This window comes from Collimonas fungivorans, assembly GCF_001584145.1.
GTDB classification, from domain to species: Bacteria; Pseudomonadota; Gammaproteobacteria; order Burkholderiales; family Burkholderiaceae_D; genus Collimonas; species Collimonas fungivorans.
Window position 1 is genome coordinate 340,971 of sequence record NZ_CP013232.1, and the last position, 461,373, is coordinate 802,343.

At 55.7% G+C, this 461,373-nt stretch carries 382 protein-coding genes, 4 tRNA genes and 26 pseudogenes (1 of these 412 cut by a window edge); 274 read left to right on the plus strand and 138 right to left on the minus strand.

What is annotated here, in order from left to right; genetic code table 11:
* Positions 1-299, minus strand: the 5' end (the start) of a protein-coding gene (locus tag CFter6_RS01415; protein ID WP_061538434.1) for a GlxA family transcriptional regulator. Its footprint begins 646 nt before the window's first position; 299 of the gene's 945 nt are visible here — the first part of the coding sequence; its start codon is at positions 297-299; its stop codon lies off the left edge, out of view.
* Positions 300-430: 131 nt separating this feature from the next.
* On the opposite strand from CFter6_RS01415, the gene CFter6_RS01420 reads away from it, so the two are divergent.
* Positions 431-1,237 carry an SDR family NAD(P)-dependent oxidoreductase gene (locus CFter6_RS01420; protein ID WP_061538435.1) on the plus strand — a complete coding sequence of 269 codons (807 nt, stop codon included), beginning with the start codon at positions 431-433 and terminating at the stop codon, positions 1,235-1,237.
* Positions 1,238-1,298: 61 nt separating this feature from the next.
* Here the strand turns inward: CFter6_RS01420 and CFter6_RS01425 are convergent, their stop codons facing one another.
* A complete protein-coding gene (locus tag CFter6_RS01425; RefSeq protein WP_061538436.1) occupies positions 1,299-1,772 on the minus strand; it encodes a GNAT family N-acetyltransferase in 474 nt (157 codons plus the stop codon).
* Positions 1,773-2,146: 374 nt separating this feature from the next.
* Here CFter6_RS01425 and CFter6_RS01430 point away from each other — a divergent pair, with 374 nt between their 5' ends.
* The 6 genes from CFter6_RS01430 to CFter6_RS01455 all read left to right on the plus strand — a co-directional run bounded on the left by CFter6_RS01430 (position 2,147) and on the right by CFter6_RS01455 (position 8,154).
* The gene (locus CFter6_RS01430; RefSeq protein ID WP_236904487.1) at positions 2,147-3,046 is read left to right on the plus strand and encodes an SMP-30/gluconolactonase/LRE family protein; all 900 of its coding nucleotides are present in this window, start codon (positions 2,147-2,149) and stop codon (positions 3,044-3,046) included.
* An 82-nt stretch (positions 3,047-3,128) separates the two neighbouring features.
* Entirely contained in the window at positions 3,129-4,109 is a 981-nt protein-coding gene (locus CFter6_RS01435; RefSeq protein WP_061538437.1) for a TRAP transporter substrate-binding protein, read from the plus strand.
* 34 nt (positions 4,110-4,143) lie between these two features.
* Positions 4,144-4,704, plus strand: a complete 561-nt coding sequence (locus CFter6_RS01440; RefSeq protein ID WP_205631428.1) for a TRAP transporter small permease — start codon at positions 4,144-4,146, stop codon at positions 4,702-4,704.
* The gene (locus tag CFter6_RS01445; protein ID WP_014004251.1) at positions 4,695-5,975 is read left to right on the plus strand and encodes a TRAP transporter large permease; all 1,281 of its coding nucleotides are present in this window, start codon (positions 4,695-4,697) and stop codon (positions 5,973-5,975) included. Before CFter6_RS01440 ends, CFter6_RS01445 begins: the two co-directional genes overlap by 10 nt.
* Positions 5,976-6,078: 103 nt before the next feature.
* Positions 6,079-7,215, plus strand: a complete 1,137-nt coding sequence (locus tag CFter6_RS01450) for a porin (RefSeq protein WP_236904488.1) — start codon at positions 6,079-6,081, stop codon at positions 7,213-7,215.
* 240 nt (positions 7,216-7,455) lie between these two features.
* Positions 7,456-8,154, plus strand: a complete 699-nt coding sequence (locus tag CFter6_RS01455) for a dienelactone hydrolase family protein (RefSeq protein WP_061538438.1) — start codon at positions 7,456-7,458, stop codon at positions 8,152-8,154.
* Between the two features lie 87 nt (positions 8,155-8,241).
* Here CFter6_RS01455 and CFter6_RS01460 read toward each other — a convergent pair whose 3' ends face one another.
* Positions 8,242-10,806 (minus strand): S9 family peptidase, encoded by a 2,565-nt coding sequence (locus tag CFter6_RS01460; RefSeq protein ID WP_061538439.1) that lies wholly within the window; start codon positions 10,804-10,806, stop codon positions 8,242-8,244.
* Between the two features lie 190 nt (positions 10,807-10,996).
* Between CFter6_RS01460 and CFter6_RS01465 the strand changes: the two genes are divergently transcribed.
* The 6 genes from CFter6_RS01465 to CFter6_RS01490 are packed head-to-tail and all read left to right on the plus strand — an operon-like array spanning position 10,997 to position 14,593.
* Positions 10,997-11,260, plus strand: a complete 264-nt coding sequence (locus tag CFter6_RS01465) for a ParD-like family protein (RefSeq protein WP_061538440.1) — start codon at positions 10,997-10,999, stop codon at positions 11,258-11,260.
* Positions 11,257-12,048, plus strand: a complete 792-nt coding sequence (gene map, locus CFter6_RS01470; protein WP_061538441.1) for a type I methionyl aminopeptidase — start codon at positions 11,257-11,259, stop codon at positions 12,046-12,048. Before CFter6_RS01465 ends, map begins: the two co-directional genes overlap by 4 nt.
* Positions 12,049-12,101: 53 nt before the next feature.
* Positions 12,102-12,680, plus strand: a complete 579-nt coding sequence (locus CFter6_RS01475; protein ID WP_061538442.1) for an RNA polymerase sigma factor — start codon at positions 12,102-12,104, stop codon at positions 12,678-12,680.
* A 52-nt stretch (positions 12,681-12,732) separates the two neighbouring features.
* Complete coding sequence (locus CFter6_RS01480; protein WP_061538443.1) at positions 12,733-13,032, plus strand: hypothetical protein; 300 nt, start codon at positions 12,733-12,735, stop codon at positions 13,030-13,032.
* Entirely contained in the window at positions 13,029-13,340 is a 312-nt protein-coding gene (locus CFter6_RS01485; protein WP_061538444.1) for a 4Fe-4S dicluster domain-containing protein, read from the plus strand. Before CFter6_RS01480 ends, CFter6_RS01485 begins: the two co-directional genes overlap by 4 nt.
* Complete coding sequence (locus tag CFter6_RS01490; RefSeq protein WP_061538445.1) at positions 13,337-14,593, plus strand: MFS transporter; 1,257 nt, start codon at positions 13,337-13,339, stop codon at positions 14,591-14,593. The genes CFter6_RS01485 and CFter6_RS01490 overlap by 4 nt, the downstream gene beginning before the upstream one ends.
* Positions 14,594-14,786: 193 nt before the next feature.
* Here the strand turns inward: CFter6_RS01490 and CFter6_RS01495 are convergent, their stop codons facing one another.
* Positions 14,787-15,590 (minus strand): ParB N-terminal domain-containing protein, encoded by an 804-nt coding sequence (locus tag CFter6_RS01495; protein ID WP_061538446.1) that lies wholly within the window; start codon positions 15,588-15,590, stop codon positions 14,787-14,789.
* A gap of 200 nt (positions 15,591-15,790) precedes the next feature.
* Between CFter6_RS01495 and CFter6_RS01500 the strand changes: the two genes are divergently transcribed.
* Positions 15,791-16,585, plus strand: coding sequence for a transporter substrate-binding domain-containing protein (locus tag CFter6_RS01500; RefSeq protein ID WP_061538447.1), 795 nt, complete (start codon positions 15,791-15,793; stop codon positions 16,583-16,585).
* A gap of 145 nt (positions 16,586-16,730) precedes the next feature.
* Entirely contained in the window at positions 16,731-17,012 is a 282-nt protein-coding gene (locus CFter6_RS01505) for a KTSC domain-containing protein (RefSeq protein WP_061538448.1), read from the plus strand.
* 93 nt (positions 17,013-17,105) lie between these two features.
* Here the strand turns inward: CFter6_RS01505 and CFter6_RS01510 are convergent, their stop codons facing one another.
* The gene (locus CFter6_RS01510) at positions 17,106-17,690 is read right to left on the minus strand and encodes a uracil-DNA glycosylase family protein (RefSeq protein ID WP_061538449.1); all 585 of its coding nucleotides are present in this window, start codon (positions 17,688-17,690) and stop codon (positions 17,106-17,108) included.
* 204 nt (positions 17,691-17,894) lie between these two features.
* Between CFter6_RS01510 and CFter6_RS01515 the strand changes: the two genes are divergently transcribed.
* From CFter6_RS01515 to CFter6_RS01550, 8 genes are all read left to right on the plus strand, one after another.
* Positions 17,895-18,542 carry a GNAT family N-acetyltransferase gene (locus CFter6_RS01515; RefSeq protein WP_082814513.1) on the plus strand — a complete coding sequence of 216 codons (648 nt, stop codon included), beginning with the start codon at positions 17,895-17,897 and terminating at the stop codon, positions 18,540-18,542.
* Between the two features lie 287 nt (positions 18,543-18,829).
* Positions 18,830-19,048, plus strand: coding sequence for a DUF7661 family protein (locus tag CFter6_RS01520; protein ID WP_061538451.1), 219 nt, complete (start codon positions 18,830-18,832; stop codon positions 19,046-19,048).
* Positions 19,049-19,282: 234 nt separating this feature from the next.
* Positions 19,283-19,777, plus strand: coding sequence for a GNAT family N-acetyltransferase (locus CFter6_RS01525; protein ID WP_061538452.1), 495 nt, complete (start codon positions 19,283-19,285; stop codon positions 19,775-19,777).
* Between the two features lie 139 nt (positions 19,778-19,916).
* Complete coding sequence (locus tag CFter6_RS01530) at positions 19,917-20,354, plus strand: hypothetical protein (protein ID WP_061538453.1); 438 nt, start codon at positions 19,917-19,919, stop codon at positions 20,352-20,354.
* Positions 20,355-20,884: 530 nt separating this feature from the next.
* Positions 20,885-21,442 (plus strand): RNA 2'-phosphotransferase, encoded by a 558-nt coding sequence (locus CFter6_RS24695; protein WP_082814514.1) that lies wholly within the window; start codon positions 20,885-20,887, stop codon positions 21,440-21,442.
* Complete coding sequence (locus tag CFter6_RS01540; RefSeq protein ID WP_150118576.1) at positions 21,439-21,846, plus strand: hypothetical protein; 408 nt, start codon at positions 21,439-21,441, stop codon at positions 21,844-21,846. The genes CFter6_RS24695 and CFter6_RS01540 overlap by 4 nt, the downstream gene beginning before the upstream one ends.
* A gap of 127 nt (positions 21,847-21,973) precedes the next feature.
* Positions 21,974-22,510 carry a hypothetical protein gene (locus tag CFter6_RS01545; RefSeq protein ID WP_150118577.1) on the plus strand — a complete coding sequence of 179 codons (537 nt, stop codon included), beginning with the start codon at positions 21,974-21,976 and terminating at the stop codon, positions 22,508-22,510.
* Positions 22,511-22,725: 215 nt separating this feature from the next.
* Positions 22,726-23,496: a nucleotidyltransferase domain-containing protein gene (locus CFter6_RS01550; RefSeq protein ID WP_061538457.1), complete on the plus strand. Its 771-nt coding sequence runs from the start codon at positions 22,726-22,728 to the stop codon at positions 23,494-23,496.
* 93 nt (positions 23,497-23,589) lie between these two features.
* Here the strand turns inward: CFter6_RS01550 and CFter6_RS01555 are convergent, their stop codons facing one another.
* Together CFter6_RS01555 and CFter6_RS01560 are read right to left on the minus strand one after the other, a co-directional pair.
* A complete protein-coding gene (locus CFter6_RS01555) occupies positions 23,590-24,444 on the minus strand; it encodes an NAD(P)-dependent oxidoreductase (protein ID WP_061538458.1) in 855 nt (284 codons plus the stop codon).
* Between the two features lie 98 nt (positions 24,445-24,542).
* On the minus strand, positions 24,543-25,475 hold the full coding sequence (locus CFter6_RS01560) for a LysR substrate-binding domain-containing protein (RefSeq protein WP_061538459.1): 933 nt from the start codon (positions 25,473-25,475) through the stop codon (positions 24,543-24,545).
* A 173-nt stretch (positions 25,476-25,648) separates the two neighbouring features.
* On the opposite strand from CFter6_RS01560, the gene CFter6_RS01565 reads away from it, so the two are divergent.
* Together CFter6_RS01565 and CFter6_RS01570 are read left to right on the plus strand one after the other, a co-directional pair.
* Positions 25,649-25,948, plus strand: a complete 300-nt coding sequence (locus tag CFter6_RS01565) for a DUF4148 domain-containing protein (protein ID WP_061538460.1) — start codon at positions 25,649-25,651, stop codon at positions 25,946-25,948.
* A gap of 44 nt (positions 25,949-25,992) precedes the next feature.
* Entirely contained in the window at positions 25,993-26,463 is a 471-nt protein-coding gene (locus CFter6_RS01570) for a DoxX family protein (RefSeq protein ID WP_335340336.1), read from the plus strand.
* Positions 26,464-26,484: 21 nt separating this feature from the next.
* Here the strand turns inward: CFter6_RS01570 and CFter6_RS01575 are convergent, their stop codons facing one another.
* A complete protein-coding gene (locus CFter6_RS01575) occupies positions 26,485-27,459 on the minus strand; it encodes an AraC family transcriptional regulator (RefSeq protein ID WP_082814983.1) in 975 nt (324 codons plus the stop codon).
* A 192-nt stretch (positions 27,460-27,651) separates the two neighbouring features.
* Between CFter6_RS01575 and CFter6_RS01580 the strand changes: the two genes are divergently transcribed.
* The 5 genes from CFter6_RS01580 to CFter6_RS01600 all read left to right on the plus strand — a co-directional run bounded on the left by CFter6_RS01580 (position 27,652) and on the right by CFter6_RS01600 (position 31,328).
* Complete coding sequence (locus CFter6_RS01580) at positions 27,652-28,401, plus strand: SDR family oxidoreductase (protein WP_061538461.1); 750 nt, start codon at positions 27,652-27,654, stop codon at positions 28,399-28,401.
* A 55-nt stretch (positions 28,402-28,456) separates the two neighbouring features.
* On the plus strand, positions 28,457-28,762 hold the full coding sequence (locus CFter6_RS01585) for a hypothetical protein (RefSeq protein WP_061538462.1): 306 nt from the start codon (positions 28,457-28,459) through the stop codon (positions 28,760-28,762).
* Positions 28,763-29,187: 425 nt separating this feature from the next.
* Positions 29,188-30,111, plus strand: a complete 924-nt coding sequence (locus tag CFter6_RS01590) for an MBL fold metallo-hydrolase (protein ID WP_061538463.1) — start codon at positions 29,188-29,190, stop codon at positions 30,109-30,111.
* A 115-nt stretch (positions 30,112-30,226) separates the two neighbouring features.
* Positions 30,227-30,670 (plus strand): cyanase, encoded by a 444-nt coding sequence (gene cynS / locus CFter6_RS01595; RefSeq protein WP_061538464.1) that lies wholly within the window; start codon positions 30,227-30,229, stop codon positions 30,668-30,670.
* Between the two features lie 34 nt (positions 30,671-30,704).
* On the plus strand, positions 30,705-31,328 hold the full coding sequence (locus CFter6_RS01600; RefSeq protein WP_061538465.1) for a DJ-1/PfpI family protein: 624 nt from the start codon (positions 30,705-30,707) through the stop codon (positions 31,326-31,328).
* 69 nt (positions 31,329-31,397) lie between these two features.
* On the opposite strand, the gene CFter6_RS01605 is transcribed toward CFter6_RS01600, so the two are convergent.
* The gene (locus CFter6_RS01605; protein WP_061538466.1) at positions 31,398-32,384 is read right to left on the minus strand and encodes an MBL fold metallo-hydrolase; all 987 of its coding nucleotides are present in this window, start codon (positions 32,382-32,384) and stop codon (positions 31,398-31,400) included.
* A 221-nt stretch (positions 32,385-32,605) separates the two neighbouring features.
* Here CFter6_RS01605 and CFter6_RS01610 point away from each other — a divergent pair, with 221 nt between their 5' ends.
* Complete coding sequence (locus CFter6_RS01610) at positions 32,606-33,142, plus strand: DUF2058 domain-containing protein (RefSeq protein WP_061538467.1); 537 nt, start codon at positions 32,606-32,608, stop codon at positions 33,140-33,142.
* Positions 33,143-33,157: 15 nt separating this feature from the next.
* Here CFter6_RS01610 and CFter6_RS01615 read toward each other — a convergent pair whose 3' ends face one another.
* The 5 genes and pseudogenes from CFter6_RS01615 to CFter6_RS01635 all read right to left on the minus strand — a co-directional run bounded on the left by CFter6_RS01615 (position 33,158) and on the right by CFter6_RS01635 (position 36,320).
* Positions 33,158-33,577: a DUF1801 domain-containing protein gene (locus tag CFter6_RS01615; protein ID WP_061538468.1), complete on the minus strand. Its 420-nt coding sequence runs from the start codon at positions 33,575-33,577 to the stop codon at positions 33,158-33,160.
* A gap of 21 nt (positions 33,578-33,598) precedes the next feature.
* The gene (locus tag CFter6_RS01620; protein ID WP_014004270.1) at positions 33,599-34,006 is read right to left on the minus strand and encodes an SRPBCC family protein; all 408 of its coding nucleotides are present in this window, start codon (positions 34,004-34,006) and stop codon (positions 33,599-33,601) included.
* Positions 34,003-34,326, minus strand: a complete 324-nt coding sequence (locus CFter6_RS01625; RefSeq protein WP_061538469.1) for an ArsR/SmtB family transcription factor — start codon at positions 34,324-34,326, stop codon at positions 34,003-34,005. The genes CFter6_RS01620 and CFter6_RS01625 overlap by 4 nt, the downstream gene beginning before the upstream one ends.
* A gap of 136 nt (positions 34,327-34,462) precedes the next feature.
* Positions 34,463-35,331: pseudogene (locus CFter6_RS01630) on the minus strand (SDR family oxidoreductase).
* A 56-nt stretch (positions 35,332-35,387) separates the two neighbouring features.
* Positions 35,388-36,320, minus strand: a complete 933-nt coding sequence (locus CFter6_RS01635; protein WP_061538470.1) for an NADP-dependent oxidoreductase — start codon at positions 36,318-36,320, stop codon at positions 35,388-35,390.
* Between the two features lie 107 nt (positions 36,321-36,427).
* On the opposite strand from CFter6_RS01635, the gene CFter6_RS01640 reads away from it, so the two are divergent.
* The 4 genes from CFter6_RS01640 (at position 36,428) to CFter6_RS01655 (ending at position 46,571) form a co-directional block, all read left to right on the plus strand.
* Positions 36,428-37,312, plus strand: coding sequence for a LysR family transcriptional regulator (locus CFter6_RS01640; RefSeq protein WP_061538471.1), 885 nt, complete (start codon positions 36,428-36,430; stop codon positions 37,310-37,312).
* Positions 37,313-37,705: 393 nt separating this feature from the next.
* Entirely contained in the window at positions 37,706-40,198 is a 2,493-nt protein-coding gene (locus CFter6_RS01645) for an ATP-binding protein (RefSeq protein ID WP_150118579.1), read from the plus strand.
* Positions 40,199-40,932: 734 nt separating this feature from the next.
* Positions 40,933-45,663 carry an ESPR-type extended signal peptide-containing protein gene (locus CFter6_RS01650; RefSeq protein WP_082814516.1) on the plus strand — a complete coding sequence of 1,577 codons (4,731 nt, stop codon included), beginning with the start codon at positions 40,933-40,935 and terminating at the stop codon, positions 45,661-45,663.
* A 152-nt stretch (positions 45,664-45,815) separates the two neighbouring features.
* A complete protein-coding gene (locus tag CFter6_RS01655; protein ID WP_061538474.1) occupies positions 45,816-46,571 on the plus strand; it encodes an OmpA family protein in 756 nt (251 codons plus the stop codon).
* An 11-nt stretch (positions 46,572-46,582) separates the two neighbouring features.
* Here CFter6_RS01655 and CFter6_RS01660 read toward each other — a convergent pair whose 3' ends face one another.
* Entirely contained in the window at positions 46,583-47,491 is a 909-nt protein-coding gene (locus CFter6_RS01660; RefSeq protein WP_150118580.1) for a hypothetical protein, read from the minus strand.
* A gap of 141 nt (positions 47,492-47,632) precedes the next feature.
* Positions 47,633-48,112 carry a hypothetical protein gene (locus CFter6_RS01665; protein WP_236904489.1) on the minus strand — a complete coding sequence of 160 codons (480 nt, stop codon included), beginning with the start codon at positions 48,110-48,112 and terminating at the stop codon, positions 47,633-47,635.
* Positions 48,113-48,460: 348 nt separating this feature from the next.
* Between CFter6_RS01665 and plcR (CFter6_RS01670) the strand changes: the two genes are divergently transcribed.
* The 4 genes from plcR (CFter6_RS01670) to CFter6_RS01685 all read left to right on the plus strand — a co-directional run bounded on the left by plcR (CFter6_RS01670) (position 48,461) and on the right by CFter6_RS01685 (position 52,331).
* Positions 48,461-49,177: a phospholipase C accessory protein PlcR gene (gene plcR / locus CFter6_RS01670; RefSeq protein WP_082814518.1), complete on the plus strand. Its 717-nt coding sequence runs from the start codon at positions 48,461-48,463 to the stop codon at positions 49,175-49,177.
* Between the two features lie 72 nt (positions 49,178-49,249).
* Positions 49,250-50,605, plus strand: a complete 1,356-nt coding sequence (locus tag CFter6_RS01675) for a pectin acetylesterase-family hydrolase (protein ID WP_061538477.1) — start codon at positions 49,250-49,252, stop codon at positions 50,603-50,605.
* An 84-nt stretch (positions 50,606-50,689) separates the two neighbouring features.
* A complete protein-coding gene (plcR, locus tag CFter6_RS01680; RefSeq protein ID WP_082814984.1) occupies positions 50,690-51,262 on the plus strand; it encodes a phospholipase C accessory protein PlcR in 573 nt (190 codons plus the stop codon).
* A 250-nt stretch (positions 51,263-51,512) separates the two neighbouring features.
* Complete coding sequence (locus tag CFter6_RS01685) at positions 51,513-52,331, plus strand: helix-turn-helix transcriptional regulator (RefSeq protein ID WP_082814519.1); 819 nt, start codon at positions 51,513-51,515, stop codon at positions 52,329-52,331.
* A 44-nt stretch (positions 52,332-52,375) separates the two neighbouring features.
* Here CFter6_RS01685 and CFter6_RS01690 read toward each other — a convergent pair whose 3' ends face one another.
* On the minus strand, positions 52,376-53,344 hold the full coding sequence (locus CFter6_RS01690; protein WP_061538480.1) for a GlxA family transcriptional regulator: 969 nt from the start codon (positions 53,342-53,344) through the stop codon (positions 52,376-52,378).
* 195 nt (positions 53,345-53,539) lie between these two features.
* Between CFter6_RS01690 and CFter6_RS01695 the strand changes: the two genes are divergently transcribed.
* Positions 53,540-53,842 (plus strand): DUF3817 domain-containing protein, encoded by a 303-nt coding sequence (locus CFter6_RS01695; protein WP_082814985.1) that lies wholly within the window; start codon positions 53,540-53,542, stop codon positions 53,840-53,842.
* Positions 53,839-54,267 carry a CopD family protein gene (locus CFter6_RS01700; protein ID WP_061538481.1) on the plus strand — a complete coding sequence of 143 codons (429 nt, stop codon included), beginning with the start codon at positions 53,839-53,841 and terminating at the stop codon, positions 54,265-54,267. Before CFter6_RS01695 ends, CFter6_RS01700 begins: the two co-directional genes overlap by 4 nt.
* 11 nt (positions 54,268-54,278) lie before the next feature.
* Here the strand turns inward: CFter6_RS01700 and CFter6_RS26655 are convergent.
* A pseudogene (locus CFter6_RS26655) lies at positions 54,279-54,686 on the minus strand (winged helix-turn-helix transcriptional regulator).
* Positions 54,687-54,725: 39 nt separating this feature from the next.
* Here CFter6_RS26655 and CFter6_RS01710 point away from each other — a divergent pair.
* Positions 54,726-55,799 carry an NAD-dependent epimerase/dehydratase family protein gene (locus CFter6_RS01710; RefSeq protein ID WP_061542161.1) on the plus strand — a complete coding sequence of 358 codons (1,074 nt, stop codon included), beginning with the start codon at positions 54,726-54,728 and terminating at the stop codon, positions 55,797-55,799.
* A gap of 2 nt (positions 55,800-55,801) precedes the next feature.
* Here CFter6_RS01710 and CFter6_RS01715 read toward each other — a convergent pair whose 3' ends face one another.
* Positions 55,802-56,698 (minus strand): LysR family transcriptional regulator, encoded by an 897-nt coding sequence (locus CFter6_RS01715; RefSeq protein ID WP_061542162.1) that lies wholly within the window; start codon positions 56,696-56,698, stop codon positions 55,802-55,804.
* 140 nt (positions 56,699-56,838) lie between these two features.
* On the opposite strand from CFter6_RS01715, the gene CFter6_RS01720 reads away from it, so the two are divergent.
* The 3 genes from CFter6_RS01720 (at position 56,839) to CFter6_RS01730 (ending at position 60,201) form a co-directional block, all read left to right on the plus strand.
* Positions 56,839-58,200: a serine hydrolase domain-containing protein gene (locus tag CFter6_RS01720; RefSeq protein ID WP_236904490.1), complete on the plus strand. Its 1,362-nt coding sequence runs from the start codon at positions 56,839-56,841 to the stop codon at positions 58,198-58,200.
* 89 nt (positions 58,201-58,289) lie between these two features.
* A complete protein-coding gene (locus tag CFter6_RS01725) occupies positions 58,290-59,150 on the plus strand; it encodes an NmrA family NAD(P)-binding protein (RefSeq protein ID WP_061538483.1) in 861 nt (286 codons plus the stop codon).
* A gap of 25 nt (positions 59,151-59,175) precedes the next feature.
* Positions 59,176-60,201 (plus strand): aldo/keto reductase, encoded by a 1,026-nt coding sequence (locus tag CFter6_RS01730; protein ID WP_061542163.1) that lies wholly within the window; start codon positions 59,176-59,178, stop codon positions 60,199-60,201.
* A 65-nt stretch (positions 60,202-60,266) separates the two neighbouring features.
* Here CFter6_RS01730 and CFter6_RS01735 read toward each other — a convergent pair whose 3' ends face one another.
* The 3 genes and pseudogenes from CFter6_RS01735 to CFter6_RS26235 all read right to left on the minus strand — a co-directional run.
* The gene (locus CFter6_RS01735) at positions 60,267-60,647 is read right to left on the minus strand and encodes a nuclear transport factor 2 family protein (protein WP_061538484.1); all 381 of its coding nucleotides are present in this window, start codon (positions 60,645-60,647) and stop codon (positions 60,267-60,269) included.
* An 86-nt stretch (positions 60,648-60,733) separates the two neighbouring features.
* Positions 60,734-61,141, minus strand: coding sequence for a nuclear transport factor 2 family protein (locus CFter6_RS01740; protein WP_061538485.1), 408 nt, complete (start codon positions 61,139-61,141; stop codon positions 60,734-60,736).
* Positions 61,142-61,194: 53 nt separating this feature from the next.
* Positions 61,195-61,332 (minus strand): annotated as a pseudogene (locus CFter6_RS26235) (SDR family oxidoreductase); the annotation flags it as partial.
* 168 nt (positions 61,333-61,500) lie between these two features.
* Between CFter6_RS26235 and CFter6_RS01745 the strand changes: the two are divergent.
* On the plus strand, positions 61,501-62,400 hold the full coding sequence (locus CFter6_RS01745) for a LysR family transcriptional regulator (protein ID WP_061538486.1): 900 nt from the start codon (positions 61,501-61,503) through the stop codon (positions 62,398-62,400).
* A 163-nt stretch (positions 62,401-62,563) separates the two neighbouring features.
* Here the strand turns inward: CFter6_RS01745 and CFter6_RS01750 are convergent, their stop codons facing one another.
* Positions 62,564-62,983 (minus strand): DoxX family protein, encoded by a 420-nt coding sequence (locus CFter6_RS01750; protein ID WP_061538487.1) that lies wholly within the window; start codon positions 62,981-62,983, stop codon positions 62,564-62,566.
* A 94-nt stretch (positions 62,984-63,077) separates the two neighbouring features.
* Positions 63,078-63,932, minus strand: a complete 855-nt coding sequence (locus tag CFter6_RS01755) for a pirin family protein (protein WP_061538488.1) — start codon at positions 63,930-63,932, stop codon at positions 63,078-63,080.
* A 110-nt stretch (positions 63,933-64,042) separates the two neighbouring features.
* Between CFter6_RS01755 and CFter6_RS01760 the strand changes: the two genes are divergently transcribed.
* Positions 64,043-64,933, plus strand: coding sequence for a LysR family transcriptional regulator (locus CFter6_RS01760; protein ID WP_061538489.1), 891 nt, complete (start codon positions 64,043-64,045; stop codon positions 64,931-64,933).
* A gap of 162 nt (positions 64,934-65,095) precedes the next feature.
* Here CFter6_RS01760 and katG read toward each other — a convergent pair whose 3' ends face one another.
* From katG to CFter6_RS01780, 4 genes are all read right to left on the minus strand, one after another.
* Complete coding sequence (gene katG, locus CFter6_RS01765) at positions 65,096-67,243, minus strand: catalase/peroxidase HPI (RefSeq protein WP_061538490.1); 2,148 nt, start codon at positions 67,241-67,243, stop codon at positions 65,096-65,098.
* Between the two features lie 598 nt (positions 67,244-67,841).
* On the minus strand, positions 67,842-68,612 hold the full coding sequence (locus CFter6_RS01770) for an SDR family NAD(P)-dependent oxidoreductase (RefSeq protein WP_061538491.1): 771 nt from the start codon (positions 68,610-68,612) through the stop codon (positions 67,842-67,844).
* 41 nt (positions 68,613-68,653) lie between these two features.
* Positions 68,654-69,853: an arabinose transporter gene (locus tag CFter6_RS01775; protein ID WP_082814521.1), complete on the minus strand. Its 1,200-nt coding sequence runs from the start codon at positions 69,851-69,853 to the stop codon at positions 68,654-68,656.
* 59 nt (positions 69,854-69,912) lie between these two features.
* A complete protein-coding gene (locus CFter6_RS01780) occupies positions 69,913-71,262 on the minus strand; it encodes an amidohydrolase family protein (protein WP_061542164.1) in 1,350 nt (449 codons plus the stop codon).
* A 139-nt stretch (positions 71,263-71,401) separates the two neighbouring features.
* Here CFter6_RS01780 and CFter6_RS01785 point away from each other — a divergent pair, with 139 nt between their 5' ends.
* On the plus strand, positions 71,402-72,310 hold the full coding sequence (locus tag CFter6_RS01785) for a LysR family transcriptional regulator (protein WP_061538493.1): 909 nt from the start codon (positions 71,402-71,404) through the stop codon (positions 72,308-72,310).
* Between the two features lie 142 nt (positions 72,311-72,452).
* On the opposite strand, the gene CFter6_RS24705 is transcribed toward CFter6_RS01785, so the two are convergent.
* A complete protein-coding gene (locus CFter6_RS24705) occupies positions 72,453-72,653 on the minus strand; it encodes a zinc-binding dehydrogenase (protein WP_082814522.1) in 201 nt (66 codons plus the stop codon).
* 467 nt (positions 72,654-73,120) lie between these two features.
* Complete coding sequence (locus tag CFter6_RS01790; RefSeq protein ID WP_061538494.1) at positions 73,121-74,044, minus strand: LysR family transcriptional regulator; 924 nt, start codon at positions 74,042-74,044, stop codon at positions 73,121-73,123.
* A gap of 191 nt (positions 74,045-74,235) precedes the next feature.
* Between CFter6_RS01790 and CFter6_RS26875 the strand changes: the two are divergent.
* The 5 genes and pseudogenes from CFter6_RS26875 to cnbZ all read left to right on the plus strand — a co-directional run.
* Positions 74,236-74,372: pseudogene (locus tag CFter6_RS26875) on the plus strand (VOC family protein); the annotation flags it as partial.
* Between the two features lie 96 nt (positions 74,373-74,468).
* Positions 74,469-76,190, plus strand: a complete 1,722-nt coding sequence (gene ggt, locus CFter6_RS01795) for a gamma-glutamyltransferase (protein WP_061538495.1) — start codon at positions 74,469-74,471, stop codon at positions 76,188-76,190.
* A 269-nt stretch (positions 76,191-76,459) separates the two neighbouring features.
* Positions 76,460-76,882, plus strand: coding sequence for a VOC family protein (locus CFter6_RS01800; protein ID WP_061538496.1), 423 nt, complete (start codon positions 76,460-76,462; stop codon positions 76,880-76,882).
* Between the two features lie 26 nt (positions 76,883-76,908).
* Positions 76,909-77,862: an amino acid ABC transporter substrate-binding protein gene (locus CFter6_RS01805; protein WP_061538497.1), complete on the plus strand. Its 954-nt coding sequence runs from the start codon at positions 76,909-76,911 to the stop codon at positions 77,860-77,862.
* A gap of 371 nt (positions 77,863-78,233) precedes the next feature.
* On the plus strand, positions 78,234-79,007 hold the full coding sequence (gene cnbZ / locus CFter6_RS01810) for a 2-amino-5-chloromuconate deaminase CnbZ (RefSeq protein ID WP_061538498.1): 774 nt from the start codon (positions 78,234-78,236) through the stop codon (positions 79,005-79,007).
* 160 nt (positions 79,008-79,167) lie between these two features.
* On the opposite strand, the gene CFter6_RS01815 is transcribed toward cnbZ, so the two are convergent.
* Entirely contained in the window at positions 79,168-80,139 is a 972-nt protein-coding gene (locus tag CFter6_RS01815) for a LysR family transcriptional regulator (protein WP_061538499.1), read from the minus strand.
* A 103-nt stretch (positions 80,140-80,242) separates the two neighbouring features.
* Here CFter6_RS01815 and CFter6_RS01820 point away from each other — a divergent pair, with 103 nt between their 5' ends.
* From CFter6_RS01820 to CFter6_RS01845, 6 genes are all read left to right on the plus strand, one after another.
* Positions 80,243-81,346: an alkene reductase gene (locus tag CFter6_RS01820; protein ID WP_061538500.1), complete on the plus strand. Its 1,104-nt coding sequence runs from the start codon at positions 80,243-80,245 to the stop codon at positions 81,344-81,346.
* Positions 81,347-81,550: 204 nt separating this feature from the next.
* On the plus strand, positions 81,551-81,934 hold the full coding sequence (locus tag CFter6_RS01825) for a nuclear transport factor 2 family protein (RefSeq protein ID WP_061538501.1): 384 nt from the start codon (positions 81,551-81,553) through the stop codon (positions 81,932-81,934).
* A 208-nt stretch (positions 81,935-82,142) separates the two neighbouring features.
* Positions 82,143-83,162, plus strand: coding sequence for an alpha/beta hydrolase (locus CFter6_RS01830; RefSeq protein WP_061538502.1), 1,020 nt, complete (start codon positions 82,143-82,145; stop codon positions 83,160-83,162).
* Positions 83,163-83,331: 169 nt separating this feature from the next.
* Positions 83,332-83,829, plus strand: coding sequence for a nuclear transport factor 2 family protein (locus CFter6_RS01835; protein ID WP_236904491.1), 498 nt, complete (start codon positions 83,332-83,334; stop codon positions 83,827-83,829).
* Positions 83,830-84,310: 481 nt separating this feature from the next.
* A complete protein-coding gene (locus CFter6_RS01840; protein ID WP_061538503.1) occupies positions 84,311-86,560 on the plus strand; it encodes a LamG-like jellyroll fold domain-containing protein in 2,250 nt (749 codons plus the stop codon).
* 158 nt (positions 86,561-86,718) lie between these two features.
* Complete coding sequence (locus CFter6_RS01845; protein WP_150118581.1) at positions 86,719-87,024, plus strand: hypothetical protein; 306 nt, start codon at positions 86,719-86,721, stop codon at positions 87,022-87,024.
* A 422-nt stretch (positions 87,025-87,446) separates the two neighbouring features.
* Here CFter6_RS01845 and CFter6_RS01850 read toward each other — a convergent pair whose 3' ends face one another.
* The 4 genes from CFter6_RS01850 to CFter6_RS01865 all read right to left on the minus strand — a co-directional run bounded on the left by CFter6_RS01850 (position 87,447) and on the right by CFter6_RS01865 (position 91,884).
* The gene (locus tag CFter6_RS01850; RefSeq protein WP_061538505.1) at positions 87,447-88,364 is read right to left on the minus strand and encodes an ABC transporter permease subunit; all 918 of its coding nucleotides are present in this window, start codon (positions 88,362-88,364) and stop codon (positions 87,447-87,449) included.
* 3 nt (positions 88,365-88,367) lie between these two features.
* A complete protein-coding gene (locus CFter6_RS01855) occupies positions 88,368-89,255 on the minus strand; it encodes a carbohydrate ABC transporter permease (RefSeq protein ID WP_061538506.1) in 888 nt (295 codons plus the stop codon).
* Positions 89,256-89,284: 29 nt separating this feature from the next.
* A complete protein-coding gene (locus CFter6_RS01860; protein ID WP_061538507.1) occupies positions 89,285-90,604 on the minus strand; it encodes an extracellular solute-binding protein in 1,320 nt (439 codons plus the stop codon).
* A 155-nt stretch (positions 90,605-90,759) separates the two neighbouring features.
* Positions 90,760-91,884, minus strand: coding sequence for a LacI family DNA-binding transcriptional regulator (locus CFter6_RS01865; RefSeq protein WP_061538508.1), 1,125 nt, complete (start codon positions 91,882-91,884; stop codon positions 90,760-90,762).
* Positions 91,885-92,321: 437 nt separating this feature from the next.
* On the opposite strand from CFter6_RS01865, the gene CFter6_RS01870 reads away from it, so the two are divergent.
* The 5 genes from CFter6_RS01870 (at position 92,322) to CFter6_RS01890 (ending at position 99,257) form a co-directional block, all read left to right on the plus strand.
* Positions 92,322-95,129, plus strand: coding sequence for a TonB-dependent receptor (locus CFter6_RS01870; protein WP_061542166.1), 2,808 nt, complete (start codon positions 92,322-92,324; stop codon positions 95,127-95,129).
* A 62-nt stretch (positions 95,130-95,191) separates the two neighbouring features.
* Positions 95,192-95,908: a MotA/TolQ/ExbB proton channel family protein gene (locus CFter6_RS01875; RefSeq protein WP_061538509.1), complete on the plus strand. Its 717-nt coding sequence runs from the start codon at positions 95,192-95,194 to the stop codon at positions 95,906-95,908.
* A gap of 1 nt (position 95,909) precedes the next feature.
* Positions 95,910-96,308, plus strand: a complete 399-nt coding sequence (locus CFter6_RS01880; RefSeq protein ID WP_061538510.1) for an ExbD/TolR family protein — start codon at positions 95,910-95,912, stop codon at positions 96,306-96,308.
* 9 nt (positions 96,309-96,317) lie between these two features.
* The gene (locus CFter6_RS01885) at positions 96,318-97,004 is read left to right on the plus strand and encodes a TonB family protein (RefSeq protein ID WP_061538511.1); all 687 of its coding nucleotides are present in this window, start codon (positions 96,318-96,320) and stop codon (positions 97,002-97,004) included.
* 141 nt (positions 97,005-97,145) lie between these two features.
* On the plus strand, positions 97,146-99,257 hold the full coding sequence (locus CFter6_RS01890; protein WP_061538512.1) for a phosphocholine-specific phospholipase C: 2,112 nt from the start codon (positions 97,146-97,148) through the stop codon (positions 99,255-99,257).
* A gap of 61 nt (positions 99,258-99,318) precedes the next feature.
* Here CFter6_RS01890 and CFter6_RS01895 read toward each other — a convergent pair whose 3' ends face one another.
* Positions 99,319-100,332, minus strand: a complete 1,014-nt coding sequence (locus CFter6_RS01895; RefSeq protein WP_061538513.1) for a LacI family DNA-binding transcriptional regulator — start codon at positions 100,330-100,332, stop codon at positions 99,319-99,321.
* Between the two features lie 453 nt (positions 100,333-100,785).
* On the opposite strand from CFter6_RS01895, the gene CFter6_RS01900 reads away from it, so the two are divergent.
* From CFter6_RS01900 to CFter6_RS01920, 5 genes are all read left to right on the plus strand, one after another.
* Positions 100,786-101,925, plus strand: coding sequence for an ABC transporter ATP-binding protein (locus CFter6_RS01900; protein WP_061538514.1), 1,140 nt, complete (start codon positions 100,786-100,788; stop codon positions 101,923-101,925).
* A gap of 52 nt (positions 101,926-101,977) precedes the next feature.
* Entirely contained in the window at positions 101,978-103,945 is a 1,968-nt protein-coding gene (locus CFter6_RS01905; protein ID WP_061538515.1) for a beta-galactosidase, read from the plus strand.
* Between the two features lie 52 nt (positions 103,946-103,997).
* Complete coding sequence (locus tag CFter6_RS01910; protein ID WP_061538516.1) at positions 103,998-105,236, plus strand: ABC transporter substrate-binding protein; 1,239 nt, start codon at positions 103,998-104,000, stop codon at positions 105,234-105,236.
* 118 nt (positions 105,237-105,354) lie between these two features.
* Positions 105,355-106,287, plus strand: coding sequence for a carbohydrate ABC transporter permease (locus CFter6_RS01915; RefSeq protein WP_150118582.1), 933 nt, complete (start codon positions 105,355-105,357; stop codon positions 106,285-106,287).
* 10 nt (positions 106,288-106,297) lie between these two features.
* Positions 106,298-107,149 (plus strand): carbohydrate ABC transporter permease, encoded by an 852-nt coding sequence (locus tag CFter6_RS01920; RefSeq protein ID WP_061538517.1) that lies wholly within the window; start codon positions 106,298-106,300, stop codon positions 107,147-107,149.
* A gap of 459 nt (positions 107,150-107,608) precedes the next feature.
* Here the strand turns inward: CFter6_RS01920 and CFter6_RS01925 are convergent.
* The 4 genes and pseudogenes from CFter6_RS01925 to CFter6_RS01940 form a co-directional block, all read right to left on the minus strand.
* Positions 107,609-107,938: pseudogene (locus CFter6_RS01925) on the minus strand (helix-turn-helix domain-containing protein); the annotation flags it as partial.
* 331 nt (positions 107,939-108,269) lie between these two features.
* Positions 108,270-109,613, minus strand: a complete 1,344-nt coding sequence (locus CFter6_RS01930) for a metal-dependent hydrolase family protein (protein ID WP_061538518.1) — start codon at positions 109,611-109,613, stop codon at positions 108,270-108,272.
* A gap of 24 nt (positions 109,614-109,637) precedes the next feature.
* Complete coding sequence (locus tag CFter6_RS01935; RefSeq protein WP_061538519.1) at positions 109,638-110,423, minus strand: alpha/beta fold hydrolase; 786 nt, start codon at positions 110,421-110,423, stop codon at positions 109,638-109,640.
* An 11-nt stretch (positions 110,424-110,434) separates the two neighbouring features.
* On the minus strand, positions 110,435-111,307 hold the full coding sequence (locus tag CFter6_RS01940) for a fumarylacetoacetate hydrolase family protein (RefSeq protein ID WP_061542168.1): 873 nt from the start codon (positions 111,305-111,307) through the stop codon (positions 110,435-110,437).
* 205 nt (positions 111,308-111,512) lie between these two features.
* On the opposite strand from CFter6_RS01940, the gene CFter6_RS01945 reads away from it, so the two are divergent.
* The gene (locus CFter6_RS01945) at positions 111,513-112,367 is read left to right on the plus strand and encodes a helix-turn-helix domain-containing protein (RefSeq protein ID WP_061538520.1); all 855 of its coding nucleotides are present in this window, start codon (positions 111,513-111,515) and stop codon (positions 112,365-112,367) included.
* Positions 112,368-112,555: 188 nt separating this feature from the next.
* On the opposite strand, the gene CFter6_RS01950 is transcribed toward CFter6_RS01945, so the two are convergent.
* Positions 112,556-113,455 (minus strand): LysR family transcriptional regulator, encoded by a 900-nt coding sequence (locus CFter6_RS01950; RefSeq protein WP_061538521.1) that lies wholly within the window; start codon positions 113,453-113,455, stop codon positions 112,556-112,558.
* A gap of 461 nt (positions 113,456-113,916) precedes the next feature.
* Between CFter6_RS01950 and CFter6_RS01955 the strand changes: the two genes are divergently transcribed.
* From CFter6_RS01955 to CFter6_RS01985, 7 genes are all read left to right on the plus strand, one after another.
* Positions 113,917-114,612: an RraA family protein gene (locus CFter6_RS01955; RefSeq protein ID WP_061538522.1), complete on the plus strand. Its 696-nt coding sequence runs from the start codon at positions 113,917-113,919 to the stop codon at positions 114,610-114,612.
* On the plus strand, positions 114,609-115,559 hold the full coding sequence (locus CFter6_RS01960) for a hydroxyacid dehydrogenase (protein WP_061538523.1): 951 nt from the start codon (positions 114,609-114,611) through the stop codon (positions 115,557-115,559). Before CFter6_RS01955 ends, CFter6_RS01960 begins: the two co-directional genes overlap by 4 nt.
* Before the next feature lie 79 nt (positions 115,560-115,638).
* The gene (locus CFter6_RS01965) at positions 115,639-116,964 is read left to right on the plus strand and encodes an MFS transporter (RefSeq protein WP_061542169.1); all 1,326 of its coding nucleotides are present in this window, start codon (positions 115,639-115,641) and stop codon (positions 116,962-116,964) included.
* Positions 116,965-117,188: 224 nt separating this feature from the next.
* Entirely contained in the window at positions 117,189-118,223 is a 1,035-nt protein-coding gene (locus CFter6_RS01970; RefSeq protein WP_061538524.1) for an amidohydrolase family protein, read from the plus strand.
* A 95-nt stretch (positions 118,224-118,318) separates the two neighbouring features.
* A complete protein-coding gene (locus CFter6_RS01975) occupies positions 118,319-119,593 on the plus strand; it encodes an MFS transporter (RefSeq protein ID WP_061542170.1) in 1,275 nt (424 codons plus the stop codon).
* A gap of 14 nt (positions 119,594-119,607) precedes the next feature.
* Positions 119,608-120,975, plus strand: coding sequence for an MFS transporter (locus tag CFter6_RS01980; protein ID WP_061538525.1), 1,368 nt, complete (start codon positions 119,608-119,610; stop codon positions 120,973-120,975).
* Positions 120,976-121,144: 169 nt separating this feature from the next.
* Positions 121,145-121,372 (plus strand): hypothetical protein, encoded by a 228-nt coding sequence (locus tag CFter6_RS01985; protein WP_061538526.1) that lies wholly within the window; start codon positions 121,145-121,147, stop codon positions 121,370-121,372.
* A 101-nt stretch (positions 121,373-121,473) separates the two neighbouring features.
* On the opposite strand, the gene CFter6_RS01990 is transcribed toward CFter6_RS01985, so the two are convergent.
* Positions 121,474-122,106 (minus strand): IclR family transcriptional regulator, encoded by a 633-nt coding sequence (locus tag CFter6_RS01990; protein ID WP_236904492.1) that lies wholly within the window; start codon positions 122,104-122,106, stop codon positions 121,474-121,476.
* A gap of 436 nt (positions 122,107-122,542) precedes the next feature.
* Here CFter6_RS01990 and CFter6_RS01995 point away from each other — a divergent pair, with 436 nt between their 5' ends.
* The 8 genes and pseudogenes from CFter6_RS01995 (at position 122,543) to CFter6_RS02030 (ending at position 130,126) form a co-directional block, all read left to right on the plus strand.
* Positions 122,543-123,376, plus strand: coding sequence for an ABC transporter substrate-binding protein (locus CFter6_RS01995; protein ID WP_061542171.1), 834 nt, complete (start codon positions 122,543-122,545; stop codon positions 123,374-123,376).
* A 160-nt stretch (positions 123,377-123,536) separates the two neighbouring features.
* Complete coding sequence (locus CFter6_RS02000) at positions 123,537-124,232, plus strand: amino acid ABC transporter permease (protein WP_061538527.1); 696 nt, start codon at positions 123,537-123,539, stop codon at positions 124,230-124,232.
* A gap of 1 nt (position 124,233) precedes the next feature.
* Positions 124,234-124,938 (plus strand): amino acid ABC transporter permease, encoded by a 705-nt coding sequence (locus tag CFter6_RS02005; protein ID WP_061538528.1) that lies wholly within the window; start codon positions 124,234-124,236, stop codon positions 124,936-124,938.
* On the plus strand, positions 124,938-125,666 hold the full coding sequence (locus tag CFter6_RS02010; protein WP_061538529.1) for an amino acid ABC transporter ATP-binding protein: 729 nt from the start codon (positions 124,938-124,940) through the stop codon (positions 125,664-125,666). The genes CFter6_RS02005 and CFter6_RS02010 overlap by 1 nt, the downstream gene beginning before the upstream one ends.
* 40 nt (positions 125,667-125,706) lie before the next feature.
* Positions 125,707-126,909, plus strand: coding sequence for a pyridoxal phosphate-dependent aminotransferase (locus CFter6_RS02015; protein ID WP_061538530.1), 1,203 nt, complete (start codon positions 125,707-125,709; stop codon positions 126,907-126,909).
* A 37-nt stretch (positions 126,910-126,946) separates the two neighbouring features.
* Positions 126,947-127,630, plus strand: a complete 684-nt coding sequence (locus CFter6_RS02020; RefSeq protein ID WP_061538531.1) for an RraA family protein — start codon at positions 126,947-126,949, stop codon at positions 127,628-127,630.
* On the plus strand, positions 127,630-128,670 hold the full coding sequence (locus CFter6_RS02025) for an amidohydrolase family protein (RefSeq protein ID WP_061538532.1): 1,041 nt from the start codon (positions 127,630-127,632) through the stop codon (positions 128,668-128,670). The genes CFter6_RS02020 and CFter6_RS02025 overlap by 1 nt, the downstream gene beginning before the upstream one ends.
* Before the next feature lie 105 nt (positions 128,671-128,775).
* Positions 128,776-130,126 (plus strand): annotated as a pseudogene (locus tag CFter6_RS02030) (MFS transporter).
* A 206-nt stretch (positions 130,127-130,332) separates the two neighbouring features.
* Here the strand turns inward: CFter6_RS02030 and CFter6_RS25380 are convergent.
* Positions 130,333-130,523: pseudogene (locus CFter6_RS25380) on the minus strand (LysR family transcriptional regulator); the annotation flags it as partial.
* A 177-nt stretch (positions 130,524-130,700) separates the two neighbouring features.
* On the opposite strand from CFter6_RS25380, the gene CFter6_RS26240 reads away from it, so the two are divergent.
* From CFter6_RS26240 to CFter6_RS24725, 6 genes and pseudogenes are all read left to right on the plus strand, one after another.
* Positions 130,701-130,901 carry a hypothetical protein gene (locus CFter6_RS26240; protein WP_236904711.1) on the plus strand — a complete coding sequence of 67 codons (201 nt, stop codon included), beginning with the start codon at positions 130,701-130,703 and terminating at the stop codon, positions 130,899-130,901.
* Positions 130,853-130,999 carry a hypothetical protein gene (locus CFter6_RS26245; RefSeq protein ID WP_236904719.1) on the plus strand — a complete coding sequence of 49 codons (147 nt, stop codon included), beginning with the start codon at positions 130,853-130,855 and terminating at the stop codon, positions 130,997-130,999. Before CFter6_RS26240 ends, CFter6_RS26245 begins: the two co-directional genes overlap by 49 nt.
* 10 nt (positions 131,000-131,009) lie before the next feature.
* Positions 131,010-132,338 carry an MFS transporter gene (locus tag CFter6_RS02035; RefSeq protein WP_061538533.1) on the plus strand — a complete coding sequence of 443 codons (1,329 nt, stop codon included), beginning with the start codon at positions 131,010-131,012 and terminating at the stop codon, positions 132,336-132,338.
* Between the two features lie 19 nt (positions 132,339-132,357).
* A complete protein-coding gene (locus CFter6_RS02040) occupies positions 132,358-133,278 on the plus strand; it encodes an SMP-30/gluconolactonase/LRE family protein (RefSeq protein WP_061538534.1) in 921 nt (306 codons plus the stop codon).
* Positions 133,279-133,319: 41 nt separating this feature from the next.
* Positions 133,320-133,703 (plus strand): annotated as a pseudogene (locus tag CFter6_RS02045) (methyl-accepting chemotaxis protein); the annotation flags it as partial.
* A 260-nt stretch (positions 133,704-133,963) separates the two neighbouring features.
* On the plus strand, positions 133,964-134,455 hold the full coding sequence (locus CFter6_RS24725; RefSeq protein WP_082792548.1) for a cupin domain-containing protein: 492 nt from the start codon (positions 133,964-133,966) through the stop codon (positions 134,453-134,455).
* A gap of 1,290 nt (positions 134,456-135,745) precedes the next feature.
* Here CFter6_RS24725 and CFter6_RS02060 read toward each other — a convergent pair.
* Together CFter6_RS02060 and CFter6_RS02065 are read right to left on the minus strand one after the other, a co-directional pair.
* Complete coding sequence (locus CFter6_RS02060; RefSeq protein ID WP_061538538.1) at positions 135,746-136,609, minus strand: ImmA/IrrE family metallo-endopeptidase; 864 nt, start codon at positions 136,607-136,609, stop codon at positions 135,746-135,748.
* A gap of 5 nt (positions 136,610-136,614) precedes the next feature.
* Positions 136,615-136,926, minus strand: coding sequence for a helix-turn-helix domain-containing protein (locus tag CFter6_RS02065; protein WP_061542172.1), 312 nt, complete (start codon positions 136,924-136,926; stop codon positions 136,615-136,617).
* A 144-nt stretch (positions 136,927-137,070) separates the two neighbouring features.
* Between CFter6_RS02065 and CFter6_RS02070 the strand changes: the two genes are divergently transcribed.
* From CFter6_RS02070 to CFter6_RS02080, 4 genes are all read left to right on the plus strand, one after another.
* Positions 137,071-138,597, plus strand: coding sequence for an adenylate/guanylate cyclase domain-containing protein (locus CFter6_RS02070; protein ID WP_061538539.1), 1,527 nt, complete (start codon positions 137,071-137,073; stop codon positions 138,595-138,597).
* Positions 138,597-139,391 (plus strand): E2 domain-containing protein, encoded by a 795-nt coding sequence (locus CFter6_RS25390; RefSeq protein WP_150118584.1) that lies wholly within the window; start codon positions 138,597-138,599, stop codon positions 139,389-139,391. Before CFter6_RS02070 ends, CFter6_RS25390 begins: the two co-directional genes overlap by 1 nt.
* 37 nt (positions 139,392-139,428) lie before the next feature.
* Positions 139,429-139,977, plus strand: a complete 549-nt coding sequence (locus tag CFter6_RS26145; protein WP_205631429.1) for a Pycsar system effector family protein — start codon at positions 139,429-139,431, stop codon at positions 139,975-139,977.
* Between the two features lie 183 nt (positions 139,978-140,160).
* On the plus strand, positions 140,161-141,066 hold the full coding sequence (locus tag CFter6_RS02080) for a hypothetical protein (RefSeq protein ID WP_150118585.1): 906 nt from the start codon (positions 140,161-140,163) through the stop codon (positions 141,064-141,066).
* Positions 141,067-141,643: 577 nt separating this feature from the next.
* On the opposite strand, the gene CFter6_RS02085 is transcribed toward CFter6_RS02080, so the two are convergent.
* The 3 genes from CFter6_RS02085 to CFter6_RS02095 form a co-directional block, all read right to left on the minus strand.
* Entirely contained in the window at positions 141,644-142,561 is a 918-nt protein-coding gene (locus CFter6_RS02085; RefSeq protein WP_061538541.1) for a hypothetical protein, read from the minus strand.
* Complete coding sequence (locus CFter6_RS02090; protein WP_082814527.1) at positions 142,558-143,673, minus strand: type IV toxin-antitoxin system AbiEi family antitoxin; 1,116 nt, start codon at positions 143,671-143,673, stop codon at positions 142,558-142,560. Before CFter6_RS02090 ends, CFter6_RS02085 begins: the two co-directional genes overlap by 4 nt.
* Positions 143,674-144,044: 371 nt before the next feature.
* Positions 144,045-144,998: a hypothetical protein gene (locus CFter6_RS02095; protein WP_150118586.1), complete on the minus strand. Its 954-nt coding sequence runs from the start codon at positions 144,996-144,998 to the stop codon at positions 144,045-144,047.
* A 32-nt stretch (positions 144,999-145,030) separates the two neighbouring features.
* Here CFter6_RS02095 and CFter6_RS02100 point away from each other — a divergent pair, with 32 nt between their 5' ends.
* From CFter6_RS02100 to CFter6_RS02115, 4 genes are all read left to right on the plus strand, one after another.
* Positions 145,031-145,507 (plus strand): hypothetical protein, encoded by a 477-nt coding sequence (locus CFter6_RS02100; protein ID WP_205631430.1) that lies wholly within the window; start codon positions 145,031-145,033, stop codon positions 145,505-145,507.
* Positions 145,508-146,062: 555 nt separating this feature from the next.
* Positions 146,063-146,752: a TnsA endonuclease N-terminal domain-containing protein gene (locus CFter6_RS02105; protein WP_236904712.1), complete on the plus strand. Its 690-nt coding sequence runs from the start codon at positions 146,063-146,065 to the stop codon at positions 146,750-146,752.
* Positions 146,740-148,974: a hypothetical protein gene (locus CFter6_RS02110; protein ID WP_061538546.1), complete on the plus strand. Its 2,235-nt coding sequence runs from the start codon at positions 146,740-146,742 to the stop codon at positions 148,972-148,974. The genes CFter6_RS02105 and CFter6_RS02110 overlap by 13 nt, the downstream gene beginning before the upstream one ends.
* Positions 148,975-148,976: 2 nt before the next feature.
* Complete coding sequence (locus tag CFter6_RS02115) at positions 148,977-150,236, plus strand: AAA family ATPase (protein WP_236904493.1); 1,260 nt, start codon at positions 148,977-148,979, stop codon at positions 150,234-150,236.
* Positions 150,237-150,576: 340 nt separating this feature from the next.
* Here the strand turns inward: CFter6_RS02115 and CFter6_RS24730 are convergent, their stop codons facing one another.
* From CFter6_RS24730 to CFter6_RS24740, 3 genes are all read right to left on the minus strand, one after another.
* Entirely contained in the window at positions 150,577-151,587 is a 1,011-nt protein-coding gene (locus tag CFter6_RS24730) for a TniQ family protein (RefSeq protein WP_082814528.1), read from the minus strand.
* A 26-nt stretch (positions 151,588-151,613) separates the two neighbouring features.
* Positions 151,614-151,955, minus strand: coding sequence for a helix-turn-helix domain-containing protein (locus tag CFter6_RS24735; RefSeq protein ID WP_082814529.1), 342 nt, complete (start codon positions 151,953-151,955; stop codon positions 151,614-151,616).
* Positions 151,956-152,024: 69 nt separating this feature from the next.
* Complete coding sequence (locus tag CFter6_RS24740; RefSeq protein WP_150118587.1) at positions 152,025-153,860, minus strand: TnsD family Tn7-like transposition protein; 1,836 nt, start codon at positions 153,858-153,860, stop codon at positions 152,025-152,027.
* A 100-nt stretch (positions 153,861-153,960) separates the two neighbouring features.
* On the opposite strand from CFter6_RS24740, the gene CFter6_RS02130 reads away from it, so the two are divergent.
* Both CFter6_RS02130 and CFter6_RS02135 read left to right on the plus strand, forming a co-directional pair.
* A complete protein-coding gene (locus tag CFter6_RS02130; protein ID WP_061538549.1) occupies positions 153,961-154,440 on the plus strand; it encodes a 3'-5' exoribonuclease in 480 nt (159 codons plus the stop codon).
* 144 nt (positions 154,441-154,584) lie between these two features.
* Positions 154,585-154,941, plus strand: a complete 357-nt coding sequence (locus tag CFter6_RS02135) for a hypothetical protein (protein ID WP_150118588.1) — start codon at positions 154,585-154,587, stop codon at positions 154,939-154,941.
* Positions 154,942-155,256: 315 nt separating this feature from the next.
* Here the strand turns inward: CFter6_RS02135 and CFter6_RS02140 are convergent, their stop codons facing one another.
* Positions 155,257-156,855 carry a DUF2235 domain-containing protein gene (locus tag CFter6_RS02140; protein WP_061538551.1) on the minus strand — a complete coding sequence of 533 codons (1,599 nt, stop codon included), beginning with the start codon at positions 156,853-156,855 and terminating at the stop codon, positions 155,257-155,259.
* A 427-nt stretch (positions 156,856-157,282) separates the two neighbouring features.
* Entirely contained in the window at positions 157,283-157,474 is a 192-nt protein-coding gene (locus CFter6_RS26255) for a hypothetical protein (RefSeq protein ID WP_150118589.1), read from the minus strand.
* 275 nt (positions 157,475-157,749) lie between these two features.
* Between CFter6_RS26255 and CFter6_RS02150 the strand changes: the two genes are divergently transcribed.
* Both CFter6_RS02150 and CFter6_RS02155 read left to right on the plus strand, forming a co-directional pair.
* The gene (locus CFter6_RS02150; protein ID WP_236904494.1) at positions 157,750-159,798 is read left to right on the plus strand and encodes a dockerin; all 2,049 of its coding nucleotides are present in this window, start codon (positions 157,750-157,752) and stop codon (positions 159,796-159,798) included.
* 293 nt (positions 159,799-160,091) lie between these two features.
* Positions 160,092-162,347, plus strand: a complete 2,256-nt coding sequence (locus CFter6_RS02155; RefSeq protein ID WP_236904713.1) for a LamG-like jellyroll fold domain-containing protein — start codon at positions 160,092-160,094, stop codon at positions 162,345-162,347.
* A gap of 274 nt (positions 162,348-162,621) precedes the next feature.
* Here CFter6_RS02155 and CFter6_RS02160 read toward each other — a convergent pair whose 3' ends face one another.
* Complete coding sequence (locus tag CFter6_RS02160; RefSeq protein ID WP_061538555.1) at positions 162,622-163,422, minus strand: PhzF family phenazine biosynthesis protein; 801 nt, start codon at positions 163,420-163,422, stop codon at positions 162,622-162,624.
* 116 nt (positions 163,423-163,538) lie between these two features.
* Positions 163,539-164,459: a LysR family transcriptional regulator gene (locus tag CFter6_RS02165; protein WP_061542174.1), complete on the minus strand. Its 921-nt coding sequence runs from the start codon at positions 164,457-164,459 to the stop codon at positions 163,539-163,541.
* A gap of 150 nt (positions 164,460-164,609) precedes the next feature.
* On the opposite strand from CFter6_RS02165, the gene CFter6_RS02170 reads away from it, so the two are divergent.
* From CFter6_RS02170 to CFter6_RS02220, 11 genes and pseudogenes are all read left to right on the plus strand, one after another.
* Positions 164,610-165,275, plus strand: coding sequence for an RraA family protein (locus CFter6_RS02170; protein ID WP_061538556.1), 666 nt, complete (start codon positions 164,610-164,612; stop codon positions 165,273-165,275).
* An 84-nt stretch (positions 165,276-165,359) separates the two neighbouring features.
* Positions 165,360-166,520, plus strand: a complete 1,161-nt coding sequence (locus tag CFter6_RS02175; protein ID WP_082814531.1) for a pyridoxal phosphate-dependent aminotransferase — start codon at positions 165,360-165,362, stop codon at positions 166,518-166,520.
* A gap of 26 nt (positions 166,521-166,546) precedes the next feature.
* Positions 166,547-167,365 (plus strand): ABC transporter substrate-binding protein, encoded by an 819-nt coding sequence (locus tag CFter6_RS02180; RefSeq protein ID WP_061538558.1) that lies wholly within the window; start codon positions 166,547-166,549, stop codon positions 167,363-167,365.
* 66 nt (positions 167,366-167,431) lie between these two features.
* Positions 167,432-168,130, plus strand: a complete 699-nt coding sequence (locus CFter6_RS02185; RefSeq protein ID WP_061538559.1) for an amino acid ABC transporter permease — start codon at positions 167,432-167,434, stop codon at positions 168,128-168,130.
* A gap of 3 nt (positions 168,131-168,133) precedes the next feature.
* The gene (locus CFter6_RS02190) at positions 168,134-168,877 is read left to right on the plus strand and encodes an amino acid ABC transporter permease (RefSeq protein WP_061538560.1); all 744 of its coding nucleotides are present in this window, start codon (positions 168,134-168,136) and stop codon (positions 168,875-168,877) included.
* 70 nt (positions 168,878-168,947) lie between these two features.
* Positions 168,948-169,676: an amino acid ABC transporter ATP-binding protein gene (locus CFter6_RS02195; RefSeq protein WP_061542175.1), complete on the plus strand. Its 729-nt coding sequence runs from the start codon at positions 168,948-168,950 to the stop codon at positions 169,674-169,676.
* 90 nt (positions 169,677-169,766) lie between these two features.
* Positions 169,767-170,669, plus strand: a complete 903-nt coding sequence (locus CFter6_RS02200) for an amino acid ABC transporter substrate-binding protein (RefSeq protein WP_061538561.1) — start codon at positions 169,767-169,769, stop codon at positions 170,667-170,669.
* Between the two features lie 303 nt (positions 170,670-170,972).
* Positions 170,973-172,325: a cache domain-containing protein gene (locus tag CFter6_RS02210; RefSeq protein ID WP_082814532.1), complete on the plus strand. Its 1,353-nt coding sequence runs from the start codon at positions 170,973-170,975 to the stop codon at positions 172,323-172,325.
* A 174-nt stretch (positions 172,326-172,499) separates the two neighbouring features.
* Positions 172,500-172,722 (plus strand): annotated as a pseudogene (locus tag CFter6_RS26260) (methyl-accepting chemotaxis protein); the annotation flags it as partial.
* Between the two features lie 321 nt (positions 172,723-173,043).
* Positions 173,044-173,691: a response regulator gene (locus CFter6_RS02215; protein WP_167351335.1), complete on the plus strand. Its 648-nt coding sequence runs from the start codon at positions 173,044-173,046 to the stop codon at positions 173,689-173,691.
* 238 nt (positions 173,692-173,929) lie between these two features.
* Positions 173,930-174,968: pseudogene (locus CFter6_RS02220) on the plus strand (aminotransferase class V-fold PLP-dependent enzyme); the annotation flags it as partial.
* 87 nt (positions 174,969-175,055) lie between these two features.
* Here CFter6_RS02220 and CFter6_RS24745 read toward each other — a convergent pair.
* The 3 genes from CFter6_RS24745 to CFter6_RS02230 form a co-directional block, all read right to left on the minus strand.
* Complete coding sequence (locus tag CFter6_RS24745; protein ID WP_082814534.1) at positions 175,056-175,451, minus strand: hypothetical protein; 396 nt, start codon at positions 175,449-175,451, stop codon at positions 175,056-175,058.
* Positions 175,452-175,604: 153 nt separating this feature from the next.
* Positions 175,605-176,786: an alpha-hydroxy acid oxidase gene (locus CFter6_RS02225; protein WP_061538565.1), complete on the minus strand. Its 1,182-nt coding sequence runs from the start codon at positions 176,784-176,786 to the stop codon at positions 175,605-175,607.
* A 69-nt stretch (positions 176,787-176,855) separates the two neighbouring features.
* Positions 176,856-178,286, minus strand: coding sequence for an MFS transporter (locus CFter6_RS02230; RefSeq protein WP_236904495.1), 1,431 nt, complete (start codon positions 178,284-178,286; stop codon positions 176,856-176,858).
* 106 nt (positions 178,287-178,392) lie between these two features.
* Here CFter6_RS02230 and CFter6_RS02235 point away from each other — a divergent pair, with 106 nt between their 5' ends.
* From CFter6_RS02235 to CFter6_RS02260, 8 genes and pseudogenes are all read left to right on the plus strand, one after another.
* On the plus strand, positions 178,393-179,316 hold the full coding sequence (locus tag CFter6_RS02235) for a LysR family transcriptional regulator (protein WP_150118591.1): 924 nt from the start codon (positions 178,393-178,395) through the stop codon (positions 179,314-179,316).
* Between the two features lie 474 nt (positions 179,317-179,790).
* Positions 179,791-180,027 carry an ATP-binding protein gene (locus CFter6_RS24750; RefSeq protein ID WP_269465641.1) on the plus strand — a complete coding sequence of 79 codons (237 nt, stop codon included), beginning with the start codon at positions 179,791-179,793 and terminating at the stop codon, positions 180,025-180,027.
* Between the two features lie 10 nt (positions 180,028-180,037).
* Complete coding sequence (locus CFter6_RS26740) at positions 180,038-180,412, plus strand: LacI family DNA-binding transcriptional regulator (RefSeq protein WP_061538568.1); 375 nt, start codon at positions 180,038-180,040, stop codon at positions 180,410-180,412.
* 178 nt (positions 180,413-180,590) lie between these two features.
* A pseudogene (locus CFter6_RS24755) lies at positions 180,591-180,812 on the plus strand (RraA family protein); the annotation flags it as partial.
* 379 nt (positions 180,813-181,191) lie between these two features.
* Positions 181,192-182,745, plus strand: coding sequence for a hypothetical protein (locus tag CFter6_RS02250; protein WP_061538569.1), 1,554 nt, complete (start codon positions 181,192-181,194; stop codon positions 182,743-182,745).
* Positions 182,746-182,754: 9 nt separating this feature from the next.
* Entirely contained in the window at positions 182,755-182,895 is a 141-nt protein-coding gene (locus CFter6_RS26660; protein WP_150118592.1) for an alpha-hydroxy-acid oxidizing protein, read from the plus strand.
* Between the two features lie 8 nt (positions 182,896-182,903).
* Positions 182,904-183,731 (plus strand): amidohydrolase family protein, encoded by an 828-nt coding sequence (locus tag CFter6_RS02255; RefSeq protein ID WP_082814537.1) that lies wholly within the window; start codon positions 182,904-182,906, stop codon positions 183,729-183,731.
* A gap of 58 nt (positions 183,732-183,789) precedes the next feature.
* The gene (locus CFter6_RS02260) at positions 183,790-185,460 is read left to right on the plus strand and encodes an MFS transporter (RefSeq protein ID WP_061538571.1); all 1,671 of its coding nucleotides are present in this window, start codon (positions 183,790-183,792) and stop codon (positions 185,458-185,460) included.
* A 250-nt stretch (positions 185,461-185,710) separates the two neighbouring features.
* On the opposite strand, the gene CFter6_RS02265 is transcribed toward CFter6_RS02260, so the two are convergent.
* The 8 genes from CFter6_RS02265 to CFter6_RS25405 form a co-directional block, all read right to left on the minus strand.
* A complete protein-coding gene (locus CFter6_RS02265; protein WP_061538572.1) occupies positions 185,711-186,124 on the minus strand; it encodes a hypothetical protein in 414 nt (137 codons plus the stop codon).
* Between the two features lie 182 nt (positions 186,125-186,306).
* On the minus strand, positions 186,307-187,134 hold the full coding sequence (dpgD, locus tag CFter6_RS02270) for an enoyl-CoA-hydratase DpgD (RefSeq protein ID WP_061538573.1): 828 nt from the start codon (positions 187,132-187,134) through the stop codon (positions 186,307-186,309).
* Positions 187,106-188,503, minus strand: a complete 1,398-nt coding sequence (locus tag CFter6_RS02275; RefSeq protein ID WP_082814988.1) for an aminotransferase-like domain-containing protein — start codon at positions 188,501-188,503, stop codon at positions 187,106-187,108. Before CFter6_RS02275 ends, dpgD begins: the two co-directional genes overlap by 29 nt.
* A 40-nt stretch (positions 188,504-188,543) precedes the next feature.
* Complete coding sequence (gene dpgC / locus CFter6_RS02280) at positions 188,544-189,887, minus strand: (3,5-dihydroxyphenyl)acetyl-CoA 1,2-dioxygenase DpgC (RefSeq protein WP_150118593.1); 1,344 nt, start codon at positions 189,885-189,887, stop codon at positions 188,544-188,546.
* Between the two features lie 67 nt (positions 189,888-189,954).
* Entirely contained in the window at positions 189,955-190,650 is a 696-nt protein-coding gene (gene dpgB, locus CFter6_RS02285) for an enoyl-CoA-hydratase DpgB (protein ID WP_167351336.1), read from the minus strand.
* A 53-nt stretch (positions 190,651-190,703) separates the two neighbouring features.
* Positions 190,704-191,942: a 3,5-dihydroxyphenylacetyl-CoA synthase DpgA gene (gene dpgA, locus CFter6_RS02290; RefSeq protein ID WP_335340298.1), complete on the minus strand. Its 1,239-nt coding sequence runs from the start codon at positions 191,940-191,942 to the stop codon at positions 190,704-190,706.
* A gap of 125 nt (positions 191,943-192,067) precedes the next feature.
* Positions 192,068-193,627, minus strand: coding sequence for a fatty acid desaturase (locus tag CFter6_RS02295; protein ID WP_150118594.1), 1,560 nt, complete (start codon positions 193,625-193,627; stop codon positions 192,068-192,070).
* A gap of 15 nt (positions 193,628-193,642) precedes the next feature.
* Positions 193,643-194,194, minus strand: coding sequence for a hypothetical protein (locus CFter6_RS25405; protein WP_150118595.1), 552 nt, complete (start codon positions 194,192-194,194; stop codon positions 193,643-193,645).
* Between the two features lie 387 nt (positions 194,195-194,581).
* Between CFter6_RS25405 and CFter6_RS26610 the strand changes: the two genes are divergently transcribed.
* The 25 genes and pseudogenes from CFter6_RS26610 to CFter6_RS24820 all read left to right on the plus strand — a co-directional run.
* Positions 194,582-194,734 (plus strand): transposase, encoded by a 153-nt coding sequence (locus CFter6_RS26610; protein WP_150118596.1) that lies wholly within the window; start codon positions 194,582-194,584, stop codon positions 194,732-194,734.
* 13 nt (positions 194,735-194,747) lie between these two features.
* The gene (locus CFter6_RS02305) at positions 194,748-195,236 is read left to right on the plus strand and encodes a transposase (RefSeq protein WP_417924817.1); all 489 of its coding nucleotides are present in this window, start codon (positions 194,748-194,750) and stop codon (positions 195,234-195,236) included.
* 1,203 nt (positions 195,237-196,439) lie between these two features.
* Positions 196,440-204,845: pseudogene (locus tag CFter6_RS26275) on the plus strand (amino acid adenylation domain-containing protein); the annotation flags it as partial.
* A gap of 182 nt (positions 204,846-205,027) precedes the next feature.
* The gene (locus tag CFter6_RS24800) at positions 205,028-211,504 is read left to right on the plus strand and encodes a non-ribosomal peptide synthetase (RefSeq protein ID WP_167351338.1); all 6,477 of its coding nucleotides are present in this window, start codon (positions 205,028-205,030) and stop codon (positions 211,502-211,504) included.
* A 35-nt stretch (positions 211,505-211,539) separates the two neighbouring features.
* Positions 211,540-212,088: an AMP-binding protein gene (locus tag CFter6_RS26615; RefSeq protein ID WP_061538581.1), complete on the plus strand. Its 549-nt coding sequence runs from the start codon at positions 211,540-211,542 to the stop codon at positions 212,086-212,088.
* Positions 212,089-212,135: 47 nt separating this feature from the next.
* Positions 212,136-212,864, plus strand: coding sequence for an AMP-binding enzyme (locus tag CFter6_RS26665; RefSeq protein ID WP_061538582.1), 729 nt, complete (start codon positions 212,136-212,138; stop codon positions 212,862-212,864).
* Positions 212,865-212,881: 17 nt separating this feature from the next.
* A complete protein-coding gene (locus CFter6_RS02330; RefSeq protein WP_257722411.1) occupies positions 212,882-213,817 on the plus strand; it encodes a condensation domain-containing protein in 936 nt (311 codons plus the stop codon).
* 26 nt (positions 213,818-213,843) lie between these two features.
* Positions 213,844-220,167 (plus strand): annotated as a pseudogene (locus tag CFter6_RS26285) (amino acid adenylation domain-containing protein); the annotation flags it as partial.
* 44 nt (positions 220,168-220,211) lie between these two features.
* Entirely contained in the window at positions 220,212-223,946 is a 3,735-nt protein-coding gene (locus tag CFter6_RS02340) for a non-ribosomal peptide synthetase (protein WP_150118597.1), read from the plus strand.
* A gap of 47 nt (positions 223,947-223,993) precedes the next feature.
* Complete coding sequence (locus CFter6_RS02345; protein WP_061538586.1) at positions 223,994-224,467, plus strand: hypothetical protein; 474 nt, start codon at positions 223,994-223,996, stop codon at positions 224,465-224,467.
* Positions 224,464-225,795, plus strand: a complete 1,332-nt coding sequence (locus CFter6_RS02350; protein ID WP_082814546.1) for a TauD/TfdA family dioxygenase — start codon at positions 224,464-224,466, stop codon at positions 225,793-225,795. The genes CFter6_RS02345 and CFter6_RS02350 overlap by 4 nt, the downstream gene beginning before the upstream one ends.
* 87 nt (positions 225,796-225,882) lie before the next feature.
* Positions 225,883-226,074 (plus strand): MbtH family protein, encoded by a 192-nt coding sequence (locus tag CFter6_RS02355; RefSeq protein ID WP_061538588.1) that lies wholly within the window; start codon positions 225,883-225,885, stop codon positions 226,072-226,074.
* Complete coding sequence (locus CFter6_RS02360; protein WP_061538589.1) at positions 226,071-227,237, plus strand: glycosyltransferase; 1,167 nt, start codon at positions 226,071-226,073, stop codon at positions 227,235-227,237. The genes CFter6_RS02355 and CFter6_RS02360 overlap by 4 nt, the downstream gene beginning before the upstream one ends.
* Before the next feature lie 20 nt (positions 227,238-227,257).
* A pseudogene (locus CFter6_RS26745) lies at positions 227,258-229,877 on the plus strand (non-ribosomal peptide synthetase); the annotation flags it as partial.
* Between the two features lie 284 nt (positions 229,878-230,161).
* Positions 230,162-230,281: pseudogene (locus CFter6_RS26880) on the plus strand (hypothetical protein); the annotation flags it as partial.
* A gap of 39 nt (positions 230,282-230,320) precedes the next feature.
* Positions 230,321-233,140: a condensation domain-containing protein gene (locus CFter6_RS02380; protein WP_250637048.1), complete on the plus strand. Its 2,820-nt coding sequence runs from the start codon at positions 230,321-230,323 to the stop codon at positions 233,138-233,140.
* Positions 233,141-233,201: 61 nt separating this feature from the next.
* Entirely contained in the window at positions 233,202-233,477 is a 276-nt protein-coding gene (locus CFter6_RS02385; RefSeq protein WP_061538594.1) for an AMP-binding enzyme, read from the plus strand.
* On the plus strand, positions 233,438-234,091 hold the full coding sequence (locus tag CFter6_RS26620) for a phosphopantetheine-binding protein (RefSeq protein WP_061538595.1): 654 nt from the start codon (positions 233,438-233,440) through the stop codon (positions 234,089-234,091). The genes CFter6_RS02385 and CFter6_RS26620 overlap by 40 nt, the downstream gene beginning before the upstream one ends.
* Before the next feature lie 133 nt (positions 234,092-234,224).
* Positions 234,225-235,105 (plus strand): annotated as a pseudogene (locus CFter6_RS26625) (condensation domain-containing protein); the annotation flags it as partial.
* A 59-nt stretch (positions 235,106-235,164) separates the two neighbouring features.
* A complete protein-coding gene (locus CFter6_RS02400; RefSeq protein WP_061538597.1) occupies positions 235,165-243,471 on the plus strand; it encodes a non-ribosomal peptide synthetase in 8,307 nt (2,768 codons plus the stop codon).
* Positions 243,468-250,958, plus strand: coding sequence for a non-ribosomal peptide synthetase (locus tag CFter6_RS02405; protein ID WP_061538598.1), 7,491 nt, complete (start codon positions 243,468-243,470; stop codon positions 250,956-250,958). Before CFter6_RS02400 ends, CFter6_RS02405 begins: the two co-directional genes overlap by 4 nt.
* Before the next feature lie 556 nt (positions 250,959-251,514).
* Entirely contained in the window at positions 251,515-253,236 is a 1,722-nt protein-coding gene (locus tag CFter6_RS02410) for a carbamoyltransferase family protein (RefSeq protein ID WP_061538599.1), read from the plus strand.
* Positions 253,237-253,378: 142 nt separating this feature from the next.
* Complete coding sequence (locus tag CFter6_RS24815) at positions 253,379-253,726, plus strand: AMP-binding enzyme (RefSeq protein ID WP_082814553.1); 348 nt, start codon at positions 253,379-253,381, stop codon at positions 253,724-253,726.
* Positions 253,727-253,827: 101 nt separating this feature from the next.
* Positions 253,828-254,229 (plus strand): ParB N-terminal domain-containing protein, encoded by a 402-nt coding sequence (locus CFter6_RS02415; protein ID WP_061538600.1) that lies wholly within the window; start codon positions 253,828-253,830, stop codon positions 254,227-254,229.
* A 669-nt stretch (positions 254,230-254,898) separates the two neighbouring features.
* Positions 254,899-255,336 (plus strand): annotated as a pseudogene (locus CFter6_RS24820) (integrase core domain-containing protein); the annotation flags it as partial.
* Here CFter6_RS24820 and CFter6_RS02420 read toward each other — a convergent pair.
* From CFter6_RS02420 to CFter6_RS02430, 3 genes are all read right to left on the minus strand, one after another.
* Positions 255,319-255,669, minus strand: a complete 351-nt coding sequence (locus CFter6_RS02420) for a hypothetical protein (RefSeq protein ID WP_150118603.1) — start codon at positions 255,667-255,669, stop codon at positions 255,319-255,321. The pseudogene CFter6_RS24820 and the gene CFter6_RS02420 sit on opposite strands and share 18 nt — an antisense overlap.
* A 237-nt stretch (positions 255,670-255,906) precedes the next feature.
* Complete coding sequence (locus CFter6_RS02425; RefSeq protein WP_061538601.1) at positions 255,907-256,749, minus strand: cupin-like domain-containing protein; 843 nt, start codon at positions 256,747-256,749, stop codon at positions 255,907-255,909.
* An 85-nt stretch (positions 256,750-256,834) separates the two neighbouring features.
* Complete coding sequence (locus CFter6_RS02430) at positions 256,835-257,671, minus strand: cupin-like domain-containing protein (protein WP_061538602.1); 837 nt, start codon at positions 257,669-257,671, stop codon at positions 256,835-256,837.
* A 442-nt stretch (positions 257,672-258,113) separates the two neighbouring features.
* Here CFter6_RS02430 and CFter6_RS26670 point away from each other — a divergent pair, with 442 nt between their 5' ends.
* From CFter6_RS26670 to CFter6_RS02445, 3 genes are all read left to right on the plus strand, one after another.
* Positions 258,114-258,245 carry a hypothetical protein gene (locus CFter6_RS26670; RefSeq protein ID WP_257722412.1) on the plus strand — a complete coding sequence of 44 codons (132 nt, stop codon included), beginning with the start codon at positions 258,114-258,116 and terminating at the stop codon, positions 258,243-258,245.
* A 1,206-nt stretch (positions 258,246-259,451) separates the two neighbouring features.
* On the plus strand, positions 259,452-260,012 hold the full coding sequence (locus CFter6_RS02440; protein ID WP_061538604.1) for an ester cyclase: 561 nt from the start codon (positions 259,452-259,454) through the stop codon (positions 260,010-260,012).
* Between the two features lie 39 nt (positions 260,013-260,051).
* Complete coding sequence (locus tag CFter6_RS02445; RefSeq protein WP_061538605.1) at positions 260,052-261,137, plus strand: alkene reductase; 1,086 nt, start codon at positions 260,052-260,054, stop codon at positions 261,135-261,137.
* Here CFter6_RS02445 and CFter6_RS02450 read toward each other — a convergent pair.
* Positions 261,116-262,039 (minus strand): LysR family transcriptional regulator, encoded by a 924-nt coding sequence (locus CFter6_RS02450; protein WP_061538606.1) that lies wholly within the window; start codon positions 262,037-262,039, stop codon positions 261,116-261,118. The genes CFter6_RS02445 and CFter6_RS02450 overlap by 22 nt on opposite strands.
* A 780-nt stretch (positions 262,040-262,819) precedes the next feature.
* Between CFter6_RS02450 and CFter6_RS02455 the strand changes: the two genes are divergently transcribed.
* Complete coding sequence (locus CFter6_RS02455) at positions 262,820-263,635, plus strand: helix-turn-helix transcriptional regulator (protein WP_167351343.1); 816 nt, start codon at positions 262,820-262,822, stop codon at positions 263,633-263,635.
* Positions 263,636-264,250: 615 nt separating this feature from the next.
* Here CFter6_RS02455 and CFter6_RS27025 read toward each other — a convergent pair.
* Together CFter6_RS27025 and CFter6_RS02465 are read right to left on the minus strand one after the other, a co-directional pair.
* Positions 264,251-264,555: pseudogene (locus CFter6_RS27025) on the minus strand (NAD(P)(+) transhydrogenase (Re/Si-specific) subunit beta); the annotation flags it as partial.
* A 206-nt stretch (positions 264,556-264,761) separates the two neighbouring features.
* Complete coding sequence (locus CFter6_RS02465; protein ID WP_150118604.1) at positions 264,762-265,625, minus strand: DUF6537 domain-containing protein; 864 nt, start codon at positions 265,623-265,625, stop codon at positions 264,762-264,764.
* A gap of 664 nt (positions 265,626-266,289) precedes the next feature.
* Here CFter6_RS02465 and CFter6_RS02470 point away from each other — a divergent pair.
* The 19 genes and pseudogenes from CFter6_RS02470 (at position 266,290) to CFter6_RS02560 (ending at position 289,957) form a co-directional block, all read left to right on the plus strand.
* Positions 266,290-267,410 (plus strand): annotated as a pseudogene (locus CFter6_RS02470) (branched-chain amino acid ABC transporter substrate-binding protein).
* A 494-nt stretch (positions 267,411-267,904) separates the two neighbouring features.
* Complete coding sequence (locus tag CFter6_RS26305) at positions 267,905-268,084, plus strand: RidA family protein (RefSeq protein WP_061538611.1); 180 nt, start codon at positions 267,905-267,907, stop codon at positions 268,082-268,084.
* Positions 268,081-268,386, plus strand: a complete 306-nt coding sequence (locus CFter6_RS24830) for a RidA family protein (RefSeq protein WP_236904496.1) — start codon at positions 268,081-268,083, stop codon at positions 268,384-268,386. The genes CFter6_RS26305 and CFter6_RS24830 overlap by 4 nt, the downstream gene beginning before the upstream one ends.
* A gap of 60 nt (positions 268,387-268,446) precedes the next feature.
* Positions 268,447-268,812 (plus strand): RidA family protein, encoded by a 366-nt coding sequence (locus CFter6_RS02490; RefSeq protein WP_061538613.1) that lies wholly within the window; start codon positions 268,447-268,449, stop codon positions 268,810-268,812.
* 21 nt (positions 268,813-268,833) lie between these two features.
* The gene (locus tag CFter6_RS02495; RefSeq protein ID WP_061538614.1) at positions 268,834-269,568 is read left to right on the plus strand and encodes an SDR family oxidoreductase; all 735 of its coding nucleotides are present in this window, start codon (positions 268,834-268,836) and stop codon (positions 269,566-269,568) included.
* 41 nt (positions 269,569-269,609) lie between these two features.
* Positions 269,610-270,389: a PhzF family phenazine biosynthesis protein gene (locus tag CFter6_RS02500; RefSeq protein ID WP_061538615.1), complete on the plus strand. Its 780-nt coding sequence runs from the start codon at positions 269,610-269,612 to the stop codon at positions 270,387-270,389.
* 40 nt (positions 270,390-270,429) lie between these two features.
* Positions 270,430-271,224, plus strand: a complete 795-nt coding sequence (locus CFter6_RS02505) for a 2-keto-4-pentenoate hydratase (protein ID WP_061538616.1) — start codon at positions 270,430-270,432, stop codon at positions 271,222-271,224.
* A 361-nt stretch (positions 271,225-271,585) separates the two neighbouring features.
* Positions 271,586-272,278, plus strand: a complete 693-nt coding sequence (locus CFter6_RS02510; protein ID WP_335340300.1) for a branched-chain amino acid aminotransferase — start codon at positions 271,586-271,588, stop codon at positions 272,276-272,278.
* A 942-nt stretch (positions 272,279-273,220) separates the two neighbouring features.
* Positions 273,221-274,012: a phytanoyl-CoA dioxygenase family protein gene (locus tag CFter6_RS24835; RefSeq protein WP_082814557.1), complete on the plus strand. Its 792-nt coding sequence runs from the start codon at positions 273,221-273,223 to the stop codon at positions 274,010-274,012.
* Between the two features lie 73 nt (positions 274,013-274,085).
* Positions 274,086-274,673, plus strand: a pseudogene (locus CFter6_RS02520) (IS6 family transposase).
* 954 nt (positions 274,674-275,627) lie between these two features.
* The gene (locus CFter6_RS02525) at positions 275,628-276,941 is read left to right on the plus strand and encodes a lysine N(6)-hydroxylase/L-ornithine N(5)-oxygenase family protein (protein WP_061538619.1); all 1,314 of its coding nucleotides are present in this window, start codon (positions 275,628-275,630) and stop codon (positions 276,939-276,941) included.
* A gap of 12 nt (positions 276,942-276,953) precedes the next feature.
* Positions 276,954-277,610: an FMN-binding negative transcriptional regulator gene (locus CFter6_RS02530; RefSeq protein WP_061538620.1), complete on the plus strand. Its 657-nt coding sequence runs from the start codon at positions 276,954-276,956 to the stop codon at positions 277,608-277,610.
* Between the two features lie 149 nt (positions 277,611-277,759).
* Positions 277,760-278,233: pseudogene (locus tag CFter6_RS26885) on the plus strand (transposase).
* A gap of 567 nt (positions 278,234-278,800) precedes the next feature.
* The gene (locus CFter6_RS24845; RefSeq protein ID WP_082814559.1) at positions 278,801-278,992 is read left to right on the plus strand and encodes an MbtH family protein; all 192 of its coding nucleotides are present in this window, start codon (positions 278,801-278,803) and stop codon (positions 278,990-278,992) included.
* Positions 278,993-279,130: 138 nt separating this feature from the next.
* Positions 279,131-279,388: a hypothetical protein gene (locus tag CFter6_RS02540; RefSeq protein WP_061538622.1), complete on the plus strand. Its 258-nt coding sequence runs from the start codon at positions 279,131-279,133 to the stop codon at positions 279,386-279,388.
* A 132-nt stretch (positions 279,389-279,520) separates the two neighbouring features.
* Entirely contained in the window at positions 279,521-280,123 is a 603-nt protein-coding gene (locus tag CFter6_RS02545) for a glycosyltransferase (protein WP_061538623.1), read from the plus strand.
* A gap of 69 nt (positions 280,124-280,192) precedes the next feature.
* Entirely contained in the window at positions 280,193-281,551 is a 1,359-nt protein-coding gene (locus tag CFter6_RS02550; RefSeq protein WP_236904497.1) for a diaminobutyrate--2-oxoglutarate transaminase family protein, read from the plus strand.
* 110 nt (positions 281,552-281,661) lie between these two features.
* Positions 281,662-288,969, plus strand: a complete 7,308-nt coding sequence (locus CFter6_RS02555; protein WP_082814560.1) for a non-ribosomal peptide synthetase — start codon at positions 281,662-281,664, stop codon at positions 288,967-288,969.
* 22 nt (positions 288,970-288,991) lie between these two features.
* Positions 288,992-289,957 carry an alpha/beta fold hydrolase gene (locus tag CFter6_RS02560; protein WP_061538625.1) on the plus strand — a complete coding sequence of 322 codons (966 nt, stop codon included), beginning with the start codon at positions 288,992-288,994 and terminating at the stop codon, positions 289,955-289,957.
* Positions 289,958-290,777: 820 nt separating this feature from the next.
* On the opposite strand, the gene CFter6_RS02565 is transcribed toward CFter6_RS02560, so the two are convergent.
* The 6 genes from CFter6_RS02565 to panD all read right to left on the minus strand — a co-directional run bounded on the left by CFter6_RS02565 (position 290,778) and on the right by panD (position 297,812).
* A protein-coding gene (locus CFter6_RS02565) for an IS6 family transposase (RefSeq protein ID WP_236904717.1) occupies positions 290,778-291,456 on the minus strand; the annotation gives its coding sequence in 2 pieces (ribosomal slippage) (positions 290,778-291,119 and positions 291,121-291,456; 678 coding nt in all).
* 99 nt (positions 291,457-291,555) lie between these two features.
* Positions 291,556-293,232 (minus strand): cyclic peptide export ABC transporter, encoded by a 1,677-nt coding sequence (locus CFter6_RS02570; RefSeq protein ID WP_061542179.1) that lies wholly within the window; start codon positions 293,230-293,232, stop codon positions 291,556-291,558.
* A gap of 35 nt (positions 293,233-293,267) precedes the next feature.
* Entirely contained in the window at positions 293,268-294,335 is a 1,068-nt protein-coding gene (locus CFter6_RS02575; protein ID WP_167351346.1) for a glycosyltransferase family A protein, read from the minus strand.
* Positions 294,336-294,517: 182 nt separating this feature from the next.
* On the minus strand, positions 294,518-295,246 hold the full coding sequence (locus CFter6_RS02580; RefSeq protein WP_150118605.1) for an aspartyl/asparaginyl beta-hydroxylase domain-containing protein: 729 nt from the start codon (positions 295,244-295,246) through the stop codon (positions 294,518-294,520).
* Positions 295,247-295,264: 18 nt separating this feature from the next.
* On the minus strand, positions 295,265-297,304 hold the full coding sequence (locus tag CFter6_RS02585) for a hypothetical protein (protein WP_061538628.1): 2,040 nt from the start codon (positions 297,302-297,304) through the stop codon (positions 295,265-295,267).
* 142 nt (positions 297,305-297,446) lie between these two features.
* Positions 297,447-297,812, minus strand: a complete 366-nt coding sequence (gene panD, locus CFter6_RS02590) for an aspartate 1-decarboxylase (RefSeq protein ID WP_061538629.1) — start codon at positions 297,810-297,812, stop codon at positions 297,447-297,449.
* Positions 297,813-298,376: 564 nt separating this feature from the next.
* On the opposite strand from panD, the pseudogene CFter6_RS24855 reads away from it, so the two are divergent.
* A pseudogene (locus tag CFter6_RS24855) lies at positions 298,377-298,484 on the plus strand (IS3 family transposase); the annotation flags it as partial.
* A gap of 874 nt (positions 298,485-299,358) precedes the next feature.
* On the opposite strand, the gene CFter6_RS02600 reads toward CFter6_RS24855, so the two are convergent.
* Positions 299,359-299,616, minus strand: coding sequence for a hypothetical protein (locus tag CFter6_RS02600; RefSeq protein WP_061538631.1), 258 nt, complete (start codon positions 299,614-299,616; stop codon positions 299,359-299,361).
* Positions 299,617-299,873: 257 nt separating this feature from the next.
* Here CFter6_RS02600 and CFter6_RS02605 point away from each other — a divergent pair, with 257 nt between their 5' ends.
* The gene (locus tag CFter6_RS02605; RefSeq protein WP_061538632.1) at positions 299,874-300,122 is read left to right on the plus strand and encodes a hypothetical protein; all 249 of its coding nucleotides are present in this window, start codon (positions 299,874-299,876) and stop codon (positions 300,120-300,122) included.
* Positions 300,123-300,168: 46 nt separating this feature from the next.
* On the opposite strand, the gene CFter6_RS02610 is transcribed toward CFter6_RS02605, so the two are convergent.
* Both CFter6_RS02610 and baeS read right to left on the minus strand, forming a co-directional pair.
* Positions 300,169-300,852 carry a response regulator gene (locus CFter6_RS02610; protein ID WP_061538633.1) on the minus strand — a complete coding sequence of 228 codons (684 nt, stop codon included), beginning with the start codon at positions 300,850-300,852 and terminating at the stop codon, positions 300,169-300,171.
* Positions 300,849-302,234 (minus strand): sensor histidine kinase efflux regulator BaeS, encoded by a 1,386-nt coding sequence (baeS, locus tag CFter6_RS02615; protein WP_205631434.1) that lies wholly within the window; start codon positions 302,232-302,234, stop codon positions 300,849-300,851. Before baeS ends, CFter6_RS02610 begins: the two co-directional genes overlap by 4 nt.
* Before the next feature lie 158 nt (positions 302,235-302,392).
* Here baeS and CFter6_RS02620 point away from each other — a divergent pair, with 158 nt between their 5' ends.
* The 3 genes from CFter6_RS02620 to CFter6_RS02630 are packed head-to-tail and all read left to right on the plus strand — an operon-like array spanning position 302,393 to position 308,213.
* Complete coding sequence (locus CFter6_RS02620) at positions 302,393-304,015, plus strand: efflux transporter outer membrane subunit (protein ID WP_082814561.1); 1,623 nt, start codon at positions 302,393-302,395, stop codon at positions 304,013-304,015.
* Between the two features lie 11 nt (positions 304,016-304,026).
* Entirely contained in the window at positions 304,027-305,154 is a 1,128-nt protein-coding gene (locus CFter6_RS02625) for an efflux RND transporter periplasmic adaptor subunit (protein ID WP_236904498.1), read from the plus strand.
* Complete coding sequence (locus tag CFter6_RS02630; RefSeq protein WP_061538634.1) at positions 305,154-308,213, plus strand: efflux RND transporter permease subunit; 3,060 nt, start codon at positions 305,154-305,156, stop codon at positions 308,211-308,213. The genes CFter6_RS02625 and CFter6_RS02630 overlap by 1 nt, the downstream gene beginning before the upstream one ends.
* Positions 308,214-308,606: 393 nt before the next feature.
* Here CFter6_RS02630 and CFter6_RS02635 read toward each other — a convergent pair.
* Positions 308,607-308,945 (minus strand): annotated as a pseudogene (locus CFter6_RS02635) (phosphodiesterase); the annotation flags it as partial.
* 127 nt (positions 308,946-309,072) lie between these two features.
* Here CFter6_RS02635 and CFter6_RS02640 point away from each other — a divergent pair.
* On the plus strand, positions 309,073-309,588 hold the full coding sequence (locus CFter6_RS02640) for an autotransporter-associated beta strand repeat-containing protein (RefSeq protein ID WP_061538635.1): 516 nt from the start codon (positions 309,073-309,075) through the stop codon (positions 309,586-309,588).
* A 152-nt stretch (positions 309,589-309,740) separates the two neighbouring features.
* Here the strand turns inward: CFter6_RS02640 and CFter6_RS25445 are convergent, their stop codons facing one another.
* Positions 309,741-309,986, minus strand: coding sequence for a hypothetical protein (locus tag CFter6_RS25445; RefSeq protein WP_150118607.1), 246 nt, complete (start codon positions 309,984-309,986; stop codon positions 309,741-309,743).
* A 416-nt stretch (positions 309,987-310,402) separates the two neighbouring features.
* Here CFter6_RS25445 and CFter6_RS02645 point away from each other — a divergent pair, with 416 nt between their 5' ends.
* Positions 310,403-312,106 carry a methyl-accepting chemotaxis protein gene (locus CFter6_RS02645; protein WP_082814562.1) on the plus strand — a complete coding sequence of 568 codons (1,704 nt, stop codon included), beginning with the start codon at positions 310,403-310,405 and terminating at the stop codon, positions 312,104-312,106.
* A 585-nt stretch (positions 312,107-312,691) separates the two neighbouring features.
* Here CFter6_RS02645 and CFter6_RS02650 read toward each other — a convergent pair.
* Both CFter6_RS02650 and CFter6_RS02655 read right to left on the minus strand, forming a co-directional pair.
* Complete coding sequence (locus tag CFter6_RS02650) at positions 312,692-313,009, minus strand: nuclear transport factor 2 family protein (protein ID WP_236904499.1); 318 nt, start codon at positions 313,007-313,009, stop codon at positions 312,692-312,694.
* A 49-nt stretch (positions 313,010-313,058) separates the two neighbouring features.
* Positions 313,059-313,556 (minus strand): SgcJ/EcaC family oxidoreductase, encoded by a 498-nt coding sequence (locus tag CFter6_RS02655; RefSeq protein WP_061538636.1) that lies wholly within the window; start codon positions 313,554-313,556, stop codon positions 313,059-313,061.
* A gap of 157 nt (positions 313,557-313,713) precedes the next feature.
* Between CFter6_RS02655 and CFter6_RS02660 the strand changes: the two genes are divergently transcribed.
* The 5 genes from CFter6_RS02660 (at position 313,714) to CFter6_RS02680 (ending at position 318,692) form a co-directional block, all read left to right on the plus strand.
* Entirely contained in the window at positions 313,714-314,487 is a 774-nt protein-coding gene (locus tag CFter6_RS02660; protein ID WP_061538637.1) for a helix-turn-helix transcriptional regulator, read from the plus strand.
* Positions 314,484-316,388: an ATP-binding protein gene (locus tag CFter6_RS02665; RefSeq protein ID WP_061538638.1), complete on the plus strand. Its 1,905-nt coding sequence runs from the start codon at positions 314,484-314,486 to the stop codon at positions 316,386-316,388. The genes CFter6_RS02660 and CFter6_RS02665 overlap by 4 nt, the downstream gene beginning before the upstream one ends.
* Positions 316,385-316,912: a response regulator gene (locus tag CFter6_RS02670; RefSeq protein ID WP_061538639.1), complete on the plus strand. Its 528-nt coding sequence runs from the start codon at positions 316,385-316,387 to the stop codon at positions 316,910-316,912. The genes CFter6_RS02665 and CFter6_RS02670 overlap by 4 nt, the downstream gene beginning before the upstream one ends.
* 746 nt (positions 316,913-317,658) lie before the next feature.
* Positions 317,659-317,895, plus strand: a complete 237-nt coding sequence (locus CFter6_RS02675) for a hypothetical protein (RefSeq protein ID WP_236904500.1) — start codon at positions 317,659-317,661, stop codon at positions 317,893-317,895.
* Positions 317,874-318,692, plus strand: a complete 819-nt coding sequence (locus CFter6_RS02680) for an IS3 family transposase (RefSeq protein ID WP_236904718.1) — start codon at positions 317,874-317,876, stop codon at positions 318,690-318,692. Before CFter6_RS02675 ends, CFter6_RS02680 begins: the two co-directional genes overlap by 22 nt.
* A gap of 463 nt (positions 318,693-319,155) precedes the next feature.
* On the opposite strand, the gene CFter6_RS02685 is transcribed toward CFter6_RS02680, so the two are convergent.
* From CFter6_RS02685 to CFter6_RS02700, 4 genes are all read right to left on the minus strand, one after another.
* On the minus strand, positions 319,156-319,653 hold the full coding sequence (locus tag CFter6_RS02685) for a DUF4019 domain-containing protein (protein ID WP_082814564.1): 498 nt from the start codon (positions 319,651-319,653) through the stop codon (positions 319,156-319,158).
* Positions 319,654-320,013: 360 nt separating this feature from the next.
* Positions 320,014-320,832 (minus strand): OmpA family protein, encoded by an 819-nt coding sequence (locus CFter6_RS02690; RefSeq protein ID WP_205631435.1) that lies wholly within the window; start codon positions 320,830-320,832, stop codon positions 320,014-320,016.
* 82 nt (positions 320,833-320,914) lie between these two features.
* Positions 320,915-325,315 carry a YadA-like family protein gene (locus tag CFter6_RS02695; RefSeq protein ID WP_082814565.1) on the minus strand — a complete coding sequence of 1,467 codons (4,401 nt, stop codon included), beginning with the start codon at positions 325,313-325,315 and terminating at the stop codon, positions 320,915-320,917.
* A gap of 110 nt (positions 325,316-325,425) precedes the next feature.
* Positions 325,426-325,989: a DUF4019 domain-containing protein gene (locus tag CFter6_RS02700; protein WP_061538643.1), complete on the minus strand. Its 564-nt coding sequence runs from the start codon at positions 325,987-325,989 to the stop codon at positions 325,426-325,428.
* Positions 325,990-326,196: 207 nt separating this feature from the next.
* Here CFter6_RS02700 and CFter6_RS02705 point away from each other — a divergent pair.
* Positions 326,197-326,466, plus strand: a pseudogene (locus tag CFter6_RS02705) (IS21 family transposase); the annotation flags it as partial.
* Positions 326,467-326,714: 248 nt separating this feature from the next.
* On the opposite strand, the gene CFter6_RS02710 reads toward CFter6_RS02705, so the two are convergent.
* A complete protein-coding gene (locus CFter6_RS02710; RefSeq protein WP_061542184.1) occupies positions 326,715-327,596 on the minus strand; it encodes a LysR family transcriptional regulator in 882 nt (293 codons plus the stop codon).
* A 183-nt stretch (positions 327,597-327,779) separates the two neighbouring features.
* On the opposite strand from CFter6_RS02710, the gene CFter6_RS02715 reads away from it, so the two are divergent.
* Positions 327,780-328,529 carry an SDR family NAD(P)-dependent oxidoreductase gene (locus CFter6_RS02715; RefSeq protein ID WP_061538645.1) on the plus strand — a complete coding sequence of 250 codons (750 nt, stop codon included), beginning with the start codon at positions 327,780-327,782 and terminating at the stop codon, positions 328,527-328,529.
* A 205-nt stretch (positions 328,530-328,734) separates the two neighbouring features.
* On the opposite strand, the gene CFter6_RS02720 is transcribed toward CFter6_RS02715, so the two are convergent.
* Positions 328,735-329,958, minus strand: coding sequence for an ABC transporter substrate-binding protein (locus CFter6_RS02720; RefSeq protein WP_167351348.1), 1,224 nt, complete (start codon positions 329,956-329,958; stop codon positions 328,735-328,737).
* 128 nt (positions 329,959-330,086) lie between these two features.
* On the opposite strand from CFter6_RS02720, the gene CFter6_RS02725 reads away from it, so the two are divergent.
* A complete protein-coding gene (locus CFter6_RS02725; RefSeq protein ID WP_061538647.1) occupies positions 330,087-330,980 on the plus strand; it encodes a LysR family transcriptional regulator in 894 nt (297 codons plus the stop codon).
* Positions 330,981-331,342: 362 nt separating this feature from the next.
* Here the strand turns inward: CFter6_RS02725 and CFter6_RS02730 are convergent, their stop codons facing one another.
* Positions 331,343-331,585, minus strand: a complete 243-nt coding sequence (locus CFter6_RS02730; RefSeq protein WP_061538648.1) for an Atu4866 domain-containing protein — start codon at positions 331,583-331,585, stop codon at positions 331,343-331,345.
* Positions 331,586-331,715: 130 nt separating this feature from the next.
* The gene (locus CFter6_RS02735) at positions 331,716-332,786 is read right to left on the minus strand and encodes an aldo/keto reductase (protein WP_061542185.1); all 1,071 of its coding nucleotides are present in this window, start codon (positions 332,784-332,786) and stop codon (positions 331,716-331,718) included.
* A 238-nt stretch (positions 332,787-333,024) separates the two neighbouring features.
* Here CFter6_RS02735 and CFter6_RS02740 point away from each other — a divergent pair, with 238 nt between their 5' ends.
* Both CFter6_RS02740 and CFter6_RS02745 read left to right on the plus strand, forming a co-directional pair.
* Entirely contained in the window at positions 333,025-334,026 is a 1,002-nt protein-coding gene (locus CFter6_RS02740; RefSeq protein WP_236904501.1) for an AraC family transcriptional regulator, read from the plus strand.
* A 139-nt stretch (positions 334,027-334,165) separates the two neighbouring features.
* Positions 334,166-334,486 (plus strand): hypothetical protein, encoded by a 321-nt coding sequence (locus CFter6_RS02745; RefSeq protein WP_061538649.1) that lies wholly within the window; start codon positions 334,166-334,168, stop codon positions 334,484-334,486.
* 502 nt (positions 334,487-334,988) lie between these two features.
* On the opposite strand, the gene glmS is transcribed toward CFter6_RS02745, so the two are convergent.
* Positions 334,989-336,806, minus strand: a complete 1,818-nt coding sequence (gene glmS / locus CFter6_RS02750) for a glutamine--fructose-6-phosphate transaminase (isomerizing) (protein ID WP_061538650.1) — start codon at positions 336,804-336,806, stop codon at positions 334,989-334,991.
* A 162-nt stretch (positions 336,807-336,968) separates the two neighbouring features.
* Here glmS and CFter6_RS02755 point away from each other — a divergent pair, with 162 nt between their 5' ends.
* On the plus strand, positions 336,969-337,433 hold the full coding sequence (locus CFter6_RS02755; protein ID WP_061538651.1) for an Lrp/AsnC family transcriptional regulator: 465 nt from the start codon (positions 336,969-336,971) through the stop codon (positions 337,431-337,433).
* A gap of 96 nt (positions 337,434-337,529) precedes the next feature.
* Here the strand turns inward: CFter6_RS02755 and glmU are convergent, their stop codons facing one another.
* From glmU to CFter6_RS02785, 6 genes are all read right to left on the minus strand, one after another.
* Positions 337,530-338,888 (minus strand): bifunctional UDP-N-acetylglucosamine diphosphorylase/glucosamine-1-phosphate N-acetyltransferase GlmU, encoded by a 1,359-nt coding sequence (glmU, locus tag CFter6_RS02760; RefSeq protein ID WP_061538652.1) that lies wholly within the window; start codon positions 338,886-338,888, stop codon positions 337,530-337,532.
* A 179-nt stretch (positions 338,889-339,067) separates the two neighbouring features.
* Positions 339,068-339,658, minus strand: coding sequence for a YXWGXW repeat-containing protein (locus CFter6_RS02765; protein WP_061538653.1), 591 nt, complete (start codon positions 339,656-339,658; stop codon positions 339,068-339,070).
* 120 nt (positions 339,659-339,778) lie between these two features.
* The gene (locus CFter6_RS02770) at positions 339,779-340,111 is read right to left on the minus strand and encodes a YegP family protein (RefSeq protein ID WP_014004369.1); all 333 of its coding nucleotides are present in this window, start codon (positions 340,109-340,111) and stop codon (positions 339,779-339,781) included.
* A gap of 119 nt (positions 340,112-340,230) precedes the next feature.
* Entirely contained in the window at positions 340,231-341,178 is a 948-nt protein-coding gene (ttcA, locus tag CFter6_RS02775; RefSeq protein ID WP_061538654.1) for a tRNA 2-thiocytidine(32) synthetase TtcA, read from the minus strand.
* Between the two features lie 43 nt (positions 341,179-341,221).
* Complete coding sequence (locus CFter6_RS02780) at positions 341,222-341,620, minus strand: dihydroneopterin aldolase (RefSeq protein ID WP_061538655.1); 399 nt, start codon at positions 341,618-341,620, stop codon at positions 341,222-341,224.
* Between the two features lie 7 nt (positions 341,621-341,627).
* Entirely contained in the window at positions 341,628-342,398 is a 771-nt protein-coding gene (locus CFter6_RS02785) for an SDR family oxidoreductase (protein ID WP_061538656.1), read from the minus strand.
* Between the two features lie 151 nt (positions 342,399-342,549).
* Between CFter6_RS02785 and CFter6_RS02790 the strand changes: the two genes are divergently transcribed.
* Positions 342,550-343,746 (plus strand): class I SAM-dependent methyltransferase, encoded by a 1,197-nt coding sequence (locus CFter6_RS02790; protein WP_061542186.1) that lies wholly within the window; start codon positions 342,550-342,552, stop codon positions 343,744-343,746.
* Positions 343,747-343,768: 22 nt separating this feature from the next.
* Positions 343,769-343,963, plus strand: coding sequence for a DUF2905 domain-containing protein (locus tag CFter6_RS02795; protein WP_061538657.1), 195 nt, complete (start codon positions 343,769-343,771; stop codon positions 343,961-343,963).
* On the opposite strand, the gene arsC is transcribed toward CFter6_RS02795, so the two are convergent.
* The 3 genes from arsC to kefF are packed head-to-tail and all read right to left on the minus strand — an operon-like array spanning position 343,960 to position 346,750.
* Positions 343,960-344,316 (minus strand): arsenate reductase (glutaredoxin), encoded by a 357-nt coding sequence (gene arsC / locus CFter6_RS02800; RefSeq protein WP_061538658.1) that lies wholly within the window; start codon positions 344,314-344,316, stop codon positions 343,960-343,962. The genes CFter6_RS02795 and arsC overlap by 4 nt on opposite strands.
* Positions 344,313-346,157 (minus strand): glutathione-regulated potassium-efflux system protein KefC, encoded by a 1,845-nt coding sequence (kefC, locus tag CFter6_RS02805; RefSeq protein WP_061538659.1) that lies wholly within the window; start codon positions 346,155-346,157, stop codon positions 344,313-344,315. Before kefC ends, arsC begins: the two co-directional genes overlap by 4 nt.
* 5 nt (positions 346,158-346,162) lie before the next feature.
* The gene (gene kefF, locus CFter6_RS02810) at positions 346,163-346,750 is read right to left on the minus strand and encodes a glutathione-regulated potassium-efflux system oxidoreductase KefF (protein ID WP_150118610.1); all 588 of its coding nucleotides are present in this window, start codon (positions 346,748-346,750) and stop codon (positions 346,163-346,165) included.
* 207 nt (positions 346,751-346,957) lie between these two features.
* Between kefF and CFter6_RS02815 the strand changes: the two genes are divergently transcribed.
* The 14 genes from CFter6_RS02815 (at position 346,958) to rpoC (ending at position 362,593) form a co-directional block, all read left to right on the plus strand.
* Positions 346,958-348,001 (plus strand): gamma-glutamyl-gamma-aminobutyrate hydrolase family protein, encoded by a 1,044-nt coding sequence (locus tag CFter6_RS02815; protein ID WP_061538661.1) that lies wholly within the window; start codon positions 346,958-346,960, stop codon positions 347,999-348,001.
* A gap of 170 nt (positions 348,002-348,171) precedes the next feature.
* Positions 348,172-348,257: transfer RNA gene (locus CFter6_RS02820), tRNA-Tyr, on the plus strand.
* 59 nt (positions 348,258-348,316) lie between these two features.
* Positions 348,317-348,390 (plus strand) — tRNA-Gly (locus tag CFter6_RS02825).
* 67 nt (positions 348,391-348,457) lie between these two features.
* Positions 348,458-348,532: transfer RNA gene (locus tag CFter6_RS02830), tRNA-Thr, on the plus strand.
* Between the two features lie 163 nt (positions 348,533-348,695).
* Positions 348,696-349,892 carry an elongation factor Tu gene (gene tuf / locus CFter6_RS02835; RefSeq protein WP_014004379.1) on the plus strand — a complete coding sequence of 399 codons (1,197 nt, stop codon included), beginning with the start codon at positions 348,696-348,698 and terminating at the stop codon, positions 349,890-349,892.
* 126 nt (positions 349,893-350,018) lie between these two features.
* Positions 350,019-350,094 (plus strand) — tRNA-Trp (locus CFter6_RS02840).
* A 36-nt stretch (positions 350,095-350,130) separates the two neighbouring features.
* On the plus strand, positions 350,131-350,514 hold the full coding sequence (secE, locus tag CFter6_RS02845) for a preprotein translocase subunit SecE (protein ID WP_014004380.1): 384 nt from the start codon (positions 350,131-350,133) through the stop codon (positions 350,512-350,514).
* Positions 350,514-351,113, plus strand: coding sequence for a transcription termination/antitermination protein NusG (nusG, locus tag CFter6_RS02850; RefSeq protein ID WP_014004381.1), 600 nt, complete (start codon positions 350,514-350,516; stop codon positions 351,111-351,113). Before secE ends, nusG begins: the two co-directional genes overlap by 1 nt.
* 155 nt (positions 351,114-351,268) lie before the next feature.
* A complete protein-coding gene (gene rplK, locus CFter6_RS02855; RefSeq protein WP_014004382.1) occupies positions 351,269-351,700 on the plus strand; it encodes a 50S ribosomal protein L11 in 432 nt (143 codons plus the stop codon).
* Complete coding sequence (gene rplA / locus CFter6_RS02860) at positions 351,700-352,395, plus strand: 50S ribosomal protein L1 (protein WP_061538662.1); 696 nt, start codon at positions 351,700-351,702, stop codon at positions 352,393-352,395. Before rplK ends, rplA begins: the two co-directional genes overlap by 1 nt.
* 386 nt (positions 352,396-352,781) lie before the next feature.
* On the plus strand, positions 352,782-353,279 hold the full coding sequence (rplJ, locus tag CFter6_RS02865; RefSeq protein ID WP_061538663.1) for a 50S ribosomal protein L10: 498 nt from the start codon (positions 352,782-352,784) through the stop codon (positions 353,277-353,279).
* Between the two features lie 127 nt (positions 353,280-353,406).
* On the plus strand, positions 353,407-353,781 hold the full coding sequence (gene rplL / locus CFter6_RS02870) for a 50S ribosomal protein L7/L12 (protein WP_014004385.1): 375 nt from the start codon (positions 353,407-353,409) through the stop codon (positions 353,779-353,781).
* A gap of 269 nt (positions 353,782-354,050) precedes the next feature.
* On the plus strand, positions 354,051-358,157 hold the full coding sequence (gene rpoB / locus CFter6_RS02875; RefSeq protein ID WP_014004386.1) for a DNA-directed RNA polymerase subunit beta: 4,107 nt from the start codon (positions 354,051-354,053) through the stop codon (positions 358,155-358,157).
* 200 nt (positions 358,158-358,357) lie between these two features.
* Positions 358,358-362,593: a DNA-directed RNA polymerase subunit beta' gene (gene rpoC, locus CFter6_RS02880; protein ID WP_014004387.1), complete on the plus strand. Its 4,236-nt coding sequence runs from the start codon at positions 358,358-358,360 to the stop codon at positions 362,591-362,593.
* 124 nt (positions 362,594-362,717) lie between these two features.
* Here the strand turns inward: rpoC and CFter6_RS02885 are convergent, their stop codons facing one another.
* From CFter6_RS02885 to CFter6_RS02895, 3 genes are all read right to left on the minus strand, one after another.
* Entirely contained in the window at positions 362,718-362,990 is a 273-nt protein-coding gene (locus CFter6_RS02885; protein WP_061538664.1) for a type II toxin-antitoxin system YafQ family toxin, read from the minus strand.
* On the minus strand, positions 362,990-363,232 hold the full coding sequence (locus tag CFter6_RS02890; protein ID WP_205631436.1) for an antitoxin of toxin-antitoxin stability system: 243 nt from the start codon (positions 363,230-363,232) through the stop codon (positions 362,990-362,992). The genes CFter6_RS02885 and CFter6_RS02890 overlap by 1 nt, the downstream gene beginning before the upstream one ends.
* Positions 363,233-363,445: 213 nt before the next feature.
* Positions 363,446-365,248 carry a phosphoethanolamine transferase gene (locus CFter6_RS02895; protein WP_061542187.1) on the minus strand — a complete coding sequence of 601 codons (1,803 nt, stop codon included), beginning with the start codon at positions 365,246-365,248 and terminating at the stop codon, positions 363,446-363,448.
* Positions 365,249-365,666: 418 nt separating this feature from the next.
* On the opposite strand from CFter6_RS02895, the gene rpsL reads away from it, so the two are divergent.
* From rpsL to CFter6_RS03070, 36 genes are all read left to right on the plus strand, one after another.
* Positions 365,667-366,050 carry a 30S ribosomal protein S12 gene (gene rpsL / locus CFter6_RS02900; protein WP_014004389.1) on the plus strand — a complete coding sequence of 128 codons (384 nt, stop codon included), beginning with the start codon at positions 365,667-365,669 and terminating at the stop codon, positions 366,048-366,050.
* Between the two features lie 138 nt (positions 366,051-366,188).
* Positions 366,189-366,659: a 30S ribosomal protein S7 gene (rpsG, locus tag CFter6_RS02905; RefSeq protein ID WP_061538666.1), complete on the plus strand. Its 471-nt coding sequence runs from the start codon at positions 366,189-366,191 to the stop codon at positions 366,657-366,659.
* Between the two features lie 125 nt (positions 366,660-366,784).
* The gene (gene fusA / locus CFter6_RS02910; protein WP_061538667.1) at positions 366,785-368,890 is read left to right on the plus strand and encodes an elongation factor G; all 2,106 of its coding nucleotides are present in this window, start codon (positions 366,785-366,787) and stop codon (positions 368,888-368,890) included.
* Positions 368,891-368,983: 93 nt separating this feature from the next.
* Entirely contained in the window at positions 368,984-370,180 is a 1,197-nt protein-coding gene (tuf, locus tag CFter6_RS02915) for an elongation factor Tu (protein ID WP_014004379.1), read from the plus strand.
* A gap of 103 nt (positions 370,181-370,283) precedes the next feature.
* Positions 370,284-370,601: a 30S ribosomal protein S10 gene (gene rpsJ, locus CFter6_RS02920; protein ID WP_014004392.1), complete on the plus strand. Its 318-nt coding sequence runs from the start codon at positions 370,284-370,286 to the stop codon at positions 370,599-370,601.
* A 340-nt stretch (positions 370,602-370,941) separates the two neighbouring features.
* Positions 370,942-371,598 (plus strand): 50S ribosomal protein L3, encoded by a 657-nt coding sequence (gene rplC / locus CFter6_RS02925; protein WP_061538668.1) that lies wholly within the window; start codon positions 370,942-370,944, stop codon positions 371,596-371,598.
* Positions 371,599-371,601: 3 nt separating this feature from the next.
* Positions 371,602-372,222 (plus strand): 50S ribosomal protein L4, encoded by a 621-nt coding sequence (rplD, locus tag CFter6_RS02930; protein ID WP_014004394.1) that lies wholly within the window; start codon positions 371,602-371,604, stop codon positions 372,220-372,222.
* Positions 372,219-372,533 carry a 50S ribosomal protein L23 gene (gene rplW / locus CFter6_RS02935; protein ID WP_014004395.1) on the plus strand — a complete coding sequence of 105 codons (315 nt, stop codon included), beginning with the start codon at positions 372,219-372,221 and terminating at the stop codon, positions 372,531-372,533. Before rplD ends, rplW begins: the two co-directional genes overlap by 4 nt.
* Positions 372,533-373,360, plus strand: coding sequence for a 50S ribosomal protein L2 (gene rplB, locus CFter6_RS02940; protein ID WP_014004396.1), 828 nt, complete (start codon positions 372,533-372,535; stop codon positions 373,358-373,360). Before rplW ends, rplB begins: the two co-directional genes overlap by 1 nt.
* A 10-nt stretch (positions 373,361-373,370) precedes the next feature.
* Positions 373,371-373,646, plus strand: a complete 276-nt coding sequence (gene rpsS, locus CFter6_RS02945; RefSeq protein WP_014004397.1) for a 30S ribosomal protein S19 — start codon at positions 373,371-373,373, stop codon at positions 373,644-373,646.
* 6 nt (positions 373,647-373,652) lie between these two features.
* Positions 373,653-373,985 carry a 50S ribosomal protein L22 gene (rplV, locus tag CFter6_RS02950; RefSeq protein WP_205631437.1) on the plus strand — a complete coding sequence of 111 codons (333 nt, stop codon included), beginning with the start codon at positions 373,653-373,655 and terminating at the stop codon, positions 373,983-373,985.
* A 9-nt stretch (positions 373,986-373,994) separates the two neighbouring features.
* Positions 373,995-374,837 carry a 30S ribosomal protein S3 gene (gene rpsC, locus CFter6_RS02955; RefSeq protein ID WP_014004399.1) on the plus strand — a complete coding sequence of 281 codons (843 nt, stop codon included), beginning with the start codon at positions 373,995-373,997 and terminating at the stop codon, positions 374,835-374,837.
* 2 nt (positions 374,838-374,839) lie between these two features.
* A complete protein-coding gene (rplP, locus tag CFter6_RS02960) occupies positions 374,840-375,259 on the plus strand; it encodes a 50S ribosomal protein L16 (RefSeq protein WP_014004400.1) in 420 nt (139 codons plus the stop codon).
* A 12-nt stretch (positions 375,260-375,271) separates the two neighbouring features.
* Positions 375,272-375,463 carry a 50S ribosomal protein L29 gene (gene rpmC, locus CFter6_RS02965; RefSeq protein ID WP_014004401.1) on the plus strand — a complete coding sequence of 64 codons (192 nt, stop codon included), beginning with the start codon at positions 375,272-375,274 and terminating at the stop codon, positions 375,461-375,463.
* Positions 375,463-375,735 (plus strand): 30S ribosomal protein S17, encoded by a 273-nt coding sequence (gene rpsQ / locus CFter6_RS02970; RefSeq protein ID WP_014004402.1) that lies wholly within the window; start codon positions 375,463-375,465, stop codon positions 375,733-375,735. Before rpmC ends, rpsQ begins: the two co-directional genes overlap by 1 nt.
* Before the next feature lie 216 nt (positions 375,736-375,951).
* On the plus strand, positions 375,952-376,320 hold the full coding sequence (gene rplN / locus CFter6_RS02975; RefSeq protein WP_014004403.1) for a 50S ribosomal protein L14: 369 nt from the start codon (positions 375,952-375,954) through the stop codon (positions 376,318-376,320).
* Between the two features lie 9 nt (positions 376,321-376,329).
* Positions 376,330-376,644 (plus strand): 50S ribosomal protein L24, encoded by a 315-nt coding sequence (gene rplX, locus CFter6_RS02980; RefSeq protein ID WP_061538669.1) that lies wholly within the window; start codon positions 376,330-376,332, stop codon positions 376,642-376,644.
* Positions 376,645-376,650: 6 nt separating this feature from the next.
* Complete coding sequence (gene rplE, locus CFter6_RS02985; RefSeq protein WP_061538670.1) at positions 376,651-377,190, plus strand: 50S ribosomal protein L5; 540 nt, start codon at positions 376,651-376,653, stop codon at positions 377,188-377,190.
* A gap of 7 nt (positions 377,191-377,197) precedes the next feature.
* Positions 377,198-377,503, plus strand: a complete 306-nt coding sequence (rpsN, locus tag CFter6_RS02990) for a 30S ribosomal protein S14 (RefSeq protein ID WP_014004406.1) — start codon at positions 377,198-377,200, stop codon at positions 377,501-377,503.
* 14 nt (positions 377,504-377,517) lie between these two features.
* Positions 377,518-377,913 (plus strand): 30S ribosomal protein S8, encoded by a 396-nt coding sequence (gene rpsH / locus CFter6_RS02995; RefSeq protein ID WP_014004407.1) that lies wholly within the window; start codon positions 377,518-377,520, stop codon positions 377,911-377,913.
* A gap of 10 nt (positions 377,914-377,923) precedes the next feature.
* A complete protein-coding gene (gene rplF / locus CFter6_RS03000; protein ID WP_041741097.1) occupies positions 377,924-378,457 on the plus strand; it encodes a 50S ribosomal protein L6 in 534 nt (177 codons plus the stop codon).
* 12 nt (positions 378,458-378,469) lie between these two features.
* Entirely contained in the window at positions 378,470-378,832 is a 363-nt protein-coding gene (rplR, locus tag CFter6_RS03005; RefSeq protein WP_041741098.1) for a 50S ribosomal protein L18, read from the plus strand.
* Positions 378,833-378,844: 12 nt separating this feature from the next.
* Positions 378,845-379,363 (plus strand): 30S ribosomal protein S5, encoded by a 519-nt coding sequence (gene rpsE / locus CFter6_RS03010; RefSeq protein WP_014004410.1) that lies wholly within the window; start codon positions 378,845-378,847, stop codon positions 379,361-379,363.
* 10 nt (positions 379,364-379,373) lie between these two features.
* Positions 379,374-379,553 carry a 50S ribosomal protein L30 gene (rpmD, locus tag CFter6_RS03015; RefSeq protein WP_041742931.1) on the plus strand — a complete coding sequence of 60 codons (180 nt, stop codon included), beginning with the start codon at positions 379,374-379,376 and terminating at the stop codon, positions 379,551-379,553.
* A gap of 26 nt (positions 379,554-379,579) precedes the next feature.
* Positions 379,580-380,011: a 50S ribosomal protein L15 gene (gene rplO, locus CFter6_RS03020; protein ID WP_041741099.1), complete on the plus strand. Its 432-nt coding sequence runs from the start codon at positions 379,580-379,582 to the stop codon at positions 380,009-380,011.
* Positions 380,012-380,045: 34 nt separating this feature from the next.
* Entirely contained in the window at positions 380,046-381,377 is a 1,332-nt protein-coding gene (gene secY, locus CFter6_RS03025; protein WP_014004413.1) for a preprotein translocase subunit SecY, read from the plus strand.
* 35 nt (positions 381,378-381,412) lie between these two features.
* The gene (gene infA, locus CFter6_RS03030; RefSeq protein ID WP_014004414.1) at positions 381,413-381,631 is read left to right on the plus strand and encodes a translation initiation factor IF-1; all 219 of its coding nucleotides are present in this window, start codon (positions 381,413-381,415) and stop codon (positions 381,629-381,631) included.
* A gap of 80 nt (positions 381,632-381,711) precedes the next feature.
* Positions 381,712-381,825 carry a 50S ribosomal protein L36 gene (rpmJ, locus tag CFter6_RS24865; RefSeq protein WP_014004415.1) on the plus strand — a complete coding sequence of 38 codons (114 nt, stop codon included), beginning with the start codon at positions 381,712-381,714 and terminating at the stop codon, positions 381,823-381,825.
* Positions 381,826-381,852: 27 nt separating this feature from the next.
* Positions 381,853-382,218, plus strand: coding sequence for a 30S ribosomal protein S13 (rpsM, locus tag CFter6_RS03035; protein WP_014004416.1), 366 nt, complete (start codon positions 381,853-381,855; stop codon positions 382,216-382,218).
* A 63-nt stretch (positions 382,219-382,281) separates the two neighbouring features.
* On the plus strand, positions 382,282-382,686 hold the full coding sequence (gene rpsK / locus CFter6_RS03040) for a 30S ribosomal protein S11 (protein WP_014004417.1): 405 nt from the start codon (positions 382,282-382,284) through the stop codon (positions 382,684-382,686).
* A gap of 207 nt (positions 382,687-382,893) precedes the next feature.
* Positions 382,894-383,517: a 30S ribosomal protein S4 gene (gene rpsD, locus CFter6_RS03045; RefSeq protein WP_061538671.1), complete on the plus strand. Its 624-nt coding sequence runs from the start codon at positions 382,894-382,896 to the stop codon at positions 383,515-383,517.
* A gap of 142 nt (positions 383,518-383,659) precedes the next feature.
* Entirely contained in the window at positions 383,660-384,637 is a 978-nt protein-coding gene (locus tag CFter6_RS03050; RefSeq protein ID WP_014004419.1) for a DNA-directed RNA polymerase subunit alpha, read from the plus strand.
* A 163-nt stretch (positions 384,638-384,800) separates the two neighbouring features.
* Positions 384,801-385,196: a 50S ribosomal protein L17 gene (gene rplQ / locus CFter6_RS03055; protein WP_038484690.1), complete on the plus strand. Its 396-nt coding sequence runs from the start codon at positions 384,801-384,803 to the stop codon at positions 385,194-385,196.
* Positions 385,197-385,300: 104 nt separating this feature from the next.
* Complete coding sequence (cutA, locus tag CFter6_RS03060) at positions 385,301-385,633, plus strand: divalent-cation tolerance protein CutA (RefSeq protein WP_061538672.1); 333 nt, start codon at positions 385,301-385,303, stop codon at positions 385,631-385,633.
* The gene (dsbD, locus tag CFter6_RS03065; protein ID WP_061538673.1) at positions 385,626-387,473 is read left to right on the plus strand and encodes a protein-disulfide reductase DsbD; all 1,848 of its coding nucleotides are present in this window, start codon (positions 385,626-385,628) and stop codon (positions 387,471-387,473) included. The genes cutA and dsbD overlap by 8 nt, the downstream gene beginning before the upstream one ends.
* Before the next feature lie 184 nt (positions 387,474-387,657).
* On the plus strand, positions 387,658-388,299 hold the full coding sequence (locus CFter6_RS03070) for a peroxiredoxin (RefSeq protein WP_061538674.1): 642 nt from the start codon (positions 387,658-387,660) through the stop codon (positions 388,297-388,299).
* 78 nt (positions 388,300-388,377) lie between these two features.
* Here CFter6_RS03070 and CFter6_RS03075 read toward each other — a convergent pair whose 3' ends face one another.
* From CFter6_RS03075 to yihA, 5 genes are all read right to left on the minus strand, one after another.
* A complete protein-coding gene (locus CFter6_RS03075) occupies positions 388,378-389,538 on the minus strand; it encodes a magnesium transporter CorA family protein (protein ID WP_061538675.1) in 1,161 nt (386 codons plus the stop codon).
* Complete coding sequence (locus tag CFter6_RS03080) at positions 389,516-390,772, minus strand: sterol desaturase family protein (protein WP_061542189.1); 1,257 nt, start codon at positions 390,770-390,772, stop codon at positions 389,516-389,518. Before CFter6_RS03080 ends, CFter6_RS03075 begins: the two co-directional genes overlap by 23 nt.
* Positions 390,773-390,945: 173 nt before the next feature.
* The gene (locus tag CFter6_RS03085; protein ID WP_061538676.1) at positions 390,946-393,051 is read right to left on the minus strand and encodes a TonB-dependent receptor family protein; all 2,106 of its coding nucleotides are present in this window, start codon (positions 393,049-393,051) and stop codon (positions 390,946-390,948) included.
* A gap of 322 nt (positions 393,052-393,373) precedes the next feature.
* Positions 393,374-394,387, minus strand: coding sequence for a porphobilinogen synthase (gene hemB, locus CFter6_RS03090; protein WP_061538677.1), 1,014 nt, complete (start codon positions 394,385-394,387; stop codon positions 393,374-393,376).
* 238 nt (positions 394,388-394,625) lie between these two features.
* Positions 394,626-395,345: a ribosome biogenesis GTP-binding protein YihA/YsxC gene (gene yihA, locus CFter6_RS03095; RefSeq protein WP_061538678.1), complete on the minus strand. Its 720-nt coding sequence runs from the start codon at positions 395,343-395,345 to the stop codon at positions 394,626-394,628.
* Positions 395,346-395,544: 199 nt separating this feature from the next.
* Here yihA and CFter6_RS03100 point away from each other — a divergent pair, with 199 nt between their 5' ends.
* The 6 genes from CFter6_RS03100 to CFter6_RS03125 all read left to right on the plus strand — a co-directional run bounded on the left by CFter6_RS03100 (position 395,545) and on the right by CFter6_RS03125 (position 402,107).
* On the plus strand, positions 395,545-396,219 hold the full coding sequence (locus tag CFter6_RS03100) for a c-type cytochrome (protein ID WP_061538679.1): 675 nt from the start codon (positions 395,545-395,547) through the stop codon (positions 396,217-396,219).
* Between the two features lie 74 nt (positions 396,220-396,293).
* On the plus strand, positions 396,294-398,465 hold the full coding sequence (locus tag CFter6_RS03105; protein WP_061538680.1) for a cytochrome c biogenesis protein ResB: 2,172 nt from the start codon (positions 396,294-396,296) through the stop codon (positions 398,463-398,465).
* A 93-nt stretch (positions 398,466-398,558) separates the two neighbouring features.
* Entirely contained in the window at positions 398,559-399,704 is a 1,146-nt protein-coding gene (gene ccsB / locus CFter6_RS03110; protein WP_061538681.1) for a c-type cytochrome biogenesis protein CcsB, read from the plus strand.
* A gap of 4 nt (positions 399,705-399,708) precedes the next feature.
* Complete coding sequence (locus CFter6_RS03115) at positions 399,709-400,368, plus strand: HAD family hydrolase (RefSeq protein WP_061538682.1); 660 nt, start codon at positions 399,709-399,711, stop codon at positions 400,366-400,368.
* A 94-nt stretch (positions 400,369-400,462) separates the two neighbouring features.
* On the plus strand, positions 400,463-401,443 hold the full coding sequence (msrP, locus tag CFter6_RS03120; RefSeq protein WP_061542190.1) for a protein-methionine-sulfoxide reductase catalytic subunit MsrP: 981 nt from the start codon (positions 400,463-400,465) through the stop codon (positions 401,441-401,443).
* A gap of 28 nt (positions 401,444-401,471) precedes the next feature.
* Positions 401,472-402,107, plus strand: a complete 636-nt coding sequence (locus CFter6_RS03125) for a protein-methionine-sulfoxide reductase heme-binding subunit MsrQ (protein WP_061538683.1) — start codon at positions 401,472-401,474, stop codon at positions 402,105-402,107.
* A 20-nt stretch (positions 402,108-402,127) separates the two neighbouring features.
* Here the strand turns inward: CFter6_RS03125 and CFter6_RS03130 are convergent, their stop codons facing one another.
* The 3 genes from CFter6_RS03130 to lptM are packed head-to-tail and all read right to left on the minus strand — an operon-like array spanning position 402,128 to position 404,459.
* Positions 402,128-402,895 (minus strand): transporter, encoded by a 768-nt coding sequence (locus CFter6_RS03130; RefSeq protein ID WP_061538684.1) that lies wholly within the window; start codon positions 402,893-402,895, stop codon positions 402,128-402,130.
* Positions 402,896-402,917: 22 nt separating this feature from the next.
* Entirely contained in the window at positions 402,918-404,204 is a 1,287-nt protein-coding gene (gene lysA, locus CFter6_RS03135) for a diaminopimelate decarboxylase (protein WP_061538685.1), read from the minus strand.
* Between the two features lie 9 nt (positions 404,205-404,213).
* Positions 404,214-404,459: an LPS translocon maturation chaperone LptM gene (lptM, locus tag CFter6_RS24870; protein WP_082814570.1), complete on the minus strand. Its 246-nt coding sequence runs from the start codon at positions 404,457-404,459 to the stop codon at positions 404,214-404,216.
* Between the two features lie 41 nt (positions 404,460-404,500).
* Here lptM and cyaY point away from each other — a divergent pair, with 41 nt between their 5' ends.
* The 6 genes from cyaY to CFter6_RS03165 all read left to right on the plus strand — a co-directional run bounded on the left by cyaY (position 404,501) and on the right by CFter6_RS03165 (position 410,264).
* Positions 404,501-404,827, plus strand: coding sequence for an iron donor protein CyaY (gene cyaY, locus CFter6_RS03140; RefSeq protein ID WP_061538686.1), 327 nt, complete (start codon positions 404,501-404,503; stop codon positions 404,825-404,827).
* Between the two features lie 280 nt (positions 404,828-405,107).
* Positions 405,108-406,124, plus strand: a complete 1,017-nt coding sequence (locus tag CFter6_RS03145) for an MORN repeat-containing protein (RefSeq protein WP_061538687.1) — start codon at positions 405,108-405,110, stop codon at positions 406,122-406,124.
* A 128-nt stretch (positions 406,125-406,252) separates the two neighbouring features.
* Positions 406,253-406,768, plus strand: coding sequence for a hypothetical protein (locus tag CFter6_RS03150; protein WP_236904502.1), 516 nt, complete (start codon positions 406,253-406,255; stop codon positions 406,766-406,768).
* Between the two features lie 34 nt (positions 406,769-406,802).
* A complete protein-coding gene (locus CFter6_RS03155; protein WP_061538689.1) occupies positions 406,803-407,936 on the plus strand; it encodes a DUF2827 domain-containing protein in 1,134 nt (377 codons plus the stop codon).
* Between the two features lie 28 nt (positions 407,937-407,964).
* Entirely contained in the window at positions 407,965-409,119 is a 1,155-nt protein-coding gene (locus tag CFter6_RS03160) for a DUF2827 domain-containing protein (protein ID WP_061538690.1), read from the plus strand.
* Complete coding sequence (locus CFter6_RS03165) at positions 409,116-410,264, plus strand: DUF2827 domain-containing protein (protein ID WP_061538691.1); 1,149 nt, start codon at positions 409,116-409,118, stop codon at positions 410,262-410,264. The genes CFter6_RS03160 and CFter6_RS03165 overlap by 4 nt, the downstream gene beginning before the upstream one ends.
* Positions 410,265-410,326: 62 nt before the next feature.
* Here the strand turns inward: CFter6_RS03165 and CFter6_RS03170 are convergent, their stop codons facing one another.
* Positions 410,327-412,699, minus strand: a complete 2,373-nt coding sequence (locus CFter6_RS03170) for a penicillin-binding protein 1A (protein WP_236904503.1) — start codon at positions 412,697-412,699, stop codon at positions 410,327-410,329.
* Between the two features lie 374 nt (positions 412,700-413,073).
* Between CFter6_RS03170 and CFter6_RS03180 the strand changes: the two genes are divergently transcribed.
* The 8 genes from CFter6_RS03180 to CFter6_RS03215 all read left to right on the plus strand — a co-directional run bounded on the left by CFter6_RS03180 (position 413,074) and on the right by CFter6_RS03215 (position 421,985).
* On the plus strand, positions 413,074-414,153 hold the full coding sequence (locus tag CFter6_RS03180) for a pilus assembly protein PilM (protein WP_236904504.1): 1,080 nt from the start codon (positions 413,074-413,076) through the stop codon (positions 414,151-414,153).
* Positions 414,153-414,869 (plus strand): PilN domain-containing protein, encoded by a 717-nt coding sequence (locus CFter6_RS03185; RefSeq protein ID WP_061538693.1) that lies wholly within the window; start codon positions 414,153-414,155, stop codon positions 414,867-414,869. The genes CFter6_RS03180 and CFter6_RS03185 overlap by 1 nt, the downstream gene beginning before the upstream one ends.
* Positions 414,869-415,525 (plus strand): type IV pilus inner membrane component PilO, encoded by a 657-nt coding sequence (locus CFter6_RS03190; RefSeq protein WP_061538694.1) that lies wholly within the window; start codon positions 414,869-414,871, stop codon positions 415,523-415,525. The genes CFter6_RS03185 and CFter6_RS03190 overlap by 1 nt, the downstream gene beginning before the upstream one ends.
* On the plus strand, positions 415,522-416,070 hold the full coding sequence (locus CFter6_RS03195) for a pilus assembly protein PilP (RefSeq protein WP_061538695.1): 549 nt from the start codon (positions 415,522-415,524) through the stop codon (positions 416,068-416,070). Before CFter6_RS03190 ends, CFter6_RS03195 begins: the two co-directional genes overlap by 4 nt.
* Positions 416,067-418,244, plus strand: coding sequence for a type IV pilus secretin PilQ (gene pilQ / locus CFter6_RS03200; protein WP_417924784.1), 2,178 nt, complete (start codon positions 416,067-416,069; stop codon positions 418,242-418,244). The genes CFter6_RS03195 and pilQ overlap by 4 nt, the downstream gene beginning before the upstream one ends.
* A gap of 64 nt (positions 418,245-418,308) precedes the next feature.
* Complete coding sequence (gene aroKB, locus CFter6_RS03205; protein WP_061538696.1) at positions 418,309-420,048, plus strand: bifunctional shikimate kinase/3-dehydroquinate synthase AroKB; 1,740 nt, start codon at positions 418,309-418,311, stop codon at positions 420,046-420,048.
* The gene (locus CFter6_RS03210) at positions 420,045-421,196 is read left to right on the plus strand and encodes a deoxyguanosinetriphosphate triphosphohydrolase (RefSeq protein WP_061538697.1); all 1,152 of its coding nucleotides are present in this window, start codon (positions 420,045-420,047) and stop codon (positions 421,194-421,196) included. Before aroKB ends, CFter6_RS03210 begins: the two co-directional genes overlap by 4 nt.
* Positions 421,197-421,295: 99 nt before the next feature.
* Positions 421,296-421,985, plus strand: a complete 690-nt coding sequence (locus CFter6_RS03215; RefSeq protein WP_061538698.1) for a DUF4197 domain-containing protein — start codon at positions 421,296-421,298, stop codon at positions 421,983-421,985.
* A 121-nt stretch (positions 421,986-422,106) separates the two neighbouring features.
* Here the strand turns inward: CFter6_RS03215 and hpf are convergent, their stop codons facing one another.
* The 7 genes from hpf to CFter6_RS03250 all read right to left on the minus strand — a co-directional run bounded on the left by hpf (position 422,107) and on the right by CFter6_RS03250 (position 427,784).
* Entirely contained in the window at positions 422,107-422,457 is a 351-nt protein-coding gene (gene hpf, locus CFter6_RS03220) for a ribosome hibernation-promoting factor, HPF/YfiA family (RefSeq protein ID WP_061532045.1), read from the minus strand.
* Positions 422,458-422,612: 155 nt separating this feature from the next.
* A complete protein-coding gene (locus tag CFter6_RS03225; protein ID WP_061538699.1) occupies positions 422,613-424,094 on the minus strand; it encodes an RNA polymerase factor sigma-54 in 1,482 nt (493 codons plus the stop codon).
* A gap of 117 nt (positions 424,095-424,211) precedes the next feature.
* Positions 424,212-424,985, minus strand: a complete 774-nt coding sequence (gene lptB, locus CFter6_RS03230; RefSeq protein WP_061538700.1) for an LPS export ABC transporter ATP-binding protein — start codon at positions 424,983-424,985, stop codon at positions 424,212-424,214.
* Entirely contained in the window at positions 424,982-425,524 is a 543-nt protein-coding gene (gene lptA, locus CFter6_RS03235; protein ID WP_061538701.1) for a lipopolysaccharide transport periplasmic protein LptA, read from the minus strand. The genes lptB and lptA overlap by 4 nt, the downstream gene beginning before the upstream one ends.
* A 51-nt stretch (positions 425,525-425,575) precedes the next feature.
* Positions 425,576-426,169, minus strand: coding sequence for an LPS export ABC transporter periplasmic protein LptC (lptC, locus tag CFter6_RS03240; RefSeq protein ID WP_061538702.1), 594 nt, complete (start codon positions 426,167-426,169; stop codon positions 425,576-425,578).
* Positions 426,166-426,753 (minus strand): KdsC family phosphatase, encoded by a 588-nt coding sequence (locus CFter6_RS03245; protein WP_061538703.1) that lies wholly within the window; start codon positions 426,751-426,753, stop codon positions 426,166-426,168. Before CFter6_RS03245 ends, lptC begins: the two co-directional genes overlap by 4 nt.
* Positions 426,753-427,784: a KpsF/GutQ family sugar-phosphate isomerase gene (locus tag CFter6_RS03250; RefSeq protein WP_061542193.1), complete on the minus strand. Its 1,032-nt coding sequence runs from the start codon at positions 427,782-427,784 to the stop codon at positions 426,753-426,755. The genes CFter6_RS03245 and CFter6_RS03250 overlap by 1 nt, the downstream gene beginning before the upstream one ends.
* A gap of 164 nt (positions 427,785-427,948) precedes the next feature.
* Here CFter6_RS03250 and CFter6_RS03255 point away from each other — a divergent pair, with 164 nt between their 5' ends.
* Entirely contained in the window at positions 427,949-429,973 is a 2,025-nt protein-coding gene (locus tag CFter6_RS03255; protein WP_061538704.1) for a monovalent cation:proton antiporter family protein, read from the plus strand.
* A gap of 75 nt (positions 429,974-430,048) precedes the next feature.
* The gene (locus tag CFter6_RS03260; protein ID WP_150118613.1) at positions 430,049-431,209 is read left to right on the plus strand and encodes a PepSY-associated TM helix domain-containing protein; all 1,161 of its coding nucleotides are present in this window, start codon (positions 430,049-430,051) and stop codon (positions 431,207-431,209) included.
* 11 nt (positions 431,210-431,220) lie between these two features.
* Here the strand turns inward: CFter6_RS03260 and CFter6_RS03265 are convergent, their stop codons facing one another.
* The 3 genes from CFter6_RS03265 to uvrA are packed head-to-tail and all read right to left on the minus strand — an operon-like array spanning position 431,221 to position 436,167.
* Positions 431,221-432,441 (minus strand): FAD-dependent oxidoreductase, encoded by a 1,221-nt coding sequence (locus CFter6_RS03265; RefSeq protein WP_082814572.1) that lies wholly within the window; start codon positions 432,439-432,441, stop codon positions 431,221-431,223.
* A 23-nt stretch (positions 432,442-432,464) separates the two neighbouring features.
* Entirely contained in the window at positions 432,465-433,244 is a 780-nt protein-coding gene (locus CFter6_RS03270) for a phytanoyl-CoA dioxygenase family protein (RefSeq protein WP_061538706.1), read from the minus strand.
* Between the two features lie 49 nt (positions 433,245-433,293).
* Positions 433,294-436,167, minus strand: coding sequence for an excinuclease ABC subunit UvrA (gene uvrA, locus CFter6_RS03275; RefSeq protein ID WP_061538707.1), 2,874 nt, complete (start codon positions 436,165-436,167; stop codon positions 433,294-433,296).
* A 200-nt stretch (positions 436,168-436,367) separates the two neighbouring features.
* Here uvrA and CFter6_RS03280 point away from each other — a divergent pair, with 200 nt between their 5' ends.
* Positions 436,368-437,609 carry an MFS transporter gene (locus CFter6_RS03280; protein ID WP_061538708.1) on the plus strand — a complete coding sequence of 414 codons (1,242 nt, stop codon included), beginning with the start codon at positions 436,368-436,370 and terminating at the stop codon, positions 437,607-437,609.
* A gap of 46 nt (positions 437,610-437,655) precedes the next feature.
* A complete protein-coding gene (gene ssb / locus CFter6_RS03285) occupies positions 437,656-438,153 on the plus strand; it encodes a single-stranded DNA-binding protein (RefSeq protein WP_061538709.1) in 498 nt (165 codons plus the stop codon).
* A gap of 258 nt (positions 438,154-438,411) precedes the next feature.
* On the opposite strand, the pseudogene CFter6_RS03290 reads toward ssb, so the two are convergent.
* Positions 438,412-438,735: pseudogene (locus tag CFter6_RS03290) on the minus strand (helix-turn-helix domain-containing protein); the annotation flags it as partial.
* 235 nt (positions 438,736-438,970) lie between these two features.
* Between CFter6_RS03290 and CFter6_RS26675 the strand changes: the two are divergent.
* The 5 genes and pseudogenes from CFter6_RS26675 to CFter6_RS03305 all read left to right on the plus strand — a co-directional run bounded on the left by CFter6_RS26675 (position 438,971) and on the right by CFter6_RS03305 (position 445,770).
* On the plus strand, positions 438,971-439,825 hold the full coding sequence (locus CFter6_RS26675; RefSeq protein WP_082814573.1) for a YopT-type cysteine protease domain-containing protein: 855 nt from the start codon (positions 438,971-438,973) through the stop codon (positions 439,823-439,825).
* Between the two features lie 400 nt (positions 439,826-440,225).
* The gene (locus CFter6_RS03295; RefSeq protein ID WP_236904505.1) at positions 440,226-443,240 is read left to right on the plus strand and encodes a sensor histidine kinase; all 3,015 of its coding nucleotides are present in this window, start codon (positions 440,226-440,228) and stop codon (positions 443,238-443,240) included.
* A 15-nt stretch (positions 443,241-443,255) separates the two neighbouring features.
* A pseudogene (locus CFter6_RS24880) lies at positions 443,256-443,452 on the plus strand (IS66 family transposase zinc-finger binding domain-containing protein); the annotation flags it as partial.
* Between the two features lie 568 nt (positions 443,453-444,020).
* On the plus strand, positions 444,021-444,461 hold the full coding sequence (locus CFter6_RS03300; RefSeq protein ID WP_150118614.1) for a hypothetical protein: 441 nt from the start codon (positions 444,021-444,023) through the stop codon (positions 444,459-444,461).
* Positions 444,462-444,780: 319 nt separating this feature from the next.
* The gene (locus CFter6_RS03305; protein WP_082814575.1) at positions 444,781-445,770 is read left to right on the plus strand and encodes a glycosyl hydrolase; all 990 of its coding nucleotides are present in this window, start codon (positions 444,781-444,783) and stop codon (positions 445,768-445,770) included.
* 35 nt (positions 445,771-445,805) lie between these two features.
* Here CFter6_RS03305 and CFter6_RS03310 read toward each other — a convergent pair whose 3' ends face one another.
* The 7 genes from CFter6_RS03310 to CFter6_RS03340 form a co-directional block, all read right to left on the minus strand.
* Positions 445,806-446,345: a VTT domain-containing protein gene (locus tag CFter6_RS03310; RefSeq protein WP_236904506.1), complete on the minus strand. Its 540-nt coding sequence runs from the start codon at positions 446,343-446,345 to the stop codon at positions 445,806-445,808.
* A gap of 51 nt (positions 446,346-446,396) precedes the next feature.
* Positions 446,397-446,852, minus strand: a complete 456-nt coding sequence (locus CFter6_RS03315; RefSeq protein WP_061538713.1) for a lysozyme inhibitor LprI family protein — start codon at positions 446,850-446,852, stop codon at positions 446,397-446,399.
* A 44-nt stretch (positions 446,853-446,896) separates the two neighbouring features.
* On the minus strand, positions 446,897-447,241 hold the full coding sequence (locus CFter6_RS03320) for a hypothetical protein (RefSeq protein WP_061538714.1): 345 nt from the start codon (positions 447,239-447,241) through the stop codon (positions 446,897-446,899).
* 95 nt (positions 447,242-447,336) lie between these two features.
* Positions 447,337-448,239, minus strand: a complete 903-nt coding sequence (locus tag CFter6_RS03325; RefSeq protein ID WP_150118615.1) for a hypothetical protein — start codon at positions 448,237-448,239, stop codon at positions 447,337-447,339.
* Between the two features lie 227 nt (positions 448,240-448,466).
* The gene (locus tag CFter6_RS03330; protein ID WP_061538716.1) at positions 448,467-449,501 is read right to left on the minus strand and encodes an alpha/beta fold hydrolase; all 1,035 of its coding nucleotides are present in this window, start codon (positions 449,499-449,501) and stop codon (positions 448,467-448,469) included.
* 56 nt (positions 449,502-449,557) lie between these two features.
* Positions 449,558-450,079: a thioredoxin family protein gene (locus CFter6_RS03335; RefSeq protein ID WP_061538717.1), complete on the minus strand. Its 522-nt coding sequence runs from the start codon at positions 450,077-450,079 to the stop codon at positions 449,558-449,560.
* 1 nt (position 450,080) lies between these two features.
* A complete protein-coding gene (locus CFter6_RS03340; protein ID WP_061542196.1) occupies positions 450,081-450,788 on the minus strand; it encodes a cytochrome c biogenesis CcdA family protein in 708 nt (235 codons plus the stop codon).
* 362 nt (positions 450,789-451,150) lie between these two features.
* On the opposite strand from CFter6_RS03340, the gene CFter6_RS03345 reads away from it, so the two are divergent.
* From CFter6_RS03345 to CFter6_RS03355, 3 genes are all read left to right on the plus strand, one after another.
* Complete coding sequence (locus tag CFter6_RS03345) at positions 451,151-451,891, plus strand: response regulator (RefSeq protein ID WP_061538718.1); 741 nt, start codon at positions 451,151-451,153, stop codon at positions 451,889-451,891.
* Entirely contained in the window at positions 451,888-453,204 is a 1,317-nt protein-coding gene (locus CFter6_RS03350) for a sensor histidine kinase (RefSeq protein WP_061538719.1), read from the plus strand. Before CFter6_RS03345 ends, CFter6_RS03350 begins: the two co-directional genes overlap by 4 nt.
* A gap of 210 nt (positions 453,205-453,414) precedes the next feature.
* Positions 453,415-453,834, plus strand: a complete 420-nt coding sequence (locus CFter6_RS03355) for an organic hydroperoxide resistance protein (RefSeq protein WP_061538720.1) — start codon at positions 453,415-453,417, stop codon at positions 453,832-453,834.
* Between the two features lie 56 nt (positions 453,835-453,890).
* Here the strand turns inward: CFter6_RS03355 and CFter6_RS25925 are convergent, their stop codons facing one another.
* The 4 genes from CFter6_RS25925 to CFter6_RS03370 form a co-directional block, all read right to left on the minus strand.
* Positions 453,891-454,031: a hypothetical protein gene (locus CFter6_RS25925; protein ID WP_167351351.1), complete on the minus strand. Its 141-nt coding sequence runs from the start codon at positions 454,029-454,031 to the stop codon at positions 453,891-453,893.
* 240 nt (positions 454,032-454,271) lie between these two features.
* On the minus strand, positions 454,272-455,321 hold the full coding sequence (locus CFter6_RS03360; RefSeq protein WP_061538721.1) for a porin: 1,050 nt from the start codon (positions 455,319-455,321) through the stop codon (positions 454,272-454,274).
* A 155-nt stretch (positions 455,322-455,476) separates the two neighbouring features.
* Complete coding sequence (locus CFter6_RS03365) at positions 455,477-456,820, minus strand: MFS transporter (RefSeq protein ID WP_061538722.1); 1,344 nt, start codon at positions 456,818-456,820, stop codon at positions 455,477-455,479.
* A gap of 334 nt (positions 456,821-457,154) precedes the next feature.
* Positions 457,155-458,324, minus strand: a complete 1,170-nt coding sequence (locus CFter6_RS03370) for a 4-hydroxybenzoate 3-monooxygenase (RefSeq protein ID WP_061538723.1) — start codon at positions 458,322-458,324, stop codon at positions 457,155-457,157.
* Positions 458,325-458,465: 141 nt separating this feature from the next.
* Between CFter6_RS03370 and CFter6_RS03375 the strand changes: the two genes are divergently transcribed.
* Both CFter6_RS03375 and CFter6_RS03380 read left to right on the plus strand, forming a co-directional pair.
* Positions 458,466-459,395, plus strand: a complete 930-nt coding sequence (locus CFter6_RS03375) for a helix-turn-helix domain-containing protein (RefSeq protein ID WP_061538724.1) — start codon at positions 458,466-458,468, stop codon at positions 459,393-459,395.
* An 82-nt stretch (positions 459,396-459,477) separates the two neighbouring features.
* On the plus strand, positions 459,478-460,668 hold the full coding sequence (locus CFter6_RS03380; RefSeq protein WP_061538725.1) for an acetyl-CoA C-acyltransferase family protein: 1,191 nt from the start codon (positions 459,478-459,480) through the stop codon (positions 460,666-460,668).
* Between the two features lie 46 nt (positions 460,669-460,714).
* On the opposite strand, the gene CFter6_RS03385 is transcribed toward CFter6_RS03380, so the two are convergent.
* The gene (locus tag CFter6_RS03385; RefSeq protein ID WP_061538726.1) at positions 460,715-461,368 is read right to left on the minus strand and encodes a YcbK family protein; all 654 of its coding nucleotides are present in this window, start codon (positions 461,366-461,368) and stop codon (positions 460,715-460,717) included.
* Between the last annotated feature and the right edge of the window lie 5 nt (positions 461,369-461,373).

A 461,373-nucleotide genomic window follows, 5' to 3' on the forward strand; every position in this document is an offset into this window, starting at 1 on the left:
CTGGCGGTGCGGCGTGAAGCGGCGCTGGACTGGCGCAGGAAATCGAGGAAGCGGGGCGACGACACTATCGGCGACATGGAGCCGGTGACCATCACCGTGTCGTAAGTGTGTCCATCGAAGGGGATGCTGTCGACCTTGACGCCGGACGAACTGCGCACCGGCCCGCCATGCTCGGACAGCATCATCACATCGTAAAACGGGCCGCCCGGGCAGTCGTTGGCCAGCTCGAACACGGAGACGGCTGCCATGTCGACTAGCTGGAAGCCGTCGAAAACGACAAAAGCGATGGATTTTTTCATGATGTCCCAATTCGAGGTAAATACGTCACTTGGGACATAGCTTGAGCTTCTACACTGGACTTGTCAACCTCTCTTATCAACTTTTAAACCAGCTGGCCCGACAGTCCGGCATCACTTTCCAAGGATACAAAATGTCTACCCAAACCACTACCCAGGGCACGGCCCTCATCACCGGCGCCTCGACCGGCATCGGCGCCATCTATGCGGACCGCCTGGCGCGCCGCGGCTACGACCTGATACTGGTCGCCCGCAACCAGGAAAAGCTGGATCAATTGGCAACTCAATTATCTGCCGGCACCGGCCGCAAGGTCGACGTCATCAAGGCCGACCTCAGCGTCAAGAGCGACTTGCGGGCCATCGAACAGCGGCTTGCCGACGACGCCAGCATCACCATGCTGGTCAATAATGCCGGCCTCGGCGCGACCAAGAGCCTGATCGAATCGACGCCGGAAGAACTCGACGACCTGATCACATTGAATGTGCAGGCGCTGACCCGCCTGACGCGTGCTGTCGCGCCGGCCATGGTAGCGCGCAAGAATGGCGTCATCATCAATATTTCGTCGATGGTGGCGGTGTCGCCGGAAACGCTGAACGGCACCTACGGCGGCACCAAGGCTTATGTGCTGGCGCTGACGCAATCGCTGCATCATGAGCTCGGTGCAAAAGGCATACGGGTGCAAGCCGTGCTGCCGGGCGCCATCCGCACGCCGTTCTGGGACCGCGCCGGCGTGCCGGTGCAGCACCTGCCGCAAGAGATCGTGATGGATGCGGAAGACCTGGTCGATGCTGCACTCGCCGGGCTTGACCAGGGCGAGCTGGCGACAGTGCCGTCGCTGCCGGACCTGGCCGACTGGGACCGCTTCGAAGCTGCGCGCCAGGCGCTCAAGCCCAACCTGTCGCATGTCAAGCCGGCGGCGCGCTACAAGGTCGGCGCTTGATTCAAGCCAAGCGTCTCGTGACTCGGGTGCAGGAGATGCCTGCACCCGCAACGGCCTGTCTTCAGTTCGCAACCAGCTTCAGTTTCATGCCCTCGTGCGAGGCGACGAAACCCAGCGACTCATAAAATTGCCTGGCCTTCGGCCGCAACTTGTCGGTTGTCAGCTGCACCATGTGGCAGCCTCGTTCCGCCGAGCGCGCGATAGCCCACTCAAACAGCGATTTGCCAAAACCCCTGGAGCGGAAGCGGGCGTCGATCCTGACGCCCTCTATGAGCGCACGCCAGCTGCCGCGATACGTGAGGTAGGGGATGAACGTGATCTGCAAGACGCCAACCACTTCATCGCCGAGGCAGGCGACTATCAGCTCGTTATTGGAATCCGCCCGGATCGCGCCGAACGCCGCCAGATAACTCTCGGGAAGAGGATCTTCATACTGCTCGCGCGCCGCGCCCAGCGGATCATCGGCGAGCATCCGGACTATGTGCGGCAGATCGTCTTCGTTGGCAAGGCGGAAAGTTAGCGGCATTTCAGACATGGAAATGTGATTCTTTCGCTGGATTTGAAAACTGCATTATGAACGATCGGGCGCTATGGGTATTGACGCCATCTGCCGGTCGGACGCCTGGATTGCGCATCGATATCCTGTTGTCTCAAATCATTTATTGTCAGTCGTCATACAACTATATGCGAATGAAAAATCATCACCTGAGCACTGCCTCCGAAGATGTATATCTATGGGGAAATAAATCCGGTTGCTAAAATATTTTTTGCTGCTTATACTGCGAATCAAGTTGTAGGATGACTGATAACAGGAAATCATTTGCGCAAACCGGCCAAGACCTGCAGCGCATGCGGTGACGCCAGGCAGTCCAGCCGCAAGAGCTGATTCTGCCAACAACAGGAGACAAGGTGAGTATCGATAAAACGACGATCAATCTCGAGCGTCTCGGCGACTTGCGCTGCGGCGTGGGTGAAAGCCCGCTGTGGAGCGAGGAAGAGGGCGCCTGGTACTGGGTCGACATTCCTGCCAGGACGGTCTGGCGCTGGCATGCCGGATCAGCTTCGGCGCGCAGCTGGACGCTGCCTGAAATGGTCGGCTGCATTGCACTGAAAGACAGCGGCGGCCTGATTGCCGGCATGGAAACCGGGATTTTCAGCCTGCACCTGGGCAACGCCCAATCTGCCGTGGCGGAAAAGCTGGCAAGCCCTGCCGGCCTGCGCGAAGGCATGCGTTTCAATGACGGCCGCTGCGACCGCCAGGGGCGTTTCTGGAGCGGCACCATGTTCCTCGACATGGCGGCGGCGCGCGCCGACGGCCATTTATACCGTTATACGCCGCAGGGCCTGTCGCTGCCGATGGTGTCCAGGCTGATCGTCTCGAACGGCCTGGCCTGGTCGCCTGACGGCCGCACCATGTATCTCTCCGATTCGCACGCATCGCGCCAGCTGGTCTGGGCCTACGATTACGACATCGACGACGGCATACCCAGCGCCCAGCGGATTTTCGTCGACATGAACCAGCATCCCGGCAGGCCGGACGGCGCGGCCGTAGATATCGACGGCTGTTACTGGATATGCGGCAACGACGGCAGCTGTGTCCTGCGTTTTACACCTGAGGGAAAACTGGACCGGAAAATCGACCTGCCGATGAGCAAACCCGCGATGTGCGCGTTTGGCGGCGCCGGCCTGGATACCTTGCTGGTGACATCCATCAGCGCCGGCCTGGCGGCAGACGATCAATGGGCCGGTGCGGTAGTGACATTGCGCCCTGGCGTCGCCGGCATGCCAGAGACGGCATTCCGGACCTGAACGACGGTGCAGCGGGGCGCCGCGATTTTTGTAGGTCACGCAACGATTTTTTGTAAATAAATAAAAACCAGGAGACAGAAAAATGAAGAAATACCTATCCATGCTCTGCATGGCCGGTGCGTTGCCGCTGATGCTGACGCTGGGCGCTCCGTCCGCTTTCGCCAGGGAATTCCGCGACGCCGACGTGCAGCCGGCCGACTACCCGACCGTCGCAGCCGTCAACTACATGTCTGACCTGCTCAAGCAGGGCAGCAAGGGCAAATACAGCATCAAGGTCTATCCCAACAGCCAGCTGGGCAGCGAGCCGGATACCGTGGAGCAGGTAAAACTGGGAGCGATTGAATTTACCCGCACCCACGCCAGCGTGCTCAACGCCATCTGCCCGGAGACGATGCTGCCTTCCTTGCCGTTCGTGTTCCGCGACAAGGAACATATGCGGCACGTGCTGGACGGGCCGATAGGCGATGAAATCCTGCGTGCCTGCGAATCGCACGGCCTGGTCGGCCTGGCGTTCTACGATTCGGGCGCGCGTTTTTTCTACACAAAAAAGCAGATCAAGAACCTGGCGGACCTGAAGGGCATGAAGATCCGCGTCCCGCAGTCCGAGTTGTCGGTGGCGATGCTGCAGGCGCTGCACGCCAATGCGACGCCGATGGCGACGTCCGAGGTCTACACCGGGATCAAGAGCGGCATCGTCGATGGCGCCGAAAACAACTGGCCTACCTACCAGACCGCGCACCATTTCGAGATCGCGCCCTACGTGCTGCTGGACGAACATGACATGACGCCGGAAATCCTGCTGATGTCGAAAGTGATCTTCGACAAGCTGTCGGCCGACGACCAGAAAATGATCCGCCAGGCAGCCAAGGCGTCGGTACCGTACATGCGCAAGCTGTGGGACGAGAAAGAAATCTCCTCGCGCGCCATCGTCGAAAAAGCCGGGGTGCATATCACGGCGGCGAACAAGGCGGAATTCCAGGCCAGCATGGCGCCGGTCTACGCGAAATTCGTGACCACGCCTGCCATGAAAGACATGCTCAAGCGCATGCAGGAAACCAAATAAGGTCGCGCCTTCTTTCTCCATCAAGGAACCGGTCATGACACATGTCAATAAAACCGGCGACGCGATTGACGACAAGCTGCCTGTCGCCTTGCTGCCGCCGTTTACATTTCTCACCCGATGCAACGCCTGGCTGTCGCTGATGTGCATGCGGCTGGCGGTGCTCGGCCTGGTCCTGATTGCGGTTGCCGTATTCGGCCAGATTTTTGGCCGCTACGTGCTCAACAACAGTCCGTCCTGGACCGAAGCGCTGGCTTTGCTCATGGTGCTGTACGTCACCAATATCGGTGTCGCCGTCTGTGTGCGCGACGACCGCCACATGGGCGTCGAACTGCTGACCGGCGCGTTGCCGCCGAGAGTAAGGGTGCCGCTGAAGATTTTCATCCACTTGCTGGTGATCCTGTTTGCGGTGCTGATGATCTGGAACGGCTGGATCCTCGGCCAGCAGATCATCGACTACATGATCCCCAACCTCGGCGTTTCGCAGGGATTGACCTACTGGCCGCTGATGCTGTCCGGCACCCTGATCGTCCTGTTCTCGATTGAGCACATCATCGCATTGCTGCAACGTACAAGGGTCGTTCCATCATGGCATTAACTCTACTGTCGCTCAGTTTCCTGGTGCTGTTGCTGATCGGCGTACCGATTTCGTTTTCCATCGGCCTGTCGGCGATCGCCACCATATTCTACGAAGGCTTGCCGATCGCCGTGATTTTCCAGCGGATGACGGCCGGCATGAGCGTATTTTCCTTCCTCACGATTCCTTTCTTCATCTTCGCCGGCGAACTGATGCTGTACGGCGGCATCGCTGACCGCATCATCCAGTGCGCGCGCGGCGTAGTCGGCCACATCCGCGGCGGGCTGGGCATGACCAATGTGCTGGCATGCACCTTGTTCGGCGGCGTATCGGGATCGCCGGTGGCGGACATCTCCGCCATGGGCGCGGTCATGATCCCGATGATGAAGCGCGAGAATTACGATACCGACTATGCGGTCAACGTCACCACCCACTCGTCGCTGGTGGGGGTGCTGATGCCGACCTCGCATAACATCATCATCTACGCCCTGGTCGCCGGCGGCGGCGTGTCGATCACCACCCTGATCCTGGCAGGGCTGCTGCCGGCCCTGATCCTGACCCTGGCCAACCTTACCGTCGCTTACCTGGTGGCGGTGCACCGCGGTTATCCCGCCGGCACCTTCCTCGGCTGGTCGGTGGCGCTGCGCAGCATCCTGCGCGCGGTGCCGGGGCTGATGGTCGTGATCATCATCATTGCCGGCATCACTTCGGGTGTCTTTACCGCGACCGAGTCCGCCGCCATCGCCGTGTTTTATGCGCTTATCCTGACCACCCTGGTGTACCGCAGCCTGAGCTGGGCCGATTTCCTGAAGGCGGCGGTCAAGTCGGTCAAGACTACCGGCGTGATACTGATGCTGATCAGCATTTCGTCGGCTTTCGGTTACCTGATCAGCCTGTACAGCGTGGCCGATACGGTGGGCGATGCGTTGATGGCGGTCAGCACCAACCCGATAGTGATTTTCCTGCTGATCAACCTGGCCTTGCTGCTGTTCGGCACGTTTCTCGACATGGCCGCGCACATCCTGATCTGCACGCCGATTTTCCTGCCGATCTGCGAACACTTCGGCATGGGGCCGGTGCAATTCGGCATGATGTTGCTGATCAACTGCTCGCTGGGACTGAATGCACCACCGATAGGCGCGGCGCAGATCATCGGTTGCACCATCGGCGGCATCCGCATGGGGGAAATCATGCGCACCATCTGGCCGTTTTACCTTGCGCTTCTGGTTACCTTGTTGCTGGTCACTTTTGTGCCGGGGTTTTCGCTGTGGATACCTGCCTGGTTTGCATGACGTTTTTGTGGCGATGAATTCAGCCGGCATCCGGAGCGGATGCCGGCTGAATGAGGGAAGTTGTGCCGTACGACCTAATCAATAAAAAATATCAGGAGACAACGTGCAAAAAAAACTATTCCTGGCCGGGGCCTTGATCGGCTCCGCCATGCCGTGCGCGCAAGTCCAGGCGCAATCCCAGAACAACGTGACGATCTACGGCGACGTCGACCAGTACATCGGTTATATCCATAGCGACAGCGGCAAGAGCGTGACTGGCGTCAACGACGGCGCGTTCCTGCGCAGCCGGATAGGAGTACGCGGACAGGAGGACCTGGGCGACGGCTACCAGGCCGTGTTTACACTGGAAAACGGCTTTGGCGCAAACAACGGCGCCATGGCCGACACCACGCGTCTGTTCGACCGCCAGGCCTGGGTCGGCATCGCCAGCCCGGCGGGAACCTTCCGCCTGGGGCGGCAGAACACGGCGATTTTTTTCATCGGCGACGCCATCGACTACACCACGCGCACTACCTTCGGCTCCGTCATCAACACCTTCGGCGTGCCGTCGCGCTACGACAACGATATCTCCTACAAGTCTCCGCGCCTGGCCGGCCTGCAGCTGGAACTGCATTACGCGATGACGGAAACCGCCGGCGAACACCTTGGCCAGCGCGGCGTCTACCAGCTGGGACTGGATTACCGCTACGGCCCCTTCCGCGCCGGCTACGCCGGGCTGGTCGCCAAACCGGTAGCCGCAGCGGTGTATGGCGACGCGGTCCAGTACCATAATGTTTATCTGAACTACAACTACGGTCCCGGCACCATCTATGCCGCGGCGGTACGCACCAACAATGTCACGTCTAACGCCAACGGCAACAATGCCACGGCTATCCTGAGCAACGTCAGCGCGACTGGCAATACGTTTGCCGGAACCGATCCGAACGTGAAACGTTTCTATAATATCTACCAGCTGTCGGCCGACTACAAAATCACGCCGCAGCTGCGGATCGGTGCGTTGTATGGTGTCATGGTCGATACTTCGGGCAACAATAGCGGGGCCAAGGGCGGCAACCTGGGGACGTTTTACGACTTGTCCAAGAGAACCATGCTGTATGGATTTGCCAACTACATGAAGAACGACAGCAACGCCGGTTTTCGTTTCGGCGGATCCGGCGCGCCTACCGCCAACCTGGCCGGAGCGGATATCAACGGCAGGACGCTGGTGGGTTTACAAGCGGGCATCCTGCACCGTTTTTAGCATTTCCCGCAGCTGACCGGGCATTTCTTCCATCGCGGCGGACTGGCCATGTCCGCCGCATCTCCATCGCCGCGACGCATATTTCGAGCGTGCAAACCCGTTGCACCAGCATCTGGTAGCATCTTGTCTGGCATTGACTTGTCCTGATGCAGACCTCCGCCCTAATACACAGATTATTCCAGCTGCAGCAGGCTTGACCTCTCCACAACACCCCGACACCTATTTCTCACAGGAACTATCATGAGCGTTACTACCCAATGGATCGACGTCAAGGCCGATGACGGCACCTTCGGCGCCTACCTGGCCATCCCGCATACCGGCAAAGGTCCCGGCATCGTGCTGCTGCAGGAAATTTTCGGCGTCAACGAACACATCCGCTCGGTCGCCGAGCAATATGCCGCCGACGGCTACGTGGTGCTGGTGCCGGACCTGTTCTGGCGCAGCGGCAGCCATATCGAACTGGCTTACGACGACGCCGGCTGGAAACGCGCGGTCGAGCTGATGCAAGCCACCGACTTCGCCAAGGCGCAATCGGACATCGCGCTGACCGTTGCGGCGCTGAAGGCCCGGCCGGAACTGGACGGCAAGCTGGCCGTCATCGGTTACTGCTTCGGCGGCATGCTGGCGTATAACACTGCGGCCAATGGCCTGGTCGATGCAGCGATCGCGTATTACGGCGGCGGCATCCAGAACCAGCTGCAACGCGCCGGCGACATCAATGTGCCGCTGCTGATGCATTTCGGCGGCGCCGACAGCCACATTCCGATGGATGCCGTGCAGAGCATCGCCGAGCGTTTTGAAGACAATGATGAGGTCGAGGTCCACATCTATCCGGGCGCCGAACACGGCTTCAACTGTTCGCACCGCGCCAGCTACAACCAGCGCGCCGCGGCGGAAGCGCATGGCAATTCGCTGACTTTTCTGAGCGACAACCTGTAAGGCATTTTTAGCCTCGAAAAAAAACGCCAACCGACGGTTGGCGTTTTTTCATTTTGCGTCCTGTCGCTCTATCCGAGCGCTATCGCGTTAACGTGGCGCAGGCTCCGCAGCCGGCGTCCGCGGCGGCGCGTTCTTCACATAGCTGTCGAACCAGCGCAGCATTTCATAGACCAGCTGCTCGTTCGATTCCATGGCCGCGTACCAGTGCGGTTCATGCGGCAGCAACACCAGGCGTGTGGTGCCGCCGTTGCCGCGGATCGCTTCGTACAGCTTGCTGGCCTGCAGCGGCGTGGTGCCCGGATTGGCGTCGTCCGCGCCATGCACGATGAGGATAGGCGTCTTCATCTTGTCGGCGAAGAAGAATGGCGACACCTTCAGGTAGACGTCCTGCGCTTCCCACACCGAGCGCTGCTCGTTCTGGAAACCGAACGGCGTCAGCGTCTTGTTGTAGGAGCCGCTGGTGGCGACGCCGGCCCGGAACAGGTCGGAGTGGGCCAGCAGGTTGGCTGTCATCAGCGCGCCATGGCTGTGTCCGGTAACGCCGATACGGTCGGGATCGGCGACGCCCAGCCGCACCGACTCGTCGACCGCGGCCTTGGCGTCGGCCACCAGTTGTTCCATGTAAGTGTCATAGGCCTTTTTCGGATCGCCGACGATGGGGAAAGCCGCGTTATCGATGATGGCGTAGCCGGCAAGCAGCAGCAGCCGGTATTGCCGCAGCCGCGTGAAGGTCTCTTGCGAGCCAGTGGTCTGGCCAGCCTTCGAGGCGTCGGCGTAATCGAGCGGGTAGGCATACAGGATAGTCGGCACGCGCGTGCCTTCCTTATAGCCAGGCGGAGTGTACAAAGTAAACGACAAATCAAGGCCGTCGGCGCGTTTGTACTTCACCAGGCGCTTCTTGATCTCCCGCACCACTGGCGTCGGATCGGGGATGCGGGTAACGGCGGCGCTGTCCGAAGCAAAGGCCGCTTCACCGGCTGCAGCATCGACTGGGGCGCCAAGGGTGCGCAGAAATGCGTTAGGCGGATCGATCACCGACTGGCGCCAGGTCAGGAAGGTATGCGCGTCCGCTCCGGCGAAGCCCAGAAACTGCTCGTAGGAAGTCTTGTCGCTGCGGAACAGGCGTTCCGATTTCAGCGTCTTCAGGTCGAGCTTGTCAAGGAAGGGACGGTCGCCGTCCGGCGATGAGCCAACGCCGCTCAGGAAAATCGCATCCCCTTCCTGGCGCAGCACCCAGGCGCCGTTCGGCAGCTGGCGCTTCACGGGAACGCCTGGATTTGCATATTTCTCGTCGGTCGAGAGGTCCCACAGCAAGCGCTGCGGCTGTTGCGGATCGTCGACATTGACCAGGAAGCTGCGCCGCCAGTGGCGGTTGCGATCGTATTCGTGCAATAGCGCCAGGCCAGGCTGCTCGGTCCAGGAAATACCCATATAACGCTGTTCGGTGCGGGTAATCTCCAGCGCCGCCGAGGTGAACGGCGCTTTCTGCAGCATGAGCTTGTCGCGCGCAGGCACTTTGGTTTTCCAGTCGCCGCCGTCCAGCGCTTCGGCCCAGACCAGCGTCGCCGGCTCGGTAGCGCGCCAGGTAAAATCGCGCGGGCCGAGCGGAACGCCGCCGATCGGGACCCGGTCCGCCAACGGCAGCGAGGCGATATGCTGCATCGCTATGTTCTGCCGCTTGGCGAGATCCCATACTTCCACTTCCTGCGGAAAACGGTCAAAGGTCGTGACGTAGGAATAGGGTTTGCGGATCGAGGTAACCAGCAGGTGCCGTCCATCCGGCGCCGGTCCCAGCGACTCATAGCGGCCCGGCGTGCCGACCGGCGTGACGGTCGCGCCGGCGGCGTCAACCAGCGCCAGTTGCGAAGCCGCGTAGTAGTCGAACAGGTCTTCGTCGTGCTTGTTGTTGAGCGTGTCGCGGTTTTCGTAAGTGCTGCTCTGTCCTTTGCCGCCGTTCGATTCCTGGATGCTCGGGCCGTCAGGTATGGTCGGCTCAGCCGGCGGCGGGCCCATGCGCGGAGGGACCAGCTTGACCAACAGTGTTTTCTGGTCGGGCATCCATTGCATCTGGTCTTCCAGCATCGGGTTCAGGCGTGCGCCTGGAACCCGGCGTACCACACCGCTGCTGGCGTCGCCAATCCAGAGCTCGACCGCGTCCTTGGTGACATTTTCAAAAGCAAAACGTTTGCCGTCTGCGCTCCACAGCGGCCGGCCCGGGCAGGCATCCGCGGGCAGCACAATATGGGTTTGTTGGGTTTGCGCCCCATCAGCGATATGCACCAGGTCAAAACTCCGGGCGCAGGGTGTGATGCCGTAGCCGCCCGGGGTATCGTGCTTGCTGTGGTTGCCGGTTTCGACCCGTACGCCGGCCAGGCGCAGGAAAGGCGCCGCCACCCGCGCAATCGACGGATAGTCCTGCCAGGACACCAGCAGCATCCGGTCCCGCGTCGGGCTCACCACCGGCACCGGCGGCGATGGCGCGCGCATGACGTCGAGGATTGCCTTGGGCGGCTGGTTGTAGCCGGAGGTGGAATTGGGTGCTTGAGCCGTGGCCGGCGATGGTGCTGCTGCGGGCGCGGCAAGCGGCGCCGACGTCGCGCCGGCCGCAAGCAGTGAGACCCAGAGACAGGTCAAGGTGGATTTTATTGCCATTAATGTCCTCAGTTCGATTCGTCTGCAACAAGGGGTTTGTCAGCTTGTGGCTGTCCCTATCGATATTGCCATTTGACACTGGAAAAAGGGCCATTTTTTCCGGATTTTTTAAACAATTGGTTTGGCTCGGGACGGGAATCATCTATGGTAGTATACGAAACGTATATGAATCGTATAAAGGAAAACAACCATGGGCATCGTCAAGATATCCAATCTGATGCATGACAACCTGCGCACCGCAAGCGATGCGTTGAGCCGATCCATCAATGCCCAGGCTGAACACTGGATGCGTATCGGCATGTTGTCCGAGCTGCATCCGGACCTGTGTCACGGCGAGATCTGCCAGCTGCTGATGCGCGCCAGGCAGGCGGGCGACGAAAGCCTGGCGTTCTTTACGCAGGAGTGCGCGGCTGCGCCTGCTGGCGCGAAGGCGACTCGGAAGGCCGCGCGATGAGCCGGCCGATCCTGAAGTCGGCGGCCGACATCGCCAAGGCGCGCATCGCCGGCGGCCTGGCTGCCGATGTGCTGCGGATGATTGCGGAGCATGTGAAACCCGGCGTCAGTACCGAGGAGCTGGACCGTCTCTGTCATGACCACATCGTAAACGTGCAGAAAGTGATACCGGCGAACGTCGGTTACCACGGTTTCCCGAAGACAGTGTGCGTCTCGGTCAACCACGTGGTCTGCCACGGCATCCCGTCGCCGCAGAAAATCTTGAAGAAGGGCGATATCATCAACATCGATGTCGCTGTCATCGCCGACGGCTGGTTCGGCGATACCAGCCGCATGTACTTCGTCGGCGAGCCCAGCCCGCTGGCGCGCCGGCTGGTGGAGACGACCTACGAAGCGATGCGCGCCGGCATCTTGCAAGTACGACCCGGCGCCACGCTGGGCGACGTCGGCCATGCGATCCAGACCGTGGCTCACCGCGAGAACTTCAGCGTCGTGCGCGAATACTGCGGACACGGCATCGGCCAGATCTACCACGAAGACCTGCAGGTACTGCACTACGGTAACCGGGGCGAAGGCCTGCGGCTGGAGCCCGGCATGGTGTTTACCATCGAACCGATGCTCAATGCCGGCAAGCGCGAAACCAAGGAACTGGCCGACGGCTGGACCGTGGTCACCCGGGATCATTCGCTGTCGGCACAATGGGAGCACATGGTAGCGGTGACGGCCGACGGTTTTGAAGTGCTGACGGCCTGGCCGGACGGCACCGGCTCCTATGCCGCGATCGCCTGAGAATTTTTTTCACCCCGCCACAATATTCCTTATTGTGAAACGTCTTCATTGGTATGAGCCCGCCGAACAGCCCGCAGCCGATGAACGACCAGGACCGAGACATCACTGCGACGGTCTTGCGTGAGCGCGCCAGGCTGGGGAATTTTATCCTGCGCCGGGTGCGCGATCCGGACGAAGCGGACGACATCCTGCAGGATGTGTTCCAGGAATTCGTCCAGGCCTGTCGTCTTCCCGCTCCGATTGAACAAGCGAGTGCGTGGCTGTTTCGTGTCGCGCGCAATCGCATCATCGACCGTTTCCGCAAGAAGAAAGAACTGTCGGTCAACGAGGCGAGCGACGATCCGGACGACCCGGACAGCGAGTATCGGCTGGATCTTGCCTTGCCGGCGCCGGACGGACCGGAGGCTGTGCACGCCAGGTCGGCATTGCTGGCGGAATTGCAGCAGGCCCTCGATGAACTGCCGGCAAACCAGCGCGATGTGTTCATCGGACACGAACTCGAAGGGCTCAGTTTCAAGGAAATGGCCTCGCAAAGCGGTGTCGCCGTGAATACCCTGCTGGCGCGCAAGCGCTATGCGGTGCTGTATCTGCGCAGCCGCCTGCAAACGGTATATGAGGAATTTGACATCTAATTTGGTACATGAGCTGGCAAATAAATGAGCTGGCAAATAAAGGAGCAGAAAGATGAAAACGAGATTTCTCGGAAAATTGCTGATGATGCTGGCGTTCGCTGCCGTGCTCGGCGCCGCTGTCATGGTGTTATGGAACCTGGTAATGCCCGGGCTGTTCGCCGGTAGCCGCCCGATTGACTACTGGCATGCGCTCGGTTTGCTGGTTCTGAGCCGGATCCTGTTTGGCGGATTCCGCGGACACGGCGGCTGGCACGGCCGCAGGCGCTGGCAAAAATGGCAAGCAATGACGGCGGAAGAGCGCGAGCAGTTTCGCAAAGACCGCTCGGACTTTTGCCGGAAGGCCGAAGAGTGAGCGCAGCTAAAACCGTGGCAGCCGCTTGCAAGCAGGAACCGGGGGTAATCATCCCGGTTGTCAGCCTGAAGCGCTGCGAAGGCAAGGGCGATTGCGTGGCAGTCTGTCCGGAAAACGTGTTCCAGATCCGGCGTATCGACGACAGCGATTATCAAAACCTTGGTACATTACACAAATTCAAATTACGCGTGCACGGCATGAAGGTCGCCTACACGCCAAACGCCGACGCGTGCCGTGCATGTGGTTTATGCGTCAGCGCCTGTCCCGAACATGCCATCACCCTTCAACGTTCCCTAGCCAGCATATGACGCCAGCAAACACCTCGCAGCCTTTGCAGTTTTCCCGTTACCAGAAATTTGTCGTCGGCATGCTGGCATTCCTGCAGTTCGCCGTCATCCTCGATTTCATGCTGATGTCGCCTCTGGGCGCCGTGATCATGCCGGCGCTGGCCATCGGTCCGAAGCAGTTCGGGCTGGTGGTCTCCGCCTATGCGTTCAGCGCCGGCCTGTCTGGGTTGCTGACGGCCGGCTTCGCCGATCGCTTCGACCGCAAGAAGCTCCTGCTGTTCTTTTATACCGGCTTCATCGTCGGAACGTTGTGGTGCGGGCTGGCGCAAAGCTTCGAAAGCCTGCTGCTGGCGCGCATCGTCACGGGTTTGTTCGGCGGCGTCATCGGTTCGGTGGTGCTGGCCATCTCGACTGACCTGTTCCCGGTGCAGATGCGCGGCCGGGTGATGGGCCTGATCCAGACCGCGTTCGCCGCAAGCCAGGTGCTGGGCATCCCGATCGGACTGTACCTGTCCAACCGATGGGACTGGCATGTGCCGTTCATGGCAATGGCCGCCCTTGGCGTGGTCGGCGGACTGTTCGTGACCTGGCGCATGCAGCCGGTCACCGCTCACCTTGCAGTACCTCAGGAGCATAGCCCGTGGATGCACCTGTTTCACACGGTAACCGAACCGCGCTACCTGATGGCTTTCGCAACCACGGCATTACTGACAACCGGCGGCTTCATGCTGATGCCGTTCAGCAGCGCGTATGCGGTGAGCAACCTGGGCATCGACCTGCACAGTCTGCCGACGGTCTACCTGGTCACGGGGCTGTGCACCATCTTCTTCGGCCCCATGATCGGCAAGGCCGCCGATACATTCGGCAAATTCCGCGTGTTCATACTCGGCACGGCGCTGTCTATCCTCATGGTGCTGATCTATACGCACCTCGGACCGACCTCCCTGCCGTTGCTGATCGTCGTCAATGCCTTCATGTTCGTCGGGATCTTCTCGCGCATGATTCCGTTCCAGGCGCTGGTGTCGTCGGTGCCGGCAACTACCCAGCGCGGCTCCTTCAACGCCATCAGCGCGTCGATCCAGCAACTGTCGGGCGGCATCGCCTCCGTCGTCGCCGGCCACATCGTCACGCTCGGGGCGGATGGCAAGCTGCAGCACTTCGACACGGTCGGCTACGTGGTGGTCGGTACATCGCTGGTGGCGCTGATGCTGCTGTGGCGTCTGCAGCGCAGCCCGGGGAGCGGGCCGACGCCGCAGCCGGCAGCCGCCCTTTAACACGTCAAATTTTTAAGGTTCTTTCACGGATTAACGGAAAGACGTAGGGTGGGCAGATCTTCTGCCCACGCTGTAGGGATGGTCCGCGTGGGCACAGGTGCTCACCCTACGAGTTTGTGCAAATCTTGATGAGCCTGATTTTTTCTAAGGACTCTCTAGGCGGCGATCTAAACCCGGCGGTATGCGCAGCGAACTATTGTCCGCTGCGCGCCTCCGCCAGCGCAATGGTCAAGTGCTGCACTTTCTTTTTCAGCTGATCACGTTCCTGGGTGAGTTCAACCACTTGCTGCAGCAGGCGGTGGATCTCGATTTGTTCGGGCGTGGCGTCTTCCGGCGGCGGGTCCTGTTCGGGCTTGGGCGGCAGCCGGGCTTCACGCACTTGCCTTGCTGCCTGGCGCAGCTCTTTCTTGCCGCCGGCAACCGCCGCTACCTGCTTCTCGCTGGGCAGGGAGGCTACGGCGGCCGCGGCATTGATGGAAATCAGGCCCGACTTTACTGCTCCCACCAGTTCAGGCGCGGCCGTTTTCTGGATTTTCTCGATTTGTCCCAGGGTCGCGCTGCTCACCCGCGCTGTACGCGCAACGGCTTCCCGGGTCCATGGTGGCTCGCCGTTGGACTGGGCGGAAGCATCGGTCCCGGCCGGCGTCGCTGTCGATTGCTGGGCCTGCTCCTGGCGCGCCGCCACGATCTCTTTCTTGCGCAATGCCAGCACGCCGCGCTGGAAATCCGATACGCTTCGCCGTCCGAGGTGATTGTCGATCATCCACAGGTGCACGTCTTCGATCGACTGGAAGGTATGGTTCTGCATGGTGTTGAACGGAATCTGGTGTTTCTGGCAGATACCGTAGCGGTTGTGCCCGTCCACCAGCAGATCGCCCCACAGCACCAGCGCATCGCGGCAGCCTTCAGCCAGCAAGCTGCGTTCCAGCGCAGCGAATTCGTCTTCGGTCAGCGGATCTATATAGGCGCGCAGGTCTTCGTTGATAATGATGGTCATGGCTCGGCAGAAATAAAATGATAGCGTGGTAGTGTACGTCAACGGCAGTCCGTTCCATTCCAGGCTATTGGATAGACTGGATCGGATTTTACCTCGCGCCATGGCATGTTTATTGCCTAAATAATGAGCGCATGTCCGCCGATTCCGGTGCACGAAGCATCGGGATGGCCATAGATAAACATCTTCGTACGGGTGACCTGATGAGATTTGCAAAACTCCTTCTGCTGTGCCTCGGTCTATGCCTCATGGCAGTGCAAAATGCGCAGGCCGATGCACTGGCCGATATCCAGAAGCGCGGCATCCTGCGCATTGCGGTGCCGCAGGATTTTGCGCCGTTCGGGTCCGTCACCCAAGACATGAAGCTGCAGGGACTGGACATCGATGTGGCAACGCTGATCGCCAAGAACATGGGATTGAAGCTGGAGCTGGTGCCGGTCACGAGCGCCAACCGCATCGCCTATCTGCAAACGCGCAAGGCCGATCTGGCGATTTCCACATTGGGCAAGAATGCCGAACGGGAAAAAGTCATCGCCTTTTCACAGCCGTATTCACCCTATAACAACAGCGTGTTCGGTCCCGCCAGTGTGAAAGTCTCCGGCCCTGCCGACCTGGCCGGAAAAACCATCGGTGTCGCCCGCGGCACATTCCAGGACAGCCAGCTGACCGAAACCGCGCCGCCCAGCGCCGTGATCAAGCGCTATGAAGACAACAATGGCATGATCGCAGCCTACCTGGCGGGCCAGGTGCAGCTGGTCGGCACCGGCGATTTTGTCGCCGTTGCGCTGGCCGGAAAAGCCGCCAGCAACAAACCGCAGATGAAATACATCATCCAGGAGTCCGCCTGTTATGTCGGCCTGCTCAAGGAAGAGCCAGCGCTGATGGCAAAGGTGAACGCCGCGCTAAGCCAGGCGAAGAAGAGCAATGAATTGAACGCGATCGTGCAAAAATGGCTGAACGTGCCGCTGCCTGGGAAATTGGCAGTGCAGTTTGAATAGATACCTGGGCCCGGCCAGGAAGATATATTGGACGATGCAGCCGTCAGCCTTGGCTCGGTATCGCCGGTTTTTCCGCCTGGACGACAACAGCCGCCATTTCTAATACCATGGGAGCCATTGGAACACGTATATACAGGAGGCTTTCATGGAGATGAAGCGCATCAATGCCGGGAAATTGCGTGCCATCGGATATGAACCGCGCGAGCGTACGCTGCGGGTCGAGCTCGACGACGGCAGCGTCATAGATTATTCAGGTGTCGGAAACGAGGTCTGGCGCCGGCTGTCGACCTCGGGCGCGGCGTGGAGCTATTACCGCGACAACATAGAAGAGGAATTCACAAGCCGCCGAGGCGTCGCACAATCCAAAAAGAAATCCAATCCTCTTGAAGATCTGTTTAAAGCCCCTGGTGATGATGCAGAACCTTGAGCGGTGGGGCGATATCATTTGCTCGCATGTGCACAAGCGGCCAATTGCGGATGGCCGAAAGCGTCAGACAAACTGAGGGTGATTCACATACTCTTAATCCAGGATAAGCAAACTGCGGACCCGCATCCGCAACTCTGGCAGTAATTCCTGTTCAAACCAAGGATTGCGTTTGAGCCATAAATTGTTGCGTGGACTGGGATGCGGGAGCGGCACGACATCTGGCCAGTAGCTACGCCAGGCCCGTACCAGTTCGGTCACATTTGCCTGAGCGCCGGGCAAATGATATTGCTGCGCGTACTGGCCGATAACCAGGGTCAGCTGAACGCGCTTGAGTCTCGATAGGATTTTTTCGCGCCATGCCGGCGCGCATTCCGGGCGTGGCGCAAGATCACCTGACTTGCCCGTGCCAGGGTAGCAAAACCCCATCGGAACAATGGCGACAATACGGGGATCGTAAAATAGTTCCTTGGATATACCCAACCAGTCACGCAAACGATCTCCGCTTGCATCGTCGAACGGGATGCCGCTGGCATGTACCTTACTGCCCGGCGCTTGCCCGACGATCAAGATGCGCGAACCGAGTTCTGCCTGGAGGACTGGCCTGGGGCCAAGCGGCAGCTGCGCTGCACACAAAGTACATTGGCGGATGTCTTTTAATAATGACGCGAACGTTGACATGGTCTACCTGCGATCAAGAGTAAAGGCAATCAAGGCGAAGGTGGTAGCGCTCCAAAGTACAGACTTCATTTACGCCTCATCTCGTCCGGCTGATGGTTTATATTATGCCTGCTTGGTTAAGCTAGCGCAGCTGCCATTTTCCAATGCCGGCTATCGGCGAATCCACGGCCAAGAGCGGCCATCCGATCAATCCGCGGATCTGGCATGTCTTTGTTCGACGATCAGATTGCATGCAACGACAGGCGTCAACATATGACCACACAAGTACCGAAAATCCTATTTAATGCCACAGACTTTGAAGCCAGGAAGTTAACCGAGGACGATCTGCCCGCGTTGCAGGATTTCTTCATTGCCAATCCCGAGTACTTCCTGGCAGTCAACGGCATGTTGCCTCGGCCTGATGAGGCCAGGCAGGAGTTTGAAGATCGACCGCCCGCTGATATGCCTTTCGATGAAGTGTATATGATCGGCTTTGTGGACAGAGCAGACCACTTCGTGGGAATGGCAACGGTTCTTTCCAATCTCTTTGCTCCGCACGTCTGGCACATCGGCACGTTCATTGTCGCCACTTCGCTTCACGGGACTGGCACTGCCGGGTTCCTGTACCAGCGGCTTGAGGATTGGGCCAAAGAAGAAGGCGCATACTGGTTGCGCTTGGGCGTCGTAGCCGGCAACCTGAAGGCAGAGCGCTTCTGGGAGAAGGTCGGGTACCAGGAGACCCGTCGTCGTACCGGTGCGCAATTAGGTAACATGACCCATACGATTCGAGTGTTCGTGAAACCGCTTCGTATGTCCGGCCTGGAAGAGTACTTGAGTTTGGTTGCTCGCGATCAGCCGGAGCCGGAGTCATAGTCGTCGAGGAGTTGCATTCTACATTTTGCTATTGATGACGATAATCCACCGGTTGAATCCGCAGCCAATTGTGGACGGTCAAATTAACTTCTGAATATGGCTGAAAAATTTCAGGAAACAGGATCAGATCTTTTAATGACACATCCGATTAATATCGATGAGTTCGAGTGCTTACAGGTAGGATAGTAGGCTCTGTTATCGATCGATATTTCATTACAAGACCTGACCATACGCACTTTAAAAACATCTTGTGGCAAACTAAAAAATCATCAAATTTGGAGTGCCCGATGCCTGAATACCGGTTCAATGTCTTTGGCAGGCTCATAGCGATCGTTGCCTCTGGCGATGGTTGGGAAACATTTGTGCTTGGCCCAGAAGGCAAGCGCCGATCTGCCGAGTTCGTCGTACCGAATTTCATTCCCGCCGAAGAGCTGGCGCAATATCTCGGGGACTTGTTTCATGAGAATGCAACGCCCAAGCGTAATGACGTAACCCAAATTGAATGATGTTTGCGTGTACAAGCTCGGTCGTCTCGAATCAGGTCAATGGGTTAAACATTCGCGCTCGCCAGTCTTCCGGTTAAGGGGTATTCACGATTACCCGCAATCGCCAATTTCAGCCCCTCCGACCAGACTCTTTAGTTCTATTGCTTAGCTAATTTCGGTGTGGCAGGATATGCTAAAAGCCAAGCGGCCAAGAGCGAGCATCGGCAGCGACTTGATGGAGTGGTAATAATATCTATGAAAATTCGACGTGGCCTTGAATGCGAGGCGCCCATGCTCACTGCCGTAGCAAACCAAGCTAAGGCTCATTGGCCGTACACAGTGGCCCAGCTCGAAGCGTGGCGCGAGGACTTGACGATCACAGGCTCCTATGTTGCGCGATCGTTCACCTACGTTGCCGAAGTCAATGGAGAGATTGCTGGTTTCTATTCACTCTGTGCGACAGAGTCTATGTCCGGATGGCCGCTTGAGCATCTATGGGTCGTACCGGATTGCATGGGGCGTGGAGTCGGAAGGGCACTACTGCGGCATGCGGCAGGTCTAGCCGCCGGAAACGGCGTGGAGAACCTCACGATCGATGCGGAACCGTACGCCGAACCGTTCTATATTGCGTGTGGAGCACAGCGCATCGGTGTCGTCGCTGCCGCCCTAGAAGGTGAACCTCTACGCCAGCGCCCCCAGATGCTTCTAGCAACGTATTCAGTCGACAACAGCGATCCGGTAACTCAATGATTACTCCGAACCGACTCGAAGGCCCGGATAGACCATTAGGAATTGACCATGTCTACTAAGGGCTTGTGGCGACCGGCAACACCCGGCCAGGAGCGGACAGACAATGAAGCGCAATGACGTAATTTACTAGAGAAATAAAATGACAAAAACACTAGCAGAAAAAAGAAAAGAAACGTTTAGCCGATTCTATGAAGAACTCATGCCAGTGTTAGTTGAATTTGTCGGTCAAATGGGGATTATCCCTGGGCACGCGGTACTTAAACAAGCGGCCGAGTGCGCTCCTTATTTGAGCCAAGCTTTAGAAAATATGGTCATTGCCGAGGATGATAAGGCATGGCTTTTCACTAGAGTCGGCTACTTTGTCGGCGAGTACTTCGCCCAAAAATACAGTGGGGCTTGGTATGTAAATGAGATCGAAGGATCTCGTTATTTTGCGAGGTATGTCGTCGGAAAATTTTCCAGAATCACAAATCCCGCTTCGATGATCGACCCATTCCAGATTGCAGAGTTCTATGTCCAACAGCCAGCACCGCGGCATCTTGTGAAACTGCTTACTGAGGTGGAAACAGAACTATGACTTCTATCGGCAAGAGCGGACGTTCGGCAAAGCGCTAAGGCTCCCAAAAAAGGACGATAGATACATAACGCGAAAAATATATTGAGCTACCTGCTGTCTGTGACTGCGTGGGCGATCAGGCTCATTGCGATTGTTGGTTCAATTTTTTATACTGCTTCAGTTGTCATGTGGCTTCATGCACCGATATTAATGGTGCTAGTGATAACTCTGCCTACCTTGCTTATCCTACTCGGAGTAGCTTGGGGGGTGAACAAGGCGGGCGTAAAACTGCGACGATGAGCTTCTGCAATGTGTTCCCCACTAACAGGTCAGTTCATGCGCGACAGGCTCAATTCGGCCAGGAGCAGTCTGATGAGCGCTTTTCCCATAGCGGCCGTTGATTCATGAAGGAGACCATTTTTCTTCGGCATTGGTAACCTATATATACGGACAGGGGCGTCAACAATTGCGCTGGCCAGCTACTACAATTTATGACAGTCTGGAATCGTGGCAGGAGCGATGCATGAATCCGGAGAACAGAGAACGAAGCGATGAATAACGGTCAAAAGAAATTTGAATCGGGCAGTAAGTTTCTCAGTCTAGTGCTTCGCCACAAACCTGAACAAATCGGCCTTATCCTGGATAGTGAAGGCTGGGCGTCGGTAGATGAATTGGTCAAATTGTCCAATGCTAACGGCCAAAGCTTTGACCGACAGACAATTGAAGCCATCGTCGCCGAAAGCGACAAGCAACGTTTTGCGTTGAGCCGTGACGGTTTGCGGATTCGAGCCAACCAAGGCCATTCAGTAAACGTTTCTCTGGGTTTAGAACCGATAGTGCCACCAGATACGCTATACCATGGCACAGCAAGTCGTTTTCTACCTTCCATTGAATTGAGCGGCCTGCATTCAGCGCAGCGGCTGAAAGTACATCTATCAAGCGACGCAAGTGTCGCGGAACATGTTGGTGCGCGCCATGGCAAACCTATTGTGCTGATTATAGATGCACAGGCAATGAGCGCGGATGGTCACCTATTTTATCTATCTCAGAATGGCGTTTGGCTCACAGATGCGGTCCCAGTCAACTATATTCGCGGTCCGTTGGAATGAACAATAATTATTTTCCTCTTTCGTATCGTTGGTTCCTAGCCAAAGGTTTGACGAAATGGCAGCCTTGGTATTTTATTGACACCGATTCTTCGGTGAAAGAAGCGCCGACCTGTGCTGAAAATGAGTTCGCGACGCGAGCTTTTAAGATCGAGACTGGCGCCGATTTCGACGTGTATTTATTTGCCCGGCGTCAGGACATGGACGATTATGCATTCTTTGTCGTGCGAGATGGAAAAATTGAGGACAAGGTTGTTAGCGTGCACCTGTCTTTTGCAAAAAAGCTAGAACTCAATGAGCCGCTCCGATATTCCGAAATCAAGCAAAGTTTTGTTCAATGGCTCCGAGAAACCGTTATCGCAGATGTTGAATACTGGATAAGCGAAGAAGATATGTATGATGAATAGCGCGCCGCTATTTCTCTTTGATGGCAGTGTACACAGGTAGGAGGACGACAGTCGCAAAGCGGCCAAAACAAGACGCTCGAAAGCCCAGCGAAATTAATTTTATTCATAACCAAACTCGGAGAATTTAATGGCAGGTATTCCCTCATATCTGGTCCTATTGGGAAGTGACAATTGCCTTGTTGAGCCTCAGTCCTGTTGGGATGTAACTGAATTAATTCAAGAAGCTCATGAAAGTGACGTGATTTGGGAGTTTATCTATGAGAATGAATGGCAAAACGCACTTTTGGAGAAAATTATATCTAGCCAAGAGAAGCGTGGCTTAGCCTATCTGTTTTCCGAAGTACACGTCTTAGGTCACGATGAAATAGATGTGGCAATTGACGTTCTAGGCACGATACTTGAAGGTGTAGCCAGTAATTCGCGATTGACACGTCTTGAAAGCTTTAATCAACTACTACACGCGTCAGAGCAAAATAGTGCGGTGAATCCGACAATTGAAATTACTAAGGCGATGGGAATATCAAGCGCGCAACGCAACGTCGACGAAGATAATTATCGCTCGATGCTAGTTGCGTTTTTTTGCTTTTTGCTTTCGCATAGACAAGCTCTGAACAAAGCGCGAGAACTGAGAAATCGCGTGCTATTTGTCCAATTTCAAGGCTGAGAGCTTGGAGAACGTTATCTATCGTGGCATGGAGTAAGTAATGCCGCTGTCGGCCAATCGCTTAAGCGTTGACCGTCTGCTTTTGAGTAAACTGACAGACCGCTTTGGGTCGAAACCCGTCCTTCACGAATGTTCCAATTTTGCGAATAGAAAACCTTCAAGGCGCCTTAAGATATCTTTTGACGCCAGATATTGTATAGATCGAGAGGATAGATTTGGCCGAATCAAAAGGCTTGGATGCTGAAGGATTCATCCGGACCATATCACGCAGACCAATCCAGCCTGCCTTCCAGGCGGCAGTCGACAATCTGTGCGACATGCTGCTTGATCGCCTGGGCCCGCTGATTGACAGCGTCTACCTATATGGCAGCGTCGCGAGAGGCGATGCCACGGTTGGCAGATCAGACCTGGACGTCACCTTGATCTTGATTCGCGAGCCTGCATTGCAAGACACTCAGGCCATTGAGTCTATGCGCCTCTCGCTAGAAATCCGACACCCGGAAGTTACCAAGATCGACTTCGATGTCGGTTACCTGGCAGATGCCAATGCTCCCGAGAATCTCTATAAATGGGGTTTCTGGCTAAAGCATCATTGCCGCTGCGTCCATGGCAATGATCTTGCGGACCAATTCGATTTATTTAGACCGTCCAGACTGATTGCGAGGGCGGTGAATGGAGACTTTCCTGAAGTGCTGGCTGCTTACGCGCAGCGCATCGAGGCTGAGAAGAATGTTCTTTTGATCGAACGTCTCAAGAGAGGGGCGTCAAGAAAGCTTATCCGTTCCACCAACGTACTTCGCCCGGTCGAGGCATCATCGTGGCCGGAGTCACTCGAAGAGCATGTCGATCATTTTCTGGAGACATATCCGGAAATGAGGCCACAGATTGCTTTTTTCCTTTCTCAGCAACAGATGTCGGACAGCGACAAGGGTGACTTCGTCGGACGGTTGCGAGTTTTTTCAGCATGGATGCAACTGCAGATATGAAAGGCGCCGCCGAGCGGCGCTTGAACTTGAGTTGCATGCTGCACATGTAAAGCACAGCATGCATTGGCCGGATTTGGTTTTGTAACTAGGCGATCAAGGCCGCTGCACAGCATCGATGCCAAGAGCGCTGGCATCCGCAGCGCCGTGTCCTGCTGCAATGAGCTGGTCCATCCTGGCCGCGACCGCAGGCAGCGCCGCCATCGGCCGGTTGCCCGAAGTCTCCAGCATCAGCCGCACGTCCTTGCGCGCCATCGCCAGTTCAAAACTCGCGGTGAAATTACCCTTTGCCATGTTCAGCCCGCGGCCCGTCACCATGCCGTTCAGATCAAGCAGCCCCAGCAGCTTGATGGCGTCCTCGCCGTCGACGCCGCTTGCCTGCGCCAGGGTAAGGATGTCGGCGATCACAGCGGAGAGGCCGATGATCATGGCGTTGCCAAACAATTTGTTGACCGCGGCAAGGTCGCTGCGCTCACCCAGGTATTCGAGACGTCCTGTCATCTTGGCGAGATCGGCCTGCACTGATTCGAACAGCGCCTTCGGGCCTGTCACCATCATAATGCCTTGGGCATTGCGCGCGGCCGGCGGTCCCATGAAGACGGGGCAGTGCAGATACTTCAATCCAGCCGCGTGCAGCCGTTCGGCGCGTTTGGCTGTGAGTGTCGGCAGGGTGGTGGTGTGGTCAATCAGGATTGCTTCGGGCGATAGTCCGGTGCGCGCCGCCGCAATAACTTCATCGACCACGGCGTCGTCTTTCACCACGATATGCACCCTTGCAGCGCCTTGGACTGCTTCGGCGGGCGTTGCAGCAGCCTTCACGCCGAACTGGGCAAGGGCGTGAACCTTGTCGATGGAACGATTCCACGCGGTTACCGAATCGCCGCGTTTTGCGGCGGCTTCAGCGAATGCGGCGCCGAGCAGTCCGGTACCGAGAAAAGTGATGTTTGCCATGACTGTATCCTTTTGAAATTAAACCTGAACAGCAGAATGGCAAAATATAACACCGGAACAATTTCGACGAGCGCCGCCGCCGCGTTGTTCGAAGATCGTCAATTGTTTCCGGACAATAGTGCGACCCTGGCCGGCAGCTCTGCTTTCAGAAATTCTATATAGGCCCGCACAGCCGGGACCAGGCCGCGCCGGGTCGGGAATACCAGGCGCACCTGTCCCGATGGCGGGCGCCAGTCGGGCAGCACGCGTTGCAGGGATTTCTGCGCCAGGTCTTCCGCACATACGTGGCGCGGCAAAGCGATCACGCCCATATGCGCCAGCGCGGCCTTTTTAAGAAGCCGGATGTTGTCGCTTCTCATGCGCGGTTTTAATGTCACTACCTGCTCTTCGCCTGCCTGGTTCAGCAATCGCCATGCCGGTGTTTCCTCGTCCATGCCAAACACAAGCGCGTCCAGCGCCGCCAGGTCGGCCGGGTTTTGCGGCTCCCCGGTCCGTTCTATGAAAGACGGGCTCGCATACAGTCCCCAGGGAGTCGAACACAAGTTGGTCTGAACCAGGCTGGAGTTTTCCAGCGCCTGTGAATTGATCCGCAAGGCGACATCTATCCTCTCTTCAACCAGGTCCACGTTGCGATTGGTGATCTGCGTCATGACCTGGACTTTTGGATACATGGCCATGAAGCGCGGCAAAAGATCGCTCAGGATCATGTCGATCATTCCTTCCGGAGCGCTGAAGCGCATCACCCCGACCGGCTCGACCAAGGTGCGCTGCACGACATCCTCGGCGGCATGGGCTTCGACGATCATCGCCACACAATGCTGGTAGAACTGGGAGCCGACCTCGGTAAGCGCGATCCGGCGCGAGGTCCGGTGCAGCAAGCGGACTCCCAGCAATTTCTCCAGCTCCGCGGTACGCCGGCTCAGCCTGGATTTCGGTATGTCGAGGGCATCCGCCGCTGCGGTGAAGCCGCCGCGGTCAACCACCTGGACAAAAAAATACAGGTCGTTGAGGTCGATAGTCAGTTTTTTCATCAAAGTTCCGCCTTTATCGTTCTATACATAGAACGGAAGATCGCATTTTAGCTAATTTATCTGGATTGTCTTTGCGCATAGTATCAATCACACGGCAAGACAGGCTGGAAACAAGTTTCACAGGCTGTCGACGCCGCCGCCATCCCGGCTCATATTTTTACTGAAAGCGCAAAATGAATATCTCGAAAATTGTTGTTGCCGCAGCTCTCGTTGCTGCCGCCGGCTCCGCCCTTGCCGATGCCGCCTATCCACCTGAAGTTCCTTTTGTCTCGAGCAAGACCCGTGCTGAGGTCGTGGCTGAATTGCAGCAGGCAAGCGACCAGGGCAGCCTGAACTATGCCGCCTCCGCTTACCCGGTCCTGCAGCCTGTCGCCTCGACCAAGACCCGCGCCGAAGTCAAGGCGGAGCTGAAAACCGATCCGGTTGTTGCGAACCGGGATCTGGACGAGCTTCGCGACAATGTCGGGCATTGAGCAAACAGTCCATGGTCAAGCCATGCTGAGAGAAGAACGTGGCGATGCGCCGTGCGTATCGCCACGGTATTGAACTATTGAATCATCGAATATTGAAAATCATGCAAACTTCACCAGCCTTGTATCGCATCGGCCGTACCCTTCTTGCTTCGCTGTTTGTCGTTTCCGGCGTGCTCAAGATCACGGCATTTTCCAGCGTGGTCGCCTATATGGATCGCATTGGCGTGCCGTTTGCTACCATCGCCGTGCTGGCATCGATCCTGGTTGAGGCTGGTGGAGGCCTGGCGATTCTGAGCGGCTGGCAGGTCCGTCCTGTTGCCGTGGTAGTGGCCATTTTTACTGTGATAGCAACTTTGACCGCGCATCGGTTCTGGCAAGCAGAACCTGCCGGCATGCAGAATCAGCTCAACCACTTCTTGAAAAATATTGCAATTATTGGGGCTCTGCTGATGTTGGCTGCGATGGATGACAGCTACATAAAAAACAAGATAACCGCATCAACAAATTTAAAGTGAGATGTGAATCCTACTTTTACCTCAAGGGCGCTCTGCTCCGACGCCAGGATAGGGATGAGGTGCAATTGAATCCGTATCTCTGTGAGGTAAATTGACGACCAAGGAGTCGCGCAGGTTTTCGACGTCGCGCAGCGGCGAACGTCCAAACAGCCGGCTATACTCGCGGCTGAATTGCGATGGACTCTGATAGCCCACGCGATAACCGGCCGTGCCGACATCGAGCCGTTCGACCAGCATCAGGCGGCGCGCTTCGTAAAGCCGCAGTTTCTTCTGGTACTGCATCGGCGTCATCGCCGTTACGGCGCTGAAATGATGATGGAGCGAGGACACGCTCATGCCGACATGACGGGCCAGGTCTTCCACACGCAGCGCACTTGTGAAGTTCTGGCGCAGCCAGGCGATGGCCTTGGAAATCCTGTTGCCGGGACTCTCGGCCTGGGCGATCCGCAGCAGTCGCGGACCGTAAGGCGAGGTCAGCAACCGGTACAGGATTTCCTCCTCGATCAACGGCGCCATTGCCGGTATGTCATGCGGACGGTCGAGCAATCTCAACATTCTCAAGGTTGCGTCCAGCAGTTCCGGCGTAGCGCCGTTGACGGCCACGCCGCGCATGGCATCGGCAGCGCCTGCGCTGGCCGGCATGCCTATCCTGCCGATCAGGTGCTTGAGCCGCTCACCGTCGATCGCCATCGCCACCCCCAGATGTGGAACCTCAATGCTGGCTTGCGTAATGAACGAAACGACGGGGAGATCGAGCGACACCACCAGGCAATCCCCGACGCCGTATTCGAACACCTCGGTTCCCAGCGTCAGGCTCTTCGCCCCCTGGACCACCAGCGCGAAGCATGGCCACTGCGTGGTATTGAGCGCCGGAGACGGGGCAGAGCGGCGGCCAATGAAAAAACCGTCGATGGCCGTTTCGAGTTCGCCATCGGCGCTGGCGAAACGGGCAATGATGGATGCCATTTCCGGGTAGGGATCTAAACTTGTCTTCATGGCAAACATCTTGTATTTAAGGATGGGCGTAATGGCATCCAGCTTACCTGATATCCCAACGGGTGCATTGGGTGGATACAGCGATTTGCAGGATCGTGGATGATTTCCGGAGAATCCGGATAACGCAAGGGGCATGGTCGATGACACCATGCAGTCATCAACTTGACCCAATCCCTTACAGAGGAACTTGCCATGACAACCGATCTCACCCGCAGCGCCGCCCAGGGCAAAGTTGTACTCGTTACCGGCGCAAGCAGCGGTATCGGCGAAGCTACGGCCCGCCATCTGGCCGCCGGCGGCCACAAGGTGCTGCTGGGCGCCCGTCGCGTCGACCGCATCGCCGTCATTGCCAAGGAGATTTTGCAAGCCGGCGGCGAGGCCGGCTTTCACGAGCTGGACGTGACCAGCCTCGACAGCGTCCAGGCCTTCACGGCCGCTGCTATCAATCGATACGGCAGGATCGATGTGCTGGTCAACAACGCCGGCGTCATGCCGCTGTCCATGCTGGAAGAACTGCGGATCAGCGAGTGGAACCAGATGATCGACGTCAATCTGCGCGGCGTCCTGCACGGCATCGCAGCAGTGCTGCCGCTCATGAAAGAGCAGAAGGTCGGGCACATCGTCAATATCGCCTCTACCTCCGCCTACCGGGTCGATCCCACTGCTGCAGTCTATTGCGCAACCAAGTTTGCAGTGAGAGCGCTGTCCGAAGGACTCAGGCAGGAAAACACCGACATCCGTGTGACCGTGGTCAGCCCCGGCCTTACACGCAGCGAACTGGTCGACGGCATAACCAGCCCGCAGGTGCAGGCGGCGGTCCGGCAGATGATGGATCAGGCCATCGCGCCGGAAGCCATCGCGCAGGCGATCGGCTTCGCCATCGGCCAGCCGGCGGACGTCGACGTGAGCGAGCTCATCGTTCGCCCCACTGCGCAGCGCTGAGCATCTCTAACGAAGAGCCGCGCCCTTCAAATCAACCACACACAGGAGTTACAAGATGCCTAGCGCCCTGGAGATCACGACTTTCAAGCTTGTCAAAGGACTCGGCATCAAGGATTTCATCGCCGCCAATACCGACATCGATGCATGGCTGAAGCGCCAGGAAGGTTTTCAATCGCGTCACATCGCCGAACTGGAAGACGGCTCGATCGTCGACATGCTGATCTGGAGGTCCGCCGCCAACGGCGGGGATGCGGCATCTCGCATCATGGGGGAGACGGCGGATTTCCCCGTGCATGCCGCTATCAATCAACGCTCGGTGGTCTGGCGCATCGCCGAGGTACGGCACCGCGTGCTCGCGTAGTGGTAGCCATGATGCTGGTCATGAGGTGACGCGATACAAGAGCCGGTCACTGTCCTTCGCGACGGCGGCGGGCCTCGGTAATAAATGCCAGATTAACGCTTCTCCAATCGCACATCGCGATAATAATTCCGTCGAGAGATAAGCCGAATTCGGTCAGTTAATATTCCACTCGAACGGGAGTTCCCGGATAAGCGATGCGTTGAATGACGCCGTCGCTTTCTCATTGAAGGAAATCAGATATCCATTTTTCTAGTTATCATGGGCCTGGCTCAAGTACGTCCCCGCGCTTGCAGGCGGGGGTAATGAGCACAAATTTACCCCTGGATAGAAAAACAGGATTTCCGGCCCTGATATTTGAGGAGTCCCTCGTGGCAAACAAGAATGTAATCAAGAAGATATTGTTTTCTGTCTTTTGTATTGTTGGTATGTCGACAGCAGCGTCTGCCGGCGCCGCCAATGTCAAAATCACTCCCTTGGGCAGCCACGACGGCGAATTCTGCGCGCAGGACCGTGCGCTGATCTTCGAGGACCCGGATGGCACGCGGATTCTGTACGACGCCGGCCGTACGGTGCGCGGCGGCAGCGATCCGCGCCTGGGTAAAATCGATGGCGTATTGTTAAGCCATGTGCACAGCGATCACTTGGGCGACATGCACCAGGCCGAAGCCAATGCAGGAACTTGCGCGGCTCCGGATTTTTCGGTAAAGAGCGCGCCATCTTCGGTGACCGAAGAGGTGGTCCTGGCCAAGAAAGCCAAATTGTTCGTCGGTGGCGAAATGGGCGATTTTTTCTCGCGCAGGATCACGGCCGCGGGCGGTAGCGCCGACCAGGTGCAACTGGTCAGGTTCGGCGGGCAGCGGAAAATCGGCGGTATCACTATCGCGAGCGTCCCGGCGGCACATTCAAACGGACTGGACGAAAAATTCCTGAGCGGTGCCCTGGCAGAGGGTCTTGCGGCAAACGGCGTGAAGGCTTATGTCGGTCCTGCAGGCGGGTTTGTGGTGACTTTTTCGAATGGCCTGGCCGTATATCTGTCTGGCGATACCGGCATCATTGCCGAGCAGGACCTGGTGGTGCGGCGCTTCTACAAGCCAAAACTGGCTGTGCTGAATATAGGCGGCATCTTTTCCACCGGCCCGCGCGAAGCCGCGTACGTGATCAACGACCTGGTGCGTCCCCACGGCGTGATTGCTTCGCATGTGAACGAGGCGGCTACCAAGGATGGAAAGTTCATCGCGGGCAGCAAGTTCCTGGAATTCAAGGCTGCGGTAAAAGTCCCTGTATATGCGCCTCTTAGCGGCAAGACCATGGAATTTGACGTGGAAGGGAAATGTGTTGTGGGTTGTTAACCACGCTACAGATTGACGGCCATAGAATGGCTCAACGCAATCCGATTCACGCAAGCAGACGGCAGCATGTTTAACCGTATCCCAACCTGACCCAGCATTCCTTGAAGGAGCTTTTATGGACCGCCTCGAAGTTACCGAAAAAATCATTGCCGCCAAGGTGTCCTCTGGCATCAAGTGGTCGGAAGTCGCCGCCAAGGTCGGGCTGAGCAAGGAATGGGTCACCGCTGCGTGCCTCGGGCAAATGACGCTGAGCGCGGAACAGGCGAGCGTTCTTGCGGAAATTTTCAGCCTGACCGCGGAAGAGGCCAAATGGCTGACCGTTACACCGTACAAAGGCTCATTGCCGACGTCAGTCCCGACCGACCCGCTGATCTATCGCTTCTACGAGCTGGTCAATGTGTACGGGAGTACTTTCAAGGCGCTCATCCACGAAGAGTTTGGCGACGGCATCATGAGCGCCATCGATTTCAAGATGGACCTGCAGCGCGAGAACGATCCAAACGGCGACCGCGTGCGCATCCTCATGAGCGGCAAATTCCTGCCTTACAAGCAATACTGATTCCTCAATCCCATCTGCAGCGGAAGACGACGCCATGCACATCGCTATCCTTACCTTCGAAGGTTTCAACGAACTCGATTCCCTGATCGCGCTCGGGGTCCTGAACCGCATCAAGAAACCGGACTGGCGCGTGTCGATCGCAAGTCCTGCTGCGCGAGTCCGTTCGATGAACGGCTTGGTGATTGAGGCGCAGGCTTCCTTGCGCGAGGCAAGCGCTGCCGATGCGGTCATCGTCGGCAGCGGCATACGGACACGCGAAATCGTCGCTGATGTGGCGCTGATGGCGCAGCTGCAACTCGATCCGTCGCGGCAATTGCTGGCGGCACAATGCTCCGGCACGCTGCTGCTGGCCAAGCTCGGGCTGCTGGAGGGCGTTCCGGCCTGCACCGACCTGACGACGAAACCCTGGGTCCAGGAAGCCGGCGTCGAGGTGCTGAACCAGCCTTTCTTTGCTCGGAATAACGTCGCGACCGCAGGCGGGTGCCTGGCGTCACCTTACCTCGCCGCCTGGATAATTGCCCGGCTAGAAAGCGTCGAGGCGGCGGAAAGTGCACTGCACTATGTCGCCCCGGTAGGAGAGAAGGAAGATTATGTATCGCGTGCGATGCAAAATATCACGCCGTACCTGAAAGAGAAACTGGCTGTTTCGTGCCATTGAAGCCGGGATGCATGTCAGGCGCAGCCGTCACTCTGGCGGCTGCGCCTGACATGCTCATTGCCGGCGGCGTTATTTCAGCTCGGTCGTGTAGTTGACCGGGATCCATTGCCACGACTTGCCGGCTGCGTGCAGATGGCCTAGGCCCGGGAACGAAATGTGGGCCGCACCTATCAAGGCGCCTTCCTTTGCCGCTGCGGCGAAGACCTTGGCGCGCGCCAATGCTGCAGTTTTCTTGTCCGTGTCGAATTCGATCGTGACCGCGGGGGCCGCGAACTGCACGGCGCCAACGTGGATCAGGTCGCCGGTCACGATCAGCTTCTGGCCTTTGCTTTCAATGACATAACTCGTATGGCCCGCTGTGTGGCCATAGCTCGACCAGGCCTTGACGCCCGGCACGATCTCGCCGCTGCCATCGAACGGCTGGAACTTTCCTGCCGCGATGTACGGGTTGAGCGATGCTACAGCGCCCTGGAAGGAACCCTTCGAATCGGCGCTCGCTTGCTCCAGCTTCGCCTTGGACAGCCAGAAGTCGGCATCGCGCTGGTCGGCGTGGACGATTGCGTTGGGGAACGCAAGCGCACCGTTTGCGACCAGGCCGCCGAGGTGGTCAGGATGCATGTGCGTGAGGAAGATGTCGTCGACCTGCTCGGGCTTGTAGCCCGCAGCTTGCAGGCTCGCCACCAGCTTGCCTAGCGTCGGTCCGAACAGCGTGCCGGCGCCGGTATCGATCAGCACCAGTTTGGTGCCGGTGTTGATCAGGAAACCATTGACCGAGGTCTCGACCGGCGCACTCAGGAAGGACTTGCGTAGCGCCGTGGTTGTCTTGGCGGCGGGCTCGTCCAGCAGCTTGTCGACCGGCAGGTCGACGGTGCCGTCGCTCAGTGCGGTGACCTCGAAGTCGCCGAGCATCACGCGGTAGAAACCCGGTGCCTGGGTCTTGACCTGAGGCGCGGCGGCGAATGCCGCGGTAGGGATGGCGGCTGTACCCAGCGCCAGCGAGACGGCGAGCGCAGTGCCATGCAGCAGGCGGCGGAACGGGAAGGAAGTGTGGTCCATTGATTGGCTTTCGTAGGCCTCTTGAGAGGCGGGTTGTCAAGGTTGTATTGTGCCGGTACGGAACGCCCTGTCGCGTGCAAGTCAGGTTTCCTGAATGGGCCGGTCAGGATAGCATTTCACAAGTTTTTGAGTTTTATGGAGAGGAAAATTGCTATGCTAGCGTCTTTGCGCTGGCCGGCGCCGTTGCCCAGGTCGGCCGACCTATTTACGGAGCAGCACACATGGCCTCTTTGCAAGAGCAATTCCTGAAAGCCGGCCTGGTTGACAAAAATAAAGTCAAACTGGCCAACCAGGACAAGAACAAGCAGAAAAAAGCTGAGCGCCGCAGCGGCACGGCCAGCGTCGATGAAACGCGCCTGGCGGCGCTCGAGACGCTGCGCAAGAATGCCGAGCGGGCTCGCGAACTGAACGCCCAGCGCGACGCCGCCGCTACCCAAAAGGCGATCGTGGCGCAAATTGCCCAGATGGTGCAGAAAAATCGCCAAAGCTTGGGTAAAGGCGACATCGCCTACAATTTCACCCACGACAAGAAGGTCGAGCGGCTGTACGTGTCGGCCGCGGTCCAGGCGCATTTGATCGCCGGGCGCCTGGTGATCATCTGCCTGGGTGAGGCCCGGGAATTGGTGCCCAGGATAATCGCCGACAAGATCGCGGAGCGCGATGCCTCGATCGTGGTGCGGGTGAACAAGACCAGCACCGAGGTCGATGAGGACGATCCGTATGCGGCTTTCCAGATCCCGGACGACCTGATGTGGTAGCTCCTGCGCTATTCGTCAGGACTTTGCTTTCTTCGCCGGCTTCGACTTGCCGGCAATGTTCAGGGTAACCGCCTCCAGAACCAGCGCCTTGAAGCCGGGGCCGTCGACTTCTTCTCCTTCGTGGATGTCGATCGCGCGGCGCACGTTGCCGTCGAGACTGGAGTTGAAGAGACCGGCCGGATCCTTCAGGGACGCGCCCTTGGCGAAGGTAAGCTTCACCTTGTCCTTGTAGGATTCGCCGGTGCAGATGATGCCGTCGCGCGACCAGACCGGGGTGCCCATCCACTTCCATTCTTCGACCACGTCCGGGGCGGCTTCCTTGACCAGCTTGCGCATCCTGCCGAGGGTGTCTCCGCGCCAGTCCCCGAGCTCGGCGATTCTTTGCGAGATGAGCTCCGATGCCGGCAGGCCTTGGCTCGTGTCCGATTTTTTCATGTCCTCACCCTCGAAGAAGCATTACGCCAGCTCGGCGACAACCTGGTCCAGGGCAGCAAGGAATTTCTGCCATCCGTACTTGGCGCCCTGATAGGCCTGCTGCTGGTCCGGCCGGAAGCCCGACTGTTCCATGTGCAGGTGGGTGCCCGTACTTGTCGGAGTAAGGGTCCAGGTGACGACACTCTTGAGACCCATGGCTTCCCAGGTGTAAGACAGCGTTTTGTTCGGCTCGACTGCCAGGACCTCGCAGTCGACAACGCCCCAGTCCGCGCGCAGATCGAAACGGTGGCCCACCACAGGCTGGAAGTCGTTTTTCATCAGCCACTCCTCGATCAAGGGGGCTTGCGTCAAGGCGCGCCAGATCTTCTCGGCGGGGTGCGGCAACTCTCTTTCTACAATCAGCGTTTTGGTGTCGTCGGTCTGCATCATTGATCCATCCTTTTCAACAGGGTTTCCAATTGGTCAAATCGACCATGCCAGAAGGTCGAATAAAAACTGAGCCAGTCAATCAGCGGCGCCAGCGCTTTCGGTTCGGCGCTGTAATACGTCTCGCGTCCCTCGCGCCGGCCGCGCACCAGGCCAGCCAGCTTGAGCGCGCCGAGATGCTTCGAAATGGCGGGTTGCGATACTCCCGACGGACCGGTCAAGGCATGCACCGTCATTTCACCGTCCCTGCTCAGGCGCTCGAAAATTGCGCGCCTGGTTGGATCTGACAAGTTTTTCAGGACGGTTGTCGGTTCTGTGTGCATTACGAATTCTCGCCTATGTACATTACGTTTCGATTTCTGAGGAAGCTGGCATGAAGCAATCATAACCAATTGGTTATGATTGTCAAGGGTCCATGCATCGCTCGCCATTCCCTATTTTTATTGACTTTCAAATAAGTCAGGCTGACGTCGCAACCTCGGAGGCGAAGTCGCGATAGGAGCGGAGGGGGCGCCCCAGGAGCGCAGTCAGACGTTCCACATCGCCGGCTGCCGGGATCATTCCCTCGGTAAGAAAACGCTCGCTCATCAGGCGCATATCGAAGGCCATCCAGCTCGGCATGAATTGCCGGAGGTTTTTCTCGAACCCGGCGGTGTCATCCCCCGGATAGGCGATCGGACGCCCCAGAACCTCTGTCCAGATCGCGGCGACATCCGCGCCAGTCAGCGTGTCTGGCCCGACCAGGTTAATCCGTTCCAGAGGAAGCGGACGCTGGACTGTTCTCGGCGGATAAGCTCGATCGCCGCTACCTCGGCAATGTCGCGCGTATCGACCATTGCCAGGCCCTTGCTGCCGATCGGCATCGGATAGATGCCGTATCCGGTCACCACATCCTTGATCGTGATGTCGTTGCCCATAAAGTAGGCGGGGCGCAGGATGGTGGCGTTGAGCCCCATTTGCTCGATCATGCGCTCAACGCCGAACTTGCCCGCGAAGTGCGGCACGTTCACGTAGAGGTCGCTGTGAATCACCGATAGGTAGACGATTCGCTTGATGCCGGCCTCACGGGCGACATTCAGCGCGATCAGCGCCTGGGTGTATTCGTCCGGTACAACCGCGTTGAGCAGGAATAGCGTCGAGACGCCTGAGAAGGCGCTGCGCAGCGAGTCGACGTCGAGCAGGTCGCCTTGGACGACGTCGACGCCTGCCGGGAAATTGGCCTTCGAGGGATCGCGGACGAGAGCGCGAACATCGGCGCCGCGCTTCACGAGCTGTTCGACAACTTGGCGGCCGACAGTGCCGGTAGCGCCGGTAACGATAATAGTCATGATGATTACTCCTTGGTTTAGTTGGTAAATATAAAGGGGGTGATAGAAGGCATGGATCAGAGGGCGAAATCCACCACGGTCTTGCCGACTTGCGGCTCAGTCCGATTGCGCTCGATCATCGCGGGCAGTTCGTCGAAGCGCACGACGGCGCCGACCTTTGACTGCAAGCGTCCGTGCGCCACGTCCTCTGCGATCGCTTGCAGCCGTGCGGCATCCGGTGAGCTCATGAACCACAAGCCACGACGCCCTGCGGGGATGCTTGCCAGGATGGCCGGCGATGCGGTGCTAACGATGACGCCATCTTCGGCGAGGACGGACCACGAGCGGTTCAGCACTTCGCCGCCAATGTAGTCAAGCACGAGATCGATGTCGTTTACCGAGGTTTCGAACTGCTCTTTGTCGTAGGCGATGACGTGGTCAGCGCCCAGGCTGCGGACGTAGTCGGCATGCGCCTCCAAGGCGGTGGCAAATACCACAGCCCCGGCCTGATGCGCGTACTGCACCGCGAATCCTCCGAGACCGCCAGCCGCGCCTTGGATAAGGATGCGCTGGCCGGCGCGTATCGGGCCAGCAAAATTGAGGCTTTGCCAAGCAGCCACTGAGGCCACGGGCAATGCTGCCGCGTCGACGAAGCTCAGCGAGTCGGGCACCAGGCTGAGGTTGGCCTGGTCTACCGCTACCAGGTCGGCATAGGCGCCCAATCCGCCACGTGGTCCCATTACGCGATCGCCTTTGCGTAGCTGTGTGACGCCCGGGCCTACTGCTTCGACCACTCCGGCCAGTTCGATGCCCAAGACGGTCGGCAGCTGCAGTGGAAAGGCGTCTCGGACATAGCCTTCCCGGACCTTCCAGTCCAGTCCGTTGATGCCGGCGGCGTGGACGCGGACCAGCACTTGGCCTGCTCCTGCCGTGGGCGCTTCGACTGACGAAATCTTGAGGGCGGCTGGGCCGCCGTATTCGGTAAGAACCAATGCACGGATATTGTTCATGATTAACTCCTTTGAGGTTTGGGTTGACTACGAACAAATAATAGATGGTTCCATATTCAAAACAAAGACTGTAAAATATAGACGGTTCGTTTCAAAAGTGAGACATCATGGATTTCAACGCCCTTGAAGACTTCCAGCTAGTGGCCTCTCACGGAGGTTTTGGAAAAGCCAGCCGCGCCAGCGGCCGGTCTAAGGCAACTCTGTCGCGTCGGGTCGCCGATCTCGAAGAAGCACTTGGCATTCGACTCATCGAGCGAGGTGCTCGTAGCCTGGAGTTGACCGAAGCAGGCCAGCTGCTGCGAGCCAGAACGGAGGGACCGATGCACGAGGTTGTCGAAGCTGTAGCGGCAGCACGGGATGGCCTTGCGACGCCGCGAGGCCGTTTGCGTATCGCGGCGCCGCTCGTGTTTTCGCAGTTGGCGCTGGGGCGTATTGCCGCTCGGTTCCTGGTGAGCTATCCCGAAGTGCAGATCGAAGCTGTGGCTGAGGATCGTCTCGTCAATCTGGTAGACGAGCATTTCGATGTCGCCATACGGATCAATCCGAGCAAGGACAGCACATTGGTCGGCAGGTGCTTTGCCAAAGACCGGCTGGTCCTTGCTGCTGCGCCATCGGTTCAGATGCCGAAGGGAGATCGCGACAAGCCGTTCCCCGTTCCGGCAGTCGTCACGCCGAGCTATCGCGACGGCGATGTCTGGTCGGTTCGCAATGGTCAGTTCACCGTCGAGCCGCGACCTGTTCTGCATCTGTCTTCGCTCCTGATGGTTCGCGATGCGATTGCCGCCGGCGCAGGGGCAGCGATGCTGCCGCAGTCCATCATTGGGAGCATGCTGGAAAAAGGCGAACTGGTATCGTGGGGAATCGCCGGCGACGAAGTCGAGCTGTGGGTTCTGCACACCTCTCGCCGCTTGCAAAGTCCCAAAGTTCGGGCTTTCGTGGAGTTCATGTGCAAGCAGTACCCTGGTGGATCGTTCACCATTCCAATCCGATAAATTGAATTGGACCGTCCCGCAAATAGCAAACGGATAAAGCCGAGCTTCGCCGCGGTGTGACAATTACTCGGTGCGATGCTGGTCCATGTCGCCATCGAATGGTGCGACTAAATCGAGAATGGCTGCTGTACTCCTGGTCATTACTCAAAAGTCTCCAGGCAATGTCAAGGTTAACTGTTCCATGCAATGAAAGTCCGGGACAAATTTGGTCTGAAACTTCCAAAAATCGGCATCTTTTTTTGGCAATGCAATGCCTGAGAAAATGTCTGTCCCTCTTCCTAATATGCCTCGGAAAGTGCCTCATCTCGGCTCTTCAGCCGAATTTTAAGAAAGGCGGATCCGCGTGGCATAAAAATTGCTGCCAAGCAGCAATGCTGTCACCAGGCGCATAGATTGAATAACAGCTATCGCCCGACAGGCACAGCGACGCTTGTTTGGAGAATCTATATGTTTAGCGCGCGTTTGAATTTATTAGGTACGCCGGAATTCCACAATGCTGAAACCGGCCAGAAAATAAAACTCGGATATGCAAAGCTAGTCCTTCTATTGGCATATCTTGCACTGGAACCCCGAGCCCATACCCGCGAATCACTTGCCGATCTGTTGTGGCCGGAATTGAATGAACATGATGCCAAGGCCAATCTGCGCCGGGCGCTGTTCAATCTGCAGCAGGCACTTGTCCTGGCCAAGCTGGATAAGTCGCTGGTTTATGCGGATCGCAGCATTGTCCGACTTGCCAAAGAGCGCTTCTGGATCGATGCAGACGAATTCGATAACTGGGAAAAGATCGACTGCATAAAATTAACCGAGCAACAACTTGGCCTTTACAGGGGCCCGTTGCTGGACGGGATTTTTCCTGCCGGCGAAAGGCTTGCCAACTGGTTGCAGCTTAGGAGAGAACAATGCGAACGGAAAAATATTTCACTGCTTGAGCATGCCGTCGTCTTGCACGCAAATGCGGGTGAGTTCGATGTTATGGAACGGCGGTGCCAACAGCTCATTTCGGCGGATTTCCTCAGTGAATTGGCGCATTCTCGTCTCATGCGCATGCATCTTGAGATGGGCAATCAGGCCGCGGCCCGAAAAATATACGATGCGTATTGCAGCATGACCCTGCAACACCTCGGAACTTCGCCTTCAAACGAGATCACCTCGCTGTTCGATAAATCCGTATTTCAACCGCCGGCAACAACGCAGGCAGCAAGGTCCGATCTTGTTCCGGGAAAATTTCCCGCGCCCGAAACAAGGCGAGAATATCGATTGGTTTCCACCCTCTACATCGAGCTGTTCCCACTTGTCCATTGTGACCGGGAGGCATGGCTTCGCTTGAGCGCGGCGGCCATCGTGCGCTTGCGCGGATTGCTCTCGAAATACTGCGGCACCTTCCGGCAGCAGTCGAATTCTGTCGTTATCGCCTATTTCGGTTATCCGATTTCAAACGAATTCATAACGGAATGGTCCTTGGCCGCGGGGCTGTCCATCCGCCAATGCATCGCGCAAGAGTTCCGTCATGTCGGAATCCGCAGCGCGGTGCATGCCGACATGATGATGACAGGCCCGGGATATACCTTGCCAGACATACTTGGGGAATGTACTACGATTGCCCGCCGCCTGGCGGAGTCAGCCTCGACAGGAACACTCCTTGCATCGGCAGAGACCCGGCATGGAATTGCATCGGTGTTTGACATGAAATCCCTTGACGGCGCTCCGCATAATGCTTTTGAGGTGCGAGCGTTGCGAGAGCCTTACAATGAAATACGCAAAGGCGAGCCATCGCATCGGCCCACGTTCGTGGGACGCAGGGATGAGCTCAAAGCGCTGGACCTGGCGTGGGAAAAAGCCTCTGTCGAGGGCGGAGCGTATGTGCAGCTGACCGGCGAAGCGGGGGTCGGCAAGTCTCGTCTGGTACGGGAATTCCTCGGCACAAAAAGAATACAGTTCGGCAATGAGTATCGTGTCTGTTTTCACATCGAAAATTTGCTGTCGCCGTTGCATCCCATCCTTGCGCTGGCCCGTTCGCTTGGCGCCCCCCCGCGTCGCACTACCTCAGACGAAAGTACCGGATTGACATCAGCCAGTGTACTTCCTGATATGGTCTCGGTGGATGACAGTGAGTCAACCCTGTTATCGAATATCCTGAGCGCACATGAAAAATATGCTCGCGGATATTCCATCCTTGAGCGAGAAAAATTGTTCTCTTCGATTGTCGGCAGTCTGAAAAGAAGTCACAAAAAGTCTCTTGCCGTACTGGTGTTTGAAGATATTCAATGGGCAGATAAAGTTTCGCTCGACTTCATCGCCTGGCTCAGAGAGAACAGAAGTTCACTGGGTATATTTTTATTGCTTACCTCCAGAAAGCATCCGAAAATATCAGGCTCGGCTCTGAGTCCCGGCATCTCGATGGACATAAAACCGCTTAACATGGCTGAGGCGAGCAGGATGGCGCTACAGTTTCCTCAATTTTTCGAGGCGTCGTCGACATGGCGGCCTCTGCTGCTCAAAATGGCAGATGGCATTCCGTTATTTCTTGAAAAGCTGCTTCAAAACCCCAGTCCTGAAGGCCACTTCACCTGCCCAAAGCCGCTGCGCAACCTGTTGACGGAGAGGATAGACAGGCTCGGAGAGATACGCCAGGTGTTGTGTCATGCCTCGTGTATAGGTTTCCGATTCGGGTTGCATGTCTTGGCCGAAATCGAATCGGTGAGTATCCGCAAATGCCAGCAACTGATCAAGGCGTTGCTCGATTCGGGTTTGATTGAACAGAGGCCGGAACCGGGCTATTTCCAATTTCGTTACAGGCTGGTGCGAGAAGTAGCCTATAGCATGTTAACGTTTGAAGAGCGGCAACGGATCCTTGCAAGGATAGCCGAGCCCAATCCATTGTAAGCCGCCTTGACTATCGATGACGGCTTGCGTCATGTACCTCTCAATTAGTCCTTCCTGGTGAAAAACCGATAACGGCTGCAAGAAACGGCCGCGCTGTTATCGATGAAAAATAGAGTCTCCATCAAGCTCGTCCTGCACGTCCCTCATTCACACGTTGTTTCCTGTCTGCATTACGAGACAGATTGTTAAGCATTGTTAAAAATATTAAAACGCCATCTGAATTTCCGGATTTTTCTCTGGTTATGGACGATTTATGGATGATGGGTGGAGACACTGAAGGTAACAACTGGTAACAACTAAAACATCGCGGTTTAGTCAGGCGACAGCGTTAAAACATCATCGTCAGTGAAATTCTTGCAACCCGATTGCCGTGTCGAAATCGGGATAACCGGGAGGAAACGATCAATGCATTTCTTTAATCACTGTTTCAAAAAAACGTATTCTTTTGCGTTCAATCACGGCTCTGGCGACAGGGTGTTCTCCTCACCAGGCGATGGTTGAACCTCCCTCGCATGCTTCCAGGCCGCTTATCTCGTCGACGCAGCGATAGCTAGCCGGCGCCATTTTCAGACAGATTGTTCAGGTCCAGTGAGTCCCTGCCGATTTTCAGCGGGGACCGGGGACGGCTGTCGAAAAAAACGTGCTCGATATACGGACCTTGTGCCCAGAGCTTTTGTGCGCCGGCATGTCGAGCCAGTTGCTGTTCCCCATATTCAGTAAACCAAGGAGATGTTATGAACAAGATTCACAGTAAGGTCTGGAGTCCCGCACGGAACCAGTTCGTGGTCGCGTCGGAGATCGCCGCCTGCCCTCGCGGCGGCGCACCAGGACAAGGCGGGCGGCGTGCATTGTTGCGCAGCCGGAGTCCGGCGATGTTCGCCGCGCTGGTGGCGTCGGGCTGGCTCGGATGGGCTTCGCTGGCGCAGGCACAGGCGGTGGATTGCTCCGTGGCGCCTTACAACACCTATAACGGTACCGCTTCATGCATGGGCTTTCAGTCCGCGGCCAGCGGCATTGGAGCCACCGCGCTAGGATCGCTTGCCCACGCCAACGTGCTGGGCGCTTTGGCGGTGGGCTACAACGCTCTTTCCACCGGCCAGAACGGTATAGCCCTGGGCTTCCAGGCCTATACCAACGCCATCAATACCGTCTACATCGGCGCGCGTACCAGTCCTACCGCCGGCGCTACCTCGGGTGGCGCGATCGGCATCGGCACCGATGTCACGGCTTCCGGTCCGAATGCCCTTGCCATCGGGACTCTCGCGATCGGTGCCAGCACCAACAGCGTTGCTTTTGCCAACAGCAGTTCGGTGGACGCGAACTCGGTTAACAGCATCGCCATTGGTTATGTGACCAAGGTCGTTAACTCCAACAATGCCATTGCTCTCGGCTCGGGCTCGCTCGTGAGCGGAGGGACCCACGGGACAGCCGTCGGCTGGCAAGCCTATGCGTCGGCTCTCAACGCTGTCTACCTGGGCGCCCGCACTGCCGGGACTGGTGCGTCGGCCGAGTCGGCCATCGGCATCGGTACGGATGTAAGCGCGTCGGGCATCTATTCCATCGGCATGGGTTTGGGAGCCAATGCGTCGGCTGCCAACGCCATAGCGATCGGTCGGGCATCGAAGGCGCAAGCGGCTTCTACCATCGCCTTTGGCGACAGCAGTACCGTCGCCGCCGCAGCCGGAGCCGGTTCCATCGCTGCCGGCCACAACTCGCAGGTAACCGGCGGCACCGGCGCGGTGGCGCTGGGCGAGGGCCAGGTTGCCAACGGCAACGGCGCGGTGGCTATCGGCGATCCCAACAGTGCGAACGGGACCGGTGCGGTGACAGTCGGCGCCAACAATACCTCGAACGGGCAGGGAGCAATTTCCCTCGGCAATTCCAACAGCGCGACGGGGCAGGGTTCTATCGCCTTGGGCAATGCATCGACCGCTGCGGCTGCCGGCGGCATCGCACTTGGAGATACGGCGAATGCGGCGCTGGGCAACGGCGTGGCGATCGGCGCCAATTCAAACGCTAACAACGCCAACGATGTGGCGCTAGGAGCTGGTTCGACTACTGCGGCGCCGCACACGGGCGTCACCGCCCAGTTTGGCGGCACGGCGGCAGGCATTGCCAATGCAGCCAGCGGCGTGGTGTCGGTTGGTGCAGCGGGTGCCGAGCGTCAAATCCAGAACGTCGCTGCAGGCGTGATTTCATCCTCCAGCACCGATGCCATCAACGGCTCGCAGCTGAATACAGTCGTCACCGGCGTCAATAACCTCGGCGCGACCACGGCGGGCACCCTGGGCGGCGGCGCTGCCTATGACCCGGCGACCGGCAATGTTACCGGCTTCAATCAGCCGATCAACAGTGTTAGCGCTACCGGCGCAGTGACCGGGCCGACGGCGCAGACCACGGTTGCGGGCGCACTGACGGCACTGAATACCAACGTCGACAACACAGCCAATATCGCGGTCAAGTACGATGCCGTGGGCGGCAGCAAGATCACCCTGGGTGCGACCGGCGGCGCCGGCGCTGGTGCGCCGGTAACCATTACCAACCTGGCGCCGGCGGCATTGAATTCAACCAGCACCGACGCGGTCAATGGTTCACAGTTGTATGGCACCAACCAGAATGTGACGAATCTCACCGACGGCAAGATCGGTCCGTTTGTATCCGACAATAGCGTGACGGCGGTGCAACCGGTATCGAGCGGCGCCAACGCCAGCGCCGGCGGTTTCGGCGCGACGGCGACGGGCGCCGCCTCGACGGTGGTGGGCAACCAGGCCAGCGATAACGGCAACGCCAATGCAACGGTGTTGGGCCAGGGCGCCAGCATCGCTGCCGGCACCGCTGGCAGCAATGTGGCGCTGGGCCAGGGCAGCACGGTGGCGACGGCAGCGGTGCCGACCACCGGTGCGACAATCGGCGGCACGGCTTATACCTTCGCCGGCGGAGCGCCGGCGGGTGTGGTATCGGTCGGCAGCGCTGGCAACGAGCGTCAGATCACCAATGTGGCGGCCGGTCAGCTGAGCGGTACAAGCACAGATGCGGTGAATGGCAGCCAGCTGTTTGCGACCAACCAGCAGGTGACGGCCAACACCACGGCGATCACCAATATCAACAACGGCGGCGGCATCAAGTATTTCCATGCTAGTTCGACGCTGGCCGATAGCACGGCTACCGGTACCGACAGCGTTGCCGTCGGACCTACTGCAAATGCCACTGCCACCGATGCGATGGCGCTGGGTCATGGTGCGACAGCTGCCAATGCAGGCGCGGTAGCCTTGGGCGCAGGCAGCACGACGGCCGCGGCGGTAGCCACCACCGGCGCCACCATCAACGGCACCACCTATGCTTTTGCCGGCGCTGCGCCGACCAGTACGGTGAGCGTCGGCAGCGTGGGTAACGAGCGCACCATCACCAATGTGGCGGCCGGACAGTTGAGCACTGGCAGCACCGATGCAGTCAACGGCAGCCAGCTGAACGCAACCAACCTGGCGATTGCCGCGAGCAAGACCCATTACTACAGCGTCAACGACGGCGGCACCCAAGGCGGAAACTACGATAACAACGGCGCCACCGGGCAGGATGCGCTGGCAGCGGGGGTCGGATCCTCAGCCTCGGCGGCGAACGATGTCGCCATCGGGAACGCTGCTGCAGCCTCGGGCGGATCATCGATTGCCATTGGCGACGGCGCGCAGGCATCCGGCGCCAACAGCATCAGCATAGGCAGCGGCAATGTAGTCAGCGGCGCCAGCAGCGTGGCGATCGGCGATCCGACTACCATTACCGGTGCCGGCAGTTTTTCGGTCGGCAACAATAACAGCATTGCCTCCAACAACACCTTCGTGTTTGGCAGCAACGTGACAGTACCTGCCGGGCTGGATGGCTCCGTGGTGTTGGGCAGCGGTAGTGCGGCAGCGACTGCGAATCCGACTTCCAGCGCCACGGTCAACGGCACGACCTACGGCGGCTTTGCCGGCGCCACGCCGACTTCCACCGTATCGGTAGGGGCAGTTGGAGCGGAACGTCAAATCACCAACGTGGCGGCGGGCCAGCTCACGGCGACTTCAACCGATGCCATCAACGGCTCCCAGCTCTATTCGGTAGCGAGCGGCCTCGGCACCGCAATCAGCAACCTGAGCACTGTCGTCAACGCCAACCAGTTTCCGATTGCTTCCAGCGAGGGCAAGGCGTTCAGCGGTTCTGTCGGCGCGGCAGGCAGCAATTCGCTGGGCATGGGCACCAATGTCGTGGCAACCGGCCAAAATTCGACCGCTGCCGGCCAAGGATCGGTGGCCAACCAGGCTAATACCACCGCACTCGGCCAAGGCGCCCAGGCCACCGCTGCCAACAGCACGGCGTTGGGTCAAGGGGCGGTAGCCGGCACCGGCAATAGCGTGGCAATCGGCAGCGCTTCTGCCACCACCGCAGCGGTGGCGACCGCCGGCACCACCATCCGTGGGACCAGCTATTCCTTCGCCGGCGCTGCGCCGGTAGGTTCGATGAGTGTCGGTTCGGCGGGAAATGAGCGGCAGATCCAGAATGTTGCGGCGGGACAGCTGAGCGCGACCAGCACCGATGCCATCAACGGCAGCCAGCTGTATGCGACCAACAGCGCCATCAACAACCTGACTAATGTGGTGGCGTCTACCCAGGTCAAATATTACAGCGACAATTCCAGCGGCGGCGGCAATGTCAATAATGACGGAGCGACGGGAGCCGACGCCATGGCTATGGGTAAAAACACCACGGCAACTGCCACGAATGCAGTCGCCATGGGTCCGGGTGCGAGCGCAACGGCCAGCAACGGCGTGGCAATCGGCGCCGCTTCGACGGCTGATCGCGCAGGTTTGAGCGGCGCCAAGGAGTCGTTCTCCAACACGGCGGTGGCGTCGACGCAAGGCGCGGTCTCGGTCGGCAGCGCCGGCAACGAACGCCAGATCACCAATGTCGCAGGCGGAACGCAGGCGACGGATGCGGTCAATGTGCGGCAATTGCAGGCCGTGCAGGCAGGAGGAGTGCATTACGACACCAACACCGACGGTTCGACCAACTACAGCAGCGTCACGATGGGCAACGGCGGCAGCAGTCCTGTGGCGATTCATAACGTCGAAGCCGGCACTGCCGCCACTGACGCGGTCAACGTCTCGCAACTCAATACCGGCCTGAGCAGCGCGGTGCAGCAGGCCAACCAGCACGCTGACGGACTGGCCATGCAGTTGCAGAACAATATCAACGACGTTGCCAAGAAAGCGTATGCAGGTGTCGCGGCAGCCATGTCGATGGAGAGTGCGCCGTATGTGGCCGGCAAGATCACCTACTCTGCAGGATATGGCTACTACCAGAACCAGAATGCGATTGGCATATCGTTGCGCCGTACCGCTGATAACGGTCGCTGGGCCCTCAGCGGCGGCGTCTCCGGCACGACTTCAGGTGGTGTAGCCGCCAGGCTGGCAGTGTCTGGGGTTCTCAATTGAACGCAAGGCAGGGTGGACGGTTATGCAAGTGGATCTCTGTGGCCGCCGCGCCACAGAGACAATCTTTCGATTCCTATTTTTTTCAGGACTAATGTATGCGACATTCTTCCAGCAATTTCCGCCGGGCTTTATGCATGGGCCTACTTTATTGCATGAGCTTTTCCGCCACGGCGGCCGATGCCGGCGAAACCAATTTTCCGGCGCTTGACAGTTCCTACCTGAAGACCGGAGATTTTGTCGGCCCGGACCACGTAAAACGCGTAACGCCGGGCCAGCACAAAGATCAGGTGCGCCGCGAGCTCGGCAACCCGCATTTCAGCGAAGGCATCTTCAACGTGCGCGAGTGGGATTACGCGTTCAATTTTTATACGGGCAAGGGCAATGAGTACGTTACCTGCCAGTTCAAGGTGAAGTTCGACTCCGACAATCGGGCTACATCTACCCATTGGAAGGATCCGGACTGCGAAAAGTACATCAATCCGCCTCAAGCCAAAGATGCGCCGGTAGCAGAGAAAATCTTGCCGCGCCGCGTGGAGTTGGGTGCAGACGGCCTGTTTGCATTTGGCAAATCGGAGCTCGGCAACCTGGATCCGGCAGGACGCGGCAAACTCGACGATCTGGCAAACCGTCTCAAGCAGGACGAAGTCAAATTGTCGTCGGTAGTCGTGACCGGGCACACGGACCGGATTGGTTCTGAAGAGGCAAACCTTGCATTGTCGCAGGCAAGAGCCGATACGATCCGCAATTATTTAATACAGAAAGGTGTGGACGGCCGCCTGGTGCGGGCATATGGCGCCGGCAAAGGCAAGCCGGTGGTTCAATGCCCGGGCCAGAAACTGACGCCGCAACTGGTGCAGTGCCTGCAACCCAACCGGCGCATCGAGATCAAAATCGTCGGCGAGCAATAAGCCTGACCGGCCTACTCTTGCGGCGAGAGACGGTTTTTCTTGCAGCAGGCAGACGCGATTTGCCTGCCTGTCTGCAGGGCGCTGGAGAAATCCGCATCGGACATTTGCGCGCCGGCGTTGCGCCTTAGCTGTTCTTCCGACAAAACGCTGTTTCTCGCATCTGCCTCGGCTACCTTGTAGGCGAGGGATAGTCTGGCGTCGCGCGGCAGCAGTTCGCCGGCGTCATACACTTGCGACAGCAATGCCAAGGCAAATGGTTCTCCTTGTCCCGCAGCGGATTTCAGTTCGGTGACGGCTTCGGTTTTCCATTGTTGCACTACAGGATCCTCCGCGTTTTTTGCCAGGTCGGTGTCGCGGCCGTATGGCCCTTCCATGAAATAGTCAATCTGCGCCTCGACTTTTCCCGCGCGCGCGGCCACGGCCAGGAAGGAGAGGCGCTCCTGGAGTTGCGCCGGATTGACGCCTTCGCACAATGCCAGAATTTTTTTCCGTTCTGTCTGAAATTGTTCAAGCTCGGCGGTGCTACGGTAGGCGGGAGCGGGTTCGTCATTACTGGCGCAAACCGCTGTCGCCTGGTAGACATTGTAGGCCGCGTCTTTATCGCCGGCCCTGGCCAGGCTGTTCCATTTGGAGATGTACTGCTGCGCCGTGAGCCCGCCCAGGTCGACCTGGCGGCCGTTGCGCGCATACACCGGGGCCGATGGAAGAGGAAGGGGGGCGAGGCCATTTCCCTGGTCCGCCGTTCCTGCAGCAAACGGCGATATCAATTCGCCGCCGAGAGGAGATTGAGTGGAAACAGGATCCCGGCTGGCGGTTTTCAGGCCCGGCTTTTCCCCGGAACTCCCTGTCGCCGACAGATACATTCCAAGGCACGCACCGGCCACTGCGAGCAGCAGCGAATAACGGATGATCGGGTTCACGACATCGGGAAGGCGCAGAAAAAATTAGCCAGGGACTGGCGGCGATTACTGTTTTCCATAAAACATCATCGCGCCAGACAGTTCGCTACGGGCCTGATGCCGGCACAGCGTAACCGGCATCAGGAGTCAGGCAGGCTACGCTTAATTCCACAAATAGCAATATGCCTCGCTGGCTTCCAGGTTAGCGCCTTCGCCGCCGTTGGCCAACAGCTTCTTGATGAATCCATTCGGATGCGCCGAGTCAGGCGTGACGTTGCAGTTGTCGTGGACCCAGTGAATGCCATAGCCGCTGGTATACAGCTGGCCGCACATTTCCACTTTGTCGCCCAGTGCGAAGGCCGCCAGCGACTTCGGTATCGAAGTTGAATTCTTTTGATAATCCTTGGCGTAGACGTTGTCCATGGCAACGTCGTAAGTCCGGCCATCCTTGTCCGCTTTTACGCTGATATGCGTATGCGAGAGCTTGACGCCCTTGAGCGCCTTGCCGTCCGCAAATGTCGGCTTGGCGTTGACGGTGCCCGTGAGATAGCTGCCGGCGGCAGCGTCGCAATCCGTTTGGCCATCGGCCATGGCGTACATTGCCTGAGTCAGCAGGCATAGGGCAAGCAGGAATCTTTTCATTTACCTTTTCTCCTTCATGTTTCTATAAGGTCCATCGGTTAATAAGCAGGGGATGGCTTTTCGCTGCGACGCAGCACGGAGTTCCTCCGGCAGTGTTGTGCAAACCAGAATATCGCCCTGACGGCTTATAAAAAATACCAGTTATTTATTACGCAATGATGACTTATGGAAACACTTTATCGCAATGGAGGGTAGTTGTTCATGCCGCCCGTTGCAAGGATGGCACTAAGAAAACGCAGCCGCTCCATTCTATCCAAGCGTGCGCTTCTTAATTATTGTCAGCGTGTTTCAGACCTGAATCAATCCTCGTACACATAACGAGGGCTAAAAAATAATGATGGAGACACCATGGCTCAACCAAAATTGATTTGGGGCGCCGTCGTATTGCTGGTTGTCGTCGGCACTCTTGCGATGGCATGGAGCAGCGGCGACGATTCAACGCCCTCACCGGCAGCAAAAGCTCCCGAACAGATTTCGGCTGCGAACAAAGGAGCCGTCCCAACGGCAGAAGCGCCATCTTCTCGAAATACCGTGGCAGGCCCGGCTGAGCGGAGCCTGAACGTGGCTGCCTTGCGTAGGGAACTGGCGGGCCGCGCCGACGGCGAAGCTGAAGTGAACCGCATACTTTCTTTCGCGCGCTTTCAGGACCAGGTCAGCGCATATGGCGAAAATCGGAAAAGCCTGTCCGATAAAGACAGGCGGGCAGAAGCGCAGAACATCCTCAACGCCTTGCCTGACCACGTGGCCCGTAAGGAAATCATGCCGATCCAGGCGAAGGCCATGAGCATCGCCTTGCTGCAAGATTCTGAACCCGATCTGGCAACACGCAATACAGCCATCCAGAATGTCCAGCAACAGTGGAACGACTACGCCAGGCAAACCGTTGGACAATCGCCGGCGCAGGATCCGCGCCATCAGATTTACGATCAGCAAAGTTTGCAAATCGTTCAGCGCGTGCAAGCTGCCGTCCCCGATGCGGTGCAGCAACAGGCAGTCATTGCACAGCAGTTGCAGGCCCTCCGCAGCCGCCTGTACGACAACGCTCCCGCAGCTGCCGCTCACTGACCAGTGCCCGTCGTCCCATTCCAGAAGTCCCATGCATATAAGCAGCGAATAAACAAACCAGGAGAACAAATCATGCCGATCTCAAAAATCGTAAAAGAACTGATATTGACCGTCTTATGCGTCTTCGCCATGGCGCATGGCCATGCAGCGACAGCGCCCGTTCCCGATCCCGCCATTCCCTATTACTCCTGGTACGAAGTGACCTTGCCGGCGGACAGCGGCGCCAGTTGCGCCAACGGTACGCCGTATCGCTTCTATATCAATCGCGCACAATCCGATAACCTGCTGTTGGGCATGGAGGGCGGCGGCGCATGCTGGAGCTACGGCACTTGTACCGGCAAAGGTACTGGAACGGAAGCCGGTTATTCGGCCTCCAATCCGGACGGCATACCGAATAACTACATGAATGGGACGATAGCCGAATCCCTGGTTTCGTCGCTTCTGTCGCCGATCATGACGCGCATGGATTTCTGGAGCTGGCTGAAAGGGACGCCTGCGGTTGAAACCCAGAGCTGGACCCAAGTCTTCATGCCTTATTGTTCCGCCGACATCCACATGGGCAGTGCGATTCGCCAATATACCGATCCGACCAGCGGCGACTGGCGCCTGCAGCACTTCAACGGCATCAAGAACGCCCAGGCCGTGGCGCAATGGCTGGTGGCGCATGGTTTGTCCAAACCGCAACGGATGCTGGTGTGGGGCATGAGCGCCGGCGGTTATGGCGCATTGGCGGATTATGCTTACTTCCGCGATACGCTCAAACCGCAAGCCTATAGTTCCTTGCTGAATGACTCCGGTACGGTGTTTGTCACGGCGTTCAATGCCGATCCGGCCCAGCATCCATCGGTATACCTGTATGACACGGCGAAAAGCCAATGGGGTCTTGACGCAGCAGGCGGCATGCTGGCAACCAACAAGAAACTGTTGCCGAAGTACGACGAGAATGTCATGGGCAGCGTGTACCGGGCATTGAGTGCGCAGTATCCGCATGATCGCCTCGGGTATGCCTCGTTCCAGCAGGACAAAACGATATCAGGCTATCACTACACGCCATTCGTACCGGCAATCCAAGGCTTGGCCGGCAATACATCGGCGCTGACGGCGGTCGACCTGGCGTTGTTCAAGCAAGAACTGCCAGGCATCCAGGCGGCAATGGCGCCCTTGCCCAACTTCGGCTATTACCTGCCCTGGGCGCGCGGTGGCCTGATCAATGATCATACGGTGACGACGCTCACTTTTTCCGGAACAGATATTCATGAAAACGGCATCAATACAAACATCGGGGATTTTATTAACGATCTTTTGTCTCAAAAGGACCCGGCGGATGCGCCGGTGATGAAAGTCTTCCGCACGGAGCAATGGTCGGACGCCAGTTTTGCTTCCGTCCTCGGATTCCTGGAAACGATTTTCAGCTCCATCTTCGGCTAAGCAGCATACACAGGCCTGCTCGCCATGCGCGTTCAATCAAGCTGTCCAAGGGCTATGCGGCTAATCGTCATCATGGCGATGACGATGGCCGCACTGCCGGCGACGGCTGCTGCGAGCGCGGCTGAGCAGGGAGCGGAAGGTAGAAATCCCGGCCCTGCCGAGCGCGGGCTGGATTTACCTGCATTGCGCCAGTCCTTGAGCAGCCGGCCCGACGGCGAAGAAAAACTCGCCCATATCCTGGCATTTGCGCGCTTCCGCGATCGAATCGAAATGTTGGCCGTCCTGCCTTCCGGCGATCGTGTCAGACAGGCCTTGCAATTGCTCGAGGAACTCCCGGAGCACGTCTATCGCGGAGAGCTGCCGCCTGTCCAGGCAATTCCGCTTAGTTCCGCACTGCTGGAGTACGCAGAGTCTAATCCGGTTGCGCGTAGCCTGAAAGAAAAGCAGAGTGAGCAACGCTGGAAACAATATGCGCAAGAAACAGTTGGACCATCGCCTGCGCTGGATCCTCGCCACAAGATGTATGAGCGGGAAAGTTTGCGCATCTATCAAGAAGTGATGTCCACGGTAAACGACCCGCAGCAACAGCAAGCAATGCTGATGAGCCGCTTGCAGGCTTTGCGGGTTCAGCTTTACGACAAGTCAAAGGAGGACTGAAATATAAACTGGCGGTCCTCCGGATAGACTTATACCAACCTGTTTTTTGCCACAAATTAGTTGTTGATTCGCAATAATTTGCATTGGACGAACAAAACCGGTGTTAATATTTTTGCCGTGGCTTGTCGGTTTCATTGAGAAACCACTCTGCATTTATGCCGCTTCAGAGTAATTTTCGATCTTCATGGTCAGATTACTTCTTTGCCTGACGCTTCCAAATGATCGCGATTGTTTAAAGCCGCAATGAGCCATGCCTGCACAAAATTACCTACATATCTGGGACGACAGGCTTTTGTATATCGCTCCTTCGATTGCGTCCGGAATGACGGTCCGTTCGACGGCCACCCTGTTGATTTCACTAACGGGGAAGCCATTCATATTGAGGCCGCTGAACGGAATATCGTTGCGATATCGTGCGGCGCTGGTGGCGCCGCATGTCGCGCGTGGTCTTGAAGCTGACAGTTGCGGCCTGCTGTCGTTAAACCTGGATCCGGTTTCCGTCAATTATCACGCATTGAGGAAAGTGGTAGGTACCGGGCCGATCCATGAAATCGACTGGCGCTGCTTTGGCAATTTACGCGACTTGTTCGAAGGAGTGATGCATGGCCAGATACAGGGACCGGCCTTGCACCGCTTTACGACCGTCTTGATCAACGCTATCTGTCAAGGCCGGCCGGCTGACGCCATTGTCGACGCCAGGGTGAAAATGGTAATGCAGCGCTTGCAGTGCGATTCTGAAAAGATTGTCCTCGCCGACCTTGCAGACATCGCCGGTCTTTCACCATGCCGTCTCACCCATTTGTTCAGCCAGGAAATCGGTCTTTCGATCAAACGCTATCTGTTATGGGCCAAGGTCAGGCGTGCAGGGCAATTGCTGGTCAGCGGCAAGCCTTTGGTCGATATTGCGCACGCCAGCGGCTTTTCCGATTCGTCTCATATGAACAGGACTTATCAGCAATACTTCGGACTGTCTCCTTCGTTCCTTGCTGATAACGCCAAGGTTGCGCTGACCGTCGACAATAGTGCAACAGCCATGTGGCGAGATGGTGGCAGCGGCGTCAGCTTTTGATCTTGTTTATCCTGGCGACGGCGAAAGCGGCACCGCAGTTCGAACTACACGGCCTGGCTGCCGCCAAAGTTATTCCTGTACGCGTTTGGGCTGGTCCCGACAACGCGTGCGAAATGCTCCCTGAGGGAAGTCGCCGAGCCGAAACCTGCCATGGCGGCGACCTGCTCGATGGATAGCGCGCTTGTTTCCAGGATATTTTGCGCGCGCCTTACCCTTGCCTGCAGCAACCATTGCAAAGGAGTGATGCCCAGCTGCTCGCGGAAGTGGCGGCTTAATGTGCGGGTGCTGGTTGCCGCCTGTCCTGCCAGATCGAGAAGGGTCAAGGGTTTGTCCAGATGCAGTTCAAGCCAATGGAGCAGCGGCTGCAACGAACCAGGCGATCCCGGCGGCGCATGGACGATGAATTGTGACTGTCCCCCGGCGCGTTCAAGCGGCATGACGGCAAGCCGCGCAGCATCCGCCGCCGCGGCCGCCCCATAGTCGTTTCTTACCATGTGCAGGCACAGGTCGAATCCGGCGGCAGCTCCGGCCGAGGTCAGGATGCGGCCGTTGTCTACATACAGGACATCGGCATCAACCGAGACCAAAGGATAACGCCGCGCCAGTTCGGGAGCGGTTGCCCAATGGGTGGTTGCCCGCAAACCGTCCAGCAAGCCGCTTGCGGCAAGTATAAAAGCCCCCGAGCAGATCGAGGCGATCCGGGCTCGATTGCTTGCCGCGGTTTGCAGCGCATCAATGAGTTTGCCGGAAACAGCTGCGTTGAGATCTGACACGCCCGGCACGATGACCGTATCGGCTTCAGCCACAAATCCCAGGTCGTTCCGGATACGCATATCGAATTTCCCAGCCTTGACGGTCTTGCTTTCACTACACACACAGACTTGGTAAGCCTCATGTCGTCCTGCCAGCGAGACCCTGTCAAATATCTCGCAAGGTATGGACAGATCGAAAGGCACCACGCCATGAAACGCGACGACGGCAATTCGATGGGGGCGCTTCTGTTTAACGGACATGCGTAATCCTTTCCAGGCAAATGAGATAGCAGAAGCGGATTTCTCGAAAATGGCCGGAATCCGTTGGATATTGGCATTATAGCCAATGGGCGAAATGCACCGCATCAGTCAGACTATGGCTACTGAAGAAACCTGGATTGGTCAAATATGGAAAAACATGATCTGGATTCATTAAAAGCGCTGCGTCAGCTTCGCATGGCTTCAATTATCGAGGGCGCCAGCCTGCTGATACTGCTTGGCATCGCCGTGCCGCTTAAACATGTCGCTGGCATTCCCGCCGCCGTAGCCGTCATGGGGCCGTTGCATGGGCTGACTTTCATTGCTTATGTGTGGCTGGCGGTGAACGTTATTTCCGGCGCCAAATGGAGTAAAAGCGATGCTGTCCGCATTCTGCTGGGAGCAGTCCTGCCGTTTGGCGGATTTTTCAACGCCAGGTTCATCCGCCAGCATGAGCTGGCGCTGGCAAGCAGCACAGGCGGCAAGGCAGGCCATCCGTGATCTACCTGCTGGTGAAGTCGCTGCATATCTGTTCCGTCATCTTCTGGATAGGCGGAATGCTGCTTCAATGCATCTTGCTGATGTCCGGCTGTTCCCTGCCGGGGCCGTCGATGCCGGTTGAAATTTCCAGCCTGAAGATGCTGCACCGATGGCAGCGCGCGATCACCGGGCCCGCAATGATATTGACCTGGCTGTCGGGTCTTTTCATCGCGACCCAAGGCGGCTGGTTCGGCAGCCACTGGTTGTCGCTCAAGCTGGCGCTGGTCCTCGTGCTGTCGGCGATGCACGGCTCGCTGACGGGACTGCTGCGGCGCAGGATCAACTCCACATCCAGACAAACTTCGACGTTGTTCAGCTTTGCTCTGCCCGGCCTGTTTATCGTGACTGCAGCAATAGTCTTGTTAGTGATCACGAAGCCTTTCTGACCTGCCAATGATTAGGCAGAAACACGATCGAAAGCAACGCGAGCAGTTTCAACTTCGTCCCTGTGCAAGAAAGCCCACGTAGCCAGTGCCGTTACCGGAACCAGCACATCGCTTCCCAGTTTGGTAAGTTCGTAGTCGACCCGTGGCGGAATGCTCGGCGTCACTGTGCGGGTGACATAGCCGTCGCGTTCCAGTCCGCGTAGCGTCGTTGTAAGTACTTTCTATGAAATGGCGCTCAGCGCCCGTTTCAATTCGCTGAAGCGCATGCTGCCGCCGGAAAGCATGTGTATTACCAGCAACGACCATTTGTCGCCGACACGCGCCAGGACATCCGTGACCGATTGACAGACATCTGGCGGCAAGTTGTCTATGCGGGCGGCGCAGGCGGGCTTGGTAACGTCAAGGTAACTTGGGTTCATAAAAGTGCCTTCTTGTAGTGCGACATGGTTACTAATAGTATGCCTGTATTCATTGGAAACCAAAGAGGGGGCCTGAACCTCGAGTCAACAAACAAGACAGTAATCGTGACAGGCGGCTGCGGCTACGTCGCCGGCTGGATGATAGCTGGCCTGCTGCAACGTGGTTATCGGGTACGGACCACCGTACGCAATCTTGCATCCGAGGGGGCTGTGCGCAAGAGTATCCTCAGTCAATGCGATCCAGGCGACCGGCTGAGTTTTTTTTCCGCCGATCTATTCCAGGATGCAGGCTGGGGCACAGCGATGGATGGTTGCGATTTCGTGATTCATGTCGCTTCACCGATGGGCCAGGGGGCTCCCAAGGGAACCGACCTGATCACCCCGGCGCGCGACGGCACCTTACGTATATTGAAGGCAGCAGCAGCGGCCGGCGTCCGGCGCGTGGTCATCACTTCGTCTGTGGCCGCCGCACAAAATACCCTTCCAGCCGGAGACCGGAATCACGTTGAAACTGACGAGGGGATGTGGACCGATGTCAATAAAAAGGATACGGGCGATTACGCAAGGTCAAAGACGCTGGCGGAGAAAGCGGCCTGGGAATTTATCGAGCAGGATAAAAGCGGCCTGACGCTCACCTCGATTCTGCCGGGCATGATTCTCGGTCCGGTGATGACATCCAAGGTGTCCGGCTCCGTCGAAATCATCTCGCGCATGCTGACAGGCAGGATGGCCGCCGTTCCCCGGCTAGGTTTTAGCATTGTTGACGTGCGTGACCTGGTCGACTTGCATATCAGCGCCATGCTCTCGCCGGCGGCGGCAGGCCAGCGCTTTATCGCCAGCAGGGGCTTTCTCTGGCTCTCCGAAATGGTCGACATCTTGCGCCGGCAGTCTGGCATGCCAACCGAGAAATTGCCGAAGCGCCGGCTGCCGGATGTCGTCTTGCGGCTGGCTGCGTTGTTTAGCGCGGAAGCCAAATTCATGGCGCCGTTACTTGGCAAGGAAAGCCGATACAGTCATGCGAAAGCGACAGCCTTGCTCGACTGGCATCCGCGTGCCGCGGCGGACACGGTCACCGCCTGTGCGGAAAGCCTGGTTGCACGCGGCATTGTTTAGCTCTACAGAATCTCGCTCACAAAATCGATGAACGCCTGCACCTTCGCCGCAGGCAGGTGGCGCGACGGGTAGAGTGCGTACAGCGAGTATTTCTCTCCCGCATAGTCCGGGAGAAGTTCGACCAGGAGGCCTTTGGCGAGGAGGTCCTGCACGCCGCTTGCCTTGATGCGCGCAATGCCGGCGCCGGCCAGGCATGCGCTCAGCAATGTGCCAGCCTCGGTAACGAGCAGGCGGCCGGAGGTCTTGGCCGGGATGATCTTGCGGCCAGACCGGTATTCCCAATCCAGCGGCAGGCCCGTCATCGCACTGCGCATCTGGATGCACTCGTGGCTGGCAAGATCCGCAGGTGTTTCAGGTCGCCCGTGTTTCTTGATATAGGCTGGCGCGGCGACGGTCACTACAGGAGTCTCCAGCAACTTGCGCCCGACCAAAGACGAAGAGGGTGGTTGCCCGAAGCGTACTGCGACGTCAAAGCCTTCGGCAACCAGGTCGCCCAATTGCTCGCGCGCCACCAGATCCAGCGAGAGATCGGGGTAACGGTCCAGAAATTGCGTGATGTGGGGTGCAAGCATCCTGCGCGCAAAAAAAGAATCGACATTCACGCGCAAACGCCCTCTCACGGCAACCGACGCCCCGGCTGTCAGGGCCACGGCATCGCCGATGCTGGCCAGCAACGGGCCGATTTCCTCATAGAGGCGCCTGCCTTCATCCGTCAGTTTGACCGAGTGCGTGGTCCGGTCAAACAAGCGCACCCCGATGCTCGACTCGAGCCGTCCCACCGCCCGGCTCACACCGGACGGAGACAAGCCCAGAACGTCCGCCGCGCGCGCAAAACTGCCGCTGTTAACGATCGCGGCAAGTACATTGATATTGGCAAGCATGCGTCCATCGAAGCTCATTGCCGACCTTTCTTGTTCGTGCGTAAACGTCATCAATGATATGACATGGATTCGATTCCATCAACAAGTGCGGACGACTATGATGCAAACCATCGCAATCGATAACCACGGTTCGCACTTTTTCAGTACCAGATCCGAGCATGATGCAGATCGTTCGGAGAGGTCCCCCAATCTTGATGGAGCTACTCATGACACAAAGTTTTAGCCGCCGCGACATGCTGAAAAGCGCCTCAGGCCTGCTCGCCGCCACAACAATGGGCGGGCTACTGGGCAACCGCGCTGTTGCCGCGGATGTCACTCCACGTGCACAAGGTAAGTACCTCCATAATCGCGCGTTTTCCCCAATCGATCGCGCTCTTCAGCAGGCGGTTGATAACAAAACGGTTGCCGGCGTCGTCGCCATGGGCGCGACCGACAAGGGTATGGTCTACCAAGGGGCGTTCGGCAAGGCAGACCTGGATGCCGGCACGCCGATATCAATGGACAATGTCTTCTGGCTGCTTTCCATGAGCAAAGCCATCACGGCTACCGCCTGCATGCAGCTCATCGAACAAGGCAAGTTAAAGCTCGACCAGCCCGCGAGCCAGATCCTGCCGGAGCTCAAGGCGCCGATGGTGCTGGACGGCTTCGATGCCGCAGGCAAACCAAAACTGCGGCCAAGCAAACGTCCGATCACCGTGCGCCATTTGCTGACCCATACTTCAGGTTATACCTATCCTGTCTGGAGCGAAAACATCCTGCAGTACGAAAAAGCTGCCGGCATGCCCGATATTGCCTATTCGATGAACGGCGCCTTCACCGCGCCGCTGGAATTCGATCCGGGCGATCGCTGGCAATATGGCATCAGCCTGGATTGGGTCGGCAAGCTGGTCGAGGCCGTGAGCGACCAGTCGCTGGAAATCTATTTTCGGGAAAAAATCTTCAATCCGCTTGGCATGGACAACTCGGGTTTCCTCATCGGCAGCGCCCAAAAGAAGCGCGTAGCGACCATGTACAACCGGCAGCCGGACGGCTCGCTCAAGTCCGCGCCGTTCGAGATGAATCAGCGTCCGGAATTTTTCAGCGGAGGAGGCGGGCTGTTCAGCACCCCGCGCGACTATATGGCCTTCCTGCAAATGCTGGTGCGCGGCGGCACATTCAACGGCGCCCGTATCCTGAAACCGGAGACCGTTGCGATGATGTTCAAGAATCAGATCGGCGATCTCAATGTAGTCGAAATGAAATCCGCCCAGCCGGTTTACTCAAACAGTTTCGACGAATTCCCCGGCATGCAGCATAAATGGGGCCTGTCGTTCGACCTGAATACGCAGCCGGGACCGCATGGGCGCAGCGCCGGCAGCGGCAGCTGGGCCGGCCTCCTCAACTGTTACTACTGGATCGATCCGGTCAAGCATGTTACCGGCGCGTTGTTCACGCAGCTCCTGCCTTTTTATGACGAACGCGTCGTGAATCTCTGGGGCCAGGTTGAAGAAGGCATATACGGCGGCCTCCGCCGCACTTGATATCCACGCTGCATCCATGAGATCTGACGATCATTGATGCGGCAGTTTAGTTACTTAGTTAATCACCATTACGAGAAAGAAACATCATCATGTACGCCATTACTGGAATTACCGGAAAAGTCGGCGGCGCACTCGCGCAAGCGCTACTCGCCGCGAATCTGCCTGTCCGCGCCGTTGTGCGCGACGCCGCCAAGGGCCAGGCCTGGGCGGCCCGCGGCTGCGAAGTCGCGCTCGCCGAGATGGACGATGCGGTGTCCCTGGCTGCCGCGTTCAAGGGCGTCGAGGGAATATTCATTCTGCCGCCGTCGGAATTCGACCCGTCGCCAGGTTTTCCCGAGGCGCTCTTGGTCATCAATGCGGTCAAGGCAGCACTCGAAGCGGCAGGTCCAGGCAAGGTGGTTTGCCTTTCGACGATTGGGGCACAGGCAACCCAATCAAACCTGCTCACGCAGCGCACACTCATGGAACAGGCGCTTGGCGAACTGTCGATGCCCATCACGTTCCTCAGGCCAGGCTGGTTCATGGAGAACGCGCTGTGGGATGTCGAGCCGGCACGCAGCGGCGTCATTCCGAGTTTTCTGCAACCCCTCGACAAACCGGTGCCGATGGTGGCGACGGCGGACGTCGGGCGAGTCGCGGCGGAATTGCTGCAACAAGACTGGAGCGGCCGACGCATCGTTGAACTGGAAGGGCCGCATCGCGTTTCGCCCAACGACATCGCGGCCGCGTTTGCGGAAATCCTTGGCCATCCGGTCCATGCCGAGGCGGTTCCGCGCGAGACCTGGGGTGCATTGTTCAGGTCGCAAGGCACGAAAGATCCTGTGCCGCGCATCCAGATGCTTGATGGATTCAACGAAGGCTGGATCGAATTCGAAGGCGACGATGCCAAGGTGATCAAGGGCGAAGTCGAACTTGAGACGGTCTTGCGAGGACTTGTCGCAGCTGGATAATCTCATCAACGAACGGGAGAAGGAGATGGACTACAGTACGCTAGGCCGGTCTGGCCTGCGCGTCTCGCGCCTATCGCTGGGCGCGATGACATTTGGCGCGGGCAGCGGGATATGGGGACAGATAGCCGGGCTCGATCGAGCGCAGGCGGCCAGCCTTGTGGCGATGGCGTTCGACCAGGGTGTCAACCTGATCGATACCGCCGATGCCTATTCACAGGGAAAGTCGGAACAGATCGTAGGGCAGGTCATTGCCGATCTCGGCCTCGATGAGACGCGCATGCTGGTGGCGACCAAGGTCCGGCTGCGCACCGGCCCCGGGCAAAACCAGGTCGGCCTGGGCCGCTCGCACATCATGCGCTCGGTGGAGGCGAGCCTGAAACGCCTAGGCCGCGATCATATCGATCTGTTCCAGTTGCACGATCGCGATGCACTAGTGCCGATGCAGGAAACGCTGCGCGCCTTGGACGACCTGGTGACGCAAGGGAAGGTGCGCCACATCGGCGTGTGCAACTTCAGCGCGGGCGACCTGGAGCGCGTGCAGGGCATCACGGCGCAGACGCACAGGGCGGCCATTACCAGCAATCAGGTTTATTACTCGCTGGCGGCGCGCGATATCGAATACGAAATCGCGTCGGTAGCGCGGGCCAACGATGTCGCCCTGATTGTCTGGAGTCCTCTGTCGGGCGGATATCTGAGCGGAAAATATACGGCGGGAGGCGATGGCGCAGGGAAGGGGCGCCGCGCCAATCTCGATTTCCCGCCGATCGATCCGGCTAAAGTCGATCCCATCGTGCTCGAACTGCGGCAAGTGGCTGCCGAACTTGGCGCGACGCCGGCGCAAGTTGCATTGGCATGGACCCTGGGCCGGAGCGAAGTGACATCGATCACGATTGGCGCACGCTCGCCGGAACAGATCGTCAATAACCTGGCAGCGGCGCAACTGGTTTTGTCGGCCGAGCAACGGGAGCGTCTGGATTGTGTGTCGGAGCCGGAAAAGGTCTACCCGTACTGGATGCAGCAATTTCACGACAGGGATCGCGTATTGCCTTGATGGATGACGGGCAAGTTCGCAATCAGTGAACACGATCAATAAAGTCTGTCGTGGTACCCCGGATTTTACGCCTGCATGTTGATCGCAGATTGCCTATCTATAAATGCATATAGCTCGAGAAGCCTGCCGTCGCGTGTGACCGCTATGTCCACGCCTGTCACAGCGTTCCGATTGTCTTCAGGCCCATAACCCCATGCGAGGCGCCCGACCCCATGCATGGCCTCGACGGGGCCGCGCTCGACAAAATCGAAAGCAGGGAATTTTGCCTGCAACTCCTCAATCCTGCGATTGATGGCGTTCAGGCCGACATAGCGGCCGTCGGGGTCGACGAAGGTACCCTCAGGCAGCCAGATGGTTTCCAGTTCCGTCATGCGCGCCGCAGCGTTCCGCTCGCCGAAGATGGCGAGCAGGTTTCGTCGCAATAGTTCATTCACCGAAAAAGACATCGCAGATTCCTTTACATGGTTGAGGATCGGACCGAACGGTAGTGTTCCGATATCGTGATCCTGTGCTTTGAAAGCAGATGTAGCGCTCAGTGTTGCGCGGCCATCGATACGGCAAAGCTGTCTTCCAGCATCAGGAAGCTGGCGATCCTTGTATCGGAGAAGGTCAGGACGAACGCGAATGTCGTATCGATCAGCTTGCCGGTGGTGATGATCCGCGATTGCAAATGGCCGAGAATGATAGCCCGGTCGTCGTTTGCGAGAATATCCTTGATGTCGAAGCTGACGCGCTCAACCATGGTTTGCGTGTCGCGGACGAAATCCGATATTGCCTTGCGTCCGGTCTTGTGGCCGATCCAAGGCAGCACGCCGGTGTCGCCCGGTATGTTCCAGTCGAGATCGGGCGTGCACAGTGCGGCAATCTCGTCGGCGCTGGCGCCTGAGCCCATTTTTGCCAGAAACTGCTGGGCGAGCTGAAGGTTTTTTTGCGAATTCATGGTGTTTCCAGGTGATGCCGCAGCCATGCTCGCATGGATGCGGCGTTGAAAAATCAGACTTGCACACGTCCGCCATCGACGAACAATTCAGTCCCGGTGATATAGCTGGCGTCGTCGGACGCCAGAAAGGAAACCGCCTTTGCGATCTCGTCGGCATTACCCACCCGGCCGAGGGGCGTCGTGGCGGCGACTTCCTCGCAGTACGCGGCAATCTGCTCGTCGCTTAACAAGTGGTCATTTCAGGGCTCCCGATTGATCTGCGTGGACGAATGGCTTCAGCTTAGTTTAAGCACGCATGCAGATAAATAGGTGTATTGTGGTTTATCTATTCACCTGTGTAGATAATTGGAGATCGACTGATGGACCATTTGCAGGCTATCCGCGTCTTTGTCCGCGTTGTTGAGACCGGAGGTTTCGGACGCGCAGCCCTTTCTCTGAATATGCCGAATGCCACGGCGAGCAAATGGGTCAAATCGCTGGAAACGCATCTTGGCGTAAAACTGCTGGAACGGAATACGCGCCGGGTCAGTGTGACGACCGATGGAGCGGCTTACTATGAACGTATGCGGCAGCTGCTGAGCGAACTCGACGATGTCGAGGCCACGCTTGGCCGGGAGCAGGCAAACCCGCGCGGCGTGCTGAGAGTCGACACCGGCGGCTCGACCGCAAGCGGCATCCTCATTCCCGCATTGCCGGCTTTTCTTGCGCGCTATCCCGACATACAGGTTCAGCTCAGCGTCACCGACCGTACCGTGGATCTTGTGGCAGAAAACATAGATTGTGCAATCCGCAGCAGCGCCAATGACCTGGATCTCGTGACGCACTCGGTCGGGAAGCTCGCCTGGACCACATGCGCCAGTCCCGCTTATCTCGCAAAGTACGGCACGCCGAAGCGTCCGCAGGACATTGTGGAGGGCAGCATGCCCGTCGTCGGCTATTTTTCTGCAACGACGGGCATTACGCAGCCGCTGATGTTTTGCCGAGGCAGGGAGGTAATCACGCTTGAACGGGTACGCCATGACATTCTTGTCAGCGAGAGCAATGCCCACCTTGCTACTGCGTTGGCTGGCTTGGGGATCGTCCACACATTGGACTTCATGGTGCGCCCGTTCATCGAGCAAAAGAGGCTTGTGCCGATTCTCGTGCCATGGCGGCCGGATCCGCTTGCGGTCTATATCGCTTATCCGCCGAGCCGGAGATATAGCACCAAGGTGAGGGTGTTTGCAGATTGGGTTGCGGCACTGTTCGCGTCTGCGTGAATCGTGACAGATTCATGGCAGATTCATGACAGATGAGCTTGACGAGAAGCGGGCGCGGCGGGCTATTGGAGGGGGCGCTTTGGCTGCTCCGACTCATGGTGTCGTCAAAACGGACCAGGCCCCGGCCTGTTGACAGACCGGGGCCTGGCGCTACCGAAGCGCGTCAGGCAGCTTGCTGGCCGAGCTTGCGCGAGCGGCCATCAAGGCTGAAAGCGCCAGCGCCGAAGGCCGCCACTTGCAGCAAGCCGCCAGCCATGGCGAGATTCTTCATGAAATGGATCATCTGGTTCTGGTCGCCGAGGGCGTGATGGAAGATCAGGGCCGTGACAACCGCAAACACGGCCAGCACCGCGGCCACCAGGCGGGTCTGGTAGCCGGCCAGCAGCAGCAGGCCGCCGCCCAGTTCGACGATGACGGCCGCCGCGTAACCGAGCGTCGCCAGCGGCAGGCCGGTCGACGCGATGTAGCCGATGGTGGCGGCGGGCGCCGCCAGCTTGCCGACGCCGCTCAGGATGAAGATGAGGGACATCAGCAGACGGCCGAGGGCCGGTGTGAAGGAAGGTGTTTTCAGTGCATTGCTCATGCTAGCTCCAGTAAATGAAATGACGAATTAAGGAAAAAGTGCTGCCCTGTGTATCTTTTACGCCGCGCGGTCCGGGCCGGCCGCGCGGAAAAAATCAAATCTCGCCGCGTGCGCGCAAGCCGTCGCCGATGCGGCGTATTTCCGCCTCACCCTGCTGCAGCGTCGCCGGCGAAGTATGTACCGAGTAATAACCGAGCACCAGTTCGTGCGGATGCTTGGCGGCGGAGCCGAGCACGAACTCGGTCTCGCCTTGTGCGACGAAATCCAGCGGTGCAGCGGACTCTTCGAAGATCGCCACCTCCTTCTCCAGAGTCACACCCGAGACCTGCAGCTTGCCCTTGCTGTTGGCGACCCAGGCGACCGTTTGGTCGGCCGGTGGCTGGTAGCGCCAGCGTTCGCCGTCCGCCAGCTTGACGTGCAGGTAATTGATCGATGCGCTGGTCGCGATGGCGCTCTGCGCCCGGCCGTATTTGCCAAGGACGACGCGTGCCGGTCCTTCGGACTGGACTTCCTCCGGCGCCAGGTAGCGGCTCTGCGCCGGGCTGTTTTCGTCTTGGCTGGGTAAGGCCAGCCACAGTTGGAAACCTTCGACGTGGCCGGCATCGCCGACCTGGCCGCCGTGCCAGACGCCGCCGCCGGCCTGCATCCATTCGACGCCGCCGGCCGGCAAGCTGCCGCGGCGGCCGGTTGTCTCGTAGTAATCGGTGTTGCCTGAGAAAACCACGGTCACGGTGGCGATGCCGGAGTGCGGATGCAGGTTCATGCGCGGACCGCCGGCGCTCATCTTGAACAGGTCAAGAAAGACAAAGGGTTTGATCAGTTCGCCCATGTCGGACGGGCTGACCAGGCGCGTGATGCCGCCGTGCACCGTACCGCGCGTGCGGTACAGCACTTCGCGCAGGGTGCCCGGCAGCGGCAGGGCGGCGGTGTTGCTGATCAATGTTTGCATGCTGTGCTCCTTTTGTTGGCTCGGTTGAATCCGATGAGCGAATAATAGGCGCTAGCAATCCATCTTTAAAGTCTATATATTTAGATATTATGTATCGATAGGATGGATATATGTTCGACGCCATGTCTATGGACCAGCTGCGCACGTTCATCGCCGCCGCCGAAGAAGGCAGCTTTTCCGCCGCCGGCCGCAAATTGCGCCGGGCGCAATCTGTGGTCAGCCATACTCTGGCCAATCTGGAACTGCAAGTGGGGTTCGCCCTGTTTGAACGGACCGGCCGTTATCCGCTGTTGACCGAGGCCGGCCGCGCCCTGCTGGCCGACGCCAGGGCGGCCGTGGGCGGCATGGATGTGTTCAAGGCGCGGGCGCGCACCTTGGCTGAGGGCCTGGAGCCGGAACTGGCGGTCTCGGTCGACGTCATGTTTCCGATTGCACGCCTGACCGAAGCGGTGCGCGCATTCCATGCGGCTTTTCCCAATACACCGCTACGCCTGCATGTGGAAGCCTTGGGCGCTGTCGTCCAGCCGGTGCTGGATGGCCGCTGCCGGGTCGGCATCATCGGTTCGCTGCCGGATATTCCGAGAGACTGCGACGCCGATTATCTGCTGAGCGTACCCGCGGTATATGTAGTGGCGGCGAATCACCCGCTGGCGGCGTTCGCCGGGCCGATTGCGCGCGCCGAGGCGGCCAGACATGTGCAGCTGGTGCTGACCGACCGAACGATCTTGACCCAGGGTCGTGAATTCGGCGTGATATCGACACACATCTGGCGCCTGGCGGACCTGGGGGCGAAGCACGAATTCCTGCGCGCTGGGCTAGGGTGGGGCTCCATGCCGCAACATATGGTGGAAGAGGATCTGCGGCGCGGCAGCCTGGTGCGTATCGAACTGGAGGATGACCCGATACAGAGCTTCTCGTTCGTGATGCGGGCTTTTTATCGCCGCGATGCGCCGCCCGGGCCGGCTGGGCGATGGTTCGTCAGCAAGCTGAAGCAGTATTGAGGGGGGCTGAAGAAAAGCAGGCCGGCGGCGCCTTACGAGCAGCCGCCGTGGGTTCGATGCAGCGATGATTAAATCGCCTGGTGACGATGGAAAGCGCGCCCCAGGCGACGCAATGGATCTGCATCACCTGGGGCTGATGAGCGCGGTCACCAGGCCCGCAGCTTACGCCAGGTCGAAGCGGTCCAGGTTCATCACCTTGGTCCAGGCCGCGGCAAAGTCAGCAATGAATTTCTGCTGGCCGTCGGCGCTGGCATAGACTTCGGCATAGGCGCGCAGTACCGAGTTGGAGCCGAAGATCAGGTCGTTGCGGGTGCCGGTGTACTTTACCGCACTGCTCTTGCGATCCCGGCCTTCGAACAGCTCGGCCTCGCCGTCCACTGCTGTCCATGTGAGCCCCATGTCCAGCAGATTGACGAAGAAGTCGTTGCTGAGCACACCCGCCTGCTTGGTGAACACGCCATGCTGGCTGCCGTCAGCGTTGGCGCCGAGTACGCGCAGGCCGCCGATCAGCGCGGTCAGTTCCGGCGCGCTCAAGGTCAGCAACTGGGCCTTGTCGATCAGCAAGGCTTCGGTCGGCGCACCGATCTTGCCCTTCTTGTAGTTGCGGAAACCGTCAGCCAGGGGCTCGAGTACGGCAAAGGACGCGATATCGGTCTGCTCCTGCGTGGCATCTACGCGGCCCGGCTCGAACGGAACTTCGAGCGTGACGCCGGCTGCCTTGGCCGCCTGCTCGACGCCGACGCTACCGGCCAGCACGATGACGTCGGCCAGCGAAGCCTTGGCCGATGCCTTCTGGATCCCGGCCAGGACAGGCAGGGCCTTGACGGCTATCTGGTTGACCGCCCAGTCCTTCTGCGGGGCCAGGGCCAGGCGTGCGCCATTGGCGCCGCCGCGCTTGTCGCCGCCGCGGAAGGTGGAGGCAGAGGCCCAGGCCACCGAGACCAGTTCACTCACCGACAGGCCCGAGGCCGCGATCTTGGCCTTGAGTTCAGCGATGTCAGACGCCGTGGGCTGGTGGCTGGCGGCTGGCAGCGGGTCTTGCCAGATCAAGTCAGCGCTGGGCACTTCGGGGCCAAGGTAACGTGCTTTCGGGCCCATGTCGCGGTGGGTCAGCTTATACCAGGCGCGGGCAAAAGCTTCCGCAAAGGCCTGCGGGTCTTCATGGAAGCGCTTGGATATCTTGCCGAACTCCGGGTCGAAGCGCAGGGTCAGGTCGGTGGTCAGCATGGTGGGTTTGTGAAACTTGCCTTGGATATGCGCGTCGGGAATGATGTCCTCGGCATCCTTGGCCACCCACTGTTTGGCGCCTGCCGGCGAATGCGTGAGTTCCCACTCGTACTTGAACAGGTTCTCGAAGAAATTGTTGCTCCACAGCGCCGGGGTTTTGGTCCAGGTCACTTCCAGGCCGCTGGACACGGTGTCCTTGCCGTGGCCGCTGCCAAAGTTGCTGTTCCAGCCCAGGCCCTGGGCTTCGATGCCCGCGCCTTCCGGTTCCGCGCCCTTGTGCGATTCAGGCGCGGCGCCATGCGCTTTGCCGAAGGTGTGGCCGCCGGCGATCAAGGCAACGATTTCCTCGTCGTCCATGGCCATGCGGCTGAAGGTGGCGCGGATGTCCTTGGCCGCGGCCAGGTAATCGCCGCTGGCGTCCGGGCCTTCCGGGTTCACATAGATCAGGCCCATGTGAGTGGCTGAAAGGTTGCTGTCCAGCTCGCGGTCGCCACTGAAACGCTTGTCGGTCCCCAGCCAGGTGGTCTCGGCGCCCCAGCTCACGTCCAGGTCTGGCTCCCATACGTCTTCACGGCCGCCGGCAAAGCCAAAGGTGCGGAAGCCCATCGATTCCAACGCTACATTGCCGGTCAGGACGAACAGGTCGGCCCAGGAAATCCGCTGGCCATACTTCTGTTTGATCGGCCACAGCAGGCGGCGCGACTTGTCGATGTTGACGTTGTCAGGCCAGGAGTTCAGGGGTGCGAACCGTTGCTGCCCACGACCGCCGCCGCCGCGGCCGTCAAGCGTGCGGTAGGTGCCGGTCGCATGCCAAGCCATACGGATCATCTGCGGGCCGTAGTGGCCGAAATCGGCCGGCCACCAGTCCTGGCTGTCGGTCATGAGCTTGACCAGATCAGCCTTGAGCGCTTTGTAATCCAGTTTCTTGAATTCCTCGGCGTAATTGAATTTTTCTCCGAGCGGATTGGACTTGTTCGAATGCTGGTTCAGCAAATCAACTCGCAGTTGATTGGGCCACCAATCTTTGTTGGTCGTGCCGCCGCCGGCGGCATGGTGGAAGGGACACTTGGCTTCATTCGACATGGGAATCTCCTTTGTCAGTTAAATGGCTGCGCTTACATCCCGGCCTAAGAGGTAGTGCACGCCTATGGACCTGCTTTGCAAATGGCCGGCTAGAACATTCATAATAACTAATAACTATTCATTTTAATATTCAATAAAATCTATCTATCGGATAGGTGTTGCCAAAGGTGCCCGTACTTCCACCCTACGGCTTGGGTTGCCGGACACCGCCGCCTGCATGAGCGGATTCGATCCCGAGGTCTACCGGTATTTTGTTGTTGATCGGATTTTAATCCCGCGTTCTCGAACAAATGTGAAAAGGGAGGTCATGAGAGGCGAGTAGATGCATATTCATGCAATTCTCATGATGAAATTGAAGCCGTGGAAGCGTTCCTTTGTCCTGACTGCGTACGAGAAGATCAACTTTCATGGAGACTTTCTTAACGGAGACGCAACCGTCCTTTACCCGATATTCATTGCTGCTTGAAACATGAGTGCTTGTTGTTACGCCTGATTGGATTGCCTTCCTATTTCGACATACTATCCAATTCTATGAAGATGCATCTGAAGCGGAGCAGATATTAAAGAAGTATCTGTCCTAACTCCCGCTCCAGTTGGCTTATGCCGGCAGACTGACGCCGGACAGCTCTTCGCACAGTCCGATGAGGCGCTCTTGGAGAGTGACATCCTTCGCTTGCGGATTCGGGGCAAGCGGCCGCATGTGGTAGAAATAACGGCCTGTCACAAGAGCCTTGGAATCGTCGCCCGCCGCTAGCCATGCTTGCGTGCGATGTGCCTGATCCATGTCGTCGGGCGCACCGGCGCCGCCCATTTTGGTCGGCACCCAGCCCGGCTCAAGCGAGTTGGATAAAACATCTGGCCAGCGGCGGGCGATTGCGAATGCCAGCATGGCGTCATGCAACTTGCTCTCGGCATAGGCCATGGAACCGCTCCATCGACGTTTGCGCCAGAGGATGTCGTCCAGGTTCGCGTCTGCGTCGTGATGCATCCCGGAGCTCAGGTAGACAAGCCGCTGTGGTTTATCGATCAGTGCGGTCAAGATGTACGCGGACAGTGTATTGATCGCGAAGACATGCGGCAGACCATCTTTGGTGAGTCGATGGCTTTCTCGATAGCCAACTGCGGCATTGTGGATTATTGCATCGAAGTGGCCGAGAGCATTGACGCTTGCGGCGACCTCTTTAGCGCCCGCCATGGTTTCGAGGTCGCCTGCGACTATGGCTTCAGCCCCGGGAAATGCCTGCCGAACGTCATTCGCGCGAGCCGGATTACGAGCATGCAGGACCAGCTTGTGGCCTTGTGTGGCCAGTAACTCTGCAGCCATGAGGCCTAAACCTGTCGACGAACCGGAAATGAATATGCGTGCCATGTGAATTCTCCTTACTGAATAATGGATATGCGATGCAACGATTAGGCCGTGGTGCGGCGGTTGACCAGAATCAGTGCGGCTCCAGTAATGGCGCCCGCTGCGCCGAACAAGTAGACAGAGGCGTAGCCGAAGCGACTCGCGACGAGGCCGGCGGAGGGACCGGCAAGACCGTAGGCAATGTCGAGGAATGCGACAAAGGCGCCCATGGCACTGCCACGATTGGCCGGCAGCACGCGCTTTAGCGCCTCGACGCCGAGGGCGGGAAACACTAGTGCACAACCCAAGCCGGTCACCAAGGCGCCGCCTAGCGCCATCAGCTCATTCTGCGCTCCCCAAAGCATGACTTGGCCAATGGCTTCTACGCCAAGAGACCATAAGGCGACACGATAGCCCCCGATCCGATCTGGCAGTTGCCCAAGAACCAGCCTGACAAAGATAAAACCAATACCGAAAGCTGTCATGACCAAGCCGGCATGACCCCAGCCTCGGGCAGAGAAATAGAGCGAAGCAAACGCAGTGAGGCCAGACAGTCCGATACCTTGCAACATCAAACCCATACCTTCCCTCCAGATCTGTCTGATAACGCGGTAGAAAGGCAGGCGATCACCGACCGGCGAGGCATAAGAGGTCGCACGTGAAGCGATTAGTGCTGCGAACAACGGCGCGACAATACAGGCGATCATGACTGCCTGAACGCCAAAACTCTGGTAAAGCGACATGCCGATGGGCGCGCCGACCGCCAGTGCAGCGAACATGGCGATGCCGGTCCAAGACATCGACATGCCTGCACGCTGTGGACCGACCGAGGCGATCGACCACGATACATAGCCGGTGACAAACTGGCTTTCGCCGAGACCTGCCGCAAGGCGTCCCGCAATGATGATGGCAAGACTTGTCGCTGGCGAGAAGCTAGGCAAGGCTGCAACCAAATAAAGCAGACCGCCCAGCGCGGAAAAGGCCGCTCCCTGCAAGGCAGCCTTCTTGCCGCCCAACTGGTCGGTCACACGGCCCGCGTAACCACGAGTCAGTACGGTGGCCAGGAACTGGATACCGATCACCAATCCGACAACCAGGCTGCTAAAGCCGAGTTTGTCATGGACAAAGAGAGGAATAACTGGAAGCGGCATGCCCACGGCAAGATAGCCGCAAAATAATGCCGCGATGACGGCAAGTGCCGGACGAGGCAGATGGGCCGGCGCGGCATCGCCCAGATCTGTCGTTTTTATGGAAATTGATGACATGGAAAACCCCAATTTGTAAAATTATGAGAACGGCCGCCCTGGAGGGCGACCGTATAAACTCAGGCGGCGTCTTCCAGGGAAGCAGATGTCTTGAAAACGTCAGGACGGTAACCGCTGGCAGCGAGCAGATAATCGCGTGAGGCAGTCACTTCAGTCTTCAATTTTTCCAGATCAACGCCAAGCAATTTGCCCGCACGCTTGCGGAACTGGCCTGCGACCATCACCGTGTCGACGTCAGCTCGCTCGACCGCTTGGACGATGGTGCCAATGGCGTTGGTGACCGGGAAGACTGCCGCGCCATGGGTACGCACCATGATGATGTCTGCTTGCTTGCCCGGTGTGAGCGTGCCGGTCTTGGTTTCGAGGCCGGCGGCACGGGCGCCGTTGACTGTCGCTGCCCGCAGCACCGCTTCTACCGAGATCGGCGCGGGAGTGTTCGTCTCGCCACGGAAACGGCGATAGCGCATTGCCGCCCGCTGATGGGTGAACAAGGCATGCATCTCGCCAAACATGTCGCTGCCAAAAGCGGTGTCGAGGTCGATGCCAAGCGCGGGCGCCAAACCATGGTCAATCGCCTGCTGGTAGGCGAAATTTTCGTCGTCGAATCCAAACAATGCGTCTGAACGTGGATTCACGGTGATGTTGACACCTGCGTCCGCCAGCAACTTCCAGGTCGCCTCGGGCAGCCGCGTGCAGTGATTGAAGATATTGTGTTCGCTCAGCACTCCAGGCTCTGCAAATTCGGGGCCGAGCTTGGCGAGATCTCCAATGAATTCGGTCAGAATCCGCATGTCGAGTCTGCGTGCAGCCTTCCACCAATCAAGGTTGAGCTGGCCGAACAAGCCTACCTGTACAAGACTGCCGTCATGGTTCCATTTGAGCGCGAGGCGTTCGAGGTCCTGGGGCAAGTGCGCGCTGGATGCTTTCTTGTCCATTGCAGCGCCGACCATGTGCAGGGAGCGTATCCCGGCGGAATTCAATGCATCGAGTGCCGCATCAGTATGCTCCGGGCTGCGCGAACTGTGACAGGCATCGATGATGGTTGTAATGCCTGCATCTAGCGAGGCTACCGCCGTCAGCCTGGTGCTCAGATGCATGTCGAGTGGACGATAATGTGCACCCAGGGTTTCCGCGACCACATCGATATAGGCAAAGAGGTCGTCGACATCCGGCATCAGCCGGCGCATGACACCTAGCCAAGCGTGGTGATGCGCATCTATCAGGCCAGGCAGGACGATGCTTCCGGCAGCATCTATGATCTCTGCGTCTTCGCTTTTAATGTGGGGCCCGACCGCGGCAATGCGGTCGCCATCCACCAGGATGTCTCCGATAACGAGATTGGGAACATTGGCGTCCATCGTTACGATGGTGCCGCCCTTGAAAAGAATCTTGCGTGCTGTGTCAGACATGATGTGCTCCATTCAGTTGGCTTATAGATGACTACGGCGGCACTCTGGCCACCGTTGACGGCAACGATACGCCTCAGATAATTTTTGATTAAGATAGAGCTACTCATAACATTTATGCTAAAAATCAAAGGTGACCGCAATGAGTTTCGATGGCAGACTTCTTTCCGGGATGAGCGTGCTGGCTGCTGTAGTCGAGACCGGCAGCTTTACGCGGGCCGGGGAGGTATTGGGCCTGTCGGCCTCAGGGGTCAGCCGATCCATATCGCGCCTGGAAGAGCGCATTGGCATTCGGTTACTGGAGCGCACTACGCGTTCGCTACATTTAACTGGCGAGGGGACTCGGTTGTATGAGCTGGCGGCGCCACACCTCTCCGGCATCGAGGAAGCGGCGAATGCCGTGTCGGGTGCCGCTGTCAGTGTTCGTGGCGCCTTGCGGGTCAGTTTGAATCCATTGTTCGCCCGCTACGTACTAGCGCCGCGACTCATCGAATTCAACGACCGCTATCCTGATCTCGATCTTGCGATTTTGCAGTATTCAGATACAGGGGATCTGGTTGCAGAGGGCATAGATGTTGCGGTTCGATTCGGTCCACAACCGCCTTCGAGCATGTCCTCTCGCCTGCTGCTGTCAACCCGCGTGCTTACCGTGGCGTCGCCGTCCTATCTGAGAAAGCATGGACATCCTCAAACGCCGACAGCGCTGGCTGAGCACGATTGCATTCAATACATCGATCCACAACGCGGCAAGCCATTTCCATGGGAATTTCATTCCGGAAAGAAAATCGTGCCTGTTGCCACAAGCGGGCGATTGACCATGACAGACATAGATACAATGTTAAATGCCTGCTTGGCCGGCGCCGGCATCGCGCAAGTACTTGCGCTCGGGGTAGCACACCACATTGAAAGCGGGGCTCTGGTAGAACTGTTTCCAGATTGGCCCGACGAGAAATTTCCGTTGCATGTCATTCGCCCGTCCAGACGCTTGCCCTCGGCTGCGGTCGAAGCTTTTCTGGGGTTTTGCAGGGAGATTTGCAAGGGCAGAATATAGCCATGACATCGATAAATCATGCCCGGCATATTCGCGATTGCTGCATGCAGGCCGGCTTGGCACGCCGCGTCGTCTACTATGTCTCGGCGGTGACAGCAGTAGCCAGTCTTGTGGCCGCAGGCTGGCTACCAGTGTTCAGCGACTAAGGAATCGGCAGTAACTTGCCGGTGGTGGTGCGAGTCTCCATGTCCGCATGTACTCGCGCGGCTTCAGCAAGCGGATAGATACCGCCAATCCTGACCTTCAGATCACCACGGGCAACCCAGTCAAATAACTGGGCGGAATGGGTTCGTAGCAGAGTCGGCGTATACACATAGTCGAGGAAGCTGGCGTATTCGCACACTTAGCTCACGTTGGAGTCAAGCACTCGAAAGCTCATTCTCTCGCGAATATCTGAGTCTCCGAGAACATTGGGTGCCACTCCGACAGGACAGTAGTCAACGTGCCGCCCTCGTTCAGGAAGTGGTGTGCGGCTCCAGGGAGCAGTTCAGGTTTCAAAGGTATTATTGCGTTAGGGTTATGGTAGACAGGCAGGCCTTCTATCCATGTTTCGCTGTATTCTGGCGAGCCCGCTTCCAAGGAAAAACGGGTGGGTTCTGCTGTGTAGCTGCTAGGATTTGCGGCAAATCCTTGGCGTAGAATTCGTATCGCCGATTTTCAAAATCCCGCCATCAAGCCCATTCGATTGAATTTGTGTATGGTATTTGACTGTCCACACACTCTCGCTCCATATCCTGTTATGTTTCGTTCAATTACATCGTTGACGTCGGCCGAATCTGCGATTTCCAGGCACAGATTACTGAACGTTGTTCAACGCGCGCCTTTTGCAATATCGGATTTCAAATTTTTCGTGCAAACGACTTCCTTTTCCTTTGCAGCTCTAGTAATGCAGTCCAGCAATTCATCGGCAGCGATATTCGCGGTAGGGGTGACATGTTGAAGTACGCCAATTTCCCGGAAAAATCCCGCATTCCCTAACGGTAAAACACGCAATTTCTTGCTTGATGCACCTGCAGCGAGGTCGTAAGGAATAATGGCGACGCCTAACCCTTTTCTGACCATTTCCATGATCACCATTGGTTCGTCCAATTCCATCGTATCGTTTACATGCAGGCGAGTGCGCTTAAGGTAGCGATCAACCAGCTGGCCGCCGTAAGATCGCCGGCTGTAGCGCAGAAACGGATGCGCTGCCAGCAGATCCTTGACCGTCTTCTCGCGCGCCGAGAGTGGTGCGATTGCCACATAGGTTTCGCGCAGCATGGTTGTCCACTTCAAGCTCTTCGTCATTTTCAGATTGGGACGAATCATGACTGCAAGCGACAAATCGTTGCTGTCGATTTGCGACATCAGTTGAACCGAGGTTCCCGGCACCACGTTGACTTCAACTAATGGAAAGCACTTCCGGAAATCCGCCAGCGCTGCCGGCAGCAAGTTCAGCTGGACAGTGGAGATGGCTCCGATGTCGATTTTCCCGCGCGTAGCGATGACTTCTGTCTGTCCTTTCATGGATTCAAAAAGCCTGATGATTTCTTCCGCGGTGCGCAGCAGCTGCTTGCCGTGATCGCTGACCGTGACAGACTTTCCCACGCGCGTAAACAGTTCGCAATTCAATTCCTCTTCCAGGCGCCTGATCTGCATGCTCACCGCAGATTGGGTCAAACCAAGCCTGGCGCCCGCGGTCGAGAACGATCCCAGTCGTGCTGCGGCGATAAAGGTTTTCAGGTAACGAATCATGGTTATGAAAAAATTGAATTAGCTTGATCAAAAAACATAATTTTACATCACAAAATCATATATATAAAATCCACTAAATCCCTGACGCACAAAGGGTTTTTTGATAACAGGCAATTCTAATCCGCGGCCTTCGCGCCTTGTCCGCAGCCGACTCGCCATCGCCAGTCCACAGTTAGGAAAGAGGATGAATGATGAGGTCGACATCACCATTCGATTTGGCATTCTCCGTGAAGACATTACCTAGGCACGTGCTTTTTACGGCGACCTGCTGGGCTGCCCTGAAGGTCGTAGCGACGAGAAGTTGGTGGATTTTAATTTCCACGAACGTTAACTGGAGGCGTGTTTTGCTCCAGATGAAACCGGTCTTAATTCGGCGAATTAAGGTGTGTCACAAGCATTATAAATTTACATAGGGGGTAGTGAAATGAAGAATATTCAGAATAGGATGTCGAAGACAATTCTTGTTGCGACGCTAGCAGTTTTGGCCGGTTGTGGGGGTTCGACCGATGGCTTTGAAAGTGCCACGGCGTTGTCGGCCGGGGCTGCCGCAACGGGGGATAATTTCAGCGCACAGGTGGCGCAGCAAATTCTGAGTGCTGGCGGCAATGCTGTCGACGCTGCAGTCGCGACCGCTTTCGCGCTCACGGTCACTTATCCGGAGGCAGGGAATATCGGCGGCGGCGGTTTTATGACCATTTACATGAATGGGCAGCCGTATTTCCTGGATTACCGAGAAATGGCGCCCGCTGCAACGTCTATGAATTTTTACACGCAGTTCACGACCGCGGATGGAAAGGAGGATCCCCAGAGCAGCATCCAGGGTGCGCAGGCTGTTGGCGTACCGGGTACTGTAATGGGGCTCTGGACGGCTTGCCAGAAGTTCTGCAAGTTACCATGGCAACAGCTGCTTGCGCCAGCCATAGCGCTTGCTCGCGACGGCTATCTTCCTGCGCAAGCCGAAATTGACAGCTACAAAAGCACAGTGGCAGGTTATCAGGCTTATCCTTATCCGTTCAATCTGTCTGAGTACTTTGGTGGAATGACGGCGAGTCAATTGTTCCGGCAACCTGACCTTGCAGCAACGCTTGAGCGAATTTCCGCGACAGGCGCGGACGAGTTCTATAAAGGCAAGACGGCTGATCTGCTTGTCGCGTCGATGACACAAGACGGTGGGAAAGGCGTGATCACAAAAGGCGATCTGGCATCGTACAAAGCAGTTTGGCGCGAGCCGATTTCCTTTAATTGGAAAGGAATGACGGTACTAACTGCACCGCCTCCAAGTTCCGGCGGCATTGCCCTGGCGCAGTTGCTCGGCATGAAGGCTGATCTCAATGGCTCGCTTTTCTCTGGAGTGTCCGTGAACACTGCCCAGTACATTCATTTGAGCTCTGAGATGATGAAACGTGTGTTTGCGGATCGGGCACAATTTCTCGGCGATCCGGACTTTGTCACCGTACCTGTTTCAGGCTTGCTCGACCCGACCTATATCGCGCAGCGTGCGACCGAAGTGAATCCGACATCCATATCGCCTACGGCGAATGTCCAGCCGGGTAAACCTAAATTCCATACGACGCACTTCTCGATCGTCGATAAATGGGGTAACGCAGTGTCGAATACCTACACGTTGAATAATCCGTATGGAAGCGGTGTGGTCGTGCGAGGAGCAGGATTTGTTCTAAACGACGAAATGGACGACTTTGCAACGGTGCCGGGTCAACCAAATTCTCTTGGTGTGATTGGTGGGGACGCTAACGCTGTTGCCGCCGGGAAGCGGCCACTTTCATCGATGTCGCCGAGTATTTTGCTGAAGGATGGAAAGGTGGCAATGGTGATCGGCACGCCTGGCGGGTCGCACATCTTCACGTCGTTGTATCAGGTGCTGTCCGATGTGTATGACTACAACGTGAGCCTTGCCGATTCCGTGAAGAATATGCGCTTCCATCATCAATTGCCACAAGGAACTGTCGTCTATTGCGAACCGTATGCACCTTTCCCGCCGTCTCTCGTCTCCGAACTGGCGACTCGAGGCTACACAGTCCAAAACGGGGGATTCAACACCGACGTGCAAGCTATTCAAATTGTGAACGGCAGTCCGCTTCCTGTTTCCGATCCTCGCGGTAGGGGAGCTTCAGTGATCGCTAAGTAAGGTTGCCAGCACATATATATTTTCGGAAGGAGGGGGCTTGGCTCCCTCCTTTTTTATGTGCCGAATGCTTAAGCCTGTTCTTATGAAAAATTTGAATTACGGTGATAAAAAATGATAATTTCACATCATAAATTAATATATATAGACTGTCTTAAATCCCTGGTACATAAAGGGTTTGCAATGGCAAGCGAATCCAGCTAACGGACTTCGTTCCTTGTTCTTAGCCGGCCAACCGATTATCAATTTATTTTTAGAAAAGAGAACTCAAGATGACATCGACATCACTGTTTCATTTGGCATTCCCTGTGAACGACATTGCCCAGGCACGAGCCTTTTACGGCGATCTGCTGGGCTGCCCTGAAGGACGCAGCGACGAAAAATGGGTGGATTTCAATTTCTACGGACATCAACTGGTGGCGCACCTGGCTCCAGACGAAACCGGTCTTAGCGCGACCAATCCGGTGGATGATCATGATGTGCCGTCACGCCATTTCGGAGCAATCTTGTCCTTGCCTGAATGGGAAGCGCTGGCAGCGAAATTGAAAGCCGCCAACATCAAATTCATCATCGAGCCATATATTCGTTTCAAGGGAGAGGTCGGTGAGCAGGCCACGATGTTTTTCCTGGATCCGTCCGGTAATGCGCTGGAATTCAAATCGTTTGCGAATATGGATTACATCTTCGCAAAATAATAACTGAAATCATCGGGAGAAAAGAAATGAAAAAACTTATACTGGCGCTTTGCATCATCGGCAGCCAAACCATGCAATCGAGTCATGCGGCACAAGGTGAAGAGCTGAGCGGAACCTTGAAGAAAATCAAGGAGAAAGGCATCATCGTCCTTGGCGTTCGAGACTCGACCAAACCGTTCTCTTTTCTGACCGATAAACAGGATTATGAGGGCTATTCGATTGACTTGTGCCTTTCCGTCGCCAAGAGCATACAGCGTAAGCTAGGTATGTCGCAACTGAATATCTCGATGCTGCCGGTGACAGCCTCAAGCCGTATTCCGTTAATTCAAAACGGCACAGTCGACATCGAATGCGGCAATACCACCAATACGGCAGAACGTCAGAACATCGTGGCATTCTCACCCACATTTTACGTCAGCGGTTCCCGCATTCTGAGCAAGCGCAGCAGCAACGTGCAGACGCTTGCCGAGCTTCGTGGCAAGAAGCTTGCAATCAATAGCGGCACTACCCATATCAAGATGATCACCATACTCAACAATGAGCAGAAGCTTGGTATCGATATTGTCACATCACGCGATACGGCAGAGGGAGTCCTTCTGGTCGAGACTGGCCGGGTGGCTGCTTTCGTGAATGACGACATCGTGCTCGCTTCGCTGGCAGGTGACAGCAAAATGAAGGACGAGCTAGTTGTTAGCAAAGATGCGCTCTCCGTCGAGCCGTTCGGGCTAATTTATGGCAAGGACGACCCGGCTTTCAAGCAGGTACTCGAAACCAGCATCACGAACATCTTCAAGTCTGGGGAGATCAAGAAGATCTACGCAAAATGGTTTCAATCGCCGGCGTTGCCGCATGGTCAGAATCTAAACTGGCCGATGAGTCCCGAGACTCAGGCCGCCATCGCGAAGATCACTAACTCCTCCAATCCAACAGACTATGCGCCATTACCAAAAGAACAGTTGGCGGTGGTTAAAAAGAAGTAAGGCGTCTTGCTATGTCGAAGAAATGATTGAATAACAGCGAATTTTCCCCTGGTATGGCCAAAAATTGAATCTATCAACGTGATAGATCCGCTAAGCGCTTTTCGGGGGAAATCAGCTATGTTCAACTGAATTACACAGTGAACGTTGGTTGGTCGCACCAATTCAAAGTCAGCTTTCTTACGCCGTAAGCGACTCTATTTGGAAAGGCATATTGAGTTTTTCTCAGTGTCGGACTGATAACGGATTGATTTGACGTTCCTATACTTGACGATTTTTAACCATTTGCTTCGCTGTGCCGTTCTCAGCGTATTGTTTGTAGTCCGTGGCACATTCCCTGTCCTATCCACATAAATCCTCTGAAGGAGCATTTGATGTCAAATCAACCTCACGGACAACCGGTAGCACTGGTTGAAAACAGCGCAGGTAATTACAAAATTCTCCCGAGCGGTGCCGCCTATTGCTCCGGCATCATTCCCGATCCCGGCTTCGAGGTCGTCCGCGTAGAGTTACAGTCCTGGCTTCCCCTCGAGCAAGCTTATGCCTTCATCGAAACGTATCTCAGAGGCATAGGGCGTCCCGTTCAAGCGTTCTGTGGAATAGAGTTGCGGGTCCCCGAGCCCTTGACTTTCGACAAGTGGTCGACCTTCAACGTCCCGTACCTTGAGCAACTGCGTAAGTGGACGCTGATGTCCGGAGACTACAGCCTGGTTTGTCGTTCCAACATTGCACTGGACCTTTATCCACCCACAACCACATCAATGTGCGCGTTCAGCTATGTCGCGCCCGCGACTTCGAGCGGACTCACCTTTCTGCTCTCGGGCCAGGCAGATATCGGATCCGACAACAAGATCATTGCTGAAGGCGAAATTGGTCCCCAAGCCGTGCAAAAGCGCGTCCGCTTTACCATCGACACGGTTGCTGAAACACTGCAAAAACTCGGATTCTCTTGGGAAGACACCACTCGGGTGGCTTTGTTTCACGCCCACGACATTCCGGATCTTTGGGGCCCTGCGCTGCTTGGAGCGATAGGTGAACCAATCCGCCGCGGAGTTCTCGTCTATCGCGCGCGTCCGCCGATTGCTGGTGGCGAGGTGGAACTCGAAGCACGCGCCATAAGACGCGATTTTGTCGCAACGACGGCATAGGGGCGGACTTGATGCGCGCAGAAATCGTGGACTGGTCTCCCTAACGATGGATTGAAATGGGAAATAGGCTCGAAGCTGAGATTAGGCACGAATTTATATTTACAGCATCACGTGTGCTGATTGCTCAATACTTCCGTCATGCTACGCGGGCAAAATTAAATCAAGACGTTTCCGTTCGATTGGCGCTGCGCATGAAATCAACAAACGCACGCAGTTTTCCAGGCATGTGCTTGCGATGCGGATAGTAAAGATGAAACGCGTCGTCCAATGCGTTGTGCCGCCTCAGTACCTGCCGCAGCATGCCGCTTGCTAACTCTTGCTTCGCAAAATCCTCGTAAATGAAAGCGATGCCATGGCCTTGTATTGCGGCATCGAGGACGGACCTCATTTCGTCAAAAATAAGATGCCCTTGAACATCGATTTGTATCATTTGACCTCGAGCTTCGAACTTCCATTCAAACAATCTGCCTCCAACGGAATAACGCTGGCGAATGCAGTTGTGCTTTAGCAATTCATCGATAGTCTCTGGTTCATTCCGCTTGTGGAAGTAATCCGGCGCGGCGACCACAATTCTTTTTTGTCTTGCGCCCAACTGCACCGCGACCATGTCGTTTTGCACCCTTTTTCCCATGCGTATGCCGATATCAAAACCGGCGTTGACGATATCGCTAAGTTGATTATCCAGTGACACCTCGACATTAATCAGCGGGAATTTCTCAAAGAAGGCAGCTAGATGCGGCTCGATCAAGATACGGTATGCGACGTACGAAGAGTTGATGCGCACTGTGCCAGACGGTTGATCAGTCGCCAGCAAGACTTGTGACAAGGAGCTCTTAATCATCGCAAGTGCAGGTGCTAATGCTGCGTTCAATGACGCGCCAGCCTCGGTCAAACTGACGCTGCGTGTTGTGCGGTTGAATAACCGCACATTCAGTTGCGCTTCCACGCTTTTGATAGTCCTTGAAACCGCTGTTGGTGTAACGCCTAATTCTGCCGCAGCCCGCGCGAAGTTCAAATGCCTGGCAGCCGCCTCGAAGGTCAACAGACCAGGAAGATGTACCGATGGCAACGGGGGTGTGCCCTCGATGCCTTCGGTGCGAACTAATTGTTTGATTATGATCTTATTGTTCATACTCTATGTCCACTTATGGCTATTTACGTCATTATCGCCGATCTCCATACTGAGCACAGCAAGGAATTTCATCCGGCAGAACAGTTATCACGAGGAATCAAAAATGACACTCAACAGCCCATCGACGGATCTTTTCTCTCCAATGACTTTGGGAGCCTTATCTCTGGCTAACCGAATTGTCATGGCACCGTTAACGCGCAGTCGCATGGGGGCAGATGGCGTGCCAAATGAGATGCACGCTCGCTATTACGCGCAACGCGCCAGCGCAGGTCTGATCATTAGCGAAGCAACCAATATTTCCGCGCAGGCGCGGGGGTATGCATTGACGCCAGGCATCTGGACTGAAGAGCAAGTCGCGGGTTGGAAACTGGTAACAGATGCAGTACATGCAGCTGGAGGCCTTATTGTTTGCCAGTTGTGGCATGTGGGGCGCTTCTCGCACGTGGATCTGCAGCCGGATGGCGCGCTGCCGGTCGCGCCCTCCGCGATTCGTGCGGAAGGACAAACCTATACCGAAAATGGAATGATGGATGTCTCCATGCCGCGCGCACTGGAAACATCCGAGATCCGAGGCATCCTCGATCAATACCGACACGCAGCCGTATGCGCAAAACGTGCTGGCTTTGATGGTGTTGAAGTGCATTCTGCCAATAGCTATTTACTCGATCAGTTCCTGCGCGACTCTACAAATCAGCGCACAGACCAATATGGTGGTTCGATCGAGAATCGCACGCGACTCACGTTGGAAGTAACCGCCGCAGTGGTCGACGTCTGGGGTCATGAGCGCGTCGGTATTCGCCTCTCTCCTGTGACCCCAGATGCGGGTAATACGCCTTTGGACAGCCAGGTAATGCAGACGTATGGCTACTTGATCGAGCAACTGAATAGCTTCCAACTCGCTTACATGCATTTTGTCGAAGGAGCTACGGCCACGTCGCGCGTCGTGCCTGAGAACGTAAATCTCGATGCGTTACGCGCACTGTTCAAAGGGCCATACATAGGCAACAACAATTACGACCTTGAACTAGCTGTTAGTCGTCGTGCTGAAGGCAAGGTCGATGCCGTGGCTTTTGGTCGTCCGTTCATTGCCAATCCAGATTTGGTGCGTCGTTTGCAAGACGGCGCTGAGCTTGCCATAGCGCTACGCGAAACCTATTACGGCAACGGCGAAAAGGGTTATACCGATTGGCCTGCGCTAGCTGGGTAAGCCGACTGATGAGCAAATAAAGGCCGCATATAAATAGCAAGAAAATAACGAGATGATCTCTTCGATTTGACTATTAAATCTATCTTTCGATAACAGAACAATGAGCAAACTTTTTGAGCCCCTGGCCGCAAGGGTTGATTCCCATGCCAGTCAAGAGTGGCCGTTTTTTTTACAACGAATCGCATCAATAACCAGGAGTGAACAATGAACAAACCTACTTACGTGCCGGATTATCAAGCTATCGTCGAGGTACTGAACAAATACAACGAAGGCTGCAAACAAGCCAAAAGCAGCATCATGAAGCCTGCTTTCAGTGAGCAAGCAACGATGTTTAGCGTTGATGGTAACGGTAAGCTGACCGGCGGCCCGATCCAGGCATTGTTCGATGGCATTGACAGCGCATTCCGCCCGTCTCCGGAAGCTCAGGGGGCAATCGTCAAAGTTGACATCGTGGGCACGGCTGCCAGCGCGCGCATCGATACCAATGACGTCTCGGGTTTTTGCTTTACAGATTTTTTCAACCTGCTGAAAGTCGATGGTAAGTGGACGGTAGTCAGCAAGATCTTCCACACCCACGTCGCGCCTTGAACCTCTGGTCTCCCATGAACACGTGGCAGATGAGGCTTCCCGCCATATCTGCTGCGTTTTTCTTTGCAGCCGAACGGTGCTGGAACTGAGCATCCGGCACACCGCCTGGAAGACGCTGCCTTCGACCGCCTGATCGAAGGCGCAGCAAAATAATAAAGCAGCTCGCTATTTAATCATGCATACACTCAGTCACTAAAAAGCAACCATCATGAAAACCCTCACCTCCACCCTCGCCCTTTCCGTCCTGACCCTTGCGGTTGGTAACGCTTCTGCAACCGATCTGCCCGGCGTCGAATACAACGTAGCAAAATTCTTGCAATCCCTTGAAGGCGGCAAGACCCTAGACACCATGACGCCGGCCGAGGCCCGCTCCGTGCTGGTAGGCGCGCAGGCTGGCTCCAAGGTGGCCTTGCCGGCGGCTGAAGTCAGCGAGAAGACGATCCGCATCAACGGCGGCGATCTGAAGCTGACCATCGTGCGCCCGGCAGGCAGCAAACAGAAGACCCTGCCCGCGTTCATGTACTTCCACGGCGGCGGCTGGGTGCTGGGCGACTTCCCGACCCACGAACGGCTGGTGCGTGACCTTGTAGCAGGTTCGGGCGCGGTGGCGGTCTTCGTCAATTACACCCTGTCGCCTGAGGCGGAATATGGCGTCGCCATCGAGCAAGCCTATGCCGCGACCCAATGGGTGGCCGAACATGGCAAGGAGATCAACGTCGATGGCAAGCGCCTCGCCGTAGCTGGCAATAGTGCGGGCGGCAACATAGCCGCCGTGGTTGCCTTGATGGCGAATGAGAAGGGCGCACCTGCACTGCGCTCGCAAGTATTGCTGAGTCCGGTGACGGATGCAAACTTCGACACGCCGTCGTACAAGCAATTTGCCAACGGCTACTTCCTGACGAAGGACTTGATGGTGTGGTTCTGGGACAATTACACGACCGATGCCAAGGCACGCAAGCAGATCTACGCTTCGCCGCTGCAGGCGACGACCGAGCAGCTCAAGGGCTTGCCGCCGACGCTTATCCTGACCGCCGAATTCGATGTCCTGCGCGATGAAGCCGAAGCTTATGGCCGCAAGCTCGACGTCGCGGGCGTGCCTGTGAAGTCGGTGCGTTACAACGGCATGATTCACGATTTTGGGCTGTTAAATGCATTCAGCCATCTGCCGGCATCCCGCAGTGCGATGGCGCAGGCGTCGCAAGAGCTCAAGGCCAACCTGGACAAGTAATTTCAAAGGCAAGGAATCCGCAGGTCACGGCAAAGCTGCGGAATTCATGACAGAAAATACGTCGTTCACCTCATGCCGGCTAGAGCAGCAGCGAAGTTTCTCGCAAAATCTGCTGTTTTTTTCAGCTGAGCATCAATCAGTAGTTGCAACCCTTATTACGAGCGACTAAATGAAAATTACTTTTATCAAGACTTTGTTTTTTGTGGCAATCATTACGGGTTTGGGCGCGACCGCTCAAGCAGAAAATCTACCGCGCGGTCAACAAGTTGTCAGTAGTAAAACCATAAGCAAACCTACGTACGTACAAGAATACCAAGCCATCACCGAGGTGCTGAACAAGTATATTGAGGGCTGCAAGCAGGCCAAAAGCAGCATCATGAAACCCGCGTTCAGCCAACATGCGACGATGTACAGCGTCGGCGCCGATGGCAAGCTGGCCGGCGGCGCGATTCCAATCCTGTTCGACGGGGTCGACAAGGATTTCCGCCTATCTCCTGACGCTCAGGCCGCCATAGTCCGCATTGAGATCGTCGGTAAGGCGGCTAGCGCTCGCATCGACGCCAACGACATGTCAGGTATCTCCTTCACTGACTTCTTCCATCTGCTGAAGGTCGAAGGCAAGTGGACTGTGGTCAGCAAGATTTTCCACACGTATCCAAACCACTAAATCCTCAATCGGTACGTTCAATTCACAAGCAAATCTAAAAGGAAAAAATCACGACCAAGAACATCAAAGCAGTACCAACCAGTGGTTACGTGGCCACCAGCGACGCCAGCCGTCTCTATTCAGGCCTATTAAAGTCGAAAACAGACCCATGGCTAGAGAGTCAATCTCAGTAAATTAATACTCATGAAATATCATTTTGGGAGCTTCTAGATAATCGGATATGTAAAACCGATTACTAATTTTCTGTTCGTGATATCCACTTTGATATTGTTCTTTTTTGCGGTCGCCTATCTCACCACAAAGTATTTGATGCCGAGCAGGCGTTAGTCCGCGAATAGCTACGGCAATGCTCGATCTCGGGATTTTTTAATCGGCTCGTAATAAATGCTTCCTATAATCGCCGTGATTAAAAAAGGGGTTCTCGTTTATTGGAGAAAGCCCCTCGATAGGCTCCTTTAAAATTCAATGAAAAGAATCCCAAATGAAAGATATGAATCTGAATGATCTCGCTTCCGTTCCCGAAAAGAAGCGGCGAGAAATATTGAAATCAATGCTTGCCATGTCCGTAGCGGGAGTGGGCGCGATTTTGCAAGGCTGCGGAGGCGGAGGTTCGAGTTTCTCCAACGCCAGTGGAACAGAATCCCAGGGTGGGACAACATCTCCGGGTGGAACAACATCTCCACCACCTGCGGTCAAGACCATATCAAGTTTTTCAATTCCCATTTTGCCCGATACACAATTTTATCCGCGGTATGCTTCTGAGAAAATGGGGGAGTTATATCAGAAGCTCTACAAGACAATTAATCCGCTGTACAACAATCCGTTCAAAACTCAGACACAGTGGATTGCTGCACATAGTGCTGATCTGAAAATACCATTCACGATTCATCTCGGTGATGTGGTGGATCAGTCGTGGTACTACACGGCAGAAGGTTCATCGCCGTGGACAAGCAGTACAAATCTGGTGGCAAACGGGCAATTGAATAGCGACCAGGTAAATAAGGAGTGGGAGCTGGCAAGCCAAGCCATGCAAGTCCTGGAAACGGCGAAGTGCCCCTATTCGATCTGTGCCGGCAATCACGACGTTGGTGCGATTGGGCACGACATGCAATGGGGGCCGGATTGGGGCATTGGCGTTACGGGCTTCAACAACGACGATGGCTACCAGGACGGCGGCAATCATCGTTCCGGCATCTTCCAGCCGTATCTGCAAGTGTTCCCGACGGAACGAGCCAAGCAGCAAGCCACATTCGGCGGCAGGCATTCATCCGGATTCCATGAGTATCATGTCTTCAGCGCGGAAGGTAACAAATTCCTGGTGCTCTCCCTGTCCTGGAGAGCCTCCGATGATGCTCTCGCCTGGGCAAACCAGATTATAGCGAGCAACAACACGATCCCGGTTATCCTGGTAAATCATCAACTGATGGGAATTGGCAGCGACGGCACCACTGCGGCCGACACTGCTTACTCAAACTATTTGTGGGAAAAGCTTATAAAAAACAACGACCAGATTTTCATGGCCGTCAGCGGGCACTATCACGGATCGTGCACGAAAATCAAACAGAATGCCTTTGGCAACGACGTCATTTTAATGGTGGTCGATTATCAGATGGCATATATGGGTGGCAACGGATTGCTGCGGCTGTATGATTTTGATCTGACCAATAACAAAATAACGGCCAGTTCATTTTCCCCATGGGTTCCGGTCAAGCCGTCAAGCGCGCTTAACCAGTTTGATGTTGCGTGGCTAACAGATTCGAATCAAAATTTTTCGCTGGATTTGCAATTTGCAAAGAGGTTTTCATCCTTCAATAAAAATTTCATTACCCCGGCTGGCACATCAACCCAAGCGTTGACCGATATAGCGAAGTCCTTGATCCTTACCAACTACAATCAGGCGCCGCAAAAAGCTGCTGTACTGCCGACTGGGAGCGATGATTATGCAAAGGTGGCCAACACACTCGCGCATTGGCGATTTTTCAATTCAGCGGCGTCCGAAGGCGATGCTTTCCCATATCAAGCGGGACTGCAAATCAAGGATGCGTCAACCGCCGGCGCCAACCCAATTTCTCTGCACACCGAACTAGGCATGGCGGGAGATCTGATCTGGTCGAAAGATCACCACCCGTTGTCGGCGTCCCCAGGAAGTCTGCGTTTTCTCAACTCCACGGGCACCAGAGCCTCCTACTTCACGACCGATCCAAACTCTTCTCTTAATACCGAACCGTTCCCGAACGGATATACCGTCGAAGCATTCATCAAGATTGATCCCGGCTTCGACGCTAGCGTAAATGGATGGATGGGCATCCTGTATCGTCTTGGCCCTCGCTCAGAGCTCGCTGGCTTTGCTTCAGACGATGGTGACTGTTGCCTGATGTTCGCCTTGTCAAACTTGATGGAAATTCAGTGGGAAATCGTGCCGGTCGATCAAAACACAAACCTGACATGTTGGTCCGGCAGCGTCTCTGCCGGACAATGGCTGCATATCGCCATCGTCAATAACCCGAGTGACTCGTATTCCACTACCATGTACGTCGAAGGCGCGCCGGTCCTCCGAAACAACTCGGGGATGAGCGGAATTCGCTACGTCAAACCTGCAGATCAGTTGGCGATAGGCTGTGGCCAATGGGCAGGCGGTATGTCTACTGGATTCTTAGGTAGCTTAGGCGAAATCCGTATTGTCGGCACCCCGCTGACTTCGGATAAATGGCTCACTGCGCGGGCTAACTAAGGTTATCGGGTTGAGCTTGTAAATGCAGCTGTGCAATGGCCAGGCGATTCGACTTTATCACGGTCCATTCATAACGCGTGCCAATCTGGGTTCCACCCATCTAGTTTGTCATGTGCGTCGCCAGGGATGGCGGCGCACTCGCCACGGCATGCCTTGACTTGACAACACAAGGTACTGGCGTTTGTGACCAATGGCCGACCTACTACTACACCGTCACGGCGACCAACTCCGCCGGCACGAGCGGTAATTCTCCCGCGGACAGCGCTACACCGGTTCGTCCGATGGTGAACGTCGCCACGGGCGGGCTCGCCAATGACAGTGCGAACAACCCGACCAACGCCAGAAGCGCCTTCGACCAAAACTCGGCGACGCAATGGTTCTACTGGGGTCTGACCGGTTGGCTGCAGTATGACCTCGGCCATACGGAGATCGTCCAACGCTACGGGATTATTACGAACAGCTGAATTTTGAACAGATGACGAAAGTCTAGAAAACTGGTGGCGATTCAGCTCGGAATTGAAATGCATATAAATGCCTGTCGGATCCGCGTTCTAGTCGGTTTTTTGCGCCAATTCCGCATGATGTGCTTCCGTCATTGCTTCTTTGGCCAATGGAGGAGTCGGAGCGTCCGCTAGTTGTGTGAATATATTTTCCGTCGCATCAGCCTTTGCCTCTGGAAACGTCCAACCCCTTTTTGTATTCAGTTCAATCACAGCGATCCCGGCGGGCAAGAGACTGAGCGAAAACTGGCTCCACGTTCTCGCAGTGTCTGTCAATGAACCTGGAAAATGCCCGTCAGGGGCCTCGTGCAAATAAAGTCTGAAACAAGTTTAGCCCAAGGACACAACTTACTATTTTGAGTAAAATCATGGCCACAGATTGTGGGTCATTTCCCAACTCCAACAAGTCCCTTTACAAACCAGCGCTGCATCAGCGCGATAACAATCACGGGTGGAATGAACGCAAATAGAGCTGCGGCCATGAGTAGATTCCATTCAGGCCATTGCCCGGATTCCGTAGGAAGGAAAGTTGCCATGCCAAGTACGACTGTGCGCATGTTCTCCTGGCTCGTGACCACCAGCGGCCACATATAATCTTTCCAGGTTGAGATAAACACTATCGTGCCAAGTGCGGCGAAATTGGTTTTTGAAAGAGGCAGCAGGATATCGATGAAAAAACGGATGGGACCGGCACCGTCCATCAAGGCCGCCTCCGAGAGTTCCGGCGGTATTGTTTGGTAAAACTGCCGGAAAAGGAAAGTACCCGTTGCCGAAGCAATCAGCGGTAGCGACAAACCTGAATACGTGTTTAACAGATTCAGCGATGGTTCTATCCTGATGCCGGCGACGCTCGCGATAAGCGTATCAAGACCGGTCGATTGCAGGATGGTTTTGAGCGGCTCGAAGAGGTCGGATGCAACCGCGTAGGTAGGAATGACGCGCACTTCGAGCGGCAACAGCAAGGTGGCAAACAGCGTCCAGAAAATCAAGGGCTTGAAAGGCGAACGAAAGTAGACAACGGCGAAAGCCGTGATCGATGACAGTGCAAGCTTGCCGATCACCACCAGGCTCGATACCATCAAGCTGTTGAACAATTGCCGGCCTATATTCGTTCGTTGCGCGACCGCGTGCAAGTTGTCAATCAACTGCGGTCCTGGCAAGAGGGCAATGCCATTATTTAGCAGTTGCTGATTCGATACCGATGCCGAGCATAGCACCAGGTACAAAGGGCCTAGCGCAAAGATCAGTCCGAGCATCAATACTGCGTAAGCGAAAACCGTGAGGAGAGGGTGGCGTTCGACCATGATTTATCTCTCGTAGCCCATACGATCTGAAAAAAAGAGGAATTGCAACGTGGTCAAGACCACGAGGCAAAGCATCATGATCACGGAAAGCGTCGACGATCCTGATAAATCCAGCCCGACAAAGCCATCGGAAAAAATCTTGTAGACGAGGATGTTGGTCGCGCCGCCGGGACCACCTTGCGTCAGCGTATCGATCAGGCCGAAGCTGTGTGTAAACGCCTCGATCACGTTGATGACGGCAGCAAAGAATACAAACGGCGCAATCAGCGGCAGTTGGATATCGAAGAACCGGCGCATCGGGCCGGCACCATCTATCGCTGCCGCCGCGAGATAATCGTCCGGCACCGTTTGCAGGGCGGCGACGAAGATCACGAAATTGAATGGCACCTGGGTCCACGCGAAGGCAAATATCAGCATCAACATCGCTTCCGAGCCATTGATGTGCGGGGTCCAGAAGCCAGGCCAGATGCCGTTGAGAATGGCCATCGGCCCCAAGACCGGATTCATGACAAATTTAAGAATCACACCGAGCGCCGCGCCTGCGACTGCATATGGCCAGATGAAGAGGTGACGGAAGATTTTCCGGCCACGCAGATTCAGTTCGGCGCAGGCCGCCAGGACGATGGCGATAAAGATGGCAAGCACGAGACTGCCGGCAGTAAAAATCAATGTCGCCTGCAGCGAGGAGTAAAAGCTGTCGTCGCCGAGAATCCGAAGATAGTTTTTCACGCTGACAAAGACAGAATCGTTACCAAAAGGACGTACCAGATGGAAAGACCACCAGATCGCTTTCCAGGCCGGCCAAAAGAAAAATAAAAAGACGATAATAAGTTGCGGCGCCGCCAGAGCGAGCGGCATCCAGCGGTGTTGAAACATGGCACTAGACTTCATCGTTTTCTCCGTTCACGTGGCCGCACCGGCTATGGCAATTTTTCCTCTGCGTAGGTCTCTTCAAATCTCCTCAGCAGCCGATCGCCGCGAATTTTTGCCCTGTCGAGCCCATCGCCGATGCTTTGTCGGCCGGCGAATGCCTTCTGTATTTCCTCTGCCCAGACATGGCGGAACTGCGGCAGGAAACCGAGCCGAATGCCCCGGCTGTATTCGTTGCCGGCAATATTCATGGATGCCATGCCGATCCTGACCGACTCCAGTCCCGGGTCGCGTGCATGGCTTCCCGCCATCATTGCTTTGCCGGCCGTTTTCGTTACGGGAACATAGCCGGTCTTCTCTGCGAATGCAATCTGGTTCTGCGGCTGCCGGAGATAGTCGAAAAAAGCGGCAACCGCCTGGTAAACCGCGACGTCATGCCCTTTCATAACCCATAGCGATGCGCCGCCGGCTACGGTGTTATGGCGGACTGTGCCGGCATAGACGGGAATCAGGCCGACGCCGGCGTCGACGATGCCGGCCGCCTTGATCGCACCCCAGGCGCTGGTCGCATCGATCACCATGGCGCATTCGCCATTCGCGAAAGCGAGTGTCTGGTTTCCGGTGCGGGTTGCGGCGGCATCGATCAGAAGTCCGTGCGTACGCCAACGCATGATATCTTGCATGAAGCGGCGGTGAATACCAGTATTAAATACGTACTTCGCGTCAAGCCCGGCGCGCCCATTGCTCCCGGTTGAGAGTGGTTCCCCTTGTACCGCATTGATCTGTTCCAGCATGATCCAGGGATTGAAATCGCTTACTGTCGGACAGGTTTGCCCCGAAGCCTTGAGTTTTCCCGCTGCTGCTTCAAAATCTTCCCAGGTCTGCGGCACATTCTTCACGCCAGCCGCCGCCAGTTTGGCGGTATTGGTGTACAAGACCACCGTCGACGTATTGAAAGGCAATGAGTAAAGATCGTCGGCCGAGGTCGAATAATAGCTACGCGCAGCGTTAACGTAATCTTGCCAATCGACGTCGCGATCGTTATCTTTCATCAATTGGAACACTGGATAAACAGCGTCGCTCAGCATCAGATCGAGTGTGCCGATATCGTAGATTTCGACTACCGCCGGCTGCTTTCCAGCACGGTATGCGGCAATCGTTTTCTGCATGGTTTGTTCATACGTACCTGGCGAGGTACAGTGGACTCGATGCTGCTCCTGAGCTGCGTTGAAGGCATCGCAAAGAGATTGGATGGCATAGGCGATAGGACCGGTATGGCTGTACCAAAAATCGAAGCTGGCCGCCCTGGCGTCAGGTGCGGCGAGTGTCAGGATGCTGACAAAGCCTGCGATAAACACAATACGCTTCACTAGGATGCCTCGATAACGGATGCCGATGTGCGCTCCGAATTCAGGAGCGAATGGTGCCAGGCTATAAGAAAGTTTCTTGATTCACACGGCTTTATTTGCGCCATGTCGTTTCTTACGGCGCTTAAGAAACAGTTTATGCCTGCAAAGCGCCCACTCTATTTATTTTGTTCTCCTACGGCGGGCAGGTCTGAAATAGAGCCTGATGCCAGATTGACGGCACGGGTGCTGCCGCGCACCACAAGACTGGTCGGAAAGACCCGCTGTACCAGATCGGATGAGCCACGCTTTTCTATGCAATCCAGTAATATTCGTACTGTGCATTCAGACATCTCGAACATCGGGACATCCACGCTCGTCAAGGACGGAATGCTGAAGTCGTCGTATCGCATATTGTCGAAGCCGACCACGCTTACATCGTTTGGGACATGCAGTCCAAGATCGTGAAGCGCCTTCAGTGCCCCCAGCGCCATTCTGTCATTGCTCAGGATGATGGCATCGGGCCGGTCCGCCGTGCCACATAATTGTGCGGCGGCGCGATAACCGCTATCGAGCGACCAGTCTCCCGGTATGACCCAATCCTGCCGGACCGGCAAACCGTATTTGTGCATACCGTCCAGATAGCCGATGTAACGCGCCTCGCTGCCGGTCGTCACAGCCTTGTCGCGTAGTACTACCGGTGCGTGTTCTTTTCTAGCACCGGTGACAAAGGCGATGCGCCGACAACCACCTTGCACCAGATGCTCGACTACCGCCAGCGCCGCCTCGCGGTCTGATTGCACGACATGATTGAATTGCGGATCGGCCATGCCGTAGATCACGCACGGAAATCCCATGCGCTGCAACTCGGTGAGTACAGAGTGGCCGGCAGTGGTCACCATGGCGATCATGCCGTCGATCCGGCCCGCCAGAAAGAGATCACGGGCATAAGCCAGCGAAGCAGCGTCATCGCCCATCCAGTTGCGTTGCAAAAGAGTGTAGCCGGCCCGATCGGCGGCGCGGGTCAACGTCTGCACAACGCTATTGCCGTGGGTATCTTGAGTTCTCTCCGAACGGTTGTCGTACGAGGCGCCATTAAACATTACGCAAGCGAGCGTCTTGGTGGAGATGTTGCGCAAGGAGCGGGCGGCAATGTTGGGGATGAAATTGAGAGTATCGATCGCACTCCGCACCAGTTCACGTGTCTTGGGAGCGACTTTTTCCGGGTGATTGAGGACCAGCGACACCGTCTGGAAACTGACCCCCGCCAGTTTGGCGACGTCTTTGATGGTGACCCGGGTCATGCTGTCATCCGGATGTTATTCAACATGCGTATTGTCTTTCGTTTGTTTTTTTCGGTGCGTTTTGCCCCCGATCGCCTGACGACAAGAACATCAAATCCACCTAGCGGGGCTGCTTGAGGCTACCAAAAACGCGCGTGAATAATATATCAATTGCGTGCGATTCGAAGGAAATACATTTTTTGCGACACGCTGTTTTTGTAATCAGCATGTAACAAAGCGACGCCATAATTCGGCTCGATTAGAACGTTCTAATTATATCGCTATCGGCGCCTCGATGACGATGACCACGCATTCCTCCTGGGTAAAGATTGTCTTCGGGCGACTGTCGCATCGAAAAATTAGAACGTTCCAATTAACTAATTCTGGCTAGTCGCTTCGCCCGCACACCGGTCAAGCGCGGCTGCAGGCAACGCGTAAATCACACAATGGGGGAAAACATGTTCTACCAACAGGGCTGCAAAAATTATCTACGGCAATCGGTGATGGCGCTGGCAATCGGCGCAGTCTTGCCGGTGCTGGCGCATGCGGCGGACAGCGCCGGCGCCGCGCAGGATCAGGCATCGCAAAAGCCGGCAGCGCAGGCGGGCGACGGCAACATTGGGGTTGAACGGCTGCAGAGCGTCGAAGTGACCCGCAAGCGCTCGCAAACCAGTGCAGCGGTTGCCACCAAGCAGACGCAAGACCGCGTCATGGATGTGGTGACGAAAGAACAGATCGAGACCTTGCCCGACGCCAGTGTGACTGATGTCGTCAAGCGTATCGCTGGCGTCTCCGTGAGTTTTAATGGCGACACCATCAATGGCCGCGACGAAGCGCAATTCATTGCCATCCGCGGACTCGACGGCAGTTATAACAACGTGGTGATCGATGGCGCGCCGATGGCGTCGGTCGACCAGACCAGCCGCAGCGCTCGCACCAATATGCTGCCGGCATCGATGGTCAAGGAAGTGCAGGTATTCAAGACCTGGCAGCCGGACATGGATCCGAACGCAGTGGGCGGGTCAGTCAATATCGTTACTCGTAGTGCTTTCGACAATGGCGGCAAACCATATCTAAACGCCAGCGTAGCACTGGGCCATGCAAACGGCACTGGCAAGGTGCTGTCCGGCGCCGAGGGGCTGGGCAAAAAAACCGATGTCACCATCAGCAACAGCTTCGGCCCGGACAAGGCGCTGGGTTATGTGATTTCGGCAAACTACGAAAAGGAAAATACCACCTCCATCGGTCACATGACGACCGATAATATTTTCTACAACTATTACAATGCCGACGGCACGATCGCCAATCCGGCGGGCAGCGGCGGCCCGAAGACCGGTAACGGAATTGCGGTTCCACAGCAGTTCAAATACTGGCAATATCAGAAAAACCTGGAACGCCAGGGTATCAATGCCAAGCTTGAAGCAAAATTCAATCCCGATGTTTATGGTTTCCTGTCGCTGGGCTATAACAGCGAGAGCATGCATGAACGGCGTAATGAAACCTTCATCGACGATAGCCGCAGCACGGGCGCCAATCCAGTGTCGAACCAGACCCAGACGTCCGGCCAGTTCGCGCGCGGAGAAGCTGAAACAGGCTATTCGGCATCGACTATCAAACGCACGGTCGAATCGATCCAGAGCGGGATCGACTGGAAACTGGACGACAGCAAGGTTTTGTCCTTGCGCTCCTCGCTGTCGGAAGCCAGTCATCGCGAGCCGCGCGAGCTGGCTAAATATATTTATGCCAATTTCAAGTATCCAGGCGCCGGCTTGGCCCCGGTGCTTAGCGGCACACCGGGACTGGCCATGGGCTACGACACCTCCGGATTCGAACCTGCCGTCAGTCTCAACAATCCTTCCAACTTCACTAATCTGAATAATTGGCAGGCGTATTACTGGCGGACCGAGGCAGTCAAGATCGATGACCGGGTAGGCAATCTCAAGCTCGACTATCGCTGGAATCAGGACAGCGATTCGCGCGGACTGGGCGCTGCCGTGGGGATAGACTACCGTCGCCTGAACCATAGCTATAACTACACCAACACCCAGTACTACCCGACCGCCGGCGGCATGACGATGGCCGGCAACGGCTACGTGTCGAGCACGATCATGCCAAACAGCGGCGGTCTACCGTTCTTGATCGTCAATTCGGGAGCGGCCTGGCAGCAGTTGGCCGCCAATGGCAATATCATCGCGCCCAACAGCGCCAATCTGATCAATAGCACCCAAAGCAATTACTCGCATAGCGAGCAGACAGCGGCCGCTTATGCCATGGCGTCCTACAGAACGGATCGCCTGAGCGGCATGTTCGGCTTGCGGCAAGACAACACCACGCTGTCGACCACCGGCAATGTGCGCAATAACGTCAGCGGCGCCACCACCTGGTTGTCGCAGACTAATGACTCGAAATACAATTTCCTGTTGCCGGCGGCGTCCTTGGTGTTCGATGCTACCAGTACGGTGAAGCTCAAGGTCGCCGCCAGCCAAACCATCGGCCGGCCTAATTACGATGCCTATGCACCGAATACCACGATTTCGCAAAACACCGACGGCACGGTCTCGGTGACACAGGGCAATCCGAACATCAAGCCGCGCGAATCGAACAACCTCGATTTCTCTGCCGAATGGTATTTGCCTAACTCAAGCCTGGCGTCGCTCGCCGTGTTCGACAAGCGGATCAAGAACGAAATCTATACCCTGTCAAGCCAAGGAACGCTGTTTTACAACGGCGCTACCCGCACAGCGGCAATCACCCAGCCGCTGAACGCCTCCAGCTCGACATTGAACGGCGTCGAATTGAACTACGTGCAAGGCTCGCTGGGCTGGTTGTCGCCTTATCTGCAAGGACTCGGCTTTAGCGGCAACCTGACCTTCTTGAACGGCGAATTGAACGCGATCACTTCATCCGGCGCGACGCGCAAGATCAATCACCTGGTCAATCAGCCGGACCAGATTCGCAACCTGACGGTGTTCTACAACTACCAGAAGTTCGGCCTCAGCGCCGCTTACAACTGGACCGGCACCAGCTTGCGGCTGGTCGACGCCAGCTTGCCCAGCCAGGACGTGTACTGGCAACCGCGTAAGCAAATCGACCTGCAGGCACGTTACGACCTTGGTTCCGGATGGAAGGCGGTTGCAGAAATCGGCAATCTGACGAATTCACCGGTCACCAGCGTAACCGGGCAAAACCGGAACCTGTTGAAGGACACCTTCTCGTTAGGCAGAACCCTCTGGATCGGCCTCAACTACGCTCCGAAAGATCTATAAATCCTGGCTCCCGCCGGCGCGCTGCGGGCAGGAAGTTTCCCCATTTATCAAAGGAATGGAATATGAACGCATTTCAACAATTCATCGACCTCAGCATGCAGTCGATGGGCATTATTCCGCTGCTGGCGCTGATATTATTGATAGTGCTGGCGGTAGCCATCGAGCGCATTGCTTTCTTCGGACGCACCGTGCCATCGGGCGCCAGGATCGACCGCGAATTGTCCGCCATCGATCATCGTCAGGAACAGGCGTTGCGCGAAATCGCTGGCCGCTATCGCGCCACGGTGTTCGGCGGTACTTTGCAGGCGGTGGTCGATGCGCGACATCTGGATACTCCTGACGCGATGGATCGTTATGTAGACGAAGCTATCGTGCGCACGATGCCGCAACTCGACAAGCATCTATGGCTGGTGAATGCGGCCGTGACGCTGGGGCCGCTGATCGGCTTGCTCGGCACCATCATCGGCATTACCGAATCGTTCAATGTGCTGGGAGCAGCTGGGCCAAGTGCGGGAGCGGTGACGGGCGGGATTGGCCATGCGCTGATCGCTACAGGTTGCGGCCTGATCGTTGCAATCGTAGGCGTAGCCGCCAACAGCTATTTCGACAAACGCGCCCGGCTGACCATCTTGCAACTCGATCTGTTGAAACTGATGTGCATCAACCGTTTGCACCTGACCGACTACAGCGTTGGCAAAGTGCGTTCGGTCCATGGGTCGCACTCCGTTGTACAGTCGGCGTTCGCACGTCCTGTCGGCGCCGAACTGGCAGGAGCATGAAATGAGCCGCACCCGCTATATGGAGTCGCACGAGCCGCATATCGAGATTATCCCGATGATCGACATCATGATGTTCCTGCTGATTTTTTTCATGGTGACCATGCTGAAGATGATCGATGCCAGCGGCATCAAGATCAATATGCCGCAAGCATCAACCGCGGCGCCTCTGCCAAAGACCTCTCTGACCATCACGGTGAAGAAGGACGGCGATCTGTTTCTCGATGGACAAGCTGTTTCAGCAGCGTTGCTGACGGAGAAAATCAAGAAGCAATCCCTTGGCGCCAAGCTGGAGGTACTGATCGCCGGCGACAAGGAGGTATCGCTGGAGAATCTGCTGCATGTGATGGACGTAGCCCGTGCCGCCGGAGTCGATGATATTGGCATCGCCGCCAAACGTTGAGGTGAGCAGATGAGCTACGCAATGTCAGGCGCAAGCCCGCTGCCGGAACCAGAAACGAGCCTGCGCTGGCCATTGGCACTGTTGATCGCTGGCGCCGTCGAGTTGACCTTGATTTTTCTGGTATTGGGTACTCATGCCAAGCCGGTTGCGGCATTGCTGCCGGCGCCGGTAAAAATTGCGCGCCTGGTGACGATTGCCGATGTGCCTGGAGAGCCGGATCCGGCACCAACTGCGCCGCCGCAAAAACTTGAATCCCCGAAACCTGCCATCAAACCTTTGCCGCAGCCATCGCCGAAACCGCAGGCCGATGCGGCTCCAGTGGAATCCAAACCGGAATTACAGGTAGATAGTACGCAGCAAGAGGCGCCTCCGGCAGCATTGCCTGTCGTGCAGAGGACCCAAGCGTCGATCCCCGCAAAAGCGGATAAGCCAGGCACAGTCCGACGCGGCATCGTACCCCTGGTCAGGGTTGAGCCAGATTATCCGGCGCGTGCGCTTGCCGCCAACACCGAAGGCGTCGTGGTAGCCCATGTGACGATAGAAAAGGATGGCAGCGTTAGTAGTGTAAATATCGTTCGCGCGCAGCCACCGAAGATTTTTGATCCGGAAGCCATTCGTGCATTGATGCGCTGGAAATTTTCTCAGAACGACGGCGGCACGGTCGGAGAGGTGGAATTACATTTCACTTTGAACTGACTGCTGCAAATTACAGCAGGTATAAAAACATAGAGTGACGGTGGCGCAAGACGATGATCGTCACCGGCGAATGCGGCGATCGGCGATTTTCCGTAACAAAAAAATATCGCTCAACTTTTACACTAAAAATAATTTTCATTTATGACATCTTCTTCACAAAGCAGACGCCGATTCCTGAAACTGGCCGCTGGCTCGACCGGTGCGGCGTTATCCCTCGGCGGCTTGCCTCTGTCGATTCAACGAGCGCTCGCCATTCCCGCATCGTCTCCGACCGGTACCATCAAAGATGTGAAACGCGTGGTGATATTGATGCAGGAGAATCGTTCCTTCGATCACTATTTTGGCACGATGAAAGGAGTACGCGGATTCGGCGACCGGATACCCAGGCCGCAGCCGAATGGCAAATCGGTGTTTCACCAGCAGGGCAAGAATGGCAAACTTATCCTGCCGTTCAGGATGGAAATGCAGACCACGAGTGCAGGGTGCGCCGGCGGCGATTTACCGCATGCGTGGTCTGACCAGCATGCAGCTTGGAATCACGGCAAATACGACAGCTGGATTGAAGCCAAGAAAAATCCTGTGACAATGGGCTATTTCACAAGGGAGGATATTCCCTTTCATTTCGCGTTGGCAGAAGCGTTCACCATTTGCGATGCTTATCACTGTTCTGTACCTGGATCTACCAATCCCAACCGCTTCCATCTGATGACCGGCACTATAGATCCATCCGGCGCTGGTGGCGGCCCGGTCACGTATCAGCCTAAGCCCGGCGTCTGGTCGGGCGTCGCTGGCGAAATTCCACATGCTGCTGACAGTTATAGCTGGACTACGTATCCAGAACGCCTTCAAGAGCACAACGTTTCCTGGCGTGTTTATCAAGGTACTAACGACATGAACGCAGCCAACGGCGACTATCCAAGTGACTTCAATGTGCTGCAGCACTTCTTCCGGCAATACCAGTCGGCTCCGGCAACGTCGCCGTTATGGATCAACGGTTGCAGTAAATACACATTGGAAAATTTCGCCACTGACGTGACGGATAACACCCTGCCTCAGGTGTCATGGTTGATGCCCCCGCTAGTTCATTCAGAACATCCAATTCGGACGCCGGCATATGGCGCCAGTTACATCAGTCAGGTGCTAAATATTCTGACCTCCAATCCGGCCTTGTGGAGTAGTACCGTGTTCCTTGTTACCTATGACGAGAACGACGGTTTTTTTGATCACATGGTGCCTCCTATGCCACCGATGTCCCGCTTGAACGGACTCTCCACCGTGGATGTTTCGCAGGAACTTCATACAGTAGGCGACTACGTCAATCGGGCAGATAATTTGCCATATGGCTTAGGAGCGCGGGTTCCGATGTTTGTCATATCGCCATGGTCGAAGGGCGGGGCGGTGTGTTCCCAGGTATTTGATCACACCTCGATACTCCAGTTTCTGGAGCAAGTCTTCGATGTTCAGGAACCGAATATCAGTCCTTGGCGCAGAGCGGTGTGTGGCGATTTGACCTCAGCCTTCGATTTCTCCAAGGTGGACGCGAGTAAGCCAGGTTTGCCAGACACATCCCGATATCAAGATGCATCAGATGCCCAATGTAAGCTGCCGCCACCAGTTCCACCGGCATTGGCCGTGTTGCCACTGCAGGAAACCGGTATACGCCGGGCCAGAACATTGCCTTATGCATTGGCTGTCGAAGAACGGCACGACATTGACAATAACCTAGTCTGGCTGGATTTCAGGAATGCCGGAAAAGCCGGCGCAGTTTTTCACGTCTATTCGGGCGACATACCTGATGGCCCAAAAACTTACACGATCGAAGCCGGTAAAAGATTATCGGATGCATGGCAGGCGGTTGCCAACAGCGAAACCTACGATCTTAGCGTCTACGGTCCGAATGGCTTCTTGCGTCAATTCAAAGGAGTAATCTCGGCTGCGGCGATTAGACGAGAACCTGTCGTAAGAGCGCATTACGATGCTATAAAGGGCAATCTCTTTTTGACTATCAAGAACAGTGGGAAAGCCACGATAAAGGTAACGGTAGTTGACAATGCTTATGGCAATGCATCTCGTACCCTGACGATCGCTTGCGGTACCAGCGTGACGGAACGATGGCTGCTCGCATCCAGCAATCAATGGTATGACCTTAGCGTCGCCACGCACGCCGGTGGTCATTTTGTGCGTCGTTTTGCGGGCCATGTCGAAACTGGAAAGGACTCAACTTCCGATCCGGCGCCTCATTACTCTCTGTAGAAAATGAACCAGAAATGTATCTGATCCGTGAGGTCGAGAGTGGGTCAATTTTGGATGCAAATCAATAGGTGGCCGGACCAGTTGATGCGCGTTCTATCAATTGCGGCGTTGCCGTGATTCGCATTGCGGCCAATTGGCCCGGCTTGCCGATCAGGTCTAGCAGCAGAGCGACGGCCATTTCGGCGGCGCTGACCGTGGGTACGGCCACCGTCGTCAGGGCCGGACGCGAAAGGCGCGCCCATTGAATGTCGGTGATGCCGATAATCGAAATATCGTCGGGTACCTTCAATCCCAGGTCGGCCGCGGCGTTCAAAGCGCCAAGCGCCGGCAGATCATTGCTGGCAAAAATGGCGGTCAGCTGCGGATGCGCTTTGAGCAAGGCTTTCGCGCTATCATAGCCGGCCTCTACCGAGTCTTCGATGTAGCGCGTCCGGTTCTGGGGATGTTTTTGTCCGACTGCGCCGCAGGCGGACAGATATCCTTTGTAGCGTTCGGCGTGTATGCCGTTGACCTTGCTGCCAACCAGTGCACCAATATGCTGGTGGCCCAAGCCGATGAGATGGCGTCCTGCGATCGCGCCTGCTTCAAAAAAATCCACTGCGATGCAGGGCAGTTCAGGTGGCGCATCTAATTTTTCCCACATGCAGAGTACCACCGGAGCGCCACGTTGCTCGGTTTTCTTCAAGTCGTCGATGGACAGGTTGGCGTTCATTACCAGCACGCCTTCGGACAAGGTGCCTGCGATCTGGTCGAGATAGGCGCGCCCCGTTTCCGGGTCGTCATTGGTGTTGCAGACAATCAGAAATCGTCCGCTGGCGCGCGCTGCGCGTTCAGCGGCCAGTGCAAATTCGGGATAAAAAGGATTGGCAATGCTGGATACCATCAGGGCCAATGTTGGCGCGCATCCTTCTGCCAGTGCGCGAGCGGTGAGATGCGGACGATATCCCAACTGTTCGACTGCCGCTAGAACGCGCAAGCGGGTCTGCTCGCCGACCTTGCCGCGTTTGCGCAAGACATTGGAGACTGTCGCGGACGTCACGCCGGCCAGGGAGGCGACTTCAGAAAGAGTAGGCATGGGGTGGAGGAAAATTTGAGCTCTCGTATTCAACCGCCTATCACCGGCATTGTCAACGAGGCATATCGCACGGATTGAATCCCCCAGTCGATGGCAGCGCTCGGGGATGAAAAATGTTGTTGCAAACTCAGCGTTGAACTGTGCCGCAATTTCGATTGCACAGAAAAAAGAAGGTTGGTATTATCGAGCGGAATGATCGATACCAACGGCGTCATTCTCAGAATAACAACGTGGAGACAATATCAATGAAGTTCAAAAAAAGCAGTAGCATTTTTTTTTGGAGCATTAGGTTAAGCGCTTAACCTGTTAGCCTTTTCCCATTCAAACCAGGCGGCATGCAAGCCGTCAGCTGGTTCAAGCAGATTGAACGGCTGGGATCGCGGCGCTAACCTGTGCTGCTTGTTTGGGAAATTTTACAGTCTAGTTTGTCAACTTCCGCAGGGAAAGGGACCTATGGCCAGCATTTCTTTGCGTTCGCTGCAAAAATCCTATGGCAGCGCCGCTCCCATCATTCGCAATGTCGACCTCGAGATCGGCGCGCACGAATTTTGTGTATTTCTGGGGCCGTCCGGCTGCGGCAAATCTACTTTGCTGCGCATCATTGCGGGCCTCGAAGATCCGAGCGACGGCGAGCTGCTGATAGACGGCAAGCCAATGAACGACGTACCTTCGGCGCAGCGCTCGGTGGCCATGGTGTTTCAGAGCTATGCGCTGTTTCCGCACATGACGGTATTCGAAAACATGAGTTTCGGTTTGACCTTGGCCAAATTGCCGAAGGCGGAAATCGAACAAAAGGTGAGGGAGGCCGCGCGCATCTTGCAGCTTGAAGAACTGCTGAAGCGCAAACCCAAGGAGTTGTCCGGAGGCCAGCGCCAACGGGTGGCGATCGGCCGCGCCATCGTCCGCCGGCCGGGCGTGTTCCTGTTCGACGAGCCGCTGTCCAACCTCGATGCTACCTTGCGCAGCCAGACTCGCATCGAGATCGCGCGCTTGCATCGGCAATTCGAGCGTGCCAGCGTGATTTATGTGACGCATGACCAGGTTGAAGCGATGACCCTGGCCGACCGTATCGTTCTGCTGCACGCCGGCGCCGATACCGCGGCTTTCGGCAGCGTTGCACAAGTGGGTACGCCGATGGAGCTGTATCACCATCCGAAGAATCGTTTTGTCGCCGGCTTTATCGGCTCGCCGCGGATGAACTTCATACCGGCGGTGGTGACCCGTATCGATCCCGGCGAGGTGACTGTGCGGCTGTCCGATACAGACGAAACAGTGCAGGTGCATGCGTTCGATCCGTCGTTGCAACAAGGACAAGCGGTGACGCTAGGCATTCGCCCCGAGCATCTCGACAGCAGCGACACGGCATCTGCCGGTTTGACGCGGGAAGTGGTCCTGGTCGAGCGCCTGGGGGAGCAGACCTACGTCCATCTGGAGCAGCCGGGCGGCCAGCCGCTGGTCGCCAAGGCGCCAGGAAACACTCAGATACAGCGCGGCGAGCGCTTGCGCTTCGGCATTTCCGCCGCTTGCACCTATTTGTTCGACGCCAGCGGCGCCGCCATTGCCAAGCCTGCGACTGTGGCAATGGCTGCCTGACAGGCGCTACCACCTCAATTACAACAACGACCACAACCATGGAGCGAGATTCATGTCGATACGATTAGGGGTCTGTTACTACCCTGAACACTGGCCCGAAGCAATCTGGCGCAGCGATGCGCAACGTATGACGGCGCTGGGCATCAAGCAAGTGCGCATCGGTGAGTTCGCGTGGAGCCGGATCGAACCCTCACCCGGACAATATCAATGGGACTGGCTGGACCGTGCAATCCAGGTGCTGGCCGATGCCGGCCTGGAAGTAGTCATGTGCACGCCGACGGCGACGCCGCCGAAGTGGCTGATTGACCAGCATGCGGATATCCTGCCGGTGGATGCCAACGGCAGGGCGCGGGGCTTCGGTTCGCGCCGCCATTACGACTTTTCCTCGCCATCGTATTTCAAGGAATCGCAGCGCATCGTCACTCTCCTGGCGCAACGCTATGGCAGGCATCCGGCAATCACCGCCTGGCAAGTGGATAACGAATATGGCTGCCATCATACGGTGGTGAGCTATTCGGCGGCGGCACAGCAGGGGTTTCGCCGCTGGCTGCAGCAGCGCTATCACACCATAGACGCGCTCAACCAGGCTTGGGGTACCGTATTCTGGAGCGCCGAGTACCGCAGTTTCGACGAAATCGACGCGCCGGTCGGCACCGTGACGGAAGCGCATCCTTCGCATCGCCTGGATTACCGACGCTTTGCGTCCGATGAAGTGGCGCGCTATAACCGCATGCAAGTCGATATCCTGAGAGCGCATGCGCCAGGACGTGTGATGGTGCACAATTTTATGCAAATGTTTACCGAATTCGACCACTATCCGGTGGCGGCGGATCTCGATGTCGCCAGCTGGGACAGTTATCCGCTCGGCGCTCTGGAGGAGCTGTGGTTCGCGCCGGAAATCAAGGCTCGCTGGCTGCGCACTGGCCATCCTGACTTCGCTTCCTTTAATCACGATTTGTACCGGGGCATGTCGGCGCAACCGTTCTGGGTGATGGAGCAGCAGCCGGGGCCGGTGAACTGGGCGCAATGGAATCCGAATCCTCTGCCGGGCATGGTGCGCCTGTGGAGTTGGGAAGCCTTTGCGCACGGCGCCGGCTGCGTCTCCTACTTCCGCTGGCGGCAAGTGCCGTTCGCCCAGGAACAAATGCATGCAGGCCTGAATACGCCCGATAATCGTCTCGACATCGGGGGCCATGAAGCGCAACGCGTGGCCGAGGAAATACAGCAGGTCGAGCAGGCGGCAGGAGCGCTGCAGCAACCGCACGGCAAGGTCGCGCTGTTGTTCGATTACGCCGCCAAGTGGTTGTTCGAGATCCATCCGCAGGGGGCGGATTTCCATTATCCGCAGGTCGCCTTTGAATATTATTCTGCCTTGCGTTCGCTTGGCCTGGACGTGGATATTGTTCCGCTCAGCGCAGAGCTTGATGGCTACGCCATGATCGTGGTGCCTCCATTGCCTGTGCTGTCCGAGGACTTGGTCGCCCGCCTGAAAGCGAGCGGGGCGCAGGTATTGCTCGGGCCGCGTAGCGGCTCCAAGACCGCTTCTTTGCAAATACCGGCGAATCTGCCGCCAGGCCTTTTGCAGGAAATACTGCCGATACGCGTATGGCGCGTCGAATCGATGCGACCCAACGTGACGGAACCGGTTGAGAGCGGCGGACGGCAAGGCAAGGCATATCACTGGCGCGATCTGATCGAGGCCGGCGAAGGTGTGAAGGTGGTCGCCGCCTTCGGCGACGGTCATCCTGCGATTCTGCAACATGAGCGCTTGCACTATCTGGCCAGCGTGTTCGATGCCGATTTCACCTGTGACTATTTCGAACGGGCCGCGCTTGCTGCCGGCCTGGCGCCGGAGCGCTTGCCGGAAACCTTGCGCATCAGCCATCGAGGCGGATTGACGTTCGCCTTCAACTACGGGAGTCAGTCGTGTGTTGTGCCGCACGGCGAGCATGCGGAATTCATTGTCGGCGCCAGCCCGCTTGCGGCACAGGGAGTCGCCATCTATCGCAGTCGGCATTAAAAATTTGGCAAGCAGATTGTTTTTTATGAACCATAATAATTAGGAGACAAGTATGAAAAAGCTGTTTTGCACGAGTTTACTGGCAGCCTTGCTGGTTTCAGCATTGGGTTCGGCTGCGGCCGGCACCCTGGCCGTGAATATCGCCTACAAAGGCGCCAGCCAACGCGCGGTATGGCAATCGACGCTGGACGAATTCAAGAAGGCCAACCCGGATGTCGATATCAAGGCGGCGTTCGTGGAAGAGGAGGCGTACAAGGTGCAATTGCCGGGCTGGCTGTCGACCCAGGCGCCGGACGTCATCAATTGGCATAACGGCGAACGCATGGCGTTTTACGCCAGCCGCGGCTTGCTGGAAGACCTGAGCGAAGACTGGAAGAAAAACAAATGGGATGAGGTCTATGCCTCGACCAAGGATGCTTCGTCTTACAAGGGCAAGCAATACGCGCTGCCGACTGTGTATTATTCCTGGGGCTTGTTTTATCGCAAAGACGTGTTCAAGACAGCCGGCATTGCCGCGGAGCCGAAAACCTGGGAAGAGTTGCTCGACGCCTGCAACAAATTGAAGGCGGCCGGCGTTACGCCGTTCGTAGTCGGCGGCCGCGATTCCTGGACTTTGGCAGGCTGGTTTGATTATCTGGATTTGCGTCTGAACGGCAATGTTTTCCATCAGCAGTTGATGGCCGGTGAAATTCCTTATACCGATGCGCGCGTTAAAAAGGTGTACACCGCCTGGAAAACCCTGATCGACAACAAATATTTCATCGATAATTCGCTATCTTACGATCTCGACGGCGCCCAGCCGTTCCTGTTCCAGGGCAAGGCGGCCATGATGCTGATGGGGACTTTCATCGCCAAGGGATTTCCGCCAAAACTTGCTGCCAACATGGGATATTTCCAATTCCCGATCATCGACGCCAAGATTCCTACTGCCGAGGATGGCCCGGCAGAATCGATCCATATTCCAAGCAAGGCGCGCAACAAGGTTGACGCCCATCGTTTCCTCGCCTTTGTCGGCACGCCGGCCATCAGCGCCAAGCTTGCCGAGGGGCTGGGGTCGTTGCCGGCCAATAGCAAATCGCCGGAACCGACCGAATCGATTTCACGCATCGGCTTCCAGATCCTGTCGAACACCAAGGGCGGTATTGCACAATTCTATGACCGCGACATGACCAAGGAAATGGCGGACGAGGGTATGAAGGGCATGCAGAAATTCATCAGTGATCCGGGCAAGATCGATGAAGTGCTCAACGAACTTGAACAAAGCCGCAAGCGTATCTACAAGAAGACCTGAGCTGACCGATAACGGATGCTCATCAGTACCTGCGAAGGGGTAGCCGCGGCGTTGCCGTGAGGTTGTTCCTTCGCGCAACATTTTTTGTGTCGTAGACTGTTCACGGGAGTTGATTACCATGCCCGCCCAAACGCCTGCCATTACGCCAGCAAGGCCGCTGCCTTCCGATCTTGCGACGGCCAGTAAGCTGCGCCGCCGCAGCAGCGCCTCCAGAAGGAACCGCGCCGCAATCTGGTTCCTGGCGCCGGCCTGTCTGATGACGGCCGTGTATGTGCTGTATCCGATTTTTTACACAATTTATCTCAGCTTCTTTAATTGGGATGGCATGATGAAACCCGAGTTCATCGGGCTTGCGAATTATGTCGAGATGCTGCATGCGCCGACATTTCATGTCGCGCTGAAAAACAACCTGACTTGGCTACTGCTGTTTTTGCTGGCGCCTCCAGCAGGCCTGATCGCGGCGCTCTACCTGAATCAGAAGGTGCGCGGTATACGCTTGATCAAGACTTTGTTTTTTGCACCCTTTGTTTTGTCGGGTGTGGTGGTCGGGCTGATCTTCAGCTGGTTTTACGATCCGACGTTTGGCTTGCTGACGCTCTTGTTGGGGCATGGAGTACCCGTATTGGGAGATCCGCGCTATGTCACGTTCGGCATCATCTTTGCCGCGCTTTGGCCGCAGACGGCGTATTGCATGATCCTGTTTCTCACCGGACTGACCTCGATCAACGCCGACCAGGTAGAGGCGGCGCGCATGGAGGGGGCCAAAGGCTGGAGCATGCTGCGCTATGTCATTTTGCCGCAGTTGAGATCGACAACCTTCATGGCGTTTGTGGTGACTATCATCGGTGCTCTGCGCAGTTTCGATCTTATTTCCGTCATGAGCAGCGGCGGTCCATTCGAAAGCTCGACCGTGCTGGCTTATTACACCTATGACCAAGCGATCAAATACTATCGCCAAGGCTATTCGGCGGCGATTGCTGTCACCTTGTTTGCCATCATGCTGATCTACATCGTTTATCAATTGCGCCGCCTGTTGCGCGACGAAGGCTAAGGGAGTTGCCATGTTTCCCATGCCCATAGAAAAATGGAAGGCGTCCAATCGCATCCTGTACAAACTGTCGCTGCCTGTCGCCTTGCTGATATGGCTGCTGCCGATATTGGCAGTGCTGGTGACTTCGGTACGTTCTACCGACGAACTGATGGAAGGCAACTATTGGGGATGGCCTAAAGATTTTGCCATGCTGGATAATTATCGCGAAGCGCTCACCGCGTCGCCGATGTTGCATTACTTCTGGAACAGCTGCCTGATCACCATACCGTCGGTGATCGGCGCTATTGCATTGGCCTCCATGGCCGGTTATGCGCTGTCGACCTACAAATTCCGAGGTGATACGCTGTTGTTCGCTACTTTCGTGGCATGCAATTTTGTGCCGCAGCAAATTCTCATGATTCCCGTGCGCGAGATCTCCGTGTCGCTGGGCTTGTTTAATACGGTGAGTGGCCTGATTCTTTTCCATGTCGCCATGCAAACCGGTTTTTGCACGCTGTTTCTGCGCAATTTTATCAAGCAATTGCCTTACGAAATGATCGAAGCGGCACGCATCGAGGGGGCCGGCGAGTGGACGGTTTTCTATCGCATCGTGCTGCCGCTGATCAGACCAGCACTGGCGGCCCTGGCCGTCCTGGTCTTCACGTTTGTCTGGAACGATTATTTCTGGGCGTTGTGCCTGACTCAGGGCGACGATGTCGCGCCGATTACGGTTGGCGTGGCGGCGCTCAAGGGGCAATGGACCACAGCATGGAATCTGGTCTCGGCCGGATCGATTCTGGCTGCGATACCTTCCGTACTCCTGTTCTTTCTAATGCAAAAGCAATTTGTCGTTGGTCTTACATTCGGGGCCAGTAAGGGCTGATTCGCTATTAATGCCGCTTGCAACTGGACTTGCACCAACCCCCGCCGGTTGACGCCAGCTTGCCCAGCCCGGCGCATACTGGCATGGCCTGCATGTCAATATATGTTTATTGTTCCCCGATGTCTTGGTGTCGCTATGCCATGCGCGGCGGAGGCGGCGACATCCGCTCAGGGAAATCTCAGACTTGGGCCGACATTGCCTGATTCACCACGGCAATACGTCCGAATGCATGGGCCCGCTGATTGACAAGGCCAATGTGGCGCGCGTTGATGCGGTGGTGAATCAGGCCATTGTCGCCGGCGTCAAGGTGTTGCTCAAAACGGATAATATAGTCTGTCGAGCCCTTTGTGGTGTGCCTCGACAATGAAAGCATTTACGTTGAAGCTGCTTTTTCAAGTCTAAGTGCCTGATTTTGTGTGATGTTCGTTTGCGCGCTGAATTGACCCACTCCGTTTGACCCTCCCGCCATTGCCTGGCGAAAGCAGCGACCCTGTCGTAAGACCCCTTGAATCCCAAATCGATGAGCTCTTCGTGGAGCCGTTTGAGACTGCGCCGCTGCTTACGGGATTTTGCGGCCTCGGTCTTGAGCCAGGCTGAAAGCTGGAAGGCGTATGGGTCGATGGCGCTGGCGGAGTTGCGCTCCGCATAGGCGGGCTCGGTGATTTCCGAACGCAGATAGCGCCTGACGGTGTTGCGGGAGATGCCTAGCCTCTTGGCTATCTCCCTAAGCGGGACCTGGTCCCGAAGGTGCCAGCGTCTGATTATTCCTAGTAATGCCACGTCAATCACTCCGATCCCCTACTTATTCTGATAAGTAGGATTGTGTGCTAAACGTGGGTCAATTTTCGATGCAAATTATGCGACCAAGTGGGTCAATTTTCGGTGCAAATCAACAACCCACTGACCGGTTCACACCCGGAAATGGAGTGAGATACCGATTATGGTGAGTCGCAGAATTTTATTTTTAATAAACAAAAACGCATGAACCGTTGTGGTGCTCCACAGACGTTTCCTCCCATCATGCAGCCCTAGGAAAGGCTCCCGCACCAAGTGCCGACCAGTCTTATTGCTACAGGACGAAAGTGGGCGCAGCGATTACATTGCGTCCATCAAAACATGCTTAACGCAGTTCAGTCTGGAGTGCCTTCTTGACTCCGCCATCGATCATTGCACGCTCTTCATCGGCAAGACGCAGTGCAGCGGTTGGCGGACGCACGTCCTTGCACTCTTTGTAGATCACGCCATCCTTCATCACCAGTGCAATTTTTACCGGATCGGTGAGGATACTGAGATCTTCAAGAGGATTGCCGTCTACCAGTACAATGTCAGCAAGGAAACCAGGACGCACCTGACCCAACTCATCTGGACGTTGCATGATCTCGCCGCCCAGTCTTGTTGCGGAGAGCAGTGCCTCCGTGGGCGTCATCCCGATATAGTCGACGAAGTATTGAAGATCGTTAGCATTGGTGCCGTGCGGCATCCAGGCAAAGCCATAGTCTCCGCCTGGCAGGATACGAATGCCTCGTTTGTGCATTTTGCGCAGCGAATCGGATGCAATTTCTAGTTCGCGCTTATACCCCATCGTTGCAGCCAGTTCCGGCGTAATACCGTAATCGGACGCATTGAACGATGTGCGAATTAGCCAGCCAATGCCGGGAGCGACAAAGTGCTTTTCCTTGTTCGCCTCAAGCATATCGAGTGCCTCTTCATCTGCAAAGCTGGCGTGATACACCATTTCGATACCGTGGCGTACGCACATCTTGACGGACTCGCTTGATCGCGCGTGTGCCGCCATGCGCTTGCCATATCGCTTTGCCTCGCTGCTCAGCATCGCCACTTCCTCTTCTGAGAAGGGAGACATTTCTGCTGGCAGGCCGGCAATATATTCGCCGGACAAGTTGATCTTCAGGTGGTCTACCCCGTACTTGATAAACGTGCGTGCTGAGCGGCGAATTTCCTCAGGGCCACTGCATACACTGCCGAAGCTCAATTCTTCAAAAGGCAAATGGGGAAGCGTATTGTCGCCCAATGCTCCGATCGTCGTAATTTCTTGACTGCCTGCAAGATAACGCGGCCCTGGAAATTCTCCAGCATTGATTGCATTACGCAGCACGACGTCCAGCCTCGGTTTAGCGGCAGCAGCACCAATCGCGGAAGTCCAGCCCATTTCCAGGTAACGCCTGGCCACGCGGATGCACCACAGGATGTGTTCCTCGGGGGGCATCATCTGGATTGCCGACAGCGAAGGTTGGTCGTTCCACGAAAAATGCGTATGTGCTTCGGTCATGCCGGGCATCAGAAACTTGCCCTTTCCATTGATAATGCGTGCAGATTCAACGTTCAGAGGAGCGTTCGAACGAGAAACTTCAATGATGCGATTGCCTTCGACAAGGACTTCACCCTTTAATACGTCGTCACCACTACCGTCAAAAATCATGACGTCGGTAAATAAAGTCTTTTCCATGTTTGTCTCCTCCTGTATCAGGATTTAATTTATAGATTGATAAAAGCTTTTGAGTTCCCGCATACACTCGCGTGGTTTCTCGAACGTTGTCCAGTGACCGCATCCTTCCAGCACGATCATGCGGCTATCAGCGATCCGTTCTTTCATCGCAGTTACTGCGGGCGGTGGGGCAACACCGTCTTGGTCGCCCGTCACTAGCAGCGTGGGGGCAGAAATTTCCTCAAGCGCAGCCCCTTGTGCACCTGCCAGGGCCTTGCAACTTTGGGCATAACCTTCGGGAGATTGGCGCATTACGCTTTCCCGTACCAATGCGACAACGGCTGGCTGCTGTTCCTTAGTCTCCTTGCTGATCGCCCCTGCCACGATGGCGTCGGCAATTTCCTGCATGGCTGCGGGACCGCCCGTAGCAGCCTTGTCAGCACGGGCAAGGATCGCCGGCCGACCGGCATCTGGGGGGCAGATCAGGGGACCGAACAGCGCGAGACTGAGTACCTGCTCTGGGTTATGCGTGGCAATGTGCTGACAGATGATCGTGCCCATTGAATGCCCCACAAAATGTGCTTTAGCGACATCAAGTCCACGGCATACTTTCAGCACGGCCTCGCACAGACGTTCGATGCTAAGCTCGCCGGGAACCGGGGCGGAGCGACCACTACCTGACAGATCAATGCGGATGATCCGATGACCTTGTATTGCGGACATGAGAGGTGTCCAGGTATTGCTGGTGCCGCCTAGCCCATGCACGCAGACGATTGGCACGCCGTCACCTTCGATCTCAACTGCAAGATTTTCGATAAATTGTGTCGTCATCGCAGTCCCCCTCAAGAGAACTTGTTCTCAATGACGCCCAGACCGTCAATCTCGATGCGCACCACATCACCGGCCTTCAAAAAGCGTGGGGGCTTCATGCCAAGACCTACACCTGCGGGGGTTCCTGTGGCGATAATGTCTCCTGGATACAGCGTGATACCGCGTGAGACCGTTTCAATCAACGTGGGAATATCGAAGATCAGGTTCTCTGTAGGGCCGTCCTGGCGCAATTCTCCGTTGACCCAGCATCGCACGCGAGTTTTGGTGCCGTCGAGTTCATCAGCTGTTACAAGCCAAGGACCCATCGGGCAGAAGGTATCGAAGGATTTGCCCATATCCCATTGCTGATGGCGCATTTGTACATCACGCGCCGTAACATCATTGACGACGGTATAACCGAAGACATGTTGCATGGCGTCGCCACGGCTGATGTTCTTGCCGCCTTTGCCAATTACAACCGCCAGTTCGGCTTCATAGTCAATTTGCTCAGAGATATTGCTGGCCGGCACTTTCACATCATCGTATGGGCCGACCACGCATTCGGGCACTTTTGTGAAAACAATGGGCCATGACTCCGGATTTGCATCGTTGTCCTTGAAAACCGATGCTTGAAGTTCTTGGGCATGAGCGTGATAGTTTCGTCCCACGCACCACAGATTGCGACGTGGTACTGGCAATGGAGCCTCAAGCTGGACTTCGCTAATCGCGACAGCCTGACCGTTTGACGGCGGCAATTTATTGCTTTCAACCAGAGAGTCAATAACAGCTAAGGCACCCTTAGAAGCTTGTTCTTTTGTAAAACTTAACGGTGTCACCTGAGTCCCGTCCGCTGAGACAGTTCCAACATAACGCTGGCCATTTAACTGATAAGTAGCAATTCTCATTTCGTACTCCTCCATGTAGTTTTGATCCGGTCCCAATCACTGGCTTTGTTGACCGTGTACGGAGTGTAGAAACGATGTGCGTACTGCGCTTATCGTGCTATCTGGCTGCGTATCGCAGAGTCTGATTGTTTCAAAAAAAGACAAAAAGAGACTAAGATTGGGAAGCGGAAAAAATAAGCTCCGAACCTAGGGGCAAGGAGACAAAATGGCAGAGGCATACGCTTTCTACGAGGGAGCATTTGGGCAGGCCATCGTGTTGGAATCACGGGCTGACCTCGTATCCCATTCTCATTCAGAATCCCAAATTGCTTTCTGGCTGGGAGGAACTCGCGCTCAAGCACGGGTTGGCGATGAGCTAGTACAGTACGATCAAGATGTAGGACTGGCTACTAACGCTTACCAGTCGCATGACATGACGTTGCTGGATGACAAAGGCCCCGCCGTCTTTTTGGTGTTTATGATTTCGCGTCAGTGGTTAAATCAGCGAAGGAAAGAAACGGGGCAGCCTTTTGTATTTCCTTCTCCTCGTATTCCGATCGATCTTGCTCTTCGTCAGGCGTGTTGGAAGGTACTGGACTTGATCCTGTCTCCTCAAAGAGCGACGTCATTGATGAACGACGAAGTGGAGAAGCTCATTACCGCGGCTATCGATGCAACTGCTGATTCCTGCCCGGGTGTTCAAAAAGGACTGGGCATGTCGACGCTGGATCACCGGCTCCGGGCGGCAATTTCAATCATGCGAGAAAACGTTGCGGAAAAAATCACCGTCGAGGAAGTCGCCCTGAAAGTTGGTCTTTCTCGCGCCCATTTTTTTACTCTGTTCCGAGATCAACTGAACACTACGCCTCAGGTTTTTTGGAGCGCAGTGCGTGTCGAGGAAGCCATGCGACGATTGATCACGGAAGGGGGGCCACTGACCTGGGTCGCTTTAGATCTGGGATTTTCAGCGCCAGGCAACTTTTCCCGGTTTTTCAAGGAACATACAGGAGTATCTCCATCCATTTTCCGCCGCGCAGCCACTGGCAACTTACCTGCCACGGTTACAGGCCTTCCTCTCTAACTACACCTGCTGCACCGTATGCGTGGTCTAGGCGATTTGAATTGAACTAATGGTTTTTGTGCCATGACAAGTCTACTATTGAGTTAGTCCATCGACCGGCGGCTTGTGGCGATTACAGCCAATCGAATCGCTGGTCGATCTAGATTCGACCTCGCACTCCATGTCAGATCAAGTTTGAGTTAATACAGCTAATTTTTTTTAATTAACAGACTTTTTCCTCGCAAGCGCAGTAATGTCACGAGTCGTTGGGCCGCAGGGGACAGGTAAGCGTTCTTTCGATAGGCGATTCCAAGGCGTCTTTGCATGGTCGTCTCTTTCAGCACAACTTCCCGCAGCGATGTTTTTCCAGATTGTAAATTTGCTCTTGTCGCGAACCCAAGCAATCCGGTTTTTTCTATTAACGGCAGAATCATGTTCAGTACGGTCGGTTCGATTTGTACCTGTGGTCTCGGTAGCCTGTTTCGATCAAAGGTTTGGTCCAACCATTGCCGGCTTGCCACGGTTGTGGCAGGCAATACCCAGCGGTAGTCGAGAAGGTCTTTCAGGGTGTAGCGCCTTTTAAAAATTGGATGATCTTTTGCTGCCAGCACCACGACTTCGTCTTCGACAATTTGCTCCGATTCAACATCGGCATCCGACTGGACGATAGGTCCGACTGCGAGGTCCAGGTCACCTCCATTTAACGCCTCCAACAAGGCATCATTCATTGACACCATCAGTTGGATCGTAACGTCCGGCGCTTCTGCCAACAGTTCCTGGCAGACTTGCGGTAGCAAATGTTCCGCCAGGGTTGGTACACAGCCCAGTCGGATATGGCCCTTCAGGCCTTTTGCATAATCGTTCATTTCGCGGGCAGTGTCCTCAAACATGATTCCCATTTTCCGTGTTCGCGATAGCAGCACCGTACCTGCAGCCGTCAATCGGATACCGCGACCGTCGCGCTCGAACAGTTTGGCTCCCAGCGACTCTTCAAGACGATGTATGCATTTCGTTAATGCCGGCTGAGTTCTGAATAATTTTTCTGCTGCCCGCCCCAAATTACCCTCTCGGGCAATTACTTCAAAATATTTCAGGTCGCGAAAGTCCATTTGAACTATTCCTAAAAGTTATTAATGTTAAACAATTAGTAAATATACATTATAGATCCGTGATTCTATACTCCATTCAAATAAAAAAAGTAGCCCGATGTTCTTTCACGAGCATGCATCCGGGCACGGAAAATGGAGACAGGTATGAACAATGCAGTCGAAAAATCATCGCGTGCGCTGGCGCGGCGTTCAGAGCCGCATATGCGAGCTTCGTGTCAGTTCGATGTTGTGAATCGAGATGTTCGCACCCGATTCCATGAGATATCCCCGCTCCCTCAAATTAAGTTGTCCTACAGACGCATAGGGCTGTCACACGCCGATCGCCGATAGGCGTTTCCCTATCGCGTTTGGCGCAACGTTACGTTCGGTCGATTCCGCTAAGAACCTTGCGATGCTTTACGGCTTTTGATGCATTTTCACTTTCTCCAATTTGTTAATTGTTTTCACCAACAGGAAAAAATATGAGCAACTCCACTCAACCAGACGTTATCCGCGAATTCACCCGAATATCAGCAGAGTTGGTCGATGACGCCGCGCAATATCCTTCGTCAATTTTGGCTGACGTTGCAGGTCGCCGCGGCACATTGTCCAGTCGAATCGCTCCGTTGTCGCCGACGATGCGTATTGCCGGACCGGCACTCACGGTAGAAGTTCGTCCTGGTGACAACCTGATGATTCATGCAGCGATGGCGATCGCCAAGCCGGGTGACGTATTGGTCATAGACGGCAAAGGCGATGAAACTTGTGCGTTGATGGGAGAGATCATGATCTCCCAATGCCAGGCCATCGGCGTTGCCGGTGTGGTGATTTTTGGTTCTGTACGCGATACAGAAGCAATCCGTGATTTAGGTTTTCCGGTATATGCGGTTGGCGCTAATCCGAACGGGCCAACCAAGCTGGTCCCAGGGCGCGTCAACTGGACGGTATCGGTGGGCGGAACAGCGGTCAATCCAGGTGATTTGATCGTCGCCGACGCTGACGGTGTGGTTGTTGTCGAACGTGAAAAAGTAGCATCCCTGTTGCCGCTGGCAAAGCAAAAAGTAGACGATGAAACTGCACGGATAAAAGGCATCCGCAATCGTGAGCAGTTACGTCCAAGCTGGCTCGACGGCGCGCTGCGCAAAGCCGGCGTGCTGAAGGAAGGAGAGCAACTATGAGCATTGGAATCCCCAACAGAAAACCGGTGATTCTTGTCACTGGCGCCGATTTAGCTGCGCAAGCGTTGTCCCTGCTAAATAGTTTTGAGATTGTCTATGCCGGTAAGACGCCGGACGAAGAACACTTGGCCAGTCTCTGCACACAGCATCAACCGGTGGCCATCATCGTTCGCTACGGAAAAATCACGGCACGGATCATTGACGTTTGTAGCGGCTTGCTCGTTATTTCGAAGCACGGGACTGGCATCGATACGATCGATATCAGTTATGCAAAATCGAAAGGTATCGCAGTAGTCGCTGCTGCCGGTGCAAATGCACCGGCGGTCGCTGAACATACATGGGCATTGATTTTTGCCTGTGCGAAGAATGTCGTGGGCCTGGATCAACGCATGCACGCCGGACATTGGGATAAAGCGACGCATAAAAGCTTGGAGCTTAAAGGCCGCACGCTTGGCTTGGTTGGCTTGGGCGCCATTGGCTTGCGCGTAGCTGAAGTCGGCTTGGCGCTGGGCATGCATGTCATTGCTCATGACCCTTATGCCAGGCAAGTTCCAGAAGGCATCGCTAAAACTGAATTGACTGAGCTACTGGCAACAGCTGATGTGTTGTCGCTGCATTGCCCGCTGACAGCCGAAAACAAGCAGATGATCAATCGCGATTCATTGGCGGCAATGCGCGACGGCGCCATCATCGTCAATACCGCTCGCGGTGGGCTGATCGATGAAGAAGCTTTGCTCGAATCACTGCAAAGCGGAAAAATTCGAGCAGCCGGCCTGGACAGCTTCCAGATCGAGCCATTCGTCGGTCCGCATCATTTTGAGAATGTGCCTAACGTGATCCTTTCGCCGCATATCGGGGGCGTTACTGCGGATGCCTATATCGGCATGGGAATAGCTTCGGCACAAAACGTTCTAAATGCACTTGCTACCGAAAATGCGGTCGCGTAGGCGATCTGGCTGACTTGCTTGCGTTACGCAGACACATGTTTTGTGCCACGGCAGCCGGCCATGACGTTGGAGGAAGATGATGGAAACGACAATAAAAAATATCAACAGCCTGGAAAAAGAAACGATGAGGAAGGTCATTCTTCGCATCATCCCGTTTCTGATGGTTTGCTATCTGCTGGCATTTATTGATCGCGGCAATATCGGCATGGCGGCGCTGCAGATGAATCATGATCTCGGCATTTCGCCCAAAGCATACGGCTTTGCCAGCAGCTTGTTTTTCATTTCGTATTTCATTTTTGAGGTGCCTAGTAATCTCGCCCTGCAAAAATTCGGCGCGCGTAAGTGGATCGCCCGCATCATGGTGACCTGGGGCCTTGTGTCCGCAAGCACGGCTTTTGTTCAAGGGGGGCCATCGCTATTCGTTCTACGTTTCTTTCTGGGCGCTGCCGAAGCGGGCTTCTTTCCAGGAGTATTGCTATATCTGACATATTGGGTGCCGTCTGCGTATCGCGCGCGTATCGTTGCGATATTCATGGTTTCGATCCCTGCAGCCAGTTTCATCGGATCGCCGATTTCGGCCATGTTGCTGCAGATCGATGGCACGCTGGGATTACATGGTTGGCAATGGCTATTCATTCTGGAAGGGTTGCCTACTGTGCTGCTCGGATTTGTCTGTTTATTTTTTCTGACTGACCGTCCCGAACAAGCGCATTGGCTTGGTACAGAGCAACGCGACTGGTTGTCCGCGCGCATTCAGAAAGAAAGAGCTGAAAGCAAACTAATTTCGCACGTCTCGCTATGGAAGTTGTTTCGTAGCAAGGAAGTGCTGGGTATGGCATTGGTGTGCTCCACTGCATCTGGGGCCGGCACTGTGCTTGGTGTTTGGCAACCACAACTAATCAAATCCTTTGGCTTAACAGTGATGCAGACCGGCATGGTCAACGCAATACCCTATCTGCTGGCGTCGGTAATCATGGTCTTGTGGGGACGGCATTCCGACCGCAGGAACGAACGTCGTTGGCATACGGCCATTCCTTTGTTAATGATCGGAGGCGGCATGGTTTGCGCACAACTGACGTCCGCATTGCTACCCACCATAGCTTTATTGTCGTGTGTGTTGATTGGTGCCTATTCATTCAAAGGGCCGTTCTGGGCTCTGGCTTCCGGTTGGTTGGCTTCTGGCTCCGCTGCTGCCGGCCTGGCGGGAATCAATGCGGCGTCAAACCTGATTGGCGGCGGCCTGATGGTGAACGTATACGGTTGGATCAAAGCAGAGACCGGCAGCTATGCATTGGCTTTGTTGCCGTTGGCGATACTGGCGATGATGAGTGTCATTTGCCTGCTCATTCTGGACTACCAGGCAAACCGTTCCAGTCCGGTGGTTGGCTGCACCAAGACCGTTTGATGGCGGGTGTTGAATACCGCCTGATAGAAAGAGAATCATGAGCTTTTTTTCCGCACCGCCGAGCATTTGTACCACGCGTGTTTACGCGCTTGCCTGATCGTTTTCGCCAAACGCGTCCGACTGCGTGGGCAACGCCAAGGTGTTGCTACTTGGTACACTGATTATGTTTTTGCTTGGCGATCCGGCGAAACAATCGCATCTGACCGCTAACAGAGGGAAATAACATGCAAGATATCAAAACGCCTCACGTACCGGTGCGGGAAGATTGGCTCAATACGCATACCGAGGCGATTCTGGAGCCTGAAATTTCGATCGTTGATGCTCATCACCATTTATGGGATCGACCGGGCGCGCGCTATCTTTTTCCGCAATTCCAAGAGGATATGTGGGGCGGTCACGACGTGCGGCAGACCGTGTATGTGCAATGTCGCTCCATGTATCGCAGTAGCGGGCCGGTCGAGATGCGACCGGTGGGAGAGGTCGAATTCGCCAACGGTGTCGCCGCGCTCGGAGAAAGTGGCATTTATGGTGCGTTGCGTCCATGTGCTGCCATCGTTGGCGGCGCCGATCTTTTGATCGGCGACAAACTGGAGCCTGTTCTGGAAACCATGCGGGCAATCAGTGGCGGGAGGCTGAAAGGTATCCGCAACCCGGTTGCTTGGCATGAAAATGATGCCGTGCGTTCAAGTCCGGTACTGCCGCCGCCAAGTCTGATGCGAGATCGGCGCTTCCTGAATGGTGCAGCGTGTTTGCAGCGCCTCGGCCTGTCACTGGACGTTTGGGCGTATCACTCGCAACTTAGGGAATTGGTTGATCTGGCTAAATTGCTTCCAGACCTGCATATCGTATTGGATCATCTGGGAGGGCCGATTGGCGTAGGCCCTTACACAGGTAAGCGAGATGCGGTATTCGACGACTGGAAAGGGCAAATGACGCTACTGGCACAATTGCCGAATGTCTATGTAAAACTGGGCGGCCTCGGTATGCCGGTAATGGGGTTCACCTTTCACGAACAGCCTCGTGCCCCTTCTTCCAGCGATCTTGCGATAGCCTGGCGACCTTATATACACACCTGCATAGAGCTCTTCGGCGTTGGACGTTGCATGTTCGAAAGTAATTTTCCGGTCGATAAAGGTATGTTCAGCTATGCCGTGTTATGGAATGCCTTCAAGCGCCTGGCCAGCGGTGCTTCGGCTCAAGAAAAAGTGGCGTTGTTCAGTGCAACCGCCAAATATGTCTATCGCCTTCCTGTCGAATAGAAATTATCCGAAGCGCCTTATATTTTTCCATTCCCGCTAGAGGAGGAGACACAGTGTTAAATCAAAAAGAAATAAAATCTGTCAGTTCTGAATATATCTCGACGTCAAGCGCGCACAAAACTGCCGACAGTTCTGACAATGCCTTGCCCTGGTATCGCGAAGTGGGGTCTGCCGGCTGGGCTGCACTGCTGCTCGCAGGGTTGGGCTGGATGTTTGAAAGCTATGACTCGTTCATGCTTTCCCTGACACTACCTACTTTGGCGACGGTATTTGATCTGAGCAAGACGCAAATCGGTGCGCTCATCAGCGTAACGGCTGCAGGTCAGATTTGCGGGGGAGTATTGTTTGGCTGGGTCTCCGACAGGTTAGGGCGGGTCCGGACAGCCTATCTCTGCATTTTGATTTATTCGATATTTTCCGGATTAATCGCCTTCGCACCATCAATATCGGTGATTGCGGCACTGCGCTTTTGCGGGGCCCTTGGCATGGGGGGGACCTGGACCGCGGGAGCCGCATTAGTGGCAGAAACATGGGGGGCGAAACATCGCGGTCGCGGCGGCGCCCTCATGCAAATGGGATTGCCGATTGGGGCTATCGTTGCCATCGGTGCTGCGGCGGTAGTGGGCAACCTTGCCGGCGGTCTTGGTGGCAATGGTTGGCGCATTCTGTATCTGATCGGGGCATTACCCGCTGTAATAATGTTTTTTATTGCACGGCGCACGCCAGAGTCGCCTGTTTGGAAAAAGAGAGCGCAAGCCAGCTTATTGAAGACCAGGCGCAGATTTTCATTGCCATCAGCCGCAGAGTTGAAGGGGATTAAGCACGCATTCTTTTTTATCTTTTTTCTCCAATACATTTTTTGGGGCGTATTCACCTGGGCGCCAACCTTTCTCATTGCATCAAAGCACCTGAATTTTTTGCACAGCCTGAATTTCCTGATGGCCTTGCAATTGGGAGCCATTGCCGGCTTTATTGTATTTGGAAGTTTCGTGGACCGGTTTGGACGACGTCCTTTGTTTTTCTCATATCTCGGGATCGGCATCTGCTCCGTCTGCTGCTACGTGCTCTCGGTTCAACCCGGTATTTTGCTGGTCGCGTTGTTCTTCACGGGATTTAGTGTCAACGGCATCTTTGCAGGACTTGGTCCTTTTACAGCGGAACTGATTCCGGATACAGAGTCCCGTGCCTTCCTGATGGGACTTGCCTATAATGGCGGACGTATCGGCGGATTACTGGCCCCCTCTATCATCGGAGTGCTGGCAACGCACGGTGGGGCAGAGCTGGGAATGAGTACCACTATTGCCGCTTTTGCTTTCGCTGCCGTGGTCATATTTTTCGCTCCGGAGACTAAAGGGCGACAACTAAAATAATCGAGCACGGGTAAATGTCAGACGCAAAGAAAAATGATGGTCTTCCATTCGATCAGCGAAGACTTGCCATTGCCACGGTTATCTGTGGCTTGGCGATGGCGGTCATGGATGGCACGATTGCCAATCTTGCTCTGCCTTCGATTGCGCGCGACATGCATGCGACGGCGGCAGAGTCCATCTGGATCATCAATTCATACCAGATCGCAATGGCAATTTGCCTCCTACCGCTAGCGTCACTGGGCGAAATTGTCGGTTATCGCCGCATCTACCTGATTGGTTTGATGATGTTCACCCTTGCCTCGTTGGCATGCGGTTCAAGCAACACTATCGCGCAACTGAGTATTGCACGCGTTCTCCAGGGCTTCGGAGCGGCGGGAATGTTGAGTGTGAATATTGCGTTGATCAGATTTATCTATCCCGCGGACATGCTTGGCCGTGCAGTTGGCTACAACGCGCTTGTTGCCGGCTCCGCGACAGCGCTCGGCCCTACCGTTGCCGGACTGATACTGAGTGTCGCCTCATGGCACTGGCTTTTTCTGATCAATGTTCCCATCGGTGTTGTGGTGCTAGCCATCGGCTATCGGTCGTTGCCGGCCAGCCCATTGGCAAAGCATCGCTACAATGTACTAAGTGCGATGTTGTGCATGGCTTCAGTTGGTTCGTTGCTATATACCGTCGACGCGATCGGGCATCTTCAGGGAATTTTCTCCATTTTAAGTTGTGCAATTCTCACGGTTTTCGTCGTCGCCTTGTTGTTGCGCTTTCAGCCAGCCAACGCACCGATGCTCCCTACAGATTTACTTAGAATCCCGTTGTTTTCGCTATCGATAGGCACTTCCATATGTTCATTTGCGGCACAAACAGCCGCTTATGTGATGCTGCCTTTTTACCTACAGGAGCATTTAGGGCAAAGTGCTGCGCATGCCGGGCTGCTATTGACTGCATGGCCGGCGGCAGTCGCAATGACCGCATTAGTGGCGGGCAAAATGTCCGATCGTATGTCGGCCGGTTTATTAGGAGGGATAGGTCTGGCAATTTTAACGCTCGGATTACTTTCTTTGCTGACCGTGACAGCGGAGAGTGCGGACGGCCTTGTTGCCATACGGCTGGCGATATGCGGCTTTGGCTTTGGGTTGTTCCAGTCCCCCAATAACCGCACAATGATTAGTGTTGCCCCGACATTGCGCAGTGGAGCAGCAAGCGGCATGCTGGGTACTGGGCGCCTTATGGGACAGACAGCGGGAGCGTCGTTAGTTGCATTCGCTCTTACTGCGACATCGTCGCCGTACATTGTCATTCTCCTGATCGCGGCGATTTTATCGGGTGCGGCTTGCTGCGTTAGCCTGAGACGAGTCGGTTTGTCGCCAACTGTACCCACATAACATTTTCGGCTATACGATTACATGTGCCGGTTTTTTACGCTCAAACACGCTCAGTTTTCGCGACCAATGGCAATGGGGTGAATCTGGTTCTCGGCCCAGTTGTTGTCGATCGGATGATGGACACACCTTCACCGGCAGTTCGCAAACCTGGAACCCTAACGGCAACGGCATGACCGACTTGGCGGTAAATCCTTTCGCCGAAGGCGATGCCTGGCTGGCCGACGCTAACAATCTGTGGCATTCCGTTGACTCCGGGGTCATCTGGACCAAGCTGACCGCAATGGCAACGGTAGAGGTTGAATACACGAATGTGCATGGCGCCCTCAAGGTTGCTCTAGAGGTGCCTGCCATGGTTTCCAGCTATTCGGCGGCGATCTACGTTGTCGGCATCCTTTAGTAAATCCCCCCAGATCAGCAGTACTTTTGGCTTGTTTGTCCATGCTGTCAAAAAGCAGAGAGCCAAGTACTTCCATGGCATGGAGTCAAACGGGAAAGTCATCACATCAGAAAAGTATCACCTAGTTCTAACTGTAGCTTAGCTTGCGCTGCTGCTTCGTCGAATACGTCGCTAGTGGGATTTACGTAAATCTTCGGCGAAGCGCCAAGGCGAACAGATAGGTCTTGGGCGAGCGCTAGAAGCTTGCCTCGTAGTGCCTCTAATGCAGCTGGATCGAAGCGAAGGGTTAGCCCGAAGATGGTCATCGAGCCAATCAAGGCATTGTCGGTACCGAATACGGGGACGGACATAGAGGACGAGTGGGGGTTGTTGATGCCCATGGAGATGCAGACGTACTTGCCGCCAGAGCGGGCCGCATTGCCAGGAACTGAAAAGAATCGGAGCACCTGGGCACTGGAGGTTTGGTCCAGTGGGAAGAGAGAGCCTGATTTGACAGTGGCTTTGACTGATGCCGGAGATTCGACAGCATAAAGGCAAAGACGTTGCTCCTGCTGACGGATATAGAAGGCTGTGCTTTCCTGGGTCTCGTGAACCAATTTTTCAAGGGTTGGCACGATGAAGTCTTTATAGTCGAATTTCGATTCAAAAGCCTTTCCGAGCTGGTATGCACGTGGACCGAGTTGATACGAATTGTCGGCCCGTTGGATGACATATCCCTCACGAATAAAGGACATCAGGTAGCGATGAATGACGCTCTTGAAGAGGCCGGTTCGCTCTTCCAGCGCCGCTAAACCGAAGGGTTCGGGGAGTCAATGAAGGCGCTGAGGATGGTCAGGCTACGTTCAGCGCCGAGAACCGTACGGTCAGGGGCAGCGTCTTTTTCGGCGGTTGATTTTGAGTCTGTCATTTTTTTCATAAACGTTTTTCGATTTCTTTCTTTCGCGCTTAAGCGTATCACTTTTCACACGTGGCGCGATGCACCAAAAACGGGAAAATAAAAGCATTCACGCACCCAGAATGTGATTGCCATAAGAGTTTCCGACAATTTCGCACCGCACCAAAGCATGCTCTAACTATTTGAATTTTAATAGAAAAATTCGCTTGTTATAAATTCATAATGGCATTATGATTTATTTGCACTTCGTCGTTCAACACTTGAAAGGGAAGAAAATGAATTTGAAGTTCATTAGCAAGAGACACTTGGCAATGCTGGTAGCCGTGGTGACCTGTACTTTCTCGGTCGCAGCTTACGCGGACCGTCTGGCCGATATAAAGGCTCGCGGTACCCTCATCTGCGCGACTTTAACCAGTAGCGAGCCTGTTGGTTTTGTTGACCCTGCTACCCGTCAAGTTGTGGGATATGACGTGGATATGTGTGCGGCCATGGCTAAGGAAATGGGCCTAAAGCTGGAGCAAAAAGGGGTATCCGTTGAGGCACGTATTCCTGAGCTGACCTTGGGGCGCGTGGACTTGGTTATTGCGGCTCTGGGGTGGACAAAAGAGCGCGCACAGCAAATCGACTTCAGTTCGATTCACTACCAGATTCCTATCAAGTTGATTGCTCACACCGAGTCCGGCTTCACTAAGATCGATGACTTGTCAACGAAGCGGATTAGCGCAAACAAAGGTTCGACTCCTGAGCTGTATGCTCGCCGTATGTTCCCGAAGGCAACCGTCCTGACTTTCCAAGATAGCCCTTCAGCGTTCTTGGCCTTGGCACAGAACAAGGTACAAGCGCTCGCTATGTCGCAAACTTCAGGCGTGCGTTTCGTGAATGAATCGAACGGTAAGTACAAATTCCTGGACGGTATCCTCGCATTTGAGCCGACGGGTATGGGGGTGAAAAAGGACGAGCCAGCCCTACTGGCCGCCGTGAATGGTGCATTGGAGCGTCTGGAGAAATCTGGTCAGAACGACGCAATTTGGAATAAGTGGTTTGGTGTTGGTACCAAATACAATATTCCTCGAGAGAAGAAACTGACTCCGATCTCCGCCTTCCAGTAACTAACTCTGCTTTGCTTGAAACTAGGTATGTCGACGAGAAATCGAGCGACCTCTGGAGCGCGTTGCCCAAAGATCTTTGAGTCGTGCATTCCTGCCCGCCAATGTGGTGCTAGGACCCTCCCATTGGTGGGTGTAGCAAGAATTAGCAAGAAAGCGAAAAATGATTAATCTCGATTTCGGTGCGGTATTGCAAGGTCAGTACCTCGATTGGCTCATTGGAGGAGCATTCACGTCGCTAGGGCTGTTCGCTACATCCTGGATTTGCGCGTTTGCTCTAGCAGTCATTATCGTCGCCCTGCGGGCACTGGACTTCGCTCCTTTGGAGTGGGTGATTGCAGCGTATGTGAACTACCATCGCAACGTTCCTGGTCTGGTACAAATTTTCGTCTGGTACTTCGGCGTTCCAGAACTTTTGCCGTCTTCAATCACCGGGTTTATCAACGAGCACAACGGCGAATTCATATTCGCCCTCATTGCACTGTTCCTCAATGCGGCAGCATATATGTCCGAGGACCTGCGAAGTGGTCTACGGTCGGTCGCGACTACCCAAATGGAAGCAGCTCGTGCCTTAGGTCTCTCGTATGTCCAAACGATGCGCGACGTGCTGCTACCCCAGGCGATTCGCGTATCAGTGGCGCCTTTGGTAAATCAATCTCTGAGTCTATTCAAGTCCACCAGTCTTGCAATGGCCATCGGCGTGGCTGAGATGACGTATTCGAGCCGGCAAATCGAAAACGAAACATACCGCACCTTTGAAACCTTCGCGATTGCATCAATTTTCTATTTAGTAATGTCTTGGACCATCATGGCCGTCGGCGCTTACTACAACCGTCATCTGCAAGTGAAGGAGCGCTGAAATGAGCGATTACATCGAGATTCTGAGGAGTTTCGGCCTGCAACTGCTGGTCGGCGAGTTTCCGCAAGGTCAGATTGGTGGTCTGGCATTAACCTTGATTCTTGCCGTGACCGGCCTAGCTTGCGCATTTCCGCTGGCTGTCCTGTGCGGTATCGCGCGTACGAGCACCGTTCGTTGGGTCGCGATGCCAGCTGCAGCGATTGTGCATACTGTCCGCGGCCTGCCTGTCCTGATGCTGATTTTCTGGGCATATTTCATCGTTCCCATGCTGATTGGCACCTCAGTCTCTGGCATCACAACCGTGATTTGTGCCCTCATTGTCTACGAAGTTGCCTTCCTGGGCGAGGTCATCAAAGCTGGCATTCAAGCCATCCCGAAAGGACAGGTCGAGGCATCTCGTTCGCTGGGGATGAGCTACATCAAGACGCTGTGGGATGTGGTGTTGCCGCAAGCTCTGTTTAACATGATTCCGAGCATCCTAAATCAGCTGATTTCGCTCATCAAGAACACGTCGCTGGCCTACATCATTAGCGTCAACGAACTTACCTACGCGGCTTATTCAGTCAACTCCCAGTTGTTGACCAAGCCCTTCCAAGTCTACTTCCTGCTGGCGATGACCTATTTCGCTATCTGCTACAGCCTGAGCTCGCTGGTCGGAATCGCTGAGCGCCGTATTAAAACCAAACGTCAATTCAGGAGCACGTGATGATTAGATTCAACAATGTGAACAAGTGGTATGGCGATTATCATGCCCTGCGTAGCGTCAACGAGGAAGTGTCGCGCGGTGAAGTAGTCATCGTTTGCGGCCCATCGGGCTCGGGTAAATCGACCTTGATTCGCACCGTGAATCGTCTAGAGCCCATCAATAATGGACAGATTTACGTCGACGGGATTGACATCCACGGCAATGGCATTGATATCAACAAGCTGCGTAGCCGTATCGGGTTCGTCTTCCAATCCTTCAACCTGTTCCCGCACATGAGCGTCGCTCGCAACGTGATGCTAGCGACCATGCGTGTGATGAAGATCTCTGAAAAAGAAGCCCGTGACACCGCGATGGGGCTGCTAGAGAAGGTCGGTCTGGCGAATAAGGCCGGGGCGTACCCTGGTCAGCTGTCTGGCGGCCAGCAGCAGCGTGTGGCAATCGCACGTGCTCTGGCAATGAAACCTCCCGTAATGCTGTTTGACGAACCGACATCGGCACTGGACCCTGAAATGGTTGGCGAAGTGCTGCATGTAATGAAGCAGCTGGCATCCGAAGGGATGACGATGGTTTGTGTCACCCACGAAATGGGCTTCGCTCGGGACGTTGCTGACCGCCTGATTTTCATGGCAGATGGCGAAGTGCTGGAACGCGCTACCCCACAAGCTTTCTTCGAGCGCCCGCAACATCCGCGTGCCCAGAAATTCGTAGCAGACATCCGCCACGCCTAATTCCTACCCAATCATTGACAGGTTACTAAACGAGTTCATCATGACATTTATTTCCCATTCGCTTTCCCGCATCAAACCATCCGCAACTATTGCTATTACCCAGAAAGCCCGTGAACTGGCTGCACAGGGTCGCAACGTGATTGCACTGAGCTCCGGTCAGCCGGATTTCGATACTCCGGACAACATCAAGCAGGCTGCCTACGACGCGATTCGTCGCGGCGAGACTAAATACACTGCCGTTGCCGGCATCACTGAGCTGCGCGAAGCCATCGTCGCAAAGTTCAAGCGCGAGAACCAGCTGAACTACAGCGTAGCCCAGACCATCGTCAGCTCGGGCGGCAAGCATGTCATTGCCAATGCGCTGATGGCTACGCTGAATCCTGGCGACGAGGTCATCGTGCCGGCACCGTACTGGGTGTCGTACCCGGAACTAGTCGCTCTGTTCGGCGGCAAGCCAGTGCTCATAGGTACTTCGCGCGCAACCGACTATAAGCTTCGACCGGAAGATTTGGAGCGTGCAATCACCCCGCGTACCAAGTGGATTCTCTTCAATTCGCCCTCTAACCCCACTGGGGCTGCATACACTCGTGCGGAGTTGGAAGCGTTGACGGATGTTCTGAAGCGCCATCCCCATGTCTGGATTCTGGCTGACGACATCTATGAACACCTTGTGTATGACGGCTTCGAATTCACCACTCCGGCTCAAGTCGCTCCCGAACTGTATGAACGTACCTTGACCATGAATGGTGTATCCAAGGCCTACGCAATGACCGGCTGGCGTATCGGTTACGGCGCCGGCCCTGTCGAGTTGATTAAAGCAATGGAAAAGGTACAGGGACAAGTCACATCGGGCGCTACATCGATTTCACAATGGGCGGCTGTTGAGGCCTTGAATGGTCCACAAGACTACATCCACAATAGCCGCAAAGTATTCCAAGAGCGGCGCGACCTAGTGGTTTCAATGCTGAACGATGCAGAAGGCCTGGATTGCCCGACTCCTGAGGGCGCTTTTTATGTCTTCCCGTCCTGCGAAGGACTGCTGGGTCGTACTACCGAAGGCGGCAAAGTCATTGAGAACGACGAGGATTTTGTGACGGCATTGTTGGAAACAGAAGGTGTTGCGCTAGTTCACGGCAGCGCATTCGGTCAAGGTCCGAACTTCCGCCTATCGTACGCCGATTCCACTGAGCGTCTGCGTGACGCCTGCACCCGTGTGCAACGCTTCAGCGCCTCGCTGCGTTAATTCTTCATTCAATTACATATAGTCATAGGAACTCATCATGACCGCAGGTTTTCGGATTTTCGAACGTCAGCGCAAAGTTTCTGGCGAGGTTGTCCAGAAATTTTCTTCCATTCCGGTCGCGAACATCAGCGACTCCATGTCGCGCATGAACGCGGCTGGTTCTCAGCTGCGTCCGCTGCATCAGGGGGGGAAGCTCGCTGGTGCAGCAATTACCGTCAAGTCCCGACCGGGCGACAACCTGATGGTGCACAAGGCTCTGGACTTGGCAGAACCAGGAGATGTTGTTGTGGTTGACGCTGGCGGCGACCTCACCAATGCAATCATCGGCGAGCTGATGGTGGCGCACGCTATCCAGCGTAAGCTAGGCGGAATCGTCATCTACGGCGCCGTCCGTGACCTGGATGCAATTCAGAGCGGTACTTTCCCTGTCTTTGCCGCCGGCGTGACTCATCGTGGTCCCTACAAGGACGGTCCTGGCGAAATCAACGTTCCTATCGCCATCGGCGGCATGGTCGTTAACGCCGGTGACCTGGTCGTCGGCGACAGCGATGGTTTGCTATGCGTCGCATACGATGACCTGGATGAAGTGCATGCGGCAGCCAAGGCAAAGAACGATGTTGAAGCCGGCCAGATGGCCGCAATTCGCGCTGGCACGAACGACCGCACTTGGGTGCAGTTCACACTGGACAAGCTCAAGTGCGAAGTGGTAGGAGGTAAGTAATGGCAGCGCCAGACCACCCCGTCCAGCTCTCGCCGCATCTTCATGTACGCGAGGACTGGCTTGCTCTTACCAAAGAGGAGGTCCTCGAGCCGGGCCTCCCTATCATTGACGCACATCATCATATCTGGGACCGAGATACTGGCCGATACCTGTTCGACGAGCTAATGGTCGATATCAACTCTGGACATAACATCATCGCCACTATATTCGTTCAGTGTCGCAGCATGTACCGGCAAGACGGCCCCGGGCCAATGAAGCCTGTCGGTGAAGTTGAGTTCATCAATGGTTTGGCGGCACAGTCCGCATCCGGCCTCTATGGACATGTACGCGCTTGCGCCGCAATTGTCGGATTTGCAGACCTGATGATGGGGAGCGAAGTCGCTCCAATTCTGGAAGCGCTCACCGCAGCAGGCAATGGTCGTTTGCGCGGCGTTCGCAATACCACTGCGTGGCATGGCGAACCCGCTATCCGTACCAACCCAATTCCACCTCCGCCAGGAATGCTCACGAGCCCTCAGTTCCAAGCTGGTGTTCGTTTACTCCCAGCCCATGGCCTCACCCTTGACATATGGGCGTACCACACTCAACTTCGAGAGGTCTTATCTCTGGCGAAGACTTGCCCAGATACGACCATCATTCTTAACCACGTTGGTGGGCCGCTTGGCGCTGGTTCCTATAGAGAGAAACGTTCGGAAGTGTTGGGGGAGTGGGGTGCCGCGATGGAGGAGATTGCCTCGCTTCCCAATGTCTATTTGAAGCTTGGTGGTCTTGGGATGCCAGTTGGCGGATGGGACTTTCATCTCAATGAGGCACCGCCCACCTCTGAGCTACTGGCTATCGCGTGGCGTCCTTATATCGAGGCAGCTATCGATATGTTTGGGCCTACACGATGCATGTTTGAAAGTAATTTCCCGGTGGATAAGGGGATGTTTGGTTATGTCAGCTTGTGGAATGCCTTCAAGCTCCTGACCAGAGGTCTGTCTGGAGACGAACGGAAGGCCCTGTTCTGCGGTACTGCCCAAAAAGTGTATCGCATTTGACCGAAGGCCACTGAGCAACCGATAGCGCCCGACGGCCGTCAAAAAATGCTTTGGGCGTAACAGCATGGAAAACAACAAGTGGAAGACAATCTAAAAGACAGCACGTTGCATGAGGCTGATGGTTTGCCGACTAATAAGCGAATTTTGGCAATTGTAGCCGTAGTGCTGGCTGTCACCATTGCGGTGATGGACGGCTCAATCGCGAACCTGGCGCTACCTTCTATTGCGCGTGACATGATGGCTACCGAAGCTGAGGCCATCTGGATTATCAACAGCTATCAAATTGCAATGGCGGTATTTCTCCTGCCTCTGGCATCTCTCGGCGAAGTTGTTGGCTACCGGCGAGTATACCTGGTAGGTCTAGTGCTCTTCATAATTGCATCGCTAGCTTGCGCCGTCAGCGGTACGATGGTGCAGTTGAGCCTTGCCCGCGTTCTGCAGGGCATGGGGGCCGCAGGCATTCTGAGCGTAAATACTGCGCTCATTCGCTTCATCTATCCCCGCAAGATGCTTGGGCGCGCCATCGGATATAACGCACTTGTTGCCGGCACCGCTACCGCGCTTGGCCCAACGGTCGCCGGCATTATCCTGCACTTCTCTTCTTGGCATTGGCTCTTCCTCATTAATATCCCGCTAGGATTTATCGCCTTCTTCATCGGCCTCAAAGCATTGCCGTTGAACCCACTGTCCAAACGTAAGTTCGATACTAAAAGTGCCGCAGTCTGCATGCTATTCGTTGGACTGCTCCTATATTCGGTCGATGCGATTGGCCACGTCGAGGGGCTGCAGACTGTACTGGTTTGTATAGTCTTCACGGTGCTGAGCTTATTGGTACTGCTGAAGGTTCAGTCGAAATCGGCGCCGATGCTTCCTCTGGACCTGCTGCGCATACCTATGTTTGCGCTGTCCATCGGCACGTCATTCTGCTCCTTTGCTGCGCAGATGGCGACCTTTGTCATGCTGCCATTCATGCTACAGAACCATCTGGGCATGGGAGCGGCGCGCGCGGGCATGCTGCTGACCGCGCGCGCCTATCGCTGTAGCTTTGACCGGCGTTGTCGCAGGCAAGCTGTCTGATCGGATCTCCTCAGGTTTGTTGGGCGGCATTGGCTTGGCAATTATGAGCGCAGGTTTGCTGACCTTGCTCATTGTGGACCGAGCTACGTCGGATATCACCATCGCGGCGCTCTTCGCAATCTGTGGCCTTGGTTTTGGCCTGTTCCAGTCACCGAATAATAAGACAATCATCAGTTCGGCTCCACGCTCTCGAACTGGTGGCGCCAGCGGGATGTTGGGTACTGGGCGCCTGATGGGGCAGACACTCGGTGCCTCGATCGTCGCAATGCTGCTGACCATTTCCATTTCTCCTTACAAGCTGGTACTTATTAGTGCCGCAGTGCTTGCTGGCGCAGCTAGCCTTGTCAGCCTCTCTCGGATTCGATACGGCAATGATTAATAACCTTGTGTCTGGAATTGCCGAAAGTTCCAAGCGCACAGGACCATTTATCGATAAGAAATCAACGAGCATTGAACGCATAATCTAAAGATAGAAAGAGTATCTGATGCAGAAAACCGCAGGACAAGCCTCGCCTGAGTCATCCCCCGCTAGCTCGCTACTTGAGCGTATTGCGAGCTATCACATAGGAATTCTCCCACTAGCTAGGCTCTACCCACCGCGGTCAGACGAATGCCGCGTCCCATCCGCTCGAACAAAGGCGCACCCAGCTGTTCTTCCAGCCGGTGTCTATGCATTTGGTCAGGGCCGGCTGGGTTTTATAGAGCCGCTCGGCAGTGCGTCCTACCTGTCTCTCGTCGGCGATAACTTCAAAATACTTGAGCTCGCGAAAGTCCATGATTCATTCCTGAAATTTATGAAATTCAAAATAAAAGCAAATATACATTAAAAAAATCGCAGCGTAGACTGCCTTCCAAACTAGAACTTCGCCCACTGCCAGCGCGGAGAAAACATGGAGACAAAGATGTTAATAGCAGCACAGACACGTCGAGAATTCTTGCGCCGCAGTGGCGTAATGTCTATTGCGCTTGGCGCCACAGTTTGGTTGCCGCCAGCGTCGGCCTCCGATTCCTATCACTCCCCGACTCTTCACAGTCTCCTTATACCTATTCATCGGGCAGAGAACGGGCTGCTACCAAATTACCGACCCGTGCATGCGATTGCCACATGCACATCTACGACGACCGTTTTCCTTGGACGCCGGGAGCCAAACTGACGCATGCACAACTGCCGGACCTGATGGCCGCATGGGCCGACTTTATCGAGGGCCTCAAGACCATCCTGGTCGACATCGCACGTCTGTATCATTTCTGATCGGGTCGACATGAGCCAAGCACACGACATCAACACGACGCATGACATCTCCGCCGCCAGCGAAACGGCGATAAACGAACAGGCTACGATGAAGAAGGTGATGCGTCGCCTGATTCCCTTCATCCTGCTGTGTTACGTGGTCAGCTACCTGGATCGAATCAACGTCGGTTTCGCAGCGCTGACCATGAACAAGGACCTGGGCCTGACGCCGTCGCAGTTCGGCCTGGGTGCCGGCTTGTTCTTCATTGGCTACTTTTTTTTTGAAATTCCCAGTAACTTGGCGCTGCATCGCTTCGGAGCACGCATGTGGATCTCGCGCATCATGATCTCCTGGGGCGTGATCTCGATGCTTACCGCCTTCGTGGTTGGCCCCAAGAGCTTTGCACTGGCGCGCTTCTTCCTAGGCATGGCCGAAGCCGGCTTCACGCCAGGCATTTACCTGTACTTCACCAAGTGGTTTCCGGGCGAGTGGCGCGGCAAAGCTACGGCCTTTTTCCTAGTTGGCATTCCGGTTGCCAACATCATCGGCTCGCCGATCTCGGGCGCGCTGATGGAAATGCATGGCCTGTGGGGCTACAAGGGCTGGCAGGTCCTGTTGCTACTGGAGGCACTGCCAGCGGTGCTGCTCGGCACGATGTGTCTGTTTCTGTTGCCGGATCGTCCGTCCAAGGCCTCTTGGCTGACACCGGCCGAGAAGCAATGGCTAGAAGCCAAGCTCGATACCGAACAAAACGTGCTGGCTGCGCGCCACGGCAACAAGCTGCGCGATGCTTTCACCAACTGGCGTGTGTTCGTGCTGGCCGGAGCCAACTTTTGCGGCATCCTAGGTTCGCTCAGCATTGGCCTGTGGCTGCCGCAGATCATCAAAGAATTCGGCCTGCCTTCTCATCAAGTCGGATTAGTAGCGGCCGTGCCTTACATCGTCGGCGCCATCGCCATGACCTTGTGGGCAAGGCTGGCCAGCAAGAGCGACAAGAGTTTGTTTTTCGTCGCCGGCGCGATCACCACTGCCGCCGTGTCAGTGGCGACCTCTGCCTTCCTGAACGATCCGCTGTTGAAAATGCTGGCCATCACCGTCGCTGTGGCTTCCATCCTTTCCTTCCAGGCGACGTTCTGGGCAATTCCCTCACGCTTCCTCACCGGCCGTGCGGCCGCGGGCGGCCTGGCGCTGATCGTCTCCATCGGCAACCTCGGCGGCTTCGTTGGCCCGTCGATTATCGGTTTCATCCGTGAGGCAACTAAAGGCTTCACCTATCCGCTGATCTTCGTGGCCAGCGCGCTCCTCCTGGGCGCGGTGATCACACTGGCACTCGGCGATCCCACCAAGAGCAAGCAGTAATTCTTCAGGAAAACAGACCATGAGCTTTTTCACGCCTCCACCTACCGTCGAAACGACTATCTTCACGCGCCTGCCGGATCATTTCCGCAAACCTAAGAAAAATTCATGGAGCGACGCCAATCGTGGAGGGCAGCCTATCGATTCCTTCCTCGAAGGTCCATCGTTTGATCGTCAGGGCCGACTGTATGTCACCGATATCCCGTACGGTCGTATTTTCCGCATCTCGCGGGAAGGCGAGTGGGAGTTGGTCACAGAATACGACGGTTGGCCCAACGGTCTGAAGATCGACAAGAACGGCCGCATCGTCATCACCGATTACAAGCGCGGGTTGGTGCAATTAAATCCAGACACCGGAGAAGTCTCGCCGCTGCTGGAGACTGTAGGTTCGGAAGGCTTCAAAGGCGTCAACGATTTGGTGTTCGGACCGGCCGGCGAGATCTACTTCACTGATCAGGGCCAGACCGGCCTGCAGGATCCGACCGGGCGCGTCTATCGCCTTTCTCCCGACGGTCAGCTGAGCTGCCTTATCAACACCATTCCCAGCCCAAATGGCATCGTCTACGACCCGACGCTGAATCACCTGCTGGTGGCGGTGACCCGCGCGCAGCAGATCTGGCGCATTCCCTTGCACAACAGCGGCGTGGTGGGCAAGGTTGGCGTGTTCGCCAATCTTCACGGTGGCCTGGCCGGTCCTGACGGCTTAGCGTTGGATGCTGAGAGTTGCCTTTACATCGCCCACACCGGCTTCGGCTCGATCTGGCGCCTTTCCAAATTCGCTGAGCCCTTGCTACGGATCCGTTCCAATGCCGGTATCTCGACCACAAATCTGGCTTTCGGTGGACCGGACGGAAAGAGCCTATTCATCACCGAATCGCAGACCGGCTCAATCCTGTGCGCCGGCGTGCCGACGCCAGGTCTGCCCATGTATTCGCACGCCTGACGATGTGCGCACAATTAATCCAACCAACAACCGTTTTAGCAAAGGACTCCCATGGCTTTGCTGTAGTTGCTACTGAAGTACGCAATCTTGTTCAACGATCTTCTAGCGCAGCCAAGGAAATTAAGTGCCTGATCAACGACTCCGTTGGGCAAGTAGAGGACGGTAGTCAACTGGTAGATCAGGCAGGGACCACCATGTCTCAAATTTTGGATTCAGTAAAAAAAGTCGCTTTGATCATGCGCGACATAGCAACTGCAAGCCAAGAGCAAAGTACCGGAATACAGGAAATCAATCGTGCTGTTTCGATGACGGATGATGGTACGCAACAAAATGCTGCGCTGGTGGAACAGGCAGCTGCAGCGGCGCAATCACTTCAGGACCAAGCGAATGCTTTGTCCAAAGTTGTTGGTCAGTTCAAGCTGTAGCATTTCTGTTGATTTGCTTATGGAATTGAGCTTATCCAATTTAGTTCGCTGGAAAAAATCGCATCGGCAATGGAAGAGTTCACCTCTATTGTTAAACAGAATGCAGACAACACACGTCAAGTGAATTTCTGCTTGGATTTCGTCGCAGCGGATTCGTGAGCAAGTCTTCGTTCATAACGCTGCGACACTTTACGGATTCGATGCTTAGCAATCAGATAAGTCAGCCGATAACAATTGAGAAGAACATAGAGGAGTTTTGAATGAGAAAAATTTATCAAAAGGGCTTGGCGTCATTAATTTTAGCGAACATGTGCTTGAACCTTCATGCCCAACCGGCCCAAAACGGACACGCGATCATTCATGGAGCAGAGGGAGATTCGACGACACCGATGGAATTGACGGGCGAAGCAATTGTTTTGAAGGAAGGGAAAGCCGGTGTGTTCTCAACGCAAATTGTTGGTTCGCTACAAGAATCCGGCGTATATGTTACGCGCGTCCGGCTCGCACCGAATGCCAAGAATGATCCGCATTTCCATCCAGATGGACGGTTCACAACAGTTATCGCTGGCACCATCTATTATGGTCGAGGCAACGTGGTCGACACGGAACTTGCTCACGTATTTCATGCTGGAGATGTCTATTACACGCCCGCTGAAACCGCACACTGGCTTTATGCCGGCGCGGATGGCGCGGTGTATGATGAAGTTGGTTTTGGTCCGTCTTCTGCAACACCAGTTGCACCGAATAAATAGTAGCGAGTTGCGCTGCTGATATTTTTTACAACCTAGGGAAATAACTAAAGAAGACTAGGGCCTCGTCAACACGGGGCGTGTGCATAATTTTGTGTAAACGGGCATTGGCAGGAAACTGTCGTCTTGTCCGGAAATGGTTGTAGCCGGAAGGGGGGAGCCAATATGATTTCAACAAGCTCCTTGAGTGGCTGGAAAATCCGACGATCATTCCCGCTGATAGAACTGCATACGAAAGGAATCGGAATCTCTTTTACGTGGCTTGTTCGCTCCCAAAGAAGCGGCTCGCGGTTCTATTCACGCAAAAGCTGTCTGATTCGGCCCTCGTACGTCTTGATAAGCTTTTCGGAAAAGAAAACGTCCGTGAGCTCCAAATTTAACCCAGCCGTTAAATCCCAAACTTTGCTTCCAGCATCCCTGAAAATGGTGAAATGCAGGCCGTCATTTCTGGCTGTATGTTGGCATGCTTATGACTGCTCCAAAGTGCGAAAAACATAGGGCGAAAGCAAAAAATGGGGCTGCTTCAGGTTTCTAGTAAATGGGTGTTAATTTGCGCCGAAAACTGATAATGATCTATATTTGTCGACATCTGCCGCAGTAGTTAGCATCTTTGTTCTACGAGTCGGCGCGTAGTTAGCAACTTTATTGGCCAGTTAGCATCTTTGTTCTGACGGACCATGGGCGCTATTCCTTACAATTAAAGTCGAAAACAGGGCTATAGCATCCATGCGGGTTCCATGGCATGGAAATTCAGTTACATATTGTCCAAAGTCGAAAACACATTAGCGCAAATTCGGGGACTCGACGTTCCTCGGGCAAATAAAGTCGAAAACTATATGACGAACCATTGCGCTCAAAGGTTCTTTGTCTCCAATGAGTGTGATGAACTCACCTCCGATTTCAGGTGCGAGCCTGCCTTCGAATCTATGGCGTGTTGGATGGAAAACGATGCGACGCACGAAAAAATCTTTTCGACGGGCTGAGTAACCAGCAAAGATAAATGAGCAATCAGGTATTTTCAATGTTGGATCAACCGCCTTAGAAATGAAGGTGAGTGATTCGTTGAGCACGGGTCGTGTGGAATTGCATCTTCATTTGCCCCATTTTTGCAATGTGCGCTGACTCATGATTTCACTGGGGGCACCGTGTGCCGCGCGTATTTTCAGCCACCTTGTTGGATCATCGCCAGCCACAAAAATTGGTCAATCCAGTACGCAAATCTACACGCGTACTCGCATTTCAAAGTAGCTACCAGTCAGGGACGTGCCCGTGATTGGACTCACATTTTTTGACTTATGCGAATCTCGACGTCGGCCATACGTTAGCAATTGAGGGCAACAATAGCAATGTAAACACGCCATATCGCTCTGAGCTAATTTTCATTTCGGTTAAAGATAGGCCTGGATCAGCGTGTGGGAACCAAACGCTCATACGGACGTTCTTCCCGCTACGTTCATGCTGAACAGATACGTCAGCCGCCAGTGATCCAGAAGGCACTTCGATAGTAGCCGAGCGTGTTTTGAAAAAAGCTCCAGCTTTCGTTGCAGTGTCACTCGACCAAGACCAATTAATGAAGCCGTCCGAGGAGACAATGAGAACAGCTTTTTGGGTAGTCTGTGAAAGCCATTTCAGTGCAGCAGCCGTTAACGACACACCGTAGCGGTTGGCACAATGAGCAATGAGATCGAGATTAATATCGGAGGTGAGTTGTTTTCTAAAGTCGTCCAAAGGCATCAAAAGAAATGATGCAAATTCATCGGCTTGATGCTCAATATTTTGCACGTCCTTAGATAAATTGCGCATGTCTGCCGCACTTGCGCATTGGAACAAATCTTGTGTTTTTCGATGAAGGACGTAATGGCCTAGTTCGTGGGCCTGCGTAAAACGTACACGCCCCAGCGCACCCAATTGCTCGTTAAAAAGCAAAAGCCACTTAGATTTTTCGTCGTTTGGAAACAGACATCCCTCGAAGCCCGGAATATTCGCGGAGCGAACTTCCGCAATTGGATCTTTCCATCCAAAGATTTCATGGCAATCAACTGCAAGTTGCGCAACATCGACAGGAAACCTGCTTGTATGGTGCGCCTCTGTGAATGCCATCAGCAACTTATTTATTTGATTGGCGGCCTTGGGACCAGTCAGATTGATTGAACTCATGCGCTTTACTTAAATGTCTCTAAGATTTTGCGGAGTTGCTCCTTGGATGTGTCGTCCAATTTTTGATAATTTCTGAAGAACGCTTCATCGACATGTCGTTCTTGGGGAGCGCGTACGTCGTCTTCGATGAAATATGACATTGCCACTCCCAGCACATCTGCTAAAGCAGTCAATTTTTCCGCAGATGGTTTTTGGGAGTCACGGTTCTCAAGCTCCCATATATAACTCTTACTCAGGCCGGACTGTATGGCCAGTTTATCTAGAGTAAGGCCTTTCTTTTTACGCAGGTCGCGGAGTTTTTCACCCAGGCTGGCCATAGTTAAAAGTCCTCTAAAAATGTGAATCAAGTCAAATTTTACTACTATCCCGAACTTTTTATTTGACTTTATAGAAAAACGTGTCCAGTATACCAATATGTTCGGTATTCCGAACTTTTTATAACTTTCTAGATGAGGTTTCGCATGGCACATGTATGGGACTATGATCGCGCGCTGGAACATATCAATAAAAAAATTGACGATGTACGCAAGGTCGTCATCGCAGACTATGTCCGCGATACCTCGCTATATAACATTCCAACGAACAAGGCATATAAAGTGGACGGAGTCCACATGTATGCCGATATATTGAATCTTGATGACATGCTTAACGTCACGGCAATTGAGGGCGAGCTTTGTCATAAGCGTACATTGCGTTTCCTGAATTTGCACTATCGAGCTGTTCATCGCATTTTAGATCGCTGTAACGCATTGCGCGTCGATTTTCATAATCAACGTCTCCATGCTTTGATCGCTAAACCTTATAACAGCGAGAAAGATGCGGAGGCAAAGCGCATTTGGCAGTCAGTTGCGATCGCCCAACTCATTACTGATGTTCTCGCCGAAACAGGCGACGACGATGAGCACATCCCTAACGCCAAGGTGAGAGTGGGAATCGACACAGGAATATCAATGGCTGTGAATAACGGACGGAATCGATATCGAGAGCCTCTTTTCCTTGGAAACCCTGCAAATCACGCTGCAAAACTTGCCGGCGGCGGACGAAGTAAAGGGATTTACTTATCGAATGAAGCCCGAGTGGTAATTGGATTGTCCAAAGTCGACGAACCAAAACACACCGCCTTAACGGCGGCAGAAATTGAGGTCGCGCAGGACGAGGCGAAGCTAGATGTGACGGCAGCGGCCATTGTCCAGGAGTGGCGAGATGATCTCGACAATAATCCGATAGGCGCATTCGAGTTTTATGCGCATACCCCGCCGTTTTCTACAATTGATATCACTGGCTTGACACCGAAAAATTCGCGCCGACAAGATGCCGCCTCTATTTACGCAGACATCGACGGATTCACCGCATATGTGAATAAGCATATCGACAATGCGCCAGAAGATGTCGTACGCGCGTTGCATGTAATTCGCGCGGAATTGGATCGTGTTTTGACCACTGAATTCGAGGGGAGACGCGTGAGATTCATCGGGGATTGTGTCCATGGTTTGCTTTGTGAGGGTACCGCTCAAACAACCGACGCACAGGTAACCGTCAGTACGGCAACCCTATGCGCGGCAGGAATGCGTAGCAGTTTCGACCTCGCACTCGAACAATTAAAAACCAATCAGGTTGATGCAAGCGATCTAGGCTTGGCAATCGGTTTTGAGTATGGCCCCATCACCTTAACGCGATTAGGAATGCAAGGTGATCGCGTACGTTGCTCGATTAGCCGGGGAATTTTAGCCGCGGAAAATGAGCAAATGGGCTGTGATGGCAAGCAAACCGCTATTGGTCCCGTGGCGTATCAAGAAGCGACCGATGCTGTACGCAAGCTATTCGGAAAAAGTCGGAAACGGGCATTGCTCGATTACAACGAGGCGGTTGAGTCTTTGTCCTCTGAAGACGACAAAAGCGCCTCCGCAGCAAAGACATTGGCCTATGTGGCGGAATCGGCGGCAATCATCAAATCAAATAATTTGGTTGTTAGACCGCACGCAAAATAATGTCTACCCCTTGCCATCCAATACTCGCTTTTCTAATTGACCGAACACCACATTTTGGTGCAACGATTATTAAGGCTGAGGGAAATAAGCTGTACGTGACGATCGTAGTGAAGTTGACGGATGGCAGGCGGATACCTTATGAGTTGGAAATTCAACTTAACGGTACGAAGATTAACGTTCGTGAAGAGCGTCCTCAAAGGCTTTCTGGAGCGTGTCCCGAACGGCACATAAATTTCGACGGCACGTTTTGCATGTATTGGGACATCGCGGATCCACTCAAGATTGATAGTACTGAATCTGCGGATCGGTGGTGGGGAACTCTAGTTCAGTTCTTAAAACTTCAGGAGCGGGCTGCAAAACAGCAGCGCTGGCCTAGCGATGAGGCATGGCCACATGGAGATGCGGCCAAACATCAGCATGAAGCAGAACAGAGCGCAAAATTTCTAGGGGAGATGCTCCTGACCGACGTTAGAAAAAATCGTTTGCGCGTAGTAAGAGCTCATCTAGGCGGCTGCCAAAATGGAGCAATCTTGCGAATGTATCGAGAAACCGAATTGCTATATTCGGTTTGGGAGCGTAGTCGACGTGTCACGCGGCTGCGAAATCCGTGCCCATGCGGGAAGCGCTGCAAGCGGGGTATTAAACAACTGCGATCTTGCGACGGTCACGAACAACTGACAGCAAAATTGGTTTTTGCCATTTATGAAAAACAGCTGGCAGAGATCGAATATTTGGAAACGATGAGCAAGCGTGAGTGTTGTGGTTGCATGCTTTCCTGTCCTTTAAAAAAATAGCCTTGACGTTGTATAACAGTGAATAAGGAACGACGCTATGGACGAAACGATGAAGGATGAAGACAAGCTAAAAATATATATGGCAATGGCAGAGGTATCCAGAAAATGGGTCACAGTTATGGACACCAAAGCGGGATTTCTCTCCGCGCTCAATATTGCCGTGTTAAGTTTTATGTGGACGGGAGCAAAATTATTGGATGCGGGAGGCTTAGCGAAAGGACTCGGACTCATCTCGTCAGCATTGGCAATTTTTTCTTTGTTCGCCGCACTGTGGACCGTTTTCCCAAGGGGATCATTACAGGCAGTATTTGGCAAACACTCCCGATATACCAATGACTTTAAGGCCATTTCTTTTTATGGCTATGTATCCAAAACATATCCTAAAGGTAAAGAGGCGCATTTCTTTTGCGACGTACTTGCCATGGACGCAAAAGCGTTATGCAGAGAGGTCCTAGAGCAACACTACACCATTTGCCACAGCGCCGTGATAAAGGAAAAATGGGTTGGCAGAGCCAGCATGTGTTTGCTACTAGCGATGTTGTTGACGGGAGCATCTTTGGTTGCGAAATGCTGTGCTGAATTTTGATATCTATAACTTGGAGATTCGCTTCTAAGCTTGAACATTTTTCTTTTAACCAATCAGGGGCACAGAATGGAATATATATACCGCTACGACTCATGGTCATCGCATATCAATATGTATGGCGACATGCTCCGGGCAAATTGGTGGAGTCTAAAATACAGAGATAGTTGGAAACATCAGACGCTCATGGAAAAGGAACCTACCCTCGCCGAGGGAGAAGCGATCTTCAGAATATCTTTCTGGAAAGATGATACGGCCCTCTATTCCGCGAGCTCGCCAATGTTATGGTCACAATTACAGGTTCTTCAACGCGTTCGGGCGGATCATTCGTTTTTTAGGAGCTTCATAAAAGAAGATGACGATTGTCTGCCGAAGACCGCTTGGCTGTTCTGGTGTGTAACGAATCGTGCTTCAGATCGGAAATGGTCAGAACAAGGGATTTCGAAAAAGGACATCGAAGTGCTGGATTTTGATGGTGAATGGAAACCGTTCGATCAGTCAGAAATTATGTCGCCTCCTGATATTCGCTTTGGAAAACTTGGATTCCAACCGTATCACTATCTGAGCAATGGAACGTTTCCACTGACGGTGTATGCCGCTTCCAGGCTAGTTGAGATTGATGGAGAAGCCAGCTTGGTATTTCTCCTCAATCATCCTGTGGAAACGCACCAGCGCATATATAACGATGCCAATGCCATGCAACACGTTTTGGATGAATTACTGAAGAGGGTCGGCGATTTCCCGATTAAAAATCTTCGTTTTTTCATATTTGACGATGGGGAAAAAACATTTGACCATGTTCATCTTGCAGAGGTGCCGATGAAAGGTGAATGGAGATTGCAGCGCGTTGCCGCCAAATTGTTTGGATTCATACCTATAACATTGACCAATGGGTATAAATACACGATTCGACTAGACGATCGCAAAATTATTTGGCACCAGGGGTCTGGGGACCTCGTCGGAAAGATTTTACGGGCATTCCATTTGGAGCCACAAAAACAACGTATTGCTCGTTATGTGAATACAGTTGTCGCGGCACGAGATATTGCGCAATCTAAAAAAATAATTTCAGAAGAGGCTACAGCCGAGTGACAGCCCTGTGTTGTCATACAAGGATCAGACGCTTGCTGGTGAACATAAATCTTGATGTCACACACGAGCGGACAGCAGAAATAACGCGTGATCCAACCCGAAAAATGATTGGGGTCTTGTGGCTCAGGTCTCGGTTTTTTGATCCACCTTACCGCAATATTTTTGCTAAGATTTTTTCTGGCGTACAGAAAATGAATGCAAATCAACTCGTCGTGTATTAGCACTTTTTTTGATAGCTTTTATTTTTTAGGTGGGTCAATTTGCATGCAAATTGACCCATGTTGATTTGCACCCCCTGCCCAATCTTGGTCCATCCTGAAGGGGGCGTCGTTGATCACGCGGCCCGGCATGGCCAACTGATACGTGTAGCGACAGGCAGCAAACGACCATTCCATTAGCCTTGACCCATTGCGGACCTTCGGCATCAGCACATTGGCCTTTTAACCTGCGATCATAGGTTCACCTGCGGCTACCGAACTCGTGGAGATTATATAGGGAACACTTCACCAATCCGCGATAGCTACCTTCGCCATCGCGTACAGCACGACAGCGCTGGTGTAACGAAACAATGCCATAATCATTTAGCAGCGCCATTTCCACGAAGTTGCGCAACTTGCTGGAGGAAGTAGTCCACCATGCTGCTCACGTCGCGCTGCTCGCGGATCCGTGTTTCTTCATCGGCGTCCTGAAGTCCGTGGAAGTTGGCCACGGCCGACGGCCCATCCTTGCGATAACCAGGAATCTCTGGCTCGTCGCAGAAGTTCTCCGCCAGTGCTGCCAGCGCACGATCGATTGCGCCGCCGTGAGCTCCAGTGGCTAGGCGCTCGCTGAATGATTTAGCGAGTGATTCGACGCTACCCCAGTAACGCATCACATGGATCAGGTCCGAAGCATCCTTGCGTTCGTGGCGGGTCCTGAAGGCGAGCGCCTTCAGGACGATAAAGGCCACCGCATCTGCGTAGCGAATAGTCTCCTTGACGATCCCGCCGTTATTGGGAAGCTCGACAACGATATCCTTCTCCTCAAACCAGTCATGTGCAATGCCGGCATACAGGATTTGGCACGCTGAGACATCCTCGCCATCAATTTCCACGAGAAAGGAACTCTGTCCCGGGTCGTTAGTGTGTTGCAGAAATTCGACGACAATCGGTGTGCCGCCGGCGTTGTATTCCCATTGCCAAGAACTCACGGGCCCCTCTGGGTGGGGTCGATAGCGGACGAATCCTCCGTCTTTCAGCTGCCGCTTCAGCTTATCGTAGGTGCCTTTCGCGGCGAGGACCGTAATGTTGAGAACAACGTCGACGTCGGTCGTGCCGGCATGCTCAGGAACTTCCGGCGGCTGTGACGGTGTCAAATAGCGCGGAACCAGCCCACCCACTAGCCGCAAATCATTCTTCAATGAGCCAAATGCGCGCTGCAGCGCGACGAGTGCGATCTCACACGCCTTGGTGTGATCGGTGTTGTACTCCGCGGCGGTCTTATGTTTCGTGTTCACTTGCTGCTTCCTATTTTGAGCACATGCTTGCGGAACTCTTCCGCGAGCTCTTTGTTGCGACCGTAGCCGTTGAGAAGATCTAGATACTGTATGAATCGGCTGGCAAAGCGGGAATGTGGGCGTTCAGGGTGCTCGTCTAGGAACAGTAGAGATGCGCCGGCCCGTTCGATCATGACTACGTTGGAGCCTTTATCCGCTTGAGACAGACCTATTGCGGACGCTAGTTGCTCCGCCTCGCCTGGCTGAACGATGACCTCCACACGATCAACGTTGGTCAATCGCGGAACGATGGCGTTAGCAGCTGCGGCCCCAGTGAGCGCCCATTCCTGCCGCGCGTGTCTGACGAATCCTTCAATGACCCGGTCGGTGATGTGCCCGCTGGGAGCATACGTGTACCAGCGGGTCTTCACTTCCCGCCGCCGGGTCCATTCCTCAGCCCATGCATCGAGGAGTCCTGCAGGATCACGCAAGCGGCGCCGCTGACTAGGGCCGCTGCCCTTCGATTCGACGAAGTCAAGCTGCTCAAGAGCCTGCATCGTGCTAGACACGGTAAAGGTTGATGTATGCGAAAGAAAGGAGAGCTCCCCTCCAGTGACGTACCCCTCATCAGCCTTGCTATACCAATGGTATAGCAAGGCATGGACGACCTGTTCACGTGCCCCGCTAAACAGCGCGATATCCTTTTTACGGGCAGGGGGTATCGGTGTGCGCTCAATATCAACTAACCACGTATGATGTCTAAAATACAGCGTTCCGCTCTTATCATAATAGTTGATGCCAGCTTTCCGCAGAGCCTCGCGCGAACCTGGACTGATCGTATCTGCGACCAAGCACAGTTCAACTCGAGTGTCGAGAGGGACCGTAGCTCGATACTCCATCAGATGGCTGATCGCCATCCGTACATCTCGTGGATAGGCTATGCGTTTCATATCGATTGCCAATATGCAGGAGCCCCCGTCCGGAGTCTTTGTTTCCACCAATGCGTCCAAGCGTGCATTCCGACGATCATTGCCAAATTGCACCTCTACCTCTTCATGTTCTGTGCGGAAGCCGGTAGCTCTCTGGAGCGAACCAGTGAAATCGTGCAATGAAGAAATATCGATGTTATCCATACACGCTATATTAGCTGAGCAGCTAATATAGCGCAACCTCCTAAGTTAGCTAAAAGTCTAAGATTAGCTGCACAGCTAATCTTCCGTTGTCTGGGAGGACCAGCAGTTCGGGGCTACTTCTTGCATCGTTGGTTGAAGCGTGCCCCAATTTCTGAGGGAAAAATGCCACTTGACGGTGCAGTTTGATCTAGTGGCAAGCCGTCGACTGAACCGCCGGAATCGATCAACAAGCAGCCTGTCACCTTGGCTGATGGCAACTATGGAGCAATATGGTCTTGGAACATCTGCATTCCTGTAGTTGAGTAATTTCTCAAAATATTTCTACAGTACGGACCTCAGACCGACAAAAATCACGCCCGATCATTGATCGCTTACCAAATTTCAGGCGGCGGAAAATAGCTCTTATCTTTGTCCTCAGAAAGCACATTTATGCGTCCCCAAACTTGGAATCGAATTTTTTGTTCAACGTCCTGCTGCATTTTCTCACTCCACGGCCCCAAGTCTTTGTCTGGGCCAATTATCGGATCGAAAGCAAATTTCACATATAGTCCAGGATCACCTGTGAGAAATTTCCACATTTGGAAACATTCTTCGCGCCACGAAATTGAACGTTTTTTAGCGTGTTGAGCTGTAATTCGCGCAGATAGATTAAGAATACCGGTCCACAGAGGAAAATCATATCCATCAAAATAGAATTGATTTCCATTCCATCTTATTTTGTTAAATATTCGCTCAACGTAAATGTTGAACAGTGTTTCCGCAAGCCCACGTTGCTTAAGCCGATACCCAATCATGAGAAGTACGCGAAAAGTGCTCAGCGCAAATGCCCAGGCGTGCTCATGGCTGCCAGCTTCATAACATTTGATTGTCAAAATTGTAAGACAAGCAAGCGCATCAATGCTGGCCCTCCGTTCCAGCTCACTTATACACGGTGCGCCGCTATGACTACAGAATTGATCGCCTTCTGCAAAAATTAACAGTTGCAATTCCGGTTTCAATTGTCGGAGCAAGCTCACTGCATGTTTGGTGACGTTTGCATCAGGGCGCAAAACTTTCCAAAGCACATGATCGAGTTCGTTGCGCGAGCCAGTAACTAGGTATTCCATCTTCAATACGAGGGGTTCACTCGGCGTGTGTCGACCATGTTGATAGGATACCCACTTGTTTCGATGGAATAAGGTGCCGTCCTTATTCCTCCCAAAACCTTTGGGCTCAACTCGACGTTCAAGTGCATAAGCAGTAGGCACTCTCGCCACAAGCCGAATGCCTTCGAACCAATAGATTGTCCGAATTCGGTCGATATCATCGCGTTTAGGGCGAGCCATTTACTTGGGGCTGAACTCGTTAGGATAGGAAATTGAGCCCAGATATTTTAGCGGGAATTTATATAGTCCGAAGAGTCAGGAATATTTATTTAAAAAAACGAGTAACGAAACGGGGTTTCGTGCCATCTAGATTTCTCATATCGCTGTCGTTAATATTTAGTGTAACTACGCGTGACGGTATAGGCGAAATGGACTTTCCAACTTTTGATGAGCCGCTTGCAGTTCTTCTGGATAGAGAGTTGACGAGTAGATACGGGCCGATGGTGTCAAACGACAACTTGCGGCTTGTGTTGGGTTACGCATCTAAGGAGGCGTTCAGGCAGGCGTTGGCACGCCAGACCATCCCTATTCCAGTTTTTGAGATCGAAAATAGACGAGGGAAGTTTGCCTTGATTAGGGATGTTGCAGTTTGGCTGGCTGCGCAACGCGAAGGTGCTACTAATAAAAAGAAAGCAACGACTGTTGGAGTCGGGGTACAAACCACGCAGAAAGTTGGAGGAATCCTATGACATAACACAAAGTCAATAATCCGAACCATAGTTGGGACGCTGAAACGACCAAAGCCCAAGAGCTAGAACTCTCGGGCTTTGTATTTGCTGCTTGGATATCGAACTCTCCAGCTTCAAGTATCGTCTCTCCCGAATCCTCTGTCAATACTTTGGCCTATCCCTGGATAGGCTGAATTGGATTCGCACGTCCCCCTTTTTTGTCCATTTTCACGCCAGCGGAAGTGATTGCCGCAGCCGCATGTATTCGTACGTCTACAAGCGGTGTGGACTGTCGCATCCGTATTGTCAGTCTTTTAACGAAGGCAGGCGCACGGCGTGAGATTTCTTTAAATAAAAGAGAGATTTATGCGAACTCAAAAGAGATTTACCCCAGATTTACTTGAGCGCTACGCGCGCTTGGGCCGAGGCCAGGGAACATACGAAAACTATATTCCATGGCATCGAGTCGGCCGCAGTGACCCAGCCAGCATTGGGCGGTCGCATTTGCAGGTTTGGAGGGGGCGGCAACGAGAGCTTCTTAGCGATAAGGAATGGGTGGCATTCTTGTCTTGCACCATGCTCCCCGATATTGTTGATTGCCGAGAACAATTTCCATTAAGGCAAAAATACTCAGTACATGAGTTATCGATATATTTTCCGATGCGGCAATGGCCGCAGTTGCCTGGGACATTGGAGATTGCGCGGGTTCAACAAGTCAAACATCCAAAAGTATACAGCGCCGGCCGGTCCGCAGATTGGGTAATGACGACCGACCTGCTACTCACATTAAAGCGTGCTGGATGCGAGCTGGAACTTCTTGCTATTGCCATCAAGATGGATGGAGAAATCACCAAAGAAAGAACGCGACAACTGCTTGCCATTGAGCGCCAGTACTGGTTGGAACGTGGCGTCCAATGGCTATTGATAACGCCTTCCACGTATCACTCTCTTTTTGCTGACGCACTGCGTAATTGTGTGTCGTGGTCACTGGGCGCCGAAGTCGACACGGCAGCAATCGACTATGTCGCCTTGAATCAAGAGAAATGGGCTGGCCGCTCAGTTACCGACGTTCTCAGTAAATTGGCGGTCGAATTCAACAGCTACGAACGGGCACAACGCGCATTGTGGCAAGCGGCGTGGTCGGCTCGTCTGCCTCTTGATTTTCGTCGAGGATGGCGCCCGCATGAACCCATAGTGCTCATCAGTGAGTCGGATTTTTGGGGATTAAATCCCATTGCATCCAGGAGGTCAGCATGGAAAGCCTGATGCAAAACCAAGTCATCCGGATTCTTTCTGGCCATCTTGAGGGGCTCTATCGCATGATCTTAGTCGAGGGGCGAATCGACCTGGCGGTGATGGCCAAACTGAGCTGTACAAGGTCAAGAGAGGGAAGCCGTAGAGGCAGGAAAAAATCCACCGTTCCAAAATCTCCGCGAAAGAAGGCACCACTGCCATTGGTTGGTGGTTTGATCTGGGTCCGTTATAGGGAGCTCGAAAGTCTTGATGCAGAACACATGCTGACAAGAGTAGAAATCGAGCCCGAGAAAAATTATTTCAATCCCATAATCGGAAACAGCGATAAAGAGCGCTATGAAAACCGTAAAAAGGTGATGGCAGGATTTCTTGACTACGACAACCTGAGAGACAGCATCCTTGCTAGCGAAGGGCTTGGGAGTTTGGTTAAGGAGGCGATAGAAAAATCGGGTTCTAGTCGGGCGATGGTATATAAATTCTGGTCGCTCCTATGCCGCTTTGGCATCAGCGAAGCAAGCCTTCGTCCTCGCAGTGCTCGCTGCGGGGCTCCCGGCATTCGCCGTCCCTGCGACCCAGGCGGTCGTAAAAAGGCAGGCCGAAAAACGACCAAGCAGCGGATTGCGAAAGTTTGTGGAATATCGCTACCTCCAGAACAACCTGGGATAAGTACCGTATGGCGCCAATTGATTATGGCGGCTGACCAAAAGATTCCGACGCCAAAACCCGACCATCCTGCCCGATATGTGCAGATACTCAACAGCCATTTTGTTCGACGATATCGCGTAGAAAACGGTGAATTGATTCCTCTTGAACTAAAAAAGGGCGAGTATCCCAACAGCAGTCAAGTGCGTCGGGTTTTGGCTGTCGAGGTGCCACGTCTGCAAAGATTATTAGAGAGAACCACCAAAGGTCACTTCTTGCGCAGTTTTAGGGGGATAACTGCGCACAATTGGAAGGGAGTCGCAGGCCCAGGACATACGTGGGCCATTGATTCAACGATCGGCGATATCTATCTTCGCTCCAGCGTGAACAGGGCGTGGGTCATTGGACGACCAGTGGTCTACATTATTGTCGACATTTGGTCTACTGCCGTAGTTGGCTTTTACGTATGCCTGATCGGTCCCAGTTGGGATATGGCGAAGATCAGCTTGTTTTCTGCCGCGGCTCCTCCTGATTTGATCGCCAGTCTCTGGCAATGCCAGCCAATGGAATGCCTCTCCCCGGTGCCTACAATGCCGGCGGCGCTGATGTGTGACCGTGGCGAATATCTGTCGCGTGCCGCCAGCGTGACTGGTTTTAAGCTGATTCCATGTATGTCGTACGCGCCTCCCTACCGTCCCGACCTGAAAGGACTGGTTGAGGTACTCCATCGCATCAAAAAGGACCGTCAGTATTTATGGATACCAGGGGCTATTGATGCACGCCGTGAAGAATACGAACTGCGACGATTCAATCCGCAGGATGCTGTCTTGACCGTGCGGGAATATGTCTGTTGCTTATCCGTGATCTTCAATGAGTATAATCTCACGGCGAAACGTAACGATCGGGTCGATACCCATATGGCGGCCGCAGGCGTGTTTCCGAGCCCGGCAGGCTTATGGCGTTGGGGGCACGAAATGGGCATCGGAACGCGCCGAACCTTCCCTCAGTCCGAATTGATCACATCACTTTTACCTAGCGAAAGTGCCATTGTGTCGCGCGCCGGCATCAGATTTAGCGGGCTACATTACGAGTCGGATCAGGTCAACGAAGAACAATGGACAGCTCATGTACGAAATTTTGGCAGTTGGAATATTCCTGCCAATTACTTTCCCGGGTCGGTATCGCGTATTTGGACTCCCAATGTAGCGGGAACGGGCCTTTTGGATCTGCAGCTTTCTGAACAAACACGTGCCTCACGAGACCAAACATTTGATGAGGTGCTTGACGCGTTCATGTTTGGCAAACTCAATCGCGCGGAAGTTGAGCACGCTAATGTACTGCTAGCAATTAAGTCTCGTCAAAAAATGGAATCTCTCATTGCCAGCGCACGTGCTCTCACGGACGAGGCCCTGGAGCGACAGCGAGGCGCTGTACCAAGCATCACGGAGTCTAGGCAGTTGGAAAGCAAGGTCGAAGGACAGTTACCGTCCGAACCAAAGGAGCCAAAACCGCCTTCTATCGATGAAGCCCAGGAGGCCTACGTCGATATGATGAAAAACGTGTTTGCGGCTGCAAACACTACGGGAGATTGACAATGGCTATGTCAATTCATGATCCGTATAAAGGCAACATCTTAGTCCAAGGTCTTGGGCCCATTTTGTCGCGCGAAGAAGCGCTGATAGCATTACTTCATTTACCACCATTCCCGGGAGACATGAAAGGTGTCCCGGTCCAGATCCGCCTACATTACTTAATGAGTCTGCGTGACTTGCATATTCCTTTCCTTGAAACCGCGCAGTTGCAGACGACAATGGATTTGATGACTCGGCAAGGATATCGGTATCGAGACCCCATGTTCGCTGAAACCTGGCGCATGATGGGAGGTGAAGTTGGAACGAGAAAACCTATTCGTGCGCCGGCGTCTGCGGCAGTCGTTGTGGGGTACTCTGGAACTGGAAAGACGGAAGCAGTATTGCGGGGGTTGAATACCAATCCTCAACAGGTCATTTTTCATGAGAATTTTCCACACATGACGCGTGGTCTATCGCAAGTTGTTTGGTTATCCACAGATGTACCTGCAAGTGGACGTACTGCCGATTTAGCGAGCAATTTGATGATGGCTTGGGATCATGTCGTAAGGGGAGAACGCTTCGCCCATTCACTCGCAAAAAATCGCCGTAATGGGGCCCAAATGCTTGATGAGTGGTGTCAGGTAGCGTCGAGTCATTTTCTTGGGATATTGCATCTTGACGAGGTGCAGAATTTCTTCAAGATTCAAAGTCTTGAACGTCGCAGGAAGCAGAAGGAAAACGACACCGGGCCAGAGTTGAGTATCGTGGAAGATGCCTGTCTTAAGGGGATATTGAATCTAACTAACAACTGGCAAATTCCGTTAGTTCTATCAGGCACGCCTGATGGTGTCGGTGCTTTGACGAAGCGAATGAGCACAACGCAAAGACTGGTGACGGCGGGTTATCATCCCTTGACGTACTTTGTGGATGCTAAGGATCCGCGCTTTTGTGAAGTGTTTTTTCCTAAGCTGTGCAAATATCAATACGTGACGAAAAAGCTGCCTGTAAGCGACAAGTTCGGTGAAAAGATCATAGAGCTCACCGGAGGTATTCCGCGTATCATGATTGCACTTTGGATTGCAGCTCATCGCGTGGCATTCGAACGATCTACGGACGATCTAATAGTTGAGGATTTCATAAAAGCGTCGGATACCTATCTTGCGCCTGTCGGTCCGGCAGTTGCCGCGTTGCGTTCAAATGATCCGAAGCGTATGGCCCGATACGAAGATGTGATGCTGCGAGACGATGGGTTCTGGGCCACATTTTGGACCCCGGTGCATTGATTTAAATGTAGAAATCACGATCAGATCTGACAAGATATGTCCAAGCGGGAGGATTGCAATTCGAGAAAAATGTCTTGTCAGATCCTTTTCCTTGAGTGGTCGACTCCACTAGTGCAAGGAGTTATTCACGATGCGTGTCTGATAGACAGCAATCATCGATCCAATAAAGTCGGTTTCTCTCATTCGAATTCCAGTGACTACCACTTGCCAGGCGCAATCTAAAATAAGAGAAAATGGATAATCTGTGGGAATAAGGTAAACCACGTGACACAAGTGTTCCGCGCACTGCAGAAGGCGACACTCTCGACTCTGAATGGCATACGGTTACTTTATGCCTCTGCTACGCCACCTCGAAAGCGGGGGTCACATAGTGGTGGGCACTGTTGGTGGCCTCAGATATGGGCCGCCTGAAGTTTAACGACTGCGGAAGACTACGTCTTTCGGGTTGTTTTTTCAGGGCTAAAAGAGCTTCGTCGGCCGAAGCAAATAAGACGCAACAAGCGAGAATGTAGGGTGTAGCTGAAAATGGCAACCCCGATGAGGAAAACACATCGTCCATTTTCTCCAGTTCCACACCCGGTACTTTATCTATGAAGACCGGTAATATGGTGCATAGCCAATCGTGCGGAAATTTAGCCAACACTTGGTCGCTTAACAAAGGTCTGGCAGGTCTAGCGGCACGTGCGCGCGAACGCCTGTCTCTGAAGCCGGCCTTTCGACGAAGCAACGCACGGACAGCGTTCAAATCAAACGGCCTTTCTCGCTCCAACAGAGCAAGCGACATAACGAGAAATTGCTGGATGTATGGGTGTTGTTGACTTAGTGCGGCCCATTCTTCACTCACCATTTTGCTATCTGTTATGAAGCGCGAAGGAGCATTTAAGAATGCCTCCCCGTTGTTTACATATCGCAATGGTTGAAGATGCTTTGAACACATTGTAACCCCCGGCAATTGATGGTGGCGTCGCCAATAACTCATGCCGTAACTTTCCAGATCCAATCTGATGCAATCACTGCAAAGATATGCGCCAAAACGCGCTGATCGCATACCTGTCTTTCGTACCGTCGACCGAACTTGAGTGCTGCCATGAGCCACATTGAATAGGCATGATGTGAACGATCGGTGTAATGGAATTATTGTATGGCGCTGAACAAATTGCGTGAGCTCCATATTGGCTGCACTGCTGAGATGATCCAAATGGCAGGTCTCACGGCGTAATGCTTTGGCGACGTTCGAGCATTGTGTGAGTAGATTAATTACCGCCGCTACAGATGGTAGGCCGTTTGCCCGCATGAGACGCCCCAAATAGGAGCGATCTAGTTCGTCCGGCAATGGCAAAAGTGTGATCATCAGAAATTCGCTTTCTCCAAGACAGGCTAAGTTTTACTTTCAGTGGGTGCCAGAAGTGCCAAGGAGCGAATAACCGCAGCAAGTGCTTTCGAATGAGCTGCGGTACCGTCCCATGTTTCCGCTAATGCCTCGACCAATTCTTGGTTGGCGCGAGTTGAGTCGACGGACGTCTTTTTTGCCATATTTTCTGCATAAATGCATAATTCTTCAAACACTCGGGACTGTCGTAGTCCTCTGCCATTTAAAATTCGGCTTACCTGCGACTGGCTGGCATGGATCGCAGATGCGACATCAGCTTGAGTGATGCTTTTGGATTTGAATACTAGAGCCGCTCTGAATGCGCGAGCCTGGGGATCTGTTTTTGTCATGGGTTAAGCATAGAAATATGCATATATGCATATTTCCACTATAGTTTAGATATCCGAAATGTCCAGTATCTAAACGAGCATGTCGATTTGACGACGGGATATATCGCGGCGTTTCAAGGCAATCTCAATGGCGCGTACGGTACGCGGTAGGCGATCCAGTGCTGATAATTTTGCTTTGAGTTCGGGGATTTCTTGATAGAGATGCCAAAGCATGAGCTTCTTCTTGCCAAGTGTAGGTCGCAGGACTAGCGCAGCTCGTTCCACTTCATGACTTAGCATCAAATCTCTCTCATCCCATTGCACTCTAGGCCGACGTTCGGGAGCACTGGCGTTGCGTGTGGGGGAGCGTTCGGTCAACCAGGCGCGGTCATTTCGATATAGCCACGCATATGCGCCGGGATTCATGTTGCGGATAAATTTCACACCTAAAGTTGCATTCTTTGCCACAAGAGCTGACCATGATGCGCGGGCAGCGTCCTGCGCGGCTTGGTACCGAGCATGTTGCCATTCGGCGTGAAGACCAATCTCTGTGCGGAGCACATGAGTCACCGTTCCGATGGATATATGAAAATTCTCTGCCGCATCAATTTTTTCCGCACCCTGTCGAAGTTGTGCAACCAGGGCCTGGCGGGTCTCCAGCTTTAACTTCTTTGGTCGTCGAGAGACAGTGACACCCATTTGTGCCGCCCACACCATCGCGGTCGCAGTATCAATATTGAGTTCTGCAGCGGCGGCCCGTACGGATCTGTGATCTTCCTGAATACGCTTAGCTAACTTCAGTTTTTTGTTGTCTTGATCTATTGTAGGGAGAGGTGTCGCGCGTTGGCAATTCGGTGCCAGACCGACACCAGGTTCGAATGCCGGCAATATTTGCTCATAGCTTCGAAAAAAATTCTCGTGGCTGCCGAGAAGCCAGTCGATCATCACTACGTGTCGCAATGGATGTGTTCCGGTACGAGGAGCTCTGAGGTGGCGAGACAACTGCTTATATGCTTCATCTACTGTTGCCGGAAGGGCAGAAAGCTCGGGAATCAATCGTAAGGTTTGCGTATGCTGCATGAAATCGATTGCAATTTCACGGAGTCGGAATCCACCCTGAGGCGTCAACAAATTTCGCTTCGCTAGTTCTGCGTGATAAAGCCTGTGCAATTTTGCCATGTCGATTCGAAATGCCGCATCGCTTTCTATAAGGCCCACTGTTAATTGTGTCAGCCGAGAAAAATCGTTAAGCGACGCATGATTTAAGTCTTTGAGGACCCGAGGTAACGGACGAAAATGTGTCTCGTCTGGCAGGTGCCATAAAAATCGCTGGACGCCACTGGACTTGAGGTTTGACTCTTGCAATGGCAAGCTGTGTATGGGGCATACCCACACTCCGGGGTATTGGTGTTGCAGGTGCCAATATGCCCAGCCCCATGTTTCACGGTCTTCGGACATGCACGTCGCGCAGGCTTTGAGTGGGTGATGCGCGCGAAATTGACTCGTCAATAATCCGAGTTCGAATTTTAGATTAGAGACTGTCGGGCCGCGCAGCGTGGCAACAACGCGAGCTTCTTCGCTCGCATTCATGAATTTCTTATAGTAGTGAAGTAAGGTACGCTCGGTACATATCTCGAGCGCTGAGCCAAAGCTATGTTCCGTACGCCTTACAAATTCGTCAATGCAACTTGGCAGATCGTGTTGACTACCGCTTCTAGAGCGACCAAATAGATAGATATTGGTATCCTTTGCGAACTGATGACCCCAAAAGTAATGATGGCGACTGATTAGACTGAACAGTGTTTCGCCTGGGAGCCAGGACAGTAATTCCGCGCTGTCGAATAAATCATGAGTGGTGTTCATGTCATTTGAGGCCGATTCATTATCGTTTAATGAGGCGTCGAGGCGAACGAACGGTACTTCCAAATGGGGATGTCACCTGGCACTTTGCGATCCAGTTCGGAATTTATGGCAGATTAAGCGCTAATTAATCCCATTGCTAGTCAGATCAAGTAGGAATATTCACATGACCATAAAAGTATTTGTTGATACTGAGTTTACCGATTTCATTGATACGCATCTGATCAGTATTGGCATGGCAGCCGATTCAGGAGAAGAATTCTACGCTGAGGTTCCGTACCCCGACCTACCATGTAGCGGGTTTGTCCGTGAAGCAGTTATTCCTTTACTGGGCCGCCTTCCGGGAGCCGCTTGTTCGGTTGATGATCTATACGAGAAGATGATTGTTTGGCTAAAAGATGTAAGGAAGGGGACGGAAGATGTCCAAATCTGTTTCGACTACCAAACAGATTGGGATTTGTTCGCCGATGTGCTGGACTATCGGATCCCACCGTGGTGTCATTCGCGTAGGGTTGGCAATCACATTAACGAGTTATTGCGCTGTGAATTTTACAAAAAGAATAATCTTCCCGAGCATCATGCGCTCTATGATGCATTGGCAAATCGACATGCCTTCCAAGAGGTTCCATCTTCTCTGATGCCATAGATAAAGCTGTCTTAGAATTGACAGTAGCATATGACTATAAAAACAGAAACTAGGATCGATCGACGTATGGCCAATAGCCGAAGCTGCCATGTCTGCGGTTTTTTATATCAGATGTGCCGAATTGCTCTAATGATTTGATAATTAATGGAGGAACTGATGGGGCTAGGACAGCAAAGGCACTCACTGTACTGCGGCTTGCGGGCTGGCCTCTGTTTCGAAGTATTGAACGGTGAAGACGTCCTATACATTAGCGACGTCCCTTTTGAATTGGAAAGGATCGTAGGCAACTGGATCTTTTCCTTGCCTGAGGACCTCCTTGAGCCCACATCACCTAATACCATTTTTCGCGAAGATCCAATTAGGGGCAGAGCGATAACCCGCGCCGTATGCGAGGATTTTATTACTTGGATGCTTGAAATACTCAAGGGTGCCCAAGAGCAGCCAGATTTTCAAGAAAAAGTGATGGCGATAAAGCGCAAAAAGGAAAATTTTTCCAACTAGATAATTGGGAGGAAGCAATGGCAGCCGAAGCTACTGAAAAAAATCGTGGTGCAAGCAACGTCAAAAGAGAAGAAAGATATTGTCGAAAAAAACTAGGAAACTTGGCATTTCAGTTTCTGAGTTAGTGCGGTGTGGGGCTAGAACATATACATCAGAGGCGGAAGATGATGAGTTAGATGTAGTTGCGGATGTGGCAAAGGCTGCGGCTGGGCGCGCATCAGACTCAATTGACGAGGTGCTGGCATTTGTTGAGGCCAGCCTCGTCATTAGACCGGCCGAATTTCGCTGGTGTAGAGCCATGTCATGCACTCTTACTCATTCGGCTTGCGGTGGCCGCAATATGTAAATGTTGATCGGGCTGATTGCATTTCCCTCTGCATCGCGTTTGCACCGATAGCCTTCCGTTTGGATCTGCGAACTGGGACTGACCGTTGCCTCGTCAGAACTTACGAGAATGTCGTTCACGTGAATTGCTAAGTAGGTCTTGTCGCCCGTTTGAAGACTGCCATATGAAAGCTTTGCTGTCTGCCCTTCTGGCAGCCGTTTCCAAATAGCATCAGAAAGAACAAGGCTCGATCCGTGTTCGTTGTAGGGCGCAAGGAATCGATAATTTAGGCGGCGAACACCATCAGTGATAGAAAACTTAAAACTAGACGCATCGATCGAAGACGGAGCATATTCAAGTATAGTGACGCCTTGATCCTGGCGTTTCAGTTTCAGTACTAGGTTGTCTTCTATGTGAGATCTAATCCGCGCCGTCCCTGAACCTCGTTCCATATTGGCTAGCGAAAGAGCATATAGGCGCGAAGCAATATCCGCATCCCTAACGTCGCTTCGTAGTTGTGCGTCCTTAATGTAATAGGACCGCGTTACTGAATGATCGCTGTTCGGCGCCGAGCGCCCCGAAAGCAAGTCAAAAATTCCACGGGAATCGTGCTTGCCTTGCGTGAACGGATCGTCGAATGACTCCCAGCAGTTTTGAGATAGCAGGCCCATTTTGTAGAGGAACTGCTCCGAGATATCGCGATAATTGTCTCCAACGCCGACCTCGTACGCAGCACCGATGTCCGAATGGGCGCCTGGCAATATAAGTAAATTGATCCGGTGAACGTTGAACGGATTTGTTATGCCAGAATTTGAGGGCGCCGTGGTGTCATGATCATCGCGGTCAATGACGGGAACGAAAAGTGAACGCGGCTCGTCTTTGGCAACCATGTGGATCAGGTAGTCGAGTGATGCAGGGAGTGACAGTTGCAGCGTATCCATCTGACCGGTAGAGACAGTATCGTAGAGCATTGCGTAGAAATGCGGTGTACCGTCCGGGGCAACAACCCCGGCGGATGACTTAGGCCAATCTTGTTCAACGATATTCATGAAGTGCCGCGCGATCGCTGCACCTCTGCTAAATCCGACCACAAATATCCGAATCTCGACGTTGGGATCGGCTGCCAACCAAGCAGATGCCTGAACGAAAAATTCGCGTTTAGCATGTTGGGCTATGCTGGTGCTGGTGTAACCGACAAGGCCATCGAGCCAATTCCTAAAGTATTCGTTTTGCATTCCTGGACCGGGGTAATAACGTGCCTCTATGCGTTTGGCGATGTGCGCCACAACTGTTGGTCGTTCGTCGACACTGACGCGGGTAGCATCATTCATCGTGCCGTCAAAGGCGACCTTGTATATTTTTACGGATCGACCGTCGAGCGGATGAGTGATCAAAGGAACGCTGGATTCAGGTTTCTTATAGGTGACCTCAACCAGTTCACGATCTGTGGCAGTGACGGCAATAGGGCGGCTACCTGAAAATATCGAGCACCCGCAAAGCAAGGCCGTGAGAGCCATCGCAGGAATATACCAACCCTTGAATGATTTTCGCTTAACAGAAATATTTAAGTAATTGAAGATATTGCGCATGTGTGCTGAATCCTAATTCGAATAGAAAAGCTATTTCTGTTCTGCGTTGCCGGCGATTCGAAAGGTACACGAAGCTGCGGCAATTAGCGGTAGCGCTAACAAAATTTGTCAGTTTCCCAGTCAAATCTTGTCCACATTTTGGTAGTACAAGTGCGGATCACTTCCAGATTTTTTAACTGGATTCGTGCGGCTACATGTTCGACATCGATTTGGCACGGATCGTGCCTATGGTATCTCACGACGATGAGTACATGCGTACTGGGTCGGTATTGTGCCTCCACATTTACCGTTCGAAACTCCTTCTGAAAAATAATTTTTCCCTTTTATAGGTGCAAAAATTCTTCTTGCGGACACTTTTATCTTTTGAAAAATATGACATCTCTTTCGAAAAAACAATTTTTCATAGCGGTCTCCGCCTGCCTGATACTCAGCGCGTGCGGTGGCGGCTCAAGTGATACTGGCACGGGCTCCACTTCAACTGGCACGGGCTCCACTTCAACTGGCACGGGCTCCACTTCAACTGGTACAGGCTCCACTTCAACTGGTACAGGTTCCACTTCAACTGGTACAGGTTCCACTTCAACTGGTACAGGTTCCACTTCAACTGGCACGGGGTCAAATGGATCCGGTGGCACATCGTCGGGAGGTACCGGCGGAACTTCCGGTTCATCTAGCCCCCAGGGATCTGTGGCTCCCTCCACAGGATGGGCCAACGTAAAAATGGGGGGGGGGGGCTATGTCCCCGGCGTCATCTACCATCCTACCGTAGCCAATCTGCGTTACGCCCGAACGGATGTCGCCGGCGTATACCGGTGGGACAATGGCAATTCCAAGTGGACTGCGCTCACTGATGGTTTTGGCCGGCCGGATGGCAGCAATGAAGGAGCCGAGAGCATGGCTGTCGACCCGACGAATGCCAATAAGGTCTATATGACGACGAGCATGTCTGTCTCATATGGAAACGGACGATTCTATTACTCGTCCAATCAAGGCAACACGTGGAACTACGTGAATCTTCCGTTCCCGGTCGGTTCCAATGACCAGGGCCGTGCGATCGGTGAACGGCTGATGGTCGACCCTAATCTACCCTCGACATTGTTTTATGCGTCGCGCACGGCAGGGCTGTGGAAAAGCACGAACTACGGGATGAACTGGAGCCAAGTGACATCGCTGTCTCCGTACGTGATGACGACCAACGACATCTCGGGTTCCACCAGTGGGAGTCCGATTGGGGTGGAGTTCGTCACATTTGACACCACCGTCCCGACGACTGGCTTCACTCCCACCGGGAGCGCCACCAAAACCATCTACATCGGCATCGCTCCCGACTACAAAGGCCTTGCGGGGCTTTCGTCCTACCTCTACAAGTCGACCGATGGCGGCGCCACTTGGGCGGCAGTATCAACCCCCAGCGTCGTGACGAGCGCCATAGGAAGTAACCAAGTTCATATTCCGCACCTGGCGCGCGCCGCTGATGGAATGTTCTATGTGCCTTTTACCACTGGCGCGGGGCCAGCCAGCGGTGCGCCTTCGTTTCTTTATAAGTTCGATGGCAATAATTGGACGCAACTGATCTCCTCCGCCTCTGGGTACTATGGTGGCATTGGAGGTCTCTCAGTTCAGGGTACCGGTACGAGCACCAAAATCGCTTTTGGCGTATCAGGCACATGGGGCGACGGCACCTGGGTTCAGATAGTGATGCGCTCCGCTGACGGCGGGCAAACCTGGGCCGAAATCGGCAGGTCAGGCGACTCCAACGGATCCCACAATTATCACGATGCGAGTGGGACCACTAGTGCGGCCAGTCCGAGTTACTGGGGGTGGGTCGACGACCTGAAGATCGATCCTTTCAATGCCAATCATGTGTCCTATGTGGTTGGCGGCGGGGTTTGGTCGACAACCGAAGCCTTCTCGACACCGACCCCACACTGGACCTTTGACGTCAACGGCATTGAGGAAATGGTCAACCTTGCGATGATGGCGCCACCACCGGGAGCTTCGTACATTCTGGCCAGCGGGCAGGGAGATACCGGTATTTACGTTCATACATCCCTGACTGCCGCGGCAACCCGTTCACCAAACCTGGGAACGTCGCCCCTTTGGGGCGGCGGCAACGGGACCGGAATCGATATGGCCTGGAATAAGCCGTCCTATATTGCAGCGGTAGGAACCATCGCGACGTCCAAAGGGGCATATTCAACCGACTCCGGCGTCACCTGGACGAATTTTCTGACCTTGCCGCCGTCTGCATCGGCTGCTGGCGATGAATCCAAAGTGGCGGTAACGGCCGATGGTTCCAATGTGATCTGGGCGGTCGCGGGCAAGGTTCCCTACTACACTACCGACAATGGTGCCAGTTGGACTGCAACCAACCTCCCGACTCCGGTGGTGGCCTATCATATTGCAGCCGACCGAAAAAACCCGCTCAAGGTGTATGCCTACGAACACGGGGGGAATTGGTGGTATCCGTCAAATTCTGGGAAATTCTATTATTCAACGAACGGGGGACATACCTTCACCGCCAGTTCGCAGACCTGGGGGCCAAACGGCAACAACGTGACCGATTTGGCGGTGAATCCATTCGCCGAGGGCGATGTCTGGCTGGCCGACGCCAACAACCTGTGGCATTCCGTTGACTCCGGGGTCACCTGGACCAAGCTGACCGCAATGGCAACGGTAGGGGTGGAATACACGAATGTGCATGGCGCCATCAAGGTCGCTCTGGGAGTGCCTGCGGCGGGTTCCAGCTACTCGGCGGCTGTCTACCTTGTCGGCACGATCAATGGAACAGACGGGGTTTACCGGTCCGACGACAGGGGCGTTACCTGGGTCCGTATCGACGACGACAATCACCGCTACGGTGGCGTTTCGCGGATCGTAGCCGATACTAGCGTCTATGGCCGGGTATTCATGGCTGGTCGGGGAATGATCTACAACTACTGAGTTAGCTTCAATCCGGAATGTCGTTGAACTGATGCGGCGACACTCCGGTGTATTTTTTTGAATTGGATATGAATGTCGTGTCCGTATAGCGATCTAAATATGACAGCTAACGCGCCTCGAAACGTCAAAAGGTCGCCTATCGCGGCCAAATGGACATTCCATTTTCAATGTTATTTCCAAGTATATTAAAAGGCCAGAGCGTGCACAATCCTAGGAACGAAGACGATGATAAACTTTCACCGACAGTTCTGGACACAAGCGATACCGGTGGCAATGAGTGGTATGCCAACGGCATGTCCCGCCGTAATTTCATGTCCAGTATCGGCATCCTGTTACTGGCGGGTTGCGGTGGCGGCGGCGACATGTCAACCGCGACAAGCGTTGGCGATACTGGCGCTACGCCCGCCACCCCGGTGCCGGCAGCGGCGCCAGTCGTACCTGCAAGCCCCGGCGCGGCACCAGTTACAACCATAACGTCAGTTACAACCACGACGCCGGAAACCACACCGGAAACCCCCACGACTCCGGCCAGTACTGCATTTGTTCATCCAGGCCTGCTGCATACCCAGGCCGATTTTGACCGCATGAGCCAAAAGGTGAAGGCGAAAGCATCGCCGTGGATCGACGGCTGGAACGTCCTGATCGCTAACGGCCACGGCAGCTTGGACTACAAGCCTAATCCGCAAGCAATTGTCTATCGGGGTAACGACGGAGTGCATGGCCAAAACTTCGGCGTACTGTACAACGATGTCGCTGCTGCCTATGCCTGCGCACTGCGCTGGAAAATTTCCGGCGATGAACTCTATGCAAAAAAGGCAGTGCAGATCATGAACGCATGGTCTTCGACTCTGACAGAAATAGGCGGCACCATCGACGGTTTCCTGGCGTTAGGTATCCAAGGCTATCAGTTCGCCAATGCTGGCGAGATCATGCGTAACTACTCGGGTTGGGCGGCGGCAGACTTTGCTCGTTTCCAGAACATGATGCGCAATGTCTTCTATACGCTGAACGATCATGGACTCAATGTCAGCCTGGCACCCATTACGGTCTATTCCAGTTGGCAGCTCTGCTGCATGGCGTCGATTCTGGCGATTGGTGTACTCTGTGACGACAAGGCCATATTCAACGAGGCGATCGATTATTTCAAAAACGGTGTGGGCAACGGCGCTGTAGCGCAAACCATCTATTACATCCATCCCGGTTATCTGGGACAGACACAGGAATCCGGCCGGGACCAGGGACATAACACGCTCAGCATTTCTTTGCTGACCACTATTTGCGAGATGGCCTGGAATCAGGGTGTCGATCTGTATGGCTACGATAACAACCGGGTACTGGCCGGCGCGGAGTATGTCGCCAAGGGCAATCTGATCCAATTCGGGACGACCTATTATACGGTGCCGTTCGCGACTTATCAGAACTCAAACGTGACGGATACTGCATTCTCCACCGATGCCCAAGGCAACCAACGGCCCGAATGGGCGCTGATTTATAACCACTATGTCAATCGCAAGGGACTTGCCGCACCTTATTCCCAGAAATTCGCTGCACTGGTGCAACCGGAAGGTGGCGGTGGCAACTACGGCCCCAATAGCGGCGGCTACGATCAACTGGGATATGGCACACTGACATGCACACGCGACCCAATTGCCAGCGGCGCGGCGCCGAGCGGCCTCACGGCAATTGCCAGTGCGAGCGCCGCCCAGGTAATTCTGTCCTGGTGGGGCAGCGCGTATGCAACTAGCTACAACGTCATGCGTAGCACAAATGCCGGTGGACCTTATACAACCATCGCGACTGGCATCACCGATCTGTTGACTTATACCGATACTGGCCTTGCTCCGGGCGCCTATTACTATGTCGTCGCTGCAGTAACGCCGTCCGGGGTCACTGCGGGATCGAATGAGGCGAAGGCGATTACCGCTGTGCAGCTGCAGACCTATCTGGCGTTTGATGACGACAGCGGCACCATAGCTGCCGATTCCAGTGGGAATGGAAACAACGGAACGCTCATCAACGGCGTAACCTGGGCAAGCGGCAAGAAAGGTAGCGCGGTGTCACTTAACGGCAACAATGGATACGTCAGTCTGCCAGCTAACATTATGGCTGATGTCTCTGATGTAACGATTACCGCCTGGGTCTATTGGAATACCTCCAGCACCTGGGCGCGCGTGTTCGATTTCGGCGCTGGTAGCAGTCATTACATGATGTTAACCGGACGCAGCGGCACTGGAGTCGCGCGCTTCGAAATGACTGTCAACGGTGGTACCGGTCTGCACGGAATCAATAGTACTGCGGCATTGCCGACCGGGCAATGGGTGCATGTTGCCGTCACCCTGTCGGGAAATATCGGCACCTTGTACGTGAATGGCAGCTCGGTTGGCACTAACACTGCGATGCTGCTAGCGCCATTCCGTCTGGGCAGCACCAACCAGAATTGGATCGGACGCTCCCAGTTTGCCAATGACCCGTACTTCAACGGGCTCGTGGACCAGTTCCGCATTTATCGTGGCGCTTTAAGTGCAGCGCAAATAGCTACTTTGATGTGAAGTTCTGGCTGTCGACGTGTATCTCGCCAATACTTGGCGACAGTCACTAGCATGAAAATTCCCTGCTCCGTTCTATCGAAACCGAGAAATTCAGCCACTAAGCGGCGTTGTCGGCAACAAGTTTAAACTGAACCACGGTGGGCCAATATTCGGTCGCCACCAACAAGCACCATCATAATGTTGCAGGGCTGGGATAAAATTATGAATGCCTGGAGTATCAATCCGCAACGCGCACTCGATGAGCTTAATAGCGACTGGAGCACCGGGTACGCAATTAGGCTGAAGGGATTTCGATCGTTCCTTCTAGGTATTGAACCGCCGCCCCAGAAACATAAACACGATCATTTTCAACACGGCATTTCAGTAATCCCGTACGGCGTGATACTTGCAATGCCACAAGATTATTTTTCCCTAGCCTACTGGCCCAAAACGGAGCAAGACCGGCGTGTATTGAGCCTGTCACCGGATCTTCTTCCCCTCCATTGGCCGGCCAAAAATAACGTGAGACAAAATCATGATATTTCCCTGGGGCTGTAACTACCACATCCAATGGGCCAAGTTCAATGAGCTTTCGCAGATCAGGCACAACAGTCTTTACTTCCTGTTCATTTTCATAAATTGCGAAGTAAGCCTGTTGGCTTTTCAAAACCTCTTTTGGTCTGACGGATAGTCCTTCGAGCAGACTTGACGGTATCGTTTCTAATTGTTCCGGGCCACGCTTCGGAAAACTCATTTCTATCAACCCATCCGGCAATTTGACCGCAGACAGTGTTCCAACTGCTTTTGTCAAAAATCTAATAACCGGCATATTTTTGTTTTTTTCAAATATCACATACGCACTCGCAAGCGTCGCGTGCCCGCAAAAATCAATTTCTTTGAGCGGCGAAAACCATCGTATTTCGAAGGCATCTGCAGCATTGCGAACAAAAAATACGGTTTCAGAGAGATTATTTTCAACCGCTATTGATTGCATCACGGCGTCCGGTAGCCAACTCTCGAGAGGTACTACGGCGGCGGAATTGCCTTTGAATACCTCATCCGTAAAAGCGTCAATTTGATAGATTGGGAGTTTCATTTTGTCCTTTCGTGAAATGATATTTTAGGTTGACCCATTTTTTGCACATGCTATTGTTCCATGATCAATGCCAAAAATGGATCGAGAATGTTAGATGAGATCGCAACTGCTGCAGCTTATTTGCTAGCAATTGTCTCATCGATTTGAAACAAATCTGAAAAGTCGCAACACTCCTGAGCCAGCATCAATATGGAGGAGATAAACCCGCTTTTGCGCTCCCCGCGGTAGAGGACAACGTAGGAAATTTGCGGTAGCGAGGGAGTAGTTTCCACGACCTCGAGAGCACCGCGCTCAATCAACCCCCTCAAGCACAAATACGGCAGATAGCTTACCCCAAGGCCAGAAACGGTAAGTCCGATCAACGCTACCAAACTATTGCTGCTAATTGAATTTGATGGCGATATGGCCTGAGATTTAAACCATCGTTCATAGATAATTCCTGTTCCTGATTTTCCTCCCTGAGTAAGGATTGTGTGTGCTGCTAGTTCATGCATGCGTAGAGTTCTAGAAACTGGCAACAATCCAGGTTTAGCCATCCAGACGCTCTTCACCGAAGCCAGCGGCAGAACCGAAAATCTGGACTCGGAGAATGCGTCTGGAACGATGATAATGTCAACTTCATCGGCTAATAATTTATCGCGCAAATTAACGCTCAAGTCGACATCCGGTTCAATAACAACCTTGGGATAATGCTGCCGAACAAGACGGACCAAGCGTGGAAGCCAGGTCATGGCGGTAAGTTCTGTTATTCCAATTCTGAGGCGGCGTTCAACAATTTCAGCTTTGCTAAATTGTTCCACTGCTGCGTCCCTTTGCTCCAGAAGACGTTTTGCCACCATCAGCATTTCCTCGCCTTTCTCGGTCAATCTCGCCTGACGATTGTCCCTATCGAATAGCTCTGTTTCGAAAATTGCTTCGAGCTCTTTGACTCTCTTTGAAATGGCAGATTGCGTAGTGTTCAGCTTCCTGGCGGCCGCAGCAAAGCCTCCCAGCGTATCAATCCAATATAAAGCCTCTAGTTGCTTGAACGAGAACATTTCATCGCCTTTAATTGGTGCGAAATTTAAATTATATTCCCTTAGGTAATATAAATACATAATTAAATATCGCTTTTTTTACTTATCTTCCAATCCTATTATTCAGCTATCGATAAATGCTCAATGCATAAACCTTGATAGGGAATAAAAATGTCTGCATCACCGTATGTCATTAATCCGGCTCCAGTAATTACGCCAGGAAAAACCATCGATGCCTTGCGCGGCATCGTTGTATCGCATCTCAGCGACAACTTGAATCGCCTCTCAGGCATTCAAGGTTTGCAAAGAATCCACCATAGCAAGAAATTGGTCGGCAACGCCTTTACAGTCAAGACGCGCCCAGGCGACAACTTGTTGATCTATAAAGCGCTGAAGATGATGTCGCCCGGCCACGTTCTGGTTGTCGATGGCGGGGGTGAAACCTCGAATGCTTTGGTAGGAGAACTGATCATGTTATACGCGCAGCAGCGAGGTTGCGTAGGGTTCGTGCTCGACGCCGCCGTCCGTGATACTGCCGCGTTTTATACGGCAGATTTTCCATGCTATGCCAGAGCAATTGGACATCGTGGACCATTCAAAAATGGTCCAGGTCAGATCAATGTCCCAGTGACCGTAGGAGGGCAGGTGATCCAGCCAGGTGATCTGATCGTCGGCGATGAAGACGGTATCGTGTCATTTTCGGTGGAGCAGGCGGAGGAATTGATTACAGCCGCGACCAAAACCGCAGCGGTGGAAGATGCGATTAAAGCGGAGATCGCCAATGGCAAGCTTGAACAAGCCTGGCTTACCAGAGTGCTTCAGCCATACGGCTTATAGGCTCGGTCAATTCTCATATTTTTTGGAGCGCAATTGGATCATCTCCTCGCAACCCGCCTCGGCGCAGTCAAAGCATCACCAAGCATGGCGGCAAAATCCCGCGTTGATGCGCTACGTGCAGCAGGGCGGTCGATTATAGACTTTACAATTGGAGAGCCCGACTTTCCTACGCCGCCACACATCGTCACGGCCGGAATCAATGCATTGAAAGCCGGGCACACACGCTACACCGGTTCAGCAGGAACGCCGGCCTTGCGTGCGGCGATTGCGGAAAAGTTGGCGCGCGAGAACGGGCTGACATATGCGCCGGACCATATTGTGGTTGGCAATGGTGCGAAACACATCATCTATAACGCTTTCGCCGCAACGTTAAATGACGGGGACGAGGTCATTATTCCCACTCCTTACTGGGTCTCCTACCCAGATATGGTTGCTATCAACGGCGGAACTTCAGTGATCGTACCGTGTGATGCGAGCACTGGCTTCAAATTAACGCCAGAAGCCTTGGAAAAGAGCATCACCGCGCGTACCCGCTGGTTAATATTAAATACACCAAACAATCCTACGGGGGCGGTCTATTCGGAAACGGAGCTTCGTGCCTTGTGCGAAGTTCTCGTGCGTTACCCACAAGTCTGGCTGATGACCGATGAAATCTATGAGCATTTTTTGTACGCGGGGGCTCGTCACATTTCGCCTTTGCAGGTCGCGCCAACATTGGCCTGCCGCACGCTTGTCGTCAACGGCGTATCAAAAGCCTATGCGATGACCGGATGGCGCATTGGGTATGGCGCAGGACCTCGATCATTGACGAATGCCATCGCTTTGCTGATTTCGCAAAGCACAACATGTCCAAATGCAATGAGTCAGACTGCTGCAGTGATCGCGCTCACCGGACCGCAAGATTGTGTCAAGGAAGCGTCGGACTTGTTTGCCGCGCGACGCGATCACATGGGTTCACTGTTAAACGATATCCCAGGCATCGACTGCATGATGCCGGACGGCGCTTTCTATGTATTTCCGAGTGTCGCCGGCTTAGTTGGCAAGGCTACGCCGCAAGGGACGGTATTGAAATCAGACGTCGACGTGATGACGTTTTTTCTGGAAGAAGCGGGCGTTGCCACAATCGACGGCAGCTCATACGGGCAATCCTCCTACATACGTATGTCATTTGCCACATCAACCGAACAAATCACATTGGGTTGCAGACAAATCAGTGCCGCTGTCAGTCAATTGACTAAACAGTAATCCAACTTATCGTAAATGGGGACATCATGTTTAACGTGACCAAAGCCGCTGTCGTCGCTACTGCGTTGTTAGCGATTAGTCTTTCCGCAGCGGCAGATCAACTGACCGATATCAAGCAAAAGGGCACTCTGGTATGCGGAACACTGGGGACAGCAGAACCATTCAGCTTTCCTAATCCAAGTACCCGCGAAGTACAGGGATATGACGTGGATTTTTGCAAGGCAATAGCGAAAAGCCTTGGCGTCAAACTGGAACTCAAGCTGATCTCGGTGGCTGCGCGCATCCCCGAACTCCAACAGAATCGCGTCGATATCATTGCAGCAAACTTGGGATGGACTCCAGAACGAGCAGAGCAGATCGCCTATAGCGATAGCTACTACGCGAGCCTTCAAAAACTCGCAGTCAAGCACACTTCAGGATTTAAATCAGTACCGGATTTAGCCGGTAAGCGTATCAGCGCACCTAAAGGTTCCACCTCTGAATTGGCAGTACGTAAAGTCTTGCCTACGGCCTCGACGATCACCTTCCAGGATCCGCCCGCCGCATTCCTAGCAATGGAACAAGGGAAAGTTGATGGCTTCGCCGTATCGGAAATCATGCTGGTCAAGTTCAAGCAGCAAACCGAAGCCAGTGCGCCGATCGATATTCTTGAGCCACCCCTGATGAAGGAAATCTGGGGGATTGGCATGCGTAAGGACGAGACTGGTTTGATCAAGTACGTGAATGGTGTGCTTGATGGCATGGAGAAATCTGGCGAAGCCTCGCGGATTTTTGAGAAGTGGTTGGGCTCCAATACTGCATACAAATTACAACGTGGCTTCAAGATCGAGCCGATCAAAGGCTGACGACAATTGTTTTGCAGATCTTGGGGATCAAGACCGGCATGAAATACCTCACAAGGCTCGGTCAACATGAACTTGAAGCTTGATTTCGCGGTTTTGCTGCACGATGAATATCCAAAACTGCTAGTTGAGGGCGTAGTCAATATGCTGCAACTCACAGGCTATGCGTGGCTGTTGGCCATGATCCTGGGGACGACGCTGGCCTTGATCCGCATGACGCAGAACCGTTGGGCCGAGCGAGCGGTTGCTGTGTATGTGGAGTACCACCAGAATGTACCGATGCTGGTACAGATATTTCTATGGTATTTCGGCGTGACGACCTTGCTGCCAGACTTTGCTCAACTCTGGGTCAATCAACACCATAGCGAATTCCTGTTCGCCATCATTGCAGTTGGCATGTGTATGTCTGCCTATATTTCAGAAGATCTTCGCAGCGGCATTCGATCCATACCCCGGGCGCAGATGGAAGCTGCACGTGCGCTGGGGATGAGCTACCTAAAGGCATCGCGTTTAGTGATCCTGCCCCAAGCGCTACGTATTGCGTTGCCGACGCTAGTCAGTCACACGGTGTTGCTTTTCAAGAATACGAGTCTCGCGATGGCCATCGGCGTTGCAGAGCTGACTTACGCCACCAGAGAGATCGAGAGCCAATCATTTCACACCGTAGAAGTGTATCTGTTGGCGACCATGATTTACCTGGGGATTTCGTTGCTGATCATGGCTGTCGGATCGGTACTTGAAAACCGCTATCGCATCAAGGCGAGATAAATAATGACGGACATTCTAACTATCCTGCGCGACAACTGGGTACTGCTGCTTATCGGTCAATATCCCAACGGACCGCTTGGTGGCCTTGCAATCACCTTGATCCTGTCCGTAGTCGGATTGGCGCTTGCATTCCCGGTGAGTTTGTTGCTGGCTATCGCGCGCGTAAGCCCGATTGCCATGCTGCGCGTGCCAGCCACCATCGTTGTGTATGTTGTCCGCAGCGTACCACTGATTATGTTCATTTTTTGGGTGTATTTCTTTGCTCCTCTTTTGATAGGAAGAACCGTAAGCGGATTCACTACCATGCTGGTGACGCTGGTAATTTATCAAGCAGCCTATCTGGCGGAAGTGATTCGTGCCGGCATTGAAGGTTTGCCGAAAGGCCAGATTGAGGCATCCCGTGCTCTCGGCATGAGTTATTTGCAAACTACCGTAAAAATCGTTCTGCCGCAGGCTCTCTACAACATGCTGCCGGCTATGGTCAGTCAATTTGTCTCAACGATCAAAGAAACATCTTTGGGATATGTGATCAGTGTCAACGAGCTGACGTTTGCCGCCAACCAGGTTAACAGCACATTGCTCACCAAACCGTTTCCAGTTTTCATCCTTCTCGCAATGATTTACTTCGCTTTATGTTTTCTGCTGACCAGGTACGCACGCTATCTCGAACGGCACATTGCTTCCAAGCGCGCAGGTAGCCTGCGTACGATGCCAGCGAAGCCTGCACCTGCCGCTGCCCCGGTATAGATAATATTTTCTATTGGAATAGTTAATCATGACCATAACCTCTACCGACAAAAATGTCGGCGCAAAACAGATGATCATTTTTGACAAAGTAAATAAATGGTACGGGACATATCACGCGCTAGCCGATGTTTCTGCCGAAGTAGCGAAAGGAGAAGTAGTGGTGGTTTGCGGTCCTTCTGGATCCGGCAAATCCACCTTGATTCGGACAGTGAATCGTCTGGAGGAAATACAAAAGGGGAATATCGTATTCGATGATCAGGATATTTACGCTGCCAAGATGGATTTGAACCATTTTCGGGCGCGAGTGGGTTTCGTATTTCAGAGTTTCAATCTTTTCCCCCATTTATCCGTAGCAGAGAATATCGCTGTGGCGCCGGTGAATGTACTCGGAGTAAAGCGAGCCGATGCTCGTGTGCGCGCATTGGAATTGCTCGAACGTGTCGGCCTCGCGTCAAAAGCTGATGCGTTCCCCGGGCAGCTTTCGGGCGGACAACAACAACGCGTGGCGATTGCACGTGCGTTGGCCATGGACCCTCCCGCAATGTTATTCGATGAGCCGACCAGTGCGCTCGATCCCGAAATGGTCGGCGAAGTGCTGCAGGTGATGAAGGAGTTGGCGCGTGACGGGATGACTATGATTTGCGTTACTCACGAGATGGGATTTGCGCGTGAAGTCGCTGACCGTGTCTGGTTTATGGACCAGGGGCGTCTCCTTGAAACAGGGGCTCCAGAGGAATTTTTTGGGAATCCTCAAAGCCAACGGGCAAAAAAATTCTTGGCTGATTTAAGGAATCATTAGAAAAGATAAATTCGTTTACAAGCGACATGGTCTTTGGCGCAGGAGCTCTCGAATCTGAGAGGTAATCAATTTGGATGGAATAGAGATCGTATGCGTGCTCAAATCACAGGATTAATTGTCAGAACAAGTATTTTTTTCGGTTTATGGGCTTTCGTGACATCTTCGTTCGCTGTGGATACCCTGGAGAAGATTCGCGACGATCAAACCATCATTATCGGGTATCGAGAAAATTTGTCTCCTTTTTCTTATCTGGACGAAGGCAAAAAGCCGATTGGCTATGCCATTGACCTATGTTCAAAAATCGTTGAAGCGGTGCGCCATGAACTGAAGTTGACGCAACTGAAAGTCAACTATATTCCAGTCACGTCGTCAAATCGGATTCCCCTAATGATCGATGGGAAAATGGATTTGGAGTGTGGGGCGACGACGAATAATGCAGAGCGTCGAAAGCAGATTGCATTCACCGTACCGCATTTCTTTGCTTCTGTACGGATGGTGGTGAAAGCGAATTCAGGTATTAAAAATTGGGAAAATTTGCGCGACAAACGGGTAGTGACAACAACAGGGACTACTACCGTAAAACTGCTTACGGACCGCGATAAGGTACGCGCTCTAAATTTAAAACTCATCGAAGGAAAAGACGTCCCAGACTCTTTTAATAAGGTTGAGAGTGGTGAGGCCGATGCCTTTCCAATGGATGACGTACTGCTGTTCACATTAAGAGCCGGCGCCAAAGATCCCGGCAGTTTCAACATTGTTGGCAGTCCGCTTTCTGCAGAGCCTTACGCAATCATGATGCGCAAAGATGACGCGCCATTCAAGGCACTGGTGGATCGTGAAATGGCACGCATTATCTATTCCGGTGAAATGGTCAAGTTATATGACAAATGGTTCAAGTACCCGATACCTCCCAAAGGATCTGTTTTGAATATGCCTATGAGTTATTTGTTGAGCGATTCATTGCGCTTTCCAACAGATAAAGTCGGCGATTAAAGCGGAGCTATGAATGCCGCGTTAAAAGTGTACCAATCCTAGCCTGTGGTCTTATGTACCTGACGGTGCATAAGAAAGGAGGAAAGGATGTTGCCCGTTGACTTATACGTCAAAGTACGTCGCGCCATAATGGTCGAGAACAAGGGTGAGCGTGCCATTGCACGCTACTTCGGCATCCATCACATATCGATGTATTCTGTATCGATATCAGCCACATACGTGCAATTTGTTAGTCACTCCTTCAAACTGATGTGTGAAAATATAGTTGCTCTCGGGTGAAATTGACATGACTGGTCAAAAATAATGGGCTTCCAGATAAAAATTGTCCTGCTGTCAGTGATTCCATCTCTGGTAGCTATGAGTGTGGCGATAGCGATGTTGTACCAGGAATCTAATGAATTGATTAAAGAACAATCGAACCTCGTGCGTACTGAGGCGATTGACGTGAAAAAGCGAGAGCAAAAAAGTTATATGGCCGGCGTGATGCGAGACGTTAGAGCTATTTACGACTCGGGGATGGACGATGCGGCAACTAAGGAAAATGTTAAATCGATCATCCGTTCCTGGTCTCCCGGGGGAATGGACGGTCGTCTCTTTTTGACAGACTACTCCGGACGCAATCTGCTACGTGATTCGGCCAAAAGCGTAGCCGAGGACGCAAGCGAATTGGAGCCGTCGTCTTCGAGAGAGCTGCTTGGGATCGGTGCTGTGCCGCAATTACTGTCTCGCGCACGTGCAGGGGGAGGGTTCGAGCAATATTTGAGTAAAAACCCCAAAGTCAATACGATTTCGCAGACGCTTGGCTATGTGGAGTTGCTGGATCGCTGGAATTGGGTGATCGGCATGGAAGTTTATCTCAATGATATCGATCAAAATATCGAGAAGCTTCGAGCCTTGCATGACAAGCACCTTAGTCATGTCATTTGGCAAATGCTCGACGCTGTCTTAATCGCTGTCGTTATGACCTGCATGATCATGTTCAAGCTGAATGAAAAGACTCGTGGATTGGCCGATGTTGCCCTTACTGAATTGAATCAGCGCATTTTCAAATCACAGGAGGAGGAGCGTGCACAAGTTGCTCGCGAACTACATGACGGAATCAGCCAGCTCATCGTGTCGGCAAAGTTCGCATTTGAGTCCGCAAATACTGATCCGTCTCCCGAAACGAAACAGTTGACGTTCCAGCGCGGGATGGATCGTTTGCACCAGGCAATACAAGAAATCCGCCTGGTGTCCCACGCCCTGCGTTCGCCATTATTAGACGACTTGGGACTTTCTGTGGCGCTTACCGAATTGTGCAGAGAGTTCGCAGAGAGAACAGGTCTTGAGATTAAATGTAAGGTTCCGGAAGACGAGACGACGGTACCGGAACATGTAGCCATCGCGCTGTATCGTGTTACGCAGGAAGCGTTGAGCAATATTGATCGGCATGCTGCTGCAACACGAGCGCTTATTTCATTCACGGTTGAACGCGGATTTGCAGTCTTGTCGATCGCCGATAATGGCCGCGGTATCGATCACAGCGAGGTTTGTACCGGGAAGCGGCCGGGATTAGGATTGCGCAATATGAGAGAGCGAGTTAGTGCGTTCAACGGAAGGGTTTCCATCGCATCCTCGGAAAAAGGAACAACAATATTGGTGCGTGTGATGCTGTGATGTACTTATTTAAGCTTTTTCAGGTTCGCGGGAAGGAGGCGCAATACGATGGGGAATTAAGCTTGCTATCTGTTACCAAAAGACTGATCACCACCCCGATGAGCGAAAGCGGCATGGACAGAATCACTGCAACCGGCGCGGTAAAAGAATTAAATTGAATGACAAGAGCCGGGTACAATTGATGAATTAGCAGAAACCGCAATACATAACGTTGAAAATGCGAGCAAGCCAATTTAATGGCGTGCTCGGTTGCCGAGGTCGCGGTGCGCGGGCGCGAAATTGCGTTCAAGGTTGTCGATACCATGTTATCGACAGGCGATTCTTCAAAAAAATTGCCGATATCATTGGCGTCATCGATGGAATTGCGTTTCAGACCAATATTCTTGCCTTGAATGCAGTTTGACGGGTGGCAATGATTCCTCATCGTATTGCGCCTTGATCTCGTCAACACGACAAAACCGAAACGGACGTGTCCGATATTGACGTGCGCTTCATATCGGTATCAAAAGGGTATTGTTGTCGTATCTGATACACCCTAACAGATTGCCTGAAACATGGACTAAGCCAGTGTGCGAAGTTTCAAAATCGGAGCTTTTCCTTAAGCATGGAATCAGCCAACGCCCGATAGTTGGAAAGGGTGTGGCGCGCAAGTCTGCGTGCTGGCTATTTTGATAAGAACAATATGCGGAGTTCATTGTCAATGAGTGAGGATACGAGGATGAATGCAGGAGAAGATACCAAAACGATCCGGATCATGTTGGTAGATGATCATCCCTTAGTACGAGAAGCTATACGTACCCGTCTCAATGCAGTGCCAGATTTTTTGGTTGAATACGAAGCAGATAGTATGAGCACCGCTTTGATGTTGTTATCGCAAAAACACATTGACGTTGTGTTGGTCGATATTGGATTGCGCGATTCGAACGGATTGGATCTCGTTACCCAGATCACACATGAGTATCCCAATGTCGCGTCCATTGTACTTACCATGTATGCTAATCAAGAGTACGTAGTCCGGGCAATTCGCGAGGGGGCTCGTGGATACGTTTTAAAAGAATCGCCCATTGCCGATATCCTCGCAGCGATTAATGCGGTGAGTCTCGGAGGCACTTTCTTTCCTCAGCATCTGGTGCGTTTTTTGCGTCGATCACATCGCGATTCCAAAGAAGCGTCACTCACTGAGCGTGAGCTGGAAATATTGAAAGAGCTTGTGCAAGGAAAGTCGAGCAAGGAGATCGCTTCGGCTCTAGACCTGAGCATCCGGACCGTCGAAACTCACAGGAAGAATATACGGAACAAAATCAAGGCGGAAAGTTCAATCGATTTATTGAAGTATGCCGTGCGGTTAGGCTTGGTCAAACTCTGATCAGGCAACGAACCGGTAGTAGTGGGCAAGTAATTTCGGAGGTCGTGGTAGGAGTGGGGTTACTTCCCCTGCACAGATCGCTGCAAAGCGGCACTGCCTTAAAATATTGCATACTTGCATCTTGTTCATTGGACGCCATTAGCAAGAAAGTCGGGCGGCGGTAATGCAAACGACATAGGAATAAGAACGCTTTCAACCTGGCGATAAAAAACCATAACTACCTGGTGTCATGTAAACCGGAACGGCCGATATCAGAACCATTCTCAACGCCAATGGCGGCACTGTTTTTTGCGCACTTACCGCTTCAGCTGAGATGTTCGATATGGTAAGGGCAATTGCCGAAAATATCAGCGGCGGCAACATGGTGACAGCCGTGCTGGAGCATCCTTCCGCCTACGACGCGATGACCTATTATGCGAATAAGCTCGGCAAGGAGCTGCGAGTTGCCAAGAGTGATCCCGGCTCTGGTGGAGTCGATGTCGAGGAAATCGCCAAATTAGTGGATCGAGATACATGCCTATTGAACGTCATGTATGCGTCCAATATTTCCGGCGCCAAGATGGACATCGAAAATATTGTGAAAAGGTGCCGGGAGATCAATCCTGATTTGTATATTCTCGTGGATGCGGTACAGCATGCTCCCCACGGCGTAATCGACCTCCAAAAAACGCCTGTTGACGGGATCAACCTCGCTCCCTATAAATTCTTTGGCTGTCGTGGCTCTGGCATTTCATGGCTGTCCGATCGGGCTTCGATATTGCCTCACCATAAACTGGGTGGCAAGAAGGCGGGTTTCTGGGATCTCGGTAGCGCTGCACCTTGGCAATTTTCTGTCGTAACAGAAATCGTTGATTATGTATGCTGGCTTGGTGGGAAATTCATGGATAGCGGCGAACGACGTAAGCTTTTCGTTTGCGGCATGAATCGCACTGCATGAGCGGGCTTTGTTATCCAGGATGCTCAATGGCACTGCTGAGGTAGCCGGTCTTAGGCGATTGAACGGCGTCAAGGTATTCCTGGACTATGCAAATCTCTCGAAACGGGATCTGATCGTTGCAATCGGCATCGATCATCTGGATCATATCCAGGCGGTGAGAGAGTATGAAAAGAGAGGGGTTGTCGTCTATGAACGAGCAGCGTCGAGCATCTATTCAAAACGAATGCTTGAATCGTTCAATATGGATGGTGCGGTACGTATATCGTCGCTACATTGCAATTCTGCCCAGGACATCGATAAATTCCTGCAAATAACAGCGCAATTGTGCGAAATGAACTGATAAGGATAATGCTGGAGTTGAACGAAACGCTGAGTCTTCTCGATTCATCGCATCGCGATATTCGCCTGCGACGTTAGGGAGTAATTGTCATATGGCTGCATCGACAATCAATGTGGCAATGAGGGAACGAATCCTTTTGTCGACAAAATAGCCCCCGGCTTCCGTGTATCGCAGAAAATGACGTCCGCATTTCAAGCAAGTTGAAACCGTGCAGCGATTGTACGGGAAATAACGTGGAGCTATAGGCGCATCCGGAGAATCGTAGCGGCTGCCGGCAGGATGAAATTCCCTGAAGGTGGCTTCTTCGAACGGATTTTCTATCAAGGTGCCGACTTCTTGCAACTGCTCCTCTGGAAACGATAGGGGGATGCTTTCCCAGCATGGAAACGATGTTTTTGCACAACTGCATTCGGTGAGCACTTGCCCGGATTGATGAGCCAGTCTGATGAGTTCTGCGAACGTTAGGATTGGAAGTGGATTCATAAAAGAGACAGGTTTGTTCGAGCGGGAAATATCACTATTCTCATTGATCCTTGGTTTTTTTGCTGCGGCATGCCATAGCGTTTCAATTTATCTCGCAGTAGCGTTATGTCGAATCCTTTCAAATAAATATGTAGGCGGGTTGCAGCCCCGGCGTTAGCAACACGGCAAGGTAAATAACTGTTCGCGCCGCATTTTGTCTAGAGTGTCGATTCCCATCATGGCCATATCCCTGGAAATCTCTTCAGCCAGAATCGTGATAGCGCGCTTGATACCAGCCTCACCGCCAACTGCAGCCGCATAAGCGAAAGGGCGTCCAATGAAAACGAATTTCGCACCCAACGCCAATGCCTTGAGAACATCTGTGCCGCGCCGAATACCGCTGTCCATCATGACCGGAATTTTGCCGCAGACGGACACAATTCCTGGGAGGGCGAGTAATGGTGCTATGGCGCCGTCGAGCTGGCGACCGCCATGGTTGGAAACTATGATGGCATCGGCGCCCGTTTTGCACGCAGCCGCGGCATCTGCAGGATTCAGAATGCCTTTAATGACCAGATCACCTTGCCAGATTGCACGAATCATTTCGACGTGCTTCCATGTCAGATGTCCTCGGTCAGAAAAATCGCGCACCACGTTCGGCGACAAAATGGGGGCTCCGCGGCTTGCGTAGTTGTTTTCAAAGTAAGGCATCCCATGCTTTGCCAGGGTGCGAAAGAACGTTCCGAATAGCCAACGCGGATGGGTTATGCCTTCTAGCGCCAAACGCAAGTTTGGCCGTAACGGCGTGGAAAAACCTGCGCGCACGTTATTCTCGCGATTGGCTGCCACCGGTGTATCAACTGTAATTACTAAAGTACCGAAACCGGCCCTTTTCACCCGTTCGATCAACGCCACAATGCCCGCTTCGTCGCCGGGAAGATAGGCTTGGAACCAGGAATTCTTAGACACGGTGGCAACTTCTTCAAGCCGGATAAGAGACGATCCGCTCATGATCATCGGAATGCCCGTCGCTGCTGCAGCCCTTGCCAGGATTATGTCGCCACGATATGCTGACAAGGCGCTAAGGCCTAAAGGCGCAATGCCGAAAGGAGCGGCATAGGTCTTTCCCAGCAAAGAGACGGATTGGGATCTTGTGGCGATGTCGACCAATACCTTCGGAATAAATCCATACTTCTGGAATGCCGATCGGTTCTGATCGCGTGACGCATTGGTTTCTGCCGCACCCGCGATATATCCGAAGATCGGACGTGGCAAAAATTCCCTGGCTGCGCGCTCAAAATCATCCAGGCATAGCAGTTGCGCAAGACGATTTTCCGCGCTCGTGAATGGATTCATTGCGGCTTTTCCTGAGAATACTTTGACGAGATATTGATGAAGATTGCAGAACCGTATTGGCTGACTTGATCAGTCATTGATGGGTTCAGCGATCGTTGTCAGCACTAGGAAACTCATCAGCGAACCGATTGCCATGAATAGAAACACGTAATCCCATCCATAAGAATCAAGGAGCATTCCCGTGACAAAAGGTGCAAGCGCGCCACCCAATTGTCCGCCCATATTGACCACAGAACTGGCAACGGGAAAGGTTTGTTTCGTCGTCACGCCCATCGAATAAGCCATGTAGGCTGAGAACCCAAGACTTAACAAAATTCCTGTGACAAAAAGCAGCGCGCCATATTGCACTGGATCGGCTGGGGAGTTGATGAGTGCATACATCATGCCGGCGGTGGCCAGAGCCGATAGCATCATGCCCGGTTTGCGACGCTTATTCAAAAAACGATCAGACAACAACCCGCCCATTACATTGCCGATAACTGCGCCGACCCAGGGTGCTGCAGCAACGAACCCCATATTCATGATGGAGAATTTTTTGACGGTCAGCAGGTAAGTGGGAATCCAGGCAAGCAGGACGTTCGATATCCCAAGCTGAAAACAATAGCTGAGCGAGCAGCCAAGGATATTCCACGATTTGAAGACTTTTTTGTTAGTGGTTAACAAGTCGATTTTTTTCGCGCGGATCAGACGGTCCAGTAGTTTCATCGAACGAATCGGCCGCTGGCTCTGTTTTGCCGTCACCGCTTCAGAGGAACCTGTGATGTAAGCGAGCTCCTGGGGGGAGCAATGACGACTCTCCGAGGGATGATTCGTAACAAAAAAATACCAGATGACGGCGAGTACGATACCCGGAATCGCAAAGAAATAGAATATTTCGCGCCAGCCCCAAATTGCGACAATCACTGCACAAATCGGCGGAACAATGACCGGTCCGAACTTCACCGCTGACAGGAAAATTCCTGCCGCGGTACCCTTTTCATGCGGCGGGAACCAGTTGTTGATGGTTGTTGTAATGCCGACAGGAAGCGGTCCTTCGGCCAGCCCCAAGCCGAATCGATAGATTTTTAGCATCAGAATCGAGGACGAGCTGCCAATCAGCCCAGTGAATACCGAGGTGAGAATCATCGAAACGGAAAATAGTTTGCGTACCCCGAACCTGCTCGTGGCGAAACCGGAAGGCAATTGAGCCAATGCATATGCAAGCAAAAAGAGGCTCAACAAGGCGCCTGCTTGGGTATTCGTCATTGCAAATTCTTTGCGGATGAAAGGCAGCGCTACACCGATGTTGGCGCGATCGGCTGCCGCGATGGTGTAAATCAAAAATATTAATCCTGCGACCACCCATCGAAAATTGCTCCGTTTGATCGGCACATGACTTGCGGGTATAGCACTCATTGGGTTGTCTCCTTGATTATTGTATACAGGAGAGGACGGAGAATCGATGGCGGGCAGCGATTTTTCCTGGTCTCCTTTTTTATTGCCGTACAAATTCCGCTGCATGGCGGAGGCTTTTTAATGATTTATGGCGAGTTTAAAATAGAGTAAAAAATTCGCAAAACGATTAATTTGACTATAAAATAGTCGTATTGGTGCTATTGAGTTTAGTATGGTTTTTGGCCGCGTTTGTATTCAGGCAAACCTAAAAGGACAGAGAATGTATGGCCAGGGAGTGGAAACTTACTTAGCGATTGTGCGTACAGGTAGCTTGAGCAAGGCAGCTGCACAGTTGAATATTGCCCAAACGACGGTGAGCAAGCGGATTAAAGCACTTGAGGACGAAATGGGGATGCTCTTGATTGAGCGCAACAAGGGGGTGCGCGAAATGCATTTGACACCTGCTGGCGAAGCATTTCTTAAACTTGCGGAGCAATGGAGTTTGCTTTTCAGAGAAGCAAACATTCTTAAGTCGCAAGGACCCACGCTCTCGTTAGTCATTGCTGCAGTCGATAGCCTTAATGTGTTCGTACTAGCTCAGCTGTATAAGGCATTGCACTTAAAGCAGCCGTCACTAAAAATCGAGATTCGTACGCTGCATTCCGATGAAATGTACACAGAGGTGGAGAACCGACAGGTTGATGTCGCCTTCACGCTTAGGAAACGCTTGCACAGCAATGTCAACGTTCAGCAATTTTTTTCCACACCAATGGTGGTTCTCAGCATTGCAGGCGGCGGACACGTCGATGGAGCACTGGTGCGGCCGCAAGATCTGGATCCGCAGCAAGAGTTATTTATCCCCTGGAGCAGTGCATTTGAGCATTGGCATGACCAGCTATGGGATCCCTTGGCGCCTTCTCGAATCAAACTGGACACCGGACATCTGCTGATTTCATTGCTGCAGGATCCCGCGCAATGGGCGATTGTTCCGTTGTGGATTGCTGAGGAAGCTAGAAGGAGGGGAGAATATTTAGTAAGAGAACTAACTGACAGTCCTCCCGATTACATCTGCTACAAGCTTACCCACATGCAGCCAACTACTTTCACAGAACAAGCCTTGCGAATCTTTGAACCATACTGTGCTCCGTTGGGTTAATGACGGCAATGACTTTCGCTCGCGTTTACCGATCTACGTCCTGCCCGTTAAACGCTGTAGGCGGGGTGACATTTCAACCCTCAGATGGAACTCTTTCTCTCGGCATTTCCTCGCTTCAAGCGTCAGCGTCTTCGCAGCGCCGTATTTCGGGCGCTGTGGGTCGCTATGATTTAAACCGGCACAGCAATAAAATCACTGGTCACGGTGGGCGGGGGATACCCTTACGGGAAGACGCGAGTCGCCTTATGGTGGTGTTCGGCAGCCTCAGATCACCCACTTTGTATAACGTCGCCAGCTCGGGGAACTGCGAGACCGAATTGACACTCACCCGATCAAAGTCTTCTTTGGAATAGACCATGTCAGCTCACGCGCTCCTGCCAATCGGGCACGTCAACGATTAGCTCACGGCGGTCAGGCGGCTCATCCACGTAGAAAACATTCACGGCGTCAGCCGGCATCACATCGAATGCGGGTATCGACCGCGAACGCCGCACGATGGAGCGACGCATTCGGTTAGCCGAGTTTCCGATGGGCAAGAGTCTGAATACTTTCGACTTCATGGCGATACCAACATTGAACAAATCCCTGGTGCTGGAGCTGGCGCGCTGTGAATGGATTGATAAGCGCGAGAACGTCATCGCGCTAAGGCCCTCAGGTGCGGGCAATAACACTCCAATCAATTTAACCCGCCAGACAGTGACACAGTCATGAGCGCGTAACAATGCGCTGGCAAGATGTAAACGTTTACATCGCGGGTTGCATTATGCGTCCTTCCATCAAGCAAGTGGCTCTTGAAGCCAACGTCTCCATCGCCATCGCCTCGCGTCTGCTGAACCAGCCGGACTCGGTCAGCGTCGATACCGCCGGCAAGGTTAGTCAAGCCATCGAGGCGCTAGGCTTCCGGCCGAACTTCACCGGGTGCAATCAGCGCGCCTGCCGTTCGCATACGGATGGCGTGGTGGTATCGAGATTACTTTTATTAACCGGATTGCGTAATGTTCAGCTTCCTGACGGCCGCAGCAAAGCCACTTGCGCGTATCGGTCCAATATAAGGCATTTAGTTTCTATAAAAAAATATTTTATCGTCTTTAATTGAGTGAGGTTTAAATTACATTCCTTTAGGTAATGTGAATACATAATTTAATATCGTTTTTTTTGCTGATCGTCCAATCCTATTATTCAGCTATCGATAAATGTTCAATGCATAAAACCTTGATGGAAATAGAAAACCTCCAATGCTTTGGTAGTTATGCGCGTAGCAGCGAGATTGCGTCGGGTTCGTGCTCGACGCCGCAGTCCGTGATACTGCCGCGGTTTATACAGTAGATTTTCCATGCTATGCCAGAGCAATTGGACATCGTGGGCCATTCAAAAATGGCCTAGGTCAGATCAACGTCCCAGCGACGGTAGGAGGGCAAGTGATTCAGCCGTGTGATCTGATTGTCGGTGATGAAGACGATATCGTGGACGTTACATTTTGGTGCCCACAACCATGACAACCAAAGCGACTAATTCTCCGGTTAGCCGGAAAGTTGCGCATCGCAACCACTGGGATTTGTCTCGCCGGATGCCAAAGACTGCCGGATATCAACCACTCCATTTTCAATAGAGCCTGTAAGCCAAATCAGACGCAAATGAATGGAGACATTTAATGCCCACCAGACGAATTTTACAAAAGGCAAGAGCTCGGCATTCAGAAAAGCCCGAATGGACAGGTGACGATATAAAGTCTTTTCATCGTAGGCGTCCTACCCCTAAAACAGTGACGCAACAGATTGGAATGCGGCCAGGGTTGTGTCATGCAGCGTCGAACCAGGGCGGCTTTCAGTCGTATTCCTGCCAAGAGAGGTTTATCAATTCTGTGGTGATTCACCAATGAAGCTGATAAAACTCGTTCCAGTTGCAGCTGTCTCAATGATCCTCTTGATCAGCATTATGCTGTTCACCTTGGGAATTGAACAGTGGCATATTTATCAGTCTGCGCAGGCAAAACCGTATGCGGTCCAATTTATTTACGACGCCATGATAGTAGTCGAAAAAATTTCATTCGAACGCGGCCCTGCCAATGGCTTGCTTGGTGACGAAGATCGGCCGGATCCCGTCAAGCGAGAACGCTGGAACAGTGCTCGCGCCGCCAGCGACGCTGCCATTGCAAAACTCAAGGAGTCGCTGGCATACAATTCACAACTGGATGGAAGTGATGTCGAGCAAGCGCTAAATAAGACACAAATTCTGCTTCATAAGGCACGCTATGACGTCGACCGAGTTGCCCACTTGCCCAAGCGTGAGCGAACCCAGGAACGAATCATGACCGAAGCAGTTCATTCGATGTTTGACGTAATCCCGGCTGCCACTGAAACAGTAACCCTGTTAATGCAAAAAGCGAATCAAGTTTACGGGCAATTGCCCAATGCCATTTCAGCGGCGCAATTAGCTAGTGAATTGCGTGATTGTGCCGGCCGTCTAGGCTCCCAATTCACGTATGCTCTAACGGACCAAAAGCCCATGGGACCTAACGAGATCCAAGCTATACAAATATTGCGTGGCCGCATTGAAGAGTTACGTTCGCTGATTGAATTACAGGCGAGACAAGACAACAGCGATCCTCGCATCGTGATGGCAGTTGGGGAGATGGAGGAGCATTACTTCGGTAAAAGTCTTAATTTTGCCACAAGCATGGAAAAACTTTCCTACGAGCGACGTCCTTACAACATTGATACGGCTCAGTTCGCAGCTCTCTATGTACCGGGCATGGGGTCGATTGTCAAACTTCGCGATGTTTTCATTTCTATTACCTTAGAGGACGCACAGACGGAGACATTGAATGCCCGCAGGCGTTTAATCGAAAGGAGTCTGGTCGATGGTTTCATCGTACTGGCTGTCACGCTCATTTTTTCCGTCATTCATCGTCGCATTATTCATGCTCTGTCCGAAATTTCCCAGTCGTTAATTCGTCTGGCGCGGGGAGACCTGAACATCGAGGTTTCAAAATCGAAATGTGATCACGAGCTTGGCGAAATCTTCAATGCTATCTGCCTGCTGCGTGACAACGGCATCGAGCGAAAACAATTCGAGTTGGAACAAAAGCGGCTCATCGATGAGTTGGAAACCTCTGAGATATATCAGGTCGCGCTGATCAACGAACTGGAACAAAGAGTGCAGCAGCAGACTGCCCTGCTTAAACACGTCATCCTTGAATTGGAAAACAGCTTATATTCGATTTCCGATGATCTTCACATCCCGCTTCACGTTCTTCATCCAATAATCCAGATTCTCGCGCTTCAAAACAACGAGGGAAATATAGAGAATTCCCATGAACACCTCGCTTCGTTACAAATCTGTGTGAATAAGTTGGAGTCGCTCCTCGCCAAGCTACATGAATTAAGTAAGAACGCAAAAAATTATGGTTCTGTTACAGCAAGAAGATGAGTTCGGGCATTGTCAGGGTACGTTGGCGGAGAGGCTGGTGTAAGTCATGCGTTGGAGTTGATAAAGCAAGAGGTGAAGCGAGATATGGGATTGCTGGCGGTGACCAGTTTACCGGGAATCACCAGAAATCATATTTGCAGCAGTCGTTGAGGTTATCCATGAACTACCAGGTGCTACCAGAAGATGCTTGCGATTGTCATATGCATTTGTTTGACTCCAGTTATTCGGTCATCCCAAATGCATCTCTTAGACCACCACCTGCGTCACTTGTGGACTACCAACAAATACAGAACGCAATAGGCAGCCGCCGATTTGTCATCGTTCAGCCATCTATATATGGGTTGGACAACTCCTTGCTGCTGCAGAGCTTGAGAGAGGTAGGTACGCATAGGGCACGAGGTGTCGCAGTCGTGAACGGCAATATAACGGAATCGGTACTTTCAGGCCTCTACCTCAACGGTGTTAGAGGAGTCCGATTCAATCAGGTTCAGAACGGCGTGACGAGTATGGACATGCTGGAAAAACTGGACAAACGAATGCATGAACGGGGAATGCACATTCAGTTTCACGCCAGACCAGATTTGTTTATTGAGGCCGAATCGCGGCTGCTGTCGCTTAGGTCAAACGTAGTAATAGACCACATCGGCCGTCTCGCATCGCAACCTGATGTTCGGGAGAAGACTGAAGCCACGATTTACCGTCTCCTAGATTCGGAAAAGGTATGGATGAAGCTCTCCGCCCCCTATCTTGCGAGTGCTCAAGACGCGCCATACAGTGACATTTCGGAATTTGTAGGCGGACTTATTCGGCACTTTTCTCATAGGTTGGTGTGGGGCACCGACTGGCCTCATGTAACGGAAGCCGCAAAACAGGACGACCAAGAAATGTTGCGATTCTTTACGGACCTGATGCCGAGTGATGATGTGGCTCAAAAAATTTTCGTAGGGAACTCCGAAGAACTGTATGGCTTTCCAAGGTCTACGTAGTCGCGATTGATTCGAAGTTAAAAAATATAAATTTATAAATGAGAGATAAGGGAGAGATATGGCATCGACAATTAAAGTGACGTCGTCCGAGCGGAGGAAAGTCTTGTTAGGGTCTTCTTTAGGGACCGCGTTCGAATGGTATGACTTTCATTTGTACGGCACGCTCGCGCCAGTCATAGCCAAACACTTTTTCAGCGGAGTGAGTGAATCCACCGGCTTCATCTTTGCTCTTCTCACCTTTGCAGCAGGATTTATCGGCCGCCCATTTGGTTCACTGGTATTTGGGCGTTTGGGCGATATGATTGGTCGTAAGGCGACCTTTCTAATTACGATCATTCTGATGGCATTGCCCACCTTCTTTGTGGGCCTACTTCCTGGCTATGAAACGTTAGGTGTCGCTGCTCCAATTATCTTGATTGCCTTTCGAGTTCTGCAAGGCTTAGCTGCCGGGGGAGAGTATGGCGGGGCACTGGTCTATGTAGCTGAGCATTCGCCACCAGGCCGTCGTGGACAAGATACTTCGTGGATTAACGCCATGGGAGCGATGGGTATCATCTTGGCACTTGCAGTGGTTTTCATCGTTCGCACCGCCATTGGCGAAGACGCTTTCAGTGCTTGGGCGTGGAGGTTGCCATTCCTTCTGTCTCTGGTCTTGTTCGGTATCTCAATGTGGATTCGCATGACGTTGAAGGAGTCTCCTGTGTTTGCGGAGATGAAGGCCGCTGGAAAGGTATCGAATAGTCCTATTAAGGAGGCCTTCGGGAGCGCCTCCAACATCAAGTTAGCTGTGCTTATCGCTCTTGGAGGTCCTGCGGCGGTTGGGGTAATGGCTTACACCTCACAGTTCTACACGCAGTTTTTTCTGGCAAAGACCTTGAAAATTGACGCAGTTATTATTAACGAGATTGTCATTATCGCCTTGCTAATCTCTACTCCTGCGTACATCGCATTCGGTTGGCTTTCCGACTGTATTGGACGAAAGCCGGTGGTGATGTGCGGGGCGCTTATTGCTATCTTTACCATTCAACCAGCATTTCACGGTCTGACGCACTATGGGAATAGGGTGCTTGAAGATGTCCAGGGAAAGTCACCGGTAGTGATTTCGGCTGACCAAGAAGAATGCTCTTTCCAATTTGCGCTCCTGGCGGGCAAGAAATTCAAATCTTCGTGCGATGTTGCACACGGCGTCTTATCCGACCAGATGGTTAGTTATGAGCGAAAGTCCGTAGCCAAAGGCACTCCCGCATCGGTTCAAATCGGAGAGCAGGTCATAGCTTCGTTTGATGGCCGTTCTATGAGTGACGGCGATTTCGACAAGAAGAAGAAAGCCTTCGAGGGTGAAGTGAAGGCGGCGTTAACATCCCAGGGGTACCCGAAGAGCGCTAATTCTAGTGAGATTAATAAGCCGATGTTAATTGCCATCGTCACCTTTTTGTTAATTCTCTATGCCGCGGTCTACAGCCCAATAGGTGCATGGATGGTCGAACTCTTTCCGAGTCGAATTCGATATACAGCTATTTCGTTGCCCTACAACGTTGGTGCGGGCTGGGTCGGAGGTTTCATGCCTGCGACAGCATTTGCGATGGTCGCTGCCAACGGCAACGTCTACTACGGTCTTTGGTACCCGATTGTCGTCTTGGGTGTTGCTCTCATTATAGGTACATTCTTCTTGCCGGAAACGAGAAATGTAGAGCTGAACACCGTTGGCGTGGAGTCAGAGAAGACCTAGACTAAGAAATCGCCGGCGTCATCAATGGCATCGCTTTCCAAATTATTCTCTTGGCATTGAGCGTCACTGACGAGGCCGCACGGGCCGGTGACTAAGGCTGTGGTGTTCGTTTGCTAGCTGAATTGACCCGGTCAGTTTGATCCTCCCTCCATTGCCTGGCGAACGTACATGTGCACCGGTTAACTGTTTCACATCGTTGGTGGAGAGACGCCCTCCGGTTTGCTGCACCAGACGGGTTCGATCGAAACGATCAGCATCGTACGTTGCTGGACCAGCTGCATACGCTTGCGCGCCAGATCGCGAACTGCACGTGTAGCCTGCGGCAAGATATGACCTTCAGGTAGCAATCCCAGCCGGAGAATATGCGCAAGATGGCGAGCATCCGATTCATCCCCACGTTGCTTGGACCATCGTGTCGCTTGATCGCAGTAGTGTTGGCCAGGTACGATGGATAGCCCGCTTCAATTAATCCATCGACAAGCCAATACCAGTTATAGGTCGACTCCACGACCAAGTCGAACAAATTCGTCCAATACGGATCCAGTGCTGCGCAAATCTGATCCCAATTATTGGGCAGGCGCCTTGAATACAGAACCTTGTCGTCGTCATCGGCGATGACGACGAAACAGTTGTTCGAATGAAGGTCTATGCCGCAAAATAACATCGCCGTTCTCCTAGGTAAATTGAGGTTCGCACCATGACTTTACTGCTCGGCGCTTGCGAAGGGAGGGCGGCCAGATGATTATCAGTTTTCGATGCAAATCGACATAATATGGAAATCTTTGGATCTGCGTATGTGTCAGTATTACTACACTTCACGTAAGCCGCGTATAAATTCAATAGCAGCTAGCGTGCCTTCCACTGGGGAGGTCGCTTTTGCACGAATGCCAAAGGTCCTTCCCTGCAGTCGTCGCTGTTGCGGCGTACTTCTTCACATTGGTAACTTCGGTCAAAAGCCTCCGGCAATGGAAGTTCCCGCGTAACTAGCGCAACCTGTTTAATTGATCGGACCGATAAGGGCGCGCACCTTAAAATATCATCCGTCCACCCTACAACGCACTCGTCGAGCTGGCTCTTGGAGACAACGTCGTTGATCAGCCCGAGTTCGTACGCGCGCGCAGCACCGAAATGCCGGCCTGTCATGAGATAACCAAGCGCTGTGCGCATCGGCAACTGCCGTGTCAGCCGGAACACTCCTCCTGCGCCTGCTATCAAACCCAGTTTCGCCTCTGGCAAAGCGAATACGCTATTATCGCTAGCAACAATGATGTCACAAGCCAGGGCAAGCTCAAACCCGCCCCCGAGCGCAAACCCATTCACTCTGGCAATAATTGGCTTGCTCAGGTTGAATCGTTCCGTGAGACGCGGCCACCCTGGCGCGCCTTTGCTGCCGAAGCTCGAGGGCCTAATACCTGCTGCAGTGCGGGCGACCAACTCCTTCAAGTCTTGTCCCACCGAAAAAGCACGGTCACCGGACCCGGTCAATACGGCAAGCCAAAGATCATCGTCGCTTTCGAAATCGTCAAAAATGTCCGCAAGCTCTTCATGCATTCGTACATCCATCGCATTCAACAAATTTGGACGATTGAGCGTGATATGTGCGACGCGCCCACGCTTTTCATAAAGCACACGGGGCTCTGTTGTATCAACGGTGACTGACTGATTGCTTGGCATTAGGTGGTATCTCCTGTTGTGTCGGCACGTGCTCAGGAGCGACTCCACGCACACGCTCGTCGCGTACGAACCTGGCTAATCGCCGTACCCCTTCGTCAATTTGATTCGGGTCGAGGTAACTGCAAGACAGCCGTATTTCATAACTTTTATGTTCGCCCACCATAAAGAAACTCATTGGCGTCCATAAGACACCGTATTTGTTGGCGCAATAGTCCAAAAGAGCGAGGTCAACGATCACAGGCAATTTCATCCGAACAAAAAAACCACCCTGCGGTTGATTCCAACTGATGTAGTTAATCGGCTCGGAACCGACACGCATGTGCAAGTCCAGCGCTGCTAGTAAATAGCTTAAATTGCTGCGATAGAAGCTCGCTTTCGGTGCGCTTAAGGCCGAAATCGAACAGCCATTTTCGAGGAGCATACCTCCGACGATTGCCTGGCAAATCGGAGATGTATTCACTGTCACCATGCTTTTGAGAGAGGCCAGCTGATGAGCCAATATTCCCAGTGATATGTTCCCGTCAACAACAAGTTGATCTGCTACCACAAAACCCACGCGCACCCCTGGCATGCATGTCTTTGCACATGTGCCAAAATAAATTACCTGGCGACCATTGTCGAGAGCTTTCAACGTAGGTAACTTGGTGTCAGACGATGCGGTGAAGCCATAGGCGTTGTCTTCCAAGACGACGAAATTCTCATGCTTGGCAAACGCAAGTAATTCATGCCGAGCATTCAAGCTAAGTACTGTCCCTGAAGGGTTGGAGAAGTCCGGTGCCACATACATTGCAGTCACGCGCTTGCCACTCTGTCGAAGTAGCTGACAGTCGAACGTAAGTTTAGCCCAATCAAAACCTTGCTCTGTTTCTTCAACCGGCAGGATTTCGACGTCGAGCAGGCGGGCCGCTCCTGCGATTCCCGCAAAGCACGGATTTACTACTGCGACGACATCATTCTTGCTTGCGCACAAGGCGCGTAACACCAACAAAATCGCCTCTTGGCACCCAACCGTAACTACGATCGATTCGCCCGTCACTTCGATGCCCTCATCAGTAAAGAGCGCTTGGGCGATCAAGTCGTTGATTTGCCCGCGGCTCGGGCCATATTGATACAGGTGTTTTCGGATTTTTTCAGGCGAGAATTTTCTTTCTGTTGCGAGATAGTCGCAATACCGTTCAATGTGGGCAGCGATGTCTGTGCCTTCAAAAAAGCCGGCATAGGGGGCGCCGGGAGCAAACGATATCGCTTGAGGAAATCGGTCCATCACTTCATTGAGAAAGTTAATGGAGTCGAGTATCGGATCGCGTAGGGACCCATGCAGGGCTAAGCGGTCAAGGCATCCAGTTTTTGCTTGAAGTTGGCTTGTCATAATCCGTCTCGTATAGACTAGAATGTCCGGCTGGCAATACTTAGGCCCTTTCAATTCTGTCGAGAACATCCAAACTATAAAGTCGTCGCGCTTGTTCAAGCGCAAATTCCGCCATGTAGTTTCGGAATCGTTCCAGCGGCTCGTCGGAGGCAACAAGCATGCGCCGATTGGCAATAACGGCAGCGCTATTCAATCGGGCTGCGGCAGCATTGATTGCCGCATCCATTTCTGACGGATCTACCACTTCGTCGAATACCATACGAGCGTCCTCATCTTTTGCCCACAGCTTTCGCCCCGACAGTATGATTTGGCGGGCAGCGCGACTTCCTCCAGCCTGTGTCAGACGCAGATTGGCTACACCAGGAATAATTCCTTCCCTAGCCGCGGGCAGGCTGAAGTAACTATCCGAGGCGGCAATTACGTGATCAAACACTAACAGGAGCTGGGCACCTCCGCCAATAGCGAAGGTATCAACTGCGGCAATCCATGCATTCTCCATCGTCGGCGGGTCCCACTCCAGATGCTGGTTCTTGAAGTAAAGTCCACGCAAAATCTTGCTGATGTATCCTGTTTCACGCTGCAGCAGGAAGTTTATGTACGAGATTTTTCCGCTCTGCAATAATTTAAGGTTAATACCGGCACTGAAGACGCGCTTACCAATATATTTGGGATGTGTCATTGGCGCACCACGCAATATGCCAACACGAATGTCGTCGACCAACAACACAAGATCGACCGCTACCTCCATGTCAGCGATGAGCTGATCGTCTTCGGCGTTCAAACAAGCCTCGTTATGCACGGTCAAGTGGGCAGTAGTACCAACTCGCTCGATGAGGATTGTGTCCAGACGCAACGATCCGACCTGCCTAAATCGATCCAGTAAAGACAACGCTCGAGCACTCGGCATACGCATGCTTTCCAAAAGATGGATTCCACTTCGAGGTTCGGAAAATATTGCAGAAAAAAAAATACCCTGATCAATTTCACGCGCTTCCTTGTTGCGTTGAGTGCATTGACTTTCACGCTCCATTTGTACCCGCGTTGGCACTAGGCCAGGGAATTTAGCTGCTGCGGCATCGATCAGCTCATTCAATCCCGGACGAAGCGTCCGATTGCAGGTTAATACGTCATACGCCCATGCCGCGTGCGAGCGCATGAATGTGGCACGGGCGTTTCGGCTATTCCGATGAATCGTGTCGGCAACTTCTTGCTGGTTTGGGTCTCGTTTGTCTTTCTCTGGGAGATGGCTAAGAATGGTCTCACCTGTCAAAAGGTAGTCGGATAGTACTTCGGCCACCTGGTCTGGTGCTGCTGAACCGCTATCAAAGCTCGTCAACCATTGATTTATCTCCAATTTCAACGTTGCTAGTTCTTTGATTTGCATCGCATTTGTCTCGCATTTGAAGAACAAAACCAAGGAAATAATATGTGCAGACTCACGTGGTGTTTAATTAAGGCTTGATGTTTCGCAAGAAACGATCAGACGCGGCCAAATGCCGGCCAATTGCATCTTCGTAGCTGGCGGTGCATGCTTCGCTGATCAGTCGACGCCGGACACAATGATTGGCCGCGTCCATCACGTCGCGCTCCCTGAGAAATCTCTCCACACACGCGGCCGTGTTCTCAGAGATTTTGTCTATCAGGCGCAACTGCTCGGCCTCGACCGCGGAAATCTTGGAAGAAAATAGACACAATTGACGAGTCGCAGCGGTGCCGGCTTGATTGACTAATCGAAATAGAGTCATGTCGGGCATGATACCCCCTCCTGAGTAGTTCAAGCCAAATTCGACTCCAACGCAAGCAACCCGAAAGTCAGTGGTCAATAAGACAGCCAATCCCAGGCTATTGACACTTTCCTCAACCACCGAAATTGTCGTCGCTTCAACCCGCTCAATACGACGTAAAGCACGATTCCATGCGTTTACTCTGTGGACCTCGACTGGGTCACCAGGATTTGTGGTGATATCCGCACAACCGTTGCCTTTGAGATGGATTGTCAAGACTCCTTCGCACCCCTCGCCTTCGATTTGATCACACGCGTGATGAATGGTCGCGATCAGGGTTTCCGACAATCCGAACGAAAGATCTAGGTCAACGTAGTTGACGGTGCGGCCCAAGGGCACTAGAGTTGGGTTATTAGTATGCAATTTTTTTCCTAAACATAACGTTAGGTTGGCTTCCAACTTAACGTAAATATTGACTACCATCGTAGCAATGCGGTTTCGATTGTGGTGCCTGGACCCATTGTCATCATGACTCCAAAATCGCCATGGCGAACGCATTCTTCCTGCATTAGGCGTTCGAATGAGAAAAGAAAGGATCCGCTCGACATATTTCCATAGTCGCGCAATACGCTGGTGGTGTGACGTAGATCATGGGTTGTAAGGCCAAGGTTTATCTTGACAGTGTCGATTACCTTTTTGCCACCAGAGTGCACAACCCAATGCGCAACTTCACTGCGGCGCAATCCGGCTTCCCCAAGTAATCTATCGATCACAGCTTCCACGTTGGCACCAACGATATAGGGAACATCTTGAGCGAGCATGAAATTGAACTTATTGTGTTCGTCATCCCAAACAAACTTCATTCCATCGATCGTGTCTGAGACAACACAACTCGCAAATCTGATCACCTCCGGACAAGTGACGCCGTTGCGGTCGAAATCGCGCCTATTCGTTGTTTTGCCCCATAAACGAGTAGCGTCAAAATCACCTGCAGTAGTCAGCGCCACGGCACCTGCACCATCCCCAAACAAACTGTTGACGACGGCTGTTTCCATGCTGCCATCGACAAAGTACGCAGCCGAACATATCTCAACGCACAGCATGATCGCCAGCCTGCCAGGATTCGCCAGACTCCAGGAGGCGACCGCATTTAGCCCGTTTAGTCCGGCATTGCAGCCCATACCTACAATATCAAGACGACCGCAATTCGAGTTCAGGCCGAGTTTCTTGCACATCAAGGCGCTCAATCCCGGAGTCAAAAAGCCAGTAGTAGTTACACAGCATAGATAGTGAATATCAGCGAGTGTCGCCTGAGCGCTCTGCACGCTTGAAAGGATTGCCTTAGCGCCAATTTCCAAGGCGCAGTCACTGTGCTTTCTAAGTAAATCGCCCTGTGTTTCATTTAAATACTGACCACTCACCGATTTTGGCGGCAAGATAAGGTGCCGCCGTCCGATTGCACTATTTCGAAACATTAGTCGGATTCGCCGGTCCTCAATGCCGAACGCCTCAAGCACCTCGTCCTGTGTGAATGAGTTTTTTGGATTGGCAGTCCCAACTCCTACTATTGACGCTCGCCTACCTCCGTCTGCTACTGATACAGGTAATTTTTCGCTCATCGTTGGGCAGGCATTTTTAAATGCGTTATTTGATAAAAAAACTATGTTAAGGGAAAATCCAATGCGACTTGAGGCAGTCACATGCTTATGTGGCATTGGTTCAAGTTTGAGGTCAACCTCTATTCGAAAGCTTTTGGATTATTGCCAACATGGGTTGTCTGCCCCTACGCTAACGTGGAGGAAAATCTGCAAAGCAACCTCTCCAGTTGTAACAAACCCGTTCAATCTCCTGCCCCGAGCATGACGTATCTGGAAACTACTCCTCCGAGCGTCTGATCTAGCCTTTGCCAGGCAGGGGATCTTGGCCTGACCACTAACGGCCTGGTTCTTTCCTTCAGGAGAGCGCTTGTACGCTCCTTGTCCTTCGGCTCGGCGCCAATGGATACAACATAATCGGCAATCAGATCGAAACTTCCTGTCCATAACGCTCGGAGCAAAAGAGGGCCACGCATTGGCCGCAGTAGTAGCGCACCATTGCGTTCACATTTGTCTTTATCTTCTTGCGATAACTGGTACTGACGAGTCCAGTGCTCGCCGCCTTTCAGGTGATGCCTAAGGTGCAATGAGCCAAATACAGCGGTGCCGGGGGGGGAGACCGCATTGATCGTATTGCGATAGACGTCGTCGCAATGTGCGTTATCAATGAATCCGTGCCAGATATAAGTGCTGATGGCGCCTGGAACGGCCCCTAGAAAATGAACGAGGAGAATGATCACTGCAGCAAATGGACTATAGACCGCGATCAGAGCGATTCCCAGAAACCACCCGCCCAACCCTAACAGTAGTAAGCGCGTATGCTTTTTGGCTCCACGCTCGTCTAAGTAGCGATAGAGATCCACGCCAAAGCTGTTGCTAATGGCGAGTCTTAATGAGTGGGTGCAAAAGTCGATAAAGCTGGTTCGATCTAGGTAGGCGGTCGTCTGCAGATCGTTAATGCTATTATTTTCAACATGATGCATATACACGTGGTGTACGCGGTAGAAATGGGGGATCCTGCTGCAAAGCGGATTTAAGATCAATCGCAAATACTTTCCGGTTAACCACACAACCACCTTGGCCGCACCGGGCTTCATGTGTCGTACGTTGAAGAAGTGATTGTGTATATCGTTATGGTCTAGCTCTTCGTGTGAGCGAGATATAGTCATTAGTGCAATTACGTAGTACACCACGCCACATACCGCCGACCCACCTGGCCATAGCAAAGCCGCAAGCGCCGGCCACATTACTAGGGAGTTCGCAATGATGATCAAAATGTAGTGTGCGTCCACGGGCTTGGCCAAGTGCCGCGCATACCAGCGTTGTGGCCATGCCTTTTCTACGCGCGCCTGAATCGCGTCGAGCGAGGGCAACTGCGCTGTCATTGTAAAATAGGAGAAGCTGACCACAGCGAGCAAAATCAGCCACATCAATGCGGCGGCGAACAGCGCCAATGGCCCGTAATCTGCGGCAAGCGCCATGCCGTGCGCTGCGCCATAGGTCGTCAGCGCTGAGGCCGAAATGAGCGCGATGGTCGGCGCTGCGTATACCAATTTGCTCCATTTAAAGAGTCGTTCCGCGATCAGCGCTGGACCATATACCATCCCCGATAAGCGCTCGCAGATGAAATAGAAAATGACGTATAGTATGGCCAAGAGGCTATGCCCCCCATTTATCAAGCGGCCCATGCGGCTTTCGAGGCCATCGCCACTCGCGATAGAACTCCCTACAGTGTCACTACATTGTGTATCTGAATTAAGTATGCTCATATCGCCCTCTGTTGACGTTCTTTCAATGCGTTTCATACAACGCTTCTAGATTCATCTCGCACGACTCGTTTTCTGTCTAGTTGGGCGGTCGCCGGTTGTTATCGCGAGTTGGCGGTTCAATTTTGTGATGGTCGGCATCTCGATTGTTAGCCGCAATGGGGCTTCAGCTTTGAATCGGACCTGAATCTGCGTTTCTGGTTGCGTGACCAGCAACGAGAGCCCTTTCGGGACGAATATGGTATCAAGCAAGCCGATACACTCTGATGCCAGGCCGCGGCGAGATATTGTCACGTGAGCGTCCGTAGACCTTGTATGCGGCGGCGCATAGCATGTCGTTCCCCATTGCAGCAAGGTCGGCCATCGGCGCACTAGCTTTTCATTTGAAGCAATCGGCTGGTCCGCGATCATCATGACGGCCTCTGGATCCTGGTGGCCTGGCGGCATATTTCGACTGTCTTTCCAGGCTGGGCAATCATAATTCGACTTGTAGCGTGAAGCGAATTCCGGCGTTTTCTGTTTTTCTGGATATTCTTCACGTAGCAGCGTATTTTTCCATTCTTGAATGTCGCCCTGAAGGCGAAAATCATCAAATTGACTTCGCACTCCTGCTGTACTACGGCATCAACGTCAGTTTTGATTGAATCGAGGACGCGAATGAGTTGTGGAAGGTCTAGCATATACGGCGCACACAAGTGAATATCGTCGCAAGACAGTTGAGCGTTCGCTCAAATTCCATGCGTTGGGTGTGGTTTATAAGGCTTAGACGGAAATTGAACATGACCTGAACGGCGCACCTTGAATACGTCAACGAAAATAGTCTAGCGCACGAGAAGCGGAAATGACATCCGCACGGATAGGTAGTGGATATCGGTAGAACTGCGTACCCTCTATCATAAGAAGAGGTCGACGATTCCGTGCCGAAGCGCGTTGTCATAGGTTCTCACGTCAATCACAACGAGGGGCCGCTGATGCCAAAATTGTACCAATGAAATTGCACAATTAGAACGGCTCGGACGCCGCGCCATAGAAGTGGCCTTCGACGGCGGCAAGCTCGTCAGCGAAGGCGGAGTTCTGTTGCTTCTCCAGGTCAACCGGCGCATTGGCTTGACCGACGCCGTCGCGCGCGTGTTCGCCGATACCTGATGTCCTTGGCCTAATTACCCACAGCGTGCGCGACTTGCTCGCGCAACGCATCTACGGATTGCGTTGCGGCTGGGAAGGCGTGTGCGACCACAATGTGCTGCGCCGCGAGCTCGCCTTGCAAACGGTCGTGCCGCATCGGCGAACTGACGTCGGCGCTACCCTGAGCGGCCTGGAGCGTGCGCCCACACCGGCCCATACGGCTGTCCTGTGCAATATGTTGCTCGATCAATTCACCGCCGGCAATTCCCCGGCGCCAACGGAATTGATCCTCGACGTTGACACCACTCACGTCCCCTTGAATGGTGCCAAGGAGAAGGTACATTTCCATAGCTATTACGATAACTATTGCTATCTGCCGTTGTACACATTTTACGGGCAGAACCTGCTGGCTTGCGTATTGCGCCCTTCCAGCAGCGATCTCGCCAACATGCTCGGCGCCTTGAACAAGCTGCCGGTGCAGCGCCTGCGCAAGGGACCTGCTGGCATCGCAACACTGCTCTAGCTGTCTTCCTGAGCACGGCACGTGCATTGGCTCCATAGCGCTCTTCAGTGCTATCCCCGGCACACTATAAATCAACGGTGGTAGGGGCGTCCATGAACCATTCTCTTTCCCAAAACAGCATGGCAAATTCAGTCTGCGGTCAACAATATTAAGCGCGTCAATTTCGACGCCATTCTCTGGTGGACTAGTGAAATATTCTGACTAGGTCTTCGTAGGCGTCGCAAGTAGAAAACGACCTCCACCGACTTTATGGCTTCAACTTATTCCAATTTTCCGGAGAGATGCTGAATGCTGCCCGTGTGCACCTGAGCGTCTTGTGAAGTGAGCTGCTGATCAGGCACTGATGATGCAGGTCGCCTCGATGGTACGTATTTGTACTGATGACACGTACAAATACGTGCGGATGGTTTGCAATGACCGAATTCGTTACATTTGCAATGTGCCTGCGGGACTTTTCCAATGTGTACCAGGCTAAGTTCCGTCTTGGTAAGCCTTAACAACAACTCATGCCATGTTTGACTTTCGCCAAAGTCCTATATGCAACACTCTGCACAAGGATCTAATGCGGCTGCACAATCCATTGGAGTTGATATTGGTCGTTGTGTACTGGCACTTAGCCTACCCAACGAGCTTTAGCCAAATCGAGGAGATGCTACGGCGACACGGTGATTTTTTTGATCAGGTCACTATTCATCCGTCGCTGATCAAAGTGTTGGCAGCTCTGGGAGCGGTGTTGCATCGTCGCAAGTACCCAGTGGGTCGAAGTTGGAGTTTAGACGAGACCTTTGTCAGGGCCTGTGGTCGATTGAAAAAGTGGTCTCGTGCAGTCGGCCATGCGGACGACACTGTAGACATCTATACCGTAACCAATATATCCGTAATCGAAAGCATCAAAGCTGATTCCCGCGCTGATATCTTAGTGGCCCAGTCCAAATGCAGGAACAGCTTAATCGAGCAGGATCATCGTGCTGTCAACTGGCTCACCAAAGTGACACAAGGCTTCGAGTTATTTTTGAGCGTGCGGTTCATAAATGCGACTTTGAATCGCCGTGTTCTTTGCAGAGGGGCAAGTAGAGTGCACGAATGGACAGGCCAGGTCCGTAGGCGACGGGTTCTACTGCCTCGCATCTTGATCAGCAAGCCAATGACGCAAGTGTTTACGACAGTACTTCACTAATGCAGAAAGAAGAAAGTGCTCACTCAATGAAAGACCATAAATCCCTGAACCTCGTAGATATCTTGCGTGCGCGATCTCAAACTGCCGCTGATAGCGCTGAGCGTTTGGCATTTACAAACTTGCGTAGTGGTGAGCAGATAGAAGAGGAACTCACATTCAGTCAATTGGATCGTCGTGCGCGGCGCATAGCTGCGCACCTGCTTCCACTTATCAACAAAGGAGACCGAGTATTGGTGGTCTTCCCGGCCGGCCTAGACTATATCAGTGCTTTCTTCGGTTGCCTCTATGCAGGTGCCATCGCCGTCCCTGCACTGGTCCCAACAAATTCAAGCTCTCTTTCGCGGCTCGGATTGATTGCGCGCGATGCCGGCGCCCAGGTGGCGCTCGCGACAGCCGCCATCGCGACAGAGGTATTGGGTTGGCAACAGTTGGATGACAAATCGACTGCAACTAACAACGAATTCAAAATCGAACTGTCCAGGCTGACTTGGATAGCCGCCGATCAGCTCAATGAGGCAGAGGAAAATTGGGCCGCGAGAGACCTAGATCCCGATGACATTGCCTTTTTGCAGTACACGTCCGGGTCAACTAGTATACCCAAAGGCGTTATGGTTAGCCACGCCAATATAATTGCCAACGTACACCTAATTCATGCCTGTTTTCCCATTTCGCAGAAAGATACGGTGGTGTCGTGGTTGCCACCGCATCATGACATGGGCTTGGTCGGGAAGATACTGTTTCCGGTGCTTGCCGGGGCTCATTGTGTCATCATGCCGCCCTCGGCGTTTATGCTTCGGCCGCATCGTTGGCTTCTGGCTCTCTCGAAATACAAAGCGCGCCTCACCGCAGCGCCAAACTTCGCGTACGAGTTATGCGCGAGTAGAGTTACCGATAGGCAAAAGCTCGAACTGGACCTGAGTTCTTTAGAGTTCGCGCTGAATGGGGCCGAAGTCGTGCGGCCGGAGACCCTGGAACGCTTTTATGCAGCGTTTCGCGGGTGCGGTCTGCGGCAAGGAGTCGTACGTCCCGTTTATGGTTTGGCCGAAGGAACACTGCTAGTTTCGGCGAGTGACGGTATAGAGCCTGTTGCTTTGTCGCTGGATCGCACCGCGCTTTCGCGTGGTATCGTGGAGGAGTGCGCACGAGACGCCGACAAGGCTGTAGCGGTGATTTCGACGGGTCGCGCAGGGCAGCATACTGTAATTGTCGATCCGCAGACCGGTACCTTTCAGCCTGATGGGAGAGTGGGCGAAATCTGGATTCGTGGCGCATCTATCGCACGTGGATACTGGAATCGACCGGACGAGACCAGCCGTACGTTCCACGCCAGTGTTTGCGGTGGAGCCCCAGAATACTTGCGCTCAGGAGACCTTGGTTTCATTCTGGGTGAGAAATTGCACGTCGTGGATCGCATCAAGGACTTGATGATTGTCAATGGTCGCAACGTGTATGCACATGACGTTGAGTCGCTTGTAGGGCGATTGGACCCAGCCTTCCGCAATGACGGTGCGGCAGCTTTTTCGGTGGATCGCGATGGTCGGGAGAGATTGGTCATAGTTCAGGAAATTGATGGCAGGTCGAAGCCCGACACGGAGCAGCTCGCTGTGCGTTTGCGGGCCGTTTTATTGGAACAGCTTGATACTCTTGAGCTCGATGCCATTGTTTTGGTCAAAGCGGGCCACCTTCCCCGCACGTCTAGTGGAAAGATTCAACGTAGTCGTTGCAGGGATCTATTCTTGGCCGACGCGTTTTCGGCCATCTGGTCTTGGCGCATTAGTGAGGTGATTGCGACGTCCATTGCGGCCTCGGTAGGACAGGGTGAGGACTCAGGTCTTACACCTACCGAGCGTGTGCTGTCGCGCATCTGGACCGAACTACTCGGCTTAGAATGCATACCAGTTTCAAGTAATTTCTTCTCGATGGGTGGACAGTCGCTGTCTGGTTCGCAGGTCATCTCCAAGGTCAAGGATGCGTTTCAGGTCGAGATGCGATTAGAGGAGCTCTTCGAGGCCCCCACAATCCGCAGTCTCGCTAGTCGAATCGATGAAGCAATGCAGCAGGGCACGGTGGTGTCGGGACAGTGCATTTCACGTCGCGTAGGCGATGGACCTGTGCCGCTTTCGTTCGCTCAACGAGGCATCTGGTTCCTGGAGCAGCTAGAGCCGCGTAGCGGCCTGTATTCCATCTCGGGCTCGTTGCGTATCCAGGGCGGTCTCGATGTGGCTTTGTTCGAACAAGCGCTCAACGAAGTAGTCCGACGCCACGAATCGCTGCGTACGAATTTTGTCCTCGAAAAGGGCGTGCCGATGCAAATAGTCGCGCCGAGTTTGCACATTGCGCCACAGTTCGAAGATCTTAATGTGCTTGAGTCACATACAGCAGAATTGCAGCTGCGTCGCTTTATGCAAGAGGAGACGCGACATACGTTCGATTTAGCTGCCGGCCCCCTGCTTCGGGTGAGGGTTGTGTGTTTGTCAGAAGTCGATCAGGTCGTTCTGCTGACGATGCATCATATCGTTTCTGACGGTTGGTCGATGGGCCTGCTTATTCGGGAAATTGGACTTCTATATCGCGCGTTCGCTGCAGGCCAGAGCCCGAACCTGCCTGAGCTTTCCATCCAATACGGGGACTATGCGGCCTGGCAGCATGCCACGCTTGCCGGTGGTGTCTGGCGGCAGCGACTAGCTAGCTGGGTTGACTTGCTTCGAGGTACACCAGCAGTACTGGAACTGCCGACTGACAGGCCACGACCGACTGTGCAAGACCATCGGGGGGCAAACCACTCGTTCACCATTTCGGCTGCGGTTACCCAAGAGTTACGTGAGCTGGGGAGCGGTGCGAGGGCATCTCTTTTTATGATTTTGGCTACCGCCTTCAACGTACTTCTGGCTCGGATTAGCGGGCAGAACGACATTTGTCTGGGCACTCCCATTGCAAACCGCGGGCATCGTGAAATCGAAGGCCTGATTGGGCTCTTCGTTAATACGATCGTGTTGCGATCAAGGGTCAATCCCGAAGCCAGCTTGGCATCTCTACTTGAACAGGTGCGTTCAGTGTCCTTGAACGCCTACGCTCACCAAGACATACCGTTCGAGCAGGTCGTTGAGGCGTTGGGCCTAGAGCGCCGACTGAGTCATCATCCGCTGGTGCAGGTTGTTCTCGTTTTGCAAAACACGCCGAGCGAAGTTCTTGAACTGCCCATGCTGAGTGTGCAACAGGAACTCATAGAGGGAACTTCCTCTAAGTTCGACCTTACTTTGACATTTTCCGAGTCTGAGGGGGCGCTCAATGGCGTGTTCGAATACGCCACTGCCCTGTTCGATGACGTGACGATAGCGCGCATGGCGAAGCAGTACCTGCGCGTAGTACAAGCGATGCTAAGTGACATGCAGCAACCGCTGGGGTGTGTCGAATTGTTGGACGAAACGGAACGGCGGAACTTGCTTGCGCATTGGCGACCGGCGCGCACGTGGCCTAAACGGCCAACAATAGCGCTGCGGTTTGAGGATTGCGTCGCGCGTTTCGCACACCGCACAGCGCTGGTATTTGAAGGCAACCAGCTGAGTTATGAGCAACTCAACCGCCGCGCCAACCGGCTGGCCCACTATTTGCGAGCGCAAGGTGTGTCCGCAGACATTCTGGTTGGCCTTTGCGTCGAACGCTCGCTAGATATGGTTGTTGGACTGCTTGCAATTTTGAAGGCTGGCGGGGCATACGTGCCGCTTGATCCGGATTATCCTCGAGAACGTCTAGCGTATATGCTCCAAGATGCGGCTCCGGTGTTGGTGTTGAGCCAGAGTCATTTGGCTGGGCGGCTGCCGGAAACGGCGTCGCGGATAATTTATCTTGATGTCCAGAATGGCGAACTAGACACGTATCCGGACAACAATCCGGAGTCGATCAACGGTCCGCAAGACTTAGCCTACGCAATCTACACTTCTGGCTCAACGGGGCGTTCGAAGGGGGCGCTGCTGGCACACCAGAACGTTTTGCGCCTCTTTGAATCGACGCAGCAATGGTTTCAATTCGACGAAAACGACGTTTGGACGATGTTCCATTCCTACGCGTTCGATTTCTCGGTCTGGGAGATTTGGGGTGCGTTGTTATATGGTGGCAAGCTGGTTGTCGTGCCGTACGGTGTGTCCAGGGCGCCTGAGCGATTCCACGCGTTATTGGTGCAGGAGAAAGTCACCATTCTGAATCAGACGCCTTCCGCCTTTCAGCAACTTGTGGAGCTTGACGTGCACCTGCCGATGCCTGTCAAACTGGCGCTGCGTCTCGTGATATTCGGTGGTGAAGCGCTTAACTTTGCAGCACTTGGCCCATGGTTTCTGGCTCACGGTGACAACAAACCGCAGTTGGTGAACATGTACGGGATCACCGAAACGACGGTACACGTAACCTATCACTCACTTGTGGCGAATGGTGCCGCAACGGCGTCGATCGGATTGCCACTTCCAGACTTGGGGATTTACGTTTTGGATGCAAGTTGCCAGCCGGTTCCCGCGGGGATCGTGGGCGAGATGTACGTAGTCGGCGCTGGTTTGGCTCGAGGATACCTGAACCGACCAGGGCTGACGGCCGAGCGATTTATCGCCGATCCTTACGGAGATCCGGGGACTCGCATGTATCGAACTGGAGATTTGGCTCGTTGGTGCGCAAACGGGGAGTTGGAATACCTCGGCCGGGCGGATCAGCAGTTGAAGATCAGAGGCTTTCGCATTGAGCCAGGCGAGGTTGAATCAGCTCTCGCCGCACACCCTGGCATCGCGCACGTTGTTGTTATGTCACGTGAAGGCAATTCCGGCGGGAAGCTGCTGGTCGCCTATGTTGTCCCCAAGTTGGGTACTACGACGGATGTTAATGAATGGCTTGAACACGCCAGACAGAGCCTTCCAGATTACATGGTGCCCTCGGCATTCGTAGCGCTCAAAGAGCTGCCGCTTACACCCAATGGGAAGCTTGATCGCAATGCGCTGCCAAACCCAGTGGCTGGCGGAGACTCTGCCGGATTCAGGGCGCCTAGCACGGCGACGGAGCTCACGCTGGCCAGGATATGGGCCGAGGTGCTCGGTCTAGAGGCTGTTAGTGTACTCGACAATTTTTTCGTGCTGGGGGGAGACTCCATGCGAACGATCAAGATCATCTCGAAGGCCAAGGAAAGCGGCATTGTTCTCACGCTTGAAGACTTCTTTGAACATCAGACCATTGCCAGCCTTGCTGGGTGGCTGGCGTCCCGTGCGGAGCATGAAGTCGCTCCCACGCAAGAGGCGATGGTGCTTATCAGTGAAGTCGACCGTGGACTACTGCCGGCGGCTGTTGAGGATGCGTACGTCTTGTCGCGCTTGCAGGCGGGGATGATTTTTCATCATCAATATTCCCCAGAGCGCGGAACCTATCACGACTTTCTCAGTTACAGGCTTAAAGTTGTCGACTGGGATGGCGATCTCCTACGCATAGTGTTGGGCGCGATGGTGCAGCAGCACGCGATTCTTCGTACTGCATTCAATCTGCAGGATTACAGTGAGCCGTTGCAGTTGGTATTTCGAACCGCTGAGATTCCGGTACTAGAATTTGACGTTAGCGATTGCGGCGAGGACGAGCAGAACCGATCAATCGCCGGGTGGATGTTGGAGGAAAAAAAGCAGCTGATCAACATCGCCATGCCACCACTGCTGAAGATATTTATTCATCGGCGGGCAGTTGACGAATTGCAATTTACGGTGAGCTGTCACCATGCTGTGCTTGACGGGTGGAGCGTGGCCACTTTTCTCACCGAACTGTTCGTCGAGTATGACAAGCTGCATCGCAATGAGCATCATTTCCCGGCGCTGAAGCCGTTGTCGACCTCCCTGAAACAGACGATTATGCAAGAACGGCTGGCGATGCGTTCGGAAGACGAGCGTGCCTTCTGGCGTAATTACTTGGCTGGGTGCGAGCGGGCGGTTTTGCCGCCTTATCGAGAGGATGGACTTCCACCGTCGCAATTGGGCATTTCCTGGACGGTTCCGCAGCCGCTTGTTGACCGTTTGAACGAAGTCGTGCGTAGACTGAATATGCCGTTGCGTACGCTGCTGCTAGCGGTGCATTTGCGCGTAATGGGTGTCCTCAGCGGCCATACTGACGTGGTGACCGGGGTTGTGACGCATGCGCGGCCAGAGGCCCAGGATGGTGAGCGAGTTCTTGGTTTGTTCCTGAATACGCTGCCGTTTCGTCAGTTGCTCAAGCCAGGTAGCTGGGTGGATCTATTGGGTTCAGTGTTCGCCTCTGAATTAATTATTGCGCCACATCGGCGCTACCCGCATTCACAGTTGTTGTTGGACAACGACCGCGTACCGCTCTTTGAGACGATTTTTAACTACATCAACTTCCATGTGTTCGATGATCTTCGAGATCTCAAGTCTGTGGAGGTTTTGGATTCAGATGGGTTTGAGGCGACTAATTTCGCATTTGGGATCAACGCAATCAGTCGAGGTAGGGGGTTGACTTTCAAAGTCGACTATGACCCCACCCGCTTTTCTTTGAGTCAGGCTAAACGTTTCTCTGACTATTACCTTTTGTCACTGCGTGCAATTGCTGCCGATGTTGACGGGTCTTACTGGGATCTTGATTTTCTCGCTGAGGCTGAGCGTGATCAGATACTGGTGCAATGGAACGACACGGCGCGGGAGGTGCAAGAGCAGACCCTGGTGGAGCTGTTCGAGGCACAGGTGGAAGCGACGCCGCAGGCGGTGGCGCTGGTGTGCGGGGAACAGGAGTTGAGCTACGGGGAACTGAACGCGCGTGCCAACCGGCTGGCACATGTGCTGATATCGCGTGGGGTGGGGCGAGACGGGGTTGTCGGTATCTGCATGGATCGTTCGCTGGAAATGGTTGTTGCGATACTGGGAGTGCTCAAGGCTGGCGGGGCATATCTGCCCTTGGATCCGGATGCGCCGTCCGAGAGGTTGGCGCATATATTGGGGCAGGCAAATCCGGTGCTTGTGCTCACGCGCCAGGCTCAGGAAGTGGTGGGACTGAGGGCACAAGGGGTGGGGACGCTGCAGTTGGAAGCTGGTGCGCAGGCTGGCGCTGATGCGTTGCAGTGGGATCCGCGTTTGGGCGTCGGGCTGCAGGATCTGGCCTACGTGATCTACACCTCGGGCTCCACGGGCAAACCCAAGGGGGTGGCGGTGACGCACGGGGGGCTGAGCAACTACGTGCAATGGGCTCGTACGGCCTACCCAATGCAGGGGCAAGACGGCGCGTACGTGCACCTGCCGCTGGTCTTTGATGCGACGCTCACGGCGCTGCTGGTGCCGTTGACGGTGGGGCAAAGTGTGGTGTTGCAAGAAGGCACGGATGCGAGTGCTCTAGTGGAGTACCTGCGTGAGAAGCGGCACGTTGGGCTGCTCAAGATCACGCCGGCGCATATAGATCTGGTGTCGCAGGAACTGCAGGGACAAGCTGTTGGTGCCACGGTGGGGGTGAGCGTCGTAGGAGGCGAAGCGCTCACGGTGTCGCAGACACGGCGCTGGCTGGAGCACTTTCCGCAAACGCTGGTGGTCAACGAATACGGGCCTACCGAGACGGTGGTGGGCTGCTGTGTATACACCACGCGCGAGCTTGGGCCACGAGAGGTGGGGGCACCTAGTTTGCCAATTGGTCGCCCGATAGCGAACACACAGCTGTACGTACTGGACACGCAGCTCAGGCTGGCGCCTGTGGGGGTGGCTGGGGAGTTGTACATCGCTGGAGCTGGGCTGGCGCGAGGTTATCTGGGGCGGCCCGGGCTGACGGCTGAGCGCTTTGTGGCCTGCATGCACGGGCAGCCCGGAGCGCGGATGTACAGAAGCGGGGATCTGGCGCGTTGGCGTGAGGACGGGCAATTGGAGTATTTGGGGAGAGTCGACCATCAGGTAAAGATTCGGGGCTACCGCATCGAGCCTGGTGAGATCGAGGCGGTGCTGGCGCAACACGAGGAGATCGAGCAGGCGCTGGTGATGGTGCGCGAAGACAGCCCTGGCGAGAAGCGGCTGGTGGCCTACGTGGTGGCGCGTCAGCAGCAGGGCGCTCAAGGGCACGACGCGTTGCTGCATGAGCAGTTGCGCCAACATCTTGCAAGTCAACTGCCTGAGTACATGGTGCCTGCGGCTATTGTTGTACTTGAGCGACTGCTACTGAACGCCAACGGTAAGGTGGAGCGAAGAGCGCTGCCGGTCCCGCAGTGGCAAGGCCAGGCGCAGTACCTGGCTCCGAGCAACGCGCTGCAAAGGACACTGGTGCAGATATATGCGCAAGTGTTGCACGTACCGGAGCAACAGCTGAGCGTGAACGACAGTTTTTTTGAGCTGGGAGGCGACAGCATTGGTTCGATTCGGGTAGTGGGGCTGGCGCGCAAGGCCGGACTAGTGATTACGCCGCGCGAGGTGTTCGAGCATCGCAGCGTGGCTGGGCTGGCGCGGGTGGCGCGTGCGGTACAAGAGGTTGGCGAGGTGCTTGAGGAGGAGCCGCAGGGTATGTTGGAGCTCACGCCGATCATGCGTTGGCAGTTGGGCGGCGGGGGCGACCTGAGGCGCTTTCACCAGGGGTGCTGGTGCGCACGCCAGCGGGGCTGCTTCAGCAGGAACTGCAAGTGGCGCTTCAAGCGCTGTTGCAAAGCCACCCGGCACTCAGACTCAGACTGGTGCGCAGCGAGCACGAAGGGCAGGCTGTGGGGCTGCAGGTGGTTGAGTTGGATGATCAGGCAGGTGCGCGTAGCCTCACACGGGTGGACATGAGCGGACTGCAAGGCCAGGGGTGGCTTGGCGCGCTGCAAGCGGGCAACGAAGCGGCGCTGGGGCGCCTGGATCCGTGGAGCGGGTGCATGCTGCAGGCGGTCTGGTACGACGCTGGGGAACAAGAGGCAGGGCGGCTCAGGCTGGTGATACACCACTTTGCGGTGGACGGAGTGTCCTGGCGCATCTTGCTGCCCGAGCTACAGGCTGCGTGGCAAGCGGCGCGCAGCGGACAGTTCTACCAAGGCGATACCGAAGGTACCTCGTACGGGCGCTGGGCCAGGCAGTTGGCCGAGCAGGCGCACAGCGCGAGCCGCCAGCAAGAGCTTGAGTACTGGCAAGCCCAGGGCGAGTCGTTGCAACAGCCTGAAGCGCTGCTGGGGCTGCGTGCGCTGGATGCAAGCCGGGACACCTACGCCAGTGCGGGCAGCTTGACGGTGCAATTGGCGCCAGCGGACACGGCGTTGCTGCTGGGCACGGCACCGGGGGTCATACACGGTAGTGTCAACGACTTGTTGCTGGGCGCACTGGTGCTGGCGTTGCAGCAGTGGCGTGAGCGGCGTGGGCTGGGTGGCGCGGGCGTGCGCATCGACTTGGAGAGTCACGGGCGCGAAGAGGGCCGGGGGCAGGACCTGAGCCGCACGGTGGGATGGTTCACTAGCCTGTTTCCGGTGCATTTGCACGCGCAGTTGAGCACGGAGCAACTGAGGCAGGCGCTGGCCGGGCAGGCTGCGCTGGGGGTGGCACTGAAGGCCATCAAAGAGCAATTGCGCGGTGTGCCTGGTCTTGGGCTGGGCTGGGGGCTGTTGCGCCATGTGAGCGCACGGCCGGAGTTGCAGGGACAGGGCGCGCCGCAGATTGGCTTCAACTACTTGGGCCGCTTCGCAGCGGGCGGCGGTGACTGGGCATTTGCCGAAGAGAGTCAGGAACTGGGGGGACAGGATGCGAGTCTGCCGTTGGCGCACGTCTTGGAGATCAACGCGTTGACGCTGGACGGACCGGATGGTCCACATCTGAGCGCCAATTGGAGTTGGGCCAGCGGGGTGCTGCAAGAGAGCGATGTACGCGAACTGGCGCAAGGCTGGCAGCAAGCGCTGCAGGCCATCGTGCGCTACGCGCAGCAGACCGGAGCTGGGGGGCATACGCCCAGCGACTTTGCGTTGGTGCAAATCAGCCAGCAGCACATCGAGCAGCTCGAACTACGCTATGGGGCGCTAGAAGAGGTGCTGCCACTGACACCGCTGCAAGAGGGACTACTGTTTCATGCGCTGTATGACCGTGTGCAGGCTGGGCAGCAGGAACAGGTGGTGGACGCGTACCAGATCCAGCAGGTGCTGGAATTGGACAGTGCCATTGACGAGGTGGTGCTGCGCGCAGCGCTACATGCGCTATTGCGTCGGCACGGGCAGCTAAGGGCGTGCTTTGTGCAGCAAGAAGGCCAGGCGTTGCAAGTCATCGCTGCGCTCGACGAGCAGCAACTGCAGCGCAGCTTTCAGAGCCATGATTTAGAGCCGCTGGGCCAGGCGCAGGCGCTGCAGGAATTGCTGCAGGCTGAACGGGCGCGGCGCTTTGATCTTGCGGATGCGCAGCCCTTGGGGTTGCTGCGCTTCACGCTGGTGCGCTTGGGCCAGCAGAGCTACCGGTTGATTCTGAGTTGCCATCACATGCTGTTGGATGGTTGGTCGATGCCACTACTGCTGCAAGAATTGCTGCAGTTGTACGCGTCCCGGGGCGATGACGGCGCGCTGCGCGCACCGCTACCGTACCGGCACTACATGCAATGGTTAGCCGGGCAAGATCGCCTGAGCGCCATGGCAGCCTGGCGAGAGGCGCTGCACGGACTGGAGGGGCCCAGTCTGGTTGCGCCGCCGCTGCTGGCCAAGGCGCCGCCGCGCGAGTACGTCTGGGCGCTCAAGTCTGAGTTGAGCCAGGCGCTGCAGCAACAAGCGCGTAGCCAGGGGTTGACGCTTAACACTCTGATGCAAGGGGCCTGGGCGATCCTGCTGGGCTGCCTGAGCGGCAGCGAGGACGTGGTCTTCGGTGTCACGGTGGCGGGGCGTCCGGCGGAATTGGCGGGCGCCGAGAGCATGCTGGGACTGTTTATTAACACGGTGCCACTGCGCGTGCGGCTGCAGGGGCAAGAGCGGCTGGGCGAGATGCTGGCCAGGGTGCAGGATGGGCAGTCGCGCCTGATGGCGCACGCGCACCTGGGGCTCAGCGAAATTCAGGCATTGGCTGGGCTGGGCAGCCTGTTTGACACGCTAGTGGTCTTTGAGAACTATCCGGTGGACCGAGAGGCGTTGAGCCGAGCGGCAGCGGGGCTCAAGATCGGGGCGGTCAGCACGCACGACGCGGTGCACTATCCGTTGAGCCTGGTAGTCGTACCCGGGCCCAGGCTGAGCCTGAGGCTGGGCTATCGAGCCGAGTTGTTCGAAGAGGCGACGGTAGCGCGCATGGCTGGGCAATTAGAGCGCATCTTGTGCGCGATGGTAAGCGATGTGCAGCAGCCAATCGGGGGTATCGAGCTGCTCGATGAGGCTGAACGCGATCAGATACTGGTGCAGTGGAACGACACGGCGCGGGAGGTGCAAGAGCAGACCCTGGTGGAGCTGTTCGAGGCACAGGTGGAAGCGACGCCGCAGGCGGTGGCGCTGGTGTGCGGGGAACAGGAGTTGAGCTACGGGGAACTGAACGCGCGTGCCAACCGGCTGGCACACGTGCTGATAGCGCGCGGGGTGGGGCCAGAGGACATTGTGGGGTTGTGCCTGGAGCGCAGCGTGGAGATGGTGGTGAGCCTGCTGGGCATACTGAAGGCTGGGGCGGCGTACTTGCCGCTGGACCCGGCGTACCCGGCGCAGCGTCTGAGCGCGATGCTGGAGGACGCGCAGCCGCTGTGCCTGATCACACGAGGGGCATTGGTAGCAGAGCTCAGTGGCGCTGGGCGAGACGCCGTGTCGATGCTGTTGTGGGAGGATGAGGTGCTGCAGGTGCAGATGCAGGAGGCCGCGCAAAGCGACCCCGCCGAGCATGAGCGGGTGCGCCCGCTGGGTCCACACAGTCCGGCCTACGTGATCTACACCTCGGGCTCAACGGGCAAACCCAAGGGGGTGGTGGGGCCGCACCACGCTATCGTTAACCGATTGAAGTGGTTCGATGCTGTTCACGCCCATGCGGCGCAAGTGCCGGTGTTAACCAAGAGTTCGTTGAGCTTCATTGATGGCACCACCGAGTTATTTGGGCCACTTTTGCAGGGCCGTACAGTACTGCTCGCCGATTCGGCGACCACGCGCAGTGCCATTGAGCTGGCACGCTTGATCCAGGAGCACCGCCTCCAAGCGGTGACCCTTGTGCCCAGTCTGCTTGACGCCCTGATGGGGCAAGCAGTCGAAAGCGACCTGAGCAGTTGCAGTCTTTGGATCACCAGCGGAGAAGCGGTTTCAAGGCAACAAGCGGCGGCGTTCAAGCAACTGCTGCCATCTGCGCGATTGCTGAATTTCTACGGCTCCTCCGAAGCCAGCGGCGACAGTTTGTGGGCCGAGTGCGATGCTGATTTGGTTCCAATTGGGCGGCCGATCTGGAACACGCAGGTGTACGTGCTGGATGCGAGCTTGTCCGCAGTGCCCATTGGTGTGGCAGGGGAGCTGTACATTGCTGGGGCGGGATTGGCGCGAGGCTACCTGAGACGGCCCGGGCTAACGGCCGAGCGTTTTGTGGCCTGCGCGCATGGGCAGCCCGGCACGCGGATGTACCGCACGGGAGATTTGGCGCGCTGGCGCGAGGACGGACAACTGGAGTACCTGGGGCGGGTTGATCAGCAGGTGAAGATCCGCGGCCACCGTATTGAGTCTGGAGAGATCGAGGCGGTGCTGGCGCAGCACGATGGCGTGGCGCAGGCGGTGGTGGTGGCGCGTGAAGACATTGCTGGCGACAAGCGCCTGGTGGCCTACGTAGTGGCACGTCCAGATGCTCAGGAGACGGGTGAACTGACCCCGCAGCAATTGCGAGCGGGGTTGGCAACGCAACTGCCAGAGTACATGGTGCCGGCGGCGATAGTGATGCTTGAGCGGTTGCCACTGAACGCCAACGGCAAGGTGGATCGGCGAACGCTGCCGGCGCCGCAGTGGCAAGGTGCGCTCGAGCACGTGGCTGCGCGCAGTCCACTGGAGGAGATTGTGCTGAGCGCTTTTGTGCAGGTGCTTGATATGCCGGCGCAGCAGGTGATCGGCATTGAGGATAATTTCTTTGAGTTGGGGGGGCATTCGCTGCTGGCCACAAGGCTGGTTTCACGGCTCAGGGAGATGCTGGGGGTGGAGTTGGCGGTGCGCAGCGTATTCGAGGCGCCCACGGTGCGTGAGCTGGCGCAGCAGGTGAGCCAGAGTCATGACCAGGGTGAGGGGCCCCCGCCGCTGAAGGCGCAGCCGCGTGAGCAGCTTGGGCAAGGGCTTGAGCAGAGCTTTGCGCTGTCGTTTGCGCAGGAGCGGCTGTGGTTTCTTGACCAGTTGGGGGCGCAGCAGGCGCAATACAACATGCCGGTGGCGATGCGCTTGCAAGGGTGCCTGGACGAGGCAGCTCTGGTTCATGCGGTGCAGCAGTTGGTGCAACGCCACGAGGTGCTGCGCAGCCGCATCGAACAGCATGAGGGAGTGGCGCGCCAAGTGATCCAGCCTTGGCTGGAGGTGCCGGTGCAGTTGGAGGACTTGAGTGAGCTGCCTGTGGGCGAGGGGCAGGCGAAGGCACAATGGCTAGCGCAGGACGAGGCCCGGATGCCGTTTGATTTGGCGCGAGGCCCGCTGCTGAGGGTACGTCTGGTCAAGCTGGGAGCACAGGAATACGTGGGGCTGCTCACGCTGCACCATATTGTGAGCGATGGCTGGTCAATGGGAGTGTTGGTGAGGGAATTGGGGGCGCTGTATGCGCAGGCTGTCGGCGGTGGAGATGGTGAGTTGGCGCCGCTGTCGGTGCAGTACGCGGACTACGCGATGTGGCAGCGCGGTTGGCTACAAGGCGACGTGCTGCAAAGGCAGTTGGGGTATTGGCGCGAGCAGTTGGCGGACTCGCCGGCGAACCTGGAGCTGCCCATGGATCGCCAGCGTCCGGCGCAAGCTAGTGGCGAAGGCGCCAGCTACCGACTGAGCATCGATGCACAGACGACGGCGGGGCTGAACGCGCTGGCTCGACGAGAGCGGGCCACACTGTTCATGACTCTGACGACGGCCTTCAATGTACTGCTGGGGCGCTTAAGTGCACAGGATGACATTTGCGTGGGCACGCCAGTGGCCAACCGCACTCATGCGGGCGTCGAAGGGCTGATCGGCTTCTTTGTGAACACGCTGGTGCTGCGCACGCGCATTGACGAGAAGGCCAGCGTTGCGCAGTTGCTGGCTCAGGTGAGGGAGACCACGCTGGAGGCATATGCGCACCAGGAGGTGCCGTTCGAACAAGTGGTGGATGCGCTCAATCCGGAGCGCAGCCTTAGCCAAAGTCCACTGTTCCAGGTGATGCTGGTGCTGCAGAACGCGCCGACCGGCGTGCTGGAGTTGGCTGGGCTTAGGCTGGAGCCGATGGCTATGGCGGGTACGAGCGCCAAGTTTGATCTGAGTTGGTACGTCAGTGAAAGCGCTGGCCAGTTGCACACCGAGATTGAGTACGCCACGGACCTGTTCGAGGAGGGGACGATAGCGCGCATGGCTGGGCAATTGGAGCGCATCTTGCGCGCGATGGTGAGCGATTTGCAGCAGCCAATCGGGGGCATCGAGCTGCTCGCTGAGGCTGAGCGTGATCAGATACTGGTGCAATGGAACGACACGGCGCGGGAGGTGCAAGAGCAGACCCTGGTGGAGCTGTTCGAGGCACAGGTGGAAGCGACGCCGCAGGCGGTGGCGCTGGTGTGCGGGGAACAGGAGTTGAGCTACGGGGCACTGAACGCGCGTGCCAACCGGCTGGCACATGTGCTGATATCGCGCGGGGTGGGGCGAGACGGGGTTGTCGGTATCTGCATGGATCGTTCGCTGGAAATGGTTGTTGCGATACTGGGAGTGCTCAAGGCTGGCGGGGCATATCTGCCCTTGGATCCGGATGCGCCGTCCGAGAGGTTGGCGCATATATTGGGGCAGGCAAATCCGGTGCTTGTGCTCACGCGCCAGGTTCAGGAAGTGGTGGGACTGAGGGCACAAGGGGTGGGGACGCTGCAGTTGGAAGCTGGTGCGCAGGCTGGCGCTGATGCGTTGCAGTGGGATCCGCGTTTGGGCGTCGGGCTGCAGGATCTGGCCTACGTGATCTACACCTCGGGCTCCACGGGCAAACCCAAGGGGGTGGCGGTGACGCACGGGGGCTGAGCAACTACGTGCAATGGGCTCGTACGGCCTACCCAATGCAGGGGCAAGACGGCGCGTACGTGCACCTGCCGCTGGTCTTTGATGCGACGCTCACGGCGCTGCTGGTGCCGTTGACGGTGGGGCAAAGTGTGGTGTTGCAAGAAGGCACGGATGCGAGTGCTCTAGTGGAGTACCTGCGTGAGAAGCGGCACGTTGGGCTGCTCAAGATCACGCCGGCGCATATAGATCTGGTGTCGCAGGAACTGCAGGGACAAGCTGTTGGTGCCACGGTGGGGGTGAGCGTCGTAGGAGGCGAAGCGCTCACGGTGTCGCAGACACGGCGCTGGCTGGAGCACTTTCCGCAAACGCTGGTGGTCAACGAATACGGGCCTACCGAGACGGTGGTGGGCTGCTGTGTATACACCACGCGCGAGCTTGGGCCACGAGAGGTGGGGGCACCTAGTTTGCCAATTGGTCGCCCGATAGCGAACACACAGCTGTACGTACTGGACACGCAGCTCAGGCTGGCGCCTGTGGGGGTGGCTGGGGAGTTGTACATCGCTGGAGCTGGGCTGGCGCGAGGTTATCTGGGCGGCCCGGGCTGACGGCTGAGCGCTTTGTGGCCTGCATGCACGGGCAGCCCGGAGCGCGGATGTACAGAAGCGGGGATCTGGCGCGTTGGCGTGAGGACGGGCAATTGGAGTATTTGGGGAGAGTCGACCATCAGGTAAAGATTCGGGGCTACCGCATCGAGCCTGGTGAGATCGAGGCGGTGCTGGCGCAACACGAGGAGATCGAGCAGGCGCTGGTGATGGTGCGCGAAGACAGCCCTGGCGAGAAGCGGCTGGTGGCCTACGTGGTGGCGCGTCAGCAGCAGGGCGCTCAAGGGCACGACGCGTTGCTGCATGAGCAGTTGCGCCAACATCTTGCAAGTCAACTGCCTGAGTACATGGTGCCTGCGGCTATTGTTGTACTTGAGCGACTGCCACTGAACGCCAACGGTAAGGTGGAGCGAAGAGCGCTGCCGGTCCCGCAGTGGCAAGGCCAGGCGCAGTACCTGGCTCCGAGCAACGCGCTGCAAAGGACACTGGTGCAGATATATGCGCAAGTGTTGCACGTACCGGAGCAACAGCTGAGCGTGAACGACAGTTTTTTTGAGCTGGGAGGCGACAGCATTGGTTCGATTCGGGTAGTGGGGCTGGCGCGCAAGGCCGGACTAGTGATTACGCCGCGCGAGGTGTTCGAGCATCGCAGCGTGGCTGGGCTGGCGCGGGTGGCGCGTGCGGTACAAGAGGTTGGCGAGGTGCTTGAGGAGGAGCCGCAGGGTATGTTGGAGCTCACGCCGATCATGCGTTGGCAGTTGGGCGGCGGGGCGACCTGAGGCGCTTTCACCAGGGGGTGCTGGTGCGCACGCCAGCGGGGCTGCTTCAGCAGGAACTGCAAGTGGCGCTTCAAGCGCTGTTGCAAAGCCACCCGGCACTCAGACTCAGACTGGTGCGCAGCGAGCACGAAGGGCAGGCTGTGGGGCTGCAGGTGGTTGAGTTGGATGATCAGGCAGGTGCGCGTAGCCTCACACGGGTGGACATGAGCGGACTGCAAGGCCAGGGGTGGCTTGGCGCGCTGCAAGCGGGCAACGAAGCGGCGCTGGGGCGCCTGGATCCGTGGAGCGGGTGCATGCTGCAGGCGGTCTGGTACGACGCTGGGGAACAAGAGGCAGGGCGGCTCAGGCTGGTGATACACCACTTTGCGGTGGACGGAGTGTCCTGGCGCATCTTGCTGCCCGAGCTACAGGCTGCGTGGCAAGCGGCGCGCAGCGGACAGTTCTACCAAGGCGATACCGAAGGTACCTCGTACGGGCGCTGGGCCAGGCAGTTGGCCGAGCAGGCGCACAGCGCGAGCCGCCAGCAAGAGCTTGAGTACTGGCAAGCCCAGGGCGAGTCGTTGCAACAGCCTGAAGCGCTGCTGGGGCTGCGTGCGCTGGATGCAAGCCGGGACACCTACGCCAGTGCGGGCAGCTTGACGGTGCAATTGGCGCCAGCGGACACGGCGTTGCTGCTGGGCACGGCACCGGGGGTCATACACGGTAGTGTCAACGACTTGTTGCTGGGCGCACTGGTGCTGGCGTTGCAGCAGTGGCGTGAGCGGCGTGGGCTGGGTGGCGCGGGCGTGCGCATCGACTTGGAGAGTCACGGGCGCGAAGAGGGCCGGGGGCAGGACCTGAGCCGCACGGTGGGATGGTTCACTAGCCTGTTTCCGGTGCATTTGCACGCGCAGTTGAGCACGGAGCAACTGAGGCAGGCGCTGGCCGGGCAGGCTGCGCTGGGGTGGCACTGAAGGCCATCAAAGAGCAATTGCGCGGTGTGCCTGGTCTTGGGCTGGGCTGGGGGCTGTTGCGCCATGTGAGCGCACGGCCGGAGTTGCAGGGACAGGGCGCGCCGCAGATTGGCTTCAACTACTTGGGCCGCTTCGCAGCGGGCGGCGGTGACTGGGCATTTGCCGAAGAGAGTCAGGAACTGGGGGGACAGGATGCGAGTCTGCCGTTGGCGCACGTCTTGGAGATCAACGCGTTGACGCTGGACGGACCGGATGGTCCACATCTGAGCGCCAATTGGAGTTGGGCCAGCGGGGTGCTGCAAGAGAGCGATGTACGCGAACTGGCGCAAGGCTGGCAGCAAGCGCTGCAGGCCATCGTGCGCTACGCGCAGCAGACCGGAGCTGGGGGGCATACGCCCAGCGACTTTGCGTTGGTGCAAATCAGCCAGCAGCACATCGAGCAGCTCGAACTACGCTATGGGGCGCTAGAAGAGGTGCTGCCACTGACACCGCTGCAAGAGGGACTACTGTTTCATGCGCTGTATGACCGTGTGCAGGCTGGGCAGCAGGAACAGGTGGTGGACGCGTACCAGATCCAGCAGGTGCTGGAATTGGACAGTGCCATTGACGAGGTGGTGCTGCGCGCAGCGCTACATGCGCTATTGCGTCGGCACGGGCAGCTAAGGGCGTGCTTTGTGCAGCAAGAAGGCCAGGCGTTGCAAGTCATCGCTGCGCTCGACGAGCAGCAACTGCAGCGCAGCTTTCAGAGCCATGATTTAGAGCCGCTGGGCCAGGCGCAGGCGCTGCAGGAATTGCTGCAGGCTGAACGGGCGCGGCGCTTTGATCTTGCGGATGCGCAGCCCTTGGGGTTGCTGCGCTTCACGCTGGTGCGCTTGGGCCAGCAGAGCTACCGGTTGATTCTGAGTTGCCATCACATGCTGTTGGATGGTTGGTCGATGCCACTACTGCTGCAAGAATTGCTGCAGTTGTACGCGTCCCGGGGCGATGACGGCGCGCTGCGCGCACCGCTACCGTACCGGCACTACATGCAATGGTTAGCCGGGCAAGATCGCCTGAGCGCCATGGCAGCCTGGCGAGAGGCGCTGCACGGACTGGAGGGGCCCAGTCTGGTTGCGCCGCCGCTGCTGGCCAAGGCGCCGCCGCGCGAGTACGTCTGGGCGCTCAAGTCTGAGTTGAGCCAGGCGCTGCAGCAACAAGCGCGTAGCCAGGGGTTGACGCTTAACACTCTGATGCAAGGGGCCTGGGCGATCCTGCTGGGCTGCCTGAGCGGCAGCGAGGACGTGGTCTTCGGTGTCACGGTGGCGGGGCGTCCGGCGGAATTGGCGGGCGCCGAGAGCATGCTGGGACTGTTTATTAACACGGTGCCACTGCGCGTGCGGCTGCAGGGGCAAGAGCGGCTGGGCGAGATGCTGGCCAGGGTGCAGGATGGGCAGTCGCGCCTGATGGCGCACGCGCACCTGGGGCTCAGCGAAATTCAGGCATTGGCTGGGCTGGGCAGCCTGTTTGACACGCTAGTGGTCTTTGAGAACTATCCGGTGGACCGAGAGGCGTTGAGCCGAGCGGCAGCGGGGCTCAAGATCGGGGCGGTCAGCACGCACGACGCGGTGCACTATCCGTTGAGCCTGGTAGTCGTACCCGGGCCCAGGCTGAGCCTGAGGCTGGGCTATCGAGCCGAGTTGTTCGAAGAGGCGACGGTAGCGCGCATGGCTGGGCAATTAGAGCGCATCTTGTGCGCGATGGTAAGCGATGTGCAGCAGCCAATCGGGGGTATCGAGCTGCTCGATGAGGCTGAACGCGATCAGATACTGGTGCAGTGGAACGACACGGCGCGGGAGGTGCAAGAGCAGACCCTGGTGGAGCTGTTCGAGGCACAGGTGGAAGCGACGCCGCAGGCGGTGGCGCTGGTGTGCGGGGAACAGGAGTTGAGCTACGGGGAACTGAACGCGCGTGCCAACCGGCTGGCACACGTGCTGATAGCGCGCGGGGTGGGGCCAGAGGACATTGTGGGGTTGTGCCTGGAGCGCAGCGTGGAGATGGTGGTGAGCCTGCTGGGCATACTGAAGGCTGGGGCGGCGTACTTGCCGCTGGACCCGGCGTACCCGGCGCAGCGTCTGAGCGCGATGCTGGAGGACGCGCAGCCGCTGTGCCTGATCACACGAGGGGCATTGGTAGCAGAGCTCAGTGGCGCTGGGCGAGACGCCGTGTCGATGCTGTTGTGGGAGGATGAGGTGCTGCAGGTGCAGATGCAGGAGGCCGCGCAAAGCGACCCCGCCGAGCATGAGCGGGTGCGCCCGCTGGGTCCACACAGTCCGGCCTACGTGATCTACACCTCGGGCTCAACGGGCAAACCCAAGGGGGTGGTGGGGCCGCACCACGCTATCGTTAACCGATTGAAGTGGTTCGATGCTGTTCACGCCCATGCGGCGCAAGTGCCGGTGTTAACCAAGAGTTCGTTGAGCTTCATTGATGGCACCACCGAGTTATTTGGGCCACTTTTGCAGGGCCGTACAGTACTGCTCGCCGATTCGGCGACCACGCGCAGTGCCATTGAGCTGGCACGCTTGATCCAGGAGCACCGCCTCCAAGCGGTGACCCTTGTGCCCAGTCTGCTTGACGCCCTGATGGGGCAAGCAGTCGAAAGCGACCTGAGCAGTTGCAGTCTTTGGATCACCAGCGGAGAAGCGGTTTCAAGGCAACAAGCGGCGGCGTTCAAGCAACTGCTGCCATCTGCGCGATTGCTGAATTTCTACGGCTCCTCCGAAGCCAGCGGCGACAGTTTGTGGGCCGAGTGCGATGCTGATTTGGTTCCAATTGGGCGGCCGATCTGGAACACGCAGGTGTACGTGCTGGATGCGAGCTTGTCCGCAGTGCCCATTGGTGTGGCAGGGGAGCTGTACATTGCTGGGGCGGGATTGGCGCGAGGCTACCTGAGACGGCCCGGGCTAACGGCCGAGCGTTTTGTGGCCTGCGCGCATGGGCAGCCCGGCACGCGGATGTACCGCACGGGAGATTTGGCGCGCTGGCGCGAGGACGGACAACTGGAGTACCTGGGGCGGGTTGATCAGCAGGTGAAGATCCGCGGCCACCGTATTGAGTCTGGAGAGATCGAGGCGGTGCTGGCGCAGCACGATGGCGTGGCGCAGGCGGTGGTGGTGGCGCGTGAAGACATTGCTGGCGACAAGCGCCTGGTGGCCTACGTAGTGGCACGTCCAGATGCTCAGGAGACGGGTGAACTGACCCCGCAGCAATTGCGAGCGGGGTTGGCAACGCAACTGCCAGAGTACATGGTGCCGGCGGCGATAGTGATGCTTGAGCGGTTGCCACTGAACGCCAACGGCAAGGTGGATCGGCGAACGCTGCCGGCGCCGCAGTGGCAAGGTGCGCTCGAGCACGTGGCTGCGCGCAGTCCACTGGAGGAGATTGTGCTGAGCGCTTTTGTGCAGGTGCTTGATATGCCGGCGCAGCAGGTGATCGGCATTGAGGATAATTTCTTTGAGTTGGGGGGGCATTCGCTGCTGGCCACAAGGCTGGTTTCACGGCTCAGGGAGATGCTGGGGGTGGAGTTGGCGGTGCGCAGCGTATTCGAGGCGCCCACGGTGCGTGAGCTGGCGCAGCAGGTGAGCCAGAGTCATGACCAGGGTGAGGGGCCCCCGCCGCTGAAGGCGCAGCCGCGTGAGCAGCTTGGGCAAGGGCTTGAGCAGAGCTTTGCGCTGTCGTTTGCGCAGGAGCGGCTGTGGTTTCTTGACCAGTTGGGGGCGCAGCAGGCGCAATACAACATGCCGGTGGCGATGCGCTTGCAAGGGTGCCTGGACGAGGCAGCTCTGGTTCATGCGGTGCAGCAGTTGGTGCAACGCCACGAGGTGCTGCGCAGCCGCATCGAACAGCATGAGGGAGTGGCGCGCCAAGTGATCCAGCCTTGGCTGGAGGTGCCGGTGCAGTTGGAGGACTTGAGTGAGCTGCCTGTGGGCGAGGGGCAGGCGAAGGCACAATGGCTAGCGCAGGACGAGGCCCGGATGCCGTTTGATTTGGCGCGAGGCCCGCTGCTGAGGGTACGTCTGGTCAAGCTGGGAGCACAGGAATACGTGGGGCTGCTCACGCTGCACCATATTGTGAGCGATGGCTGGTCAATGGGAGTGTTGGTGAGGGAATTGGGGGCGCTGTATGCGCAGGCTGTCGGCGGTGGAGATGGTGAGTTGGCGCCGCTGTCGGTGCAGTACGCGGACTACGCGATGTGGCAGCGCGGTTGGCTACAAGGCGACGTGCTGCAAAGGCAGTTGGGGTATTGGCGCCAACACCTCGGCGAAGCGCCAGCCCTACTCGAACTCCCTGCTGATCGGCCACGCCCGGGCGCGCAAAGCTTTGTCGGCTCCAGTGTAGACCTGGTCATTCCCGCAGCCTTGACGGCAGGACTCAAACGCTTGAGTCAACGCCACGGCACCACCTTGTTCATGACGCTTTTGGGGGGCTGGTCGATGCTGCTGGCGCGCCTGAGCGCCCAGCACGACGTAGTGATAGGCACCCCGGTGGCCAATCGCCAGCGCAGCGAGATCGAATCGCTGATAGGGTTCTTTGTGAACACGCTGGCCTTGCGCATTCAGATCGAAGACAATCCCAGCGTGGGCGAATTGCTTAGCCGCATCAAAGCCATCGCCCTGGATGCCTATGCGCACCAGGATATCCCCTTTGAGCAGGTCGTTGAAGCCTTGCAGCCACGGCGCAGCATGAGCCACAACCCGGTCTTCCAAGTCATGATGGTGCTCCACAACACGCCCAACGAGCAGATTCTGACGCTGCCCGGTTTGAGCTTGCAGGGACTGCCGCTACCGAGCACTACCACCAATTTTGACTTGTCAATGTCTTTGACGGAGACGGGCGAGGTGATCAGAGGGAGTTTAGGGTACGCCAGTGATCTGTATGACCAAAGCACCATAGAGCGCTGGGCAGGCCACTTCCAAGTTCTTCTGCAAGGCTTACTAGGCGATGAGCAACAGCGCATTAGCGAGATTGCGCTGTTGAATTCGACTGAACGACACCAGTTGCTCGTGGAGTTCAACGACACGGCAGTGGAGTACCCGCGGGACAAGCTGATCCATGAGCTCTTTGAGGAGCAAGTGGAGCGCCAGCCGGATGCCACGGCGCTGGTATACGAAGAGCTGAGCCTGACGTACCAGGAGCTCAACCGGCGTGCCAACCAGGTTGCCCATCACCTCATTGCGCTGGGAGTAAAGCCAGACGATAGGGTGGCCATCTGCATGGAGCGTAGCCTGGGGATGATAGTGGGCCTGTTGGGAATACTCAAGGCTGGAGCGGCGTATGTGCCGCTGGATCCCAGCTATCCAGAAGAGCGACTGGCCTACATGTTGCAAGACAGTGCTCCCATTGCATTGCTCGCGCAAGCAGAACTACAAGTGCACATGGTTCAAACAGGTGCGCCGGTACTGTTGCTGGACGCCAAAGGTCAGGCCGACATCACAGCATACCAACCCCTGTACAACCCCAAGCCTGCAGATCTGGGCTTGAAGGCGCGCCACCTGGCCAATGTCATCTACACCTCGGGCTCGACGGGACAGCCTAAGGGGATTATGGTCGAGCATAGCAATGTGATCCAGCTTGTTATCAACGAACCGTGTGTACCAATCGATCCGGAAGATTGTGTTGTCTACTGCGCCAACCCCGCTTTTGACGCCTCGACTTGGGAAATTTGGATCAGCTTGTTAAATGGCGCGAGGCTGCTGATTATTCCTAATGCGACCCTGCTTAATTCGGATGAGTTCGGACAAGCGCTGATCAGCCACAATGCCACCATTTTACAGTTAACTGCCGGCCTCTTCACCCAATACAGCGACGCGCTCGGAGATGTTTTTTCGACGATGAAGTACTTATTGTTTGGTGGGGACAAAGCCGATGTGAACGTGGTTGCACGTTTTTTCGCGAAGAGCGCTCCGCGACACCTGTTACACACGTATGGCCCAACGGAGTCGGTTGCTTTTGCTATCACGCACGAGGTCAGCGCGGCTTCGAGCAAAGTGCTGCCGATAGGTCGCCCGATTGCCAACACGCAGATCTACATACTGGACGCGCAAGGCCAGCCAGTACCGCTGGGAGTGGCAGGGGAGATACACATAGGAGGGGCAGGAGTCGCGCGCGGCTATCTGAACCGTCCTGAGCTCACGGCCGAAAGGTTTATAGCAGACCCATTCAGCATCGCTCCACAGTCCCGGATGTACAAGACCGGAGACCTTGGGAGATATTTTCCTAATGGCGACATTGAATTCCTGGGACGCAACGACCAACAGGTGAAGATCCGTGGTTTTCGCATCGAACCGGGCGAGATTGAGGCCAAGCTGGGGCGTGCGAAGGCGTACGAGAAGCGGTGGTGTTGGCTCGAGAGGATGTGCCAGGCGACAAGCGCCTGGTGGCTTATGTTGTGGCATCGCAGGAACAGGGGCAAGAGCAAACACTGGACGTGGCGGCTTTGCGCGACGCGCTGGCGCTCGAGCTGCCGCACTACATGGTGCCGGCGGCCTTCGTGCAGCTCAAGGCATTGCCGCTGACACCCAGCGGCAAGATTGACAGGAAGGCGTTGCCGGCGCCGGACATGCAAGCGTTTGGAGTGCGCTTTTATGAGGCGGCCCAGGGTCCGGTGGAGACCGCACTGGTCCAGTTGTGGCAAGAGCTGTTGGGCCAGCCGCAGGTGGGTCGGCACGACAATTTCTTCGAGTTGGGAGGACATTCGTTGCTGGCCACGAGGCTGGTGTCGCAGCTCAGACAGCGGCTGCAGGTGGAAGTGCCTGTGAGGGCGCTGTTTGAAGAGCCCAGCGTGGCGCAGCTGGCGCAGCGGGTGCAGGAACTGCAGGCACAAGGTCAAGCGCTGAACTTGCCGGCGTTGCAGGCACAGCCACGCCCGCAGATTGTGCCGCTGTCGTTTGCACAGGAGCGGCTGTGGTTCCTGGAGCAACTGCAACCGGGGCTGGCGCAGTACAACATACCGATGGCGGTAGAGCTACACGGCGTTCTTGATGAGCAGGCGCTGGAGCAGGCGCTGCAAGCGCTGGTGGACAGACACGAGTCGCTACGAACGAGGTTTGAAGCCATCGATGGCGTGCCGCAGCAGCAAGTGCTGGCGCAGTTGCAGGTGAAGTGGCACTTGGTGGACCTCAGCGCGCTGACGGCCGAGCAAGGCCAGGCGCAGGTGCGAGAAGTGGCGCAGGCAGAAGCGAGGCAAATATTTGACCTGAAGACTGGGCCATTGCTGAAGGCGAGCCTGGTCAGGCTGGGAGCGCAGGAGCATGTGGCGCTGCTCACGCTGCATCACATCGTCACGGACGGCTGGTCGATGGGGGTGTTTGTCAAGGAATTGGCGGCACTGTACGGTCAATACGCGGCCGGTGAGGCGGCGCAGTTGGCGCCGCTGCCGGTGCAGTACGCGGACTACGCGATGTGGCAGCGCAGTTGGCTGCAAGGAGAGATGCTGCAGCGCCAGCTCCAATACTGGAGCGAGCAACTGCAAGGTGGGCCCACGCTGCTGGAGCTGCCCACCGATCGGCCGCGGCCCGTGCAGGCCAGCTTTGCCGGCCAAAACGTGCCGGTGCGGATCGAGACCGAGCTGACCCAGCAATTACAGGCGCTGGCGCGGCACCATAACGCGACGCTGTTTATGGTGCTACTGGCGGGCTACCAATTGCTGCTGAGTCGCTTGAGCGGCCAGGACGATGTTGTTGTAGGTGTGCCCATCGCTGGGCGCACGCACGCGGACACAGAGGGCCTGATCGGGTTCTTTGTCAACACGCTAGCGCTGCGCACGCGGGTACTTGGGAGCGATAGTGTGCAAGCCTTGCTAGCGCAGGTCAGGCTAATCACCCTGCAGGGCTACGAACAACAAGATCTGCCGTTTGAGAAGCTGGTGGAGGTGCTGCAGCCCGTACGCGATCTGAGTCGACAGCCGGTCTTCCAGACGATGTTCGTTCTGCAGAACGTGCCGGCAGTGGAATTGGACCTGCCGGGGCTGCGACTGCGCCAAGAGCCGTCGGCAAGGGGGACAACGAAATTTGACCTCACGCTCAACCTCAGCGAGGTCGCAGGCGTGGTGGAGGGTACGCTGGATTACGCCACGGACCTGTTCGATGCGAGCACCATCGAGCGTATGGCTGGGCAATACGAACGCATTTTGCGCGCGATGGTAAGCGATGTGCAGCAGCCAATCGGGGGTATCGAGCTGCTCGATGCAGCTGAGCGTGATCAGATACTGGTGCAGTGGAACGACACGGCGCGGGAGGTGCAAGAGCAGACCCTGGTGGAGCTGTTCGAGGCGCAGGTGGAAGCGACGCCGCAGGCGGTGGCGCTGGTGTGCGGGGAACAGGAGTTGAGCTACGGAGAACTGAACGCGCGTGCCAACCGGCTGGCACACGTGCTGATAGCGCGCGGGGTGGGGCCAGAGGACATTGTGGGGTTGTGCCTGGAGCGCAGCGTGGAGATGGTGGTAAGCCTGCTGGGCATACTGAAGGCTGGGGCGGCGTACTTGCCGCTGGACCCGGCGTACCCGGCGCAGCGTCTGAGCGCGATGCTGGAGGACGCGCAGCCGCTGTGCCTGATCACCCGAGGGGCATTGGTGGCAGAGCTCAGTGGCGCTGGGCGAGACGCCGTGTCGATGCTGTTGTGGGAGGATGAGGTGCTGCAGGTGCAGATGCAGGAGGCCGCGCAAAGCGACCCCGCCGAGCACGAGCGGGTGCGCCCGCTGGGTCCACACAGTCCGGCCTACGTGATCTACACCTCGGGCTCAACAGGCCAGCCGAAAGGTGTGATCATATCGCACGGTAACTTGAGCAACTATTTGCAGTGGTCGCACGCCAACTACTATGAGCAAACCCAAGGAGATGGCTCTCCGGCCGTTCATTCGTTTGGATTCGATGGGCTTGTGACCACACTATACGGCCCACTACTTGCTGGTCAGACTTTGATGCTGCCTACGCCGGGGAGGGAAGCGCAGTCGCTGTTAGACCGGCTGGGTGACAAGCCGTGCACGCTGGTGAAGATGACGCCGTCGCACCTGCACTTCGTCAATACGCTACTGGAGGCGAGTGAACGCGCCAGCGCGCCTACGCTGCAACTCATGTTGGGCGGTGAAGCGCTTATTCCGAGAGATGTGCACTACTGGCAGCGGCGATTCCCGACTGTGCGTCTGATCAACCACTATGGTCCAACCGAATTGACGGTGGGATGTACGACGTTTGACATCCTCGACAGCGTGGATGGCGTGGGAAGCATCCCGATCGGACGCCCGATCTGGAACACGCGCCTGTATGTCCTCGATGCACGGCTGCAACTAGTTGCGATTGGGGTTGTCGGCGAATTATACGTTGCAGGACGCGGAGTGGCCTTGGGCTACCTGGGCAAGCGCGGTCAGACTGCGCAACGTTTCGTGGCCTGCCCTTGGGGCGGGCCGGGTGAACGCATGTACCGGACAGGTGACCGCGTGCGTCGGCGTGCTGATGGTGTCATCGAGTACTTCGGTCGCGCCGACCAGCAGATGAAGGTAAGGGGCTACCGCGTCGAGGCTGGGGAGGTTGAGGCCGCACTGCGGAGGGTGGAGGGCATCGTCAAGGCTGCGGTCGTGACGCAAGAAGACAGCCGCGGAACGAGCCGGATCGTCGCCTACCTAGTTTGGCGCATCGGGGCCGCAGTGCAGTCAGCGACACAGCTGAGGGAATCCATAGGGCGCCATCTGCCGGACTACATGGTCCCTTCCGCCTTCGTGCCCATGGTCGAGCTACCCATGACCGCAAACGGAAAATTGGACAAGCGTGCCTTACCGATACCGAGCAGAGAAGGCGTGGCGTATGAAGCGCCGCGCAATGAGCTTGAAAGACTCATTGCCGACGCGTACTCCAAGCTGCTGGATGTGCGGGATGTTGGCATCCACGACAACTTCTTCGATCTTGGTGGTCATTCGCTGCTGGTAATGCAACTGATCGCACGGTTGATTCCATACACCGGTTGTGACATTTCAGTCAGAACGCTATTCGAAAACCCAACCGTGGCTAGCCTAGCCGCGAGACTGATGTCCGAACAGACCCAGTCACAACCGGGTGCGGCGACGGGCGTGTCTGAGGTGGAGCGTGGATTTATCTAATGTTTCGCTTGCCATTCATTTAACAACGAATATTAACGGGCACTAACATGAGCATTCAATCTGTTCAAGAGCGTAATTTCACGTCGGGCAGTAGCAGGCAGGATTCTGCGCGAACCCCGACAAAGCTGCAACCATTTCGCGCACTGACAAGCCTGTTCGCTGTCGTATGCCTGCATAGCGTTGCAGTCCTCAATTTCGGATTTGCGATCATTGGATACCTTTATCTGCATCACCACTTAAAGGGAGGGGAGCGCTGGGGCGAGCAAGTCGCGATGAACGAGGCCGAGGTGGTCGAGCGTGTCAAAAGGAGGGCTCTTGTGCATGAGCCCATGCGAGATAAGCAGTTCATCGCGTCGCGAGACATTCCTTGGTCAGGTATAGAGGCGGACGAGATTGTTGACCTGCTTCACAAGTGTATTCGGTCCATCCTGCCGGTGCTGCATCCAGCGCAGCACCTTCGTGTGGACCGAATCGTCTGGTCGGTTATGACTAAGTGCGCGCTGTTGGGGGGGGCACGATGAGCATTCCGACGCTTGTCGCAGTGAATCCGTCGGAACCACTCTGTGCAGGCATCGCAGCCCGCGTGCGTACACTTCAACCGCAGGAACAGGCTACCCGCAACGATTTCCGTGGTATTCCGATGGTGATCGAAGCGCAGAATCCAGCAGATGCAGGTGAGGCACGGACTCTGCTGGCCGAAAGAGGGCTGGAAATTCTGGACCAAGTCGAACGACATGGAGCCGTTTTGTTGCGCGGATTCGGTGTAGCAACGGGGGGCGATTTCGAGCAGGCCATGCTGTCCATTCCGCAGGTGCGTGGCATGAACCAGGTATTCATGTCCGAGCTTGGACGCACTGTAATCGACGGCGCTCGCTTCGTGTTGCACACCAACACGCTGTACAAGACCGGGGGATCGTTCAGCCCCGTTGGCGGCTTCCACGCAGAGAACTACTACAGCCCGGACGTGCCGCGCTACATCGCTTTCTTCTGCGAGCAGCCTTCGACGTTGGGCGGCGAGACCGGTGTCGTAGACATGGCCAAGGTTTACGAGGAACTGCCCGAGCGGATCAGGGCTCATCTGGCCGCGGAAGCATGCTCTGTCAAAAGTGTCCGTTTAGCCGAGGTTGCAAGCCGCTACAACACCACCGAGGCCGTTGCACTGCAAACTTGTCATGAGGCGGGGCTCGAGGTTATGGAAAAGGGTGGTCATGCTCACGTCTGTTTCTACAAGCCATGCTGTATTAAGTTGTCGGCTATCAATGGCATCGCACTGGTAACCAATATTTCGGGCGAGTTGGAAGGCTTGGGCCTTGGAAAACATCTCCACGAAGAGTTCCGTGCCGACTACAGCGATGCGAAGTGGGCGATGCATCGACTGGCGTGGAGATTCTCCTGGCTGACGTTGATCCTGCAGATGGTGGAAAGTCCGGGCGCAGTAGGGCTTGTGCTCAAGGAAATGCTCAAGTCCGCCTTCGGCAGAATTCGCCGGCAGCCACCGGCGACTCGTCTTGGTGCATTCGGGACCCGAATCAGTGAAGCGTTCACCCCGGCCGACGTGCAATCTCTGGCCCGCTCAATGCGCCGAAATTTTTCATCCTTTCACTGGCGGACGGGAGACATCTTCATTCTCGACAACATGCGCATGGCACACGCCGGCATGCCCGGCTTCGGTCCCAGGACCATTCGGGCTTTCATTTTCAATCCAATCGACATTGCGCCGCGAGCCGGCAGCGGCCTGGCTGACCCAGGCGCGCTCGGCGATGCTCCATGCGTCGGTGAGCAGTTCGCCGCTTTGCGCACAGACGGCGCTGCGAGCGATGGACCTCTTCCACGTGAACCTCGACGATGAGCAATTTCTTCGGCGTAGAGACGCGAATGGCGGCGTTACCGGCGCCTTGCATCTTCCCAACTACCGTGTTTAGACAGGAGCTAAGCTATGAAAAACCCTTTTGAAGACGACAACACTCAATACCTGGTGTTGCGCAATTCGGCTGGCCAGCATTCTTTGTGGCCTCACTCCAACGACGTGCCAGACGGTTGGACCCAAGTACTCGGCCCTGAGTCGCGCGTGGCATGCATCAAGTACGTCGAGGAGCATTGGACGGACGTGCGTCCGATCGAGGCATGACCCGTATGCCTGCTGTCGTTGCTCAACGGAGCATTCTGATCAACGCCTGGGGAAGCATGGGCGATGTGGCGCCCTTCCTGGCACTTGGACAGGGCCTGGCACGCTCTGGCGCACAGGTGACGGTACTCACGACGGCCAATTTCGGCCCGACCGTGATTTCGGCTGGGTTGGCATTTGAAAGCATCGGCTCCCAGGAGGCCTGCGAGCGGGCATTGGCCGATCCAGCATTGTGGGATCCGCAGCGTGCGGATGCGCTAATCGATGCGTTGTTTGAACTGACGATATCGCAGTTGCGCACTAGCCTTCTGCAAGCCAAGCGTAGCGGACCAGTGTTGTTCATCGCCGGCACTCGAGGCATTCGCGCGCGTGAGGTGCTGGCGGACCTTGGTTTGCCGATCTTGGGCGTCTATCTCACGCCCGAAATCTTCCGTGCCGACCACTCCAGCTGCAAGCTAGGACTTTTTCCACCGTGGTTTGCTCAGGCCGGTGAGAGCGACCCGGAAGCGATGCTGATGACCGGCTTTGTGCCAGTTGACGGTCAGCCCGGGAATCCCGACACACTGGCTCGTTTGCAGGACTTCCTGCGTCAGGGCCCAGCGCCAGTGACATTCACATTCGGGACAGCGATGAAGCAGGGCGAAAGCCTCTTCGCTGCGGCGCGCGATGCTTGCAGGCAATTGAATTGCCGCGCCATATTCCTCTCGCGCTTTGAAGAACAGATACCGCAGGATCTCGATGAAGATCAATTCCTGCACATTGATTACATGCCATTGCGGATTCTATTGCCATTGACGAGCGCGCTGGTTTTTCACGGTGGAGTTGGCACCTGCGCTCAGGCATTGATTGCGGGTTGTCCGCAGGTGGTCGTGCCCATGGCGCACGACCAGATGGCCAATGCGGACCGAGTCGTGGCTTTGGGAGTTGGCGCGGCCGTCCTTGGCGACGATCGGGATGGACCGAAATTAGCGATCATCATGCGCAAGGCGATGAACGATGCCGCCATTCTGGACGTATGCAAGCGATACTCCAGCGTCGCGCGCGAAGCTGATGGATTGCGCACAGCTATCGCACGCATTGAGTCTTGCTTCGCGGAGGTGGCAAACCACGTTGTCGTGCAGGGCGGCGTGGTGCCAGCGTGTGGCGCAGTTTCTCCAATCAAGTAAACGCATAAATGAAAGATGTCATGATCAATATCGCCGAATTGTTGTCGGACATGGATGCCCGTGGTGCTCAGTTCTGGATCGAGAAGGATCGTCTTCACTATTCGGCGCCCAAAGATCAGTTGACGACGGCCGACATCCATTCGCTTCGCGAACACAAGAACCAGATCATCGAATTCCTAAAAGGTACGGCGGCGACGGCGGTCTCGCAGCGGGCAGCGGATGGCGGGCCGCCCCCATTGAGTTATGCGCAGACCAGACTGTGGGCACTAGAGCAGATTGAGCCGCTCGGCGAGGTTTACAACTCCTGCTTCGGGATCAGTCTGAAGGGCAAGCTGGATTCCAAATCGCTGGCGTCCGCTGTGCAAGGAATCGTCGATCGCCACGAAGTTTTGCGAACTGTTTTCACGATGGTTGACGAGTCGCCTGTTCAGACCATCATGCCATCCGTAGTTGTCCCAATTGCGCGCGAGGAGGTTGTTGGGAGCGATCAGAATGATCGCCAAACAAGGATGATAGACATCGTAAAACGGGAACGCGCAAAGCCGTTCGACCTGTCCTTGGGGCCGATGCTTCGCGTCACACTCATCCGCGTCGACGAGCACGATCATGTGCTGATTCTGGTGCTTCATCATATTATTTGTGATGGATGGTCGATGACGGTTTTCGCAAGAGAGCTGTCTTCGCTCTATGCGGGTGCCAATCTGCCCGCGCTGGCCGTCCAATATGCGGACTATGCCATCTGGCAACGCGAGCAGTTGCGAGGTGTCTCGCTGGCAAAACAAGAGCAGTGGTGGAAGACAGCGCTGCTCGGTGCACCTGAAGGGGTTGACTTGCCATTGGACCGATCCCGTCCTCAGCGCCAGAGTTTCAATGGTGCTCAAATGGACATCATCATTCCTGGGCCATTGAGCGAAAAGCTGATTGAGCTCGGCCGCGCCCGTGGGGCGACGCTGTTCATGGTGCTGCTGGCAGGCTTCAAGCTCGTGCTGGCGCGGTGGTCGAATCAGACTGACATCGTTGTCGGCACTCCTATCGCTGGCCGTCCCCGCCGCGAACTGGAAGACTTGATTGGCTTCTTCGCCAACACGCTTGTGTTGAGGACGGATCTGTCCGGCGACCCAACTTTTGACGATTTGTTGAAACGGGTGCGCGAGAACTGTCTTGACGCCTATTCGAACCAGGACCTGCCCTTTGAACGAGTCGTCGAGCTGATCAACCCCAAGCGGGATCTTTCGCGCCATCTGCTTTTTCAGATAATGTTCGCCCTCGGCAATATGCCAACCGGGAAACTGGCTCTGCCGGAGCTCGAAGTTTCTCAACTTGCCATGCCCAACGCCAGCAGCAAGTTCGATCTCACCTTGAATTTGGTGGAAACCTCGAACGGCGTGAGTGGCATCATCGAGTACAGTACGGACCTGTTTGATGCGAGCACTATCGAGCGTATGGCTGGGCACTTAGTGCAGGTGTTGGAGGAAGTGGCGCGAGAGCCCTCAATGCCGTTGGCGCGCATTTCGATGTTGGGCCAAGGTGAGCGCGAGCTGGTGCTCAAGCAATGGAACGACACGGCGCGGGAGGTGCAAGAGCAGACCCTGGTGGAGCTGTTCGAGGCACAGGTGGAAGCGACGCCGCAGGCGGTGGCGCTGGTGTGCGGGGAACAGGAGTTGAGCTACGGGGAACTGAACGCGCGTGCCAACCGGCTGGCACACGTGCTGATAGCGCGCGGGTGGGGCCAGAGGACATTGTGGGGTTGTGCCTGGAGCGCAGCGTGGAGATGGTGGTGAGCCTGCTGGGCATACTGAAGGCTGGGGCGGCGTACCTCTCACTAGACCCTGCCTATCCGCAGGAGCGCCTGCTCAATATGCTCTGTGCTGCCCAGCCGGTGGTCCTGCTCAGCGACGCACGGCTGGGCGAGCGGTTGCACGAGGCGGGCACGCCGCTTCTGTTGTGGGACGACGAAGGTACGCAGCATCTGTTGGCGCAGGCCAGCGTCGCCGATCCCAGTGACTTAGACCGGGGTCGCATGTTGAACGCGAACAGTCCGGCCTACGTAATCTACACCTCCGGCTCCACGGGCAAGCCCAAGGGGTGGTCATGCCCCACAAGCCGCTGATGAACTTGGTCCATTGGCAGCATCTCGGTGCCGGCCTTGCGCAGCCACTACGCACTTTGCAATTCGCGGCGCTCGGATTTGACGTATCCTTCCAAGAGATCTTCAGCGCCTTGTGCAGCGGATCGACCATTGTGTTGATTGATCATGAGACACGAATCGATTTCGCCCGGCTGTTGCAGGCGGTGACGTCCATGCGTATCGAGCGGCTGTTCCTGCCCTATGTGGCGCTGCAGGCGCTGTGCGAGAACGGGTTGAGCGCAGACGTGACGAGGTTGCGCGATGAAGGTCGGCTAGCCTTGCGCGAAGTGATCACGGCAGGTGAACAGCTGCGCATTAGCCCTGCGATTGCGGATTTTTTCCGGCAGCTTCCACAATGCCGCTTCTACAACCATTACGGCACAACCGAGAACCACATGGCCACGTGGCACATGATGCCTCAAGATGTTGACGCGTGGCCGTTGTTGCCGCCTATCGGACGGCCTATCTGGAACAACCAGGCCTATGTGCTGGACAGGCACTTGCAGCCGGCGCCCATTGGCGTGGTGGGCGAGCTATACATGTCCGGCGTGATGCTGGCGCGGGGTTATCTGCGGCGGCCAGAACTTACGGCGCAGAGCTTCGTGGCGTGTCCATTCGGACCGGCGGGTAGCCGGATGTACCGCACGGGCGACCTGGCGCTCTGGCGGACCGACGGTGAGCTCGAACACCTGGGACGGGCGGACCAGCAGTTAAAGATTCGGGCTACCGTGTCGAGCCCGGGGAGGTCGAGGCGGCACTGGCTTCGCATGAGGATGTGGCGCAGGCGTGCGTGGTGGTGCATCCAGGCCAGCATGAGGGTGACTTGCGGTTGGTGGGCTATGTCATGCCGGCTCCTGGCAAAGATGTGGAGGCTGGTATCGTGCGCCGCTATCTTGCGCAACGATTGCCTGAACATATGGTTCCCTCCGCGATTGTCGTCGTGCGGGATCAGCTGATGCTGACACCCAGCGGCAAGATTGACAGGAAGGCGTTGCCGGCGCCGGACATGCAAGCGTTTGGAGTGCGCTTTTATGAGGCGGCCCAGGGTCCGGTGGAGACCGCACTGGTCCAGTTGTGGCAAGAGCTGTTGGGCCAGCCGCAGGTGGGTCGGCACGACAATTTCTTCGAGTTGGGAGGACATTCGTTGCTGGCCACGAGGCTGGTGTCGCAGCTCAGACAGCGGCTGCAGGTGGAAGTGCCTGTGAGGGCGCTGTTTGAAGAGCCCAGCGTGGCGCAGCTGGCGCAGCGGGTGCAGGAACTGCAGGCACAAGGTCAAGCGCTGAACTTGCCGGCGTTGCAGGCACAGCCACGCCCGCAGATTGTGCCGCTGTCGTTTGCACAGGAGCGGCTGTGGTTCCTGGAGCAACTGCAACCGGGGCTGGCGCAGTACAACATACCGATGGCGGTAGAGCTACACGGCGTTCTTGATGAGCAGGCGCTGGAGCAGGCGCTGCAAGCGCTGGTGGACAGACACGAGTCGCTACGAACGAGGTTTGAAGCCATCGATGGCGTGCCGCAGCAGCAAGTGCTGGCGCAGTTGCAGGTGAAGTGGCACTTGGTGGACCTCAGCGCGCTGACGGCCGAGCAAGGCCAGGCGCAGGTGCGAGAAGTGGCGCAGGCAGAAGCGAGGCAAATATTTGACCTGAAGACTGGGCCATTGCTGAAGGCGAGCCTGGTCAGGCTGGGAGCGCAGGAGCATGTGGCGCTGCTCACGCTGCATCACATCGTCACGGACGGCTGGTCGATGGGGGTGTTTGTCAAGGAATTGGCGGCACTGTACGGTCAATACGCGGCCGGTGAGGCGGCGCAGTTGGCGCCGCTGCCGGTGCAGTACGCGGACTACGCGATGTGGCAGCGCAGTTGGCTGCAAGGAGAGATGCTGCAGCGCCAGCTCCAATACTGGAGCGAGCAACTGCAAGGTGGGCCCACGCTGCTGGAGCTGCCCACCGATCGGCCGCGGCCCGTGCAGGCCAGCTTTGCCGGTGCGACGCGCGCGTTGCAGCTGCCCCAGGAGCTGAGCGAGCAGGTGGAGCAGCTGGCGCAGCGCAGAGGCGTCACGCCTTTCATGGTGTTGCTGGCGGTCTACCAGGTGCTGTTGGCCAAGCTGAGCGGCCAGCGCGACATCGTCATCGGTTCGCCGATTGCGGGGCGCACACACGCGGACACGGAAGGCCTGATCGGGTTCTTCGTCAACACGCTGGCGCTGCGCGCGAACATCGACCTTGATCGCGGCTTTGAGGACCTGCTCGCCCAGGTTCGTGAGACGATCTTGGGTGCATACGCGCACCAGGACCTGCCCTTCGAGAAGGTGGTCGAAGTGCTGCAGCCGCAGCGCTCACTGTCGCACACGCCGGTATTCCAGGCGATGTTCGTGCTGCAGAACGTGCCGATGATGGAGGTCGATGTGCCGGGGCTACGCATGAGCGGCGTGGCGCAAGACGGTGGCGCAACAAAGTTCGACCTGATGCTAGCGTTGAGGCAGACCGCACAAGGTTTGCAGGGTAGCTTGCAATACGCCAGCGAGCTGTTCGATGCGTCGACGATCCAGCGCTGGGCGGGGTACTTCGAGCAGTTGGTGCGTGAGGTAGTGAACCAGCCCAGGCTGGCACTGAGCCGCATCGAGCTGCTCGATGCAGCTGAGCGTGATCAGATACTGGTGCAATGGAACGACACGGCGCGGGAAGTGCAAGAGCAGACCCTGGTGGAGCTGTTCGAGGCACAGGTGGAAGCGACGCCGCAGGCGGTGGCGCTGGTGTGCGGGGAACAGGAGTTGAGCTACGGGGAACTGAACGCGCGTGCCAACCGGCTGGCACACGTGCTGATAGCGCGCGGGGTGGGGCCAGAGGACATTGTGGGGTTGTGCCTGGAGCGCAGCGTGGAGATGGTGGTAAGCCTGCTGGGCATACTGAAGGCTGGGGCGGCGTACTTGCCGCTGGACCCGGCGTACCCGGCGCAGCGTCTGAGCGCGATGCTGGAGGACGCGCAGCCGCTGTGCCTGATCACCCGAGGGGCATTGGTGGCAGAGCTCAGTGGCGCTGGGCGAGACGCCGTGTCGATGCTGTTGTGGGAGGATGAGGTGCTGCAGGTGCAGATGCAGGAGGCCGCGCAAAGCGACCCCGCCGAGCACGAGCGGGTGCGCCCGCTGGGTCCACACAGTCCGGCCTACGTGATCTACACCTCGGGCTCAACGGGAAAACCTAAGGGAGTGGTGGTTGAGCAGCGCAACCTACTGAACTTCCTCCAAACCATAGGGGCGAAACTGCGCGTGCAGCCTTCAGACCGGTTGCTTGCGGTGACGACTATCGGCTTTGACATTGCGGGGCTGGAGCTGTACGCGCCACTGCTGGCTGGTGCGCGCGTGGTGCTGGCCGAGCACGAGACGGTGCAGGACCCGTTGCTACTGGCCGAGTTTCTGCATGACAGTGGTGCCACGCTGATGCAGGCCACACCCACGCTGTGGCGGTTGCTCCTGACGCAGGACAGTCAGGTCTTGAAGGGCCTGCGCGTGCTGGTGGGCGGCGAAGCCTTACCGTCCGATTTAAGTGCCGCGCTGAGCCAATTGGCGCGCGAGGTCATCAACTTATATGGCCCTACCGAGACCACGATTTGGTCGACCATGGCGTGGCTGCAAGCCAACGCGGAGCAGGCTGCGCCCATTGGGCGCCCGCTTGGTAACACGCAGGTCTACGTGCTGGACGCCTACCTGCGGCCGTGCCGGTGGGTGTGGCAGGGGAGCTGTACATTGCTGGGGCGGGATTGGCGCGAGGCTACCTGAGACGGCCCGGGCTAACGGCCGAGCGTTTTGTGCCTGCGCGCATGGGCAGCCCGGCACGCGGATGTACCGCACGGGAGATTTGGCGCACTGGCGCGAGGACGGACAACTGGAGTACCTGGGGCGGGTTGACCAGCAGGTGAAGATCCGCGGCCACCGTATTGAGCCTGGAGAGATCGAGGCGGTGCTGGCGCAGCACGATGGCGTGGCGCAGGCGGTGGTGGTGGCGCGTGAAGACATTGCTGGCGACAAGCGCCTGGTGGCTTATGTGGTGGCATCGCAGGAACAGGGCAAGAGCAAATGCTGGACGTGGCGGCTCTGCGCGACGCGCTGGCGCTAGAACTGCCGCACTACATGGTGCCGACGGCCTTTGTGCAGCTCAAGGCTTTGCCGCTGACACCGAATGGCAAGCTTGACAGGAAGGCCCTGCCGGCACCCGAGGGAGAAGCGTTTGTGCGGCGCATGTATGAGGCACCGGTGGGCGAGATTGAACAGATGCTGGCCTCCATTTGGAGCGAACTGCTCAAGATCGAGAAAGTGGGACGTCACGACAACTTCTTCGAGCTGGGCGGCCATTCGCTGCTGGCGACACAGGTGATTTCGAAGCTTCGCAAGGCGCTGGAGCTGGAGTTGCCGTTGCGTGCGATGTTCGAATCGCCGACAGTAGAAGCGCTGGCCGCACATGCGGCAGGAGAGCAGGCGCAACCGCTGGAACTATTGCCGATTGTGGCGGTGTCCAGGCAGGAAGCTTTGGCGCTGTCCTTTGCGCAGGAGCGGTTATGGTTTCTTGACCAGTTTGAAGGGCAAAGTGCGATATACAACATCCCTGTGTCGCTGCGGCTACAGGGAACACTCGATACACAAGCGCTGCAACGTACTCTCAATGAACTGGTGAGGCGACATGAGTCGCTACGTACGACGTTTGATTCACTCGACGGGTTCCGCGGCAACTGATAGGGCATGAGGTGCACGTTGCATTGCCGGTCGTGGATTTGACGCAAGTGCGCCAGGAGGATCGAGAGGGCCAAGCGTGGAGCTTGCGCAGCAAGAGGCGCAGACGCCGTTTGATCTGAGTGAAGGGCCGCTGATGCGGACCAAGCTGATCAAACTGGGGGAACAGGACCATGTGGTGCTGTTTACGATGCATCATATTGTGTCTGATGGTTGGTCGATTGGTGTGCTGGTGCGAGAGGTGGCGGCGCTGTATGCGGCGTACGTGCGCGGCGAGGGGACGCCGTTGGCGCCGTTGGCGATACAGTACGCTGACTTTGCGCACTGGCAGCGCCAGTGGCTCAGTGGACAGGTGCTAGAGCGGCAGATGGGGTACTGGAAGGAGCAGCTTGACGCGGCGCCTACACTGCTGAACTTGCCGACGGACCGGCCGCGCCCGGCAGTGCAAAGTCACCGAGGAGCGAGGTTGGGTTTTGAGATTCCTGCGACTGTGACGGGGCGTTGCACGAGTTGGGCAAGCAGTCGCAAGCGACGCTGTTCATGGTGCTGACAGCGGCCTTTAACGTCTTGCTGTCGCGCTACTCGGGGCAGACGGACATTTGCATAGGCACGCCCATTGCAAACCGCAATCGAGCGGAGATCGAATCGCTAATTGGTTTCTTTGTGAACACGCTGGTGCTGCGAACGCAGTTGCATGACGATTCCACGTTCGCTGAGTTGCTGCAGCAAGTGCGCAAGACGGCGCTGGATGCGTATGCGCACCAAGACGTGCCCTTCGAACAGTTGGTGGAGGTGCTCAATCCGCAGCGCCATACGAGTCACGCGCCGCTGTTCCAGGTGATGTTGGTGCTGCAGAACGCCCCGATGGACAGTCTTGACTTGCCTGGTCTGAGCATGCGCCCGGTGCACTCGAGCAGCGCTACTGCGAAGTTTGACCTGACCCTAAGTTTCATAGAAGCCGAGGGACAACTGTACGCAGGGCTTGAGTACAGTACGGACCTGTTTGATGCGAGCACTATCGAGCGTATGGCTGGGCACTTAGTGCAGGTGTTGGAGGAGTGGCGCGAGAGCCCTCAATGCCGTTGGCGCGCATTTCGATGTTGGGCCAAGGTGAGCGCGAGCTGGTGCTCAAGCAATGGAACGACACGGCGCGGGAGGTGCAAGAGCAGACCCTGGTGGAGCTGTTCGAGGCACAGGTGGAAGCGACGCCGCAGGCGGTGGCGCTGGTGTGCGGGGAACAGGAGTTGAGCTACGGGGAACTGAACGCGCGTGCCAACCGGCTGGCACACGTGCTGATAGCGCGCGGGGTGGGGCCAGAGGACATTGTGGGGTTGTGCCTGGAGCGCAGCGTGGAGATGGTGGTGAGCCTGCTGGGCATACTGAAGGCTGGGGCGGCGTACCTCTCACTAGACCCTGCCTATCCGCAGGAGCGCCTGCTCAATATGCTCTGTGCTGCCCAGCCGGTGGTCCTGCTCAGCGACGCACGGCTGGGCGAGCGGTTGCACGAGGCGGGCACGCCGCTTCTGTTGTGGGACGACGAAGGTACGCAGCATCTGTTGGCGCAGGCCAGCGTCGCCGATCCCAGTGACTTAGACCGGGGTCGCATGTTGAACGCGAACAGTCCGGCCTACGTAATCTACACCTCCGGCTCCACGGGCAAGCCCAAGGGGGTGGTCATGCCCCACAAGCCGCTGATGAACTTGGTCCATTGGCAGCATCTCGGTGCCGGCCTTGCGCAGCCACTACGCACTTTGCAATTCGCGGCGCTCGGATTTGACGTATCCTTCCAAGAGATCTTCAGCGCCTTGTGCAGCGGATCGACCATTGTGTTGATTGATCATGAGACACGAATCGATTTCGCCCGGCTGTTGCAGGCGGTGACGTCCATGCGTATCGAGCGGCTGTTCCTGCCCTATGTGGCGCTGCAGGCGCTGTGCGAGAACGGGTTGAGCGCAGACGTGACGAGGTTGCGCGATGAAGGTCGGCTAGCCTTGCGCGAAGTGATCACGGCAGGTGAACAGCTGCGCATTAGCCCTGCGATTGCGGATTTTTTCCGGCAGCTTCCACAATGCCGCTTCTACAACCATTACGGCACAACCGAGAACCACATGGCCACGTGGCACATGATGCCTCAAGATGTTGACGCGTGGCCGTTGTTGCCGCCTATCGGACGGCCTATCTGGAACAACCAGGCCTATGTGCTGGACAGGCACTTGCAGCCGGCGCCCATTGGCGTGGTGGGCGAGCTATACATGTCCGGCGTGATGCTGGCGCGGGGTTATCTGCGGCGGCCAGAACTTACGGCGCAGAGCTTCGTGGCGTGTCCATTCGGACCGGCGGGTAGCCGGATGTACCGCACGGGCGACCTGGCGCTCTGGCGGACCGACGGTGAGCTCGAACACCTGGGACGGGCGGACCAGCAGTTAAAGATTCGGGGCTACCGTGTCGAGCCCGGGGAGGTCGAGGCGGCACTGGCTTCGCATGAGGATGTGGCGCAGGCGTGCGTGGTGGTGCATCCAGGCCAGCATGAGGGTGACTTGCGGTTGGTGGGCTATGTCATGCCGGCTCCTGGCAAAGATGTGGAGGCTGGTATCGTGCGCCGCTATCTTGCGCAACGATTGCCTGAACATATGGTTCCCTCCGCGATTGTCGTCGTGCGGGATCAGCTGATGCTGACACCCAGCGGCAAGATTGACAGGAAGGCGTTGCCGGCGCCGGACATGCAAGCGTTTGGAGTGCGCTTTTATGAGGCGGCCCAGGGTCCGGTGGAGACCGCACTGGTCCAGTTGTGGCAAGAGCTGTTGGGCCAGCCGCAGGTGGGTCGGCACGACAATTTCTTCGAGTTGGGAGGACATTCGTTGCTGGCCACGAGGCTGGTGTCGCAGCTCAGACAGCGGCTGCAGGTGGAAGTGCCTGTGAGGGCGCTGTTTGAAGAGCCCAGCGTGGCGCAGCTGGCGCAGCGGGTGCAGGAACTGCAGGCACAAGGTCAAGCGCTGAACTTGCCGGCGTTGCAGGCACAGCCACGCCCGCAGATTGTGCCGCTGTCGTTTGCACAGGAGCGGCTGTGGTTCCTGGAGCAACTGCAACCGGGGCTGGCGCAGTACAACATACCGATGGCGGTAGAGCTACACGGCGTTCTTGATGAGCAGGCGCTGGAGCAGGCGCTGCAAGCGCTGGTGGACAGACACGAGTCGCTACGAACGAGGTTTGAAGCCATCGATGGCGTGCCGCAGCAGCAAGTGCTGGCGCAGTTGCAGGTGAAGTGGCACTTGGTGGACCTCAGCGCGCTGACGGCCGAGCAAGGCCAGGCGCAGGTGCGAGAAGTGGCGCAGGCAGAAGCGAGGCAAATATTTGACCTGAAGACTGGGCCATTGCTGAAGGCGAGCCTGGTCAGGCTGGGAGCGCAGGAGCATGTGGCGCTGCTCACGCTGCATCACATCGTCACGGACGGCTGGTCGATGGGGGTGTTTGTCAAGGAATTGGCGGCACTGTACGGTCAATACGCGGCCGGTGAGGCGGCGCAGTTGGCGCCGCTGCCGGTGCAGTACGCGGACTACGCGATGTGGCAGCGCAGTTGGCTGCAAGGAGAGATGCTGCAGCGCCAGCTCCAATACTGGAGCGAGCAACTGCAAGGTGGGCCCACGCTGCTGGAGCTGCCCACCGATCGGCCGCGGCCCGTGCAGGCCAGCTTTGCCGGTGCGACGCGCGCGTTGCAGCTGCCCCAGGAGCTGAGCGAGCAGGTGGAGCAGCTGGCGCAGCGCAGAGGCGTCACGCCTTTCATGGTGTTGCTGGCGGTCTACCAGGTGCTGTTGGCCAAGCTGAGCGGCCAGCGCGACATCGTCATCGGTTCGCCGATTGCGGGGCGCACACACGCGGACACGGAAGGCCTGATCGGGTTCTTCGTCAACACGCTGGCGCTGCGCGCGAACATCGACCTTGATCGCGGCTTTGAGGACCTGCTCGCCCAGGTTCGTGAGACGATCTTGGGTGCATACGCGCACCAGGACCTGCCCTTCGAGAAGGTGGTCGAAGTGCTGCAGCCGCAGCGCTCACTGTCGCACACGCCGGTATTCCAGGCGATGTTCGTGCTGCAGAACGTGCCGATGATGGAGGTCGATGTGCCGGGGCTACGCATGAGCGGCGTGGCGCAAGACGGTGGCGCAACAAAGTTCGACCTGATGCTAGCGTTGAGGCAGACCGCACAAGGTTTGCAGGGTAGCTTGCAATACGCCAGCGAGCTGTTCGATGCGTCGACGATCCAGCGCTGGGCGGGGTACTTCGAGCAGTTGGTGCGTGAGGTAGTGAACCAGCCCAGGCTGGCACTGAGCCGCATCGAGCTGCTCGATGCAGCTGAGCGTGATCAGATACTGGTGCAATGGAACGACACGGCGCGGGAAGTGCAAGAGCAGACCCTGGTGGAGCTGTTCGAGGCACAGGTGGAAGCGACGCCGCAGGCGGTGGCGCTGGTGTGCGGGGAACAGGAGTTGAGCTACGGGGAACTGAACGCGCGTGCCAACCGGCTGGCACACGTGCTGATAGCGCGCGGGGTGGGGCCAGAGGACATTGTGGGGTTGTGCCTGGAGCGCAGCGTGGAGATGGTGGTAAGCCTGCTGGGCATACTGAAGGCTGGGGCGGCGTACTTGCCGCTGGACCCGGCGTACCCGGCGCAGCGTCTGAGCGCGATGCTGGAGGACGCGCAGCCGCTGTGCCTGATCACCCGAGGGGCATTGGTGGCAGAGCTCAGTGGCGCTGGGCGAGACGCCGTGTCGATGCTGTTGTGGGAGGATGAGGTGCTGCAGGTGCAGATGCAGGAGGCCGCGCAAAGCGACCCCGCCGAGCACGAGCGGGTGCGCCCGCTGGGTCCACACAGTCCGGCCTACGTGATCTACACCTCGGGCTCAACGGGAAAACCTAAGGGAGTGGTGGTTGAGCGCGCAAACGTCGAGGCCTTTGTTGCCTGGGCGCAGGCAGTGCTGTTTGGCACCGGGGTGCAACATGTATGGGCCACGACCTCGCTGAGCTTTGATGTTTCGGTCGTGGAGATCGTCGCGCCGCTGTGCGTGGGGATTTGCATTGAAATTCTTGGCAATATCCTGGATTTGGCGGATGCGCCTGATTATGGGAAAGCCAGCTTAATCAGCGGAGTGCCGTCGGCATTCTCGTCACTGCTGCAGCAATCGGTTTTGCCTAGCACGGTGCACAGCATCGTGCTGGCTGGCGAGGCGCTGCCGATCTCCCTCCTGCAGAAAATTCGTGGTGACCTGCCCGCATGCCGAGTGTTCAATATATACGGGCCAACGGAGGCGACTGTGTACGCGGTAAGCTGGGAGGCGCAGGAACAAGGCGCCCCGGCGATTGGGCGGCCGATTACCAACACGCAGGTCTACGTGCTGGACACCTACTTGCGGCCCGTGCCGGTGGGTGTGGCAGGGGAGCTGTACATTGCTGGGGCGGGATTGGCACGAGGCTACCTGAGAAGGCCCGGGCTAACGGCCGAGCGTTTTGTGGCCTGCGTGCATGGGCATCCTGGCACGCGCATGTACCGCACAGGGGATTTGGCGCGCTGGCGCGAGGACGGACAACTGGAGTACCTGGGGCGGGTTGACCAACAGGTGAAGATCCGTGGTTTTCGCATCGAACCGGGCGAGATTGAGGCCAAGCTGGGGGCGTGCGAAGGCGTACGAGAAGCGGTGGTGTTGGCTCGAGAGGATGTGCCAGGCGACAAGCGCCTGGTGGCTTATGTTGTGGCATCGCAGGAACAGGGGCAAGAGCAAACACTGGACGTGGCGGCTTTGCGCGACGCGCTGGCGCTCGAGCTGCCGCACTACATGGTGCCGGCGGCCTTCGTGCAGCTCAAGGCATTGCCGCTGACACCCAGCGGCAAGATTGACAGGAAGGCGTTGCCGGCGCCGGACATGCAAGCGTTTGGAGTGCGCTTTTATGAGGCGGCCCAGGGTCCGGTGGAGACCGCACTGGTCCAGTTGTGGCAAGAGCTGTTGGGCCAGCCGCAGGTGGGTCGGCACGACAATTTCTTCGAGTTGGGAGGACATTCGTTGCTGGCCACGAGGCTGGTGTCGCAGCTCAGACAGCGGCTGCAGGTGGAAGTGCCTGTGAGGGCGCTGTTTGAAGAGCCCAGCGTGGCGCAGCTGGCGCAGCGGGTGCAGGAACTGCAGGCACAAGGTCAAGCGCTGAACTTGCCGGCGTTGCAGGCACAGCCACGCCCGCAGATTGTGCCGCTGTCGTTTGCACAGGAGCGGCTGTGGTTCCTGGAGCAACTGCAACCGGGGCTGGCGCAGTACAACATACCGATGGCGGTAGAGCTACACGGCGTTCTTGATGAGCAGGCGCTGGAGCAGGCGCTGCAAGCGCTGGTGGACAGACACGAGTCGCTACGAACGAGGTTTGAAGCCATCGATGGCGTGCCGCAGCAGCAAGTGCTGGCGCAGTTGCAGGTGAAGTGGCACTTGGTGGACCTCAGCGCGCTGACGGCCGAGCAAGGCCAGGCGCAGGTGCGAGAAGTGGCGCAGGCAGAAGCGAGGCAAATATTTGACCTGAAGACTGGGCCATTGCTGAAGGCGAGCCTGGTCAGGCTGGGAGCGCAGGAGCATGTGGCGCTGCTCACGCTGCATCACATCGTCACGGACGGCTGGTCGATGGGGGTGTTTGTCAAGGAATTGGCGGCACTGTACGGTCAATACGCGGCCGGTGAGGCGGCGCAGTTGGCGCCGCTGCCGGTGCAGTACGCGGACTACGCGATGTGGCAGCGCAGTTGGCTGCAAGGAGAGATGCTGCAGCGCCAGCTCCAATACTGGAGCGAGCAACTGCAAGGTGGGCCCACGCTGCTGGAGCTGCCCACCGATCGGCCGCGGCCCGTGCAGGCCAGCTTTGCCGGTGCGACGCACGCGTTGCAGCTGCCCCAGGAGCTGAGCGAGCAGGTGGAGCAGCTGGCGCAGCGCAGAGGCGTCACGCCTTTCATGGTGTTGCTGGCGGTCTACCAGGTGCTGTTGGCCAAGCTGAGCGGCCAGCGCGACATCGTCATCGGTTCGCCGATTGCGGGGCGCACACACGCGGACACGGAAGGCCTGATCGGGTTCTTCGTCAACACGCTGGCGCTGCGCGCGAACATCGACCTTGATCGCGGCTTTGAGGACCTGCTCGCCCAGGTTCGTGAGACGATCTTGGGTGCATACGCGCACCAGGACCTGCCCTTCGAGAAGGTGGTCGAAGTGCTGCAGCCGCAGCGCTCACTGTCGCACACGCCGGTATTCCAGGCGATGTTCGTGCTGCAGAACGTGCCGATGATGGAGGTCGATGTGCCGGGGCTACGCATGAGCGGCGTGGCGCAAGACGGTGGTGCAACAAAGTTCGACCTGATGCTAGCGTTGAGGCAGACCGCACAAGGTTTGCAGGGTAGCTTGCAATACGCCAGCGAGCTGTTCGATGCGTCGACGATCCAGCGCTGGGCGGGGTACTTCGAGCAGTTGGTGCGTGAGGTAGTGAACCAGCCCAGGCTGGCACTGAGCCGCATCGAGCTGCTCGATGCAGCTGAGCGTGATCAGATACTGGAATGGGGTAGTGCGAAGCGGAGTTGGGAGCCGAATGGTGGCGTTGCGCAGAGATTCGAGGAGGTGGCCCGGCGCAACGCACAGCGGATCGCTGTGGAGTGTGAAGGTCGGCAATTGAGCTATGCGCAGCTAAATGCGGCGGCCAACCGTGTGGCCCGATTCCTGAGAGCGAGAGGCGTGGGGCCGGACTCGCTAGTGGGCCTATGCATGTGGCGCTCGGTGGAAATGGTTGTGGGGATGCTGGGAATACTAAAGGCGGGCGGGGCCTACCTGCCACTGGACCCAGCCTATCCGCAGGAGCGACTGAACCACATTCTGCGGGATGCGGAGCCGCGCTTGGTGCTGACGCAGCACGATTTGGTGAAGGTGCTGCCAAATGAGGTGGAGTGCTGGTGTCTGGATAGCCAGAACGAATGGCTTGAGGTATTTGACGACGGCGACCTGCCAGGCGTCAGCGGGCCTCTGGATTTGGCTTACGTGATCTATACGTCGGGCTCGACGGGGCAGGCCAAGGGCACGCTGCTGTCGCAGGGTAATGTGCTGAGGCTCTTCGATGGAACGCAGGATTGGTTCGGATTTGATGAGGACGACGTCTGGTGCCTGTTCCACTCGTTTGCGTTCGATTTCTCGGTATGGGAGGTATGGGGCGCGCTGTTGTATGGTGGAAAATTGATAGTGGTACCCCACCTGGTTACTCGAACGCCAGAGCAATTCTGGCGACTCCTGGCAGAGCAAGGGGTGACGGTGCTGAATCAGACGCCGTCGGCGTTTGCGCAACTGATGCAAGCCGACACTCAGATCGGCGGGGAACTGGCACTGCGCACGGTGATCTTTGGCGGCGAAGCGCTCAATCACGCAGCACTGGTCCCGTGGTTTGAGAAGTACGGCCAAAGCCGGCCGCGGTTGGTCAACATGTACGGCATCACCGAGACGACGGTACACGTGACGTACCAGCCGCTGCAGGCGCAGACGCAGTCACCGGCTTCGGTGGGGCAAGCGATTCGGGACCTAGCCTTGTACGTGCTTGACGAGCAATTGCGGCCCGTGCCGGTGGGTGTGGCAGGGGAGCTGTACATTGCTGGGGCGGGATTGGCGCGAGGCTACCTGAGACGGCCCGGGCTAACGGCCGAGCGTTTTGTGGCCTGCGCGCATGGGCAGCCCGGCACGCGCATGTACCGCACGGGTGATTTGGCGCGCTGGCGCGAGGACGGACAACTGGAATACCTGGGACGGGTTGATCAGCAGGTGAAGATCCGCGGCCACCGTATTGAGCCTGGAGAGATCGAGGCGGTGCTGGCGCAGCACGATGGCGTGGCGCAGGCGGTGGTGGTGGCGCGTGAAGACATTGCTGGCGACAAGCGCCTGGTGGCTTATGTGGTGGCATCGCAGGAACAGGGGCAAGAGCAAATGCTGGACGTGGCGGCTCTGCGCGACGCGCTGGCGCTAGAACTGCCGCACTACATGGTGCCGGCGGCCTTTGTGCAGCTCAAGGCATTGCCGCTGACACCTAATGGCAAGCTTGACAGGAAGGCCCTGCCGGCACCCGAGGGAGAAGCGTTTGTGCGGCGCATGTATGAGGCACCGGTGGGCGAGATTGAACAGATGCTGGCCTCCATTTGGAGCGAACTGCTCAAGATCGAGCAAGTGGGACGTCACGACAACTTCTTCGAGCTCGGGGGGCACTCCCTGCTGGCTGTGACTTTGATCGAACGCATGCGTCAACGAGGCTTGACGCTTGCAGTACGTAACCTGTTTGAGCATCCAAGCTTGAGTGAGCTTGCGGCAAGAACCAATGAATTTGAAGAGATTCTGTTATGACTATTTATACCTTGCTGTCGCAGCTTGAAACGAAGGGCATTTCTCTTGCTCTCAAGGGGGAAGAAATCGTTGTTCGTGGAGACAAAAAAGCTCTTGCGGATGAAACGCTACTGAATATGTTGAGGCAAAGAAAACCGGAACTAATTGCCTATCTTGGCAAAGAAGGCTACATCGGAAAATTTGCGGGAAATTCTGTCACACCCTCAAACCAGATTCCTCCTTATGCTACCGATATCCGACCCGAGATGTTGACATTGGTGTCGCTCAAGCAAGAGGAGATAGACCGAATTGCCAGCCAGGTAGAGGGAGGCTGTGCCAATATTCAGGATATCTACCCACTTGCTCCCTTGCAGGAAGGCATCCTGTTTCATCACTTGCTGCAGCAGCAAGGCGAGGCCTACGTGACGCCGACGCTGCTTGCCTTTGACAGTCGCGAGCGTTTGGACCGTTTTGTGCAAACGCTGAACCACGTGGTTGCGCGCCATGACATCTTGCGCACGGCAGTTGTCTGGGAAGGGCTGGACGAACCCGTGCAAGTGGTGTGGAGGCGCGCGCGCTTTGAGCTTGAGGTTTTGGATTTTTCTGAGGGCGATGTGCAAGCACAACTGCTTGCGCATGCTGACCCGCGCCACTACCATCTGGACGTGCGCCAAGCCCCCATGATGCGAGGCTTTGCGGCCAGCGATCCGACAGGCCAGCGTTGGTTGCTGCAGTTTATGTTTCATCACTTGGTGATGGATCACACCACGCTGGAGCTGCTTATTGGAGAGATCGCACTCATTCAGCAGGGTCGAGAAGTGGAGTTGCCGCCCGCTGTGCCGTTTCGCAATTTCGTGGCCCAGGCACGCCTGGGTGTGAGCAAGGCAGAGCATGAGGCGTTCTTCCGGGAGATGTTGGGGGATGTTGACGAGCCAACCACGCCGTTTGGGCTGCAGGACATTCAGGGAGATGGCTCCCTGATACGCGAGGCACGCCTGGAGGTCGCTCCTGATCTGGCGCGCCGCCTTCGCCGCCAGGCGCGCCAGCGCGGGGTAAGCGCGGCTAGCGTATTTCACCTGGCCTTTGCTCAAGTGCTGGCCAAGAGCACGGGGCGTGATGATGTTGTTTTTGGAACCGTGTTGTTTGGCCGCATGCAAGGCGGTGCAGGAGCCGACCGTGCCATGGGCATGTTTATCAACACATTACCGTTGCGAGTTCGATTGGGTGAGCAATCTGTTTTTCAGTGCGTGCAAGCGACGCACAAGGGGCTGATCGGTTTGCTGCACCACGAGCATGCCTCGCTAACACTGGCCCAGCGGTGCAGCGCACTGTCTGGTACAGCGCCGCTGTTCTCTGCACTGCTGAACTACCGCTACAGTGGGCAGCCGACCAACGGGGATGCCACGAACGCATTCGAAGGCATGAGGGTGCTGGGGGGAGAGGAGCGAACCAACTACCCCCTTACGTTGTCGATAGACGATCTTGGAGAGGGGTTCTGGTTGACCGCGCAGATTGTTGAGACTATCGGAGCGGACAGAATCTGTCAGTTCGTGCACAAGACACTGCAACAGTTGGTAGATGCGCTGGAGCACTCGGCGGAATCACCGATACGCACACTGCAAGTCTTGCCAGATGCTGAGCGCGCGATGGTGCTGCAGGGTTTCAACGACACGGCCTGCCCCTACCCGAAGGGGGCGATGATTCATGAGTTGTTTGAGCAGCAAGCACAGGCACGTCCGGACGCGATAGCGCTGGAATTTGAAGATCAGAAGCTCAGCTATGGCGAGCTCAATGCAAAGGCCAACCAATTGGCGCGCCATTTGATCGAATTGGGTGTCAAGCCCGATGCGAGAGTGGCGTTGTGCTTGGAGCGCAGCCTGGAGATGGTGATAGCCATTTTGGCTACACTCAAGGCTGGGGGCGCCTATGTGCCGCTAGACCCGGCGTATCCGGTGGAACGGTTGGCACACATGGTTGAGGGCAGTGAGCCGGTGGTGCTGATAACCCAGGCTGCGGTGCAGGCAAAGTTGAGTGCAACCGCTGTATTTTCTGACTTTGCTCCAGTTGTCCTCATTGATGCCCAACCTTGCGACCAGAGTTTGTGGGCACATGAGTCTCCCCAAAACCTCGCCCCATGCTCTTTGGGTCTGAACGCCTCGAACCTGGCGTATGTGATCTATACCTCGGGATCAACGGGCCAGCCAAAAGGGGTGATGATTGAGCATCATCAGGTAATAAATCTTTGGGTCGCTCTAGAGCAAGCGATTTACCGCCACCATCCAGCAGAGAACGTTCAACGCATCAGTCTAAATGCATCGATTTCGTTTGATGTCGCAGTTCAGCAATGGGTGCAACTACTGTCTGGAAGAACTCTAGTACTCGTTCCCAATGCGATGCGCTATGACGGAGCAGCGTTGCGGGATTGGATTAAAGGGAGCTGCCTTGATGTCTTAGATTGCACTCCGACCCAAATAAAAATCGCCATTGAAGACACGCGTGATTATTCGATACTCGATAGTCAACGGCCTTATGTTGCGCTCGTCGGAGGTGAAACCATGGGTCCTAGCTTATGGGCTCAGTTTGGAAACTCGAAGACGACGACTTTCTATAACGTCTATGGTCCGACCGAATGCACGGTCGTCTCTACAGTTGGATGTGTGCATGCGGGAGATGCTTCGCCTCATCTTGGTCGTCCCATAGCGAACACGAAAGTCTACATACTAGATGGGTATCAACAACCGGTGCCAATTGGAGTAGCTGGAGAGATGTACATAGGTGGAGTGGGAGTAGCCCGCGGGTACTTGAACCGCCCAGATCTGACGGCTGAGCGCTTCATATCGGACCCGTTCTCCAAGGAACCCGCAGCGCGCCTGTACAAGACAGGGGATTTGGCACGTTGGCGGGAGGACGGAGCAATTGAGTTCTTGGGGCGCAACGACCATCAGGTCAAGATAAGGGGATTCCGTATCGAGCTTGGTGAGATTGAAGCTCAACTTGCACGCCTGCCTGGTATTCGCGAGGTGGTGGTGGTGGCGCGTGAAGACATTGCTGGCGACAAGCGCCTGGTGGCCTATGTTGTGGCATCGCAGGAACAGGGGCAAGAGCAAATGCTGGACGTGGCGGCTCTGCGCGACGCGCTGGCGCTAGAACTGCCGCACTACATGGTGCCGGCGGCCTTTGTGCAGCTCAAGGCATTACCGCTGACACCTAATGGCAAGCTTGACAGGAAGGCCCTGCCAGTACCCGAGGGAGAAGCGTTTGTGCAGCGCGTGTATGAGGCACCGGTGGGCGAGATTGAACAGATGCTGGCCTCCATTTGGAGCGAACTGCTCAAGATCGAGCAAGTGGGACGTCACGACAACTTCTTCGAGCTCGGGGGGCACTCCTTGCTGGCCGTGACTCTGATCGAACGCATACGTCAACGGGGCTTGACGCTTGCGGTACGTAGCCTGTTTGAGCATCCGAGCTTGATGGAGCAGGCCCATGCTGTGAGTGCAGGACAAGTGCAAGGGCTGCCTGAACTGGCCGTACCCACCAATGGCATTGCTCAGGACTGCACGCATATCCGACCCGAGATGTTGACATTGGTGTCGCTCAAGCAAGAGGAGATAGACCGAATTGCCAGCCAGGTAGAGGGAGGCTGTGCCAATATTCAGGATATCTACCCACTTGCTCCCTTGCAGGAAGGCATCCTGTTTCATCACTTGCTGCAGCAGCAAGGCGAGGCCTACGTGACGCCGACGCTGCTTGCCTTTGACAGTCGCGAGCGTTTGGACCGTTTTGTGCAAACGCTGAACCACGTGGTTGCGCGCCATGACATCTTGCGCACGGCAGTTGTCTGGGAAGGGCTGGACGAACCCGTGCAAGTGGTGTGGAGGCGCGCGCGCTTTGAGCTTGAGGTTTTGGATTTTTCTGAGGGCGATGTGCAAGCACAACTGCTTGCGCATGCTGACCCGCGCCACTACCATCTGGACGTGCGCCAAGCCCCCATGATGCGAGGCTTTGCGGCCAGCGATCCGACAGGCCAGCGTTGGTTGCTGCAGTTTATGTTTCATCACTTGGTGATGGATCACACCACGCTGGAGCTGCTTATTGGAGAGATCGCACTCATTCAGCAGGGTCGAGAAGTGGAGTTGCCGCCCGCTGTGCCGTTTCGCAATTTCGTGGCCCAGGCACGCCTGGGTGTGAGCAAGGCAGAGCATGAGGCGTTCTTCCGGGAGATGTTGGGGGATGTTGACGAGCCAACCACGCCGTTTGGGCTGCAGGACATTCAGGGAGATGGCTCCCTGATACGCGAGGCACGCCTGGAGGTCGCTCCTGATCTGGCGCGCCGCCTTCGCCGCCAGGCGCGCCAGCGCGGGGTAAGCGCGGCTAGCGTATTTCACCTGGCCTTTGCTCAAGTGCTGGCCAAGAGCACGGGGCGTGATGATGTTGTTTTTGGAACCGTGTTGTTTGGCCGCATGCAAGGCGGTGCAGGAGCCGACCGTGCCATGGGCATGTTTATCAACACATTACCGTTGCGAGTTCGATTGGGTGAGCAATCTGTTTTTCAGTGCGTGCAAGCGACGCACAAGGGGCTGATCGGTTTGCTGCACCACGAGCATGCCTCGCTAACACTGGCCCAGCGGTGCAGCGCACTGTCTGGTACAGCGCCGCTGTTCTCTGCACTGCTGAACTACCGCTACAGTGGGCAGCCGACCAACGGGGATGCCACGAACGCATTCGAAGGCATGAGGGTGCTGGGGGGAGAGGAGCGAACCAACTACCCCCTTACGTTGTCGATAGACGATCTTGGAGAGGGGTTCTGGTTGACCGCGCAGATTGTTGAGACTATCGGAGCGGACAGAATCTGTCAGTTCGTGCACAAGACACTGCAACAGTTGGTAGATGCGCTGGAGCACTCGGCGGAATCACCGATACGCACACTGCAAGTCTTGCCAGATGCTGAGCGCGCGATGGTGCTGCAGGGTTTCAACGACACGGCCTGCCCCTACCCGAAGGGGGCGATGATTCATGAGTTGTTTGAGCAGCAAGCACAGGCACGTCCGGACGCGATAGCGCTGGAATTTGAAGATCAGAAGCTCAGCTATGGCGAGCTCAATGCAAAGGCCAACCAATTGGCGCGCCATTTGCGTGAGCTAGGGGTGACGTCGGAAGTATTGGTAGGTGTCTATGTAGAACGTAGCCTGGAAATGGTGATAGCCATTTTGGCTACACTCAAGGCTGGTGGGGCCTATCTGCCGCTGGATCCGAACTATCCAGCCGAGAGGCTTAAGTACATGTTGTTTGACGCGAATCCAAAGGTGGTACTTACACAAAACAGGTTGCTGACGCAACTACCTGTCTACGATGCTCAAATACTGTGTCTAGACAGCCACTGGCAAGAGCAGATAGCTGCGCAGTCCGTCGACAATCTCGTCTGTCTTACCCAACCATGCAACTCGGCTTTTGTAATTTACACCTCAGGATCAACTGGTCAACCCAAGGGGGTTGTCAATACAGTCGAAGGGCTTGGCAATCGACTTTGGTGGTTTGGACGAAAATTTGCTGCTGTTGGAATTTTGAGGACAGCATTGAAGACGAGTATCGGTTTCGTGGATTCCGTTACTGAGGTATTGGGGACGTTGCTTTATGCAGGGCAGCTCATCATTTTTCCGCAAGAAACCTTACTTGATCCTGAGTTGCTGGGCGCGAGTGTGCACGAGTATGAAATTAATCATATCGTGTTAGTACCTTCGTTATTGAGGCACGTACTCCAAGCCGATGCCCGACTTTTTCAATCGATAAAGCTAGTGATTTCAAGTGGTGAGTATCTACCTAAAGAACTAATCGATCAGGTACATAGAAAATGGCCGCATGCCTGTCTTATGAATTTTTACGGATCGGCTGAGGTGAACGGAGATGCCACGTTCAATGAATGCTTACCCGGCACTCATGCAACCAGCTCTTCTATAGGAAAGCCCATAGCGAACACGAAAGTCTACATACTAGATGGGTATCAACAACCGGTGCCAATTGGAGTAGCTGGAGAGATGTACATAGGTGGAGTGGGAGTAGCCCGCGGGTACTTGAACCGCCCAGATCTGACGGCTGAGCGCTTCATATCGGACCCGTTCTCCAAGGAACCCGCAGCGCGCCTGTACAAGACAGGGGATTTGGCACGTTGGCGGGAGGACGGAGCAATTGAGTTCTTGGGGCGCAACGACCATCAGGTCAAGATAAGGGGATTCCGTATCGAGCTTGGTGAGATTGAAGCTCAACTTGCACGCCTGCCTGGTATTCGCGAGGTGGTGGTGGTGGCGCGTGAAGACATTGCTGGCGACAAGCGCCTGGTGGCCTATGTTGTGGCATCGCAGGAACAGGGGCAAGAGCAAATGCTGGACGTGGCGGCTCTGCGCGACGCGCTGGCGCTAGAACTGCCGCACTACATGGTGCCGGCGGCCTTTGTGCAGCTCAAGGCATTGCCGCTGACACCTAATGGCAAGCTTCACAGGAAGGCCCTGCCGGCGCCAGACATCGGTGATGCAACCAGGGGATACGTGGCTCCGCGTACGCCAGTTGAGATCCAGCTCACGCACATTTTTGCCGATTTGCTAGGGCTTGAGCTCAATCAGATAGGCATCTACGAGAGTTTCTTCGATCTAGGTGGGCACTCATTGTTGGCGGCACGTTTGGTGACTCTAATCGATAGAAATTTAGGGGTTCAAATATCCATACGAACTATCTTTGAGGCGCATTCAGTTGCTGACTTGGCCGCACGCATCGCCGAAGGCAGCGCTTTGGAAGATATCTTCGCGCCACTTCTGACGCTGCGTGCTGGCGGCAATCAGCCAGCGCTGTTTTGCATCCATCCTGGCACCGGGCTGAGTTGGCAGTATGCTGGCTTCAGTCGGCACATAAGAGCGGACCGACCGATTTATGGATTACAGGCGAGCATGATCGCCGATGCCACAATGGAGATGCCGCGAAGCGTGGGCGAACTTGCAGAAGAATACATTCGAATCATACGCCAAACCCAGCCCTCGGGACCGTACCACCTGATCGGTTGGTCATTTGGTGGACTCGTTGCCTTCGAGGTCGCAATACGATTGCAGGCTGAGCAAGTGGAAGTTGGACTGATTGCATTGATTGACAGCTTTCCATCCCGAGCAACGGTGGATTCAACGCTACCCAACATAGAACAATTAACGTATGTATTTCGCGAAGCCGGAATGGACGCCACGTTGCTCAGCGATTCCCATTTGACCCAAACGCACAGGTTTTTGGCAAATGTTCTTGAAATCTCGCGCTTCGTTCCATCGGGTGTGTTGAGCGGAAACATATTGTTCTTCCGGGCGCGAGACGCCGAGCTTGATGAGAATGTATGGAGACCGTTTACTAACGGTCAGATCGCGCGGCACGAAATTGATGCGGATCATCATTTCATGATGCGCCCCCAGCCAATCAAGGAAATCGCCGATGTCATCAATTCGTCAATTAGTAACATCGGTACTCAAGTCAAGCCGTGATGCATTCGGCGAGAATTCTGTCGTGACCAGTTCATCAGAACCTACGCGTATTTTCTACGCAAGTTACAGCTTCCCGGAGGCGGTCTACAGGAAGATGGACTTGAAGTTTGAGTACATCCAGCACGGGGGAGAGGCAACCGAGCAGAGAACGCAAGCCAACCCACGCGGGTTCCAGAGAAAGTCATGTGTCGCCATATATCGGCCTGCCACCAGCAGCGAATGTTTTTGTCGGCACATGACCAGATTGGCAAATAGTTCATGCATTGTCGCGACAACTGCGATACCAAACAAAAATGTGAGTTGGGTACTCAAGCAATTTTTACCTGGAACGAAGTGCCAAATTCCCAAATGGCCGCGATGTAATGCGCGCGCTACAAATTCAGGGGTTGCTTCCGGACTTTTGCGGCTAACTCGACAATACCCTCTACGGTTACGAGGCTGGGTCTGCAAGGCTCATCGACACCTGTAAGCCCTTGCTGCGCGAATTCACACATTAATCAGTTGGCAACGCTAATTCGCAAGTCACTTAGATATCAATACTGCAACAGGAGAAACAATGAACATTTTGGGTCTGAATTATATTTTTCATGATTCGTCCGCTTGTATTGTCAGCAATGGAGTCCTGGAGATCGCCATCGAGGAGGAGCGACTGACCGGCGAGAAGCATAGCCAGCGGTTTCCTGAACAGGCCATCCATCGGTGCATGAAGGTCACTGGACTCGTGCCTGACGATATCAATCACATTGCGGTCTCATTCAATCCGCAAAAGAACATCCTCGAAAAAGCGCTCTACGCGGTCTCGTTGACAAAAAATGCGCTGCCGTTCATTTCCTACGAGTTCGTGCGTCTGCGAGCCCGTCAGGACGCGTTCCGTGCTTGGTACACGAAGACCTGGGGACGTGGGGTTCGCCGGCCTCGTGTCCATTTTATCGACCACCACTTGTCGCATATAGGCGGCAGCTATTTTGTCTCGCCTTTCACCGATGCGGCGCTATTGTCGGTTGATGGCTGGGGCGAATGGTCGACGACGTGGATGGGGTTTGCGAACGGGTCGACGCTGCAACAGATCGGCGGCAGCAATTTCCCGCACTCTCTGGGCTGCTTTTATACAGCCGCTACCGAGTTTTGCGGTTTCAAGCCGAACTACGACGAGGGCAAGACAATGGGCCTGGCGCCTCTCGGAGATCCCGAACGTTTTTACAAGGATGTCGATGCTCTCGTGTCGATCGGCTCGAACGGACAGGTTTTCCTAGATCTGTCGCAGTTCCAGTTCCAGAAGTTCGGTGGCCGGTTCTGTAGCCCGGCGTTCCACAAGAAATTCGGTGCCCCACGCGCTCCTGGTGAAGAAATCCAACGACATCACGAAGACGTAGCCGCTGCCTTTCAGAAGGTTTTGGAAGAGAAGCTCATCACGCTCTGCCGACATCTCGAAAAACGGGGAAAGTCGCGCAACCTGGTGCTAGCTGGCGGCGTTGCATTGAACAGTGTTGCTAATGGCCGGATCCTGCGGGAGACGGCATTCGACGACGTTTATGTCATGCCTGGCGCCGGTGACAATGGAACGTGCATTGGCGCGGCGTACCAGTTGTATAACGGCGTGCTGAAACAACCCAGGAGCTTCCATCACGACCATCCCTACATTGGCACTGACTATTCGAATGACGAGATTGAGAAGACCCTTCGGCAGGCGAAGGTCTCTTACCGTCGGGCAAGCGACGTCTGCTCGGACGTCGCCCAGTTACTCAGACAAGGCAAGATCGTGGGCTGGTTTCAGGGACGAATGGAATTCGGCCCACGCGCGCTAGGCGGCCGCAGCATCCTCGCAGATCCGACTCGACCGGGTATGAAAGACAAGATCAATTCTGAGGTCAAACATCGGGAACGCTACCGACCTTTCGCGCCGTCCGTGCCCCTTGAGGATGCCTCGCGATACTTCGTCTTCGACGGCGAGTCGCCCTTCATGTTGATGGTCTGCGACGTCCAGCTCGAATACCATCAGATCCTGCCAAGCATCACTCACGTCGATGGTACCGCACGGCTGCAGACTGTCACGCAGGATGGGAATGAAAAGTACTACCGCCTGCTTAAAGAATTCGGAAAATTGTCGGACGTTCCGGTCCTGCTGAACACGAGTTTCAATATCATGGACCAGCCCATCGTGGAATCACCGATTAGTGCACTGCGCTGTTTCTTCTCTACGGGCCTCGATGTTCTGTCCATCGGAGACTTCATTTTGGAGAAGGCACCTGACCTGCATCGGACTGAGCAGTATTGTTGAATGAATAGAAATTCGGCACCATTTCTGAAAACTAGCGTGTCGACGTCGATCGAAAACTGCCCTATTTCTTGGACTGAACCCCTCAAACTGGATCAAGGCCAATGGAGGGAGTGATACGCTTGTCGAGCCTTGGAGCGACACTATGTCGGCGAGAGGACCTTATCGTCTAAACCAAACGGAAATCGAAGAGGCTATATATTCCTTGTCTTCCGATCTCGAAGTATGTGTTGTTGGCGTACCTCCTAAAGTGTTAAGTCAGGCTGTCGCGGCCATTATTGCGCGCCCTCCGCAGTGGCAAGAGGTCACTCGCGAATTTGTGATCCGCGGTTGCCGCAGTATTTTGCTCAATTTCATGGTGCCGGGGCATGTAGAACTTGTGGATGGCTCCTTACCCCGGAATACCAACGGCAAGATCGATCGTAAGATGCTCTCGATGGATTTTCAGAAGCTATTTTGCCACTTGGATTTGTGTTGTGCTCGACTGTGTTGAATTGAACGTCACAGCCGAAATATCTGGAAAGTCTATGCCTGATTGCAATGAAATCGCACAGATATTTCTTGATAGTCATTTAAGACATTAGGAAATTAAAAATGGAATACACGGTATCTATTGTGCCTATCTCCGGACTAAAGCAATCGGAAGAAGTTGACAATAATAATGTTACATCTTTAATAGAAGCGATTGCAAAAGACGATTATTGGACGACACCTATCTCTGTTGAAAATGGAACAGGTTTGCTCATGGACGGCAACCATCGCTTGCAGGCGGCTTTGGCATTGAATCTGCATTCAATTCCATGCATCAAGCTTAGTTATAGCGATAAGCGCGTCAATGTTCGGTACTGGGACAGTTCCGATCTCGTCGATGTGGAAAGTATAAGACAGAGCATCCAGCGAGGTAAATTATTGCCCTATAAAACAACTAAGCACGTTTTTTCGCCCCCGTTGCCCTTCGTTAGCATTCCACTCCAGTTGTTGAGAGTAAAGTTTTAGTGCTTCTGGCACGTAATGTGAGCAATTAAGCTGAAAATATTCTCACCCGACATGATTCGAGATGAAGTTTGCATTATCGGCGCCGCATGGTTGTGCTTCGCAAAGCTGCTAGAGTATTTAACTCTCCAGCAGTACTGCGCTGATTGCAACGGCCCTCACGGTCCTCTGCACATTGGACTAAGTATGAGTCTTTCTTCTGGAGCGATTGTAGTAGCCGCGGCCTGTGGTCCGATTGGAGCAGATGCGGAGCGGTATCTTACCAAGGGGCTCAGCAGCAGATCTAGGAGATGGTATTTTCTCCTGCAAAATCCTCCTTCGTGGCGAAGCATCAATGATTCACCGGAGATGGTATACCTGGATATGGCCGCATCAGTTCAATGACGGACTCGCGCCGGCAGTGGCCGAAGAAAAACTTAATGCGGTCCCTGGGATTACTTGACCACTACACTATGTTGAGGCGAACAAAGGCCAACGGCTTGGCGGGAGTCGATTTTTTTGCCGTGAAGATAGCCATGTTTGCATTTGAGTAATCGAGGCTAGTTTTTGCATTTGTGAGCGAAAAAAACTAAGGACGCAACGTATGTCGGAGCGTGGATGGGCTCTCCTTGAAAACGAATTACGTCGGACGGTATACTATTATTTTGGTCTATCAAGTGTGAATACTGGGCTTCGGATAACGGCAGTTCGACGACGGGCGCCACGATGCACGCCACGTTGGAGAATTTGGGTGTGGCGACGTCGTTTAGCAGGCCACGGGTGAGCAATGATAATGCGTACGCCGAATCACTCCTCCGGACCTGCAAATATGGGGCGGATTACCAGACCAAGCCATTCGTAAGCGTGGACGACGCGTGGGGCTGGATGCACAAATTTGTCCGTTGGTACAATCACGATCACAAGCATAGCGGGCCTAAATTTGTGATGCTGGCGCAGCGCCACAGCAGGCAGGCCGTTGCCATGATGGCGCACCGTGAACAGGTTTATTGGGAGGCCAAATGCCAAAATCCGCGGCGTTGGTCGCAACAGACGCGGAACTGGAAATTGGAAGACGAAGTCTGGCTCAAGCCAGCGCGGATTCAGACAAGAGAATTACAGCAGCCAGCTTGAGGTGACGCGACAGGTACGTTGAAAAACACCGGATATCCCTCGCGAAGTACGCCGCTGCTTTTTGATTATTTCATTCTCCCGCTTCAATCGGGCGACCTCAGCCCGCAGTCTGAATAGCCCCATTGCTTTTGGAGTCACAACTTTGCTGCCGGCGCATTTGAGTTCGTCTTCCACTGCCGCTTTGACCCAGTTTCGCGGCGCTTGGGCGCTCAGCCCAAGTTCTTTCACCACGACCGCGATGGATTCGCGGTCCTTGGCGCGCTTGACGGCCAACTCATTGCACTCCACCGTGTATGCCTGCTTCGGTATTTTTTCATTTACTGTCTTTCCCAAGTAAGGTTAATTTTACGTCACCTGTGGCAGACTAAATTTCAGGGGAAGCTCAGGCCGCAGCAATGCGGTGCGGCTACCCGACGAGGACCACAGGACCATCAAGCGGATCAACCGCGACCGCAGCAGACCAATTCTTTGAATTGGCCTTCTGATCAGATGAACACCAGCGGCTTTTTTCATGACCGTTCGTCCTTATTGCGACCAATTCATGAAACGTTCGGCGTACTACCAACATTGCTACTTTTCACGAGAATCGAACTCGGTCAAACTCAATTTCGGTTTACGCAACCACAATGTGGATTTAAGAAAATTAGCAGCAATGGCTGTACAAACCAAGTAAAACGTTGAGTTAAAAAGAGATCCCTTAAAGAAAAAGCTAACTGAAATACTCTCCCCGATTCCTTGCGCCACATGAAACCAACCTTGAGGAATGTATAAACTCTCACCTGGCCCAAGCAATACTACATATTCGTTTATATTTTTGAGCTTCGGATATTCTTTTGCACATAAGCGATTTTCATCATTAGGATCAATTGGTACTCTAGACCAATTCGAATACTTCGAATACCAAGGGAATGGATAAAGAAGTTTATATTGCGCAGCGGGATACAATAACACTTTTTTTTCACCCACGACTTGCGTAAGTAGAGCTTCTAAGGGGGGGAAGTGGTAGTGCGCGGAAGTCAGCGTGTCGATTCCAATAAATAATAATTTATATAAAAGTTTATTCTTTGGAATGAAATGTGGAATCGAAATCTCATTTTTAGAGATTGGCAAAGTTTGGTCTAAATTCGCTTCTGCAAGATAATATTTCTTATGATTGCCATCTTTTCTCACCAATTCAGTAAACTTTCTCATGGTCATTTTCAAATACTCTAGCGGAAAAAGAGTAAGTTTATTATCTTCATAAGATGCCACACGAACCTGTTGTTCGGGTTGCTTTTCCGTCAAATAATTCATGCTCCAGAATTTACAAGCTTGCGCAACCTCAGTGGAGTGTCTTATGATAACGGGCTTGCCCTTGTTAATGTAGTTTCGTTTAAAATCCGCTTCAGATATTGTTGATACTTCCTCAATCATTTTTGTTTTCCTTTTAATATCACTAGAATCTGTGACTTCATAACTGGTTATTTTGATTTTCCTATATTTAGGAACTTGAGGAGGATTACCATGGCCTCTCAAAAAACGCCGCCGCCACCTTATTACATCCATATCTTATGTATTTATGAATATTGGTGGTAATACTTCTACAAACTAAGTTAAATGGCAATTTAAAAAGAGATCCTTTAAAGAAAAAACCAACTGAAATACTCTCCCCGATTCCTTGCACCACGTGAAACCAACCTTGAGGAATGTATAAACTCTCACCTGGCCTAAGCAATACCACATATTCGTCTATATTTTTGAGCTTCGGATACTCTTTTACACATAAGCGATTTTCATCATTAGGATCAATTGGTACTCTAGACCAATTCGAATACCGCGCATACCAAGGGAATGGATAAAGGAGCTTATATTGCGCTGCGGGGTACAATAACACTTTTTTTTCACCCACAACTTGCGTAAGTAGAGCTTCTAACGGCGCAGAATGATAATGCGTTGAAGTCAGTGTGTCGATTCCAATAAATATTAATTTTGATATAAGTTTATTCTTTGGAATAAAATGTGGAACCGAAATCTCGTTTTTAGAGATTGGTAACATCTTATCTAAAGATTCCTCCGTAAGATAATATTTCTTATGATTGCCATCTTGCCTCACCAATTCAGTATATTTCTTCAAGGTCATTTTTAATCGCTCTAGCGGAAGAAGATGGAGTTTATTTTTTTCAAAATTTGCCACACGAACCTGTTGTTCAGGTTGCTTCTCCGCCAAGTAATTCATGCTCCAGCATTTACAAGCCTGCGCAACCTCGGTGGTGCGTTTTATGATGACTGGCTTACCCTTATTAATGTAGTTTTGTTTAAAATCCGCTTCAGATATTGTCGATAGTTCTTCAATCATTTTTGTTCCCCTTTTAATATGACTTGAATCCGTGACTTCATAGCTGGTTATTTTGATTTTCCTAAATCAGTGGCTTGACTACTATGTAGTGCTCACCCAGCAGGTGGGCACAAACATGACCGACTTCGTCAAGAAACTGTCCCATGACCTCAGTTCCCACGCTGGACTGGGATTTATCGGCAGGTATCTCAAAGGCGTCAACATCAGCGTCCTGATTCGGCCTACCTGTTGCGCTCGGGCGTTGCCAACAGCGATATTCTGAAATCCTTTCTGGGCCTGTTGTGCATTGGCGAGACCGACTTCGACACCATCGAGAACTTTCGCGGCAACGATTTTTCCATGCGTACCCTGGGTGTGAATGGCCTTCCACTGAGTCCAACGCTGCATCTATACCCATGTCGCTTCGTGGTTTGATCTGGCGCAACAGATGAACTAAAAGCTCTTGAGCAGCCGCATCAAGACGGTGATACCGGAGATGATGTTCAAGGCTGCAAGCATGATCAATCACGCCGGGCGCTGGATACAGGGCTTGGGCGAGAGCGACTCTGGTTTTGCCGTGTTTGAGCGTTATTAGATAGGGCTGAGTACTGGGTGAGCGCCCGGCCCACACACAGAATCTACTCAACCCGGAATTTATGTTGGCCGCATACAGTGGTCGGGAGAAAGGTCGGCCAAGAGAAGGCAGATAGCGCGCAATGTATTTGCAAACGCTATGCAAGGCGCCTGCTCGATTGCGACTAGTTGTATTGGGTTGCAATATCACTGTGGACTGCCTAATATTTGAGACACTCGGATCGACAATGAGGCGATGGTGTTTGCGGTTACGAATTCAGGATAATCTCAAGGAATTTGAGCGGCCGTTCAAACGCCAAGCGTCGTATGTGACCTATAAGACTGAGACGAAATTAAGCATAGCCTAGACAGTGCTCCTCTAATACGCCAATGAAGACCAGTCTAGCGCTAGAGATGCGAAAAGACATCCGCTTTGATGGGTAGTGGAGATCAGTAGAACTGCGTATCAATAGGGCGTTGTTGCATTGAGGACGGCGTTGACTTGCAATAAGGACGAGCTGTTATGAAGAAGCCCGTTGGTGTTCATCTGGTATTGTCAACTGTTGAGCTGACGTGATTGTCATGGACAATTGCGCATGAACTCAACCATTCAGCCTCAATCGATTTCTACTGCCGCTACCGGGTTTGATAGAGGTGCGAATCTTTATTAAACCGCGCGTAAGCGCTAAGGTGTAACCCCATGCGTAGTGTTCCTCAGAATGTCATCAAGCACAAAGTCGGTCGGCACAATCTTGCCGCAGAACTTGGAAACGTGCCTGGCTGGGAATACCAATTCGTTTCGGATACACATGGCCAAATAGTTTCAGATACACATGCTTTATATAGGCTGGAAAGCTAATGCTGACAACCTGCATCCGAAACTATTGTCCTTCGTAAAAACGAGCCTGATTCTTCGGAATAAAGATGGTACCGTCCAAGGTGGAAAACGGGATAACTGAGTGGGGACAGGCACTATGCTCGGTGCTCGACGTAATGTTGGCGTGGGCTTTGCAACGCGGGAAATAACAATACAAGTTTGATGATGCACGTCTGCGGATTGGTCAACCAATCATTGATCACTTGGCTTGACTGGAGACTTCGGCGCCCAGCTGATTATCTTCAACAAAAACAAGTAAATGATTCAATATCGCGCCTAATTATCAAAATCTTCGCCAGAACGGACAATGCCTCCATTGGTACACCGTTTAATCAACAGCGAGGATTTTTCATGGCACCTGCATCTCTTTCCAACCGTCGCCTGCTGCCGGCTGCGATCGCAGCACCGTTGTTCAGCTTGGCGGCTTGCAGCGCGGCAGCCGCGGTCGACGACCGTAACCTGCCTGAATCACATCACATGGCAATTGCCGGCAACCTGGCCGACGCGGCGCCCATGATCCTGGCGGCGCGCCGCTATGCCGCTTTCTGGAACACCGGCGACGAACAATACGCGCGGCTGGCGCTTGCTCCCGATTTCATCGACCGCACTTTGCCCGTCGGACGCCCGCAAGGCGTGGCCGGTCCATTGCAGGCATCGCAAGGTTTCCGCGCCGCAGTGCCGGACCTGGCTATGGAAATTGACGACATGGTGGTCGCCGGCGACCGCGTCTCGCTCCATCTCCACTTCCGCGGTCACTTCAGCGGCCAGTTCGGGAAGCTCAAGGGCAAGGGCCAGGCAATTGACTTCCAGGCTTTCGACCTGTACCGGATCGCCGACGGCCGCATTGCTGACAACTGGCACCTGGAAGACAACCTGAGTCTGATGCAGCAATTCGGCGCAATACAGCCTTGATTGCAGCATTGATCTTCACTTTTTATAGGAAATTCAATCATGACTTTGGCAAACACTTTGTTCGCCCCCGTGCAACTGGGCAGCCTGCAACTCTCCAACCGCATCGTGATGGCGCCCATGACACGCGCCCGCAGTTCCCAGCCGGGCGATATCCCGAATGCCATGATGGCTGAATATTATGCGCAGCGCGCCAGCGCCGGCCTGATCGTCAGCGAAGCGACCCAGATTTCGCGCCAGGGCCATTCCTTCACGCCAGGTATTTATGATGCAGAGCAGGTGGCCGGCTGGCGGCTGGTCACCGATGCCGTGCATGCCGCCGGCGGCAAGATGTTCCTGCAGCTGTGGCATGTCGGCCGTGTCTCGCATGGCGTATTCCAGGACGGCGGCGCGCCGGTGGCGCCTTCGGCGATACAGCCGCGCGGCACCCAGGTCTGGATCGTCGGCGACGACGGCATCGGCCGCATGGTCGATTGCCCGGTGCCGCGCGCGCTGTCGGTGGCGGAAATCCAGCACGTGATCGCCGATTTCCGGCAGGGCGCGGCAAATGCTATCGCGGCCGGTTTCGACGGCGTCGAAATCCATGGCGGCAACGGTTACCTGGTCGACCAGTTCTTACGCACCGTCTCCAACCAGCGCGACGACCAGTACGGCGGAGCCATCGAAAACCGCGCCCGCTTCCTGCTGGAACTGGCGGCCGCCGTGGCCGACGAAATCGGCGCGCACCGGCTAGGCATCAGGCTTGCGCCCTACATTACCTTCAAGGACATGGCCGATCCCGAAATCGTGTCGGCCATCCTGCACGCCGCCGCCGGCCTGGACCGCCTCGGCATCGCTTACATCCACCTTTCGGAAGCCGACTGGGACGATGCGCCCACCATTCCCGACCAGTTCCGCCACGACCTGCGCGCAGTGTTCAACGGCAGCCTAATCTACGACAGCGACCGTGCGGCGCGGATCCTAGAGCAAGGTTTGGCGGACCTGGTAGCGTTCGGCCGGCCGTTCGTCGGCAATCCCGACCTGCCGCGGCGACTGGCAGAGAAGCTGCCGCTGGCCGGCCACGATGGCGCCACCCTGTTCGGCGGCGAGCGTGCCGGGTATACCGACTATCCGCTGGCCACGGCCTGACCCGAGTCAGCGGCGCTGGCAGCGAAGCGCTCCTGCAGGAACTCGATCAGTAGCTTGACCCGCGGGGGCTGGAAACGGCTACGGTGATACAGCACGTTGAGTGGTGCGCTTTCGGTGAAAAATTCATCCAGCACGGTGACCAGCCGGCCAGCCTGCAAGTCGGCACCGATATCGAGCAGCGATTTGTAGGCATAACCGTGGCCGAGCAAAGCCCATTTGCGAATGATTTCGCCATCGTTGCTCTGCTGGTAGTGGCTGACACGCACCGATTTCGGCTTGCCGCCGGCGCGGTAGCGCCATTCGTTCATCGGCCCGGCGGCGTTGAGCAGCACCAGCGTCGGCAGGCTGACCAACTGCTCCGGCGTCTGCGGCACGCCGACGCGCGCCGCGCATTCCGGCGCGACGCAGACCACGCGCCGGTTCGGCAGCAGCGGCCGCGCCACCATGGCGCTGTCGGGCGGCATGCCGTAGCGGATCGCCAGGTCGATATCGTCTTGCACCAGGTTGGCGGTGGAATCGGTCAGCGACAAGGCGAACTGCACCTGCGGATGCCGGCGTTGGAATTGGTCAAGATAGCTGAACAAGAGATTGCGCCCCAGGTCCGATGGCGCTGAAATCCTGACTGTGCCCTGCACCAGGCTCTTGCCCGCCTGCAGCATCTGCTCGGCCTGGTCCATCAGCTCCAGTGCTTGCTGGCTGTATTCCTTGTAAAGCTGGCCTTCCTCAGTCAGCCGCAGGCGGCGCGTGGTGCGCTCGAACAGCTTGACCCGCAGCGTCGTTTCCAGGCGCTGGATGGCGGCGCTGGAGGCGGCCGGAGACAAGTCATGCTTGCGCCCGGCGGCGGAAAAACTGCCCAGCGTCGAAGCATCGATAAACAAGCGCATCACACTGAGTCGGTCCATGGACGGTCCTGGTTGAATGGTCACTATCGCTTATATAGCGGGAAACTCCGCTGGCCAGCAACATCGAAGGTTATCCGGAAGCGCTCGCTGGAACGCAAGTCTTTACACATCACGACCTAGGTTTCAAGTCCGTCCTTGATCGTTTCAATATACGTGTTTAGTCTGATATCCCGCCTCAAGCAAGTTTGAAAAAATACTAGTTGATCAGCGCACCACTATCTATGTCTAACAATGTCCCCGTCATGCTGATGCTCTGCATAGCAAAAGATAGCCTGCGGCTGTATCTTTGCCTCTTATAGGGCCTATCATTATAGTCAAGCGGCGAGGCTGTTATGTGCTGCGAATCATTTGTTCATATTCGTGACCTTGGCTCCCTCACTGAAATGAACGTGCAGCGTGCTGCAACGCTGTCTGCATTGTAAGAAGTGCTGCAACCAGTTTTCCAGCACCCTGCTCAATAGTTTATTGTCGAATGCTTTATGTTTGTAGTTAATAATAGTCGAGGTGTATCAGTTCATTTTTCTCTGGGGAAGACGCAGATTTGATACCTCAATTTGATCGCTGATCAAGAAGACGGGACAGTTATGTGAAATGACGCCGCATTGGCGGAAGTCTCGTGCTGGATAGAGAGGGGTAGCACACTGCCAACTCGCGGCGACCGAGAAACTGCCGGATTTAGGATAAACTATTCCTGTTTTGCACTTGGACTAGAGACCGCCAAGATATATGCATTCAGCTCGCGCTATTGGCGAGACTTTGCCACCACAAGAGCCCCCGTTTATGACAGCCAAACCTTTAAATTCAAAACCGCGTCGCGGGACCCGCCAACAGTCAATGACTCCAGCCATCGAACTGGAGAGGGCGACGGTGATCAATACCTTACAGCCTGTTGTCCAAATGCTTGGTAGCATGCTCCCCATGAACATTGAGGCCGTGCTGCATGACCTAACAATGCCCGCTCAATCAGTGATTGGCATCGCGAATGGTCATGTTACGGGGCGCAGTATCGGTAGTTCTGTTCTAAGCGGCCCCAAAGATGACCAGTCTTTCGCTGCCGTGATGACCGAACTGGCAGTGCGCGGAAAAGCCGTGCACGCCGTTGTCAATGATTATCTTACCCAGAACTCGTCCGGGCGGCGCCTGAAGTCCTCAAGCGTCATCTTTCGTGACACAGAAGGGAATCCGTTTGCTGCGCTCTGTCTCAACTGCGACATGGCCGTGTTTGAAGCCGCTCACGTCTGGCTGGAGCGAATGCTAAAAACTAAACCTGCGACAGCAGAGCCCGTTCAAGCAAGCGCGCCTGAAATGGATGAGCTCATGAAAGGAATAATCGACGATGCTGTCCACAAGTTAGGTAAGCCAGTCTCAGGAATGAGCAAGGAAGAAAAAATCTACGCAGTTCATGTGATGATGCGTCGGGGTCTGTTTATTGTGCGAGGTGGTGTCAGTCGTGCTGCGGCAGCCTTGGGCGTGAGTCGTTATACCGTTTACAACTACCTAGACGAGCTACGAGAGCGCAACAACATCATAGACGTTGAGGCACAACCTGTAAAACTTGCCAAGACTTATTCGAAATCCAATCGACGTTCGGACTGACCCTCGCTCAACGGGCTACGCAGAGCTGGAGGTCGATGGTCCATGCTGGGTTCAACGGGTAGACAGTCTCAGCAAGCTTTCGTGTAGAGATTGATCGGCAGTATCGCAGCTCGGGAGAGTAGGGACGGCAGTTGCGAGCGCTCAGTAGAATCTTTGAATTTCCCGATTGTTGTTGAGCGATGCGCGTCTAGGCGTGGCATGGCCCTTGGTGAAATCGCAAAAGCGCTGTGTCCCGGATGTCTCCTCGACATGTAGTGAATCCCGTCAATCTCTCCCATTCTAGAAGTGATGACCTGGTCGAGTCGGCAACCGAACCACTGAAACCTACGCCAAAGGCACATTTTTAATTCAGCGGGACCTTGCATACCGACGAATACGCGCCAGAATGACGTCTGTCGGAAATCGCATCTCTTGGGTATCAAGAACCTCGTTTTACACCGTTTCTGAAAATACAGTCAGCATCAACGAAAAAACATCGTCGAATAGTGCGACAAAGCCTTCTATGGCAGACATTCCTCATTGAAGTATTCGCGCGCCAACCCAACAGAACACCGGTGCGGATTTTTTCAGGACCTGCGCTGACGACGGAATCGCCACCGCGGCAAACACGGCAGCTTAGTCGATCGCCTTCGCCATATCTTCAATCACCTTCTTGGCATCGCCGAACACCGTCATGGTTTATCCATGTAGAGAAACTCGTTGTCCAGGCGGGCATAACCGGGCGCCATCGAACGCTTGTTGACGATGACGGTCTTGCCTTTGTAAGCTATCCAGGATAGGCATGCGGCTGTCGACGACTTCGGATCCTTGGCGGCCGGATTGACGACGTCGTCGGCACCCAGCACCAGCACCACATCGGCCTGGACGAATTCGCTGTTTATGTCTTCCATCTCGAACACCTGGTCATAGGGCACTTCAGCAGGACTGGGGCAGCAGGAAGATGATTCCCGGCCCCAGCATCGCCGCGGCCAGCAGCAGGTTGATGAAGTGCTGCCCGCGGAAACTGACGGGCGCGCCCTGGAATAGGCGGAACTAGTATTTTCCCAACAGCTTGCCGAACGCAATTACCGAACCAGATAAGGTAATCGCGCCGACGAACGTACCGATAAACAGTTCGATACGGTTATCATTTGGTATCCCCAGAGAGAACGACGTTATTGGTCACTTGCTTCTCTGATAAGCCGGTGAGCAGTTTGGCTCTACGTTGCTCGTAATTCTTGATTGCTGCGGCCTTGACTGGACCGTAGCCCCGAATCTCCTGGGGTAATGAAGCCAGTTCGACCGCGTGGGTGACGCTATTTATAGTGAGTGCGGTGCAAAGTCCGTCGACCTGGCTGAAGTAGTCGCGGATGAGGTGTCGCTCGTGTCGGCGCTCAGTGCTGTAACCGAATACATCCAGCGCAGTGCCGCGCAAGCCTCGCAGTCGCGCCAGCACATTGAAAATCGGCAATATCCAGGGTCCGAATTTTCGCTTCTGTGGTCGTCCCGTCGCTGGGTCAATGCGAGAAACGAGTGGCGGCGACAACCAGATTGAAATTTTCTTCAAGCCGGCGAACTGCTCGGACAGGGAAGCCTTGAATTCCGGGCTAGCAAAAAGGCGCGCCACCTCGTACTCGTCCTTGTAGGCCATTAATCGATAAGCGTTGATGGCAACGGCACGCGTCAGTTCTTCGCCGGTCGACGATAGCCCGTTCTCAGCGCTGCGCACGCGGGTGATGAGCGCGCGGTAGCGTTCGGCGTATGCAATGTTTTGGTAGGCGATCAAATCTTGGAAGCGGTGCTCGATCAACTCGTCCAGGGTCTCGGATAATGCAGCGGCGGGCCGTGCATTGCCATCGAGTTTCTGCAATGTCTGCGGGCTGGCTGCCGCGATCCGCCCCCATGTGAAGGCCCGCCTATTTAGAGCGACGGCAGCCCCGTTGAGCTCAATGGTGCGGTCGATAGCCTCGAACGATAACGGCACCAACCCTTTTTGCCAGGCATATGCCAAATCTGATTTCGTAGTGAACCCGCTGCACTATCTGGTCTTGGTGCAGTGCAAGTCACGTATGCCCGACCAGGCTGCACCACTGCAAGAGCGGACATTGCCTGCGGCCTTCGAGCGATTGCGACGCCAACTGGAAGCACTCACGGGCAAAGTCGTACGAAGGAATCTATCCATGTCCTGCGGTTGATGGAAGCCTTCAGAATCCCTCAGGTCTAGCATTCCATCGGCCAGGCCGATCTTCTGGCGTACTCAGCATTGATGCTTTTAAGCATCTGGTACTGTGTGCCATCGAGCGACGACCACTCAAGCTGAGCTTAACTTAACTCTATATCCGTAGGTCGGGTCGATAGCTGCGCGATGCGGTGGTGTTCGATCGCCTGCGCGTAAATGCCGGCTTCGATGCAGCCCTGCTCTCGCAGCACCGTGAGGGTGGTCCACACGATCTGGTAATCGGGTATTTCATTTGCTCGAAAAGTTAAAATTAAACATATTGACAAACTATTCTACAGTTTGTAGACTTTTAGCGTTGGTCAATGATGAATACTTGGTTTGCGTGCCGCTGCGTACAGCTCTATGCCATTCCAGGTTGATTGTTTAAAGCGATGCCGCCGGACGAGTGCGCGGTGTGAATTTTTTGAATCAGTAATTCAAAATCGGAGATTCGGACATGAAAGCAGGCATATTTTCCCGTATTGTTGCAATCGCACTCGGTGTTTACGCCGGCTCAGCAATTGCGCAGCAAACGGTCACAATCGGGACGGCGAATCCTTTGACAGGCAATCTTGCCGCAATGGGCAAGGATGCAGAAAGTGGGGTTCAGTTGGCGATCGAGGAGATCAACGCTGCAGGCCTTGTCATTGCTGGGGAAAAGATCACATTGCGACTCGACAGCAAGGACGATGCTGGCGATCCACGTACCGCGACCATGGTCGCGCAAGCGCTGGTGGACAATAATGTTGTTGCGGTCGTTGGGCACTTGAACTCTGGTGCCACGATTCCGGCGTCGAAAATATATAGCGATGCGCAAATTCTGCAAGTTTCGGCGACGTCAACGAATCCAATTTACACCCTGCAGGGTTACAAGACAGCATACCGCCTGGTTGCGACCGATGCGCAACAGGGGCCTGCGCTGGCTAGCTACGTCTCAAAAAAATGAATGTGAAGACGGTCGCCATTGTTGATGACGCGACGACCTACGGCCAGGGATTGGCAAATGAATTTGAAAAAGCCATCAAGAAACTGGGAGTCCAAGTGGTCTCAAGGGATGCAACGAACGACAAAGCCGTGGACTTTAGCGCAATTTTGACCAAGATAAAGAGTAAGAATCCTGACGTAATCATGTTTGGCGGAGCGGACGCCGGGGCCGGCCCATTTGCCAAGCAAGCCCGGCAACTCGGCGTAAGGGCGACGATCGTCGGTGGTGATGGGATATGCACAGAGAAGCTTGCTGAATTGGCGGGCAGCGCCGCAGAAAAAGTGGTGTGTTCGGAAGCTGGTTTGCCGATCGAGAAAATGTCGGGAGGGAATGAATTCCAAGCCAAATTCGTAAAGCGCTTCGGTAAACCAGTTCAAGCCTATGCACCCTACAACTATGACGCGGTGTATGTCATTGTTGATGCGATGAAGCGTGCCAACTCGGTCAACAAGGAAAAGATTCTTGCGGTTATGCCTGCGACCAAATTTCGTGGCATTACCGGCGATATTTCCTTCGACGGTAAGGGAGATCTGTCCCATGGCACTATTTCGATGCTGACCTACATAGCAGGAAAAAAGAAGCCCATTGACTAAATTGGGTTCCTGGCCCAGTCCACAGCGTGGTGTGAATATGCTCCGTAGCAAGGCATCCTGAGCCAGCCGTTTAACGTCTCGACGTCGAAATGGCTCCACTTTTGGAAGTGTGAATGGACATATTCATCCGGCAGATATAAGTGCCCTAGTGCTTGGTCCATCTGCACCTTCATCCACATGGCCACACGATGATGTACGGAATTTTGGGCATCATCACTTCGCTCACCGCAATGTGCTGATGGTGGGGACGCTGGTGGTCCTCAGCATTCTCGAAATACTGCAGAGCCACTTTCCCGACATGGGCGGGATGGCGACGCTCCTGATCGCGCTGTTTTGGGGTTGTTGGCGGTCCGCCGTCGTACGTCATGGAGTCCGGGCAGGTGACGATGACTGGCGCCGCGAAAGCACTTCTCAATGATACAGGGATGCGAGCGGCTTATTTGGGCGAATGACGTAAGCCATTGTGGTCCCTTTTCTGAATCGTTTAGGCACCTATGAAAAACTTCGATTATGACAAACGACTGGCCGAACTTGGCATCGTACTGCCAACGCCGCCTAAGGCATACTTCAGCTATGTGCCGGCCATCATATCCGGAAATCAACTTTATATCTCGGGCAACTCAGTGCTCAGAATGGAGAGCTTCGCCACAAGGGAAAGCTGGGCGAGAGTGTGACGCTCGAACATGCGAAGGAAGCTGCGCGTCTGTGTGGAATCAACATTCTGGCGCAAGTTCGAAATGCTTGCGGGGGCACCTTGAACCGAGTGATTCACTGCTTGCGCATTACTGGATACGTGAACGCTACGCCTGACTGCGGCGAACACGCCGAGGCCATGGATGGCTGCTCGATGCTGATGCAAGACGTATTTGGGGAAGTGGGTCGGCATACGCGCACCTCACTTGGCGTCGCTTCGCTGCCGTTCAATGCCTTGATTGAGGTCGATGCGATCTTCGAGATTCGCGAAGTCGAAAACTAATCTCGTTTGCCTGTCGCTGCTGACGCTGTCATCTCTTGTCTACTTTTTGGAGTCTCACAAATGAATATTGAACGCCGTCCTTTCCATCTGCCTGTCCCTCTTTCCGCTGCGGTCTCCGCAGGAGGCTTTGTCTTTATGTCTGGCGTTGTAGCGTTGGACGCGCAAGGAAAAATCATTCAGGGCGATATCCGTGAGCAAACACGCAACGTGCTCGAACAGATACAGCGCACGCTTCAGCTCTATGGCCTGAAGGCGAACGATGTTGTTCGGACGAGCGTGTGGCTGGCTGACTTGGCCGAGTCTGCCGCGTTCAACGAGGAGTACGGCGAGTTTTTTCATGAGGCCTTGCCTGCGCGCTCTTGTGTACAAGCTGTACTCTATGGCGGCGCTCGCGTAGAGATTGAGGTTCAGGCGTTGGCTGCGTAATGAAATTTTGAGGAGTAAGAAATGAATTTTGGATTAAACGGAAAACGGGCGCTGGTTACGGGGGCTTCGCGAGGCCTCGGTCGGGCTGTTGCCGGTGCTTTGCGAAACGAGGGCGCGGATGTCGCCATTTGCGCAAGAGACACCATTCGCACGAATGAAACTGCGCGGGAGTTAGGAGCACGTGCCTTTGTGCGGGACCTGACGCCAAAAGAATCGGGCGCTTCCCTGGCGCAAGAGGTCATACTGGCAATGGGGGGCATCGACGTACTCGTCGTCAATACAGGGGGGCCTCCCGTAGGCGCCTTCGAAGCGGTCAACGATGATGCCTGGATTTCCGCCTTTGATAGCATGTTCCTCAGTGCGGTGGGATTGATTCGGGCTGCTTTGCCAGGCATGCGTGAGCGCAAATGGGGGCGGATCATGATTGTTACCTCGGTGGCCGGCCGTGAACCTCACCCAGGTCTCATTTTGTCCAATGCGGTTCGGCCCGCACTGCACGGTCTCGTCAACGCGCTTAGTCGAGAGGTAGCCGCAGATGGCATCACCGTCAATGCGCTTTTACCTGGCTTTACGATGACCGAGCGCTTGCTGGAGCTTGGCGTCGACGAGGCCATGATAGCGGAGCAAGTGCCTGCCAGGCGTATGGGGCGCCCCGAGGAGTTCGCAGCTCTCGCGACCTTTTTGGCATCGGAGCAGGCAGGCTACGTCTGTGGGCAGGCGATTGCCTGCGACGGTGGCCTGTTGCGATCGATATGAACTAGCTGAGCGATCAGCGATTGATCTTAGGAGAAACTAGAATGGAACTAAAACTATTTCAAGTTGATGCATTTTCCGTTACTACTTTGGGAGGAAATCCAGCGGCGGTGTGTCCGCTGGATGAGTGGCTGCCGGATGAAAAACTTCAAGCTATCGCCGCAGAGAATAATGTTGCTGAAACCGCCTACTTCGTACGGACCGGTGATTCATATCACTTGCGATGGTTCACACCTGAGGTAGAAGTTGATCTCTGTGGCCATGCGACACTCGCTGCATCGTGGGTGCTGTTCAATGAACTTTCAGTCGAAGCGGAAGCCTTGCACTTCAACACCCGAGGTGGCGAACTCAGAGTGAGTCGTCGAGGAAGCAGCCTGGCGATGGATTTTCCTGCCACGGTGCCACGTCGCTGCGAACCGCCGCCCGAACTGTTAGCAGCGCTGGGAATTAAGACCGCGGAAGTCTTGGAGGCGCGAGACTACATCGTGGTTGTGAAGAGCGAAGCTGAAGTGGCAAGTATCTCCCCCAACTTTGCATCGCTCAAAGACGTCACAACTTTTGGTGTATCCGTCACTGCCAAAGGCAAGGACTTTGACTTTATCTCCCGCTGGTTCGGGCCGCGAATCGGTGTGAATGAGGACATTACAACGGGTGCTGCGCATACGTGGCTCGCGCCCTATTGGGCCGAGCGCCTAGGCAAGCAGGTACTTACAGCCGAGCAAGGTGGAAAGCGCAAGGGGCAGTTGACTTGTGAAGTCCTGGGAGATCGTGTCCTCCTCATTGGCGCTGCGTCGACTTACCTCAAAGGAATAATCGAAGTCTAGCTCTTCTTGCGTGACTCAATCATTATGGAGATTCATAGTCATGAAATTCGATGTACAAAAAGGTGCCGATATCCTCTGGAACGCATGGCAGACAGGTACTGTGATAGAAGGCTTGCCAGAAGATCTCAAACCTGTCACACGGTTGGATGCCTACGCCATGCAGGCGACGCTGGAGGCTCGCAGCTCACGACCTCCGGCCGGTTGGAAAATTGCAGCGACAAGTTGTGCCGGCCAAAAGCACATCAACGTCAGCGGCCCGCTGGCAGGTCGCCTGCTTGCCGAGCGGATGCACAATGATGGATCAACGCTATCGATGGTGGGCAATCGAATGGCTGTTGCGGAAGTGGAATTTGTTTTTGCCATGGAGCACTCAATCACCCCTCGCCCGGAACCCTATTCACTCGACGAGGTGATGGCGAGCGTCGGGGATCTTTTTTTGGGGATTGAGGTTCCCAATACCCGCTTCGCCACATACACGACCGCAGGTGAAATGCAACACATTGCTGACAACGCATGCGCACATGAATTCATTCTGGGGTCCTGCGTATCGGCACCTTGGCGGCAGCGTGACCTTGCAGCCCATTTCGTACACGCGACGGTAGAGGGGCACTCGAGGCGATACGAGCGCGATGGCGTCGGAGGAAATGTGCTTGGCGATCCCCGGATCGCCCTTGCTTGGCTGGTCAATGAACTGTCCATCTATGGGATAACTTTGGCCGCGGGTCAGTATGTGACTACTGGTACTTGCATGGTGCCGCTTGAGATAGAGACTGGTGACAAGGTAGTCGCGGATTTCGGCGTACTCGGACGCATTGGCTGTCGCTTCGAGGACTAGTAAATCGGGTAGTGAATGACGTAGTTTGTTGTGGTCGAATTGGTTCATAGCCGTGCTCTGTTGATTTACTGAGATGGACCTGACACTACCAATAGGATCAAACTAACGTTTCACCCAATTTACGTGTGGATGTCTGTCATGGATATCAACATTCTCGGAATTGATTTGGCCAAGCGGGTGTTTCAGTTGCAGGGCGCTGATCGTCACGGCTGCCAGGCAGTTCAGTTTGTTCAATGAAACGGGTTGACTCAAAAGGTTATCTGAAAGCTGGTCTGCTCATAAGGCCAACCACATCACAGCTTCAACACTCGGCGTTTCTTGAGCGCACAAAAAAATGTAAATACTGATATACGGGAAGCAAATGAGTAAGCCAGAAATTGTGTGGTTTAACGGTAAGTGGAGTACAGGAGAGCATTTGATCGGTCCAACTGATCACTCATTCCGGGTCGGTTCCAGTGTATTCGATGGGGCACGTGCTATTCGTGGGCATCTCCCCGATTTACGGCCGCATTGCGAGAGAGTGATCAGATCAGCGGTTTCACTTGGCATGGCACCTAAACTTGACGCGCAAGACATCGAGCAATTAGTTCACCAAGGGCTTTCGCTACTCCCGCAAGGCACCGATCACTACATCAAAATGTTGTTCTTTTGCCCGGGTGGATTCCTGTTACCCGATGCCGACACGACATCGTTCGCGTTGCATATTTTCGACGCTCCATTACCAGAAGACCTTGGTTTCAGCGCCACCTTCAGTAACTTTCGCCGGCCTGCTGCATCAATGGTTCCTACTGAGGCGAAGGCATCCTGTCTCTATCCCAATACTCAGCGCGTCATACGTGACGCCAATGCGCGAGGGTTCAATACCGCTGTCGTCTTGGACCCGGATGGGAATGTTGCCAAGTCCGCGACGGCAAATTTATGGATCGTCAAAGACGGTGTGGCTTTCACGCCCGAAACAAATGGGACTTTCTTCAACGGGATTGCTCGCCAAAGAATTTTTGAATTACTCGTGCAGACTGATGTTGCAGTACAGGCACGCGCGCCTGCTTCCTGATGATATCCTGAGCGCGGATGAAATCTTCAGTACTGGCAATCACGGCAAGGTTCTCCACTGCAATCGCATTGACAGTCGTATGCTTGAGCATGGTCTCATTTCACGTCGGGCACGCGAACTCTATATGGAGTACACACGTTTATCGTCATCAGCTAGAAACGCATCGGCTGCTTGCAGGCGGTGCCTACCGTGCGTATGCATCAACCGCTCCACGCGTCCCTTGCTCGCCGTGTAGCTCCCGCCACCGCAACTCGCGGATTATCCGAGAACTGCCATAAGCACCTTTGACCTCGGCGAGGATGGCGCGGATCACGGCCAGCGTCTAGGCCGGCCGTAAGGCGCTTGCGATCGGGGGAGGGGCGCCACACTTCCAGGCTCGGTAACCGATGATGCTCACGTCGAGCGCATTGCACAATTCCCTCAGCGCGAATCGATTAGTCTGCGCATCGATCCAGGTGTACTTCACAGAACAGCTTAAAAGTCAGGGTGTCGCCGTGCGGGGTGATGGGGAGAATGCCGAGGAGTGGACCTTGGAGGACAATTCCTTGGCGACTGCGCTCAATGCGACAAAGCCCCCATGTCGCCGCCATTCATCGCTTCAGCTGGGTATCCTTGGCTTACAGAGTGCGTAAATATACGTAGATAGATTCCGTGTTGGAACGGATGTAACTTTCGCGAAACCTCAATAAAATGGGGCAATTTAAAAGATGTCCCATTTCATGTGTTTGACGACTTTCGATTGACCCAGGCGCAGTTGAACAACAGGCTTTTTATATTCGATAGATTACGACGGACTGGTATTTTGATCAGATGAACAGCTACGAATTTTTCTCAACAGAAGGCCCCTGCCGTAACAGAATCTTCCCATTTAATCCAAATTTGCGACAAACCTGGTTATCGACACGAATGCCAGTTAACTCAATATTAATATATTAAAGTCAAATGCTAGAAAATCAACTGAAAAGATATGACGAGGAAGGTTTTCTATTCGTTGAAAATCTTCTACCTAGTTCAGATTTGAATGAAATTCGTGAAGATATTCCTAGAATATTGTCACTTCAGCAGGAGGGCAATATTTTTGAGAACAACGCTACCACATTGAGAGCCATTCATGGAAGTCATTTGATAAGTCGTGCTTGCGATCGTTTATTGCGCAACCGGCAAATACTTTCGTTTGTGGAGAATATATTAGAGACTAAGGTCTATTTATACCAATTTAAAATCAATTTCAAAGCCGCATTTGTTGGTGCCGTTTGGCCATGGCACCAGGATTTTGTCTATTGGCACAAAGAAGATGGCATGCAGGCACCACACGTCGTAAATGTGGCTGTTTTTTTGGATGAAGTAACGGAGTTTAATGGGCCACTATATTTGATACCAAAATCACACACTCATGGCCTGATCGAGCCGAAAATTGCTGAAAAGACCTTAGAGGAAAAAGATTCGGCAGCATGGAAGTCGAATGTAAGTGCGGCCTTGACATACCAAATAACAGATGAAGATGTTTCCAATTTGGTGGGTTCTGGAAATATAGTATCAATTAAAGGACCGCCAGGTTCAGTACTTTTTTTCCATGGAAATATGGTGCATGCTTCAGCACCAAATATCTCACCGTTTAATAGAAGAATGATTCTTATGACTTACAATAGTACGCAAAATATTCCAATCCCCACTAAAACTCGTAGGCCAAACTTCCTAGTCAATTGGGCCGTGGATCCATTGAGTCCAATTTAAGGATTTTGTCGCATCGAGCGCAGTCGTCAAGGAAATCGGGTCGAATGCCGCGTTTGAAAAATGGGAAAACGCGATGCTGAATATCAAAGGAATGCAATTTCCGATTGACGTGATGTTGGTATGTATTCGCAGGTATGTGGCTTATCCGTTGAGCTACCGACATCAGTAATAGATGATGGAGGAGCATGGCGTGTCGGTTAACCATTCCACAATCAGTCGAAGGGCGATCCGGTTTCTGCGGATTCTCGGGAAAGCCTTCCACAAGCACAAGCGCCCGGTTGGTGCAAGTTGGCACATTGAGGAAACCAATATCAAGGTCAAGGGGGTCTGGAAATATCTTTATCGCACTGTGGGCAAGGAAGGCAAGACCGTCTTTTTGTTGACGGCAAAGCGCGACACGGCGGCGATTGATGCCATCAACGCCAAGAGAGAAATGACGATCGTGGTCCACCAAATCAAAGACCTCCACAATATCGCCGAGCAAGATTGTCGTATTGTCAAACGCGTGACACGGCCTATGCTCTGTTTTCGATTTTTTCGGGTGACCAAAAACATCTTGGCCGGCACCGAACTCATGCATATGATCCGTAAAGGGCAGATCATGATGAAAGGCGCTGATGAGATGTTTTTTGCTGACCAATTTTATGCTTTGGTAGTATAAATCCGTCCAGTTTGACGGGCGGTAATGATTCCTCATCGTATTGCGCCTGGATCCCGTCAACGCGAAAAGACCGTTGCCGGAAACGGGTATTGCTTACATAGCTTTCGCAGTGAAATATGCCGGGCTTGGCGACGCATGCTGCTTCGGCGTAGCCGACGACACTGTTTGTCTTGGGATCGATTCAATCGTTTAGTGAATCGTTATATTCCACCTTATCCTAATACGTATCCGGATCAGGGGTTCGCGTCAACCACCCAAGGCAGGAAGCTTGTGCGATATTGCCGCTCGCAGGGATCTGTGCGGGGGGAGGTAACTCCCGCCCTTGCCCCGACCTATTCGGCGACATCCGTATTTGTACTGATGGTTTGTACAAACACATGCGGATGGATTGAAGCGATTGAATCCATTACATTTACCCACAAGAGATTTATTGGAAGCCTGATGGCTTACTGGCCGTGAATAAGAAAAAAATAAGTGTCCAGCCGTTTAAAATTTCGCTTCCTTGAGAAGCCGATTTTCGTCTTTCTACTAGGTTTCAAATCTTTCCGTATGGAGGAGAACGATAAATGGAGGCACGTCGTAGAACGAAAATCTCAGTATGTATATATGACATAAACAATGAGTTCCTTGAAGCAATGGTCATATTCCATTGAACTTCTGGAGCAAATACCTCTTTTCCAATGCTTCCAACGTGTCTCCGCCCATTGTTTTGCCATGCCAGTTACCCTTTTCGAGTCCATACATTGACTATGTGGACGATAAAAGTGTGGGCATGCACCGGACCATCTACAGATGCAGCTGAATTGGCAGTTGAATAAGCTTTGCTACATTTTAGGACATTCACATCCATGATTCATTTCAGTCATGAACAGCCAGCTGCCCGTCAGCATCCTGTCTCAGAGTGCGCTCAATGAGCAGGGTAAAGTCGGTCATAAAAATTAATGTAAAGACAATATGAAGACTGAATCTCCTACTGTTTATGACGTCCTTGGAATTGGATTTGGCCCGTCAAATTTGGCTTTGGCTATTGCTATTGAAGAGCAATCACAGGCATCTGTTTGCGTTCCACTTCATGCACTGTTCTTTGAAAAGCAGGAACGCTTCGGTTGGCACCGTGGGATGCTTATCGAAGGAACGACAATGCAGGTCTGCTTCCTTAAGGATCTAGCGATGTTGCGGAATCCGACCAGTCCTTTTACATTCCTATCATATTTGCATGACAAGAATAGACTTGTCGACTTCGTCAACCATAAGATCTTATTTTCCTCACGCGTAGAATTCCACGATTACCTCGAATGGGCAGCAGCGAAACTGAAGCGCCTGGTGCAGTACGATGCTGAAGTGGTCGAAGTATCGCCCGTCATATGCGATGGAGTAGTGAAGTGGCTGGATGTCGTCGTGCAACGCGACGGCAATCCATCGCACCATGAGATATACCGGACGCATAATCTCGTCATTGCGCCAGGACTGGAACCCACAATGCCTCCCGGGATTAGCCGCTCCGAGCGTGTCTGGCACAGTAGTGAAGTTCTCGATCGGATCGCACACCTCACAGAGGAGCCGCAACAGTTCACGGTAGTCGGCGCGGGACAGAGTGCTGCCGAAATTACTGCCTATCTTCACGATCATTTTAAATACGCGAAGGTACGCTCGATATTCTCACGCTACGGCTATAGTGCAGCGGACGACAGTCCTTTCACCAACCGTATCTTCGATCCGCTTGCGGTCGATGAATACTACCAAGCTCGGGATGACGTCAAAAAAATGCTGCTCAACTTTCACCGAAACACCAACTATTCTGTGGTAGACGCGGACCTTCTCGAAGATCTATACAGAAGGCACTATCAAGAAATGGTCCGCGGCGAATCCCGATTGGAATTCATGAACGTTTCCAAGGTATTTGGTGCTGTCGCTGATCGCGACTCAGTTGATTTGTCGGTGGAATTCCTTCCAACTGGGGACATGCGCAAGCTTCGATCGGATATTGTCGTTTTTGGAAGTGGTTACAAGATAGCGGACCCAATTCGTTATTTTTCTGACTTCGCCGGAAAGTGCATAAGGGACAGTTTCGGTCAGTTGCGCGTAGCTCGAAATTACCGCATATGTACTTCCGAAGATGTCGAGTGCGGAATTTATTTGCAAGGTACGACAGAACATACGCATGGCTTGTCATCGACGCTGTTGTCCAATACCGCGGTGCGCGCCGGCGAAATACTTGAAGCGATGACATGGGAACGCGACAACAAAAAAATTTCTTCCCACGCATAAAAGGGGCTGGCTATGTACGTACCTGAATATTATCGAGTCGACGAAAACACTGCGCGCGAACTTGTTTATCGGCACCCGCTCGCGCTTCTGGTCTGTAACGGTAATAATGGATTACCCTGGGCAACCCACTTGCCAGCGATATTCCCGCCCGAAACACGCAAGCTCCTCGATCAAGGTGAGTCGATCATCGGTAAAACGATGTATGGACACATGAATCGCATTAATCCACACTGGAACGCATTACAGGCTGGCTCTGCCCTGTTGATCTTTCAGGGGCCGAACAGTTATGTGTCACCGACGGTCTATGAGGTGACACCAGCTGCACCAACATGGAATTTCACATCGACCCACCTACGCGGCACGCTGCGCCCCATTGATGAGCGAGATCAGATTCTCGAAATCGTTCGCTGGACGGTAGCCACGTTTGAAAAAGAATTCTGCACAAATTGGGACCTTACCGAATCGATTCCCTATTTCGAGCGGATTGTGCACGGTGTCGGCGCATTCGCGTTCGAAGTGGAGTCTTTTGATTCAATGTTCAAGCTGAGCCAGGAACAGCCTGCCGCTATCCAGGAACGTGTGGTCAATTCCTTTGCTTCGAGCAGCCATTGTCCGCATAAAGAAATTGCCGACCTAATGCAGCGTACCAATTCTAAAAACAAAAAATGAGGCGTTTTGGGACATAAAAAAGTGTCCAAATTCGAATAATCTGCAAATATGCGCGAACATGCTCGCTAACGCATCTATGGACTGTGTTGCGGCTGGGAAGACGTGTGCGCCACAATGTGCTGTGCCGCGATCTCGCCTTGCAAACGGCCGTGGGCCGCGTCGACGAACTGGCGTCGGGCGCCTATCCTGAGCCGCCTAGAGAGTGCAGTCACATCGGCGCATACGGCAGCCCTGCACGGTGTGTTGTTCGATCATTCATCGCCAGTCATTCCCAAGTGCCAAGGGAATTGATCCTCGACATCGACGCCACTCACATGTCCCTGCATGGTGCCCAGGAGAAGGCGCATTTCCATAGCAACTACGATAACTATTGCTATCTGCCGTTATGTGTATTTTGCGGGTAAGGCCTGTTGGCTTGTGTATTGCGCCCTTCCAGCCGCGATCCCGTCAGCGTGCTCATCGCCCTGATCAAGCTGGTGGTGCAACGTCTGGGCCAAGCTTGGTCCAATACGCGCGTCACCGTACGCGGCGATGCCGGCTTGTGTCATGCTCGCACATTGCGCTGCTTCGAGCGCTGGGGGTGCATTGAATCATCGGCCTGCCGAAGAATGCGGCGCTACTGAAACGTGTGGCCTTAGCCGAGCTGGCGCAGGCCGATGCCTATCAGGAGAGCGGAACCAAGCAACATGATCGGGGAATTCGCCTATGCGGCTGGCACATGGGACCGGGAGCGTCATGCCATTGCGCGGCTCGAACATGGAGTGCAGGGCACCAATCCCCCGGTTTGTCGTCACCGGCCTGGAGGGCCATTGCACGGCTTTGTATGAGCGGCTTTACTGCGCCAACGGTGAAGCCGAGAACCGCATCAGGCAAGTTGACATGACTGTGCGGCCCGATGTTGCGCGTACCATCTGAGTTGATCGCGGAATGTCAGGTTCAGCTGTCAAGATGAATGCGTAGTTTATGCGCTATTCATGCGTAGCTATACGGAGAGTGAATCAGTGGCTAGACGGATGCGATTTATTTTCAATCTACATACAATAGATACGACGATTCCCAGAAAATTGCTTCATGCGTTTAGGCATTCCCGCTTGTCGGCATGGTAGATTTGGCGAGTTGATGCACAAGCTTCGGTGGTCGTGCGCAACTCGTTGGTTGATGTGTTTGTTAACGAAAGAGGAGATAAGTTGATGACTAATCCATTTGAAAATCAGGAAGCACAGTATCTGGTTCTAAAAAACTCGGCCGGGCAGCATTCCTTGTGGCCCGTGTTTGGCGATATACCGGCTGGTTGGTCGACCGTATACGGCCCGAAGTTAAGGGCTGAGTGCCTGACCTATGTCGAGGAAAATTGGACCGATATGCGTCCACTCAACGCTTGACGTCAAGGGAATTGCTTGTCCGTTGTGTGCTACTGGGAATCGGGTGAAGATATTAATCAACGCGTTGGGAAACTTGGGAGACGTCTATCAGTTCTTGACTCGAGGATTGGCACTTCAAGCCGTGGAAATACGGTCTCAATGCTTTCCACCGGAAATTTCGAAGAGTTGGTTCGCCGCGCAGGTCTGGATTTTCATGCGATCGCCAGTGCTGAAGACTGCGCGGCCGTACTCAGGAATCCGGATATCTGGAACGGAGTGAGCGCTGATGATCTCATTGCCGAATATGTTGAAATGACTGCGGAGCCAATTTGTCGGTATGTCGACAAGCAGAAAGAAATGTACTCAACGTTGGTAATTGCGGTTAACCGTGGCATAAGGGTGCGAGAGATCCTGTAGCCAATTGATGCCACGTTATCGCCGCTTATCTGATCCCGGAGATTTTTTATTCGGACAAGTCTTCTTCCAAACTCGGCTTGTTCCCGGATAGGTTCGCCGGCGTTGCCCCCAGACGATCCAGGCGCCACACTAATGACAGGTTTTTCGTTATATATCGGCGAAGAAGATAAACGCATCGCCCAAACATGGTGCCACCTGGAGGAGTTTCTCGCAGAGGGCGAGTCTCCAATAGTCCTTACACCGGGAGCCGCGATGTCGCAAGAGAAGTTCTTTTTTGAGGCAGTGCTGCAGGCATGCCAGAGTTTAGGAAGACGGGCGTTGCTTTTGTCTCCTTATCTCCAGAAAATACCTCTCGGTTTGCCTCGGACCATCAAACACTTCAATTACCTTCCTCTATGGCGACAACTACCTCATACCTCCGCACTGGTCTATCACGGTGGAATTAGGGCCTGTGCCCAAGCTTTGCAGAATGGAGTTTCGCAATTGAGAATGCCTCTGGCATATGAACAATTTGCGAATGCCAACCGGGTAAAGCGATTTGGAGTGGGCTATTTTCTAGACCTTCGTGCATTTACGGCAGTCCTTCTGGTGGATAAGTTGCATGACCTGACTGCTTCGGAATTAATACGCGTGTCGTGCCAAAAAATTGCTGAAAATTTTGGCAATGAAGGCGTCATTAACAAGACCTGCGATCTGATCGCAGCCATGAGTAATGTCCGAATCGTGGCCTTATAGCTTACCGTTTCAGACGACGATGTGAAGTCGGTATTGCGTTTAAACTTTTGCTTTCGATGCGAGATGTCCATGCTAATCAACGATATGATCCTGACTCAAGAAAAGTTGTCTTTTCTCGCAGAACGTGAATCAAACGCACGAACTTACAATCGCGACATCGACAGGATTTTCGCTCGTGGAGCCCTCTCGAGGGTTTTCGATAGCGAAGGCCGTGAATATATCGATTGTCTTGCATGTGCCGGGGCGCTTCCGCTAGGACATAACCATCCTTCTGTGCAGAGCAAGGTTCGTGAGTTTCTGGAATCCGGGCAGCTGCAGCAGGCCTTGGACATCGCGACGCCGGCAAAGGTGACTTTTATTGAAGAGCTTTACCGGACGCTTCCTTCCGCATTCGCGAAAAACGCGAAATTCCAATGTTGCGGTCCCTCCGGATCGGATGCTGTAGAAGCGGCAATCAAGCTGTTCAAGACCGCAACGGGAAGGCGTTCTGTATTGGCGTTCCAAGGGGCGTACCATGGCATGACGATGGGAGCGCTGGGCTTGATGGGAAATACGGAGCCCAAGGCCAAGGTTAGCGGCTTCATGTCAGAAATCCAGTTCCTTCCTTTTCCCTATTCCTTCCGTAGTCCTTTTGGCACCGACCCCGCTGAAACAGATCGGCTTTGCCTTGCATACATTGATAATCTTCTAAGCGATCCGGAAAGCGGAATCACGAAGCCAGCACTCATTATTGTCGAAGCGATCCAGGGTGAGGGCGGCTGCATACCGGCCAGCGCACGATGGCTCAAAGGGTTGCGGGAAATCACCGAATACCACGACATTCCTCTGGTCCTTGACGAGATTCAGTGTGGTTTTGGGCGATCGGGTGATATGTTTGCCTTTGAATATGCAGATATCGTTCCGGATGCGATCGTGATGTCGAAAGCCATCGGCGGCGGCTATCCATTATCGATCCTGGCCTATCAGAAGAAATTCGACTGTTGGACACCTGGCAGCCATGCTGGCACCTTCAGAGGTAATCAGATTGCGATGGTAAGCGGTGCTGCTACGATGGAGTATCTACGTCAGGATGGCATGCTTAATCGTGTGAGGGAAACTGGTGCATTACTGAAATCTCAGCTTGAGCAGTTGAAAACTCGCTTCCCGTGCATCGGCGATGTTCGCGGGCGCGGGTTGATGGTAGGCGTTGAAATGATCGATCCCAATGCGCCATCTAATAGGCTCGGCCACCGCGCCACTAATGCAGAGCTTGCCAAGGCGCTGAAGAAAGCGTGTCTCAGGCGCGGACTCATCATTGAGAGCGGTGGACGCCATGGCGGGGTCATGCGTTTTCTGCCACCCCTGATTCTGACGACGTCCGATGTAATCGAAATTGTCAAACGTTTTGAAGCAGCTTTATCCGACATAGTGGGAGCGTCAAAGTATTGAAACGAAGCGATACAGCCACTCAAGTTCGCCGACCGATTGTTTAGATTGGACGAGTGAAGGCATGGTGAGAACGCACATTCCTGAGTCATTTAGAAAACAGTAAACATCACATGCAGCATAGCCAACATTGTGGCATCACACCGAGAATCGTTTCTCCTCCGAGCCATTTTCCTCTGTCGTTTGCTCAGGAGCGGATCTGGCTGCTGGGTGAGTTGAAGCTGGATGTAGCAAGCACGACGACGTGCACCATAAGCTTGATGGGCGGGGTGGACCGGGATTGCCTGTCGCGGGTATTGAGTGAGGTGGTGCGGCGGCACGAGGTATTGAGGACGCGCTTTGAGCTGTGCGGCGACGAGGTGGTACAGCGCATCGATGCGCCATGGGAAGTGGCGCTCGTGGTGCAGGTGGTGCATGTCGACGGCCTGGAACAGGCGGTGCGCCAGGCTGGCGGCGAGACGTTCGACCTGGAACGCGACCGGCTGCTGCGGGCGCACCTGCTGCGGCTGGGCGAGCACGAGCACGTGCTCGTGCTGGCGATGCACCACATCGTGGCCGACGGCTGGTCTAGCGGCGTGCTGGTGCGCGAGGTGGCGCAACTGTACGAAGCGCTGGTTGCCGGCGACCCCTCGCCGCTGCCGGCGCTGGCGGTGCAGTATGCCGACTATGCGGTGTGGCAGCGCCAGTGGCTGCAGGGCGATGTGCTACAGCGGCAACTGGATTACTGGATTACCAGCCTGGCGGGCGCACCGGCGGCGCTCGATTTGCCGACCGATCATGCGCGCCCGCCCGAGCAAAGCTACCGCGGCGCAATGCTGCGTTTCCGGCTACCAGCCGAACTGGGCCGACAACTGAGGGAAGTGGCGCGATGCGAAGGCGTGACGCTGTATATGCTGCTGCTGGCCGCATTCAACGTGCTGCTATCGCGCTGGAGCGGGCAGGATGACATCGTGGTCGGTTCCCCGATTGCCAACCGCACTCATCGCGAAACGGAAGAGTTGATCGGGTTCTTTGTGAACACGCTGCCCCTTCGCACCCGGCTGGCGCCGGGCGCAACCTTCCAGGCTCTGCTGAGGCAGGTGCGCGAGACCACGCTGGGGGCGTACGCGTACCAGGACCTGCCGTTCGAGAAGCTAGTCGATGCACTGCAGCCGGAGCGGAACCTATCGCGCAGCCCGGTGTTCCAGGTACTATTTACGATGGAGAACGCGCCGTTGGAGGCGTTCGAGCTGCCTGGGGGTTTGCGCCTGGCAGCGGTGGATCTGAGTGCGGCCGACAGCGCCAAGTTCGACCTGTCGCTGGACATGGCTGAGAGCGCAGGCACTGCGGGAGAACTGTACGGCGAGTTCGAGTACAGCATCGACTTGTTCGAGCGCAGCACGATCGAGCGGCTGGCTGGGCACTTCAAGGTACTGTGCGAAGCCATCGTCGCCCATCCGCAGATCCGGCTGGACGAGCTGCCGCTATTGACTGAAGCCGAGCGCGTGCAACTGCTGGAACAGTGGAGCCGTGCGGAGCAAGACTTCCAGGTCGAACAGACCTATGCAGCACTATTTGCACACCAGGCGGCCACCCATCCCGAGCGTATCGCCGCCGTCTGCGCCGGCGCCAGCCTGAGCTACCGCGAACTGGATCGGCACAGTACCTGCCTGGCACACGCCCTTATTACCGCTGGCGCCGGTCCCAATACCCTGGTGGTGGTGCTGGGGGAACGCGACCTGTGGCTGCTGACGATGATGGTGGCAGTGCTCAAGGCGGGCGCGGCGATGCTGCCGCTGGAAGTCAACCACCCGGCTGAGCGCCTGCGCGAGATCGTGCAATCGAGCGGTGCGTCGCTGCTGCTGCATACCAGTGCGACTAGTCCGCTGCGGGAGCAGATTGTTACTGGGGACACGGGCTTGCGCTACCTGATAGCCGAAGAAACCTGCGAAGAGACGGCCGCGCTGGCGGAAACGGCCCTGCCGGCGAGCGGCACGCTCGACGACTTGGCGTATGTGATCTTCACTTCCGGCTCCACCGGCAAGCCCAAGGGTGCCATGGTTGAACAGCGCGGCATGCTCAACAACATGCTGGGCAAGGTTCCCACGGTCGGTCTGAACAGGGACGACCGGGTGGCGCAGACGGCTTCACCGGCTTTCGACATCTGCGTCTGGCAATTCCTGGCGGCCGGGTTAGTGGGCGGCACCGTGCACATCCTGCCGGATGCCATTACGCACGATCCGCTGCAATTACTCGCCGCTGTCGAGCGCGAGCGCATCAGCCTGCTGGAAATCGTTCCCAGCCTCATGCGCGCTATGCTCGACGCGTGCCCGGCCGGTAGCGAACTGCGCTCGCTGCGCTGGGTGCTGCCCACCGGCGAAGCGCTGCCGCTGAAGATGGCGCAGGACTGGTTCGAGCGCTTCCCGTACATCCCGCTGATGAATGTGTACGGTCCGGCCGAATGTTCGGACGATGTGGCGTTCCATGCGATCACGGCGCGCCCGCACGATCATGATGTGATTCCGATCGGCCGACCAACGCCGAACAACCGACTGTTCATCGTGGACGGGCAATTGCGCCCGGTCCCGGTTGGCGTGCACGGGGAAATCTGCGTGGCCGGGATGGGCGTGGGGAGGGGCTATCTGCATGACGAGCAGCAAACCCGGGCAGTGTTCGTTGCGCATCCGTTTGCGCAGGGCGAGCGCTTTTACCGGACCGGCGACATCGGACGCTATCGTGCCGATGGCGTCATCGAATTCATCGAGCGGCGGGATTACCAGGTCAAGATCCGCGGCTATCGTATCGAGCTGGGCGAGATCGAGGCGGCACTGGCGCGCCATCCTCATGTCGGTGCGGTAGTGGTGGCGGCACATCGTTACCATTCCGGCGAGAAAGGGCTAGTCGCCTATGTGGTGGCGAAGGAGGGGGCGCGATCGACGGCGGCACAGCTGCGGGCGCACTTGGCGCAGAGCCTGCCGGAGTACATGGTGCCGTCGGCTTTCGTGCAGTTGGAAGCGCTGCCACTCACGCCCAACGGCAAGATCGACCGCAAGTGCTTGCCGGGGCCGGGGGATATGCAATTTGATGAAACAGACTACGCGGTACCGCGAACGTCGACCGAGGAATTGCTAGCCGACATATGGGCCGAGATGCTCAATATTGATCGGGTCGGAATCCACGACAACTTTTTTACCCTTGGCGGGCACTCGCTGCTGGCCACGCGCATGCTGGTCCAGATGCGCCACGTGCTGGGCGTCGAGTTGCCTGCGCGTAGCGTATTCGAGACGCCCACCGTGGCCGAATTGGCCGAGCGGATTGTCGTCCTGCAACGCCAGGGTGCAGTATTGGCCTTGCCGCCGCTGATGCCGCGAGCGCGCGGCACACGGGTGCCGCTGTCCTTCGCCCAGCTGCGGCTATGGTTCCTCGACCAGTACGCACCGGGAACGGGGGTGTACAACATCCCCACCGCCTGGCGCATCAAGGGGCCTTTGGATTTTGTTACGCTGGAGCGGAGTCTGAACGAGATCATCCGGCGCCACGAAGCTCTGCGTACCACCTTCAACAGTGAGGCGGGGGATGCGGAGCAAGTCATCGCGAGCGAGGGGCGCATCGAATTGACGATGGTCGATCTTTCGCACGGAGAGAATGCCAGCGACCGGCCTGATTTATTGATTAATTCGGAGGCCAAGCAGTCGTTTGACCTGGCCCGTGGACCGCTTATCCGGGCAAGTCTGTTCCGTCTTACCGAACAAGAGCACATCTTTTTGTTGACCGTACACCATGTCATAGCGGACGGCTGGTCGATCGGCGTCCTTGTGCGAGAGCTGAATGTCTTGTACCGGACGTATGGTTCGGGACACGAGCCGGTGTTGGCACGACTGCCGGTCCAGTATGCGGACTTTGCGATATGGCAGAAGGAATGGCTGCAGGGCGACCTGCTGCAAGAGCAGTTAGATTACTGGAAGCGCACGCTGGAGGGCGCGCCGCCAGTACTCGAGTTGCCGACTGACCGACCGAGACCGGCAATGCTCACGCATCAGGGGGCGCTGTTCAAGTTCAACTTTGGCGCAAAACTTAGCCTTGGCCTGCAGCAGCTGAGTCAGAGCAGTGGGACCACCTTGTTCATGGTGGCGGCAACGGCGTTCAACGTGTTGCTGCACCGATACAGCCGGCAGGACGACATCTGCATCGGATATCCAGTGGCCAATCGCAATCGTCACGAGATCGAAGGTCTCATTGGATTCTTTGTCAATACGCTGGTATTGCGGACACGGCTGCGGTCGGAGCAGAGCTTTTTGTCATTGCTGCAACAGGTTAAGGAAGCGTTGCTGGATGCAGATGCGCATCAGGACCTGCCATTCGAGAAGCTGGTGGAGGAACTGAGACCTGAACGTAACCTGAGCCATTCAGCATTGTTCCAGGTAATGCTTGCAATGGATAACACCGCTGAGGCAGAGCTGGATTTGCCCGGCATTGAATCAGCGTTGGTGGAGGGTGGCGTTGGTCTTGCCAAGTTCGATCTGACCTTGAACATAGCCCAGCGGCAAGGTCAATTGCATGCAGTATTCGAATACAACACGGATTTGTTTGACGAGCCGACGATTGCACGCATGGCGGGGCACTGTTGCATGCTGCTAGAAGCGATAGTCGTCGATCCGCAGACGAGGATCAAGGATCTGCCGCTATTGTCCGAGGTAGAGCGCCGGCAAGTACTCGTGGAATGGAATACCACACGATCGGAGTTTCCGACCGGCCGATGTGTGCATGAGCTGTTCGAGGAGCAGGTGGCAAGATGTCCAGAGGCGGTAGCCGTCGTTTTTGAGGATCGGCAGTTGACGTATGGGGAGCTCAATGCCAGGTCGAACCAGTTGGCGCATTACCTGAGAGATCTGGGGGTCGAACCGGACATGCTGGTCGCGATTTGTGTGGAGCGTAGCCTGGAGATGGTGGTCGGGCTGCTAGGGATCCTGAAGGCAGGTGCGGCCTACGTGCCGCTGGATCCGGAGTATCCGCCGGAACGCTTGGCCTACATGCTGGAGGACACCGTTGCGCAGGTGTTGTTGACGCAAGGGCACCTTGAAGCCTCGCTACCGAAGCATGCCTGTCATTGGCTGCGTTTGGATCAAGACTGGGGGACGGTGGCGCAATACTCGGCACTGAATCCTCCGGCCGTCGCATCGCCGCAGCACCTTGCCTATTGCATCTACACGTCGGGTTCGACCGGGAGGCCAAAAGGTGCCATGAACAGCCACGGCGGAGTGGTGAATCGACTGCTTTGGATGCAACAGCAGTACCGAATGGACGAACAGGATCGAGTACTGCAGAAAACCCCGTTTTCATTCGACGTATCCGTATGGGAGTTCTTCTGGCCTTTGTTGTGCGGCGCTCGGCTTGTGATGGCTGTGCCCGGGGGGCATCAAGATGCGAGTTACTTGGCGCAGGTTTTCGGAAGCGCCGCGATCACGGTCACGCATTTCGTGCCCTCAATGCTGCAGGCATTTCTAGAATTGCCGACGTTGTCTTCAAGCGCCGATCGTTTGCGTCTCGTGTTCTGCAGCGGTGAAGCATTGCCCTATGCCGTTTGCCAACGGTTCCTGGAGCAATTCCCGGCCACCGAGCTGCACAACCTTTATGGGCCAACGGAAGCCGCGGTCGATGTCACTTACTGGCATTGCAGACCGGATAACCTAAGGGGCAAGGTGTTGATTGGCCGGCCCGTGGCCAATACGCAAATTTATATCGTCGATGCATCGATGAGTCCGGTTCCGATTGGAGTACCGGGGGCAATATGCATTGGCGGCGTCCAAGTTGCACGCGGCTATCTGAACCGTCCTGATCTGACAGCGGAGAAATTTGTGCCGGACCCGTATGGTGAACCGGGCAGCCGAATGTACTGGACAGGCGACCTGGGGCGTCATCTGCCGGACGGAAGCATTGAATTTCTGGGGAGGATTGACCACCAGGTGAAGATCCGCGGTTTCCGGATCGAGCTCGGAGAAATCGAGAGCACATTGCTGCAGTGCGAGGGGGTGAGAGAAGCGGCGGTCCTGGCTCGGGAAGATAGCTCAGGAGACAAGCAACTGGTTGCCTATATTGTGGGCAACCCGGAGGCCGGTCTATCGACGGTCGGGATGAAATCGATACTGCAAAGTATTCTGCCGAAGTACATGCTGCCGGCATCTTATGTGTTCCTGGAAGGACTGCCGCTGAACGCCAACGGCAAGCTCGACCGCAACGCCTTGCCGGCCCCTGAACGACTCGGGGCGCGGGAAGGTTATGTTGCGCCGCGCAACTCAACCGAGGAGGGACTGGCGGCTATCTGGGCGGAAGTATTGCGGGTTGACCGGGTCGGCGTATTCGATAATTTCTTCGAGTTGGGTGGCCATTCGTTGCTGGCGACACGGCTCGCCTTGCACGTGCGGCGTGCCCTCAATGTCGACCTTCCGCTGCGCACCATCTTCGAAGCTCCCGATGTCGCCGGCCTGGCCACGCAAATCAAGATCATGATGGAGAAAGTCAAATATGCCGACGCGGTTGCGATCAACACGGAAAGCGAGTCGGGTTTGCCAAGCGCTGTGCTGGTTCAACCTGGCCGGATACCCGTGAATCTGTTTTGCTCTCCTTCTATCGGCGGAGGCGTTCCGACAGAGTACCGACAGTTGGGCAAGGCGATGGATATTTCTCCATCAATCTACTGTTTCACCGCCTGCGACTTCAAGACAAGGCGATTGCCGCTCGAAAGCACGATCGAGGAGCTCTCCAAAAGTTATGTGGACGAAATTCTATCGGTACAACCGGAGGGACCATATTTCTTATGCGGCTATTCGGCCGGCGGCGTGATTGCCTTCGAAATGGCGCGGCAATTGGCACTACGCGGTAAAGAGATCGGTTTACTAGCGATGGTCGATACAACTACGGAAAACCGGATTGTTTACCCCGCCTTCTATGATGATGAAGAAAAGAAGGACTGGTACGATTTTTTCGGTATTTTGGGAAGAGAACTCGTTCGCGCTGTCGCACCCACGCACGATGCTCCGTTCTGGAGCATGCCGGATAGCGAAAGAATCGCAATGGTATTTCAGGTTTCCATGGCAAGTGGAATGGCACCATCGAACATTGATATCGAAGATTTGAGATATCTGTTCACTGTCAGCCGCGCGATGTTGAGGATTTTCCGGGGCTATTTACCGGGCGAATATGTCGGCGATATCGACTTTTTTCTGCAACTGTCGACCGAAGACAATGGGTCAGCTGGCGAAATCGAGGACAACCTGGGATTCTGGCGTTCACGCATAGAGGGAGAGCTAAGAATTACCCGCGTCAACGGGAATCATCAGACGATGATGATGCCTCCCAATGTCAATGTCATTGCCAAAGTCGTATCCGAGGCGATTCTTGGTGGGGATGCGTCAACGAATATGAATCTCAAGTGCCAGTTGTAATTGTGTCGAATGATTTGCGCCAATGCAGTATCTCGCTATGTTGAGTCTGAAGGCGATGACGAGTTTGGGGCATCCATCATTGCATATCGTATCGCTAAGTTCATCTTTCGAAAGGGAAGTGCCGATGTTTTCCTGGCATAGAAGGTATTCGCAATATGTCGAGATGGCAGACGGGGTTAACCTTCATCTGCGTCGTTGGGCACATCCTCATGACCAACAATTGAGCCAGGCTGTTGTCTTCCTGCATGGCTTTGGGGAAGGTGGTTTTGTATGGGATAACGTTGTATCTTGCATTGCGGATCAAATCGAATGCATCGCTCTCGATTTTCGCGGTCATGGTGATTCGGACCGAGATCATAACGGCAAGTATGATGTGGAGGTGTATACCAACGATTTTATCAGTGTGGTTAACAAGCTGGGCATCCGCCGGCTATTGATCGTGGGACACTCCATGGGAGCGGACGTCGCAATTCGCGCTTCTGCGGAACTTCGATCCAGGCTTGCCGGACTTGTCATCGTTGACTACGGTCCTGACGTTAGCGAGGAAGGGCGGAAGCGCGTCTGGGAAGACTTCGAAAACAGCCTGCAGTCCTATGAATCGGCAGCACAGTATCAGGTTTATCTCGAGTCAACGCGGATCTTGAGTTCGCCGAAGCTATTGGCCCAATTTGCTTTGCAAGCTACCCGTAAAGGCGATGATAACTATTTTTATCTCAAGGCGGATCCAGCCCTGGTCAATGGCATCAAGAAAAAAGACCCGCAAGAGCTATGGGCTTTGTTAGAAAAGATTGAATGTCCGACACTGCTGATTCGTGGCACGGGGTCAGCTGTGCTGAGCCAGGCCACGGCGCGTCGTATGGTTGCCTGTATTTCACGATGTGTATTTCAGCAGGTAGATATCGCCGGCCATGCTGTCATGCTTGATAATCCGGAAGGCTTCGCAAATATAGTCACTCCATTTCTCAGGGCAACTGCACGAAATTTTTAAGTTGTTGATTTTTCGAAGATTTATAAAAAATTTCCATTCTTAAATATCGACATAATTCAACCTGTTACAAGTTTTGATGCCGTCACCCTGGCGAAACAGGTCTCGAAGCAGTGCGCCATGCTGGTTCGCACGACGCGCTGATACGGCAAGGACCAGGCTACCTATTCGGATACGATTGCGCTGAAGCGCCGGTGACTGTGAAGTGAGGGGGACGATGTCGGAGAAACCGCTGTCAATGCCGGAGTGAAGATGTACCAATCCGGGTTAATAAAAGAGCCGATGAAGCTATGGATTCTTCTCTTTTCAATTCACATTTCACCGCTAGGCAGAATTATTAGGGTGACGGGCGCAGCGCAGCCCGTTCCCTCAAGACGTTGTTTTTGCTGTTACGGATTGCGCCCTCCTTTTTCAGCATTGATGTTTGGTTTGGCATTGCGCTGTTGCTGTTTCTTGCTGGTGGCCAATCGATACGATTTGCCGTTCATCTAAGGATGTGGACGTGATGGATAAGCCGGCCGAGCAACGCACCGGTCAGCCGCTCCGAACCGAGGACTTTGACATATAAGTCCACGAGAAACATCCTTTCCGCTTTTCTTATGTACCTTCAGGCACATAAGACAACGGGCTAAGATTGGTACACTTTTAACACGCCATTCATGGCCATTCCAACTGAGCATTCCGATACATTATTCACGCGGCATTCATACGATCGTCCATCACGACAAAATTGATCATGCAGCCTAGCGAATAGGTGGCCATCAAAGGTTGTGTCGCGTTGACGGGAAAAAGGCTCAATACGATGAGGAACCAGTACCGCCTGTCAAACAGCGCGGCTTGGTCCTGCCAATGCATAAAATTGGTTGGCAAAGGACATCGCATCGGCGCCCGCCATCGTGCTCTGCTCTTTACGGATCATGCGCATGAGTTCGATGCCGGCCGAGACGTTTTCGGCAGCCTGAAAAGATCGGAAGCCTAGCATAGGTCGTATCACGCGTTTGACAACACGATGATCTTGTTCGACGCTATTGTTGAGGGCTTTGATTTGGCGGACTACGATCGGAACTTCTCTGTCGGCGTTGAGGGCGTCAATTGCCGGCTTGTCCATCACAACTTTCTCAGGGACGTTGTTTGCCTGCACGGCCTTGTCACAAAAGCGCATTGCCTGCCGCCTTGTGACGCTTTGCCGTCAACAGAAAATAGACGGTTTTGCCTTCCTTGTCCACGGCACGATAGAGATATTTCCAGACCCCTTTGACCTTGATATAGGTTTCATCCATGCGCCAACTTGCACCAATCGGGCGCTTATGCAGACGTAAGGCTTTCTCGAAAACCGGCAGAAATCGGATGGCCCACCGGCTGAGCGTGGAATGCTTAACCGACACGCCGCATTCTTCCATCATTTCTTCCAGATGCCGGTAACTCAACGGGTACGCTGCATACCAATGGATACACTCAAAAATCACGTCAATCGGAAATCGCATTGTCTTGGTATTCAGCATCGCGCTTCGCTTAATTTTCAGACGCAGCACGCTATCTGGTTTCCTTGAGGGGTCCGTTCAATGCGGAAGAGCCAAATGGGCCGCCTGGATAGACCGCAATCATCGTAATTCGACAATGCGACCATCTTCCAGTTTGACTAATCTGTCAGCCACATTGAAATAATGATCATCATGGGTAATGGCGATCACGCACTTGCCCTGATTTTTCAGTTCGGGAAGAAGAACATTGTAGAAAAACGCCTTGAAACTGGGGTCTTGGTCCGCGGCCCATTCATCGAGAATTACGATAGGGCGATCCTCTAGATAGGCGCATACCAGCGCCAGGCGCTTCCGCTGTCCGGTGGATAGTGCAGTCGTTGTGGAGAGTTTGTTACCGTCAATTTGGATTTTCTCCTCCAGCCCAAGTTTGGTCAAAAGTTCAGTTGGAAGTATTGCGTCCTTACCGTTCGCCCCTTTTGATTGAATTAATCGGTCGAAGATATGAAATTCCGTGAAGATCGCCGAAAATAAGTTTCGGTAAATTTCAAGATGGTGAGCGTCATCGACCGGTCTATCGTCCAGAAGAATTTGGCCTTCGGATGGGGGATATAGCCCCGTCAAAGCCTTGGCCAGAGTGCTTTTCCCACTGCCGTTACCGCCGATGACAAATATCAGCTCACCCGGGTGCAGCCTTATGTTGATAGGTCCCAGCTTGAATTCCCTCGAAGAATCAACCGCATCGAAGCTGACGCCAACATTCCTGAGCTCGATGCTTTTCCAGTACCTCTGCCGGGACAGCTTCTTTTCTGTGGCGTGATTATCGCTCATGGCGGCGAGATTCTTGTCTGTAATCGATAATCCGAATTCTGCAAGCCGCTCACATGCAATCGCGCCTTTTCCTAAATCAGGAACGGTACTAACCAGTATGCCGAGCGGTTCCATCAGATAAATGATGGCTAATACACATGCAGTCAATGTCCTGGTATCCAGCGAGTGGAAAGACGGCGCCCAAAAGACCAGTATGCCAATCAGGACAAAGTATGAGATCTGACTGGTGCTTTCGGCACCCATGTACCAGAATCGCTCAATAAAATTATAGTTTGCGACCCTTTTCGTGGAAAGGTCGATCGCCGCCCTTCTGAACCAGCGCCGCCTGTCGCTATTCAGCTTCAGTTCTTTAATTCCAAGCAACAGACCATGTGTATAAGCATTATAGATATTGAATTCATCCCGGAACTTCCGACTATAGTAAATGCACCGGCGGACAAAGAAGCCGAAAAGATAGATGCCACCGACGATCACAGCCAATGTCCATGCCAGTGCGGGTAATGAGAGCATTCCTAGATAAATCAGGGAAAAGATAACGATGGTGCTCTCTACCAAGATGGTCGGTAACTTGAGAAGCGTATCGGCCAGTTGCGGAATGTCGTTTATCAAAAACGCAAGGACATTGGGAGTGCCGCGGCGGTCGAGTTCCTTGAGTGGTGTAGCCAGGATCTTCTTGCACAATGCGATTCGTAACGACGTGATGATCTGGCGTGCTGCATAGGCGGGAAGTAGAGCTGCGCTGTTGCGAAAAATTAGACTGCTTGTTACGAGTGCGATAAAAACGAGAAACAAGTGCTGGCGTTTATCGGCATGCTGGATAGCCTCGTTGATCGTGTCGATCATGGCAATCCCGGCAAAACCGCTGATGACGCCGCTGATGGCGGTTCCGATCGTCAGCCATGGATGGGAGTTCCACATTAGCCGAAGTATGGCGATGCCGTAGTCGATACCGCTATCCTTATCTTTCATCTCGTAATATCCCATCTGATTTTGTATAAGCCACGTCAACCGGTTATGGCTTCGTGGTTGGCCGGAGCAAGCGAGAACGCATTGGACTGATGTTTCTCTTGAAAACGCAAACGATATAGTTCCTTGTATGCCCAGGTCAGCTCCTTGACGAGGAGAGATTCCGAGTGTCTTTCCGTTTCGCGTGCGAGTGCTTGCAGTTCGACGGGGCCCAATCGACCCATCGTCGCCCAGATCATCCATGCATCCCAACGATCGTTCTTGGCGCAGAAATGCTGGAAGTTAACGGCGAGATCGCGCCAACGAGCCGCGGCATTGTCTTCGGCTCTTCCTGGCCCGGTCGGATGAATCTGATGATAGTTGATTATGCTGGCATCGAACTTGAAGGTGGTCCCGGCTTGGTGCAGCTGATAGCTCAGGTCGGTATCTTCCATACCCCAACCCGAATAGTGCTCGTCGAAACGAATCAATTTTCCCAGATGGGAGCTCCGTACTGACATGTTTGCCGTTGTTCCGTAAAGCCAGGGAATTGCAAAGCCGTGCTCCATCGGAACTTTCATGGCTTCCGGTAGGTAGAAGTTATCCCGCTCATCGCCCAGACACCATTCGTCGATGCATTTTGAAAAATTCCCGACGATATCTTCTTCATTGAGCAATTGCACCGTATCACAATGCCCGAGTTCTGTAATGATGTCGGCGTGGCGCGACTGAAGCCATTGCATGTCCGGTACGGACAGCGGCAACCGATCGCGCTGCCAGCATGTGAGGATTGTTCGTTTCCAGCCCACGACGGCAACGTCGCTGTCACTTGCAAGCGCGCAAATGTGGCGACGCAGGAAATCCGGCGGCATGAGTCGATCGTCATCGCAGAACAGGATGTAATCTGAACTGACCAGATCCAGGCCGATATTGCGTGCCACAGCACGCCCAAGATTCTCCTGTCTCACATATCGTATCGGCAATCGGCGCTTGAAGTGTTCAACAACGGAAGGCGTGGCGTCAACGGATCCGTCATCGACAAGAATCAACTCAAAGTCGGTATGTGTTTGCTGCGTGAGGCTCGCAAGTGTAAGTCTGAGATAGTCCGCCTTGTTAAAGGTCGGCATGATAATGGAGGCACAGGGCATATTCACTCCTGTTAAATGGAGTTTGTACTTGAAACGTATCGTCGTTTACAGCGTTCTTGATACTTCCGTATGCGGTCGATTGCAGGGAACATTTGTTCACGTTTCAACATATTAGTGGCCTTTATAGCAACGAGATTGCGCCGGCAGTGTCCGGGAAATGGCTACCCTTGAGATAGCGGTTGCGCTGACAATGCCTGGTCCAAAGCCTGGCCATATTTCTCTTCCCACTTCTTCCATTGAAGAGCTGCGTTTTCGATGAATTCACTCTTGCTAAGCGAATCGATCATTTTTTCATTGATGGCCGAGAGGTTGGGCGAAAGCGGCCTGGTAAAGTCGACAAACAACACAACTCGATCCTCATCGCTATGATTCCATGCGTGGTGCATGTGGGAATCGTCGAAAATCAGGCTCTTTCCTTCCTCCCAATGGGCATTGTCCCCACCAACACAGATACCGCACTGGGATGCCGGCGTCGGCACCTTGAGGCCAAGATGATATCGAAGCACTCCGCCAAACACCCCACGATGGGGAGGAAGTTCCTTTTTTCCCTGCATGATAGAAAACATTGCAGCCTGAAGCTTGGGGATTTTCTTAAGCGCTTGTACAGTTTCAGGACATCTTCTTCCGTTACCTTCCATCCAATTCCCATAGACATACAACGGAAATATCTTCCAGCGCTTGTCCTTGGTAAGCTCTACTTGCTCGCTTTGTATCTCCTCGAATCCAGGCAATAAATCAATTGCTGCAAGAAGGCGATCAAGCTCCTGGCGCATACCCTTCCAATGCGTCTCGATCTCCGTAACCCATGGAAACCTTTCGAGATCGAAAAAGGTTTTTCCGCCTTCGTGAGCCCGAATGGCCTTCTCAAATTGTTCCATAAACATATTCATGGCTTTCTCCCAAGTCAATTAATGGTGACTGCTTAAGGATTCACGAAGAGAGGAAAGGTTTTCGAGAATAAGAGCAATTTTATGGAAGACGTCATTCAGATCGCTGTCTATGCGCTCAAGATTCTCACGCTCGCTCCCCCCCATGCCAGACACGCAGTCGGAGACCAACCTGGCACTCGCTGCAATTCTAAGCAATCCAGCCGAGCGTCCCTGTTGAGAATCAAGCTGTACTGGTTGTCCAATTTGACAGGGACGTGCTGCCAAACTGCCTGATAAAGAATGACTGATGTCGCTATAAAGCCAGCGGTGAACCTGAGCCAATTCATTGCTGTCCATTAAGCAGTGCGGGGTGCCCGGCAGGCGTAAACCAAATGCGAGGATCGTCGAATTGTTGTCCCAGTCAGCACCTTCCGGCTGTGGCAGAGAAATCGTTTCCGGCGTAATAAAGCACCAACGGCCAGTCATATGGCTCGTCACCATATGCCCAAATTCATTTAAAACCAATGCTTTCTGTCTGGGAGCTACCGCGGCAAATGCATCCATTTCGGCAAGCGCTGCTGCCCAGCGCAACAACAAGCCACTATTAAAAGCCGTACTGGCTGAAGGCGGTGGAATGACCCAGTCCAGTTGTGAAGAATAGTCTTCAATACCGTGCGGTAAATGACCAAAATGGTTCACCGGATTGCTGTGTTGCGGGGTAAGCAGAATGCCGCAAAAAGCCGGCCCGGAAAAAAACTTCGAACCGGTCAACAAGACAGTGAAACCTGATTCAAGATAGCGGCGCACTTGCAAAGTACTAATGCGTGCTTGGCAAGCGTCGACAACAACTTCGAGTTGGGCACCGTAGATATTCTTAAGCTGTTGCGCATAGCCAACATCCGGGGCTTGTATTCCGGTTTTGGAACTATGAATCATATGCAACAGCACACGGCCTTGGTTGCCGGTTGCTGCTGCTACTTGCCGGCCGATTTCTGCATTGATCTCGTTTCTCGATCTTCGCACACCGGCCCTACGCAAGGGAATTATCTCCACCGGAAAATTCTTGTTTAGTCCAGCAATAGACACGCCAAGTTCTACCTCTCGGCGAAATACGGTGGATTTCGCGAAATGCCGCCCTGCGACAGCATTGAGGACCCCGCTGCCTGTCTCCGTCGGGCTCATCAGTATCGATGTCAATTTCTTGTCTGGCGCACGTGTATACGCCAGAAGCGTCGCCAAGAGAGTTGCGTCGGTACCGGATGCAGCAAGGATCGCATCAGCAATGTCAGTAACCTGATAGTGATTCAACACATGGGTGCGGATTCCATGCGTTTCGTTCGAGAATTCGCGCTTAATGTATCCGCCCAGCGCGGCGCGCAGCAAGCGTTGACGACATGCTTCGGCAGAACTATAGCCCCTCTCCGATATTGTCGAGGCAGTGCATGAACCGAAAGCTGCGGCATCGGGCATCGGTCGGGTGCCGCATCCATACTTGTTTAATCCGGTAGATGGATCGAGCCTTAAACGTTCGTCCCCGCCGATTGTCATTAACTTTTCTGCAGGCATAGCCAACTGCCAAGACGCGGCAAGCAGATCAAACGATGCATGATCGAATGTCGTCATGGCACCCGGTTGCAGCACAGACAAAATTTCCCAGAAGCGTGATAGCACGTCGAATTCCGGCAAACTACCTATTAACGCCTCGAGCCTTGCCAGCAGCGGATCCGGTTGTAATCTGGATTCGAAGGATAGATAGTGAAGTGCAGTTCGCGCAGCCAACAGTCCGCAAACGGGCCGTGCAAGAGGAGCTAGTTCGCGCAACCTGACAAGCTCGAGGCCATGGCGAAGAATAACTGCTGCGTGTGGACCAGCCAAGGTTTCCGGCGCGAGGATCAGTTGGTTTTGCGCCGGAACAGCGAAAGGGAGCCCCCCCAAAGCACGTATCTTAAACGAAACGCCTGCTGTCAATAGTCGCAGCTCCGCCCGCATGAGGAGGTGTTTGAGTACAGCCTCATATTGATTCGCGCCGAAATTGAATAACGACGCTTCAGCGCTAGATAGTGCGGTGCTAGTCTGCATTTCCATTCTATTTGAGCGCACGGGCTGCACCGGCACAGTGTTCACGTTGACAAGTTAGAGAGAGGCTGTCTCCAGAAGTATTCACGACGAACCACTGAGGCGTCGCAATCTTCATCCATGAATAATCTTGCCGACTTTTATATTAGGTAATTGTCGATGGTTCCTCCGCGAGCCAGCGTATGAATCTATTCCGTTCGTTGACGAGAATAACTTTTTGAATCAACGGCTTGTCAGCGAGTTCAAAGCCCATGACGATTATTTGCTCGCCGGTGCTGATAAGATGGGCGGCAGCACCATTCATGCACATCGCACCGGAACCGCGTTCGCCAGCAATCACATAGGTCTCAAGACGCGCGCCTGAGGTGTTCGATACTACAAGCACACGTTCGCCCGGCCACAGGCCGACGAGATCAAGCAAATCCTCATCAATTGTGATGCTGCCGACATAGGCAAGATTGGCTTCCGTGACAGTCGCATTATGAATTTTTGAACGCATTAGCCAGCGCATAAGCAGACTCCTGAATGGGTATAGAAATGTTTATTCTGATACAGTGCCACTGCATAGCATCAGGAGAAAATGCATCTTCTGACGGACAATTAAGGCAATATAGCCCATTCGACGCTTCAATCACATCCGCGTGAATGGGTAACATCATTAAGTAGAACTACGTATCCATCCTGCCATAGAAGGTTCTGTCTTGTTAAACCGAGTCATCGGTCGCGGTAGGACGGAAGTTACCTCCCTCGCCCCGTACAGAGCCTTGCAAGCGACACTACCGCACAAGACTCCTGTGGCGATTCACTAAAGGATAGAATCGCTCCCAGGACAGGCGATGTCGCTGGCTACGCCGAAGCAGCATGCGTCGCCAAGCCTGACATATTTCACTGCGAAAGCTATGCAAGCAATACCCGTTTCCGGGAACTGTTTCTAGCATCGCTTTCCGTCTTACCTGAGGTCCGGTAGCGGAATTTTCTGCTGCTTGAAGATCATCAGTGCTGCGGCCTCGATTGCCTCGGCATTTCTGTCCACCGACTTAGTCCTCGCTAATGCATGGCACCGACTATGTATCTCCGTGCAGAAGTGTTTGACTACATAGAAAGGTTTTGCAATCCACGACGCCGGCATTCAACTATCGGATATATCAGCCCAGTACAATTTGAAAATCTAAAATGCGCCTAGCAGAAGTGTCCGTGCCGTTGGGGAAAGGTCAATGTCACCAAGGCGACTGCCCACAAAGCCAAGCAGCAGGGGCTTAATGTCCGCTATCTGGAGGTCGACTGCGCGTTCACTCAGACAAGTGGGCGATGAATATCCACATGAAATAAAAAAATTTAATCGCCACTTACCTAAAAACGGCTATGCTCATATACTAAGATTTAGTGTCATTCGATATTACCAATGATTTTGATAGTTTTGTCGAGATGGGATTTTTTGTGAACTATCTCATAAAGTGAATTGTGTCGTGCACAACATACCCAACTTAAAATCACAAGCCAATGAACTCCTATATCTCATATATCTCTAGTCTTAAAGATGCTGAAAGTCGTCTCAAGAGCGTCATCGAAATGCTCGAAAGTGGGCACGAGTGTCTCGATGTTGCTCGACATTTGCACGCATTGGAGGATATAATTTTTCATACTAAGAAAATGCTGGTGCGTGAGCGCAATAAGTCCACTGAGATGACGTTAGTTGAATATAGGCGCAAATAGAGAGGTGCATTGACGCTGTCTTCTGCTGAAAGAGAGCTGTCCCCCATTCCTCGCATACTGCACCTTCAGATCCGAATCATTCTCGCCTGCCAGTCGCAGAACTGCGGTCAAATACACCGGCGGCCCGTTCCAGCAGTTGCCGCTTTCATTCCGTCCCCTGGTTCGAATGAATTCATATTGCTGATAGAACACAGTTATGCGCAAATGCCATGACTGCCGACATAACTTCCCACGTTTCCATCATTCGGCACATCCAAGCACGCGCCCCGAAGCGGTTCGTAAGAAAGGTTCTCGGGATTTCAAGCAAATCATACCGATGCAATACGGCCATCAATCAGACGGTGTTAGTCAAAGGTACCGTCGATTGGGTCGACATCTATTTTCTCGGCAAGCCAGTGTGCGATGCCCACCATCGCCGCAGTTATGTCAAAGCGGACTTCGAGCGACTGCGACGCCTGCTCGAAGCACGCATGAACAAACGCGGACGCAAGGAATACATCGAGATCCTGCGGCCGCTGGAAACCTTCAGTATCGGGAAAGTCGAACATGCCATCGGTCAGACCCATCACCTGGGAGTGCTCAGCTTTGATACCATCAAACATCTGGTACTCTTAGGTGAGCCAGCGATAGATCAGTTCAGGCATAAAACAGTACGTAGCTGTCTGAATGGTTGTCTCTGCATCAAAAAAACCGCACCATGCGATGATCGAAGCTCGCAAATAAATTCATTGTTTGCGAGCGAACTTAGGGAGCCACGTTCAATTGCTGACAACCCCGCATCAATCTCGCAAACTTAGTAACGGTTAAACGATCTCACGCCTTTTGGCGCGATCGAAACTTTAATTCTGAGGTTTGACGTATGGTTGGCTGGCAGTACGCCTGCCGGGTTACGAATTGGTTTGATGCCGAAATACCGCGTATTTGTGAGATGATGTTTACGACTATGCTGCTTGGATTTGTAATGGCGTCCACTATTCCGCAGGCATCATCCGACGATTTGGTCATTTTTCGCATCGCAATTCTCTTCCAGAACCGTGCGATCACGCTTGAGGAAAAAAGTTTTCTCGATCAGGGAGGGCCGGCTAAAAGCCGCAATCAGTTGGGCTGACTTATGGTTTACAGATTAGCCTTAATGAGCGAAAGAGATAAAGCACCTATAGCTCCATGCGATAGCCAATGCCATAAATAGACTTGACCCAGTCTTCGTTACCACCAACATCGACTAGTTTTCTACGCAGATTCCTGACATGACTATCGATAGTACGGTCGGTAACTATACGGCGGTCATCGTAGAGGCGATCGAGAAGCTGGTTACGTGAAAGTAGTCGTCCATCTGCATTGTGCAGCAGACTCAGAAGGCGGAATTCTACTGGGGTCAGAGCTAGCAAGCGGCCATTCACGCTCGCACGGCAAGCCAGTGGGTCAATTATCAGTATTTCGACGTTTTTCGGACTCGGTATATAACGATGGCGGCGCAATACCGCGGTTACGCGCGCCACGACTTCACGCGGGCTGAAAGGCTTGCAGATGTAATCGTCCGCGCCGATTTCCATCCCTAATAAGCGATCGATTTCTTCTACCCGTGCTGTGACGATGATGACAGGAACCTGGCCATCGTGCCGCAGTTCGCGGCAGATATCGATGCCGTCGCGGCCGGGTAGCATGAGATCCAATAGCACCAGATCCGGCAGTTCGGCATGGAATGCCGGCAATGCGGCCATGCCTTCAGCGACCCAATGGGAGGTATAGCCGGCCGCAATCAGGTATTCGCTCAAAATTGCTGCAAGCCTGGGTTCGTCCTCGACGATTAAAATATGACCTTGATGCATGGTCTTCATAATACCGCTAATGTCAGTTCGATGGAGATGCGCAACCCGCCCAAAGGCGAGGCCGTTGCGCTTATATGGCCATTGTGCGCCTCAGCGATGTTACGGCAGATTGCCAGTCCCAGTCCGCTGCCGCCGCTGGCGCGGTTGCGTGAGGCCTCTACCCGGTAAAACCGATCGAACAGATGATTGAGCTTGTCTTCAGGGACTCCCGGGGCGCTGTCTTCAAAGATAATCATTACCAAGCCATCCGTGTGCGTGCAGCTGACGTTTATCTGGCCGCCGTTGTCCGTATAGCGCAGCGTATTTTCAAGCAGGTTGGCAAATAACTGCTGCAAGCGCCTTTCATCGCCGATGACGATCAATGCTTCCGGCGTAAGGTGAGTTTCCAGATGCAGATCCTTGGCATTGAACCTTCCTTGCATGCTGGCAAGCGCGGTTTTCAGTATCGTCGTCAGGTCAATCGGCAGGCGTCGATACGCCAGCGCCCCGATATCGGTGAGCGCTAGGTCATGCAAGTCATCGATCAGTTTTCCCAGTTGTCCGATCTCCCGATGCATCGCATCGAATGATTGTGTGTTCGGCAGCCGAATTCCATCTTGAATAGCCTCCAGTTCCGCACGTATTACGGCCAACGGCGTGCGCAATTCATGAGAGATGTCGGCCATGAATGTCCGTCTTGCGCGCTCGTTGTGTTCCAGTGCGTGAGCCATCCGATTGAAATCCTGAGCCAAGGCTCCGAGTTCATCGAGCGAACCTACTTCGATGCGCGAAGCATAATCGCCGGCAGCTAGACGATGGGTGGCGCGGACCAGGCCGCGTACACGGTCAAGCAACGCCCGCGTGAGAAAAAACGTCAATATTGCGATCACGGCGAGGGAGGTAAATCCGATAACTATCCAGACCTTGCGCTGTTTTTCCAGGAAACGTTCGTCGTTAGTGGACATCATCTCTTGAAACGGTGCCATCGCGATCCAGCCTACGGTTTGGCCATCTACGATCACCGGGCGACGGATCGAATTGGCGTCCACCCTAAGATTGCCTGCGATTCTCTGCAAGTGAGTATCCAGGAGGCCTGTCCGCATTAATGCGCCGGTCTGATCCGCTATAGATAAATTACGGTTGATCTCGTCAAAGTCCCCTTGTGGTCGTATCAAGTCAAGCCACGCCATGCTATCGGTATGGAAAAACTCCCAACTACCGTGCTCTTTATAAGCTACGGTAAGGCGCGGCAGTATCTTTTCCATGCTGTGGCTACCTTGTCCATTCAAATAATCGAGGAAGTCGCGCTGGAAGCTGATGCGGACGGTCACCGTCTGCACTAGCAATACAGCGGTACAGGCGGTCAGCACGGACAAAAATAGTTTGACGGTAATGCTTATTCTGATTTTCATATGATGAGAGATCGGCAAGAATCAAAGGAAACTATACACCGCGATAATCGCCCCGGTTGCCGCAAGCATCAAGAAAACAGAGGAATGTGCGCAATCTTCATATTTCCTGCACATTGCTCCGGCAACATGGAAACATCTGAAAAGCTAGGTGCTTCAACATGTTCCCAATCACCATCATTTCGCAGTCGCAGTCGCAGTCGCAGTCGCAGTCGCAGTCGCAGTCGCAGTCGCAGTCGCAGTCGCTGTCGCTGTCGCTGTCGTGGCCGGCCCCACTCGAGTCTGTTGTTGTAAAAACATTCCTCGAAGAGGGGGCAGATTTTTTACCATTCGCTTCGAAGCTTGTATTGCGCGGCTGTTTTTCGCGATTTTCTTTGTGCATCGCCGCTCTGGTCCTGGCAGGTTGCGCACTACAACAACCTTATCAGGTGCCGCAGATGCCTGTGGCGACAGCCTGGCAGGCCGAGACGCCGCACGGCGGCAGTACACAAGCCCTGGTGGATTGGTGGTCTGGTTTTGATGACCCGGCACTGGCAGAGCTGATCAAGATGGCCGAAGTCGATAGTCCCACACTGGCCAAGGCGGTGGCGCAAATTGACAGCGCACGTGCGACCCTCGTTACTAACGGTGCGTCAGCGTGGCCTACCATGACTGGTAGCGGATCAGTCACGCGTAGCAACCAGACCAGCAGCGCAAGCATATCCGGCTCCAGTGCCGCCACTGCTCGCAGCGGCGACCTCGACGCCTCATGGGAAATTGATTTGTTTGGCAAGGCCCGTTCGAGCCGTGAATCTGCCCGGGCCCAACTGCAAGCCCGCTTTGACGACTGGCACGACGCGCGTGTTTCGCTGGCGGCGGAAGTGGCTGATGACTATGTGCAATATCGTGCCTGCCGATTGCTTCTGATCGCTTATCGAGATGCAGCGTACTCGCAGGAGCAGACAGTGCGTTCGACCCGTGCAGCAGTGATGGCCGGATTGTCGGCTGTCTCCGATGGTTATCTGGCCGAAGCCAGCGTTGCGAGCGCGGCGACCACGGTCGCGCAGCAGAATGTAACTTGTGAAGAGCTGGTGAAGTCGCTGGTGGCTGTGACAGGCGCCGACGAAGCCGTATTGCGTCGCATGATTGATCGGCCGACGGCTCCGGCCCTTCCCGAACCAAGTGGCTTTAGCATCCACAGCGTACCGGCGGACCTAGTGCGTCAGCGGCCTGACCTGGCATCGGCTGAGCGTACGCTTGCAGCGAACTACGCCGCTATCGGAGAAGCGCGTGCAGACCGCTTCCCCAGCCTCACGTTGTCCGGATCGATTTCGATTTCAGCATCCAATCTCGCTTCATCTGTCACCGGCTGGTCGTTCGGCCCCAGCCTCTCGATTCCGATCTTCGACGCAGGCAAGAAGAAGGCTGCAGTGGATTCGGCCATGGCCACGTATGCCCAGCAACTCGCCAGTTATCGAAGTTCGGTCCGGACTGCTATCAAGGATGTCGAACAAGCGCTGGTCGACCTCAACGGAGCAGCCCTGCAAAGAGAAAGCGCCAGTCGTTCCGCCGACCTCTATCGACGTTACACCACGGCCATCGAAGCCAACTGGCGCGTCGGCCTCGAGACTTTGCTGACGCTGGAAGAAGCGCGCCGTTCGGCAATCTCGGCAGAAACCACGCTGATCGGCCTGCAACGTGATCGTGTGCGCTACTGGATATCGCTATACAAAGCCTTGGGCGGCGGCTGGCAGGCCAATGACGATACCACAGCGCCGCTCGTAGGCGCGATCCCATCTTTGTAAGGAGCTACGCAGTGAATATATTCAGCCACAAGAAATCTATACTGATTACCATGGGCACCGGCTTTGTCTTCCTCTTCTTTTGGTGGATACAGCACCCGGGAGCTAGGGTAGAGAGCGTATCCACCGCAGCGCCGGCGGCGCTGACAGTGAGTGTGATAGAACCCCAGCGTCAAGAATGGCCGGACATGGTGCAGGCCGATGGTAGCCTTGCTGCTTGGCAGGAGGCTGTGATCGGCGCAGAGACCGGCAGTTTGCGCATTACTGAGCTGTTTGCCGATGTCGGTAGTGTGGTAAAGCGTGGCCAGTTGTTGGCGCGGTTAGCGGACAACAGCGCCGCCGCTGATGTCCGCAAGCAGGAAGGTGCCGTGATCCAGGCGCGCGCCTCCCTTGAAAAATCACAAGCTGACTTGAAGCGCTCGCAGATGGCGGCCGATAGCGGGGCGTTATCGAGCCAGAAGATGGACGAATACCGAATTACCGAATCCATCGATCGCGCTGCGCTGGATTCGGCTGAAGCCGATCTGCAAAGCAAGCGCATTACGTTAGCGAACACGCGTGTCGTGGCGGTCGACGATGGCGTCATTTCGTCGCGTTCGGCACTGCTGGGTAACGTGGTGAGTACGGGTACGGAACTGTTCCGCATGGTGCGACAGGGACGGATCGAATGGCAAGCTGAACTCGATGCGCAGCAACTTGCACGGGTGCAGGTGGGACAGCCGGCACATGTGCGATTACCGGCTGGAAAAATTGTCAATGGCACGGTGCGCTTGGTGGCGCCAACCTTGTCCACCAGTACTGGCCGTGCGATTGTGTACGTGAGCCTGGCCGCAGGCAGTGTTTCCCAGTCCGGGATGTTCGCCAGCGGCAGCATCGAATTGGCGCAAACATCAGCGCTGACGCTGCCGGAATCGGCGCTGGTACAGCGCGACGGCCGTAACGACGTCTACGTCCTCAGCGCCGATGGAGCCAGAGTAGCGCGCCGGACAGTGGTAACAGGGCGTCGCATGAACGGCCGGGTCGAGGTGGTCTCGGGGATTGACGTCAAGGCCCGTGTGGTTGCGAGCGGCGGCGCTTTTCTTTCTGACGGCGTATCGGTCAAGGTGGTCGAAGCAGCTGCGACGAAATGGGAATCCACATGATGAACGTTTCGTCATGGTCGATTCGTAACCCGGTGCCGGCCATTTTGTGTTTCGTGCTGCTGACGGTGTTCGGTCTGATCGGCTTCCATAAGCTACAGATCCAGGATTTTCCTGACATGGACCTGCCTACAATCACGATTTCCGCGGCGCTTGAAGGTGCCGCGCCTTCGCAGCTTGAGAATGAAGTAGCGCGCAAGATCGAAGATAAATTGACTTCGCTGACCTTGCTTGATCATGTCATGACAACCATTACCGATGGTTCTGTCAGTATCAGCGTCAGCTTTAAACTTGAAAAAAATTCACAGGCTGCGCTCAGCGAAGTGCGAAATGCGGTTGACAGTGCACGTCCCGACCTGCCATCAGAGATGGCAGACCCAACGGTTTCCAAGAGCGAGGCAGCAGACTCCGCGCTGCTGACTTACACCGCGACCTCTATAGTACTCGACGAGCAGGATCTGTCATGGTTCGTCGACAACGATTTGAGCAAGGCGCTGCTCGCGGTCAAAGGCGTGGCTTCGGTAGCACGTGTCGGCGGTATCGATCGGGAGGTTCGTATCGACCTCGATCCGGCATTGATGGCCGGCATGGGACTGACTACCGAAACGGTGTCTACGCAGCTAAAGGCCATGCAGCGCGACCGTTCTGGTGGACAAGGAAATATAGGAGGCCAGCGCCAGTCGGCACGCACGCTTGCAGGTGTGGGGTCAGTACAAGAACTGGCGGCGCTTAGCATCACTACAGGCGACGGCCGTCGGGTGCGGCTGGATCGAATTGCCCGTGTCAGCGACGGCGCAGCTGAGCGTACTTCCTATGCGTATCGCGACGGCAAGCCAGTGATCGGCGTGCAGATCACCCGTTCCAAGGGCAATTCTGACGTCACCGTATTGAGCGATCTGCGCACGGCAATCGCAAAATTCTCCGCGGCGCATCCAGAAGTCACGCTCGCTGAAGCCAGCAATACAGTTTCATCCATCGAGGATAACTACCATGGTTCGATGGCAATTCTGATCGAAGGCGCATTGCTGGCCATCGTCGTGGTGTGGTGGTTCTTGCGTGATTGGTGCGCCACACTAGTGGCAGCGGCGGCGCTGCCACTGTCCATCATTCCGACCTTCGGCTTTATCTATTTAGCAGGCTACTCGCTCAATACGGTTACTCTGCTATCGCTGTCACTTGTGGTTGGCGTCCTGGTCGATGACGCCATAGTCGAAATCGAAAACATTGCGCGCCATATGCGCATGGGAAAGACTCCATACCAGGCCGCAATGGAAGCCGCCGACGAGATCGGTCTGGCGGTGATCGCCACGACTTTCACGCTGGTAGCGGTATTCCTACCGACGGCATTCATGTCGGGTATTCCAGGGCTGATTTTCCGCCAGTTCGGCATTACCACATCGGTAGCTGTGCTCATGTCGCTGCTGGTGGCGCGCCTGTTGACGCCTATGATGGCGGCTTATCTGCTGAAATCCACCGTCGACGAAGAGCATGATAGCAAGCTGATGACGCACTACCTTGGCTGGGTGCGCGGCAGCTTGAGCCACCGCGGCCGCATCGCGCTGGCTACCGGCGCGTTCCTGGTATTGTCGGCATTGATGATTCTGTCGCTGAAGACTGCGTTCTTTCCAGCCCAGGACAAGGCGCAGACGCAAATTACGATCGAGCTGGCACCAGGTAGCACCATCAAGGAAGCTCGTGAGCTGGGTTTGCGGGCAGAGCAACTCCTGCGAACCTTGCCCACCGTGAAGAATGTGTTTGCCGCGGTTGGCAGCGGCAGTAGCGATAACAGCAACGATATACGCAAGGCGATGTTGATTGTTGATCTTGTGCCACGCGGAGAGCGAGATAAAAAGCAGTTCGACGTGGAAGACGAGATGCGCCGTCTGCTGCGTGAGTTGCCTGGTGTCCGTGTTGCTGTCGGCGACGGCAACAGTGGAGGGAAACTCCAGATCACGCTGGCTGGAAGTAACTCGGACGCACTGGAAGTAACAGCCATGGCGCTGGAAGGTCAGTTGCGCACGTTACATGGGCTAGGTAATGTCAGTTCCAGCGCAGCGCTGCGACAACCCGAAGTACAGTTCAAACCTGATGTTGCGCATGCTGCGGCGTTAGGCATCACAGCAGACGCGGTAGCCGACGCAATACGCATCGGCACCTATGGCGATTACGCCAGTTCGCTGCCCAAACTCAACTTGCCAGAACGCCAGATCGCCTTGCGTGCGCGCATCGACCCGTCTCAGCGCGCGAGCTTGGACGAAATCGGGCTGTTGCGCGTTGCTGGCAGCAATGGCAAGGTCACCGTCGCTGCAGTCGGCGAACTGGCGATGGGCAGCGGCCCGGCGCAGATCGACCGCATCGATCGCGAGCGCAATATCACATTGTCGGTTGAATTGAATGGCCGTGCACTGGGCGACGTCGATAATGAGGCGAAACAATTACCTGCCCTGAAACACCTTCCTTCGGGCGTACATCAAGTCGAACGGGGGGAGCTGCAAAACATGAGTGAGCTGTTCCAAAGCTTTGGTCTGGCGATGGCGATCGGCATCTTTTGCGTCTATGCGGTGTTGGTGCTGCTGTTTCATGATTTCCTGCAACCGGTCACGATCCTGTGCGCATTGCCATTGTCCCTAGGTGGCGCGTTATTTGCGTTGCTGGCCGCACGGATGAATTTCTCCATGCCTGCGGTAATCGGCTTGTTGATGTTGATGGGTATCGTCACCAAGAATTCGATCTTGCTGGTGGAGTACGCGGTCATGGCGCGACGCAAACATGGTTTGAGCCGAATGGGAGCTCTGATTGACGCCTGTCACAAACGGGCCCGTCCGATCCTGATGACTACCATTGCGATGGGCGCGGGCATGCTGCCCAATGCACTTGGCTTAGGCGCAGAACCTAGTTTCCGTCAGCCCATGGCGATCGTTGTGATCGGCGGTCTGCTGATTTCTACCTTGCTCAGCCTGCTGGTGATTCCCGTGGTGTTCACCTACGTAGATGACTTCGAGCAATGGCTGCGACGCCGCTTTCAGAAAGCGTCGAAAAAAACTATCGAAGCTGCTGCATAAAAAAAGCGAGAACAATGACTCTGCACCCGCAATTTATTTTCATATATTTTCAAGTAGGAAACCGCAAATTTAAAAAAACGCCTGAGTGACTTGACTGGTTCCGCCTTATTTTTGTTGACTGTTTTCAGGCCACGTGCAGACTCGGACACAACAAACGCCTACGCGATCTGTGCCGTCGTGCGCGCGTAAGGAACGGGCATCTTTGGATCGCGATCATTCTTCAAGCAGCTTGAAAATGGTCGTCGGTACTTCTGAGCCAGCTTTAAAGAATCCTAGAGCGCTACGGCAGACAATGAAAGACAAGAGGGATTGGCCAGCATAAATGCATATGAACGCTACGACGACTACGGCCAAAAAACCGGCGCTGAAACTGACGCTCCGTTAAGGCCTGGTTTAATCGATCAGACCATCGTCATCGTAAAACGGATGGGGCCCATCGAACTCTCCGACATAGGCGGTATGGCTGATCAGGCCGGTCTCCGCATCCCACAGGTGCAACTGGAATGCCGGTGGTTTCATGACGAACTGCGAGGCGGCCTGCGGACTGAGATCCAGCGCCACCTGGTGCGCGACGCCGGGACAGGTGGAGGCGATCGTACCGCCGAAGCGCACCTGGATGCTTCGGTGCAAATGGCCGCAAAGAATGCGCTCAACCTGCGGGTGGCGACGCACCACGTCAGCCAATGCCTGCGGCTGCGCCAGACCTATCTGATCCATATGGCCGATGCCGGTCATGTCCTTGATGGCCTTGATCTGCGTTGCCCAGTCAGCCCATTCGGGCGGACAGTTGTAGCAGATTGCGTTTTGCGCAAGGGCATGAGGCGATCCGGCGGTCTTCAATGGCAATGTCGTTGTATCGATGGACGCCAGCAAGGGAGGTTTTTACGCCGTCGATAACTGGCGGAACGATATATCCGGTGCGGGCAAGCTAACGAAACAAGGAAGCGGAGCGCTGAAATTAAGCGGCAACAATACCTGGAGCGGTGGCGCGCAATTGGAGGCGGGGACGCTGGAAGCGGATTCCGTGTCAGCGTTTGGTGCGGGCGATGTGTACGTCAGCGGCGGTACGCTGGCAAGCAATGCGCCTGGCGCACTGGCAATCCGCGGGAAATATACGCAATTGGCGAACAGCACATTGGAACTGAATGTAGGGAGCGCTCAGCAAGAGACGCTTGCCGTCGCCGGAAAAATGACCGCTGCCGGCGGCATTCTTCATGTCAAATTCCAGGGAGGCTATAAACCAGCCGTCGGCGACACGATCAACATCATTGCCGCGACCAGTTTTAAAGGGAAATTCGATACGATTTCTGTACACGGTTTCTCCGCGACTCCGCTTTATAGCAATACTGGGTTGCAATTGCGTATCGGTGTCTAAAAGCCAAGCAGATTGGTATTTTCCTTTATGCACTCAGCTAGAAAATTGCCAACTTTATGAGGTAATGGACTGAACCCCGCGGAGGGAAGATAGCGAGACACATTCAATAATTAATATTAAGCACCCTCACCAATGATTTCAATTTTCACTTGTTAGGCTTCGTTGTCGATGATTTTTCTAGTAAAGCTTGATGCATCCGAGCGGCCCTCAACGACAGCACCTGAATAGTGGATTTTGTAGAGTCGACTCGCCAGCATCTCGCCGGTCTTTTGATCGTGGAGTTGGAGGTGCTGGTCGAGCTGCATATTGTGATCTTCGCTTGTGGCTAGACCTGTAGCACCTGCGCCTACAGGCGGGGCAACTGTTCCTTGTGATTCCGCTTTATCGTTATACATCATCGTCTGGTGCAGATGGGCTATCTACTGCGAAATTTGGTGTTTCAGAGGTGATTTCCAAGGCAACAGAACATCAAATCGACTTCCCTGTACCTTAAGTTTTTTGAGGACGCTGCCGTTACCCTATGTGTGGCGCCCAAATAGCTGGGTAACGCGTTCCTATTTCTACTCAAAGACGTAAAGCCTGCACAACACTCCGACCTAGTGCTATGAATTGGTATCCCGCCTGAGGAATGTCGTTGGCGGTAATATTTCGGTCCGAGATTTTTTGTATTGAATGACTAATAGAGTCTGGCAGTCCAACAGTCTGGAGGAACGCTTTTTGTATCTGATTGATATTGATAAGCAAGTGCCGGCAACTGGGGCAGCATCAGCGAAGTACGGGGCATGAAATCACTTCATTAACTAAGGAAAATAGAATGAATCTCCGAAATCTGAAAATCGGTCAGAAGTTATTTCTGGGTTTTAGTGCCATCATCACATTGCTGTTAGTGGTCGCGACCCTTTCCTATGTTCGTGTCGGCGGGTTGAGTGAAAATATCGATTTGACAAATACGGACCGTTATCCAAAAACGGTTCTCATCCATATGATCAAGGATGAGCTGAATGAAGCCACGCACTCCCTGCGTAATATCCTTCTGGTGACGGATCCCGATAGCCTGAAGAAGGAGTTTTCAGGCATCGAGAAAAATTCTAAAATCATCACTGAGTCCATTGATAAATTGGACAAAACCATTACTAGCCAAAATGGCCGTGAGCTTCTCAAGGCATTAACGGAAATCAGGCAAAAATTTGTAGCCTCAAGAACCACCTTCCTCAAGCTTGTGAAGGACGATAAGAGGGAGGAAGCAAAGAGCGTCCTGTTCGACGACTTGAGTCCAGTGCAATTGAGCTATCAGGATACTCTCGAAAAACTGGCCAAGTTTCAATCCGGGCTGATGGAGGAATCCGGCAAAGCGTCTGAATTACAAGCCAGTGAAACACGCATGATCGTGTTGGTACTCTCGATTGTCGCCACTCTGATTGGCATTCTCGTCGGCGTGCTGACGACGCGCAGCATTACGCGGCCGCTGAGCGGAGCCGTCATCATCGCTCGCAAGGTTGCGGACGGCGACCTCACCAGCACCATCGTGGTGAACTCGACGGATGAAACAGGACAATTGTTGGGGGCGCTGAAGGATATGAACGGTAGCCTGGAGAATATTATCGGCCAGGTGCGTAACGGTACCGATACCATCGCCACCGCATCGGCGCAGATCGCTAGTGGAAACCAGGATCTTTCTTCGCGCACCGAGCAGCAGGCGAGTTCGCTGGAGGAAACCGCGTCCTCGATGGAGGAAATGACCTCCATAGTTAAGCAAAATGCAGATAATGCGTATCAAGCTAACCGGTTAGCCGTATCTGCATCGGAGGTGGCGGTCAAGGGAAGGGAGGTCGTATCTCAGGTGATTGATACCATGAGTTCAATCAAGGATTCTTCGCGGAAGATCGTCGACATCATCGGCGTGATCGACGGTATCGCTTTCCAAACCAATATTCTTGCGTTGAATGCGGCGGTCGAAGCTGCCCGTGCGGGCGAACAGGGGCGCGGTTTCGCCGTGGTGGCGACAGAAGTGCGCAACCTGGCGCAACGTTCCGCCGGTGCAGCTAAAGAAATCAAGCTCTTGATTGACGATTCGGTCGAGAAAGTTGACGTTGGTAGCACCTTGGTGAATCAAGCCGGCAGCACCATGAGCGAGATTGTCGCCAGCGTCAAGCGGGTAACTGACATCATGGACGAGATCACCTCTGCCAGCCGAGAGCAGGAGACTGGCATCGAGCAGATTAATCAGGCCATTGGCGAGATGGACACGGCGACGCAGCAGAATGCGGCATTGGTGGAAGAAGCTGCGGCCGCGACCTTGTCACTACAAGAGCAGGCCGATAATCTGGCGCAAGTGGTCAGGGTGTTCAAACTCAATGGCGAGTATGGAGTAGACGCAGTGTCGATTGCCGCTCAACCACCTGGATCGTTCACCCAAGCGGAAACTCAACGACGCGCTCAGCAGGGCCGAATCGGACTTTTGGCAAGCAACAGCGTGCATAATAAAATGGTCGCAAATGGCGAATGGGAAGAGCTTTAACCGAGGCTGCCAGCGCGTATTACCAGTTGATTGTTCGTTTGCGCGCTGAATTGGCCCACTCCTCGTCTGAGAAGCCTATTATCTCTAGATTAGTTTGGTCTGAAAATCCCCGGGCGGGTCACCACTGCCTTGCGTCTCAGCAGAGAACTGGCAGTGTCTTCGCTGCCCTAGCGGGTTTTGTTGCTCCCTACGAGGTCATTGGTTCAGCTACCGAATTTGTCCGCACCGGCGATCAAGGGGCAAAGTTCATTTTCTGATTCTGCCCAGTCTGTGGAACCAACCTTTTCCACACCGAAGAAGGGCTAGTTGGACGCGTAAGTGTCGCCGTGGGCACTTTTCCGATCCTGGGTTTTCGCCGCCTCAGCTTTCAATCTATGATCGCCGCAGGCATCCATGGGTTCAGCCGCCACCGGATACCGTCGCTTTCGAGAAGGATCCCACGTAACATTCGCCCTTATAGAACTCGGACTAATCCGGACCGAGTCTTAGGTCTTCTAACCTCACACCACTTCTGGGTTGTAGTAAAAATGGCAAGCGCCCGCCCGTGCCAATTGCTTCGACACGGGCAGTGCAATGCGAAACGGATCACTTCCCCCACAACACGTCTTCCTGATTTTGGTCGCTGGAGAACAGCCGGACTTCGACGATCTTGCCACCTTCAATGCGGATTAAGTCCATGCCAGGTTGCTTGAGCTTGATGCCGTTGGCCTCGCCAGCGAACTCCAGGGTGATAGCGACCCCATCCCCATTGGCCATGTAATGATCGGCACGGGTGATTGCGAACCTCCCTTTGGAGACTTCCATCATCTTGCCCAGCATCGGGCCGACAGCAGCCATGCCCCGATGCGTGCCAGAGAACTGGTTGTTGCCTAGCTGGTGTGCTTCAGACTTTTGAACGGACAATCGCGTCTTCGTAAATCAACTCGGAGAAATCAAGACTCCCCTTTGCACATCAGTCATTCGCCAATTCCGGCATCATAGACGAATGATGATTTAAGATCTTCCAATCGCTGTCGACCTTCTTATATACATAGGTATAACGCGCGTGGACTTTTTTAGCCTTGCCGTCTTTCGTCAGGTTGAATGTATATACCCCGGTGTCAAGCGCCGCGTTATCGCCGAGGAAACGGATTTGCCGATAATTGATTGTCCCTTGCGGTTTCATCTGCAAGAACTTTACGAAATAACTCTTTATCTCGGCAGGCGTAGTCCGAACCTCGTTTGATACAGTCGGCTCCAATACAGCGTCGGCTGCGTACAGCTTGGTAACCTGATCGGCGTTGCCAGTGGCAAGAGCCGCATTCCATCGATCGAACAGCGCGGCAACTTCGGCTTCGCGAGAATTCGTCGGCGCCGCAGCTACTTCGCGGTAGACCCTTGGCGTCTCGACATTTTTTGCGTATACGGTGGTACTGATAAGCAGTGCTGTGATTACTAGGATTTTTTTCATGTTGCCCTCTAAAAAAACAATCGGAGTGCCGCAGCAATGGAAGCGACGACGAGTGAAGTATGGATATGAAATCGCCAGTTGAAATCAGCTGCTTGGGGGATGGATACTATGCCGATTGGCATATAATTCAGCTACCGACGACAAATAGATTTTTTTAATGAAGACACCTGCTGACCAATCCGATACGCCTCTGAATGCCAGGGCTGCGCGCGTGCGGTATCGCCATGCGGAAGGCAGCGCCACGCGGTTGCGTTTATTGGCCGATGCTGGTGGGGCGCTCGCTGTGGACGGCAATCAAGCAACAGCTCTCGCGATAATTCTCGGTAAAGCGCTTGAATTGCTGTCGGTGGAAGACGGCGTATTGCTCTTTGTGAAGGACGACGGATTGCACGTTTATGCCGGGCAAGGTCCGGTGCCCCCTGTCGGCGCTCGCCTGGCAGTCAATGGGGCATTGCGTACCCTGTTACAGGATAGGCAGTTGCCGCTAGTCCGGCAGGATGTACAGAGCAGCTTGCGAATCGGCCGCGAAAAGACGGTGGGACTGGAAGTATTGATACCACTGTGCTTTGGCGGCAAGAACGTAGGAGCGCTAGCGTTGATCAGCGCACGTCAGGTACCTTCGCCACATGCCGACGATCTCGCTACGCTGCAAATCCTCGGCACCATGCTAGCGATGGCTCTGCTCGTGACAAGCAAGCCTGCAGCTCGTATTTCAGGAAACAAGGCAGCCGAGCTGAAAACGCTTACGGCGCGCGAACTGCAGGTTTTTTCGTTGATGCCTCGCGGCCTGACCAATGCTGCGATGGCCGAACAACTCGGCATTGCCACCGGCACCGTCAAGATCCACGTCGAGCGTATCCTGCACAAGCTTGATCTCAGGGATCGCACCCAAGCCGCCGTCTGCGCAGCGGACTATGGACTCGACGCATGAGAAAATTTTACCGAGGCTGGAAAGATTGGTCGCTTGCGTTCAAAAGCGGTGCAATCATCGCTTCGTCGCTCATCATGTTGCTAGGCTCAGTGATCACCAGCTACAAACTTGAACAACAAACTGCCGACTCGACCGCGGAGATGCGCCGCACGCTGAAAGTGCAATCCGATATCCAATCACTCCACACACTAATTGCTGAAGCTGCGACCGGGGTAAGGGGTTTCCTGCTGACAGACCGGGACGATTTCCTGGCGCCATACAATGCGGCCGTGGCACAACTTCCGGTGACCATTTCGGCATTGCAGGCGAACGTGCGTGATCCGGTTCAAGTGGCGCGTCTGGGACGCGTGCTATCTTTGATACAACAAAAACTCGCCAGCCTGGACGTGCTGCGCAACCTGGATGGCGCAACTCCTGATGATTTGCGCACCCAGTTGTTGGCTGGCAAAAAAATTCTCGACGAATTGCGTACACAGATTGGCGCGATGACTGTGCGTGAATCGGAGTTGGTAGAACAGCGCACTGCTGCCGTTCAAGCTGCGCTGCATCGCAACCTGCTGATGAATCTGGCGACTATTCTGGTCGGTATCATCGGCGCGAGCGCCATGTTGATGTTCATGATGCGCGTGGTGCGGCGGGTGCGGTTCGCTGCAGACAATGCAGAACGACTGGCGCGCGGCATGCAGCTTGAGCCGACCGACGCTGCAGCCGACGAACTTGGACAACTTGCCGAGCGCCTGCATAAAGCCAGTCTGCTGCTGGCCGACCGTGCCGCCGCGGCGCAGGCTGCAAGCCAGGCAAAAACTGAATTTTTGTCCCGCACCAGCCATGAACTGCGGACCCCACTTAATGCCATTCTGGGTTTCGCGCAATTGCTGGAGGACGATCAAGCCAATATCCGCGCCAGGGAGAATGCAGCACAAATCACTCGAGCCGGCCGGCATTTGCTGACACTGATCAATGAAGTATTGGACATTGCTCGCATCGAGGCCGGTAAATTCTCCATCCAAGTACAGCCGATTCAGCTTGCGTCATTATTAGCGGAAGCACTCAATTTGGTTGCGCCGCTCGCCGCTCAGCGTAAGATTCATTTAGATCAGCTTGTATGCCCTGATCAGCTGGCCGTGCTGGCAGATCGCCAACGCCTGATGCAAGTATTATTGAACCTGTTGTCCAATGCAATCAAGTACAACTCGCCAAATGGACAGGTACGCATTCAAGTCGCTGCATATGGCGATACGGTTAGTGTCGCTATAGAGGACGATGGTCCAGGGCTTTCCGCCGATTTGACGGAGCGCCTGTTTACGCCGTTCGACCGCCTGGGGGCGGAGCGGGGAGCTAGCGAAGGTGCTGGATTGGGCTTGGCGGTTTCGAAAAGCCTGATGCAAGCGATGCACGGTGACATCATTGCCGATAGCGTCCAGGGAAAAGGAACTGTATTTACACTTAGCTTGCCTCATTCGGTACTGCCCGCACAAGCGGTACCTGTGGTTACAGTAGGAACGCCTGTCGTTCATCCCCTGGAACCAACCACTACGCGTACCGTGCTATGCATAGAACCCGATGCGTCCAACCGGGCATTGATCGAGACATTGGCAGCGCGGCGGCCGCATTGGCGCCTGTACACGGCGAGTACCGGCCAGGAAGGCTTGCAGCTTGCGCGGCAATGTTTGCCGGACGTGCTGCTGGTGGATATTCTTTTGCCGGATTTGAGCGGAGGGGCGTTATTGCGCGCGATAGGCGGCGATGCAGTCCTGGCGCAGATTCCTGTAGTGATCCTAAACGGAGACAAGGATTCAGCGGCGATCTCGCTGCTGAACGATAGCGCTATTGCAGGCTACCTGGCCAAACCGCTTAATCCGCAACAATTCTTTAAACTGCTCGATTGGATTATCCAATGAATGAAGACGATTTACTTTCTTCGCGCGTGCTCATCATTGATGATCAGCCTGCGAACCTGCGTTTGCTGGAAGACTTGCTCACGCGGGAAGGCTTGACCCACGTTGTCAGCACGACCGATGCGCAACGGGCATTGGATCTGTATGCTGCGTTCGACCCCGACTTGATCATATTGGATCTGATGATGCCGGAGCTTGACGGCTATGCCGTACTTGAGCAGCTGAAGCGCCGCGGCGATCCATATGACTATCGTCCGGTGCTGGTTGTCACCGCGGACGCAACGATGGAAGCGAAGCGCCGCGCCTTGTCGCTGGGGGCGAAAGATTTTTTGACCAAGCCTTTCGATACTATCGAGGCAATGCTGCGGGTGTGGAATCTACTTGAGACGCGCGCGCTATATAGGCGGCTGCAAGTGTTGTCGCCGGGTGAACCTTTAGCTCCGATCAGGTTTCAGAGCCGCCCTCTTGCAGAAGACACTATCACTCGCCGGCTCGAAGGAACTGAAACAGATCCCGATTATAAATAATACTGCGATTTTCCCTTTGCATTTCGACCTTGATCAGACAGTTGGTACATGGATCTCTTCACACATTCTGTCATGACCGAAAAATTGGAAAAGAAAATTTCACGAACGAGGTATTTGATAGACTCATCCACAGTTTTGCCTCGATGCCTGATGATCGTCACGACCAATGGCAGGAGAGGTTCTTGGGGACACAGGCACGCGACTTGCGTCATATTTCAGAGTTGCGGCTGACAGGATGGCGGGTGTTTTTGATATGGGAGTACGGTCTCACAAAAGGAACGCCGCGACAGACTTTAGACTGGCTACCTGATGCGATCAAGAATGCTGGTGTGGACTTTTTAAGTTGGCCGTCGATAAGGTAGGCGGAACTTCCGACCAGTTTTTCTGGGAAACTAGCTGATTTTTTGGACAATATGGGGAAAACTAAGCGGATGTGCCACATGCATGACTCATGCCGTCAAAGTGATCGTAACCAGAAATAGGCCGGACACAAGGATTGTTCACCAACATGTTGATTTGCGTCTAAAACTGACCCACTTTTGGACTGAACCCCTCGGGCTGGGCCAAGGAAAAGGGAGGAAGTGATACGCTTGTCGAGCCTTCTCAGGAGGAGCGACATCATATCAGCAAGAGGACCTTATCGGCGGCATAGTCCGCAATTTAAAATCCAGCTTTGAACGGATATTCGCACTGGCAAACTTGGGCGCCGTGAGGCGCTCAAGACCTATAACCTGTCAGCCAACCTCGTGCAGATGTGGCTGACGCAGTTTGATCGCGGTGAGCTGGATAAAGAGGATGCTGCTGCTTCGACCGTTTCCGAGTACGAAGCACAGATTGCGGCCTTGGAGCGCAAGCTCGGTCAGCTCGTCGTGGAGCTCGATCTCCTTAAAAAAACACCTCGGCTACGACTCATCAACGACAGCGAGAATTCATCGATCATCAGCGGCCCGAGGCCGGCTCCATCCGACGGGGATGCCAAATGATCAATCTGCCGCGTAGCACTTACTACTATCGACCAGGCGAGACAAAGGAGCAGATCGACGACCTTGCTCTGATCGCGTTGATTGACGATATCCATGACGTATTTCCTGGATATGGCTATCGCCGTGTCACCTTGGAACTCAAGGCTCGGGGCCATATCATCAATCACAAGCGCGTCGCCAGAGTAATGAAGGAGAATGGCTTGAACGTCCGGCGCCGGCGAAGTTTTAAACTGACATCGGGAGCCGAGGCCGACTTGGCGGTATTCCCGAATCTTTATCGCAATATCATCCCAACGGCGCCTGATCGTGTCTGGGTGGCAGATATTACATACATTCGCATCGCGCCCGGCTTCATCTATCTTGCGGTGATCTTGGATGCTTGTAGTCGCAAAGTGATCGGCTATGCTTTATTTAAACGAATCGATACGCCGCTCGCTCTTGCCGCATTGAACGCAGCTTATTCAGCCAGGCAACCTTTAGCAGGCACCTGCATTCATCATACAGATCGCGGGTGTCAGTATGCCAGTGCTCTATACCGTGGCGCATTGGCCGAACTGGGATTAATTGGATCGATGAGCGCTCCGGCCAATCCGTATCACAACGCACAAGCCGAGAGCTTCATGAAGACGCTGAAAGTGGAAGAAATCTATTTGGCCGGCTATGAAACATTTAATGATATAGCGGGCAGATTGCCCTATTTCATTGAGCAGATTTATAACGAAAGGCGTATGCATTCAGTGCTGGGCTATCAATCACCGAACCAATTCGAGGTACAACACGCTCTGCAAGCGGCTTAGATTCTCGATCAACCTTGGCCCAGCCCGAGGGGTTCAGTCCAATTTAGGGTCAGAATTCCACGCAATTCAACAACCAATGAAGGTATTTTCCGTTCAAGCGAGGATTTTGTTAATTAGGCGCGATATTGAATCATTTGCTTGTTTTTGTTGAATATAATCAGCTGGCCACTGCAGTCTCCAATCGAGCCAAGTTTCATCCAATTTACGTGTAGAGGTCTCTCATGGATATCGACATTCACGGATTTGATTTGGCCAAACGGGTGTTCCAATTACACGGCGCTGATCGTCACGGCTACCGTCCAAGGTGGAAAACGGGATAACTGAGTGGGGACAGGCACTATGCGCGGCGCTCGACGTAATGTTGGCGTGGGCTTTGCAACGCGGGAAATAACAATACAAGTTTGATGATGCACGTCTGCGGATTGGTCAACCAATCATTGATCACTTGAGTTTGATCCGACTCCTAATGAAGGGCACCCGTGTCTATTCTATCTACAGTATAGCCAATAGGTAGCCACTGAGCACCTGTCTGGACAAGGGATATTTTCTCTACCGCGACCGGAATCTTGTCCGAACGTGACGCAAATACCACGTTTAGATATTCTCCCGGGGGTAGATTGGCGGGATTCGGAACGCGGACGACTTGTGCCCATTCGCGTCCAGTAATGCGTCCATTCCGAGTTTGCGTCTCCGTCAGGAATTTTTCCCACTGCTCCTTGCTAATGTTATTTTTCATGGTGGGGCCGCTTAAACTCCACATGCGGTCGGCCTGCTTCGAATCTGACAACGCCGCCCATTGCATGGCCGTATTTACCGCGGCATCCAGCGAAGGTAGCGATGTTTGAGCAAAAGCCGGGGCACTATTCAACATTCCACCAAGGCACAGCAGGCCTGCACATCCAAGTCGTTGTATTGATGAGATCATGTTTTTCTCGCAAAATAATAGGCAAAGCATTGTCATAAACCGCTTCTTTCGATCTCAAGAGTACTAAAAATTTGGCCGGAGAAAAGTGGAAGTATGTTTTTTAGCCCCACCTTTCCCACAATACACGTTAGTTTTCAACAATGCGCCGAAATTCTTTAGCTTGTTCTCATCTCATCTCATCTCGCCGAGACGATCAAGTCGATCAAGTCGATCAAACTCGTGACTACGGATCATCAAGGCAACCGACGAAGCCGCATCCTCTATAACCCGTTGCAGGAAGGTAACCACTTGCCAGCGACATCAGCCTTTCGATGCATGCATTCAGCGGCCTTCCTGCGATACCGCCGTTTAAGATGAACGAGTGTCGTTAAGTGACAGAACTCATTTCATCAGTATCTATTCGCTACTCACATCCAATGTCACGCGCCGGTTAGGCTGCAGGCAGGCAATGACTGCGGCGCTTTTACCTGGGGCGCAAGTCGTCACCACCGGCTGGCTTGCGCCGACACCATGAATTTGTATCAGATTGCCGTCGATTCCTTGCGATCTCAGATAGCCACGTACAGTCGCGGCACGCGCCAGGGACAGACGCAGATTGCTGGCTTCAGAGCCTATACGATCGGTATGACCGGTAATCGTAATTCTCTTCAATGCGGCGGTATTGCTTTTGATCTTGTCGCTCAAATCATCCAGCTGCTTGCGGCCAGCCGGCAGCATGTCGTCCAGATCCGAGCGGCCGAAAATGAACAATGTATCGGCAGATAAATCATAACGCCGCATTTTTTCCGGCTTTGCTGCGATCGGGACAACAACAGGGGCAACTACCTTCTCCTTCAGAAAATCGGCGCATGCCGGATATTTCCAATATGTTTCGCGAACCAACTTGTCCTTATCGAACTGAACCTGGTACTGACAAGTAACAACCCCTCCGTTCTGACGAAAATTGAAGATGTAGTTCCAGACTTTCACCCCAAAAACTCCTTCATGGAAGTGAGGTGGCCCAAGCAAGTCGTACATCTGATTTTTTGTCAAACCTGGGCCAACATTGCGCAAGTTCTCAACAGATACAAAGATTCCTTCTTTATGCATGGCAGAATCTCGGTCGGGAAACTTGACTTCTGTACTTTGCGCGAATGCCAAACCAGCTGCAATTGCCAGAAAAACAGCGAGCATCGTTTTCGGCACACTCCGCACGTCCATCGATCGTTGTTTCATATTTTTCTCCAAGGGATACATATCAATTTTGAATATCGCGATGTCACGGCTCGAACAATTCGGATCGAGTCGTGAAGTTGCTTTACCACTGGAAGCCGGCTCCGATCACCCCACCTGTTTTACCGCGGCTGCTAGTTGTGGCAGCGGCTTTGTAAATCCAGCTGCCGTTCTCGGAAATAGTTGAAATTCCTAAAGCCAAACCAGTTTGCCCTTGATAGGTACTACCAGCCACCGCTACCATATTTTTCCCTGGGGACGTTGGCTGCGGTAGCCCCGCCACTGCCATCGCTGCAGCAGTACCGCCATCAGCATCGCGTCGATTCGAATCGATTTCTCCTTGTATATTTTGCAGCTTGCTATCGGTGTACTGATTAGCTTGCGATACAGCGCTGCTTACACCGGCATTCAATTGCGAGACATTGACTGCATCGTTGTTTGCTACTCCGCTGGCAATGTTATGCAATTGGGCGGGAGCGCCGCCCGGGTTCACCGTTACGCTGGTTTTCCCAGTCTGATCATAAGTCACCGCGTTGGCAGTGTTGGTAGGGCCGGTCGAGGTCCCTATCAGGCTGGCAACGGCCATGAGTTGGCTGACATTGACAGCATCGGTAGCCGCCACACCCGCCGCCACGCCGGTGATCTGCCGATTGCCGACATTGATTTCGCCTACTGAAGATTGCGTTGTTTTCAACGCGTACCCGACATAGTTGGTGAGGGCGCCTACGCTGGTAGCGGATCCGGCGCCCAGTGCAACGCTGTTGGCAAAGTTCGCGGTAGATCCCGTGCCCAGAGCCATCGAATTCGTTGCGCTGGCGCTTGCTGTCGGACCAACTGCCACACTGTCAGTGCCCGTAGCCGTACTATCAGCCAATGTCGAACTTGCGTGGAAGTACTTGATGCCGGTACCGTTGTTGACGATGTTATCGAGGGCAGTGTTGGTGGCATACAGCTGGCTGCCGTTGACGGCGTCAGTGCTAGTGGCACTCAGGCGGCCGGCAGCGACATTGGTGATCGTACGCTCCGCCCCAACTGAACCCACGCTTACCGTGCTGGTTGGTGCGGTGCCGGCAAACGTGTAGGACGTGCCATTAAGTGTTACCCCAGTGGTGGCCACAGCCGCCGCAGTGGTACTGCCTGCTCCCAATGCCACCGATCCGGCATTGGTCGCTACCGCACCATTACCCAACGCCATTGAATTGGCGGCAGTGGCGCTAGCGAGTGGGCCCACTGCGATACTATCTGTCCCGCTGGCAGAGCTGTCGGCCAGTATCGAATTGGCATGGAAGTATTTGATACCACCGCCGTTGGTGATGTTGCCGATGGCGGTTGTGTTGCTCGTAACCTGGGCATTGGTTGCGAACAGTTGCGAGCCGTTGACCGCATCAGTAGATGCCGCCGACAACTGGCCGGCAGCGACATTGGTGATTTGACGTTCCTGACCCGCCGAACCCACACTGACCACGCCCGCTGGCGTCGCACCAGCGAAGGTGTAGGCTGTGCCGCCAATCGTGGCGCCGGCAACCGGTACCGCTGCTGCCGTAACAGTCGAACCCTGGCCCAAGGCGACGTTAGAACCAGTCAAGCCGCTGCTGATGCTGGCGCCTTGGCCAAGCACGGTGGAATTCGCGACACCGTTGTCAGTGGCCTGATTACCGAACACCGTCGAGGCCCCACCCGTAGCCGAAGCGCCGAAGCCACCTGCCGAAGCATTCGCTCCTGACGATACCGGTTGGGCCGATGTTACCGAGTTATCCGAAACAAATGGCCCCGTCTTGCCGTTGGTGACGTTATTGACTGTCGTGCCAAGACTGGTCACTGCCGTGTCGGTGGCAAACAACTGGCTGCCGTTCACCGCATCGGTGCTGGTCGCAGTAATACGAGCTGCAGCCACATTGGTAATAGTGCGTTCGCTACCCAATGCTCCTACACTCACCGTGCTGGTGGGCGTAATACCTGCATAATTGTATGTCGTGCCGTTGATGGTACCGGTTGCTGTCGCTACTGCCGCTGCCGTCGTCGAACCTGCGCCCAAGGCGACGGCACCTGCATTGGCCGCAGTTGCACCCGTGCCCAGAGCCATCGCATCGATGGCGCTGGCGCTGGCAGTAGGGCCTACAGCTATGCTGTCGGTTCCCGTGGCGCTGCTATCCGCCAGGGTTGAATTGGCGTGGAAGTACTTGATGCCGCCACCGTTGGCGATATTGTTGATGGCCGTTGTGTTGCTCGTAACCTGGGCATTGGTTGCGAACAGTTGCGAGCCGTTGACCGCATCAGTAGATGCCGCCGACAACTGGCCGGCAGCGACATTGGTGATTTGACGTTCCTGACCCGCCGAACCCACACTGACCACGCCCGCTGGCGTCGCACCAGCGAAGGTGTAGGCTGTGCCGCCAATCGTGGCGCCGGCAACCGGTACCGCTGCTGCCGTAACAGTCGAACCCTGGCCCAAGGCGACGTTAGAACCAGTCAAGCCGCTGCTGATGCTGGCGCCTTGGCCAAGCACGGTGGAATTCGCGACACCGTTGTCAGTGGCCTGATTACCGAACACCGTTGAGGCCCCACCCGTAGCCGTGGCGCCGAAGCCACCTGCCGAAGCATTCGCTCCTGACGATACCGGTTGGGTCGATGTTACCGAGTTATCCGAAACAAATGGCCCCGCCTTGCCGTTGGTGATGTTATTGACTGTCGTGCCAAGACTGGTCACTGCCGTGTCGGTGGCAAACAACTGGCTGCCGTTCACCGCATCGGTGCTGGTCGCAGTAATACGAGCTGCAGCCACATTGGTAATAGTACGTTCGCTGCTCAATGCTCCTACACTCACCGTGCTGGTGGGCGTAATACCTGCATAGTTGTATGTAGTGCCGTTGATGGTACCGGTTGCTGTCGCTATTGCCGCTGCCGTCGTCGAACCTGCGCCCAAGGCAACATCGTTTGCATTGGTAGCGATCGCGCCGGAACCCAGGGCTACGCCCTTCGCGGCGGATGCCGTAGCGGTATCGCCCAACGCAATGCCGCCGGCGGCCGAAACTGTGGACGCATTACCCAACGCCACCGAACCTTGGCCTGTCGCTGTGTTGCCGCTACCTTGCGCCAACGCACCGTTGCCATTGGCGGTGTTGTTCGCACCCACTGCGACAGCACCGGTGCCGGTGGCTGAATTTGGATCACCAATCGCTACCGCACCATTGCCGCTTGCTGTCTGCTGACTACCGATTGCTACCGCGCCTGTACCACCGGTCACGTTCGACTTGTAGCCGATCGCGGTAGAACCCAAGCCGGCACCTGACGCTACTGACGATGTATCGCCAATTGCCACTGTGCTTGCCGCTCCGGCATTAGTGAAGCTACCCAAGGCTACCGCGCTCAGACCAGTAGCCTGCGACTGATTACCCACCGCCGTACTGCCGAAATTCGACGCTACCGTGCCGATCCCCAAAGCCGTAGCGTTGGTTCCGCTTGCAGTAGCACCCAGACCCAAAGCGGACGCCTGACCACCTGAAGCATTGGCCGTCGCACCGATTGCCGTGGAATTGCCTCCTGATGAGAGCGCATGATTACCAACCGCAGTACTATTGCCACCCGTCGCCGCAGAGGTCACGCCAATCGCCGTGTCCTGCGCGCCGGTTGCTTTTGCCTGGTTCCCGATTGCCGTGGCATCGGTGTTGGAAGCGGCCGCTGCAAAACCGATCGCAACGCTGGTCGGGCCGCTAGAGACAGCGCTATGGCCGAGGGCTAAGCTATCCACGCCCGAAGACGCGGCATTGCCACCGATGGCCACTGTGTTGCCGCCTATCGCCGACGCGCCAGCACCCAATGCGACATCATTGGCAATGGTGGCCGAGCCGCTGACGCCAGCAACCGCGCCGCTGCCCATGGCGATGCCATTGGTGTTGTAAGCAATCGTAGTTGAACCAACTGCAATGCTATTGGTACCGGAAGAGATTGCGCCTGTGCCAAGTGCCGTGCTAGAACCGCCTGTGGCCGCCGCAGCGGAGCCAAATGCCGAATCGCCGGTGTTGGTGGCTTTGGAATTCTGCCCGACCGCAGTGGCATTCGCGCCACTCACTACCGCTGCCCAGCCGACTCCGGTGCCATTATTCCCAGTCACATTGACTTGTCTACCCAAGCCGACCGAGTTGGTCCCTGTCGCGGTGGAAGCATCACCGATGGCGACGCTAATATTCTGTGCATTGGCGCCGCTGCCGCCACCAATGGCAATCGAAAATGAGCCTGCTGTAGCTGGAGCGCTGCCGCCGGTGCCTGTTGCGGACGAGCCGCTTATCTGGTCAATCTGAATAGCTGTGCCAGCAAAAATGGGGCCGCTGAAAGCGAACAGGATCGCGGCTGCAATCGTGGTCAACAAACGTGATTTTCTTGGTGTCTGCGCCGAATGGCTGGACTTTCCTTTGCCCGGCGTGAGTTCCGATACGACAATCCAATTGCCAAGCGCTTGACTATAAACAATCCGATAAGATTTATTCATGATCTCCTCTGTTGACGTTGGAGCGTTTCGCTGAAATGAGTCGGAGCGATCGCCTGGATGAAAATGAGGTGCGGCACTACAGAAAATAATTTTTGGAAATTTGCAGTGAGTTATTTCGCCGCCGCAGATGCTACGCCTGACTGATAGCCAACCGGGACCCAGCGCGCGTCTTTCCAGATCATGGAAACGCGCTCCCAGGAGGACGCCTTGGGATAGTCGGAAATGAAGGTGACACTGACGAATTCACCCCGAGGTAAACTCGGATTATCAATTTGATGTTCCATCGATTGCCAAATGCGGCGGCTGGGCGATGCTCCCAGTCGAATGCGCATATCGTTGACGTATTTGATCCAGGCGCTTTGCTCTGATTTTGATTTCATCAGCGCATCGCTTTCCTCCCACATCTGGCTGATCTGCTGGGTATCAGCCAAAGTTAGCCATTGCCGTGCCGTTTCCATCGCAGTATCCGCTGACGCAGATTGCGCTGAAACGGTGAGGGGGAAAAGAATAATGGAAAGGATAAGGAAAGTCAGCGTGACAAACTGGGACCATTTGCTTGGCTTGGTGAGACACAAGTCGTTCCAAACTGTGAGTCCGTTTGCGAAATTCAATTTACGCAATGTGTCTCCCGCATGGAATGTTTTATCTATGCAAGTACTGTTGTTCGATTGCATAAGGGAGCACTCCCAACAGGGTCGAATTGCGTACTGCAACATTTCAAGTTCTCAAAGACAGAGGACCCGAATTCGAAGAAGTGAAATAAAGATTACTTTCTAAAAATCAATTTTTCCACAGAAATTTCAATTAATTAACATTAATTAACAAATTGTGTTGGTTTACTGAGATGACCCCGACATCGCCAATGCGATCAAACCAATTTACATGCGAAGGCTTGTGATGGATATCCGACCGAAGACACGGAAGCCTTTCTGGACGGCCATCTTGCCGCCTTCGCGTTTCTCGGTGGCGTGCCGCAATCGATTCTGTACGACAACACCAGGATTGTGGTCGCCAAGATATTGGGCGATGGCCAGTGTCGACGGACCCAGGCGTTTGCCGAGTTGCAGAGCTATTACCTGTTTGAAGACAAATTCGGACACCCCGCCAAGGGCAAGGTGGAAGGACTGGTGAGCATTTTTGCATTACGTTTCTGTCGTGATTTCTGAACGTAGAAAAATGTGATATCCAATAAATCTATAAGAAATACGGCCGCATGCGCGCCGTCCTTGCCGCTATCGTAACTCCCTATTGGCCGCGCAGCGTGCCGCAGGACGACCTCGTAGAGAGATGGCTGACGCAGTGTGTTCGCGGCGAGTGCCGCCAATACATTGGACAGCAAGGTAGATCGGCAGATGAAACTGTATTGGCGATACTTGAGTAGCTCGAAGGTTGCTGAAATCTACTCGAAGCGTTCAACCAGAAAGTCGATTAAGGCTCGCACCTTCGTCGGCAGGAATCTTCTGCTTGAGTAGACAGCGTATATGGCATGCGCTCCCGCGTCCCAAGCCGGGAGCACTGGGACCAGCAATTTTCGATCTATCGCGTCACTAACGAGATAGTCCGGCTGGCGTATGATACCGAGCCCTGCAATCGCTGCATTCACCAATACGGTACCGTTGTTCGCCCGAAACGTGCCAGAAACCCGTACCTTCTCTTCTGTACCATCACGCATGAATGGCCAGTCTCCTTCCTGAGATGAATACGAGTAGGTAAGACAATTGTGGCTGGCTAGATCTTGCGGCAATTGCGGAACGCCTTGTTTTTTGAGGTAAGACTTCGACGCGCACACGACGATGCGAACATCGGCAATCTTGCGAGCTACCAGCCCAGGATCAACGCGAGGCCCCATTCGGATCGCGACATCGAATCCCTCTTCGACCAGGTCCACGACTCGGTCATTGAGAACGAGGTCCACCTTGAGCCCAGGGTGCTTGCCCAAAAACTCAGTTACCAGCTGCCCCATGCCAAGCACGCCTAGTCCGACCGATGTGGCCACCCGCAAGGTTCCTCTGGGAACCGAGGCTCGCTGAGCCGCGGAGGATTCAGCTTCTTCGATCATTGCAAGAATCTGTGATGACTGCTCGAGGTAGTCGGCGCCTGCCTCTGTCAAGGACAGTTTGCGCGTCGTGCGATTAAGCAGGCGCAAACCGAGGTGAGCCTCGAGCTGGGCGACATAGCGGGTCGCCATGCCACTCGATAGGCCCAGTTTCTCCGCAGCGCTCGCGAAGCTGCCTGCATTCACAACAGCGCTGAAGACACGCATGCCAGTTAGAACGTCCATGCGCATCATTATTGCATATTAGTAAGTAATATATTGGATATTTTCTGGTTTATCTACTTTCCGTCGCATGATGTAATGTCCCCTCACGTTAAATGGGATGCGCGTCCGGCAAACCGGAGCGTGCAATGAGCAGGAACAATCGGGCGCTCCGCGGCCTGGTGGATTCAATACTAAGGAATCGATATGACTAATCTTATTGGTAAGGTCGCCGTCGTTACAGGCGCATCAAAGGGCATTGGCGCAGGAATTGCAAAAGGACTTGCGGCAGAAGGCGCCACAATTGTGGTCAATTATTTATCCGACCAAGCGGCCGCCGGCCGCGTGGTAGAGGAAATCGTTAGAAGCGGCGCTAAAGCCATCGCGGTCCAGAGTGACGTCTCGAAGACGGCTGACGTGAAGCGGCTCTTCGACAAGACTTTGGAGTCATTCGGCCGGCTCGACGTCCTGGTCAACAATGCCGGCATTTACAGGTTCGGGGCCATTGATGCATTCAGCGAGGAAGACTTCCACGACCAGTTCAATGGCAACGTATTGTCGGTCTTCCTGGCAACCCAAGAGGCAGTAAAGCACTTTGGCCCCGAGGGCGGTAGCATCATCAACATCGTGACCGCCGGAGTTTCGCTCAACGGGCCCTATTCGTCCGTCTACGCCGCTACGAAGAGTGCGGTGGTAACGATTACGCGCGTCCTGGCAAAGGAGCTTGGTAGTCGGAAGATTCGCGTCAACGCCATTGCCCCAGGTAGCACCGAGACCGAAGGTGCGCAACAAGCGGGCTTCCTCGGTTCTGAGATGGAAAAGCAAATGATTGCAGCAACACCGCTGGGTCGCCTTGGCAAGCCGAGTGACATTGCTCCCGTCGCTGTATTTCTGGCTTCCGACGAGTCAGGCTGGATCAGCGGCGACACGATCTTCGTGTCCGGTGGCTTGAAGTAGATATTGTGAGGTCCGGTCCCTTGGCTGGTCATTTTTAAGCGAAGCTTTCAGCCTTAAAGGGCGGCGCATTTTCTTGCGCCGTCCCGCCCTAGGGGAGAGTTAGAGATCACACTTCGATTTGATATGTAACAAGTATCCGACACCCAGTTTATAGATCATCAATCCCTTTCTTTTTTTTCTGAACGCTATGCATAGGTATTGCGCCTCATCTACGCTGGAATGCATCTTCGCCCGCCAGCGTTGCGATAGATTCGTAGTAATCCCATTCGCTACTCGACTGCGCCGGCGCTTTAACGCGAAGGAGATGCATGTCGTGCAGCAAGATTCCATCTTCGCGTAGTCGGCCTTTCTTAATATACATATCGTCAAATGACACGCGCCGCAGATGTGTAAGCACGTTACCAAGATCGGTCGTACCAGTCGCAGCGACCGCTTTCAGGTATTGGAGCGCTGCCGAGTAGTCGGCAGCATGGAGCGAAGAAGGCATCCGTTGCCGACGAGCGAAGAATCGCTCGGCCCAGCGACGTGTATCTGCATCGCGAGTCCAGAACCAGCTGTCCGCAAGGTACAGCCCTTGTGCCTTCGCCAATCCCATGTGGTGGATGTCGTCGATGAAGGTGAGGAGACCAACGAGTTTCATCCTCTGCGCCAGCCCCAGCGTATCGACCGCCGCCATCGCTTTTAGCAACTCTGCATGGCCATTCGCGAGTCCTATTACTTGGGCATCGCTATCGAGCGCTAATTTCAAGTAGGGAACGAAGTCATCCGCATCGTGCGGGTTGATGGCCGTGCCAACGACTATGCCACCAGCAGCCCTGACCGCAGCGCTTCCGTGCTCCTGGAGTTCCCTCCCGAACGGATAGTCGGCGGTGACATAGAACCACCGCCGTAGTCCTTGGTGCGTCAACAGCACGCCAGGCACAGTGGCAAGCGCGCCGGTATCGTAGGCGTATTGAATGATCGCGGGGTTGGCACGCTCACGCGTCTGCACAGAGGTGCCCGCCCCCACGACAAAAACCAGTTTGCCATGCTCCGCAGCAATCGCAGTCATCGCCAGACTCGTATCTGAGTTGACGCCGCTGATCAACATGTCCACGCCGTCGTGCGCGCACCACTGACGCGCGATCGCGGCAGCGCGCTGTGGGTCGTTCTGGTGATCGCCAAGAACAAGTTCTACGCGTCGGCCGGCAACAGTTTCGCCCATGTCTTCGATCGCCATGCGGATAGCTTCAGCGCCAGCGGGACCGTCCACCTCCTGATACGGACCAGAAAGATCGGTGCAAAAACCGATACGGATCGGATTGCCAGCCGCGGGCGAAGCCCGTTGCGCCCACGAGAGCTGTGGCAGTATTCCGGCAACCATTGCAGCAGAGCCTATCTTGATGGCTTGGCGTCGGCCCATCATTGTTTTCTTGTTATGGTTTTTCATGTTGTTACTCCCAATGTCATTGATAAAATACGCATTTGATACATTCGATATTGCGTAGTCTAAAGCCCGAGGGAAAATAGATAAATCCACGTACAATGAATTCATTAAACGTAATAATCGAATAATCAATGGATCGCTTCCTTACCATGCAGTTGTTCGTCCAGGTGGCCGAGCTGGAAAGCTTCAGGAAGGCTGCGGACCGCCTCGGTATGCCTCCATCAAGCGCCAGTACGGCTATCCAGGCTCTCGAGCGGCAGGTCGGCGTACGATTATTTCAGCGGACGACCCGACGAGTGAAGCTGACGGCGGAAGGCTCGCAGTACCTCGAAGCCTGTACCCGGGTGCTTGCCGATCTGAATGACACGGACGCCCTGTTCACAGGTCCAAAAAATAATCCTCGTGGAGTTGTCCGGGTTGACCTGCCGGAGCGACTTGCGCGTTTGGTCATCATTCCTGCCCTGCCTGCGTTCGTCAGGCGTTATCCGGATATTCAGATCCGGCTGGCCACGCGTGGCCAGCTGGTCAACCTAGTGGGTGAAGGCGTCGATTGCGCAGTACGTGTCGGCTATTTGGCGGATTCGGCGTTGGTAGCAAGGGGCATTGGCATGCTCGAGCAGATCAACTGTGCGGCGCCTGCCTATCTGGCGGGTCAAGGCACACCGCACACGGTGGCCGACTTGCAGCATCACCTTACAGTGAATTATTTTTCCGATCGTACTGGCAGCAACCTGCCATGGGAATATGTCGAACAAGGCCAGACAAAAACGGTAAGGACGCGCGCCGCCATTTCAGTCAGCAGCAGCGAAGCTTACGTTGCGTGTTGCCTCGCTGGCCTTGGTCTCGCCCAGTTACCTCGCCGCACGATAGAAGACCATCTCGCAAATGGCGAACTCGCTGAAGTGATGCCGAACTATCGAGCCGCACCTTTACCGGTGTCGGTTGTTTATCCGCACCAGCGTCAGCTGGCTCCGCGTGTGCGCGCGTTCGTCGATTGGGTTGCCGAGGTCTTGGCGTCAACCTGAACCTATCGATGCTCGCCAGTTTGTTTGCGCGCGCCTCTGGAATCAATTCTGGTAGTTGGGCGCGATTGTTCAACAAGGTAGTTCCAGACCGCCACAATCCCAATTACGACTGCGTGGATTTAATGGCAATAATTGGGAACCGGGAAGCTCTTTTTATTTCTGAAAAGTCTGCCCGTCGAGCCCAATCCGCAAATGAAATTAACAGATAATTCTCGTTGCGTAATCTGCAAATGATTGAATGTTTTTTATGCAACGAGAGCGGCTCGTGAATTAGCCTCCGTAGAAACCACGGATTTGTGAAGCCGCCTGTATCCGTCAGCCTAGTGAGTACATTCGAGATTACCGCTGGCGATGATGCCTGCTTACTTCTCACGGTAAAAAGTCATTCCGCCATGATGGAGTTCGTCGTTGCTGACAAAGGTGCCGTCTGCCGTGAATCCTGTGTCGTCCCAGTAGTCAACATGGTTGCCTTTTACTTCATACCGGCCTTGATACATACTCTTTTTGGCGCCCCGTGCCTCGTCATAGCGTCCGTTTGATAGCAGTTCCTGGCGTATTTTGCCGTCTTTGGTGACCCACATGCCGACGTAAGAATGTTTCTTCATAGTAGTTTCGTAATCTGTTTTGTTTGTGGTCTATCTGTTAGTGACCGACGCCGCCGTACGCACGTATCTGCTGCAGGCTGCGCCGATCAGGGGGACTGATTAGTCAGGTAGATGCGCTGCGAACCACGCTTCAGTTCCTGCCGGCCAGCTTGGCGCTACCGAAGATCAGCTGCTGGGCCATCGGGCGTCCGACAAAGCGCTCGGGAAAGATTGGTGCCGGCGCGCTAGCTTCATTCAGGCGAGCCAGTTGATCCTCACTCAGAGCCACTTCCAATGCGCCCAGATTGTCTTCCGCCTGTCTTAACGTACGCGCTCCGATGATGGGAGAGACGACGCCCGGATTGGTCAGCGTCCAGGCGATTGCGACTTGCGAACGAGAGACGCCCAGTTCCTCTGCGATTACACCGACCACATCGGCAATATCCAGGGAGCGCTGGTTGAGATGTCCCGACGATGCGATTACACCTTTGCGGCTGGTGGCAATATCCGCTCCGTTTTCATCGGAGAGATCGGCACGGCTATACTTACCGGTCAGAATGCCGCCGCCAAGCGGTGACCAAGGTAGCACGCCAAGTCCAAGGGCTTTTGCCATGGGCAGAAGCTCATGTTCCACGGTTCTTTCCACCAGGCTGTACTCGATCTGCAGCGCAACCAGCGGCGACCAACCCCGAAGATCGGCCAAAGTTTGCAGTTCTGCCACGCGCCAGGCCGGCGTATTGCAGATACCCAAATAGAGAATCTTTCCCGTACGTACCAGATCGTCCAGCGCACGCATTACTTCATCGGGCCTGGTCGTGAAGTCCCAAGCATGAACGTACATCAGATCAATACGATCCGTGTCCAGTTGGCGCAGACTGGTTTCGACCGATCGCACGAGATTGAAACGGTGGTTGCCGCCGGAGTTGATATTGGCCATATCACGGGCCATCGTGAACTTAGTGCCAAGTACGATCTGGTCGCGCTTGCCTTTCATAAAGCTGCCTAGAATTCGCTCGGAGGCCCCGTTCGTATAGTTGACGGAAGTATCGATGAAGTTGCCGCCGCGATCCACGTAGGTATCAAAGATGCGCCTTGCCTCTGCATCATCGGCTCCCCAGCCCCAATCGGAGCCGAAGGTCATCGTGCCAAGAGACAGCGGTGAAACACGAAGGCCGGAGCGCCCGAGAAGGCGGTAATGGTTAAGCGAGGTCGGTGTGGTCATGATCGTTCTCTCTGTATGGATGTGATTGATTTGAGGAGCTTTCTGCGTAGCACTGCTGTTCAGCCAGGCCCTTGGCAAGGACCACAGGGCCGGGTTGAAAAGCAATCTTCGCTTGGGTCTATTCTCTTGATTTCAGGGGGAGCACCGGTAGACGGAATTTCCGGTAAACTTGCACGATCGTCCGAAGCCGATCAAAAAACAGACCTTCGGATACTAGAAATTTGTGGAATAAAGCCCTATGTCTCAAATTGATCTGTTCAGGAATGTAATCGCCCGGCATGCGCTGGTGGACGGCACTTTTGAATGCGCCCTGCCCGGAGTGAAGCTGATCCGCTATTCGGCGCCGACAATGCCGATGCCAGTTATTTACGAGCCGACAGTATGTTTCGTTGCACAGGGACGCAAGCGTGCCTCGCTGGGCACCAGCGTCTTTTACTATGATCCGGCCAGCTATCTGGTGGCATCGGTCGGGCTTCCTGTCGTGGGCACCGTTGTCGAGGCGACTTCGGAGCATCCCTACCTGTGCCTGCAACTTGATCTCAACTCCCCGGAGCTCACGGAGCTGGCGTTGAAGCACCCTCGTCAGGGAGGGGGTGCCGTCCCGGCGGGGCTTAGCCTCAATGAAATGACTTCGGGCCTTCTCGATGCCGTCATACGCCTCGTCACGCTACTGGACACGCCTGATGATCTTGAGGCGCTGGGGCCGCTGGCGGTGCGCGAGGTCTTCTATCGGCTGCTTTCCGGGCCGAGCGGCGACGTCATTTACGCGATCACGCAGTCCGATAGCCGGCATGGGCAGATCGCGCGGACGATCCTCTGGATCAGGGCGCATTTCAAGGAGGTTTTTCGTATTGACGACATCGCCAAGATTGCCGGGATGAGTCGTTCGACGTTTCATGACCACTTCAAGGCCATTACGGCAATGAGCCCGCTGGAATTCAGAAATCAGTTGAGAATGCAGGAGGCTCGCCGCCTGATGGTCAGTGACGGCCTCGATGCGGCGAGCGCGGGCTATCAGGTGGGCTACGATAGTCCCTCCCAATTTAGCCGCGACTATCCTCACGCGAACGTTGGTGAGATGTTCGGAATTCTTGGTCAGCGACTCTTGTCGTTTGAAATGCAGCCAACCCCGAGAGGTAGCAAAGTTATTTTTAGTTTCGCCAATAATCAGAGTGTTCTAATTGAGGATGCGGATGACTGTAGCTCTTTTAGAGTCGGTGATTCCGAAGTTGTCCGATAGTCCCTTACCGACTTCGATGAAACAGTATTTTGAACGTCCGCAAAAGGTTAAGAAGCCAATCGGAAACTGCCGGCCAGTACCGACCGGTCGCGGTTGTCATTAGGTTCTCGTTGTAGCGCGAAGTTATACCGAATATGAAATGAAAAACAACCGCGTACTGCAAAATTTCGGCTCATTCGCTATGGGTGCCTTTTCAGCATGGGTACTCCCTTCGGCTTGGTTCCTTCACGTATTTCTGGTTCTTATAGGCGTTACACTTTTGTTTGGGATGCTTTGCACGACAGGTGTCGACGAGCCAAACAAACTTCATCCAGTCACTAAAACAATATCGTTCCTGTTAATTAGCACAAGTAGGCCAAACGCCACCATCAAAGAACGCTGGAATTTGCGGTTGTTTCTACTCTTGGCTGCTTGGGTACTGGGCATGGGCGTTGGTATAATTTTGCTGGCAAACGTTTAGGGGCCGATATATACAACGCCAACGCCTCGGAACCGCCGAAATAACATGTTGAGTGTCTGCTTTGGAGAAACTCGACTGGCGGCTTAGGGTCGTGAGCCGCCTGCCAGGTTTATGAAAACCAGCCGTTCGTTGAGAAATTTCTGGCCCCGACCGGTCTACTCGTCTAAGCCGCTCTTCGTTCCAAGATAGTGGAGGAGCGCCTTTTTATAGGACTGTTTGAAGTCACATCGAAGCCCCGTGATCGCAAGTAGTCTGGAGCAGACCTTTGTCGGTATTGCTCGACTGGCTACTGCTGACAGATAGCATGCTTTGCTATGAATGGCGCGTATCTATCCACGACATAACGTCGTATTGAAACCGGTCACCACCTCACAGATGCAGCGAGATATACGTCGCCGAAAAGCGCGTATCGATGTTTTCGACTTTAATGTCTTGTTTTCGACTTTAATGACCTGTTTTCGACTTTAATTGTAAGGAATAGGCGCGGCTTTGCTAGGGTATCCTACTCGACAGTAACCGACTTTGCCAGGTTACGCGGCTTATCCACATCGGTCCCCCGCGCCAGCGCCGTGTGATACGCCAAGAGCTGTAGCGGCACGACGTGCAGGATAGGCGATAGCAAGCCATAATTTTCCGGCAAGCGGATCACATGCACGCCATCGCTCGACTTGATGTGCGAATCGGCATCGGCAAAAACATAGAGCTGGCCGCCGCGTGCGCGCACTTCCTGCATGTTCGATTTCAGCTTCTCGATCAGCGTGTCGTTTGGCGCCACGGTCACCACCGGCATTTCTTCCGTCACCAGCGCCAGCGGGCCGTGCTTGAGTTCGCCGGCGGCGTAGGCTTCGGCGTGGATGTAGGTGATTTCCTTGAGCTTCAACGCGCCTTCCAGCGCAATCGGATAGTGGATGCCTCGGCCCAGGAACAGGGCGTTTTCCTTGCGCGCGAAGGCTTCGGCCCAGGCCACGATATGCGGTTCCAGCGCCAGCACGCTTTGCAGTGCGGCGGGCAGGTGGCGCATGGCTTTCAGGTGGGCGGCTTCTTCTTCGTCGCTGAGGCGGCCCTTGCTTTGCGCCAGCGCCAGGGTCAGCAGGAACAGCGCCGCCAGTTGGGTGGTAAAGGCCTTGGTCGAGGCGACGCCGACTTCGACGCCGGCGCGGGTGATATAGGCCAGTGCGCATTCGCGCACCATGGCGCTGGTGGCGACATTGCAGATGGTCAGCGTATGTTGCATGCCTAGTGACCGCGCATGTTTGAGCGCGGCCAGGGTGTCGGCGGTTTCGCCGCTTTGGGTGATGGTGACCACCAGCGAATTCGGATTCGGCACGCTGTCGCGGTAGCGGTATTCGCTGGCGATTTCGACGTTGACCGGGATCCTGGCGACCGATTCGATCCAGTACTTTGCAGTCAGGCCGGCATAGTAGCTGGTGCCGCATGCCAGGATCAGGACCGAATCGATCTGCTTGAACACATTGAAGGCGCCGTCGCCGAACAACTCCGGCATGATGCCGGTGATGCCTTCCAGGGTGTCGGCAATGGCCCGCGGCTGTTCGAAGATTTCTTTCTGCATGTAGTGCTGATACGGTCCCAGCTCAACTGCGCTGCTGTAGGCATGCACGGTCTTGACTTCGCGCTCGACCGCCTTGCCGGCGGCGTCGACGATCCAGACCCGCTGCAATTGCAGGTCGACTACGTCGCCTTCTTCCAGGTAAATGATCTGGTCGGTGGTGCCGGCCAGCGCCATGGCGTCGGAGGCGACGAAGTTCTGGCCTTTGCCGATGCCGACGATCAATGGCGAACCCTGGCGGGCGGCGACCACGCGGTGCGGTTCGTCGACGCAGAACACGGCGATCGCATAAGCGCCGGTCAGGCGCTTCACGGCCTGCTGCACGGTGGCGAACAGGTCGCCGCTGTACATGTGGTCGACCAGGTGGGCGATGACCTCGGTGTCGGTCTGGCTTTCGAAATGATAGCCGGCGGCTTGCAGTTCGGCGCGCAGTTCGTCGTGGTTTTCGATGATGCCGTTGTGGACCAGGGCGATGCGGTCGCGCGAGAAATGCGGATGGGCATTGTGGGTGGCCGGCGCGCCGTGGGTCGCCCAGCGCGTATGCGCAATGCCGGTGAAGCCCGAGAGACTGGCTTTCTCGACCTGGATTTCCAGGTCGGCCACGCGCGAAGTGCTGCGCGAGCGCTGCAATTTGCCGTCTATATGCAAGGCGACGCCGCAAGAGTCGTAACCGCGGTATTCGAGCCGCTTCAATCCTTCCAGCAGGATGGGGGTGACATTAATCTGGGCAACTGCTGCGACGATACCGCACATGGCTTTCCTCGTTGATTAGGTGAATGGGCGTATCTTAGGCTAGCGCTTATGAAATAAGATTACTAAATATGTGTATATTTGACTGAATATTTCATTTTATAAATTGAATGAAATATTATTCCATTTATACTTGAATTTATCTCATAAATTACATTTCCCATCATGGATATCGTTCTGGATGACCTGGACAAGCGGATTTTGAATGCCTTGCAGGCCGATGCCGCCCAAACCAACCACCAGCTGGCGCAGCTGGTGCATGCCTCGCCGCCGACCTGCCTGCGGCGCGTCAAGCGCCTGACCGACGCCGGCATCATCCTGCGCCAGGTGGCGATTGTGGCGCCGGACAAGGTCGGCGCCGGCCTGACCGCGATTGTCGAGGTCACGCTGGACAACCAGGCGGCGGAACGTTTGCAGGAGTTTGAGCTTCTGGTGGCGGCTGAGCCTGCTCTATTGCAATGCTACCGGGTGTCGCCGGGGCCGGACTTCGTGCTGGTGGTGCAGGTGGCGGACATGGCGGCCTACCATGCGCTGGCGCACCAGCTGTTTGCCGCGCAAAAGAATGTGCGCAATGTACGTACTTATTTTTCTATCCATCGCAGCAAGTTCGAGACCCGGCTAGCAGTATAAAAATTGTAGGGTGGGCAGATTTTCTGCCCACGCGGTAGGCGATTCTGGCATAAGCGACGGTCTGCGTGGGCACAGGTGCCCACCCTACCAGTTCATTTACTTCTTGATCTTGACCGGCCGCTGCCAGCCATCGATTGTGACCTGGCGCGCACGCGAGACGGTCAGCTTGCCTTCCGGCGCATCCTTGGTCAGCGTAGTGCCGGCTCCCAGGGTCGCGCCTTTGCCGACCCGCACCGGCGCCACCAGCTGGCTGTCGCTGCCGATGAAGGCGTCGTCTTCGATGATGGTGCGGAATTTGTTGGCGCCGTCGTAGTTGCAGGTGATGGTGCCGGCGCCGATATTGACGCGCGATCCCACCGTGGCGTCGCCGACATAGGCCAGGTGGTTGGCTTTGCTGCCTGCTGCGATCTGGCTGTTCTTGACCTCGACGAAATTGCCGATATGGACCTCTTCGCCGAGTTCGGTGCCGGGGCGCAGGCGCGCATACGGTCCGATCTGGGAAGCGGCGCCGACCACCGCATCTTCGATATGGCAGAAGGGTTTGATGTTGGCGCCGCGGCCGATGCGGGCATTCTTGATGACGCAATTGGCGCCGATGATGACGCCGTCTTCGACGCTGACTTCACCTTCGAAGATGCAGCCGACATCGATGCTGACATCGCGGCCGCAGCTCAGCGCGCCGCGCACGTCCAGGCGCGCCGGGTCGAGCAGGGTCACGCCCTGTTCCAGCAAACGTTCGGCGATGCTGCGCTGGTGGATGCGTTCCAGTTCGGCCAGTTGCACCTTGCTGTTGACGCCCAGCGTTTCCGCCACGGCGGCGGGCTGGGCCGATACTACCGGCGTGCCGTCGGCGACGGCGCTGGCGACGATATCGGTCAGATAATATTCGCCTTGCGCATTATTGTTGGACAGGCCGGCCAGCCATTTCTTCAGCTGCGCGGTGGGCGCCACCATGATGCCGGTATTGCATTCGCGGATCGTGCGCTGTTCCGGCGTTGCGTCTTTTTGCTCGACGATGCTGACGATCTTGCCGTGTTCGCGGACGATGCGGCCGTAGCCGGTCGGGTCCGGCAGGTCCACCGTCAGGACCGCCAGCTTGTCCTGGCCTGCGCTGTCGATCAGCCGTTGCAGCGTGCTGCTGGCGATCAGCGGCACGTCGCCGTACAGCACCAGTGTAGGCACGGCCTCGTCCAGATGCGGAGCGGCTTGCGCCACCGCGTGGCCGGTGCCGAGCTGCGGCTCCTGCTTGGCGAACACCAGGTCAGCGGCAGCCAGCGAGCTTGGCACGGCGTCGCCGCCGTGGCCGTAGATGACGCACAAGGTGGTCGGGGACAGGGCGCGCGCGGCGTCGATCACATGCGACAGCAGCGGTTTGCCCGCCAGCGGGTGTAACACTTTCGGCAGCGCGGATTGCATGCGCTTGCCCATGCCGGCAGCGAGAATGACAACGTTCATGGTCGATATGAGAAAAAATAGGTGGTAAATTTTATCATGCGCGGCAGCTGCAAATTCAGCGCCGGCGCTGTATATATGACAACCTGCTTAAGCTGATCCATTGGCGGCCGAGGCAGGAAAAGACATCGCCTCAATGCTGTTTTCACAGCATTGAGGCGATTTTTGTTTGCGTGCAGGTATCAGTAACGTTGCCAGAAACCGCCGGAGAAGGCCCAGCTGTTGCCGTTGCGGACCCAATGTCCCGGAGCCCAGAAATAACCGTCGCGGCGCGCTTCCCAATGACCGTTGACCCAGTCGTGGCGGCCGTTGTTCCAGCGCCAGTAGCCGCCGATCCAGACGTGGTTGGGGCTGGGTGCGGGTGTCATGACTTCAATTCGCGGCGGCGGCGGGGCGACGTTGATCACCACCGGCGGCGCGCTGTAAATATTGTTGATCGGCACCCAGCGGCCGCCATGGAATACCCACTGGCCGCCTTCATTGGCCCAGTAGGCATGCTGGTAAACCATGTTCTGGCGCGATTGTTCCCAATGGCCGTTATTCCAGACGTAGCGGTTGTTTTCCCACTTCCAGTGGCCGGCGATCCAGTAGGAATCGGGATAGGGCGCGGGCGGCGCCGTTTCCACCAGCGGCGCCGGCGGTGCTTGCACTACCCGGGCTTCACGGTATTCGACGCGGGTGCGCGGCGGCTCGACCACGCAGGCGGCCAGCGACAGGGACGCCGCTGCGACGGCCGACAAGGCAAGGTAACGTTGAAAACGACGACGGTTCATTCATATCTCCAGAAAAAGGTCCTGGGTATTAAACGATTTGCCGTACGGAACGAATACAGGGCTTACAAATACTTGCAATTTGCCCGCGCCGCGGTGTTTACGAATGTTTTGGCCGAGCGCTCAGGCTTCGTCCTTGACATCGGTGCTGGGGCCGTTTTTCTTGACGGCGTCGATGCCGGCGTCGCGCGCGCTGGTGGTGCTGTACATCTGGCTGCTGCCGATCACCTGGTGGTTGGCGGCTTTCAGGTTGAAATAGAACTTGCCGTTGGAAGCCTGGTTGCGGCTATAGCGATCGTCTTGTGCGCTGTTGCTCTGGACCGAGGCGATGCCGTTTTCGGCGGAAGCCTTGGCGACATACATTTCGCTGTTCAACACCACTTCGCCATTGCCAGAGTAGAGCAGGAAGTAAAACTGTCCATCCACCGACTTCTTGAGTACATAGGACCCTGCCATAACGCGTCTCCTGATAAGTTGCCGGCCAGGCGGCGCAGTTTCGCTGAATCTCTTCAGCTGGTTGCACTGATCGCCGCTGGTCCGCTTTGATTATATAGCCGGGCGGGGAAATCGACGGATTAGTCTGCCGGCCGCAATGGAATGATGCTGGCGACGCTTGCCGGGGTCGAGCATGGATCGTCGTCAAACGCGATATCGCCGTTGGGATCGGCAATGCCGCTGGCCTTCAGGTCGGCAAAGCCGAACAGGTTGCGGTCCATCAGGTGCGACGGCGCTACCGTCGACAGCGAGGAAAAGATGTTTTCCACCCGGCCCGGGAATTTCTTTTCCCATTCGCGCAGCATGCCCTTGATCTGCTTGCGCTGCAGGTTTTCCTGGCTGCCGCACAGGTCGCAAGGGATGATAGGGAACTGCTTGACCTCGGCGTAGCGGCTGAGGTCGGCTTCCTTGACGTAGGCCAGCGGCCGGATCACGATCTGCTTGCCGTCGTCCGACTGCAGCTTGGCCGGCATGCTCTTCAGTTTGCCGCCGAAGAACATGTTGAGGAAGAAGGTTTCCATGATGTCGTCGCGATGGTGGCCGAGGGCGACCTTGGTCGCGCCCAGTTCGGTGGCGACCCGGTACAGGATGCCGCGCCGCAGACGCGAACAGAGCGAGCAGGTGGTCTTGCCTTCCGGGATCAGGCGCTTGACGATGCTGTAGGTGTCCTGGTTTTCGATATGGTAGGCAACTCCCAGTTTCTCCAGGTAGGCCGGCAGGATGTGGTCCGGGAAATTCGGCTGCTTCTGGTCCAGGTTGACCGCGACGATCTCGAAACTGATCGGCGCCCGTTCGCGCAGGGTCATCAGGATGTCCAGCAGGGCGTAGCTGTCCTTGCCGCCGGACAGGCAGACCATCACCTTGTCGCCGTCTTCGATCATGTTGAAATCGCCGATCGCCTGGCCGACCTGGCGGCACAGGCGCTTGTGCAGCTTATTGTTTTCGTGGGCGATTTTCTCCACGCTGCGGGCGCCGGGAGCGTTGGCAGCGGTGTCGGCTGGCGTCAGGGCTGTGATTGGGTCTTGCATAAGGACTTCCTGCTTCAATAGGTCATTCATGATGATTCCGCGCTCAGGCTTTCGGTTTGATCCGGAATACCTCGACGCCGACCGAGTGGCAGTCGGAATAGGCGTCCGGTTTTTCCGATGAGACCCGCACTGCGCGCACTTTCGGATGCTGCAGCAAGGCGTTGGCGAGGTCGTCGCACAAGGTTTCCTGCAAATGGATATGGCCTTGTGCCATGCGCTTGGCTACGGTGTTGCGCATGAAATTGTAATCCAGCACCTCATCCATATGGTCTTTGCTGGGCGTCGACAGGGCCAGCGGCACAAACAGGTCGACATTGATCAGCGCGCGCTGCTCGCCCTTTTTTTCAAATTCGTAGACGCCGATATTGATCTGCACTTCGTAGTCGCGCAGGAACAGGCGGCGGCAATCGCTAAGGTCGGGATGGATGAGTGCGAAGAGCATGGTGTTTTCAGTGAGGGTGGGACTGCTGGCTGTGAGCTGCAGCGTGATCCCGTGGGTGAGGATACAAATGTTGGCCGCCATCGACCAGCAGCGTGCTGCCGGTAATGGCGGAGGAGGCGGCGACGAAACAGACGGTCGCAGCAATGTCTTCTAAAGTCGCCGGCGGCTTCGGCGAGCCTCCAGCCGCCACCAATGGCGACGCCAGCGAGGGTGCAATCGCGACCACCCGCAACTGCGGTGCATAAGCCTGCGCCAGCAAGGCAGTGGCGCTATGCAGCGCCGCCTTGGACAGCGTATACGACAGGAAATCGGGCTGCGGGTTGAACAGCTTCTGGTCCAGCAGGTTGATGACTACCGCTTGCGCGCCGCCATTCTGGAGCGTCGCCGCATGCAGCGCTTGCGCCAGCAGCAGCGGGGCGGCCAGGTTGTTTTGCATGTGGCGCTCCAGGACCGCCGCGGAAAAACTGGCAGGGCTGTCCTGTTCCGCATGGCTGGCGTTGTTGACGATGCAGCGGACGCTGCCGAGTTCGGCCGCCACGTTTGGCAGCAGCGCATGGATCTCGGTTTCCCTGCTCAATTTGCAGCGGACCGTCATCGCCTGCGCTCCCAGCGCCTGGCAATCCAGCAGCAGTGCTGACAGCGCCGCCGGCACGGCGTCATCCTGGTAATGCAGCGCCAGGTCCCAGCCCTGCTGCGCCAGCGCCAGCGCAATGGCGCGGCCGACCGGGCTGGCGGCGTCGGTGACAAGGGCTACGGATCGGATTGGAGTGGTGAGCATGCTTAACTGGTCATTTAACTGGTCATTATTGCTGGACAGGGTTCCTTGGGCGGCATGGCCGGGTCTTGTTTCTCTTGTTATTTACCCTGTTTTGCACGGTTTCATCGGCGTTGCCTGCTTTCGCCTGGACGATATCTTCTACAATAGCGCCATGCAACTGCAATTACCCGAAGCTTCGGTCGAAGCACAGCGCGCATCGCGCCTGTTACACAATCTGATCGCCACTGAAATCCGCCGGCAGCATGGCTGGATTTCATTCGCGCGTTATATGGAACTGCTGCTGTACGCGCCGGACCTCGGTTATTACAGCGGCGGTGCGGCAAAATTGGGCAAAGACGGTGATTTTACAACCGCGCCCGAGATTACGCCGCTTTTTGGCGCGACTTTGGCCCATTTGACAACAGAATTGCTGGTTTCCTCGCCTGCGCTGCAGCCGCAGATCCTTGAATTCGGCGCTGGCAGCGGCCAGCTGGCGCATGACATCTTGACTGAATTGGCCACAGGCGTGGCTGCTGGCGAACCCGGCGCCGCTGCGCCGCAAGCGTATTACATCGTTGAATTATCGGCTGAACTGCGGGCGCGCCAGCAACTGAAACTGCAGGCATTCCCGCAGGTGCAGTGGCTGGATCGCTTGCCCGAGGCATTTTCCGGGGTAGTGATCGGCAACGAAGTGCTGGACGCGATGCCGGTCGAACTGGTGTTGCGCGGCGAGCAAGGCTGGCTGCAGCGCGGGGTCGGCCTGACCGAAACCGGCGTCGATGGCGAAGATGGACAATTTGTCTACATCGATCGCCCGGCGGAGCCGGCGCTGATCGCGCAGATTCCTGATGCGGAGTCGCTGACAACCGGCCACCTGACCGAAGTGCATCCTGTGGCGATCGGTTTCATGCATTCGCTGGGCAGCATGCTGAAGGCCGGGCAGGGAGCAGTCGCGCTGTTCTTCGATTATGGTTTCCCGGCCGCGGAATATTATCTGCAGCAGCGCGACCAGGGCACCTTGATGTGCCACTACCGGCACCATGCCCATCCCGACCCGTTTTACCTGCCGGGTTTGCAGGATGTCACCGCCCACGTCGATTTCACTGCGATGGCGGTCGCCGCCCTTGACAGCGGGCTGGAGCTGCTGGGCTACAGCAGCCAGGCGGCCTTCCTGCTGGAAGCCGGGATCGGCAAGCTGCTGCTGCGCACGCCGCCGGAGAACGCACTGGCTTACCTGCCGCAAGCCAATGCCTTGCAAAAACTGGTGTCGCCGGCCGAGATGGGGGAGCTGTTCAAAGTGCTGGCGGTTGGCATCCATGCCGAGCTGCCGGCGCGCTTCGCCAGCCACGACCGCAGCCATCGCCTATGACCATCCTGCCCGAAAGCGCCGCATGATCCGCTGGATGCTGGTGATTTTTGTCGCCGTCATCGTGTTTTCCAGCGCCTTGCCCTGGCTGGAGAAGCTTGGACTCGGCCGCTTGCCTGGCGACCTGCGGTTTACCCTGTTCGGCAGGAAATTCTCGCTGCCGTTTGCCTCCACCATCCTGCTGTCGACGGTGCTGTTCCTGGTTGTGCGGCTGCTCTAGGTGTCCATCAGGTCGTTGAACAGCTGCGGCGGCCGTGCGATCACCGAACGTTCCTGGTAAGTCACGACCGGCCGTTGCAGCAGTTTCGGATGGGCGGCGAGCGCTTGCAGCAATGTGGTGTCGTCGGCCTGGGCCAGGTTGAGCTCGGCGTATTCCGCTTCATTGTCGCGCACCATGGCGCTGACCGGGCCGCCCAGCTGCTTGTGCAGGGTTTTCAGCTGCGCCAGGGTCAGCGGCGTTTTCTGGTAATCGACGACTTCCAGCTTGAGCTGGTGCTCGCTGCTGTATTGCTCGGCGAGCGCCAGCGCCTCACGCGATTTCGAACAGCGCGGGTTGTGATAGATGGTGATCATGTCGGCTCCTGTGTAGTTTCATCCAACGGCAATACCTCATCATCCCAGCCGCTGGCGGGCATGTCTTCGCGCAAGATGCGGTCGTGCGCAAACATTTCTTCCAGTTCCTCGCGCGCTTTCTTGGCGATCGAGACGATTTCCTGCTGGTTTTTCTGGTGCGGATACATATCGTGCAGGGTTTGCAGGTTGTGGGCGCGGAATTTCATCGCCGCCTGGCGCGCCCGGTAAGCGCCGAAACCCATGGTGCGCAGCGCCTGCCGTCCGAGCTGCAGCGCCGATTCGAAAGTTTCGCGTTCGATCACGGTCACGCCCAGGTCCATCAGGTCGAAATAGTGGGTAACGTTGCGCGCCCGGGCGATGATCGGCAGGTCGGGAAAGACGTGGCGCACTGCCGCCACCAGTTTCAGGCTGCCTTCGATGTCGTCCAGCGCTACCACCAGCAAACGCGCCTTGGCGATGCCGGCGGCGTGCATCAGGTCCATGCGGGTGGCGTCGCCGTAGAACACCTTGAAGCCGAATTTGCGCAGCAGGTCGATCTGGTCGGGATCGTGGTCGAGCACGGTCAGGCCGATCTTGTTGGCGTGCAGCAGGCGGCCGATGATCTGGCCGAAGCGGCCGAAGCCGGCGATGATGACCGGGTTTTCATTGTCGTCGATGTCATCGTCGGGGCGTTTCTGCGCATTCAGGAAATACGGCGCTATGACTTTGTCGTACATCACCAGCAGCAGCGGCGTGGTCACCATCGACAGCGCCACCACCACTACCAGGATAGACGAGGTTTCCTGAGAAAACACGCGTGCGGCGGCGGCGGCGCCGAACACCACGAAGGCGAATTCACCGCCCTGCGACAGCAAGGCCGCAAACAGGAATTGCTGGGCGCGGGCGATCTGGAATACTTTGCTGAGCAGGTACAGTACGGTCAGCTTGATCGCCAGGAAACCGGCCACCAGGCCGAGAATCAGCCACGGCTGGCTGAGCAGCAGGCCAAAGTCGACCGACATGCCGACGGCGATGAAGAACAGTCCGAGCAGCAAGCCCTTGAACGGCTCCAGGTCGGTTTCCAGCGCATGCCGGTATTCCGAATCGGCCAGCAGCACGCCGGCCAGGAAGCTGCCCAATGCCATCGACATGCCTACCGATTCCATCAGCAGGCCGATGGCGATCACCAGCAGCAGCGCAAAGGCAGTGAAGATTTCACGCAGTCCGGTGCGGGCGATCATGCGCATCAACGGCCGCACCAGGTAACGGCCGCCGACGATCAGGGTGGCGATCACCGCCACCACCTTCAGGCCGCCGATCCAGCCTTCGCCGCTGCCGTGGGCGGCGGCGACGCCGAGCAAGGGCACGATCGCGATCATGGGAATGGCGGCGATGTCCTGGAACAGCAGGATGGCAAAACCGGCGCGACCGGCAGGCGTGCTGTTGATCTTGCGTTCGTTGATGGTGGCCAGGGCGATCGCGGTGGACGACAGCGACATGCCGAGCGCGGCGATCAGCGCGGTTTTCCAGTCGACCCCGGCAGCCACGGCGGCGCCGAACAGCGCCAGCGAAACCGTCGCCACCTGCGCCGTGCCCCAGCCGAAAATCGAGCGCCGCAGCGACCACAGGCGCTTCGGTTCGAGTTCGAGGCCGATCATGAACAGCAGCAGCACCACCCCGAACTCGGAGAAATGCAGGATGTCTTCGACATTGTCGATCAGGCGCAAGCCCCAGGGACCGATCGCCATGCCGGCCAGCAGGTAGCCCAGCACCGCGCCCAGGCCCAGGCGCTTGGCGATCGGCACTGCGGCCACTGCCGCCGCCAGGTAAATCAAGCCGTTGAATAAGAGATTCTGTTCCATGATGTTTAGCTGCCTGTGAGCGGTATCGGGGTGTCGGTTGCCAGCAATTCCGGCCAGTTCGGATAGTTCGCCAGGCGCTTGCGGTAGGCCTCGATGTGTGCGGCCAGGGTTTGCTGGTTGACCTGGTGCGCGCCGAACAGCAGGTGCGGCTGCAGCCAGCGCATGCCGCACAGCTGCGCGGTTTGCTGGTAGGGCGGCAAGAAGGCCGAGAACGGGAACAGGTTGTGGCCTTCCGCCTGGTAAGAGCGGACCGAGCCGCCGGTGGTGGCGACCAGCCAGAAATCCTTGCCGCGCAAGGCTTCGCCGCCGGGGCCATAGGCCCAGCCGGGGGTAAGGACGGAATCGACCCATTGTTTCAGCAGCGCCGGCATGCTGTACCACTGGACCGGGTGCTGGAATACGATCAGGTCGGCCTGTTCTACCAGCGCCTGTTCGCGCCGCACCGAGATATGGAAATCCGGATACAGCTCATACAGGTCGTGTACCTGCACATTGGGCACTTTGGCGGCAACCTGCGCCAGGCGGCGGTTGACGCGCGAATGGTGCGGCGTCGGATGCGCATACAGGATCAGGATTTGCGGTGATTTGTTCATGGTGAGCGGGATACGTTTAGGCAAAATGGTAAAAATGGGTAACTCAAGATGAACTGATATGGAAAACCATGCTCACATAGGAATCAAGTCTATACTTTGGCGAGCCGGTTTGATCAAGATCCGGCCCTAGGGCACTATTTTTGCTTGCAGCGAACATGCTAGCAGCACTTTCCCAAAAATTTCTATTTCTGACAATTTCCAACAAATATGTCCGACTCCCAATCAAACGATCCCGTCCCTCCTGTGCCTGATAAGGCCGCCGAGGCCAAACCTGTTACTCCTGAATCCGCCGCCGAGCCAGCCAAGGCAGAACCCCAGGCCGAAGCCAAGCCTGCGGCGGCCAGCGCTCCGCCCAGGGCGGCCGATCCGGTCAACGACGACAGCGCGCCCTGGCCGCAAACCTGGAAGCTGATCGCCGCCCGTTTCCGCGCGCTGTCGGACAAGGCCGGCCGGCGCATGATGCAGCGGACCCTGAAGATCGGCATTTCAGCGCGGATTTTCCATCCGGAAGAAGGCGCCAAAGGCTTGCGCGGGCGCACCCTGCAATATCTGGAAGAGTCGATCGCGCAGTGGGTCATGTCGCGCAATGTGCTGGTGTTCATGATTCCTACCGTCAACACCAACGGCCTGGTCCATCCCAGCTCGATCCGGCTGCGCGACTATGCCAAGCACCTGGACGGCCTGGTGCTGCAGGGCGGCGCCGACGTCTCGCCGCAGAGCTACGCGCAAGCGGCGACCCGGCCGGAATGGGGCGGCGACCGCGTGCGCGACATGTACGAGCTGGAGCTGCTGCATGAATTCATCGAAGCGGGCAAGCCGGTGCTGGGCATCTGCCGCGGCTGCCAGCTGATCAATGTTGCCTTTGGCGGCACCTTGTACCAAGACATCGCAACCGATGTCCCGACCTCGATCAAGCACGTGAACGACGAATACGACCGCCTGCACCATGCTATCCAGTTTCCGCAAGGTTCCTCATTGGCAACATTGTTCAATAGCCATGGCGGCGAGCAAAACGAGTGGGTGGTCAACTCCATCCATCACCAGGCGGTGCGCGACCTGGGGCGGGACCTGACGGTAGAGGCGATTTCCGGCAGCGATAATATCGTTGAGGCAATACGTTACCGCAAGGCAGCTTTTGTCATGGGTTTGCAGTGGCATCCGGAATTCCACCGCGCCGGCGGCCCGCAATTGCTCGATTGCACGCCAATTCTCGACGGCTTTCTAAGAGCTGCACGCGAGACGCGTTTCTGATATTATCTCGCCCCTTGGCCGGTGAAGCGTTTTTTGCGCTTTTTCCCGATTCCGGCCAGGCCCGGCGGCGATCCGACCGGGAAACTGAAAAAACTAAGAAATATTTAGAAGAAATCAGTTTCCATGGTTGACACTCCAAGGGTGCTTTACTATAATCTGGGGTTCCCTGCGGAGAGGTGGCCGAGTGGTTAATGGCAGCAGACTGTAAATCTGCCCTCTTACGAGTACGCTGGTTCGAATCCAGCCCTCTCCACCATTTTGGGAAGCAGTAAAAAGTATAAAAATTGTAGCGGTGAAGTGAAAATTCGGTAATTTGCGGGTGTAGCTCAATGGTAGAGCTGAAGCCTTCCAAGCTTATGACGAGGGTTCGATTCCCTTCACCCGCTCCAGCAGTTTTGCAAGTATTGCAGGTAAATAAGTTGGGCGTGTTGTAGTCAGAAGCACGCGTACGGCATAGCCCTTGTAGCTCAGTGGTAGAGCACTCCCTTGGTAAGGGAGAGGCCACGTGTTCGATCCACGTCAAGGGCACCAGAATTAGTTTGTTGCTGGTGTCCGCATAGGGCGCCGCAAGCGCAGTAAAGCTGAATATCAAGTTTCTGATTCACAAGTTTCTGATTCGATGCTTGTCGAATTCAATCTGTAAGACGGTCGGGCGCGGGCCTGGACATTCTCATCAAATCTTTAGGAGTCTAAGATGGCAAAAGGCAAGTTTGAGCGGACCAAGCCGCACGTCAACGTTGGCACTATCGGCCACGTCGACCACGGCAAGACCACGCTGACAGCAGCGATCGCGACAGTATTGTCGAAGAAATTTGGCGGCGAAGCCAAAGCGTACGATCAGATTGACGCAGCGCCAGAAGAAAAAGCGCGCGGCATCACGATCAACACTGCACACGTTGAATACGAAACTGCAAACCGCCACTACGCCCACGTTGACTGCCCAGGCCATGCTGACTATGTGAAAAACATGATCACCGGCGCGGCACAGATGGACGGTGCGATCCTGGTGTGTTCGGCAGCTGACGGCCCAATGCCACAGACCCGTGAACACATCCTGTTGTCGCGTCAAGTTGGCGTGCCATACATCATCGTGTTCCTGAACAAAGCGGACATGGTCGACGACGAAGAGTTGCTCGAGCTGGTTGAAATGGAAGTGCGCGAGCTGTTGACCAAGTATGATTTCCCAGGCGACGACCTGCCAATCATCAAGGGTTCGGCCAAGCTGGCCTTGGAAGGTGACACTGGCCCATTGGGCGAGCAAGCGATCATGGCTCTGGCTGAAGCGCTGGACACTTACATCCCGACACCGGAACGTGCTGTTGACGGCGCCTTCCTGCTGCCAGTGGAAGACGTGTTCTCGATCTCCGGCCGCGGTACTGTGGTGACCGGCCGTATCGAGCGCGGTATCGTCAAGGTTGGCGAAGCCCTGCAAATCATCGGTATCCGTGACACTCAAGATACAACTTGTACTGGCGTTGAAATGTTCCGCAAGCTGCTGGACCAAGGTCAAGCCGGCGACAACGTTGGTGTGTTGCTGCGCGGTACCAAGCGTGAAGACGTAGAGCGGGGCCAAGTGTTGGCCAAGCCGAACTCGATCAAGCCGCACAAGCATTTCACTGGCGAGATCTATGTTCTGTCGAAAGACGAAGGCGGCCGCCATACACCGTTCTTCAACAACTATCGTCCACAGTTCTACTTCCGTACTACGGACGTGACTGGTTCGATCGAGTTGCCAAAGGACAAAGAAATGGTCATGCCAGGCGATAACGTGTCGATCACAGTAATGCTGATCAACCCGATCGCGATGGAAGAAGGTCTGCGTTTCGCGATCCGCGAAGGTGGCCGTACTGTTGGTGCAGGTGTCGTTGCCAAGATCCTGCCTGACGCGTAATAGCAAAAAGTTGTAATCGCCGCGACCCGGGAAATTCCCGTCTCGCGGCGTTGATGTCTGAATGGTATGCATGCTTGTGAGAAATGAGCTGCTGGCCAAGCCGTCCAGATAAAGTGTTTTAAGCGTAGGGGTGTAGCTCAATTGGCAGAGCGCCGGTCTCCAAAACCGGAGGTTGGGGGTTCGATGCCCTCCGCCCCTGCCACCGATTCAGGTGTAGGGTACTGAAAGTAAACCGCGTATGTCTAACCACCCTGTGCAAACTGTCGGCGAATCCGGCAGCAAGCTCAAAGTAATATTGGCAGTTTTGGCTGTCGTCGCCGGCGTTGTCGGCTTTTATTTTTTGTCGGGCCAGTCTGGTCTGGTGCGCGCTGGCGCCCTGGTTGCCGGTTTGGTGGTGGCAATCGCCTTCGCCTGGACATCGACGCAAGGCCGTGAATTCCTCGGTTTCGCCAAAGAAGCCGTGCGTGAGACAAAAAAAGTTGTCTGGCCGACCCGCAAGGAAGCGATGCAGATCACTGCCATCGTTTTTGCATTTGTGCTGGTAATGGCGATTTTCCTGTGGGGCATCGATAAGCTCCTCGAGGTTTTGTTATACGACGTGATTTTGGGCTGGAAACAATAATGAGCGATAGCACACAAGACGACGCGCAAGGGACGCCGGCAGCAGCAACGCCTTCGGCGGCTGCGGGCAAAAAGCGCTGGTATGTGGTGCATGCTTATTCCGGTATGGAAAAGAGCGTGCAGCGCGCGCTGACCGAGCGGATCGACCGCGCTGGGATGCAGGAACAGTTCGGCCAGATCCTGGTGCCGACTGAAGAAGTGATTGAAGTCAAGAATGGCCAGAAAGCCGTTACCGAACGTCGTTTCTTCCCGGGTTATGTCCTGGTCGAGATGGAAATGACCGACGAAACCTGGCATCTGGTAAAGAACACGAACAAGGTAACCGGTTTCATCGGCGGCAAGTCGAACAAGCCTACCCCGATTCCGCAGCATGAAGTCGACAAGATCATGCAGCAGATGCAGGACGGCATCGAGAAGCCACGGCCTAAGGTCTTGTATGAAGTCGGCGAGCTGGTGCGCATCAAGGAAGGTGCTTTCACCGACTTCAACGGCAACGTGGAAGAAGTGAACTACGAAAAATCGCGCGTGCGCGTGACGGTCACCATCTTCGGCCGCGCCACGCCGGTTGAGCTGGAATTCGACAAGGTCGAAAAAGTATAAGCAGGGTCTGCGCGGAATTCAGCCAGGCAGGAAAGTATTTTTAAGCGCCGTTCGGAGCGTCATGAGGAACCTCATGGAATCCGGAGCAGTAAGAGGAGCCCTATTAGGTTGCAAGATCGAACAGGCGCTAATACTCACAACACTTAGGAGCCATCATGGCAAAGAAAATCATTGGTTTTATCAAGCTGCAAGTGCCAGCTGGTAAAGCAAACCCATCCCCACCAATTGGTCCAGCATTGGGTCAGCGCGGTCTGAACATCATGGAATTCTGTAAGGCATTCAATGCCCAGACCCAAGGTGTTGAGCCAGGTCTGCCGATTCCGGTCGTGATCACAGCGTTCGCCGACAAGTCCTTCACTTTCGTGATGAAGACTCCTCCGGCAACAATCCTGATCAAGAAAGCTGCCGGCATCACCAAGGGTTCGGCAACGCCGCATACCACTAAAGTCGGTTCGATCACCCGCAAGCAAGCGGAAGAAATCGCAACTTTGAAGAAGCCCGATCTGACTGGTGCTGATCTGGAAGCCGGCGTTCGTACAATCGCTGGTTCGGCTCGTTCGATGGGCATCACGGTGGAGGGTCTGTAATGGCTAAGTTAACTAAGCGCGCAAAAGCGATCCAATCTAAAGTTGATCGCATCAAGGCATATCCATTCGACAGCGCTGTTGCGCTGATCAAGGAATGCGCTACTGCAAAATTCAATGAATCGATCGACGTATCCGTCCAGCTGGGCGTTGATGCAAAGAAATCGGACCAAGTGGTCCGCGGTTCCGTCGTGCTGCCAGCCGGCACCGGCAAGACCGTTCGCGTTGCAGTATTTGCTTCCGGCGAAAAAGCCGAACAAGCTAAAGCTGCCGGCGCCGACATCGTTGGCATGGAAGACCTGGCTGAGCAGATCAAAGCCGGCAACATGCCTTTCGACATCGTGATCGCATCGCCAGATACCATGCGTATCGTTGGTACCCTGGGCCAGATCCTGGGACCACGCGGCCTGATGCCGAATCCGAAAGTTGGCACCGTGACTGCTGACGTTGCAACTGCCGTCAAGAACGCAAAAGCCGGTCAAGTGCAATACCGTACCGACAAAGCCGGTATCGTTCACGCAACCATCGGTCGTAAATCGTTTAGCGATGCAGAACTGAAGTCCAACTTGTTGGCACTGATCGATGCATTGAGCAAAGCAAAGCCAGCCACCAGCAAGGGTGTATACCTGCGCAAGATCTCCTTGTCTTCGACAATGGGTGCCGGCGTTCGTGTCGATCAAACGACACTGGCTGCGTAAGTTTAGTTTTAGTATTGCGGGACAGAGTTAAGCGTAGCGGTACTCTGTCCTCAAGTGATTAAGAATAAAGTCCTGGCTGCGCATTGCGCAATCAGGCGAATCTTTGGGCTGGACCTGTATTGGCAGTAACGATGCAGGTCCAGGCAATCAAAGACCGTTGGGCGGCGTGCATGCAGGTAGTGCACAAAGTTAAACACCAGGTGAGCGATCAGCTGGCACCCAACGCAGATGGTGTACCCGAACAAGTTTTGTAGTCTCATCGCTGCGTGTTAATAATCATGCGCTAGTTCTGAACTCCTAACTTCGGACGCCGTGTTCGAACCGATGTGAGGTAAGCAGCCATTTGCGGTTGTGTAATATCCGAGCATCATTTTTGGAGGTTGATCTTGAGTCTCAATCTGAATGACAAAAAGGCCGTAGTCGCCGAAGTCTCTGCAAAAGTTGCAAATGCACAGACTATCGTCGTGGCCGAATATCGTGGCATCCAGGTTGGTCACTTGACCCAACTGCGCGCTAATGCGCGTACCCAGGGTGTGTACTTGCGTGTATTGAAAAATACACTGGCACGTCGCGCCGTTGAAGGTACCGCGTTTGCCGACCTCGCCAAAGACATGACCGGCCCGTTGATCTATTCGATCTCCGAGGATGCCGTTGCTGCTGCAAAAGTCATCAACGACTTTGCAAAAACCAACGACAAACTGGTAGTCAAGGCAGGTAACTTCGCTGGCAAGTCGCTTGATAAAGCGGCTGTGCAAGCGTTGGCAAACATTCCAAGCCGTGAAGTTCTGCTGGCCCAAGTTGTGGGCATGATGCAGATGCCGATCGCTGGATTTGTGCGTGGTTTGGCTGCTCTGGCAGCAAAGAAAGAAGCCGAAGCTGCTTAATTGCAGTTTCATGGCGCTTTCTTGGCGTTAAAACCAATCAGATGTTATTACTGTAATAAACAATTGTTTTGTGGGAAAGAGTTAAGCGAAGCTGTACTCTGTCCCCAACATATTAGGAGTATTTCACATGGCTTTTGATAAAGATGCATTCCTGACCCAGATCGATGGTCTGACTGTTATGGAATTGAATGACCTGGTTAAGGCATTCGAAGAGAAGTTCGGCGTTTCCGCAGCTGCTGTTGCAGTTGCCGGCGGCGCAGGCGGCGGCGCAGCTGCGGCAGTTGAAGAGCAAACCGAGTTCACCGTTATTCTGAAGTCTTTCGGTGCGAACAAGGTTGGCGTAATTAAGGCAGTTCGCGAAATCACCGGCCTGGGCTTGAAAGAAGCTAAAGACCTGGTTGACGGCGCACCGAAGCCACTTAAAGAAGGCGTTTCGAAAGCCGACGCTGAAGCAGCAGCCAAGAAATTGGTTGAAGCCGGCGCAGAAGCTGAAATCAAGTAATTTCAGCTTTTTAGAGCGCATTTATTGCGCTGGAGTCAAAGTGCAGAACTCTCGAAAAAGAGGGTTCGGCTTTGGCTCCTTTGTCGTTTTTGATTTTGTTTAGCGCTTGTTGTTTTATTAAGCGTCCGTTGCCATCAAGCTCGAAGGGCTGAGACTTGAGGAATTGTTGGTTCAGACAGTGTAGCCAGACTATTAGTTTTGTCTAGTTTCATTGAAAGATCCAGCGAATCCTGAATTCTCTATCCTTCCTGTCACTCACGGAGTGTTCAATGCACTACTCATTTACTGAGAAGAAGCGTATTCGTAAATCTTTTGCGAAACGCGCTAACGTTCACCACGTTCCGTTCCTGCTGGCGACCCAGCTCGAGTCGTATCTTGGCTTTTTGCAAGCAGACAAAGTACCGTCTCAACGTAAGAACGAGGGCCTGCAATCGGCTTTCACTTCTATTTTCCCTATCGTTTCGCACAATGGTTTTGCGCGTCTCGAGTTCTTGTCCTACGTGCTCGGCGATCCGCCGTTCGACGTCAAGGAATGCCAACAGCGCGGATTGACGTTCGCGTCGCCGTTGCGCGCCAAGGTGCGCCTGGTGATCCTGGACAAGGAATCGCCGACCAAGCCTGTGGTCAAGGAAATGAAGGAACAGGAAGTCTACATGGGCGAATTGCCGCTCATGACGACTACCGGTTCGTTCGTGATCAACGGCACCGAGCGCGTTATCGTGTCGCAGCTGCATCGTTCGCCAGGCGTGTTCTTTGAACATGACCGCGGCAAGACGCACTCGTCCGGCAAACTGCTGTTCTCGGCACGTATCATTCCCTACCGCGGTTCCTGGCTCGACTTCGAGTTCGACCCGAAAGACATCCTGTTCTTCCGCGTCGACCGCCGCCGCAAGATGCCTGTCACGATCCTGCTGAAAGCGATCGGCATGTCGGTCGAGCAGATCCTGGCCAACTTCTTCGTGTTCGACAACTTTGCGTTGCGTAACGAAGGCGCCGAGATGGAATTCGTCGCAGAACGCCTGCGCGGCGAAGTCGCACGTTTCGACATCACCGACAAATCGGGCAAGGTCCTGGTCGCTAAAGACAAGCGCATCAACTCCAAGCACGTGCGCGACGTTGAAGCTGCCGGCATCAAACAGATCTCGGTACCGGAAGACTACCTGCTGGGCCGCGTCCTGGCGCGCAACATCGTTGACGGCGACACCGGCGAAGTAGTGGCCAACGCCAACGACGAGCTGACCGAAGAATTGCTGGCCAAGCTGCGTGAAGCTGACATCAGCGACATCCAGACCCTGTACACCAACGACCTGGACCAAGGCAGCTACATTTCGCAGACCCTGCGCAGCGATGACACCAACGACCAGATGGCCGCTCGTGTCGCGATCTACCGCATGATGCGTCCAGGCGAACCGCCAACCGAAGACTCGGTTGAAGCGCTGTTCAACGGCCTGTTCTACAACGCTGACCGTTACGATTTGTCGGCTGTCGGCCGCATGAAGTTCAACCGCCGCATCGGCCGCGATGAACTGACTGGCGCCATGACGCTGTCGAACGAAGACGTGCTGGCCGTGATCAAGATCCTGGTGGAATTGCGTAACGGCCGCGGCGAAGTGGACGATATCGATCACCTGGGTAACCGTCGCGTGCGTTGCGTCGGCGAACTGGCTGAGAACCAGTTCCGCGCCGGCCTGGTGCGGGTTGAGCGTGCAGTCAAGGAACGCCTCGGCCAAGCCGAAGCGGACAACCTGATGCCGCATGACCTGATCAATTCCAAGCCGATTTCGGCCGCGATCCGTGAATTCTTCGGTTCGTCGCAGTTGTCGCAGTTTATGGACCAGACCAATCCGCTGTCGGAAATCACCCACAAGCGCCGTGTATCGGCACTTGGACCTGGCGGTCTGACCCGCGAGCGCGCTGGCTTTGAAGTGCGCGACGTGCATCCGACCCACTATGGCCGCGTGTGCCCGATCGAAACACCGGAAGGCCCGAACATCGGCCTGATCAACTCGCTGGCTTTGTATGCTCGCCTGAACGAATACGGTTTCCTCGAGACCCCGTACCGCAAGGTTGAAGACAGCAAGGTTACCGACCAGATCGATTATCTGTCGGCAATTGAAGAAGGCCGCTACATCATCGCCCAGGCGAATGCGACCATCGACAAGTCCCTGAAACTGTCGGATGAACTGGTGTCTGCGCGTGAAGCAGGCGAAACCATCCTGGTGTCGCCAGAACGCGTCCAGTACATGGACGTGGCGCCAGGCCAGGTGGTTTCGGTAGCGGCATCGCTGATCCCGTTCCTCGAACACGATGACGCGAACCGCGCATTGATGGGCGCCAACATGCAGCGTCAGGCAGTTCCTTGCCTGCGCCCAGAGAAGGCACTCGTCGGTACCGGTATCGAACGCACCGTGGCAGTTGACTCGGGTACTACCGTGCAAGCGCTGCGTGGCGGTATCGTCGATTATGTCGATGCAGGCCGTGTCGTTATTCGCGTGAATGACGAAGAAGCGACTGCCGGCGAAGTCGGTGTCGATATCTACAACCTGATCAAGTACACACGTTCGAACCAGAACACCAACATCAACCAGCGGCCAATCGTGCAAGTTGGCGACCGCGTCGCCAAGCACGACGTGATCGCCGATGGCGCATCGACTGACCTGGGCGAACTGGCCCTGGGTCAGAACATGCTGGTGGCGTTCATGCCATGGAACGGCTACAACTTCGAAGATTCGATCCTGATCTCCGAAAAAGTCGTGGCTGACGATCGCTACACTTCGATTCATATCGAAGAGTTGTCGGTAGTGGCACGCGACACCAAGCTGGGCGCTGAAGAAATCACCCGTGACATCTCCAACCTGGCCGAAAACCAGCTGGCGCGTCTGGATGAATCGGGCATCGTCTACATCGGTGCTGAAGTCGAAGCCGGCGATACGCTGGTCGGTAAGGTGACGCCTAAGGGTGAAACCCAGCTGACGCCAGAAGAAAAGCTGCTGCGCGCAATCTTCGGTGAAAAAGCATCTGACGTGAAAGACACCTCGCTGCGCGTGCCTTCGGGCATGGTCGGCACGGTGATCGACGTGCAAGTGTTTACCCGCGAAGGCATCCAGCGCGACAAGCGCGCACAGCAGATCATCGACGATGAACTGCAGCGCTATCGCCTGGACCTGAACGACCAGCTGCGTATCGTTGAAGGCGATGCCTTCGAACGTCTGGAACGCATGTTGATCGGCAAGGTTGTCAACGGCGGTCCGAAGAAGCTGGCCAAGGGCAGCAAGCTGACCAAGGAATACCTGGCAGACCTGGACAAATACCACTGGTTCGATATCCGCCCGGCGGATGACGATGCAGCGGTAGCGCTGGAAGCGATCAAGGAATCGATCGCCGAGAAGCGCCACCAGTTCGACCTGGCATTCGAAGAAAAGCGCAAGAAGCTGACCCAGGGCGACGAGCTGCAGCCTGGCGTGCAAAAGATGGTCAAGGTTTACCTGGCCGTCAAGCGCCGCCTGCAACCTGGCGACAAGATGGCCGGCCGCCACGGTAACAAGGGTGTGGTTTCGCGCATCCTGCCGATCGAAGACATGCCGCACATGGCCGACGGTACACCGGCAGACATCGTGCTGAACCCGCTGGGCGTGCCATCGCGGATGAACATCGGTCAGGTTCTGGAAGTCCATCTGGGCTGGGCAGCCAAGGGTCTGGGCCTGCGTATCGGCGAAATGCTGAAGGCGCAAACCAAGATCGCGGAACTGCGCAAGTTCCTGACGACTATCTACAATGAATCCGGTAAATCGGAAGACCTGGATAGCCTGACGGACGACGAGATCCTGCACCTGGCCAGCAACCTGAAAGCCGGCGTGCCGTTCGCGACGCCAGTGTTCGACGGTGCGCACGAAGATGAAATCCGCCGCATGCTGGACCTGGCATATCCGGACGCCATCGCCAAGCAGCTGGGCATGACGCCTTCGAAGAACCAGGTAACCATGTATGACGGCCGTACCGGTGAAGCTTTCGAGCGCAGCGTTACTGTCGGCTACATGCACTACCTGAAACTGCACCATCTGGTCGACGACAAGATGCATGCACGTTCCACCGGTCCTTACTCGCTGGTTACACAGCAGCCACTGGGCGGTAAAGCGCAGTTCGGCGGCCAGCGTTTCGGTGAGATGGAAGTCTGGGCATTGGAAGCTTACGGTGCGTCGTACGTGCTGCAGGAAATGCTGACAGTGAAGTCGGATGACGTCAACGGCCGTACCAAGGTGTATGAAAACCTGGTCAAGGGTGACCATGTGATCGATGCAGGGATGCCGGAATCCTTCAACGTGTTGTTGAAAGAAATCCGCTCGCTGGGTATTGATATGGATCTTGACCGCGAATAAGCGGTCAAGATCAACCGTCCACAATTGTGGGACAGAGTTTAAGAGGCGCCGAAGGGCGACGAATTACTCTGTCCCCAACTGACTAGACCGTGAGATCGAGCCAGACCGGACCGCAGCGATGCAAAGGATGTGGGGTGCCAATTTCCCCCACGCAGCAATAGTAAAGAATCTTAGTTTCTTCACGCCAACTGGAGTGATACATGAAAGCACTGCTCGATTTATTCAAGCAAGTTCAGCAAAACGAAACGTTCGACTCGATCAAGATCGGTCTGGCGTCGCCTGAAAAAATTCGTTCGTGGTCTTATGGCGAAGTAAAAAAGCCTGAAACCATCAACTACCGTACCTTCAAGCCAGAGCGCGACGGTCTGTTCTGCGCCAAGATTTTTGGCCCGATCAAAGACTACGAATGCCTCTGCGGCAAGTACAAGCGTCTGAAGCACCGCGGTGTCATCTGCGAAAAGTGCGGCGTCGAAGTCACGCTGGCCAAGGTGCGCCGTGAGCGCATGGGCCATATCGAACTGGCTTCGCCGACTGCGCATATCTGGTTCCTGAAATCGCTGCCGTCGCGTCTGGGCATGGTCCTCGACATGACCCTGCGGGATATCGAACGCGTATTGTATTTTGAAGCCTACGTCATCACCGATCCAGGCATGACGCCGCTGAAGCGTTGCCAGATCATGTCGGAAGACGACTACGCCGCCAAGTACGAAGAATACGGCGACGATTTCACCGCATTCATGGGCGCCGAAGGCATCCGTGAGTTGCTGCGCGCGATCGATATCGACCGTGACGCGGAAACCCTGCGTCAGGAATTGAAAGAGTCGAAGTCCGAAGCCAAGATCAAGAAATACGCCAAGCGCCTGAAGGTGCTGGAAGCGTTCCAGCGTTCGGGCATCAAGCCTGACTGGATGATCATGGAAGTGCTGCCGGTGCTGCCGCCTGAGTTGCGTCCGCTGGTGCCGCTGGATGGCGGCCGTTTCGCCACCTCCGACCTGAACGACCTGTATCGCCGTGTCATCAACCGTAACAACCGCCTGAAGCGCCTGATGGAATTGCGCGCTCCGGAAATCATCACTCGCAACGAAAAGCGGATGCTGCAGGAAGCGGTCGACTCGCTGCTGGACAACGGCCGTCGCGGCAAGGCAATGACTGGCGCCAACAAGCGTCCGCTGAAATCCCTGGCAGAAATGATCAAGGGCAAGGGCGGCCGTTTCCGTCAGAACTTGCTGGGTAAGCGCGTCGACTATTCCGGCCGTTCGGTTATCGTGGTGGGTCCACAGCTGAAACTGCATCAATGCGGCTTGCCGAAACTGATGGCGCTGGAATTGTTCAAGCCATTCATTTTCCACAAGCTGGAAGTGATGGGCATCGCCAGCACGATCAAGGCAGCCAAGAAGGAAGTTGAAAACCAGACTTCGGTGGTGTGGGACATCCTGGAAGACGTGATCCGTGAACATCCGGTCATGTTGAACCGTGCGCCTACATTGCACCGTCTGGGTATCCAGGCGTTTGAGCCGGTCCTGATCGAAGGCAAGGCAATCCAATTGCACCCGCTGGTCTGCGCCGCATTCAACGCCGACTTTGACGGCGACCAAATGGCGGTCCACGTGCCACTGTCGATCGAAGCACAGATGGAAGCACGCACTTTGATGCTGGCTTCCAACAACATCCTGTTCCCGTCGAACGGCGAACCGTCGATCGTACCGTCGCAGGATATCGTGCTGGGTCTGTACTACGCCACCCGTGAGCAAATCAACGGTAAGGGCGAGGGCATGATGTTCCCTGACGTGTCGGAAGCCATCCGTGCTTACGACAACAAGGAAGTCGAGCTGACTACCCGCGTTACCGTGCGTATTACCGAGTATCCGAAGGATCCGGTCACAGGTGAGTTCGTCAAGACCATCAAGCGTTACGAAACGACTGTCGGCCGCGCGATCCTGTCGGAAATCCTGCCTAAGGGCCTGCCATTCACCGTGCTGAACCGTGCGTTGAAGAAGAAGGAAATCTCGAAGCTGATCAACACGGCATTCCGTAAGTGCGGCCTGCGCGCTACGGTGGTGTTTGCCGACCAGCTGATGCAGTCCGGTTTCCGCCTGGCGACCCGTGCCGGCATCTCGATCTGCGTGGATGACATGCTGGTACCGCCACAAAAGGCAACCATCATCGCTACCGCGGAACAAGAAGTGAAACAGATCGAACAGCAGTACTCGTCCGGTCTGGTGACTGCCGGCGAACGCTACAACAAGGTTGTGGACATCTGGGGCAAGGCCGGCGACGACGTCGGCAAGGCCATGATGGAACAGCTGAAGGTAGAAGACGTGGTTCGCCGCGACGGCACCAAGGGTACGCAAGAATCGTTCAATGCGATTTACATGATGGCCGACTCCGGTGCGCGCGGTTCCGCAGCACAGATTCGTCAGCTGGCCGGTATGCGTGGCCTGATGGCGAAACCGGATGGTTCGATTATCGAAACGCCGATCACCGCGAACTTCCGCGAAGGTCTGAACGTTTTGCAGTACTTTATTTCGACCCACGGTGCACGTAAAGGTCTGGCCGATACTGCGTTGAAGACTGCGAACTCGGGTTACCTGACACGTCGTCTGGTTGACGTGACCCAGGATCTGGTCGTGATCGAAGACGATTGCGGCACTTCCAACGGCGCCTCGATGAAGGCGATGGTTGAAGGCGGTGAAGTTATCGAAGCGCTGCGCGACCGTATCCTCGGCCGTGTTGCTGCCAACGACATCGTCAATCCGGAAACCCAAGGCACGTTGTACGAAGCCGGTACGTTGCTGGACGAAGATGCAGTTGAAGAAATCGAACGCCTGGGCATCGATGAAGTCAAGGTCCGTACTCCGCTGACATGTGACACACGCTACGGCCTGTGCGCGCAATGTTACGGTCGCGACCTGGGTCGCGGCTCGCTGGTCAACAACGGTGAAGCAGTCGGTGTGGTTGCTGCGCAGTCGATCGGTGAACCTGGTACCCAGCTGACCATGCGTACCTTCCACATCGGTGGTGCGGCATCGCGTTCGGCAGTGGCATCGAGTGTTGAAGCCAAGTCCAACGGTACGGTCCGCTTCACGGCGACCATGCGTTACGTGACTAACGGCAAGGGCGAGCTGATCGTGATTTCCCGTTCCGGTGAAGTCCTGATCACTGACGACCATGGCCGTGAGCGCGAGCGTCATAAAGTACCTTACGGCGCCACCCTGATCGTCAAGGATGGCTTGACCATCAAGGCCGGTACGGCATTGGCGACATGGGATCCGTTGACTCGTCCGATCATTACCGAGTACACCGGTACGGTCCGTTTCGAGAACGTCGAAGAAGGTTCTACCGTTGCCCGTCAGATCGATGAAGTTACCGGTCTGTCGACATTGGTGGTTATCGATGCGAAGCGTCGCGGTTCGGTTACCAAAACTGTTCGTCCGCAGGTCAAGCTATTGAACGAGCAAGGCGAAGAAGTCAAGATCGCCGGTACCGAACACGCTGTGACGATCGGCTTCCAGGTCGGCGCGCTGATTACCGTGAAAGACGGTCAGCAAGTGCACGTTGGTGAAGTGTTGGCGCGTATCCCGACTGAATCGCAAAAGACTCGCGATATTACCGGTGGTCTGCCACGCGTTGCCGAGCTGTTCGAAGCGCGTTCGCCGAAAGATGCTGGCATGCTGGCTGAAGTCACAGGTACTGTGGCCTTCGGTAAGGAAACCAAGGGTAAGCAACGTCTGGAAATCACAGACATGGACGGCAACAAGCACGAGTTCCTGATCACCAAGGACAAGCAAGTGCTGGTGCATGACGGCCAGGTCGTGAACAAGGGCGAAATGATTGTCGACGGCCCAGCCGATCCGCAAGACATCCTGCGCCTGTTGGGTATCGAAGCGCTGGCGCGCTACATCGTCGACGAAGTCCAGGACGTGTACCGCTTGCAAGGCGTGAAGATCAACGACAAGCACATCGAAGTGATTGTGCGCCAGATGTTGCGCCGCGTTCAGATCGTTGATGCCGGCGATGCGTCTTACATTACTGGCGAGCAGGTCGAGCGTTCGGAACTGCTGGACGAAAACGACCGCGTGATTGCAGCGGGCAAGATTCCTGCAACCTACGAAAACGTGTTGCTGGGTATTACCAAGGCATCGCTGTCGACCGATTCGTTCATCTCGGCCGCATCGTTCCAGGAAACCACCCGGGTGTTGACCGAAGCCGCAATCATGGGCAAGAAAGACACCCTGCGCGGCCTGAAGGAAAACGTCATCGTCGGCCGTCTGATTCCAGCCGGCACCGGTCTCGCGTTCCACCGTGCACGCAAGGAAAAAGACAGCTGGGAAGCGGAAGAGCGCACAGCGCTGTTGCAATCCGAGCAGGCTGCACGCCTGGCGGCTGCCGAAGCACGGGCAGCTGAGGAGCTGGGTGCGCAGGGCGGCGAAGCTTAATCCTTTCATCGGATTAGCAAGCAAAACGGCAGTGGATGAGAAATCATCCACTGCCGTTTTTATTTATAGTTGGAGAAAGCCGTCTTGTTTGGGTTAGCTCAAAGACTGTTCTTAAATTGATGTCTTATTTTCCGAAAAGATCGGCGTGTGTACCGGTGCGCTCGAGATGTACCTTCTTTTCGTCAGCGGTATAAATCAGGAGCCAGTCGGCTTCTAAGTGGAGATCGCGGCTGGGTTTCCATTCCCCTTTTAGCGGGTGATCGCCAAACTCAGCTGGTAATACTGCGCCTGTCAACAACAGCTTGATGACATGGCGGAGTTTGCGCATATCCTTACCCCGTTTTTCGGCCAGCTTTACGTCGCGTTTGAATTGTCCGGTAAAGCTTGCCAGGCGCATTAAATATCTAATTGTTTGAACAGGTCGGACGCGCTAGACGCCTGGAATACGTCTTCACCTTGGCGCCCTTTGCGTATCGTTTCTGCTGTCAGCGCATTGGGCGTCTCGTTGTTGGCTATGTAAAGGCGCATCAGATCGCGAATGATCTGTGCAGCCGGGCGATGGCGGCCGGCTGCCACAGCCATGAATTGGTCGCGTAGTTCCTGCTCCATTTTTATAGACATTTGCACTTCCTTGCCCACGTAAAACTCCTCAGGTCCCTTTTGAATATCGTTATTATAAGATATTCAAAGGATACCTAAAGAATGCTCAAAAGATATGCTTTGGATGGCTTGTTTATTCCACAGATATTAAAGTCATTCTGCTGGGGCCATATTGATATGGCGTAAATTTAGCCCAAAACTTATGCAATTAACGGGCAACGGATTGAACTGCTTAGCCAAGTAAGTGCTTGCTTAGTCACGCTGCTGTCGCAGCGGCTTGCCGTTGTCGATCACTTCCCTGCAGTCGCCCTTGAAGGTGGAGTTGTCGTAATCGCTCCAGCCATAACTGTCGACATAACGTTTGTGGGGGCGCAGCTTGCTGCTCAGGAAACTCCATTCCAGGCGTTCATCCGGATAGCGTATGTCGGCCAGGTCGAGCAGAGAATGGAACACGTTCTCCGTGGTCATCCGGGTGCGCCTATGGCGCAACAGCTGTTCCACCTTGTCCGGGTAGGCTTGCTTGTACAAATCGGAATACCACATCATGGCCGGTATATGGAATTCGAACTGGGTGTTGTGGCCGTGGAAGGCGATCTTGCAACTGCCGTCGTACAGCGTCTGGCCGTGGTCGGAGAAATACATCATGGCGCTCAGCTGCTTCGAATCCCTGAGGTTATCGATCACCTGCGACAGGAACCAGTCCACATACAGCACTGAATTGTCGTAGCTGTTGCTCAGGGCCGGCTTGTTCGCCAGGTTGGTGTAGGCCGGATGTTCGACCCCGAACAGCGAGGGCTGCCATTTGTCGAATGGCTGGGGGTAGCGGTGGCTGTAGTTCCAGTGGTTGCCCAGGGTGTGCAGCACGATCAGCTTCTTGGGCGCCGGATCGCGCATGGCCTTTTGCAGCTGCGGCAGCAGGATGGCGTCCAGGTTCGAGGTGTCGGTGAAACCGCCGAGGTTGAGGAATTGCACCACGTCGGCCTCGTTGGCGAATACCGATACAGGCGTATCGAATTTGCCGTACGACATCTGGTTCGAGATCCAGTAAGTCTTGAAGCCGGCTTCCTTGTAGCCGGTAATGAAGGATTTTTCGGCAAAACCGGCTTTCAGGCTTTCCGTCGCCGGCTTGCGCGACACGATGACCGGCACCGACAGCCGGGTTGCCGAGACCGAAGTGATGACATCGGTAAAGCTGACCAGGTTGCTTTCCTTGCTGAGCAAGGGATTGGTATCACGTTGATAACCATTCAGGCTCCAGCGGTCGTAGCGCGACGATTCGCCGATCACCATCACCACGATTTGCGGCGTGTTTTGCTGGCTGGCCTGGTGCGCGCCGAAGTGGAACTGGCTGTTCTTGTGCTCCAGGTCGTCCAGGTATTCCCGTTCTTTCCAGAAATCGTAGCCGCGTACTGCCAGCCCGAAGGGCCAGGTGCGGCTGACCGGTTCCGCTTCCAGCGGCGTGGCCGCCCATCTGGGCAGCTTGCCGAGGTGCATGCCCTGGCTATCCGGTACCGGCAGGGAGGTCGCCTTGCTGCTGGCGACAGCCGCGGACGCCGCCTGGATGCCGATTTCCTGGCCGTACAGCCAAACGCACAGGCCGATAGCGAGCACTGACCAACCAAACCAGCGGGAAGGTCCTTCCAGATCCAGGTCGCGGGTGCGGCTGGCCGCCAGCCAACTGAGCGCCCACCACAGCACCACCAGGGCCAGGATCAGCGCCAGCCACCAGATCTTGTTTCCCAGGAACTCCATCGCTTCGCCGGGGCTGGTCTCGGCGATGATGCCGAGATGGTGGGTGGAAATGCCCTGGCCGTAAAACTTGCGCAGGTAGATTTCGGTCGGCAGGGCCAGGAAGGCGGGGATCAGCAGCCAGTGAAACCAGGCGGGGCGCTTGAAAATCGACCAGATCACCAGCCAGAGCCCGATTTCGGTGAGGATGATGCGCAGCGGATGATCTATCGTCTGGCCGAACAGCAGGGGCACGAAGGGGACCAGGGACAGCGCCAGGTAGGTAACCAGTACGAACAGATTGTTGCGGCGAAACAAGGCGGGCATCATCGTGGAGAAAAATAGTCGAATCCCATTATCCCGCAAAGCCGCCGCCGGTAACCGCGCCGCATCAGATAAACACTGCTTTGCCGGCAGCGTCGGCTTGTAAAAAAGACAACGGTCTCAGCCGCTCTGGAGAAGCGCGGCGATCTGTTGTGTTTACGGGGCAGGCATCTGAGACTGCGGTTGACTGCAAGGCATCATGAGGATATACTCGCGGGTTCTCGATTGTAGGCTCTATGGGCCGAACGTTCTTTGGTCTGCTTCCGCTTCCCATGGCGCGTTTCTCCTCTACTGCCGAATCGAATTGTGCGCAGGGTTTTGTATGAATCGTATGATTCCTGGCGCAAGTATCTGTCCAATCCCGGACAACCGATTTCGGGATTGTTGTTATTAACGTCGTAATTTTGTTGGATATATAACGATGCCAACCATCAATCAATTGATTCGCCAGCCGCGCGTTTCTGCGGTCGTAAAGAGCAAATCACCAGCGCTGGAAAACAGCCCGCAAAAACGCGGCGTTTGCACCCGCGTTTATACGACAACTCCAAAGAAGCCTAACTCGGCTCTGCGTAAAGTTGCCAAAGTTCGCCTGACCAACGGTTTCGAAGTCATTTCGTACATCGGCGGTGAAGGCCATAACCTGCAAGAACATAGTGTCGTGCTGTTGCGCGGCGGCCGTGTAAAAGACTTGCCGGGTGTGCGTTACCACATGGTTCGCGGTGCACTGGATACCCAGGGCGTCAAGGATCGTAAGCAAGCACGTTCGAAGTACGGTGCAAAGCGTGCCAAGGCTGCAAAGAAATAATAGTTTTCGCCAGGCGTAAGCCGAACGAAACAAGTGTCGGCTCCGGATGAGCCGAGTAAGTGGGTGGCTATGATGGCTGTCCGCGAGCGTGCAGATACAAAAGATCTGTCGCTCAACTGAAGATTGAAAGGAATTGAAATGCCACGTCGTCGTGAAGTTCCCAAGCGGGAGATTCTGCCGGATCCGAAATTCGGTAATGTTGATGTTGCGAAATTCGTCAACGTCCTGATGTTGTCCGGTAAGAAATCGGTCGCAGAAAACATCATTTACGGTGCCTTCGAGCACATCCAGACCAAATCCGGCAAAGATCCGCTGGAAGTGTTTGCACTTGCCATCGGCAACTGCAAGCCGCTGGTTGAAGTGAAGTCGCGTCGCGTTGGTGGTGCAAACTACCAGGTGCCAGTTGAAGTTCGTCCTGTCCGTCGTATGGCTTTGTCGATGCGTTGGTTGCGTGAAGCAGCTAACAAGCGCAGCGAAAAATCGATGCCGCAACGTCTGGGTGGCGAATTGCTGGAAGCCGCAGAAGGTCGCGGCGGCGCAATGAAAAAGCGTGACGAAGTTCACCGTATGGCAGAAGCGAACAAGGCGTTCTCGCACTTCCGCTTCTAATAGACTGGACAGCCGCCTCCCTGAATCGAGACGTCTGTCCGCATCTGAAATTTGTTCGAGCCGAGCGCATATTTTTATCAAAAATGGCGCTCGGTTTCGTGCATTAAAAGACTTAGGAATAAATCATGGCTCGCAAGACCCCCATTGAGCGCTATCGCAATATCGGTATCTCCGCTCACATCGATGCAGGTAAAACCACGACTACAGAACGCGTTCTGTTTTATACCGGTGTGAATCACAAAATCGGTGAAGTCCATGATGGCGCCGCCACCATGGACTGGATGGAACAAGAGCAAGAGCGCGGCATCACCATTACTTCCGCTGCTACGACCTGCTTCTGGAAGGGTATGGCGGGTAATTTCGCTGAGCACCACATCAACATCATCGACACCCCGGGCCACGTTGACTTCACGATTGAAGTCGAGCGCTCGATGCGTGTTCTGGATGGCGCCTGCATGGTTTACTGTGCGGTCGGCGGCGTGCAGCCACAGTCGGAAACAGTTTGGCGCCAAGCTAACAAGTACAAGGTTCCACGTCTGGCGTTCGTCAACAAGATGGACCGCACCGGCGCGAACTTCTTCAAGGTTTTCGAGCAGATGCGTGCTCGCCTGAAGGCCAACCCTGTGCCAATGCAAGTGCCTATCGGCGCCGAAGACAAGTTTGAAGGCGTGATCGACCTGGTCAAGATGAAGGCTATCTACTGGGACGACGCTACCCAAGGCATGAAGTTCGACTACCGTGAGATTCCTGCCGAGCTGGCTGCAGAAGCTGCCAAATGGCGTGAAAACATGGTTGAAGCCGCTGCTGAAGCATCGGAAGAACTGATGAACAAGTACCTGGAAGAAGGCGACCTGACCGAAGCCGAAATCAAGGCTGCGATCCGTCAACGTACCCTGGCCAGCGAAATCGTGCCGATGATGTGCGGTACTGCGTTCAAGAACAAGGGCGTGCAAGCCATGCTGGACGGCGTGATCGAGTACCTGCCGTCGCCGCTGGACATTCCGCCGGTACCGGGCCTGGACGAAGATGATGAGCCGATCTCGCGTAAGCCGGAAGACGGCGAAAAGTTCTCCGGCCTGGCGTTCAAGATCGCAACCGATCCGTTCGTTGGCCAGATCTGCTTCATGCGCTGCTACTCGGGCACCTTGAATTCGGGCGACACCGTGTTGAACTCGATCAAGGGCAAGAAAGAGCGTATCGGCCGTATCGTGCAGATGCACGCGAACCAGCGCGAAGAAATCAAGGAAATTCTGGCAGGCGACATCGCTGCGCTGATCGGGATGAAGGATACGACTACCGGCGACACACTGTGCGACGCCAATGCATTCATCATCCTGGAACGCATGATATTCCCTGAGCCGGTGATTTCGCAGGCAGTTGAGCCTAAGACCAAGCAAGACCAGGAAAAAATGGGTCTGGCCTTGAATCGCCTGGCTGCTGAAGATCCATCGTTCCGCGTGCGTACTGACGAAGAATCGGGTCAAACCATCATCGCCGGTATGGGCGAGCTGCATCTGGACATTATCGTCGACCGCATGAAGCGCGAATTCGGCGTTGAAGCGACTGTCGGTAAGCCACAGGTTGCCTACCGCGAAACCATCCGCAAGACTTGCGAAGAAATCGAAGGCAAGTTCGTCAAGCAATCGGGTGGTCGTGGTCAGTACGGTCACGTGGTTCTGAAGATCGAGCCGCAAGAACCAGGCAAGGGTTTTGAGTTCGTTGACGCGATCAAGGGCGGCACCGTTCCACGCGAATACATCCCTGCAGTTGAAAAGGGTGTGCGCGAAACACTGAACACCGGCGTGTTGGCCGGTTACCCGGTGGTTGACGTCAAGGTAACCCTGTTCTTCGGTTCTTACCATGATGTCGACTCGAACGAAAATGCGTTCCGCATGGCCGCTTCGATGGCGTTCAAGGATGGCTGCCGCAAGGCCAGCCCGGTTATTCTGGAGCCGATGATGGCTGTTGAAGTCGAAACTCCGGAAGACTACGCCGGTACCGTGATGGGCGATCTGTCGTCGCGTCGCGGCATGGTGCAAGGCATGGATGAAATCGCAGGCGGTGGCGGCAAGATCATCAAGGCTGAAGTGCCGCTGTCGGAAATGTTCGGTTACTCGACTTCGCTGCGTTCGGCCACTCAAGGCCGCGCAACTTACTCGATGGAATTCAAGCATTACTCCGAAGCGCCGAAGAACGTTATCGATGCAATCGTAACGTCCAAGGCTAAGTAACAGGCAAGCAACCCTTGCCCGCCAAGAGCGGGCAAGGGCTCAAATGTTTCACTCATTGTTTAACGACATCGTTCTTTTTGAAGGAAGAATAAAATGGCAAAAGGTAAATTCGAGCGGACCAAGCCGCACGTCAACGTTGGCACTATCGGCCACGTTGACCACGGCAAGACCACGCTGACAGCAGCGATCGCGACAGTATTGTCGAAGAAATTTGGCGGCGAAGCCAAAGCGTACGATCAGATTGACGCAGCGCCAGAAGAAAAAGCGCGCGGCATCACGATCAACACTGCTCACGTTGAATACGAAACTGCAAACCGCCACTACGCCCACGTTGACTGCCCAGGCCATGCTGACTATGTGAAAAACATGATCACCGGCGCGGCGCAGATGGACGGTGCGATCCTGGTGTGTTCGGCAGCTGACGGCCCAATGCCACAGACCCGTGAACACATCCTGTTGTCGCGTCAAGTTGGCGTGCCATACATCATCGTGTTCCTGAACAAAGCGGACATGGTCGACGACGAAGAGTTGCTCGAGCTGGTTGAAATGGAAGTGCGCGAGCTGTTGACCAAGTATGATTTCCCAGGCGACGACCTGCCAATCATCAAGGGTTCGGCGAAGCTGGCTCTGGAAGGCGACACTGGCCCATTGGGCGAGCAAGCCATCATGGCACTGGCTGAAGCACTGGATACTTACATCCCGACACCGGAACGTGCTGTTGACGGCGCCTTCCTGCTGCCAGTGGAAGACGTGTTCTCGATCTCGGGCCGCGGTACTGTTGTGACCGGTCGTATCGAGCGCGGTATCGTCAAGGTTGGCGAAGCACTGCAAATCATCGGTATCCGTGATACGCAAGATACCACCTGTACTGGCGTTGAAATGTTCCGCAAGCTGCTGGACCAAGGTCAAGCAGGCGACAACGTTGGTGTGTTGCTGCGCGGTACCAAGCGTGAAGACGTAGAGCGGGGCCAGGTATTGGCCAAGCCGAACTCGATCAAGCCGCACAAGCATTTCACAGGCGAGATCTATGTTCTGTCGAAAGACGAAGGCGGCCGCCATACACCGTTCTTCAACAACTATCGTCCACAGTTCTACTTCCGTACAACGGACGTGACTGGTTCGATCGAGTTGCCAAAGGACAAGGAAATGGTCATGCCAGGCGATAACGTGTCGATCACAGTAATGTTGATCAACCCGATCGCGATGGAAGAAGGTCTGCGTTTCGCGATCCGCGAAGGTGGCCGTACTGTTGGTGCAGGTGTCGTTGCCAAGATCCTGCCTGACGCGTAATAGCAACACTGTAGTGCAACAGGCAAGCCGCCTCGGCGGTTTGTCAATGTAACAATATGCCGTGGGTGGCGTTCATCCACGGTTCGTTCTTTAAAGGAAAATCATGTCCGCTGCTAACCAAAAAATCCGTATCCGCCTGAAGGCTTTCGACTACAAGCTGATCGACCAGTCCGCACAGGAAATCGTTGATACAGCCAAGCGCACCGGCGCGGTTGTCAAAGGCCCAGTGCCTCTGCCGACACGTATCCAGCGTTTTGACGTATTGCGTTCGCCGCACGTCAACAAGACATCGCGCGACCAGTTCGAAATCCGCACCCACCAACGCCTGATGGACATCGTTGACCCAACCGACAAGACTGTCGATGCGTTGATGAAGCTGGACCTGCCAGCTGGCGTAGACGTGGAAATCAAGCTGCAGTAATAAATTTGCAACAAGCAATACCAGCGAAATATCAAAGAAATATCATTGTGGGGCAGAATTGCCCGGGCAGGGTTTAAGAGCTACCGAGGGGTGGCGAATTACACTTCCCGTGCAGCTCTGTCCCCAGCTATTTATAGGTGTTTTTCAGGTGTTGTAAATCAGCCTTAACCGCCGGATCTTTGACATACCACGACAAAGATGGTCTTGCAAATAAATATTTGCGCGGTTATACTGATCGGCTTCGGTGCGATTGCCGACGGATTTCGTCTTTGCAGTCGTGCTTATTTTAGTTGTACAAACATCAGCCCCGCCCAATCGTAGGCGGGAATGGAGAAAAACAATGAGCTTAGGCCTTGTTGGTCGCAAGGTTGGTATGATGCGCATCTTCACGGAAGATGGGGATTCAATCCCAGTAACCGTGTTGGACGTGTCGAACAACCGCGTGACCCAAATCAAAACGCCTGAAACAGACGGTTATACCGCTGTTCAAGTTGCATTCGGTTCGCGTCGCGCTTCACGCGTGACTAAAGCCGCCGCTGGTCACTACGCCAAAGCTGGCGTCGAGGCTGGTACCATCCTCAGAGAATTCCGCATTGATTCAGCCAAGGCTTCCGAACTGAAGGCCGGCGAAGTTATCGCCGCCAGCCTGTTCGAAGTCGGTCAAAAGGTTGACGTTCAAGGTGTCTCGATCGGTAAGGGTTACGCTGGTACCATCAAGCGTCACAACTTTGCATCCGGTCGTGCCAGCCACGGTAACTCCCGTTCGCATAATGTTCCAGGTTCCATCGGTATGGCGCAGGATCCAGGTCGCGTTTTCCCTGGTAAGCGCATGACCGGTCACATGGGTGACGTTACTGTAACCACGCAAAACCTCGAAATCGCACGTGTTGACGCTGAGCGCCAACTGCTGCTGGTCAAGGGTGCGGTTCCAGGCGCCAAGAACGGCCAAGTCGTGGTCAGCCCTGCGATCAAAATCAAAGCTAAGAAGGGAGCCTAATTCATGGAACTCAAGCTCCTGAATGACCAAGGTCAAGCTGCTTCGAACGTTGCTGCTCCGGATACCATTTTCGGCCGCGACTACAACGAAGCCCTGATTCACCAGGTCGTAGTTGCTTACCAGGCTAACGCTCGCAGCGGTAACCGTAAGCAAAAAGACCGTGAAGAAGTTCATCACACGACTAAAAAGCCATGGCGCCAAAAGGGTACTGGCCGCGCTCGTGCCGGTATGTCGTCTTCGCCACTGTGGCGCGGCGGTGGTCGGATTTTCCCGAACTCGCCTGATGAAAACTTCACGCACAAAGTAAACAAGAAGATGTATCGCGCAGGTCTCTGCTCGATTCTGTCGCAGTTGGCACGCGAAGGTCGTCTGTCGGTCGTCGAGAATTTCTCGGTCGAAGCGCCAAAGACCAAGTTGCTGTCACAAAAGCTGAAGACCATGGGTCTGGATTCCGTGTTGGTGATTACCGACAACCTGGAAGAAAACCTGTTGTTGGCGTCGCGCAACCTGCCAGGTTTCCTGGTATGCGAGCCGCGTCACGCTGATCCAGTATCGCTTGTGTTCTACAAGAAGATCCTGATCACCAAGCTGGCTTTGGCGAAGATTGAGGAGATGCTGGCATGAACGCAATTAAACATAGCGAAGAACGCTTGATGAAAGTGTTGCTGGCGCCGGTGATTTCCGAAAAGGCAACGATGGTTGCGGAGAAGAACGAGCAAGTCGTTTTCCGTATCGCACCAGACGCTACCAAGCTGGAAGTCAAGGCTGCTGTCGAACTGCTCTTCAAAGTTCAAGTCGAGTCGGTACAAGTTGCCAATCGCCTGGGTAAACAAAAGCGTAGCGGCAAGTCCATGGGCCGCCGCAACCATACCCGCCGCGCATTCGTATGCTTGAAGCCGGGTCAAGAGATCAACTTCACCGAGGAGGCTAAATAATGGCACTCGTTAAAGTTAAACCAACCTCGCCGGGCCGCCGTGGCATGGTCAAGGTCGTTAATCCCGACCTGTACAAAGGCCGTCCATTTGCTGCCCTGATCGAGAAGAAGTCGAAAACAGCTGGTCGTAACAACAACGGTCATATCACTACTCGCCACATCGGCGGTGGTCATAAGCAACATTACCGCCTGATCGACTTCAAGCGCACCAAGGATGGCATTCCTGCGAAAGTGGAACGTATCGAATACGATCCAAACCGCACTGCGAATATCGCCCTGTTGTGCTACGCCGACGGCGAACGTCACTACATCATCGCCACTAAAGGCATGGCTGTAGGCGACCAGGTAATGAGCGGCTCGGAAGCGCCGATCAAATCCGGCAACTGCCTGCCAATCCGCAACATTCCGGTTGGTACGATTCTGCATTGCGTCGAAATGCTGCCAGGTAAGGGTGCCCAGATGGCCCGTACCGCCGGCGCCGGCGTTGTGCTGATGGCCCGTGAAGGTACTTACGCTCAGATTCGTTTGCGTTCCGGTGAAGTCCGCCGCGTTCACATCGAATGCCGCGCTACCGTAGGTGAAGTCGGCAATGCCGAACACAGCCTGCGCAAGATCGGTAAAGCGGGTGCGATGCGTTGGCGTGGTGTTCGTCCTACCGTTCGCGGTGTGGTCATGAACCCGGTCGACCATCCTCACGGTGGTGGTGAAGGCAAGACCGCAGCTGGTCGTCATCCAGTTTCGCCATGGGGTCAACAGACGAAGGGTAAGAAGACACGCAGCAACAAGCGTACTACTTCCATGATCGTCTCGCGCCGTGGCAAGAAATAAGGGGTAACACATGACACGTTCATTGAAAAAAGGGCCGTTCTGCGACGCCCATCTGGTGAAAAAAGTTGAAACTGCGCAAGCGGTCAAAGACAAAAAGCCAATCAAGACTTGGTCCCGTCGCTCGACCATCATGCCGGATTTTATCGGCCTGACGATTGCTGTGCATAACGGCAAACAACACGTCCCGGTATATGTGTCCGAGAACATGGTTGGTCACAAGCTCGGCGAATTCGCGCTGACCCGTACGTTCAAGGGTCATGCTGCTGATAAGAAGGCTAAGAAATAAGGTCCGATGATGGAAACTAAAGCTACCCTCCGCGGCGTGCGCCTGTCGGCCCAAAAGGGCCGTCTGGTCGCCGACCTGATTCGCGGCAAAAAAATTGATCACGCACTTAACATCCTGGCCTTCAGCCCGAAAAAAGGTGCAGCTATCATCAAGCGTGTTCTGGAATCCGCAATTGCGAATGCCGAACACAATGACGGTGCTGATATCGACGAGCTGAAAGTCACGACGATATATGTGGAAAAAGGTTCGGTCCTCAAGCGCTTCACAGCGCGTGCTAAAGGCCGTGGCGATCGTATCTCGAAGCAATCCTGTCACATTTACGTGACTGTCGGAAACTAAGGAGTCACGATGGGACAGAAGATTCATCCAACCGGTTTTCGCCTTGCGGTTACACGTAACTGGGGATCCCGCTGGTATGCAGGCAATAGCAATTTTGCCCAAATGCTCGGCGAAGATCTGAAAGTACGCGCTTTCCTCAAGAAAAAACTGAAGAACGCATCGGTCGGCCGCGTTGTTATCGAGCGTCCTGCAAAGAACGCACGCATCACGATTTACAGCTCGCGTCCTGGTGTCGTTATCGGTAAAAAAGGCGAGGACATCGAAGTACTGAAGTCCGCGCTGACCAAGCTGATGGGTGTGCCGGTTCACGTTAATATCGAAGAAATTCGTAAACCTGAAATCGACGCACAACTGATCGCTGACTCGATCGCGCAACAGCTCGAAAAACGCATCATGTTCCGCCGCGCGATGAAACGTGCGATGCAGAACGCAATGCGTCTGGGCGCGCAAGGGATCAAGATCATGTCGTCCGGTCGTCTGAACGGTATCGAAATCGCACGTACCGAATGGTACCGCGAAGGTCGCGTACCGCTTCACACACTGCGCGCTGACATCGACTACGGTTTCGGCGAAGCTGAAACCACATACGGCATTATCGGCATCAAAGTCTGGGTTTACAAGGGTGATCGTCTGGCTAACGGCGATGCGCCGGTAATCGACGTACCTAACGACGATGACAAGAAACGCCGTGGTCCACGTCGTGATGATGGCAAACCAGCTGGTCGTCCACGTGCTAAAACTACAACGGCAGGTCCAGGAGCGCCAGCTGCGCGTCCAGCCCGTGCCAAGAAGCCGGATGGCGCTGCTGAAGGTGTTGCTGTTGCTGCGCCGGCTGAGAAAGCAGGAGAATAATCATGCTGCAACCAGCACGCAGAAAATATCGTAAAGAGCAAAAGGGCCGCAACAAAGGCATTTCGCATTCGCGCGGCACTGCCGTGTCGTTCGGCGAATTTGGCTTGAAGGCGATTGGCCGCGGTCGTATCACCGCGCGTCAGATTGAAGCAGCTCGTCGCGCAATGACCCGTCATATCAAACGGGGTGGTCGTATCTGGATTCGCATTTTCCCGGATAAGCCAATTTCGCAAAAGCCTGCCGAAGTCCGTATGGGTAACGGTAAGGGTAATCCCGAGTACTACGTGGCTGAAATCCAGCCAGGTAAAATGCTGTACGAGATGGATGGCGTCGATGAAACACTGGCGCGCGAGGCATTCCGTTTGGCTGCAGCTAAATTGCCATTGTTGACCACGTTCGTCGTGCGTCAAATTGGCCAATAATTGGAGTTAAACATGAAAGCATCTGAACTCCGCGACAAAGATCAAGCGGCCTTGACGAAAGAGCTGAACGAATTGCTGAAGGCGCAGTTTAGCCTTCGCATGCAAATCGCTACTCAGCAATTGAGCAATACGTCGCAATTGAAAAAAGTTCGTCGCGATATAGCACGGGTCAAGACCGTCATCAATTCGAAGGGCGCCCTGTAATGAACGATCAAGTGAAACAAGCGCTCAAGCGCACGCTGGTTGGTAAAGTTGTGTCCGATAAAATGGACAAGACTGTTACCGTCCTGATCGAACGCCACGTCAAGCATCCTCTGTATGGCAAAATCATCGTGCGTACCAACAAGTACCATGCACATGACGAAACCAACCAGGCCAAGGAAGGCGACGTAGTCGAGATCCAAGAAGGACGTCCAATCTCCAAGACTAAAGCTTGGAGCGTGACACGTGTGGTACAAGTGGCACAGGTCCTGTAAGTATTTGTTGCGAGCCAAGCATTTTGATGTAATAATGCTTGGCTTCGCTCCTGTTGGCTTCCGACAAGAGCGAAATGAACACCCTGCAGTATCTAGCAAGAAGTTTTGGAAGTCGTCCACCTAAGCAGTGCGCTCAGCAGAGTTGCCCTGACAGGACCAAGACTGACCGTAAATCCGCATCGTGCGGCAGCGAGTTAAGTTGGGAAAGAAAATATTATGATTCAAACGGAAAGCCGGCTCGAAGTAGCCGACAACACTGGTGCACGCGAAGTTATGTGCATCAAAGTTCTGGGTGGTTCCAAGCGTCGCTATGCCAGCATTGGTGATGTGATCAAGGTTACCGTCAAAGTGGCAGCGCCACGTGGTCGCGTCAAAAAAGGCGAGATCTATAACGCCGTTGTCGTGCGGACCGCTAAAGGCGTTCGCCGTCAAGATGGTTCGCTGGTCAAGTTCGATGGCAATGCAGCAGTGCTGCTGAACGCGAAGCTTGAGCCAATTGGTACGCGTATTTTTGGACCAGTCACTCGTGAACTGCGCACTGAGCGCTTCATGAAGATTGTGTCGCTCGCGCCTGAAGTGCTGTAAGGAGTCGAGATGGATAAGATTCGGAAAAGCGACGAAGTAATCGTCCTGACTGGTAAAGACAAGGGCAAGCGCGGTGTTGTAAAGCAACGCGTTGATGCTAACCACGTTGTCGTAGAAGGCATCAACGTTGCTAAAAAAGCAACCAAGCCGAACCCGATGACTGGTGTAACTGGTGGCATCATTGACAAGTTGATGCCAATTCACGTGTCAAATGTTGCGTTGTTCAACGCTGCAACTGGCAAGGCAGATCGCGTTGGTTTTAAAGACGTGGACGGCAAGAAAGTCCGCGTTTTCAAGTCCAGTGGCGAAGTTGTTAAGGTTTAAGAGATCATGGCCCGTCTCCAAGAATTCTATAAAGAAAAAGTCGTTACCGACCTGACAGCGAAATACGCTTACAAGTCCGTAATGGAAGTGCCGCGCATCCTGAAGATCACCCTGAACATGGGTCTGTCGGAAGCGATTGCGGACAAGAAGATCATTGAACACGCTGTTGGCGATTTGACCAAGATTGCAGGTCAGAAGCCAGTCGTGACCAAGGCACGGAAAGCTATCGCGGGTTTCAAGATCCGTGAAGGCTATCCAATCGGTTGCATGGTTACATTGCGTGGCGCTCAGATGTACGAGTTCCTGGATCGCCTGATCACTGTCGCGCTGCCGCGCGTTCGTGACTTCCGTGGCGTTTCCGGTCGCGCATTTGACGGTCGTGGTAACTACAATATCGGCGTGAAAGAGCAAATCATTTTCCCCGAAATTGAGTACGACAAGATTGATGTGTTGCGTGGTATGAATATCAGTATCACGACGACTGCAAAGACCGACGATGAAGCAAAATCGCTTCTCGCCGCATTTAAATTTCCGTTCAGAAACTGAGGTTGCCATGGCAAAACTGGCACTGATTAACCGTGAACAAAAGCGCGCTGACCTGGTAAAGAAATACGCCGGCAAGCGTGCCGAGTTAAAGGCAATCATTGATGACCAATCGAAGTCGGAAGAAGAGCGCTACGAAGCTCGCTTGAAATTGCAAGCGCTGCCACGTAACTCGGCTCCGACCCGTCAACGTAATCGTTGCTCCCTGACTGGTCGTCCACGTGGCACTTTCCGCAAGTTCGGTCTGGGCCGTATTAAGCTCCGTGAAATCGCCATGCGTGGCGAAATTCCGGGTATGACTAAAGCAAGCTGGTAATAGGAGAATATGCAATGAGTATGAGCGATCCTATCGCCGATATGCTGACCCGTATCCGCAATGCGCAAGTAGTTCACAAGACAACCGTGGCAATGCCATCGTCGAAGGTCAAGATTGCGATTGCCAACGTCCTCAAGGACGAGGGTTACATTGAAGATTTCGCTGTCGCAGAAGAAGGCGGCAAAGCGGAACTCAAAATCGGTTTGAAGTATTACGCCGGCCGTCCTGTTATCGAACGTCTTGATCGTGTATCCCGTCCAGGGCTGCGGATCTACAAGGGCAAAGATGACATCCCTAACGTGATGAACGGCTTAGGTGTGGCAATTATTTCGACACCTGCGGGTGTCATGACGGACCGCAAAGCGCGCGCAACCGGTGTCGGTGGCGAAGTTATTTGCTACGTCGCCTAAGGAGTGCAACATGTCTCGTGTAGGTAAAATGCCGATTGCACTGCCAACTGGCGCGGAAGCGACCATTACAGCAGCGCAGATCACAGTTAAGGGCCCATTGGGCTCGCTTTCCCAGGCTTTGAATGGCCTGGTAAAAATCGAAAACAACAACGGCACGCTGAATTTCGCTGCCGCTGACGACAGCCGCGAAGCCAATGCGATGTCCGGCACCTTGCGTGCTCTGGTCAACAACATGGTCAATGGCGTAACCAAGGGTTTCGAAAAGAAGCTGAACCTGGTTGGCGTGGGTTTTCGTGCGCAAGCACAAGGTGACAAGTTGAATCTGTCGCTCGGTTTCTCGCATCCGGTGGTTCACCAAATGCCGCAAGGCGTGACAGTGGCAACCCCGACGCAAACCGAGATCCTGATCAAGGGTATCGACAAGCAACGTGTTGGTCAGGTTGCTGCAGAAGTTCGTGCTTACCGCGAACCTGAGCCGTATAAGGGCAAGGGCGTTCGTTACTCGGACGAAGTGGTAATCCTTAAAGAAACCAAGAAGAAGTAATAGGGGTTGACGATGGATAAGAAACAATCACGTCTGCGCCGCTCACGCCAAACGCGTGCCAAGATCGCAGAGTTAAAGGTGAACCGCCTGGCAGTGCATCGCACCAACTTGCACATATACGCCAGCATCATCGGCCCTGACGCTAAAGTGCTGGCTTCGGCCTCCACACTGGAAGCTGAAGTACGTGCAGAACTGGCCGGCAAGTCCGGTGCAGGCGGCAATACGGCAGCTGCATCGCTGGTTGGCAAGCGCGTTGCCGAGAAGGCACTGAAAGCAGGAGTTACCGAAGTTGCGTTTGATCGCTCCGGTTTCCGTTACCACGGCCGCGTCAAGGTGCTGGCAGATGCCGCCCGTGAAGCCGGTCTGAAGTTCTAAGGAAGAATCGTCATGGCAAAAATGCAATCGAAAATGCAAAGCGATAAGCCGGATGATGGCATGCGCGAAAAAATGATCGCGGTCAACCGTGTGACCAAAGTGGTCAAGGGTGGTCGTATCATGGGTTTCGCAGCATTGGCTGTTGTTGGTGATGGCGATGGCCGTATCGGCATGGGCAAGGGCAAATCGAAAGAAGTGCCAGTTGCAGTGCAGAAGGCTATGGAAGAAGCCCGTCGCAAGATGATCAAGGTAACGCTGAAGAACGGTACATTGCAACACGCAATCTCCGGCAAGCATGGCGCCTCTTCGGTGCTGATGCTGCCAGCAAAAGACGGTACTGGCGTCATCGCCGGCGGTCCAATGCGCGCGATCTTTGAAGTACTGGGTGTGACGAACGTTGTGGCCAAGTCCACTGGTTCGACCAATCCGTACAACATGGTTCGTGCTACTTTGAACGGCTTGTCAAAGATGAACACGCCATCGGAAATTGCTGCCAAGCGCGGCAAGTCCGTTGAAGAAATTCTGGGCTAAGGTGATCAAAATGACAAAGACTGTAAAAGTACAATTGATCAAGGGTTTGATCGGCACGCGCGAAACTCATCGCGCGACAGTTCGCGGCCTGGGCCTGCGTCGTGTCAATTCGGTTTCCGAATTGCAAGACACCCCATCTGTGCGCGGCATGATCAATAAAGTGTCCTATCTTGTGAAAGTGGTGTCGTAAGCTTAGGCTTGCGAACGGAGCAAATTATGGAATTGAATACTATTCAACCTGCAGATGGCGCCAAGCATTACAAGCGTCGCGTTGGTCGTGGTATCGGCTCAGGTATCGGTAAGACAGCCGGCCGCGGTCACAAGGGTCAAAAATCGCGTTCGGGCGGTTTCCACAAAGTCGGCTTTGAAGGCGGTCAGATGCCTTTGCAACGTCGTTTGCCAAAACGCGGCTTCAAGTCGATGGCAACCCCGTTCAAGGCTGAAGTTCGCTTGTCGGACCTGGAAAACCTGCCGGTAACTGAAATTGATATCCTGGTGTTGAAGCAAGCTGGCGTGATCGGCGAGCTGGCACGAGTGGTACGCGTCATCCTGTCGGGCGAAGTCACCAAAAAGGTAACGCTCAAGGGTCTGATCGCTACCAAAGGTGCAAAAGCTGCGATTGAAGCAGCCGGCGGATCCGTAGCTTAATTTGTCGTTCTAACTCGTAGCAATGGAGCAATAATTGGCGACATCTCCCCAACTTGCAAAGAGTGCTGCGAGCGGCTTCCCTTGGGGCCGTCTGTGGTTCTTGCTTGCTGCATTGGTTGTATATCGTATTGGTGCTCACATTCCCGTACCGGGAATTGATCCATCGCAGTTGGCGCAATTGTTTAAGCAGCACCAGGGCGGTATTTTGGGCATGTTCAACATGTTCTCTGGTGGTGCGTTGTCGCGGTTCACCGTGTTTGCGCTGGGAATCATGCCGTATATTTCGGCATCGATCGTGATGCAATTGATGTCGATTGTGTCGCCTCAGCTGGAAGCGTTGAAGAAAGAAGGCGAGTCCGGTCGTCGCAAGATTACCCAGTACACCCGTTACGGTACGCTGTTGCTGGCGACGTTCCAGGCCCTGGGGATTGCCGTAGCACTGGAATCGCAACCTGGCCTGGTGCTGGATGCAGGCCTGGCTTTCCGCTTCACGACAGTTGTGACGCTGGTAACAGGAACAATGTTTTTGATGTGGTTGGGTGAACAGATTACCGAGCGTGGTCTTGGTAATGGTATCTCGATCATCATTTTTGCAGGTATCGCAGCTGGTCTGCCAAATGCGATCGGTGGGTTGTTCGGGCAGGTAAGTACCGGTTCCATGAGTGCCTTGTCGGCGATCCTGATTTGTCTGATCGCGGCCGGCGTGACATACCTGGTGGTGTTTATCGAACGTGGTCAACGCAAGATTCTGGTGAATTATGCCAAGCGTCAAGTGGGCAACAAGATTTATGGCGGTCAAAGCAGTCATTTGCCGCTGAAGCTGAACATGGCTGGTGTAATTCCTCCAATCTTCGCTTCCTCGATCATCTTGTTTCCTGCGACAATCACGAGTTGGTTTACTTCCGGTGATTCAACCAATCCGGTAGTCAACTTCCTCAAGGATATGGCGGCTTCATTGGCGCCAGGCGAACCGATTCATGCCTTGCTGTATGCGATTGCGATTGTGTTCTTCTGCTTTTTCTATACTGCGCTGGTATTCAACAGCAAGGAAACTGCAGATAACCTGAAGAAAAGCGGCGCGTTTGTGCCGGGGATTCGTCCAGGTGAGCAGACAGCGCGTTATATCGACAAGATCTTGATGCGCTTGACCCTGGTCGGTGCGGTCTATATCACGGTAGTGTGTCTGGTTCCGGAATTCTTGATCGCTCGCTGGAAGGTACCGTTCTATTTTGGTGGTACATCGCTGTTGATTATCGTAGTGGTCACCATGGACTTCATGGCACAGGTACAGAATTACGTGATGTCGCAGCAATATGATTCGCTGCTGCGTAAGGCAAATTTCAAGGGCGGCGTTTCGACGCGGTAAGTTGAGATGAACGACCAGAGGAACCAGTAGACCGAATGGCAAAAGACGACGTTATCCAGATGCAAGGCGAGATTCTTGAGAATCTCCCTAATGCAACATTTAGAGTCAAGTTGGAAAACGGACATATCGTCCTCGGTCATATTTCTGGCAAGATGCGCATGAACTATATCCGCATCCTGCCAGGAGATAAGGTGACAGTAGAATTGACACCTTATGATTTAAGCCGGGCACGGATTGTGTTCCGTACCAAGTAACTAATTTTATTAGTGTTGGGGACAGAGTAACGCTTCGCTTAACTCTGTCCCGCAAATTTTAGTGAAGAAAGAGGGCAAAAATGAAAGTGCTCGCATCAGTCAAGCGGATCTGCCGCAACTGTAAGATCATTAAGCGCAAAGGCGTAGTTCGCGTCATTTGTACGGAACCGCGCCATAAACAGCGCCAAGGTTAATTAACGTTATTGATCGAGGAATAACGAATGGCACGTATTGCAGGGGTCAACATCCCCAATCATCAGCACACCGTCATCGGCTTGACAGCCATCTACGGTGTTGGCCGCCCACGCGCACAAGAAATTTGCGACAGCACGGGTATTTTGACTACGAAGAAGATCAAAGATCTCGACGATAACGAGCTGGAAAAGCTGCGCGACGAAATTGCAAAATTCGTCGTCGAAGGTGACCTGCGTCGTGAACTGTCGATGAACATCAAGCGTTTGATGGATCTGGGTTGCTATCGTGGTATGCGTCATCGCAAAGGCTTGCCTTGCCGTGGCCAACGTACTCGTACCAATGCTCGTACCCGCAAGGGCCCGCGCAAAGCCGCTCAATCGCTGAAGAAATAATTAAGCTGCCACGGTCTCGTGGCAACTGATTGTTTTTAGGTAGTCGGATTCTAGGAAATTATTATGGCAAAGTCCCCAAATAACGCCGCAGCAGCACGTGTGCGTAAAAAAGTTAAAAAGAACGTTGCTGAAGGCATCGCGCACATCCACGCGTCTTTCAACAACACCATCATCACGATTACCGATCGTCAAGGTAATGCGTTGTCGTGGGCGACATCTGGTGGCGCTGGCTTTAAAGGCTCCCGCAAGTCGACTCCATTTGCAGCGCAGGTTGCAGCCGAAGCCGCTGGTAAAGTGGCTGTGGAATGTGGCGTGAAGAACCTGGAAGTACGCATCAAGGGCCCAGGTCCTGGTCGTGAATCCGCTGTTCGTGCGTTGAACAACCTGGGTATCAAGATCACCCAGATTCAAGACGTCACACCAGTGCCGCATAACGGTTGCCGCCCTCCAAAGCGCCGCCGTATCTGATATTGGTATCTGAATCTGTACAGATTTCGTTATTGCTCAGCAATAGCGTATGCAAGTAGCCCGCCAACGACCTTGGCGGGTTTTGTTCTTAAGCCCACTGTCTGGTTGAAGGTAAATCAGACTAGCGCCAGGCCGGCGATTATTCACTCAGATTCCGGCCGCAAAAGACAGTAATGTCCCGGCGTCATATTTTTAAAAGGAAGCATCGTGGCACGTTATATCGGACCTAAAGCAAAACTTTCCCGCCGTGAAGGCACGGACCTGTTCCTGAAGAGCGCACGCCGCTCGCTGGACTCCAAGTGCAAACTGGATTCCAAGCCAGGTCAGCATGGCCGCACCTCCGGCGCACGTACTTCCGACTACGGCAACCAATTGCGCGAAAAGCAAAAGGTCAAGCGTATGTACGGCATCCTGGAACGCCAGTTCCGCCGCTATTTCGCTGAAGCGGACCGTCGCAAGGGCAACACCGGCGAAACACTGCTGCGTTTGCTGGAAGCGCGTCTGGACAACGTTGTATACCGTATGGGCTTCGGTTCGACCCGTGCTGAAGGCCGTCAATTGGTCTCGCACAAGGCGTTCACCGTCAACGGCAACGTAGTCAACATCGCCTCTTACCAAGTGAAGACCGGCGACGTCATCGCCGTTCGCGAAAAGGCCAAGAAGCAAGTGCGTATCATTGAAGCGCTGTCGCTGGCTGAACAAGGCGGCATGCCATCGTGGGTTTCGGTTGATGCGAAGAAAATGGAAGGTACTTTCAAGTCCCTGCCAGACCGTAACGAAATCGCTAACGACGTCAACGAATCGCTGATCGTCGAACTGTATTCGCGTTAATTTTAGTTTTTCGGCTGCGCCTGGTTCCAGGTGCGGCCGTTTCATCAGGGTGCCTCTGACAATCCTAGTGATTGTCGGCGGCGCCCTTAATGCCATCAGCCTTATCGGTGTAACGAGCCGAGGGTATTGAAGAGGACATTTCATGCAAAACAGCTTGTTGAAGCCACGTATTATCGAAGTAGAAGCACTGGGTGCCGGCCACGCTAAAGTCGTGATGGAACCGTTTGAACGTGGCTACGGCCACACGCTGGGCAATGCGCTGCGTCGCGTGCTGCTGTCGTCGATGGTTGGCTATGCGCCGACTGAAGTGACGATCGCCGGCGTGGTTCACGAATACTCGTCGCTTGACGGCGTGCAGGAAGACGTAGTCGACATCCTGCTGAACCTGAAGGGCGTCGTGTTCAAGCTGCATAACCGCGACGAAGTAACACTGACATTGAAAAAAGATGGCGAAGGCGCTGTGCTGGCTTCCGACATCGATCTGCCGCATGACGTGGAACTGGTGAATCCGGACCACGTGATTGCCCACCTGACTGCCGGTGGCGCACTCGACATGCAGATCAAGGTTGAAAAAGGCCGTGGCTACGTGCCGGGCAACGTCCGCCGCCTGACGGAAGATGCCAACAAGACTATCGGCCGCATCATCCTGGACGCGTCGTTCTCGCCGGTCCGCCGTGTTTCCTACGCTGTTGAATCGGCGCGTGTGGAACAGCGTACCGACCTGGACAAGCTGGTCATCAACATTGAAACCAATGGCGTGATCACTCCGGAAGAAGCGATTCGCCAATCGGCGCGCGTGCTGGTGGATCAACTGAACGTGTTCGCTGCGCTGGAAGGCACTGAAGCTGCTGCTGAAGCTCCATCGCGCGCACCGCAAGTCGATCCTATCCTGTTGCGCCCGGTCGACGACCTGGAACTGACAGTACGTTCGGCCAACTGCCTGAAAGCGGAAAACATTTACTACATTGGCGACCTGATCCAGCGTAGCGAAAATGAACTGCTGAAGACGCCAAACCTGGGCCGCAAGTCCTTGAACGAAATCAAGGAAGTCCTGGCATCCCGTGGTTTGACACTGGGCATGAAGCTGGAAAACTGGCCGCCTGCAGGCCTGGAAAAGTAATATTTGTTGTTCAGCCAAGGGTGGGGTAGAATCTCGCCCTTGGATTTGTTTTACCCTTGTTGTATTCATTGTTGCACTTAATTTCAACCGGCCCGCGACCCAGGCAGCATGCCAAAGTCGATCGAAGAGCTGGATGTAAACTCAAAAACTGAAAGGAATTACCATGCGTCACCGTCACGGCCTTCGTAAATTAAATCGTACTTCTTCCCACCGCCTCGCCATGTTGCGCAACATGACTGTTTCGCTGCTGCGTCACGAAGCAATCAAGACCACATTGCCTAAGGCAAAAGAACTGCGTCGCGTGATCGAACCGATCCTGACACTGGGCAAGACCGACACCCTGGCAAACAAGCGCCTGGCATTCGCCCGCCTGCGCGACCGCGAAATGGTCCTGAAGCTGTTTGCTGAACTGGGCCCACGTTATGCAAACCGTAACGGCGGCTACCTGCGCATCCTGAAAATGGGTTTCCGCGTTGGCGATAACGCGCCTATGGCTTACATCGAACTGATGGACCGTCCGGAAATCAGCGACGACGCTGAAGTACCGACAGCTGACTAAGCTTAAGTATCCAAGCTGCGTTAAAATCAAAAGCCAGGCCTAGCCTGGCTTTTTTGCGTTCTGCGTGCCTGATGCGCTGTAAGGATAGATCAAAGAGTTCGACTATGTCAGATGCCTTGCTTATACTCACCAGCTTGCCCGATCTCGCCAGCGCGCAGGCATTGGCGCGGCAACTGGTGGAGCACAAGCTGGCGGCCTGCGTCAATCTCCTGCCGGCGGTGCAATCGGTCTATCGCTGGCAAGGCCAGGTGGAGCAAGCGCTTGAAACTACTTTGCTGATCAAGACCGTGGCGCACCGTTATGCGGAGCTGGAAAGTGCGATCAAGGCCGCTCATCCGTATGCCGTACCGGAAATAATTGCCCTACCGATCATGGCCGGCTTGCCAGCCTACCTGGACTGGATTACTGCAGAAACCCAAAAGGACGTGAATGTTTAAGTCTCTCAAGCAATTGTCTGTGCTGTTCGCCATGCTGTTCGCATTTACCCTGGCGCATGCCGATGAAGACGATTACCTGGCGCCGGAAGTAGCCTTCAAGTTTTCGGCGCGCATGGCCGACGCCAAGACCGCCGAAGTGACCTACGCGATTGCCGACGGTTATTACATGTATCGCGAACGTTTCCACTTCAAGGCCGAAGGCGCGACGCTGGGCGAACCGCAGATTCCGGCCGGCACCGTCAAGTTCGACCAGACCTTCAACAAGAATGTCGAAACCTATCATCACAGCGTCACCATCCGCCTGCCGGTCGAGGCAAACGGCAGCTTCACGCTGATTTCCACCGGCCAGGGCTGCGCCGACAAGGGCTTGTGCTATCCGCCCATGGATTCCAGCGCCAGCCTGTCCACGACCGGCGGCAATGCCGCTGGAGGGCTGCTGAGCGCGATGGGCATCGCCAAAGGCAACGGCGCCGCCATCGATACGCCGCAGGCAACGTCTGCAGCCAACGGCGGCAATGCCCCTGCGGCGGCGGTACAGGCTGCAGGCGGCACGCTCTCGTCCGCTGCGGCCGATACCGAAAGCGGCCGCATCGAATCGTCACTGAAGGGCGGCAAACTGCTGGTGATCATGCCTCTGTTCCTGCTGCTCGGCTTGGGACTGGCGTTTACCCCTTGCGTGCTGCCGATGGTGCCTATCCTGTCGTCGATCATTGTCGGCGAGGGCACCAAGGTCAGCCGCCGCCGCGGGTTCTTGCTGTCGCTGACCTATGCGCTGGGGATGGCGCTGGTTTATACCGCGCTGGGCGTTGCCGCCGGCCTGGCTGGCGAAGGCCTGGCCGCCACTCTGCAGAATCCCTGGGTGCTGTCAGCGTTCGCTTTGCTGATGGTGCTGATGTCGCTCTCCATGTTCGGTTTCTATGAGCTGCAGCTGCCGGCGGCATTCCAGACCCGGTTGACGCAAGCTTCCGGCCAGCAATCGGCCGGCAAGCTGATCGGCGTGTTTGTGATGGGCGCGATTTCGGCCTTGATTGTCGGACCATGCGTGGCGGCGCCGCTGGCTGGCGCCCTGGTGTATATCAGCCAGACCCGCGATGTGGTGATAGGCGGCAGCGCCTTGTTTGCGATGGCGGTCGGCATGAGCGTGCCCTTGATCCTGGTCGGCATTTCTGCCGGCTCGCTGTTGCCGCGCGCCGGCGCCTGGATGGAATCGGTGAAACGCTTCTTTGGCGTGCTGATGCTGGCGGTGGCCTTGTGGATGGTGGCGCCGGTGATGCCGGTGCTGGCGCAGATGCTGGGCTGGGCAGTCCTCGGCATAGGCTACGGCGCATTCCTGCTGTGGGGCAGATCGTCTGCCTGGTTCGCCAAGGCCTCCGGCGTGGTGTTCATGGTGTGCGGCGTAGTGCAGCTGGTCGGCGGCATCAGCGGCGGGCGCGACGTGCTGGCGCCGCTGGCGCATTTGGGTGGCGCGCAGCAAAGCGCGCATACGCAATTTGTCCGAGTCAAATCGGTGGCCGAGCTGGACGCTGCCCTGGCCCAGACCAATGGCAAACCGGCATTGCTGGATTTCTACGCCGACTGGTGCGTATCGTGCAAGGAAATGGAAAAATTCACTTTCACCGACCCACGGGTGCAAACGCGCTTCGGTGAAATGATATTGCTGCAAATCGACGTCACCGCCAACAATGCGGACGACAAGGCCATGCTCAAGCGTTTCAATCTGTTTGGCCCGCCTGGCATCATATTCTTTGATGGGCAAGGACGGGAAGTGCCTCAGGGACGGGTTATCGGCTATCAGAACGCCGATAACTTCTTGCGATCGTTGGCGGTTCTGAATAGCTGATTGCTATATTGCTCGGCTTTAGGTGCGGTTTATAAACTATTGTGGCCATTTTGTATCTAACCTGAGGTTATGTAGATAGTCGATAAAATTCTTTAGGCTGTGGCCGCCGTAAGGCTATAGTTTTAGTTCGATGCGTTTTTGCAATCCTCACGCAATCCCCCCATGCAATCCAAAGGAGACTGAAATGACTTTACGCCTTGGCGACGTCGCCCCCGATTTTGAGCAGGATTCTTCGCTCGGCAAGATCAACTTCTATGACTGGGCCGGCTCTTCATGGGTGGTGTTGTTTTCGCATCCGGCCGACTTCACGCCGGTCTGCACTACCGAACTCGGCCTGACTTCCAAGCTGAAATCGCAGTTTGAACAGCGCGGCGTCAAGGTGATCGCACTGTCTGTCGACCCTGCCGACAAGCATCAGGAATGGATCAAGGATATCAACGAAACGCAGAACACCGTAGTTGGTTTCCCCATCATCGCCGATGCCGACCGCAAGGTGTCCGAACTGTATGACCTGATCCATCCGAACGCCAGCGCAACGGCGACCGTGCGTTCGCTGTTCGTGATCGACCCGGCAAAGAAAGTACGCCTGATCATCACCTATCCGGCCAGCACAGGGCGCAATTTCGACGAGATCCTGCGTGTCATCGACTCCTTGCAGCTGACCGATAATTATTCGGTTGCGACGCCGGGTAACTGGAAGGACGGGGAAGACGTTGTGATCGTTCCATCGTTGCAGGATCCCGAAGTCCTGAAACAGAAATTCCCTAAGGGTTACAAGGCGATCCGTCCTTATCTGCGCTTGACTCCGCAGCCCAACCGCGACTGATTTTGCCGCCGCTTTGCAAGGCCAGGAAGTGAAAAAGCCCCGTCGAGAACGGGGCTTTTTATTGCCCCAAGAGGCTGCTCAGCGCCGTTCCAGCGCCTGGCTCTCCAGGTAACGGCGGCGCTGGAAGAACACCAGCATGCCGACCACGATCACCACCATGCTGCCCATCGTGATCCAGAATCCGGCATTGTTTTTCAGCAGCGGCATTTCGTTGAAGTTCATGCCGAAAATCCCGGTGATCAAGGTCAGCGGCATGAACAGCGCGGTGATGACCGTAAGCGTGCGCATGATCTCATTGGTGCGATGGGCCACCGCGGAAAAATGAATTTGCACTGCTGACTCGATCGACGATTCCAGCCGCCGTGCGTGGTTCAGCACGCGCGTTATATGTTCCATCACATCGTTGATGCGCACCAGCAGCAAGTCTTTGGCGCGGCTGATTTCAACGCCGTCGTCGATGTCGACAAAGTAGTCGCGCAGTTCCTGCATGGCGTCGTGCTGCTCTTCGCACAGGTTTTCCAGTTTGCGCAATTCAATCCGCGCATCCAGCAGCGCCATCCAGTCCTTGAACGGCCGGCGCGGATCGAGCAGCGCGCGCTGCCAGCGATCCAGTTGCGTCGTCAGTGGCTGGCGCAGGTCCAGGTACTGGTCGACCATGGCGTTGATGAGGCGCAGCAGCAGATCTTCCGGCGAGGTTGGCGGGCGTGTCGAATGCGGCGTCTTTTCAGTCTTGTTGCACAGGTCCAGCAGACGTGCGCGCGCCGCATCGATAGTGCGGCTGAAGCGTTCATGCACGGTGACCAGCGCATGGTCCATGATCAGGAACGTCACCGGCTGCGTCGCCAGTTTGCTCAAGGCTGCGGGAATCCGGCGTTTGCTGACTTCGCTTTCGGGCGCTGCAGCTGGTGGTGCAGCAATCTTGTCCGCGGCAATCGGGACGCCGTTTTCAGTCGTGCGAGGATTGCCGTTGCCGTTCAGCACCAGCTTGCGAAACACCACCATGCCGTAATCCTGGGTCGAATCGAAATACGAAGGATGGTTGGGGTTGAGCGTATCCGTCATGTGTGGATCGTAGATCTGCACGCCGGTGGCAAGCGTGATGGCGTTGCGCCAGGCTTCCGGATCGGCGCCTACTTCTTCGTGGGTGGCGTCGATCCAGAGGAAACCTTTGACCGGTACGGCATCTGGTATTTCCTTGCTTTGGCTGACCTGGTTGTCACTGATGAGAAAGATGTCCATGCATTGTCGAGAAGCGTTTAAATATGAGCCAGAGAGCGATCATCGACACCAGCGATACGGTAATGACGGCGCCCTGCAGCAGCGGTGACAAGGATACCCCACCAAACCAGACTTTGCCGATCGCCGCCCCGGCGCCGGTCGCCGCCAGGCGCAATGCTTCCAGGGCGATGTAACGCGGGCGCATTTCCATCAGGCCGCCGACTATCCATAACCCTGCCACCAGCCACGTGGCGTAAGCCAGCCCCAGCGGCAACGACATGGCGACCTGCGCCGCCAGGAAATGGGTGGTGACCAGCAATACGATGGTGAATTGCACCAGGCAGTAGACCTGGGCGGCCAGGCTTAGCAGCGGATGATACAGCGGCCGGGCGATATCGAAAGGCGTGCCCGGCCATTTTGCCGCGACGTCGGCTGGACGCCAGCCCGGCGCCTTCAGCCAGACTCGCAGCTTGTCGCCCGGGCGCTGCGCGCGCCAGGCATCCAGCCACAGCACTTTATAGACTTCGAAGTTGGCCCAGACCGGGTTCCAGCTGCGCAGGGGGCTGCGGGTGCCGTACACCACCGGATCCTGGTCGCGCTCTTCGATGAAGGTGCCGAACAGGCGATCCCACAGGATCAGGATGCCGCCGTAGTTCTTGTCCAGGTAAATATCGTTGACGCCGTGGTGCACGCGATGGTTCGACGGCGTCACCAGCACCCGGTCCAGCCATCCCAGCTTGCCTATCTGCTGGGTGTGCACCCAGAACTGGTACAGCAGGTCGATCAGCGCCACGGCGGCAAACACCTCCACCGGGTAACCAAGCACTGCCATCGGCACATAAAAGATCCAGCTCAGGAACGGACCGCTGCTGGTCTGGCGCAGGGCAGTGGAAAGATTGTAGTCTTCGCTTTGGTGGTGCACCACGTGGGCTGCCCACAAGACATTGACTTCATGGCCGCAGCGATGCAGCCAGTAATAGCACAGGTCGTAGAGCAGCAGGCCGGACAGCCATACCCAGATGCTGTCGGCCGGCAGCTTGAAGAGCCCGATGTGGCTTGCCAGCCAGGCGTAGATGCCGATGCGCAGCACTTGCATGAACACGCCGCTGACCTGGCTCAGGACGCCCAGGCTGATGCTGTTGATCGCGTCGTTGAGGCGGTAGGTATTGTGCCGCCGCAGCAGGCCGACGGCCAGCTCGATGACTATCAACAAAAAGAATACCGGCGTCGCCAGGGTAATCACTTTTTCTTGCATCTTTGTCTCCTGTCGCTTGCCGCGATCGATATTGTTGTTTTGCATGGTAACCGAAAGCCTGGGCAATGCAGGAGGAGGGTTTCCTCGAACAAAAAAAATGGAAGCCGAAACCGGGCTTCCATTTTTGCGCTGCATGCGGCAAGTGCCGCTATATGACGGTCCATTTAAAACATCTAAAACGCATAGCGTCCTTGTACATACACCATGCGCGGTGCGCCGACCATGCGTCCGGCGTTGCCGTCGACGTTGCGAGTGTAATAACGTTTGTCGGCCAGGTTGTTGATACCGGCCAGGATGTCGAAGCCTTTGGCGCCAGGGACTTTCCAGTCGACCTGGGTATTCCAGGTGCGGAAGCCGGGAATCTCGCCATTGCTGCCGTCGGCGCTTTCGGCGATGGTATTGGCGTTGTCGGCGAACTGCTTGCTTTGATGCGTGCTCGACAGGTTGAAGCCCCACGGACCGGTCTGGTAGCGCAAGCCGACGGTATCGGTGTTGCGCGAATAGAACGGCACATCCAGGCCGCGGGTCGCTCCGGATTCCTGCAGTGCACGGGTGTAGCTGTAGTTGGCGTACAGGTTCAGGCCGGCCAGTTTGCCGGCTTTATCGAAGGTATAGTCAACCGCGGTTTCAATACCCTGGTGCTTGGTTTTGCCAATGTTCATGAAGGTTGCCGGCACCGTTCCTGCAACCTGCTGGATCTGGTTATCAAAGCGCATGTCGAATACCGTCACCTCGGCCGACAGTTGGCGGCTCTTCCAGCGGGCGCCGGCTTCCACCGTTTTTGCCAGTTCCGGGATCAGCGGGTTGGTCGCCGACTGCGAGTTCAGCTGCAGGTTCTGCACCGGTCCGAACGAGGTCGTGTAGTTGGTGAACAAGGTCAGGTCCGGCGTCAGCAGGTAGGCGATATTCAGCGACGGCAAGGCCTTGTTGTTGGTGGTTTCGTAGGTGCTGCGCGCCTTCAGGTCGTCGCGGGTCGAGTTGATGTGTTCGAAGCGCACGCCTGGCGTGATACGCCATGCGCCAAACGAAATCTTGTCGTCGATATAGGCAGAATGGGCATCGGTGGCGTTGTTGAACGTGGTCTGCGGCGTCAGCGAGCCGCTGGCGATAGCCTCATTGAAGCTGTTGTCGTTGCCGCGCTCGCGGACATAGCGGTAGCCGACCGAGACGTCGTTGGTGGTCTGGCCCAGGTTGAAGCGTTGCGTGTAGCGTGGCTCGATGCCCAGCACCTCGTAATTGCGCGGCTGGTGCACCAGGTTGGCGCCGGAGATCAATACGCTCTGGCGGAAACTTTCGTTGTAATAGGTGCGGACTTCGAATTCCTGGGTGGCCGACAGCGTGTTGAGATAACCGGCGTCGATGCCTTTGCGGGTGCCGCTCCAGTAATCGGTGGGACGCGTATTCTGGAAAGGATCGGCATTGTATTGCGCCACGGTCAGGCCGCCGGGCGTGCGCGAGTTGACGTCGTAGTAGGACACTTTGCCGTAGAACTCCGAGTCCGGTGTCAGTTGGTAGCGGAATTTCAGCGCAAAATCGTTGACCGTTTCCCGGCTGCCGGCGCGCCAGCTGGAGCCGTCGGAACCGGAGTACAGCAGCGCCAGGCCAACGCCGTTGTCTAATTGGCTGCCGACGAATGCGCTGTATTGCCGGTTCGATTCGCCGCCGCCATAACCGTTGTAGCGCGCGCTGGCATCGCCGTTGAAGCCAGGTTCGGTTGGAATCGAACGGGTCTTGAAATTGATGATGCCGCCGACGTTCTGCGGACCATAGCGCACCGCGCCGCCGCCGCGCACAACGTCGATCGCTTCGATGTTGTTCAGGCTGACCGGCGCAAACGACAGTTGCGGCTGGCCATATGGCGCCACCGCCATCGGGATGCCGTCCAGCAGCACGGTAGAACGCGGCGAATAACGCCCGGTCAGTCCGCGCACGCCGATATTGAGCGAGATCGCGCTGCCGGCGGTGCCGGAGTTATCGGTCGACTGCACGCCGGGGATGCGGCGCATCACGTCGCCGATATTGGAAGCGCCGCTATTCTCGATTTCCTCTTTCTTGACCACGGTGCGTGCGCCCGGAAAGCGTTTCACGCTGTTTTGCAGGCCGCTGCCGAGCCAGTCGGCGCTGACCTGGATCGATTCCAGCGTCGAGGTGTCGGCATCGTCGGCTGCGACCGGAGCGGCAGCGGTTTGGGCCAGCCCAGGCAGGCTCAGGAAAGCGAGTGCGACCGCAGCCGAACAGCGGCGGACAATAAGGTGGTGAGGACTCTTGAGCGAGGTCATTGTTCTATTTCTTTGCAGGCTAGGGGAAATGCTGGTGCTGGCTGGTCTTGCTCACAGCGCGACCGTAGTCGGGTTTGAGAAGAATGGCTGACCGGAGATAAAGACGTGAATGATAATTATTATCGTCTATGCAGTCAAACCTAAATGCATGAACTTGCAATTATTGTGGCCAGGATGCAAAAAAGAGGAATTTGAAGCAGGTAAGAAGATTTTGCAGGCATATTCGACGACGTTGCTGAGTAGTAATGTCGTCGATGCACTCGATGGAAAACAGGGCCGTGTTTTTGTAATCCGGCACGGCCCTTTTTCCAGTAGCCGGCGTTTAGCCTTTTTTCAGGTGGCGGGCGATGTCCAGCGCAAAATATGTCAGCACGCCGTCGGCCCCGGCGCGCTTGAATGCCAGCATGGCTTCCATCATAGTCTTGTCATGGTCCAGCCAGCCGTTCTGGGCGGCAGCCTTGATCATCGCGTATTCGCCGCTGACCTGGTAGGCGAAGGTCGGCACCTTGAATTCGTCTTTCACGCGACGCACGATATCCAGGTAAGGCATGCCCGGCTTGACCATCACCATGTCAGCGCCTTCGGCCAGGTCCAGCGCGACTTCATGCAAAGCCTCGTTGCTGTTGGCCGGGTCCATCTGATAAGTGTTCTTGTTGCTCTTGCCAAGCGTGGCGGATGAACCCACGGCGTCGCGGAACGGCCCGTAAAACGCCGAAGCGTACTTGGCCGAATACGCCATGATGCGGGTATAGATGTGGTGGTGGGTTTCCAGGGCATGGCGGATGGCGCCGATGCGGCCGTCCATCATGTCGGAGGGCGCGACGATATCGACGCCGGCGTCGGCCTGCGTCAGCGCCTGCTTGACCAGGATGGCGCAGGTTTCGTCATTGAGCACATAACCGTCGGCATTCAGCACGCCGTCCTGACCGTGGCTGGTGTAGGGGTCGAGGGCGACGTCGGTCAGGATGCCGAGTTCGGGAAAGCGCTGTTTCAGTTCGCGCACGGCGTGCGGGATCAAGCCTTGCGGATTGGTGGCTTCGATGCCGTCCGGGGTTTTCAGCGACGGATTGATGACCGGGAATAAAGCGATGACCGGAATTCCCAAAGCCACGCATTCTTCTGCCACATTTAACAGCAGGTCAATTGACAGACGTTCAACTCCCGGCATCGAATTGATTTTTTCGCGCTGATTCTTGCCATCCAGTATGAAGACCGGATAAATCAGGTCGGCGGTGGTGATGGTGTTCTCCCGCATCATCGCGCGCGAAAACGCATCTTTGCGCATGCGGCGCATGCGGATGGCTGGAAACTGGGCGGTTTTCTGAGAATGTGGCATGTCGGTTTCTGAGATATCAAGTGGGTGGAAAGCGAACTTGCAGCTTACTTCGCTAATATTTTCGCCGAAAAATAAAAAAGTCGTGAACTTTTTCGGGTCAGTCCTTCTCCTAGCAATAGGTGCATCATTCGCCTCCCGCTTCCCTCCCTGAGCGGGGCCGTATCGCTTTTGGTGATAAGGCATTGTGCCCTGGAGATATTCCCCTTTCTCCAGGGCTTTTTTATGTTTAGTGCAGTTACTAAACTTTCTCTTCGTCGTCGCCCGCTGCAGTTGCGTCAGGCACATCACCGGCCGCGCCTGTCAGGCCAGCCAGTTCCAGGATTCGGTCATTGGCTTCTTCCAGCCCGCTGCGGTTCAGCGCCGAAAACAGCTGTGCGGTAAATGGCAGTTGCTGATTGTTTTCATCGACATAGCTCGCCAGGAAAGTACGGGCCTGGCGCAGCGCGTTGGTGGCGTCGTTGCGGTTGAGCTTGTCGGATTTGCTCAAGATGCAATGAATCGGCTTGCCGGTAGGCGCAAACCATTCCACCATTTGCACATCGAGTTCAGTAAACGGACGGCGCGAGTCGACGATCAGCACCAGCGCCGCCAACTGCTGGCGGCGGCGCACATAGTCGCCGAGCAATTGCTGCCAGTGCAGCTTGGCCGAACCGGACACTTCCGCATAGCCATAACCCGGGAGGTCGACCAGCAAGGCGCGGATCTCGTCGATCTTGGTTTCATCCTTGCGATGCTGGGCGACATGGGCGCCGCCTATGGAAAAATAATTGATGTGCTGGGTACGGCCAGGTGTTTTAGACGCAAAAGCCAGCTTCTTCTGATTGCACAAAAGATTGATGGCGGTCGATTTGCCGGCGTTGGAACGGCCGGCAAAAGCGATCTCCGGGACTTGCAAAGTTGGCAAGTCTCGAAGATGATTGACCGTGGTAAAGAAGCGGGCTTGCCAAAGTAGGGACATGGATTGAGCAGAAAATGCGGTAAGGGGAGGCAAAAATGCCGGAAAGCTATTGTACAATAAGGGGTTATGTACTGCTGTTCCGCTTAGCATTACCTTATACACGGCTGATGGCCTTTGGGAGCCAGGCGATCAGCTGATGTAGCTTAGCCGGCCAGCTTCGTCGCCACCGAATTCTAAAATCAAGTCTCAGGGTGTTTGAATGAACCGTGCGTTTTTTCCAGTAGTGACATCTTTCTTCGTTGCAGTGCTTGCGCTTTCCTCGGTTGCCCATGCGGCGGATGCGCCGAAGATTCAACCCGCCGGGCCTGCCAAAGCGGATCCAGCCAAGGGCGAAGCACTGTATACCAATGGCGACGCAGCGCGCAACATCACTGCCTGTGTCTCCTGCCACGGAGCTGCAGGCGCCTCGACCATCAGCGCCAACCCGAAACTGGGCGGCCAGCATGCGGCATATATCCACAAGCAATTGACGGATTTCCAGGGCGCCGGCCGCAGTAACCCGATCATGTCGCCGCTGGCCAAGTTGCTGACCGACGATGAAATGAAAAACATCGCCGCCTACCTGGATGCGCAGCCAGCCAAGCCGGGCGCCGCCAAGGACAAGGATAGCCTGGCGCTGGGCAAGAAAATCTATCGCGGCGGGATTGCCGAAAAGAGTGTTCCGGCCTGCGCCGGCTGCCACAGCCCGAACGGCGCCGGCATCCCGGCCCAGTTCCCACGCATCGGCGGCCAGCACCAGGACTACACGGTGACCGAGCTGACCAATTTCCGCACCGGCGCCCGCAAGAATGGCCCGATGATGGCGACGATCGCCAAGCGCATGTCGGATGATGAAATCAAGGCGGTTGCCGATTACATCGCCGGACTGAGATAAGAAAATAATAATAGTTCGCGAATTCAGGGGTGGCCTAGGCCGCCCCTTTTTCTTTTCAAAAAGACAAATTGGTTATGAGCACAAGTAACAGCGAAGTCAAGGTTGACGAGATAACTACAGCGGGAATCCAGTTGAAGACCAGCCGGCGCTGGCTGGCTGACGCGGTGGAATTATTGTCATCGATGCGGTTCGCCATCAGCCTGCTGACGATCATCGCGGTCGCCTCGGTGATCGGCACGGTGCTCAAGCAGAATGAACCGATGCCGAACTACGTCAACCAGTTTGGTCCGTTCTGGTTCGAGGTGTTCGGCAAGCTGGGTTTGTACGCGGTGTATTCATCCTGGTGGTTCCTGCTGATCATGACCTTCCTGGTGATTTCGACTTCCCTGTGCATCGCGCGCAATGCGCCGAAGATGATCAAGGACGTGCGCAGCTGGCGTGAAAACGTGCGCGAGCAGTCGCTGCGCAACTTCCACCACAAGGCGGAATGGACTTCGGCTACGGCGCCGGCCGAACTGGCGCGGCAGCTGGCGGAACGGATTGCCGCCAAGGGCTACAAGACCAAGCTGGTGGCGAAAGACAACGCCACCCTGATCAGCGCCAAGCAGGGCGCCGCCAACAAATGGGGCTACATCTTTGCCCACAGCGCGATCGTGATCATCTGCATCGGCGGCCTGCTGGATTCGGACCTGCCGATACGCGCCCAGCAATGGCTGTACGGTAAAACGCCGTTCAACGGCAACGGCATCATCGCCCAGATCCCGGAAGAGCACCGGCTGGGGCTGGGCAATCCCACCTTCCGCGGCAATACCCTGATCCCGGAAGGCTCCGCCAGCAGCACCGCCATCATCCCGCAAAAAGACGGCGTGATGATCCAGGATCTGCCGTTCACCATCCAGCTCAAGAAATTCATCATCGATTTCTACAGCACCGGCATGCCCAAGCTGTTCGCCAGCGAAGTGGTGATCCGGGATAACGCCGACGGCCATACTTTCGCGGCCACCATCAAGGTCAACCAGCCCTTGATCTACAAGGGCATCGCGGTCTACCAGTCGAGCTTCGAAGATGGCGGCAGCAAACTCAAGCTGACCGCCTATCCGATGGCCGGCGCCGGCACTGCCAGCTTCCCGGTGAGCGGCGAAGTCAACGGCACCACGCCGTTAGTCAATAACGGCAATACCGACTATACGATTGAATGGTCTGGTTTCCGTCCGTTTAACGTGGAAAATATGGCGCAATCGGGTGACGATCTGCGCGCCGTGACCAAGGCCAAGAGCCTCAACCAGCGCCTGGGCGAGGATCTGAGCAGCCACCTTGGCAATGCGGCGAAAAGCGCCAACAAGAAGGATTTGAGGAATGTCGGCCCTAGCGTGCAGTACAAACTGCGCGACAAGACCGGCCAGGCGCGCGAATTCAGCAATTACATGCAGTCGATCAAGGTCGACGATGCCTATGTGTTCCTGGCCGGAGTGCGCGACACGCCGGACGAGCCGTTCCGCTATTTGCGCATTCCCGCCGATGACGAAGATACCGTGCAAGAGTGGATGCGCATGCGGGCGGCGCTGCTGAATCCGGAATTGCGCCAGGCGGCGGCGCATCGCTATGCACAACGCGCGATTCCCGAAAGCCGGGAGGGCATCGCCACCCTGCGCGTACAGCTGGAGCAATCGGCCATGCGCGGTTTGTCTTTGTTTGCCGGCAGCGACAAACAGGTCGGCGGGCAGGCCGGCGAATTGGCTGGATATTTGGCGATTTCCAAGTTCCTGGAGCAAGTGCCGCCGCAGGAGCAGGAAAAAGCCGCGGACATTTTCATGAAGATCCTCAACGGCAGCATGTGGGACTTGTGGCAAGTTGCGCGGGAGAAAGATGGATTGAAGCAACTGCCGGCAGATGAAAAGCACGCCCGCTTCCTGCAGCTCGCCACCAATGCACTGTCGGATGCAAGCTTCTATAATGCGCCTGTATATCTGCAAATGACCGGTTTTGACGAGATCAAGGCGTCGGTGTTCCAGGTCACCCGTTCGCCGGGCAAGAAAGTGGTGTACCTGGGTTGCCTGCTGCTGGTGCTGGGCGTGTTCTCGATGCTGTATGTGCGTGAGCGCAGGTTGTGGGTGTGGATCCGTCCGGACCAGGATGCGGCTGGGCAGTCGCATGCATTGATGGCGATGAGCTCACAGCGTAAGACGCTTGATTTCGAAAAAGAGTTTGAAGTGTTAAGAACACAATTAAAGCAGTCTGAAGCATAGATTGCCGGCTCTGCGCGATTGCGGGGCAAGGCAGGCAGAGACAAGAGTTCCGTTGCGCCTCCGGCGCAGTAGCGGAACGATATGGAGAAAATGATGGAACTGACGCAAACATATTCCCCGCCCAGCAGCTTCATCAAGCGCCTGTCGGTGCTTGACTGGCTGTTTGCCGTGGCGCTGGTGGCAGCTTCGCTGTTCGCCCTGAACCGCTACGGCAGCCACATGGATTACTACGAAAAAGGCGTGCTGCTGCTGGCCGCGCCGACGTTCGCCTGGCTCGGCTGGCACTGGAAATCGGTGCGCTGGCTGATGGCTTTGCTGGCGTTGCTGTCGCTGTCGGCCATCGCCATGTATGGCGGTGTGCTGGACATGGCCAACCAGAAATTCTTCCTGAAGTACATGCTCTCCAGCCAGTCGGCGATCCTGTGGATGAGCATGCTGTTTTTCCTGTCGACCCTGTTCTTCTGGGGCGGCTTGATCACGCGCTCTGACTTTGGCGCATCGATCGGCTCCAAGCTGTGCTGGGCGGCGGTGGTGATGGGCTTCACCGGCATGCTGGTGCGCTGGTACGAGTCTTACCTGATCGGCGCCGATATCGGCCATATTCCTATTTCCAACCTGTACGAAGTGTTCGTGCTGTTCAGCCTGATCACCGCGCTGTTTTACCTGTACTACGAACAGCATTACCGCACCCGGCAGCTGGGCGCGTTCGTGCTGCTGGTGATCTCGGCCGCGGTCGGCTTCCTGCTGTGGTACATGGTGTCGCGCGACGCCGCCGAAATCCAGCCGCTGGTGCCGGCGCTGCAAAGCTGGTGGATGAAGATCCATGTGCCGGCCAATTTCATCGGCTACGGCACTTTTGCGCTGTCGGCGATGGTGGCGGTGGCCTACCTGCTGAAATCGCATGGCTACCTGGTCGACCGCCTGCCGGCGCTGGAAGTGCTGGACGACGTCATGTACAAGGCGATCGCCGTCGGCTTCACCTTCTTTACCATCGCCACCATTCTCGGCGCGCTGTGGGCAGCCGAAGCATGGGGCGGCTACTGGTCCTGGGATCCGAAGGAAACCTGGGCGCTGATCGTCTGGCTCAACTACGCGGCATGGCTGCACATGCGGCTGATGAAGGGCTTGCGCGGCCAGGTCGCGGCCTGGTGGGCGCTGATTGGCCTGCTGGTGACGACCTTCGCTTTCCTCGGCGTGAACATGTTCCTGTCTGGCTTGCATTCATACGGAGAACTTTGATCAGATGGCAAAGCAGGAAACCGCAGCTGTAGATTTAGTGATTTTCGATTGCGACGGCACGCTGGTTGACAGTGAAACGGTGGCAACCGACGTGATGGTGGACTACCTGGCCGAGCTGGGCATGCCGCTGTCGGCCGAGCTGGCGCTGGAGCGCTTCAAGGGCGGCCGGATGGCCGATTGCGTGGCCGAGCTGGAGCAGATGTTCGGCCGCTCGCTGCCGTCCGATTTTACCAAGGTCCTGCGTGACCGCATCGCACCGGTGCTGCACCAGCGCCTGCAGCCGATCGAAGGCGCGCTGGAACTGGTGCAATCGCTGAAAGTGCCGTTTTGCATGGCCTCCAACGGCCCTTTGCACCAGATCAAGGTGTCGCTCAGCGTCACCGGGCTGTGGCCCTATTTCGAAGGGCGCATTTTCAGCGCCTATGACGTAGGTTCCTGGAAGCCGGCGCCAGACCTGTTCCTGCACGCCGCCAGGACCATGGGCGTCGAACCTTCGCGTTGCGCAGTGGTGGAAGACAGCTTGCCCGGCGTGCAGGCGGGCGTGGCGGCCGGCATGCAGGTATTCGCCTTGCAGCCGGAGCAGGTCGAAGCGAAGCTGCCGAAACAGGCTAAAGTGATTTCCCGGCTGGCGGAATTGCACGAGCATATCAATATCGCTGGATAAGCCGGGCCGGCAGGTTTCTGGCCTGTCCTTGTAAGGAATCGTCAGCTGCCCTGACTAAGCATTATTAGCCACATCAATTTTGCCGGAGATGTACATGCCGCTCTATCGTCGCCCTAACGGAATCGATCTCCCGTTTTCTTCCGAAATCACGCCGCGTGAAGTATTTGAATCGCGCCGCAGCTTCATGCGCCAACTTGCCGTAGGCGCGGCAGGCGCGGGCGGTTTGCTGGAGCTTTCGGCGGGCGAGGCCTGGGCTCAGGCCGGCGGCGCCCAGAAACTGGCGGCGAAAGCCAATCCTGCGTATGTGGTGATGGACAAGGCGACGCCTTTCAAGGACGCCACCACTTATAACAATTTCTATGAGTTCGGCACCGAGAAGACCGATCCTGCCGAAAATGCCGGGACATTAAAAACGCGGCCATGGACGATTGCCATCGAAGGCGAAGTCAAGAAGCCGCTGACCCTGGATATCGACAGTCTGCTGAAACTGGCGCCGCTGGAAGAGCGTATCTACCGGCTGCGCTGCGTCGAGGGCTGGTCGATGGTGATTCCCTGGACCGGTTATTCCCTGTCTGCATTGATCAAGAAAGTGGAACCTACCGGCAACGCCAAGTACGTTGAATTCACGACGCTGGCCGACAACCGCCAGATGCCGGGTTTGCGTGCGCCGGTGCTGGAATGGCCGTATATCGAAGGCTTGCGCATGGATGAAGCCATGCATCCGCTGGCCCTGCTGGCCTTCGGCATGTACGGCCAGGTATTGCCGAACCAGAACGGCGCGCCGGTGCGCATGGTGCTGCCCTGGAAGTACGGCTTCAAGTCCGCCAAGTCGATCGTCAAGATCCGCTTCCTCAAGGAGCAGCCGCGCACGGCCTGGAACATCGCCGCCGCGCGCGAGTACGGTTTTTATTCCAACGTCAATCCGGATGTCGATCACCCGCGCTGGTCGCAAGCTACCGAGCGCCGCATCGGCGAAGACGGTTTTTTCACCAAGAAGCGCAAGACCTTGATGTTCAACGGCTACAACGAGGTCGCCCCGCTGTATGCCGGCATGGACCTGAAGAAGTTCTTCTAGAGCGGCACAGAGAGCGAGAGCGCGCAGCATGTTCAATCCAACGCCCAGGCAATTCACGTTCCTGAAAGCCTTCCTGTTCGCACTGGCATTGCTGCCGGCCGCACGCCTGCTGCTGTTCGGGTTTACCGGCCGCCTGGGCGCCAACCCTATCGAATTCATCACGCGCAGCAGCGGCGACTGGACCCTGTATTTCCTTTGCATCACCTTGGCAGTGACGCCGCTGCGGCGTTTCACCAACTGGAACTGGCTTGTCAAATTGCGTCGCATGCTGGGGCTGTTCGCCTTCTTTTATGCCTGCCTGCATTTCACGACTTTCCTCTGGTTCGATCATTTTTTTGATATCGGCGAGATGTTAAAGGACGTCGTCAAGCGCCCTTTCATTACTGTCGGTTTCATTGCTTTCGTGCTGCTCATACCGCTGGCACTGACCAGCACCAACGGCATGATCCGCCGCCTGGGTGGCAAGCGCTGGCAGTGGCTGCATCGCAGCCTGTATGCGATTGCCATGCTGGGCATCTTGCATTTCTGGTGGATGCGCGCCGGCAAGCACAATTTCGAAAAGCCGATTGTGTTCGGTGCAATCGTCGCCTTGCTGCTGCTGGTGCGGGTGTACTTCGCATTACGTAGCCGCAGCAACCGCAGCGGCCAGCGGATTTCGGCTTAGAAGCGGGCTTAGAAGCGGGCTCAGAAGCGCCAGGTAACGCCTACCCCGACCTGACGCTGGACCTGCGCCGCGCAGGCGCCGCAGCCGAGGCCGAACTTGATGCCGGCATCGAGGTCAAGATTGGGATTCGGGGAATAGATCGCACCGGTCAGGAGATAACCGGGATTGCTGCTGGCGTGGCGGTCACCGCTGCTGTCGCTGGCGCGTTCGGTATTGCTGACGACGCCGCCGTCGAACACCAGGCTCCACTTCGGATCCAGCGCATACAGCGCAGAGGCGGAAGCGCGCCAGATCATGGTGCGGTTGGCCTGCCGGTCGGCCAGCAGGCGATAGCGGTTGTAATAGGCCTGCAGGTTGCCGCTGAAGGCCCAGGAATCGATCTGGTAGCTGGCGATCAGCGTCAGGGACATGCTGCTGCGGCCGTGGCCCAGCCCTCGCTCAGGATCACCGCTGGGCAGCGTCAGTTCCGGTTTGAGGCCAAGGCTGAAATCGCCGTCTTCCAGGAAGCGCCATTTAACACCTAGCGCGACATCGTTGATGCCTGACGGGCTGGATAAGGTCGCCGGCGGATTGGCATACAGATCGACATTTTTCAGCAAGCCGTAGGTGTAGGTGAAATTCACTACGTGGCTATGGATCGCATCCTGGCGCAGCCAGTCGGTGTTCAGTTCGATCTGGCGGTTGCCGCTGTCCTGGGTGCTGGTATCGTCGGTCACCAGCGGATGGGCGGCGTGTGCGGCCTGGATCAGGAAACAGGAAGATATGGCGCTGAGCAAGAACTGTCGCATGGTCTTCCTGTTTCTCTGCGGCTTAGGGCGATATGAGCGATTCCAGGGAAAACAGATCTGCCGGATTTTCGCGCTGCCGGATCAGGTGCACTTGCGTGCCATCCACCATCACTTCAGCCGCGCGGCCGCGCGTGTTGTAGTTGGAAGACATGGTCATGCCGTAAGCGCCGGCCGACATCAGCGCCAGCAGGTCGCCGGCTTCGATCGCCAGCGAACGGGAGCGCGCCAGCCAGTCGCCCGATTCGCATACCGGTCCGACCACGTCGTACACCTGGGTTGCCGTGCTGCGCTGGCCGACAGTCTGCACGCCATGCCAGGCTTCGTACAATGCCGGCCGCATCAAGTCGTTCATGGCGGCATCCACCACCGCAAAATTCTTGGCTTCCGAATGTTTCAGGTACTGCACTTCGGTCAGCAGGATGCCGGCATTGCCGACAATCGAACGGCCCGGTTCAAACATCACCTTGATCGGCGCGCCCTGGTATTTTTCTTCACGCCAGGCATTGATGCGGGCAAACAGGCGGCCCAGGTAGTCGCCGATCACGACCGGCTGTTCATCGTCATAGGTAATGCCGATACCGCCGCCGATATCCAGATGATGCAAATGGATGCCTTCGCTCGCCAGCCGGTCAACCAGCTCGATCAGCTTGTCCAGCGCTTCCAGCATGGGCGCGTCGTCCAGCAGCTGCGAACCGATGTGGCAATCGATGCCGGCGACGTCGATGTGCGGCAGCGCCGCGGCGGTGCGGTAGCAGGACAGGGCTTCGTCGTAGGCCACGCCGAATTTGTTTTCCTTGAGGCCGGTCGAGATGTAAGGGTGGGTCTTGGCGTCGACGTCAGGATTCACGCGCAGCGAGATGGCGGCGCGTTTTCCCATGGCACCGGCAACTTCGTTCAGGCGGTGCAGTTCCGGCACCGACTCGACGTTGAAGCAGAGGATGTCGTGCGACAAAGCCAGGCGCATTTCCTCGCGCGATTTGCCGACGCCGGAAAAAATTACCTTGGACGGATCGCCGCCGGCGGCGATTACGCGCAATAATTCGCCACCCGAGACGATATCGAAACCGGAGCCGAGCTGATTCAGCACTTGCAGCACAGCCAGGTTGGAGTTGGATTTGACCGAATAGCAGATCAGCGCGCCATCCGGTTCCTGGCTGTGTTGCTTGCAGGCATTTGCGTAAGCTGAAAAATTGGCTGTCAGCGCGGCTTTGGAGTAGACGTAGGTGGGGCTGCCAAATTGCTGCGAAATGGCGTTCAGCGCGACGTTTTCAGCGTGCAGGACGCCATTCTTGTATGAAAAATACGACATAGAGGCAACTTATCTGGTGACGGGTATTGTTGTTGGTATATCCACGGCTTCCGGCTGCGCCGGGGTAATGGCTTCGTCAGATGTCGCTGGGGCAACATTCGGCTTGGCTGGCGCCGGGGCGGTCCTGACAATAGGCGGCGGCAGCTTGGCCGGCATGAACAGCGGGCCTTTCTGGCCGCAGGCGGCCAGGCTGAGCGTAACGGGGATCATGGCAACGATCGCTACGATACGCGGCAAATCAAAAATAGGCTTCACGGATTAGAATCACAGTTTAACGAAATGGATTGGAGTGTAGCATGACAGAATCAGAATTCCTGGCTGCGGCGGAGGCCGCCCTGGGCAAGATCGAGACCGCGCTGGAGCAGGCTGCCGACCATACCGACCTGGATGTGGAATGCAGCCGCAGCGGCAATGTGCTGGAAATCGAATTTGTCGACAACGGCAGCAAGATCATCGTCAACAGCCAGGCGCCGATGCAGGAATTATGGATTGCCGCCAAATCCGGCGGTTTCCACTACCGGCAGCAGGGCGGCAGCTGGGTCAATACCCGCGACGGTACAGAGTTTTTTGCCGCACTGTCGGGCATGATCAGCGCCCAGGGCGGTGTGCCGGTAGTGCTGTAAATTTTTCTTGGCGGCGCGGCTGGGCAAGCGATTTCTCCGGCCGCATTTGTCGTAAGATATGAACAATACAATGTTGTTTTGATACGCTCGCCGGCCGGCAGGGTTTTGGGCCTGAAAAAAAACGGTAGCAAGGAGTTGTTCAACGCTGTTCAACTATCGATAGCCACCAATGAACACGACAATCAGCACGATAATAAGCAGGGATTCGGAAGAACCAGGTGATTCGAGTTCGGCCTGCGACGCGGCAGGTTATCGATCTCGGCCATTGGCGAGGAATGGGATGCAAGCCGTGCTACTGGCTTGCGCATTGCTGGCCGCGACGGTGGGTGCACCAGCTGCGGCAGGGGCCGCCAACGCTCCCGCTGCGGCCGGTGCGACCACCCTGCAGGCGAACAGCGGTGCGGCCGAAACGCCCCGGCACTGGGCTGCGGACACCAGCAACGGCTGTAAGGTCTGGAGCCCGGGGGCGCTCAACCGCGACGTCACGGTGCGCTGGAGCGGGCGCTGCGAGAACGACCTGGCGCAAGGTCCCGGCACCGTGCGCTGGCTCAACAGCAACAAGCAGGTGTCCGAGCTGACCGGCAACATGGAGCAGGGAAAAATGCGCGGCCACACCACGGGCGTGGAAGAACCCGGCAATCGTTTTGACGGCATGTTTATCGACTCCCTGCCGGAAGGTGAAGGCAGGGTGACTTTTGTCGACGGCTCCGTGTATAGCGGACAATGGCATCGCGGCCACCAGCTGGGCTACGGGATCATGACATTTCCGCCGGCGCACCCGCAATACCAGGAGATGCTGAGCGACGGCAAAGGCCGGCGAGCCGAGAATGGCATCTATGTGCTGCGCGGCTGGTGGGAGGGAAAAGACTTCATCCTCCCATGCGACAGCGAGGATGAGTGTGAAAAGGCCGTGGTAGTCATGATGAAGCGCGAACAAGCTGCGGCGGCTGCCAAGGCCGGTGTGGTCGCTCCGGCGCCGGTGGCTGTCCCGGCTGTAGAACCTGCCGTACCTGCAACGCCGGCGCCGGCAGTTCCCGCGGCGGAGCCTGCGGCAACACCATCGACCCTGCCTGCCATGGAGTCAACTGCACCGCCGGCAACGCCCGCCACGGAACCTGCGCCAGCAACACCGCCGCCCGGTGCGCCTGATATCCAGCCGCTGCCGGCGGCAACCGCGCCGATACCGGAACCCGCCATGGAGCCGGTGCCGGCCGAGGTGCCTGTGCCGGAACCAACAACCCCTGCTACCTCGGATGCCGGATTCGGCGTCCCGCTTACCATAAACGGATTCAGCTGATGATGCATGCACCGCCTATTTCTGACACAAGCAAATCCACAGGTTTACCAAGCGCACGCCGGCAACCATGGCTGGCACTGATCTGCACCATTCTTTTAACATCGTCGATGCCAGCCGCACGCGGGCAAATGAAGGCGGACCTGCCCGGCGCCAAGGCTACCGCTGCGGGACCGAAAAACCTGCTGGCGGAAGCGGCGCGCAGCGTCGGCATCAAGCAGTGCCAGCCGGCCATCACGCGGTTGTCGGCGCTGGCCATCAACGGCACCGGCGCCCACGATGTACTGGTGGACTGGGACCGCGCCCATCCGGATCGCGGGCCGTTCTTTTCCTTGACCGGGATCGAATATGCCGGCGCTTCGGCAGCGGTATCCATCACCGCGGTGCCGCAGGACGGCGGCGCCTGTTCGGTGTCGGCCGAGCGCATTTCGATCGCCCCGTATTCATGCAAGAGCATTGCCGACACCGAATTGAAAGGCTATAGCGCCACGCCTTTGCTGCCGACTTTCACGGTTTATGTGTCGCCGGCCGAGCCGGGCGGTTCGGTATCCCTGGTGGATTCGCCGCCGGGCTGCCTGATCATCCGCCGTTATGTGCAGTACGGCTGGACCGAGCAGACCAAAATGGCGGCGCCGGCGCGCAAATGACAGACACGATGCATCCTTACTTTGAATCCAAGACATGAGCACAGGCACTTTGCGTATCGGCATCACCATCGGTTTGCACCAGGAAAACGAATCGCTGTGGAACAACGGCATCAAGCAAAATGCCGTGTACCTGGCTGAAACGTTAAAACAATGCCCAAGCGTAGCTTCGGTGCACCTGGTCAATACCACCGCGATCGCCATCACCGCGGCGCTGCCATGGGACCAGGCGCGCTGGCCGACCGTGACTTTCGAGCAGGCCAAGGACAACCTGGATGTGCTGATCGAACTGGGCGGCCAGATCAGTGCCGACCAGACTGCTTACCTCAAGACGCAAGGATGCCGCCTGATATCCTATTGTTGCGGATTCGAGTATGTGCATGTGATGCAATCGGTATTGTTCAACCGGCCGATGTGGGGCTACGACCTGTTCGTCAACCAGCGCTACGATGCGATCTGGATGGTGCCCCAGGTTGCCACCAACAGCCAGTCCTACTTCGAGACCCTGCGCCGGCGGCCGGCGCAAGTGGTGCCGTTTGTATGGGATCCGATCTTCGTCAACCAGCGCAGCCACGGTTTTGAACATCACGGCGAATATCGTCCGCGCTCCGGTCCCAGGCGGCTCACCGTGATGGAGCCGAATAACGATATCGTGAAATTCTGCATGTATCCTGCGTTCATTGCCGAAGAAGCCTATCGGCAGCAGCCGCAAGATATCGAAATCCTGCAGGTCACCAATGCCGAGCGGCTGGCGCGCGAGAGCAAGGAATTCATTGCCGTGATGAACCAGCTGGATATCGTGCGCGAACACAAGGCGGTGTTCCTGGGGCGCTTCGACACGCCGCAGTTCCTGAGCCAGATGACCGATGTGGTGATTTCCCATCAGATCGAGAATGCGCTGAATTATTTTTATTTCGACGTCTGCTGGCAAGGTTATCCGCTGGTGCATAACGCTTACATGTGCAGCGACCTCGGTTACTACTACGAGGGCAACAATGTGAAAGAAGGCAGCCGCAGGCTGCTCGAAGTACTGAACTCGCACGACGCCGGCTGGCAGGATTATCTGGCGCGCCAGCGGCAGGCGATGAGCCGCTACCTGCCCGGCAGCCCGCAGGTGACGGCCGAGTATGAACGTTTGCTGGCGGCTTTGCTGCAACAGCCGATAGCATGACCGGATGGTTTCTCATTTTTCCTAATTCATGAAAAAAATCAATGTAGGCGTTTCCGTCTTCGCCGTCCAGGGCGCACAGCTCTGGTCCAACGGCATCAACCAGAACCTGGCGTTCCTGGTGATGCTGCTGAAACAGAGCCCGCAAGTCGGCCGCGTATTTTTGCTGAACGGCGGCGACCTCGACCACATGCCTGAGGCAATGGGTCTGGGCAGCCTTGACGTGCCGCTGGTGCGGCCCGGCGACGTCACTTTCGAACTGGATGTGGTGATCGAAATGGGCGCGCAGCTGCCGCTCGAATGGCTGCGCCACGTCCGTGCGCTGGGCGTCAAGATCATCACTTTTTTTGTCGGCCACACCTATGCCGACAATGCCGAAGCGCCGATGTTCGAGGGCGCCAGCGGCCAGATTTTCAACGGCACGCCATGGCACGAAATATGGACGCTGCCGCATCACATGAAAAGCAGCGGCCCCCTGTTGCGCACCGTGTCGCGGGTGCCGGTGTTCGCCGTGCCGCACATCTGGTCGCCGCTGTTTATCCAGGGCCAGATCGACCAGGTCGAAAAAGACGGCCATCATTTCGGCTACCGGCCACATGTCGGCGCTAGCGGCGCCGAACGGCCGGGCTGGCGCACGGCGATTTTCGAGCCGAATATCTCGGTCGTCAAAAGCTGCTTTATTCCGATGCTGGTGTGCGAGCAGGCATTCCGCCTGGACCGGCGTTCGGTGAACACCATGATGGTCATGAATACCGTGCACATGAAAGAACATCCGACTTTCAACCGTTTCGCCATCAACCTCGACCTGACGCAGCAGCATAAGGCCAGCTACGAGCCGCGCGTGGCTTTTGTCGAATGCATGGCGCAGCAGAAGATGGATGCCGTGGTTTCGCACCAGTGGGAGTGCGGCCTGAATTATCTGTACTACGACACGCTCTACGGCGGTTATCCGCTGATCCACAATTCGGAATACCTGAAGGCTGGCGGCGTCGGCATTTATTATCCGGATTTCGAAGCCAGCGCCGGCGGCCATGCCTTGCTCGACGCCTGGAACCAGGAACCTGAATTCTGGGACGACTATAAAAAAGCGGGCGCGGCTTACCTGGGCAAGCTTGATCCGGCACGCCCTGAAAACGTGGAAGCATTTGTGAAAAGACTACAGCACACCGTGGAGGGCGGGGTATGAGCCATCCCTTGAGTCATCCTCTGCCACAACGCAAGCTGCGTGTCGGCGTCACCCTGTACGTGCGTCCCGGGCCGCAATCGATATGGGAAAACGGCATCTTCCAGAACTGCGCATTCCTGGTGCAGTTGTTCAACCAGTCGCCTGCGGTCGAGCGCGCGGTGCTGGTGCTGGACGGCCAGACCGACCAGGTGAATGACGCCATGATGCTGGGCGACCTGGGGATAGACATGATCGGCCTGGAGCAGGCCATGGAAACCCTGGACGTGGTGATTGAAATGAGCGCCCAGCTGAACGAAGACTGGGTCAGGAGATTCCGCGAACGCGGCGGACGTTATGCCTGGATGCGGGTCGGCAACGACTACGTGATCGACATCGAACGCGCCATGTTCAACAAGCCGCATGGCGGCCTATGCAGCGACAAGCCCTACGATGCGGTGTGGACCCTGCCGGAGTACCTGCGCAGCTGCAAGGACTATTTCGGCCTGACGGCGCGGGCGCCGGTGCACATCGTGCCGCACCTGTGGACGCCGCTGTTCTTTGCCAAGGGCATCGCCACGCTGCCCAGCCATCTCAGCTACGGCTACCAGCCGGGTAAATCGCGCTGGCGGGTGTGCAGCTTCGAACCCAACGTCTGCATGGTGAAAACCTCGCTGCTGCCGATGCTGGCATGCGAAGAGGCATATCGGGCGCAGCCGGCATTCCTGCAGCACCTCAGCGTCTGCAATACCTTGCACCTGAAAGAGCACCTGAAGTTCTCGCAATTTGCGCGCTCGCTGGATGTGGTGAACCATGGCCTGGCTTCTTTCGAAGGACGCTTTGCGGTGTATGAATTCATGGCCAATTACGGCGATTGCATCATTTCGCATCACTGGGAAAACGGCCAGAATTACCTGTACTACGAAGCTTTGTACGGTGCTTATCCGCTGATCCACAACTCGGAGTTCATCAAGGATTACGGTTACTACTATCCGGAATTCGATTCTTTCGCCGGCGGCCAGGCGGTATTGCAGGCGTTTGCCACGCATGACGCGCAGCTGGAGGATTACCGGCGCCATGCCCAGGCCTTGCTGCGCACGCTGGATGTAAGCCTGCCGGAGAATATTGAAATTTATACCCGGCGCCTGCTGGATCTGTATTCGAATTAAAAAAGGCTTCCCTGACCGGTTCAGGGAAGCCTTTTGTTTGGCTGGCAGCCTGCCAGGCGTGATCAGAACAATTCGTTCTTGACTTCTTCCCTGGCTTTTTCTTCCTCCGTCGGCGCCGTGGCGCCGCCGCCCAGGCTTTGGGTAGCGACACCCGGCGGGTATTCCGCGTAATAGTATTCGCCGCCGGAATGGACCAGGCCTTCCGGCACCACGCGGTCTACCGTCGGCACACCCTTCAACGCCTGCTGCATGAAGCTGATCCAGATCGGCAGCGCCAGGCCGCCGCCGGTTTCCTTGTCGCCCAGGCTGCGCGGCTGGTCATAGCCCATCCAGCCGACCGCCACCAGCGATGGCTGGTAGCCGGCAAACCAGGCATCCAGCGAATCGTTGGTGGTGCCGGTCTTGCCGGCCAGGTCGGTGCGGTTGAGCGACAGCGCCTTGACTGCGGTGCCATAGCGCACTACGTCGCGCATCATGCTATCCATCATGAAAGCGTTGCGCGGATCGATGATGCGGTTGGCTTCATCGCCGGCGGTTTCCGGATGCACCTGCGACAACACGTTGCCGTTGGCGTCGGTAATCTTGCTGATGATGTAGGGACTGACTTTATAGCCGCCGTTGGCGAATACCGCGTAACCGCCCACCATTTGCAACGGCGTCACCGCGCCTGCGCCCAGGGCCAGCGTCAGGTATGGCGGATTTTTGTCAGCATCAAAGCCAAAACGCGTCACATATTCCTGTCCATATTTGGCGCCGATCTTGTCCAGGATGCGCACCGAGACCACATTCTTCGACTTGGTCAGGGCTTTGCGCATGCTCATCGGACCTTCATATTTGTTGCCGTAGTTCTTCGGTTGCCAGATCTGGCCGCCGGTCTGGCCGCCGCCGTAACTGAGCGGCGCGTCATTGATGATGGTGGCCGGCGACAAGCCTTTTTCCAAGGAAGCGGAATAGATGAAGGGCTTGAACGACGAACCCGGCTGGCGCCAGGCCTGGGTGACGTGGTTGAATTTGTTGCGGTTGAAATCAAAACCGCCGATCAGGGCGCGCACGGCGCCGTCCTTGGTGTCGGCGGCGACAAACGCCGATTCCACCGCCGGCATCTGCGTGATGGTCCAGTTTTTACCATCCAGCATGACGCGGATGATGGCGCCGCGCTTGACCTTGCGCTGCGGCGGCGCTTTGTCGCTCAGCAGGTTGGTGGCGATGCCCAGGCCGGCGCCGCTGATGCTGATTTCCTGGCCCGAGGACAGCACCGCGCGCACCAGTTTCGGGTTTGCCTCCAGCACCACCGCAGCGACGATCTCGTCGCTGTCGGGATGGTCGGCCAGCTCCACTTCGATCGCGTCTTCGGCTTCTTCCTTGGTGCCGTCGGGGATTTCCATGTAGCCCTCGGGGCCGCGATAGCCGCGCCGCTTTTCGTAATCCATGACGCCGCGGCGCAGCGCTATATACGCTGCGTCCTGGTCCGCCTTGGTGATGGTGGTGAAGACGTTGAGGCCGAGCGTATAAGTATTTTCCTTAAATTGTTCGTACACCAGCTGCCGCGCCATTTCGGAGACGAATTCGGCATGGATGCCGAACTCGCTGGCGCCGGTCTTGATGTGCAAAGCTTCATTCTTGGCCTGTTCGTACTGCGCCGCGTTGATGTAACCCAGTTGCAGCATGCGCAGCAGGATGTATTGCTGGCGCACTGTCGCCCGTTTCGGGTTGACGACCGGGTTGTTGGCCGATGGCGCCTTCGGCAGACCGGCCAGCATCGCCGCTTCCGCCGTGGTGATGTCCTGCAGCCGCTTGCCGAAATAGATTTGTGCCGCCGAAGCAAAGCCATAGGCGCGCTGGCCCAGGTAAATCTGGTTCATGTAGACCTCGAGGATCTGGTCCTTGCTCAGGTTGCGTTCGATTTTCCATGCCAACGGGATTTCGTACAGGAATTTGCGCGACGCCTTCTGGAAGAAGGTCGGCTCGTTGCTGGTCAGGAAAAAATTGCGGGCGACCTGCTGGGTGATCGTGCTGGCGCCGCCGCCGCCGCCGGTCAGGTTGGAAAAGCTGGCGCGCAAGATGCCCTGGTAGTCGACGCCGCCATGCTGATAAAAACGATCGTCTTCAATCGCCAGCACGGCTTTTTTCATCACATCTGGAATTTCGTTGATGTGCACCAGGCTGCGCCGCTCTTCGCCGAACTCGCCGATCAGCACGCCGTCAGCCGAAAAAATGCGCAGCGGGATCTTGGGTTTGTAGTCGGTGAGCGAATCCAGTTCGGGCAGATTCGGGTAAGCCATCGCCAGCATCAGGAAAAAAGTTAGGCAGCCGATAACTGCCAGGCCGACAACAATGCCAAAAAAGCCAAGCAGCAGCCGTAGCAGCAGCGGCAGGCGACGGCGCGGAGGAGGGGAGTGCTGCTGGGTGTCGCTGGCTGTGTCTGGAGGCGTCATTCGATGCGTTTTATGAAAGATGGATGCCACGCATTATAACGGCACAGCCCTTGGCTCAAAACTTGCTCTGCATCATGCGGTCTTGATGAACCGCAAACTACGTTGCGAAATTCAGACAGAAATTGTCGATAAAAAACAAATTTGGATGGGCGGAGGCGCTATGGGGCCGTTTTTTGTACTACTTAAACAATTTCCGTGCGGAAAATTTCTTTACAGTAGCCCCCTCTTATTGCTACGATTTCACGTTACAAAATTTAACATTGCTGTAAGCCCTGTTTTACAGGTTTTTCCTAACTTCGAGACGGTATACCGCTAATGCGACCGCCTTGCAGGCAGAATGTTCCCCAAATAATACATACTCGGGAGAAATGCTCTTGGCATTAGATCTTGGATCGCTGATCGGTAAAAAGAACCCGCCTCTGGTGGGGATTGATATTAGTACGTCTGGCGTCAGGCTGGTTGAGCTGTCGGAGACGGGCAAGGATCAATTGCGCCTGGAGCGCTATGCCTCGGAACCGTTGCCGCGCGGCGCGGTGGTGGATGGCAATATTGAAAACATCGAGCAAGTCACGGAAGTGGTGCGGCGGCTGTGGAAAAAAAGCGGCTCCGGCACCAGGCTGGTGGCGCTCGGCATGCCGCCAGCGTCGGTGATTACCAAAAAGATCATCCTGGCCAGCGGCATGCTGGAAGAAGAACTTGAGATGCAGGTCGAGTCCGAAGCCAGCCAATATATTCCATTTGCACTGGATGAAGTCAGCCTTGATTTTGACGTGATCGGCCCGGCCCAGCATTCTCCGGAAGACGTTGAAGTGCTGCTGGCTGCCACCCGCAAGGAAAAAGTTGAAGACCGGGTGGCGGTGGCGGAGGCTGCCGGCCTCAAGCCAACCGTGATGGATATCGAGTCCTACGCGGCGCGGGCGGCGATCAACCGCATCATCGGGCAGTTGCCGAAAGCCGGGCAGGGACAAATTGTCGGCCTGTTCCAGATCGGCACCCAGACTACGCATGTGTCGGCGTTGCTGGACGGCCAGCTGATTTACGAGCGCGAGCAGCCGTTTGGCGGCAACCAGCTGACCCAGGACATCGTGCGCGCCTACGGCCTCTCGTATGAAGAGGCGGAGACCAAAAAGCGCAACAATGACCTGCCGGAAGGCTATGAGCAGGAAATCCTGAATCCTTTCCTGGAGAGCGCTGCGCTGGAAGTCACGCGGGCGATACAGTTCTTCTTTACCTCGACGCCATACACCCGCCTCGACCAGCTGTTCCTGGCCGGCGGCTGCGCCACCATCCCGGGCCTGGTTGAGGTAGTGGCCGGGCGCGCCAAGATTTCCACTTCGGTGGTCAGTCCGTTCACCGGCATGCAGTTGGGGCCGAATGTGCGGGAAAAACAATTGCGCATGGATGCGCCGTCTTACCTGGTTGCCTGCGGCCTGGCCATGCGGAGGTTTGGCTGATGATCAAGATTAATCTACTGCCGCACCGCGAAGCCAAGCGCAAGCAGCGCAAGAACGCCTATTTCGCCCTGCTGCTGCTGTCGGCAATCATTGGCCTGATGGTGGTGCTGCTGGTCGGCGCATTCTTCGCAAACAGTATCTCGAACCAGACTGAGCGCAACCGCTTCATCACGGCGGAAAATACCCGCCTGGACGGCGAAATCAAGGAAGTCGCCACCCTCAAGCAGGAAATCGAAGCGTTGAAAGCGCGTCAGCAAGCCGTCGAGGATCTGCAAAGCGATCGCAACCAGCCGGTGTACCTGATGGATGAGCTGGTCAAGCAGGTGCCGGAAGGCGTCTACCTGAACTCCCTCAAGCAGGAAGGACAGCGGGTGGCGCTGAATGGCTATGCGCAGTCGAATGAACGGGTGTCCGAGTTGCTGCGCAACCTGGGCAACAATTCGGCCTGGCTGGAACGCCCTGACCTGATTGAAATCCGTTCCGCCAATATCGGCGGCACTGGCCGCGATAGCAAGCGCGTCTTCGCTTTCACCGTCAATGTCGGCATCAAACGGCCATCTGACAAGGACGCCAAAGATGCGGCAGGCGTTCCTGCGGCAGGCGTCCCTGCGGCAGGCGCGCCAAAAACGGCGGCAGCTGCGGGGACGGCAACCGCCGCCGCCACTGCAGCCCCGGCGGCAGCCGCGCCCAAAGCAACCTTGAAAGACGCCAAGTGATGGATATGAATAATCTGAGCGCCTCGCTGAGCGCGCAATTTCGCGGACTGAATGGCCGCCATCCCGGCCAATGGCCGATAGTTCCTCGCGTGCTGTCGGGCGTGGCAGTGTTCCTGCTGGTGTTGCTGGTAGGCTGGTTTTTGTACTGGAGCGATCAGCAGGATGAGCTGAATGCCGGCGAACAGAAGGAAGTGCAGCTGAAAGAACAGTACAAGTCAAAGATCCAGCAAGCCATCAACCTGGATGCATTGCAGAAGCAAAAACTGCAAGTAGCCGACTATGTCGCGACCCTGGAGAAACAATTGCCTAGCAAGGCGGAAATGGATGCCTTGCTGTCCGATATCAACCAGGCTGGCCTCGGGCGCGGCTTGCAATTTGAATTGTTCAAGCCAGGCCAGGTGGTAGTGAAGGATTACTACGCCGAGCTGCCCATCAATATCAAGGTGACCGGCAACTATCACGACGTCGGCTCATTTGCCAGCGACATCGCCAACTTGCCGCGCATCGTGACCTTGAACAATATGAATCTGACCACGGGCAAGGATGGCGTACTGAGCCTGGACGCGATCGCCAAGACCTTCCGCTACCTGGACAAGGACGAAGTGGCGGCGCAGCGCAAAGTCACTGATTCAGCTAAGCAGAAAGGTCAAAAATGACGTTTTTTCGCATTGGGCGTCTGACCCAGGTGACATTTTTTGTCGTATTCATCTCAACTTTGTCAGGTTGCGGCGACAGCGGCGTGCAGGAAGTGAAGGAGTGGATGGCTGACGTCAAGAGCCATACCAAGATAGGGATCCCGAAGCTGACCGAACCGAAGAAATTCATTCCCTTTACCTATGCCGGCGCGACCAGCATCGATCCATACAACCCCAGCAAGCTGCTGGTGGCGCTGGCCAAGCTGCAAGGCAAGTCAAACGGCTTGAAGCCGAACATGGATCGCCGCCGTGAAACGCTGGAAAACTATCCGCTGGATACCATCAAGATGGTGGGAACCTTGCAAAAAGTGGGTTTGAGCTATGTCTTGCTGCAAGTCGACAAGACCGTGTTCCAGGCCAAGGTGGGGAATTACATAGGACAGAATTTCGGCATGGTCACAGGCATCACGGAGTCCGAAGTAATTCTGAAAGAAATCGTACAAGATGCGTCCGGCGAATGGGTCGAGCGCGAAGCCAAGTTAGCGTTGCAGGAGAGCACAAAATGATTGCAGCAGGAAAAAAATTCGTTAACCTGAGCGTAACTAAGCTGAGCGTGGTGCGGCAGAAAGCCTTGATGCTGGGGGCGCTGCTGTGTTTGCTGGTGTCCGGAGCGCCGGCAATGGCGGCCGAAGACAATGCGATCACTTCGATCAACGCCAATCAGCAAGGCGCCAACGTCATCGTCAAGATCAGCTTCAAGCGTCCCCTGAGTACACAACCGACGGCGTTTGCCGTGATCAGCCCGGCGCGCATCGCTTTCGATTTTGTCGGCGTCGGCAATGCTACCGGCAAGACATCCCAGGATATCAGCCTGGGCGATGTGCGCAACGTGGTCGTGGCGCAGGCGGACGACCGCTCACGCCTGGTGTTCAACCTGAAACGCTCCTTGTCCTATGCCACTGCAATGGACGGCAACGCCTTGATCGTCACCATCGACGGCTCTGGCGGCCTGGCGACACCGGTCAATGCAGCTGGCTTGCCGGCGCGCCCTGCAGCCGCCTCGGCGGCGCAAGCAGCAGCGCCGGCGCCTGCCCCATTGTTGAATGGGAAACCAGCCCTGCGCGACATCGACTTCCGTCGCGGCACCGCGGGTGAAGGCCGGGTGGTGATTGACTTGCCGAATACCCAGGTTGGTGTAGACGTCCGTCAGCAAGGCCAGACGATCGTGGTGGACTTCCTGAAAACCAGCTTGCCGGATGTCTTGCGCCGCAAGCTCGATGTCGGTGATTTCGGCACACCGGTGAAAATGATCACCACCGTGACCCAGGGTGAGAATGTACGCATGATCATCGAGCCTAAGGGCCTGTGGGAGCAAAGCGCTTATCAAAGCGACAGCCAGCTGGTGATTGAAGTAAAGCCGATCAAGGAAGATCCGAACAAACTGGCGCAAGGCGCACAAGGGTATCGCGGCGACAAGCTTTCCCTGAATTTCCAGAACGTGGAAGTACGTTCAGTGCTGCAGGTGATTGCTGACTTTACCGGCCTGAACATCATTACCAGCGATACCGTCGGCGGCAACCTGACCCTGCGCCTCAAAGACGTTCCTTGGGACCAGGCTCTGGATATCGTGATGCAGGCCAAGGGCCTGGACATGCGCAAGAACGGTTCCGTCATCTGGATCGCACCTAAAGACGAGTTGCTGACCAAAGAAAAGCTGGAACTTGAACAGCGTTCGCAAATTGCCGAACTGGAGCCGTTGCGCACCGAGTCCTTCCAGCTGAACTATCAGAAAGCTGAAGCGTTCAAGAAAGTTTTCGGGATTGACGACTCGGGTGGCGGCGGCAGCGGCAAGAAGAACACAATCTTGTCAAATCGCGGCAGCGCCGTGATCGATCCGCGCACCAACCAGTTGTTCGTTACCGACACGCCGACCATCTTGCAAAATATCCGCAACCTGGTGCAGAAAATCGATATCGCTTCCAGGCAAGTCCTGATCGAAGCGCGCATGGTCGAAGCGAATGACGGCTTCAGCCGTAATCTTGGCGCCAAGCTCGGGTTTGGCTTCAATAGCAACAATGTCAGCGCCGGCGGCACGCAGCTCACTCCGACTACCGCGACAAACGGAGCAATTCCAGGCACCGGCGGAAATTCGGTGAATCTGCCGGCTAATCCTAGTACTGGTACGGCAGGTTCGGTGGCTTTGACCCTGTTCAATTCCGCTGCGTCGAAATTCATCAGCCTCGAGTTGTCGGCGTTGGAAGCGGACGGCCAAGGCAAGATCATCTCCAGCCCGCGCGTGGTTACAGCCGACCAGCAAAAAGCCCTGATTGAACAAGGTACTGAAATTCCATACCAGAATGCAACCAGCAGCGGCGCTACATCGGTAGAGTTCAAGAAAGCCAATCTGAAGCTGGAAGTGACTCCGCAAATTACCCCGGACGGCAATGTCATTTTGACAGTGGATGTGACCAATGACAGCGTGGGCGCGACGGTTCCAGGCGGTGTTGCAATCAATACCAAGCATGTTCAGACCCAGGTCCAGGTTGAAAACGGCGGGACGGTGGTGATCGGCGGTATTTATACTCAGACAATTTCAAATGATGTTAGTAAAGTACCATTGCTTGGAGATATTCCGGTTCTGGGTTATCTTTTCAAACAAACGGCAGTTGTTAACAAACGAACTGAATTATTGATTTTCCTGACACCGAAGATCGTCATCGACCGGCTCGCTGGGCACTAATTGCACAGAAGACACCGGTTTTGACACCGGTGTCTGCATTTTGAGCAAAAGGTTGAGTGGTGAAATGGTGCGGTACACAGGCAATATCTTTCTGGTAGGCCTGATGGGCGCGGGCAAGACTACGGTTGGCCGCGCTCTGGCAAAAAAACTCAACAAGCTATTCATTGATTCGGATCACGAAATCGAGGCGCGTACCGGCGTCTCGATTCCGTTGATTTTTGAAATAGAAGGCGAAGAGAGCTTTCGTCAGCGCGAGACGGAAGTAATACGCGACCTCAGCGGCAGGCGCGGCATCGTGCTGGCCACCGGCGGCGGCGCCGTCATGCGGCCGGAAAACCGCGAATATCTGAAAAGCCGCGGCACCGTCATTTACCTGCGTGCCAGCATCCACAATATCCTGCAGCGCACCAGCCGCGACAAGAACCGGCCGTTATTGCAAACTGCCGATCCGCGCCGGCGCCTGGAAGAACTGTCGCGGCAGCGTGAGCCGTATTATCGCGACGTGGCCGACATTGTCATCGACACCGGCCGACCTAACGTACAATTCCTGGTACACAGCATTTTGAGCCAGCTGGACCTGCTGCCCGACGAACCCGGGCAGGGATCGGGTACAGTTAACAACCAGGCCGGCGCTATCGTTCCTAATTCACCGAATTCGTCCATGGATCAACAGTTAACCCAGCAGTCCACTCCGCCGGCCCCGGCGCCGACCATCACGCTCCAGGTAGAACTGGGCGAGCGTAGCTACCCGATCGAGATCGGGCCGTCGCTGCTGAACGACCGCGAGCGGATCGCACGCCTGATCACTGGCAAGCAGGTCGCCGTGGTAACCAACACCACCGTCGCGCCGCTTTATCTGCAGGGGTTTAGCCAGGCATTGAAAGACGCCGGCAAGAGTGTGCTGGAAATCGTGTTGCCGGACGGCGAAGAAGAAAAGAACTGGGCCAGCCTGATGCAGATTTTCGACCGCCTGCTGGGCGCAAAGTGCGACCGCAAGACGACGCTGATCGCCCTCGGCGGCGGCGTGATCGGCGACCTCACCGGTTTCGCGGCTTCGGCCTACATGCGCGGTGTGCCGTTCGTGCAGATTCCGACTACCTTGCTGGCGCAGGTCGATTCCTCGGTGGGCGGCAAAACCGGCATCAACCACCCGCTCGGCAAAAACATGATCGGCGCCTTCTACCAGCCGCAAGCCGTGATCGCCGACACCATGACCTTGCACAGCTTGCCGGAGCGCGAGCTGTCGGCCGGGCTGGCGGAAGTGATCAAATACGGCGCCGTGATCGACGCCGAATTCTTCACATGGATAGAGGCCAATATCGGCAAGCTGATGGCGCGCGACAATGCCGCCCTGGCTTACGCCATCCGCCGCTCCTGCGAACTGAAAGCCGACGTGGTCCGGCAAGACGAGCGCGAAGGCGGCTTGCGCGCGATCCTGAATTTCGGCCATACCTTCGGCCACGCGATCGAATCCGGCCTGGGCTACGGCAAATGGCTGCACGGTGAAGCAGTCGGCTGCGGCATGGTGATGGCAGCGGACCTGTCGCACCGGCTGGGACATATCAGCGCGGTCGACAAGGAACGCGTCAGCGCGCTGGTGCGCGCCGCCGGCTTGCCGACCGAGGCGCCCAACCTTGGCGCCCAGCGCTGGCTGGAGCTGATGCAGATCGACAAGAAAAATGAAGATGGCCAGATCAAGTTCATCCTGATGAAACCATTGGGCGGCCACCTGATCACCGGCGCGCCGCAAGACGCACTGCTGGCGACGCTGCAGCAACTGGCCTCGGGAGACTTGCCACAATGAATCCGGAAGCGTCCCTTGCTCTCTATGCCGCACATTCTGCGCTGTCGCGAGGACGCCTGTTCGAGGAAACGCCACCCAGCGCCCGCAGCGAGTTCCAGCGCGACCGCGACCGCATCATTCATTGCACTGCATTCCGCCGCCTGGAATACAAGACCCAGGTATTCGTCAACCATGAGGGCGACCTGTTCCGCACGCGCCTGACGCACAGCATCGAAGTGGCGCAGATAGCCCGCTCGATTGCGCGCAACCTGCAGTTGAACGAAGACTTGGTGGAAGCGATTTCACTGGCCCACGACCTCGGACATACGCCATTCGGCCATGCCGGCCAGGATGCCTTGAATGACTGCATGGAGGGCCATGGCGGCTTCGAACACAATCTGCAGAGCCTGCGTGTGGTCGACCAGCTGGAACAGCGCTACGGTGCGTTTGACGGCCTGAACCTGATGTTCGAGACCCGCGAGGGCATCCTGAAGCACTGTTCGCTGGCCAATGCCAAGAAACTGGGCGATATCGGCGAGCGCTTCATACAGCGCAAGCAGCCGAGCCTGGAGGCGCAAGTCGCCAACCTGGCCGACGAGATCGCCTATAACAACCACGATGTCGACGACGGCCTGCGTTCAGGCTTGCTGACACTGGAGCAGATGAACCAGATTGATTTCTACGCAAGACATAGCCGCGAGGTCGAACGGCTGTTTCCGGGCCTGGGCGGGCGCCGTGCGATCAACGAGACGGTGCGGCGCATGATCAATGCCCTGATCACCGACCTGATCCAGACCTCGCAGCAACGAATCCTGGATGCCCGCCTGCAGAGCGTCGACGACGTGCGCAATGCGCCGCCCCTGATTGCATTTTCCGACGGCATGGCGCAACAGGCTGCCTTGCTGAAACGCTTCCTGCGCGAAAACCTGTATCGCCATTACCTGGTCAACCGCATGACGGCCAAGGCGCGCCGCATCGTCGCCGAACTGTATGCCTGTTTCAGCGCCGAACCGAACCTGCTGCCGCCCGACTACCAGCTCGACCAAGCTGGCGCCGCCGGTGCAAATTCGCAGGCGCGCGCGATTGCCGATTACATCGCCGGCATGACCGACCGTTATGCGATACGCGAGCACAGGCGCCTGTTCCTGGTGGACGAAGGCCATCTTTAATTGATATTCGGGCAGCAGGGCCATTTTCAGCTTCTTGATCTAATCGCAACAAATTGGGTTAGACTTTGTCGTTATCCATATAACCTCATGAGGATCACCATGCGACGCATATACCAAACGGCAGTGACTTTGACCCTGGCGGCGGCGGCTTCCGCTGCGCTGGCTTTATCGCTAAGCGACCTGAGCAACCAGGACGCCAGCAGCGGCCTGAAAGCCGCATTGCAAAAGGGCGCGGATGTTGCAGTGTCGAAGCTGGGCGTCGAGAACGGTTTCCTGAACAACGACAAGGTCAAGATCGGCTTGCCCAGCGTGCTCGATAAAGCCATGCCGCTGTTGCGGATGACCGGCCAGGGACAGAAGCTGGACGACCTGGTGGTGTCGATGAACCATGCCGCGGAACAGGCGGTGCCGCTGGCCAAGCCCTTGCTGTTGAATGCGGTCAAATCGATGTCGGTCACCGACGCAAAAAATATCCTGACCGGCGGCGATACCTCGGTGACCGATTTCTTCAAGCAAAAGACTTCGGCGCAGCTGGGCCAGAAATTCCTGCCTATCGTCAAAGGCGTGACCGATCGCAACGGCCTGTCGGCGCAATACAATTCGGTCATGGGACAAGTCGGCAAGACCGGCATGGTGCCGGCCCAGCAGAGTACCGTCGAAGGTTATGTCACGCAGCGCGCGCTGGACGGCCTGTACACCATCATCGGCGATGAAGAGAAAGCCATACGCCAGGACCCGGTCGGCGCCGGCAGCGCGATTATCGGCAAGGTGTTCGGCGCATTGAAGTAAAAGCGCCTGGCAGCGATAAACAATAATATGGTTTGAAACTAAGTTTGACAATAACAAAGGGCGCATTGACTGCGCCCTTGTTCATTTATTGGCGCGAGCCACACAGCTCGCGCAGGCCGGATCAGGTCGCGGCGGGGAGTTCTTCCGGCAGGTGCTTGATGGCATCGTGCTGGTGGTCTTGCATCTTGTCCTTGTACTTGATCACCTGGCGATCGAGCTTGTCGATCAGGGCGTCGATGGCGGCATAAAGATCATGGGCAATGCTTTCGGCATGCAGATCTTTTCCTTTTACGCGCAGATTGATTTCCGCTTTTTGGCGTTTTTCTTTTTCAGTAATCTTGTCGACCGTCAGGATCACGCTGATATCGATGACCTGGTCGAAATGGCGTTTGATACGCTCTAGTTTGCTTTGTACGTATTCGCGAATGGCAGGGGTTAACTCGAGGTGATGCCCACTGATGGTGAAGTTCATACAGCGCTCCTATCAAGAATATTGCTGGCGGTCCGGAGCAGGATACGCAGGATCTTTAAGCGGACGGTTCACTACAAACTGTCCTGGCAAGAACCAATGAAACCCGCTTGGTCAGCACACAGCAAGGGTAAGCTTTACAATCAAACCAGAAAAAACTACAAGGCTTTGCGTAAATTAACTGACGGAATTTTCAGTGCTTCGCGATATTTTGCGACGGTGCGGCGGGCAACCACCATACCTTGTTCCGCAAGCATGTCGGCAATCTTGCTGTCAGAGAAAGGATTTTTTGTATCTTCCGCTCCTATCAATTGCTTAATGAGTGCCCTGATTGCCGTTGAGGAAGCCTCTCCACCTGCCTCAGTAGCAACATGGCTGCCGAAGAAATACTTCAGTTCAAACATCCCGTGGGGAGTGAGCATGTATTTCTGAGTGGTTACACGAGAAATAGTACTCTCGTGTAGTCCCAGTGTATCAGCTATTTCACGCAACACAAGCGGCCGCATGGCGACCGCCCCGTGCGAAAAGAAATTCCTCTGGCGCTCGACGATTGCCTGCGCCACGCGCAGGATGGTGTCGAAACGCTGCCGCATATTCTTGATCAGCCACTTGGCTTCCTGCAACTGCGAAGTGAGGGCGCCGTCGCCCTTGCTTTGCTTGAGAATGTTGGCATACAGGACATTTACCCTGAGCCTTGGCATGACGTCATTGTTCAGCATCACCTGCCAGCCCTGCTTGCTGCGCCTGACGATCACGTCCGGCACCACATAGTCGGAGGTGTTGGCGGCGAACGCTGCGCCCGGATGCGGATTGCACTGCTTGATGACGGCCTGCGCCTCGCGCAGGTCCTCGTCGTCGCAGTCGAGCGCTTTCTTGATTTTGTTGAAATCGCGTTGCGCAAAAAGCATCAGGTGGTCTTGTACGATCGCCAACGCCAGGCGGCGCGTGACAAATGGCACTTTGATAAAACGCCTGATCTGCAAGCCCAGGCATTCCGCGGCATTGCGGGCGCCGACGCCGGCCGGGTCGAAACTCTGCACCATCTTCAGCGCCGTCGACAGTTCTTCGATGGCGATCTCCAGTTCCGGCGGCAGGCGCTCGAGGATCTCCTCCAGCGATTCTTCCAGGTAGCCGTTGTCGTCCAGCGCATCGATGGTCAGTTCGACCAGGGCGCGGTCGCGTATGTCGTTCAGCGTCTCGCGCATCTGCTGCAACAGGTGTTCGCGCAGGGTGCATTCGTGGGCTTCCAGCTGCGGCCGCGCATCTTCGTCATCCGGCGTCTTCGAACTGCGCGCGACGTCGTCGAAACTCCATTCGCTGTCACCGCTTTCCGCGCCGCTTTCGACGGCCGGCGGTGTGTCCAGGCCGGCTTCGCTTTCGCTCGGCGAGCTGCTCACTTCGCTGTCGCCCACCGGCGCGTCCATGGTTGACGTGGTGCCGCTGATGGCGCCGTCCGCCAGCAGGCGCACGGAGTTATCGAGCGGGTCGTCGACCCGTTCCAGCAGCGGATTGTCCGACAGGATCTGTTCCAGCTCCTGGTGCAGTTCGAGCGTAGACAATTGCAGCAGCCGGATGGACTGCTGCAACTGAGGCGTCAGCGCAAGATGCTGCGAGGTGCGTAGCTGGAGTGATTGTTTCATGGCTTCCGTGCAGACAATTCACTTGAATTTTCACTTGCATTTCTTTGTTCGGGGCAGGCTGCCGCAGCAGCGCGGCGAATTGCCTGTCCCCGACCGTTCAGTTGCGTTCCGCTGAAGCTACATGCGGAAATGCTCGCCCAGGTACACGCGCCGCACCGACTCATCGGCGATGATGTCGTCCGGACTGCCGCTGGCCAGCACGCTGCCTTGGTTGATGATATAGGCGCGGTCGCAGATGCCGAGTGTCTCGCGCACGTTGTGGTCGGTGATCAGCACGCCGATGCCGCGTTCCTTGAGGAAGCGGACGATGCGCTGGATTTCGATCACGGCGATCGGATCGATACCGGCAAACGGTTCGTCCAGCAGCACGAAGCGCGGATTGGTGGCTAGCGCGCGGGCGATTTCGACACGCCGGCGCTCGCCGCCGGACAGTGATAGCGCCTGGTTTTCACGCAGCTTCTCGATTTGCAGTTCATGCAGCAGTTTCTGCAGCTGCTCGTCGATTTCGGCCTTGGTGAGCGGCTTGCCGTTGGGCCGCTGCAGTTCCAGGACGGCGCGGATATTGTCTTCCACCGTCAGCTTGCGGAATACCGACGCCTCTTGCGGCAGGTACGACAGGCCAAGCACCGCGCGCCTGTGGATAGGCAAGCGCGAAATGTCGACGCCGTCGAGGTCGATCTCGCCGCCGTCCGACGGCACCAGGCCGACGATCATGTAGAACGATGTAGTCTTGCCGGCGCCATTGGGGCCAAGCAGTCCGACCACTTCGCCGCATCGGACTTCCAGCGAAACATCGTGCACCACCTGGCGCGCGCCGTAGCTTTTCTGCAGACCTTTGACGATCAGGGTGCTGGGAGCGCCGCTCACTGATGTGCTCACTGCGGCGCTCATTGCGGCGCCTTCGGGCGCGGCTGGATGACGGCGCGTATGCGTCCGGCGCCCGGCTGGCTGTTGCCGTTGACGGTATTGTTGACCGAATAGAATTCGGTGCGGCTGTCGTAGGAAATGAACTCGCCGTTGACTTCGTCGGTCGGCTTGTCGCCCTGCAGGCGGCGCATTTGCGCCTTGGAGAACAGCTTGGTGATTTCAGTCTTGCCGTCGTATTCGATGCGTTCCGCATGGCCGTCGATCCACAGGTCAGGACCGCCGTCGCGTTTTTGCTTGAACGTGGCGAGTTTTCCCGGATCCGCGTACAAGGTGGCGAACTGGTAGCCGGATGGGTCGGTGGTCACCACCACGCGGTCGGCTTTCATCAGCAGCGTGCCGCGTGTCAGGACCACGTTGCCGGTGGCGACATTGACCTGTTTGACGTCGTCATAGGTGAGCTGGTCGGAATCGATCAGCGTCGGTTTTTCGGAGTCTGCTTTTTCTGCATGCGCCAGGTTCACGGCGCTTAGCAACAGCAGGGATATGAAAAATAGTCGTTTCATGAAAAATCCTGGATAAAGGATAGAGCGGTATGCATAAAATAATTTGCAGGATCAGCGAGGTTTCGGCGGGAACACGCCATGCACCTTGCTGAACATTTTCAGCACCCGCGTGGAATTATTGAAATCCATGCCGGTGCCGTGCAATGTCGATTGTCCCAGTATCATTTCCACCGGCTTGTCGGATTGCATGACGTCATCGTCGGGCAATAGCAGCAGGTATTCGGATTTCAGGTGGAAATTGTCGGCCTGCGGCGTCTTAGGCCGGTCCGCATTGACGTTGCCGTACAAATGCACCTTGCTGTTGTTGTCTTCAATCTTGCCACGGTCGGCGCGCAGGTTCATCGGCGGCTTTTCCTTGTCCAGGCTATGGATCAGCGGCTTTTGCACGTCAAACGAATCGTCCCCCGGGTTGTGGGTCAGGAGGTCGCCGGCGATGTTGTAGCGCGGCTGGCCGGTGGGCGACATCTGCACGTAATTGAAATGCTCGACGAAATAATCCGGCGCGGTGCGCGTCACCTTCGGCAGCAGGTCTTCGGTATTCTTGTGCATCACTTGCATCAGCCAGAAACTGCCGAGCGCCAGCAGGATGAACAATATCAGCAGCAGCAGGAAGCGGAAGCGGTAAGTGGAGCGCAGGTTTTTCATGCGATGCCTGACGGTGTGGTGCGCAGGTACGACGCCAGCGTGGCGGCGTAGGTATTTTGCGCTTGCATGATCAGGTCGCAGATTTCACGCGCGGCGCCGTGGCCGCCGCCGGCCTGGGTGACGTAATGCACGCGGCTCCTGACATCGGCATGGCCGTTGGGCACGCTGACGGCGAAACCGACTTGCGACAGGATCGGCAAGTCGATCACGTCGTCGCCAATAAAACCGCAGGCATCCGGAGCCAGCTGCAGCTGCTCCAGCAATTTGACGAAAGCCGCATGCTTGTCGTGCACACCCTGCTGCACATGGGCGATGCCAAGGTCGCTGGCGCGCCGGCTGACAATCGCCGACTGCCGTGCGCTGATGATGGCGGTGGCGACGCCGCTTTGCTGCAGCTGCTTGATGCCATGGCCGTCGAGCGCATTGAAGCGCTTGAGCTGTTCGCCGTCGGCGCCATACAGCAGGCCGCCGTCGGTCAGGATGCCGTCGACGTCAAATATCATCAGGCGCACCCGCGCCGCGCGCGCCGTCAGGTCGGCGCGGTTGGCACTATCACCATCGCCCTGCTTGGCCAGGATCGTCATCAGATCACCTTGGCGCGCGTCAGGTCATGGATATGCAGCGCGCCGACCAGCGTGCCGGCGGCGTCGGTCACCAGCAGCTGGTTGATGCGGAACTGCTCCATCATGTGCACCGCGTCGACCGCCAGCTGGTCCGGGCCTATGCTGTGCGGATTGGCGTGCATGACGTCGGCGATCTTCAGCTTGGTGAAATCCTGCACCTGTTCGATCAGGCGCCGCAGGTCGCCGTCGGTAAATACGCCGATGGCATGGAATTTTTCATCCACCACCGCGGTCATGGCAATACCCTTGCGAGTGATTTCCAGCAGCGCGGTCGACAGCGACACGTCCGCGGTCACCGCCGGAATCGCTTCGCCGCCGCGCATGACGTCGCGCACATGGGTCAGCAGGCGCCGCCCGAGGGCGCCGCCGGGATGGGAGCGGGCGAAATCCTCTTCACGGAAACCGCGCGCGTCCAGCAGCGCCACGGCAAGAGCGTCGCCCATCGCCAGCGTGGCGGTGGTGCTGGCGGTTGGCGCCAGGTTCAGCGGGCAGGCTTCCTGGTCGACCTTGACGTCCAGGTGCACATTGGCCAGTTGCGCCAGCGCCGAGTCCTGGTTGCCGGTCATCGCAATCAGGCTGGCGCCCATGCGCTTGATGATCGGCACGATCGCCATCAGTTCGGCGGTTTCGCCCGAATTCGAAATGGCGATGAAAGCATCGTCCTCGGTCACCATGCCGAGGTCGCCGTGCGCCGCTTCAGCAGGATGGATGAACAGGGCAGGGGTGCCGGTAGAGGCCAGGGTAGCGGCGATCTTGCGCGCGATATGGCCGGACTTTCCTATCCCCGACACCACCACCCGGCCGCGGCAATTGAGCAGCAAGGCAATCGCCTGGGCAAAAGGATCGTCGAGGGCGTCGGAAATCCTGTTCTTTAGTGCGATGATGGCGTCGGCTTCGATTTGCAGGGTGCTGCGAGCAAGCTTCAGCGCACGGCCGGCATCGAATGACTGGGGCAGGGTTTGGGGCAAAATTTTGGTATCGGTTAGACTCATCCCGAAAGTATAAACGAAATCGCAAAGCAAAAAACTTGCCAGTCCCGATCGGCTTCAATTAATCTGTGTTCAGTCCTCACTATAGTGTTTCGCAAACAATGAAACACTGCGCGGTTGGCATTGCTGCAACATAATGTTGATATTGAAATAATTATTTACCAATCATGCTTACCGGACTAGAACTGACAATCTTGCTGCTCGGCTCCGCCGTACTAGGGGTGGTGGCTTTTCGCAGCTTCCACTTGCCGCCCATGCTGGGTTACCTGGTGGTGGGTATCCTGATCGGCCCGCATGCGCTGGGCTTTGCCGAAGACAACGCCACTACCCACGCGCTGGCCGAATTCGGCGTGGTGTTCCTGATGTTTTCGATCGGCCTCGAGTTTTCGCTGCCGAAACTGACGGCGATGCGGCATATCGTGTTCGGCCTGGGCATGGCGCAGGTTGGATTGACCATAGGCGCCACCATGCTGTTCAGCTGGCTGATGGCGCTGATCCTGCCGCAGCTCACCAATATCAGCTGGCAGGCTGCGTTCGCCCTGGGCGGTGCGCTCACCATGTCTTCCACCGCTATCGTGTCGAAACTGCTGACTGAGCGCATGGAACTGGAAAGCGAGCACGGCCGCCGCATCATCGGCATCCTGCTGTTCCAGGACCTGGCGCTGGTGCCTTTGCTGATCGTGGTGCCGGCGCTCGCCGAACATAACGGCAACCTGCTGGCGACGCTGGCCTGGGCCAGCGGCAAGGCGGTGCTGGTGCTGGCGCTGCTGCTGTTCTTCGGCCAGAAGCTGATGCGGCGCTGGTTCCAGATCGTGGTGCGGCGCCGCTCGCAGGAGCTGTTCATGCTGAACCTGCTGCTGGTCACGCTGGCCTCGGCCTGGATTACCGAGCGCGCCGGCCTGTCGCTGGCGCTGGGCGCGTTCATCGCCGGCATGCTGATCTCGGAAACCGAATACAAGCACCAGGTGGAAGAAGACATAAAATCGTTCCGGGACGTGTTGCTGGGCCTGTTCTTCATCACTATCGGCATGCTGCTCAACCTGCGCCTGGTGATCGAAAACTGGTGGCTGGTATTGCTGCTGCTGGCCGGCCCGGTGTTCCTCAAGTTCGTGCTGATTACGGCATTGGCAAAAATCTTCCGCGCTTCCACCGGCGTGGCGCTGCGCACCGGCCTGGCGCTGGCGCAGGCAGGGGAATTCGGTTTTGTGCTGCTGAACCAGGCCGGCGGCCTGCAACTGGTCGATCCTTTGCTGGTGCAGCTGATCCTGGCGTCGATGGTGCTGTCGATGCTGGCGGCGCCGTTCATCCTGGCCAAGTCCGATGCAATCGTGATGAAGCTGTCTTCCAGCGAATGGATGATGCAATCGCTGGCCTTGACCCAGATCGCCACCCGCACCATGGCCACCAAGAAGCACGTGATCATCGCCGGCTTCGGCCGCAGCGGCCAGAGCCTGGCCAAGCTGCTGGAAGAAGAAGGCATCGATTATCACGCGCTGGATCTCGATCCGGACCGGGTGCGCGACGCGCGCGCTGCCGGCGCCCATGTTTCGTACGGCGACGCCTCGCGCCGCGAAAGCCTGGTGGCGGCCGGCGTGCATCGCGCCGCCGCCCTGGTGATCACCTATGCCAGCACGCCCTCCGCCCTCAAAGTACTGCACCATGTGAGCGAGCTGGCGCCGGCCTTGCCGGTAATCGTGCGCAGCTACGACGATACCGATCTCGACCAGCTGCGCGCCGCCGGCGCCACCGAGGTGGTGCCGGAAGCACTGGAAGGCAGCCTGATGCTGGCCTCGCATGCGCTGGTCATGCTGGGAGTGCCGTTGCGCCGCGTGGTGCACCGGGTGCAGGCGACACGCGACGAGCGTTATGCTGCCTTGCGCGGGTTTTTCCATGGCATCGACGATGCGCAGGATGCTGCCGACCATCTGCAGGTGCGCCTGCACTCGGTAGCCCTGCCGGAAGGCGCGCGCGCCATCGGCCGTTCGCTGGCCTGGCTAGGCTTGCCGGAAATGGGCGCCGAGATCACCGCCCTGCGGCGCGGACGCAGCGGCATTCCGCTCACGCCAGAGGCAGTGTTGCAGGCAGGAGACATCGTTGTCCTGCGCGGCGCGGCGGACGCCATCTCTCGTGCGGAGGGGCGTTTGCTGCAAGCATGGACCAGCACCAGCCAGCACAGCGCCGAAGATCTTTGAAATAATACCCATTCTCATTCAATCGACATTTACAATACAGGCTTCGCGTAAAACTGTATAAGCGGGTTTGTGATTGTGAAAAAAGCAATACGTCATTGGTTGGTCAAACTGCATCGCTACAGCGGCTTGCTGCTGTCCTTGTTTATTGTCATGGCGGGCCTGACCGGGGCGGCGCTGGCGTTTAACGACGATATCGACGCCTGGCTCAATCCGCAGTTCTATCATCTCAGCCCCAGCTCCGGCGGCAGCCGGCAGACCATCGATGCCCTGGTGGCCAAGGTGGAGCACGATTACCCGCATGCAAAGCTGGGATTTTTCTCGATGGGGGAGAACGCCAACGCGCCGCTTGAGGCAAAACTGCGGCCGCGCAAGCCGAGCGACGAGCTGACGATGGATACGGTGTTTATCGACCCGGTCACGGCGGCAGTGGTCGGCGAGCGCAATACCAAGGCGGTCAGCCTGGCGCCGCAGAACCTGATGCCTTTCCTGTTCCGCCTGCATCGTTATCTGTTGCTGGACAAGCCCGGCGCCATCATTTCCGGCAGCCTCGGGCTGTTATGGCTGGCAACGCTGCTGATGGGTTTCGCGCTAGCCTGGCCCCGGCATCGCAAGGGCTGGGGCAAGGCGCTGTCGATCAAGCGCGGCGCCGGCGGTTTCCGCCTGATGTATGACTTGCACCGCTCGGTGGGGCTGGTGGCCGGCGTGTTGCTGGTGATGACTGCTTTTACCGGCGCCGTGATGAACCTGCCGGACGTGGCCCGGCCGCTGGTGTCCAGCCTGTCGCCGTTGACGCCGCCGCCGAAAGAAGTCGCCAAGTCGCTGGCTACCGAGAGCAAGCAACAGATCAGCTGGCAGCAGGCGCTGGCTTCGGCACAGGCCAGCATGCCGCGCGCCACGCCGGCGCGTATCGCGCGCGACGACAAACACGGCATCTACCAGATCCGCATGCGCAAGCCGGACGACATCCAGGACAGCGGCAGCGTGCGCGTATTTGTCGACGCTGCCGACGGCCGTGTGCTGCGCGCGCTCGATCCATTGACCGGTTCGGGCGGCGATGCCTTCATTGGCGTGCAATACGGTTTGCATACCGGCCAGATACTGGGTTTGCCGGGCAAGATACTGGTCGCCTTCATGGGTTTCCTGCCACTGTTGTTTGCAATTACCGGCATCGCCATCTGGCTGAAAAAACGCAAATCGGAAACGATTGTGCGGGCCCGCCATCTGCACCAGGCCTGATCGTTTCCCTGTTATTTCGACTGCCGCAAGCGGCCATAGATCCAGCCGGTCTTGCTGCCGCTGAGCGTCAGCGCCATCTGCTGGCGCGCCACCGGCAGGCGGCAGATCGGACCCAGGGCGATGTCGCGCAAGGTGCTGGCGATGCGTGAATCGGACTGGAAGAAAGGCGTCAGCAACTTGCTGGCGCCCTGGTAATAACGCAGGTGCGGCCGCCGCCGTTGCGAATACAGCGCCAGCGCCGGTTCTACCGCAGAATTCTCGGCAAAACATTGCGCCAGCGTCATCGCATCGACCAGCGCCAGGTTGGCGCCTTGTCCCAGTTGCGGACTGGTGGCATGGGCGCAATCGCCGATGCAGACTATCCGGCCATCGTGCCAGTGGCGCATCTGCACATCGGCATAGCGTGCGAAGGTGAGTTGTTCCGGCCTTTGTATGTGTTCTAGCACCGGCGCTATCGGTGGCGCCAGCGCCAGCACGGTTTGTTTCCAGGCCGCCAGGCCCTGTTCCTGCCAGTGCGGCAGGCGATCCGCGCGCAGGCTCCAGAACAGGCTGAGAATCGGCTGCGTCATTTCCTGATAGGCGAAACCGGTCGGCATCAATCCCAGCATTTGCTGCGCATGGCGAAACCATTGGCGCAAGCTGCCCTGGGTCAAGCCGTCGTCCGGAACCAGCGCCCATAATGCCCCCCAAGGATAGGGCGTCACTTTTTGCGGAATCGCCAGCGCTGCGCGCAAGTCGGAGCGGGTGCCGTCGGCAATCACGGCGCAGTCGAATTCGCCGGCCTCGGCCTCGCTGCTGCCAGCCGCCGGGTCGCGGGAAAACAACAGAGTCTGGCCGCCGCGCTGCTCTATGCGGGAGATATTGACACCGCTGCAAACCTTGATGGCGACCGTCTTCAATGCTTCCCACAGCACGGAAAACAGGGCGCCGCGATGCAGGCCGAGGCCGAACGACTGCGCATCGTGGTGGCGGTAACGCACATCCAGCACCGTGCGGCCGCCGGCCGTGGTGCCGAACAAGCGGTGGTTGCGGGCGCCGTGCGCCAGAATGGGGTCCAGCAGTCCGAGCGCATCCAGCACGTGCATGCCGGTAGGTTGCAGCAGGATGCCGGCGCCGACCGCGGTCGGTTGCGCTACGCGCTCGAACAGCGTGACCTGATGGCCGGCGCGCGCCAGGAACAGCGCGCTGGCGGCACCCGCGGTGCCGCCGCCTATGATGGCTATACGCTGCATTTTGGAATGTTCCCGAAGTGTGATTAGCTGCTTAGCAGGATATCTTCCGAGGCGGCCGAGCGGCTGCCGGGTGCGGGGGGATTGCTTTGCCCATGATAGGCAAACACCACCGATTCCTTGACGGTTTCGGTATTGTTGCGACCGGCGGCATGGAACAGGCCGCTATGGAAAAACACCACGTCGCCCTGTTGCAGTTCGACTGATTTTCCCTGAGCAAACAAGGCCTGGTTGGCTGCCACTTCCGGGCGCAGGAAATCCAGCTCATCCATTTGCTCGGGTTTGATGTCGAAGCGGTGCGAGCCTGGAATGAAGCGCAGGCCGCCGTTGTTGGCGTTTTCGCTATCCAGCGCCAGCCATACCGAAATCAGCTCGTTGCGCGGGAACGACCAGTAGCGGATATCGCGATGCCAGCCGGTGGCGGTGCCGAAGTGCGGATGCTTGGTCATCACGCAATTGTGGTGCGACAAGGTCAGGCAAACCGTTTCGCCCAGCAGCAGTTCCAGCATCGCCACCAGTTGCGGACTGCGGGCCCAGGCACGATAGCTGTCGTCGCGCTGGTAGGCGTTGCGCAGGCGCCGCGCGGTGCGGCCGCCGACGCTGTCAAACGACTTCGGCGCGCCGGCATAACCGACTTCGGATTCGTATTCCAGCGGCGCCACTGCCTGCGCCAGGTGGGCGTTGGTAGTGGCCGCCATCAGTTCGCAATCGGCGGCGGATACCAGGCGCGGCAAAATCAAATATCCATCTTTTTCGAAAGCGTCAATCTGTGCCGCAGACAGCGCCGGGGTGGTGTTGGTAGACATCGTTATCTCGTGATTGCATTCCCAGCTTGGTGGGCCGGGAAGGCTTGTTTTATTTTTTCTTGGGTTTTTCCAGCAACGGCCCCAGGTACTTGCCGGTGACACTGGCGGGGTTCGCCGCCACCTGTTCCGGCGTGCCGGTAGCGATGATGCGGCCGCCGCCGGCGCCGCCTTCAGGGCCAAGATCGATCAGCCAGTCGGCAGTCTTGATGACATCCAGGTTGTGTTCGATGATGACCACGGTATTGCCCTGGTTGCGCAGGCGGTGGATCACTTTTAATAGTAGGTCGATGTCGTGGAAGTGCAAGCCGGTAGTCGGCTCGTCCAGGATATACAGGGTGCGGCCGGTATCGCGTTTCGACAGTTCCAGCGACAGCTTGACGCGCTGCGCTTCGCCGCCGGACAAGGTGGTCGCACTCTGGCCGAGGCGGATATAACCGAGGCCGACATCCAGCAGCGTATGCAGCTTGCGCGCGATCACCGGCACCGGCTTGAAGAATTCATAGGCTTCTTCCACCGTCATGCCCAGCACTTCGGTGATGCTCTTGCCCTTGTAGTGCACTTCCAGCGTTTCGCGGTTGTAGCGCTTGCCGTGGCAGACGTCGCACGGCACGTAGACATCCGGCAGGAAGTGCATTTCGACCTTGATCACGCCGTCGCCCTGGCAGGCTTCGCAGCGGCCGCCCTTGACGTTGAACGAAAAACGGCCGGCGTTGTAGCCGCGTTCCTTGGCCATCGGCACGGTCGAGAACAGGTCGCGGATCGGCGTGAACAAGCCGGTATAAGTGGCCGGATTGGAGCGCGGCGTGCGGCCGATAGGGGCCTGGTCGACCGAGATCACCTTGTCGAAATGCTCCAGTCCGCCGATCGATTCATGCGCCGCCGGTTCCGCCTGCGAGCCATACAGATGGCGCGCTGCGGCGTGGTACAGGGTGTCGTTGACCAGTGTCGACTTGCCGGAACCGGAAACCCCGGTGACGCAGGTCAGCAGGCCGACCGGCAGGTTCATCGTGACGTTCTTCAGGTTGTTGCCGGTGGCGCCGGTAATGATGAACTGGCGGTCCGGATCGGCCGGCGTGCGTTTCTCCGGCACGGCGATTTTCAAGGTGCCGTTCAGGTACTTTGCCGTCAGTGACTTCTTGTTCTTGAGGATCTGCTCCAGCGTGCCTTCGGCAATTACCTCGCCGCCATGCACGCCTGCGCCCAGGCCCATGTCGACCACATAGTCGGCGGTGCGGATCGCATCTTCGTCATGCTCCACCACCAGCACGCTGTTGCCGATGTCGCGCAGGTGGCGCAGGGTTTCGATCAGGCGGTCGTTGTCGCGCTGGTGCAAGCCGATCGACGGTTCATCCAGCACATACATGACGCCGGTCAGGCCGGAGCCGATCTGCGACGCCAGCCGGATGCGCTGCGCTTCGCCGCCGGACAAGGTGTCGGCGCTGCGTTCCAGCGACAGGTAATCGAGGCCGACGTTATTCAGGAAAGTCAGGCGCGAGACGATTTCCTTGATGATGCGGTCGGCAATTTCCTTCTTGGCGCCGGTCAGCTTCAGTTTTTCAAAGAAGGTCAGTGTTTCGCGCAGTGGCGTCGCCGCGACTTCGTAGATGGCTCTTTCCTGCTTGCCATTGCCGACCTTGACGAAGCGCGCTTCCACGCGCAGCCGCGCGCCGTGGCAGGACGGGCATTCCTTTTCATTGATGAACTTGGCCAGCTCTTCCTTGACCGCCATCGAATCGGTTTCGCGATAACGGCGCTGCAGGTTGTTGACCACGCCTTCAAACGTGTGTTCCTTGATCACCGTGCGGCCGCGTTCGTTGACGTAGCTGAAGGGGATGGTTTCCTTGCCGGAGCCATACAGCACTGCCTGCTGGGCTTTTTCCGGCAGCTTCTCGAACGGCACGTCGATGTCGAAATCGTAGTGCGCGGCGATGCTGGTCAGCATCTGGAAATAGAACTGGTTGCGCCGGTCCCAGCCCTTGACCGCGCCGCTGGCCAGCGACAGGTTAGGGAAAGCGACGATGCGCTTGGGATCGAAAAATTCGATATGGCCCAGGCCGTCGCATTCCGGGCAGGCGCCCATCGGATTGTTGAACGAGAACAGGCGCGGCTCCAGTTCCTGCAGCGAATAACCGCAGATCGGGCAGGCGAACTTGTTGGAATACATGTGCTCGGTGCCGCTGTCCATCTCCAGCGCAATCGCGCGGCCCTCGGCCAGGCGCAGTGCGGTTTCGAAACTTTCCGCCAGGCGCTGCTTGGTGTCGGCCTTGACTTTCAGGCGGTCGATCACGACGTCGATGGTGTGCTTCTCGGTCTTCTTCAGCTTGGGCAGGTCGTCGACTTCATAGATCTTGGCGGCGCCGGTGCCGCTCTGGATGCGGAAGCGCACAAAGCCCTGGGCCTGCATCTGTTCGAACAGGTCGACATGCTCGCCCTTGCGGTTGGCCACCACCGGCGCCAGGATCATCAGCTTGGTGTCGTCCGGCATGGCCAGCACCGCATCGACCATCTGCGACACCGATTGCGCGGCCAGCGGTTTCTCCGGATGGTCCGGGCAATAAGGCGTGCCGACCCGCGCATACAGCAGGCGCAGGTAATCGTGGATCTCGGTCACCGTGCCGACGGTGGAGCGCGGATTGTGCGACGTCGCTTTCTGTTCGATCGAAATCGCCGGCGACAGGCCTTCGATCAGGTCGACATCCGGCTTTTCCATCAACTGCAGGAACTGGCGCGCATAGGACGACAGCGATTCGACATAACGCCGCTGGCCTTCCGCGTACAGCGTGTCGAACGCCAGCGACGACTTGCCGGAGCCGGACAAGCCGGTGATCACGATCAGTTTGTTGCGAGGTAAATCCAGATTGATGTTCTTGAGGTTGTGCGTGCGCGCACCCCGGATGCGGATCTCTTCCCGATTTTTGTCCATCTACAGCTTTCAGCGTGAGTTTAAGGCCGTGTTGGCTTGTTCGAATTGCAATTTTCACGCCTGAAAGGCTTGCCGCAGCCCCTGGCGGGAATCGCTGCCGGGCGCGGCCATGCCATATCAAACGGATCAACCTGATACTATAACGGGTTTCGATCTTCGTCGTTGTGCAGCCTTTACGGCGCCATCCGCCAATACCCAATATGAATAGTTCGTCTTCCTCTTTTGACAGCGAAATCAGCAGCGGCATGAGCCGCGCCGAAGTCAAGGCGAGCGCCTCGCTGGCGTCGATATTTGCATTGCGCATGCTCGGCCTGTTCCTGATCCTGCCGGTGTTTGCGGTGCACGCCAAAACCTTGCCCGGCGGCGACAGCGCGGCCCTGGTCGGCCTCGCCATGGGCATCTACGGCCTGGCGCAATCGTTCGGGCAAATCCCGTTCGGCGTCGCCTCCGACAAATACGGCCGCAAGAAAATCATCGTCATCGGCCTGATCCTGTTTGCGCTGGGCTCCTTCATCGCCGCCGCTGCCGGCAATATCTACTGGGTCATCATCGGCCGCGCGATCCAGGGCGCCGGCGCGATTTCGGCGGCGGTGACCGCCTTCATCGCCGACTCCACCCGGGAAGAACACCGCACCAAGGCCATGGCCATGGTCGGCGGTTCCATCGGCCTCACCTTTGCCTTGTCGCTGATCGTTTCGCCGCTGCTGTACCAGTGGGTAGGCATGGGCGGCATCTTCGCCATGACCGGCTTCCTGTCGCTGGCCGCGATCGTGGTGGTGGTATGGCTGGTGCCGTCGGCGCCGCTGGTCAAGGCCAGGCGCGTGGCGTGGTCGGAGATCCTGCGCAACGGCGAGCTGATGCGGCTCAACTATGGGGTGTTTGCCTTGCACATGACGCAGATGGCGATGTTCGTGGTGATGCCGGCGGCGCTGGTCAAATACGCCGGCCTGCCGCTGGAGTCGCACTGGAAAATCTACTTGCCGGTGGTGCTGGCGTCTTTTGTGCTGATGCTGCCGCCGGTATTTGTCGGCGAGAAGCAGGGCAAGATGAAGCAAGTGATGCTGGCGGCCGTGGCCTTGTTGTTTGTCGTGCAACTCGGTCTGTTGGTGACATTCTCTATGGCAACTATCCACTGGCAATGGCTGGTCGTGCTGCTGCTGGGTTTTTTCATTGCCTTCAACGTGCTGGAAGCGAGCCAGCCGTCGCTAGTGTCGCGCATCGCGCCGCCGGCCGCCAAGGGCGCCGCGCTGGGCGTCTACAACACCATGCAAGCCCTGGGTTTGTTCTGCGGCGGCGCCCTAGGCGGATTGCTTAAACAGCATGCCGGAGCCCCCTCTGTATTCATTTTAGGAGGGGCGGCGACCCTGTGCTGGCTTATAATCGCATCCAGCATGAAAAATTTGCCGCGCCGTGGCCGGACGGCCACCACCGCGGCAGCATGATTTCCAAGGCATTTTTTCAAGATATTCGTATTTAGGAGAGCATCACATGGCATCGGTCAATAAAGTCATCATCGTCGGCAATCTCGGCCGCGACCCGGAAACACGCTACATGCCGAACGGCGAAGCCGTCACCAACATTGCCGTGGCCACCACGGAAAGCTGGAAAGACAAGAACAGCGGCGAGAAAAAAGAATTAACCGAGTGGCACCGCATTACCTTCTATCGCAAGCTGGCGGAGATCGCCGGCCAGTACCTGAAAAAGGGTTCGCAGATCTACATCGAAGGCCGCCTGCAGACGCGCAAGTGGCAAGACAAGGATGGCGCCGAGCGTTACACCACCGAAATCATCGCCGACACCATGCAGATGCTCGGCAGCCGCCAGGGCGCCGGCGGCAGCGCGCCTATGGACGATGGCGGCGGCTACAACAGCGCACCGCCGGCACGCCAGCAAAACGCCAGCGCCCCGGCAGCTCCGGCCCGCCAGGCGCCCGCTTCGCGTCCGGCGCCGAATTTCTCGGATATGGATGACGATATTCCGTTCTGACACCCAGTAGACTTACATTCTGTAAAAAGGCTCTATAAGTCATTGACTTATAGAGCCTTTTTTCTTGTTTGCAATTTTCTGATGAGTAACGGGGTAATTCGTTATGACCTAACTGGTAAAGTTAAACACCATATCGCGCCCACAACGATGAAGTGGGATTGCTTCTATTCTTGCAAAGCGAATTGACCGCATGAAGCTGTTGGGGCGGTGCCTGTTCGTTTGCGCACCGAATTGCCCCACTCAGTTTGACCCCCCCCTCCATTGTCTGGCGAATGCCGCCACCCTGTCGTAAGACCCCTTGAAGCCCAATTCCAACAGGTCCTCGTGAAGCTGTTTCAAGCTGCGTCGTTGCTTGCGGGATTTGGCCGCCTCGAACTTGAGCCAGCCTGAAAGCTGGAAGGCGTATGGGGCGATGGCACTGGCCGATTGGCGCTCTGCATAGGCAGGCTCAGTCGTTTCCGAGCGCAGGTAGCGTCGGACCGTGTTGCGCGAGATGCCCAACCGCTTGGCAATCTCCCTCAGTGGGACCTGGCCCCGAAGGTGCCAGCGTCTGATTATTCCTAGTAATGCCACGTCGATCACTCCGATCCCCTACTCGTTCTGGCAAGTAGGATTGTGTGCTAAACGCGGGTCAATTTTCGAAGCAAATTATGCGGCCAAGTGGGTCAGTTTTCGGCGCAAATCAACACTGAAATTAATGGTTGCCAGCAGAAGTTATGGTCTTGAATACGTTTTACAGTCAAAAATTTCGCATGAGGGCGAGGTGGATTTTTTGACCATGAGATGATGGTGATTAGATAACCCAATTCGGTAAAATATGGAAAACTTTCGCATTACGGGCCAATATCATCCATCGATCGAGCCAACCTCGTCACAGAGGAATTCCAAGAATATTGAAGCATTAGATAAAAAGGGTCCGTCGACTTATCAACAATCGAAATCAATATTGGATAGCCTGCCAAAGCGGACATCTACCAATCGCCCGGATTCTATTTCGTCCTTTAGGAAAATAGCAGTTTTAAATGGCATATGTTCGTCGCAGCCACGAGTTAACGAGCACTCATATTTGGAAGGCTCGTCAAGCTGGGCTGTACATAGAACCGCGCCGTTTGTTCAAGGTGATATATTGGAACATGAGGCGCCCGGACATGCAGGGGCATGTGTCATATACAGCTTTCTTTGGATGAATAAAATTGCCAAGCAGTCTGGCAATGCCTCTTCCAGAATGAATTCTCTAAGTCAATCAACTACTGAAGTACTTCAGTTGCACCAGGAATACGCAAACAGGGTTTTCCAATGCAACAATGATCCTGATAATCAAGAGGATCCACTTATTCAGACGGCACGAGCTTTAGGGGTTAGTCCAGCTGGAAATACCATTGCTGTCGATATTCTCACGGATGAAGAAGCCGCAATGACCTCACTTTCGGAAATTCTGAATAGGCCAGGCACCTCCAACATAATATGGTTGGGAAATGTAGACCCCAACTCAGCTAGCAATCACCTAATTGCTTCCCACGCAACTGGCGGCCGCGTTGTTTTGTTTGATCCCAATATGGGCGAGTTTCGCCTAAAATTATCAGAAGTGCCTGTAGTCATGCGTGAAATTGTTGCCAGAAGCTCAATGCACTTTGCTGTTCCTGAGCTTTTCATTCTACCGATGAGAGCTTAATAATCCATTTTCGTTGATTTCTCTGGCCTGCCCGGCTGTTAGCTTACGGTGTTTCTACGGTTGGAGCCAGTGGCTGGACAGGCAGCTCAGAATCATTTGCTGCCCGTCATACGCATCGGTCAGTCGTGAGCTGTGAGGTCCAGCGCTATCAGGATCGGTTAGCGAAACGTTCCATTAAAGGAGAGGAGCAACCTGGTCACCACAGCTTTGACTTGATCCAGATCACTGATATTGCCCGCATTTATTTGCAGCGCGGTTAATACTTGTTCTGAAACGTGCAGGTGATATCGATTGCCATCGCCGATATCGATGTAAATTACGCCGGAACGATACTAGGGAATCGTATATGCGAGGGCTTAGCAGACTGGTCAGTTTTGCGATAACGGAGCCCGTCTTTTTTATGGCGATAAAATCTGAAATGGTGCCTGCATTACGTCCGTATCGCCAATTGATCGTATCGCTTTGGCTGATATGTATGTCGCCGTGGGTACTTTGCCAGGAATTGCCGTTGCGTTACTACAATCAACGCGATGGTTTAGGGAATATGGCCGTCACTGCCATGGCGCAAGAGCCGGGTGGCTATCTCTGGATAGGCACACAAAGCGGCTTGTTTCGATATGACGGTGCACGCTTTCAGCATTTCGGACAAAGTGATGGATTCACCGATTCATATATCCGAGCCTTGCATGCGGATGTCGATGGTAATCTTTGGGTCGGCGCTAGCGATGGTTTATACCGGTGGCAGGGTCAGCGCTTTGTACCGATAAAATTTCAAAATGCCAAGCTGGTGTTCGGTTATGGGCAGAATCTGACAAGCCTTGGGTCGCATCGTCTGCTAGCGATCAGCCATGATCGTTTGTGGCTGGTGACGTCGGTAGATCAAGGGGCAACGTGGCAGACGCGGGAATTTTTCGGCGCAGAGCAATTGTTGCGTTATCCGGAGATACGCAAGCTTCACGGCGTTCACATTGGTCCGCACGGAGACTTGTGGATGGGGTGCGAGCAAGCACTGTGTCATTACGATAAAGGAAAACTGGTCGTCATAGGAAAAGAGAGCGGTCTGCCTGCAGAAAGTTGGGTTGCCATTTTTCACGACCGGCAGGCAACGCTGTGGATACGTAGCCAGCGTCATGTGTTTGCGTTGCCGGCCGGCGGTCATGTTTTTCTGGATCGGTCTCCTCCCCAGAATAAGCAAAAAAAGGCAGGGGGAAATCCATTCCTGGCGGAAGATGCCGCCGGCCGGGTTTTTAGCAGGCAGGACGAAGGCATTATTCGATGGAACGGCACGCACTGGGAATCCTTTGACGAGTCGAACGGACTGACCATTGGCGGAGGAGTCAATTCCTTCCTGGTTGACCGGGACGGGGGTATTTGGATTGGATCGCTGGGACATGGCCTGATCCATTGGCTGGGCTATCCGAATTGGGAAAACTGGACATCCAGGCAAGGCTTGCCCAGCAATGTCGTACTATCGTTCTTGCGTGACCGGGAAAACGTGTTTCATGTCGGCACGCGTTCTGGATCGGCGATATTGCAGCAGACCGGGCAATTTTCCGTTTCTCCGGGTACCTATGGCGGCACATCCTACCAGTGGAGCAATATGGTTGAGGATGTCAAAGGCAATATCTGGGCAAGCTCGTATTCGGGATTTCTGGTGCGCCGCGACCAGAGTACACAACTGGATAGAATGATCGCCAGACTTCCAGCGATCAGCGGTTTGTTTTTCGATAGATCAGGGCAAGCGTGGCTCAGCACAAAGCGCGGCATTTACAATGCCAAGTATCCCGAATCCAATCCGATCCCGTTAGAAGTGAGTGAGCATTCGTCGCTCAAAGATATCAAAGTCATTCAAGGATGCCAGAGTCGTTCCGGTGCAATCTGGTTTATCACAGAAAAAGAAGTGTTGCGATTTGACGGTGAACGTTGGAGCAAACCGCGGCTCCAGCCGACGCCGCCGTCCGTCCGATTGGATACCATCGCTTGTGCGAGCGACGGTGAACTATGGCTGGGAGATGAGGCAGGGAGAATTTGGCGCGCTATGGAGCGAGACGACGCCCTGGAAATACACGATGCTACTCCACCGTTGTTGCTGGATCAGGCGGTGGTAGCGTCGCTTGTAGATAGCCGCGGTTGGCTGTGGGTAACTACCGGGGCCGGGATCGCCGTATGGAATCGCGCGCAGTGGCGGTTTTTTAATCAGGAAAGCGGCTTGGTCTGGAACGACAGCAACCAGAATGCATTGTATGAGGATAGCGACGGTTCGATGTGGGTGGGAACCAGCAACGGCGCTTCCCATATCTTACGACCAGAATCGCTGTTCGCGCCATCGCAGCTGGAGGTGCTGGTGGAGAGCGTCAGTCGCGACGGTGAAGCGCTTCCCCGCGACAAGCCGATTCGTTTGCCGTGGTCCTCCGGTCCGCTCAATTTTAAGCTGGCCGCGCTGTCATACCAGAATCGCGAGGCTCTCAATTTTCGTTATCGGATGCGAGGACTGGAACCGGAATGGTCGATGACCAACATTCCAGAGGTGCGCTATGCGGCCTTGCCTCCCGGCCGTTATCACTTCCAGGTCGCCGTCGACAACCCGTCCATTCAAGCCTTTTCCTCGACAGTGGAAGTCGAGGTCGTGATTTTGCCGCCATGGTGGAGAACCAAGACCTTCTATACGGCCTGCGGCTTGTTGCTGGTCCTTGCACTGTTTTTGATGTATCACTATCGCATCCGCTGGTTGATCATCCGACAGCGGAGGAAGGAGCAACTGGCGCGCGAGCGTGCATACGATCTCGAAGTATCGCGAGAGGAAGAGCGCAAACACCTGACGCGTGAAATTCACGACGAGTTGGGACAACATTTATCGGCGGCGCGCATGAGGGTATCAATGCTAGGAATGGAATTTGCAGGAAGCAATTCAGCGTTGCAGGGAAAAATCGACTGCATAATAACTCTGATGGATACCACCATTAAGGTAGTGCGCAATGTTGTTTCATCGCTGCGCCCGTCGGCGCTTGATATGGGGGTGGTGTCGGCGCTGGAATGGCTGGCCGATGAATTTACGGGGAATACAGGGATTCCATGCAGCTTGGAGGTTAGCGAAGAGAACATTGCGCTGGATGATAAGCGGGCGACCACCATTTTCCGTATAGCGCAGGAATCATTGACCAATATCAGCCGTCACGCAGCAGCGAGCCAAGTGGAAATCAGCCTGAAGCGGATGGAAAAAAATTACTTGCTGGAGGTGCGCGATAACGGCAGGGGATTTGATACCAGCCTGCGTAAAAAGAAATCATTCGGCCTGATAGGTATCCGAGAACGGACGTTGATGCTCGGGGGCGAGATTGCGATCTTCAGTGTGTCCGGCGTCGGTACGACAATCAAGGTGTCGATTCCCCTCACCGATCACGAACCGGGTCAATAAGCGACAGGAGTGCTGTTGCCGGCAGCGCTTCCGCGGCGAGAAATCCGGCACGAACCTGAATCGACTACCTGCAACTGCGGTTGCCCATTGAAGCGTACTGGCGAAGACATCGCCGAAAAGCTCGATTATCATCCGGTATCTTTACGGTCGAGCGCCATGTACGCGGCAAAGGGGGCTGCCGCCAATGCCAAACACTAGTGCAGGCGCCGGTTGCTCCCCCACATTATCGACATAGGTGCGAGTACAACGTTAAGTCCTGCTTGGTCGGTCGTTGCTCGATGGCGCATAGCATCAGATGCACGGCCTACCTGGTTCGCTCGACTCGCCTTCGTTTATCCGGACTCTTCTTCGCTTCCGTGCCAGACATTTGTCAGCAAAAAAATGTACCTTGCACAAAAAGAGAAGCCATCATCTGTCCGGTCAATTCATCCATGTAAACGAGGATATAAATTTTATGTTTAAGGTATTTGGAAAAGGATCTTCGAGTAATGCGTGGAACCGGCATTGAAAATGCAGAGCAAGACATCGTTAAGGTGCATGAAAGTGTGAACGCGCGAGCACTTGGCTTGAACTCATATGCGCATCGGACGGTGCGAGTATCATCCCCCCGCGCTTGAACATCTTAAGGCAGCATCATGGGCAAACCGAGTATCGAAGCAAATACTGAATAGTAGGGCGGGAAACCAGGAAACCGATATCCACGCCACATCAGGCGAAAGTTGCGCACGAGAAATTCTCGGACAGGACGCAAAGCTTCCCCAGTTGCAGCGGGCACAAGTCATGCAAGGTACGGTTGTGGTCGATCCATGGCCAGGTCATCCAAGCGCCTGTACGCTCGACCATGCCGTACTCTACGACGCCAAGACCGGGAATGCACTCCCATTGGTCAGATTATCCGGTGAATTGAGAGAGGAGACATGGACCGAGAGAGCTCTGGATAAGAAAGATGCTAGACGCATCGAGAATATCCAACCGATGGATACGGAGAAAGTTAATAAGAAACTCATGAAGAAAAATTTGCCAGCAATTGGAGAGCAACTTGTGGCCCATATCCATCAGGAAGAGCAGGGGAACGTTCGCCGTGGGCGTCCACAGCTATTAGACGTACGCGTTGCAACTGACCCTAGCACAAGATACACAGACGATCATACGCATTCTGGGAATACCTTCGATGATATTTCTCGCCGCGTTATTAACCGTCAGAGAATTGGGCGTGGCTGAAGAAATTATTGATTCGACAATGAAATGTTGAGCTAAAAGTGGTCCCAGGCCGGAAATTTGATCTGAACTTTTTGCGCATGACCTTACTTGTCACTTAACGACAAAGCTGGGCAGTTTGCGATTGGCGCAGGGCATCACGAGATGAAGCCATATCGCCTGTTTCCACATGGACCATCAAACAATATTGCTTTATGGCATGCTATTTGCGGTGTGATACGCGAAGCCGTCGTATTGCTTTATGCATCGCAGCGGACGTGGTCCATACGCAGCGCTCCAAAATATTCTTAAGAATTTCTTTATGCACCTGGCACACCTTTGCATGCATTTTTCATGGTCGCGCCGCCGCACGGCCGTGTGGCCCCTGGTCTTCGCCGGCTGCTTGGTCCTGGGTGGCTGCGGAGGCGGCGGCGACAGCGGTTCCGGAACGGCGTCGGGATCTCCGAATGCCGCGACCGTACCTGCGGTGACTGCTCCAGCGACTGTACCGAATCCGGCCGATCCCGCCGGCACCACGCCACCAGCGGGGACGGTTGCGGCGAAGAGCGCAAAGCGCGGCGTCGCCTATGACCTGGCGAGTCCGCTTGACCTTGCCGTGCTCGCGCCTGGCGTGAGCTGGTGGTACAACTGGAGCTCGCAACCGAACGCCCAGGTACCCGCGGACTACCGCGCGCAGTACCAGATGGATTTTTATCCGATGCTGTGGAACGGCAATTACGATGCGGCCAGCATCGAAGCATCCCTCAAGAAAAATCCTCAAATCAAGTATCTGCTGGTGCTGAACGAACCCAACCAGTCCGACCAGTCCAATCTCACGCCGCAGCAGGCCGCAAACCTGTGGCCTGGCTTCGAAGCGATCGCGGCGCACACCGGCGTCAAGATAGTCGGGCCGGCGATAAGCTGGGGCACCATGCCGGGTTATGCCGATCCGGTGGTATGGCTGGACGCCTTCTATGCCGCCTATCGCAACGCCAACGGCAACCGCGATCCGCAAATCGATTACCTGGCGTTCCATTGGTACGACTACGGCCTGGCAGGGCAGCTCGACCGCCTCGCCAAGTATGGCAAGCCGTTCTGGGTTACCGAATTTGCCAACTGGCATGCGCAAAACGACGGCGCGCAGATCGACACGCTTGCCAAGCAGGAGGCGCAGATGAAGGACATGGTGGCGATCTGCGAGGCGCGCGCCGACGTATTCCGTTATGCATGGTTTACCGGCCGCTGGAATAACGACAGCCATTTCACCAGCTTGCTGGGCGCTCCCGGGCAGCTTACGGACCTGGGCCGGCTGTATCTGTCGCTTCCGCATTGATGGCAGCGGCCGGATGAACCACACCGCCATGCGCTTTAATGCAGATGCAGCGCCTTGCCGATATAGTCAAAGAATATGCAATACAGCATGATCGGCAACGGCAAACCAAGCATGGTGCCGATCAGGTATTTATAAAATTTCACGCCGGACAAGGCCAGTGCGTAATTCAGTGCGGGTACGGTCTGAAACAGTATCCTTAACAACGCGATGCTTGCAATCGGGTGCGCATCGAGGCCGCTGAGTATTTTCAATGCATGACGGTTCTTCAATTCCCGGAATGCATCGCCGCCGATGAAGCGGATTGTCAGGAAAGTAAACACGCAGGAAATGACCGCCGCGACATAGGTTGCAAGGCCGCCCCAGGTCTTGCCCAGGGCCAGTACCGCCGCCGCGAGGAAAATCCACCCGGGTACCTGGATCAGGTTACCCAGGCAAAACAATAAAATAAAGATCAGCAAGCCGCTGACTTTATTGTCAACGATCTGTTGACGAAGGAACGCCAGGTTGAAATGCTCCCGCAGCCCGGAAAATTGAAACAGGGCGAGCAGCAGCAACAGGAAAAGAACAACGATCAACAGCCGTTTGTAGGGGCGCAAGGCAGAGTCTCGCAAGTTAAGGTGAGCAGGTCATGGACCGTCGGTATCGAGCACACGATTGTAGGATTCCAGTCTCAACGCACGCTCTTGCGTCAGGGCCAGTCCTTCATATTCTTGCATCGGTACGTACATTGTCCCATGCCGGGTTTCAAACAGGGCGGACTGCGCCCGGATCTCCGCATCCCGGAAAACGATCCAGGCCCGCTGAGACGCGCGCAGGTTCTGCGCGGCGGGCGCCGGCAAGGTTCGCATCAATTTCCGGTAGGCGGCATTCAGCCGGTTATCGTAGGTTTTGAGCGCTGTCGCATAACAGGCTGTCTGGTCGGCCGTAGAGACTGTTTTCTCGCTTGACAGGCAGGTGTCTAGCGCATCGGCAGTTTTATCTTTGTCTTGTGCCGGAGCGGCAAACGCCGGCGTCCCTCCCATCACGCAGAAAGTAAGTAGCGTGGAGAGGCAACCAAGCCGATGGCGACGGTTCGATTTCAATGCGGATTCCAGGATTGGATGGGACTCTGTCCGGGTTTTTATGGCTAGGCGGTTTGCTTGCGTTTCAGGAAAATTCCGCCGGCAAGCAGCACTACGCCTACTCCCAACAGAAATTTCGACAACATGCTGCCACCCACTTCACTGTTATTGGCGGCACTGATGGCGAGCGCAGCTGCCTGGGCGTCGGTAGCAGTCATGGCCGTTGCAAATGCGGTCTCTTCACATTGCTTGATCAAGGACTGTTCGGATTTCTCCGCGGTCAGTCTATCGCGGCATTGCTGGGCTAAAGCGGCATCGGCCTTAGGCGGGCCGCCGCTGAAACTGAGGATTGCGCCCAAAACCAGCAACAGTACGCCGATGCAGATCAGCATTACAGGATTCTTTTTCATCAGTATTCCTTGCGTTGTCTCGTGTCAAAGTAACACGTCGGGCCGGGTTGCGATAGAGACCTTGGCGTCATGGGGCGGCCATGAAAAACATTCTGTCACGGCGAGTCTTTATCGCCGCCGCCGCGGTTGCGCCATTTCAACGACAGCCAGACGGCAAGCGCCGTCGTTCCTGCAAACGCCAGCACTGCCAGAAAAATCGAACGGCTGGAGACGTAGACATAGGCCGTGACAAGCCCTACAAACAAGGGCGCCAGCCATTCTTCCAGCTTGGATGGCTTGCGCTGGCCAGAGCGGTTCCTGGTTGTCGCTTGCGGCCCGGCTGGATCTGCATCCCCCGCGGTCAGGCGCGTGCGTCTTCCCGTCTCGGGAAATGCCGCGCTTAGCGCCGCACCGGGCCAGATGCCTGGCGGGCCGGAGCCGCCGAGCATCCACACTGGGTTGCCGCTGTTTTTCCATCGCAGGAAATCTGCCGCCATGCCGGCAAAGTGGTCGCCGGCTTCCGGCGGAAGATTGTTGTCCAGGCGGTCCATGCTCTGCGCACCCATCCGCATCCATTGTTCGCCATCCGAGATATCCGGCAAGCCGGCGGTGCGAAGCAGGAGAAATCCTTCAAAATGCGTGGCGACCAGCTTTTCAAACGCCTCGTAGGTGGAGCGGTATTGTTCGCCAATGGCGGTCACCACTTTTTCCTTGCGCAGCGCCAGCCGTTCCAGCGCCTGGTCCTTGCTGGTGACGAAGTAGGGATAGAGGGCTTCCGGGTTCTCCGCATCGGCCTGGAATTCCGCGCGTTCCCCTTCCGCATCGTTGACATCGAAATCGTCGATCATCCTGGCGAATTTCAGGTCAGCTTCGCCGTAGATGCACCACCATAAGAGCGGGGGACCGCTTTTCGCTTCCAGTTCAATCCCTGGATCGTCCCAGAATGTGCGCCATTCATCGCGTTCGCCGTTGGGCATTGCCCGCTGCTTGCAGTCATTCAGAAACACTGGATGAGACATTGCAACTCCTTCCGCAAAAAAACTGGGTGGCAGCATGTCCTGTGCAATCGCACCAGACGGAGTCTTGTGAATCAGGTTCAGGCGAAGCTTTTGTAAACCGCCATATTAACGAAAAAAGGACATTTCGTTTATTCCCGCAGCACATTCAACTGAGCCAGGGAGAGGCGAACAGGACGAGATTCCCAATGCTCGCCTGGCTTTATGAAATGACATCCCTCAGGATTCAGTCAGTAGCCGTCGACTTCGATAACCGCCTCGGCGAACGCCTGGGGCGCTTCCTGCGGCAGGTTGTGGCCGACGCCCTTGATGATTCGGTGAGTCCGTTTTCCAGAAAATTTGCTGGCGTAGGATGTTCCGTCCGAAGCCGGTGCGACGCCATCGGAATCGCCATCGAGGGTGATGGTGGGCACCGCGATGACGGGGCCTGCCGCCAGCCGCCGTTCCAGTTCGTCGTATTTCGGTTCGCCTGCGGCGATGCTCAGGCGCCAGCGGTAGTTGTGGATGACGATGCTGATGTAGTCCGGGTTGTCGAAGGAGGTCGCGCAGCGGTTGAACGTAGCGTCGTCGAAATCCCACTTCGGCGAATTGACCTTCCAGATGAGATTGCCGAATTCGCGCCGGTTCGCGTCGTAGCCGGCCCGGCCGCGTTCGGTGGCGAAATAAAACTGGTACCACCAGCCGTGTTCGACCTTCGGCGACAGCGGTATCTTGTTGCGCTCAAGGTTGTTGATCAGGTAGCCGTTGACCGACACCATGACCTTGCAGCGTTCTGGCCAGAGCGCTGCGATGATATTGGCAGTGCGTGCGCCCCAGTCGTAGCCGGCAAGGATCGCTTTCTCGATCTTGAGCGCATCCATCAAAGCGATGATATCGAGCGCCACCACCGACTGCTGGGCGTTGCGGAAGGTCGTGTCTGAAAGAAAACGCGTCGTGCCGTGGCCGCGCAGATGCGGGACGATCACCCGGTAGCCTGCCGATGCCAGCAAAGGAGCGACGTCGACAAAACTGTGGATGTCATACGGCCAGCCGTGCAGGAGAATGACTGCGGGCCCATCAGCAGGGCCGGCTTCTGCGTAGCCGACATTCAGGACACCGGCGTCGATCTGTTTCAGCGGACCGAACGAGGTGTTGCTGCCCGTTTTAAGCGCAAGCGGTGCGGCAGTCTGTGCTTTTGCGGTTCCCGTCAGGCCGAACTGGGCGGCGGCAATGGTGATGGTCGCGGCGCCAAAAAGGCGGCGGTGATGGTTGATTTTTTCAGTCATGATCTCTCTCCGATTGATATGAAGCGCCGAAATTGCCGGCATGGTTCGTTGGGGTTTCAGGTTTCCTTCTGTGCCAGCAAAGCCTGGATCGCTGCTTCGGTTTCCGCGTATTTCCCCTCGCCGAAATGGGTGTAGACGATCTGGCCTTTCTTGTTGACCAGGTAGAACGCGGGCCAGTACTGGTTGTTGTACGCAGTCCATGTCGCGTAGCGGTTGTCCTGCGCAACCGGGAAACCGATGTCGAAGCGTTTGATGGCAGTCTTGACGTTGTCGGTATTGCGCTCGAACGGATATTCGGGCGTATGCACGCCGACCACCACCAGGCCCTGGTCCTTGTATTTCTGGTGCCAGCTTTTCACATAGGGCAGGGTGTGGATGCAGTTGATGCAGGTGTAGGTCCAGAAATCGACCAGCACCACCTTGCCGCGCAGTTGCTGCATGGTCAGCGGTTCGCTGTTGAGCCATTTCTCGATGCCGGTGAATTCGGGAGCCGGGCGAATATTTTTCAGCGGCTCGGCATGGGTTGCCGTGACGGCGAAGGCGGCGACTGCGGTCAGTGCCTTGAATCGGGAGAGCATGTCAAAGTCCTTTCAGGTCAGGAAAAAAACGGGTGAGAGAGGTGTAGATGAGGATGTCGTACTGCAGGTAGATCGCAGCGGCGCTCAGGATCACCAGCATCCCGAACAGTTGCTGCAGCCTCTGTGTGTGCCGCGCCAGCTGGCGCACGCGGCGGGTCATGTACTGGCCGCCGTAGATGACGGCGAGCATGGGAAGCGCGGCGCCGATGGCGTACAGGGTGAGCAGCAATGCCGACCAGCCGAGGTCCTGGGCCTTGACCACCAGCACCAAGATAGACGCCAGTACCGGGCCGGCGCATGGCGTCCATACCGCGCCCAGCGACATGCCCAGTACAAAACCGCCGGCATAACCAGGGCCGGCCTGTACGCCGCGTGCACTGATGCGCTGCAGCGGCTGTTCCAGGCGCGCCAGCAGCCATTCATAGGGACGCGGCCATAAGCGCAGCAGGCCGGACAGCGCCAGCAGCGCGATGCCGGTGTTGCGCAGCGCTTCCTGCGCCACCTGCACGGTGCTGGAAACCGCGCCCAGCAGCATGGCGAAAGAAGCGAAAGTCAGGATGAAACCAGACATGATGAACAATGGCCGTACCCGGCTGGGCCGGTCGACTGAGCTGCCGAGCAGCACCGGCACGACCGGCAGGATGCACGGCGAAGCAATGGTAAGCAGGCCGGCCAGCAGTGCTAGCGGCGTTTCGATCAGGTTGTGCATGGCGGCCATTCCGGCAGTTGGGATAGCTGTATTGGAACGTCGGCACGTATCCGCTGTGTGTCAAGAGCGCACCGCCAGTGCAATTTTTTGTATCGACGCCGTTGCAGATACACTTGGACACAAATCGTCCCGGGATCCGCGTTATAAAGCAAACATTGCTATCCTGGAGACCCGGAATGAATATAGAAACTGCGCAAAAACACCGCACAGATCCCGCCGCGGCGGAGCCGGCATGAGGCGGCTTCTTGCCATGCTGGCCTTTGTCGCCGGCGGCCTGGCGACGGAACTGGGTGCCCCGTTGCACTGCGACCTGATCCATGTCAGCCGCCCATGTCAAAGACGCCGTAAGGTATGATTCCCAAATGGAAAATCCAGACCACGTACTGATCGTCGACGACGACCGCGGCATCCGTGAACTGCTTGCCGGCTATCTCGAAAAAAACGGCATGCGCACCTCGCTGGCTGCCAACGGACGGCAGATGCGCGCCGTGCTGGAGCAGGGTGCGCCGGACCTGATCGTGCTCGACCTGATGCTGCCGGGCGAAGACGGCCTGGCGCTCTGCCGCGATCTGCGCGCCGGCAAATGGCGCACGGTGCCGGTACTGATGCTGACCGCCCGCGGCGAAGAAACCGACCGCATCATCGGCCTGGAGATGGGAGCGGATGATTACCTGGCAAAACCGTTTGCGGTGCGCGAGCTGCTGGCGCGGATCCGTGCCGTGCTGCGCCGGGCGCGCATGCTGCCGGTTAACATGCAGGTTACCGAAGCGGCCCAGCTGCTGGCTTTCGGCGACTGGCGGCTCGACACCACGGCGCGCCACCTGCTGGATGCCGACGGCACCATGGTCGCCCTGAGCGGAGCCGAATACCGCCTGCTGCGGGTGTTCCTCGACCATCCGCAGCGGGTGCTGACGCGCGACCAGCTGCTCAACCTGACGCAGGGCCGGCAGTCGGACCAGTTCGACCGTTCTATCGATCTGCTGGTCAGTCGGCTGCGCCAGAGGCTGCAGGACACGGCACGCGAGCCGCGCTACATCAAGACCCTGCGCAGTGAAGGTTATGTGTTCTCGGCGGCGGTCACCCTTCTCGGTGGCCAGCAGTGAAGCTGCCGCTGCACTGGCCGCGCACGCTGTTCGCCCGGCTGGCCCTGATCCTGTGCGTGGGGCTGGCCCTGGCGCAAATGATGTCGTTCTGGCTCACCATGACCGAACGCAACCAGGCCGTCACCAACATGATGATGGGTAATATCGAGCGCGAGGTAGCCAGTTCGGTAGCCCTGCTCGATCATCTGCCGGCTGCCGAACGCCCGGCGTGGCTGCCGCGGCTGGCGCGGCGCAACTATGTGTTCGAACTCGGCGCCGGCATTGCCGGCGTGCCGCCGGATGCCCGCCTGTCGGCCCTGGTGGCGGCATCGATCGCCGCCGGCATCGGCACCACCTATCCGCTGACCGTGAATGCCATCCCCGGCCCGCGTGAGCACTTCCAGGTGCACCTGCGGCTGAGCGACGGCATGCCGCTGACCATCGACGTCCGGCCGATAGCCGGCCTGCCGCTGTCGCCCTGGCTGCCGCTGGTGCTGGCATTGCAGCTGGCGGTGCTGGCCGTCTGCTGCTGGCTGGCGGTACGGCTGGCGACACGGCCGCTGTACCAGCTGGCGCAGGCCGCCGATGCATTGGGACCGGACCTGAAAGCTGCGCGACTGGCAGAAACCGGGCCCAGCGAGGTGGCGCGCGCCGCCAAGGCGTTCAATGCGATGCAGGACCGCATTGCCATCTACATGGCGGAACGGATCCAGATCCTGGCGGCGATTTCGCATGACCTGCAAACGCCGATCACCCGCATGCGGCTGCGCGTCGATGTCATGGATGAAAACCCGCAACATGCCAAGCTGCAGCAGGACTTGCTGGAAATGGAAACCCTGGTGAAAGAAGGCGTGGCCTATGCGCGCACCTTGCACGGCGCCGCTGAAACGCCGTGCCGCATCGATCCCGACGCCTTGTTCGACAGCCTGGTGTGCGACTACACCGATGCCGGCCAGGACGTTACCTTGCAGGGCAAGGTCGCCAATGCGCTGGTGACGCGGCCGCAGGCGCTGCGCCGCATCCTTGGCAACCTGGTCGACAATGCACTGAAATATGCCGGGGCGGCTGAGGTCATGGTGGCGATGCAGCAAGATGGCCAGGTGAGGATTGAGGTGCTGGACCGCGGACCCGGCATCCCGGCAGATGCGCTGGAAGCTGTGTTCGAGCCGTTCTACCGGCTCGAAGCGTCGCGCAACCGCCATACCGGCGGCACCGGGCTCGGCCTTGCCATCGCACGCCAGCTCACCCTTGCCATGGACGCCACGCTGTCTTTGCACAACCGTGCCGGCGGCGGGCTGGAAGCCCGGCTGACATTGAAGAACCTGGGTAGCTGAACCGCCACTTTTGTATGCGCGTGTATCCGCTTACAGCCAGGGTACGCCTGCATACAAAAAGCGCGCCGGCGATACACACTTCAGATACAGACGATACGCATACTTTGCAGCAGTCGCCCGGTTTTTCCAGGCGACGCGCACCGGCAGAGAGCATCCATGCAGCGACCGCGCCGGCTATCCGAATCAACCAGAATCTGCCAGGAACCCACCATGACCCAACTCGAAAAAGTACTGTACACAGGTAAAACCCACACCTCCTCGGGAGGGCGGGACGGCGCTTCACGCAGCTCCGACGGCCGGCTCGACATCAAGCTTTCGTCGCCCGGCAGCGCCGGCGGCGGCACCAATCCGGAGCAGCTGTTCGCAGCCGGCTGGTCGGCCTGTTTCATCGGTGCGATGGGGATTGCTGCCGGAAAAATGAAAGTCGTCCTGCCGCCGGACCTGGCGGTTGATGCGGAAGTGGACCTGGGCGTCACCGGCGCCGCTTACTTCCTGCAGGCCCGCCTTAACGTCAGCCTGCCCGGACTGGAACGCGAAGTCGCCCTAGCCCTGACGGACGCCGCACACCAGACCTGTCCGTATTCCAAGGCTACGCGGGGCAATATCGATGTCGTGATCAACCTGGTCTAGGACACCGAAATTGCCGAACAATCTGGCGCAGGCAGCTTAGTCATTCAATCGCTGAATCAAAGCGGATCGGGATCAGGAAACGGTTCCTCGACCGGTATGGGTACGTTGCCAGGTATCGGGTCCTCGACCGGCGGAGGAGTGTCGGGGACGGGCTTGCCAGGAGGTGCTTCTTCAGGCGGTTCTTGTGGAGTATGCATGGGTTTTCCTTCCGCGATCTGGCCTGGAAAATGAAATTGCGGCTGATTGTATGGTTTTGATGGGTCGACTCATGTCTTTGACAACGGCGCTGGCAAAAGCATTCCCGCTATTTTGCCAGCGTCCCGTCATAATAAAGTTGCATGTGCTTTGCCATCAACGCTGTACGTCAACGCGCATATCGCATATCGTCGGCCGCAACGTTGCACGTTGCGCAATAGATTTCCCTGTTGTTGCCCGGCTCAGAATTTATGGCGTAGGCCGAATATGAGGGCACGCGGGTCGGCGCCCGCATTGGCTGCGGCGACTTCATTGCCGTTCGCCGATCCGACGCCAAAGCTCGCTCCGGCATCGTTGCTGACGCGCGAGTAGCCGGTGTACAAGGTAGTCCGTTTCGACAGGTCGTAGTCGTACACCACGCCGTAGCTGCGTGAGTTGGCATTCGCCGTGCTCTTGTTTTTCAGGCTGCCGTAGCTGAAATTCAGGCGGCCGCCGCCAAGCGGGACATCCATTGCCAGCGACCAGAAATCGTAATCCGGAATGGCGGCGCTGCTGGCATCGTTGCGCACCGTTTCAGCCACCAGGTAAGGTTTCAAGAAGACGAAGTCATAAGACACGGCCGCAGCCAGGTATTTGGTGATGTTGTCCGGTGCGGAAGGTGTTTTTTTCTTGGAGGCGTAGCTCACCGCCGCGGACAGCGGACCGTTATCGTAATTGGCCTGGATGTTGAACAGGTTGCCGTACGATTTGCTGTCGGTCGCCACCGTGGTGTTTTCTCCCAAGGCGTAGAACAGCGTCAGCGTCACGCCGGCAAACACCGGCGAAACATACTTGATCGAATTGTCGAGACGCACATCTTCGATGGCCGGCACGTAGGCTGCCGAGGCATCGCCGAAGCCGACTGCGTGCGTGCTGAATTTGACATGCATCGAATGCAGCGGTTCGTATTGGCGCCCCAGCGTGACGGCGCCGGCATTCGATCCCAGGCCGACGAAAGCCTGGCGGCCGAACAGCAGGCCGGTCTGGGCGAACGAACCGTTGTCGACATTGAAGCCGTTTTCCAGTGTGAACAGCGCCCGCAATCCGCCTCCCAGGTCTTCCGTCCCGGTGAAACCTATCCGGCTCTGGCTGAGGCTGCCGCTTTGCACACGGTTCAGGCTGTCCTTGCCGTTATTGGCAAACTCGATGCCGCTGTCGATGATGCCGTAGATGGTGACGTTGGTGCTTTGCGCGTGCGCTGCGCCGGTAATTGCGGTTAATCCAAAAAATGCGGCAAGAAGTGTTTTTTTCATGATTTTGTCTCCGGATTTTTTATGGTCAGGTGTTGCTGCAAGAATCAAAAGGCGATACGCGGCCTGGGCGAAGCGTGAGCTTCGCCGCCAGGTATGCGTGGTGGTAAGGGAAACCGGCTTATCTCATCGCAGCCGAGGAGCGCGGTTCCGTAAAATCAGCTGCTCATGCTTAGCTGCCCGTGCGATCTCAAATGAAGGTGCTTGAACAGCAGCGCCGCGGCGGCGACGAAAGCCGGCAGCGCCAGCATGCTGAAGATGGCGCTCAGGCCCCAGCCGAACTGCAGCAGCTGGCCGCCGATTGCTGCGCCCAGGATGCCGCCGAGGCGGCCGATGCCGAGCATCCAGGCGACGCCGGTGGCGCGGCCCTGGGTCGGATAGAAACCGGCGGCCAGCGCCGGCATCGACGACTGCGCGCCGTTCATGCACAGTCCGGCGACGAACATCAGCACGCCGAGCAGCACCGCGTCGCCGGTGCCGTGGCCGATGGCGTAGACAAAAATCCCGGTCAGCACGTAGGTGATCGCAATCGCCTTGTGCGCGCTCATGCGGTCCATCAGCCAGCCGACCGCCAGGGTGCCTATCACTCCACCCAAGGGAAACAGCGCCGTGATGTTGCTGGCCTGGGAGATGGAAAACCCGGCGTTCTTGATCAGCGTCGGCATCCAGCTGGTCAGCAGATAGAAAATCAGCAAGCCCATGAAATAAGTCAGCCACAGCATCAGCGTGCCGAACCGGTAGCGTGCCGAGAAAATCACCGCCAGCGCGGTTTTCCCGGCCAGGGCGACCAGTTCAGGCACGGTAAATTGCGCTTCCGAGGTAATCGATCCGGGCGCAATGCGGTTCAGCACATCGGCGATTTTTTTATCCGGCCAGCGCCGCACCACCATGAAACGCGGCGATTCCGGCAGCTGCAGCAGCAACATCGCCAACAGCAGCGGCAGGCAGCCGCCGACGATGAACATGCTGTGCCAGCCGTAACGCGGGATCATCCAGGCGGCTACAAAACCGCCCAGCGCCGAGCCCAGGGTGAAACCGCAGAACATGGTGTTGACGATCATCGAGCGTTTGCGCTGCGGCGCATATTCCGACATCAGCGTCACTGCATTCGGCATCGCCGCACCCAGTCCCAGGCCGGTCAGGAAACGCAGTACCGTGAGTATCTGGATCGAGCCGGCGAACGCAGACATCAGCGTCCAGAAGCCGAACAGCAGGACCGATGCCAGCAGCACTTTCTTGCGGCCGATGCGATCGGCCAGCGGCCCCGCCAGCAGCGCGCCGACCGCCAGTCCCACCAGCGCGGCGCTCAGCACCGGCACCAGCGCCGCTTTTTCTACATGCCATTCCTGGCTCAAGGCGGGCGCCAGGAAGCCGATGATGGCGGTGTCGAAACCGTCAATCGCGATGATCAGGAAACATAGTCCGAGGATCAGCCATTGGTAGAGGGAAAATGGTTTGTCGTCGATGAACTGCTGGACATCGATGGTCTGCCTGGCCGTCATGTTGCGCTCCCGGTGCGCGGCTGGAGCACCGCGGCGCTGCGAACGGCATGGATGGTAGGGGCGGCAAACGATTGCCGCAGGCTGGTGCGCATAGCTTTGTCTCCTGAATTTTATGTTTTTATCTTTTGTCGCCAAAGCGCAAGCAGCCGCCCTGCCGTGTTGCTTGTTGCCGCTTATTGTTAATATTGTGCAAGTCTGTGCTTGTTTCCGGTTTGCTGAATACTAGGGTTTGTCCTATTCCACATCAAGACAGTGATGTCGCGTAGTAAACGCATATCGCACGTATTGTGCGATATGCGCCCAAATTAGCTATTGTTTGCAACGCATCTGCTGTTTAAAACGGCATGCCGACGTAGTTTTCGGCCAGCGCCGTGGCTGCGGCGCGGGACGTGACCACATAATCCAGTTCGGCCCGCTGCAATTGTTGCTGGAAGGGCGACGCGCCGTCGAAATTGTGCAGCATGCTGGTCATCCGCCAGGAGAAATGCTCGGCGCGCCAGACACGCTTGAGCGCTGCCTCGGTATATCCCGCCAGCAGGTCTTGCCGGCCGTCCCGGTAGAACTGCTCGAATCCGCTCGCCAGCAGGCGTACATCCGAGACGGCAAGATTGAGGCCCTTGGCGCCGGTGGGCGGCACGATATGGGCGGCGTCGCCGGCCAGGAACAGCCGGCCGTACTGCATCGGGGTAGAGACAAAACTGCGCATGCCGATGATGTTTTTCTGGAATATGCGGCCTTCTTTCAACGCCCAGCCGTCTGCGCACGCCAGCCGCGTGTTCAGTTCCGACCAGATGCGGTCGTCCGACCAATTGTCTACCTGGTCCTTGGGATCGCATTGGAAATACAGGCGCTGCACCGTCGGCGAGCGCGTGCTTACCAGGGCGAAGCCGCGCTGATGCTGGGCGTAGATCAGTTCGTCCGAAGACGGCGGCGCCTCGACCAGGATGCCGAACCAGCCAAACGGGTAGCTGCGCTGGAAATCCTGGCGCGGATTCTCAGGAATGGCAGGGCGCGAAACACCATGGAAGCCATCGCAGCCGGTCACGAAATCGGCTTGCAGCACAGCGGGTTCTCCCAGGTGCGTATAGCGCACCGAAGGGGTCTCGCCCTGGAGATCGTGCAGGCTGACGTCGCTCACTTCGAATAGGATTTTTCCTTCAGCGGCAAGGCGGGCGGCCACCAGGTCCTTGATCACCTCGTGTTGCGCATAGACAGTGATCGAGCGTCCGGTAAGTTCGGTCAGGTCGATGCGGTGGCGGCGGCCGCCGAAGGCCAGTTCGATGCCGTGATGCACCACACCCTCGCGCTGCATGCGGGCGCCGACCCCGCTTTGATTGAGGATATCCATCGTGCCCTGTTCCAGCACGCCGGCGCGGATGGTGGCCTCGATCTCGCTCCGGCTGCGGCTTTCCAGAACCACAGATTCGATGCCGTTCAGGTGCAGCAGGTGCGACAGCAACAGTCCGGCCGGACCGGCGCCGATGATGGCTACTTGGGTTTGCATTGGTCTTCTCCATTTTTTTGATGATTTTTTTTGTACATCCCGATGGATATAAATCCTAGTCCAGCCAGCGCCGGTAAAAAATGGATGAAATGAGAAATAACTTGTACTATTTTGACAGTCGCCTCTTTCAGGAAGCAGGACATGGACGTTCGGCATGCAGTCAAAAAAACCATAAACGGAGACATCCCGCAATTCGCCCTGTATGGCGAAAACGCGGCGGCCGAGAATGCCGAATTTGTCCATATCGAGCTGATAGAAACGCGCAGCCGGTTGCACGACTGGCATATCCAGAGCCATACCCACCGCGGCCTGTTCCAGATCCTGTTCCTGTTCGGCGGCCATGTGCATGCCGAGATCGACTCCGGGCTGTGGGAATGCGAAGGGCCGGTGGCGATCACCATCCACCCTTCGGTGGTGCACGGTTTCGATTTTTCCAGGGAAGCACAGGGGTTTGTCCTGACGGTCGACCAGAACCTGCTGTTTGCCGACAAGCTGGGCGTGCATGCGACCTTGTTTTCGACGATTTTCGTGGAGCCGCTGGCGATCGCCCTGAGCGCAGTCGACGACAGCCGGCAGCGCATCGAAACCTTGCTGAAACAGCTGATGACGGAATCGTCATGGCCGCGCGCCGGCCATACCCTGATGCTGGAGTGGCTGGCGCGCAGCGTCTTGCTGCTGCTGGTGCGGCTGCATTCCGACCACCGCTCGGCGGACCGCAGCGGGCGCCAGGATTTCGAACTGTTCAGCCGCTTTCGGGTGCTGGTGGAAGAGCATTACAAAGAGCAGTGGCAAGTGAGCCGCTTTGCCGAGAAGCTGCGTGTCACGGAAAGCCGCCTGAATCGCCTGTGCCTCAGGCTCGCCGGAAAGTCTGCGTTCGACATGATGCAGCAGCGCCTGATGCTGGAGGCCAGGCGCAAGCTGACTTACGTACCGTCCGGCGTGGCCAGCATCGCCTATGAGCTGGGTTTCCAGGACCCCGCCTACTTCAGCCGCGCCTTCAAGCGGCATACGGGCATGACACCCAAGCAATTCCGGCAGCAGGCCTCGGCTGAAGGGGCGGATGCCTGCTAAAGTAGCGTTGTGGGCTTGGTCTGCCGCATTGACAGGGCAGCAAGCATTGCCGTCGCATCGTCAAACCAACAAGGAGATAAACATGGCCAATACAAGAGAAGTCGTCATCGTCGGCGCTGCCCGTACCGCTATCGGCGCATATGGCGGCGCGTTGAAGGACCTGGCGCCGGGCGAGCTGGGCGCTGTGGCGGTGAAAGAAGCCTTTGCGCGCGCCGGCGTCGATCCGCTGCAGGCCGGCCAGATCGTATTCGGCAACGTCATCCACACCGAGGCGCGCGACATGTATGTATCGCGCGTGGTGGGCCTGAATGCCGGCATGGGCAAGGAATCCACTGCGCTGACCTTGAACCGGCTATGCGGCTCGGGTCTGCAAGCGATCATCACGGCGGCCAACGCCATCCAGCTGGACGAGGCCGATGTCGCGGTCGGCGGCGGCGTCGAAAGCATGAGCCGCTCGCTGTATGGGACACAAGCCGCGCGCTGGGGCGCACGCATGGGCGACATCAAGATGGTCGACATGATGATCGGCGCCCTGTCCGATCCGTTCGGCGGCGGCCATATGGGGATCACTGCTGAAAACGTGGCGGAGAAATACAGCATTTCGCGTGAAGAGCAGGATGCCTTCGCGCTGGAAAGCCAGAAACGGGCTACTGCGGCTATCGCCGCCGGCTATTTCAAGTCGCAGATCGTGCCGGTCGAAATCAAGACGCGCAAAGGCGCTGTGTTATTCGATACCGATGAATATCCGAAGGCCGATGCCACCCTGGAGTCGCTGGCCAAGCTGAAGCCGGCGTTCAAGAAAGAAGGCGGCACGGTCACCGCCGGCAATGCTTCCGGCATCAACGACGGCGCCGCGGCTTGCGTCCTGATGGAAGCAGGGGCTGCAGTCCGCGCCGGACGCACGCCGCTGGCGCGCCTGGTTTCCTATGGGGTGGCGGGGGTCGATCCGACCATCATGGGCACCGGTCCGATCCCGGCCGTCCAGCTGGCCTTGAAGCGCGCCGGCCTGAGCTTGCAGGACATGGCGGTGATTGAATCGAACGAAGCGTTCGCTGCGCAGTCGCTGGGCGTATGCAAAGGGCTGGGCCTGGATCCCAAGCTGACCAACGTCAATGGCGGTGCTATCGCGCTGGGTCATCCTTTGGGTGCAAGCGGGACGATCATTGCGGTCAAGTGCCTGTATGAACTGATTCGTACTAACAAGCGCTATGGCTTGATCACCATGTGCATTGGCGGCGGTCAAGGCATTGCGCTGATCATCGAGCGTATCTGAAGCAATTCTTTTTGCGGAAGAACAATAGCTGCGGGGCTGCGGACAATCATCCTTTCCAGGTGCGCTGCAGTCCCGTATCGGCATGGATCCAGCCGCCGTTTTTCCCGGGCCGGTAATAGAAGCCGACGCCGCCCTGGCGGAAGCTGCGTATCAGGCCGCCCAGCACGTCCGCATCCAGTTGCGTGAGGCGGATGTCGGCTGCGCGGCCTTCCAGGTGCAGTGACTTGCGCGCCGCCGGCACGCCGGTTTCGATCAGGTGCTTGTTGGTGGCTGCGGTGCGGAATCCCGACAGGATTTCCAGCGGCTGGCTGATGCCATAGCGGGCGATAAAAGCCTGGGTGCCCCACAAGGTTTCGAGCAGCTTGGGATCTATCGGCGCTACCTGCTTGCCCTGGACATCGCGCAGCAGGTGGCACAGCTGCTGATAGGCCGATTCCTGGATTTCACCGTCTTTCCAGTACAGCAGCTTGGCGCGTTCGCCGCTGGCGGGGCGCGTCACTTCCAGCACCCGCGGCTTGAGCCAGAACTCCATGTCTACCAGTTGCGCGTCGAAGATGTCCGGCGGCGGATCCATCGGCGGCGCGTCGGCCGGAGCCTCTTTTGCGAAAGCCGCCGGTGCGGTCAATGGCAGCTGGCTGGCAAAAAGTCCGGAGGCGGTCAGGAACAAGCTCTTCTGCAGGAATTTTCGGCGCGATGACATGGCGG

Bases quoted from the DNA above. Each gene is read 5' to 3' on its own strand.
- CFter6_RS01420 (WP_061538435.1), top strand. From the start codon at position 431: ATGTCTACCCAAACCACTACCCAGGGCACGGCCCTCATCACCGGCGCC.
- CFter6_RS01425 (WP_061538436.1), bottom strand. From the start codon at position 1,772: ATGTCTGAAATGCCGCTAACTTTCCGCCTTGCCAACGAAGACGATCTG.
- CFter6_RS01435 (WP_061538437.1), top strand. From the start codon at position 3,129: ATGAAGAAATACCTATCCATGCTCTGCATGGCCGGTGCGTTGCCGCTG.
- CFter6_RS01440 (WP_205631428.1), top strand. From the start codon at position 4,144: ATGACACATGTCAATAAAACCGGCGACGCGATTGACGACAAGCTGCCT.
- CFter6_RS01445 (WP_014004251.1), top strand. From the start codon at position 4,695: ATGGCATTAACTCTACTGTCGCTCAGTTTCCTGGTGCTGTTGCTGATC.
- CFter6_RS01455 (WP_061538438.1), top strand. From the start codon at position 7,456: ATGAGCGTTACTACCCAATGGATCGACGTCAAGGCCGATGACGGCACC.
- CFter6_RS01460 (WP_061538439.1), bottom strand. From the start codon at position 10,806: ATGGCAATAAAATCCACCTTGACCTGTCTCTGGGTCTCACTGCTTGCG.
- CFter6_RS01465 (WP_061538440.1), top strand. From the start codon at position 10,997: ATGGGCATCGTCAAGATATCCAATCTGATGCATGACAACCTGCGCACC.
- map (WP_061538441.1), top strand. From the start codon at position 11,257: ATGAGCCGGCCGATCCTGAAGTCGGCGGCCGACATCGCCAAGGCGCGC.
- CFter6_RS01475 (WP_061538442.1), top strand. From the start codon at position 12,102: ATGAGCCCGCCGAACAGCCCGCAGCCGATGAACGACCAGGACCGAGAC.
- CFter6_RS01480 (WP_061538443.1), top strand. From the start codon at position 12,733: ATGAAAACGAGATTTCTCGGAAAATTGCTGATGATGCTGGCGTTCGCT.
- CFter6_RS01490 (WP_061538445.1), top strand. From the start codon at position 13,337: ATGACGCCAGCAAACACCTCGCAGCCTTTGCAGTTTTCCCGTTACCAG.
- CFter6_RS01495 (WP_061538446.1), bottom strand. From the start codon at position 15,590: ATGACCATCATTATCAACGAAGACCTGCGCGCCTATATAGATCCGCTG.
- CFter6_RS01500 (WP_061538447.1), top strand. From the start codon at position 15,791: ATGAGATTTGCAAAACTCCTTCTGCTGTGCCTCGGTCTATGCCTCATG.
- CFter6_RS01505 (WP_061538448.1), top strand. From the start codon at position 16,731: ATGGAGATGAAGCGCATCAATGCCGGGAAATTGCGTGCCATCGGATAT.
- CFter6_RS01510 (WP_061538449.1), bottom strand. From the start codon at position 17,690: ATGTCAACGTTCGCGTCATTATTAAAAGACATCCGCCAATGTACTTTG.
- CFter6_RS01515 (WP_082814513.1), top strand. From the start codon at position 17,895: ATGTCTTTGTTCGACGATCAGATTGCATGCAACGACAGGCGTCAACAT.
- CFter6_RS01520 (WP_061538451.1), top strand. From the start codon at position 18,830: ATGCCTGAATACCGGTTCAATGTCTTTGGCAGGCTCATAGCGATCGTT.
- CFter6_RS01525 (WP_061538452.1), top strand. From the start codon at position 19,283: ATGAAAATTCGACGTGGCCTTGAATGCGAGGCGCCCATGCTCACTGCC.
- CFter6_RS01530 (WP_061538453.1), top strand. From the start codon at position 19,917: ATGACAAAAACACTAGCAGAAAAAAGAAAAGAAACGTTTAGCCGATTC.
- CFter6_RS24695 (WP_082814514.1), top strand. From the start codon at position 20,885: ATGAATAACGGTCAAAAGAAATTTGAATCGGGCAGTAAGTTTCTCAGT.
- CFter6_RS01540 (WP_150118576.1), top strand. From the start codon at position 21,439: ATGAACAATAATTATTTTCCTCTTTCGTATCGTTGGTTCCTAGCCAAA.
- CFter6_RS01545 (WP_150118577.1), top strand. From the start codon at position 21,974: ATGGCAGGTATTCCCTCATATCTGGTCCTATTGGGAAGTGACAATTGC.
- CFter6_RS01555 (WP_061538458.1), bottom strand. From the start codon at position 24,444: ATGGCAAACATCACTTTTCTCGGTACCGGACTGCTCGGCGCCGCATTC.
- CFter6_RS01560 (WP_061538459.1), bottom strand. From the start codon at position 25,475: ATGAAAAAACTGACTATCGACCTCAACGACCTGTATTTTTTTGTCCAG.
- CFter6_RS01565 (WP_061538460.1), top strand. From the start codon at position 25,649: ATGAATATCTCGAAAATTGTTGTTGCCGCAGCTCTCGTTGCTGCCGCC.
- CFter6_RS01570 (WP_335340336.1), top strand. From the start codon at position 25,993: ATGCGCCGTGCGTATCGCCACGGTATTGAACTATTGAATCATCGAATA.
- CFter6_RS01575 (WP_082814983.1), bottom strand. From the start codon at position 27,459: ATGAAGACAAGTTTAGATCCCTACCCGGAAATGGCATCCATCATTGCC.
- CFter6_RS01580 (WP_061538461.1), top strand. From the start codon at position 27,652: ATGACAACCGATCTCACCCGCAGCGCCGCCCAGGGCAAAGTTGTACTC.
- CFter6_RS01585 (WP_061538462.1), top strand. From the start codon at position 28,457: ATGCCTAGCGCCCTGGAGATCACGACTTTCAAGCTTGTCAAAGGACTC.
- CFter6_RS01590 (WP_061538463.1), top strand. From the start codon at position 29,188: ATGTCGACAGCAGCGTCTGCCGGCGCCGCCAATGTCAAAATCACTCCC.
- cynS (WP_061538464.1), top strand. From the start codon at position 30,227: ATGGACCGCCTCGAAGTTACCGAAAAAATCATTGCCGCCAAGGTGTCC.
- CFter6_RS01600 (WP_061538465.1), top strand. From the start codon at position 30,705: ATGCACATCGCTATCCTTACCTTCGAAGGTTTCAACGAACTCGATTCC.
- CFter6_RS01605 (WP_061538466.1), bottom strand. From the start codon at position 32,384: ATGGACCACACTTCCTTCCCGTTCCGCCGCCTGCTGCATGGCACTGCG.
- CFter6_RS01610 (WP_061538467.1), top strand. From the start codon at position 32,606: ATGGCCTCTTTGCAAGAGCAATTCCTGAAAGCCGGCCTGGTTGACAAA.
- CFter6_RS01615 (WP_061538468.1), bottom strand. From the start codon at position 33,577: ATGAAAAAATCGGACACGAGCCAAGGCCTGCCGGCATCGGAGCTCATC.
- CFter6_RS01620 (WP_014004270.1), bottom strand. From the start codon at position 34,006: ATGATGCAGACCGACGACACCAAAACGCTGATTGTAGAAAGAGAGTTG.
- CFter6_RS01625 (WP_061538469.1), bottom strand. From the start codon at position 34,326: ATGCACACAGAACCGACAACCGTCCTGAAAAACTTGTCAGATCCAACC.
- CFter6_RS01635 (WP_061538470.1), bottom strand. From the start codon at position 36,320: ATGAACAATATCCGTGCATTGGTTCTTACCGAATACGGCGGCCCAGCC.
- CFter6_RS01640 (WP_061538471.1), top strand. From the start codon at position 36,428: ATGGATTTCAACGCCCTTGAAGACTTCCAGCTAGTGGCCTCTCACGGA.
- CFter6_RS01650 (WP_082814516.1), top strand. From the start codon at position 40,933: ATGAACAAGATTCACAGTAAGGTCTGGAGTCCCGCACGGAACCAGTTC.
- CFter6_RS01655 (WP_061538474.1), top strand. From the start codon at position 45,816: ATGAGCTTTTCCGCCACGGCGGCCGATGCCGGCGAAACCAATTTTCCG.
- CFter6_RS01665 (WP_236904489.1), bottom strand. From the start codon at position 48,112: ATGAAAAGATTCCTGCTTGCCCTATGCCTGCTGACTCAGGCAATGTAC.
- plcR (WP_082814518.1), top strand. From the start codon at position 48,461: ATGGCTCAACCAAAATTGATTTGGGGCGCCGTCGTATTGCTGGTTGTC.
- CFter6_RS01675 (WP_061538477.1), top strand. From the start codon at position 49,250: ATGCCGATCTCAAAAATCGTAAAAGAACTGATATTGACCGTCTTATGC.
- plcR (WP_082814984.1), top strand. From the start codon at position 50,690: ATGGCCGCACTGCCGGCGACGGCTGCTGCGAGCGCGGCTGAGCAGGGA.
- CFter6_RS01685 (WP_082814519.1), top strand. From the start codon at position 51,513: ATGCCTGCACAAAATTACCTACATATCTGGGACGACAGGCTTTTGTAT.
- CFter6_RS01690 (WP_061538480.1), bottom strand. From the start codon at position 53,344: ATGTCCGTTAAACAGAAGCGCCCCCATCGAATTGCCGTCGTCGCGTTT.
- CFter6_RS01695 (WP_082814985.1), top strand. From the start codon at position 53,540: ATGGCTTCAATTATCGAGGGCGCCAGCCTGCTGATACTGCTTGGCATC.
- CFter6_RS01710 (WP_061542161.1), top strand. From the start codon at position 54,726: ATGCCTGTATTCATTGGAAACCAAAGAGGGGGCCTGAACCTCGAGTCA.
- CFter6_RS01715 (WP_061542162.1), bottom strand. From the start codon at position 56,698: ATGAGCTTCGATGGACGCATGCTTGCCAATATCAATGTACTTGCCGCG.
- CFter6_RS01720 (WP_236904490.1), top strand. From the start codon at position 56,839: ATGATGCAGATCGTTCGGAGAGGTCCCCCAATCTTGATGGAGCTACTC.
- CFter6_RS01725 (WP_061538483.1), top strand. From the start codon at position 58,290: ATGTACGCCATTACTGGAATTACCGGAAAAGTCGGCGGCGCACTCGCG.
- CFter6_RS01730 (WP_061542163.1), top strand. From the start codon at position 59,176: ATGGACTACAGTACGCTAGGCCGGTCTGGCCTGCGCGTCTCGCGCCTA.
- CFter6_RS01735 (WP_061538484.1), bottom strand. From the start codon at position 60,647: ATGTCTTTTTCGGTGAATGAACTATTGCGACGAAACCTGCTCGCCATC.
- CFter6_RS01740 (WP_061538485.1), bottom strand. From the start codon at position 61,141: ATGAATTCGCAAAAAAACCTTCAGCTCGCCCAGCAGTTTCTGGCAAAA.
- CFter6_RS01745 (WP_061538486.1), top strand. From the start codon at position 61,501: ATGGACCATTTGCAGGCTATCCGCGTCTTTGTCCGCGTTGTTGAGACC.
- CFter6_RS01750 (WP_061538487.1), bottom strand. From the start codon at position 62,983: ATGAGCAATGCACTGAAAACACCTTCCTTCACACCGGCCCTCGGCCGT.
- CFter6_RS01755 (WP_061538488.1), bottom strand. From the start codon at position 63,932: ATGCAAACATTGATCAGCAACACCGCCGCCCTGCCGCTGCCGGGCACC.
- CFter6_RS01760 (WP_061538489.1), top strand. From the start codon at position 64,043: ATGTTCGACGCCATGTCTATGGACCAGCTGCGCACGTTCATCGCCGCC.
- katG (WP_061538490.1), bottom strand. From the start codon at position 67,243: ATGTCGAATGAAGCCAAGTGTCCCTTCCACCATGCCGCCGGCGGCGGC.
- CFter6_RS01770 (WP_061538491.1), bottom strand. From the start codon at position 68,612: ATGGCACGCATATTCATTTCCGGTTCGTCGACAGGTTTAGGCCTCATG.
- CFter6_RS01775 (WP_082814521.1), bottom strand. From the start codon at position 69,853: ATGTCATCAATTTCCATAAAAACGACAGATCTGGGCGATGCCGCGCCG.
- CFter6_RS01780 (WP_061542164.1), bottom strand. From the start codon at position 71,262: ATGTCTGACACAGCACGCAAGATTCTTTTCAAGGGCGGCACCATCGTA.
- CFter6_RS01785 (WP_061538493.1), top strand. From the start codon at position 71,402: ATGAGTTTCGATGGCAGACTTCTTTCCGGGATGAGCGTGCTGGCTGCT.
- CFter6_RS01790 (WP_061538494.1), bottom strand. From the start codon at position 74,044: ATGATTCGTTACCTGAAAACCTTTATCGCCGCAGCACGACTGGGATCG.
- ggt (WP_061538495.1), top strand. From the start codon at position 74,469: ATGAAGAATATTCAGAATAGGATGTCGAAGACAATTCTTGTTGCGACG.
- CFter6_RS01800 (WP_061538496.1), top strand. From the start codon at position 76,460: ATGACATCGACATCACTGTTTCATTTGGCATTCCCTGTGAACGACATT.
- CFter6_RS01805 (WP_061538497.1), top strand. From the start codon at position 76,909: ATGAAAAAACTTATACTGGCGCTTTGCATCATCGGCAGCCAAACCATG.
- cnbZ (WP_061538498.1), top strand. From the start codon at position 78,234: ATGTCAAATCAACCTCACGGACAACCGGTAGCACTGGTTGAAAACAGC.
- CFter6_RS01815 (WP_061538499.1), bottom strand. From the start codon at position 80,139: ATGAACAATAAGATCATAATCAAACAATTAGTTCGCACCGAAGGCATC.
- CFter6_RS01820 (WP_061538500.1), top strand. From the start codon at position 80,243: ATGACACTCAACAGCCCATCGACGGATCTTTTCTCTCCAATGACTTTG.
- CFter6_RS01825 (WP_061538501.1), top strand. From the start codon at position 81,551: ATGAACAAACCTACTTACGTGCCGGATTATCAAGCTATCGTCGAGGTA.
- CFter6_RS01830 (WP_061538502.1), top strand. From the start codon at position 82,143: ATGAAAACCCTCACCTCCACCCTCGCCCTTTCCGTCCTGACCCTTGCG.
- CFter6_RS01835 (WP_236904491.1), top strand. From the start codon at position 83,332: ATGAAAATTACTTTTATCAAGACTTTGTTTTTTGTGGCAATCATTACG.
- CFter6_RS01840 (WP_061538503.1), top strand. From the start codon at position 84,311: ATGAAAGATATGAATCTGAATGATCTCGCTTCCGTTCCCGAAAAGAAG.
- CFter6_RS01850 (WP_061538505.1), bottom strand. From the start codon at position 88,364: ATGGTCGAACGCCACCCTCTCCTCACGGTTTTCGCTTACGCAGTATTG.
- CFter6_RS01855 (WP_061538506.1), bottom strand. From the start codon at position 89,255: ATGAAGTCTAGTGCCATGTTTCAACACCGCTGGATGCCGCTCGCTCTG.
- CFter6_RS01865 (WP_061538508.1), bottom strand. From the start codon at position 91,884: ATGACCCGGGTCACCATCAAAGACGTCGCCAAACTGGCGGGGGTCAGT.
- CFter6_RS01870 (WP_061542166.1), top strand. From the start codon at position 92,322: ATGTTCTACCAACAGGGCTGCAAAAATTATCTACGGCAATCGGTGATG.
- CFter6_RS01875 (WP_061538509.1), top strand. From the start codon at position 95,192: ATGAACGCATTTCAACAATTCATCGACCTCAGCATGCAGTCGATGGGC.
- CFter6_RS01880 (WP_061538510.1), top strand. From the start codon at position 95,910: ATGAGCCGCACCCGCTATATGGAGTCGCACGAGCCGCATATCGAGATT.
- CFter6_RS01885 (WP_061538511.1), top strand. From the start codon at position 96,318: ATGAGCTACGCAATGTCAGGCGCAAGCCCGCTGCCGGAACCAGAAACG.
- CFter6_RS01890 (WP_061538512.1), top strand. From the start codon at position 97,146: ATGACATCTTCTTCACAAAGCAGACGCCGATTCCTGAAACTGGCCGCT.
- CFter6_RS01895 (WP_061538513.1), bottom strand. From the start codon at position 100,332: ATGCCTACTCTTTCTGAAGTCGCCTCCCTGGCCGGCGTGACGTCCGCG.
- CFter6_RS01900 (WP_061538514.1), top strand. From the start codon at position 100,786: ATGGCCAGCATTTCTTTGCGTTCGCTGCAAAAATCCTATGGCAGCGCC.
- CFter6_RS01905 (WP_061538515.1), top strand. From the start codon at position 101,978: ATGTCGATACGATTAGGGGTCTGTTACTACCCTGAACACTGGCCCGAA.
- CFter6_RS01910 (WP_061538516.1), top strand. From the start codon at position 103,998: ATGAAAAAGCTGTTTTGCACGAGTTTACTGGCAGCCTTGCTGGTTTCA.
- CFter6_RS01915 (WP_150118582.1), top strand. From the start codon at position 105,355: ATGCCCGCCCAAACGCCTGCCATTACGCCAGCAAGGCCGCTGCCTTCC.
- CFter6_RS01920 (WP_061538517.1), top strand. From the start codon at position 106,298: ATGTTTCCCATGCCCATAGAAAAATGGAAGGCGTCCAATCGCATCCTG.
- CFter6_RS01930 (WP_061538518.1), bottom strand. From the start codon at position 109,613: ATGGAAAAGACTTTATTTACCGACGTCATGATTTTTGACGGTAGTGGT.
- CFter6_RS01935 (WP_061538519.1), bottom strand. From the start codon at position 110,423: ATGACGACACAATTTATCGAAAATCTTGCAGTTGAGATCGAAGGTGAC.
- CFter6_RS01940 (WP_061542168.1), bottom strand. From the start codon at position 111,307: ATGAGAATTGCTACTTATCAGTTAAATGGCCAGCGTTATGTTGGAACT.
- CFter6_RS01945 (WP_061538520.1), top strand. From the start codon at position 111,513: ATGGCAGAGGCATACGCTTTCTACGAGGGAGCATTTGGGCAGGCCATC.
- CFter6_RS01950 (WP_061538521.1), bottom strand. From the start codon at position 113,455: ATGGACTTTCGCGACCTGAAATATTTTGAAGTAATTGCCCGAGAGGGT.
- CFter6_RS01955 (WP_061538522.1), top strand. From the start codon at position 113,917: ATGAGCAACTCCACTCAACCAGACGTTATCCGCGAATTCACCCGAATA.
- CFter6_RS01960 (WP_061538523.1), top strand. From the start codon at position 114,609: ATGAGCATTGGAATCCCCAACAGAAAACCGGTGATTCTTGTCACTGGC.
- CFter6_RS01965 (WP_061542169.1), top strand. From the start codon at position 115,639: ATGGAAACGACAATAAAAAATATCAACAGCCTGGAAAAAGAAACGATG.
- CFter6_RS01970 (WP_061538524.1), top strand. From the start codon at position 117,189: ATGCAAGATATCAAAACGCCTCACGTACCGGTGCGGGAAGATTGGCTC.
- CFter6_RS01980 (WP_061538525.1), top strand. From the start codon at position 119,608: ATGTCAGACGCAAAGAAAAATGATGGTCTTCCATTCGATCAGCGAAGA.
- CFter6_RS01985 (WP_061538526.1), top strand. From the start codon at position 121,145: ATGACCGACTTGGCGGTAAATCCTTTCGCCGAAGGCGATGCCTGGCTG.
- CFter6_RS01990 (WP_236904492.1), bottom strand. From the start codon at position 122,106: ATGTCCTTTATTCGTGAGGGATATGTCATCCAACGGGCCGACAATTCG.
- CFter6_RS01995 (WP_061542171.1), top strand. From the start codon at position 122,543: ATGAATTTGAAGTTCATTAGCAAGAGACACTTGGCAATGCTGGTAGCC.
- CFter6_RS02000 (WP_061538527.1), top strand. From the start codon at position 123,537: ATGATTAATCTCGATTTCGGTGCGGTATTGCAAGGTCAGTACCTCGAT.
- CFter6_RS02005 (WP_061538528.1), top strand. From the start codon at position 124,234: ATGAGCGATTACATCGAGATTCTGAGGAGTTTCGGCCTGCAACTGCTG.
- CFter6_RS02010 (WP_061538529.1), top strand. From the start codon at position 124,938: ATGATTAGATTCAACAATGTGAACAAGTGGTATGGCGATTATCATGCC.
- CFter6_RS02015 (WP_061538530.1), top strand. From the start codon at position 125,707: ATGACATTTATTTCCCATTCGCTTTCCCGCATCAAACCATCCGCAACT.
- CFter6_RS02020 (WP_061538531.1), top strand. From the start codon at position 126,947: ATGACCGCAGGTTTTCGGATTTTCGAACGTCAGCGCAAAGTTTCTGGC.
- CFter6_RS02025 (WP_061538532.1), top strand. From the start codon at position 127,630: ATGGCAGCGCCAGACCACCCCGTCCAGCTCTCGCCGCATCTTCATGTA.
- CFter6_RS26240 (WP_236904711.1), top strand. From the start codon at position 130,701: ATGTCTATTGCGCTTGGCGCCACAGTTTGGTTGCCGCCAGCGTCGGCC.
- CFter6_RS26245 (WP_236904719.1), top strand. From the start codon at position 130,853: ATGCACATCTACGACGACCGTTTTCCTTGGACGCCGGGAGCCAAACTG.
- CFter6_RS02035 (WP_061538533.1), top strand. From the start codon at position 131,010: ATGAGCCAAGCACACGACATCAACACGACGCATGACATCTCCGCCGCC.
- CFter6_RS02040 (WP_061538534.1), top strand. From the start codon at position 132,358: ATGAGCTTTTTCACGCCTCCACCTACCGTCGAAACGACTATCTTCACG.
- CFter6_RS24725 (WP_082792548.1), top strand. From the start codon at position 133,964: ATGAGAAAAATTTATCAAAAGGGCTTGGCGTCATTAATTTTAGCGAAC.
- CFter6_RS02060 (WP_061538538.1), bottom strand. From the start codon at position 136,609: ATGAGTTCAATCAATCTGACTGGTCCCAAGGCCGCCAATCAAATAAAT.
- CFter6_RS02065 (WP_061542172.1), bottom strand. From the start codon at position 136,926: ATGGCCAGCCTGGGTGAAAAACTCCGCGACCTGCGTAAAAAGAAAGGC.
- CFter6_RS02070 (WP_061538539.1), top strand. From the start codon at position 137,071: ATGGCACATGTATGGGACTATGATCGCGCGCTGGAACATATCAATAAA.
- CFter6_RS25390 (WP_150118584.1), top strand. From the start codon at position 138,597: ATGTCTACCCCTTGCCATCCAATACTCGCTTTTCTAATTGACCGAACA.
- CFter6_RS26145 (WP_205631429.1), top strand. From the start codon at position 139,429: ATGGACGAAACGATGAAGGATGAAGACAAGCTAAAAATATATATGGCA.
- CFter6_RS02080 (WP_150118585.1), top strand. From the start codon at position 140,161: ATGGAAAAGGAACCTACCCTCGCCGAGGGAGAAGCGATCTTCAGAATA.
- CFter6_RS02090 (WP_082814527.1), bottom strand. From the start codon at position 143,673: ATGGATAACATCGATATTTCTTCATTGCACGATTTCACTGGTTCGCTC.
- CFter6_RS02095 (WP_150118586.1), bottom strand. From the start codon at position 144,998: ATGGCTCGCCCTAAACGCGATGATATCGACCGAATTCGGACAATCTAT.
- CFter6_RS02105 (WP_236904712.1), top strand. From the start codon at position 146,063: ATGCTCCCCGATATTGTTGATTGCCGAGAACAATTTCCATTAAGGCAA.
- CFter6_RS02110 (WP_061538546.1), top strand. From the start codon at position 146,740: ATGGAAAGCCTGATGCAAAACCAAGTCATCCGGATTCTTTCTGGCCAT.
- CFter6_RS02115 (WP_236904493.1), top strand. From the start codon at position 148,977: ATGGCTATGTCAATTCATGATCCGTATAAAGGCAACATCTTAGTCCAA.
- CFter6_RS24730 (WP_082814528.1), bottom strand. From the start codon at position 151,587: ATGATCACACTTTTGCCATTGCCGGACGAACTAGATCGCTCCTATTTG.
- CFter6_RS24735 (WP_082814529.1), bottom strand. From the start codon at position 151,955: ATGACAAAAACAGATCCCCAGGCTCGCGCATTCAGAGCGGCTCTAGTA.
- CFter6_RS02130 (WP_061538549.1), top strand. From the start codon at position 153,961: ATGACCATAAAAGTATTTGTTGATACTGAGTTTACCGATTTCATTGAT.
- CFter6_RS02135 (WP_150118588.1), top strand. From the start codon at position 154,585: ATGGAGGAACTGATGGGGCTAGGACAGCAAAGGCACTCACTGTACTGC.
- CFter6_RS02140 (WP_061538551.1), bottom strand. From the start codon at position 156,855: ATGCGCAATATCTTCAATTACTTAAATATTTCTGTTAAGCGAAAATCA.
- CFter6_RS02150 (WP_236904494.1), top strand. From the start codon at position 157,750: ATGGCTGTCGACCCGACGAATGCCAATAAGGTCTATATGACGACGAGC.
- CFter6_RS02155 (WP_236904713.1), top strand. From the start codon at position 160,092: ATGTCCCGCCGTAATTTCATGTCCAGTATCGGCATCCTGTTACTGGCG.
- CFter6_RS02160 (WP_061538555.1), bottom strand. From the start codon at position 163,422: ATGAAACTCCCAATCTATCAAATTGACGCTTTTACGGATGAGGTATTC.
- CFter6_RS02165 (WP_061542174.1), bottom strand. From the start codon at position 164,459: ATGTTCTCGTTCAAGCAACTAGAGGCTTTATATTGGATTGATACGCTG.
- CFter6_RS02170 (WP_061538556.1), top strand. From the start codon at position 164,610: ATGTCTGCATCACCGTATGTCATTAATCCGGCTCCAGTAATTACGCCA.
- CFter6_RS02175 (WP_082814531.1), top strand. From the start codon at position 165,360: ATGGCGGCAAAATCCCGCGTTGATGCGCTACGTGCAGCAGGGCGGTCG.
- CFter6_RS02180 (WP_061538558.1), top strand. From the start codon at position 166,547: ATGTTTAACGTGACCAAAGCCGCTGTCGTCGCTACTGCGTTGTTAGCG.
- CFter6_RS02185 (WP_061538559.1), top strand. From the start codon at position 167,432: ATGAACTTGAAGCTTGATTTCGCGGTTTTGCTGCACGATGAATATCCA.
- CFter6_RS02190 (WP_061538560.1), top strand. From the start codon at position 168,134: ATGACGGACATTCTAACTATCCTGCGCGACAACTGGGTACTGCTGCTT.
- CFter6_RS02195 (WP_061542175.1), top strand. From the start codon at position 168,948: ATGATCATTTTTGACAAAGTAAATAAATGGTACGGGACATATCACGCG.
- CFter6_RS02200 (WP_061538561.1), top strand. From the start codon at position 169,767: ATGCGTGCTCAAATCACAGGATTAATTGTCAGAACAAGTATTTTTTTC.
- CFter6_RS02210 (WP_082814532.1), top strand. From the start codon at position 170,973: ATGGGCTTCCAGATAAAAATTGTCCTGCTGTCAGTGATTCCATCTCTG.
- CFter6_RS02215 (WP_167351335.1), top strand. From the start codon at position 173,044: ATGAATGCAGGAGAAGATACCAAAACGATCCGGATCATGTTGGTAGAT.
- CFter6_RS24745 (WP_082814534.1), bottom strand. From the start codon at position 175,451: ATGAATCCACTTCCAATCCTAACGTTCGCAGAACTCATCAGACTGGCT.
- CFter6_RS02225 (WP_061538565.1), bottom strand. From the start codon at position 176,786: ATGAATCCATTCACGAGCGCGGAAAATCGTCTTGCGCAACTGCTATGC.
- CFter6_RS02230 (WP_236904495.1), bottom strand. From the start codon at position 178,286: ATGCAGCGGAATTTGTACGGCAATAAAAAAGGAGACCAGGAAAAATCG.
- CFter6_RS02235 (WP_150118591.1), top strand. From the start codon at position 178,393: ATGGTTTTTGGCCGCGTTTGTATTCAGGCAAACCTAAAAGGACAGAGA.
- CFter6_RS26740 (WP_061538568.1), top strand. From the start codon at position 180,038: ATGCGCTGGCAAGATGTAAACGTTTACATCGCGGGTTGCATTATGCGT.
- CFter6_RS02250 (WP_061538569.1), top strand. From the start codon at position 181,192: ATGAAGCTGATAAAACTCGTTCCAGTTGCAGCTGTCTCAATGATCCTC.
- CFter6_RS02255 (WP_082814537.1), top strand. From the start codon at position 182,904: ATGAACTACCAGGTGCTACCAGAAGATGCTTGCGATTGTCATATGCAT.
- CFter6_RS02260 (WP_061538571.1), top strand. From the start codon at position 183,790: ATGGCATCGACAATTAAAGTGACGTCGTCCGAGCGGAGGAAAGTCTTG.
- CFter6_RS02265 (WP_061538572.1), bottom strand. From the start codon at position 186,124: ATGTTATTTTGCGGCATAGACCTTCATTCGAACAACTGTTTCGTCGTC.
- dpgD (WP_061538573.1), bottom strand. From the start codon at position 187,134: ATGCCAAGCAATCAGTCAGTCACCGTTGATACAACAGAGCCCCGTGTG.
- CFter6_RS02275 (WP_082814988.1), bottom strand. From the start codon at position 188,503: ATGACAAGCCAACTTCAAGCAAAAACTGGATGCCTTGACCGCTTAGCC.
- dpgC (WP_150118593.1), bottom strand. From the start codon at position 189,887: ATGCAAATCAAAGAACTAGCAACGTTGAAATTGGAGATAAATCAATGG.
- dpgA (WP_335340298.1), bottom strand. From the start codon at position 191,942: ATGCCACATAAGCATGTGACTGCCTCAAGTCGCATTGGATTTTCCCTT.
- CFter6_RS02295 (WP_150118594.1), bottom strand. From the start codon at position 193,627: ATGAAACGCATTGAAAGAACGTCAACAGAGGGCGATATGAGCATACTT.
- CFter6_RS26615 (WP_061538581.1), top strand. From the start codon at position 211,540: ATGCAGGGGCAAGACGGCGCGTACGTGCACCTGCCGCTGGTCTTTGAT.
- CFter6_RS26665 (WP_061538582.1), top strand. From the start codon at position 212,136: ATGTACAGAAGCGGGGATCTGGCGCGTTGGCGTGAGGACGGGCAATTG.
- CFter6_RS02345 (WP_061538586.1), top strand. From the start codon at position 223,994: ATGAGCATTCAATCTGTTCAAGAGCGTAATTTCACGTCGGGCAGTAGC.
- CFter6_RS02350 (WP_082814546.1), top strand. From the start codon at position 224,464: ATGAGCATTCCGACGCTTGTCGCAGTGAATCCGTCGGAACCACTCTGT.
- CFter6_RS02355 (WP_061538588.1), top strand. From the start codon at position 225,883: ATGAAAAACCCTTTTGAAGACGACAACACTCAATACCTGGTGTTGCGC.
- CFter6_RS02360 (WP_061538589.1), top strand. From the start codon at position 226,071: ATGACCCGTATGCCTGCTGTCGTTGCTCAACGGAGCATTCTGATCAAC.
- CFter6_RS02380 (WP_250637048.1), top strand. From the start codon at position 230,321: ATGCTGACACCCAGCGGCAAGATTGACAGGAAGGCGTTGCCGGCGCCG.
- CFter6_RS02385 (WP_061538594.1), top strand. From the start codon at position 233,202: ATGTACCGCACGGGAGATTTGGCGCACTGGCGCGAGGACGGACAACTG.
- CFter6_RS26620 (WP_061538595.1), top strand. From the start codon at position 233,438: ATGCTGGACGTGGCGGCTCTGCGCGACGCGCTGGCGCTAGAACTGCCG.
- CFter6_RS02400 (WP_061538597.1), top strand. From the start codon at position 235,165: ATGCCGTTGGCGCGCATTTCGATGTTGGGCCAAGGTGAGCGCGAGCTG.
- CFter6_RS02405 (WP_061538598.1), top strand. From the start codon at position 243,468: ATGACTATTTATACCTTGCTGTCGCAGCTTGAAACGAAGGGCATTTCT.
- CFter6_RS02410 (WP_061538599.1), top strand. From the start codon at position 251,515: ATGAACATTTTGGGTCTGAATTATATTTTTCATGATTCGTCCGCTTGT.
- CFter6_RS24815 (WP_082814553.1), top strand. From the start codon at position 253,379: ATGTCGGCGAGAGGACCTTATCGTCTAAACCAAACGGAAATCGAAGAG.
- CFter6_RS02415 (WP_061538600.1), top strand. From the start codon at position 253,828: ATGGAATACACGGTATCTATTGTGCCTATCTCCGGACTAAAGCAATCG.
- CFter6_RS02425 (WP_061538601.1), bottom strand. From the start codon at position 256,749: ATGATTGAGGAAGTATCAACAATATCTGAAGCGGATTTTAAACGAAAC.
- CFter6_RS02430 (WP_061538602.1), bottom strand. From the start codon at position 257,671: ATGATTGAAGAACTATCGACAATATCTGAAGCGGATTTTAAACAAAAC.
- CFter6_RS02440 (WP_061538604.1), top strand. From the start codon at position 259,452: ATGGCACCTGCATCTCTTTCCAACCGTCGCCTGCTGCCGGCTGCGATC.
- CFter6_RS02445 (WP_061538605.1), top strand. From the start codon at position 260,052: ATGACTTTGGCAAACACTTTGTTCGCCCCCGTGCAACTGGGCAGCCTG.
- CFter6_RS02450 (WP_061538606.1), bottom strand. From the start codon at position 262,039: ATGGACCGACTCAGTGTGATGCGCTTGTTTATCGATGCTTCGACGCTG.
- CFter6_RS02455 (WP_167351343.1), top strand. From the start codon at position 262,820: ATGACAGCCAAACCTTTAAATTCAAAACCGCGTCGCGGGACCCGCCAA.
- CFter6_RS26305 (WP_061538611.1), top strand. From the start codon at position 267,905: ATGAAAAACTTCGATTATGACAAACGACTGGCCGAACTTGGCATCGTA.
- CFter6_RS02490 (WP_061538613.1), top strand. From the start codon at position 268,447: ATGAATATTGAACGCCGTCCTTTCCATCTGCCTGTCCCTCTTTCCGCT.
- CFter6_RS02495 (WP_061538614.1), top strand. From the start codon at position 268,834: ATGAATTTTGGATTAAACGGAAAACGGGCGCTGGTTACGGGGGCTTCG.
- CFter6_RS02500 (WP_061538615.1), top strand. From the start codon at position 269,610: ATGGAACTAAAACTATTTCAAGTTGATGCATTTTCCGTTACTACTTTG.
- CFter6_RS02505 (WP_061538616.1), top strand. From the start codon at position 270,430: ATGAAATTCGATGTACAAAAAGGTGCCGATATCCTCTGGAACGCATGG.
- CFter6_RS02510 (WP_335340300.1), top strand. From the start codon at position 271,586: ATGAGTAAGCCAGAAATTGTGTGGTTTAACGGTAAGTGGAGTACAGGA.
- CFter6_RS24835 (WP_082814557.1), top strand. From the start codon at position 273,221: ATGCTAGAAAATCAACTGAAAAGATATGACGAGGAAGGTTTTCTATTC.
- CFter6_RS02525 (WP_061538619.1), top strand. From the start codon at position 275,628: ATGAAGACTGAATCTCCTACTGTTTATGACGTCCTTGGAATTGGATTT.
- CFter6_RS02530 (WP_061538620.1), top strand. From the start codon at position 276,954: ATGTACGTACCTGAATATTATCGAGTCGACGAAAACACTGCGCGCGAA.
- CFter6_RS24845 (WP_082814559.1), top strand. From the start codon at position 278,801: ATGACTAATCCATTTGAAAATCAGGAAGCACAGTATCTGGTTCTAAAA.
- CFter6_RS02540 (WP_061538622.1), top strand. From the start codon at position 279,131: ATGCTTTCCACCGGAAATTTCGAAGAGTTGGTTCGCCGCGCAGGTCTG.
- CFter6_RS02545 (WP_061538623.1), top strand. From the start codon at position 279,521: ATGACAGGTTTTTCGTTATATATCGGCGAAGAAGATAAACGCATCGCC.
- CFter6_RS02550 (WP_236904497.1), top strand. From the start codon at position 280,193: ATGCTAATCAACGATATGATCCTGACTCAAGAAAAGTTGTCTTTTCTC.
- CFter6_RS02555 (WP_082814560.1), top strand. From the start codon at position 281,662: ATGCAGCATAGCCAACATTGTGGCATCACACCGAGAATCGTTTCTCCT.
- CFter6_RS02560 (WP_061538625.1), top strand. From the start codon at position 288,992: ATGCAGTATCTCGCTATGTTGAGTCTGAAGGCGATGACGAGTTTGGGG.
- CFter6_RS02570 (WP_061542179.1), bottom strand. From the start codon at position 293,232: ATGAAAGATAAGGATAGCGGTATCGACTACGGCATCGCCATACTTCGG.
- CFter6_RS02575 (WP_167351346.1), bottom strand. From the start codon at position 294,335: ATGCCGACCTTTAACAAGGCGGACTATCTCAGACTTACACTTGCGAGC.
- CFter6_RS02580 (WP_150118605.1), bottom strand. From the start codon at position 295,246: ATGAATATGTTTATGGAACAATTTGAGAAGGCCATTCGGGCTCACGAA.
- CFter6_RS02585 (WP_061538628.1), bottom strand. From the start codon at position 297,304: ATGCAGACTAGCACCGCACTATCTAGCGCTGAAGCGTCGTTATTCAAT.
- panD (WP_061538629.1), bottom strand. From the start codon at position 297,812: ATGCGCTGGCTAATGCGTTCAAAAATTCATAATGCGACTGTCACGGAA.
- CFter6_RS02600 (WP_061538631.1), bottom strand. From the start codon at position 299,616: ATGTTTGATGGTATCAAAGCTGAGCACTCCCAGGTGATGGGTCTGACC.
- CFter6_RS02605 (WP_061538632.1), top strand. From the start codon at position 299,874: ATGGTTGGCTGGCAGTACGCCTGCCGGGTTACGAATTGGTTTGATGCC.
- CFter6_RS02610 (WP_061538633.1), bottom strand. From the start codon at position 300,852: ATGAAGACCATGCATCAAGGTCATATTTTAATCGTCGAGGACGAACCC.
- baeS (WP_205631434.1), bottom strand. From the start codon at position 302,234: ATGAAAATCAGAATAAGCATTACCGTCAAACTATTTTTGTCCGTGCTG.
- CFter6_RS02620 (WP_082814561.1), top strand. From the start codon at position 302,393: ATGTTCCCAATCACCATCATTTCGCAGTCGCAGTCGCAGTCGCAGTCG.
- CFter6_RS02630 (WP_061538634.1), top strand. From the start codon at position 305,154: ATGAACGTTTCGTCATGGTCGATTCGTAACCCGGTGCCGGCCATTTTG.
- CFter6_RS02640 (WP_061538635.1), top strand. From the start codon at position 309,073: ATGGACGCCAGCAAGGGAGGTTTTTACGCCGTCGATAACTGGCGGAAC.
- CFter6_RS25445 (WP_150118607.1), bottom strand. From the start codon at position 309,986: ATGATGTATAACGATAAAGCGGAATCACAAGGAACAGTTGCCCCGCCT.
- CFter6_RS02645 (WP_082814562.1), top strand. From the start codon at position 310,403: ATGAATCTCCGAAATCTGAAAATCGGTCAGAAGTTATTTCTGGGTTTT.
- CFter6_RS02655 (WP_061538636.1), bottom strand. From the start codon at position 313,556: ATGAAAAAAATCCTAGTAATCACAGCACTGCTTATCAGTACCACCGTA.
- CFter6_RS02660 (WP_061538637.1), top strand. From the start codon at position 313,714: ATGAAGACACCTGCTGACCAATCCGATACGCCTCTGAATGCCAGGGCT.
- CFter6_RS02665 (WP_061538638.1), top strand. From the start codon at position 314,484: ATGAGAAAATTTTACCGAGGCTGGAAAGATTGGTCGCTTGCGTTCAAA.
- CFter6_RS02670 (WP_061538639.1), top strand. From the start codon at position 316,385: ATGAATGAAGACGATTTACTTTCTTCGCGCGTGCTCATCATTGATGAT.
- CFter6_RS02685 (WP_082814564.1), bottom strand. From the start codon at position 319,653: ATGACAATGCTTTGCCTATTATTTTGCGAGAAAAACATGATCTCATCA.
- CFter6_RS02690 (WP_205631435.1), bottom strand. From the start codon at position 320,832: ATGAAACAACGATCGATGGACGTGCGGAGTGTGCCGAAAACGATGCTC.
- CFter6_RS02695 (WP_082814565.1), bottom strand. From the start codon at position 325,315: ATGAATAAATCTTATCGGATTGTTTATAGTCAAGCGCTTGGCAATTGG.
- CFter6_RS02700 (WP_061538643.1), bottom strand. From the start codon at position 325,989: ATGCAATCGAACAACAGTACTTGCATAGATAAAACATTCCATGCGGGA.
- CFter6_RS02710 (WP_061542184.1), bottom strand. From the start codon at position 327,596: ATGGACGTTCTAACTGGCATGCGTGTCTTCAGCGCTGTTGTGAATGCA.
- CFter6_RS02715 (WP_061538645.1), top strand. From the start codon at position 327,780: ATGACTAATCTTATTGGTAAGGTCGCCGTCGTTACAGGCGCATCAAAG.
- CFter6_RS02720 (WP_167351348.1), bottom strand. From the start codon at position 329,958: ATGAAAAACCATAACAAGAAAACAATGATGGGCCGACGCCAAGCCATC.
- CFter6_RS02725 (WP_061538647.1), top strand. From the start codon at position 330,087: ATGGATCGCTTCCTTACCATGCAGTTGTTCGTCCAGGTGGCCGAGCTG.
- CFter6_RS02730 (WP_061538648.1), bottom strand. From the start codon at position 331,585: ATGAAGAAACATTCTTACGTCGGCATGTGGGTCACCAAAGACGGCAAA.
- CFter6_RS02735 (WP_061542185.1), bottom strand. From the start codon at position 332,786: ATGACCACACCGACCTCGCTTAACCATTACCGCCTTCTCGGGCGCTCC.
- CFter6_RS02740 (WP_236904501.1), top strand. From the start codon at position 333,025: ATGTCTCAAATTGATCTGTTCAGGAATGTAATCGCCCGGCATGCGCTG.
- CFter6_RS02745 (WP_061538649.1), top strand. From the start codon at position 334,166: ATGAAAAACAACCGCGTACTGCAAAATTTCGGCTCATTCGCTATGGGT.
- glmS (WP_061538650.1), bottom strand. From the start codon at position 336,806: ATGTGCGGTATCGTCGCAGCAGTTGCCCAGATTAATGTCACCCCCATC.
- CFter6_RS02755 (WP_061538651.1), top strand. From the start codon at position 336,969: ATGGATATCGTTCTGGATGACCTGGACAAGCGGATTTTGAATGCCTTG.
- glmU (WP_061538652.1), bottom strand. From the start codon at position 338,888: ATGAACGTTGTCATTCTCGCTGCCGGCATGGGCAAGCGCATGCAATCC.
- CFter6_RS02765 (WP_061538653.1), bottom strand. From the start codon at position 339,658: ATGAACCGTCGTCGTTTTCAACGTTACCTTGCCTTGTCGGCCGTCGCA.
- CFter6_RS02770 (WP_014004369.1), bottom strand. From the start codon at position 340,111: ATGGCAGGGTCCTATGTACTCAAGAAGTCGGTGGATGGACAGTTTTAC.
- ttcA (WP_061538654.1), bottom strand. From the start codon at position 341,178: ATGCAAGACCCAATCACAGCCCTGACGCCAGCCGACACCGCTGCCAAC.
- CFter6_RS02780 (WP_061538655.1), bottom strand. From the start codon at position 341,620: ATGCTCTTCGCACTCATCCATCCCGACCTTAGCGATTGCCGCCGCCTG.
- CFter6_RS02785 (WP_061538656.1), bottom strand. From the start codon at position 342,398: ATGCTCACCACTCCAATCCGATCCGTAGCCCTTGTCACCGACGCCGCC.
- CFter6_RS02790 (WP_061542186.1), top strand. From the start codon at position 342,550: ATGCAACTGCAATTACCCGAAGCTTCGGTCGAAGCACAGCGCGCATCG.
- CFter6_RS02795 (WP_061538657.1), top strand. From the start codon at position 343,769: ATGATCCGCTGGATGCTGGTGATTTTTGTCGCCGTCATCGTGTTTTCC.
- arsC (WP_061538658.1), bottom strand. From the start codon at position 344,316: ATGATCACCATCTATCACAACCCGCGCTGTTCGAAATCGCGTGAGGCG.
- kefC (WP_061538659.1), bottom strand. From the start codon at position 346,157: ATGGAACAGAATCTCTTATTCAACGGCTTGATTTACCTGGCGGCGGCA.
- kefF (WP_150118610.1), bottom strand. From the start codon at position 346,750: ATGAACAAATCACCGCAAATCCTGATCCTGTATGCGCATCCGACGCCG.
- CFter6_RS02815 (WP_061538661.1), top strand. From the start codon at position 346,958: ATGTCCGACTCCCAATCAAACGATCCCGTCCCTCCTGTGCCTGATAAG.
- tuf (WP_014004379.1), top strand. From the start codon at position 348,696: ATGGCAAAAGGCAAGTTTGAGCGGACCAAGCCGCACGTCAACGTTGGC.
- secE (WP_014004380.1), top strand. From the start codon at position 350,131: ATGTCTAACCACCCTGTGCAAACTGTCGGCGAATCCGGCAGCAAGCTC.
- nusG (WP_014004381.1), top strand. From the start codon at position 350,514: ATGAGCGATAGCACACAAGACGACGCGCAAGGGACGCCGGCAGCAGCA.
- rplK (WP_014004382.1), top strand. From the start codon at position 351,269: ATGGCAAAGAAAATCATTGGTTTTATCAAGCTGCAAGTGCCAGCTGGT.
- rplA (WP_061538662.1), top strand. From the start codon at position 351,700: ATGGCTAAGTTAACTAAGCGCGCAAAAGCGATCCAATCTAAAGTTGAT.
- rplL (WP_014004385.1), top strand. From the start codon at position 353,407: ATGGCTTTTGATAAAGATGCATTCCTGACCCAGATCGATGGTCTGACT.
- rpoB (WP_014004386.1), top strand. From the start codon at position 354,051: ATGCACTACTCATTTACTGAGAAGAAGCGTATTCGTAAATCTTTTGCG.
- rpoC (WP_014004387.1), top strand. From the start codon at position 358,358: ATGAAAGCACTGCTCGATTTATTCAAGCAAGTTCAGCAAAACGAAACG.
- CFter6_RS02885 (WP_061538664.1), bottom strand. From the start codon at position 362,990: ATGCGCCTGGCAAGCTTTACCGGACAATTCAAACGCGACGTAAAGCTG.
- CFter6_RS02895 (WP_061542187.1), bottom strand. From the start codon at position 365,248: ATGCCCGCCTTGTTTCGCCGCAACAATCTGTTCGTACTGGTTACCTAC.
- rpsL (WP_014004389.1), top strand. From the start codon at position 365,667: ATGCCAACCATCAATCAATTGATTCGCCAGCCGCGCGTTTCTGCGGTC.
- rpsG (WP_061538666.1), top strand. From the start codon at position 366,189: ATGCCACGTCGTCGTGAAGTTCCCAAGCGGGAGATTCTGCCGGATCCG.
- fusA (WP_061538667.1), top strand. From the start codon at position 366,785: ATGGCTCGCAAGACCCCCATTGAGCGCTATCGCAATATCGGTATCTCC.
- tuf (WP_014004379.1), top strand. From the start codon at position 368,984: ATGGCAAAAGGTAAATTCGAGCGGACCAAGCCGCACGTCAACGTTGGC.
- rpsJ (WP_014004392.1), top strand. From the start codon at position 370,284: ATGTCCGCTGCTAACCAAAAAATCCGTATCCGCCTGAAGGCTTTCGAC.
- rplC (WP_061538668.1), top strand. From the start codon at position 370,942: ATGAGCTTAGGCCTTGTTGGTCGCAAGGTTGGTATGATGCGCATCTTC.
- rplD (WP_014004394.1), top strand. From the start codon at position 371,602: ATGGAACTCAAGCTCCTGAATGACCAAGGTCAAGCTGCTTCGAACGTT.
- rplW (WP_014004395.1), top strand. From the start codon at position 372,219: ATGAACGCAATTAAACATAGCGAAGAACGCTTGATGAAAGTGTTGCTG.
- rplB (WP_014004396.1), top strand. From the start codon at position 372,533: ATGGCACTCGTTAAAGTTAAACCAACCTCGCCGGGCCGCCGTGGCATG.
- rpsS (WP_014004397.1), top strand. From the start codon at position 373,371: ATGACACGTTCATTGAAAAAAGGGCCGTTCTGCGACGCCCATCTGGTG.
- rplV (WP_205631437.1), top strand. From the start codon at position 373,653: ATGATGGAAACTAAAGCTACCCTCCGCGGCGTGCGCCTGTCGGCCCAA.
- rpsC (WP_014004399.1), top strand. From the start codon at position 373,995: ATGGGACAGAAGATTCATCCAACCGGTTTTCGCCTTGCGGTTACACGT.
- rplP (WP_014004400.1), top strand. From the start codon at position 374,840: ATGCTGCAACCAGCACGCAGAAAATATCGTAAAGAGCAAAAGGGCCGC.
- rpmC (WP_014004401.1), top strand. From the start codon at position 375,272: ATGAAAGCATCTGAACTCCGCGACAAAGATCAAGCGGCCTTGACGAAA.
- rpsQ (WP_014004402.1), top strand. From the start codon at position 375,463: ATGAACGATCAAGTGAAACAAGCGCTCAAGCGCACGCTGGTTGGTAAA.
- rplN (WP_014004403.1), top strand. From the start codon at position 375,952: ATGATTCAAACGGAAAGCCGGCTCGAAGTAGCCGACAACACTGGTGCA.
- rplX (WP_061538669.1), top strand. From the start codon at position 376,330: ATGGATAAGATTCGGAAAAGCGACGAAGTAATCGTCCTGACTGGTAAA.
- rplE (WP_061538670.1), top strand. From the start codon at position 376,651: ATGGCCCGTCTCCAAGAATTCTATAAAGAAAAAGTCGTTACCGACCTG.
- rpsN (WP_014004406.1), top strand. From the start codon at position 377,198: ATGGCAAAACTGGCACTGATTAACCGTGAACAAAAGCGCGCTGACCTG.
- rpsH (WP_014004407.1), top strand. From the start codon at position 377,518: ATGAGTATGAGCGATCCTATCGCCGATATGCTGACCCGTATCCGCAAT.
- rplF (WP_041741097.1), top strand. From the start codon at position 377,924: ATGTCTCGTGTAGGTAAAATGCCGATTGCACTGCCAACTGGCGCGGAA.
- rplR (WP_041741098.1), top strand. From the start codon at position 378,470: ATGGATAAGAAACAATCACGTCTGCGCCGCTCACGCCAAACGCGTGCC.
- rpsE (WP_014004410.1), top strand. From the start codon at position 378,845: ATGGCAAAAATGCAATCGAAAATGCAAAGCGATAAGCCGGATGATGGC.
- rpmD (WP_041742931.1), top strand. From the start codon at position 379,374: ATGACAAAGACTGTAAAAGTACAATTGATCAAGGGTTTGATCGGCACG.
- rplO (WP_041741099.1), top strand. From the start codon at position 379,580: ATGGAATTGAATACTATTCAACCTGCAGATGGCGCCAAGCATTACAAG.
- infA (WP_014004414.1), top strand. From the start codon at position 381,413: ATGGCAAAAGACGACGTTATCCAGATGCAAGGCGAGATTCTTGAGAAT.
- rpmJ (WP_014004415.1), top strand. From the start codon at position 381,712: ATGAAAGTGCTCGCATCAGTCAAGCGGATCTGCCGCAACTGTAAGATC.
- rpsM (WP_014004416.1), top strand. From the start codon at position 381,853: ATGGCACGTATTGCAGGGGTCAACATCCCCAATCATCAGCACACCGTC.
- rpsK (WP_014004417.1), top strand. From the start codon at position 382,282: ATGGCAAAGTCCCCAAATAACGCCGCAGCAGCACGTGTGCGTAAAAAA.
- CFter6_RS03050 (WP_014004419.1), top strand. From the start codon at position 383,660: ATGCAAAACAGCTTGTTGAAGCCACGTATTATCGAAGTAGAAGCACTG.
- rplQ (WP_038484690.1), top strand. From the start codon at position 384,801: ATGCGTCACCGTCACGGCCTTCGTAAATTAAATCGTACTTCTTCCCAC.
- cutA (WP_061538672.1), top strand. From the start codon at position 385,301: ATGTCAGATGCCTTGCTTATACTCACCAGCTTGCCCGATCTCGCCAGC.
- dsbD (WP_061538673.1), top strand. From the start codon at position 385,626: ATGTTTAAGTCTCTCAAGCAATTGTCTGTGCTGTTCGCCATGCTGTTC.
- CFter6_RS03070 (WP_061538674.1), top strand. From the start codon at position 387,658: ATGACTTTACGCCTTGGCGACGTCGCCCCCGATTTTGAGCAGGATTCT.
- CFter6_RS03075 (WP_061538675.1), bottom strand. From the start codon at position 389,538: ATGGACATCTTTCTCATCAGTGACAACCAGGTCAGCCAAAGCAAGGAA.
- CFter6_RS03080 (WP_061542189.1), bottom strand. From the start codon at position 390,772: ATGCAAGAAAAAGTGATTACCCTGGCGACGCCGGTATTCTTTTTGTTG.
- CFter6_RS03085 (WP_061538676.1), bottom strand. From the start codon at position 393,051: ATGACCTCGCTCAAGAGTCCTCACCACCTTATTGTCCGCCGCTGTTCG.
- hemB (WP_061538677.1), bottom strand. From the start codon at position 394,387: ATGCCACATTCTCAGAAAACCGCCCAGTTTCCAGCCATCCGCATGCGC.
- yihA (WP_061538678.1), bottom strand. From the start codon at position 395,345: ATGTCCCTACTTTGGCAAGCCCGCTTCTTTACCACGGTCAATCATCTT.
- CFter6_RS03100 (WP_061538679.1), top strand. From the start codon at position 395,545: ATGAACCGTGCGTTTTTTCCAGTAGTGACATCTTTCTTCGTTGCAGTG.
- CFter6_RS03105 (WP_061538680.1), top strand. From the start codon at position 396,294: ATGAGCACAAGTAACAGCGAAGTCAAGGTTGACGAGATAACTACAGCG.
- ccsB (WP_061538681.1), top strand. From the start codon at position 398,559: ATGGAACTGACGCAAACATATTCCCCGCCCAGCAGCTTCATCAAGCGC.
- CFter6_RS03115 (WP_061538682.1), top strand. From the start codon at position 399,709: ATGGCAAAGCAGGAAACCGCAGCTGTAGATTTAGTGATTTTCGATTGC.
- msrP (WP_061542190.1), top strand. From the start codon at position 400,463: ATGCCGCTCTATCGTCGCCCTAACGGAATCGATCTCCCGTTTTCTTCC.
- CFter6_RS03125 (WP_061538683.1), top strand. From the start codon at position 401,472: ATGTTCAATCCAACGCCCAGGCAATTCACGTTCCTGAAAGCCTTCCTG.
- CFter6_RS03130 (WP_061538684.1), bottom strand. From the start codon at position 402,895: ATGCGACAGTTCTTGCTCAGCGCCATATCTTCCTGTTTCCTGATCCAG.
- lysA (WP_061538685.1), bottom strand. From the start codon at position 404,204: ATGTCGTATTTTTCATACAAGAATGGCGTCCTGCACGCTGAAAACGTC.
- cyaY (WP_061538686.1), top strand. From the start codon at position 404,501: ATGACAGAATCAGAATTCCTGGCTGCGGCGGAGGCCGCCCTGGGCAAG.
- CFter6_RS03145 (WP_061538687.1), top strand. From the start codon at position 405,108: ATGCAAGCCGTGCTACTGGCTTGCGCATTGCTGGCCGCGACGGTGGGT.
- CFter6_RS03150 (WP_236904502.1), top strand. From the start codon at position 406,253: ATGAAGGCGGACCTGCCCGGCGCCAAGGCTACCGCTGCGGGACCGAAA.
- CFter6_RS03155 (WP_061538689.1), top strand. From the start codon at position 406,803: ATGAGCACAGGCACTTTGCGTATCGGCATCACCATCGGTTTGCACCAG.
- CFter6_RS03160 (WP_061538690.1), top strand. From the start codon at position 407,965: ATGAAAAAAATCAATGTAGGCGTTTCCGTCTTCGCCGTCCAGGGCGCA.
- CFter6_RS03165 (WP_061538691.1), top strand. From the start codon at position 409,116: ATGAGCCATCCCTTGAGTCATCCTCTGCCACAACGCAAGCTGCGTGTC.
- CFter6_RS03170 (WP_236904503.1), bottom strand. From the start codon at position 412,699: ATGACGCCTCCAGACACAGCCAGCGACACCCAGCAGCACTCCCCTCCT.
- CFter6_RS03185 (WP_061538693.1), top strand. From the start codon at position 414,153: ATGATCAAGATTAATCTACTGCCGCACCGCGAAGCCAAGCGCAAGCAG.
- CFter6_RS03190 (WP_061538694.1), top strand. From the start codon at position 414,869: ATGGATATGAATAATCTGAGCGCCTCGCTGAGCGCGCAATTTCGCGGA.
- CFter6_RS03195 (WP_061538695.1), top strand. From the start codon at position 415,522: ATGACGTTTTTTCGCATTGGGCGTCTGACCCAGGTGACATTTTTTGTC.
- pilQ (WP_417924784.1), top strand. From the start codon at position 416,067: ATGATTGCAGCAGGAAAAAAATTCGTTAACCTGAGCGTAACTAAGCTG.
- aroKB (WP_061538696.1), top strand. From the start codon at position 418,309: ATGGTGCGGTACACAGGCAATATCTTTCTGGTAGGCCTGATGGGCGCG.
- CFter6_RS03210 (WP_061538697.1), top strand. From the start codon at position 420,045: ATGAATCCGGAAGCGTCCCTTGCTCTCTATGCCGCACATTCTGCGCTG.
- CFter6_RS03215 (WP_061538698.1), top strand. From the start codon at position 421,296: ATGCGACGCATATACCAAACGGCAGTGACTTTGACCCTGGCGGCGGCG.
- hpf (WP_061532045.1), bottom strand. From the start codon at position 422,457: ATGAACTTCACCATCAGTGGGCATCACCTCGAGTTAACCCCTGCCATT.
- CFter6_RS03225 (WP_061538699.1), bottom strand. From the start codon at position 424,094: ATGAAACAATCACTCCAGCTACGCACCTCGCAGCATCTTGCGCTGACG.
- lptB (WP_061538700.1), bottom strand. From the start codon at position 424,985: ATGAGCGCCGCAGTGAGCACATCAGTGAGCGGCGCTCCCAGCACCCTG.
- lptA (WP_061538701.1), bottom strand. From the start codon at position 425,524: ATGAAACGACTATTTTTCATATCCCTGCTGTTGCTAAGCGCCGTGAAC.
- lptC (WP_061538702.1), bottom strand. From the start codon at position 426,169: ATGAAAAACCTGCGCTCCACTTACCGCTTCCGCTTCCTGCTGCTGCTG.
- CFter6_RS03245 (WP_061538703.1), bottom strand. From the start codon at position 426,753: ATGACGATCCTGGCCAAGCAGGGCGATGGTGATAGTGCCAACCGCGCC.
- CFter6_RS03250 (WP_061542193.1), bottom strand. From the start codon at position 427,784: ATGAGTCTAACCGATACCAAAATTTTGCCCCAAACCCTGCCCCAGTCA.
- CFter6_RS03255 (WP_061538704.1), top strand. From the start codon at position 427,949: ATGCTTACCGGACTAGAACTGACAATCTTGCTGCTCGGCTCCGCCGTA.
- CFter6_RS03265 (WP_082814572.1), bottom strand. From the start codon at position 432,441: ATGCAGCGTATAGCCATCATAGGCGGCGGCACCGCGGGTGCCGCCAGC.
- CFter6_RS03270 (WP_061538706.1), bottom strand. From the start codon at position 433,244: ATGTCTACCAACACCACCCCGGCGCTGTCTGCGGCACAGATTGACGCT.
- uvrA (WP_061538707.1), bottom strand. From the start codon at position 436,167: ATGGACAAAAATCGGGAAGAGATCCGCATCCGGGGTGCGCGCACGCAC.
- CFter6_RS03280 (WP_061538708.1), top strand. From the start codon at position 436,368: ATGAATAGTTCGTCTTCCTCTTTTGACAGCGAAATCAGCAGCGGCATG.
- ssb (WP_061538709.1), top strand. From the start codon at position 437,656: ATGGCATCGGTCAATAAAGTCATCATCGTCGGCAATCTCGGCCGCGAC.
- CFter6_RS26675 (WP_082814573.1), top strand. From the start codon at position 438,971: ATGGAAAACTTTCGCATTACGGGCCAATATCATCCATCGATCGAGCCA.
- CFter6_RS03295 (WP_236904505.1), top strand. From the start codon at position 440,226: ATGGCGATAAAATCTGAAATGGTGCCTGCATTACGTCCGTATCGCCAA.
- CFter6_RS03300 (WP_150118614.1), top strand. From the start codon at position 444,021: ATGCAAGGTACGGTTGTGGTCGATCCATGGCCAGGTCATCCAAGCGCC.
- CFter6_RS03305 (WP_082814575.1), top strand. From the start codon at position 444,781: ATGCATTTTTCATGGTCGCGCCGCCGCACGGCCGTGTGGCCCCTGGTC.
- CFter6_RS03320 (WP_061538714.1), bottom strand. From the start codon at position 447,241: ATGAAAAAGAATCCTGTAATGCTGATCTGCATCGGCGTACTGTTGCTG.
- CFter6_RS03325 (WP_150118615.1), bottom strand. From the start codon at position 448,239: ATGTCTCATCCAGTGTTTCTGAATGACTGCAAGCAGCGGGCAATGCCC.
- CFter6_RS03330 (WP_061538716.1), bottom strand. From the start codon at position 449,501: ATGACTGAAAAAATCAACCATCACCGCCGCCTTTTTGGCGCCGCGACC.
- CFter6_RS03335 (WP_061538717.1), bottom strand. From the start codon at position 450,079: ATGCTCTCCCGATTCAAGGCACTGACCGCAGTCGCCGCCTTCGCCGTC.
- CFter6_RS03340 (WP_061542196.1), bottom strand. From the start codon at position 450,788: ATGCACAACCTGATCGAAACGCCGCTAGCACTGCTGGCCGGCCTGCTT.
- CFter6_RS03345 (WP_061538718.1), top strand. From the start codon at position 451,151: ATGGAAAATCCAGACCACGTACTGATCGTCGACGACGACCGCGGCATC.
- CFter6_RS03355 (WP_061538720.1), top strand. From the start codon at position 453,415: ATGACCCAACTCGAAAAAGTACTGTACACAGGTAAAACCCACACCTCC.
- CFter6_RS25925 (WP_167351351.1), bottom strand. From the start codon at position 454,031: ATGCATACTCCACAAGAACCGCCTGAAGAAGCACCTCCTGGCAAGCCC.
- CFter6_RS03360 (WP_061538721.1), bottom strand. From the start codon at position 455,321: ATGAAAAAAACACTTCTTGCCGCATTTTTTGGATTAACCGCAATTACC.
- CFter6_RS03365 (WP_061538722.1), bottom strand. From the start codon at position 456,820: ATGACGGCCAGGCAGACCATCGATGTCCAGCAGTTCATCGACGACAAA.
- CFter6_RS03370 (WP_061538723.1), bottom strand. From the start codon at position 458,324: ATGCAAACCCAAGTAGCCATCATCGGCGCCGGTCCGGCCGGACTGTTG.
- CFter6_RS03375 (WP_061538724.1), top strand. From the start codon at position 458,466: ATGGACGTTCGGCATGCAGTCAAAAAAACCATAAACGGAGACATCCCG.
- CFter6_RS03380 (WP_061538725.1), top strand. From the start codon at position 459,478: ATGGCCAATACAAGAGAAGTCGTCATCGTCGGCGCTGCCCGTACCGCT.
- CFter6_RS03385 (WP_061538726.1), bottom strand. From the start codon at position 461,368: ATGTCATCGCGCCGAAAATTCCTGCAGAAGAGCTTGTTCCTGACCGCC.